This is a genomic window from Vibrio sp. KUL78, from assembly GCF_059725505.1.
In genome coordinates this window covers 287,877-749,249 of sequence record NZ_AP045837.1, presented here as the reverse complement: position 1 = coordinate 749,249, position 461,373 = coordinate 287,877, and the positions used below count along the sequence as shown (strand labels likewise).

Here is a 461,373-nt window from a genome sequence, read left to right as displayed (position 1 = left end):
GAGGATATTCAAAAGGAGGTAACTCTACTGGTGTTTTCTTTTTGGTCATAATCTATCAATCAATTTAAGTACGGCGTCGGCGGCCTGTTTATCCGCATCTTTGCGGATCCAATGATGCATTTCGGTGAACTTCTCAATCATATCGCGATTGTCGCCATTCAGCAGTCGCGTCAGCTCAGCGTGCAGGTTCTCAGGTGTGCAGGCTTCGAGTAGGAACTCTTTGACTATCTCGTCGTCCGCCAAAATATTAGGTAAAGAGACATACTTAGTCTTAACCAGACGCTTTGCCAAAAATGCGGTGATGGCATTCATCTTGTAACCAACAACCATAGGTCTCTTGAGTAACATGCACTCTAATGCCACCGTACCAGACGCGAGCAACACTGCATCGGAGGCTGTAATCACATTACGGGCCGTATCTTGAACAATATGAAAATCTAGCTCTGGGGCATATTGCTGCCAAGCATCAATAAACTGCTGTTTACGTTTATCGTTTACGGCTGCAACGACAAAGCCGAGTGTCGGATCATCCTTGCTGAGCTTGAGACAGGTCTCGATAAATGGCTGCGAGAGCATTTTGAGCTCATTACCACGACTACCCGGTAGCACAGCGAGCCATTTTCTATCTTTATCAAGTCCCAGCAGCTCTTGAGCTGCCCCTTTATCAGACTCCAAAGGAATCGCATCGGCAAGGGTGTGACCAACAAACTCACACGGTACGTTGAACTTGTCATAAAACGCTTTTTCAAACGGCAGAAATGCTAACACTAAGTTCGTCGCTTCAGCGATACCGTGGATGCGTTTTTGCCGCCAAGCCCACACAGAAGGGCTGACGTAATGTACTGTTTTAGTGCCTGCTTTTTTCAGATCCAACTCAAGTCTTAAATTGAAATCTGGGGCATCAATCCCGACAAACACATCGACCGGATTCTCAGTAAAGTACTTAACCAATTCAGCCTTAACATGCAGCAGTCTTCTTAGCCTACCCAAGACCTCCACAAGCCCCATCACAGCAAGCTCTTCCATATCGAATAGAGACTCGCAGCCCTGGGCCATCATCTTTGGTCCGCCAATACCGACAAACTCAGCATCCGGATAGCGCACTTTGAGCGCCTTGATAAAGCCCTCGCCAAGCGTATCACCAGAGAGTTCGCCTGCGACGATGCCGATGCGTAATGGTCGTTCCATTGATAGTCCCTATTTGCGATAAGTTTATGGTTTTCTTAAAACAGAAAAAGACCGCCAGTCCGACTGGCGATCTTTTAAGCTTGCTGAGATGCTGAGCTAGCGAATAATGCCACGCTCTGACGTTTCCAAGATCTCAATGAAGCGTCCAACAGAGGCCCATTCTTGCGCCATCTCTTCCAGTACCGGCTTCACTTCGGCTAGGGTCTTACCCGAGCGATAAATCTCTTTGTAAGCTTTCTGCAATGCACGAAGCTCTGGCTTCTCAAAGCCATTACGCTTTAGGCCAACAAGGTTTAGGCCAAACGGCGTAGCGTGGTTACCTTGGGCTAAAACATAAGGTGGCACATCTTGAACGACAGCAGAACAACCGCCTACATAGGCGTATGCGCCTACCGTGCAGAATGGGTGAATCGCTGATAGAGCCATCACGCCAGCGTAGTCGCCAACGGTAACATGCCCACCAAGGATTGCATTGTTGCCAATATGAGTGTGATTACCAACGATCACATCATGAGCGATGTGTGCGTTGACACACAGTAGGTTGTCGTTACCAACAACAGTCTGTGTTTTGTCCTGCGTGGTGCCTCGATGGATCTGTACACTCTCACGGATCACGTTGCGGTCACCCACAATTACACGTGTATCTTCGCCGCCATACTTCTTATCTTGGTTTTCTTCACCGATAATCGCTTGCGGGAACACTCGGTTGTCATTGCCAATCGTCGTGTTACCTTTAATCACGACGTGCGACATAATTTCATTGTTTTCACCGATGGTGACGTCACCCGCAATGTAGGTAAATGGACCTACTGTGGTGTTCGCACCAATAGTGACGTTACCTTCGATAACGGCACTTGGGTGTATCTTTGCAGACTCATGAATCATATTAAAACTCTCTACGAGCACATTTCCAGTTCAGCAGAACAAACAATCTCACCATCGACTTTCGCCACACCGTTAAATGCAGCGATACCGCGGCGCTCTTTCACGAACTCCACTTCGATAATGAGTTGATCACCAGGCACTACTGGCTTGCGGAATTTCGCTTTGTCGACACTTGCAAAGTAGTAAAGCTCATTATCTTTAGGTGCACCAAACGATTTAAACGCTAAAAGGCCGGTTGCTTGCGCCATCGCTTCTAGGATCAATACACCAGGGAATACCGGAAGCTGTGGGAAGTGACCTGTGAATTGTGGTTCGTTCACCGAAACATTCTTGATAGCGGTCAGATACTTTTCTTCTTGATAGTCGGTCACACGATCGATAAGCAGAAACGGATAGCGATGTGGCAGAAGTTCCTGAATCTCAGTGATGTTCATTGTTTTAGTATCGGTGCTCAAAGTAAAAATCCTATATCAATTCTTTTCTAGTCTAGGGGCATTATATACCCAAATACCCCACAGTGTCAGTTAGGGAGCCAAGCTCGACCTGAACCAAGTTCACGCACATAAAAAGACTCGCCTAAAGCGAGCCTTTTTTGTTTAAGCGACTGAGGGTTAGTCCTCTTGTTGCTCGAGCAGTTTCTCGACTGCTTTTAGGCGCTTGTTCATCTCATCAATGCGATGAACACGAGTTGCGGTCTTACGCCACTCTTTATTGGTTTGAAGCGGTATACCTGACGAGTAGATACCTTTCTCTGGTAAGCTGCGCATAACCATGCCCATTCCCGTTACGATAACACCATCGGCGATTTCAATGTGGCCGTTAAGAACACTTGCTCCACCGATTTGGCAGTATTTACCAATCTTCGTACTACCAGCGACGATAGTACCACCAGCCATCGCTGTGCCATATCCGATGTGCACGTTGTGTGCAATCTGCATCTGGTTATCGATGATGACATTGTCTTCGATAATCGTATCGTCGAGTGCACCACGGTCGATGGTTGTACAGGCACCGATTTCTACTCGATTGCCAATTCTTACTGTACCAAGCTGAGGGATCTTAACCCACTCACCTTTTTCATTGGCATAACCGAAGCCGTCAGAGCCAATCACTGTACTTGATTGAACAAGGCAGTCTGTACCCATCACAACATCATGGTAGATGGCAACGTTCGCCCAAAGCTTAGTGTTTGCACCAAGCTTTGCGCCTTTACCGATAAAGCAACCTGCACCAATAACAACGTTGTCGCCTAGCTCAGCACCGGCTTCAATAACAGCGTTAGCACCGATAGAGACATTACTACCTAATTTTGCTTCCGGTGATACTACAGCGCTCGCTGCAATGCCTGCTGAAGCCGGACTAGGCGTACTATCTAATGCTTGAGCAACTTTCGCATAAGCCACATAAGGATCAGCAACCACTAAAGCATTCGTTTTACAGTGCTCTAATTCCGTTGCCTTCACCATTACTGCTGAAGCTTTACACTCTCCAAGGTGCTTTGCGTACTTAACGTTGGTTAAGAACGTAATTTCACCTTCACCTGCGCGATCCATTGGGGCAACAGTGTGAATTGAGACATTCCCATCACCGTGTAGTTCACCACCAGTGATCTCAGCAAGCTGTGCTAACGTCAATGCTGTCATGTTATTCCTACTAGCTAAACTAATTACTTAAGAGTGTCGATAACTTTGCTTGAGATATTGAACTCTTCTTTCGCATAACCCACCGCTTGAATGTCGATGATCATGTCGTAGCCTTCTTTCTCAGCCACTTTCTCAACAGCTTGTTGGATAGTTTGGAAAAGCTTTTGCTTCTCTTCTGCTTCACGACGCTGGCTCTCTTTCTCTAGAGCTTGACCCTTGATCTTGTATTTGCTGTCTAGCTGACCAATTTCAATACGTAGTTTCTCTACTTCTTCAGTGCCTAGTAGCTCGCCATCGCGCTGAAGTTTTTCCATTTTCTTAGTCGCTTCTGCTTGGATAGCTTGAAGCTCTGCCGCTTTGTCTTTGAACTCGTTTTGCAGTTTCTGAAGCGTAGCTTCACGTTGTGGAAGCGCTTGGAAAACTTGTAGCGTGTTCACGTAGCCAATTTTCTGAGCCGCTTCAGCTGCTGTTGCAAACATTGAAGAGGTAAGGATAACTAGGCCAAGACCAGCCGCTTTCATCATATTTTTCAAGGTCGATTCCTCTGTTTAAAAATCTTGTATTTACTTAAGCTGTGGGGCAATGCCCCACAGAATTAGAATGTGTTACCAATCGTGAAGGTAAAGGCTTCTGTTTTATCGCCTTCAAACTTCTTAACTGGCGTCGCTAATGAGAAGACCAATGGCCCCATTGGCGACATCCATTGGACTGCCACACCTACCGATGCACGGTAGTTAGATGGGTCCGAATAGTCGTAGTAATATTGTTTACCCGGCATGTTTGGATCTGGGGATACATAAGTAAACTCGGTATCCCATAGGCTTGCCGCATCAAAGAACACACTGGTTCGAATTTGATTTCGGAACTCATCCGATGCAAATGGTGTTGGAACAATTAGCTCCACACTCGCTAGTGCTACCGCGTTACCACCCACCGATTGTTCTGTCGCTGAGTAACACGGGTTGTTACCGCCGACGTTACCACAACCACCGCCGTTTGGATCGTTATAAACCGCTTTCGGACCTACCGAGTTCTGACGGAAGCCTCGTAGTGTTGAGAAACCACCGACATAGAAGTTCTCGTAGAACGGCAACAGGTTGTCATTACCATTGGTTTGACCATAACCGTTACCGTAGCCTAAACGACCCTTCAACAATAACGTAAAGTTGTGGCTTTGTGTAATCGGAAAGTACTGCCTAATGTCGTATTGTGTCTTAAAGTATTGAACATCCGAACCAGGTACTGTCACTTTTCCGTAAAGTTTTTGATGGTTGCCCGCTGTAGGGAAACGACCACGGTTTAGATTGTTTCGAGTCCATGCTGCTGTCAGGTGGAAATCATCGGTAATCAAGTTACCTTCTGCATCTCGGTTCTTCTCCTGAGCTTGCAGGAATTTTTCAATCTGAACGTATTCTTTGATGTTACCCAGACGACTGTGGGTATAGCCACCACCGAACTCAAGATAGTTAAGTTCGTCGACCGGGAAACCCCACGTCAACGTACCGCCGTAGCTTTGGTCGGTATAGTCGATGATGCCCGCTTTAGACGCTTCGAACTCGTTGTAGAATATCTGCCCACCCAAACTAACGCCGTCTAGGTTCCAATAAGGGTCACGATAATCTAGGGTAATGTTCTTTTGGTATTTGTTGGTCATAGCACTGATACCAACTCGGTCACCTGAACCTGCGAAGTTATCTTGCTGAAGACCGACCTGGAAGCTGATACCCGATTCGGTACCATAGCCGACACCAAAGTTAACACTGCCCGAGTTGGCTTCTTTTACGTCATAGACCAAATCCACTTGGTCATCAGAACCAGGAACGCGAACGGTTTGTACATCTACGGTCTCAAAGAAACCCAGTCGGTTCAGACGGTTTTTACCCGTTTCGATAGACTTAGAGTTCAGCCAGCTCGATTCCATCTGACGCATTTCTCGACGCAGAACTTCATCTTTTGTCGAGTTGTTACCTGTAAAGCGAATATCACGCACATAAATACGATTTCCCGCTTCCACATTGATAACTAGCGATACCTCATTGGTTTCGTCGTTAAACTCTGGGATCGTTCTCACCTGAGGATACGCATAGCCGGACTCGCCCAGCACTCGCTTAATGTTCTCTTCAAGCGCGGTTACGCTAGAGCCATTATAGGTATCGCCTGCAGCAAACGGCACCATACCTTCAAACTCAGCTTGCTTACCAATCAACTGACCTCGGAAATTCACGTCTTTAACTGTGTAAGCTTCACCCTCGTCGATACCAAGGGTGATGTACACACCTTTTTTATCTGGAGAGATAGAAACCTGTGTCGTGTCGACCTTAAATTTCAGATAACCACGGTCTAGGTAGAATGACTTCAAGGCTTCAATATCACCAGCCAGTACCTGTTTCTGGTATTTGTCATCGGCCAAGAAGTTCCACCAAGCGACATCAACATTGAGGTTGAAGCGAGACAGAAGTTCTTCGTCAGCAAAGACGGTGTTGCCAATAAAGTTAATCTGCTTAATTTTCGCAGACACACCTTCTGTAAAGACAAACTTCAAGTCAGCACGGTTACGTGGAAGTGGTGTGACAACGGCTTGTACTTTTGCGTTGTATTTACCCACACTGTAGTAAAAGTCCTCTAGACCTTTTTCAATGTTACTCAAGGTCGTTCTATCAAGTGCTTCACCTACCACGACGCCTGACGCATCAAGGTTTTGTTGCAGTTGTTCTTCCTTGATAGCCTTGTTGCCCGAGAATGAAATGCTTGCAATGGTTGGGCGCTCTTTCACTCGAACGACTAACGCATCGTTATCTCGAAGGACTTTAATGTCTTCAAAGTTGCCAGACTGGTACAAAGCGTTGATGATTTCGGAAATATCTTTACCGTCAACGGTATCACCAATACGTACAGGCATCTTCAATAGCGCCGCACCCAGTGCAACCCTTTGCAATCCCTCTATACGAATGTCCTGTACAACAAAATCCTCAGCCCCATTCGCCGACACACTTGTCGCCAGTAGAGATGCGAATAAAATATGCTTAATCGCCATACCTGCTCTAATTATTCCTTGCTAATACTGCTGCCTGAATTCTGATATCAAAGGCGTGTAAAATCATTAAAAATTGCTATCAGCATTAATGAGAAGATGATGGCACCTCCCACTCGATAGCCCATTTCTTGTACTTTTTCTGGGACTGGTCGTCTAATCACTGCCTCTACAGCGAAGAACATCAAATGACCGCCATCTAACATTGGTAACGGTACTAAGTTGATTATCCCTAGGTTGACACTAATCAGCGCCAAGAAACCTAAGAAGTAGACCAAACCATAATCTGCCGTCGTTCCCGCACCTTTCGCGATCGAGATCGGTCCGCTCAGATTATTCAGCCCCACATCGCCAACAATCAGCTTTTTAAGCATCGTCATTGTCAGCTCAATAATTTGTCCTGTTTTTACGATGGCCTTCCCCACCGCTTCTACCGGTCCATATTGAAGATCAAATCGATAATCCGCTGGCCATTCGCCCAGTTCTGGAGCAATGCCCGCAAACCCTATATTGCTTCCATCAGCCAACTCGCGAGAGCCAGGGACTAGGGTGATTGAAACACTCTCCCCCGCTCGATTAACCGTCATTGGTAGCTGGGTATTTGCACTGCCTTGAATCGCTTCGACAACCTGGTTCCAACTTTCAACAGCAACACCATCAATCTGAGTGATGGTATCGCCTACAAGAAGACCAGCCTGTGCACCTGCACCATCAGCACTGACGTTTACCAGCGTCATCTTTATCTCAGGAGAGAAAGGAACAAAACCAAGCGTCCCCATAGCAGACTCTGTTTCTGGATTAAAGTTCCACGTTTGAAGATCAAGTGTTAACTTTTTGTCCATTCCTATTTGGCTTTCTGATGACACTGTGATCGTCATCTGACTATCACCAATGTGAGAAACCAAGCCGAGGTTTACCGACTCCCAGTCTAGAGTTTGCTTGCCATCAACAGAGAGAATCTGCATGCCTGGCTCTAAGCCCGCTTGAGCGGCTATTGAGCTTGGAGTCACCTCTCCCACCACAGGCTTAACCGCAGGTACACCAATAAGAAATACCAACCAGTATGCGAATACGGCAAAGAAGAAATTGAATGCTGGACCCGCTCCTACAATAGCGGTTCTTTTCCATAGAGGCTTTTTATCAAAAGCATACTTGTGATCTACCTCAGAGACTTCATCGACTCGACTGTCGAGCATCTTGACATAGCCGCCTAGGGGGATCATTGAAATACTGTATTCGGTGCCGTCTTTACCGACTTTAGACCAGATTGACTTACCAAAACCAATCGAGAACTTTTCAACGTAGACGCCACACCGTCGAGCAACCCAAAAGTGCCCAAATTCATGAACGGCGACAAGAATGCCTAATGCGACAATAAAGGACGCCAGATTCCACAAAATATCAGTCATAGCTATATCTCAAAAAGAGGTCTGTTAAAAAGTCTTGTATTAATACGAACGCACTATTTCTTGCGCATAACTTCGAGCCATTCTATCTACCTCAAGAATAGTTTCCAAGTTATCCAATTGCTTAAATTCGTTTGATGCGCATACTTTCGACATAACACGCTCATTTACTGAGCTTATCTCGGTAAATCGAATTTTTTCCGATAAGAACGCTTCTACCGCAATCTCATTGGCCGCATTAATCGCTGTGGTGGCATGTTGCCCTTCAAAACACGCTTCCATCGCCAATGCTAGACAAGGATAACGAGTGTAGTCTGGTTCAAGGAACGTCAGCTCACCCACTTTAGTGAAATCAAGTGGTGCAACGCCTGCCGGAATACGGTCTGGATAGGACATGGAATACGCAATCGGTGTCGCCATATCAGGCTGTCCCATCTGCGCCAGCACTGAGCCGTCGTTGTACTGCACCATGGAATGAATGACCGACTGCGGATGGATGATCACCTTTAGTTGGTCTTTCGAGGTGTTAAAAAGCCAGCGAGCTTCGATAAACTCTAGCCCTTTGTTCATCATGGTCGCAGAGTCTACTGAGATCTTCGGCCCCATCGACCAGTTAGGGTGTGCAATCGCCTGAGCTGGTGTTTTACTCGCTAATTCTGCGATATCGGTATATCGGAAAGGACCGCCGGAACCTGTCAGTAAGATATGATTGATGCCAGAATCTGCTAATTGGCAATGCCCAAGGTTAGTTTGAATATCGGTAGGCAGACACTGAAAGATAGCATTGTGTTCGCTATCGACGGGTAGCAAAGAAGCATTGTGTTCACGCACAGCATCAATGAACAATTGGCCTGACATCACCAAGGCTTCTTTGTTCGCCAACAGAACTCGTTTACCTGCCTTAACAGCTGCCAAGGTAGGAAGCAATCCAGCCGCACCCACGATAGCAGCCATGACCATATCAACGTCACTGGCGCTTGATACGTCACACATCGCTTGTGGACCTGAAAGCACTTGAGTTTTCGAACCCGATACAAGCAGCGCTTTGAGCCTCTTGGCGTCAGCCTCGTCATTTAGAACTGCAAATTGTGGTTGCCACGCCGCGCATAGCTCAGCCATTTTAGTGACATTTTTGCCACCAACGAGCGCGTATATATTGAAAGCAGAAGGGTTTTCCGAAACGACTTTTAAAGTGCTAGCTCCGATAGAGCCAGTTGCACCTAAAATGGTAAGATTTTGCATGCTAAAACAACCACTTTTAAACCAAAGAGAGAGTGACAACTCACTCTCTCTTTAGCAGATTAAAACACGAGATATAGGAGGGCAAATACAGGGAAAGCTGCTGTTAAGCTATCAACGCGATCAAGCACCCCTCCATGACCAGGTATGATGTTGCTGCTGTCTTTGATCTTTGAGACACGCTTAAACATACTTTCTACCAAATCGCCTAAAACAGAAATCACGACTGTTGCTAACGTAATGATAGCCATCGCAGCGAAACTGGTAAACTGAATGTCAAAGATAACGGATGCGCCCCATGCAACGATAAGCGCAGCGGCTATGCCACCCAATAATCCTTCAATCGTTTTATTAGGGCTGACATTAGGTGCCATCTTGCGTTTACCGAAGCTTTTGCCTGCGAAGTAAGCACCGCTATCTGCAGCCCAAACGATCAAACAGACGAACAAAACGAGTTTAGAGCCGTAGTAAGCATCAATGTGGTAGTGCTGCCCGCGGAGAATCACGATGCTCCATAAAAACGGGACCAAAGTCAGAATGCCAAAGGCATGTCTCAACAAATTAGAGCCATCCCAGAGAGACGAAGATTTAGGATAAGTCATCGCTAGAGCACTAGCTATAATCCACCAACCAAACCCAACCCCTAATATAGCGATATGTAAGGGTGCGACTGTGTTTAAAGAGATAACATCAAAAGGGACGACAAGAAGTGACAGTGCTACAGCAGCACCTGTTGGTACCATTCCCAAGATACGCGATTGATTTTGAGTGAACTGCGCCCACTCCCATACACCAACCATAGTAATCGCTGAGACGAGACCTATGAACCACAACAGTGGTAAAGAAAAGATCCCCCAAACCACCAGCGGCGCTAGGATTAGGGCGGTAATAATTCGTTGTTTCAAATTAAATCGTCCTTAATTGGCTTCCATTAACGCTTTGACTTGTTCTCCGGTACATCCGAAGCGTCGCTCTCGGTTAATAAACCAGGTAATCGCTTTAACGAGAGTATCTTCGTTAAATTCCGGCCAGTACTCATCCATAAAGTACATTTCCGCGTAAGCCATTTGCCAAAGCATAAAGTTACTAATTCGGCACTCACCACTGGTACGGATCAAGAGATCAACGTCAGGTAGGTCCGACATAGTGACATGTTGGCTGATCATGTCTTCTGTAATATCAGAAGCATTAAGCTCACCCGTCTCAACTAGCTTAGCCAGTTGTTTGGTGGCCTGTAGGATATCCCACTTTCCGCCATAGTTTGCTGCTACGTTGACCACAGTACCGGTGTTGTTAGCCGTTAATGCTTCCGCTTCGGCAATCTTGCGCTGCAATCGCTCATTGAAGCGAGTTTTGTCGCCAATGATACGTAGTCTTAAATTATTCTTGTGGAGTTTTTTAATTTCACTTGATAGAACCGTAATAAACAGCTCCATCAATAAGCCAACTTCGTCTTCAGGACGGCGCCAGTTCTCGCTGCTGAATGCAAACAAGGTGACCGCTTTTATATTAAGCTTTGCCGCTGCTGAAATCGTCTTACGAACCGCTGAAACCCCTTTTTTGTGCCCGAATACGCGCGGCTTTCCTTTGGACTTAGCCCAACGGCCATTACCATCCATGATGATCGCGATATGTTTTGGAAGGGCGTCGTTGAAGGTGTCTGAGTTCTGCATAAAAGAATGTAGTTATAATTGGGACGGACAGAGTAGCATAAAAAAACGCTGTGCTGTCAGCACAGCGTCTTAACAAGAGTCAATCGATGAAAAATTAGACTTCCATCAACTCTTTTTCTTTCGCTGCTAGTAGCTCATCTACGTTCTTAACAGCAGCGTCAGTGATTTTCTGAATTTCGTCTTGTGCTTTACGATCTTCGTCTTCAGAAATCTCTTTGTCTTTTAGCAGCGCTTTTAGCTCACCATTAGCGTCACGACGGATGTTACGGATAGCAACACGACCACCTTCCGCTTCACCACGAACGATCTTAACTAGGTCTTTACGACGCTCTTCTGTTAGTGGTGGAAGTGGTACGCGGATAACCGTACCTGCAGACATAGGGTTTAGACCTAGGTCTGACATCATGATCGCTTTTTCAACTTTAGGAGCAAGCTCTTTGTCGAATACAGTGATCGCTAGTGTACGTGCATCTTCAGCGATAACGTTAGCAACCTGGTTAAGAGGTGTTGGCGCACCATAGTACTCAACAGAAAGACCTTGAAGAAGGCTTGGGTGTGCACGACCGGTACGGATCTTAGTTAGGTTGTTTTTTAGTGCTTCAACACTTTTTGCCATGCGCTCTTGAGCGTCTTGTTGGATTTCGTTAATCACAATATCACCTTAAATAATAGTAACCTGAAAGCCAGTCTGCTTTCAGGCTATGTCCTTCGATAATTCTGGTTAAGAGTTTACTCTTATTCTGCGTCGCTGATAAGCGTGCCTTCTGCTTCACCCATCACAACTCGGCGAAGTGCACCTGGCTTGTTCATGTTAAACACACGAATTGGCATCTTGTGATCACGTGCCAATGTGAATGCAGCCAAGTCCATTACTTTCAGTTCTTTTTCCAAAACTGAGTTGTACGAGAGCTTATCACATAATACTGCATCTGGGTTAGCTACTGGATCGGCAGTAAATACGCCATCTACCTTGGTGGCTTTAAGAACCACATCTGCTTCGATTTCGATACCACGTAGACACGCTGCAGAGTCTGTTGTGAAGAATGGGTTACCAGTACCAGCTGAGAAGATTACTACGCGACCTTGACGAAGTTCGCGAATCGCATCAGCCCAGTTGTAATCGTCACACACACCTTTTAGTGGGATAGCAGACATTACACGAGCATTAACATAAGCACGGTGTAGAGCATCACGCATTGCTAGACCATTCATTACAGTCGCAAGCATACCCATGTGGTCACCAACAACACGGTTCATGCCAGCTTCAGCAAGACCCGCACCACGGAATAGGTTACCCCCACCAATTACAACACCAACTTGAACACCCAGTTCTACTAGCTCTTTTACTTCTTGAGCCATACGATCCAAGATTTTAGGGTCGATACCAAAGCCTTCGTCGCCTTGTAGAGCCTCGCCACTAAGTTTTAACAGAATACGTTGATAAGCAGGTTTTGGGTTCGTTGTCATGGAGTATACCTTCCAAAGAGTTATCGATTAACGGTCATGGGTTAAGACTAGCGTATGAATCCCAACTCATGACGATTAAAAAATAACAGATAGCCTAGTCGTAAAAAGACCGCAGCCAAGGCCACGGTCTCTTATCAACAAATCGTCAAGGATTAACCTTTCTGAGCTGCTGCTACTTCATCAGCGAAGCTCATTTGCTCGCCCTTGTCGATGCCTTCACCAACTTCTAGACGAACGAATGTCGCTACAGATGCGCCACGCTCTTTTAGGATTTCGCCAACAGATTTCTTAGGTTCCATTACGAATGGTTGACCTGTTAGAGAGATTTCGCCAGTGAATTTCTTCATGCGACCAACAACCATCTTCTCTGCGATTTCAGCTGGTTTGCCTTCGTTCATAGCGATTTCAACTTGAACAGCTTTCTCTTTTTCAACTACGTCTGCAGGTACGTCTTCTGGGTTAACGAACTCTGGACGAGAAGCAGCAACGTGCATAGCAACGTGCTTAAGAGTTTCTGCGTCACCTTCACCAGCAACAACAACACCAATTTTCTCACCGTGACGGTAAGCAGCGATTGCAGCACCTTCAACGTACTGTACGCGACGGATGTTGATGTTCTCACCGATTTTAGCAACAAGAGTAACACGCTCTTCTTCAAACTTAGCAACTAGCTCTTCAGCAGTTGCTTTAGTTGCTAGTGCGTCAGCAGCAACTTTCTCTGCGAATGCAGTGAAGTTTGCATCTTTAGCAACGAAGTCAGTTTGGCAGTTAACTTCAAGAAGAGCAGCAACGCCGTTCTCTTCTTTGATGATGATCGCGCCTTCAGCAGCGATGTTGCCTGCTTTCTTAGCAGCTTTAGCAGCGCCAGACTTACGCATGTTTTCGATTGCAACTTCGATGTCACCGTTAGTTTCAACAAGCGCTTTCTTACATTCCATCATGCCTGCGCCAGTACGGTCGCGCAGTTCTTTAACTAGAGCAGCAGTAACAGCCATTCTCTATTCCTCGATTGATTCTAATTAGGGTAAAAATCAGGGGCACATATGCGGCCCCTGATCTAACTATAACTCAGTTTATATGAAGACTCTGTGTCTACCAAAACTAAGTGTGGCTAAAGCCGCAATTATTCAGCTTCTTCTACGAAACCGTCTTTGTCAGCTACAGCAGCAACATCTTTGTTACGACCTTCTTTAACCGCGTCTGCAGCAGCGTTTAGGTAAAGCTGTACTGCACGGATTGCGTCGTCGTTACCTGGGATAACGTAGTCAACGCCGTCTGGGTTAGAGTTAGTATCAACAACAGCAAATACTGGGATACCTAGGTTGTTTGCTTCTTTAACAGCGATGTGCTCGTGATCAGCGTCGATTACGAATAGAGCGTCTGGTAGGCCGCCCATGTTCTTGATACCACCAAGAGACTTCTCTAGCTTCTCCATTTCGCGAGTGCGCATTAGAGCTTCTTTCTTAGTTAGTTTCTCGAAAGTACCGTCTTGAGCTTGTGCTTCGAAATCTTTAAGACGCTTGATAGACTGACGAACAGTTTTGTAGTTCGTTAGCATACCGCCCAACCAACGGTTGTTCACGTAGAACTGGTCAGCGTTGATTGCAGCTTCTTTAACAGCTTCAGATGCAGCGCGCTTAGTACCAACGAAAAGAACTTTACCTTTCTTCTCACCGATTTTAGCTAGCTCAGCTAGTGCATCGTTGAACATTGGTACAGTTTTTTCTAGGTTGATGATGTGTACGCGGTTACGAGCACCAAAGATGAATGGCTTCATTTTTGGGTTCCAGTAACGAGTCTGGTGACCGAAGTGAACACCAGCTTTAAGCATATCGCGCATTGATACAGTTGCCATTTTAAATTCCTCTATGGGGTTAGGCCTCCACATTTCCCATGGTTCCGACTTGGTATGAATGATTACTCAAGCACCCCGGAACATGTGACGAAATGTGTGTGGATTTAAATTAAAGTATGTTGATGCACAACCTAACTCGCCGCCCTTTCTAAAAAGAGTGAAGAGACTAAGTCCTGTCATCGGCGCGCTTTATACCATATTTAAGGGGTCGATTTCCAGAAAAATCGCAAGAAATGTACAAAGTGACAGCGATTCAATAGGTGAACTCTTAGCAAACCCAAACTACACTGAGTAACGTATCAACAAGGAAGTGAGAGTTATTCTTGTTGCGCTTAATCTCGCCACTGATAGAATAACGCGTCAATTTAAAATACAGAGAACACAGATGTCTATCAAAATCAAAACTGAAGCTGAAATCGAAAGAATGCGAATCGCAGGTAAGCTTGCAGCAGAGCTTTTAGAAATGATCGAACCTCATGTAAAAGAAGGGGTCACGACTGAGGAGCTAGATAGAATTTGTGCTGAGTACACTCGTGAGAAAGGTGCGTATTCTGCGCCACTTGATTACCACGGTTACCCTAAATCAATCTGTACTTCTATCAACCATATCGTTTGTCACGGCATCCCAGCTGAAAAAGACGAAATGGGCACAACGGGCAAACTTAAGCCTGCAGTACTCAAAAATGGCGACATCGTGAACGTGGACGTGACAGTTATCATTCCTAATGATGAAAATGCGTCTCTAGATACTCGCCCAGAAGGCTACCACGGTGACACATCTAAAATGTTCCTTGTTGGTGACGTGTCTCCTGCAGACAAGCGATTGGCGATGGTGGCTCAAGAAGCGCTCTACCTTGGTATGAAGACCGTTAAGCCAGGCTCTACGGTTGGCGCTATCGGTACAGAAATCGAAAAGTTCATCAAAGCCAACAACAAAAAGAACCCGCGCAACAAGTTCTCTATCGTGAAAGATTTCTGTGGTCACGGCATTGGTTCTGAGTTCCATGAAGAGCCGCAAGTGGTTCACTACAAAAACAACGACCGCCGCGTTCTAAAAGAAGGCATGGTGTTCACTATCGAACCTATGATCAACGCGGGTAAATTCGGCTGTAGCATCGATGCAGAGGATGACTGGACGGTTTACACAGGTGATGGCAAAAATTCAGCTCAGTGGGAGCATACCATTGTCGTCACTAAGACTGGCTGTGAGGTACTCACACTGCGCAGCGACGAGACCATTCCTCGTCATATGAACAACCTGTAATCTCCTCTCTGAACGTTTCTAAAAATATCCCCAACTCCTGGGGATATTTTTTTATCCGCCCTATTTTGGTATAACCCTTGTTAGTGACTTTTTTTTGCTTGCACGGATTGCACACATGACTTTTCAAAGCCCAACAACGCTTAATGATGATCAGTTGACCATTCAAGAGTTGAAAACACAGCTCGAGGCGTTCTCGAACCATCAAAAGCACGAATTTTTAAATCACCACCCCATCACCGATTTGGTACTTGGTCGTTCTGATTACATCGATCAGCTACTTCGGCGACTCTGGTCTGCATCAGAGCTCTCTAATCAAACCTATCTATCTTTGGTAGCGGTAGGTGGATATGGCCGTGGCGAGCTTCACCCTCTGTCTGATATCGACATCTTAGTGGTATCGCGTAAAAAGATACCTGCCGCGCTCGAAAGCACCATTAGTGAGTTTATTACCTTATTATGGGACCTTAGATTGGAAGTCGGTCATGCCGTTAGAACCGTCGATGAATGTATTGAGATCGGCAAATCAGATTTAACCGTCGCCACCAACTTGCAAGAAGCGCGACTTCTTTGCGGTAGCGAAGATACCTTCTCACAACTCAAAGCCCAAATTGACTCAGATAGCTTTTGGCCTTCAGAGACGTTTTACAGTGCGAAGATTGAAGAGCAGCGCGCACGTCACGCCAAGTATCATGACACCACTTACAACCTTGAGCCAGACATCAAGTCGACGCCAGGCGGATTACGTGACATTCACACGCTGAGCTGGGTAGCACGCAGTCACTTTGGTGCAACTTCCCTGTATGAAATGAGCCGTTTCGGTTTCCTTACCGATGTCGAATACCGTGAGCTGGTTGAGTGTCAAAACTTTCTATGGCGAGTCCGTTTCGCCCTGCACATCGAGCTAAGACGATACGACAATCGACTCATGTTCGCTCATCAAGCACAAGTTGCTGAAAACTTAGGTTTTGTTGGTGAAGGAAATGTCGCTGTCGAGACCATGATGAAAGAGTTTTATCGCACCTTAAGACGTGTTGCTGAGCTCAACAAGATGCTGTTAAAACTATTCGACCAGGCCATCATCAATAAAGGTCAAATCCAACAAGCGGAAATCATCAATGAGGACTTTCAACGTCGCGGCAAACTCATCGAAGCAAGAAAGCCAGCCCTGTTTCAGGCTCGTCCAGAAACCATTCTCGATATGTTTATTCATATTGCTAACGACTCAAGTATTGAAGGTGTCAGCCCTGCGACGCTGAGGCAGCTACGCACAGCAAGGCGCAGATTGAACAAGTTCTTGCACACCATCCCAGAAGCTAGAGAAAAGTTCATGGATTTGGTCCGTCATCCAAATGCCCTTCACAGAGCATTTCGTTTGATGCACAAACTTGGCGTACTCGCCGCCTACTTACCACAGTGGAGCCAGATCGTTGGTCAGATGCAATTCGACCTGTTCCATGTTTATACAGTTGATGAGCACAGCGTGCGCCTTCTCAACCATATTCACACCTACAGCCTAGAGGAAAGCTACAGCAAGCACCCGATTTGCTGTGAGGTGTACCCTCGAATGCAGAAGAAGGAGCTGCTGATCTTAGCCGCTATCTTCCATGATATCGGTAAAGGGCGTGGTGGCGACCACTCTGAAATCGGAGCGACTGAAGCTTACGACTTCTGTATGGAACATGGCTTATCAAAACCAGAAGCGAAGCTCGTTTCTTGGTTGGTACAGAACCACCTACTCATGTCGGTGACAGCTCAGCGCCGTGATATCTACGACCCAGATGTCATTATTGAGTTTGCTAAAAAGGTTCGTGATGAAGAGTACCTCGAGTACCTTGTCTGTCTCACCGTAGCCGATATCTGTGCAACCAACCCTGAGCTTTGGAACAGTTGGAAACGTACGCTACTAGCCGAGCTATTCTATTCAACTCAGCGAGTCCTGCGACGAGGTCTCGAGAACCCTGTTGACGTGCGTGACCGTATTCGTCACAACCAACAGCTCGCCTCAGCCCTGCTTCGTAAACAAGGGTTTGCGGCGCGTGAAATCGAAGTACTGTGGCAGCGCTTTAAAGCCGATTACTTCCTGCGCCACACCCATAAACAGATAGCATGGCATAGCGAACATATCCTCAATCTTGACGATCCTACCAAGCCACTGGTACTCATGAGTAAAAATGCCACTCGTGGTGGCACAGAAGTCTTCGTCTATAGCAAAGACCAACCCGCCCTCTTTGCAACTGTGGTCGCTGAGCTGGATAGACGAAACTTTAACGTTCATGATGCACAGATCATGACCAGCAAAGATGGTTATGTGCTGGATACCTTTATGGTGCTGGATCAGCATGGTGATGCGATAGATGCAAGTCGTCACCCTGCCGTTATCAAGCACTTAGTCCACGTCCTACAAGACGGAAGACCAACCAAGATTAAGACAAGGCGAGCGCCACGTAACCTCAAGCACTTTAACGTCAAGACTCAAGTTGATTTCTTGCCAACCAAGAGCAAAAAACGCACCCTCATGGAACTCGTCGCCCTTGACGCGCCTGGTCTACTAGCGAAAGTGGGTGCAACTTTCGCTCAGCTGAACCTTAGTATTCATGCTGCTAAAATCACCACGATTGGTGAACGAGCGGAAGATTTGTTTATCTTAACGGGTGAAAACGGTGGCCGTTTAACTGAAGACGAACAAGCAGTCTTGAAGCAAAAACTGCAGGAGAATATTTCAGAGCAAATCACTAGCTAGTCATTAATATACAGTGAATAAATTCAGGTTATTTACCACCTCTAGCTAGTTACCATAAAGGAGATCGCTATTTAGGCGATCTCCTCCACAATTATCCCTAAACTGTCCTCAAATCAGCTATCTACCCCTTACATTGCCTGCTACAGTTGTAAAAGAAACACACAACCAAAGAGGTCATCTATGTACCCAAACCTCACAGGGTTAGGCATCCAAGATCCTAAACAAATCGAGCGTTATTCCCTACGCCAAGAAGCGCATAAGGATGTGTTGAAAATCTACTTTCGTAAGCAAAAAGGTGAGCTGTTTGCGAAAAGTGTCAAATTCAAATATCCAAGACAAGTTAAGAGCGTTCGCACCAATAGCAGTAGCCAAAACTACAAAGAAGTCACTGAGATTAACCGTAACCTTACCCTAGTCATAGATGAACTAAACCGTCTGACCAAACCTATCGAAGCAACAGAAGTCGACGTCAAACAGAAGATTCTTTCCGATTTACGTCATCTAGAGAAAGTCGTGTCGAGTAAGATTGCTGAAATTGAAGCAGACTTAGAAAAACTCAAATAGCGACCATTCCGAACTCAAAAAAATGCTCCCATTTGGGAGCATTTTTCATATCGATAATTGAGATAAAATCTTAAGCGTACTGGCGTTATGGAACGTAGTACGTCGCAGCACCTGGGCCTACTGGAAGACCAAACAGGAATACCCATACGTAGAACAGAATACTCCAACCTACGATAAAGCAGATTGAGTAAGGCAGCATGGTCGCGATTAGCGTACCGATACCTAGGTTCTTCATGTAACGAGTCGCTACCGCAAGAATAAGGCCGAAGTAGCTCATCATTGGTGTGATGATGTTCGTGGTTGAGTCACCGATACGGTAAGCCGCCTGAATGGTCTCAGGAGCGTAACCCACTAGCATCAGCATAGGTACGAAGATAGGTGCGGTTACCGCCCACTGTGCCGATGCCGAGCCAATCATCAGGTTGATGAAGCCACACATTAGGATAAATGCGAAGAACAGTGCAGGACCAGTAAGGCCGATAGTCTGGAGGAAGTCCGCACCCGCTACTGCGAATACTTGACCGAAGTTAGTCCACTTAAAGAAGGCAACAAATTGAGCTGCAAAGAACACCAGCACAATGTACATGCCCATCGAAGACATCGACTTCGACATTGCATCAATCACATCGCGGTCATTCTTCATTGAGCCCGTTACTTTGCCGTAAACAAAGCCAGGGATTGCGAAGAATACAAAGATGAACGCTACGATACTCTTAAGGAATGGAGAGCCCGCAACTTGACCGTCAGCAGTACGCAGAACGCCGTTCTCTGGAACAACTGTTGATGCGATAATTGCGCTCACTAGTAGAACCGCAATACCCGCCATTTTCAGGCCTTTCTTCTCAACCGCAGTCAGAGAACCCATGCTATCGTTCGACAGGTCTTCAGCCGCTTCTTCATCGTTGTATTTGCCAAGTTTTGGCTCAACGATTTTCTCAGTTACGAATGCACCGGTAATCGCAATGAAGAACGTCGAAATGAACATGAAGTACCAGTTTGACTCTGGGCCTACTGTGTACGTTGGGTCGATCATTTGCGCCGCTGTTTCAGTGATACCTGAAAGCAGTGGGTCAACCGTACCAATAAGTAGGTTTGCAGAGTAACCACCAGATACACCAGCAAACGCGGCAGCAAGACCTGCTAGAGGGTGACGTCCTAAAGAGTGGAACAGCATCGCTGCCAACGGAATAAGTACGACGTAACCAAGCTCTGAAGCTGTGTTAGAAATGATACCAGCGAATACGACTGTCACTGTTACCATGCGCTTAGACGCGCCCATAACCAGACCACGCATCGCCGCTGAAAGCATACCTGAGTGCTCAGCGATCGCGACACCAAGCATGGCAACCAATACCGTGCCAAGCGGTGCAAAACCAGTAAAGTTTGTAACTAGGTTGGTAACAATTAACTGCAAGCCTTCAGCATTAAGAAGACTCACTACTTCGATCATACCGTTCGCGGCACGGCCGGCTGCACCTTCAGGGCGAGGATCAGCAACAGCAACGTCGAAGTATCCAGCGATGCCAGACATGACAAGAATCGCTAGACAGAAAATCGCAAATAATGTGATTGGGTGGGGTAATAGGTTCCCCAAGTACTCAACGCCGTCAAGAAAACGGGTAAATAGAGGCTTTTTTGGCTTGTTGTGTTTCAATGTGGCAGATGAACTCATCTGTCCCCTCCTTTTTTATATTGTCCTAGCTGTTAACAAAGTCTTGTAATGCAGATGACACTCATCGGTCTTAGTTCTGACAACTTTGTAAAAAGCAGGCGCAGGGTACGTGAGCCAGCTCAATAATAAAAGCCCAAAATGTTGCCAATTGTAAATCTTGCGCAATTTTCATCCATTATGTTAGCAACTATACAATGACTTATATTGATCTAAATATAAAATAACCTATAACATTCTTGTGACATATTCATCTTTTTTACCAACTCACAAGCAATTAGGGCTAAAAAAAGCTCAAACGATCATCAATTGAAAAAAATCGTCGCTTCTGAAATGATGAATATTGAATAATGTGAACTAGGACTCAGTAAATGAGCTACTCTCTGCACCCGATTGGCACCATTCACTCTCCCTACAAAGAGAAGTTTGCCGTACCAAGACAGCCCAGATTAGTGCCAAGTGCCACTGCTTCCATCGCCTTACAGGGCGATATAAATTGCTTAGAGGCGGTTAGGGGTCTTGAACAGTTTTCGCATTTATGGCTGTTATTTCTGTTTGACCAAAATCTCGAGGCAGGCTGGAAACCAACGGTCAGACCGCCTCGTCTCGGCGGCAACGAACGCATCGGTGTACTAGCAAGTCGCGCGACCTTTCGCCCTAATGGAATCGGAATGTCTGCAGTTGAGTTTCGAGGGGTAAGACAGAAAGGTCAGCAGGTGTTTATTGATGTCGGCAGTGTCGATTTGGTTGATGGCACCCCTATTATTGATATAAAACCTTACATCCCCTATTCCGATTCCGTCACCAATGCAAAAGGGGGATACGCGGAATCCCAGCCGGAAGCGACTGAGGTGATATTCTCAGACTCTGCACTCGAGGCTTTATCACAAACGTCAGAGGGTCAACACAAGCAGCAAATCATCCGTGAGGTACTCGCACAAGACCCTAGGCCGGCCTATAAAAAAGGCAAGCTTGATGACAAAGAGTATGGCGTGAGATTGTTTGACTGGAACGTAAAGTTCAAAGCACTGAGCGATCATATTGTCGTCACCGCGATTGAAGCCCTCTGAACACTGAATCCTGAGTGTTTATCGATGGAAATCATTTGATAGAAAGTCATTTGGTAGAAAGCCATTTGGCTGATATCATAAGCGGCTTAACTCAATTTGGGCATCTCTGCCTGAATTTACTATCAACATGATGAACGGATACCCATAAATGCGTACCAGTAACTATCTTCTTTCTACACTGAAGGAGACACCAAACGACGCAGAAGTTGTAAGTCACCAGCTCATGCTGCGTGCAGGTATGATTCGTAAGCTAGCTTCAGGTCTATACACTTGGCTACCTACGGGTCTACGTGTTCTGCGTAAAGTCGAAAACATCGTTCGCCAAGAGATCGATAATGCAGGTGCAGTTGAGACTTTGATGCCCGTAGTGCAGCCGTTTGAACTATGGGAAGAGACAGGCCGATCTGAAAAGATGGGTGATGAGCTTCTTCGCTTCACTGACCGTCATGAGCGTCCGTTTGTACTTAGCCCAACAGCAGAAGAAGTGATCACTAGCCTTGTTCGTAACGAAGTTAACTCGTACAAACAGCTACCACTGAACCTGTACCAAATCCAAACTAAATTCCGTGATGAGCGCCGCCCACGCTTTGGTGTTATGCGTGCACGTGAATTCTCTATGATGGATGCGTACAGCTTCGACATCGACAAAGAAGGCTTAGAGAAGTCTTACGAAGCGATGCACGATGCCTACTGCAAAGCGTTTGACCGCATGGGTCTAGATTACCGCCCAGTACTAGCAGATACCGGTGCTATCGGTGGTAACGGCTCTCACGAATTCCACGTATTGGCAGAAAGCGGTGAAGACCTTATCGCGTTCTCTTCTGAGTCTGACTACGCTGCAAACATCGAAAAAGCAGAAGCATTGGCACCTGCTGCAGAGCTTGCCGCTCCAACTCAAGAGATGACAATGGTTGATACGCCAAATGCGAAAACCATTGCTGAGCTTGTTGAGCAGTTCGATCTACCAATCGAGAAAACAGTTAAGACGCTATTTGTTAAGGCATCTGATGAAATCGAAGCGCCGCTTGTTGGCCTTATCATCCGTGGTGACCACGAACTTAACGAAATCAAAGCAGAGAAAATTGCTGAAGTTGCCTCTCCTCTTGAGATGGCAACAGAAGAAGAAATTCGCGCAGCGATTGGTGCAGGTCCAGGTTCACTAGGTCCTGTTGGTCTTGAACTGCCATTCATCGTTGACCGCTCGGTTGCAGTAATGAGCGACTTTGGCGCTGGCGCTAACATTGATGACAAGCACTACTTTGGCATCAACTGGGGTCGTGACGTTGAACTGGGTAAAGTAGAAGACCTACGCAACGTTGTTGAAGGCGATCCAAGCCCATGTGGTCAAGGTACTATCCTACTTAAGCGTGGTATCGAAGTGGGTCACATCTTCCAACTTGGTAAGAACTACTCAGAGAAAATGAACTGTGGCGTGCTTGGTCCTGACGGTAAGAACGTTATCCTAGAGATGGGTTGTTACGGTATCGGTGTTTCTCGTGTGGTAGCTGCGGCTATTGAACAGAACAACGACAAGTACGGCATCATCTGGCCAGACGCTATCGCTCCATTCCAGGTTGCGATCGTACCAATGAACATGCACAAGTCTGAGCGCGTTAAAGAAGCTGCAGAGAAGCTATACGCAGAACTGACTGCAGCGGGTATCGAAGTGCTATTTGACGATCGTAAAGAGCGTCCAGGTGTGATGTTCTCTGATATGGAGCTTGTAGGTGTTCCTCATACTGTGGTTATTGGTGACCGCAGCATGGACGAAGGTAACTTCGAATACAAGAACCGTCGTACTGGTGATAAAACGCCAGTGGCTATCGATGACATCGTCGCGCATGTTAAGGCTCAATTGGCTTAGTGCTAACGCCTTTTAGTTCGCTAGTTTAAGAGGCCGCTTTGCGGCCTCTTTCTTTTCCTACAGAAACGCTATGTATCCCCTTCCTCATCCATCTCACTTATAACCGTTAAATTCACTCATGCATTTACGCAAAATCCATCCGCGCTCTCAAAAACCTATAAATACACTTAATGACACCTATATACATAAGCCATACAACAGCATGAAAAATGCTGACAAAACCACTCATAAGCGATATTCTTTCTGCAATTTTATTGTCAATTTTCTCATATCAGACCTATTTCAGAATGAAAGCTTTAAAAACTCGCTTAAGACAGTTCGATCATTGGCGTCGTGGCTGGATGTCAAACCTCGAGCCAACGCTTTATCGATTGATCAACAATAACCGCCTAAGCCAAAAAGCCTTAGTCGAAAAGCCGGATGTGAAATCGATTCTGATTGTTCGCAACAATAAGCGCATCGGTAACATGTACTTCTTGATACCATTTGTGCGTCAAATGCGTGCCCAGTACCCAGATGCAAAGCTCACTCTGATGCTGAATCAACCTTGGCAAGGCGAGGTTTTTGCCAATATGGGCGTTGATGAGATTGTCTATTCTCACTTCTCATTCAAAGAAATCGTCAGCTGTTTAAAATCGGTATTCACATTGAGAAAAAACGACTACGACCTAATTGTTGCGCCATATCGCTCAACGGGTGATGCGGTTCTTGTTTCTGTGTTGGCAAGTAAAAACAAAGTCGCCGAGCACCACCTTGGGAGTGATGTTGCCTTTACTCATACCTTCCAAAAAGACGATGACCTTCACCATACCGCGCTGACAAGCTTGTACCTCATCAAGGCGCTCGGTAATACGCTTATCTTGCCAGTTGCTCATCAGATTGAGCTTAGCCAAGAAGAAATTACAACAGGGCAAGACGCAATGGCGGGCTTATATTCCGGTGAAGATGGAATCTGTGCATTTTTCCGTGGTGCCCGCGGTGCCAAGCAGCTTTCCAATGCCGAATGGACAGACATTCTAAATAAGTTTGAGCAAGAATCGGAACGCCCAATTAAATGGGTAGAGATCCTTAGCCCAGATATCACATCGCCTCTGAAGCCAGACTATGCCACTTACTCAAATAAAAACATGCGTATCTTGGCTAGTTTTCTGAAAAATACTGATGGCTTTATTTGCTGTGATACCGGTCCTTTGCACTTAGCCGACGCAGCAGATGTGAAGTGCTACGGTCTGTATAATAAGACCGATCCTCGCACATTCGGTGTCATTGGTGCTCAGAGTGTCAACATCACTGATTTCAACACGCCAAGCAAAGGGCATAATGAATTAGTTGAGGCTCTATAAGAGACTCGCATGAGTACCTTTTAAGACTCTCTTGGTCAATCCAATCTGAATAGCACCGAATAAAGGTGCTATTCCCCCACTCTTCTTCATATTCTGTTCATCTTCACTCTCTTACTATGAATCTATACCCGAGTAGCCCGATAGGACCGAGGAGAAAGAGATGAACTTAAAATCCTTACTGAATCAAGCCCTTAGTTCCGATATAGTCAGTCAAGCCACGCAGAAAGCGAGCCAATCATCGTCAAGTATCGGTCAGACATTAGGTGACAAGAAAACACTTGGTGCTTTCGGTGCTGGTGCTGTGGGTGGTGGATTGCTTGGTATGCTGATGGGCTCTAAGAAAACCAAAAAGATGGGGAAAACTGCCCTTGGCGTCGGTGGTGCTGCCGCCCTTGGCGCACTCGCATACAAGCTGTATAACGACTACAACAAAGTTAGCAACCAGCCCTCAGGCTCCGATCCAACGTTATCGTCGCCAGCAAACTTTTCTCAATCTAGTCAACATGATGAATCAGTGCTCAAAGCCATGATTGCAGCGGCTAAAGCCGATGGTCATATTGATGAACATGAAATGGCCAAGATTGAACAAGCCTTAACACAAATTGATGCTGATAGTTCTGTTCAGCAATTGATTCAAGCTGAGATAGCTAAACCACTTGATCCGGCCGAAATTGCTCGACTTGCGGTATCACCAGAGCACGCGACGGAAATCTATTTAGCGAGCTTGTTAGTCGCCGATGAGCAAAACTTTATGGAAAAAGCGTATTTGAAAGAGTTGGCAACCCAGCTTGGGTTAGAGGATGGTTTGGTTGAGCAATTGAACGCTCAGGTAAGTCAGTAGAACTGAGTTGAGAATGACAATGCGTTCCTAGGGGAGTCCCTAGGAACCACCTACAGAGCGAAAAGAATTACTCTTCGCTATCTGCTGCAGCTTCTGCTTTCGCCGCTGCTTCTGCTTTCGCTGCGCGAGCTTCTGCTTTACGTTCATTGCGCTTTGCTTGGTTTTCGATAAAACCAGCGAGCTCTTTCTCCGCCCACGCTTGAGCCAATTCTTGGCTTTCAAAGCCCATCTCACGCTTAGACACAACCGTGCGACGAGAAGTCACTTGACGAATGATCTCTGCAGACCAGCCGTTACGCTTTTCCGTTAGACGGATAGTAAATTTTTTATTTTCAGACATTTATGTATTTCCTAAAGACTTTGTTAAGGGATATTCCAGCAATGTAATGCTGGCCATCCCTAAGCCAGCGCGGTATTAGAACACAAATCGAGCGCTGACGCTCAGAGTTTTTATAAGAAAAAGTCCCCAGTGTTTCCACTGAGGACTTCATTAACTATTGGGTTGTAACCTTTGAGGCAGTTGCCTTGGTCGACTACTTACCAACGTTCACGCGAGCGTTGCGGAACATGCGCATCCAAGCACTGTCTTCACCCCAAGACTCTGGCGCCCAAGAGTTAGCAACCGTACGGAATACACGCTCTGGGTGCGGCATCATAATCGTCACACGACCGTCACGAGTCGTTAGACCTGTGATTGCGTTTGGTGAACCGTTCGGGTTGTTTGGATATTGCTGCGTTGGGTTACCGTTGTTATCAACGTAACGCACTGCTACCGTACCTGAAGCTTCAATCGCATTTAGGTGGTCAGTGTCGCGAACCTCTACGCGGCCTTCGCCGTGAGAAACTGCGATTGGCATACGAGAACCTTCCATGCCATCGAAGAAGATAGAGTCAGACTTCTGAACTTCTACTAGGCTAAAGCGAGCTTCAAAACGCTCAGATTCGTTACGAACGAAGCGTGGCCATAGGTCTGCTCCTGGGATCAGCTCTTTTAGGTTCGATAGCATCTGACAGCCGTTACACACACCTAGTGAGAAGGTGTCTTCACGGTGGAAGAAGTTCTGGAACTGGTCACGTGCTTGGTCGTTGAACAGGATAGACTTCGCCCAACCTTCACCCGCACCTAGAACGTCACCGTAAGAGAAGCCACCACAAGCCACAAGACCTTGGTACTCTTCTAGAACCGCTTGACCCGTCAGGATATCGCTCATGTGGATGTCTGTTGCTTCAAAGCCAGCACGGTCAAACGCTGCTGCCATTTCAACGTGAGAGTTAACACCCTGCTCACGAAGAATTGCCATCTTAGGCTTAACGCCCGTCGCGATGTACGGCGCTGCAACGTCTTCTTTAACGTCGAAGCTCAGTTTCACGTTTAGACCCGGGTCAGAGTTGTCTTTCTTCGCTTCGTGCTCTTGGTCTGCACACGCAGAGTTGTCACGTAGAGACTGCATCTTGTGCGTAGTTTCCGCCCAGATAGTACGTAGCTCTGTACGAGAGCGCTCAATAACAACCGCATCACCAGAAGTGATAACGAAGTCGTCAGACGCTTCAACGCTGCCGATTACGTGAGAGCATGCTGCTAGGCCGTTCGCCGCTAGAACCGCCTTCACTGCTTCTAGGTCGTCATTCTTAACCTGAACAACCGCACCTAGCTCTTCGTTAAATAGTGCCGCTAGCGCATCTTCACCTAGGCCTGCAATATCAGCTTTCACGCCACAGTGACCAGCAAATGCCATTTCAGCAAGCGTTACGAATAGACCGCCATCGCCTTTATCGTGGTAAGCCACTAGCTTGTCATCACGAACAAGGGTTTGCATCGCATCGAAGAAGCCTTTTAGCTGCTCTGCGTTGTCTACGTCTGCTGGCTTATCACCAAGCTGCTTGTAAACCTGTGCCAATGCCGTTGCACCTAGACGGTTTTTACCGTTACCAAGGTCAACAAGAACCAGTGACGATTCGCCTTTGTCAGTGCGAAGCTGCGGCGTGACCGTCTTACGGACATCTTCCACACGACCAAATGCAGTGATAACCAGTGAAAGTGGCGACGTCACTTCTTTGTCTTCACCGTTCTCGTTCCACTTGGTCTTCATCGACATTGAGTCTTTACCTACTGGAATCGTTAGACCCAGTGCTGGACATAGCTCTTCACCTACCGCTTTCACCGCTTCGTAAAGACCTGCGTCTTCACCTGGGTGACCCGCTGGAGACATCCAGTTAGCTGACAGCTTGATACGCTTGATATCGCCGATGTCTGTCGCTGCGATGTTAGTCAGAGACTCACCTACCGCTAGACGAGCAGAAGCGCCAAAGTCTAGTAGAGCAACTGGCGTGCGCTCACCCATAGACATCGCTTCACCGTGGTAAGTGTCGTAGCTTGCTGCGGTTACTGCGCAGTTTGCTACCGGCACCTGCCAAGGACCCACCATCTGGTCGCGAGCAACAAGACCTGTAACCGTGCGGTCACCGATGGTGATTAGGAATGTTTTCTCTGCAACTGTTGGCAGACGAAGAACGCGGTCAACCGCATCGTTCATTTCAATGCCTTCGCGAGAGATCGCAGGGCTATCTACTTTCAGTGTTTTCGCATCACGGTGCATCTTCGGCGTTTTGCCAAGAAGAATGTCCATCGGCATGTCGATTGGCGTGTTGTCGAAGTGTGAATCTTCAAGTTTCAGTTCGCGCTCTTCTGTTGCCACACCCACTACTGCGTATGGTGCGCGCTCACGCTTACAGATAGCATCGAATGCTTCCATATTCTCTGGTGCAACCGCCATTACATAGCGCTCTTGAGATTCGTTACACCAGATCTCAAGTGGGCTCATGCCAGGCTCATCGTTTGGTACGTCACGAAGCTGGAAGATACCGCCGCGCTCACCGTCATCAACAAGCTCAGGAAGTGCGTTTGAGATACCGCCCGCGCCCACATCGTGGATAAATGCGATTGGGTTGTCTTCACCTAGCTGCCAGCAGCGGTCGATCACTTCTTGACAGCGACGTTCCATCTCTGGGTTTTCACGCTGTACTGACGCAAAGTCTAGGTCTTCAGCAGACTGACCAGACGCCATAGAAGAGGCTGCGCCACCGCCAAGACCGATGTTCATTGCAGGACCACCAAGTACGATTAGGCTTGCACCTACTGGGATCTCTTTCTTCTGAACGTGCTCGTCACGGATGTTACCCATACCACCAGCAATCATGATTGGCTTGTGGTAACCACGCACTTCTTCACCTGCGTGAGACGTAACCTTCTCTTCGTAAGTACGGAAGTAACCTAGTAGGTTTGGACGACCAAATTCGTTGTTAAATGCCGCGCCACCTAGTGGACCTTCTAGCATGATATCTAGGGCGTTAACGATACGGCCTGGCTTACCAAAGTCGGTTTCCCAAGGCTGTTCGAAGCCAGGAATGCGAAGGTTAGACGTTGTGAAACCAACAAGACCTGCTTTTGGCTTACCGCCAATACCTGTTGCGCCTTCATCACGGATTTCACCGCCACTACCTGTCGATGCACCCGGCCATGGAGAAATCGCTGTTGGGTGGTTGTGTGTTTCCACCTTCATTAGGATGTGCGCTTTCTCGTGGTTGTAGCCGTATTGACGTGTTTTTGGATCTGGGAAGAAGCGACCTACTTCAGAGCCTTCCATAACCGCTGCATTATCTTTGTAAGCAGACAGAACGTGCTCAGGTGTCGTTTCGAATGTGTTTTTGATCATCTTGAACAGCGATTTGTCTTGCTTAACGCCGTCGATAGTCCAATCTGCGTTGAAGATCTTGTGACGACAGTGCTCAGAGTTCGCCTGTGCAAACATCATCAGCTCGATGTCTGTTGGGTTGCGCTCTAGCTTAGTCACAAAGCTTTCAACTAGGTAATCAATTTCATCTTCTGCAAGTGCAAGACCAAGCGTCACGTTCGCTTCTTCTAGTGCTTTGCGACCGCCAGTTAATAGATCAACATCAGCAACCGGTGCTGGCTCTGCGACTTGGAACAGCGCTGCCGCTGATTCGAAGTCAGAGAAAACCACTTCCATCATGCGGTCGTGGATCACGGCTTTAAGCTCAACAAGTTGAAGCTCAGTCAGTTCGCTTGATGTCTCTACATAGTAAGCAGTACCGCGCTCTAGACGAGTCACTTTGTCTAGGCCACAGTTGTTCGCAATATCCGTAGATTTAGAAGACCATGGCGAGATAGTACCAGGGCGAGGTGTCACTAGTAGCAGTGTGCCAGTTGGCTCGTGCTCTTCGATAGTTGGACCGTAAGTCAGCAACTTCTCTAATTTTTCAACTTCAGACTCATCCAGGTCTGCCGTTAGGTCGGCAAAGTGGGCAAACTCAGCGTAAATACCTGTTACTGGTAGGTTTAGTTCACGACAAAGCTCTAGTAGCTTGTTAACACGAAACTCAGAAAGAGCTGGGGAACCACGCAAAATTCTCATGTGCTTAGGTCTCTTATGCAGTTGATTTAGGTGAAATTCTTATAAATTCAATCAGTTAATAGTAAAAACTGAACTTATAACGATTTCTCCTACCTTGATGCGGCGGTATTATAGAGGATTTTTTTTTGTGACGTAAGCGTTGGCGCAAACGTTTTCGTCATTTTTTTTGGTTTTGCCGAAATACGTTAGAGATCGGCGATAAAGTGACCACTCTCGGGTGTTTCTGCTATCTCGCTTTGCCAAGGACCTCAGCTTTGGTATAAAGACAGCACTAACGTTGTGAGATCTATGAATTAATGCAAAGTCTTTCTGCTCCTCGCTGGCCTAATCGTCGCTGGTTAAAATTGCTATCTGTGTGCCTTTTCTCAATCGGGTTGGCTGGCTGCCAAATCGATTCTGATCCTAAAAGTGAACTCGAAAACATCAAAGAACGCGGTGTACTTCGCGTAGGTACACTCAATAATCAGCTCTCTTACTATATCGGTCCTGATGGTCCTACTGGCCTCGATTATGAATTAGCCAGACAGTTTGCAGACGAATTGGGCGTTCGTTTAGAGATGAAACCTGCTTATCGCCAAGCAAGCCTATTCCCTGCTCTGCAAAAGGGTGAGATCGATATTATTGCGGCTGGACTTAGTCAGTCTCCTGAGCGCATTCAAGGCTTTCGCGCTGGGCCCGCTTACTACTATGTCAGTCAACAGGTTGTCTATAAGAAAGGTCAGTGGCGTCCGCGTAACCTTGAGCAACTCCTCAACAACCAGCAAGAGTTAATCGACCAAGCTGATGGTGAAGAAGTGTTTGCGATTGTCAAAGACTCACACTTTGAAAAGACCATGGCAACGGTGACCGAAGAACATCCAGAGATCCGCTATTACATCGACGCGAATGCTGACGTCAACGACCTGCTAAAACAAGTCTCCGAGGGTAAACTGAAATTCACCATGGCGGACTCTGTCGAGCTTTCTCTGTCACAGCGTATCTACCCTGACCTAGCCCTCGCCTTTGAGATGACCGAAGATCAGCCAATCTCTTGGTACATGCGTAAATCAGAAGATGAAAGCCTGTATGCCTTGCTTATTGAGTTCTTTGGGCAACTTAAACAGACAGGGGATCTAGCAAACCTAGAAGAAAAGTATCTAGGTCATATCGGCGTATTTGATTATGTGGATACCCGCGCCTTTATCCGAGCGCTCGATAGTAAGCTACCTAAATGGTCACCACTATTTAAAAAGTACTCCAAAGAGTTTGACTGGCGTTTGATTGCCGCTTTGGCGTACCAAGAGTCACATTGGAATCCAGTCGCAAAATCACCAACCGGTGTACGCGGGATGATGATGCTGACATTACCGACTGCCAAAAGCGTTAACGTGACCAATCGACTCGACCCTGAACAGTCTGTGCGTGGTGGTGTGGAATACCTACGCCGAATTGTTGATCGCGTGCCTGACTCAATCAGTGAGCACGAAAAAATCTGGTTTGCCCTCGCTTCCTACAATGTTGGTTTCGGCCACATGATGGATGCAAGACGCCTGACAAAACGCCAAGGTGGCGACCCAGATGCGTGGGCGGATGTGAAAGATCGTTTACCGCTGCTGCGCCAAAAGAAGTTTTACAGTCAGACTCGCTATGGCTACGCGCGAGGCGATGAAGCCCGCAACTACGTGGAAAACATTCGTCGTTACTATCAAAGTATCATTGGTCATGTCGATAAACAGCTCGCTGCGCAAGCTGAGGAAGAACTCAGTACCGAAGACTTGATCGTGATTCCACCGCTACCACCTGTGTCAGGCGCGGTTTCTAGCGCAGAGGCAACCATCAGTGCCACGCAATCTACAGAAATACCCGCCGTTGGTGGCAATACAGGTCGCTAACTATCACTCTCTTTCAAGTGTGCGAAATCTAGTTCGCTTCGCACACTTGAAATCCGACCACTAAGCCCTTACATTACTGTTTGAGACTAGAGGAGACGATCGTCCTGATCCCTCGACTTTTCTCATCTGGCAGGTACGTCCGTACCATCCACAAACTGTGCATACTTTTTCAGCGGCTCTAGTCAAGAGTAGAAAAAGTGTGTGTTGGACTCCGACATCGATCCATTGATAAGGACATCTAATACGTCATTATGCGTATAGAGTTAGATCGGAGAGGTTTACCAGTAGTGAAAGGAGGTAGTTTTATGCTTGCAAGGAAACGAAAGCAATCTAAACACCTTAATAAGACGGTGGCAGCAAACCGCCGCAAACGTAAGATGGCTAACAATAAGAAGAAAGTTATTTGGCGTCATCGCGCGTTTATGCAGCTTCTATCTTCATAGATAGCGAGCAGCAACAGCAAAGACAGCAAGCATCTGCGATGCAGATGTTTGCTAAATATCCCATCTAGTTACACCAATCTTCAAAATTCTATCTATTTCAATTCTGGGTGCTATTCCGACTCTAGACGCTGTTTTTAATCTAGGTGCTACTCTGATTCTAAACGCTTGGCTTGTTTCGCTGCTTTAATCTCTTTGCGGCGGCGTTTAAAGAATGCTTGCAACTGATGACGGCACTCTTGCTCCATCAGCCCTGATTCTACATCGGCATAATGATAAGACGCTTGGCTCTCAAATAGATTGAGCACTGTGCCAGCTGCTCCTGCTTTTAAATCTGGCGCACCAAAAACCACCCGCTTTACTCGGCTGTGCAGCAAGGCTCCTGCGCACATAGGGCAAGGCTCTAGGGTGACATACAGCGTGGTATCAAGCAGTCGATAGTTTTCTAACACTTGTCCAGCTTTGCGTATCACCTGCATTTCGGCGTGCGCGCTGGCATCGTGAGCACCAATCGACTGATTCCATCCTTCAGCGACCACTTCACCATCTTTGACAAGCACCGCTCCGACGGGTACCTCGCCCTCTTGCTCTGCATGAGAGGCAAGCTCCATTGCACGTTGCATGAAGGCATAGTCTTGTTCGCTGAAAACGTGTTCTGTCGTAGTCGCTGGCGATGTTGGCTTATCGGTCATGATGCTTCCGGTTTAATGCTTCAGATAAATAGTCGATCAAGGTTCTTATTTTAGACGTTAGCATGCGGTTTTGAGGATAGAGTGCCCAGATACCCTCTTGATCCCCACGGTATGGTGTTAATACTTCCACCAGCTCACCCGTCTCTAAATAAGGCTGCACATAATAGTCGGGAAGCTGCACAATTCCCAATCCTTTTAGTGCGGCATCAACCAGAGCGTAGCCGCTATTGCATTGCACCCTGCCATCAACATGAATCAGTCTTTCTGCCCCTTTGTCTTCAAACCGCCAGTACTTGGTTGACCCGCGAAGGCACTGATGGCGTTTTAATTCCGAAAGTGTATGAGGCTCACCGTGCTTGGCCAGATAGTCTGGGCTTGCACAAACGAACATATGTCGATCCAACAGTTTGCGCGCCATCATACTAGAGTCATCAAGCTTCCCTAGCCTTACCGCAAGATCATAACCCTCTTGAACCAGATCCATCTTTTGGTTAGATAACACCAAATCCAACTCAATCTGAGGGTACTGCAGTAGAAACTCATGCATCAGCGGAGCCAATACCTGCTCTCCAAAGGTGACTGGCGCGGTCATCTTAATCCGCCCAGTAGGGCTGGCTTGCAGCTGTGTGATAGCGAGCTCCGCTAACATGAGCCCTTCAACAAGTGGCTTACAGTGCTGATAGTAGGTTGCCCCAACCTCTGTGACCGAGACCTTTCTGGTCGTACGAACGAACAACTTCACCGCTAACTTGTCTTCTAACGCCGTGACTCTGCGGCTGATATTGGCAACAGAGGTCGAAAGTCGCTCTGCAGCAGCCGTAAAACTCTGCGTCTCTACGACCGCAACAAACTCATTAATACCTTCCCAGTTCGCCATAGACCAATCTCACTATTACAAATCAGTAATAGTGTATTTCAAATTCTCTTAATTATCATTTTTTAAGAAACAAATATACTGCTTGTCATTCGATGCAAACGGAATGAAGTGAACTAACCTTATTGAGTTAGCCGTTTGTGTTCTTACGTATAGATTCATGCCCTTGAAACAACGACCTTGAAGGAAAGGAAAAACCATGACCGAACAATTTATTAAATCACGCGCTGCTGTCGCCTGGGGTCCAAACCAACCGCTTAAAATGGAAGAAGTCGACGTCATGCTGCCAAAGGCAGGTGAAGTACTGGTGAAAATCGTGGCGACTGGTGTTTGCCACACTGATGCATTTACCCTCTCCGGTGACGATCCAGAAGGCATCTTCCCTAGTATTCTTGGTCACGAGGGTGGCGGTATTGTTGAGATGGTTGGTGAAGGCGTAACGAGTGTTGAGGTGGGTGACCATGTTATCCCTCTATACACAGCTGAGTGCGGCGAATGTAAATTCTGTAAGTCGGGTAAAACTAACCTGTGCCAGGCGGTTCGTGAAACCCAAGGTAAAGGTCTAATGCCAGATGGTACGACTCGCTTCTACAAAGATGGTCAGCCAATTTACCATTACATGGGCTGCTCGACCTTCTCGGAATACACTGTTCTTCCAGAGATTTCACTGGCCAAGGTGAACAAAGAAGCCCCACTTGAAGAAGTTTGCCTACTTGGCTGCGGCGTAACGACAGGTATGGGCGCTGTACTTAACACAGCAAAAGTTGAGAAAGGCGATACGGTTGCGATCTTCGGTCTTGGTGGCATTGGTTTGTCTGCAATTATCGGGGCACGTATGGCTGGTGCGAGCAAGATCATCGGTATCGATATCAACGAAAGCAAATTCGAGCTCGCTCAACAACTTGGCGCAACAGACGTGATTAACCCGCAGAAGTTTGATAAGCCAATTCAAGAAGTGATCATCGAGATGACCGATGGTGGTGTTGATTACTCGTTCGAGTGTATTGGTAACGTCAACGTGATGCGCCAAGCACTTGAGTGCTGCCACAAAGGTTGGGGTGAGTCTGTCATCATTGGTGTTGCAGGTGCAGGTCAAGAGATCTCCACTCGTCCATTCCAACTTGTTACTGGCCGCGTATGGCGTGGTAGTGCATTTGGTGGCGTTAAAGGTCGCAGTGAGCTTCCAGAGATCGTTGAACGCTACATGGCAGGTGAGTTTGGGCTACAAGAGTTTATCACTCACACTATGCCTCTTGATGAGATCAACGAAGCGTTCGAGCTTATGCACAAAGGCGAAAGTATCCGCAGCGTAATTCACTACTAAGATCCAGCTTAGGGCTCTGTATACAGAGCCCTTCTTTCATTTAGGTTGATAGAATGACAATAGAAAACCTCAGCCAAGCAAAAGTATTTGGCGGCTGGCATAAGCAATACCAACATACCTCAAGCGCTCTAAATTGCTCGATGCGCTTTGCAATTTACTTACCGCCAGAGGCGAGTGCCGACAATCCAGTCCCAGTGCTTTATTGGCTATCAGGCTTAACCTGTACCGATGAGAATTTCATGCAAAAAGCAGGCGCGTTTCGCGCTGCTGCTAAGCTTGGTATTGCCATCGTTGCACCGGATACCAGCCCTCGTGGAGAAGGCGTGCCGGATGACCCAGACGGTGCCTACGATTTTGGTCTCGGTGCTGGCTTCTATGTGAATGCCACCCTAGCTCCTTGGAATAAACACTATCAGATGTACAGCTACATCGTAGAGGAATTGCCAAAGCTAGTCGAAGAGCACTTCCCTGTAACGAGCGTTCGCTCTATCTCTGGACATAGTATGGGGGGACACGGCGCACTGACTATTGGTCTTAAGAACAGTGACCGCTACCGTTCTATCTCTGCATTTAGTCCGATCAGCAATCCGATGAACTGTCCTTGGGGACAAAAAGCGCTGAGCCATTACCTTGGCAACAATACAGAACAATGGAAGCAATACGATAGTGTCGAGCTTCTGAAAAGTGCCCAAGCTACCCTGCCGATTTTAGTCGATCAAGGTGAAGACGACGGATTTTTGCAAGATCAACTCAAGCCTGACCTGCTACTAGCGGCGGCGGAAAGCTCAGGCAGTGATGTAAAACTTCGCATGCAGCCAGGCTACGATCACAGCTACTTCTTTATCCAAAGCTTCATCGATGATCACTTACGCTTTCACGCCGGATTCTTAAAAGACTAGTTTTCAGCTTGAGAAACTAAAACCGAGAGCGACAAAACAAAAAGCCCGCCAAGGCAATCATACCTGGCGGGCTTTTTTAGTCTCTTACTACAACTTACATAGTGTAAGTGTATGGCGCTTGGATACCTAGCGGGATACCTAGAGCCCAGTAAGCTAGCAAGAAGATAGTCCAACCAATCAGCATTGCGATTGAGAATGGCATCATTAGAGAAGCTAGCGTACCGATACCAGTAGACTTCACATAGCGTTGGCAGTAAACCACAACCAGTGGGAAGAATACCATTAGAGGTGAGATGATGTTCGATACAGAGTCACCAACACGGTAAGCTGCTTGAGATAGCTCAGGAGAGATACCAACAGCCATTAGCATTGGAACTAGGATTGGACCAATCAGTGCCCACTTCGCTGATGCAGAGCCAACCAGTAGGTTAACAAATGCAGTTAGCAGAATCATACCAACGATCGTTGCCTGACCTGGCAGGTTCATCGCTTTCAGACCTTCTGCACCGTAAAGTGCCAGCATAGTACCGATGTTTGACTGACCAAACGCCGCAAGGAACTGTGCACAGAAGAACGACATTACAATGTATGCGCCCATAGTAGACATGGTCGTACCCATCGCTTTAATGACATCGTCGCTGTTCTTAAACGTGCCAGATACACGGCCGTATACGTAGCCAGGAATGATAAACAGGATGAAGATAAGTGGAACGATAGACTGCATTAGTGGTGCAGAGAACGCTGTGATCTCACCTTCTGGAGAGCGAAGTGCTGATGATTCTGGAATGATTGCAGCAATAAGCAGTGCAATACCCGCCATCATAGCCCAACCTGCCGCGCGGAACGCTTTAGATTCAGTTTCAGTGAACGTACCTAGATCTGGTGCTTCTTCTGCATCTTCATCAATTGGCGTGTTCGCTAGGCGTGGCTCAATGATTTTCTCAGTAACATACCAACCGATAGCAACGATGATCACAGAAGAAAGACCTGTGAAGAAGATGTTTGCTAGTGGGTTAACAATGTATTCTGGGTCTAGAACCTGCGCAGATGTTTGCGTGAAACCAGCAAGTAGTGGGTCAATACCAGATGGGATGAAGTTTGCAGAGAAGCCGCCTGATACACCAGCAAACGCTGCTGCAATACCCGCAAGTGGGTGACGACCTGCCGCGTGGAAAATGATACCACCTAGAGGAATAACTAGAACATAGCCTGCATCCGCTGCTGTGTGAGAAACGATAGCAACAAGAATCAGCATAGGTGTTAGAAGTTTCGCTGGCGTGAAGTTCAGCATCTTCTTAAGACCAGTAGTGATGAAGCCTGAAGAATCAGCAACACCAACACCCAGCATCGCAACCAATACGATACCTAGAGGCGCAAAACCAGTGAAGGTTGTGACCATGTTAGCAAGGAAACTAGCCAGAGCTTGACCCGTTAGAAGGTTAGTTACTTCTAATGGCGCGTCTGTGCGTGGGTTAATCAGGTCGAAACTGACATTTGATAAAAGTGCTGATGCAACCCAAACAATAACGAGAGCCCAGAAAAATAAGATAGCAGGATCTGGGATCTTGTTACCCGCTTTCTCAATAAAGTTTAAAAAGCGATCCATTCCAGTCGGCTTTGGAGCTGGCGCTTGATTAATCGATTGGTTACTCATGGTAACTCCGTGTGTGTGATGTTGTTATTTGTGAATCTCAAGGCAAGTTTCACTGTGACATAAAAACTGCGTGACCATTCTATTTAAAAAACATGAAAAGAGTAGATAATTTGGAACTTTTTCCATATTTGTAGACTTATTTTGCAAAAATTACCGATTATCATAACATTTAACCAACAACAATTAGCACAATAGCAAAACAATTATCTAACTAGCACGCAAAATGCCCGATGATATAAAGATAGCTTATAATTTAACCGCATTCTAAAAGCTGAGGCTGTGCATCACTTGGCAAGCGCTATTGGTAAGAGGGTAATGTGCAATGAAAACAGATAGTTGATATTAGAAATCACACAGAGAGAACGATTCCAATAATTCTAAGGTCTGACAACCCGTTGCGATGCTCTGAATGTTAATCAAATTCACTAAAACGAGAGATCTGCGTCGTTAACGATAGGTTTTGTGATTGCCCTAGCCTATCGCTCCAAGACACATTCACGACAACGGTTTTGACATTCCCATCCATGGTGACTGCGGGTACTGTCCAGGTCAGAAAATAGGGATCGCGTAGCTCTGAGCCATCAATAATATCGGCGTCAAAGTCTGCGACAACCATAGAGGAGTCTGCGCTGTTTGCGCCTCGAGTACGAAACCACTCCAACTTTGCCTCTGCCAAACCAAGAGCCTGAATACTGCTGTAGGCATAATCGGAGCGCTGTTCGATGAAAGTTTGCATTTTGACCAGTCCTAGCGCTCCGACGCCAACGAGACACATGGCAATCATCACCTCGATTAAACTAAAACCCCGCTGATTAGAAGTCACGCCATGCTCCCTTTTTCCAGGTAAATAGAGAGGTGGTGGCTTGTGCTTGGCGAATGACATCTCGATTGTAGTGAAAGGAAAGTGAATCTCTAAATAGAGAAACATGGCTTGAGTCTGGGTAATCAAAAAAGACACCACCAGTGATGCTAAAACTTCCGCCCTGGTAATACGCGGCTAAACCATAGTCATCAGGAAAATGAGCCACCGCGCTATCCGCTAGATCGAGCGTTTTCCAGGCTTCTTCAGATGGTGAAAAGTCATAATTAAAATGAAAAACCACGCCATCGAGCGTCGCTGCGCCTTGAAGCGCAAAAAGCCCATCATGTACGACTAGAGTGATTGCTTTTTTCTCGAGCCCTGTAGGGTTGAGTGCCGACTTTATTGCGGCAAGCTCTGTAGAAGAGATAACGCATGAACCTTCAACCCAGAGTTTTCGTGCATCCGCCTCGAGCTGCTCAATGATCTCTGCACCGCAGTTTTTTGCCCCTAGCTGTTCTCCGGCTAAATCAATAACATGGAAATCTCCACTGTCTCTCACAGAGTCATGATACTGAGGCTCGACGCCGAAAAAATCCTTGAAAATGTTAAGCTCCGAGTCTTTCTTGAAATCACTTAACAGGCATTGTGGTTGCGAGTCAGACGAACAACTGCCATCCACTACCGTTTTCTCAACGCAGTCTTTCTCATTGTGCTCAAAGTCCTGATAAGGCAAATTGCCATGAACGACACCACTATTGGTAATCGATGCGTTAGCGGTAAATCGTCCACCAAACCTCACAGCCGTACAATCCCACTTTCCATCTTCAAGTTTTGAGCCAGGGTCCGGTGTGGTGATATTCACAGCACTCTTTGCCACAAAGCTTCCACTACTTTGCAGCGCACCAGGCTGCAGGTTGGAGCTTGAAGGGATAAAACGTCGACTCACCACATGAGTCCCCGCTTTAGCAGAAAGGATGACCTCTTGCGTCGATTCGTCCAAAGTAAAGCTAGGAACAATCTCTATATCAGCATCACATGTGGTTACGATCTCTGGCATCGTTAATGTTGGGATAAACTGTGCTACCCCACATTCAACTCCCCCTTCAGCCTGCCAGTAGGCTTTTCTAGACTCGACTTCATTTTGCGCACGTTTTATCTCGTAGAGTGCAGCTCTATAAGCGCCCATTGTGACTATGAGTCCAACGACCAGTAACAGCCCTGTAGTCATTAGGGTGACGACTCCCGACTGCTTCATCATTGCCCATTCCTTACTAAAAACTGTCGAGTGAGCGTACTGAAAATGTCCTCATTTTGTCGTAGCTGCGCTTCGATGGTCATATCAATAAACTGATGGGAGGCGTTATCGCTCGCCACTAGATGGCTATGTAAGGAAAACGAAATCACATGAATGAGGTTTGGCTCAAATATGGACGTGCAACCAGAAGCTTGTGAGAATGACGTCGCCTTGGCGCCACTCGCAACACTGGTTTTCTCTCGGCATATCGCAAGCCTCCCCCTTTGCCAGTCGTGTTGCCAAACCACGTTTTCCAGCGGTGCCTGACCTCTATCATCTCGATACGCATATTGAGCAACTGAGCCACTCTGAGAGATAAAAATGGTTCCTTGTGACCCAAAAGCCACTAAGCTTTCATCTTTGACGCCATCGTAGCCTGCTCGAATCATGTCGTTTTGAATCCGCCTCGCGGTGGTTGCCAATGCTTGATTCAAAAGCAGCAGTTGAGATCGCTGAGAAGCGTGACTTTGAACGGAAACATAGAGGGAACCGACAAGGGATATCAGCAGAATGCCTGCCGCTGATGCAACCAGCATCTCAATAAGAGCAATGCCTTTTTGCCTTCTCACCTTAGCAAGCCCCCAGACCAAACTCAGCGCCATGTTGACAGGCACGTACCCGACCAGAGTTCGCATCTGTCACGATTTTGGCGAAGCCCTCACTATGGGGATAGGGTTTTATGGTGATATTGCCCGCCGCTCGAGCCGCACCTATAATGTGGTCAACCTTAACTTGCTTTCCATTGTAGTTGACCTCTAGCGTAATGCCGTCAAAAGGCGCGCCAGAGAGCGTAAACAACTTATCCGTATCTGTACTATTTAAGCTCTCGCTGTTGGCCACAACGGCGCTCCAATCACCATTTGAAGCGCCTTCAGGTAGCCCTTCAAAATGCAGCCAAAGCGGCTGATTGCGCAGTATGGATTCTGCTTGTGTCTGCACAATGATGCCGTAAAGTTCTAAAACTGCTCGCTCTACTTTGTTTGACTTAGCGGTATTGGTAAACGCTGGCACCATTGCCATTAAAATAATGCCAGAGATGACGATGGTGATGATCAATTCCAAAAAGGTAAAGCCGCGAACCATTTCCCAAATACCTATGAAACAAATAACAAACAATCCAATCTACTTGCCTTAATCCTAGCAGCAGGCAAAACTCGAAAAGTCTTTTAAAATAGGCAGTTGGATTGACTTAATAGAATGCGATGCAAACAAGGTAATCACAGGCAGCTAGGTTTGACACTGATCGAGTTATTGATCGCCTTAGCCATACTAGGGATCTTAACCTCAATCGCTTATCCCAATTATCACCAACACATTAGGGAAAGCTATAGAATGGTAGCCCTAGGTGACCTGCTGGAGATGCAGCTCGAGTTAGAACGTACTTACAATGCAGGCTATCAGTTTGAAGCTGTGATTTCTGGAGGGGTTTGTTCGGTGTGCGAGTCGTCACTCGATCGTTACCAATTTGAGGTTGTCAGTAGTGCCGCAGCGACTTACACCATCAAAGCCATCGCACAAACGACGACGCGACAAGCCGACGATACTTGCCTTGGTGCTGATAAGGCAATGACCATCGACTCCAAAGGCAATGTATCACCTATCGATTGCTGGTAGAGCACACCACTACTTTATTCGTGCCCGAAATGTAAACAGCCCGCGATAACTTGAGTTATCGCGGGCTGTTGATTAAATCATAAACGAGTTAAGGGCTTAGCTCGTTAGATCATCAAAAAACTTCTTCACACCATTGAAGAACCCTTCTGACTTAGGCTTGTGCGTGTTCGCTGCTTCACCGCCACATGACTCTTCAAACTCATGCAGAAGCTCTTTCTGACGCGCGCTTAGCTTAACAGGCGTTTCTACCACAAGCTTAACGATGAGGTCACCTACACCGCCGCCACGAACGCCTTTCACGCCTTTGCCACGCATGCGGAACATACGACCTGTCTGGGTCTCTTCTGGCACTTTCAGGCTTACACGACCGTCTAGTGTTGGAACTTCCACTTCGCCGCCCAGCGCCGCTTGAGCAAAGCTCACTGGCACTTCACAGTATAGGTTGTTGCCTTCGCGCTCAAAGATGTGGTGCTCTTTCACGTGTACTTGTACATACAAGTCACCTGCTGGTGCACCGTGCTCTCCCGCTTCGCCTTCGCCAGATAGACGAATACGATCACCAGTATCGACGCCAGCAGGGATCTTAACGTTAAGTGTCTTCGTCTTCTGTACGCGGCCTTGACCATGACAGCTGTTACACGGGTCTTTAATGATCTTACCAGTACCGCTACAAGTCGGACAGGTTTGCTGAACCGCAAAGAAGCCTTGGCGCATTTGAACTTGGCCGTGACCATGACAGGTGCCACACGTTTGAGGTGAAGAGCCTTTCTTCGAGCCAGAGCCGTCACACGTCTCACACTCCACCAGCGTTGGGACTTCAATCTCTTTTTGAAATGCCGCGAACCGCTTCTTCTAGCGTTAGCTCCATGTTGTAGCGTAAGTCTGCACCGCGCTGTGCACGATGGCCACCGCCGCCACGACGACCGCCACCAAAGATATCACCAAATACGTCACCGAAGATGTCACCGAAATCAGCACCGCCGCCGCCGAAGCCGCCGCCACCCATGCCACCTTGTTCAAAGGCTGCGTGACCGTATTGGTCATACGCCGCTTTCTTTTGAGGCTCAGTTAGGATCTCGTACGCTTCTTTTACTTCTTTAAACTTCTCAGCCGCCGTCTCATCACCTTGGTTTCTATCTGGGTGATACTTCATCGCAAGACGTTTATACGCCTTCTTGATGTCGCGCTCTGATGCGTCACGATCAACGCCTAATACTTCGTAAAAATCACGTTTTGACATATTGCTTGTTACCAATTACTTCGACAAACAGCCCGACGCTGTTTGGGGATTGTATCGTTCTAGATAAAGATTGGTGTCCTTATCTAGAGCGACATGACTCTCGTAAACTCACTGTTTACAAATTTGCGGGCGTAAAGGTTACCCCAAACGCCCGCATAAATCACTTTTCGAGAATCCAGTTCACTGAATTCTCTAAGCTAGAAGGCTCAAGCTCAAGGAGATGACGCTCAGTTTACCTACTCTTCTAAGAGAAAGGGCAAATGAGCATCACCGACGCCGAGATTGGGTCTTCTAGCGACGAGAATTATTTTTTCTCGTCTTTTACTTCTTCGAACTCAGCATCAACAACATCGTCGTCTTGCTTAGGCTGTTCGCCAGCTTCAGCTTCAGCGCCAGCACCTTGTGCTTGAGCTTGTTGCTGTGCGATTTCCATTAGTTTCTGAGCCGCTGCCATTAGCGCTTGAACTTTCGCGTCAATCGCTTCTTTGTCTTCACCTTTACGAGCTTCTTCTAGCTCAGTGATTGCAGCGTCGATCTTCTCTTTCTCTTCTGCAGGTAGCGCTTCACCAGCTTCTTCTACTTGCTTACGAGTACCGTGAATCATTTGGTCTGCTTGGTTACGTGCAGCTGCTAGCTCTTCGAACTTCTTGTCCGCTTCTTTGTTAGCTTCTGCTTCTTGAACCATTTTCTCGATGTCTTCATCGCTCAGACCGCCAGACGCTTGGATAGTGATCTTCTGCTCTTTACCTGTCGACTTGTCTTTCGCAGATACGTGTAGGATACCGTCCGCATCTAGGTCGAAAGTAACTTCGATTTGAGGCATACCACGAGGTGCAGCTTGAATGCCTTCTAGGTTGAATTGACCTAGAGACTTGTTGTACATCGCTTGCTTACGCTCACCTTGAAGAACGTGGATAGTTACCGCGTTCTGGTTGTCTTCTGCTGTAGAGAAAACTTGGTTCGCTTTCGTTGGGATAGTGGTGTTCTTCTCAACTAGCTTAGTCATTACGCCGCCCATAGTCTCGATACCTAGAGACAGAGGAGTAACGTCTAGTAGAAGTACGTCTTTCACATCACCAGCAAGTACACCACCTTGAACTGCAGCACCCATTGCTACTGCTTCGTCTGGGTTCACGTCGCGGCGAGCTTCTTTACCGAAGAACTCAGCTACTTTCGCTTGAACCATAGGCATACGAGTTTGACCACCAACTAGGATTACGTCGTTGATGTCACTTACTGATAGGTCTGCATCTGCTAGAGCAACTTTTAGTGGCTCAAGAGAACGTTGTACTAGGTCTTCAACTAGAGATTCTAGTTTCGCACGAGTCACTTTTACGTTCATGTGCTTAGGACCAGTTGCATCTGCAGTCACGTAAGGTAGGTTTACGTCAGTTTGAGAAGTAGAAGAAAGCTCGATCTTCGCTTTTTCTGCTGCTTCTTTAACACGCTGCATTGCTAGTGGGTCGTTCTTAAGATCGATGCCTTGCTCTTTCTTAAACTCTTCAACTAGGTAGTTGATCATGCGGTTATCGAAGTCTTCACCACCAAGGTGCGTGTCACCGTTAGTTGCTAGAACTTCAAATGTCTTCTCGCCTTCAACTTCGTCAATCTCGATGATAGAGATATCGAATGTACCACCACCAAGGTCATAAACTGCGATAGTGCGGTCACCGCCTTTCTTGTCCAGACCGTAAGCAAGTGCTGCTGCTGTTGGTTCGTTGATGATACGTTTAACTTCTAGACCTGCGATACGCCCCGCATCTTTCGTTGCTTGACGCTGCGCATCGTTAAAGTAAGCAGGAACTGTGATAACTGCGCCAGTCACTTCCTCACCTAGGAAGTCTTCAGCAGTTTTCTTCATTTTCTTAAGTACTTCAGCAGATACTTGAGGAGCAGCCATTTGTTGGCCTTTCGCTTCTACCCATGCATCACCGTTGTCAGCCTTAACGATTTTGTAAGGCATGATTTCGATATCGCGCTGAACTTCTTCGTCTTCAAAACGACGACCGATAAGACGCTTAATAGCAAATAGCGTGTTCTCTGGGTTTGTAACTGCTTGACGTTTCGCAGGTTGACCTACTAGCGTTTCGCCGTCTGTGTAAGCGATAACCGATGCGGTTGTACGCTCACCTTCAGCATTTTCGATTACGCGTGGTTTGTCGCCGTCTAGAACAGCAACACAAGAGTTAGTAGTACCTAAGTCAATACCAATGATTTTACCCATCAGGCTATCTCCGAATAATTCTATTGTTTCGTTTGCTGCCTCAGTGTGAGGCTGAGAGCCGACAATTTGTCCGCTCGCAATAGGTTTGTTTTCTGTATGACCCTTAGATAAGGGCGTCAAAATGCTTTTCAAGGGAAAAAGTGAAAAAATTTTAAGTTTTTTCTTCTCCGATGAGGCATCACCGCCTACCTTGGACGTTATTCAACCTACGCCAAGTGTTTGAGAAATAAAAAAGCGGAGCCAAATGGGCTCCGCTTTTCTTCTCTAATGATTTTTTTGGCGATTAAGCACGACTCTCAGCGAGTGTCGCTTCGCTCTCTTGAGCTTCTGGCGCACCAAGCTCGCCTTCACTACCCGCTACAATAGTGTTCACGGCGGTATCACCTACTACGTTAGAGCTTGTACAGAACATATCGTTAATACGGTCAACGGCAGCAACAATCGCCAAACCCTCTGGTGGCAAACCTAGTTGGTGAAGGATAACACCAATCATCACGACACCACCGCCAGGGACGCCACCAGCACCGATAGAAAGAAGCAATACTGTAAAGCCTAGAGTAAACAGATCGCCCATTTGGATTGGCTGACCAAAGGCATTGGCAATGAAAATCGTCGCGATAGCGATGTAGATAGAAGCCCCTGCCATGTTCATGGTCGCGCCAAGTGGTACACCAAAGCCAGCAACGGACTTAGAGACACCGATTTTGTCTGTCAGAGTACGCATAGTCACTGGAATCGTCGCGTTAGAGCTTGCCGTCGATAGAGAGAACAGCACCTGCTCACGAGTCGCGCGAATAAACTGCGCTGGCGTCATCTTAGTTGTTGCGCCGACCATGATTGGGTACACAACGAAGATCCATAGCACAAGGATACCAACCACCAAGGCAACATAGCCAGCTACGGATGCCAATGTATTAGCATTTAGCGTTGCGCCAAGCTGAATCATAAGTGCGAATACACCGTACGGAGCTAGGCTCATGACAAGACCGATTAGCTTCATCATCACGTCGTTAGCGACTTTGAATGCATTGATTGCCGGACCACCTTTCTTATCCAGGGCTTGGATCGCCAGACCTGTTAGGATCGCCATAAAGATAATTTGTAGCATGTCGCCATTTGCAAACGCTTGAATTGGGTTGCTTGGGACAATGTTCGTGATCATCGAGAAGATGTCTGGCGTCGTTGTAGAGGTGATCTCCACCGCTTCAGCAACTGTGCCGCCTAAATTAGCACCAGCACCTGGCTGTACAATCATACCAATCGCAAGAGCAAAGGTGATTGCAATAACGGTGTTAAGAATATAAAGCGCAAAAGTTTTGCCGCCAAGGCGACCGAAAGAGTTGATGTCTTTAAGTTCTACAATACCGCACACGATAGATACGTAGACCAGCGGTACAACTAATAGCTTGATAAGTGAGACGAACATGCCGCCAACGCCTTCTGCCAAACCTAATAGGTATTGGTCAAAAATGCTAACACCCGCGAACAAGTATTGAATCGCCGTACCAATCAAAAGGCCAGCAAATAGACCTATAAAGATCTTTTGGGATAGTGATTTATTCATTCATAAACTCCAGAATGTTGTGTTTAGTCCCTGCGTTTTTATAGTTATTTGCTTTCTTATTTATAGAAAGCTCAGGGGATATTACAGATCTAAAGCTAGAATGAAAGCATAAATTTTACATTTCGTTATCCAATTTTTAAAGTTTATAACTCTGTTTTTATCTACAAAACTAGATTATTAAACCAAAAAAAATGAAGCCCATAAGGCTTCATTTTATAGATTTGGGAAAGTTGCTGGGATAAACTTCTAGTGTCAACCCCTAGAAACTTTCTGTTATTTTGACACCATAACCATTGCTGGTCGGATGACGCGTCCGTTGAGTTCATAACCCTTTTGCATAACAAACATGACGGTGTTTGGCTCGTGGTCAGCACTTTCCTGAATAGACATCGCTTGGTGCTGTTCAGGGTTAAACGCTTCACCTTCTGGGTTGATCTCTTTAAGACCGAACTTAGCGACAACATCAACGAATGTCTTGTGCGTCATTTCAACGCCTTCAACAATCGGTTTTACCACTTCGTTTTCAGCATCTGCTGCCGCGATAGCGCGCTCAAGGTTATCAATCACTGGCAGCAGCTCTTCAGCAAACTTGTTAAGCGCATACTTACGAGCTTTGTCAATTTCTTGCTCTGTGCGACGACGCATGTTCTCTACGTCAGCTTTCGCGCGAAGAACAGAATCCTGCTGCTCTTTTACTTTCGCTTCGCTAGATAGCAGGGCTGCTTCTAGCTGAGCAATTTTAGCTTCTTGAATGTCTTGCTCGGATTCTTCGTTCCATTCCACGTCAGCATCAGAACCAACCACTTCTGCATCTTCCTGTTTTGCTTCCGCTTCTTGGGTGTTTAGCTCTTCTTGATTTACCTTGTTTTCTTCGTTGCTCATGGTCTCTCCGGAATACTCGATTCAAGGCAATGCATAATACGACTCACCCACAATTCTTAGGAACAAAATCGCACCAAACACTGCATATATACATACTTTGGGTATATTATGGGGATGAAGATTTGTGATTCAAGCACTAATAGTTTGGAAGTGATATGAAAAAACCTTTTGAGGTGATCGCCATCATAGGCAAACCTCGAGCCCAACAAGCCATTCAAACCCATAAAGAGTTGTTTCAATGGCTAACCTCTAAAGGCTATAAGGTCTTGGTGGATGACAGATTAATCGACATTTTAGTCGATATTCCAAGACAACATTTTTTCAGCCTAGTGCGAATTGGTCGCGAAGCAGATCTCGCTATCGTTGTCGGCGGCGACGGCAACATGCTTGGCGCTGCCAGAGTGCTATCGCGTTTTGACGTTGCCGTTATCGGCGTTAACCGTGGCAATCTCGGCTTCCTAACCGATCTTAACCCTGAGGGATTTGAGACGGCATTAGAAGCGGTACTTCAAGGTGAATACTTGGAGGAGAAACGCTTCTTGCTTGAAGCCGAGATCCACAGGCACGGTCAAATCAAGAGCCACAACGCCGCTTTAAATGAGGCAGTCCTCCACCCCGGACAAGTGGCGCACATGATTGAGTTTGAAGTCTATATCGACGACTCCTTTGCTTTCAGTTTACGCTCTGACGGTCTCATCGTATCGACACCAACAGGGTCTACCGCGTATTCCCTCTCCGGTGGTGGTCCGATCCTATCTTCTCAGCTCAATGCCATCTCTTTGGTGCCTATGTTCCCACATACGCTATCGAGCCGACCGCTCGTGGTTGATGGCAATTGTCGCATAAAGCTCGTTGTCTCTCCTGACAACCGAGGAACGCAAGAGGTGAGCTGTGATGGACAAATCTCGCTGCCCGTTTCTCCTGGTGACGAGATTCACATCTATCAGAGCCCAAACGTACTCAAGCTCATCCATCCTAAGGACTATAGCTATTACCATGTTCTCAGGAACAAGCTCGGTTGGTCTAGTAAACTGTTTTAGAACAATCATATAGATAGCCTCAACATCACCGTTGAGGCTTTTTTTCTTCTTCTCGACGTGCTTTTTGCTCAAAAAACTTACAACAGTGCGTCGTGTCACATAAAAATTTACCTGTACAACTTTACTGTATAAAGAAACAGTATATACTGAATTTACATACAGTAGTGTTCATTTAAACAGGTAATTAAAATGCTGTCTCATCTAAGTGTTAATAATTTTGCTATCGTAAAATCGCTGCAGTTAGAACTTTGTACAGGTATGACAACCATCACTGGCGAAACTGGCGCAGGTAAGTCCATTGCGATAGATGCTCTCGGTCTTTGTCTTGGCGGCAGAGCGGATGCGGGTGCGGTCCGCGCCGGTGAAGACAAAACCGAGGTTACCGCCGCATTTGCGATTGAGAATAACCAGCAAGCAACGCGCTGGCTCGAAGACAATGACCTGTTTGATGGCACTGAATGTATTTTGCGCCGCACGATTACCAAAGAAGGACGCTCACGCGCCTTTATCAATGGCAGCCCGGTCCCCTTGTCGCAGCTTAAAGCATTGGGACAACTGCTCATCAATATTCATGGTCAACATGCTCACCATCAGCTGATGAAAAGTGACTACCAGTTGAGTCTGCTCGATCAATACGCAGGACATACAGCACTGCTCAAGCAAGTCCGCTCCAAATACCAAACTTGGAGAAGCGCCGACATTGCTCTTAATCAGTTAAAAGAAAACAGTGCCAATAACTTAGCTCAGCTTCAGCTTCTTGAATATCAAATCAAGGAACTCAATGAACTAGCTATCGGTGAAGAAGAGTTTCCTGAGCTTGAGCAAGAACATAAGCGTCTATCAAACAGCGGTGAGCTTGCCGTCACCTGCCAGCAAGCAATCGACATTATTTATGAAGGCGATGAAGTCAACGCACTGGCTATGCTTCAAACGGCGAGTAGTAAACTTGTGCAACTCGCAGAGTTGGACTCAAGTCTAGCGCCGCTGCCTAATATGATTGAAGAAGCGATCATTCAAATTGAAGAGGCCAATACTGAGCTTCGAAACTATTTGGACAAAATCGATGTCGACCCTGAGCGTATGGCTTATGTTGAGGAGCGTTTTTCCAAAATCATGTCCCTCGCCCGTAAGCATCATGTTATGCCCGAGGAGCTCTATCAGCATCATCAAGATCTGCTGACACAAATAGAGGCTCTTGATTGCTCTGATGAGAAACTTGCAGAGATGGAACAAGAAGTTACCGCGCACTTTGAAGCCTATGTCAGAGCCTGTGAAAAGCTCAATAAGTCACGCGGTCGCTATGCAAAAGAGCTTAATAAGCTAATTTCTCAAAGCATGCATGAACTTAGCATGGAGAAAGCGAAGTTCGCTATTGATGTTTCCTTCCATCCTGAGCACCCCTCTCCAACCGGTATGGATAACGTCGTGTTCCTAGTATCGACCAACCCAGGTCAACCGATGCAGCCCATTGCCAAAGTGGCGTCAGGTGGTGAGCTTTCACGAATCTCTCTTGCAATTCAGGTTATTACCGCACAAAAAGTCGATACACCGAGTCTTATTTTTGATGAAGTGGATGTGGGTATCAGCGGCCCTACCGCAGCGGTCGTGGGTAAAATGCTTCGCAAGCTTGGTGAGTCGACTCAAGTACTGTGTGTTACCCACCTACCACAAGTTGCGGGTCACGGTCATCAGCAACTGTTTGTTACTAAAACTACAAAAGCCAACAAAACAGAAACGAGCATGCTTAACTTGAATGAGCAGGAACGCATCAGTGAATTGGCTCGTTTGCTTGGTGGCAGCCAAATCACCGACTCAACATTGGCCAATGCTAAGGAGCTACTGATCGCAGCATGATTACGTTAGGTGGAGATAGTTCCCTAAACCGGGAAAATTAACCAAGGATTGCTGCTCAACTCATAAAACGAGCGCCAATAGCCCTATCTAGAGCAGACAAGTTTTTACTTCTGGCTCATCCTTGTTTATTATCTTTGCAGTTTCAAAAATCGACGTTGTAAATTAGAGCTATGCAATTAAAGAAGTGGTTACTTGCATTACCACTAGCACTTAGTGTGCTGACAGGATGTTCAGTAATAGAAAAAATCGTTTATCGCATCGACATCAACCAAGGCAACTTCGTTGAGCAAAATGCGGTAGACCAACTACGCTATGGCATGACCAAAGAACAAGTTCGCTTTGTTCTAGGCTCACCTATGCTGGTTGAAAATGGTTATCCAAATACGTGGTACTACATTTATCACGCAACCAAAGGTCACGATGACCCGGTTCAACAAAACCTTATCGTCAACTTTGATGGCAGTGGCACACTCGCCGCGATTTCAGGAGACTATGAGGCGAGCGACAACTTTTTCGACGCGCTCAACTAACCTTATCGGATTCAAAAAAAGCTCGCCTAGGCGAGCTTTTTTAATGTTCAGAAAGTAGTGGTTTCTTAGCTTGTCTCAGAATCTTTCTTCCGAAGCGGAGATGGCTTTCCGCCCGTGACTGGATCGGCTTTGCCTGAGTTCTTCGCCTGTTCTGCACGTTTACGTCTGATCTCTTTAGGGTCGGCAAGCAATGGACGATAAATCTCGATTCGATCCTTATCTCTGACCGTCGCGTCAAGTTTAACATTTCGACTAAACACGCCGACTTTGTTTTCAGACAGGTCTATCTCTGGGTAAACCGCTAGAACCCCCGACTTTTGAATGATCTCTTCTACCGTCGATTCGTGGTTTACCACCAACTGAAAAACACGCTGCTCTTGAGGCAATGCATAAACCACCTCAACGTGGATTAGCTGCGAATCAGCACTCATAGGTGTAAACCTCTTTGGCACGCTTTGTAAACGCGTTAACCATATTGCTCGTTACATCGTGGAAGATCTTTCCAAAAGCGAGTTCAATCATTTTGCTCGAAAACTCAAACTCAAGCTTAAGCTCAACTTTGCAGGCTTGATCATCAAGTGGAATGAAAGACCAAACGCCCTTAAGCATCTTAAAAGGACCGTCAACCAGCTCCATCAAGATTTCGCTTCCATGCACTAAAGTATTCGCGGTAGTAAATGTTTTACTGATCCCTGCCTTAGAGACATCAACCGATGCAACCATCGCTGAGTTGGTCGCCTCTAATACTCGAGAACCTGAACAGCCCGGCAAAAAATCAGGATAACTGGCGACATCATTGACCAAGTTAAACATTTGATCAGCACTAAACATCACGAGCGCTGAGCGAGTCACTTGTTGCATAAAAACTCCCCAAACTAAAAGGTTGCCTCCGATTCTACTGTTAAGCAGCTGTTAGCTCAAGTCGCACGCTCACACCCTACTAGAATAGGGAGGTAACGCAAGCTCACACAAAACAAAACCTTGGCGAATAAAACCCTTTCCTTAACACAAAAACAAGCCGTATAATGACGCCACTATGGTAAAGAAGAATTCAAAGAATAAAGCGGGTAGCAATACCATCGCTCAGAACAAGAAAGCTCGCCACGAATTTCACATTCAGGACGAGATCGAAGCTGGTATCGAGCTGCAAGGCTGGGAAGTTAAATCCCTACGCTCAGGCAAAGCCAATATCGCTGAGAGCTACGTTTTCCTACGTGATGGCCAAGCTTACATCAGCGGCATGTCTATCATTCCGCTTAACCAAGCATCAACTCACATTGTTGCAGAGCCAACGCGCGTGCGTAAACTGCTCATGCACCGCCGCGAACTAGACAAGCTTATCGGTCTAGTTAACCGTGACGGTATGACGCTGGTTGCTACGACTATGTATTGGTCGCGCTCTTGGGCTAAGATCAAAGTAGGCGTCGCGAAAGGTAAAAGCTTCACGACAAACGTGCTGATTTGAAAGAAAAAGATTGGGCACGTGATAAAGCGCGAATCATGAAGAGTAATTTGCGCTAAAACTGACCAGTTAAACTCCGCAGTGCTAGACAGGCTAAGCTTTTCTGGTAACATGCGAAGAACACTTTGGGGCTGATTTAGGATTCGACAGGAATTTTGCAGTCTGAGGTGCATGCCGTGGGGCGGTTGGCCACGTAAAAAGCCGCAAAAAAATAGTCGCAAACGACGAAAACTACGCACTAGCAGCTTAATAACCTGCTCAGAGCTCTCTCGCCCTAGCTTCCGCACGTAAGACGGGGAATAACGAGAGATCAAACCCAAACGCGCTAGCCCGGATTTTCCCACCTGAGAGATGAACGGCGAATTATAATTCAGGTTAGCCATTAACTAGCGTGTCGGTTCGCAGGTTGGTGGTGAATTTAAAGATCGACTAAGCATGTAGTACCAATGATGAATGGTTTTTGGACGCGGGTTCAACTCCCGCCAGCTCCACCAAACGTTTGGAAAGGGCGATAACTCTATGAGTTATCGCCCTTTTTGTTTTATATTCGATTAAGAAGATTCATTGCATCCGTCGTTAATGAGAGTGAGGTACTTTGCTAAATCCTCATCTGGCATTTCCAACAACCTGTCTCCTACATACCATTCTATGTAGCTTTGATCCGCTAACATGCCTTGTTGAGGGTTGCCTATCCAAAGGCTGTGTTCTTTTGCCAATCGATCTCTGAGCGATATTGCTTGGTCTTGGCTAATGGGGAGATGGATGTGCAGCATGTTCGCTTGGGGCTGCTTAGGGTTTGGAGTGATGTTTGGAAACGCATCGAGCAATGCGTAAACCTGCTTTGTGCGCTCAAACAGTTGAGGCATCACGGCAATTCTCTCATCAAACTGCATCGCCGCCGCAACGACATAAGGGGTTCTATGGTAAACGCTGCCACCTTGTCTGTTCATCCATACGGCGGCTTTTTCAATAAAGGATTGCTCGCCGAGCAGCAATGCTCCGCCTAGCCCACCAATGCCTTTATAGAGAGAGACGTAGGCAGAGCTAAAGCCTTTGGCAATATCAGAATAGTCTTTTCCATAGTAGGCGGCTGATTCCCAAAGCCTTGCACCGTCCATATGGAGATGAATATCATTCTGTTGGCAGTAATGCTTGATTGATTCAAGCTCTGCAAAGCTAGGTAGCTGTCCACCGATTTCTCTCATCGGGAGCTCATACAATACTGCACCTAGCTTATCCTGGATCTTTTCTAAATCCGATAAGCTCCACGGCGTATAAGGCTTACCAACGGGAAGCAAACAAAAGCGATCTTGTAGCTGGTAACCTTGGTTTTCATGAATATGGATATGACTCGATGGATGCATGGCGACGTTGCGGCACTGTTTTGTTTCGCAAGCTATCTGCAACGCTGTCGGCTGAGTCATGGTGCCTGTCACCACAAAAAGCCCCGCCTCGAAACCCAGCATGGCAGCCACTTTTTTCTCGAACGACTGAATTAAGTCCCCTTCACCATATCGGTCATGTTCGATGTTGTGCTGCTGACACCAGTTTGCCATTCGGGCAAACATGTCTGCAGGTGAATACTCTTTGTTGCCAGGCAGTGAAATCCGACATTGTTGCTGCATTACTCTTCCCTATCATTCGTTCTATTGTGAACTAGAGTACCACCAGCAATGCAATTAATAACAGCGCTCTAAACGAATCACACTCATATTGTCAGAAGGCTCATGGTTAAGGTCAACTTGATTCAAGCCAAGTCGTTTACATACCGCTACTGCCGCCGTGTTACCCGCACGGGTTTCAGCAAATATACAACGTGTACCAAACTGTTCGATACCGTAACTAATGAGCTCAGACATCGCCTCGACAGCCAAACCTCGCCCTTGCCTGTCGACTGCAAGACCGAAACCGATAGACGCCTGATTGTCTGACTCTAGACGAAACGCCACGGTGCCAATAACTTGGTGACTCTCTTTGCCTTCGATAACGAGCTGAAATTTGGTGCGTGGCACCTGATGAGCTTGCTCGACAAACATCTCGAGTAAGTGAGCATTAAACTCTGGTGAACATTCTTCTTTAGGGTAAAAGGTTTGGTACTTAGGGTGAGAGGTCATTTGAAGCCAGGCTTCGATGTCTCCGAGGTCAAAATCTCTTAAGATAAGCCTTTCCGTTTCTAGATTGAGCGCCATTTTTTTCTCTTTGTTCGTTCGACGTACTTCGTCATTCCAGTGAGTGTTCAGAATAGTAGCTCACACTTGGTTATGCGAATGTAAATTATCGAATCACACTGTGATGCAAACCTAAAAATCCTCTGTAACGCTAAAAGTTGCTGAGAATTCACTCACAACATCCCCTCAGCTGTGCTCAACACGTCTTAATCCGCATTTTTTGGTTTCCAAGTGATTGGATTATCGTTACCATTTAAATGTCGTAACGACACAAATCTATTCTCAGGGCGGGGCGAAATTCCCCACCGGCGGTAAGTCATCATGATAAGCCCGCGAGCGCCTGATACTGAGTATCAGGGTCAGCAGATCTGGTGTGAATCCAGAGCCGACGGTTATAGTCCGGATGGGAGAGGATAAGTATTATCGAGACACTTGGACACCTTATGGAAAAGTGTCGGTGCTTTGTGCGCCATTTTCGATAGAGCAACACGATAATTTTCGGCACTCATTGAGTGGCGACGGCTTTCGTGTGGCTTGGCTATACCTTTTGGAATCAATAGTTTTATCAAATAGATAGACTAGTGCTTCCCCATATCTATGCCCTGATTCTGGTACTAATATTTAGGAGTATTACCATGAATCAGAACCAAACCTCACTACTGGCCGAATTTGGCACACCTCTAGAGCGCGTTGAGATCGCTCTACAAGCACTGCGTGAAGGTCGCGGCGTACTGCTTCTCGATGATGAAGATCGTGAAAACGAAGGCGATATCATCTATTCCGTTGATCATCTTACAAACCAGCAAATGGCGCTAATGATACGCGAGTGCAGCGGCATCGTTTGTCTTTGTATTACTGATGAACAAGCTCAGCAGTTAGACTTGCCGCCAATGGTAGAGAACAACAACAGCGCAAACCAAACCGCGTTCACTGTCTCTATTGAAGCGAAAGTGGGTGTCACAACAGGCGTATCGGCAGCCGATCGCGTGACGACAATCAAAACAGCTTGTCAGCCAGGTGCACGCCCAGAAGACTTAGCGCGCCCGGGTCATGTATTCCCACTACGAGCGAGAAAAGGCGGTGTACTTACTCGCCGCGGACATACAGAAGGCACCATCGATTTGATGCAGATGGCTGGTCTCTCTCCATTTGGCGTGCTTTGTGAGGTAACAAACCCTGACGGTACTATGGCCAAAGCACCTGAGATTGTTGAGTTCGGTAAGCAGCACAGCATGCCTGTTTTAACGATTGAAGACATGGTGCAATATCGACTTGCCGGCGCAGAACAATCTGCGTAAGTGAATAGATAGAATACGAAGCCGCTCAATAAGAGCGGCTTTTTTGTAGGCGCCACCATAGCTCGCTTCGTGTATCTCTAGAGAGGTGTCGATCTGCTACGAATACACTCTACAAGTATGATGGCTAATCTAAATGCTCAGTTCGAACCTTAATACTCTATTGACACGCACCAAGGTCCTTCCAGACTCCCCATTGGCCAGATTTAGTGGGTTCATCATCTTGGGTCCACCACTTAGCCGAGTAGCGATGACCTTGGTAGATAACTTCCGCACCACCGTTGTATACCGCTGACGCATCCCATGTATCTGCGCAAACGACGCTGCCACCATCCGCTTTCACTGTGACGACATGAGATTTGCTAGTGCTTAGAGCGCCATCACTCACCGTTACCGAAATCGTGAAGTCTGTGTCTACCGATAGGCTCGGCGCAACAAAGCTAAGCGTGCTGCCTTGAGTTGCTACAGACAACTCTGCCGGCGCTTGCCACGTGAACGTGAGAGGATCGCTTTCTGCATCTGTCGATCCCGACGCATCCAACACAACTGAGTCATTTGCGCTTGCCACTGCTGGACCATTCACTACGGCAACCGGTGCGGTATTGGTAGGCGTTGTGCTCGTTGGGTTAACCGTCACTGTTGCCGTCGATGTCCCTGTCGCACCTTCATTATCAGTGACCGTTAACGTAAAGCTATATTGCTCGCTAACCGTAACCTCACCAACAGTAACACTAAGTTGCGCCGTGTTATCACCCGCTACCACCACAGGTTGTCCCGCGGTTTGTGACCAAGCGTAACTGACTATTGAGCCATCACTATCACGGGATGCACTGCCATCAAGGACGAGGGTTGCAGGACCCACGACAGTTTGATTGCCACCAGCATTGGCTGTTGGAGCTCGGTTTACTGGTGTGCCGCCAGCTAAACCTTCATGCATCGCATTAAGAATGTCACCGTTATCAGCGTCAATCTCCCATGAGAACAGTCCCGCAAAGCCTTGTGCTCGAACATACTGACCTTTCGCGATGACAGAGCGAGCATCATCAAACGTCACGAGCTCACCGGTTGAACGATTCCACACGTACGGAGCTTCTGCCAGCTCATCATAGCCATACTCAAATCCATTGATGCCAGTATTGTTTGGACCAATCATAAATGACTTCAAGCCTTTATAATCAATCACACCGTCTTCCCATACACCTTGCGCTGTTGAGCCTTTAAGCTTGCCTGTTGCCACGCCAGTCATAGGGTCAGTGGGATCGGACAGTGTATTTGGCATCACCCCTTCCCAACCACGACCGTACATTGCAGCGCCAACCACTAATTTGTTCGCAGGAACACCTTTCGCGAGAAGAAGCTGAATACCGTTATCTGTGGTGTATGCAGGCCCTTTATACGGCACACCCTCCGCGTCCACACCCGTTCCATCACATTGACCAGGGCTCATGAAGTTACCGCAATAGAGCGCAGCTTGATGGCCGGGTACGTTGTTCCAACCACCATAGAAGTCGTAGGTCATCGCGAAGATGTAATCCATATGAGGCACAGCATCGGCATAGTTCACATCTTCAATCTTGTCATAACCGACACCAACCGCGGATGTCAGTTCATAGGTACGGCCAGTCTCGACGGTTAGCTCATCTAGCATGATTCGAAGTTCTTGCATTAATGCTGCATAAGCATCACCGTCTTTCAAAGGATCGCCAAGGTCGGGAGCAGCCCCTTGCCCACCTGGGTATTCCCAATCAATATCCACACCATCGTAGAACTTCCACGTCTGTAGGAAGCGTTTAACGGACGCAACAAATACGTCTCGATTTGCTTTATCAGTAAAGCTGTAGAAGGGATCTGAAAGGGTCCAGCCACCGATTGAAGGAAGGATTTTGAGATCGGGATTGCGCTGTTTGAGTGCCATGAGCATTGCGTAATTACCTTTGATAGGTGAACTGTACTCATGCCCCGCTTGTGGGAAACTCTTTTGATAGGCCGCCCACGGATCGTGGATAACCACTTCATAGTCGGGCATTCCCTGACACGCTGTTTGAAGCGCATTGAAGCTGTTACCACCAACCGATTTAACTGACTCGTTTGGACCACAAATAGGAATAAAACCATAGATAATATGGGTTAGGTTATCGACGGGAATATTGTCCACGGTAAAGTCGCGACCGTAGATCCCCCACTCGACAAAATACGTCCCGACGACGGTATTTGGATCTGTATTGAAGGTCTTATTGTTAGGGTCAACGTTCATGGTGAGCGGCGCAAGGTGTGCACCATCAGTATCGGCAACAACCAGTTCAGCTGGCGCGCTGCGGCTACAGCCTGTAGCGTCACACGCTTCCACTTCAACCTGATAGCGGCCTCCTTTTGCATACGTAAAGTTAGCTAAGGTTTGACTGCCTGAGATAGGGCCGGTTGCAACCTTGGCACCATCAAAATAGATGTTGTAGGTGTCACCAGTTGTGCCACTCCATTGATTAAATTGAATACCGATATCAGCGGCATCTTTATACTGCACCATCTGGTTGTAACCAGAGGTCGTTTCCATTGCGAGCTGAATCTTTGAAAATTGTAGATTGTTTGAGCCGTAGACATCGATAGACGGCGCAGCAGGAGCAGCCGTGACGCTTTGACTCACTGCCAATGCGACCCCTGATAAGCCTAATAATAGTTTTTTCATTGCCATTCTCTTTCCTTGAAAGACGAAAAATTTCCTGCTCACAACTGTTTACAAGCTAAAACGAATCAAAAGTTCAATAACTTAAGATGTATTAAAAAGTTGTGAACATCGGTATTTATTAATAGGCAGATGTGTTTATTTTTTGTGCAAAAATAAAACTCACTTCGAGTCACCACTCAAAATTAGGTCCTTTGTCTCAGGCATTTTCATTAACTCTCCAACCCTGTGCCCAGAATTTTTCACTCATTTAAAAGATCACAAAAGTCATAAATGCCAAACCCATCCATCAAGCAGATAGCTACACCACCCACACATAAGGGGGATAAATAACAATACATAAACCACATAAATAGCCGAAGCTGATCCGTTATTACTGGAAAAGTGACCACGCTTGTATGACAATGAGCCTCACATTAGTCGGGGGGCATTTATGCTGAGATCACCATTGTGGTGAGACCCGTTGAACCTGATTCAGTTAGCACTGGCGTAGGGAACTGATAGACAATGCAAAAAGACTCACTACCCGAGGCGTCTTTGGCAGGGCTATGGCTGTTCCTTCGCAGAAAAGGAGCATTTATGGTCACAGCATCGCAACACACCCCAATCGTATTAACCATTGCCGGCTCAGATTCTGGCGGTGGTGCTGGTATTCAAGCGGATATTAAAGCGATTTCAGCCACAGGTTCTTACGCCTGCTCAGTCATTACAGCGCTTACCGCTCAAAACACTCAAGGTGTAACAGGCATACTTGGCATTGACCCAGACTTCGTCAAAGCACAGCTTGATGCGGTCTTTAGCGACTTGAACGTTGTCGCTGTCAAAATCGGCATGCTGGCAGATGCCAATATCATTGGCGCTGTCGCCGAAAAACTGCGAGAGTACCAACCGCAATACATCGTTCTCGATCCGGTCATGGTTGCCACCAGCGGAGACCTTCTTCTTGAAAGTAGTGCTATTGATGCACTCAAAACACAGTTGCTACCATTAGCGACCGTGATTACTCCGAACCTGCCAGAGGGCGCAGCACTATTAGGTTGTGATGTCCCACAATCTCAACAGGATATGGAAGCACTGATCGACGCACTGCGTGCTTTGGACACCCCTGCTATTTTGCTAAAAGGTGGGCACTTAGAGTCAGAGCAAAACAGTAATGATCTGTTGATCACTAATAGCGATGTTCAGTTCTTTAATACCACTCGGATCGCGACAAATAATACCCATGGCACGGGCTGCACCTTAAGCTCAGCGATCGCGTCCTTCCTAGCAAAGGGGAACGAACTCGATGACGCAGTAAAACTGGGTAAAGACTATATTACCCAAGCGATAGCGCATGCTGATGAGCTTAAGATCGGTAAAGGTCACGGCCCCGTCCACCACTTCTACGCCCTTAATAAAGACACCTAAGACCAATGACGCCAATTCGTATTCAAGGAGCGACCCTTAGGTATTTGGGCGATAGCAGCGCAATATTCTCAGGGTTAGAAGTGAGATTTGAACCGGCTACATGGACGGCCATTCTTGGTCCAAGTGGCTGTGGAAAATCGACGTTGCTACGCTACATAGCCGGGTTGCTCACTGATAAGGTCGAGTTTTCAGCAACAGAGTTTTCCCCACCACTTGACGTGCTAGCCGATCAGGTGGCCTACATGGCGCAGCAAGATCTGCTGATGCCATGGCTATCCGTGCTCGATAATGTGTGCCTAGCCTCTCGCTTAAATGGCAAGAAAGTGGACGCGCGGACTCTTCAAAAAGCACTGTCACTGCTGGAGAAAGTGGGGCTAGCGGATAAAGCCGCTTCAAACCCCAATGATCTATCTGGTGGTCAAAGGCAACGTGTCGCATTAGCTCGCACCTTAATGCAAGATAAGTCCGTCGTGTTGATGGATGAGCCTTTTTCAGCGCTCGATGCCGTCACGCGCTACAAGCTGCAAGCGCTCGCAGCTAACCTGCTCAAAGGCAAAACTGTGCTGCTGATTACTCACGATCCGCAAGAGGCACTTCGTTTGGGTGAGCAGATCCTAGTCATGAATGGTAAGCCCGCGCGACTGCACAGCATTACTCCACCAAAGCAAGGAATACCTCGTGATATAGACGGCGAGTTCGCGGCTATTCAACAATCCATACTCGAGCACTTAGCTGGGAGTCACACAGAAAAAACTCGATGTCGCTGAACGGCAAGGAGGCTCCCATGACGCTACTCGCTGAGGTTGCGAATCGAAGCCAAAAACAAGCGTCAAAGCAAGGTTTAAGCGCCATGATGCGCGTGATCATTAGCTTGGTGATTATCTTGGCTATCTGGAAGAGCATTGTGGTTATTTTTGATATGCCAAGCTTTATCCTTCCCGCGCCAGAGGCGGTATTTATAAAGCTTTTCGAACGCCATGATGTGTTGCTCAAGCATACCTGGGTGACTAGCCAAGAGATATTACTGGGTCTGTTACTTGGACTGTCTATGGGGCTTTTCTTTGCTCTACAAATGCTGCTGTTTCAACCAGTAAAACGCTGGCTACTGCCGATTCTTATTACTAGCCAAGCGATCCCTGTATTCGCACTGGCACCCATTCTGATGCTTTGGTTAGGGTATGGTATTGCCTCCAAAGTTGTCATGGCTGCACTGATTATCTTTTTTCCGGTAACCACCTGCTGTTATGACGGATTGCGAAATACGCCGACGGGCTATTTAGATCTCTCACAAACAATGGGCGCAAATCGTTGGCGTCAGCTTTGGCATATCCGCTTGCCTGCATCCTTGCCTGTACTAGCATCGGGCATTCGTGTTGCTGTGGTTGTCGCACCGATTGGCGCCGTTGCCGGCGAATGGGTGGGGTCAAGTGAAGGGCTTGGCTACCTCATGCTGCAAACCAATGCTCGAATGCTCATCGATGAGATGTTTGCGGCCCTGTTTATTTTGGCGGCTGTATCTGTCTCTCTCTACTTCATTACAGATTGGGCGCTAAGACGCCTTATCCCATGGGAAAATAACTAAATTCAAAAGGAAAAAGTATGAAATCCACTTCAACTAAAGTCATTGCAGCGCTGCTCACTGCTATGACGACATTCGCCGCAAGCGCTGCCGATAAGTCGATAACGCTGATGCTTGACTGGTTCGTGAACCCTAATCACGGCCCTATCGTCATTGCTCACGAGCGTGGCTACTTTGAAGAGCAAGGGCTAGAAGTCAACATCCAAGAGCCTGCCGATCCAAGTACACCAGCTAAGCTGGTTGCAGCAGGCAAGGTGGACATGGCGGTTTCGTATCAAACCAGCCTAACCATTGATGTTGCGGCAGGTTTGCCTCTTATTCGCAGTGCAACGCTCATTGCTACCCCTCTGAACACCATGATGGTATTGGATAATGGCAAGATCAATTCTCTTGCGGACCTCCAAGGCAAAAAGATCGGTATCGCCATCGCGGGTAATGAAGAAGCGACCATAGGCACTATGCTGCAAACCGAAGGCGTCGCGTACAAAGATGTGCAGATCATCAACGTTGGCTGGGCACTGTCATCATCATTAGCGTCAGGTAAGGTTGATGCCATTTGGGGCGGTCTGCGTAACTTCGAAACAAACCAACTAGAGCTCGAGGGCTTCAAACCAAAGGCCTTCTTCCCTGAAGAGCATGGCGTTCCGACCTATGAAGAACTGGTTTTTGTTGCTAATGCAAAGACTCATGACAAAGAGGCCATCGCTAAATTCAACCGTGCTATCGAGAAAGCGACAACCTACATCGTCAATCACCCTCAAGAATCTTGGACCCAGTTTGTTGCTTACGCGCCAGACACGCTAAACAACGAGCTTAACAAACGAGCATGGCGCGACACGCTAACGCGATTTGCACTGCGTCCATCTGCCATCGACGCTGCTAAATATGATGCCTTCACAGACTTCATGTACCAGCACAAGATCATCTCGAGTAAACCAGCAGCAGAGACCATGGTACCTGTACTGTAGGAGCAATTATGAACCATCAAGACCTTATCAATGCCTGCCAAAGCGAATGGCAAGGCTATACCGAACATGAATTTGTGCAGCAACTTGCTAAAGGTGAGCTTGAGCAAAAAGCGTATTTGCACTATCTAAAGCAGGACTTTCTGTTTCTAAAGCAATATGCCCGCGCATACGCCTTGGCAATCTATAAAGCCAAAACACTGACTCAAATGCGTGAGGCAGTACCTAGCGTGGCTGCCCTACTTGAGTCCGAGATCTGTCATCATGTCTCTTATTGCAGCCAGTGGGGCATTACTGAAGCTGACATGGAAGCGGAAACAGAAGACTTTGGTACCGTGGCGTATACCCGCTATGTACTCGATGCCGGCATGACCGGCGAGCTTGTTGACCTGTATGCGGCTTTGGCACCTTGCGCTATCGGCTATGCCGTGATCGGTAAAGCGCTCATCGAGTCACCCACTACAGTATTAGAAGACAACCCATATCGCAGCTGGATAGAGCTTTATGCCGGTGAAGATTTTCAATCAGGCGTTCAGGTGAGCATTGAGCGTTTGGACACCTTACTCAAAGACATTGAGCTCGATAGCCCGAGAGGCCAAGAACTCATACATGTGTTTAAAACAGCAACAAGAATGGAAATTGCCTTTTGGCAGCAAGGTCTTGATACAAAATAACGCGACGGTGCCGACCTCTTGGTCGGCATTTTTTTCTCTCGTAACCGCTCATTTAACAAACAAAAATCACATCCTCAACCCGCATTTCGGATTTTGTGCCCAAAGTCACGCGTTAACACAATATTTACAACTGAGTTTAACATTGGCAACAAAGTTAGGTAGGATATGGACTCGTGTTTGGTATGTTCAAACACCTCGCGCTCTCTTTCATCATGCTTTTCGTGCAAGCAAGGACGATTGATAAAGGATGAGCATCAACAAGTGATGTCGAACAATCAGACCATGAGTCGCTGAGCTTCGACCTCATCCCCAGCTTTACAGGGAAGAACTATGCAGTCTTTAGTTGATTTTTTAAACGGGATTATCTGGAGTCCCGCTCTTATTTATTTATGTCTTGGTGCAGGCCTTTTCTATTCCATTCTTACTCGATTTGTACAAGTCCGTCATTTCTTCGAAATGTGGCGCTTACTACTGTCGGGCAAGAGCTCTGAAAAAGGTATTTCATCGTTCCAGGCGCTTGCTGTGTCACTATCTGGCCGTGTGGGTACAGGTAACATTGCAGGTGTGGCTGCGGCTATCGGTTTCGGTGGTCCTGGCGCTGTTTTCTGGATGTGGATGGTTGCCTTCTTTGGTGCAGCGACGGCCTACATCGAATCGACGCTCGCGCAAATCTATAAAGAAGAAGATCGTGGCGAGTTCCGTGGTGGTCCAGCTTACTACATTGAAAAAGCCATGGGTCAAAAGTGGTACGCGTGGATTTTTGCTATCGCGACTATCTTTGCGTGTGGTGTCCTACTACCGGGTGTTCAGTCGAACAGTATCGGTAACGCAGTAGAGACCGCATTTGGCTCTGGTGCGATGATTGACACAGCGATTGGTACTATCAGTTTTGCGAAAATTTTCACTGGCGCTGTTATCTCTATCATCCTAGCCTTCATCATCTTCGGTGGTGTTAAGCGTATTGCGCATTTCACGCAGATTGTTGTTCCTTTCATGGCGCTTGCATACATCATAATCGCGTTTGTGATCATTCTTCTGAACATCGGTGAAGTGCCACGTATCGTGGGGATGATTCTCGGCGATGCCTTCACACCTATGGCGGGCTTTGGTGCTGCGATTGGTTGGGGTGTTAAGCGTGGCGTTTACTCTAACGAAGCAGGTCAAGGTACCGGCCCTCACGCAGCGGCAGCAGCGAACGTTGATCACCCTGCGCAGCAAGGTCTGGTTCAATCTTTCTCAATCTACATTGATACCTTGCTGGTTTGTTCGGCAACGGCATTTATGATTCTTATCACTGGCGCTTATAACGTGCACGGTCCTGAGAGTACATTCCTAGTTCAAAACCTTGCGGAAACCGTTGGCGCTAATGGCCCTGCGTTCACTCAGCTAGCGATTGAAAGCACGATGCCTGGTGTTGGTAAGCTGTTCATTGCATTTGCGTTGTTCTTCTTCGCCTTTACTACTATTTTGGCGTACTACTACATTGCAGAAACCAATATTGCTTACATTCGTCGTACCTTTAAGGTAAATGGCCTAATGTTCCTACTGAAGCTAGTTCTGATCACCTCGGTATTCTACGGTACGGTCAAAGCCGCCAACCTAGCTTGGGCGATGGGTGATGTCGGCGTAGGTCTCATGGCGTGGCTAAACATTGTGGGTATCTTGATTATCTTCTTCATTGCTAAGCCAGCTATCGTGGCACTTAAAGACTACGAGAAGCAGCAAAAAGAAGGGGTTGAAGAGTATACGTTTAACCCAGTCGCACTTGGTATCAAGAACGCAGATTACTGGGAAGGTCGATACGAGCGTAAAACAGGTAAAAAGCCTGAAGCGGCTCAAGAGGCGGATTCTGGGTCGACTCAGACGCAAACGTCGTAATCAAACTTGGCGATCGCTTTAGGTAGATCCCTGCCTGCGCATGGATGACTGAAGTAGCCAATAATCGTTTAAAAAAGAAAAAGGGGTAGCTTGGCTACCCCTTTTGTCATTCACTGTTCCCGAATGAATGAAACTTAATTTATGCCGCCACTTCTTGTGCAGAAGTTACCGGCGCTTTTTTCTCACCGATAGGCAAAATTGTGCGGCCGTACTCGTTGTTCAGTACTTGAGCCATTGCGAAGTAAATCGCGCTAGCGCCACAGAAAATTCCTTCGAAGCCAGCGATGGTACCGATCAGTTCACTGCCGAAGAAATCACGCGCAGCCAGCAAGAAGAACAGAATGGTCAATGAACCAAATACAACTTGCTTAGCCACTGGGTAGCAAAGTGAACCGATAAACATGAAACCAGTAAATACGCCCCAAAGCAGTAAGTACCAGCCCATAAACTTCGCCGGACTTGCTGGAAGACCCATGTAAGGCATAACAATAATGCCTACAAGCGTCAGCCAAAATAGACCGTACGAAGTGAAAGCCGTGGTGCCGAATGTGTCACCACGTTTAAAGCACATCATGCCAACAAACACTTGGCTTAGACCGCCATAGAAAATACCCATCGCTAGGATCATCGAATCAATCGGGAAGAAACCTGCGTTGTGGATGTTAAGTAGAATGGTCGTCATACCAAAACCCATAAGGCCAAGCGGCGCTGGGTTAGCGAGTTTGTTAGACATTGTCAAAGAGCCCTAAATTCAAAATTAGTTACAAAAATTGTAGGAAAATTTTAATTCAAAATGTAAATGTTGAGCAGACCCATTATTTGCAATCTAAGTTTTACCGATTGCATATTCGCATTCAGCCTTTTCCGACACACATAAAAAAAGCCGACATAACGTCGGCTTTTTACAATCTAACTTATCTCAAAGAGACTACGTATCGAGGGTTATTCCCACTCGATAGTCGCTGGTGGCTTACCAGAGATATCGTAAACAACGCGAGAGATACCGTCTACTTCGTTGATGATACGGTTAGAAACCTTACCTAGGAAGTCGTATGGTAGGTGCGCCCAGTGAGCGGTCATAAAGTCGATAGTCTCAACCGCACGTAGAGAAACAACCCAGTCGTACTTACGGCCATCGCCCATTACACCTACAGAGCGAACTGGTAGGAATACCGTGAACGCCTGAGATACTTTGTGATAAAGGTCTGCATTGTGCAGCTCTTCAATGAAGATAGCATCGGCACGACGCAGTAGATCACAGTACTCTTTCTTGATCTCGCCAAGAACACGAACACCTAGACCTGGACCAGGGAATGGGTGACGATAAAGCATATTGTATGGAAGACCTAGCTCTAGACCGATCTTACGTACTTCGTCTTTGAATAGCTCGCGAAGCGGCTCAACAAGACCCATTTCCATATCATCAGGAAGACCGCCCACGTTGTGGTGCGATTTGATGACGTGTGCTTTACCTGTTTTCGATGCTGCAGATTCAATAACGTCTGGGTAGATCGTACCCTGAGCTAGCCACTTCGCGTTTTCTAGCTTCTTCGACTCTTCGTCGAATACGTCTACGAATACGTGACCGATAGTCTTACGCTTCTCTTCTGGATCAGACTTGCCTTCAAGTGCTGCAAGGAAACGCTCTTCTGCATCTACCTTGATGATGTTTAGGCCGAACTTGTCGCCAAACATCTCCATCACTTGCTCGCCTTCATTGAGACGAAGAAGACCGTTGTCTACAAATACACAAGTCAGTTTGTCGCCGATAGCGCGGTGAACAAGCATCGCCACTACTGATGAATCAACACCGCCAGACAGACCAAGAATCACTTCATCGTCGCCCACTTGCTCTTTAATGCGAGCAACCGCGTCTTCAATGATAGAACCTGGCGTCCATAGACGCTCACAGCCACAAGCACCAAGAACGAAGTTCTCAAGCATTTGTAGGCCTTGCTTGGTGTGCGTTACTTCTGGGTGGAACTGAACACCGTAGTATTTCTTCTCTTCGTTTGCCATTGCTGCGTACGGACAGGTATCCGTCTCACCAACTTTTACGAAGTCTGCTGGGATTTCAACAACTTTGTCGCCGTGGCTCATCCAAACATCTTGAGTTTCTTCAAGATCTTTAAAGATTGCAGAGTCACCAGATACTTTAACTTGTGCGTAGCCAAATTCACGCTCGTTAGAGCCCGCTACTTTACCGCCAAGTTGCTCAGCCATGGTCTGCATGCCGTAGCACACACCAAGAACTGGAACACCTGAATCAAATACGTACTGAGGAGCACGTGGAGAGTTGTCTTCCGTAACGCTTTCTGGACCACCAGATAGGATGATACCGTCTGGGTTGAATTCACGAATATCCGCTTCTTCTACGTCCCAGCTCCATAGTTCACAGTAAACACCGATTTCACGAACACGACGTGCTACTAGCTGTGTGTATTGAGAACCGAAGTCTAGAATCAGAATTCGTTGGTCATGAATATTTTTCGTCATTTTGGGCAATCTTATCAGCTAAGTGTTGAAAACGGAGGCGAGTTTACCCGCCTCTCATCTTTGCTTCAAGGAAAAAAGCAAACGTTTACGTAGGATTTATTTCACTACGTTGTCGTTGTTAACCTAAGTGGCTAATTAACCTAAACGATTAATTAACCCAAACGATAGTTAGGCGCTTCCTTGGTGATTTGAACGTCGTGTACGTGAGATTCGTTTAGACCTGCACCAGAGATGCGAACGAATTCTGCTTTAGTACGCATGTCTTCGATAGTTGCAGAGCCAGTTAGACCCATGCTTGAGCGAAGACCACCCATTTGTTGGTGAACGATCTCTTTTAGGCGACCTTTGTAAGCGATACGACCTTCGATACCCTCTGGAACCAGCTTGTCAGCAGCATTGTCAGACTGGAAGTAACGGTCAGAAGAGCCTTGAGACATTGCGCCAAGAGAACCCATACCACGGTAAGCTTTGTATGAACGACCTTGGTAAAGGATAACTTCACCAGGTGCTTCTTCAGTACCAGCGAACATTGAGCCAACCATTACACAAGATGCGCCAGCTACGATAGCTTTACAGATATCACCTGAGAAACGGATACCGCCGTCAGCAATAACTGGGATGCCATACTCTTCAGCTGCCGCTGCCGCGTCTGAAATCGCTGTGATTTGAGGTACACCAACACCCGTTACGATACGAGTTGTACAGATTGAACCAGGGCCGATACCTACTTTAACTGCGCTTACGCCAGCTTCGATCAGTGCTTTAGCACCTGCAGCTGTCGCTACGTTACCACCAATGATGTCGAGATCTGGGTATGCAGCGCGAGTTTCGCGGATACGGTTCAGAACACCTTCAGAGTGACCATGTGAAGAGTCGATAAGTAGAACGTCAACACCAGCTTCAACAAGTGCTTTAACACGTTCTTCGTTACCAGCGCCAGCACCCACTGCAGCACCAACGCGTAGACGACCTTGTGCATCTTTACATGCGTTAGGCTTACGTTCTGCTTTGTGGAAATCTTTTGCTGTGATCATACCGGTAAGTTGGAACTCGTCGTTTACAACCAGTACCTTCTCAACACGTGCGCGGTGCATCTCTTCTTGTACTTCTTCACGAGAAGCACCTTCTTTAACAGAGGCTAGGCGCTCTTTTGGCGTCATTACTGCTTCTACTTTCTTAGAAAGGTCAGTAACAAAGCGAACATCACGACCAGTGATGATGCCTACAAGCTCGTTGTTTTCAGCAACAACAGGGAAACCTGCAAAGCCGTGCTTATCAGTCAGCGCTACCACGTCAGCGATAGATGCATCAGGGCTAACCGTTACTGGGTTAGTCACCACGCCTGCTTCAAAGATTTTAACTAGACGAACTTGCTCAGCTTGTTGCTCGATAGACATGTTCTTGTGGATAAAGCCAATGCCACCTTCTTGGGCTAGCGCGATCGCAAGACGCGCTTCTGTCACTGTGTCCATAGACGCAGAGATCATTGGAATATTCAGAGTGATATTCTTGGTCAGCCGAGTGCGAAGATCAGCTGTGTTTGGGAGAACGGTGGAGTGAGCTGGAACGAGTAGTACATCATCGAACGTCAGCGCTTCTTTGGCAATTCTTAGCATTTGCAATATCTCACAATAGAGGAGTTTAAAGGATAATCCGCCCTTATCGTTTCGCATAATAAGGTCATTTGGATTAGATATTGCGGTGGGATTATACGCCCGACGAAATCGCTTGGCTACACATTTTTCTATTTTTTATTTGCATTTACCCCCTTGATATGTATTATATTGCCGCTAATTTCCATACTCACGTCTTTGAGATTAGCTGTGTCCCTATCCCCGCGATCTACTTCTCATTCATCTTCTTCCAATCAGAACATTTACACGGTCTCTCGTCTGAATTCCGAAGTACGTTTATTGCTAGAAAATGAAATGGGGATTGTCTGGTTAGTCGGTGAAATCTCTAACTTTTCCGCCCCTGTATCCGGCCATTGGTACCTGACGCTAAAAGACTCTCGCGCTCAAGTTAAGTGCGCTATGTTTCGTGGTAATAATCGCCGAGTCACCTTTAAGCCAGCCAATGGCAATCAGGTATTGGTAAAGGCGCGTCTCTCGTTGTACGAGCCGCGTGGTGATTATCAGCTGATCATTGAATCAATGCAGCCCGAGGGCGATGGAAGATTGCAGCAAGAGTTCGAGAAGCTAAAGATGTCTCTCGCAGCTGAAGGCTTGTTCTCACAGTCTTTAAAGAAGCCTCTCCCCTCTCATCCTAAACGTGTAGGTATCATCACCTCCAAAACTGGCGCCGCTCTGTTCGATATTCTCGATGTACTGAAAAGACGCGACCCATCACTGCCTGTCGTTATCTATCCGACAACAGTGCAAGGTGATGCGGCAGCGATTGAGATTGCGCAGGCAATTGGACGCGCCAACAGCCGTAACGAGTGTGATGTATTGATAGTGGGTCGAGGTGGCGGCTCGCTGGAAGATCTTTGGTGTTTTAACCATGAGATCGTAGCAAGGACCATCGCGGCTAGCCAGATTCCAATCATTAGTGCGGTCGGGCATGAAATCGACGTCACCATAGCGGACTACGTTGCCGACGTGCGAGCGCCAACACCGAGTGCTGCGGCTGAGCTTGTCAGTAATGACACCTCACATAAGCATGAATCACTTAAGGGGCGTGAGCAAAGGCTGCGTAATGTAATGCAGATCTATCTAGCGCAGCAAAAGCAGCACTTATCTGTGCTAACACAAGCACTCAACAGCCATCATCCAAAGCACCAGCTTCAGAGGCAGAGCCAGCTTCTTGATGAGTTTGAGTTCCGTTTGAGCTCAGCAATTAAGCAGCGCCTATCTCAAGAGACACTGCGCCTGAGCAATAAACAACACAGGTTAATGGCACTCTCACCAGCTCGCCAGCTCGACCGACAAACCAATCGATTAGATCAGCTACAAGCCAGGCTTAAGCAAGCCATGCAGAAACAGCTCGATAGCGCTAAGCATCAATTCGCCGTTACCGTAGGTAAATTGGACACAGTCAGCCCACTGGCGACGTTGCAGCGCGGTTACTCTATCACTCAAGATGCGCGCGGACAGGTCATCACCAACGCTCAGAGTGTCGAAGTCGGCAGTGCGATCACCACCAAACTCGACAATGGCATTATCGAATCTCAGGTCACTAGCATAAAAGATCACAGCTAGACGACAGCTGCCATCTAGCTTCTATGCAAGGCACTCAAAGACAAACTTAACGCGTGACTTAGATTTCAGTTCATTACAGCTATTACAAAAATAGCTCGCTGAGCCACACGCTTGAAGTTTCTCTAGCTCTGCTTCACAGTCAGGGCAAAAACCAATCTTTTTGAAATGGACTTGGCATTGCCCGCAGTGATACTGCCCATCCCATTCAAGCTCTGAGTGGCACTTAGGGCACTGGTTTTGTTGAGTCGTCATGACTTACCTATATTAGAAAGTGATAATATTAACTATCATACGACTTTTTTTTCTGGGTTCGCATTGATATCAATCAAGCTCGGAGAAGCACTACGTAGAGGTACTGCACGCTTATTTCGACGCTTAACCTTGTACATTTCGCCGTCTGCTTGGCGGATTAACTTATCCATTGGCAGATCTGAACAGCACTGTTTGGTCGCAAATCCGACGCTGACAGAGATATTGGTATCATTCAGTGTTACGGGTTTGTTCAGCTCATCGCTCAACGTTTGATAAAAAGCGACTGCGCCGTCTTCATCAGGGAAGCAGCAAAACGCCAAAAACTCATCACCGCCATAACGTCCAAGCACGGCTTGTTCAGGCAAAAGATGTTTAAGCTGCTCAGAAACAGCTACAAGTACTTTGTCACCAAAGCAGTGACCATATTCATCATTCACCTGCTTGAACTTGTCGATATCAACAAAAAAGCAGCCGAGAATATTGCCATCAAAGCAGTGACTCTGCTCAACTCTTTCCAATAAAGCACGTCTATTCAAGCAGTGAGTGAGCGGATCCATCTGGGCTTGAAAGGTAAGCTTATCCTCAAGAGCGTACTTCTCAAGCGCAACCGAATACACGGCAGACATGGATTCGAGTATCTCAATCTCAATCGCGAGCGGGGTAGAACACCTCTCGTCGTAGAGAGCGAATGTCCCTAAGCATTGCTCTTGAGTCGAGATGACAGGTACCGACCAGCAAGCTTTCACATTCGCAGAGGCGGCAAGCTCAAGAAACGGCGTCCAGTTGGCGTGTTTAGTTACATCGTCAACAATCACAGAGCGTTTCAAGTAGGCAGCAGCCCCGCAAGATCCCACTCGCTCACCAATTTCTAACCCATTAATAGCTTGGTTATACATAATAGGTAGCTTAGGGGCGGCTACCGTGAACAGGCAGTTTGTCGATTCATCCAACGATAAAATAGAAACTCGTTTTCTAGGAAATAGTCGCTCTGTAAGATCAACTATCCTTTCCACTAATTGGGTTTGGGGTAACCCTAGCGCGAGCTCTTTTAATAAATTATTCATGCCCTTATGGGCATCTATTAGCAAGTCTTTATTCATAGTTCGCGTCTTTTAATTTGCTACCATACGGCTCTAACTCTAAAGCTGTTGGCATTCTGTTTATTATGCGCTCGCGGCACATACTAACACAGGGCGCAAATAGATGAACTATTGACCAAAGGAATATTTGTACGTAATTTGAACCAGTACACCCTGGAACGACAAAAAACACGATCTTTTCTAGATCATCCCCAAAAGCTAGCTTGATCAGCGATCTGCTTAAAAAAGAACATTTATATAACCACATACCGAAAGCATAAGTTACATGTGCTGTTTTTCGATTTTTAACAGATTTAAATGTCATAAAGACCAAAATAAATCAGTCTAATTGAAATTTAATAAAAAGATCGTTTTTCTAATTATCGACTTACATGGGTGTGCATTTCGATATAATTGGCATCGATAGCTCGCAGTTCAACGTTTAATCGCTTCAGACTGTTTGTCGTTGTAACGTGCGTGCCACCACAAGGCATGACAACATCCATCCCGTCCAATCTACAATGCCAGTAACGAGAGCTGGTGAGGTAAGGACCTTCAAGCTGCATCTCTACTTCTGAACCCTCGCTAAGCCATAGATTAAGCTGTTGGTTGACCCTAGACTCTATCTCTTTAAGCTCTTCAAGTACCTGCGCAGTGTTAAGACCACGCTTTTTAAGCGTCTTACCTAAGCGATAGTTATCAAAGCAAGCATCTGGTGATACAAAGCTCTGCTCCTGTGCGTAGCTATTAAAATCATAGTGCCCTAGTCCATCTTTGCGATCGGCGTCTTTTCTCCAATACGCTTCAGCAAGAACCTTGTTGAGCGCCAAAGACGCTATATGACCAGCGCTGTGGCCACGGCTTAAGCTATCTTGATACTCCTTGTCTACCGACAGGGAGACGGTCTCACCTTCTGATAATACGGCTTGTTTAGAAATGCGATGCACCACGACAAATACCCAGCCATCGGTATCTCGTTTTACTGGGATGGATTGCGCGACAAAGAGTCTTCCGGTTTCGAGCTCAACAGCACCAACTAAACAGTCTGTAACTGGAAACGATTCTGTGCTTGTTGATAACGTTCCTCTGTCTGCTGGGTGATCAGGCCAGATATGGCTAACAGGATGGAATGGCGTGTCTTTCACCACCACATCGCAATGTTCTTCATGATGGTTGACGAGTTGGATTTGGCTATCTAGTTGCCATGTTTGATTGCAGAAGTGCACTTTACTAGCGGTGATCATCTGTTTTCCTTACATCATGGGTGCTTTACACCATAAAAGTTCAGACCATAAAAAAGCGCCCTCTCATTGAGAGGGCGCTATTTAGCTTATTCTTATTTCTTCGGACGACCTTTCATCATACTCATCAAGCGCTTACGCTTGCGCTCCTGAGAAAGTGTCATCTTGCTCGTTTTACCCTCGAACGGATTGTCGCTGCTCTGGAAGTTGATACGGATTGGTGTTCCCATAATTTCCAGTGAACGACGATAGTAGTTCATGAGGTAACGCTTGTATGAATCTGGCAGCTCGTTCACTAGGTTACCGTGAACAACAACGATTGGTGGGTTATAACCACCTGCGTGCGCATACTTGAGCTTCACGCGGCGACCACGAACCATCGGTGGCTGGTGATCTTCTGTTGCCATCTTCATGATACGAGTCAGTACAGAGGTACCCACACGTGTCGTCGCTGACTTATACGCTTCTTGAACAGACTCGAACAAGTGACCCACACCGGTACCGTGTAGCGCCGAGATGAAGTGAATGCGGGCAAAATCTACAAAGCCTAGACGACGGTCTAGCTCTTTCTTAACCTGCTCTTTCACGTCTGTATCCAAACCATCCCACTTGTTCACAGCAAGTACAATTGAGCGACCTGCGTTAAGGGCAAAACCAAGAAGGCTGAGGTCTTGGTCTGAGATATTCTCGCGAGCATCAATTACAACCAATACCACGTTGGCATCTTCAATGGCTTTAAGCGTTTGAACCACCGAGAACTTTTCTACCGTCTCGTTGATACGCTTACGACGACGTACACCCGCTGTATCAATCAGAACATATTCACGACCATCACGCTCCATTGGGATGTAGATAGAATCACGTGTCGTACCTGGCATGTCATACACCACCACGCGCTCCTCACCGAGGATACGGTTAGTTAGTGTCGATTTACCAACGTTTGGACGACCGATGATAGCCAGTTTAATTGGCTGATCTTGAAGACGCTTGTACTCTTCTTCTGCTTCTTCTTCGGTGTAGTCGAGTTTCTCTTCTTCCGCGTCCTCAAACATGGTCAAGTCTTCGATTTCACCTTCAGCTTCTGATAGGTGTTCAAAGAAAGGATCCAAGGCACGGTCCAGAAGAGCAGTAACACCACGACCGTGAGCCGCAGCGATGTGATACATGTTTTCAACACCTAGCTGCCAAAACTCAGCGCTTGCAGCATCGGCATCAATGCCATCTACCTTGTTGACCACAAGGAAAGCTGGCTTTTCAATTTTACGTAGGTGGTTAGCGATCGCTTCATCCGCAACCGTCAAACCCGCACGACCATCCACAAGGAATAGTACTACGTCAGCTTCTTCAATCGCAGCTAACGATTGTTCCGCCATTTTGGTTTCTACACCTTCTTCAGTGCCATCAATACCGCCGGTATCGATAACAATGAACTCATTCTCACCCAGTTGAGCTTGACCATATTTACGGTCACGCGTTAGTCCCGGAAAGTCCGCTACCAAAGCATCACGCGTACGCGTCAGTCTATTAAACAGTGTCGACTTACCCACATTCGGGCGTCCAACTAGGGCAACAACAGGTAACATATTAACCTCTACAATTATTTCTTATTGTAGTTATAGGTAAAAATGCTCTCGTTTTCCTATAACCACAACGTATTCTATCTATCCGAGCTCGAAAAGATCCTTTTGCTTCGCAGCAATAAAACGGCTCCTAACTGAAAATCAGCCAGGAGCCGTTTGTGAATTATATCACGCTTTCTAATTAATGGTGAGTTTCTTTATTTCACCATCACGAGTAACGATCACATAGCCACCAGGGACTAAAGTCGGTCCAACCGACATACCGCTGTCATTCATGAGTTGCTGTGCCACAAACTCACCGGTTGCACGGTCAATCCAGTGAAGATAACCAAGGCTATCCCCTACTACAACGTATCCGTCAACAATAACAGGCGCCGTAAGCTGGCGGTTTTCTAGTAGATTGTTTTCCCAAAGCTCGGTACCACTTCGAGCATCGACAGCAATCACGTGATCCGTTTCTGAAATCAGGAACAAGCTACGATTGTCTGTCGCCATATCTGTCGCTGATGAGTAATTACGCTTCCAGATTGGGTTACCCGAGCGAAGGTCGATGGAAATCAGCTGACCGTTAAAGCCCACTGTGTAAAGCGTACCACCTAGAATAATTGGCGAGGCATCAACATCCACCAAACGGTCGATCTCTGTTGCACCCTTAGGCGTGCCCACTGGTTGTTGCCAGATCAACTGACCACGCTCGACAATCGCTGCCGCTAGACGACCATTCGCCGTACCCCAGAAAACACCACCGGAAACCGTCGCAGGCGCACTATCACCACGCAAGGTTAGGTTTGGTACATCAGTACTGATCGCCCAACGTTCTTCACCACTGGTTTGCTCAAGCGCAGCAAGCACACCTTGACTGGTATGAACCATAATCAGGCTAGCGTCAGCAACCGGCTTCGCCAGTACCTCACCATTTACCTCTGCGCGCCAAAGCTCTTCACCTGTTTCTACGTCAAGAGCAATCACTTCACCGTTTTCACTGCCGATATACAGCTTTTGATAAGCGGCTGCAATACCACCAGATAGGCGAGCCGTTACTTCACCTTTGATTTCGGTTTGCCAGATAGTTTTACCATTTTCTGGATCCATAGCTTTCACAACGCCATCGCGGCTCGCAACAAACAGTTTGTCGTAAGCGTAGACTGGTGAAAGCTTAGAAAAATACTGACCGACACCATTGCCTATGCTTGAAGACCACTCTGTACTTGGAGTGAACTCACTTTGCACGACGGGTAGTGGCGCCATCACTATGGTGTCTTCTTCACTCGAACACCCTGCAAGTACACCTAATACCGAGATAGAAAGTAATACCTTTTTAACGAGTCTATTCATCGGCTATAGCCCTTACTTGGCAAGATCATCCAGCTTGATTTGTAGCGCTTGGCTCGCATCTTGTGCTTGCTGAGCTTGTGTATAAGCCGTGTAGGCAGCATCACGATCGCCTTCACGGATAGCAATATCGCCACGAAGCTCTGCGACACGACCAGCCCATGCTGCATCCGTAATTTTATCGAGTTCCGCACGTGCGCCATCGTTATTACCCGACTCTGCCATTAGGCGTGCAACGCGATAAGTCACTAGCGGTGCAATCGCTGGATCTTTGGTGTTGCTCTGTGCCCACTGCAGCTGCGTTAGTGCATCTTCAAGGTTACCTGCTTCTACCTGCGCTTTAGCCAATTGCATCGCAGCAAGTACCGCATATTCACTCTCTTTGCTCGAATCGATGAAGGCTTGTACATCAGCACTCGCGTCAACACCACTTACTACCATCGACTCAATAGCTTTGCTGTATTGCTCTGATGCAGCTTCTTGAGCCTGGACCACGGAATCTTGATAATAACGCCAGCCAAATAAACCACCTAGACCAACAACAACGCCAAGAACCACGGCTTTCCCGTTTTCCTTCCACCAGTCTTTGATCGCTTCAACTTGTTGTTCTTCAGAATCGTAGAGTTCCACTTCCTGTCCTCTTAAAAGAAATCATTACCTAAATTAATAGGCAGCCCAAAATTGCTGCCTATCAACTTGGATTTAAACTTAAATAATATTTGCTAATTTAGCGGCTAACTCAGTTTGAGCAATAGTTTCTTGCTCTCCGCCCTGCAAATCTTTGACCACGACCGTATTCTCAGCAACTTCGTTCTCACCAAGCACAAGAGCATATACCGCCCCTACTTTGTCTGCGCGCTTGAATTGTTTCTTGAAGTTACCGCCACCAAAGTGGTTCATCACACGAATACCAGGGATCGCTTCACGCAGGTTTTCAGCAAGCTTCATACCTGCCATCATGGTGCCTTCGCCCGCTGTCACGACATAAGCGTCTACGCTGCGACGAACGTCTGTTAGCTCTAATGTTTCCATCATGAGTACAAGACGTTCTAGGCCCATAGCAAAACCCACGGCTGGTGTTGGTTTACCACCAAGCTGCTCAACAAGGCCATCGTAACGACCACCGCCACATACAGTACCTTGAGCACCTAGGCTTTCAGTGATCCATTCGAAAACAGTGCGGTTGTAGTAATCAAGACCACGAACCAAACGTTGGTTAACCGTATATTCGATACCCGCAGCATCAAGAAGTTCACAAAGACCGGCAAAATGCGCTTTTGATTCTTCGTCTAGATAATCAGATAGCTCTGGCGCATCCACCAAGATCGCTTGTACATCTTGGTTTTTACTGTCCAAGACACGTAGCGGGTTAGTATGCATACGACGCTTGCTATCTTCATCCAGCACATCAATGTGTTGTTCTAGGTGAGCAATCAGAGCTGTGCGGTAGTTAGCGCGCGCTTCTAGTGAACCGATGGAGTTTAGTTCTAGGCGAACATGCTTGTCGATACCCAGCTCACGCCATAGACGTGCTGTCATCATGATAAGTTCAGCGTCAACGTCAGGGCCGTTTAGACCGAATACTTCCACACCACATTGGTGGAATTGACGGTAGCGACCTTTTTGCGGACGCTCGTGACGGAACATTGGACCCATGTACCACAGGCGCTGCTCTTGGTTATAAAGCAAACCATTTTCAATACCAGCGCGTACACAGCCTGCCGTGCCCTCAGGGCGCAGTGTTAGGCTATCGCCATTACGGTCTTCAAAGGTGTACATTTCTTTTTCAACTACGTCGGTCACTTCACCGATAGCGCGGCTGAATAGATGTGTCATCTCAACGATTGGCATACGTACTTCGTTGTAGCCATATGCGCTGACCACATGCTTCACTGTATTCTCAACTTTTTGCCAAAGTGGAGATTGTGTAGGGAGGCAGTCGTTCATGCCTCGGATTGCTTGAATAGTTTTTGCCACAGTTTAATACCGTATTGTCGTTGAGATTACTTGTCTTCTACTTCATTTACTTCGATGCGATTTGCTGTATCTAGCATCGATGCTTTCGCTCGAATTTTTGCTTCAAGCTGATTAACGAGATCATCGTTATCAAAGCGCTCTTTCTGACGTTTGCCGTCTTCATAGAAAGCACTCTTCTTATTGCTGCCCGCTAGACCTAGATGAGACACTTCCGCCTCGCCTGGGCCGTTGACCACACAACCAATGATAGACACATCCATTGGTGTAATGACATCTTCTAAACGCTCTTCTAGTGCGTTTACTGTGCCGATCACGTCGAACTCTTGACGAGAGCAGCTTGGGCAAGCGATAAAGTTGATACCACGAGAACGAATGCGTAACGATTTCAAAATATCGAAACCCACTTTGATCTCTTCAACTGGATTTGCAGCCAATGAGATACGCAGCGTATCGCCGATACCTTCTGCTAAAAGCATACCTAAGCCAACCGATGATTTTACCGAGCCTGCGCGAGCGCCGCCCGCCTCAGTAATACCAAGGTGAAGAGGTTGGTCGATTTTCTTCGCAAGTAAACGGTAGGAGTCAACAGCTAGGAATACATCGGATGCCTTCACGCTGACTTTAAACTGATCAAAGTTCAAACGATCTAGAATATCCACATGGCGCATTGCCGATTCAACTAACGCCTCTGGCGTTGGTTCGCCGTATTTCATCTGGATATCTTTTTCCAGAGAGCCGCCATTTACACCAATTCGAATTGGGATATTTTTATCACGTGCACAATCGACGACTGAACGGATACGAGCTTCGTTACCTATGTTGCCTGGGTTGATGCGCAAACAGTCTACGCCGTACTCCGCAACTTTTAGTGCAATACGGTAATCGAAATGAATATCCGCTACGAGAGGAATCGAAACCTGTTTCTTGATCTCACGGAATGCTTCAGCCGCATCCATGGTAGGAACCGAAACGCGAACAATGTCTGCGCCTACGTTTTCCAAAGCTTTGATTTGAGCAACGGTCGCGGCGACATCGGTCGTACGCGTGTTGGTCATTGACTGAACGGCGATAGGTGCGCCATCGCCGATAGGTACATCGCCCACATAAATACGCGTAGAGGGACGACGTTTAATTGGTGATTCGTGATGCATAGTGTTTTCTAAGGTAAGGTGAATCGAGCTACTTTGCCTGAAGTATACCCAGAAAGGTCGACAGGTTCACTCGCAAATGTCATAGAAACCTTCTCTGGTGCACCTAAAATGATTTTAAACGGTGCTTTTCCATTAAGATCTACACTATCGCCAGCTTTCTTAATGCCTGTTGATACCGTTTTACCGTCTGCATCTTTTACTTGGATCCAGCAATCACCAGAAAACGACAGAGTCAGGTTTGTCAGTCCTGCTGGAACCTCTGGAGCCACAGATGCTTCTTCAACTACTGCTGGCTCAGACTCTTCGACGACGACCGCAGCTTCGGCTTCTGCTGGAGCGGCATCCTCGACGACGTCCTGCGCTTCAACTTCTGGCTGTGCCGGTGTTTCAACAATGGCTGATACATCAAGCGTTTTGACTTCTGGCTCAGGCGCTAGCTCAGTTTCCAATGCAGCTACTTTCTCACTTGCCGTTTCCTCAACAGCGAATGCAGGATCATTGGATGAGGTATCTGCGATTTCAGAAAGCGTATCTTTCTGCTGGTTTTGCAGCCACCACACAGATGAGATACCAATGATGACAATAAAGATGCCCCATGTAAGCTTCATGATACGGCTATCATGTTTTTCTTTATTGGTCTTTTTGGAAAAGCTTTGCATTGGCTGTTCGTGGTGTTGAGCGGCGCTATGGTTCTCAATGGTTCCCAACACCTCTTGCTCATCAATTCCGACAGCTTTCGCGTAGGATCGCAAATAGCCACGCGTAAAGGTGGCGACCTGCTCTCCGTCAAAATCGTTTGACTCAATTTTTTGAATGATCGCGACACGTAAACGCAATCTATCCGCGATCTGCTTTTGCGTCAGCCCTAAGGCTTCACGCTTTTGTTTTAAAATGGTTCCCGCAAGCTCAACGTCTTGTGCTTGATGTACTTGTTCTGTGGCGTTATTTTGCTCAGTACTCATTGATATTGTACTTCTTATTGGTTGTTACTTTGACCTAACACGCTTAGTTCGTTTTTTTATCGGTGGTCATGGTCATTAGTTTGGTAAATCGCTCGCACTAGCTGTTTGATACAGCATAGTCCCAAATTGCCAACTACGGCACTTATAATCTATGTAAAGCGCTCGATTTTATTATGATTTCATACCAACTTATCGGATTAAGCCGGTTTCATCTCGATTGGAACTGCCCATCATAGTCGATTCTCCGCACGAGTTAAAACGCCCCAAGGGAAATCAGCGTAAATAGTGACAATTTTGATTAAAAATTAACACTACTCATATCATTTTGGCGGCATTTCGTAGTATTTGATTAACGATAACTATATTTGTTCCGTTATTCTTCAATTATTTATCGAGGAAATGTGGGAAAGATCAGAGTTTTGATGCACGAATACATTCATTCAACTCGAAACTCGGAAGTACCCGCTGATTTTCACTACAAAATGTGCAAAAACGACAAAGCCAAGTCGAAACTTGGCCTTGTGTTCATCAAGATACGAATTATACCGCTTTGACTGGAATCGCCTGCTGACCCTTTTGAGCCGCAATCTGCTGAGTACGTTTGGTTCTATCAATAACGTCACCAACCAACTGTCCACACGCCGCATCGATATCATCACCGCGAGTCTTACGAACCGTCACGGTGTAGTCGTACTTCATTAGCGTTTTCATGAAGCGGTCAATACGCGAGTTACTCGGTTTTTTGTACGGAGAACCTGGATACGGGTTAAACGGAATCAGGTTAATCTTCGCTGGTGTATCTTTAAGAAGCTCAGCCAGTTCACGAGCGTGGTCCATATCGTCGTTAACATGGTCTAGCAATACATATTCAACCGTTACTTTACCGCGGTTCGCGTTAGAAGATGCGATGTAACGACGAACAGATGCTAGGAAGTCTTGAATATCCCAGCGATCGTTAATTGGCATGATTTCGCTACGAAGCTTATCGTTTGGCGCGTGTAGAGAAATCGCTAGCGCAACGTCAATTTGACCTGTCATCTGGTCAAGGCCAGAAACCACGCCCGACGTTGATACAGTTACGCGACGCTTAGACAAACCAAAGCCTAAATCATCAAGCATCAGCTCAAGTGCTGGCATCAGGTTTTTCATGTTAAGCAGTGGCTCACCCATGCCCATCATTACGACGTTAGTAATAGGGCGGCGACCCGTTTCTTTCTCAAGACCGATCTCACGAGCTGCGCGCCACACCTGACCGATGATTTCAGACACTTTAAGGTTACGGTTAAAGCCTTGCTGAGCCGTTGAGCAGAACTTACATTCCAGTGCACAACCCACCTGCGAAGAAACACACAGCGTCGCGCGATCATCATCAGGAATATAAACGGTTTCTACGTCTTGATCGCCAACACGCATTGCCCATTTAATCGTGCCATCAGAAGAGTGCTGAGCTTCAGAGACGGTTGGCGCTTTGATTTCTGCCAAACGAATCAGCTTTTCACGCAGCTTCTTGTTGATGTTAGTCATCTTCTCGAAGTCGTCGACACCAAAGTGATAGATCCACTTCATTATCTGATCAGCACGGAAGGCTTTTTCGCCCAGTTCCTCTTGGAAAAACTGACGCATACCCTTGCGATCAAAATCGAGTAGATTGACTTTTTGTGTGGTCATGGTGCCTCTTCGATGACGGTAAATGGTGTTAAGGGCGCGAATTGTACAGGCTTTAGCCCCCTACAACAAGCGTTACAAAACCCTAAAATATTAAGGTATTCATTTCTAAGTGAACATTTTTTGCACAACAAAAGTGACGGGTAATAAAAAAGGAGGCTACGCCTCCTTTTTACTCACAACTGCACTCAATTAACGAGGACAAATTTCTGACTGTGGAAAGAAAAACTCAATCTCACGTGCTGCTGACTCTGGGCTGTCTGATCCGTGTACAGAGTTGTGGCGCATGCTTAGCGCGTAATCTGCGCGGATAGTGCCACACGCTGCTTCTTCTGGGTTAGTTTTACCCATTAGTTCACGGTAGCGACAAATTGCATCTTCACCTTCAAGTACTTGAACCATGATAGGGCCAGACGTCATGAATGCACGAAGATCATCGAAAAACGGTTTACCTTCATGCTCAGCGTAAAAGCCTTTTGCTTGCTCATCGGTAAGATGAACCATCTTAGCTGCGATGATAGACAGACCTGCTTTTTCGATACGGTTATAGATTTCACCAATCAAATTACGCTTAACTGCATCCGGTTTAACGATAGAGAATGTTCTTTCTAGGGCCATTAGTGTTCCTTTTCTTTCGTGTTGTTCTTTTATTAGTAATAATTCTCTTGAATTACTTGTCAGCCTGCTCCGTTAGCAAACGAGCGAGTGTGCGCACACCCATACCCGTAGCGCCTGCAGACCATTTATCGGTTCCTGACTTACGGTAAGTACCAGCACAATCGAAGTGCAACCAACCTTTCTTATAGTCTTCCACAAAGTAAGACAAGAATGCCGCCGCTGTACTTGCGCCCGGAGAGTAGTCACCACTGCTGATGTTCGACAAATCAGCGAAGTTCGATGGCAACATGCCGCGATGGAAGTCCGCCAATGGCAGAGGCCATAGACCTTCTTTCTCTTGATTTGCATTGGTCAGCGCTTGATGCGTTAACTCATCATCAAATGACATGATGGCGTGGTAATCGTTGCCAAGCGCGTTCTTCGCTGCGCCAGTAAGCGTCGCGCAGTCGATGATAAGCTCTGGATTTTGCTCACTTGCGTAGATAAGACCGTCAGCAAGAACCAAACGACCTTCCGCGTCAGTATTCATGATCTCAACCGTCTTACCATTTTTATAGGTAATCACATCACCTAGCTTAAGAGCGCGACCGGATACCATGTTTTCAGCACAGCAAAGGATAAGTTTTACGCGCTTGTTTAGGCCACGCATGATAGCAAGACCTAGACCACCAGTGATGGTGCCCGCGCCGCCCATATCTGCTTTCATCGCCGTCATAAAGTTCGATGGCTTTAGGCTGTAACCGCCGGAATCAAAGGTAATACCCTTACCCACTAAACAAGCAAATACTGGCGCGTTTTCATCGCCAGTTGGGTTGTAGTCCAGTTGCAGCATCGCAGAGGTGCGCTCAGAGCCACGACCAACAGCAAAAATGCCTTCCCAACCTTCGGTAAGTAGATCTTTGTCTTTAACGATGCGGTAAGTCACATGCTCTGGAGCCGCTGACTTAATAAATTCTGCAGCCATTGTTGCCAATTGACGCGGCGCTACTTCTTCAGCGCTTTTATTGATGATGTCACGCGTCCAATCAGACGCTTTGATGCGCGCGTCTAACTCTTTCTTATCTTGCTCGTTTAGCTCAGCCAGCTCGACTTGAGTGCTTTTCTTAGAATTACGGTAACCTTGATAAAACGCCCAAGAAGACTCTAAATCCCAACCCTCGCCTGCAAGTGTGGCGTTTGAAATGCCTTGTGAATCCAACTTGCGGGCCGCGCGTTGAACCGCTCCAAGATCGTGACCTTCACCGATGTGGATCGTCGCACCTTGCTCTGAGAAAGAAATGATAGCCTTTTCGCCCCATTGTGGCGCTGCCGCTTCTTGGCTAATAAATACCGACATTGTGCTAGACATGGTCTCTCCTTGTCTTAAATCTAATTATTGCAGCTTGCCTGTTGCAGTTCGGCTGCTGTGTCGCATTCTATATATCAAATGATGTTATCACTATGTAGAGACAATACCAATGACTGCACCATGGGAATTAATAACAATGTAACATGGTGCGACAAAAAAACGGGCCAAAGGCCCGTTTTTGTATAACTAACTAGTAAGTCTGTTTAATCGTACTCATCCATCCAGCATAAAATCACAGCTTCGAGGATTTTTTCGTTGGAGCGATTTGGATCGTCGTCAAAATCTTCCAAGTCTGTAATCCATTTATGCAAGTCGGTGAAACGAACCGTTTTCGGGTCAGTTTCTGGAAATTGATCGCACAGCTCGATAGCGATATCACGAGAATCAGTCCATTTTAAGCTCATGAATCCTCCAGTTAATTAGTGTTCTTCAGATGCGTGGTTGAGTGTGTATTTTGGAATTTCTACCACAAGATCTTCATCTGCAACAACCGCTTGGCAACCTAGACGCGACTCAGGCTCTAGACCCCATGCTTTATCCAACATATCGTCTTCAAGCTCTTCACTCTCTTCTAGTGAATCAAAGCCTTCACGGATGATGACGTGACAAGTGGTACATGCACACGACTTTTCACAAGCGTGCTCAATTCCAATACCGTTCTTTAGCGCTACGTCTAATACAGTTTCGCCTTCATTAGCCTCTAATACTGCGCCTTCTGGGCAGAGATCTTCATGGGGCAGAACAACAATTTTTGGCATGACTACTTAGTCCTCGATCTAAATGTTATCAACTGATTGACCCGCCAATGCTTCACGGATGGATTTGTCCATTCGACGTGATGCAAACTCTTGGCTCGCCTTATCAGTGTCTTTAATACCTTGTTCAATAGCATCGGCATCATCGCCATTGCGAAGTTCAATCAGAGCTTCAATCGCTTTAACCAATGCCTGTTTTTCTTCTTCGTTTAGAAGTGCATCGCCGTCCGCTTGCATCGCGGCGATCAGACCTTCGATAACACGGTCGGCCTCTACGCGTTGCTCGGCCAGAGCACGCGCTAGCATGTCATCTTTGGCGTAAGTCATCGAGTCTTTGAGCATGTTCGTTACTTCGTCATCGCTGAGACCGTAAGATGGTTTAACCTGGATTTCTGACTGAACACCGGTGCTCTTTTCCATCGCAGTCACAGACAGTAGACCGTCAGCATCAACTTGATACGTCACGCGGATATGAGCTGCACCCGCCGCCATTGGAGGGATGCCTTTCAATGAGAAACGAGCCAGCGAACGACAATCGTCCACCATCTCACGCTCACCTTGCACTATGTGTACAGACATCGCCGTTTGACCATCTTTGAACGTGGTAAATTCTTGGGCGCGCGCCACTGGAATCGTGGTGTTACGTGGAACGATCTTCTCGACCAAGCCGCCCATGGTTTCAATACCCAGTGACAGAGGAAGAACATCCAATAGCAGCATCTCTGAGTCAGGTTTGTTACCTGCAAGAATATCCGCTTGAATCGCTGCACCAATCGCGACTACTTCATCTGGGTTGATACTTGTCAGTGGTGTTTTACCAAAGAAGTCACCAACCATTGCGCGAACCAATGGTGTGCGAGTCGAGCCGCCTACCATGACGACTTCAAGAACGTCTTCTGCATCTACCTCGGCATCTTTCAATGCACGGCGACATGAAAGCAGTGTCTTCTTCACAAGTGGGCGAATTAGGTCTTCAAACTGAGCTTTTGTCAGTTCACCCTGCCAGCCAAGAGCGTTAACAGTCGCAACGTCATTTTGGCTAAGATCGATTTTCGCTTGCGTTGCGGCATCGAGCAGTTCACGTTGCTCATGAGCGTTAAGCTCTAACTTGCCTGCTTGCTGCTGCAAGTAGTCGGCAACGAGGTGGTCAAAGTCGTCACCACCCAGCGCGGAATCGCCGCCAGTCGCCAGTACTTCAAATACACCGCGTGATAAACGCAAGATAGAGATATCGAATGTACCACCACCTAAATCGTAAACCGCAATCACGCCTTCTTGACCACTATCTAGACCATAAGCAATAGCTGCTGCAGTCGGCTCATTAAGAAGACGCAGTACATGCATACCCGCTAGGTTTGCTGCATCTTTGGTGCCTTGACGCTGAGCATCATCAAAATACGCTGGCACAGTAATCACCACGCCAGCTAATTCGCCACCAAGGGACTCTTCTGCGCGCTTACCAAGCGTTTTAAGAATGTCAGAAGAAACTTGAATCGGGTTCTTTGCGCCGCCTGCGGTTTGCAGAACAGGTAAACCATTATCACTTTCTGTCAGTGAATATGGCATTGATGGGTAACGAGCCTGAACGTCTGCAAGTGAGCGGCCGAGTAGACGCTTCACAGAAATGATGGTGTTAACGGGGTCGAGGGCTGCGTTGTCACGAGCGTCAATACCGACAGTGATACTGTCATCCGCATAGCGAACCGCTGATGGGAGGATCTTATTACCGTTGGCATCTGGTAATGTCGCGGCTTCACCACTTCTTACTGTCGCGACGAGGGAGTTAGTCGTGCCTAGGTCAATACCCGCAGCCAGTTTATGTTCGTGTGGCGCGGAGCTTTGGCCCGGCTCTGCGATTTGAAGTAATGCCATTCAAATATCCTTGGGAGCTTCCATTAACCAAGCAGCTTATCTTCTAGCTGTTCTATTTCACTTTGCAACTTGGCGATAAATTTTAGTTTTCTAACGCTATCAGCAGCAACTGGCCACTCGGCTTGCGAAAGCTGACCTTCTAACTCTGATAGCTGTACCTTGAACATTTTGCTGACCTTAGCTTCAAAGTCAAAAAGTTCTGATTCAGGGTCACTTGAAGACGCGAGATCTTCCAATTCTTCTCGAAGTTCCATCTGCTCCATTAAGAACAGTGGATCTTGCAATGTTTGCTGCTCTGCGCGAATATCGACACCGTTTTCGGCCAATAAGTATTCAGCGCGAGAGATAGGCTTTTTCAGCACTTCGTAGGCATCATTGATTTGAGCTGCCTTTTGCACTGCAAGTAAGCGGTCGCGCTCAGAGGCAGTGGCAAAGTTGTCTGGGTGAAAGCGTTTTTGCAGTTCTCGGAACTGAGAAGAAAGAAGGCTACCGTCCAACTGAAACTGAACAGGTAGCCCAAATAATTCGAAATGGTTCATAGCATTGACTCGCAATTAATGAGCTTGGCCGATATCACAGCCAAGCTCGTCAAAGGTTAAACATTAAAGCTTTCACCACAACCACACTCGCCTTTCGCATTCGGGTTGTTGAACTCAAAACCTTCGTTCAAGCCTTCTTTTACATAATCGAGCTCTGTGCCATCGAGATAAACCAAGCTCTTAGCATCGATGATCACTTTCACGCCTGAGTGCTCAAACACTGAATCACCATCATCCAGTTCATCAACGAACTCAAGAACGTAAGCCATGCCAGAGCAACCCGTGGTTTTTACACCTAGGCGTAATCCAATACCTTTGCCGCGATTATCTAAAAATGTCTTAACTCGGCTCGCTGCTGCGTCTGTCATTGAGATGGCCATACTACAACCTTTGTTCGTTTCTCTTGATGATACTGTGTCTTAATAAAGCTAAAGGGCTTGGTTATCCAAGCAGTTTAGTCGTGCTTCTTCTTGTAGTCTGCAACCGCTGCTTTGATTGCGTCTTCAGCAAGAATTGAGCAGTGAACTTTCACTGGTGGCAACTCTAGCTCTTCTGCAATTTCAGAGTTCTTGATCGCTGCAGCTTCGTCGATAGACTTGCCTTTCACCCACTCTGTAACCAGTGAGCTTGATGCGATCGCTGAACCACAACCGTAGGTCTTAAACTTAGCATCTTCGATGATACCTTCTGGTGTCACCTTGATCTGAAGTTTCATTACGTCACCACAAGCTGGTGCGCCAACCATACCACTACCCACAGCCGGATCATTCTTATCAAATGAACCTACGTTGCGTGGGTTCTCATAGTGGTCAATTACTTTTTCACTATACGCCATAATAACTTCCTCGAATCCTCTACTTCCGTGAGATTAGTGGTGTGCCCACTCAACCGTGTCTAGGTCAATCCCTTCTTTATACATATCCCATAGAGGAGACATGTCACGTAATTTGTTTACTGCTGTTCTGATCTGCTCAATCGCAAAGTCGATGTCTTCTTCAGTGGTGAAACGACCAAATGAGAAGCGAACCGAGCTGTGTGCAAGCTCATCGTTTAGGCCAAGTGCACGAAGCACGTATGAAGGCTCTAGACTTGCTGATGTACATGCAGAACCAGAAGATACTGCTAGGTCTTTAAGCGACATTAGTAGCGACTCACCTTCAACAAACGCAAAGCTTACGTTTAGGTTGTGTGGAACGCGTTGCTCTAGGTCGCCATTCACTGTCACGGCTTCAAGATCTTTAACGCCGTTTAGTAGACGGTCACGCAATGCTTTTGCGTGGTCGTAGTCTTTCTGCATGTCTTGCTTAGCGATAGCGAAGGCTTCGCCCATACCCACGATTTGGTGAGTTGGTAGTGTGCCAGAGCGGAAACCACGCTCATGACCGCCGCCATGCATTTGCGCTTCTAGACGGATACGTGGCTTACGACGCACGTAAAGCGCACCGATACCTTTCGGGCCGTAGGCTTTATGAGCAGACAGTGAAATCAGGTCGACTTTCATTTCCTGAACGTCGATTGGCAGTTTGCCTGCAGATTGCGCCGCATCTACATGGAATACGATTTTCTTGCTACGGCAAAGCTCGCCAATAGCTGTAATGTCTTGTACAACACCGATTTCGTTGTTTACGTGCATGATTGACACAAGCACTGTGTCTTCACGCATTGCCGCTTCTAGCTTAGCTAGGTCAACGATACCGTTTGATTCTGGCTCTAGGTAGGTCACTTCGAAGCCTTCACGTTCAAGCTGACGGCAAGGGTCAAGAACCGCTTTGTGCTCAGTCTTAACCGTGATGATGTGCTTACCTTTCTTGCTGTAGAAGTGCGCTGCACCTTTAATAGCAAGGTTGTCAGACTCAGTAGCGCCAGACGTAAATACGACTTCGCGAGGGTCTGCATTCAACAGATCCGCGATCTGTTCACGAGCGTTATCTACTGCTTCTTCTGCTTGCCAGCCAAAACGGTGAGAACGTGACGCAGGGTTACCAAAGGTACCGTCCATTGTCATGTATTGAACCATTTTTTCTGCAACCCTTGGATCGACAGGGCAAGTGGCAGAGTAGTCTAGATAAATAGGCAGTTTCATTCTTTACTCCAATGTATAAGCGACACTACTACGAGCGAACATTGATTCCGATGGGTGCGGTGCTTGTACTTTTTCTTGAGAACCCATGATTTACCGCGAGATCTACGTCTTGTCGGTCTGAAATTTCTAATACTTCGTTATCTACCATCAACTCACCGAGAGTGATGTTGTTTAGGAAGTCACTGATTCGAGAGCTTAAATCTCTCCACAGTGTATGTGTGAGGCAACGTGTACCACCTTGGCAATCTCCTTTGCCAGCGCATTTTGTTGCATCAACGGACTCATCAACTGCAGCGATAACAGTACCGATGGAAATCTCATTGGCTTCTGCACCTAAGCGGTAACCACCACCTGGACCACGAACACTCGCTACCAAACCTGCTTTACGCAGTTTAGAGAACAGTTGTTCTAGGTAAGACAAAGAGATACCTTGACGTTCAGAGATGTCAGCTAGAGGTACTGGGCTTTGCTGTGAGTGCAGTGCGACATCAAGCATCGCTGTTACTGCATATCTTCCTTTTGATGTAAGTCTCATATCACACTATCCACATTGATTATGTGGCATAAATATTTTCATACCTGAGTATTTTAGTCAAGTATTTAATTGACTAAAATACTCAGGTATTTAACCCAACAAAAGAAATGGTTATTTTTTAACCCCAATTGCTTTTTCAACGGAGGTTAAAATGCCACGCAATGTATTGATTTCCGTCGCTTCAGGACGTGCTCGACTAAACATTCTTCGTAGCTTATTCATCACAAGGCCCGGCTTTTCCTTAGAGATAAACTGGGTATCAGTGATGACTTTTTCAAGGTGCTGATAGAATAATTCCAGTTCTTTGTGACGTGGATAATCGACTTCACTTGGCTCTGGATACTGCTGAGCTTCTCGCTCTAGATGCGCGACTCTAACTTCATAGCTAAGTGTTTGCACCGCCATAGCAAGGTTGAGTGAGCTATATTCCGGGTTTGCAGGAATACACGTATGGTAATGACACAGCTGTAGCTCGTCATTGGTTAAACCGGTGCGCTCGCGCCCAAACACCAAAGCAACCGCGTGCTTTTCGCCTTCAATCGCAAACTTCTTGCCACACTCACGTGGCTCAATCATCGGCCAATCTAGAGTACGAGAGCGCGCACTTGAGCCAACCACTAGACCGCAATCTTCTACCGCTTCTTCTAGAGTCGAAACGATTTTTGCACCTAATGCTATATCACTCGCACCCGCTGCCAACGCAACCGCCTGAGAGTCCACCTCACATTGAGGGTCCACAAGCACCATCTGGCTTAGTCCCATCACCTTCATCGCTCGAGCTGCCGAGCCGATGTTTCCAGAATGAGAAGTCCCAACCAGGACGATTTTTACGTTGTCTAGCATAGTCACGTTGCACTCATTTTACACAATCGCAGAATGGTAACATAAACTTGACTAAAGTAGTCAGGATCTTTCTATTCATAAAATTAACAGCACAAAAAATAACCACTTCCCTTTTGCCAAATCTTTGGTATACTTCGCGCCGCTTTTTGTTCTTTAACATCCGTTGGGAAAATTCGTATGCATCCAATGCTAAACATCGCTATACGCGCTGCGCGTAAAGCGGGCAACCATATTGCTAAATCACTAGAAAACACTGACAAGATTGAGTCAGTACAGAAAGGCACTAATGACTTCGTTACTAACGTAGACAAAGAAGCCGAAGCAATCATCATCAGCACTATCCAAGCTTCATACCCAGACCACAGCATCGTTGCTGAAGAGGGTGGCCTAATTGAAGGAAAAGATAGCGACGTACAATGGATCATCGACCCACTGGATGGCACTACTAACTTCGTTCAAGGCATTCCTACTTTCTCTGTGTCTATTGCAGTTCGCATCAAAGGCAAAACAGAAGTAGCGTGTGTTTACGACCCAATGGTTAACGAGCTTTTCACTGCACAACGCGGTGCTGGCGCTCAGCTTAACAATGCACGTATCCGTGTAAAACAGCTTAAAGATATCAAAGGTACTGTTATCGGTACTGGATTCCCATTCAAACAGAAGCAACACTCTGAAAGCTACTTCAAGATCATGTCTTCTATGTTTGTTGAGTGCTCTGATTTCCGTCGTGCTGGCTCTGCAGCTCTAGACCTATGTTACGTTGCAGCGGGTCGTCTAGACGGTTACTTCGAGCTTGGTCTAAAACCATGGGACATGGCGGCAGGCGAACTGATTGCTCGTGAAGCTGGCGCTATCGTAACTGACTTCTCTGGCGGTACAGAGTACATGAAGTCTGGTAACGTTGTTGCTTCAAGTGCACGCGGCGTAAAAGCGATGCTAAAACACATCCGTGAAAACGGTAACGAAGCTATCCTTAAGTAATTCTTTACAGCTTAAAATAGCTCTGTAAAAGAAAGCACAGCCCGTCACAGCTGAATTTGAAATCCCGACCTATGGTCGGGATTTTTTGTTTGGCACCAGGGGAAATTAAGTGTTTTCACAAAGAATCATTTTTACGGGATAAAAGAAAAGCCACTCCTAAGAGTGGCTTTTGTATGTTTGTGGCTCATAGCTATGTCATTCCACTAGCCGTGCGCCTGCGCACGCTGGAATCTATTCGAGGCTTGGTGATCGCTTTGAGTAGATCCCTGCCTACGCAGGGATGACGATACAGCCAAAAGCCTAATCGAATGCCTTACGGCATCTCATCAAACTCAGCACCTTCTTTTTCAATCTGTGGTGGCATTAGGTGCTCCTTCTGGATACCCAGTTTCAGAGCGAGCGCAGATGCTACGTAGATAGAAGAATAAGTACCGACCGTGATACCTAGTAGCAATGCAGTCGCAAAGCCATGGATCATTGCACCACCTTGAGTGAATAGTGCGATAACTACGAACAAGGTCGTACCGGACGTAATCAAGGTACGGCTTAGCGTTTGTGTGATCGAGCTGTTCATGATGTCAGCTGGCTCACCCTTACGCATCTTGCGGAAGTTCTCACGGATACGGTCAAATACAACGATGGTATCGTTGAGCGAGTAACCGACAACCGTTAGAAGCGCTGCCACGATGGTTAAATCAACCTCTATCTGCATAAGCGAGAATACGCCTAGCGTGATGATAACGTCGTGCGCGAGTGCGAGTACCGCACCGGCTGCTAAACGCCACTCAAATCGCACCGATACATAGATCAAGATACAGATAAGCGACACTAGAATAGCAAGACCGCCTGCCTCTGTTAGCTCATCACCCACGTTAGGACCAACGAACTCAATACGACGCATTTCAACGTCTTCGCCCGTGCCTACGCGAATTGCATCAAGGATCTGGTTTGCCAAGCGCTTCAGCTTGAACATCATCACGAGGACGCAGGCGAACCATAACGTCACGTGCCGAACCGAAGTTCTGCACTGTCGCATCGCCGAAGCCTTTCGCATCTAGTGCTGAGCGTACTTCCTCAAGGTTTGCAGGCTGTTCAAAGCCTACCTCGATAAGTGTACCGCCAGTGAAGTCTAGACCCCAGTTAAGCCACTTAGTCGACAGCGTAAAAATAGCCGCGCCGATCATCACAATAGATAGAACGAACGCAACTTTTGACCAACGCATAAAGTCGATCGTTTTGTCTGCTTTCATTATCTGAAACATAACTAACCCTTAGATCGACAGTTTGTTGATACGCTTACCGCCATAAACTAGGTTCACGATACAACGTGTGCCTATGATGGCTGTAAACATAGAAGTAAGAATACCGATAGACAGTGTTACCGCGAAGCCTTTGATCGCACCTGTACCGACAGCAAACAGAATGATAGCTGTGATCAAGGTCGTGATGTTCGCATCGGCGATAGTACTGAAGGCGTTAGCGTAGCCTTGGTGAATCGCTTGCTGAGGGTTACGCCCCTCTTTGAGCTCTTCACGTATACGCTCAAATATCAGAACGTTCGCATCCACCGCCATACCTACAGTCAGTACAATACCTGCGATACCTGGTAGCGTCATTGTCGCACCTGGAATCATCGACATGACACCAACGATAAGAACGATGTTCGCCATCAATGCCATATTGGCAAATAGACCAAATCGACGGTAGTAAACCAGCGTAAATAGCATCACGGCAATCATACCTGTGATACACGCTTTGATACCCATATCGATGTTTTGCTGACCCATTGATGGACCGATAGTACGCTCTTCAACAATAGAAATCGGCGCAATCAGAGCACCTGCACGAAGCAGTAGCGCTAGGTTGTGCGCTTCAGCGGCAGAGTCGATACCTGTGATACGGAAGTTACGACCAAGTGCAGACTGAATCGTCGCTTGGTTGATTACTTCTTCATGCTTATCAAGGATAACCTTGCCTTCTGGCGTGCGCTTACCGCTGTCTTTATATTCAGCGAAAACCGTTGCCATTAGCTTACCGATGTTCTGACGAGAGAACGCCGCCATCTTGTTACCACCCTCGCTGTCTAACGAGATGTTAACCTGTGGGCGACCATATTCATCAGCACTCGAACTCGCATCAGTGATACTAGCACCGCCTAGAATAACGCGCTTCTTAAGAACAACTGGACGACCGTCACGATCGAGCTTAATCTCGCTACCCGCTGGTGCGCGACCACTTGCAGCCGCTGCTAAGTCAGCCGAACTGTCTACTTCGCGGAACTCTAGTGTAGCTGTTGCGCCCAAAATTTCTTTCGCGCGCGCCGTATCTTGAACACCCGGTAGCTCAACCACGATGCGACTTGCACCTTGACGCTGAACCAATGGCTCTGCCACACCCAGTTCGTTTACACGATTACGTAGGATAGTGATGTTCTGCTCTACCGCATAGTTACGGATTTCCTGTAGGCGAGTTTCTTTGAAACGAGCAACAAGGGCAAAACGGCCGTTCGAGTCAGAATCGGTGAAGTCCATATCTGGGTATTTAGCTTCCAGCACCGTCTTAGCCTGCGCTAGTTGCTCAGCATCACGGAGCAGCACTTCTACGCCATCACTACCCGCAGGGCGGATAGAACGGTAACGAATGCGCTCTTCACGAAGATCACTTCTAAAGCCTTCTTCTTGCTGACCGACAAGTTTTTCCATCGCAGCATCCATATCCACTTCCATCAAGAAGTGAACACCGCCACGAAGGTCAAGACCTAGCTTCATTGGCGCAGCGCCAATCGCTTCGAGCCAGTCAGGAGTCGCAGGGGCAAGGTTAAGTGCAACGATGGAATCTTTGCCTAACGCTTCGCTGATAATATCGCGGGCGCTGATCTGAGTATCCGTGTCTGTAAAACGAACAAGAATGGAGCCATTTTCTAGAGCAATGGACTTACGGGAGAGTTGCTCTTCATCAAGAGCTTTAGTGACAGTATCCAGCGTCGACATATCAACAGAGGCGCCACGCGCCCCTGTAATTTGAATAGCCGGATCTTCACCGTATAGATTGGGAAGTGCGTATAACGCCGCTGCCGCAATGGCGAATATCACCATCAGGTACTTCCACAAAGGGTAACGATTTAGCACAGCGAGATCCTATAGCTGTTTTATAGAGACTTCAGCGTACCTTTTGGTAGCACTGCAGTAACGAAGTCTTTCTTGATAACTACTTCATTGTTGTCGTTAAGTGCGATTGCAATGTAGTCGTTATCTTCAGCGATTTTAGTGATTTTACCAATTAGGCCGCCGTTAGTTAGGACTTCGTCGCCCTTACCCATAGAAGCCATTAGGTTTTTGTGCTCTTTTGCACGCTTAGATTGTGGGCGGTAAATCATGAAGTAGAAAATTACCGCGAACATGCCTAGCATGATTAGCATTTCGAAACCGCCACCTTGTGGTGCTGCTTCAGCTGCGTGAGCTGCAGAAATCAAACTCATCGGAGAACATCCTCTTTAATGTAAATACATATCCAAAATTGGGCTATCCCCATATCTTTTCAAGAAGCAAACGGTAACTCAATGTTTCTTATTCGCTTAAAGGCACAAAAAGTGTGACCCAGAGCTAGGATTTGTTACCTATTGCAGGGATAGCCGACTATTTAGCCAACTATTGAGCGTCGACCTTCATATCTAGTGGTGGCACTTCGCGATTGCGACGTGCGTAAAACTCTTCCACAAACTGCTCAAAACGGTCTTCATCAATCGCTTTACGGATGCTTTCCATTAGCATTTGATAGTGACGTAGGTTATGAATCGTGTTGAGACGAGCACCCAAGATTTCGTTACAGCGATCTAGGTGATGCAGATACGCTTTCGAGTAATTCTGACAGGTGTAGCAATCACAGTTCTCGTCTAGTGGACCTGTGTCTGTTTTGTTCGTAGCGTTACGAATCTTAATCACGCCACCTGTTACGAACAAGTGCCCGTTACGAGCGTTACGCGTTGGCATCACACAGTCGAACATGTCGATACCACGGCGAACACCTTCAACCAAGTCTTCTGGTTTACCTACGCCCATCAAGTAGCGAGGTTTATCTTCAGGAAGTTTAGGTGTCGTGAACTCAAGAACGCGGTGCATCTCTTCTTTAGGCTCACCTACTGCAAGACCGCCCACTGCGTAGCCATCGAAGCCAATGTCAGTCAAACCTTTCACCGATACTTCGCGCAGGTCTTCGTAAACACTACCTTGAACGATACCAAATAGAGAGTTCTCGTTGTCTAGCTTGTCGAAGTGGTCGCGAGAGCGCTGTGCCCAACGCAGAGACATTTCCATCGACTTCTTCGCTTCTGCGTGAGTCGCTGGGTATGGCGTACACTCGTCAAAGATCATGACCACATCAGAGCCAAGATCTTTTTGGATTTCCATCGATTTCTCTGCATCCATGAAAATGCGGTCACCGTTTACCGGGTTACGGAAATGCACACCCTCTTCAGTGATCTTACGGATATCACCAAGGCTGAATACCTGGAAACCGCCTGAATCAGTCAGGATAGGACCGTACCAGTTCATGAAATCGTGCAGGTCGCCGTGCAACTTCATGATCTCTTGACCTGGGCGAAGCCATAGGTGGAAAGTGTTACCTAGAAGAATTTCAGCACCCGTGCCTTTTACTTCTTCAGGTGTCATACCTTTCACCGTACCGTAGGTACCTACAGGCATAAATGCCGGTGTTTGCACCGTACCACGTTCAAACGTCAACTGACCACGGCGTGCGTGACCATCTTTTTTCTTAAGTTCGTATTGTAATTTCACGAAGCCTCCAAATTGCCAGAGACACAGTCTGACACAATCTTAAAACGCACTAACAAGCGTAGCTTGTCGCACTTGAATCCGCTCACTCTACATCAACTCGTCAAGCGAGCGGCTTTGGTGTTCCTTACCGTATTCCACTGAGTCCTTGAGTGAAATAAAAAGCTTACTAATTACTGGCGTCGGTTATGCCGTCTTCTTGGTAATGAACATCGCATCACCATAGCTAAAGAAACGGTACTTTTGCTCCACTGCATGCTTGTAGGCGTTCATGACATTGTCATAGCCTGCAAACGCACTGACCAACATGATCAGCGTAGATTCCGGTAGGTGGAAGTTTGTCACGAGACAATCCACCAGCTGATATTCATAGCCAGGGAAGATGAAAATCTCAGTGTCACCAAAGAAAGGCACTAACTCGGTACCCTTTTTCAGTGCATCTTGCGCTGCACTCTCGAGTGAACGTACTGAGGTGGTACCCACAGCAATGATTCGGCCGCCGTTTGCTTTAGTCTCTGCAATCGCATCCACCACGTCTTGAGGCACTTCGACATATTCTGCATGCATGTGGTGGTCATGGATATTTTCAACGCGAACAGGCTGGAATGTACCTGCGCCAACGTGAAGTGTCACATACGCAAAGTTGGCACCTTTCGCTTTAATCTGCTCGAGAACACCGTCATCAAAGTGAAGACCAGCCGTAGGCGCGGCAACCGCGCCTGGTTTCTCGTTGTAAACCGTTTGGTAGCGCTCTTTGTCTGCATCTTCGTCTGGACGATCGATATAAGGTGGCAGTGGCATGTGGCCAACGTCGTTTAGGATCTCAAGCACCGTCTTTTCAGACTGCATTTCAATCTCAAATAATGCATCGTGACGCGCCGTCATGATCGCTTGGTATTCGTCATTTTCACCCAGAAAGAGCTCGGTACCTGGTTTTGGTGATTTTGAACAACGTACGTGCGCTAGAACGCGCTTGTCATCAAGCATACGCTCTACCAGTACTTCTAGCTTACCGCCAGAGGCTTTGCGACCGAACATACGCGCTGGGATCACGCGCGTATTATTGAATACAAGAAGGTCACCAGGCTGAACTTGACTGACGATATCCGTGAAGTTTCCATCTACAACTTCACCCGTGTTACCGGTCAATTGAAGCAGTCGGCTTGAGCTACGCTCTGCCTTTGGGTAACGAGCAATTAGCTCATCAGGTAATTCGAAGTGAAAATCTGAAACTTGCATAACACCAATCTTCTTTATTAAGCGACTAAAACGGCGAAAAAATTCGCAGCCGCATAGTATAAAGTGACCCCGTGGAATAGCAAGCTGAACCGATGTTTGTCGCCCTTATGAGCCCAAATTGACCAAGGCGAATTTAACCACCATATCAATAGGGATATTTTGTGAGTTGAACGGCAAAAACCGACGGTAATCTCAGATTTAATCGGTGAAAAAATCTATAGTTAAAATAGACAAACAGAACGAGTTGGAGGCCATATGATCAAGGTCCAAGACATGATGACTCGCAACCCTCACACCCTATTGCGGTCTCACTCATTAGCCGACGCCAAACACACGATGGAAGCGCTCGATATTCGCCACATTCCTATCGTCGATGCAGAACGTCATTTGCTGGGTATTGTTTCACAACGTGATGTGCTAGCGGCGCAAGAATCGATTTTGCAGAAAATCCCTAGCGATCAATCCTACACACTCTCCACACCTCTTAGTGAAGTCATGCGTACCAACATCATGACCGCTGAACCGCGAGCAGGCTTGAAAGAAAGCGCGTTGTATATGCAAAAGCACAAAGTTGGCTGTTTGCCCGTCGTGCATAACAAACAGCTGGTCGGCATCATTACCGACAGTGACTTTGTGGCTATCGCGATCAATCTGCTGGAACTCCAGGAAGATAGCGAGCCAGAAGAAATTCAATCTGAAAACGAGAATCAGGGCGTTAACCTGTAAGATTCGCAAAGTCAGCATAAAAAAGAAGCGGCTTGCGCCGCTCAAATCTACCGACAATCAGTGGTCGTTATCGACCACGTGGGGCAGTGCTCAAAACAGGTTTAGTGGAAGTTTTCATTTGTAGCTTTCAAACAACAGGTGATGAACTATTGACTAAAAGACTTGGCATTTTTCTAAGTAGATACTTTGATGGCTCAGTATACAAAGTAGCGACCTAACATTGCCTTAAAAACCTCAAAACCATGCAGTTACATTACCCAACCCACTTTAGAGTTACAACTCTAAAGTGGCCATTTTTGGTATTTCGACAGTTTGTTCTATTGGCTCTAAAGAGCCTTACTCAACCTTAACTAGGTTATAGTTACGTAATAAAATTACAATCTCTGTACACCCAAGAAACTGATTCAAATTAGCGTAAGACGAGCCAAATCGACTTCTCCCTACAGGCATGTAGAGTTTTTCAATACGGCCTGTGCTTTTTCTAAATATCACAATGTAAAATTGACAAGGTGAAGTCGCCGAAATGATTGAAAACTAATTCGAAGTACTCGCTAAAGCCTGAACAGAAAAAAAATTCCGAACTAGTTATTCATACTAAAAAAGGCACCTTAATCGGTGCCTTTCACTAGTGTTCTAAGGTCTCGTTTTACGAATGTAGACTTACAGCAACTCCGAGACGACGTCTGCTAGCTGTAAGAAAGAATCTCGTCTAGAAGAGCTTGGACGCCATACAAGTCCAATGTCTCGGTGCGCTTGCTGACCAGGAGGCTCAATCACGATCAAGTTTTGATTCTCCAGCAGGCCGTGTTCTATTGCCATTTGAGGGATAAAGGTGGTACCCAGACCATTGGCAACCATCTGGACCAAGGTATGCAAACTGGTGGCACTGAACGGGTTAATCTTCTCTTTGTCAGTAAGCTTACATGCGGAAACAGCATGCTCCGTAAGACAGTGCTCGTTTTCAAGTAAGAACACAGATTCGTCAGGCAAGTCATCATATTTAATTGGGACACGGATGTTGTCAGCCTGATTGCGACTGATCACCATCTTAAACGGGTCATGTCCCACAATGCAGCTTTCCATCGTGCCAATATCCATAGGGAGTGCAAGGATCAGTACATCCAGTTCACCATGGCGCAGCGCCGCGAGCAAGTTGGCTGTCGTGTCTTCTCTAAGTAGAAGGTTAAGCTGAGGATAGCGCGCATTGATTTCCTGAACCAAATCACACAACAAAAATGGCGCGATAGTCGGAATACAACCAAGCTTAAGCTGGCCTTGCATGACGTCGCCCTGGCAAAGACTACCTAATTCAATAAGATCCTGTCCCTTTGCCAACAGCTCACGTCCCTGGGACACCACCATCTCACCCGCTTGAGTAAACACAAGCGGACTTTTCTTGTCTTTCTTTTCGTAAAGAGGACAACCGATGAGTTCTTCGAGATTTTGAATACCCTTACTCAGTGTCGATTGACTGACGAAACAACGTTCAGCGGCTTCACTAAAGTGTCGGGTTTCATGAAGGGTAACCAGGTAATGAAGCTGCTTTAAACTTGGCCATTTGTTCATGGTAACTGCCTGTTTTGGGACCAGAATCAAAAAAGGAATCAGCCCTATTGCTTCATCGCTTTTTTCGATGGAATTAATCTATTAATTTCGCTTTTTTCAATACTACAATGTGTACTATAGTTTGTCTCGCACAAACACGGACCAAACCGAAAAGGTTTGAAATAAACTCTATTTAGGAGCAAAAAAAATGGTACTAGTTGGTCGTCAAGCCCCAGACTTTACTGCAGCAGCTGTTCTAGGTAACGGTGATATCGTTGAGAACTTCAACTTCGCAGAGTTCACAAAAGGTAAGAAAGCAGTTGTATTCTTCTACCCACTAGACTTCACTTTCGTTTGCCCATCTGAGCTGATTGCATTCGACAACCGTCTAGCTGATTTCCAAGCTAAAGGTTGTGAAGTTATCGGTATTTCTATCGATTCTCAGTTCTCTCACAACGCATGGCGTAACACTGCTATCGAAGATGGCGGTATCGGTCAAGTGAAATACCCACTTGTTGCAGACGTTAAACACGAAATCTGCAAAGCGTACGATGTTGAGCACCCAGAAGCAGGCGTTGCTTTCCGTGGTTCTTTCCTAATCGACGAAGACGGTCTAGTACGTCACCAAGTAGTTAACGACCTACCACTAGGTCGTAACATCGACGAAATGCTACGCATGGTTGACGCTCTTAACTTCCACCAGAAGCACGGCGAAGTTTGTCCTGCACAATGGGAAGAAGGTAAAGCAGGTATGGACGCATCTCCAAAAGGTGTTGCAGCGTTCCTATCTGAGCACGCAGAAGACCTTTCTAAGTAATTCGAGCCTTCACCCTGCGCTCAATCAGGGTTGATGGTTGGACATATATAAAGCGGAAAACGCACGCCAATCATTGAAGAAGAAACGAGTTAGCCAAAAAACAAAGCCCGAGTCACCGACTCGGGCTTTTTCTGTTTCCAGAACCGATTGTCAGAGATATATTGAGAGCAGTATTTCTACTGAGAATCACAATGAGTTACCAACTTGAAGTCTGTATCGACAATATCGAGTCACTCGCTTATGCCATCGCCGGCGGTGCAACTCGTATTGAGTTATGCTCCTCACTTGCCCTAGGCGGTTTAACCCCTAATGCAGGACTTATCAAACAAGCGGTTCAATCTTCTTCCATCCCTATTTACGTCATGATTAGGCCTCGCCAAGGTGATTTCCTTTATGACTGTGACGATGTGGAAATCATGGCAGAAGACATTCGCACCGCTGCCAAATATGGTGCGAGTGGCGTCGTCCTTGGTCTTCTCGACAAAGAGGGACATGTTGATATGCCACGCTCCATTCGACTGGTTAAACTCGCCCGTGAGCTTGATTTAGGCGTTACGTTTCACCGTGCATTCGATCAATGCCGGCATCCAGAGCAAGCACTAGAGGACGTCATTGCACTCGGTTGTGAGCGAATACTTACTTCTGGATTGGCATCGAGCGCGTCTAAGGGGGTAGCAACCTTGAGCGCCATGGTCAAACAAGCAGAAGGCAGGATCGCTATTATGGCTGGGGCAGGCGTATCTTCAGATAATGTAGCTTCTATTATTGCCTCCAGCGGAGTCAACGAAGTGCACCTGTCAGGCAAGTCAACTCGTCAAAGTAAAATGCATTACGTTGCCGACGATGCCAAGATGGGGGTGAGCGATATCGACGATTTTGCGATTCCTATTACCAGTAGCGAGAAGATTCGCGCTGTCACTAAGGTGCTAAACTCACTGTAAACACCTAGGTTATTCAAGGAGAAGGATTTCTATGGGCAAAAAGAACAAGATGGATAAAAAGCTCTATGAAAGCGAGCTGGCTAGGTTACAGATTGAGTTGGTAAAGCTGCAAGAGTGGATAAAGCACGAGGGCTTAAAAGTTGTCGTTGTTTTTGAAGGTCGAGACGCCGCTGGTAAAGGCGGCGTTATCAAGCGTATTACTGAAAAACTCAACCCACGAATTTGCCGTGTTACTGCCCTACCTGCACCAACGGAAAAAGAGAAAACGCAATGGTATTTTCAGCGCTACGTAGCTCACCTACCGTCAGCTGGGGAAATCGTGCTGTTTGACCGTAGTTGGTATAATCGTGCCGGCGTAGAGAAAGTCATGGGCTTTTGCAGCGAAGAGCAGTATCAAGAGTTTCTGCGCTCTTGCCCAGAGTTTGAACGCATGTTGGTGCGCTCTGGCATTATCTTACTTAAGTACTGGTTTTCGGTTTCCGATGAAGAGCAAGAGAAGCGTTTTCTGGAGCGAGTCATCACCCCCATCAAGCGCTGGAAATTCAGCCCTATGGATTTAGAATCTCGTAACCGCTGGGCTGAATATTCGGAAGCCAAAGACACCATGTTCTCGTATACCGACACTAAACAGTGTCCATGGTGGGTGGTCCCCTCTGATGATAAGAAGCGAGCTCGATTAAACTGTATCAGTCATTTGCTCAGCCAGATAGAATACAAAGAAGTCAGCTATCCAGATATTACACTGCCTGAACTAAACAAAGACGGCTACATGCGAACGCCGATCGAAGAGCAATCTTTCGTCCCCGATAATTATGAATGATTCAACCAATCTGTTTTACAAAGCTGATCTCAACTTACTGAGAACATTCCGAATATTACTGCACGAGCGCAATATGCGAAAAACCGCTGAGCGACTTTTTGTCACTCAACCCGCGGTCAGTCAAGCGCTGCAAAAGCTTCGCACGATCTTTGACGATGAACTCTTCGTTAAGGTTCAAGGCGGTCTCGACCCAACTCCGTTTGCTCTTCAGCTGGAAGACAAAATCGCGCCTCATCTTGATGGATTAGAAACTGCCCTCAATAACCTAAATGAGTTCGAGCCTTCCGAGCTAAGCGGAACCATTAAAATCGCGCTCGCCCCTATTGTGATGGCGTCTTTGGCGGGAGGGTTATTTACAGAGATTCGCCAACAAGCACCAAACGTTAACCTCGAGCTGCTGAGTTGGAGTCAAACCACCGCGGAGCAAATACGCAGTGGTGAAGTCTTTTACGGTGTGCATTACGATCTCGAGAACCTATCGAAAGAGTTAGCACGAGACAGGCTCTTCGACTTAGAGGGACGAATCATCGTCAGAAAAGAACACCCGATTAAAAAGCCGGTTATTACCCCTTCAGACTCTGTTGGATATGAGCTCACCTCGCTAATCTCTCCTGGATGGAATGATCACTTTACTCACGCAAGTCTTATTCTCGAACGTCAGGGGTATACACCTAAAGTCGGCTTTCGCTCAGAGATGCTGCTCGCGCTTATCGATGTGATTGAGTCTACGGACATGCTCCTGCCCCACTCCAATCTATTCCCGATACACAACTATCCGAATTTAAGATCACTGAAGGTGGAAATCGACAATCAGACTTACACCAAGAGCCTGTTTGGTTATATCCACAATAAGAATCGCCACTCTCCCAAAGCAAAGTGGATTGAGTCGATCATCAAACAAAAGCTTCCTCTCTATACCGATAAGCATCGCTAATAAACGCTATTAGCGACGCTTTTTAGTCACCAATCAGCAAAGCCGCTACCATCGGCGCACTTTCCTGTTTGTTTGTGATTAGGTACTGCTATGAAAAAGTTGCTACTTCCACTTTTTGCCGCGTTATCGATGGGCGCTCAAGCGCAGAGTATTCATGTGTCACCCGATGTCAAAATCGGCGTATTCAATGGTGCAGGGATACAGCTTGGCGTTGCGGATGCATTTGGAATGGATGCGGTCTATTTCAGTTATGCCCACAAATACTACGACACTGACCGCTACGATGAGGCAATCAACTCATATCGTCTCGGCTTACAACACATGTTCGGCGACCGAGAAAACTATGGCCTTCAAGCAGAGATTGGAGTAGCCAACTATCGAGGTGAGAAGCGTACCAATAGTGAGCTTTCACACCGAGATGCAAACGGACTTAGCATCAGTGCAGGATATGTCTATATGCTGAATCCAAGCTTTGGCTTGAGAACGGGATTTGACTACGACGTGTTTGGTGCGAGCAACACCTTTATCTCGATGGGCTCGCACTTTTCACTCAACTTTGGTGTGGTTGGGCGCTTCTAACCGAGCTACAGAATGTCGTTAATCGCTTTCTCATCAAGGTGGCGTACGTCTTTGCCCTTAACGAAGTAGATGATGTACTCACAGATGTTCTGACAGCGGTCACCGACACGCTCTATCGCTCTTGCTGACCACATGACCTGAAGGATATTTGGGATATTCTTTGGGTCTTCCATCATGTAAGTCATCAACTGACGAATCACAGCTTCATATTCGGCATCTAGTTTATCATCTAGCTTATAGACTTCTGCTGCTGCATCAACGTCCATGCGAGCAAAGGCATCAAGTACTTGGTGCAGCATAGCAATGGCCTGTCGGCACAGCGGCTCTAAGGAGACGTGAAACTTTTGATGCTTCGTCGATGGTTGCTCAATAGCAACATAAGCGATGCGTGTGGCAACATCACCAATACGCTCTAGATCGGTAATGGTTTTGATGATCGCCATAACCAAACGAAGATCTTTCGCCGTCGGCTGTCGCTTAGCGATGATACGAGTACAGGCTTCATCGATAGACACCTCCATCGCATTCACCTTATGGTCATCTCGTACCACTTTGCGGGCGAGCTCAATATCGTCTTTGTGCAATGCTTGCATCGCAAACGACAACTGCTGTTCCACTAAGCCTCCCATGGTCAAAACATGGGTACGAATAGACTCAAGCTCGGCATTAAACTGACCTGAGATGTGACGACCAAAATGCATGTGTGAAGGTTTCCTGTTTTAAACTAAGGCTAGTCTCATTAGCCGTATCGACCAGTGATGTAGTCTTCCGTTTGTTTTTCAATCGGTGAAGTAAATATAGTATCTGTATCCGCGTACTCTACCAGTTTTCCTAAATGAATAAACGCAGTATGGTCACTAACGCGCGCGGCTTGCTGCATATTATGGGTAACGATCACAACCGTATACTTGGTTTTCAGATCGTTAATCAGCTCTTCAATAGTCAGGGTTGAAATAGGATCGAGCGCCGAGGTCGGCTCATCAAGGAGCAAAACCTCTGGCTCAATGGCGATGGCTCGCGCGATGACCAAACGTTGCTGCTGACCACCAGAGAGTCCAAACGCATTTTCGTGAAGACGGTCTTTTACTTCATCCCATAGTGCGGCTGCACGCAGTGAACGCTCTACGGCATCGTCTAGGTTACGACTGTTTTTCACCCCTTGCAGCCTAAGACCATAGACGACGTTCTCATAGATCGACTTAGGGAACGGATTCGGTCTTTGAAACACCATGCCTACGCGGCGACGCAGTGTCGCTACATCGACTTTGGGGTGATAAACATTACCACCATGCAACTTCACCTTGCCCTCGACAGTGCAGCCTTCGATCAAATCATTCATTCGATTGATGCAACGCAAAAGGGTCGACTTTCCGCACCCTGAAGGACCGATGAACGCAGTGACCTGTCCTTTAGGAATACGCATCGACACATTATCTAGCGCCTGCTTATCGCCATAGTACAGATTCAAGTTTTCAATGGCGATGGCGGTTTGATCATCGCTTAGGTTGTTCACATCTAAAGGCGTTGGATAGCCCAAAGTTTGGTTGATAGAAAACATGCTTAATCTTGTCCTAATGTGCGATATTTTTCTCGCAGGTTATTTCGTATTGCTATTGCGGTTAAGTTTAGTCCAACGACAACGGTCACCAGCAAGAAAGAGGTAGCGTAAACCAATGGTCTTGCCGCCTCAATATTAGACGTCTGAAAACCGACATCATAGATATGAAAACCCAAATGCATAAATTTGCGTTCAAGGTGCAAGAACGGGAACTGAGAATCCACCGGTAAGCTTGAAGCCAGTTTCACAACACCCACCAGCATGAGAGGTGCTACCTCGCCTGCGGCTCTCGCAACCGCCAAAATAAGCCCAGTGATAATCGCAGGGCTTGCCATAGGCAAAACGATACGCCAGAGCGTTTCAGATTGGGTTGCGCCCAACGCAAGCGATCCATGTCGGGCCGATAGCGGAATTCGATTCAAACCTTCTTCTGTGGCAACAATCACTACAGGTAGCGTGAGAATGGCGAGCGTCAATGACGACCACAACAGCCCTGGCGTACCAAATGTAGGTGCAGGCAAGCGCTCAGCGTAAAACAATGAGTCTATCGAGCCACCTATGGTGTAAACAAAAAAGCCTAAGCCGAAAACACCATAAACAATAGAAGGTACACCAGCAAGGTTAATAACCCCGACCCGTATCATCCGAGTGAGTAGGTTATTTTCGGCATATTCATGTAGATAGACCGCAACCAAGACACCAAGCGGCATCACCATGACCGACATGATAATTACCAGCAATACGGTGCCGAAGATCGCGGGGAACACACCACCTTCAGAGTTCGACTCACGTGGCTCATCGGAAAGAAACTTCCATACCTGTCCCCCCCAATGAGATAGCTTATCTGGATAATTCATTTGGTTGGGGTACCAGAAATCGAGCACTCGGTTAAGTCCAATCTCTAAACGCTCGCCGCGCATATCTTCAACGACCAAAACCTTACTCGCTAGCTCAGCACGCAGTTCATCAAGCTCAACTTCCGTTTGGCTCAATTGCTGGCGGATAATCGCATTTTGCTGCTGATAGCGCTCACTTAGTTCATCGGTGAGCACACCGTTGAGTTTATCTCGACGCTGCTTAAGACGCAGAGCCTCAAGCTGATGGTTCAGGCCTTTGAGCCTTCTCTCGATAATGGCGTCGATTTGATCTCTGGTCATTTCAATCTGGCTAAGCTCTATTCTGAGCAAGCTTTCCAGCGACGTATCAACCTCACCCTGCGGTCCTTTTAGAGCCAGAATTCGTCCGAAAAAATCACCGCCACGCGTACGCTCAATAACCACTAAGTCGTTCGGGGTTTGCTGCTGATGAAGCTCGGAGGAAAGCAGCGAAACAAAATCAATACCGTAAAGATCTCGGTTAGCTATCTTGATGCTATAGCGCTCTACCTTTCCGGCTTCCAAAACCTCTTGAGGCAGCAGTTCGTTCGCATTCGGGATATTGTAAGTCGGCACCCAAGTTTTAGAATACACCTGACCGATTAACGCTGAGCCGTTATCATCTTGCCATTGATATAAGGGAGCCGGCCAGAAATAGGTAAGACCGCGCCAACCAATGAGCAGCAGTAGTCCCAATACGGAAATCAGACTGATGCTTACCGCGCCCCCTGTTAGCCAAACCCAAGGCGCACCAGATTTGAGCCACTTAAACATAGCTGGGCTCCTTTCGATGACTACAGCGCACTGTATTTCTCCCTGAGTCTTTGTCTCACCCACTCAGCTAGCGAGTTCACAACAAAAGTAAAACTAAACAAGATCAAAGCGATTAAGAACAACAAGCGATAGTGACTGCTGCCCACTTCCGACTCTGGCAACTCAACCGCCATAGTAGCCGACAAGGTTCGCATACCCTCAAAGATGTTCCAGTCGAGTATCGGAGTATTACCTGTCGCCATTAACACAATCATGGTTTCACCCACAGCGCGGCCCAACCCCATCATCACCGCAGAGAAAATACCGGGACTGGCGGTGAATAGCACAACATAAATCAAAGTCTGCCACTGGGTTGCACCTAGCGCTAAAGAGCCATCTGAAAGGTGTTTGGGCACGGAGAAAATGGCATCTTCTGCGATAGTAAAAATGGTTGGGATCACAGCAAACCCCATCGCAAAGCCAACGACCAGGGCGTTTCTTTGGTCGAAATCAACGCCATGCTGAGCTAAGAATACCCTCGCATCGCCGTTAAAGAACATCACTTCCATATCACTTGAGAAGGTCATCGCGAGATAGATAGCGGTGATGATCACCGGAATCAGAGTAAACGGATGAAGTCCGCTCGGTAATTTAGAGGTGTAAGCTCTAGGGATCGCATACCAGACTGCGCCAGTAAGCAGCGATAGCAGAGGCAGCGCCACCAGCAGAAGAAGGATTGCTGGAAGGTGTGTTTCGACAATAGGCGCAAACCACAACCCCGCCAAAAAACCGATAATGACTGTGGGCAGAGCTTCCATCAGCTCAATGGTTGGCTTGACGACCTTACGCATTTTAGACGACATAAAATACGCCGTATAAATGGCACCAAATACAGCAATCGGCACTGAGAACAACATCGCAAACATTGCCGCTTTAATGGTTCCAAAGGCGATTGGTACTAGGCTGTACTTACCCTCAAAATCGTCAGATGCAGCGGTAGTTTGCCAGATAAATTCAGGCTCTGGATAACTCTCGTACCATACCTTTTGCCACAGTGCGCTGAATGAAATCTCTTTGTGATCGTTAGGGATAAACGCGGTAAAAGCTTGCTCTGCGGTAACCAACAACGCATGGTCATTGTTATTCGAAATAGCGAATGTCTTTAGCTCACCTTTAGGCAGCTGGCTCTCCGTCACTAACTTTTCACTGGTGGTATATAGGGTTTGGAAACGACCATCATCCAATACAACAGCAAAGCCTTTACTCATGGTTTCTGGAATTAACGCAACAATATCCGCATCAAACTGAAAGGAGCGGACTGGCGTCAACGTTCGTTCGCCATTGGTTAAAACATCAAACCATTGCCATACCTGTTGGTTGTCGTATTGAACCAACAAGGAGTAGGCACCCGACAACAATTGGATATGCGTCGCTTGAGCCCCATTTGGCGTTGATAGATCGATGATCTCACGAACTTTTAGAGCCTGCGGATCGCGGTTGATAACCGCTAAGCTATTCCCCGCTTTTACATAAATAGTTTTCGCGTCTGGGGTGACTAAGATATCACTCGCATCTTCAATAGGGCCGAGTGTTGAGAAAGAGCTGAATTCTGCATCCGTCGCAGTATCACGCATATCAAGATGCACAAACCCTTGGTTATCAACTGAAGCAATGGCCTTGATTTGCTTGGTAACAACGGCATCGATTAAAGCAGGTTCATTGATCGTAAACCAATCTTTTTCAGTAGGCGTTTCAATGAGGAGTTTGGCGTCCCCACTACTCGGGTCAACCTGAAATTTTGGATTAATTGCCGTCCATTGCTGTGCATCATTTTTTATCAGTAATGTCTTCGAATCTGAAGATTGCACCGACACACCTTGTTCAAGGTATTGAGAAGACGTTTGTGAGCCCGAGACCAGTGACTGCTCAACAATAGTGCCGTCACGATAGAAGTAAGCCGCATGCTTGCCACTGTCGCTGACTATACTTAACTCAGGTCCTGATTGAATATTGACAGCTTGGCTACGCTCACGCCACGTCACTTCATTCTCTGAAAACAGCGGCAAAGTCACAAAGGCGAGGTAAACGAAGATAAAGATCAAACCTGCCAGCACACTCAATCCACCAAATGAAACGATCCAACGCACGAGGCGATCTTTAATCAGACGTTTTCTGTCTTTGGTATGTAGTGAAAATTTGGCCGTTGCCATAGTTTACGTTCGTTCTCTTTGATGCAGTATGAGTGTTTGAGGCGTTTGCCACCAAGGGATTGAGGCTAATGAACAGCATGCACGAATTGCCTCAACATAATATGTCGTTCAGATGACAGTTATATTACATAGCATCTAACGTGCTGAAAATAATGAATTGTGCCGCGTTGCACGCTTTTTGAAATAAAAATGTCATATACAATCTCTAAGGTTCACGATCAGATTAGTCTTACATCCCACTCATCAGCAACTTAAGGTGAGTGAAAAGTGTCGGTGGTTGAGTGTATGAGCGCAGAAAAACTGTATATCGAGAAAGAGTTAAGTTGGTTATCTTTCAATGAACGAGTCTTGCAAGAGGCGGCGGATAAAACCGTTCCGTTAATTGAGCGAATCCGTTTTCTAGGGATCTTCTCCAATAACCTCGATGAGTTCTACAAAGTACGCTTCTCAGATGTAAAACGCAGAATATTGATCAATCAAGACCGTGGTGTGAACGACAACTCAAAACACCTGCTCGGTAAGATGCAGAGCAAAGCACTAAAACTGAACCTGCGCTTTGATGAGCTCTACAACGAACTCATTCTTGAAATGGCGCGTCGCCGTATCTTCCTTGTCAACGAAACCCAGCTCAACGAAACGCAGCAGAAGTGGGTCAAGAAATACTTCATGAAGGAAGTGCTTCCTCACATTACCCCACTTATGCTCAAAGATGATATCGACGTACTGCAATTCCTAAAGGACGAGTACGCCTATATTGTTGTGGACATGAAAAAAGACGAGACGTCTAAATACGCGATCTTGGAGATCCCAACCGATCACCTTCCGCGCTTCGTCATGGTCCCAGAGCAAAAAGGCAAACGCCGTAAAACCATCATATTGCTCGATAACATTATTCGATACTGCTTAGACGATATTTTCCGTGGCTTCTTCGATTACGATGAACTTAGTGGCTATGCCATGAAGATGACCCGAGATGCAGAATACGACCTGAGCCATGAGGTGGAACACAGCCTGCTCGAGCAGATGTCTGAAGGGGTTAGCCAGCGCTTAACCGCGATGCCCGTAAGATTTGTGTATGAACGAGAGATGCCGGAAGCCATGCTCACGACCCTGTGCGACAAGCTTGGTATCTCCAACTACGACAGCTTGATTCCTGGTGGTCGTTATCACAACTTCAAAGACTTTATTGGCTTCCCAAATGTGGGCCGCGAGTATCTAGAAAACAAACCGCTGCCACCTATGCGCAGTGCTGACTTTGATGGTTACGACAACACCTTTGATGCGATTCGCGCTCAAGATATTCTGCTCTATTACCCATACCATACCTTTGAACACATCACTGAGTTTGTACGCCAAGCATCTTTCGATCCTAAGGTCTTGAGTATTAAAATTAATATCTACCGTGTCGCGAAGGATTCTCGCCTCATGAACTCGCTAATCGATGCGGTTCACAATGGCAAGAGCGTCACGGTAGTGGTGGAGCTTCAAGCTCGATTTGATGAAGAAGCCAATATTGAATGGTCAAAGGTACTCACTGAAAATGGTGTACATGTTATCTTTGGTGCGCCGGGCTTAAAAATCCACTCCAAGCTACTACTCATTAGTCGCCGGGAAAACGAAGAAATCGTTCGCTATGCCCACGTCGGCACTGGTAACTTCCACGAGAAAACCGCACGCATCTACACCGACTTCTCGCTACTGACAGCCGATCAAGAGATCACTGATGAAGTCCGCAATGTCTTTGGCTACATCGAGAACCCATACCGCCCAGTGAGATTCAATCATCTGATAGTTTCTCCGCGCAACTCACGCAAACAATTGTACCGACTCATCGATGCGGAGATAGCTAACGCTAAAGCCGGCAAAAAGGCGGCACTAACACTCAAAGTGAACAACCTTGTCGATAAAGGGTTGGTGAACAAGCTTTACGGAGCAAACAACGCAGGCGTAAAAATCAATATGATCATTCGCGGCATGTGCTCTTTGGTACCGGGAGTGGAAGGCGTCAGTGATAACATCAAAATTATCAGCATCGTAGATCGCTTTTTGGAACACCCTCGCGTTATCATTACCCACAATGATGGCGACCCACAGGTATACATTTCCTCAGCGGACTGGATGACTCGAAACATCGATCACCGTATTGAGGTGGCAGCACCTGTGCGTGACGAACGCTTAAAACAGCGCATTATCGATATCGTCAATATTCACTTTACCGACACGGTGAAGGCGCGTTGGCTAGATAAAGAGATGAGCAATACCTATGTCCCACGCGGTAATCGCAAGAAAGTTCGTTCACAAATTGCTATTTACGACTATCTTAAACAGGTAGAGAAGCAAACAAGAAAAAACAAAGAACAACTAGAGCAGTATGAGTCAAACCAAGGACACGAACACGATAGACCAGACGAATAATGAAGTCGTAGCCAAGGATGTGGCCGCTATAGACCTCGGGTCAAATAGCTTCCACATGGTGGTTGCAAAGGTCGTTGGACAAGATCTTCAACTCGTCAGTCGACACAAGCAGCGCGTGCGCATGGCATCGGGATTAGATGCCGAAGGGAATCTAGACAATGCGGCGATTGAGCGAGGACTCGAGTGCCTCGCTATGTTCGCAGAGCGTCTACAAGGCTTTGAGGTGGATAACGTCCGCATTGCGGCTACACATACCCTGAGAATCGCTAACAACGCTCATATCTTCCTACAGCGCGCTCGAGAGGTACTCCCCTTTCCTATCGAGGTCATTCCCGGCGAAGAAGAAGCACGTTTGATCTACACAGGCGTGGCGCACACCCAAACTGAGTCGAATTCTAAACTTGTGGTCGATATCGGTGGCGGTAGTACCGAGCTCATCATCGGTAAAGCTTTTGAGCCTGTATTGCTAAACAGCACACAGATGGGCTGCGTTAGCTACACCAATAAGTTTTTTGCTAACGGCAAGCTCTCATCGAAAAACTTCACCAAAGCCATCTTGTCAGCAAGACAACGTTTAGAGGCTCTCTCTCCCCGTTACAAGAAAAAAGGCTGGGAGGTTGCTCTTGGCTCATCGGGCACCATTAAGGCCATCAAAGAGGTTCTTGTCGGGCTAGGGAATGAAGATGGCATCATCACCAATAAGCGCCTTTATAAGCTCATCGACAAACTCTGTGAGTTTGACTCCATCGACGATATTGCACTCTCAGGACTAACCATTGAGCGTAAACCTGTGTTTGCCGCGGGCGTGGCGATACTGACGGCGATATTTGAAAGCCTTAAAATCCGTGAGATGCATTTCTCACCAGGGGCACTGCGTGAAGGGCTACTCTACGAGATGGAGGAGCACTTCCAGCGCTCCGACATTCGCATGCGCACCACCGAGAACCTGGCAGCCAAACACTTTGTCGACCTTGAGCATGCAGCGAAAGTGCGTGGGCAGGCAAACGAGTTCTTGAGTCAAACCTGTGAAGCATTGGGGCTTAAAAAGAAAAGTGAGTTATTCAGCCTACTTGAGTGGAGCGCCCTGCTGCATGAAGTAGGATTAAGTATCAGCTATCAAGCGTTTCATCGACATTCAAGCTACATTCTCAATCACACCACGATGCCTGGGTTCAATAGTGAGCAGCAACTGGTGCTAGCGACCTTAGCCCGCTTTCAACGCAAATCCCTAAAACTACAAGAGCTTCCCGAATTCACGCTGTTTAAGAAAAAACACATCTTAGGCTTGATTCGCATACTGCGCCTGTCGATCTTAGCTAATGGGCAGAGAAATGAAGAGCTGCTTCCTCTTACGCTGAGCATCGAAGAAGATAAATGGCTGCTGAGCAGTGAACAAGCTGACTGGCTAGAACAAAACAAGCTGCTACAGGCAGATCTGCAGACCGAGCAAGCTTATTGGGAAGCTGCTGGCTGGCAACTCGAGATCCAATAAAAAAGCGGCGCACTAATGCGCCGCTTTTTTATCATTAACTGTCCCAAACATTGATTATCTAGTCTAAGCTAAGCCCAATTTTAGCAAGCTCACCTTGCGCAAACTCTCGGCTAACTGGCACATAGCCATCTTTCAAGACAATTCTCTGCCCTTCTCTCGAATAGATGTATCGAATGTAGGCTTCTTCAATAGGAGCGAGGTCGCGATTGGGGTCTTTGTTGACATACACATACAGAAAACGAGACAAGGGATAGCGTCCAGATTGCACGTTTTCTTGAGTCGGCAATACGTATTGGTCACCATGGTTGGCAATTGGAACTAATTTGGCACCAGACACCTGATAACCAATCCCCGAGTAACCAATAGTGTTAATCGATGACGCAACAGATTGAACCACAGACGCCGAACCCGGTTGCTCATTTACGTTACGTCTAAAGTCGCCACCGCAAAGCGCCTTATCCTTAAAGTAACCATACGTCCCTGAGACAGAGTTTCGACCAAAGATTTGGATAGCTCTTTCATTCCAAGGAGTCTCGATACCTAGCTGCTGCCAAGTTCTTAAATACTCAGTGCCACCACAACGGAGCGTCGATGAGAAAATCGCATCCAACTGCTTGAAGTTAAGCCCCTCAATAGGGTTATCGGTGTGAACAAACAAACCAATGGCATCAATAGCCACGCGCAGTGCTGTCGGCTTGTAGCCATACTGGCGCTCAAACGCTTCGACCTCTTTGGCGCGCATTTTTCGGCTCATAGGTCCAAACTGAGCCGTACCCTCGGCTAAGGCTGGTGGAGCCGTAGAAGAGCCAGATGCCTGAATCTGTGGATTTACGTTGGGATAGATATTCTTAAACTCTTCCAGCCAGAGCGTAGTCATGCCTGATAGCGTGTCAGAGCCTGCTGAAGATAGGTTTCCAGATACACCTGAGAGTTTGCTGTATTTAGGCAGATCGTCGGCAAAAGCGCTCCCTGCGACGAGAACGCAGAGAGCAATAAGCGTTGGAATGCGCTTTAACAGTCCCATTATTGAACGACCAAACGTTCTGGAAGGATGAATGAGAACTTACTGCCCACGCCAACCTCTGACTGTATTTCTAAGTGAGAGTCATGGTGTGAGAGCGCGTGTTTTACTATCGCAAGCCCGAGTCCACTGCCCCCGGTATCACGAGAGCGCGCTTTATCTACTCGGTAGAATCGTTCTGTCAGTCTATGAAGGTGCTGCGCTTCAATACCGTCTCCAGTATCTTCAACTTCCAGGTGAGCACCTTGCGATGATTGATACCAACGGACTTTTACGTTCGCACCTGGCGGCGTGTATTTCACCGCGTTATAGACCAGGTTTGAAATCGCACTGCGCAGCTGATCATCATCGGCAAAGACACGTAGGCTATTATCAACATCAAAACTGATCTTATGTCCTTCTTCACCACTGAGACTTACCGCTTCTTTTTCAAGCACTTCTAGCATGGCAGGCACATTCACGACTTCATCCAACTCATGCATAGGTGCCGCTTCAATCTTAGATAGCGTAAGCAACTGATTAACCAAGCTGTTCATACGGTTGAGCTGCTCAGTCATCACACCATGAGCTTTAGTCCACATAGGTCCCACAACCATATCTGGATCTTCTGTCATCTCAAGATAACCCTGAAGTACGGTCATTGGTGTACGCAGCTCATGGGAGACGTTGGCAAAGAAGTTACGACGCATACCTTCAAGCTGTTTGAGCTGACTAACGTCACGAACCACCATCAGGTGTTCACCCTCAGTGTATGGCACGATACGAAGCTCCAGCATGCGCTCTACGTTAAGTGGAGAACGCATTTCTAGAGGCTCTGAGAAATCTTGTTTGTTCAGATACTTGATAAAGTCTGGCGTGCGGATCAGGTTCGAAATCGGCTGCCCAGAATCATCCGGCCACCGGAAGCCTAGAAGGTGTTGAGCTAACTTGTTGCACCAAACGATGTTGCCTTCGCTGCGGAATACGACAACGGCATCGGGTAAGGATTCTGCACCATTCTTAAAACGACGAATCAGGTTAGTAAGCTCTTTGCGTTTGCGGCGCTGCCTTTGCTGAAGGCGATAAATGCCATTGAACAACGATTCCCAGTTACCAGTACCTGAGGGCGGTGTAAGACGTTTTTCATCCCACAGCCATGCAGACAAACGCAACTGATTATGTAGATGCCACATCAACTGCAAAACCGTGGCAACCAAAAGCAGCCACGGCATGTATCCAAATATCCACCCGACGACGATCCATGGGGTGTAAAAAAAGCCAGCTCCCAGGCCAGCTTTTTCCAGGTTAACCTTTCAACCATTTACCTCTCCAGTTCGATGCTAGCCCTTGGTTGAGAATCGGTAGCCAGCACCTCGAACGGTTTGAATCAATTTATCATGACCTGCTGATTCAAGAGCTTTACGTAGTCGACGAATATGAACGTCGACAGTACGGTCTTCAACGTAAACATTCGTGCCCCATACGTTGTTGAGTAGTTGCTCGCGGCTGTAAACACGCTCTTGGTGTGTCATGAAGAAATGGAGCATCTTGAACTCAGTTGGTCCCATATCTAGAGGCTGTTCATTGGCAGTCACTCGGTGAGACACAGGATCAAGCTTAAGGCCTTGAACATCAATCACATCTTCAAGTGCTGTTGGCGTCACACGACGAATTACCGCTTTGAGGCGAGCAACCAGCTCTTTTGGCGAGAATGGTTTAGTGATGTAGTCATCGGCGCCAACTTCTAGGCCGCGTACTTTATCTTCTTCTTCACCACGTGCTGTTAGCATCACAACAGGAATGTTGCGAGTCAGCTCTTCGCGCTTCATGTGTTTGATAAAGTTAATGCCCGAACCGCCAGGTAACATCCAGTCAAGTAGCACAAGATCTGGGTAAGGTTCAGCCAGTTTGTTAACTGCTGTATCGTAATCTTCAGCTTCAACAGCTTGGTAGCCTTTCTGCTCTAGTACGAAACACAGCATTTCGCGAATTGGTGCTTCATCCTCAACAACCAGGATCCTTCTAGACATATCTGAATAACCTTTTGGAATCTAATCAACTTCATGCATTATCAAGAATTATTATGACACTTTTGTGACCATTGAAAACAATTTTTAATATAACTTTCGCACAAGATCTATTGCGATAATCGAGATTTAAGCTAGGACAATTTAAGGAAAATTGCCTATCATGTGCAGCTATCTATTCTAAAGGTGAGAGTAATATGTGGTTTAAAAACTGTTTGGTCTATCGATTCAACAAGGAACTCGAGTTTAATGCAGATAAGCTAGAGCAGCAGCTTGAAGAGTTTCGCTTTACTCCTTGTGGTAGCCAAGACAAACAGAAGTTTGGTTGGGTCACGGCATTGGGTAAACATGGCGATATGATGACCCATGTTTCTGAAAACCGAATTCTACTGTGCGCGAAAAAAGAAGAGAAAATGCTACCAGCGTCGGTTATCAAAGACTCTCTGGCTAGCAAGGTAGAAGCACTTGAAACTCAAGAAGGTCGCCCTCTCAAGAAGAAAGAGAAAGACGATCTTAAAGACGAAATCATCATTGATCTTCTACCACGTGCGTTTAGCCGCAGTAATCTTACTCACCTGCTTATCATGCCAAAAGAAGGCTTTGTGATTGTTGATGCCAGCAGCTACAAGAAAGCTGAAGATGTGATTACACTGCTGCGTAAAACAATGGGTAGCCTACCGGTTATCCCGGCATTCCCAGAGCAGCCTATCGAAAATACGCTGACAGAATGGGTAAAAACCAGCGAAGCACCAACCGGCTTCAACCTTCTTGATGAAGCGGAGTTGAAATCAGTTCTTGAAGATGGCGGCGTTATCCGTTGTAAGAAACAAGAACTGTCTAGCGACGAGATCTTGGGTCACATTGAAGCCAACAAGTTTGTGACTAAGCTGGCGCTTAACTGGCAAGATCGTATCGAATTTGTCTTGGCTGATGATGGCAGCATTAAACGCTTGAAGTTCAGCGACGAGTTGAAGGATCAAAACGATGATATCCCACGTGAAGACGCTGCAGCTCGTATCGACGCAGACTTCTCACTTCTATGTAGTGAATTTGGTACCTTCTTGCCTAACCTGTATGACGCACTAGGCGGTCTACCTAAGCAATAACCCCTTCTTTACTAGGCTCGCTTCTCAACCTTACCCACACTTCTAGAGCAGCGAGCTTGATTCAAAACTTGGAAATCTTCCCATACTAGCGTAAAATTTGCGCCCCTTAGTGCCATTAGGTGGCACAACACTGACTTGTAATCAGATTAGAGATATAAAGCAATGTTTACTCCAGAACTTCTGTCACCAGCTGGCAGCCTCAAGAACATGCGTTATGCATTCGCGTACGGCGCAGATGCAGTATACGCAGGTCAACCTCGCTACAGCCTTCGTGTTCGTAACAACGAGTTCAACCACGAAAACCTAAAAATCGGTATCGATGAAGCACACGCTCAAGGTAAAAAGCTGTATGTGGTATGCAACATTCAACCACACAACTCAAAGCTAAAGACGTTCATCCGCGATCTAAAGCCTGTGGTAGAAATGGGCCCTGACGCCCTCATCATGTCTGACCCAGGTCTTATCATGATGGTTCGTGAAGCATTCCCAGAAATGCCAATTCACCTGTCTGTACAGGCGAACGCGGTAAACTGGGCGACGGTTAAGTTCTGGGCGGCGAATGGCGTTGAGCGCGTTATCGTGTCTCGTGAGCTATCACTGGAAGAGATTGAAGAGATCCGTGAACATTGCCCTGAAACTGAACTAGAAGTATTCGTACACGGCGCACTTTGCATGGCGTACTCTGGTCGCTGCCTGCTGTCTGGCTACATCAACAAGCGCGATCCAAACCAAGGTACATGTACTAATGCATGTCGTTGGGAATACAAAGTTGAAAAAGCAACAGAAAACGATGCTGGTCAAATCGTAGAAGAGTTCACACCTGAGGCTCAGCCTGTTGAAGTTGTTGACGAACGTCCTGAGACAACTATCGGTCGTGGCAAACCAACTGATGAAGTTGTACTGCTTTCTGAAAGCCACCGTCCAGAAGACAAAATGGCAGCATTTGAAGACGAGCATGGCACATATATCATGAACTCAAAAGACCTACGTGCAGTTCAGCATGTAGAGCGCTTGACGAAGATGGGTGTTCACTCGCTTAAGATTGAAGGTCGTACTAAGTCTTTCTATTACTGTGCACGTACTGCACAGGTTTATCGTAAAGCGATCGACGATGCCGTTGCAGGCAAACCATTCGATGAGTCGCTAATGGGTACGCTAGAGAGCCTAGCTCACCGTGGTTACACCGAAGGCTTCCTGCGTCGTCACACACACGACAGCTATCAAAACTACGACTACGGCTATTCTGTATCTGACTCACAACAGTTTGTTGGTGAGTTTACCGGTAAGCGTCGCGGTCACTTAGCGGAAGTGGAAGTGAAGAACAAGTTTATCGTTGGTGACAGCCTCGAACTAATGACACCAAAAGGCAACGTTGTCTTCAACCTAGAAGTGATGGAAAACCGCAAGTCAGAAAGCATCGATGACGCAAAAGGTAACGGCCACTTTGTCTTCATTCCAGTACCAGAGGAATTGGATCTGGACTACGCACTACTGATGCGTAACCTAAACTCAGGACAAGATACACGTAACCCAACGGGTAAGTAACGATGGCGCTGCTCATTACCGACAAGTGCATTAACTGCGATATGTGCGACCCAGAGTGCCCTAACGGTGCCATTTCTATGGGAAGTGAGATCTTCGAGATCGACCCAGATCTGTGCACTGAGTGTAAAGGTCACTATGAGAAGCCTACTTGTCAATCGGTATGCCCGATCACGAAATGCATCATCACTGACCCTAATCATGTAGAAACGGATGAAGAGTTACTCGAGAAATTCGTGATTATTCAAGGCATGGCCTAAAGCACAAAAAAGCCTCCCAATGAAGTGACCCCATAAAGTTGGACATTTCTGTTATGCGGCTTGTAAGGCCTGATTTCGATATTCCATCGGAGTCAGGCCTTTTAGTTTCACTTTGATGCGCTTTGTATTGTAATACTCGATGTATTCATCAATTTGTTCGATTAAGTCATCCGCATCTTCAAAGTGCTGATTATGGTACATTTCTGTTTTCAGCAAGGCAAAGAAGTTCTCTGCCACCGCATTATCCAAACAGTTTCCTTTTCGCGACATACTTTGAGTTAACCCCCTGTCAGCGAGAGTTTTCTGATATTTCCTATGCCTATATTGCCACCCTTGATCGCTATGAACGATTGGCTTTGAGTTCTCATCTAAAGTCGCAACTGCCTCTGTCAGCATGTCTGTGACCAGAGGTAAGCACGCGTTTTTTGCAACCTTATAAGCGACGACTTCCTGCGTAAACAGATCGACGATTGGTGATAAGTACACCTTCTGCTGCTTAACTTTAAACTCAGTAACATCCGTTACCCACTTTTCATCAGGCTTCGTTGCATTGAAGTCCCGCTCAAGCACATTTGGTGCGGTTGTTCCTGCCTCTCCCTTGTATGAGCTGTATCGCTTGGGCCTAACCGTTGATTTTAGGCCAAGTAACCTCATCAGACGTTGGACTGTCTTGTGGTTAAGAGTGACGTTACGCCTCCTTAACTCGAGGTGAATGCGACGATAGCCATATCTCCCTTTGTGGTCATGATATATTTTCTCGATCAACTGCTTCTCATCTTGATAGCTATCGGCGGCGTTGCTCGACTGCGCGTGATAATAGAAGCTACTTCTCGCTAACTTAAGGGTATGCAAGAGATGTTGTTGTAGATGTTGATTTCTAAGAGCTAGAACTACTTTCGTTTTTTCTGTGTTCGACGACGTTTCTCCTGTTCCAGCTCCTCTAACTTTTTTAAGACAGCGTTCTCTGCTCGCAAGTACGCTAACTCCTCTTTGAGTTCTTCCAATGTCTTCTCATCATCGTGCTTATCTTGAATAAAGGGGTGCTTACTCATTGTTGGTCGTCCTTTGCTACACTCAAGCCCCTGGATACCATCTCTTTCGTATTGTTTGAGCCAAACGGAGAGAGTGCCAGGAGACGAAAAATTCAGTACCGCACTAGTGTGGCCGACAGACCAACCATTCGTCCACATGTGTTTTAAGGCTTGCAGTTTGGTTTTGTGCGTTCTTTTGCAAACCCATGAGGCATAAATGCTTGAGCACCATGAATATCAAGCACTTGAGCCCAGTAACGTATTTGACGTGATGGTATGGAATGAAGACGAGAAAGCTCACCGGATGAACTCTCGCCTTGTAGATATTGTTTTGCTATCGAGCATTTTAATGCTCTGCTGTACTTGGACATAAAAAGACCCCCAATAATTGGTGTCCAACTATTGGGGGTCAGTTCATAATGGAGGCTTTTTTATTACCCAGACTTTTCGATTGGGAACACATTGCAGTACAGCTCTTTCTCGTACTGGATCTCCAGCTTTTTACGCCAATTTTCAGCAGAGTTGACGGGAATTAAATAGAATTTCTCTCTGCTCGTATCGGTCACAAAGGCAATGCCGTGTTGCATCAGTTCGTAGTGGATGTCATTCACAAACCCCAGCGTAAAACTCTGCCTACCGGATAGTTGATTAATGTCTTCTCTGGTCAGGATCACTCCGCTTTTTTCAGAAGCAAACCTCTCTCTTAGCCATCGGGCAAACTGCCTTGATGATATCATTGTCATAACAGTATTCCTTACCCTAACGATTGGGGAACCCCCCCTTTCAAAGCAGCAGAACAGTCCTAAGCAAGACAACAATAAAACCTAGAAAACAACGACTAATCCGCTGAAGTACCAATAACAATAGTCAACATCAAGGAACTTCTCCAGTCGCATTTATGAGAGCAGCCTAATTCGATGGTTTAGCCGTAGTGATTACCGTTGTCGTAGTAACTATTTGGCTCTAAAGCGACAAAAATCACAGCCACATCTCGCTCTTTACCAAGTACAGAACGCACTTGATTAGTTATAACGCTTGCGACCTTATCTTTGACTTCTTGCCCACGGTCGAACCATAGCACCTCGACAAAAGGATACGCATGACTCTGCTGAGCATCAAAAAAGAAGGTCGAACTGATGTGTTCAATCGTGAAATCCTCTCTAGGGCAATCCATTAGAGGCAGAAGCTCGTCGACAAGTGGACTTGAAAGCGTTTTAACCATTTCTTGTTCAAGAGCTCTAAAGCGTAAATGAGGCATAGTCATATCCATTTCAGTGGTGATGGAAATGAGTATATCAGCGAACTGTAAGGTTGGAGAGTATAGAAATGTGAAAACTAAAAAGGCTCCGACCTAAGTCAGAGCCTTTAAATATGACTGATGTAAAAAAACCCCGTCTTTCGACGAGGCTTTAAAGATGGCAGGGGTGGAGAGATTTGACCGGGCTGGCGACCCAGCTCCCAACACATCGCTTTGGAAAAGCGAAAACAAAAAAGGCTCCGACCTAAGTCAGAGCCTTTGAATATGGCAGGGGTGGAGAGATTCGAACTCCCAACACGCGGATTTGGAATCCGCTGCTCTGCCAATTGGAGCTACACCCCTATCTTCGTGTTTAATGAGACGACTCTCAAATAAGTGGCGGAGTGGACGGGACTCGAACCCGCGACCCCCGGCGTGACAGGCCGGTATTCTAACCAACTGAACTACCACTCCGCAGTGGCAAACACGTTCTACAACGTGGTTCCTTAATTTAAAGCCTGGCGATGTCCTACTCTCACATGGGGAAACCCCACACTACCATCGGCGCTATTGCGTTTCACTTCTGAGTTCGGCATGGAATCAGGTGGGTCCACAACGCTATGGTCGCCAAGCAAATTCTGTTTTGCCTTCAGATTTTCTGAAAATCTGAAAACAATAAATCTGGAAAACTGATTTTAAAAGTCTAAATACACATTCAATGTTCTTACTTTGAGTCCATCAAAACCCTTTGGGTGTTGTATGGTTAAGCCTCACGGGCAATTAGTACAGGTTAGCTCAACGCCTCACAACGCTTACACACCCTGCCTATCAACGTTCTAGTCTCGAACAACCCTTTAGGACACTTAAAGTGCCAGGGAAGACTCATCTCAGGGCTCGCTTCCCGCTTAGATGCTTTCAGCGGTTATCGATTCCGAACTTAGCTACCGGGCAATGCGTCTGGCGACACAACCCGAACACCAGAGGTTCGTCCACTCCGGTCCTCTCGTACTAGGAGCAGCCCCCTTCAATCTTCCAACGCCCACGGCAGATAGGGACCGAACTGTCTCACGACGTTCTAAACCCAGCTCGCGTACCACTTTAAATGGCGAACAGCCATACCCTTGGGACCGACTTCAGCCCCAGGATGTGATGAGCCGACATCGAGGTGCCAAACACCGCCGTCGATATGAACTCTTGGGCGGTATCAGCCTGTTATCCCCGGAGTACCTTTTATCCGTTGAGCGATGGCCCTTCCATTCAGAACCACCGGATCACTATGACCTGCTTTCGCACCTGCTCGAATTGTCATTCTCGCAGTCAAGCGGGCTTATGCCATTGCACTAACCTCACGATGTCCAACCGTGATTAGCCCACCTTCGTGCTCCTCCGTTACTCTTTGGGAGGAGACCGCCCCAGTCAAACTACCCACCAGGCACTGTCCGCAGCCCCGATAAGGGGCCAACGTTAGAACATCAACACTACAAGGGTGGTATTTCAAGGACGGCTCCACTAATACTGGCGTACTAGTTTCAAAGCCTCCCACCTATCCTACACATGTAGGGTCAATGTTCAGTGCCAAGCTGTAGTAAAGGTTCACGGGGTCTTTCCGTCTAGCCGCGGGTACACTGCATCTTCACAGCGATTTCAATTTCACTGAGTCTCGGGTGGAGACAGCGTGGCCATCATTACGCCATTCGTGCAGGTCGGAACTTACCCGACAAGGAATTTCGCTACCTTAGGACCGTTATAGTTACGGCCGCCGTTTACCGGGGCTTCGATCAAGAGCTTCGACCGAAGTCTAACCCCATCAATTAACCTTCCGGCACCGGGCAGGCGTCACACCGTATACGTCATCTTACGATTTTGCACAGTGCTGTGTTTTTAATAAACAGTTGCAGCCACCTGGTATCTGCGACTCCCCATAGCTCCATCCGCAAGGGACTTCACCGCGAGGAGCGTACCTTCTCCCGAAGTTACGGTACCATTTTGCCTAGTTCCTTCACCCGAGTTCTCTCAAGCGCCTTGGTATTCTCTACCCGACCACCTGTGTCGGTTTGGGGTACGATTCCTTACAATCTGAAGCTTAGAGGCTTTTCCTGGAAGCATGGCATCAATGACTTCACTACCGTAGTAGCTCGACGTCGTGTCTCAGCCTTAAAGAGAGCCGGATTTACCTAACTCTCAAGCCTACGCACTTGAACCTGGACAACCGTCGCCAGGCCCACCTAGCCTTCTCCGTCCCCCCATCGCAATTGTAAGAAGTACGGGAATATTAACCCGTTTCCCATCGACTACGCCTTTCGGCCTCGCCTTAGGGGTCGACTCACCCTGCCCCGATTAACGTTGGACAGGAACCCTTGGTCTTCCGGCGAGGAGGTTTTTCACCCCCTTTATCGTTACTCATGTCAGCATTCGCACTTCTGATACCTCCAGCAGACCTTACAGTCCACCTTCAACGGCTTACAGAACGCTCCCCTACCCAATATACAAAGTATATTGCCGCAGCTTCGGTTTATAGCTTAGCCCCGTTACATCTTCCGCGCAGGCCGACTCGACTAGTGAGCTATTACGCTTTCTTTAAATGATGGCTGCTTCTAAGCCAACATCCTAGCTGTCTAAGCCTTCCCACATCGTTTCCCACTTAGCTATAATTTGGGACCTTAGCTGGCGGTCTGGGTTGTTTCCCTCTCCACGACGGACGTTAGCACCCGCCGTGTGTCTCCCGGATAGTACTTACTGGTATTCGGAGTTTGCAAAGGGTTGGTAAGTCGGGATGACCCCCCTAGCCTTAACAGTGCTCTACCCCCAGTAGTATTCGTCCGAGGCTCTACCTAAATAGATTTCGGGGAGAACCAGCTATCTCCAGGTTTGATTGGCCTTTCACCCCTAGCCACAAGTCATCCGCTAATTTTTCAACATTAGTCGGTTCGGTCCTCCAGTTGATGTTACTCAACCTTCAACCTGCCCATGGCTAGATCACCTGGTTTCGGGTCTATATCCAGAGACTGAACGCCCAGTTAAGACTCGGTTTCCCTACGGCTCCCCTAAACGGTTAACCTTGCCACTGAATATAAGTCGCTGACCCATTATACAAAAGGTACGCAGTCACACCACGAAGGTGCTCCTACTGCTTGTACGTACACGGTTTCAGGTTCTATTTCACTCCCCTCACAGGGGTTCTTTTCGCCTTTCCCTCACGGTACTGGTTCACTATCGGTCAGTCAGTAGTATTTAGCCTTGGAGGATGGTCCCCCCATATTCAGACAGGATATCACGTGTCCCGCCCTACTCGATTTCACTGATGATGAGATGTCGGTTACGGGGCTATCACCCTGTATCGCGGCACTTTCCAGAGCCTTCACCTGTCTCATTAAAAGCTTAAGGGCTAATCCAATTTCGCTCGCCGCTACTTTCGGAATCTCGGTTGATTTCTCTTCCTCGGGGTACTTAGATGTTTCAGTTCCCCCGGTTCGCCTCGCTGAGCTATGTATTCACTCAGCGATACCTGCTTATGCAGGTGGGTTTCCCCCATTCAGGAATCCCAGACTCAAAGGTTATTACTACCTAATCTGGGCTTATCGCAAGTTATTACGCCTTTCATCGCCTCTGACTGCCAAGGCATCCACCGTGTACGCTTAGTCACTTAACCATACAACCCCAAAGAGTTTCAGATGAAACCATGAGATTGTTTAATCAAACAACCAAAGTTGTCTGCATTTTTATACATGTGCAGACTCGATTTTGCCGGACTCAAATATGAATCACTTTCGTGATTCCCAAGAACACTTGAATGTGTGTTGGTACCTAAATGATTACATCATCTAGGATTTGAGAACTTTTAATTGAATAACATTAATCAAATGTTATTCGTCAGCTTTCCAAATTGTTAAAGAACGAGATTTGCTTTCTATTTAAAGAAAGAAACCATTTTTAAATATTCTCAAAGAGAAAACACTTAAAGATGGTGGAGCTATGCGGGATCGAACCGCAGACCTCCTGCGTGCAAGGCAGGCGCTCTCCCAGCTGAGCTATAGCCCCATCAGTGTGATGCTTACCGCCAATCATCTGGGAGGAAGATTGGTGGGTCTGAGTGGACTTGAACCACCGACCTCTCGCTTATCAGGCGAACGCTCTAACCACCTGAGCTACAGACCCAAGCATCGTCTTTAATTCATAAACCGTATCAATCTGTGTGAACACTCATCGCAATAATCTATTCGTATAAGGAGGTGATCCAGCCCCAGGTTCCCCTAGGGCTACCTTGTTACGACTTCACCCCAGTCATGAACCACAAAGTGGTGAGCGTCCTCCCGAAGGTTAAACTACCCACTTCTTTTGCAGCCCACTCCCATGGTGTGACGGGCGGTGTGTACAAGGCCCGGGAACGTATTCACCGTGGCATTCTGATCCACGATTACTAGCGATTCCGACTTCATGGAGTCGAGTTGCAGACTCCAATCCGGACTACGACGCACTTTTTGGGATTCGCTCACTTTCGCAAGTTGGCCGCCCTCTGTATGCGCCATTGTAGCACGTGTGTAGCCCTACTCGTAAGGGCCATGATGACTTGACGTCGTCCCCACCTTCCTCCGGTTTATCACCGGCAGTCTCCCTGGAGTTCCCACCCGAAGTGCTGGCAAACAAGGATAAGGGTTGCGCTCGTTGCGGGACTTAACCCAACATTTCACAACACGAGCTGACGACAGCCATGCAGCACCTGTCTCAGAGTTCCCGAAGGCACCAAAGCATCTCTGCTAAGTTCTCTGGATGTCAAGAGTAGGTAAGGTTCTTCGCGTTGCATCGAATTAAACCACATGCTCCACCGCTTGTGCGGGCCCCGTCAATTCATTTGAGTTTTAATCTTGCGACCGTACTCCCCAGGCGGTCTACTTAACGCGTTAGCTCCGAAAGCCACGGCTCAAGGCCACAACCTCCAAGTAGACATCGTTTACGGCGTGGACTACCAGGGTATCTAATCCTGTTTGCTCCCCACGCTTTCGCATCTGAGTGTCAGTATCTGTCCAGGGGGCCGCCTTCGCCACCGGTATTCCTTCAGATCTCTACGCATTTCACCGCTACACCTGAAATTCTACCCCCCTCTACAGTACTCTAGTCAGCCAGTTTCAAATGCAGTTCCGAGGTTGAGCCCCGGGCTTTCACATCTGACTTAACTAACCACCTGCATGCGCTTTACGCCCAGTAATTCCGATTAACGCTCGCACCCTCCGTATTACCGCGGCTGCTGGCACGGAGTTAGCCGGTGCTTCTTCTGTCGCTAACGTCAAATGATGCCGCTATTAACGACACCACCTTCCTCACGACTGAAAGTGCTTTACAACCCGAAGGCCTTCTTCACACACGCGGCATGGCTGCATCAGGCTTGCGCCCATTGTGCAATATTCCCCACTGCTGCCTCCCGTAGGAGTCTGGACCGTGTCTCAGTTCCAGTGTGGCTGATCATCCTCTCAGACCAGCTAGGGATCGTCGCCTTGGTGAGCCATTACCTCACCAACTAGCTAATCCCACCTGGGCATATCCTGACGCGAGAGGCCCGAAGGTCCCCCTCTTTGAGCCGAAGCTATTATGCGGTATTAGCCATCGTTTCCAATGGTTATCCCCCACATCAGGGCAATTTCCCAGGCATTACTCACCCGTCCGCCGCTCGACGCCGTTAACGTCACCCGAAGGGTCAGTTAACTCGTTTCCGCTCGACTTGCATGTGTTAGGCCTGCCGCCAGCGTTCAATCTGAGCCATGATCAAACTCTTCAATTTAAGATTTTGTCGGCTCAATGAATACTGAACATTGCTCTTGCTAATAAATAGCATAAGTAATGTTTGAATTGACTGTGCCAAGTCCGAAGACTTGAATTGGTCACTCAGTTCATTGAAACCTAATTTGATACCGCTCTTTATTAAGAGAAATATCTAATTTGATTATCATCAACGAGTGCCCACACAGATTGATAGGTTTAAATTGTTAAAGAACTTGTTTCGAAGCTTGCTTCAAAACGGACGGTCATTTTAGCGAGATAAGCTTTAGTGTCAACCACTTTTTTCAACTTAATTTGCTTTGCTTCCTTAGAAGCATTTGACCTTCTGACTCGTTAGAGATTTATCTCTCTGTTCCCGTGTCAGCGAGGTGGCATTATAGAGATCGCCATTCACTTGGCAAGCGCTAATTTGCATTAAATTCGCTTTTTCTTTCTGTTCGTACACAAAAGAATCAGAACGTCCAAAAAAGACACAGAAAAGGGGAGTACCCCTCCCCTTTACGCGATTGTTCGCTAGTATTTAGCTACTGTCCTACCGCAATTTTATCGTTATTGACGATAAGTTTGACGGGTTTGCTTGGATCCACCTTGCCAGCGAGTATTTCTTTCGCGAGTGGATTCTCAATACTTTGTTGAATGGCGCGTTTTAAAGGTCTTGCACCATATACAGGGTCGTAACCCACTTTCGCAATGTAATCGAGCACAGCATCTGCAACAACCAAAGAGTAACCACTGTCTTCCATTCGCTTGCCTAAACGCTCAAGTTGTATGTTCGCAATCGACTTGATGTGTTGCTGACCTAGCGGATGGAAAACCACGCTCTCATCGACACGGTTTAAAAACTCAGGCCTAAAGTGCGACGTCACAACATCCATTACTTCACGCTTGATCCCTTCATAATCGAGAACTTGGAAATTCTCTTGGATTCTAGATGAGCCCAAGTTAGAGGTCATGATGACAACGGTGTTTCTGAAGTCGACCGTGCGCCCTTGACCATCAGTAAGACGACCATCATCCAATACTTGAAGGAGAATGTTGAACACATCCGGGTGTGCCTTTTCTACCTCATCCAGCAAAATTACCGAATATGGCTTACGTCTAACCGCTTCAGTTAGGTAGCCGCCTTCTTCATAGCCAACATAACCCGGAGGCGCACCTACTAAGCGAGCTACTGAATGTTTCTCCATAAACTCTGACATGTCGATGCGCACCATGGCATCTTCACTATCAAACATGAAATTCGCAAGCGTCTTACATAGCTCGGTTTTACCAACACCTGTTGGACCCAAGAATAAGAACGAACCAATAGGTTTGTTAGGATCAGCAAGACCTGCTCGGCTACGACGGATCGCATCCGATACCACTTCTACCGCTTCTGCTTGACCAATGACACGCTTATGCAGCACTTCTTCCATACGGAGTAGTTTGTCTTTCTCCGCTTCCAACATCTTAGAGACTGGAATACCCGTTTGCTTCGACAATACTTCCGCGATTTCCGCATCCGTAACCTTGTTACGAAGCAGACTCATCTCCTGCATTTCAGCTTGTGTGGCAAGATCGAGCTGCTTCTCTAATTCTGGAATACGACCATACTGAAGCTCAGACATTCGATTTAAATCGCCCGCTCGTCTAGCAACATCCATATCCAGTCGCGCTTGCTCAAGCTCCGCTTTAATATGTTGTGTGCCAGATAGTGCCGCCTTTTCTGCGTTCCAGACTTCTTCTAGCTCTGCATATTCGCGCTCTTTGGAATCTAACTCTTCATTGAGTACCGAAAGTCGCTTACTACTCGCATCGTCCGACTCATTTTTCAAAGCCTGCTGCTCTATTTTGAGCTGAATGATTTTACGTTCGAGCTTATCGAGCGATTCAGGTTTCGAATCGATCTGCAAACGAATACTTGATGCAGCTTCATCAATCAGGTCAATGGCCTTATCTGGCAACTGTCTATCTGTCACATAGCGATGAGAAAGACTTGCCGCCGCGACGATGGCGGGGTCGGTAATCTCTACATGGTGATGAAGCTCATAACGTTCTTTAAGTCCGCGCAGAATCGCCACGGTGTCTTCGACACTTGGCTCATCCACCAGCACCTTTTGAAAACGTCGCTCTAGCGCTGCGTCTTTCTCTATATATTGGCGGTATTCATCCAAAGTGGTGGCGCCAACACAATGAAGCTCACCGCGAGCAAGTGCCGGCTTGAGCATATTGCCCGCATCCATAGAGCCTTCGCCTTTACCTGCGCCAACCATAGTATGCAATTCATCGATGAACAGGATGATGTTGCCTTCTTCTTTAGCAAGCTCATTAAGTACCGACTTCAATCGCTCTTCGAACTCACCTCGATATTTAGCACCAGCGACTAAAGAGCCCATATCAAGGGACAATACACGACGACCGCGCAAACCCTCTGGCACTTCGTTATTGATAATGCGCTGAGCCAAGCCTTCTACGATGGCAGTTTTACCCACACCAGGCTCGCCGATAATGACCGGGTTATTCTTGGTACGACGTTGCAGGACCTGAATAGTGCGACGAATCTCATCATCACGACCAATGACAGGGTCAAGCTTGCCTTGCTCTGCACGCTCGGTGAGGTCAATGGTAAACTTCTCTAGTGCTTGGCGCTTCTCTTCGGCATTCGGGTCATCAACTTTTTGACCACCACGAATCTGCTCGATCGATTGGTTAATCTTAGCTTCCGTTAACCCTTGCTCTTTAAGCAACTGCCCCAAGGGGCCTTTGTCTTCAATCGCAGCAAGTAAGAAGATTTCAGACGAGATATACGCATCTTGGCGTTTCTGAGCGACCTTATCGCAAAGGTTAAATACTTGCCCCATTGAGCTGGAGAGCTGAACATCGCCACCTACACCGGTTACCTTTGGCAATTTATCCAATAATTCAGCGAGTTTTGAACGCAGATGGACAACATCTACATTTAGCATGGTTAGCAATGGACGAATCGAGCTGCCTTCTTGATTGAGCAGCGCGACCATGAGGTGAACAGGTTCAATGTACTGATGATCTCGTCCTAAAGCTAAAGACTGAGCATCGGAAATAGCGACTTGGAATTTGCTAGTAAATCGATCTAAGCGCACAGCAACCCCCTTAATTACATACGGCTTGATATGCAAATAAGATGGTTACTCAGGTGGAGGATTTCAAGAGATGGGAGCGAAAATCAGGCTTTGATCCAAATAAAGCTTGCCATACGACCAGTTTGCCCATCACGTCGATAAGAATAGAAGCGCGTCGAGTCTTGGAAGGTACACAGTCCACTTTGAGTAACGCTATCGACCCCTAGAGATTTAAGCTTCATCTCAGCGATTAGCGCCAAATCAGCTAACCATTTGCCAGATGTAGGGTGCGGTTTGAATGCGATTGTGTATTCAGGGTGATTGGTGCAAAACGCGTCTCGAACATCTTCTCCCACTTCAAAAGCATCAAACCCGATTGCAGGTCCAATCCATGCTTGCAGCTCAGACTCGAAGAGAGACACGGCATTTTCAACAATACCATCTGCAAGTCCACGCCACCCCGCATGAACGGCGGAAACCGCAGAGCCATCTTTTGCAGCAAGTAAAATCGGCAAGCAGTCTGCGGTCATCGCGCTGAGAACAACACCTGGTACGGTAGTGAAGCTCGCATCGGCATCGACAACCGTGTCAGTTGGTGCATCAACCTTAGCAACCACTGTGGAATGAGTTTGATTAAGCCAAACTGGGGCAGACGGCATGTTCGCTAAGGAAGCCAGTTGAAGTCTGTTTGCTTCAACATCTGCTGGATTGTCTCCGACATGCATTCCTAGGTTCAACCCAGAAAACGGCGATTTAGATACGCCGCCTTCACGAGTTGACGTCACCGAACTCACATTCGATGCAGACTGCCAGTTTGGCTTAAGAGTCGACATTAATAGTCTTCTTCTTTATTTAGCTTAGTATCTTCACGAAGTGCTTCTGCCATCGCTACCATATCGTCAGGTACTGGCGCGTGGAACTCCATCTCTTCGCCTGTTACTGGGTGAGCAAATTTCAGCATCACAGCATGCAGTGCTTGACGATCAAAGCTACGGATCATCTCGGTCAGTTCTTCGCTAGCGCCACGAGGAATGCGAGCGCGACCACCATAAGCCGTATCACCCAACAGTGGGTGTTGCAGGTAAGACATATGTACACGGATCTGGTGCGTACGCCCTGTTTCTAGGCGTAAACGGATACGCGTGTGCTCACGGAAGTGTTCCGCAACACGGTAGTGAGTGATTGCAGGTTTACCTAGCTCATTCACCGCCATCAGCGTGCGTTTGGTTGAGTGACGACCAATTGGCTTATCAACCATACCACCAGCCGTCATTTTACCGATAGCAATCGCTTCGTACTCACGAGTAATGTTGCGTTTTTGCAGAGCACGAACCAAACGCGTTTGCGATGGAACCGTCTTCGCTACCACCATCAAACCTGTGGTGTCTTTATCGAGACGATGAACGATACCTGCACGTGGTACTTCCGCGATAGCTGGGTAGTGATGCAAAAGCGCATTCAGAACCGTGCCATCTGGTGTCCCTGCTCCAGGATGGACAACGAAATCTCTTGGCTTATTGATAACAATAATGTCATCATCCTCGTATACGATGTTTAGAGGAATATCTTGCGCTTCGAAGCGTTCTTCATCTTCTAGTTCAGCTTGAACGGTAATCAATTCACCGCCCATCACTTTAGTGCGAGGCTTGGTCACCACGACACCGTTAACCGCGATTTTCCCGTCTAGCAGCCATTCTTTTAGGCGCGAACGAGAAAAATCTGCGAAGAGTTCAGCTACAGCTTGGTCTAAACGTTGACCTAACTGGCTGTCTTTTACTGTATTTGTTAATTCAATCTGCTGAGCCATATCGAACTTTTTAAAAAACCTTGGGACTAATACCACGAGTGTGGATAATATAGCCCATCATTGTATCTGTTACTGGCAAGAAAAGTAATGGAAGCGGAAAAATATTTACGTCAAGGAAAATCGTTCTCGTATGAAACTACTTAAACTAACAGGCTTGCTTTCTGTAGCTTTGTTGTTTGGTTGTGCTGACAAAGAAGTCACCGTCCCAGATGTCCCGCCGTCTCAGTTGTATTCTGAAGCTCAAGAGTCACTGCAAGGTGGTAACTGGACATCCGCTATCGAGCGCCTTGAAGCGCTGGATTCTCGCTACCCATTTGGTGCTTATACCGAACAGGTTCAGTTAGACCTTATCTATGCATACTATAAGAATGATGACTTGGCGCTTGCGTTAGCCACTATCGAGCGTTTCTCTCGCCTGAACCCAACTCATGAGCGTTCTGACTGGGTTCTGTATATGCGTGGTCTAAGTCATATGGCGCAAGATCGTAACTTTATGCATGACATCTTCCGTATTGATCGTTCAGACCGAGACCCTGAACCAGTTAAAGCGGCATTTGCAGACTTCGATCGCCTACTCAAGCGTTACCCAAACAGTGCTTATGCCGAAGATGCACAAAAGCGTATGGTAGCTCTGAAGAACCGCCTAGCAAACTATGACCTAGCGACAGCCGATTTCTACTTGCGTCGCGAAGCTTGGATTGCCGCGATCAATCGTACGCAAGAGCTGCAGAAAACGTATCCAGATACAGAAGCGGCTCGCAAATCTCTGAGCATTCAGAAGAAGGCTTACGAGGAACTTGGCATGCAAGAGCAAGTCGAGCGTACAGAGAAACTTATTGAGCTGAACCCTCTATAAGCCTCAAAGAGATTCAACTAAAGCGCTGTAGTATCAGCGCTTTTTTTGTGCCCAAATTGGCGAAAAGGCGTTTTCATTTATATATTTACCTTTAACACAATAATAAAAAGGTGATGGAAGTGAAGGCGCTGTTACTGAGTTTAGCCATCGTATTGTTCTCACTCCCACTGCGAGCATTAGAACTTACGCCATTAAGCAATACCCCCTACACAGGGGATCTAGATACCCTTGCGGAAAAGCGAGTAATACGAGTGCTCGTGTCTGCCGACCTTGGGTTCTATTACATTGAAAAAGGTCTACCTAGAGGTATTGGCGCAGAGCAGCTATACCACTTTGAAAAGCACTTCAAAAAGAAATACCCCAAAGTGAAGCTACAAGTCATTCCAGTTCCTCGTGATGACCTGATTCCAGCCCTAGTAAACGGATATGGTGACCTGATTGTCGCTAATCTCACAGTGACACCTGGGCGTGAGCAAGTGATCCAGTTCAGTACCCCAATCCTCGATGGCATTGATGAGCTCATTATTACCAGTGACGACTACCCAACGCTGAGCAGCCTTGAAGATCTAAGCGGTAAAGAAGTTTGGGTGAGAGCGAGTTCAAGCTACTTTGAGAGCTTACAAAAGCTCAACCGGGAACTGACCGAAGAAGGGCAAGCACCTGTATTGGTGCAATACCTCGAAGAGACGCTTCAAGATTACGAACTCATTGAAATGGTGAAACAAGGCTATGTAAAGGCGACGGTACTCGATAGCCATAAGGCCTTCTTCTGGAACAAAACCTTTGATGATCTAAATATACACAGTGAACTGCCGCTTCGTGAGGGCGGTCAGATTGCTTGGGCAATGCGCAAAGACTCTCCCAAACTAGGCGCACAGGTGGACGCCTATATCAAAACAGCTAAAGGCGGCACCTTACTCGGTAACGTTATCTACAATAAGTATCTTGAGAACACATCATGGTTTGCTAAGGCTCTAGATCCTAATAACATCCAGCAGCTTGAAATGCTCATTACCCTCTTCAAAAAATACGCAGACCAGTATGACTTCGACTTCTTAATGATCGCCGCACAAGCATTCCAAGAATCTAAGCTCAATCAAAATAAAGTCTCCCCAAAAGGCGCAGTTGGCATTATGCAGGTACTACCAAGTACCGCGAGAGACCAGAACGTCAACATAAAGAACATCAACAACATAGAGAATAACGTCCACGCAGGGGTCAAATACATGCGCTTTATTCGCGATCGATATTTCAGCGATGATGCGATCAGTGACGACGACAAAGTGTATTTAACACTCGCCGCCTACAATGCGGGGCCGGGTAATATCTCGAGAATGCGTCGCCTCGCAGAAAAACACGGCTACGATCCCAACAAATGGTTTGGGAATGTAGAGCTAATGGCACGACGTAATATCAGTTCAGAGCCCGTTACCTATGTCGCGAACATCAACCGATACTTTGTCATCTACAAACAACTAGAGTCATTACAGGAGATCAGAGACGAACAACAAGCTCTCAATCAGGACATTGAGTTTTATAGAATATTGGGAGAAAAGGAGGAGACATCGACTAAGTGATAAAGATCACATTTTAGTTCTGAACACTAATTAGCCAGCCGCTTTCTTAGGGTCGTACTAAGTCGCCAAAAATGGGAAATTTTCAGAACGCTACTCTATCCAAATTAATGACTTTTCACGGAAAGAAAAGGCTTTTTTACACTCGACAGCACAAAGTTTTGCGATAGATCACATTTAGATTTGGAAGCGAAAAACCCTCGCACAAGAGTGATCTAGATCACATTCTTTTCGGTCTGGATAAGTAATCTGGAGTTAACCCATGAGGGATGCAACAGAGGAAAAAACATATGAGAGTAAACATCACTGGTAAAAACATTGAGATCACCTCTGCAATCCGTGAGCATATTGAGAGCAAATTTAAGAAGTTAGAAAAATGGCAAGTGGACATTATTAGTTGCCAGACTGCTTTCAACGAAGAGCCAAACAAACAAATGAAATTCGAAGCGTCCATTACGGTACCCAAAGGCAAACTTGTCGCTTCCGCTACTCATGAAGATTTATACGCTGCCGTTAACGAGGTAGAACAGAAACTGGAACGTCAGCTAAACAAACTAAGACACAAACCTGAAGCTCGTCGCACAGAGAAGCCTGAGCTCGCAGAAGCAGAAGAAATCGAATAATACATTCGTCTTACCGCATAGCGATTCAATTTAGTCACAAAAAAATAGCGCCTTAGGGCGCTATTTTTTTGCTTGACGCTCCAAGCTCCCTTGCTTATTGTGGGGCTTAGCCAATAAAAATGATTAAGCAACGATTTATGCGCCCAAGTATTCTGTTCTTTTTTGACTTCTTTTTTCTCCACTAGGCTTGGAGGCTTCTTCGTTTTCGAAAGAAAAGTCAAAAACGAACGGAAAGCCTCCCAAACGGGAGGCTTTTTTATAAGGACTATTTGATGACCGACACCAACTATTCACTAGATGACATTCGCCTGAGACTGAATGAACTTGATGACCAGCTACTGCAACTTCTATCTGAGCGCCGTAAGCTCAGCATTGAAGTAGCGAAAAGCAAAGTAGAGACATCTAAACCCGTTCGTGATGCTGCTCGTGAACAGCAACTGCTCGTTAAGTTAATCAACAACGGTAAAGACAAGTACGAACTCGATGCCCCGTACATCACTAAGATCTTTCATACCATCATTGAAGACTCAGTGTTGTTGCAGCAGGTTTACCTACAGAATCTAGCGAATCCAGACCAAAGCCGAAAGCCCGTCGCTCGCGTGGCATTTCTTGGTGCAAAGGGCTCTTACTCCCACCTTGCAAGCCGAGACTACTTCTCTCGCAAGAACACAGAACTGGTAGAGCTTAACTGCGACCAATTCAAAGAAGTCATCAAAACAGTTGAATCTGGCCATGCAGATTACGGTGTACTGCCAATCGAGAACACCAGTTCAGGCTCTATCAATGAAGTATTTGATCTGCTTCAGCACACGACTTTGCATATCGTCGGCGAGATCACTCAGCCTATCGAACACTGCTTGGTAGCGACGAAAGAGATCCGTCTTGAGAACATCAAGACACTATATTCACACCCTCAGCCTCACCAGCAATGCAGTGAGTTCTTGAGCCGTCTGAAAGGCGTGACTCTTGAGTCCTGTGCAAGCACGGCTGATGCGATGCAAAAAGTACAAGAGCTAAATCGCGATGACGTTGCGGCTATCGGTCACGCAGCAAGCGGTAAGCTCTATGGTTTACAGTCGATTCAAGGCAACATTGCCAATCAAACAGAGAACCACACTCGCTTTATTATTGTGGCGAGAAAGCCAGTGGAAGTGTCGGCTCAGATCCCAGCGAAGACAACTTTCATCATGGCAACCTCACAAGAGGCTGGCTCACTGGTTGAAACCTTGCTGGTGCTTCAGCGCTATGGCATCAATATGACCAAGCTTGAATCTCGTCCAATCATGGGCAACCCTTGGGAAGAGATGTTTTATGTCGATGTCGAAGGACATAAAGATTCTGAGGCGATGAAGAACGCAGTCGATGAGTTAGTGAAGATAACGAAGCATCTAAAAGTATTGGGCTGTTACCCTATCGACAACGTCAAACCTGTTATTCCAGATCTCGCTGACAACAAAGAATAAAACCAAAAATCCCTAGGTATGACCTAGGGATTTTTTATCTATGTTCGATACACGGCTTACGTCAGCGGTAGAATCTTAATCTCTACACGTCGGTTGCATTGACGCCCTTCTGTCGTTGAGTTGCTACAGATAGGGAAACGCTCACCCATGCCGCGAGCGACAGCACGACCTGGGGCAACATTTTGGCTTACCAAGAATGCGCGTACCTGCTCAGCACGCTTTTCAGATAACTGCTGATTGTAATCGGCGCTACCCGTACTGTCGGTATAACCATCGATGACAAGGCTTGTATCTGGGTATTCAACTAAGATGCGCGCTACACCTTTAAGCGTGTTGTGAATGTTACTATCTAAAGCGTGCGAGTTACTCGCAAAACCAATGCCATTTTCTAGACGAAGAACCAATTGATTGTCGCCTGTGCGCTCCACTTGCACCCCAGAGTTTAGTAGCTCTTGGCGTAGCGCTTTTTCTTGCTGATCAAAGTAGTAACCAGCACCGCCACCGATTGCCGCACCACTCGCTGCGCCCAAAAGAATACCCTTGCTATCGCCACCAGAGGCAATACCCACAGCGGTTCCTGCAATCGCACCGATCACGGCACCTTTGGTCGCTGAGTTAGTCTCATATTCACCCGTTGTGGCATTTTGACGCTGCGTCGCTTGGCATCCTGCCAGCGTCATAATTCCTAAAGCCACCACTACTTGTTTTAATTTCATATCCATTGTCTCTTGTTGAAGTTTCTGACTATAAATAACAGAACATCATACTATAAAAATTATATTGAATCCTAATTGGACCCTGAATCGGTCACAACCAAGGATAGGGATATTGAAGATTTAAATGACATGAATAGGGAAGATTTACGTTAGAATTAGGTTCTTACGTTTTATACATGGATAAGTCTGTCATGAAAAAGGTCGTCATTGCCTCATTAAACCCAGCCAAAATCAATGCTGTTAAAAGCGCGTTTGAATCGGCTTTCCCAAACCAAACATTTGAATTTGAGGGTGTTAGCGTACCAAGTGGTGTGGCGGATCAGCCTATGGATAACGAGGAAACCCATCGCGGTGCTGTAAACCGAGTTAATAATGCCAAACAGGCTAAACAAGGCGGTGACTTTTATGTGGGTATTGAGGCTGGATTGGATGGCGGCTGTACCTTTGCGTGGATGGTGATTGAATCACAAGGACTGGTTGGTGAGTCCAGAAGCGCGAGCTTGATGCTGCCAACGGCTGTTGTTGAGCAGCTATCGCCTACGGTAGAACTTGGCGATGTTATGGATAAAACGTTTGGCACCGACAACATCAAACAAAAAGGCGGCGCCATTGCGCTATTAACTCAACACCAGCTCACTCGCAGTTCGGTATACCATCAAGCCTTGATTTTGGCACTGATCCCTTTCGTGAATCCAGACCATTTCTAACCGCACGTTACGCTAGTGCCAGTGAGCGAGACCTTATAGGTCTCGCTATTTTAACAGTAAGTCACTCAATGCGTTCTTTTCTGCATCTTCAAGGCGCTTCACCTCTGCACTGCCTCGAGTAATGGTCGCAACACCCACCCCTAACATCTGGCTAATTTGACGCTGAGATAAGTCCCCTTTTAGTAGCTCACATAAGATGTTAACGCGAGCAGTGACCGCTTCACGCTCATCTGGCGTTAACAGCATCGTCATGAGCTGCGCTTGTTGCTCTGTACTTTGCGAACGTTGAATCAGGTCGAGAACTTGTTGCCAATCTTGATATTGAGGTTCCATGAATCATTCCATTAGAGACTTCCAATACTCCATTCTAACCCCAAGCTCACGCCAATTCCTAGTGTACGGTAACTAGTACCGCTTATTCGCCTCTGCATCGGTAAGGAAACTTCCTTGAACACCCATCAAATCACGATAATAGACCTGGAACATCAGAATGTTCTGGACGTAGCCACGGGTCTCCCGAAACGGTATTGCCTCAATAAACGCGATAGCATCTAGGTTGCCATCAGAAGCTTCTCGCCAGCGCTTCACTCGGTTCGGTCCGGCATTATAAGCAGCGAGCGCAAAGATGCGGTTATTGTCATAGTTACCCAACAGCTCGTTGAGGTAGTGTGAACCTATCTCAATGTTTTTATTCACTTGATACAGCTCACTGGTTCGTTTATAGGCAATTTTGTGCTTTTTCGCGGTGTATTTCGCGGTGGCGGGCATGATTTGCATCACTCCACGAGCACCTACCGGAGAGCGGGCTTCCACATCCATCGCACTTTCTTGTCTTGCCAAAGACATCAGAAGGTCCGTATCTAAGTCCAACTTCTCCCCATAGAAGTTAAACCACCATTGGTGCGCAGTCGGGAAACGAAGACTCATGTTGTCCCACATCTTGGCAGATATGGTCGCCACCACGGTGAGGTGATGCCAACGCTTCTGTCCAGCGTAAGCTGCGAGCATCTCTTTCTCTGGCTTAGAAACATTAGAAAGTAGGTAGCGCCACTCAGATTTCGCCGCGGCAATTTTATCGCGCTTAATAAGCTCTTCAATGCGAATCAGGCTGCTCTGATAAGGGGCAACCACTTTACTATCAAATGTGGTCGTCGAAATCGGATAAACAATCGAGTGTTTTAAATGTGTAGCGGCGGCTGCACTGTAGAAGTTGCGCTGCCCAACAATAGACTCCAGTCGCTTTTCACCTTGTGCTTTATCACCATTGCTTATCTCTGCTCGCGCTAGCCAATACTGCCAACGGCTGGTTTGTTTTGTTTTGTCACTCAGTTTATCTATCCACTGAGTCAGCCCTTTCCAATCGGCTTGCTGCACCGCTAAACGAGCACGACGCTCTAGGTAACCATCATTGCTTGATGTTGCTAAAACCCCATCTCGCCATTTAGCTTCGCTATCCGAGTCTGTGGTAATAAAGCGCATCGCCAAGTAATCATTCATCGACTGTTTCAGCTCTGGCGTCAATTTACTGTTTTTATTGAGCTTCGAGAGTGCGCTGCGCGCTTGCTCTTTATCGCTTCGCGCGAGTTTTTGCAGTGCCGACTCCGTCAGTAAACTGCGATTTGGTTCAGGGAAACTGCTTGCGGCAAACGTTGCTACGCTTTTAGGTGACTTGAACAGGGCTTGGATCTGCTTACCTTGCTGTTTTCCTTTTGAGGTTTTCAACTGCTTGTTGAGATAGTTAATTAAGGAGCCATTGCGAGCCTTAAACGCAAGCGTCATTCGCTCGAGAATCAAATCGTCTGTGCGCAGCCCTGCCTTATTCCATGAATCGAACAAGGGATCGCAAGCGCTATCGACGCTATCGCCACTTTTCCATAAGTTTGCCGCACCTTCATACGCAGCTTTACTGTCGCCTGTTTTTAGCTGAGCATAATGATAATGACACTGATAGCGCTCCCCATTGGGATAAGTGGTTTGAAACGCTAGAAGATCATCCCAACGTTTCTGCCTCGCCAACTGGTCGATAAACGGCGCACGGATGCGCGAAGAGAAAGGGAACGCCTGATGCGTTTCTATAAACTGATTCACCTCGGAGACCGATTTGTCTTTCAACTGCAGAGAAAAAACTCGGTAATCGACATAAGGCGTTAACGGGTAGTCTGCAATTTGAGCGCGGATCTTGTTGTAGCCACTGATGTCTTTTTTATCGATGAGATCTTGAGCTTTGTCATACGTATCGCGCTGACGTTCAAGTTTTGTTGCAGAGGCTTGGGCGGTGCCGATAAAAACTGGTAAAGCCAGTGATACGATAGCTCCGTACGCTGTTGCTATTAACGGCTTTGAGTATCGTCGTTTGAAATCCATGTAACCATTCCTTCGATGCTGTGAATGTTGACCATAAGAGATATTGTTATTGTTTTCCTGACGACCGTGTCAGCTGTCATTTAATGCATGGTCAAACTTCAATTTAAGACCAAATGAGTCAACTTTCCAATGGCTTTGTTATTAAGAATTTGTTTCTGGCTATTTGATACGCACTATCCCCTCGAAGCGTTTCAATCGATACATGCTTTCTTAGAAGTAAAATTGAAAGGATTCCGCTCGGTGGTGTAAAATAGGAACTTTATTGACTTCAAAATTAGGAACGATCGGCAATGGCTGAATACGTCTATACTATGTCGCGCGTGAGCAAAGTAGTGCCACCAAAGCGACAAATCCTTAAGGACATTTCTCTAAGCTTCTTCCCTGGCGCGAAAATCGGTGTACTTGGTCTTAACGGCGCAGGTAAATCAACGCTTCTACGCATCATGGCAGGTATTGATACTGACATCGATGGTGAAGCACGCCCACAACCAGGTCTAAACGTAGGTTACCTACCTCAGGAGCCAGTACTAGACGAATCAAAAACGGTTCGCGAAATCGTTGAAGAAGCCGTTGCTGACGTTGCAGGTGCGATGAAGCGTCTTGACGAAGTGTACGCAGCTTACGCAGAACCAGATGCGGACTTTGATGCGCTAGCAAAAGAGCAAGGTGAGCTAGAAGCGCTGATTCAAGCGAAAGAAGGTCATAACCTAGAAAACGCTCTAGAGCGCGCTGCAGATGCACTTCGTCTTCCTGAGTGGGATGCAAAGATCCAACACCTTTCTGGTGGTGAGCGTCGCCGTGTTGCTATCTGTCGCCTACTGCTTGAGAAGCCAGACATGCTGCTTCTTGACGAACCAACCAACCACTTGGATGCTGAATCTGTAGCTTGGCTAGAGCGCTTCCTTGTTGATTACACTGGCACCGTTGTGGCGATTACCCACGACCGTTACTTCCTAGATAACGCAGCAGGTTGGATCCTAGAACTTGACCGTGGTGAAGGTATTCCATGGGAAGGTAACTACACCTCTTGGCTTGAGCAAAAAGATGCGCGTCTGCAACAAGAAGCGTCTCAAGAGAAAGCTCGTCAAAAGACCATCGAGAAAGAACTTGAGTGGGTTCGTCAAAACCCTAAAGGTCGCCAAGCGAAGTCTAAAGCACGTATGGCACGCTTTGAAGAGCTGCAAAGCGGCGATCACCAGAAGCGTAACGAGACCAACGAGCTGTTCATCCCACCAGGTGAGCGTCTAGGTGACAAAGTTCTAGAAGTGAACAACCTAACTAAGTCTTTCGACGGCCGCGTGCTTATCGATGACCTATCATTCAGCATTCCTAAGGGTGCTATCGTAGGTATTATCGGTGCCAACGGTGCAGGTAAATCAACGCTATTCAAGATGCTAAGCGGCACTGAGCAGCCAGATTCAGGTACGATCGACCTAGGTGAAACTGTTAAGCTGGCGTCTGTTGAGCAGTTCCGTGACTCAATGAACGACACTAACACAGTATTCCAAGAGATCTCTGAAGGCGCTGACATCATCAAGATCAACAACTTTGAGATCCCAGCTCGTGCATACTGCTCGCGCTTTAACTTCAAAGGCAGCGACCAACAGAAGATCATCGGTGAACTATCTGGTGGTGAGCGCAACCGTGTTCACCTTGCTAAGCTTCTTAAAGCTGGCGGTAACATGCTACTACTTGATGAGCCAACCAACGACCTTGACGTTGAAACGCTGCGTGCACTAGAAGAAGCACTTCTAGAGTTCCCTGGCTGTGCCATGGTCATCTCGCACGACCGTTGGTTCCTTGACCGTATCGCGACTCACATCATCGACTACCGTGATGAAGGTCAGGTTAACTTCTACGAAGGTAACTACACCGAGTACATGGAATGGTTGAAGAAGACGCTTGGTCCTGAAGCCGCTGAACCACACCGTATCAAATACAAGCGTATCTCAAAATAAGCAACTGATTTACAGATAAACTTGTTTTTTTTCCATAGGGCGCTAATAATAGCGCCCTATTTTTTTGTGATTTTGTGCCACAAATTAGCGAAATTAACTGAAAATTCACGTTATTTTATAGACAGACTGTCATCTACGAACCGTTACTATGCCCAATAAGATTCGCGTTGTTATACCAACACAACAAGGAAAGAAGAAAACGCTGCGCCTAGGAAAAAAGCGCACCTACACAGCTATCTTACTAGCTGCAGCTTTCCCTGTTGGCTTAGGGTTAGTTGGGTATTCGTATCAGCAGTCACAGCTAGAACTGACCTCAACAGAGGGATCGTTGGCAAGTCTGCACCAAGAAAAAGCTATGCTCGAGGCAAAGTTAGAAGAGCAAGTGAATGAAATGCACGACCTCTCTCAAGAGCTTGAAGAGAAGCGTGATTCATTACAGCTTCTAGGTAAGCGTGTAAACGATGTTGAAGCGATACTTGGTCTTGTCGATGAAGAGCAGTATGACAGTGAGATGCCATTAGAAGAGCGCATCGACGCTGCAGCTATTGACTCAGCTGTGCGCGCCACCATGCTAAGACTCATCCCCAACGACAGTCCAATGACTTACCAGCGCATCTCTTCCTCTTATGGCAGACGCACGCACCCTATTACTGGTAAGCGTCACGTGCATAGTGGTATCGACCTAACCTGTAAAACTGGCGAACAGATCTTAGCGCCTGCCGACGGTGTGGTTGAAACCGTGAGACCAAGTCGCCAAGGCTATGGTAACTACCTCACCGTCCGTCATGCTTTTGGTTTCATGAGCTCTTACGCTCACCTGCACAAATTCAAAGCTAAGAGCGGTCAGTTTGTTAGCAAAGGCGATGTGCTTGCTACCTGTGGCAACAGCGGCACTTCAACAGGCCCGCACCTTCACTACGAGATCCGCTTCTTGGGCCGCACGCTAAACCCTCAGTACTTTATCGATTGGAGTCCAGAAAACTTCGATTATGTCTTTGAAAAAGAGAAGAAAGTGCAATGGGCACCGTTGATTGAGTTGGTAAGCAGTGTAGTTAAACTGCAGATCAACCTGACTAATGCGCCTTATGTTGATTCGTCGATTAAGACGGCGGTGAATGAAGAGAAGAGTTCGGAAGAGGTTGAATCAACGAACTAGTGTAAGCGTTGTTGCTTCCATTATTTGTTTTGAAGCGACAGCAAAACATGGTTATTTTCCAAGTTTTTACAGTCCACCTCTAAGTGCTGTTGGTCGGAAAAATATAGGTTAATCTCTTTTATTGCCATTTTGACACCTAGCTTTTCAGCCTGAGAGAAACAAAACACGCCCTGTCCGCTTACAGCCATCGTCTGCTCTGAGCTCAGATCGTTTTGAATATCTAGATACACCCTAAGCCGCTCTGGCGTGAAAACGCTTGGTACATAGCCAGAGTTCCACAAGACTTCACCTTGATCATCAAAATCGAAGTCTCTCACGGCAAAGTTCGCCTTATTTACTTTAGCAAGATCCTGACTACTTAAACCGACATATAGCTCGGTTCCAACTCTCCATTTACTTCCATCGGCAGTCAATTTCACGCTTCGCGGCTCCGTCCTTTGGTCATCGAACCAAAAAATGCGCAGTGTTTTACCCTCAACATTTGGGTAAAGTATGGTCGCAGGGAGTTCCTCACCGTCTCTAGAAAACTCGTAGGTTGAGAATACATTTTCATGACCAAAACACTTATTCAGATCGGCTTCCCCTCTGATCTGCTTACACTTTCCGATTCTAAAACTGGGGGGTAATATTTAGATGATCATTCTCATAAAACCACTCTCCTACATCGTTTCCAAATGAGTGAAAACTAGCAAAAAACAAAATCGGAGTTAAAAACTTTATAGCGTTAACAACCATGCGATTAAAACTACCCAAACCCTAAAATTCTTGTTTTGCCTCTAGTGAAATTCTGGCTCACTCGGGTCCTGAAATTGCTGAGGAAAACGTTTTATCAACTCATCATCAAGTATTAACCAACCTGATTGATCTCCACCAAAAGTATTCAGCCATAACTGTTCATCACACCAAGATTCAAATACAACATTCTTTCGTTTAGAGACTCGTAAACTACAATTCCCTGCGACATTGCTTATATTATATCGATAGTCTCCTATATAAAAGAATATCTTTCTCCCCTGAGCATTTGGGCCTAACCTAACGTGGTAGGTTAAAAATCTACCTTTTGGTGTTCCCAAGTCATTTGGGTACTCTAACTCTATATTATCTGGTAAACCATATCTATATTTAACATAACCTGTGCTCGGACTTTTATGCTTGCATCCACATAACGAGGCAAACTTGCCATTCTGTAACTTTGCATTAAAGTAAATATCTTCCTCATCGCTACATAAAGTTATAGTAATATCACTAAGTTTTACGTTTATTTGCGGGTGAATTGCATAAGTAGAACTGACTCCAAACAAACCCATCACAAACGATACAAGAACAAAATACCTACTCATAAATCAAAAACCACGTAATTCATTATAATTTAGCTTTTCAATCGGAAACATACACATCACTAAGCATGTCTCTGCAATCGTTTTCAAACACGACTTTACCATCATATTTGACTCTAAGTTCATAGTAGCCATTATCAAAATTATTTACATTGCCTGAAGAGATATTAAAATTAAGAGAATAGTTATAATCTTGCCTTTCGAAGGCATACTCTTTAATTAAGTTACTATCCATATATTCATTAGCTAATATTTCACTCTCTTTATCAGATGGATATGTTATTTCGATATTATCTGGCATACCATACTTATATGTTAATGTATTACCTTCCTTACACAAGGAAACCACTTTCTTATTATCAAGCCTGCAAGAAAGAGTAACCACTTCATTATCACTACATATATTAATTTCATATCCATTTGGGTAAGCAGACTTTATATAATCAACAACATCAAAGGTGGATTCATAACGATATTTAGAAACAGAACCATCCGACTGATACCCACTGAAGCCTTGTAAGTTTCTATCCGCGCTAATAACCTTATTTAAAGTTAGCCTCTCGTTCTTCAACTGGTATACATAGCCAACGTAGTCGCTACCTTTAATATCATAATGATTTATATCCCAGCGCACTTGAATTAAAACATAGAGATCACTTCCCAACTGAAACTTGGACATTCCATTTATAAAGGGATCACTACCTTCAAATGGGTACTGATCGATCTTAGATGTCTGTTTTCCTATTTCAGAGTACAAAGCTATAGGGTGATTGACATCTTCCTGAGTTACAGCATAAACCCTTAATTCACTATTTAAGCTAAGTTCAATTCCATTCGCTACACCTAGTGAAGGGAGAACTAGAAAAAACAGGGGATAGCATCTAGCCAACATTATCAACCATCTCCTTTCGGTACCTATGCCTAAGCCCAATCATGGCATATTAATAATTGACTCTAACAAATAATTATTCATCTCGTTATACTCATTAACTTTACAAGATAGGAGCGTTGCTAACTCTACATCTGTTCCCTTCGATTCATTGCTCTCAAAAGCACACTTCTTCTCTACAAGAACAACCCACACAGACACCATCTCATTAAATTCAATCTTACCTTCAATGGATGATGAACGTATCTCTTGTAGCCTTTCTTTAAAGGTATGTTTAGCCTCGTCAAAATTTTCAGTGTATTTGTTATTTATCTGCACTAGTTGATTTTGCTCAACATTATTTTCAACGCCATATACCAATGCATTGAATGACAAAAAAATCAGTAGTGTCAATTTCCTTGTAAAAATAACTCATCTCCATTTACTATGAATATTCAATAACCTTAACTTAGCAACCTTTATTAAAAATTAATATAATCCAAATTTTAAGGTGGGTTACTATATTATAAAGCTATTAGTATGTACACTGAGCTGTATCTTTTTCTATTTAGCAAAGTCTTCACATACATCAGTCGTTTTTTTGATTGCTACATATTTATCCCCATACCATTTTAAAACCATTGGGGTTTGTGCATCATAACTACCCCATAAGGCTTTATCTATGAAACAAACATGTAGCTCATTATCTTTTTCCTTAATAACATCTAATTCATAGTGCCAATACTCATGCTTTATTATAACCTTATTCTCCATAAAATTAGGGGCAGGCAATGAATCAACATCTTTAAACACAGTATCTCCCTCACTCAACTTTTGAATAAGGGAACTATTAAAACTGGTTATATCAAGATATTCGTAAACATCTTCAATTGTCGCTGAGTATGCATTTGAACAAAAAAATGTGACACTAAGTAATATATATTTAAACACTATAAAATTTCCTTAAGCAACTTTGCTTCTTTCTTTCTTCTTGTTTCATATTTACATCCAAAATCAACCAAATTTTCGTATGCACTCTGCCAATCCTGGTCGACCACCTGTTTCCAATATTCACTTGTTTCACTGGGTAGATAGCCAAATTGATATGCCACTGAAGCAATAACAGTTTGTGCTTGCCATGGGAGTTCCTCAAACCTAACATTGACGCTATGAGAATTGTATAACTCAACTATCCTATCTGTTTCAGATTTTTTGATCGCTTGATCAATTAATGCAAGCTCTTCATTGGTAACTATAAGTGGTATCTCATTTAATTTATCCAACGCTTTTTGCTTTTTCAAGCCAAGATAAGGTTTTAACTTTTCGAACAGTTCACCGGAAAAGCCTAAATTTACAAGATCACGTTCATTCCGAGCCCCTAGATCAAACCCTGTAGCAATCGTAACGCCACTTTGACTCTTTTCAGGGTCTGGTACATAACCCACATTTTCAGTTCCTTCTAATTCGCGTATAAAATTGAAATCTATTGCTAGTCCACTTTTAACATCATCTAAATTGAATGCAAATGGCCAGTAATGCCATAATTTTTCCTCAGTTGGTTCATCCAATTTGAGATTGAAACTCTCCAACCAAGAAAACTCCTTCGCACGCTCTCTCTCATGCTCCGAAAAAACATCATACTCAGCTAGTACCTTCTTTCTCCATGGCGAATTCTCAAAATCTTCTAAACTTACAAAACCTCTCGAGAGAAGTTGTTCGTATATTTCTCTGGCAACTGCGTGTACTCGTTCATAGATTGAGTCAGATTTCTCCACATGCCAATCAGATGGGTGTTTTACTATCACGCGCTCGAAGTGTTTTCGTTTATTGTTCAAATAGGTTTTTAGCTCTTTGGGTGTGGCTGAAGAGAAATCTACTTCTTCACTATCTGCTGCTTCATCACTACTTTTTCTGCTTTTTGATACTTCTTTGGCCAGTGATACGAAGAATGCATTTTCACTACTCAGCGCCCCATCACTATCACTCCCATCAATCACTATCAATGGTGTTTCTTCAGCATTAGGTGGGGATATTAACTTCTTAAAGTACTCCGGCGGCTCATCGATAGAGAACAGCTCGATGTGAACTCTGTTATCTTCTTTTTTGGTCGCGTTGATGTCGTTGCTGTATTCATGAAGCCCCATATAGCCAATTTCATCGCCCGCATTGATAGATATACCGAGATCTGGGGTTCCTTCAACAGACACAGTGAGTGGCACCACGCTGCCATTACGTAACTTTGCAGCATCTTGTTTCATCCAAGGGGGCTCTGATACTGGTACAGGCTGCATCACACTGGTGTTTTCTAGAATGTCGAACTCACTGTCTTTGCCTGCAGCAAACCAAACCAATTTCCCTTCCATGCCTTTTTCTCGAGTGGAATTTTGATCGCCCGCTTCAACTACTCGGCATTTAATCATGTGATAACCGGTGCCATTAATGTTGTACTTATGAGTTTCCTTTTCCTCAGCATAGAGATATTCAAGAATCGTCCCTTTCGACATTCCAACTTTATCTAGTTTGCTTTCTTGTTTAGGTTCACTGTCTAACTTGAAGGTACGTACATTCCTTTTGCCTTGCTCCATTACCATTTTATAGCGAGTACTTGGGGAGCTATTGGCACCGATATCTGCCGGTGGCGCAAGGTGCATGTAAAGAGAGTAGAACTTAAAAACATCGTTACTATCGTCAGGGTTTTGGCATTCATGTTCAATCAACACAAAGTTATTGCTGAACTTGAGCTCCTGACCTTTGTATAAGGTTTTTTGGTAATCCTCATGAATTCGATAGGCGATGATCTTGCCATCTAACATGGATTGAATCGGTCTTAGTCCTTTACCCCAGGGCACCATTTTTGATGTGAGGTGCACGCCACTGTGCCAACCATAACCTTGTCCAAGAAGATAACGACCACTCTTAGCTTGGTCGAACATTTTAGTGAAATCGCTTAACGTATGATAAGGCTCACCATTTCTTTGTGTGATTGGGAAAACAGCTTCCATAGTGAGAGACCTTAATCAGAGAAGACATCATCGAAGGTGATGAAAGGAGGACGATTTAAGTTGTGAGTTCGTGTGTAGACCACAGCGTTAAACTCACTATTCGTGGTCGAAAAGCCTGAAGAACCATTGCTATTCACAATCGTCCCTATTGCCATTCCTGATATCGTCAGCAGTTTATCGTTGGTGCTTTCCAGTATTTGGCTGAACACATCAGGCAACACTCGTGAGAGTGTCAGCAAGGCACTCTGATAGCCTTTTACACCTTGTTGTACTGCGGTGTATGACTGGGCTTCTGCCTGTGAGTAGATGTAAGCTAATCGCTCGTCCAACGCAGCAACCAGTTCATCAATAAAGCCACATACTTGTTGATTGATGAAGGTCCACATCATCATCTGCATGTACCTAACTGTGTTGCCCGTACCAAGTAGGCGAAGCTTGGCAAGCATATCGGCTGGCGGTTCGAACAAATCAGCTTGGAAGAGAATCCTCAGAATGTCGCCATTTTCATTCACTTGTTCAAACAGCAGTTCCAATAATGGCTGGTACTTTTCTAAAGATTCTGTGTCGTGTTGAGCATGATAAAGGGCTGACACAAACGCCGCAGCAAAACTATGCGAATGGTTTCGGTCTACAGCATAAGGAGACAGGATTCGACTTTGCTCAAACACCATAGATTGGAAATCATCATCGGTGTAGGACGGAGAAAGTAAGATTCCCCAATCATTTGCCACGCCAACTCTACTGTCCCAAAATGGCGCTCTTGAGCTCGCAACAAACGTGCAAAAGTCGTGACTGTCTTGATAGGTTTCTGTAGGTATATTCTCGGCTAGTGAACCGTTGGGCTCATAGCTATCCTGCGTCTCTTTTAATACAAATTTGCATTCCGTCTTTGGTAATCCGCTGACAGTACTCATACCTTGTTGGTCGAGTGTCCCTACAGCCACTATCGCACCACTCGGTTCCACCAGCTGAAAATCGGCATTCGCGTAGGGTCTTCCATTCGGGTATTTGCAGGTTAGATCGACGGTGTAGGTGCCTTCTTGGTCTTCGGTGACGGAGACTGCCGGGTTCTGCACCCCGCCCAAACACATCGTATTCGCTTTGTTCATCGTCATTTGATCACTCAAACGACAGACGCCCTTACCTTCGATGATCACGGTTGGAGACGAAGAAATAAATTCGGCTTCGGCTTCAATTGTCCCTGACGACACGCCCTTTTTGTCGCCGCCAGCATCACCGGTACTCGCACTAAATTTACTGCCTTCAATGGCAATGCTGTTGCCACCATCCATACTCACGGTCGTTGTACCATCCGCCAAATCTGCCGATTTTGCGTTGTTACCATAAGGGATAGGAACCACAGAGTTTCCCATCGTGGTTAGGCACACATCTGGCAGTGTTGCGTTTGCTTCGCCACCCGATCCTTTGTGAACTACGCTGAGTCCATTCGCACAAACTGTTACACCCATAGTCAATCCAACTCATATTTACTGAGTGAATAATAAAGTAATTTCCCTATTACTATCTCACTAAACCATTAGTTTAATTGACTAAATTACCTTTCATAACAACTTGATGCTTATAATTTTGCCACAGGTCTCATTTTATAAAGTAGAAACGAGCTTCAGGTGTTTTTCTAGATACCGCAAACATAAAAAAACGCAGCGAGAATGCTGCGTTTTTCATTATTTATTGAGTACAAACTTAGCCACGATGAATAGCATCATTCGCTTGTTTCAGAAGATTTTGACTCTCAGACATAAACTGCTGTGAGTAATCACCAAACCAATCGCTCACCTCATTAAATTCAGTGACAAACTTCGCTTTATCTTTGCTATCGAGTAGCGCTAACGCTTCACCAAACTGCTTATGGAAACACTTGATCATCTCGATGTTTTCTTCTGATGACATAATGATGTCACCGTACAGCGTTGGGTCTTGAGCAAACAGTCTGCCAACCATCGCTAGCTCGAGACGGTAGATCGGTGAGCTCAATTTCACTAGCGTATCAAGGTCAGGGTTTTGCTGACTCAGATGGCGACCGTAGGCGAACGATGTGAAGTGGCGTAACGCCTGGATCAATGTCATGCCTTTGTCGTGTTGCTCAGCCGAGATCTGGCACAGACTTGCGCCCCAAATCTTGAACTGTTCGAGTAGCCATTGGTATTCGGTTTCTTGTCTGCCATCGCAGTAAACAATGACCTGCTTAGCAAGGCTTGGTACATCAGGACCAAACATTGGATGCAGGCCAACAACCGGACCTTGGTGCACGTTCATCATGGCATTAAGTGGCTTGGACTTGATGGACGTTAGGTCACACAGAATGCAGTCTTCTGGTAGGTTTCCAAGCTTCTCAATCACACCTTCTGTCAGGTGAATTGGCACCGTTACTACCACAAGACCAGCGTTGTCTAGGATCTCATCAGCGCGATCCCAATCTTGGCTACCGAGCACTTTGACTTGATAACCAGACAAGGTAAACATGCGACCAAACAAGCCACCCAATTGCCCTTTACCACCAACAATAACGACTGAGCGCAGTTCTGGATTAAGGCACTTAAAGCCAGAGTCTTTCTCACTCGCATAAGACTCACGCATGGTGCGGCGCAGGATGTCCTCGATTAACTGAGGTGGCACACCCTTTTTTGCCGCTTCTTCACGGCGAGAGGCCAGCATGGCTGCTTCTCTGTCTGGGGCATAGATAGGTAAGCCGTGTCGGCTCTTTACTTCACCAACTTGCTCCACAAGAGATAGACGCTTTGCCAAAAGCTCAAGCATCTGCTTATCAACGTCATCGATTTGGTCACGCAATGCGTTCAATTCAGCAGCCATGGATGTCATTATTCCTTAATACGATTTTCCAAGAATGGGACGAGCTCAGTATGAGCATGACGTAATAGTGCCTCAGTTGAATCCCAATTGATACACGCATCGGTGATAGACACGCCGTATTGCATTTCATTAAGCGGAATATCTGAGCTTTGGTTGCCTTCGTTGAGGTGACTTTCAATCATCAAGCCGATAATCGACTTGTTGCCTTCGCGGATCTGGTGAATCACATCCTCAGCAACTAGAGGCTGACGACGGTAGTCTTTGCGAGAGTTAGCGTGGCTACAATCGACCATCAATGATGCATCTAGGTTAGATTTGGCAAGCTCTTGCTCACACTCAGTCACAGACACTGAATCGTAGTTGGTTTGTTTGCCGCCACGAAGAATCACGTGACCGTTAGCGTTACCTTGCGTCGTCAATAGTGCTACCTGACCCTCACGGTTAATACCCATGAAGCGGTGGCTTGAAGAGGCGGCTTGCATCGCATTGATTGCTGTCGCTAGGCTGCCGTCGGTGCCGTTTTTGAAGCCGATAGGCATTGATAGACCACTCGCCATTTCACGGTGAGTTTGTGATTCTGTGGTGCGGGCACCGATCGCTGCCCATGAGAAGGTATCCGCCAGGTACTGTGGGCTGATTGGATCTAGCGCTTCAGTTGCGAGAGGGATTTCCATCTCTGCTAGCTCTACCAATAGCTGACGGCCTACGTGCAGACCGTGCTCAATGTCGAACGTGCCATCAAGTTGAGGATCGTTAATAAGACCTTTCCAGCCCACTGTGGTACGCGGCTTTTCAAAGTACACTCGCATAACAATGTATAGCTGATCACTCAGTTGCTCCGAGAGTGCTTTAAGGCGTTTCGCGTATTCCTTTGCTGCATCAACATCATGGATAGAACAAGGACCACATACAACCAACAGGCGATGGTCTTTTTTATGGATGATATTAGCGATGGTCTCACGAGAGTCTTGAATAAACTTACGCGCTTTTTCGCTCAGTGGTAGCTTTTGTTTTAGTTGCTCTGGAGTAATCAGTACCTGTTCGTCACTGATATTGATATTACTGAGTTCGCTCTTTTTCATCTCATCACCTGTAAATTTATTTTTACACCGAACTTTTATCAATTCCATGTCCGGCTAAGCTTTAACTGGTAATATACATAGATAAAAACCACATGCAAGCGTAAACTTAAAAAAAACACTTAGTGTAACATTAGGTTTACACTAAATTATTTGCTTACCATCACCTTCCAGTAAACAGACTTCGACACTGCCCTCTCCTCTTTGTTACGACATGCGTTACAATAGAAGCATCAAGGTTGAGGTGGTACCCATGGACTTAATTATCTCTTTGCTGCAACAGATGTGTGTGTATCTGATGCTGGCTTATATGCTCAGTAAGACACCTCTGTTCCTCCCGCTGTTTAGCGTTACAAACCGCTTGAGCCACAAGTTCAGTATCTATGTACTGTTCTCCTCGTTCTGCATTCTCGGCACATACTTTGGTCTTCAGATCGATGATGCGATAGCGAATACTCGTGCAATTGGAGCTGTGATGGGCGGTTTGTTTGGTGGGCCCGTTGTCGGCTTTGCGGTCGGATTTACTGGTGGCATGCACCGCTATACGTTAGGTGGTTTTACCGATGTCGCCTGTGCGATCTCCACCACAGCAGAAGGGGTGATTGGCGGTATTATGCACCTCTACTTCCTCCAAAAAGGCAGAAAAGAACAGCTGTTTAATCCCATGGTGGTGTTCTACGTGACCTTTGTAGCAGAAGTGGTACAGATGTTGATCATTTTGATTGTCGCCAAGCCTTTTGATCAAGCCTACACGCTAGTTTCTAACATCGCAGCACCTATGATCATTGCCAACTCAGTTGGTGCAGCGCTGTTTATGAGCATACTTCAAGACCGCAAAACCATCTTTGAAGAATACTCAGCAACCTTTTCTCGGCGAGCGTTAAACATCGCAGAACGCTCGGTGGGTATTTTGGTCCATGGGTTTAACTCCAACAATGCGAGTAAGATTGCCCGTATCATTTACGAAGAGACCAATGTCGGTGCTGTTGCCATCACCGACCGCGAGAAAATCTTGGCCTTCGTGGGTATAGGTGCGGATCATCATAAGCTTAACCGCCCTATTTCATCGCAAAGCACGCTAGACTCGATGAACAATAACGACATCATCTACCTCGATGGCAAAGAAAACCCGTATCAGTGCTCTATCTCGAAAGATTGCAAACTCGGCTCAGCGCTTATCATCCCGCTGCGTACGGGAGATGAGGTCATTGGCACCATTAAGCTGTACGAACCGAAGCGGAAGCTGTTTTCAACCATCAACATGTCGATGGCAGAAGGCATAGCTCAGCTACTCTCCAGCCAGATCCTGCATGGCGATTACATCCATAAGCAGACCTTGCTAAACCAAGCTGAGATTAAGCTGCTGCACGCGCAAGTGAATCCGCACTTTTTGTTTAACGCGCTCAATACCATTAGCGCGATAACCAGACGTGATCCAGACAAGGCACGCAGTTTGATTCAGCATTTGTCGCAGTTCTTCCGTAGTAACCTCAAGCAAAATATTGAGACGGTGACGCTCAAAGAAGAGCTGGCGCACGTCAATGCTTATCTCACAATAGAGAAAGCGAGATTTACCGACCGATTGGAGGTAGATATCGATATTTCACCCGATTTACTCGAGCAAACTGTACCGAGCTTTACCTTGCAACCTCTGGTCGAAAACGCCATCAAACATGGCATATCCAATCTTATTGAAGGGGGCACTATTCGAATCTTTAGTGAACCCTGTGAACAAGGCTATCGACTCACTGTTGAGGATAACGCGGGCACCTACTTACCTCCTGAGCCGGGTCATCAGGGACTGGGGATGCAGATAGTGGATAAACGCTTGAGTAATCAATTTGGGCGTGACTCAGCGCTAAAAATTGAAGTTGAAACACAGCGTCACACACGAATGAGCTTTATTATTCCAGCGCCCGTAAATTCAGACGATAAAAGGACGGCTATCGCCTCATGACACGACTAACCGCATTAGTGATTGATGATGAATTGTTTGCTCGTGAGGAGCTTATTGAGCTTTTGGCTGAGTTTGAACAGATAGAGGTTATTGACCAAGCCAGCAACGCCATTGAAGGTTTAAAGAAAATCAATCTGCATAAACCCGATGTGGTTTTTCTCGATATCCAGATGCCACAAATCACAGGTATTGAGCTTTTGGGCATGCTTGACCCTGACACCATGCCAAATGTGGTCTTCGTGACCGCCTATGATCAGTATGCGATTCAAGCGTTTGAAGACAACGCGTTTGATTACCTGCTTAAGCCTGTTGACCCTTGCCGCTTAGGTAAAACTATTAAGCGCCTCAATAAGCGCGACACCACTCAAACCGAGAACTTTGATACTCTAGCGCCAGCCACGCTAGACCAGATTCCTTGCGTTGGTCACAACCGCATTGTCATCATAGCCACTAAAGATGTGGAGTTTGCCTACAGTGACCTTTCTGGTGTACATGTACAAACCGCGACTCAAAAAGCGACCTCGCAATTGACGCTCAAAGTGATTGAAGATAAGACGTCACTTATTCGCTGTCATCGTCAGTTTTTGGTGAATGTGAAGGCGATTAAAGAGATCAAACTACTAGAGAATGGACTGGCGGAAATCATTACTCAAAGTGACCATCCAATACCTGTGAGTCGCCGGTATTTGAAGTCGTTGAAAGAGACGTTGGGGTTTCACTGATACTATTAGCTAACTTACACAATAGCATTTGTTACCCATGTGCACGGTTAGAACTGTTACCTTTGAGCCCGGTAATACCCACGAGATCGTCACCCCTGCGCAGGCAGGGTCTACTCAAAGCGCATACCAAGCCTCAAGAAGATTCCTGCCTGCGTAGGCGCACGGCCAGTGGAATGACGCGAGTTGTTGGTTCTTCAAACTCAAAATAATCGTCATCTCTGCGCAGGCATAGATCTATTCAACGCGCGCACCAAGCCTCAAGATGATTCCTGTCTATACAGGAATGACGCGAGTTGTTAGTTCTTTACACTTAAAATAATCGTCATCTCTGCGTAGGCAGAGATCTACTCAACGCGCACACCAAGCCTCAAAAAGATTCCTGCCTGCGTAGGCGCACGGCCAGTGGAATGACGCGAGCTGTTAGTTCTTTATACTAAAAATAATCGTCATCTCTGCGCAGGCAGAGATCTACTCAACGCACACACCAAGCCTCAAAAAGATTCCTGTCTGCACAGGAATGACGCGAGTGGTTAGTTCTTTACACTCAAAATAATCGTCATCTCTGCGTAGGCAGAGATCTACTCAACGCGCACACCAAGCCTCAAAAAGATTCCTGCCTGCGCAGGCGCACGGCCAGTGGAATGACGCGAGCTGTTAGTTCTTTACACTCAAAATAATCGTCATCTCTGCGCAGGTAGAGATCTACTCAACGCGCGCACCAAGCCTCAAGATGATTCCTGTCTATACAGGAATGACGCGAGTTGTTAGTTCTTAACACTTAAAATAATCGTCATCTCTGCGTAGGCAGAGATCTACTCAACGCGCACACCAAGCCTCAAAAAGATTCCTGCCTGCGTAGGCGCACGGCCAGTGGAATGACGCGAGTTGTTAGTTCTTTATACTAAAAATAATCGTCATCTCTGCGCAGGCAGAGATCTACTCAACGCGCGCACCAAGCCTCAAGAAGATTCCTGTCTACACAGGAATGACGCGCGTCGAGTGTTGTACTAATCCTGAAGCTGCCCCTCTAACCTTCCAGCGCCGACAGCACCTTACTATTCGCTGCTTTCCACTGAGCACTTTTCTTAAGCTCTTCTAGGTCAAAGTTTTTCTTTCTAAGCATGCGACTTGCCTTCTTCACTTTAGTAATTGGCAGATGGTCCAACACCTCAATCGTCGAGTTGCGGTTATTACACATCAAGAGCGTATCGCAGCCTGCATCGAGCGCCTGCTGGGCACGAGCTGCTGGACCGCCCATAATCGCAGCGCCTTCCATTGATAGATCATCAGAGAACACAATGCCATTAAAGCCAAGCTGTTTGCGCAGCACGTCTTTTAGCCAATAGCTTGAGCCACTCGCTGGCTTATCATCATAGTGAGGGAAAACCACGTGTGCCGGCATCATGGCATCGAGTACTCCAGCTTTGATATGAGCCTGGAAGATGCGCATATCGTCTTCAAAAATAGAGTCTCGATTATCTACTGGCGTCTCAAGGTGCGAGTCCGCGCTTACGCCGCCATGCCCCGGAAAGTGCTTACCTGTTGTCGCCATGCCCGCTGATTTCATGCCTGCCATAAAGGCGGTGGTGTACTGCACAATCGTCTGGAAGTTGTCACCAAAAGCGCGATTACCAATCGCTTTGCTTTGCTCACCTTGGTCGAGTACCGGCGCGAAGCTCAAATCAATATCATGAGCAATCAGCTCGGCAGCCATCAACCAACCTGCTTGATGTGCTAGCGCCTCGTCTTTAAGCTTGGCGTAACGAGCGGCTGGAGGAAGCAAAGTAAAGCCATCACGAAAGCGCTGTACGCGCCCACCCTCTTGATCAACACCAATCACTATGGGTTTCTTTGCCGCTTGACGGATTTGTCGATTGAGTTCAATCAGTTGCTCGGAGTCGTGGTAGTTTCTAGCAAATAGAATTAAACCACCTACGGTTGGGTGCTCCAAAATTTCACGATCTTCAGCAGTCAGCTCGTAGCCTGCCACATCAATCCATAGCGGTCCCATAATTGCTCCTCTGCAAAATTATTATCAAATGGGCATCCCCAGAGGTTATTCCTATTGTTTTTGATTTACAATAAAGCTGAGTAAAAACGGAGTAAGTTTATGATGTCAAAGGAAGCGCTGTATATTGGTATCATGTCAGGCACGAGTCTGGACGGTGTCGACACTGCGATTGTTGCCATTAAGGGTAAACAAATTCGCTTGCTAGATAGTGATTTTCTAAGTTATCCCGACACACTCAAACGTGATGTTTTGGCAATATGCCAAGGACAAGCCACCAGCCTAAAATCGATAGGTGAGCTCGACCATAAGCTGGGAAAACTCTACGCTAACGCCGTTGAGTCTTTGCTGGCCAAGTCGAGCTATAACGCCTCTGACATCACGGCGATTGGCAACCATGGTCAAACCGTCTTTCATCAGCCTGACGGCGACATCCCGTTTACGGCTCAACTAGGCGACAATAACCTTGTTGCTGCGCTCACGGGCATTGATACCATCGGTGACTTCAGACGCAAAGACATGGCTCTAGGTGGTCAAGGTGCACCCTTAGTACCTGCATTTCATCGTTACCTATTCGGCGACAGCGAATCGACGCAAGTTATTCTCAATATCGGCGGAATTGCCAATGTGTCTGTGCTTCAGCCTAATGGCGATGTGATCGGGTTTGATACCGGTCCCGGTAATGTGCTTTTGGATCATTGGTGTACTCAAGCTTTTGGGCAAGCTTTTGATAAGGATGCTCAACTCGCCAATCAGGGTATGGTTCACCATGAACTCTTAGCCCAGATGCTGAAGGACCCTTACCTAACGCGAAGCGCACCCAAGAGCACTGGGCGCGAGTACTATCATGGGCAATGGCTCGATACTCAGCGCGCTGCCATCAAACCGGGCATGAGCGATCATGACCTACTGCGCACCCTAACTGAATTTACTGCCATGACTGTCGCGGATGCCATCAAGCCTTACGGCATCGGCAACAGCCCCAAACTGCTAGTGTGTGGTGGGGGCGCTAACAACCCGATTATCATGAGCCGCCTTAGCGAACTGCTTACAAACTGGCACGTTGACTCTACCGATAGCGAAGCAATCAACGGTGACTATATGGAGTCAATGGCATTTGCTTGGCTGGCTCACTGTTTCGTTAATAAAATTCCAAGCAACCTGCCTTCGGTCACTGGCGCAAGCAAAGCCGTACCGCTGGGCGTGTTCTACCCCGCTAACTAGGACCCATTATGACAAACGACGCTTTACTTAATGCGCTCTCCCAGCTTGTGTCTGAAGGACGCAACCCAGAAACCATGGACATCGATTTGCTATCGTCTGAGCAGATATTGGTACGCATGAATCAGCAAGACAGCCTCGTTCCTTTGGCGGTTGAAAAGGTCATCCCAGACATTGCCAAGGCGGTTGATGCCATTACTGATGCTTTCAAGCAGGGCGGGCGCCTTCTCTATGTTGGAGCAGGTACCAGTGGTCGACTTGGCGTACTGGATGCTTCTGAGTGTCCACCAACCTTTGGCACTGATCCTGACATGGTGGTGGGAATTATTGCCGGTGGCAAAGATGCGATGTTTAAGGCGAAAGAAGGGGCGGAAGACGATCCTGTACTCGGTGCTCAAGATCTCAAAGATATCGCCCTATCGGATAAAGATGTCGTTGTAGGTATCGCCGCAAGTGGTCGAACGCCTTATGTTATCGGAGCCTTGGAATACACTAACGAGGTAGGCGCGACGTCCGTCGCACTATCTTGTAATCCAGCCTCTGACATAGCCAACATTGCAAACATTGCGATTAGCCCAGTTGTGGGCCCTGAAGCACTCACAGGTTCCACTCGCCTAAAGTCAGGGACAGCACAAAAACTGGTACTGAACATGCTCACGACTGCGAGCATGATTCGATTAGGAAAAAGCTACCAAAACTTAATGGTGGACGTAAAAGCCACCAACGCAAAGTTAGTAGCCCGAGCGACACGAATCGTCATGCAAGCCACAGAATGCCATAAAGAGGCTGCCTCTAAAGCACTCAAAGAAACGAACTATGACGTGAAATTATCCATATTGATGATTCTCACCGGCTTAGACAAAGCGGCTGCCGAAAAGCAGCTGATGCAGCAAGAAGGCTTTCTGCGTCGAGCTGTGGATGGCGATAACAGCAGCCAATAACTCGCGCTTTAGTCCGATTGACCGATTAGTAAACGCAAAAGGGTTAGCATGTCGCTAACCCTTTTATTGTTCATTGCTCTAATGAAGCTGCGATATTAAAAACCGCTTTGCTGAGAATAGTCAGTCCAGCCGCGCTGCCACTCCATTCGAAAACGTTGAGCTTCCGGTAAACCTTCACACGCACCGGTATAATATTGCCCAGACAAACCAATCTGATACGCAAAATCTGCATCGCAGAACTCAATAAGGCCGCGCTGATAACCCGCGTCATACTCTGAATGTACCGCTTCACCAAGCTTATTTAAATCGGAATAGCTTCGCGATAGCTGACCTCTCACGCCATCTTGATAACCGATCTGATCCCAGCTTCCTTCTTTAGCAAGATCGTCCACACCCTTAGCACAGCCAAATGCTAGTAAGCTGGTCGCAACGATGATTAGCGCTCTCATGATTTCCCTTTATGGTCGAAAAATGTCTTGCGACAACAATGCCAGTTCTGAAGCCGTTTTACCACTCTTGCTCAGTGAAAGTGACCCGCTTCACGCTTTTATTCTGCCACTCACCGCCTAAATCCGACCGCTTAGCCAACGACAAAACCACTTAACCTAGCTATTGACCACTTAATCATCTATTCCGCCACTAACCGAATAAGGCGATGTCGTGCTAATTCATCATTTTTATAATGGTTACCAGAAATTAATGTCATCACAAACTAGGGATAACAGTTATGTTGTGGTTTTTAACTTGTGTTGCAGCCTTGATCGGCGGCTACTTTATCTACGGGGCTTTCATTGAGAAGGTCTTTGGTATTAACGAAAAACGTCAAACACCTGCTCATACCAAAGCAGATGGCGTTGACTACGTTCCAATGTCAACCAAGAAAGTTTACTTGGTTCAACTACTCAACATTGCGGGTGTAGGTCCAATCTTCGGTCCTATTATGGGTGCTCTGTACGGTCCTGCTGCGATGCTTTGGATTGTTATCGGTTGTATCTTCGCAGGTGCGGTTCACGATTACTTCTCTGGTATGTTATCAGTGCGTAATGGTGGTGCATCAGTACCAACGATTACCGGTCGTTACTTAGGCAATGGCGCCAAACACTTTATGAACATTTTTGCCATCGTCCTATTGCTACTGGTTGGTGTGGTATTCGTTTCAGCACCAGCTGGTATGATTACAAACCTAGTAAACGACCAAATGGACATGTCAATGAGCATGACCACTATGGTAGTTATCATCTTCGCTTACTACATCATCGCAACGATTGTTCCAGTTGATAAGATCATTGGTCGCTTCTACCCACTGTTCGGCGCACTGCTTATCTTTATGTCTGTTGGTCTAATCACCGCAGTTGCACTGTCAAGCGAACACCAAATCATGGGTGGTTTTGAAATCAGCGACATGTTTACCAACATGAACCCGAATGACCTACCGCTATGGCCTGCACTATTCATCACCATCGCTTGTGGCGCTATCTCAGGCTTCCACGCAACTCAGTCTCCTCTGATGGCTCGTTGTATGGAAAATGAAAAGAATGGTCGCTTCGTATTCTACGGTGCGATGATTGGTGAAGGTGTTATCGCACTTATCTGGTGTGCACTAGCGCTCTCTTTCTTCGGCTCTATCGACTCTCTAGCAGAAGCAGTGAAGAACGGCGGTCCTGGTAACGTAGTTTACAGCGCTTCATTCGGTCTACTGGGTGTCTTTGGTGGTGTGCTTGCGTTCCTAGGTGTGGTTATCCTACCGATTACTTCTGGTGACACAGCGTTCCGTTCAAGCCGTCTTATCCTTGCTGAATACTTCAACATGGAGCAGAAGACACTGCGCAACCGTCTAATGATGGCTATCCCACTGTTCGTTATCGGTGGCATCCTGACTCAGGTTGACTTCGGTGTTATCTGGCGTTACTTCGGCTTCGCTAACCAAACCACGGCAGTAATGATGCTTTGGACTGCGTCGGCTTACCTACTGCGTCACAACAAGCTTCACTGGGTAACAACGGTACCTGCAGTGTTCATGACAACGGTAGTGATTACCTTCATCCTGAACAACGCTACGCTAGGCTTCGGTCTACCGATGCAGCTATCAACAATCCTTGGTATTGTATCTTCACTTTCTATCGCGGGTTACGTGATTAAGAAATCAAAAGGCAAAGGTGAGACTGACCTAGCCGACGAAGAGAAACCAACAGGTAAAACAGAGACAGCGTAAGTTATCCCTATTGCGCTAACGCTCTAACGAAAAGCCCCTTAACATCACGTTAAGGGGCTTTTATTATCAGCGCCAGTTTGCGCTCAGCTTAAATGCTCTTGTTGAACAGCCGCTTCAGAATCGCAGCCTGTTGAGGCGCCCCTACTTCGATGCCCAGTTCTCGCGCTATCACAGCAAAGTATTCATGTTCTTCGAGCTCAATAACCGACACCTCCTCTTCACCAACTCTGCATCTCACTACCCGATCGAGCAAAGTGACGCTGCCTTTTTTGAGTCGCTAGAGCTGCGGTGAGAGATTGAGTAAAAACGGTATTCGCGCTTGTGGATGTGTAGTGGTTGGCATACTCGATATCTCCCTGCCCAGCAAATGCCATATCGAGGCTATAAAGATCCATCCACCCATCTTCATTACGTCTTTGCAGCAGGTAGCCAAAGTCTTCGACTTCTACGAATCGAAACAGCTGAAAGTCGACGTGCTGCTCTACATCAACAACAAGTTTTATTGGCGCTCTTGGGGTATGAGAGCCAAAACCAACATCCACTATCCAGCGCTCTTCACCTATGGTGACCAGCGTCACTTGATGACTTCGGCCTGAGGGCTTATCGCCAAGGTGCACTCGAGCAAGCTTAGGCTCAGCTTGAAAGCCAAGAGTAGTTAAAACATCGAGAAACAGCCCGTTAACCTCAAAGCAATAGCCGCCTCGTGGATGGCTCACCAGTTTTTCAAAACGAGCTTCTTGCTTGAGGCTAATAGCACCGCCAGCAAACACATCGAAGTTTTCAAACGGAATAGCTTGATGCTGCGCCTTTTGCAGTAAAGCCAGACACACAGAATCTGCCACAAACTCGGTGGTCACTTTTCCATTATCAACGCCAGGCAGCGCCAAGCCGATTTTATCTAAGTACTGTTTCAACTGAAGTGGTGACATGCTTATTCCTGTAATTGGATACCTAACTTTTTAAAATGTAAGCCAGCTTAATACCTTAGGTTAACTTGAGGTCAAGATAAAAAAATGCCCAAGCTGTCTACTAGCTTGGGCATTGGTATTTTCGCTATTCGAGTTACTGAACTCGGCGCAATACTGCTTTTAGTGCATCGAAGTCGTTATCAAGGTCTTCTGATAACAGCTCCATTGCAGCGTGTTTTGCGAGTGGTCCTGGAAGCTCGATGTCTGACTCAAGAATATCGTCCACGACCTCTTTAAACTTCGCAGGGTGAGCAGTACACAAGAATAGACCCGTTTCACCTTCTTGAAGTTGCTCGTCCAATAGTCGGTACGCGATAGCGCCGTGTGGCTCACATAGGTAGCCTTGCGCGTTGAGATCACGCACAGATTCCGCACTTTGCTCATCCGTTACCATGCCTTTGCCTAGCGTATCCAGCCCCCAGCCTTTGATTTGGCATAGCTCTTCGATACGTGGCCAGTTGTTTGGCTGGCTTACGTCCATCGCGTTTGAAGTTGTCGCAACCGTTGGTTTAGGATCCCACTCACCCGTTTCTAGGTAGCGAGGCACCGTATCGTTAGCATTGGTTGCCGCAATGAAGCGTTTGATAGGAAGACCCAGAGCTTTCGCCAATAGACCTGCCGTTAGGTTACCAAAGTTACCACTTGGAACCGATACAACTAGGTTCTCACGCTCTTGTTTAGACATCTGAGATGCCGCTTCGAAGTAGTAACAGATCTGCGCCATCAGACGGCTGATGTTGATTGAGTTCGCCGAGTTAAGGCCAATCTCTTCACGCAGTGCTGCATCGTCAAAGGCTTGCTTAACCAGTGCCTGACAGGCATCGAAGTCGCCATTGATTGCTACTGTATGGATGTTCTTGCCTAGTGTGCAGAATAGTTTTTCCTGCAGCGGGCTGATCTTACCTTTTGGATAAAGGATAACGACGTTAATGTCTTCCATGCCGTAAAACGCGTGAGCAACCGCCGCACCCGTATCACCTGAAGTCGCAGTAAGGATGGTGATCTTGCCACCATCAGAGACTGCCGCCAAAGACTGAGCCATAAAGCGGCCACCGAAGTCTTTAAACGCTAGCGTCGGACCGTGGAAAAGCTCAAGCGCGTACACGCCATCTTTAACTTGATTGATAGGCGCTGGGAATTGGAATGCATTGTCGACCAACTCATTGACTTTCTCTGCTGGAAGCTCATCACCGATCAGCGCAGACAAAATCTTTGCGCTACGCGTGACAAAGTCTTCAGCCAACAGTGCGTCTACATCATCGAACTTTGGCAGCTCAGATGGGAAAAATAGACCTTGGTTGCGACCCAAGCCTTGGCGAACGGCTTGGCCAAACGAGACTTGCTCGTCGTTCTCTTTGATGTTGTACAGCTTCATAGCTTACTTCCTGTTACCTTCGAGCCTTGCTTGTCGAGACGACAAACATGGACGAATCCTTCGTTATTTTGTACGTAATTCTCTTCTAGCCAGCGAGCCACTCTGTCCGCGACATCTTTGTCTTTACAGATGCTGAAGAGCGTCGGGCCGCTGCCTGAAATTCCTGTTGCTAGTGCACCCGCTGTTGCAGCGTATTCACGAGCTTTGCTAAACCCTGGTAATAGCTTAGCGCGATAAGGTTCGGCGATGACATCTTTGATCATCTTCGCAGCCAACTCTGGTTGATTAGAGTGACAAGCGTGAATGAACCCAGCTAAGTGACGACCATGGGCAATGATATCTTGTCTGCGATATTGAGATGGTAGGATCTCACGCGCTTCAGCAGTCGACACCTTGATGCCAGGATAAGCCATAACCCAGTACCACTCATCAAAGCATGGTACTTCTTGGCTGATGATACCGAGCTCTTCGAGCATCAACTGCACGCCGCCTAGGTAGCAAGGTGCCACATTGTCATAATGGATGCCACCAGAAATTTGACCTTCCATCTCACCCATTAGCGCAAGAAGCTCAGTTTCATTCAGTGGATTACCGTGGAACTGATTCAAAGCATCGAGCGCAGCAACAATCGAGCAAGCGCTAGAACCCAGTCCAGAACCAATTGGCATATTCTTCTCAAGCGTCATGTAGACTGGCTTGAGTGCCACACCTTTTTTGTCTAGCTCACGCGCATAAACCTTCCAGCAATCGTAAACGATGTTCTCTTTTGGATCGCTTGGCAGCTTATCAACAAAGCTGCCTTTGGTGGCAAGGTCGAACGGCTTATCGCCCAGTCTTACCTCAACACAATCGCCAAGCAGGGTACCATCAACAGGTGATACCGCTGCGCCCAACACATCAAAGCCAACGCTTACATTGCCAATCGAGGCAGGCGCATAAACGACAACGCTATCACTCATCTTATACTCCTAGTTTCCAGCCTAACGTACGCATCACGTCAGAGAAGACGCCCGCAGCCGTCACTTCTGTACCTGCGCCGTAGCCGCGAAGTACCAGTGGGATTGGTTGATAGTAACGGCTGTAGAAGGCCAGTGCGTTCTCGCCGTCTTTGATCTTAAACATCGGGTCGTTTTCATCGACAGCTGCAATGCGAACTCGGCATTTGCCATCGGCGATCTCACCGACATAACGCAATACTTTGCCTTCTTTGGCTGCGTTTTCTACCAACTCGCTGAAGTAAGCATCAGCTTCTGGCAAACGAGCCATAAACTCATCGATAGAACCAGAATCGTCAAAGCCGGGTGGTAGGGCTTGGTCAACCTCAACATCTTCAAGCTCCAGTGCCATGCCAGCTTCACGAGCGAGAATAAGTAGCTTACGCGCGACATCCATACCCGAAAGATCGTCTCGTGGGTCCGGCTCAGTAAAGCCTTTATCTTTGGCTACATTGGTTGCTTGGCTCAGCGTTAGTCCTTCATCCAACTTACCGAAGATGAATGATAGAGAGCCAGACAGGATGCCATTGAACTTCTCAAGTTCATCACCCGCAGCAATCAGGTTCTGCAAGTTTTCGATAACCGGTAGGCCTGCACCTACTGTTGTTTCATACATCAGCTTACGGCGAGAGCTGCGAGCCACGTCGCGAAGCTGATGGTAGTAGGACATGCTAGCAGTGTTCGCTTTCTTGTTTGGCGTCACTACATGGAAGCCAGCTGCTAGGAATTCAGCGTATTGATTCGCGATGTCTTCGCTAGACGTACAATCAACCAACACTGGGTTAATGATGTGATTGCGCTGTACCAATGCAGCAAGACCCGCAACAGTGAATCGCTCACTGACATCGCCCATACGGTCGCGCCATTGCTCTAACGGAAGACCGTTACCATCAAGCAGCACACCTTTACTGTTAGCTAGACCACATACGCGGATGACGATGCCTTTTTCAGCCAGTTTCGCTTGCTGTCTTTGGATCTGATCCACCAGCTCACCACCGACGCCGCCGACACCAACGACAAATACATCTAGGAAGTGCTTAGAGTTAAATAGGTTCTCGTGACAGGCTTTGATGGCTTCAGAGATCTTATCTTCTGGGATAACGGCTGAAATCGCGCGCTCTGAAGAGCCCTGTGCAATCGCAACGATATTCACATTAACTTCTGCCAGTGATGAGAAGAATTGAGAGGCAACGCCGCGAGAAGTGCGCATACCATCACCGACTAGCGTTACGATAGCAACGTCGTCCATAAACTCTACAGGCTCTAGCAGACCATTTTTAAGTTCAAGCTCGAACGCTTCACTAAGCGCACGTTCAGCCTCTAGCTTGTCTTCTTCTTCAATACAGAAACTGATGCTGTACTCTGATGAAGACTGGGTAATAAGAACAATAGAGACACCTGCCGATGACATCGCGCCAAATACGCGGCTTGCCATACCGACCATACCCTTCATACCAGGACCTGATACGTTAACCATGATGAGGTTAGAAAGCGTAGTGATGCCTTTGATTGGCAGATTGTCTTCGCCTGTGTCCTGACCGATTAGCGTACCGGCACCCTGTGGGTTAAAGGAGTTCTTAATCAGACATGGGATATGGAACTGAGCGATAGGAGCGATGGTTTTCGGGTGCAGAACCGAAGCACCAAAGTAAGAGAGCTCCATCGCTTCTTGATAGCTTAGCGATTTCAGAAGGCGCGCATCGTCTACCAATCGAGGGTCACAGTTATAAACACCATCAACATCTGTCCAGATCTCACAGCAATCTGCTCGCAAACACGCAGCAAGTACAGCGGCAGAGTAGTCTGAACCATTACGACCTAATGTCACCAACTCCCCTTTCGCATTACCTGCTGTAAAGCCAGGCATGATGTGTACAACACCTTCAGCAAGCGGGTTAGCTTGGAAGTTTTGCGTAGAGACCTCAACATCCACCATAGCTTCTAGATGATCGCCGTTGGCAAATAGGTACTTCACAGGATCAATAAGATCAGCGGCTTGGCCTTTCGCGACAAGCACAGCCTTCATAAGCTGAATTGAGATGCGCTCACCTTTAGAGATGATGCGAGCGTTCACATGATCTGGGCATGTGCCCAACAGGCGAATACCATGGACAAACTGATGTAATTGGAACAGTGATGTTTTGACTTGGTTATCAAAATCCGTGCTGTCGATACTCGGGAGGACTTTCTTAATATCCGAGAACAACTCATTGAATGAGGTTTCTAGCTCAGAGATTTGCAGTTCAACTTCATTGTTTTTCAGTGCAGTTTCAATAACTGCCACTAACTTGTTGGTGGTTTTACCCGGTGCCGATAGCACCACAGCTAGATCTTCTTGCTGGGCATTATTAGCGATGATGTCCGCCGCTCTTAAGAAACGGTCTGCATCTGCTAACGATGAGCCTCCAAATTTTAGTACTCGCATCCTTTCCTCCCGAAATACTCAAAACAGGTAAAAAAAAGGCCCGTATCTTGGTGATACAGGCCTTGTTTTTGAATTTCTTTCGTCTACCAGCCTGCCCCAACGATAATGTCGGTAATAATAATGGTGGTGGTCATTACTACGTGCTGGCGATTAAACATAATAGGTTGTGCTTCAATTTCTGTTATGTGCTTACCCATACGTGTACCGCATTTGTTGGCGATTAGTCAATCAAAATTTGTACTTTTGTTGCTTATAGTGCGTTTTTTTCTCAAAAGCATTGAAACGAATAATGTCGCATTTATATGCAGTTAGGATCTTTATACATAACTAAATGCTATATAGTTTTACAACTTTTTGCTTAGATTCTGTGCTTTAATTAGAAATCAATAAACTATAAAAACAACAACCAAGGAGTGGTGCTATGAAAGCAGTGTCTTTATACGCTTTGCCGTTTCTGTTGTTTTGTGGTTTTTCTCTTGCGGTAGAGCTTCCAGCACTCCCATCTCAACACAGTCAATCGCCACATAATTTCTTTATGTCTTCGGGTAGCAAGTCTAGCACTGCGGACTCATTTGACGTTTGGAATATAGACAGTGGTTACTCGTATGCGGTATTTGACTCGCTCGACGTTTATATCGGTGCGCGCCTTAACAACTCAGAATTGTCCAATGACAGCGGTTTTTTGAGTGGTGTGAATTATCAGGTTTCAGATCGTATCTCGGTGAAAAGTACGCTGCGTGGTTATCAATATGAAGAGAATAATGAGACTCAAGGCGGCATGGCGGCTGAGATTTCGAGCCGAATGAGATTAACCGAAAACCTAGACGTTCACGCGACCTTTGATTTTGAAAAGGTACAACAGGGCGTAGAGGTCGGTCTAGGTTTCCGTTTCTAATCCAGTGTTACTGCAACACTAAAATTCCAGCTTTTCTTTGCTTACCAGCACACCATTCCAGTCAGAATAAATATAGTGACCAGGTTGAACAATCTGATTGTTCATCGTCAGCGTGACATTCACCTGACCCGCGCCACGTTTTTCTGTCTTAAATGGGCAAGCTGCGAGCGCTTTTACGCCAAGATCCATTTCAGACATGGCCGCCACATCGCGAATAGCGCCATTCACGATTACGCCTTCCCAGCCATTTTCAATAGCCATGATCGCCAACTGATCTCCAAGCAGTGCTTTGGCGCAAGAACCATTGCCATCAACAAAGAGTACTTTCCCTTTTCCATCGTGTCCGAGCACTTCACGCACCATTGAGTTGTCGTGATAGCAACGAACCGTCACTATCTCTCCCCAAAAGGCGGCGCGTTGTCCAAAGTTTTGCAGTGGTAAGTTCAGCAGCATCACTTTGTCTTCGTGTTGGTCACAAATATCAGGTGTGATATCTCTCATGTTTCCTCCGTGATATAGCTCAGTAGCCACAAAAAAGTGCCTGTGTCTTTAAAGAGCATGTAAAGTAAAATCCGTTTCCACCTGCCCAGTCAGGGTGCTAGTCGCACACATACTGACTCAACAAGCCTAAATTCTGTTGTGTTCGGTTCTCATCACAGGAGACCAAAAACAGTACACCATTTTCTACCCAATAGATGGCATTTTGCTCATATTTTTGCGCTAACTCACAGGCTTGCAATAAGATGATATCAACCGAAAAGCTCGCTTCAACCCAGTCAAAGCTTGGGTCACCGACGTTAACACGCCCATAGTGAAACCCTTGTAAGTCTTGCTCTAGCATTCGGTTTTTTATGCAGTTAGCTTCGTCTGAAAGCTTTTGGCTTCTGGGGTTGCAAGCCGTAATGATGGCGTAACTGCTGCATTCCCACCTACTGAGAAAACGCATCGCAATGTTTGAATAGGCACGCCAGAGTCGTGCATCAATACTCATACTATCCAAATTTTAGCCTCTGCCCAATACTATTAATATTTGTTACAAAGCGGCTATTGATTTAAATCAACAAACTGCAAGGAATTAACATTTGACCATTGTTAGCATGCTGTTAACATTATAGAATTCGCCTCAATGACATAGCAGAATAATAAGAGATTAAAGGGATTTCTCGTTTTTTGGCAACATCATGGATGGCGACGTAACACGTAACTGTTTCGATGATGGTGAGTAAAACCTCCAAGAAACATTACCTATATGTTAACTTTTTGCCTAGAATTTATTCTACTAGCGACAGAATTATCACAAGTTTAATTTAGGTACCGCCGATGCAAAGCCCGCAGATTCTTATTGTTGAAGATGAGCAAGTAACCCGTAACACCCTAAAGAGCATTTTTGAAGCAGAAGGATATGCTGTTTTCGAGGCCAGCGACGGTCAAGAAATGCACCAGGTGCTATCAGAAAACTCTGTAAACCTAGTTATCATGGATATCAACCTTCCTGGTAAGAATGGTCTACTTCTAGCGCGTGAACTACGTGAGCAAGCAAACGTTGCTCTAATGTTCCTAACAGGTCGTGACAACGAAGTAGATAAAATTCTTGGTCTAGAGATTGGTGCTGATGACTACATCACTAAACCATTCAACCCACGCGAACTGACTATCCGCGCTCGAAACCTGCTAACTCGCTCAATGAGCAACAATGCAGCGACTGAAGAGAAGCGTAGCGTAGAGAAGTACGAGTTCAACGGTTGGGTTCTAGACATCAACAGTCGTTCTCTAGTGAGCCCTAGCGGCGACAGCTACAAGCTGCCACGCTCTGAGTTCCGTGCTCTACTGCACTTCTGTGAGAACCCAGGCAAGATCCAAACTCGTGCGGATCTTCTTAAGAAGATGACTGGTCGTGAGCTCAAGCCACATGACCGTACCGTAGACGTAACTATCCGTCGTATTCGTAAGCACTTTGAATCAGTGTCTGGTACGCCAGAAATCATTGCAACGATTCACGGTGAAGGTTACCGCTTCTGTGGTGATCTAGAAGAGTAATTCACTCTTTCTTAGCCAAATAAAAAGGGACGCATCACGCGTCCCTTTTTTCATCTGCGGTGAGGCAAATCAGTAAACCGTGTCGATGTTCACCTGTTTGCTCACCAACCAAGTTTTGTTTTCACCATCGATAAGCTGCACGGCCACATCGACAGGTTTGGTGATGTTCACCTCTAGCTGCCAGTTAAAGGCGACTTCCCATTGACTCTCTGAATGGTTACGAAGCTCAAAGTCACTGCCTTCGAATTCCCATGTCATATCGCCTTGCTTAAGCACGACCTTAGACACATCCATATCAGCCGGAAGTTGGTTATCCGTACTCAGGTTCAAGGCTCCATAAAGGTTTTGCTCTTTCACCAACGCCGATGTCTCACCAATTTTTGGCATCATATCAATCCATAGGTTCGAATTGAGGCTAACAGTTTGCTGCTCGACCATCGCTGTATTGCTCGACGCCCACATAGCTGAGTCGGTTGCAGGAGATGATGCACAGCCCGCTAACGCAATAGAGAGTGCAAGTGCGGTAACAACTTTTTTCATTATGATTCCTTACTTTCCAACCACGATTTTAGTATCTGAATATCATTTTGATATTCGTTTTTAATCTCTTCAACCCAATCTTCGATATTTTCCCACCATGCCGGCAGTTCTGGGGATTGAGCTTTTTGTGCAATAGACTGAATACGCTTCAAACCGATAGACCCGGCTGCACCTTTGATCTTGTGCGCCTCAGAGGCAATACCTGGCTGGTCTTTGGCGGTCATGTTTGAGTCTAGGATCTCAATGTAGCCTGGCATCATATCTTCGAACATAGTGATGCTATCAAGCACGGGTTTACTGCCAACAATATCGACATACGACTCCAGCATGTCTAAATCTAACAAACGAGTAAATACTTCATTATTGATGTTCGATTCCACTGCAACCTCCTGCGGTGTTTCCTCTGTTTGCTCTTCCTCACCATGGAATTTATTAATGACTTCCGTCAGTGCTTTCACACTAAGCGGCTTACTAATGGCATCATCCATTCCCTTGGTAAGATATTCTTGTTTGTCCTTAAGAACGTTCGCTGTTAGTGCCACCAATGGCGGTAGGGTTTGATAGCGCTCTCTGAAACCTTGGGCAACATCAAATCCAGTCATATCCGGCAGTTGTATATCGAGTAGCGCAAGATCGTAATCACCCGGTTTGAAGTCAGCCATCGCCTCCTCGCCACTCATCGCCACTTCTACCGTATGCCCCAAACTCTCGAGTAGAGAGCGAGCAACGGTAATATTAAGCTCGATGTCCTCAAGCAAGAAAATACGCAGACTGCCTTGGCGTTTCACTTCAACCGGTGCTAATTGCACCTCGTCCGCGCAAGGCACGTTGATCGTAACAGTAAAGGTGCTCCCAAAGCCTTCTTCACTGTCGACGGTGATATCGCCGTCCATCATTTTGATCAGTTGTTTGGATACGGCAAGACCGATACCGGTTCCCACCGCGTGTAAGTTGTCTTTGCCCGATTTCACTTGGTAGTACATAGCAAAGATCTTATCGAGCTCTTTTTGCGGAATACCGATACCAGTATCTTCAATCTCTATGGTGATATGGGCGCGATTGTCTTCAACATCGGCGCTGATCGTCATGACTACGCCACCTTGCTTGGTGAACTTCATTGCGTTGCTCACCAGGTTCCAGATAACCTGACGCAGTCGCGTAGCATCCACGACTACCCCTTCAGGTAGATCCGTGAGTCGTTCCAGATCAAAGCGCAGCCCTTTTTTGCTCGGCCATCAATCCAGAGATACTCTCGAGCTCGGCGACGAAATCTTCGAAATTTAGTGGTTCGGGGAAGAGCTCGAGCTTGCGCCTATCAAACTTATCCATATCGATAATGTCGTTAAAGATATGACCCAGAGTAATCGCACTGACATTGATGGTTTGTAGCTGCTTGCGCTGCTCGTGGTTAAGCTGTCCATCCAGCAGCATACGACTCAAGCCAACAATGCCGTTAAGTGGCGTTCGCAGCTCGTGGCTAATGGTAGAGATAAAGGTTGTCTTATCTCGACTCGCTTTCTCCAGCGACTCTGCGTGACGCTTACGCTCCGTAATGTCACGCCCAAAGCCAACCAAGCCCAAGTGACGGCCATCTTTACTGTAAAACGGCACCTTACGAAGCTCGTAGAAGCATTTTTTACCGTCTGGATACTCAAGCCACTGCTCATAGGTGAGGGCTTGGTTATCCCCCATCACCTTGTGATCGGTCTCCACAACTTGTTTGGCGATCTCTTCTGAATAGACATCCCAAGGCGTGAGGCCAACCAAGTCTTGCTCTTTGCGCCCCGTAAGCACTTCCATTGCTTTGTTACAGCCAGAGAACACCCCTTCGGCATTACGATAGTAAATAAGGTCTGGAGAGGCATCGATAAACGAGCGCAGCAAAGCCGTACGCTCTGCCAGCTCTAGTTGAGTACGTTCACGTTGAAAGACTTCGTTTTCAAGATCTTTCATTGCTTCTTCACGAGCTTCCTCGGCTTTTTGCCTCTCTTCGATCTCTTGGTTGAGCTTGCGGATGTTTTGCTGAAGCTTGTGGTTAAGATCTTGGTCGCGTGAACGCATTTCTTTGAGTTTGGAAACCATCTTAGCAAGGCGCTGACGAGACTCTTCGAGTTGGTCGACCACTACAGAGAGAAAGTACACCGCCCAAGGGGTAATCAATAGACCAAAAAACACTGAGCGAACAATATCGATATCATCGACACGCCCATTTAGAACAAGGGTGATTCCAACCTGAACGACAACAGCCAGTGCGACTAGCGCCAACGCCAATATAATAGAGAAGCGAACAATACCGAGTCTCACCAACAGGTCGACATAGTATTGCGCGAGATTTTTGATGGGTTTCATTCAGCACTCCGTGCGTTACAACTGGGCTAAGTCTATCACTAAGCCCAAGTTTGCACACGGAAGGCGAATTATTTGAGAACAGGTTTGTGATAAATAAACGGATTCTCAGTCAGCGCGCCCTGAGCACCTTGTGTCGTCAGAGTCCGACCCAGTTCTGTCATCGCCAGCCAGCGGTTTTCACACCACAATGGAGACAACAAAGTTGGACGTCGCGCAGATGATGAAACTCGGTGATACACAATCTCAGCAGGCGTTCTACGAATCATTTCACTGGCTACATCGAGATAAAACTCCAATGTTGGTGCTTCCAAACGCCCCGCTCGCCACGCCTTCGCCATGGTGCTCCCTTCAACGATATGAAGACCATGCAGCTTGATACCATCGGTACCTGTCGCAAGTACTTTCTCTAAGGTCTCAAGGTTGTCTTGTTTGGTTTCATTCGGAAGGCCGACAATTAAGTGCGTACACACCTTAATGCCAAGCGCGCGAGCGCGTTTGGTGATCTCGTCGTAAACTGCAAAATCGTGACCACGATTAATACGCTTAAGTGTTTGGTCGTTGGCGGTTTGCAAGCCAAGCTCGAGCCAGATTTCATAGCCCTGCGTTACATAACCCGCTAACAATTCAAGAACGGAATCGGGCACACAGTCCGGGCGCGTGCCGACACACAAACCGACGATGTCGGCGTACTTAAGCGCTTCTTCATACATGTTCTTCAGTACTTGCACTTCGGCATAGGTGCTGGTGTAAGCCTGAAAATACGCCAGATATTTCTTGGCACGTTTAACCTCACCCGCTCGATCAGTCAATTGCTCGTGGATAGACTGGATCTGGGTCTCTTCGCTTGCGAAAGAGGCCACATTGCAGAATGTGCATCCGCCACGGCCAATCGTGCCATCGCGGTTTGGGCAGCTAAAGCCGCCGTGCAGGGTTAGTTTGTGAACCTTTTCTCCATATCGACGCTGAAGATCTTGTCCAATGGTGTTCACCAACTCATGTAATTGCATTGCTCAAAAAACCTACTAATAAGAATGAATCTCACTCTAATTCGTGAAACTTAATTACATCCCTGCAAAAGAAAACCATGAATAGTAGCAACGAGCCTGTGAATAGCGCTTAACTAAAATCAATAAATATGCATAAAAACAAGCAAAAAACCGCAAATGTTGCGGTTATGTTATGAATTATATTCAAAACAAGATAAAAAAAATGTGTAACAGACGTAAGTTTCGTTGGAATTACACAGAACAAAATTGTAGGATACTTACACAATTCTGCTGTATTTGCCGTTTTTATTACAGCATGAATTAGTAGATAAAAGGTCGATATTCTACTCCCACCAACAGATTCCACTAGATTGTGGAACGTAGACATTGAATATCACCACGGAATGTTTTTCTCGCAACACATTTCCTGCGAGATGCAGAATGGACTCGAACACTGCCCCCTCTGGCAGTCAAGAATCAAAATTACAAAGGACAAGACGCAATCACACACTCTAGTTGCGTCTAGATTTAACTGGAAGGAAGTATCTATGGTAGATAGAGAGCAGAATACACAGGGTCTGTATACTCCAGAATTGGAGCATGACGCTTGTGGTATCGGTTTTGTTGCTCACCTAAAAAACCGTAAATCTCACGAAGTAGTGACTCAAGCCCTGGATATGCTAGCGCGTATGGAACACCGTGGCGGTCAAGGTTGTGACCCATGCAGCGGTGATGGTGCAGGTATCCTACTTCAAAAGCCACACGAGTTTCTGTTAGAAGAGAGCGTGAAGCTTGGCATTAAACTGCCATCTTTTGAGAAGTACGGTGTCGGTGTGGTGCTATTCCCTAAAGACGAGCACAAACGCGCGCAATGTCGTGACATCCTAGAGCGCAATGCTAAGCGTCTAGACCTAGAAGTCATTGGCTACCGTGTACTGCCAACCGACAACTCAATGATCGGTGCAGACCCACTAAGCACTGAGCCACAATTTGAGCACGTTTTTGTAACCGGCGGCCCTGGTTGCACGCCAGAAGAGCTTGAGCGCAAGCTGTACGTTCTTCGTAACTACACAGTTCGTGTATGTCTAGAAAGCGTGTCAAATATTGGCGATGACTTCTACATCAACTCTATGTCTTACAAGACACTTGTCTACAAGGGTCAGCTAACGACAGAGCAAGTACCTCAGTACTTCTTAGATCTACAAAATCCAACGATGGTGACGGCTCTGGCTCTCGTTCACTCTCGTTTCTCTACCAATACTTTCCCGAAATGGCGCTTAGCGCAGCCTTTCCGTTACATTGCCCACAACGGTGAAATCAACACAGTTCGCGGTAACTTGAACTGGATGAAGGCACGCGAAGCGATCATCGAATCTGACTTGTTCACTCAAGCAGAAATCGACATGCTGCTCCCTATCTGTCAAGAAGGTAGCTCGGATTCATCAAACTTCGACATGGCACTAGAGCTCCTAGTTCTTTCTGGTCGTAGCCTGCCACATGCACTAATGATGATGATCCCTGAAGCATGGCAAGAAAACAAAAACATGGATCCAACACGTCGTGCGTTCTATCAGTACCACGCGAACGTTATGGAACCATGGGATGGCCCAGCATCGGTGTGTTTCACTGACGGTGTTCAGGTAGGTGCAACGCTTGACCGTAACGGTCTGCGTCCATCTCGTTATACCGTGACTAAAGATGACTTCCTAGTGATGGCATCGGAATCTGGTGTTGTCGACATTGAACCAGAGAACGTAGAGTTCCGTGGTCGTCTACAGCCAGGCCGTATCTTTGTTGCTGACCTAGAACAAGGTCGCATCATCTCTGATGAAGAAGTGAAAGATGGCATCGCAAGTGCTCAGCCATACCAGAAATGGGTGGAAGAGAACCTGCTTAGCCTGAAGAAACTTCCAGATGCGAGCAACGAATTCAGCCAACCTTCTCCAGAGAAGCTACTGCACAAACAGCAAGCGTTTGGTGTTAGCTCAGAAGAAGTGAACGAAATCATCGTACCTATGGCGAAAGATGGCAAAGAGCCACTCTCTGCAATGGGTGCCGACTGGCCACTAGCGATCCTTTCACACCAGTCACAACATCTATCTAACTACTTTAAGCAGCTTTTTGCTCAGGTTACCAACCCACCAATCGATCCGATTCGTGAGCGTATGGTAATGTCTCTGAACACTTACCTAGGTAAGGATCAGAACCTACTGACTGAGTCTCCAGAGCACTGTCAAAAAGTTGAGCTTGAGTCTCCAGTTCTGTCTAACTCTGAACTTGAGAAGCTACGTGCTATCGATAATGAGCACCTGCAAGCGAAAACTCTGGATATCGTTTTCCAAGCAAGTGAAGACGAAGGCAAGCTAGAGCGAGCACTGAAACGTATCTGCCAATACGCAGAAGACGCGGTTATCGATGGTTACTCAATCATCTTGCTAACTGACCGTGCTATCAACTCTAACCACGCAGCTATCCCAGCAATGTTGGCGGTCGGTGCCGTTCACCACCACCTAATCCGCAAGGGCTTGCGTGCTAAGTGTGACATCGTGGTAGAAACGGGTGACGCACGTGAAACGCACCACTTTGCAACGCTAGTGGGCTACGGCGCGAACGCAGTGAACCCATACCTAGTTATCGAAACTATGGTTGAGCTACAGCGCACTAAGAAGCTAGACCCTGAAACCAGTATCTCTGAGCTATTTGAGAACTACCGTAAGTCTATCAACGGCGGTCTTCTGAAGATCTTCTCGAAGATGGGTATCTCAACACTGCAGTCATACCACGGCGCACAGATCTTTGAAGCACTTGGTATCAGCAAATCAGTCGTAGAGAAATACTTCACGGGTACGGTTTCTCGTATCCAAGGTCTCACCATTGACGACATCGCTAAAGAAGTACTGATCCGTCACCGTGTTGGCTTCCCAACGCGTGAGATCCCAGTACAAGTTCTTGATGTTGGCGGTGTTTACCAATGGAAACAGCGTGGTGAGAAGCACCTGTTCAACCCAGAAACTATCTCGCTACTGCAACAGTCAACTCGCAACAAAGACTACGCTCAGTTTAAGCAATACGCGAAAGCGGTTGATGACCAAGGCGACAACGCAGCAACACTGCGCAGCCAGCTAGACTTTGTTAAGAACCCAGCAGGTTCGATTCCTTTAGAAGAAGTTGAGCCAATTGAAAGCATCCTTAAGCGTTTCGCAACAGGTGCAATGTCGTTCGGTTCTATCTCGTACGAAGCTCACTCTACTCTTGCTGTTGCGATGAACCGCATTGGCGCTAAGTCGAACTCAGGCGAAGGTGGTGAAGACCCAGCTCGTTTCGAACGTAAAGAAAACGGCGATTGGGAACGCTCTGCTATCAAGCAGGTTGCATCAGGTCGCTTTGGTGTGACTTCTTACTACCTAACTAACTCTGAAGAAATTCAGATCAAGATGGCACAGGGTGCGAAGCCAGGCGAAGGTGGTCAGCTACCAGGTGATAAAGTCGATGACTGGATCGGTGCGACTCGTCACTCAACTCCAGGGGTTGGTCTAATTTCTCCACCGCCACACCACGATATCTACTCAATCGAAGACTTGGCTCAGCTGATCTACGACTTGAAGAATGCGAACCGTGCTGGTCGTGTGAACGTGAAACTGGTATCGGAAGCAGGCGTTGGTACTATCGCCTCGGGTGTAGCGAAAGCGAAAGCGGACGTGGTCCTTATTGCTGGCTTCGATGGCGGTACCGGTGCGTCACCAATGTCTTCAATCCGCCACACTGGTCTTCCTTGGGAGCTAGGTTTGGCAGAAACACACCAAACGCTTCTGAAGAACGGTCTACGTAACCGTATCGTGGTTCAATCTGATGGTCAGATGAAAACGCCACGTGACCTTGCCGTTGCGACTCTGCTAGGTGCTGAGGAATGGGGTGTGGCAACAGCCGCTCTGGTTGTTGAAGGCTGTATCATGATGCGTAAGTGTCACAAGAACACCTGTCCTGTTGGTATCGCAACGCAAAACAAGACGCTACGTGAGCGCTTTGATGGCCGCGTAGAAGACGTTGTGACCTTCTTCCAATACATGGCTGAAGGCCTACGTGAAGTAATGGCAGAGCTTGGCTTCCGCACTATCGATGAGATGGTGGGTCAGTCTCAGAAACTGAAAATCCGCGACGACATCGCTCACTGGAAATACAAGAACCTCGACCTATCGCCAGTTCTACACATCGAGCAGGCGCGTGAAGAAGACGGTGTTTACAACCAGACAGAGCAAAACCATAACCTAGAAGAGGTTCTGGACCGTAAGTTGATTCAAGCGGCTATCCCAGCACTTGAGAAGGGTGAAGCGGTCAACGCTGAGTTCCCAATCATCAACACGGATCGCTCTGCAGGTACCATGCTGTCGAACGAAATCTCTAAAGTGTACAAAGACCAAGGTCTACCAAAGCCAATGAACGTCAAGTTTAACGGCAGTGCTGGTCAGTCATTCGGTGCTTTCCTTGCTAAGGGCGTGAAGTTCGAAGTGGAAGGTGATGCGAACGATTACTGGGGTAAAGGTCTCTCTGGCGGTACGCTAGTACTGTACCCAGATGCGAAATCAAGCATCGTTGCAGAAGACAACATCGTTGTTGGTAACGTTTGTTTCTATGGTGCAACGTCGGGTGAATCTTACATCCGCGGTATGGCCGGTGAGCGCTTCTGTGTTCGTAACTCTGGCGCGAAAGTTGTGGTTGAAGGCGTGGGTGACCACGGCTGTGAATACATGACTGGCGGTGTGGCGGTTATCCTTGGTTCAACAGGTCGTAACTTTGCTGCTGGTATGAGTGGTGGTGTGGCGTATGTTTGGGATAAAGCAGGTGACTTTGAAACCAAGCTAAACCCAGAATTGGTCGACCTAGATCCAATCGAACAAGAAGATCGCGAACTACTACTAGACATGCTGACTAAGCATGTGGAGTTCACAGGAAGTGAAGTCGCTCAGTCGTTCTTAGACAACTTTGAAGCAAGCATTGCATCGCTGGTTAAAGTCATGCCACGCGACTACAAAGCAGTGCTACTAAAGCGCAAAGCAGAAGCTGAGCAAGCTCAAACGGAAGAAGTGGAGGCAGTATAATGGGTAAGCCTACTGGATTTTTAGAACATGGTCGCGAGCTTCCAGGGAAGCTCGACCCAGCGGTTCGTATTGAAGACAACAAAGAGTTCGTTCTTAACGAAGAGTTTGGCGATAAGATCAACACTCAGGCTTCTCGTTGTATGGATTGTGGTGTACCTTTCTGCCACAACGGTTGCCCAATCGGCAACATCATCCCTGAGTTCAACGATGCTGTGTATCGTGATAGCTGGGAAGAAGCTTGGCGCATCCTAAGCACGACAAACAACTTCCCAGAGTTTACAGGTCGTGTGTGTCCTGCTCCGTGTGAAAGTGCCTGTGTACTTGGGATTAACCAAGACCCGATCACTATCTGTAATATTGAGAAAACGATTGTTGAAACAGCTTACCGTGAAGGCTACGCGAAACCTAAAACGCCGCGCTCTCGCACGGGTAAAACTGTCGCTATCATAGGTTCAGGTCCTGCAGGTCTATCTGCAGCTGAGCAGCTAAACAGCGCAGGTCACTCGGTAACTGTATTCGAGCGTGACGAGAAAGTGGGTGGTCTACTACGCTTTGGTATCCCTGACTTTAAACTGGGCATGGATATCATTGACCGTAAAATCAATCTAATGGCAGAAGCGGGTATTGAGTTCAAAGTAAACCAGCACATTGGTGTTGATGTTAACGCTGCTCAGCTTCGTCAAGAGTATGATGTTGTACTACTAACAGGTGGCTCTACCGTTCCTCGTGACCTACCGGTTCCAGGACGTGAGCTAAACGGCGTTCACTTTGCAATGGAATTCCTAGCGCAAAACAACCGCCGTGCTAACGACATGGATCTTAAAGGTGAAGAAATTCACGCTAAAGATAAGCATGTTGTGGTTATCGGTGGTGGTGATACAGGCTCTGACTGTGTGGGCACCTCGAACCGTCATAAAGCCGCAAGCGTTACTCAGGTAGAAATCATGCCGATTCCACCAGAAAAACGTCCTGCTAACATGCCATGGCCGCAATACCCGATGATCATGAAGACCACAACTTCTCACGAAGAAGGCTGTGACCGTCATTGGAACATCTTGACCAAAGAGTTTATCGGTAACGATGAGGGCCAAGTAACGGGTCTTCGTATTGCAGATATCGTTTGGAAAGATGCCGCTCCAGGTGAGCGCCCAAGCTTTGAAGAAGTTGCTGGCTCTGAGCGCGTAATCCCATGCGACATGGCGTTCCTAGCAATGGGCTTCCTACACCCAGAGCCAACGGGTGTTCTAGCTCAGCTTGATATCAAACTGGATGAGCGTGGTAATGTTGCTGCGGAAAACTTCCAGACTAACCAACAAGGTGTATTTGCTGCAGGTGACATGCGCACAGGCCAATCTCTGGTCGTACGCTGTATCAACGAAGGTCGCGAGTGTGCGCGTGCCATCGATGAGTACCTAATGGGCAACACAAACCTTGAAGCGAAAGCAGATTCATTAATGCTTTCAGCTTAAAGGCAGACTGTCTAGTTACACGGATAAGTAACTAACAGCATTCCTTCCGAATTTGGCCAGCTTATGCTGGCCTTTTTTATCTCCCACAAAACCCTCCATGTAGCGCAAAAAGTCTAGTGCCACTGACGGTGCGCCTCCTTAAATTTGTTAACTTTCTCACTTTTTACGAGACAAGCCTTTGTTCTTCAAGCAGATAATTCGTTTGATTTTCCGCAACATACACAACAAATTCCTGAAAACTTGACCTTTATTGCCATAACCTATACGTTGTGAAGTTCGTGAAAATAAAATAGATGCAAATTGTTAACGATTAACGACTAAAAATTGACTCAAATAACAACAAAAAGTCATTAAAAAGCATTAATTTACTGTCAGGATGACAGCAAGCTCAAAGGGAGAAAGGCAATGGCTCTTTACGATCCAAGTCTTGTAAAAGACAACTGTGGATTTGGCCTTATTGCGCATATGCAAGGTCAACCAAGCCACAAACTGGTTCGCACCGCAATCTCAGCACTGGACCGCATGACTCACCGCGGCGGCATCAACTCAGATGGCAAAACAGGCGATGGTTGTGGTTTATTACTTCAAAAACCCGATTCTTATTTCCGACTTATTGCAGAAGAAAATGAGTGGAACCTAGGTAAACAATATGCCGTCGGCATGATGTTTCTATCCAAAGACCCAGTAAAAGCCCAATCTGCAAAAGACATCATCAACCAAGAACTGTCTCAAGAAACTCTGACGATAGCTGGCTGGCGCGACGTGCCAACCAATGAAGACGTACTCGGCCCAATCGCGCTGAGTTCGCTGCCCAATATTGTTCAGGTATTTATCTCGGCACCAGCAGGCTGGCGCGAACAAGATGTAGAAAGACGCCTATACATCGCCAAGCGCCGTATTGAAAAACGCATCACTGAAGACGAAGATTTCTACATCTGTAGTTTGTCGACTCAGGTGATCGTCTACAAAGGTCTGTGTATGCCGGCCGATCTGCCGCGATTTTACCTCGATCTTGCTGATCTTCGCATGGAATCATCGATCTGTTTGTTCCACCAGCGCTTTTCTACCAACACGCAACCACGTTGGCCATTAGCACAGCCATTCCGCTACTTAGCGCACAATGGTGAGATTAATACCATCGAAGGCAACCGCCAATGGGCGAAAGCCCGCGCCTACAAATTTGCATCACCGCTGCTACCTGACCTTCAAACGGCAGCTCCGTTTGTTAACGAGACCGGCTCAGACTCTTCGAGCCTAGATAATATGCTCGACCTATTCCTATCTGGTGGTATGGATATCTTCCGAGCGATGCGAATGCTGGTTCCACCAGCATGGCAAAACCACCCTGACATGGATCCAGACCTTCGTGCCTTCTACGACTTTAACTCCAAACACATGGAGCCTTGGGATGGCCCGGCTGGTATCGTGCTCTCAGACGGTCGCTATGCCGCCTGTAACCTGGATCGCAATGGCCTGCGCCCAGCACGTTATGTGATTACCAAAGACAACCTTATTACGCTAGCATCGGAAGTTGGTATCTGGGATTACGCTCCAGATGAAGTGGCAGAGAAAGGGCGCGTCGGTCCTGGTGAGCTGCTCGTCGTCGATACTCAAGAAGGCGAGCTATGGCACTCCGATGACATCGACAATGATCTCAAAAGCCGCCACCCATATCGTGAGTGGATGGAAAACAACGTGCATAAGCTCACGCCATTTAGTGCGCTGACTGACGATCAGGTCGGTGAACGCAGCTTCGATGAGACTCTGCTGAAGACCTACCAAAAACAATTCGCCATGACCAACGAAGAAACCGACCAGGTGCTTCGTGTGCTCGGCGACATGGGCCAAGAAGCTGTTGGCTCTATGGGGGACGATACACCGATGGCGGTACTGTCCTCAAAAGAGCGTTTGGTGACGGACTACTTCCGACAGAAATTTGCTCAGGTAACGAACCCGCCTATCGACCCACTGCGTGAAAAACACGTGATGTCGCTAGCGACCAGTGTCGGTCAGGAAATGAACGTGTTCTGTGAGACCGACGGACACGCCTATCGTGTGACCTTCGATTCACCTGTGCTGCTTTACTCTGACATGCAGCAGCTACTCGAACTGAGCGACAAACACTATCGCAACACGATCCTCGATATTAACTACGATCCAAGCGAGAAAGATCTCAAGCAAGCCTTACTCGATCTCTGCGATCAAGCGGAATCCGTGGTTAAAGAAGGGACGGTTCTAGTGGTACTTTCGGATCGCGCTCTTGTGAAAGGCAAGCTGCCTATTCCTGCTGCGATGGCGGTTGGCGCTGTGCAAACACGATTGATTGATGCCAACCTTCGCTGTGATGCCAATATCATTGTCGAGACCGCAACCGCGCGTGACCCACACCAGTTTGCTGTACTAATGGGCTTTGGCGCGACGGCTGTCTACCCTTACCTAGCGTATGAGGCGCTGGGTAAACTGGTCGATGACGGGGCAATTGATAAAAGCTATCGCGACGTGATGCAAAACTATCAATACGGTATCAACAAGGGTCTTTATAAGATCATGTCGAAGATGGGGATCTCGACCATCGCGTCCTATCGATGCTCACAACTGTTTGAAGCCGTTGGTCTGCACACCGACGTGGTCGACTTATGCTTTAAAGGCGTCACCACACGCATCCAGGGCGCAAGCTTTGACGATTTCCAACAAGACTTGTTTAACCTCTCTCGCAAGGCATGGGCAAAACGCAAAGCCGTTGAACACGGCGGTCTACTCAAATACGTTCACGATGGTGAGTACCATGCGTACAACCCTGATGTGGTAGGTACACTGCAGCAAGCCGTAAAATCCGGTGATGCCGCCGATTATAAATCCTACGCCAAGCAAGTGAACGACCGTCCGACTGCGATGCTGCGTGACTTGATGAAGCTGAAAAAAGCAGACCAAGCACTACCGCTCGAACAGATTGAGCCCAACACTGAGCTATTTAAACGCTTTGACTCCGCTGCAATGTCCATTGGGGCATTGAGCCCAGAAGCGCATGAAGCCCTCGCCATGGCGATGAACAAGCTTGGTGGCTACTCCAACTCTGGTGAAGGTGGTGAAGATCCACGTCGCTTTGGTACCAACCGTAACTCTCGCATTAAGCAGATTGCGTCTGGCCGTTTTGGGGTGACACCACATTACCTCACCAATGCCGACGTCCTGCAAATCAAGGTCGCTCAGGGCGCAAAACCAGGTGAAGGCGGACAGCTTCCTGGACATAAGGTGACAGCCGAAATTGCTAAGCTGCGTCACTCGGTACAAGGGGTTACACTCATCTCCCCTCCTCCGCATCACGATATCTACTCCATCGAAGATTTAGCTCAGCTTATCTTCGATTTGAAGCAGGTTAACCCAGATGCACTGGTATCGGTAAAACTGGTTTCCGAGCCAGGTGTTGGCACGATTGCTACCGGTGTTGCCAAAGCTTATGCCGACCTCATTACCATCTCTGGTTACGATGGCGGCACGGCGGCAAGCCCACTGACATCGGTCAAGTACGCAGGTTGTCCTTGGGAACTCGGTCTTGCCGAAACCCAGCAGGCACTGGTTGCCAATAACCTTCGTCATAAGATCCGACTCCAAGTCGATGGCGGTCTAAAAACCGGATTAGACGTTGTGAAAGCAGCCATTCTTGGCGCTGAGAGCTTCGGCTTCGGTACTGCGCCTATGGTCGCCATGGGCTGTAAGTTCCTGCGAATCTGTCACCTCAATAACTGCGCAACAGGCGTTGCAACGCAAGACGAAACGCTGCGTAAAGAGTACTTCAAGGGCTTACCTGAAATGGTGGTCAACTACTTCACTGGGCTTGCCGATGAAGTACGCGAACTGCTCGCTGAGTTAAGGGTAGAAAAGCTAACCGACCTAATCGGTCGAACAGATTTATTAGAAGCCGTAGAAGGCATGACGGCGAAGCAATCCAAGCTTGATCTGTCGAGTATCCTCGAAACGCCCGTATCGCCGCTATCTCACCCGCTGTATTGGACTGAGCCCAATCAGCCGTTTGATAAAGCGGAGCTTAACCAGAAGATTATCGAGGAAACCGAAGCTGCAGTAGAGACCAGAGCCGGTGGTAGCTTCTACTTCGATGTAAGAAACACCGACCGCTCTGTGGGTGCAAGACTCTCTGGTAGCGTTGCTAAGCGCTATGGCAACCAAGGTATGGCGACGAGTCCTATCAAGCTGTATCTCGATGGTACTGCAGGCCAATCACTCGGCGTTTGGAATGCTGGCGGCGTAGAAATATACCTAACGGGCGATGCCAATGACTATGTTGGCAAGGGCATGGCTGGCGGTAAGCTGGTTATCAAGCCTCACGTCGGTACCACCTTTGCTTGCAATGACGCCACCATCGTTGGTAACACCTGCCTCTATGGCGCAACAGGCGGTAAGCTCTTTGCAGCAGGTACTGCAGGGGAACGCTTTGGAGTGCGCAACTCGGGTACCATTGCTGTGATTGAAGGGGCTGGTGACAATGCCTGTGAGTATATGACTGGAGGTATCGTCGCGATTCTTGGCGCGACTGGCGTTAACTTTGGTGCGGGTATGACAGGTGGTTTTGCCTACGTTATGGATAGCAACGAGGACTTTGAAGGTCGCGTCAACACGGAATCGGTAGAAGCGATTTCGCTGTCTGATTTGTATATCCATCAAGAGCATCTGCGCGGACTTATCGCTGAGCACCTAGAAGAGACAGGCTCAGTGCACGCCGAAAACATTCTGGCGAACTTCGATGAATGGATTCCGAAGTTCTATCTCGTCAAGCCAAAGGCTGCGGATCTTCGCACCTTACTTGGTCACCAAAGCCGAAGCGCTGCAGAGCTGCGCGTTCAAGCACAGTAGTTGGAAGGAGCCAGAATAATGAGCCAGAACGTATACCAATTTATTGATGTGAACCGCGTCGACCCAGCTAAAAAGCCGATTAAGGTTCGCAAAATCGAGTTCGTGGAAATCTACGAACCCTTTACCAAGCAGCAGGCGACAGCTCAGGCCGATCGCTGCCTCGACTGCGGTAACCCATACTGTGAATGGAAATGCCCAGTTCATAACTACATCCCACAATGGCTAAAGCTAGCCAATGAGGGACGCATCATAGAAGCCGCTGAACTCTCACATCAAACCAACAGCTTGCCAGAGGTCTGTGGTCGAGTGTGTCCGCAAGATCGCCTGTGTGAGGGGTCATGTACGTTAAACGACGACTTCGGTGCGGTCACTATCGGCAATATCGAAAAGTACATCACCGACAAAGCGTTCGAGATGGGCTGGAAACCAGACATGTCTCACGTGGAATGGACGGATAAGAAAGTGGCCATTATTGGCGCGGGACCAGCGGGTCTTGCCGCTGCCGATATTCTGGCACGTAATGGTGTTAAGCCCGTCGTCTTTGATCGTTATCCCGAGATTGGAGGTCTACTCACCTTTGGTATTCCCTCTTTCAAACTAGAGAAAGACGTCATGATAAACCGCCGCCGCATCTTTACTGAGATGGGGGTTGAGTTCCAGCTCAACACAGAAGTCGGCAAAGACGTTGAGATGGCGACGTTAATTGAAGAGTATGACGCCGTTTTCCTTGGTGTAGGGACCTACAAAAATATGCGAGCGGGCCTCGAGAACGAGAATGCACCTGGCGTCTTTGATGCCCTACCGTTTCTTATCTCAAACACCTACAAGGTCATGGAGCTTGATGGTGAGCAACCGTTCATTAATATGAAAGGTAAGAAGGTCGTAGTACTCGGTGGTGGCGATACGGCGATGGACTGTGTTCGCACCTCTATTCGTCAAAGTGCGAGTAGTGTAGTTTGTGCCTATCGCCGAGACGAAGCCAACATGCCAGGCTCCAGACGTGAGGTGAAAAATGCCCGTGAAGAAGGGGTTAACTTTATGTTTAACCTTCAGCCACTGGGCATTGAGGTTGATGCCAATGGTAATGCCTGCGGCGTTAAAGTTGTAAAAACCGCTCTAGGTGAACCCGATGAAGCCGGTCGCCGCCGTCCAGAACCCGTAGAAGGCAGCGAACATGTACTGGAAGCCGACGCGGTGATCATGGCATTCGGATTCCAGCCACATCAGATGTCTTGGCTAGAACCTTATGGCGTTGACCTTGACCAATGGGGTCGCATTAAAGCGCCTGTATCTCAAGAGTTTATGTATCAAACCACCAATGAGAAGATCTTCGCCGGAGGTGACGCGGTACGTGGCTCTGATTTGGTTGTTACCGCCATTGACGAGGGACGCAAAGCGGCAGAAGGCATACTAGACTTCTTAGATGTATAGAGTGAAAACAACAATACGTTAAGCCCAGCTCTGCTGGGCTTTTGTTTAAGGGAACATCATGACCAAAACCATCATGACCAAAGCCAAGCTATTAACGCTTTCCTCCATCGTTTTTCTTACGGCCTGCGGAGCTGGCTACAAAACCACAACGGACCGCACTGACGAGCCATGTGGAGACAGTCCTCGCTGCGTCTCTACCCAAGATAGCCGTGAAGAATTTAATCTCGCCCCTTTCAAACTCGCCCCCAATACCAACATCAACCAAATCGAAACCGTCGCTTTAAGCTTCGATAATGCAGAGGTTGCCGCCATTGATGACAACTACCTACGGGTTGAATACACCTCCAGCGTGTTCCGTTATGTTGATGATATGGAGGTAAAAATCCAAGATGGGGAACTACGAGTACGCTCTGAGGCACGCATCGGCTACTACGATTTTGATGTCAATCGGAAGCGGGTTGAAGCCTTTCGCGCTAAGCTCATCGAAACTGGATTGATCATCGCAAATCCCTAATTGCTCAATCTCGCAAAGGTTGGGAAGCGAGGCGACTGTTGCTATACTGCACGCCAAAATACGTTTTCCAACTTGAGAGAATCTCTATGAAAATCGGCGTAATCGGCGCAATGGAACAAGAAGTTTCCATCCTAAAAGCAGCACTTACTAACCTAGAAGAAACCAAAAAAGGCGGTTGTACCTTCTTTACGGGTCAACTTCACAATGTTGATATCGTGCTACTTCAATCAGGTATCGGTAAAGTAGCCGCTGCAGTGGGCACGACGATTCTTCTTAGCGATTACCAACCAGATGTTGTGATTAACACAGGCTCTGCAGGTGGCTTTGAGTCTTCTCTTAACCTAGGTGATGTGGTTATCTCGACTGAAGTTCGTCACCACGATGCTGACGTGACAGCATTTGGCTACGAGATTGGTCAGATGGCAGGTCAACCAGCGGCATTCACTGCTGACCAAAAGCTAATGGATGTGGCAGAGAAAGCACTCGCACAAATGGAAGACAAGCATGCGGTACGCGGTTTGATCTGTACTGGTGATGAGTTCGTTTGCCGCCCAGAGCGTCAAGCATTCATCCGTGAGAACTTCCCTGGTGTTATCGCTGTAGAAATGGAAGCGTCTGCTATTGCGCAAACATGTCACCAATTCGACACACCATTTGTTGTGGTTCGTGCCATTTCTGATGTTGCCGATAAAGAATCACCAATGAGCTTTGAAGAGTTCCTACCTTTAGCGGCGCAAAGCTCGTCTGAAATGGTAGTTAAAATGGTTGAACTGCTTAAATAAGCAGACGTTCTTGCAAAGAACTTAACGTACAAGGACGACGTCAATGAGCTCTTTTTTCGAGAGTTTATATGCCAATGGTGCACTCCTGACTTTATGGGGTGCACTATTATTTCATCTACTCATTCCTATCCCACCAGCGGCGCACCCAGTGCGATTTTGGCAACTATTGCTCACCAATATCGCCCAAAAAGTGAATCAGCCTAACGCCTCAATTCAGCAGCAAAGACTCTCTGGCTCACTTGCTCTGCTTTTACTAACCTTGCCCACACTCACTGTACTCATAGCACTGCAATCTTTGGTGTGGAAAGCGGAGTTTTATCAACTGGCACTTTTACTACTTGCCGTTGAGTGGCGTGGTAACGAGTTATTTACTCGGCGTTTTATTGATGCACTCGCCAAAGAAGACAAACACACTGCCCGGCATTTGCTTGCTTCTCGAGTCAATCGAGACACCGCCTCTCTGTCATTGCTAGGACTTGGCAAAGCGGGCGCTGAAAGCGTCATCATGGGATACGCGAGAAACGTCATTGGTGTCTTGTTTTGGTACGGCGTCGCAGGGGGTATTGGCGCACTGATGTATCGACTATGCGCGGAGATTGCACGCAATTGGAGTCCGCATAAACCCGGCTATGCCACCTTTGGCAAGCCCGCAGCTTGGTTGTTTATGGTGGTCGATTATGTGCCGCAAAAGCTGTTCTCTGTCACCGTACTGCTTGGTATGCCAACTAAAGCCGTCCAACAAACACTTAACCAAGCCAAAGCATGGGCCAATTCAGCGACGAGCTGGCTTATTTGTGGCTATGCTAATCGTTTTGAGCTAGCGCTGGGTGGCCCGGCTATTTATGGTGATGAGAAATTACAACGAGCACGCATTGGTGGAAAAATCGCACCTGCGGCTATTCATATCGCTCAAATTCAAAAACACATAGCATGGCGGATCTATATTTGGCTGATGCTGCAAAGCGCAGCAATGTTCATCATCTATCAAGGGTTGTAACTCATGGATAACACGTATGTTGGGCTACTCGCTCTGCTTGCCAGCGGTTCATCGCTCGCCTCGCCAATGGCGAACACCGACATCGAGCGCATTGTCAGCCTTGCGCCACATACCACCGAGCTTGCCTACGCCGCAGGACTTGGTGATAAGTTGGTGGCGGTAAGCGAATACAGCGACTACCCAGAAGCGGCTCAAAAGCTTGAGCGTGTCGCAAACTATCAAGGCATTAAGCTAGAGCGCATCGTAGCCTTGGAGCCCGATCTTATCTTGGCGTGGCCAACAGGGAACCCTGCCAGAGAGTTAGAGAAACTTGAGCAGCTTGGCTTCAACCTTTATTACTCTAAAGCAAAATCACTCGATGGCATTGCCAATAATCTCGAGACGCTTAGCCAGTACGCAGATAATCCCAAAGTAGGTCTAGTTGCCGCAAAGCAGTTTCGTGAAGCGCTTGCCAAACTCAAACAGAAATACGACACCAAGCAGAAAGTTCGCTATTTCTACCAGCTCAGTGAGAAGCCGATTATTACGCTTTCTGATGGTAACTGGCCAAGTGAGGTATTTGAGTTTTGTGGTGGAGAAAACATCTTTGCTAGCAGCAAAGCACCCTATCCTCAAGTCAGCCCCGAACAGGTTATCGTTCGCCAACCTGAAGCTATCTTCACCTCAGAGCACACCATGGCAAACGGCAATATGTGGCAAAAATGGCAGCAAGAATTACCTGCGGTACAAAACAAACATGTATGGGCTTTAACCTCAGATTGGCTGAATCGCCCCACACCAAGAACTCTACTGGCGGTCACTCAAGTATGTGAACATTTAGACTGGGTACGAACCCACAAATAGTGAGACCTAGATCACATTCAAGTAAGATTCGCTATCCGCAAACGTTAAATCCCGTAAAATTGGCGCACTTTCCTATTACTTTTCTTCAGTGAGAATATAGCTGTGGATTCCATGCTCTATTTGGTCGACCTTTTTGGTACGGCAATATTTGCAATATCGGGAGTGATACTTGCAGGAAGACTTAGGATGGATCCTTTTGGTGTCATGGTACTTGGCAGTGTTACCGCCATCGGTGGTGGAACCATTCGCGATATGGCGCTAGGTGCAACACCTGTTTTTTGGATAACGGATACCACCTATATCTGGGTGATTATCGTGACCTGTATTGCCACTATGATGCTGGTCAGGCATCCAAGGAGACTGCCTTGGTATGTATTGCCAGTATGTGATGCAATAGGTCTCGCGGTATTTGTCGGCATTGGTGTTGAAAAAGCACTGATGTTTCAGGATTCGTATTTGATCGCCGTTATCATGGGCGTATTAACGGGTTGTGGCGGTGGCATTATTCGTGACGTTCTTGCCCGAGAAGTTCCGATGGTATTAAGACGTGAAGTGTACGCAACGGCTTGTATTATTGGCGGTACCTTTCATGTAGGGGCTCTAATGATGGGCGCATCAACCGGCAGCGCCTTCCTGTGCTGTGTCGTCGCTACGTTGGTGATTCGACTGGGTGCAATTCGCTGGCATCTTTCGCTACCTACTTTCGCTCTCGATAAATAGATTCAAGATTTGATGACTGGAGAATGTCATTTCTCCCGTCATCCTCTTCATTTTTCCCTGTTGCTTTAGTATGTTGGTTAAAACCTACTCGCTTATGCATTCGGACAGGGAAACGTCTATGGATATTACATTTGATCATGTCTCGCTAAATCACCCACTTTCATTGTCGATTCCAGATTGGACAATCCGCTCTGGTGAGCATTGGGCTGTGTTCGAAACCCATGGCAATGTCGGCAGTTTGCTTGGTGATCTACTGTGTAATGAACTCACTCCTGACTCTGGCACCGTTTGCCAGCCGCACACTCGAATCGCACAGGTTTCTCTTGCCGAGCAACAAAGGCTGCTTGAACTCGAAAACGCTAATGACGACACCGACTTCCTTGACCGTATCGATTATGGTCGCACCGTCTACCAACTAGTCTCTGAGTTTTCAGATAACCCTGAGGTAATTGAACAGCTTATTCAAGAGCTCGACCTACTTCACTTAAAAGATAGAGGATTCAAACAACTCTCCACTGGCGAGACGCGGCGCGTGATGCTTGCCAGAGCACTTGCTTGTGCACCAAAGGTACTTATCCTTGATGAACCGTTTGTCGGTCTTGATAAGTTGCATCGTAAAATGCTCGCCGATTACCTGCGTGATCTGTCACTTCATGTTCAATTGGTGGTCATCACCTCACGTGAAGATGAAGTGCCAACGTGGATGTCTCATGTGGCCATGTTCGAGAATGGCGAACTCAAGGAACAGCTAAGTTACAACCAATGGCGTGAGCACCCAATCATTTCGCAGTTACTTGCACAGTCTTCACAGCAAAGCGAGCAGTGGTTAGCCTTAATTCGCAAGCATCAACACAGTGCAAAATTTGCTGATCCTCTAGTGAAGATCACAGACGGTAACGTTGAGTACGTCGACCAAAAAATCTTCTCTGGTGTTAATTGGCAAATCAACAATGGCGAGCACTGGCAAGTCCGTGGTCCAAATGGCTGCGGCAAAAGCACCTTGCTTGGGATGATTTTTGGTGATCATCCCCAATGCTACAGTAATGACATCGAGATCTATGGAATCAAACGAGGCAGCGGAGAAACTATCTGGGATATCAAGCAGCACACAGGCATGGTCTCTTCGTCGCTACATTTACAGTATCGAGTCAACTGCAGTGCTCGTAATGTCTTGTTATCTGGATTCTTTGACTCTATCGGTCTCTATGACAGGCCCAGCCAGAAACAAATTGAGGCAGCAAATGAATGGCTGACGCTACTGCATATGTCCGAGTTGCGAGACACCTCCTTTAAGTCTCTAGAGTATAGCCAGCAGAGGCTGTTGCTTATCGCACGCGCCATCATCAAGCAGCCAACGATACTTATCTTAGATGAGCCTTACCAAGGTTTAGATTTCCTCGGCCGTAAACTGGTGATGAACGCACTTGAGCTGATTGCCAAAGAAAACCTGAGCCAGCTTCTTTACGTCTCACACTATGTCGAAGATGAGCTAAGCAGCATTCAACATTTTGTCGACTTTGTCCCTGCAGAGGGACAAGAAGAGGGTTACAAGGTGGCTATTAGTACGCCTATTCAGCAAACGGCGAGCAATAACAAAATGAATGACAAAGCGGGTGCCGAAGACAATGTGAAAACGAAGTCTCTATGCCAAGAAGAATAGCGTAATGCCTGTCGGCATTTCGTTTGCAGCATGCTAATCTTTAGCTATTGATTCCATTCTTTCATCAAAAGACACATGCTTCTAGAGGGTATTGAAACACTGCTTGTGCTCGCGCAAGAAAAGACGATGGGCAGAGCCGGAAGCCGGCTTTATATCAGCCAGTCAGCGGTGAGCAAGCGTATCGCTAACCTAGAAAAGCGGTTAGGAAAGACCCTGATTGAACCTGAAGGTCGGCAGATTAAACTCACCGCAGAAGCTGAGGCACTGATTGAACGCGTAGGTCCGAGTTTAAATGAGCTAAGAGGACTTATCGCCGAAGAGCAAAACGTTGAGAAGCAATCTATTTTACGACTCGATTGCTCTGAGACGCTGGTTGCAGGCTACTTGAGTGAAGTGATGCCGCAACTGTTGGCGCAAGATAGCTTTCTGACCGTCACGACCAATCATACCCCCCGAATAGTCGAGCACGTCAAATCAGGAGAAGCGGCTGTCGGTTTATGTGCCGGACACCTGAACTCACGGCTTGGACTTATCGCCACGCATCTTTTTGACGAGCCCTTTAGGGTCGTCAGCAAGCAGCGGTTAATCCAGCCTCCTACTAGTGTGATTACCAATGACTTGAATAATCCCGCCAACACTTATCAAGCTGGGTTATTACAGCAGGCTGGAATTTCACCCAGCATGCAGATGGACTCGTATACCGCCGCCGCTCAACTGGCGATTCGAGGAGTTTCACCAGCACTTGTGCCACTGTCTATTATCAAAACACTGCACATCAGCGAGGCTTTATGTTTCGACTTTGAGTTTTTGACTGCACTGACGCGTCCGGTTCACGTTATTTATAGACCGAGTGCGCTTAAACAAGCTCGCCTTAAAACAGTGATTGAAACCATTGAGGATGCTGTTCCCAAAGTAGCTTTAATGCCATCACCATCGACATAATCACCACCAATGGGCGGATAAACTTCTTACCTTTAGAGACCACGACCTTAGCGCCCATCCGTGCCCCTAAGAAGCCACCAGCAGCCATCACCAATCCAATCTCCCATACAGGCAGACCAGCGATAATAAAGAAGATCAAGGCAGCTAGGTTCGAGGTAAAGTTAAGCACCTTGGTACGCGCGGTCGCGTGCACAATCGATAGCTGAGCAATAGCCACAAAGCAGATAGTAAAGATAGAGCCCGTACCTGGACCGAAGAAACCATCGTAAAAGCCGACACCGGTGCCAACAGAAAACGCAAACAAGGTTTCTGACATCTTCGGCTTGCCTCCGCCTTCTCCAGCTTGCGGCGCCAATAAGAAATAGAGCGAGATGCCAAGTAGCAGCACAGGAATCAAGCTCGTCAGCACCCCAGCATCAATATACTGAACCAACTCGGCTCCGATAGCCGAGCCCACAAAAGTACAGGCTATCGCGAGACGCATATCTTTAAGATCGACAATACCATTACGAACGAAATACCAAGTCGCAGAGAAACTGCCGAACGAGCTCTGCAGCTTATTCGTCGCGAGAGCCTGGGTAGGTGGCACGCCAGCGGAAAGTAGCGCGGGTAGCGTCAACAGCCCTCCTCCACCAGCCATCGCATCAATAAAACCAGCTAAGCCAGCGACAAAAAACAGTAAAACAAGAATGTCGTAAGTTACGTCCATGTGGGAAGCTCAAAAGAAATTTTGTGAAATTGTATCCACCAGCGCTGCTAACACTAGCGAAACCACCGATACAAACCTATTCCAGATTGGAATCGTTTATTGGACAGGTAAAAAAAGCCCGCTCAATTGAGCGGGCAATGAGGTTGTCTAGGAGGTGATAACTCACCTCTCTATTCTTATTGTGTTACGCGATTAGGCGTTTTTGATCTGCTCGTGCAGCTCTTGTACTGACGTTACTGATACTTTCGCATCAGCAGTGTGAGCCATACACGTTGCAAACGCTGCGTTTAGCGTTGTTGTGTAGTTCACTTTCTCAGCCAGAGCACCGCGACGTAGAACTTTTGAGTCTTCAATCGATTGACGACCTGCGGTCGTGTTCACGATGTAGGTGTACTCGTTGTTCTTTATGCGGTCTAGGATGTGTGGACGACCTTCGTGTACCTTGTTCACAAGACGAGGGTTGATGCCCGCTTCACCTAGGATTACCGCTGTACCGTGTGTTGCATCTAGCTGGTAACCAAGCTTAGTTAGCTTAGAGGCTAGGTCAACAACACGCTGCTTGTCGCCTTCGCGAACAGACAGTAGTGCGCGGCCGCCTTCTGGGTAAACATTGCCACAACCAAGTTCTGCTTTCGAGTAAGCTTCTGCGAACGTTGCGCCAACACCCATAACTTCACCGGTAGAGCGCATTTCTGGGCCTAGTAGTGGGTCAACACCAGGGAACTTGTTGAACGGCAGTACCACTTCTTTCACAGAGTAGTATGGTGGGATGATCTCTTTAGTAAAGCCTTGAGACTCGAGAGATTGACCTGCCATTACGCGCGCTGCGATTTTCGCAAGCGGTGCACCTGTTGCTTTAGAAACAAACGGTACAGTACGAGCTGCACGTGGGTTTACTTCGATTAGGTAAACCTTGTTGTTCTTAACCGCAAACTGAGTGTTCATCAGACCGCGTACACCCAACTCGAATGCTAGCTTCTCAACTTGCTCACGCATCACATCTTGGATTTCTGCGCTTAGTGTGTAAGCCGGAAGTGAACATGCTGAGTCACCTGAGTGAACACCTGCTTGCTCGATGTGCTCCATGATACCGCCGATAACCACACGCTCGCCGTCACAGATAGCGTCGATATCCACTTCTACTGCATCGTCAAGGAAGCTATCTAGAAGTACTGGCGATTCGTTAGACACGCTTACTGCTTCGTTGAAGTAGCGACGTAGGTCTTGCTCGTCGTATACGATTTCCATCGCACGACCACCCAGTACGTATGAAGGACGTACAACCAGTGGGAAGCCGATTTCACGAGACTTATCAACCGCTTGCTCAAGCGTGGTTACTGTTGCGTTTTCTGGTTGTAGTAGGCCTAGACGGTCTACAGCAACTTGGAAGCGCTCACGGTCTTCTGCACGGTCGATAGCGTCTGGGCTAGTACCAATGATTGGCACGCCAGCTGCTTCAAGAGCACGTGCTAGTTTCAGAGGCGTTTGACCACCGTACTGAACGATAACGCCTTTTGGCTTCTCAACGCGTACGATTGACAGTACATCTTCAAGCGTTACAGGTTCGAAGTACAGACGGTCTGACGTGTCGTAGTCCGTTGATACTGTTTCTGGATTACAGTTAACCATGATGGTTTCGTAACCGTCTTCACGCAGTGCAAGAGACGCGTGTACACAACAGTAGTCAAATTCGATACCTTGACCGATACGGTTAGGACCACCGCCCAGAACCATGATCTTGTCTTTGTCTGTTGGCTGCGCTTCACACTCTTCATCGTAAGATGAGTACATGTAAGCTGTGTCAGATGAAAATTCTGCAGCACAGGTATCAACGCGCTTGTAAACAGGGTGAATCTCGTACTGGTCACGTAGACGACGGATTTCGCTTTCAGACACACCTAGTAGAGTCGATAGGCGAGCATCTGCGAAGCCTTTGCGCTTCATCTTGCGAAGGACGTCTTCAGTAAGACCTGCAAAACCGCCAGCTTTAACTTCGTTCTCTAGTTTCACAAGCTCTTCGATTTGAACTAGGAACCAACGGTCAATTTGCGTTAGGTTGAATACACCGTCCACAGACAGACCTGCACGGAATGCGTCTGCGATGTACCAGATACGCTCCGCGCCCGCTTCTTTCAGCTCGTGACGGATTTTAGACAGTGCGTCTGGAGAGTCTAGGTCAACCATCTCGTCAAAGCCGTTCGCGCCAACTTCTAGGCCACGAAGTGCTTTTTGTAGAGATTCTTGTTGGTTACGACCAATCGCCATTACCTCACCAACTGACTTCATCTGAGTCGTTAGACGGTCGTTAGCGCCCGCGAACTTCTCGAAGTTGAAGCGAGGGATCTTAGTCACAACGTAGTCGATTGTTGGTTCGAACGATGCTGGTGTTGCGCCGCCCGTGATGTCGTTCATTAGCTCGTCTAGAGTAAAGCCAACCGCTAGCTTCGCAGCAATCTTCGCGATTGGGAAACCTGTTGCTTTAGATGCTAGAGCAGAAGAACGAGATACACGTGGGTTCATCTCGATGATAACCATACGGCCATCTTTCGGGTTGATACCAAACTGAACGTTTGAACCACCAGTTTCTACACCGATTTCACGCAGTACCGCTAGAGAAGCGTTACGCATCAATTGGTATTCTTTGTCCGTCAGCGTTTGCGCTGGCGCCACTGTGATTGAGTCACCAGTGTGGATACCCATTGGGTCGAAGTTTTCAATCGCACAAACGATGATACAGTTGTCCGCTTTGTCACGAACCACTTCCATCTCGTACTCTTTCCAACCGATTAGCGACTCATCGATAAGCAGCTCATTCGTTGGAGAAAGGTCTAGGCCGCGACGACAGATCTCTTCGAATTCTTCTTTGTTATACGCGATACCACCACCGGTACCACCCATAGTGAAAGAAGGACGAATGATACAAGGGAAGCCAACCATATCAAGAACCGCGTACGCTTCTTCCATAGTCTTAGCCGTGTCTGCACGTGGACACTCTAGGCCAATTGACTTCATCGCTTTATCGAAGCGAGAACGGTCTTCTGCTTTATCGATAGCGTCAGCCGTTGCACCGATCATCTCTACACCGAACTCAGCTAATACGCCGTGTTTTTCTAGGTCTAGAGCACAGTTAAGTGCAGTTTGACCACCCATAGTAGGTAGTACTGCATCTGGGCGCTCTTTCTCGATGATGTTGCGAACCACTTCCCATTGGATAGGCTCAATGTAAGTTGCATCTGCCATGTCTGGGTCAGTCATGATAGTTGCAGGGTTCGAGTTCACAAGAATAACTCGGTAACCTTCTTCGCGCAGTGCTTTACACGCTTGAGCACCTGAGTAGTCAAACTCACAAGCCTGACCGATAACGATTGGGCCAGCACCAAGAATTAGAATACTTTTTAAGTCAGTACGTTTTGGCATTCTCAACTACTCCGAATTACGCTTTATGTTCTTTAATTAGGTCGATGAAGTGGTCAAACAATGGCGCTGCATCGTGTGGACCTGGGCTCGCTTCAGGGTGACCCTGGAAGCTGAACGCTGGCTTATCTGTACGGTGGATACCTTGAAGTGTGCCGTCGAACAGAGATTTGTGCGTTGCACGTAGGTTCTCTGGCAGCGTCTCTTCATCTGCAGCAAAGCCGTGGTTCTGTGAAGTAATCATTACTACATCACGGTCTAGGTCTTTCACTGGGTGGTTTGCACCATGGTGGCCAAACTTCATCTTCACTGTTTGCGCACCAGACGCTAGAGCCAAGATTTGGTGACCAAGGCAGATACCGAAGATTGGTAGGCCTTTGTCTAGGAATACTTTTGTTGCTTCGATAGCGTAAGTACATGGCGCTGGGTCACCAGGGCCGTTTGATAGGAATACGCCATCTGGGTTAAGTGCAAGCACGTCTTCAGCAGAAGTTTGCGCTGGAACCACTGTTAGGCGGCAGCCGCGGTCTACAAGCATACGTAGGATGTTGCGTTTTGCACCGAAGTCGTAAGCAACAACGTGATATGGCAGCTCGCTGTCGTCTTTCGCTTCAGGAAGGCCACCCTCGAGTGTCCACGAACCCTGTTTCCATTGATACGTTTCTTGCGTTGTTACTTCTTTCGCAAGGTCCATACCTTTCAAGCCAGGGAACTCTTTCGCTTTCGCCAGTGCTAGCGCTTCGTCTAGGTTATCACCAGCAACGATACAACCGTTCTGAGCGCCTTTCTCACGTAGAAGACGAGTCAGCTTACGTGTATCGATGTCTGCGATACCAACGATATTTTGAGACTTAAGGTAGTCTGAAAGTGACTGTTCATTACGGAAGTTAGAAGCGATGAGAGGAAGATCGCGGATCACAAGGCCTTGTGCGTGGATTGCTGAAGACTCTTCGTCTTCTTTATTAGTACCAGTATTGCCAATATGAGGATAAGTAAGAGTGACAATCTGTTGAGAATAGGAAGGATCAGTGAGGATTTCTTGGTACCCCGTCATCGAGGTATTAAAAACAACTTCACCAACGGATAAACCATCTGCTCCAATGGAAACACCGCGGAACACTGTCCCATCTTCTAGGACTAACAGTGCTGATTTACTCAAGACAACCTCCAGAATAAAAATGCATAAATTTTAAATTAAATTGCAGATTTGCCTTCCTCTTCGCTATAAATAAGCGGTTTTAGGTAGTTCAGACAAATTGGCGGTATTCTAATGATGCCGGCGTTTTGTGTCAACAAGCATGGAAAAATAAATCTAAATTTTATAGTCACTGGCGAATTTTTTGTTTAAAACCGCCAAAAATGAACATTTACAAAGAAAAATTCAATCAGTTAACGGCAAGCATAGTTTTTCTACAAAGAAACTCACCGTCACACGACAAAATTTGCAACAACTATTTGCGCAAACGATAGCCAAACAGACAAAACACACAAAAATAGAGGTTTAAATTAAAAAACCACAAAAAAGCCCCATAAAAACAGATAAAAACCACAATTCTTGTACATTTTGCAACCATTCATGAAATTTAAACCCTAAGGAGTTTGTAGTCACTCAGGCTATCGTTTCCAGAATATTTATGTACTTGTTGTTTCTGGTGATCACACCTCTTTAGGGTATAAAAAAAGCGCCATACTGGCGCTTTTTCTAAATGCTGTCTAAACCGAGCACTTCGGTCATGGTATAGAAACCGGCAGGCTTATCATTAAGCCACACAGCGGCTTTGACTGCGCCATTAGCAAAGGTCATACGATCGGTCGCTTTATGAGTGATCTCAACACGCTCGCCGATATCAGCAAACATCGCTGTGTGCTCACCGATAATGTCACCAGCGCGAATCGTCGCAAAGCCAATTTCATCACGAGTTCGCTCACCAGTAATGCCTTCACGAGCGTAGACTGCCACATCATTAAGCTCATTACCCATCGCGCCCGCGATCGCCTCACCCATACCAATTGCTGTGCCAGAAGGCGCATCAACTTTATGGCGGTGGTGTGCTTCTACGATTTCGATATCACAGTAATCACCCATGACCTTCGCTGCTTTCTCTAGCAGTTTAAATACTAGGTTTACACCAACGCTGTAGTTTGGTGCCATGACAACCGGAACCACCTTAGCCGCTTCATCGATGAGCTCTTTCTCTTCTTCGCTGAAACCTGTGGTACCAATGACCATTTTTTTACCATGCTGTTTGCACAGCTCTAGATTCGCAAGGGTACTTTTCGGTGCAGTAAAGTCGATAATCACATCAAAGTCGGCAATTGACTTCGCCAAATCATCAACCAGCGCGACATCAAAGCGCCCTTCACCACATAGCTCACCAACATCAACGCCAACGAGTGAAGACTCAGGACGCTCAGAGCCCGCTCCCACGGTCGCTTGTTTGTTGTGAAATGTTGCTTTTACTAGGTTGCGACCCATGCGGCCCGCTGCTCCTGCAATCGCAATTCTTACCATTGCGTTATTCTCCGTTGTTTTGTGTTGCTACCAATGTAACGTAAAGCAATTAGGGCTGCTAGCACAGTTACCAATTTTAACGGTATTTTTCGATGACTTTGTTCAAGATAGGCACGTTGGCTTCAGGGAAGCTATAATCTGCCAATTCACTGATACTGACCCAGCGTCCTTCCTGCCCTTCTTTACCAAAAGGCACACCTTCAAAACCTGTTACTGAGATGAAATCGAACTCTAACGACTTCTCAGGGTAATCATGCAGAAGATGTTCAAAAAGCATCTGCTCTGTCACTTTGATATCAATCTCTTCATACAGTTCACGAGCAATGGCTTCTTGAATCGTTTCACCCACTTCAACCTTGCCACCTGGGAACTCCCAAAAACCACCTTTGTGTAGGTTATCGGGTCTCTTGGTAATGTAGATTTGAGACTTATCTTGATTGAAGATAATGGCGGCGACAATATGAACTCGCTTCACTTCCTTTCCTCACTGTTATTGTTGTTTTCACTATTCTAATCAGGCTCACGCTATCTGCGCGGACTAATAACGTTAGCATAAAAAAAGAGCCGCTTAATGCGACTCTTTTCTTCAATACCGTGGTTTAGTTGATTTTACCGTGGCATTGCTTGTACTTCTTACCGCTACCACATGGGCAAGGCTCGTTACGACCAACCTTACGCTCTTCGCGTACCATAGGTTGTGCTGAACCTTCTTGCTCTTGTTCAGAGTTATCCGCCAACTGGTTCTCTGCGTTCGCGTGTTGAGCCTGCGCTTTTGCTGCTGCAGCTTCAGCTTGTGCTTGGCGCTGAGCTTCCATACGTTCCACTTCTTCTTGCTGCTGTACGCGTACTTTAGAAAGAATGGTGATGACATCAATCTTCAAAGAATCTAGCAATTGCTCGAACAATTCAAACGACTCACGCTTGTACTCTTGTTTCGGGTTCTTCTGTGCGTAGCCACGAAGGTGGATGCCTTGACGTAGGTGATCCATCGCCGCTAGGTGCTCTTTCCAAAGCGTATCTAGTGTTTGTAGCATCACAGACTTTTCGAAGTTACGCAGTACTTGAGCACCAACGGTCTCTTCTTTCTCTTTGTAGATAGTGACAGCAGTATCCAAGATTTTCTCGCGCAGTGCTTCTTCATAAAGCTTGTCGTCTTCTTCCAACCAAGATTTGATCGCCAGATCAAGGTCAAAGTCATTCTTAAGACGCTCTTGAAGACCTTCGATGTCCCACATATCTTCAAGCGACTGTGGCGGGATGTATTCATCGATAACAGAAGTAAAGACGTCAGCGCGGTTTTGCTCTAGCATCTCGCTAATGTCATCAGCGGTCATTAGTTCATCACGTAGCTCGTAGACCACCTTACGCTGATCGTTCGCCACGTCATCAAACTCAAGAAGCTGTTTACGGATGTCGAAGTTGCGACCTTCCACTTTACGCTGTGCTTTCTCGATTGAGCGAGACAGCATCTTACTTTCAATCGCTTCGCCTTCTTCCATACCGCTCTGGATAAGACTCGCCATACGATCAGAGGTGAAGATACGAAGTAGTTGGTCTTCCATTGATAGGTAGAAGCGAGAAGAACCCGCGTCCCCCTGACGACCAGAACGACCACGAAGCTGGTTATCGATACGACGAGATTCGTGACGCTCAGTACCGATGATGTGCAGACCACCGGCTTCTAGCACTTGATCATGAATCACTTTCCACTCAGCCTTAATAGCGTCGATCTGCTCTTGAGATGGGTTATCTAGCTGCTCAACCTTCGACTGCCAGCTACCACCCAACACGATATCGGTACCACGACCTGCCATGTTAGTTGCGATGGTCACTGCGCCTGGCGTACCCGCTTCAGCAACGATTTCCGCCTCACGCTCGTGGAATTTCGCGTTAAGTACGTTGTGCTTGATCTTCGCTTGCTTCAGAGCGTTTGATAGCAACTCTGATTTTTCAATCGATACCGTACCAACCAGAATAGGCTGACCATTTGCCGCACGCTCTTTGATATCTTCGATGATGGCGTTGAATTTCTCCATCTCTGTACGATAAACCACATCCGGCATATCGTTACGTACCATAGGTTTGTTGGTTGGGATAACCACCGTCTCTAGGCCGTAGATAGATTGGAATTCGAATGCTTCAGTATCAGCGGTACCAGTCATGCCCGACAGTTTGTCGTATAGACGGAAGTAATTCTGGAAGGTAATCGATGCCAGCGTCTGGTTTTCATTCTGGATCTTAACGCCTTCTTTAGCTTCAACCGCTTGGTGAAGACCTTCAGACCAACGACGACCAGGCATAGTACGACCCGTGTGCTCATCAACGATAACCACTTCGCCTTGCTCGTTAACGATATAGTCAACGTTCTTCTCAAACAGCACGTGAGCACGCAGTGCAGCATTAACGTGGTGCAATAGGCTAATGTTAGTTGGTGAATACAGTGTATCGCCTTCTTCCATCAGACCGTTTTTGATTAGCAATTCTTCAACGTACTCTTGACCGGTCTCAGTCAGGTGAACCTGCTTAGATTTCTCATCAACCGTATAGTGACCGTCACCGCGGTACTCTTCAGAATCTTCTTGCTCTTGCTGTTCAAGATTCGGGATTAGGGTGTTGATGCGAGTGTAAAGATCAGAGCTGTCTTCTGCTGGACCAGAGATAATGAGCGGGGTACGTGCTTCATCGATAAGGATGGAGTCCACTTCATCGACAACAGCGAAGAAACGTTCGCGTTGAACTCGGTCTTCAACACGGAAGGCCATGTTGTCACGAAGATAGTCGAAGCCAAACTCGTTGTTCGTACCGTATAGGATATCCGCTTGATAAGCTTCTTTCTTCTCTTGAGGGTGCATGTTTGGTACGTTGATACCAACCGTCATGCCTAGGAATTCGAATAGCGCGCGGTTAGTTTCCGCATCACGCTTAGCAAGATAGTCGTTCACCGTTACGATGTGAACACCTTTGCCTGGTAGAGCGTTCAAATAGGCTGGAAGTGTTGCAGTCAGCGTTTTACCTTCACCGGTACGCATCTCTGCAATTTGGCCTGAGTTAAGAACCATACCACCGATAAGCTGAACATCGAAGTGACGCATGCCGAACACACGCTTAGATGCTTCGCGAACAGTTGCAAATGCTTCTGGTAGGATTTGGTCTAGGTTTTCACCTTTGTCCAAACGCTCACGAAACTCAACCGTCTTTGCTTTTAGTTCTTCATCAGACAATGCTTCGAACTGCGGCTCGTAGTTATTGATCTGTTTTACGATTTTTCTTAGTCGACGCAGTGTTCTGTCGTTGCGACTACCAATGACCTTTGTCAGTAGGTTAGTAATCATTGTGTTTTTGTTCTCTCTACCATTAGATCATTTCGACCTATTAAAATTGCCTTCCGTCTCTACTAAGGCCAAGCGACCTAACTGAGATAAAATCTATACCAACTGATATTGAGTTCAAGCGGCTAGAATTCAAGGCAGACATGCTAATTAATGGCACATAGTTTAAGGAATTTTTGCCCCAACAACCAAGCATCTATCGAAACTAACCGCAATTAGTTTGATGTGTTTGGAAGTTTTGGGGTATTGAAGGGATGAAAGTACACCATTCTTGCTAAAAAGTATGACAGCAATACGAGATAAGCAGGGCTAAAAGTGAAAACTTATACTCCACGAAACAAGGGCTGTGGTGGTATTAGGGAAAACAGAAAGCAAAAAGGATCGAAAAGATCGGCAGATGATCGTCCACTCAAGAGATACGATCTTTTTTGAGATGGCAACTTTTTGCCACCGTGCCAGTGATGCTAAAAACGACAGAAACAAAAAAGTCAGGCATGAAGCCTGACTTTTTCTAAATTCTGTATTGACGTTATTACGCCATTACCATGCTCGGGTCTGCAAACGCTACTGGAGAACCTGCTTGCTCTTCAAACGTTGCCCATTCCCACGCTTCTTGGTCTGCCAGTACCGCGCGAAGCAGTTGGTTGTTTAGACCATGACCTGACTTATAAGCTGCAAACTCACCAATAATGGCATGACCAGCCATATACAAGTCACCGATCGCATCCAATACTTTGTGCGTTACGAATTCATTTTCGAATCGTAGACCTTCTTCGTTAAGGATACGGTAATCATCCAAAACAATAGCGTTGTCGAAGCTACCACCCAAAACTAGGTTTTGTGATTGTAGGTATTCGATATCACGCATAAAGCCGAAAGTACGTGCTCGAGAGATTTCTTTTACAAAACCTTGTGATGAGAAATCAAACAGAAGACGCTGTTCGTCAGCATCGATGGCTGGGTGATTAAACTCAATCTCGAAGTCCATTCTGAAACCATTGTAAGGGCGAAGTTCAGCCCACTTATCGCCATCTTCGAAGCGAACAGGTTTCTTGATACGAATGAATCGTTTTGGTGCATTCTGAGTTTCAATGCCCGCTTGTTGTAGCAGGTATACGAATGGGCTTGCGCTACCATCCATGATTGGAATCTCAGGTGCATCAACCTCTACGATGATGTTATCGATGCCCATGCCAGCTAGTGCAGCATTGAGGTGCTCAACCGTAGAAATACGGATGCCTTCATCGTTAACAAGCGCAGTACAAAGCATAGTGTCACGTACAGAAAGAGGATCCGCAGGAAAATCCACAGGCGGATTCACGTCAGTACGACGGTATACAACACCAGTATTCGCAGCCGCAGGACGCAAAGTTAGTGTTACTTTACGACCAGAGTGAAGGCCCACTCCTACAGTAGTCACTATTTCTTTAAGCGTACGTTGTCTGATCATCTACAAACCTCTTAATCTACGCTACATATCACGGTTGATTATGTAACCAACCGCGAATCCTACCAGAAATTTGAGCTATGTCAAATTCACACAGATTATCAATCTGCTTGACGACGCAAAAATGCTGGAATGTCTAAGTAGCCACTTTCCTTCTCAGGCTTAGGTGCAGCGCTGGTATTGCCGCTCGACACAGGTGCTGAGCTAGCAGTATTCGGCGTGTTTACCTCAACCTTTTCCTGATTATTTACAGGCAAAGATTGTGCCACTTTGTCCTCTACTTTCGCAGCTGGCGCTTGAGTTGGCTGTTGAGGCTGACTTGCAGTCACTGGCGTTTTGCCACCTGCGACTAGCGTAATATCTGGCTTACGCTCATTACCGATACCCGTTGCAACCACAGTCACGCGAATTTCGTCGCTCATGTCTGGGTCTAGAGAGGTACCAATAACAACCGTTGCATTGTCAGAAGCAAAAGCTTTTACTGTGTTACCCACGGTCTCAAATTCATCTAGACGCATATCAAGACCCGCGGTGATGTTAACAAGCACACCACGCGCACCGGCAAGATCAATATCTTCTAGAAGTGGACTAGAGATTGCCATCTCTGCCGCTTCTTCTGCACGATCTTCACCTTTTGCAACACCGCTACCCATCATTGCATGACCCATTTCCGACATCACGGTACGAACGTCCGCAAAGTCGACGTTAATCATGCCAGGGCGAGTAATTAGCTCTGCGATACCTTGAACCGCATTCTTAAGTACGTCATTTGCGCTTGCAAACGCTTCTAGAAGCGTTACACCACGACCAAGTACTTTAAGAAGCTTCTCGTTTGGAATCGTGATCAAAGAGTCAACATGCTTTGAAAGCTCTTCGATACCTTGCTCAGCGAACAACAGTCGCTTCTTACCTTCAAAGCTAAATGGCTTAGTTACCACTGCTACAGTAAGAATGCCTAGCTCTTTCGCTACTTCAGCAATTACTGGAGCTGCACCGGTTCCGGTACCGCCGCCCATACCAGCTGCGATAAACACCATATCGGCACCAGTAATGCTTTCTTTAATTCTTTCTTTGTCTTCAAGAGCTGCATCACGTCCAACTTGAGGGTTTGCACCTGCACCCAAGCCTTTTGTGATATCGCCGCCAATTTGAATAACGTGGTTGATGCTCGTTTTGCGCAATGCTTGAGCATCGGTGTTAACACTAATGAAATCAACCCCTTCGATTGATTCACGAACCATGTGTTCTACAGCGTTACCACCGCCACCGCCTACGCCTACTACTTTAATGACAGCTTCGTCAGACATTTCCATCATCGGTTCAAACATTTGTTATCTCCGTTTTCCTGCAACTCAGGTTAAAACTCTTTTTGTATCCAATTACGCAACTTTCCAAAGATTGTCGACACCGATTGACGCTTTGGTTCGTTATAATCATTGTCGTCATTAATCTGACTGTCTCTTGCGTAATGAAGTAATCCAACGGCCGTAGAATGATACGGCTCTTTTACATAGTCCGTTAGGCCACTTACCTCTAAAGGCTTACCTACCCGAACCTGATTGCGGAATACGCGCTCTGCACACTCCACAACCCCTTCAATTTGTGCTGCACCGCCGGTTAAGACAACGCCTGCTGCGAGATGGTGTTTTACACCGCTCTCTCTTAGTTTAGCTTGAACATTATCAATGGTTTGATTTACAAGTCCCATTAATTCTGTATAGCGTGGTTCTATTACTTCTGCCAGTGTTTGACGCTGAAGACTGCGCGATGGACGACCACCAACGCTCGGCACATTGACCGTATCGTCTTTACTTACTAGTTCGCTTAACGCACAACCATACTTTACTTTTATCTCTTCTGCATCACTTAGTGGTGTGCCAAATGCAAATGCGATATCGCTCGTCACGGCATTACCTGCATAAGAGAAGACTTCAGTATGTCTTAATGCGCCACCAGTCCAAATGGAGATATCCATCGTGCCTGCACCAATATCGACCACACAGACACCAAGCTCACGCTCGTCTTCTGTAATAACCGCATTGCTTGAGGCAAGACCAGAGAACACTAGCTGTTCCACTTTCAAGCCGCAGCGCTCTACCGCTTTAATGATGTTTCTTGCCATATCATTGTGACAAGAGATCAAGTGGACACTGACTTCCATACGAACCCCAGACAGACCAAGCGGGTTTTTTATCCCTTCTTGATAGTCTATGGTAAATTCCTGAGGAATCACATGCAGTATGCGCTGTTCATCACCGATTTTTATGGATTTCGCGGTATGAATCGCCCGATCCATATCATCCTGTGACACTTCCTCTTCAGAAATGGTTCCCATGCCTTTTTCAATTCGGCTTGCAATATGCTTACCAGAAAGAGAGATAAAGACGTTGCTGATTTGGCATTCCGCCATGAGCTCAGCTTGATCGACAGCACGTTGCACGGACTTGACCACTGACTCAAGGTCGTTAACGCCACCTTTGTCCATTCCGCGAGAAGGACTAGAACCTGCACCAATGATATTTACCTGCCCGTCTGGTAATACTTCACCGACTAAAGCAGATACGGTCGCAGTGCCAATATCAAGACCGACAATAATATTGTCATCCGTGGTCTTCGTCATCTGTACTCTCTTATGTTTCGCTATCTCAATTCCCAGAGAACAACTCGCTTGGGTTGTCCAATTCCTAACTGAACTTAAGTATCGATACGCAAGGCTTATCGATACATAAAACCAGTCACCCTGTTGTATTCGCTTTTGAAGCTTCGCTGCTAGGTGCTTCTTCGACTGGGAACCAGCCAACCGCTGCCCCGGTGTCATAGCGCAAATCAATGTAGCTAATCTGCGATACTTTCTCGCCTAGTTCGCGATACAGAGACATAAATCGCTGTAAACGTTCGTCTAAGGCGTCTTTACCCAGCTCCAAGCGGATTCCATTATCAAGAATCACTTGCCAAGCACGGCGCTCGTTCAATACCAGAGAAGAGATCGCCAATCCTAGCTCAGCCAATTTCGCGTTACTATCGCGGTAGGTATCAAGAACGTAACGCTCGGTCCCTTCAGGACCATAGAGTTTTACTTTCTGTTCTTCGATAACCGACACATCGCCACTAAACACAACGCCATGAATATCTAGCATATCAATGCCATTCCAGATAGCACTTGCCTGATACTCAGTGAGAAATACCTTCACGGTATCCGGCCACTGTTTACGAACCGATGCTTGCGATACCCATGGAATTTGCTCAACACTTTGTTGGAGCACATCAATGTCCTGCGACATGAATGTGCCAATATGCTCAAGACCCGCAAACGCGTGCTGAACATCTTTGGCTGTCACATGGGTTAGATCACCCTGAAGCACTATTTTCGATAAGGGAAGGCGCTGGTCGTCCCACATCCAGCTAATGGTGGAATAAAGTGTTGAACCGATGACTGCGATCACTGCAAATAAAAAAATCGCCCCGATCCCGTGTTTTGAAAACAAGGAAGCTCGACGCGTTAGCTCTACACTGCTGTCTGAAGTTTCAGTCAAACTCTTTGGTCCCTTATTAACTTCTCTTCGCCTTTCCTTAAGATAGTGGAATAAGAGTCTAATCTAATGGTGTTAACCTTAGGATTATACTAATCAATATCAAACTATCAAACACTCAACCCAAGAAAACTGGGCTTTTGCGCACTGAAACAACAAAAAAGTTCGAATGGGCGATCAATTCTCTATATCGCTCAATCGAACTCATAAATTATCAGTCAATCTCGAAAATCGACGTATCAGCTATTTTTCATCACTTGGATGTTCAGTTTCATCTGCTCCAGCTGCTTGGCTACTTTACCAATATCACCCGCCCCTTGCGTCAAGACAAGGTCGCCGTCTTGCAAGAGATTGGATAAAACTGATGGTAAACCACTCATTTCTGGAACAAAAACTGGATCTAGCTTACCACGAGTACGAATAGTACGACACAGTGAGCGTCCATCTGCACCCGCGATTGGAGCTTCGCCTGCGGAGTAAACATCCAGCATCACTAACACATCAACCTGTTCAAGCACATTCGCAAAGTCATCATACAGGTCACGGGTGCGGCTATAACGGTGCGGCTGGAATACCATCACTAAGCGCTTATCTGACCAACCATTACGTGCTGCTTTGATTGTGACATCGACTTCGGTTGGGTGATGACCATAATCATCGACCAACATGACGTTACCATTACCAGTTTCAAACTCACCGAGGTGCTCGAAGCGACGTCCAGTACCCTCAGTACCGAGCATGGCTTTCACAATCGCTTCATCACTGATGTTGTCTTCTGTCGCCACCGCTATCGCAGCGGATGCATTCAGCGCATTGTGTTTACCCGGAATATTCAGGGTAATCTCAAGGTTTTCTCGGCCTTTTCTGACAACGGTAAACTTACCTTGCTGTCCTTCTTGGCGATAATTCTCGATACGAACATCCGCGTCATCGGAGAAACCGTAGGTGATAACTTGACGACTCACACTTGGAATCAGCTCACGTACCACAGGATCATCAACACACATTACCGCCTGACCGTAGAATGGTAGGTTATGTAAGAAGTCGATAAAGGTCTGCTTAAGCGTATCGAAATCACCGCCATAGGTATCCATATGATCGGCTTCGATATTAGTAACAATGCTCACCATTGGCTGAAGGTGCAAGAATGATGCATCACTTTCATCAGCCTCGGCGATGAGAATACGGCTTGAACCTAGACGCGCATTGGTACCTGCGCTTTTCACTAGACCACCATTCACGAACGTCGGATCCATGCCCGCTTCTGAGTAAATTTGTGTCACTAGAGCTGTGGTTGTGGTTTTGCCATGTGTACCTGCAACTGCAATACCATGTCTAAAACGCATCAGCTCAGCAAGCATCTCAGCACGACGAACCACTGGAATGCGTGATTCTTTTGCAGCTACTAACTCTGGGTTTTCAGGGTCAATTGCCGTAGAGACAACAACAACGCTCGCCAGATCAATGTTACTTGCAGCGTGGCCAATGAAAATCGTTGCGCCTTTTTTGCTGCAGGCGTGCAGTCACAGCGTTTTCAGCCAGATCGGAACCTGTGATCTGGTAGCCTTCATTAAGAAGTACTTCAGCAATACCGCTCATGCCGGCGCCACCGATACCAACAAAGTGAATGCACTTGACTCGTCTCATCTCTGGTATCAAGGCACGGATCTGCGCTAAATCTGGAGTTTGTTGCTGTGTCATGGGTTCGTCTCGTTAATCTATTTCGTTAATTCAATAATTTCATTTGCGACGCGCGTATCGGCGTCTAACTTGGCTGCACCTCGTGCATTGATTGCCAAGTCTTTTAGCTGAGCTCTGTCTAATGTGCGTATCTGCTCGGTCAGTTTTTCTACCGTGAGCTCTGGCTGTTCAATCATGTAGGCGGCATTGCAATCGACAAGGTGGTCACCATTGAGCGCTTGCTGACGATCTTTGTGCATAAATGGAATAAAAATCGCGCCCACTCCCACCGCAGCTAATTCAGAAACGGTAAGCGCTCCTGAACGACAGACAACCAGGTCTGCCCACTGATATGCCTCGGAGACGTCATCGATAAACTCCGTTACCTCAGCGCTATCGACCTGATGTTGCTGATAGAGCGCTGAGACCTCTTGCTGACTTCCTTTACCCGCCTGATGGCGAATGGTGTAGCCATTTCCTAGCGCTGCCATCACAGGTGGTAATGTGTGATTAAGGATGCGAGCCCCTTGGCTGCCCCCCATGACAAGGATTCGAATATCGCCTTCGCGACCATCGAGTCTTGTATCTGGCGACTCAATATCCACCAAGTCTTGGCGTACTGGGTTTCCGACCACCTCTGCATTAGGAAAAGCGCCTGGGAAGGCTTGGAATACCTTTTTGGCAATCTTAGATAGCCACTGATTGGTCAGCCCCGCTACCCCGTTTTGCTCATGAAGTACAACAGGAATACCCATTGTCCAAGCTGCCACGCCACCTGGGCCACTGACATACCCTCCCATGCCCAATACCGCATCGGGTTTCCAGCGTTTTAAGTGCTGACGAGCCTGCAAGATAGCACTGAAGATCTGAAATGGTGCCTTAATAAGCTTAGCAATTCCTTGGCCTCTAAGGCCCTTCACCTTGATGAAATCAATCTCTATGCCGTGTTTAGGCACTAGATCGGCTTCCATTCGGTCTGCCGTGCCAAGCCAGCGGATTTCCCACCCTTGCTCTTGTAAGCGTTTTGCTACTGCAAGACCTGGAAAAACGTGACCACCAGTACCACCAGCCATCACCATTAAACGTTTATTCTTTGTCATTTTGAGTCTGTTTTTTATCTGTTTCGGGCTTACTTTTCTGAGGCGGCTCTGGAGCAACGTCAGGCAGCAAACGGCATTCATGATCGACACGCAGCAATATAGAAACGGCGACCGACATAATAATCAAACTGGAGCCACCGTAACTGATCAATGGCAGGGTCAAGCCTTTGGTCGGCACCATACCCGCAGCAGCACCAACGTTAACCAAGGTTTGAAATGCAAACCAGATACCGATAGCGAAGCATAAATAGCCGCCAAAGAACTGCTGCTTTTCAAACGCTCGCTTACCGATGTAGAGTGCCTTTATCACCAGAGCAAATACCAACATTAGCACCAAGACAACGCCAATAAACCCGAGCTCTTCCGCCAATACCGCGAATACAAAGTCAGTATGCGCCTCAGGGAGGTACTCGAGTTTTTGAACTGAGTTACCAAGCCCTTGCCCCATCCAGTTACCACGCCCGAACGCCATCAAGGATTGAGTCAACTGATAGCCACTGCCGAACGGGTCTTCCCAAGGGTCGAGAAACGAGGTTACACGCCTGACACGATAGGGCTCAACCAGAATCAAAGCAATCACCGCGCTGACACCAGCGACAAAGAGAGCGATGAACTGGGATAGCTTAGCTCCAGCGATGAACAGCAGTCCAAACAGGGTGACCAGCATAACTACAACCGTACCTAGATCGGGTTGTCCAAGCAGCAAAATTGCAAACGTGGTAAACACCATAATAGGTTTAATAAAGCCGCCAAAAAACGACTGACGCACCTCATCTTGCTTTCTGACCAAATAGCCGGACATAAAGATAAACAGCGATAGCTTCGCGACTTCGGCGGGCTGCAGGTTAAACAGCCCTAGTGGGATCCAGCGAGAGGCACCATTCACCGATTTACCGACGACGAGTACGACAATCAATAGGAAAATGGATAGTGCGAGCAGATAACTGCTGTATTTAAACCATTTGGCGATCGGAACTTGCAGCACCACTGAAGAAGTTCCAAGCGCGAGAACTAAAAAGATCGCATGACGGAACATAAAATGGAATGGTTGGTCGGTGAGTCTCGAACTGATCGGAAACGATGCCGATGTCACCATCACAAGCCCTGTCACCATCAACGCAAACGCCAGCCAAACCAATTGACGGTCATAGAGCGCTTCAGGTGCGCTGTGGGTCATCCAACCCACGGTGCGTTGTCGAAGTTGATGAAACATAGTGACAGGTCCGTGTTAACTAACTTGTGTCGAGTATTGCTGAGCTAATTGAGTGAAATGATCGCCACGAGCCATAAAATTGGCAAACTGATCGAAGCTAGCACAAGCCGGCGATAGCATGACCATATCACCCTGCTGTAACTGTGGCGTGATCTCAGCCAAGATATCGTCCATCGAGGCATATTGCACCGCGCTATCGTGAAGTGGCACAAACTCATGCCCATCGCGACCAAAACAGCACAGCTTCACGTTAAGCGCTGCTAACGGTGCCGCTAATTCGGAAAAATCGGCCCCTTTACCTACGCCACCGACCAACAGGTATAGAGTGCCGTCCAGTGAGAGCCCTGACAACGCAGCGAGCGTGCTTGCTACATTGGTTGCTTTTGAATCATTCACCCATTTCACGCCACTATTGTCAGCAACAACCTGACAGCGATGGCTCAGGCCACGGTACGTTTTCAAGCACTCCAACGCTTGTTGATAGTCTACGCCCGCGAGTTTAAGTATTCCGCACGCCACCAATGCATTAGACCAGTTATGCTTGCCCACAATGCTAAGCTCGTCAGTAGCAATGATGAGCTCACCGCTATCAACAAGCCATGTGCGCCCGTCAACCTCTTGCATGCCAAATTGCGTCGAGTCAAAGCCGAACGTCGTTACAGTAGCATTAGACTCTAGAGGGTAGGTGTCCGGTTCATCTCGGTTGACTAATGCATTATCAGCATGCATGAAGATCCTGCGCTTAGCCTCCGCGTAATCGTCCATCCCCTCGTATCTATCCATATGATCTTCAGACAGATTCAAGAAGGTTGATACTGTGGTATTGAGCGACGAGGTCGTTTCCAACTGAAAACTCGAAAGCTCAAGGACGTAAAGGTCCGCATCTAGCTCTAACAAATCGAGAGCAGGAACACCAATGTTGCCGCCGACACCAACGGTTAAGCCAGCCGCCTTAGCCATCTCACCGGTGAGGTCAGTAACCGTACTTTTGCCGTTAGACCCTGTTATGGCGATAACGGGTTTGGAATTCGCCCACGCAAACAGCTCGATATCCCCAACGACACGTACACCACCTTGCAGTGCTTGATCAATTTCTGGCGTCGCCAGCGCAATGCCTGGATTGCATACCACTAAATCAGCGCTTAATAGCCACTCAGATTCAAAGCTTCCAGTATGCAAGGCTACGTCAGTCGGCAGCTGCTCCGCTCCAGGTGGATTATCGCGACTATCCATAACCTTGATAGCGATATTTGAGTGATGTTTTCGAATGTGATTAACGACTGAGAGCCCGGTAATACCGAGCCCTACTACGACGACATTGTTAATATCTTGCCAGCGTTCCATCAACGGGGTCCCTATCTGAGATTAACGTACTTTCAGTGTGGCTAGACCAATCAGAACCAGCACAATAGAGATAATCCAGAAGCGAACGATAACACGCGGCTCTGGCCAACCTTTGAGTTCATAGTGGTGATGGATAGGCGCCATACGGAAGATGCGCTGACCACGAAGTTTGTATGAACCAACCTGAAGGATTACCGACAGTGTTTCCATCACGAACACGCCGCCCATGATGACCAACACAAACTCTTGACGCACAAGAACCGCGATCACACCCAGTGCACCACCAAGCGCCAATGAGCCCACATCACCCATAAACACTTGTGCTGGGTAGGTGTTAAACCATAGGAAACCTAGACCTGCACCAACCATTGCTGTACAAACCACAACTAGCTCAGAGGTGTACGGGATATACGGAATATGCAGATAGTTGGCGAAGTTTACGTTACCGGTTGCCCAGGCAATGACCGCGAAACCTGCCGCAACCAATACGGTTGGCATGATCGCTAGGCCATCGAGACCATCGGTGAGGTTTACCGCATTACTGGTACCTACGATAACGAAATAGGTAAAGACAATATAAAACAGTCCCATTTGTGGCATGACGTCTTTAAAGAATGGCACCACAAGTTGTGTCGCTGCTGTATCTTGGCCGTGAGCGTAAAGTGCAAAGGCAACAACCAAAGCAATCAAAGACTGCCAGAAGTACTTCCAACGAGCGATCAGACCATCGGTGTTCTTGCGCACTACTTTGCGATAATCATCAACAAAGCCGACGGCACCATAACCTAGCAGTACCGCTAGAACGGCCCAAACATATGGGTTACTCAGATCAGACCAAAGCAGCACGGTGACAGAAATCGCAAATAGGATCATCCCACCCATGGTTGGCGTGCCACGTTTACTAAAGTGCGACTCTGGACCTTCGTTACGAACAACTTGTCCAATTTGCAGCATTTGCAGACGGGCAATCATTTTTGGTCCCATCCACAAAGAAATTCCAAGAGCAGTTAATACACTGACAATGGCTCTGAATGACAAATATTCAAACAGACGAAAAAAAGAAAAGTATGGCTGTAGTAACTCTGCAAGCCAAATGATCATGTGTATTTCTCCTTCAGTGCATTGGCGATATTGAACATGCCTGCACTTAGCGCCCCTTTAACTAACAAAGTATGAGGGGTCTGGTTTAACTGTACTAATGTTCGCTCGATATATTCGAGCATGCTGTCGTGACTTTCAAAATGCTGTCCACTGCATAAGTCACTAATCACTTTTGCATCCTCACCATAGGTCAAAACGTGCTCAAAAGCGAAAGGAGCAGCATGTTCACCGACTTCTTTGTGAAGTGCAAGGCTTTCATGCCCTAATTCGGCCATGTTACCCAAAATCAACCAACGATGCGTTTGGGTAAACTGCCCGAGAAGATCGACGGCGGCTTTCATCGCAGGCACGCTGGCATTGTAGCTGTCGTCAATCAAGGTAATGGAGTCGTTAAGTTTTTCAACGTCAACGCGACGTTTCACTTTACTCAGTGATTGCAAACCGCTCTGGATCTGCTCATGCGTAGCGCCAACTTGCGTTGCTAACGCGGCTGCGGCAACCGCATTAGCCACGTTATGCTCACCAATCATGGTTAACTCTACTGAAACCGAACCCGTTGGTGTATGAAGTGTAAACAGCGGACTTCCGAGCGTTGACATGGTGATGTCAGAGGCATAATAGTCTGCGTTAACATTCTGTTTGGAAAAAGTAACCACACGTTTGTCAGCAAGCACCTCATTCCAATAGTCACCACCATTACTGTCAAGGTTGACCAAGGCAATACCACCCTTAGAAAGTCCTTGATAGATTTCACCTTTGGCTTGCTTTACGCCATCAATAGAACCAAAGCCTTCAAGGTGTGCCTCGGCAACATTATTGACAATAGCGACATCCGGTTGAGTCAGCGCCGTCGTGTAAGCAATTTCACCGATGTGGTTTGCACCGAGCTCGATAACCGAGAACTCATCTTGAAGTGTATTGCGAAGTAAGGTGAGTGGCACTCCGATGTCGTTGTTAAAGTTACCTGCCGTGTAGAGCACCTGCCCTTTACTCGACAAGATGCTGGCAATCATTTCTTTGACCGTGGTTTTGCCACAACTTCCCGTAATGGCAAGGGTCTTGGTTTGGCAACGCTTGTGAACTTCTGCGCCAAGCTGCCCTAATGCTCGCTTACTGTCGGTGACCACGATTTGCGCCACCGAGACATCGAGCTCTCTTTCAACTATCAGTGCCGCCGCACCTTTATCCACGGCTTGCTCAGCAAAATCATGAGCATCAAAGCGTTCACCAACCAGCGCGATGAATAGCGCGCCGGCTTCGATCGCTCGCGTGTCTGTGGTGACATCCGTGATATGGACAGATTCACCGACTAGCTGACCATCGACGATGGCTGCAATATCCGTTAACGAAAGTTCAATCATAATGTGAGTCCTAGTAACTGCGCTGCGGTTTCTCTGTCTGAGTAGTGAACGGAATCAGTGCCAATCACCTGATAGTCTTCGTGACCTTTACCAGCAAGCAGAATAATGTCTGAGGCGGTCGCATTTCGCACCGCCAACTGCGCGGCCTCAAAACGAGAATGTTCAACGTAAGCACGACTTGGTTCACGCATTCCCGCCAGCATGTCCTCAACAATCGCTTTAGGATCTTCGCTGCGGGGATTGTCATCACTTAAAATCACTTTATCCGCTAATTGCTCTGCGATAGACGCCATCATTGGGCGTTTACCTTTATCTCGGTCACCGCCACATCCAGCGATCACCCAAAGCTGTCCTTCACAATGCACTCTTAGCGCCTGCAATGCCTTTTCGAGTGCATCTGGTGTATGCGCATAATCCACTACAATTTTGGGCTTATCTAACGCTTGGAAAAGCTCCATGCGACCCAAAACAGGCTGAAGTTTACAGGCAGTTTCGGTAAGCGCTTGTTTATCAAAGCCAAGGACCAGGAGCGCTGCGAACGCCAGTAACACATTACTAGCATTAAACTGACCAATAAGCGGCGCATCAAGTTTACCGCTGCCAAAGTAGCCATCAAATTCTATCGAGATGCCGCCATCACTGTAATGCACCGATGTCGCCCATAACCCTTTTTCGCTGAGCTGATGACCTTCGACAGAAACGGCAATCGCATCACTGCGATCAGAAAGCCAGCGACGGCCAACCTCATCATCGACGTTCAGCACGGCGTGCTCGCAATGATGCCCCGTAAACAGTAGCTTTTTCGCCTCTTCATAGCCTTGCATCGTGCCATGGTAATCCAGATGGTCGCGACTAAGGTTAGTAAAAATACCCAGAGAGAAAGGAACCGCCGCTACGCGCCCTTGAACCAAACCATGGGACGAGACCTCCATTGCCGTGTATTGCGCACCTTGGCTATCCAACTGGGATAGAGTGCGCTGAACGTCAATCGCGCTGCCAGTGGTATTTTTCGCTTCTTGCAGATCGCTTAAGAAACCATTGCCCGTGGTGCCCATGATGGCGGCTTTCTCGCCAAGCAGTTCAATCCACTGCGCAATAAGCTGAGTGATCGTCGTTTTACCATTGGTGCCCGTAACACCAATCACTTGTTGCTGGTACTGATAAAAGACGCGCTGCGATCACCGATAGCAAGCTGTCGAGCTGATAGATATGAACAACAGGTACATCGTGAACGTAACTGATTTCGCCATGTTTGTGCTCAGCATCTGCCTGCGCAATAACAGACTTGGCGCCAGATTGAACTGCACGCTCGATAAACAAGCGACCATCGACAGTGTGACCGATAATCGCCACAAAGGTATCACCTTGTTCAATCGCACGACTATCAAGTTCCAAGTTAGACACCTCGATTGTGCCCAGAGAACTATCTGTCATCAGCTTGTTGCTGTCATCAAGCCATGGTTTTAATAGCTTTGCCAATGTCAAAGAGGTCAACATTGCTTCTCACCTATTGCTGAAATTGGTTTTCGTCGGGAGCGACATTCAGTATCTGTAGCGCTCCTTTCATGATTTCGGAAAATACCGGACCCGCTACGGCACCGCCATAATATTGGTCACCTTGTGGTTCATTGATGACCACAACCAAGGCAATGCGTGGGTCGCTCACTGGGGCAACACCTGAGGTGATCGCTACATACTCATCGCTATAGCCACCCGCTGCCGCCTTTCTTGATGTACCGGTTTTTGCAGCAACTCGATAGCCAGGCACGGCTGCTCTCGTAGCCGTACCTCCCGGCTGAGTGACCGCTTCTAGCATATGCAAAACCGACATCGCGTCGTCGTGATCAATGACCTGCTTTGACAGGTCTTGCTGGTTATTTTCAATAATATGCACAGGCTGGTATAAGCCACCATTGCCCAGCGTCGCATAAGCATGAGCAAGCTGAAGAGGCGTGATGGAGATGCCGTAGCCAAACGCTAGAGTCGCGATTTCAAACTGCGACCAGCGGCGTCGATTCGGGAAGATACCAGTGGTTTCACCGACGAGGTTGAGGCCAGAGAGTTGGCCATAGCCGATTGAGCTATACATGCCAAGTAGCGCCTCTAACGGCATGTCTAACGCCAGTTTAGCGACACCGATGTTACTCGACTTTTGCAGAATCTTAGCGAGGTTCGCTTTGCCAACCTTTGAGGTATCGCGTACGCGACTGCCACCAATTTGCATGATGCCATTGCCGGTATCGATAATGGTATTTTCATCGGCAATCCCAGCTTCTAAAGCCGCTAGCACCACAAACGGCTTAACAGTAGAACCTGGCTCCATAGCGTCGGTGATCACTCGGTTACGCATGGTAAATGATTGGCGAGAAGAGCGGTTATTCGGGTTGTACGATGGGGCATTGACCATGGCTAGCACGCCACCCGTTTTCACGTCTATGATGACGGCGCTGCCAGACGTCGCACGATAATCTGCTACCGCTTGCTTAACAGCACGATAAGCGATCGCCTGAAGTCTTTGGTCGACAGTCAGTTCGAGCGGCTTGCCTTCCTCTCTATCTTCCAGAGATATATTTTCTACCACACGCCCGTAACGGTCTTTACGAATAATGCGCTTGCCAGCTTCACCCGTCAGCCACTTGTCGTAACTTCGCTCCACCCCTTCAAGGCCATGCCCATCAATACCTGTTACGCCGACCAAGTGAGCACTAACCTCGCCCGCTGGGTAGTAACGTCTTGACTCGGCTTTCAGCCCAACACCTGAGAGTTTCAGCTCTTTAATGTACTTTGCCATTGCAGGGCTTACTTGGCGTTGCAGGTAGATAAATCGGCGGGATTTGTTTTTATTGATTTTAGCGATCAAGTCATCTCGGTCGAGGCCGAGAACATCAGCAAGGGCATGCCAGCGGTCAAGCTGTTTTAGACCATCGTCTTTGAAAATGGTAGCGGGATCGGCCCACACTGCCTGCACAGGTACACTAACTGCCAGGGGCTCACCGTTTCTGTCTGAGATGATGCCGCGCGCAGACGGCAGCGCTTTAACACGCACAGAGCGTAAATCGCCCTGCTTAATCAGGTTGTCAGGCTCGATAACTTGGATGTAGCCGATACGCACGATAAGCGCGGCAAAGATAAGAAGCACGCCACCCATAATAAGGCGAAAACGCCAAGCAATGAGCTCTGGCTGGGTAGCTGCTTGCTGAGATTGTTTCTTGTTGGAAGACTTAACGACTTTTTTGCCTTTCATTTCAGGGAAACCACTACTTCCTTGTCTGCGTCTGGGCGCGTCATATCTAACTCTTGTTTCGCCATAGCCTGCACTCGGCTATGCTCTGAAAGCGCATTTTCTTCAAGTAAGAGGTTGCGCCACTCGTTATCAAGCCGCTCACGCTCCTGAAGCGCAAGATCTTTTTCATTAATGGCTTCACGCGTGTGATGGGTTGCAAATACCACCCCCATCGCTGTTGCGAATATCATCAAGAAGACCATGAGCGGTATACGCCCTACCGTGATGATATCTAAGGCAATCAGTTTCGCGAGATTGTGAGTCGGCTGGTTAGACATCCCGTCATCCGTTACAGTTTTTCCGCCACGCGAAGTACAGAGCTGCGTGAGCGAGTGTTCATTTCCACTTCTTGATCAGAAGGCTTTAGCGCCTTACCGATTGTTTTAAGGTTAGCGCTGCCAAGTGCACGAATTTGGTCTTCCGTCATTGGAATACCATGTGGCACCTGTGGACCCTTACTCTCTTTGCGCATAAAGTGCTTAACCATGCGATCTTCTAGCGAGTGAAAGCTGATCACTGACAGTCGCCCCTGTGGAGCAAGAATGCTTGCCGCCCCTTTAAGCGCAGTGTCGATCTCTTCTAGTTCGCTATTGATATAAATGCGAAATGCTTGGAATGCACGCGTTGCCGGATGCTTCTTCTCTTTGAAGCTCTTTGGCGCAGCTTCTGAAATCAACTTCGCTAGCTGACTCGTGCGCGTCAGCGGCTCTTTCTCTTCGTCTTCACGATGAGCAACAATCGCTTTTGCGATGCGGCGAGCGTGCTTGTCTTCACCAAACTCACGAATCACCCAAGTAATGTCATCAAGATCAGCTTGCGCCAACCATTCAGAAACGGGCATACCGGACGTTGGATCCATACGCATATCCAATGGGCCATCTTTCATAAAGCTAAAGCCGCGCTCTGCGTCATCAAGCTGAGGTGAAGAGACACCAAGGTCGAGCAACACACCATCGACTTTCCCTACTAGGTCATAGCGCTCTGCGTATTCAGCCATGCCAGAGAATGGACCATGGATAATGGTAAAACGAGGATCGTCGATCTTTTTTGCTTCTTCGATAGCCGTCGGATCGCGGTCAATACTGAATAGGCGACCGTTGTCACCCAATTGTGAAAGAATCTGACGACTGTGACCACCGCGACCGAACGTTCCATCAATGTAAGTTCCATCCGGTTTGATCGCTAGACCATCAATGGATTCGTGAAGTAGTACCGAAATGTGTTGAAAGGATTCGCTCATGGGTGATCTCGAGAGTTGCTTGGGCAAAGATGACAAGTTTACTGATTTACTGCAGTAACGTCATCTGGTTAAGTTCAGCCTATCGTAAAGATAGGTGATAAAAAAGCAAAAAACCCATCACAAAATCAATTTGTAATGGGTTTTTCTATAATAGGTGAAGTTGACCTGTAAGCCGGGTTCTGTATCCGCCGAAGCGGTGATAGCCATTCGTCTAGGCCAGCAATCGCTCACTGGCTCGAGCAACCTACCCGCCCCCTTACGCGAGCCACGCAATGTGGGGGCCTATTTGGTCTTGCTCCGGGTGGAGTTTACCTTGCAACGAACTATTGCTAGTCGCCCGGTGCGCTCTTACCGCACCCTTTCACCCTTACCTGTGCTCCTTCCGAAGAAATGGAGCCATCGGCGGTCTTCTCTCTGCTGCACTTGTCGTAGGCTTTCGCCCCCCAGGCGTTACCTGGCACCCTGCTCTGTGGAGCCCGGACTTTCCTCCCCTCCGTCAGTCTCCCCCAAGACAAGCTCAAGGGGACGTCAACGAAGCAGCGACTATCCGGTCAACTTCAGGGCGCGGATTGTAGCGAAGCGAGCAAGATTACTCAATGTTTTTCTAGGATAAGTTTTCCAAACCCCATTTATAGAGGGCGTTCTTCTTGAGGTTATAGATCTCAGCCGTCGCAGCAGCGGCTTTCTTTAACGGCAGTTCTTTGACCAATATTGCCAAGGTACGCGTCGCGTCATCAGGCAGTTCTTCGTTCACTGGCTCTCTGTGTCCATGAATCAGCAGCACCATCTCGCCGCGCTTACGGTTTTCATCTTCTTCAATCCATTCAATCAGCTCACCTAATGGCAAACCTTGAATCGTTTCGTAAGTCTTGGTGAGTTCTCTAGCCAGTACTACCTCGCGCTCAGGACCGAGCACGTCCAACATATCAGCGAGGGACTCGGTGATTCGGTGCGGTGATTCATAGAAGATGCAAGTACGCTCAGCCTTGGCGATCTCCATAAATTTATCTTTGCGCCCCTTGCTCTTCGCTGGCAAAAAGCCTTCAAAACTAAAGCGATCAGATGGCAGACCAGAGGCACTCAACGCCGTGATCACCGCACATGCACCAGGTAATGGCACAACTTTAACGCCTGCTTGACGACATTGAGAGACCAAATGATACCCTGGGTCACTAATTAGCGGAGTCCCTGCATCAGAAACCAATGCAATAGATTCCCCCGCTAGAAGTTTATCGACTAAAACTTGCGCTTTTTGCTGCTCATTGTGATCATGCAGCGCAAATGTTCTAGTTTGAATATTGAAGTGAGACAGAAGCTTGCCTGTGTGGCGCGTATCTTCAGCAGCAATAATGTCGACGCTATTAAGCACATCTAGCGCTCTTTGTGTGATATCACCGAGATTTCCGATCGGTGTCGGTACAATAAAGAGCGTTGGTTGCTCAATATAAGTAGTTTTGTTGCTTGTCATTTGTTTACCAGCACTTCAACGATTAATATAATGATTTTACACGAATAGTGATTAAAGAGCTCATGGCAATGATGAACCCAAAGAGAAATAGTGTAACACGCCTACTGACTCCAATTGCATTGGCTTTGACCATTGCCGCTTGTTCTTCCCAGCCAAGCGCCCCTGCGAGCGTAGACATCACCCTTGCACCGACAGCCTCATCAGAGACTTATCTGATGCGCGCGGACGCCGATCAAGGTGGATTTGCCAATGAGTGGTTAATTTTAGCGCTTAAGGCTTCTATCCAAGAAGGTAACTACGAGCAAGCTCAAAGGCTCTCTAATCGCTTAGCGAAACAAAATCTAACAACTATTCAGCAAGCTGAATGGCAACTTGCTCGAGCTGAGCTAAACCTTGCTCAAGGTAAAGCGCAAGATGCTTACCTACAGCTTAACTTCCCTGTTGAGTGGCCACTGGCCCAGCAACAGTGGCAGCGCTACTACCAACTTCGCGCGCAAAGCCTAGCGGCGATGGGCGACTACTTCGAGGCAAGCCGCGAGCTGATCGCGATGTCAGGCTTCGCTCCACGTGACCAGCAAGAAGCCATTAATGCCGATATCTGGAACAACCTAAACCAGTACTCTGCTCAAGACCTTTCAACATTGGTTGCTGAGCCGAAAGAAGAAGTGCTTGATGGGTGGTTACAATTAGCGACGTACATGAAAGCAATGGGCGGCTCTCTGCCTCAGCTTCAGAACACCTTGCAGAACTGGCTGACGGAAAACCCAACTCACCCAGCGGCTGTCTACACACCGCAAAGCATCTACGACATACTAAACCTCGAGATTTCTTCACCGCACAGTACTGCGCTTCTGTTGCCACTGTCTGGCAAGTACGCAAAACAAGCTGCGCTGGTCCGTGATGGATTTATGATGGCGATGATGGATGACGAAGTGCGCGATCCAGAAGCCATCTTCACTGTCATCGATACTAACGAAGCGACACCGAGTGACATCAAAGCAAAACTTGTCGCCAATGGTGTCGATTTCATCGTTGGTCCGCTTGTAAAAGAGAATGTTGAAAAGCTTCAGCAGGCTCAGCAGAACTCAGAAACACCGATTCCAGCACTTGCGCTCAATATCCCAAACGATATCGAACCATCGCAAATGATGTGTTACTTAACACTGTCACCCGAGCAAGAAGTTGCACAGGCAGCACAACATTTAGCAAAGAATGACTATTCATTCCCGCTAATCATTGCGCCTCAAGGCAATCTAGGTAACCGCGTCGCGAAAGCATTTGAGGAAGAATGGTCCAAAGTGAGTGAGAACAAGGTTGCGGTCGCACAATATGCGAACCGTGCTCAGCTCCAGAAAACCATTAACAATGTGTTTGGTCTTCAAGAGAGTCAGCAGCGTATCGCACAAATGGAAGCGCTAACAGGGATGAAGCTTGAGAATCAACCGCGTAGCCGCCGTGATGTCGATTCAGTCTACATTGTCGCGAATAACGCCGATCTTACTTTGATCAAACCGTTTATCGAAGTGGCGATTAACCCAGATGCACCGCAGCCTAAGCTGTTTGCAGACTCTCACAGCCACAGCGAGAAGCGCCAATACGAAGACCTCACTGGTGTGGTATACAGTGATATTCCGCTGCTCGTTAATGAAGATTCTGAGCTTGATGCTCAAATGAACAAGTTCTGGCCTAAGAGCTCAAATGCAGAGAAGCGCCTCCAAGCACTTGGCATGGACGCGTACACGCTAACGAAAGAGCTACCGCAACTAAAAGCGGTTGAGGGCTACTCAGTAGATGGTCAAACTGGCGTGCTTACGCTTGACCAAAGCTGTATCGTACAGCGCCAAATTTCATGGGGCGTATACGGCGAAACCAAACCAGCTGCTGAGCAAGAAGCGACAGCAGAACCCGCTCAGGATGAGAGTACCGATGACATTGCTGCCCTGGAACAAACCGTCAGCGAGTAAGCGTGCCGTCGGCAAAAACTATGAGGAACTCGCCAAAGACTACCTTGGTCGACAAGGTTTAGTTCCTCTTACTGACAACTTCACGGTAAAATGTGGCGAAGTCGACCTCATCATGCGCGACAAGTCGAGCATTGTCTTCATTGAAGTTAAGTATCGACGCAATCAAAACTATGGCACGGCCCAAGAGATGGTGACACGTGCCAAAGCCAAAAAGATTGAGAAAGCAGCGACGCTGTGGCTACTCAAAAATGGCTTATCACCCTATGACACCGAATTTCGATTTGATGTGGTTGCCATCCACGAACAAGGCAATGATATCAACTGGATAAAAAACGCGATCACTCAAGGATAACCATGCGCGATAGCATCAAAGAAAGTTTTACTGAAAGCATTCAAATTCAAATAGCAGCGGCAGAAGCCCTGCCAGACGTCATCACTCACGCCGCCCAGGCCATGGTTGCAACGCTGCTGAATGGCAACAAGATCCTATGCTGCGGCAATGGCGGGTCGGCCTCCAACGCGCAGCAGTTCGTATCATGCCTCCTTAACCGCTTCGAAACAGAGCGTCCTAGCCTTCCGGCAATGACACTGACGGCAGATAACACCACCATGACAGCGGTTGCCAACGACTATAACTTTGAGGATATCTTTGCCAAGCAAGTGCGCGCATTTGGACAGACTGACGATATCCTGCTTGCTATCTCTACCAGTGGAAACAGCAAGAATGTCATCAAAGCGATGGAAGCAGCGGTTACGCGCGGGATGACCATCATCGCCTTCACAGGTAAAGATGGCGGCGAAATGGCAGGTCTGCTCGGCGAGAACGATGTGGAAATTCGAATTCCTTCACACCGCACGGCGCGCATTCATGAGGTTCACATGGTGACTTTGCACTGCTTGTGTGACCTTATTGACCAAGTTCTATTCCCGTCTCACGAAGAGTAATAGCATGAAGATGTATAAAGCGATCACGCTCCTAATGGTGAGTGTCATGATGTCAGGCTGTGCTGGATTGTTTGTCGCTGGCGCAGCAACAACGGTTAACCTAGTCACCGACACACGCAGCGCAAAAGAGATCTGGAATGACAGCGCCCTTGAGTCTGAAGTGGCTGGCATGGGCAATAAAGCCCCTTACGTGGGCAATGTTCGAGTCGTTGCTAGCTCACAGCGCGGCACGGTTGTGCTAATGGGTCAGGCGAACACCGAGGCTCTGAGCAGTCAACTTGAGAGCCAAGTGAAGGGATTGAGCGGTGTCAAACGTGTCTACAACCAGATTCGCATCAAACAACCACTGAGCTTCACCCAAATCAGCAATGACAGCTGGCTAACGACCAAGGTCAAGTCGGCACTGCTTACTGATCAAAGACTTAACGGCGTAAAAGTCAAAGTCATTACCGAAGACAGCGAAGTTTTCTTGCTAGGCTATGTATCTAAAGAGCACGCCGATATTGCTACTGAACTTGCTCGCAACGTATCGGGTGTAAAGCAGGTTATTCGAGCATTCCAATTCAGTGAGCAACAAGAGAAGCTCAATACAGAAGCAGAGGCTGAGCCGGCACAAGTTGAAGAAACGCCTCAACCTCAAGAAGAGGAAGAAGAGATGCGACCTATCATCGAAGAGCCTGCACCATTTGTTGAGATTGAAGGCTAATCGATGACCTTCAGTTAGATAACGAGTTAGATAACAAAAAAGCCAGTCCTGAGACTGGCTTTTTTCATGCTGCTAGAAGCGCTATGGCTTTAGCGCTCGTTCACCACGAGCAATACCGACAATACCGCTTCGAGCCACCTCAACCACATCAGTGACCTCAGACAAAGCCGAGACAAACGCATCGAGTTTTTCCGCCGTACCAGCAAGCTGCACCGTATACTGAGATGCCGTTACATCAACGATCTGACCACGGAAGATGTCTGCCGTACGTTTCACTTCTGCACGAGCAAAGCCACTTGCCTTAACCTTCACCATCATTAGCTCACGCTCGATGTGGTCAAACTCCGTCACTTCTTGAACTTTCAATACATCAATAAGCTTATGAAGCTGCTTCTGGATCTGTTCAAGCTCCATTTCATCCGACTCAGTGGTGATGTTGAGTCGCGATAGTGTCTCGTCATCGGTTGGCGACACGTTCAAAGATTCGATGTTGTAACCACGCTGAGAGAATAAGCCAACAACGCGAGACAGTGCGCCAGGTTGGTTTTCCATTAGTAGCGAAATGATATGTCTCATATTAGGTTCTCTCCGTCTTGCTTAGCCACATCTTGTGCATGCCTTCCCCTTTGATTTGCATAGGGTAAACGTGCTCGGTCTCGTCAACATTGATATCAACGAAGACTAGGCGGTCTTTCATTTCTAATGCTTTTTTCAGACCTGATTCCAGCTCACTTGGATTCGAGATTCGAATACCAACGTGTCCATACGCTTCTGCAATCGCAGCGAAATCAGGAACAGAGTCCATATATGAGTTAGAGTGACGCCCTTGATAAATAATATCTTGCCACTGTTTCACCATCCCTAAGAAACGGTTGTTTAGGTTGATGATCTTAACTGGAACGTCGTATTGCATTGCCGTAGACAGCTCCTGAATATTCATCTGAATACTACCATCACCTGTCACGCACACGACCTCTTCATCTGGGTAGGCAAATTTAACACCCATGGCCGCAGGGAAGCCAAAGCCCATGGTGCCCAGACCACCTGAATTAATCCATCGACGAGGCTTGTTAAACGGATAGTAGAGCGCTGCAAACATCTGGTGCTGACCGACATCGGAAGCAACAAACGCGTCTCCACCCGTCAGCTTGTGCAGCACTTCAATAACCTGTTGCGGCTTGATGCGCTCTTCTGAGGTTTCATAGCCAAGACAATTGCGCTCCTTCCATCCCGCAATATCATCCCACCACGAATTGAGTGCAGCTTCATCGTTCGTGCCACCCTGCTCGACAAGCAGTTTGAGCATGGTCTCAAGTACCACGTCTGCTGAGCCCACGATAGGTAAGTCTGCGCGTACATTTTTCGAGATAGACGATGGGTCTATATCAATATGAACAACCTTAGCGTCAGGGCAGTACTTATCTAGATTGTTGGTGGTTCGGTCATCAAAGCGAACCCCCACGCCGAAAATTAGGTCGGCATTATGCATAGCTAGGTTTGCTTCGTATGTACCGTGCATACCTAGCATGCCCAAAGAATTCTTATGTGTACCAGGGAAGGCACCCAGCCCCATCAAGGTACTCACTACTGGCAGGTTCAAGGTTTCTGCCAATTTGACGATGTGTTGGTCCGCTTCTGACATGATGGCACCACCACCCACGTAAAGAACCGGCTTTTTCGCCTCTAAGATCGCCTTAAGTGCTTTTTTGATCTGCCCTTTGTGCCCAGATAGTGTCGGGTTATAAGAGCGCATCTTGATCGCTTCTGGATACTCGTAAGGGAACTTAATCTGCGGATTCATCACATCCTTTGGTATATCCACAACAACCGGTCCTGGACGACCTGTTGAGGCGATATAAAAGGCTTTTTTCAGTGTCTCTGGGATATCTTCCGCACGCTGCAATAGGAAGCTGTGCTTAACCACAGGGCGTGATACACCAACCATGTCACACTCTTGGAATGCATCGTTACCAATAAGGTTATTTGGTACGTTACCAGACAGCACAACCATAGGGATCGAGTCCATATAGGCGGTTGCGATACCCGTGATCGTATTGGTCGCACCTGGGCCTGAACACACAAGTACTACGCCCGGTTTACCTGTGGCGCGCGCATAGCCATCGGCCATATGCGTAGCGGCTTGTTCATGACGTACGAGAACGTGTTGGATGTTTTCGCGCTTTTCGTGTAGCGCATCGTAGATATCGAGAACGGAACCACCTGGGTAGCCAAAGATCTGTTGTACACCCTCGTCAATCAAAGATTGCACGATCATCTCTGCGCCAGATAGCATTTCTGGGGTTGAATCTACCATATTGTCTCCTTACCAGTCACCTCAACAATTAGGTCCTTGCTGAGCTGGCATTACATAGTTAGGTCTTATTCGTAGCCTAAATCGAAATTACTCACTTTCGGCTATGTCACATAGCTTGTCATAACAAGCAGTATGTTTACGCAACAACTTTAACGCTTTATTTGCATCAGGTCTAACCCGACAAACATCGCAAAAAACACACTTCCCTCTGAAATAGCCTAATCGCCAACATTTGTTACAGAGCGAAGCCAAGACACAACCAAACCATCGACATAACCTCGTAAATTCAGAGTAAAATTCTAGATAACAAATCAAAATATGGCACAAACCTATCAGCTGTCCTGATTATTTACTTGAAACGACTCTTGCAAGCCAATAAAAAAGCCCCATCTCAAAAATCGAAAATGGGGCTTTGGAAGCTTAGGCAGCCTTAACGGGCTTTTTTTCAGGTTTTGACCTCAACTTTCGCAGTGTTCGGCTGAGTATTGAGGGCTTCTTTTCCTGCTGCTCAGTTCGACCTAGCATCAGCAGACACGGCGTCAGAACCAGTGTCAGTACTGTCGCAAATGCCAATCCACCAGCAACCGCCGTTGCAAGTTGAGACCACCACTGGGTGCTCGGTGCACCAAACTCTATCTTTTGATTGATCAAGTCAACGTTCATCTCTAGAACCATAGGCATCAAACCGAGTATGGTGGTCACAGTGGTCAAAAGCACCGGACGCAAACGCTGCACCCCTGTACGTAGAATCGCATCGCGCTTCTCTAGGCCACGCTTAATAAGCTGGTTATAGGTATCAATCAAAACAATATTGTTGTTGACCACAATCCCCGCCAGAGCGATCACACCAATACCAGACATGATGATGCCAAATGGACGCTGGAACACCAACAGACCTGCAAACACCCCGACCGTTGAGAAGATAACCGCACTCAAAATAAGCAAGGCTTGGTAGAAGCTGTTGAACTGAGTTATCAAGATAAGCGCCATCACAGCTAATGCGACCATAAAGGCACTTTGCAAAAACTCAGAAGAATTCTTCTGCTCTTCATTTTGCCCTTTGATCTTGAACTCGACACCGCTTGGTAGCGCAATACCATTAAGCTGTTCAATAAACCCTGGCAGCTCAACCGCAAGGTTATAGCCTTCTGCCATATCCGCTTGAACACTAATGATACGAATACCATCGAGACGATTAATCGTATCTTGTTTCGGCTCTGGCGTGATCTGGGCGAAGTTGGTGATAGGTACCAATCCAGCTGGTGTTTTCACTCTCAGCTCATCAAACCGCCCTATGTCACGATGCTCTTCTGGGAAGCGCACCAAGATATCCACTTCTTCTGTGGAGTCATCAGGAAGGTAATCACCAATCTTTAGACCATTAGTCACAAACTGAACCGTGTTACCCACCAAGGTAGCATCGGCAGCAAAGCGCGCCGCGTCATCGCGGCTTATGTCTATCTGCCAATCAATACCCGGTTTATTAGAGGTATCGCTGATATTGGTCAGCTTGTCATTACCATCAGCCCAGCGGCGAACGGTTTTAGCGGCTTCATCTAGACCATCTGGGAATCGAGCGGACAGCTCAATCACCAGATCATGTTCAACCGGAGGACCCGCGTCAGGGAACTTATATTCAATCTCGACCCCAGCGAATTGATCGGTGGTCTGTTTGAGCTCCTCAATAATGGCATTCACTTTACGGCGATATTGCCAATCCACTGGCGTTATCTGAATGACACCGATCTCATCCTTGCCGCCTGTTTTGGTATAGACGCTTTCAAACTCATCATGCCCAAGCATCACCTTCTCAACCACACTCATCACTTCGTCTTTCTCATTGATAGACAAATCACCGTGTGAACGCACTTTAACGTTAAAGTAAGGAGGATCCACTTCTGGGAAGAACTCTGCCCCGAGACCCGCCTTGTTGTAGGCAAAGCCCACGCCAATCGCCATGGCAATCGCCAACAATAGGATTTTTAATGGATGACCCAGAGCGATATTCAGTGTGTGGTAGTAGAGTTTGGTGATCCCGGTGGCTTTATCAAACTGTCCCTCATGCAGTGCCACCATCTTGGTTTGCTGAGCTTTAGAGACATATTGAGGCTTACCAATAAGACCGCCCAGCACTGGCACAAACAGCAGCGCCATAACAAGGGATGCCGTTAGCGTGGCAATCAAGGTCATTGGTAGGTACTTCATGAACTCGCCGGTAATATCGGGCCAGAATAGCAATGGGGCAAACGCTGCCAATGTCGTCGCTGTCGAGGCGGTGATCGGCCACGCCATTCGCTTCGCCGCATCTCGATACGCCTCTTTTCGCGGTGTGCCCTCTTGCATTCGCCTATCGGCAAACTCGGTAACCACGATCGCGCCGTCCACCAACATACCAACAGCCATAATAAGAGAGAACAGCACTATGATGTTGACGGTGAGCCCAAATACCGACAGCACTAAGAGGCCAGTTAAGAAGGAACCCGGAATCGAGATCCCAACCAATAGAGCAGTTCGAACGCCAAGGATCGCGATAATCACGATAACAACGAGGATAATGGCGGAAAGGATGTTGTTTTGCAGATCATTGAGCATGATCTTTACATCTTTCGACTCATCTTTGGTGAACTTCACCTGCAGGTTATTCGGCCACTCATCTCGTAGCTGAGCTTGTCTCAGCACTTCTTTGACCAAAGTCACCGTTTCGATGATGTTCTCGCCTGCTCGCTTTTTCACATCCAGAACAACAGCTGAGCGGCCATCAAGACGGGCGAAACTGTCTGGGTCACGAAAGGCTCTACGTACAGTCGCCACGTCACCAAAGGTAATGACCTGCTTACCATCAACCTTAACAGGCAGCTCCAACACATCTTTTAAGCTATTGAAAACGGAAGGCACTTTCACCGAGAAGCGGCCGTAACCTGTATCAACAAAACCCGCTGCTACGACACGGTTGTTTAGCGCAATCAGGTTATAGATATCACCTTGATCGAGCCCGTAGCTCTCCATCAGCAGCGGATCGACCACGATCTCAACGATGTCTTCACGATCACCGGCAATATCCACTTCAAGGACTTGTCTGTAGCTTTCCAATTTGTCACGAAGCTGTCTCGCTAATTGCACTATGGTCCTCTCGGGAACGGTGCCGTATAGCACGACAGACAGCACAGGCTGTTGAGAGGCAAAGGTCACTTCGTTGACCGTTGGCTCGTCGCTGTCTTCTGGTAGCTTAGGTTTGGCCAGATCAACCGCATCTCTGACGTCAGCCATAGCCTTGGTAAGATCAACGCCAACGTTGAACTCCAGGGTGACAGAGCCGTGACCTTCTGATGCCACCGCTGTCATCTCCTTTACGCCTTCAATGGAACGAAGCTCTTTTTCTAGCGGCCTGACAAGAAGTCGCTCAGCATCATCAGGCGATATTCCTTGGTGTCCGACAGAGACATAGATGATTGGTATTGTAATATCCGGACTAGACTCTTTAGGAATCGTGTTATAGGTCACCACACCGGCAATCAGGATCATGACCAGGAGAGTGAGCATGGTTCTGGCGCGAGACAGCGCCGCATCAATCAATGAATACATGCTGCCCCCTACTGCTGCTCAGCGATTTGATTCGCCTCGTCCACACTAATGGCATCCACTTCATCACCGTGCCTGACAAAACCTTGTCCGAGAACGATGATGTCGCTGGTATCGCCAAGACCGGTGAGCCAAACACCATCTTGCTCAGCTTTAACAAGCTGTATTGGCACAAAATCAACGCGATTGTTCTTGAGGGTTTTCACGCCCAAATTGCCCGTCTCATCAAGCGCAAGCATGGCTGGAGTAATCTTGATCGCCTTTTGCTGGTCAAGTGCCAACTCCACCTCGGCACTCACCCCGGCTGGAATACGCTGATTAGGATTCGGCACAGCGATTTCGATAGGAAAGGTATTGGTCGAGACGGAAGAAACACGCGATATGTAGCGCAAAGTACCCGTCACCTCTTCACCGCCGATAAATCGGATCTTAGAGCTTTGATTAGTACTTAGCTTTTGAATGTGACGCTCACTCACATCCGCTTCAATAACCAAGGTTTCTAAATCAATGAGTGTCGCGACCGGATCCCCAATGCCGACGAAATCACCGAGTTCAATCGATAAGTGATCAACGATACCGGTAAACGGCGCGGTCACCGTGGTGTTTCTTAATGCTAATCGAGCGGCACTGACCATTGCTTTCGCTTCGGTCAGATTTGCTGCTGCGGTTGAGTAGGCAACCTCACCTTGAAGGCCACGGCTCTTTAGCGATTTAGACGCGTTAAATTCTTGTTGTCTAACGTTTAGCATCGCTTGTGCACGCTCAAGCTGAATGTTCAAATCACCCTTGTCTATTTGGGCAATGGCTTGCCCCGCTTTTACACTGTCGCCTTTTTTCACATTAAGATTGATGATTTTTCCCGCAATTTCAGCGCCCAGTTTAGCGGTGCGATCGGGGGCCGTTCGACCGTACAAATCGATCTTCTTTTCTATGTTTTCAGCAGTAAATTCTTGATAGACCACACGGGCTAGCGGAATGGTTTGTTCTTTTTTCTGAGGAGGTGCTTCTTCCGCCTTTAGCACACCGAGACCAAGCCAAATAGACAAAGCGATCACGCAAACCAAAGAGATTAGCCAAGGACGTCTTGATAGAAAGCTGCCACTTTGAGTGGTTGCCATAGTAATTTCCTTATTATTGTATTCCGACACTAACGTTGTTTAGTGAAATCAGTGACTTTGTACGTATAAAGGTCACTGTTGGTTCTAAAAAACAATTAGCAATCAATCGTTAAACGATATCCTACTGTTTAACGCGCTAAGCTGACTACTGTCGCAATTTTAACAAAACGAGAAGCGGTAATTGCAGACGGTTTTGCTACGAGTCTCGCATTTTTTATCCGATTGACGATTTGTAGAGACAAAAAAAGGCGAACCTAAAGTTCGCCTTTCTAACCACACTAATTAGACACTGAAGGATGCACCGCATCCACACGTCGTTGTGGCATTTGGGTTATTCACGAAGAAACGTGACCCCTCAAGACCTTCTGTATAGTCCACAGTGCCACCAACAAGGTATTGTAGACTCATTGGGTCAACGACTAGCGTTACACCACATTTTTCGATGGTAGTATCACCATCGTTAACGCTTTCATCAAACGTGAAACCGTATTGAAAACCACTACAGCCACCACCGGTGATGTAAACACGAAGCTTAAGCTCTGGGTTTTCTTCTTCTGCGATCAGCGCTTGTACGCGCGTTGCCGCGGCATCAGAAAAATTTAATGGAATAGCTACATCACTCACGGGAACCTCTCTTGCTACTCAATCGCAACAGCCTCTCACTAACAGCAATCTAAAGCGAACGCTACTAGCAATAAAACCTTGCGACGACTCAACAGCACTCGATACTTAGTCGAGTATCATTGTCTTTTGTAAAGTTATTGGTTTCGATTATCTAATACCTGAGTGCTTCGTTCAAGTATTAGACAAACTCAAATTAATAGAGATGTACCCAAAACTCGTATCAATATAAGAAAATGTGCTCAAAACACTTCTCGATTCCGCTTGGAGATGTACAATGCTGCACACTTGGTCCGAACAAGCAAAGAGGAACTTTCCATGACCAAATCAGCTGAGCTGTATGAAAAAGCGCAACAGACCATCCCTGGTGGTGTTAACTCTCCGGTTCGTGCCTTTAACGGCGTAGGTGGTTCACCTATCTTCGTTGAACGTGCCGATGGTCCATTGATTTTTGATGCTGATGGTAAAGCGTATATCGACTACGTAGGTTCATGGGGTCCAATGATCCTTGGTCATAACCATGCTGTGATTCGCGATGCGGTTATCGATGCAGCTCAACGTGGCCTTAGCTTCGGTGCCCCAACTGAAATGGAAATCAATATGGCGGAGCTCGTTCGCAAGCTAGTACCTTCAATGGAACAGCTTCGTATGGTGAGCTCGGGTACAGAAGCAACAATGAGTGCTATCCGCCTAGCCCGTGGCTACACAGGTCGCGACAAAATCATGAAGTTTGAAGGTTGTTATCATGGTCACGCTGATAGCCTGTTGGTAAAAGCGGGCTCTGGTGCGTTAACACTTGGTCAACCTAGCTCTCCAGGTGTGCCTGCCGATTTTGCAAAATACACTCTGACAGCTCGCTTCAACGATCTTGAATCAGTAAAAGCGCTGTTTGAAGCAAACAAGGGCGAGATTGCCTGCATCATCGTTGAACCGGTTGCGGGCAACATGAACTGCATCCCACCAGTTGAAGGCTTCCACGAAGGCCTACGTCAGATCTGTGACGAGGAAGGCGCACTGCTTATCTTTGATGAGGTAATGACAGGTTTCCGCGTTGCTCAAGGCGGCGCTCAAGCGTATTACAACATCAAACCGGACCTAACGACGCTTGGTAAAGTAATCGGTGGTGGTATGCCGGTAGGTGCGTTTGGTGGTCGTAAAGAAGTAATGCAACACATTGCGCCAACGGGCCCTGTTTACCAAGCAGGTACACTATCGGGCAACCCAATCGCTATGGCGGCAGGTTACGCTTGTTTGACGCTATTGTCTGAAGAAGGCAATGAAAAGCGTCTGGCTCAAAAGACCAAACAACTTGCTGACGGTTTCAAATCACTGGCAGACAAACACGGCATCCCATTGGTTGTGAACCAGGTGGGCGGCATGTTTGGCTTCTTCTTTACTGAGCAAGAGACTATTACTTGCTACGAAGATGTCGCGAAATGCGATATCGAACGCTTCAAGCGCTTCTTCCACCTAATGTTGGACCATGGTGTTTATCTAGCACCTTCAGCGTTTGAAGCCAGCTTCACCTCATTAGCTCATGGTTCAAAAGAGATCGATGCAACGCTGGAAGCCGCTGACCGCTGCTTCGCTATGCTGGCGCAAGAAGCATAATCTCAAGCTGGATGCTAATTGATTAATGGAAAGGGCTGAACAATTCAGCCCTTTTTTATCCCTGCCAGTTGAGAACCGCCAATAATACCAACAGCCCAATTGTGATTGTAAACCATGGTAAAGGGCGTCTTTTTTTCTTACCCTGTTCACAGTTTTTTTCACCGCTACAACAGCCCATAACCCACTCCTTTCTCGTCAATTCTGACACTATTTTAAATTGATCACTCAAAGATTTACGTCCATTATATGACCAACACTGCGTATGTCTGTCGGCTTTTGTCGAACGCACAACGACATAACGCTAAACACGTCCAGTGAAAAGGAAACTCTGTGAACAACAAAATGAACGTGACGGCCAGCCACTGGGTGCTCGTCGTAGCCCTGCTATTTGCCGCGTTTGCCTGCTATCTTTTGGTGGAGCCTTACATCAACTCCATTGTCATGGCCTTTATCTTGTCACTGTTGATGTTTCCAATCCATGAGTGGATCGAGCGTAAGCTGCCTAAACACAAAAACATCGTTGCCTTGCTCTCCTGTATCGTATTGACCTTTATTATCGTCATGCCGCTCATGCTGGTATTTAGCGCCATCGTTCAACAAGGCTCCGTGTTCTCCCAGAACATGTATCAATGGGTGACTGGCGGAGGCATTCAAGAGGTTATCGCCCACCCTTGGGTTGTGACTGGTCTTGATTTTGTTAACGAGTACCTGCCTTTTGATGCTATCAATCCGCAAGATATTGCTCAGAAAGCCGCTGAGTTTGCGACTTCACTAGGCTCAAATTTAGTCGCGATGAGCGCCAAGATCTTAGGGGACGCGACCAACTTCCTGATGAACTTCTTCTTGATGTTGTTTGTTTTGTTCTTCCTTCTGCGCGATCACGACAAGATCATCGCCGCGATTCGTCATATTTTGCCATTTTCTCGCAGCCAAGAAGATCGCCTACTCAACGAGATCGAAAAAGTGTCAAAGTCTGCGGTTATGGGCTCATTCTTAACCGCGATTGCTCAAGGTGCGGCTGGCGGGTTTGGTATGTGGATGGCCGGTTTCCCAGGTCTGTTCTGGGGTACTATGATGGGCTTTGCATCATTCATTCCGGTCGTAGGTACCGCGCTTATCTGGATCCCGGCGACGGCGTATTTGCTGATTACCGGTGATACCGGTTGGGGGCTATTCTTAGCTATCTGGAGTATCGCCGTCGTCGGCTCTATCGATAATGTGCTGCGCCCACTGCTCATGCAAGGCAGTGCTGGCATGAACACCCTAATGATTTTCTTCTCACTGCTGGGTGGTATCCATCTATTTGGCCTTATCGGTCTGATATACGGCCCGCTTATCTTTGCGATTACCATGGTACTGTTCAACATGTACGAAGAGGAGTTTAAAGAATTCCTCGACGGGCAAGATAGAAGCTAGAGTCTTTTTTCAGGGAGGGGTTTGTGAGAGAATCGCCTCCCTTTTTATTTCGAGAGAAACATCGCCATGGCAAGCTACATCGCACCCAGTCAAATCGCAGAACGACAACTAGAGTATTTTGCAGACAAACGTGTATTGGTCATTGGCGAGATTGAGGACAGCTTTCCGATTGAACTGAGTCGCCACTGCAACAAGGTGACGGTTTTTACCAGCAACTACATCACCTATCGCTCCCTACAATCATCATCAAAAATCCGCACACTATTCGGTGCATCACTGCCTGGTGATATTGATGCAGACATGATCTTGCTATACTGGCCAAAAGCGAAAGCTGAGGCACAAATGCTGCTGCACATGTCGCTGGCTGCGCTCGGCAAAGAGACCGAGATCGTCGTCGTTGGTGAAAATCGCTCTGGGGTAAAAAGCATTGAAAAGATGTTTTCCTCTTATGGCCCTATCAACAAGTACGACTCTGCAAGACGCTGCTCCTTCTATTGGGGTGTATGCCACGAAACGCCAGAAGCGTTTGACCTAAATAGCCAATTTAAGACTTATGATGTCGAACTTAACGGTGTTGAGATAAAGGTCAAAAGCCTACCCGGTGTATTTAGCCATGGTGAATTTGATCACGGCACCCAGTTGCTGCTCAATAACCTACCAGAGCTAAAGGGTAAGGTGCTCGACTTTGGTTGCGGTGCGGGCATTATCGGTGCTTATATGGGAATTAAGAACCCAGACATCAAGCTAAACTTATGTGATATCAATGCCTTTGCTATTGAATCAAGCAAACAAACCCTAAAGGCGAATGGCTTGTCTGGCGAGGTGTTCGCCTCTGACGTCTACTCCGACACAGGCAAGGGCTATGACTTCATCGTCAGTAACCCACCTTTTCATGCGGGCCTAGACACCAGCTACTCAGCAACCGAAACCCTCTTGGCTGACGCACCTAACCAGCTAAATAATCAAGGCCAGCTTTGGATTGTTGCCAACAGTTTCCTAAAGTATCCACCTATCATTGAGCAGCATTTCGGCAACTGTGAAACGGTTGAAAAAAATCGCAAGTTCGCGATTTATCACGCAGCAAAATAAGCACTTTACAGCATATTGTCTTCTACCACTTGGTGACATCTTTTGGATCCAAGTGGTGCGTTAAATACTCGTTTCATCACCACACATCCCCATTTTTCCTACAACCTTAACCACCCATACACATTTTTGTGTGCCTCAACACGCTTTGCCTGTCACTTACTTGCCAACAAAAATTAAGTCGATAAATTGGTTAGGTTAAGAGTATCTTATTGATAATGTGAGAGTGCATAGCCCCTATGTTGAAGTTGCGTCGCAAACAGAAGTTCAAACGGTTGCAAAATACCTTGATGATGGCGTTTTTGGTGTTAAGTATTACGCCGCTGACGATCATCGCTTTGTTCTTTCTAAACGCACACAGCCAAGATCTCCGCGATCAAAGTACCTCTCATCTCGTTTCACTGCGCGACACCAAACAACAACAGCTACTCAACTATTTCCAAGCGCAAGAATCTGAAGCCATGGGGTTTGTTCGCTCTGAGCTTGCCTACGCAAGTGGTGGACGCTTCTATGGCCTGGTCAATGCATTTCAACGTCTTGGTGACGATGTAGAGCAAGCGAGAAAGCATGCCCAGGAGCGCTATATTCAAGGTTCTGGTGATAAGATCAAAACCGCGATTCTCCCAGATTCCAGCAGTTTTGTTGGTAGTGAGCGCTACCGACTGTTGCACAAACGTTATCATCGAGCTTTTATGGAGCACCTAAAGCGTTCCGATTTTGACGACATCATTTTAGTGGACCTGTCAGGTAACGTGACCTACTCGGTATACAAATACGACTACTTTGGTACCAATCTAGAAACCGGTGATTTTTCGACGCAGGTATTAGGCGAGACCTTTAAGCGCCTCAAGTCAGAGGTCAGCAGCAAACGCAAAGAAAATGAAGAGTACACGCCTGTCATTGTCTCGGATTTTGCTCGCTACAATGACAAACAGTACGCTTGGATCGGCGCACCCATCATACAGCAAGGCTATCTTCACAGTTATGCCATGTTCCGCTTGCCGATAAGTGGCATCACCAAACTCGTCACTGACGGCACACCAGCAGACATTGATATTCTTTTAGTTGGTAGCGATCACTCAGCGAAATTACTCGGACTCACGCAAGAAACTATCGCCAACAGTGACCAAGTCATCGCCATGGCGCTATCAGGCATCTCGGATGTCAGCAGCTATCAAAGTACCCTAGGTGAAGATTACTTTGCCGCGTTCACTCCTATTGCGCTGGGCACAACACATTGGGCGTTAGTTGTCGAAACGCCAGAAGCCATTGCGTTTGCCAGCGTAAAACAGCTTGAAACCTTGTTTGTGATCGCCATGCTCACCGCCATCGTTGTGGTAGTTGCTGCCTCGCATTACCTGTCTAACTTCATTACCTCACCACTTCTCAAGCTAACATGGGCAGCGGAGCGTGCCTCTGGTGGCGATCTCGAGCCTTCCATCATTAGCCTAGAGCGCGGTGACGAAATTGGTCGCCTGGCATTGAGCTTTGAGAGAATGAGACGCTCAATTAAAGACAAGATTGAGCTGATTAAGAGTCAAAACCAAGAGCTCGAACAGAGCCTTGCCATCATCAAGAAACAAAATGAGGAGTTGCAGGTTGCTGACAAACTAAAAGATGAGTTCCTAGCCACCACCTCTCATGAACTTCGAACCCCACTGCACGGCATGATAGGCATCGCTGAGGCAATGATCTCTGGCGCGAATGGACCTATCGGGGCGAATCACAAGTACCAGCTAGACATTATCGTCAACAGCGGACAGCGCCTCGCAAGCTTAGTCGACGATCTTCTCGATTATCACAAAATGCGTTATGGCAGCCTGGATATAGAGCGCTCTGCGCTTAGCCTAACCAGTACCACGCAGCTGGTCATCGAGCTTTCTAACCACCTGCTCGGTGATAAAAAAATCCGCATAATCAACCAGGTACTAGAGCCCCTTCCTTATGTATCGGCGGATCCACAACGTTTGGAACAGGTACTGTATAACCTACTCGGCAATGCCATTAAATACACCAACGAGGGTAAGATCGTTCTCTCTGCCACGGCTATGAACGACCACATTCGTGTTCAGGTCGTCGATACAGGTCAAGGCATTCCTGCTCAGCAACTTGAACACATTTTTGAGCCACTCGTTCAAGCTGGGCACGATTCAGGTCACTATCGTCAAGGCGCAGGCCTAGGGCTCTCTATCAGTCGTCAATTAATTGAACTGATGGGCGGCTCACTCTACGTGAGTAGTCAACCGCATGTTGGCACGACTTTTAGCTTCACGCTTCCTCTTGCGACCCAAGAAGAAATTGAAAAACAATCTCAAACAAACAGCGTCAGTCACTTTCAGATCGCCGAATCCACTGAGTTGCAGCTCGAAGAGGAAGAAGTACTGCCAGAGAACCCTGATGGTCCTGTGCTGCTGATCGCCGATGATGAGCCGGTTAACCTTCGAATCCTTGAGAGCTTCTTAAGGCTTGAGGGCTATCAAGTCAGGCTTGCAAAAGACGGCATAGAGGCCTTAGAGCAGATTGAAAAAGAGAAACCAGAGCTACTGCTTCTCGATATCATGATGCCAGGAATGAGTGGTTTTGAAGTGTGTGAAGCCGTGCGAGAGAAATATGACCATGCCGCCCTGCCCGTGATTATGCTGACCGCACTTAACCAACCAGAAGATAGAGTGCGCGGTTTCGAGCTCGGCGCCAATGACTATTTAGCGAAGCCGTTCAGCAAGCCAGAGCTCGCAGCTCGTATCGCGGCGCATCTGCAAGCCAGTAAAGCCGAGGAGCGTCGCGCCGAAAACCAAACCCTTAAGTACGAACTCAAACAGCGAGCATTAGTGGAGGCAAGTCTACTCGAGACACAAGGCCGTTTAATAGAGCAGCTTGATAATGCGCCTGAAGCCATCTTGTGTATTCGCGAAGATTTAAAGGTACAGTTTGCTAACCAAAGCGCGGCTCGATTATTCAAGCGTACCATCGAGCAACTGAAACGAGCCAGCATCGAAGAGTTGATTGCACCTAAATTTATCCACCTCAATCAAGAACATTACTTTGGCGAAATAGACGCCTTCGTCGACGATGTACGTCAGCATATCAATGCCGATGTTCTTACTCTACCGCAAGGTTCAGGTCTGAAGAGTATCTATATCTTCGAGCAGGGACAATCCCTTGATGCAAGCAGAGTTAAGAACCTAGAGACCGCCATCGATGCACTTTCTACTTACGCTATTGAAGGCGATAAAGCCAAACTCAGAGAGCTCAAAGAGCTTGGTGGCGAGTTTACTCGCTTGGCAGATAAGGCTGAAGGCGAAGAAAAATCTCGACCAGAAATCATGCGTGAAGTCCTCGTTGAGACCATGACAAGCTCACTAAGTTACTGGGAAGAGGTGACTGGACAGTCCAAGTTTTCTTTTGCAGAGCAAAGTGGTCTTTGGCGCGTCTATCTTGATAGAAGCACACTGCAAACCAGAACACTCGACAAGTATTTAAGGCTAGAAACCTTGCCGAAGACACCGAGGTGGCGCACGGTACTCAGCTCGGTAGAGTACATTCTAGAGCACTGCCATAAGCAAGGACCCGAGCGAGATTACATCATTAGCCTACGAGACAAGCTGCAGCGATTACTCACCAGCTAGTGAAGCTCTCCATCGGCCTCCTAAGTAGCCTTAGAACAGGCCATAAAGAGTAAAACAGATAATAAAGCATAGAGCAGACAATAAAAAACCACGGTTAGTACCGTGGTTTTTTTGTGCCTAAACAAGGCTCAATGAAGAGCCTCATTGACCGTTATGCAGGCTCTTGGAAAATCACAGTGTCTGCTTTTTCCGTGTACTCAGCCATACGGTGGAAGTTTAGGTAACGGTAAGTATCCGCTGCCGTCGGGTCAATCTGCTTCATGTACTCTAGGTATTCTTCCTTCGTTGGGATCTTACCAAGAATCGCACCCACTGAAGAAAGCTCAGCCGACGCTAGATAGACATTGGCACCAGTACCCAAACGGTTCGGGAAGTTACGTGTCGAAGTCGACATTACCGTCGCTTCGTCCGCTACGCGAGCCTGGTTACCCATACATAGTGAACAGCCCGGAGTTTCAATACGCACCCCAGCACGGCCAAAGATACCGTAGTAGCCTTCTGCTGTGAGCTGGTCACGGTCCATCTTCGTTGGTGGCGCAACCCATAGACGAGTATCAAGCTGACCGTTGTACTTCTCTAGAAGCTTACCAGCGGCACGGAAGTGACCAATGTTCGTCATACATGAACCAATGAATACTTCACTGATTTCAGTACCTTGAACTTCAGATAGTAGACGAGCGTCATCTGGGTCGTTTGGCGCACACAGAATTGGTTCTGTCACGTCAGCCAAGTCGATTTCAATCACGTGAGCGTATTCTGCATCGCCATCAGCTGTCATTAGCTCTGGGTTTGCTAGCCACTCTTCCATGCCAGTGATACGACGCTCAATCGTACGGCGGTCGCCATAGCCTTCAGCAATCATCCACTTAAGCATAGTGATGTTCGAGTTCAGGTACTCAGAGATAGAGTCCTGAGATAGCTTAACGGTACAACCCGCGGCACTACGCTCAGCTGATGCGTCAGAAAGCTCAAATGCTTGCTCAACCGTTAGGTGCTCAACACCTTCAATCTCTAGAATACGACCAGAGAATTCGTTGATCTTACCCGCCTTCTCAACCGTCAACAGGCCTTGCTTGATGCCGTAGTAAGGGATGGCATGAACAAGGTCACGTAGCGTGATACCCGGCTGCATCTCACCTTTAAAGCGAACCAAGATAGACTCAGGCATATCCAGTGGCATAACGCCTGTCGCCGCAGCAAACGCAACTAGGCCAGAGCCTGCAGGGAAAGAGATACCTAGAGGGAAACGCGTATGAGAGTCACCACCTGTACCTACTGTATCTGGCAGTAGCATGCGGTTTAGCCATGAGTGGATAACACCATCACCTGGACGAAGTGATACACCCGCACGGTTCATAATGAAATCAGGCAACGTATGGTGCGTGTTCACATCAACCGGTTTTGGATACGCAGACGTGTGACAGAATGACTGCATGACAAGGTCAGCTGAGAAGCCAAGACACGCAAGGTCTTTAAGCTCATCTCGCGTCATTGGGCCGGTTGTGTCTTGAGAGCCAACCGTTGTCATCTTAGGCTCACAGTATGTGCCCGGACGAATGCCTTCAACGCCACATGCTTTACCCACCATCTTCTGAGCAAGCGTATAGCCTTTACCTGTATCTTCAGCAGCCACAGGAAGACGGAACACCTCAGAAGGAGCAAGGCCTAGAGATTGACGCGCTTTGTCTGTTAGACCGCGGCCGATGATAAGTGGAATACGACCACCAGCACGGACTTCATCAATCAGTACGTCTGTTTTTAGACCGAACTCAGCCAGTGTTTCACCAGTTGCGTGGTCGCAAACTTTGCCTTCGTATGGGTAAACATCAATCACATCACCCATGTTCAGTTTCGTCACGTCAACTTCGATAGGTAGCGCGCCTGCGTCTTCCATTGTGTTGAAGAAGATAGGTGCAATCTTACCGCCAAGTACGTAACCGCCAGCGCGTTTGTTTGGTACGTTAGGGATATCATCACCCATGAACCAAAGCACAGAGTTGGTCGCTGATTTACGAGATGAGCCGGTACCCACAACGTCACCGACATAAACTAGCTGGTGACCTTTCTCTTTCAGCGCTTCGATCTGTTTGATTGGACCAATTGAGCCTGGTTGATCCGGTTCAATACCATCACGAGCGTTCTTAAGCATTGCTAGCGCGTGCACAGGGATATCTGGGCGCGACCAAGCATCTGGTGCTGGAGATAGGTCATCGGTGTTTGTCTCACCCGTTACCTTGAAGACAGTGAGCGTGATCTTTTCTTGAAGCTCAGGTTTCGATAGGAACCATTCCGCTTCAGCCCAAGACGTTAGCACCTGCTTCGCATAAGCATTGCCAGCTTTTGCTTTCTCTTCGACATCGTAGAAGGCATCAAACATGAGCAGTGTGTGTGATAGGGCTTTAACCGCGATAGGGGCGAGCTCTGCATCATCAAGCAATGACACAAGAGATTCGATATTATAACCGCCTTGCATTGTACCCAGCAGTTCAGCTGCTTTTTCACGGCTCACGAGAGGTGATTCCACTTCACCTTTGGTAATGGCCGTCAGAAAGCCGGCTTTAACGTAAGCAGCTTCATCAACACCTGGTGGGATACGATTCTCTAGGAGGTCGAGGATAAACTCTTCTTCACCTTGAGGCGGGTTCTTTAGTAATTCAACAAGTCCTGCAACTTGTTCAGCGTCTAAGGGTCTAGGAACAACTCCTTCGGCAGCACGCTCTTCGACGTGTTTACGGTAGGCTTCAAGCACGACTTTTTTCCTCTCATTGCGGTCCCTCCTTATAATTAGAATTCGGAGTGGACATCCTTGGAAACTTGGCTCTCCCTTGCCATTGGTCGTCTTCAACTAATTGAATCAACAGCGCCAGAGAGGCCAAACTGTGGGGCGAAGGATATCAAATTTAACGTTAAATTAAAATCTTCCCATTTTGACCAACATTGCAAGTTTGAGTAAAAATCAACGATTTCTGACTAAACTAGCAGCGAGTTAGCGTCAAGATGACCCTTCATTTTTAGCATTTATATTCAACATAATCCTGAGTGATGACGAACTCTAGAATCATAAAAATTAGTAAGCAGCACCAATAATCAAGTAGAAGGAGCGCAGTCCTGTCTCAACCTGTCCATAAGAGAGCATGATTGGACCAACAGGTGAGTCAATCCCTGCAAACAGTGAACCAGCCAAGTACAATGGCGCATTAGATAGGTTTCTATCGCCATCCCACACCCCGCCATATTCCGCTGATGCACCCAAATATACCGGTGATTGGAACATGCCAAAGTCGTTATCAAACCAACGATATCGATAGACGACACTGCCAAACACCTTGTTTTGACCAATCAAGCTGTTGCGTGGAATACCCGACATGTTCAAGAAGCCGCCTAACTCTCGAGGACTCACCGGTAACGAGTCATTCTCCGTTTCAATCATACCCGCGTCAAACGAGCCAACAAAGGTATTACGGCCTGTGGTATGAGCATATTTCGTTTGGATGCTAATTTCTTGAGCGTGGTCTGAAAACTCTGATATTCCAGCATTTATGTTTTGTTCGCCACTATCGCGAGAGTGCAGATACTCAAGGTCTACATACCAACCTTTTGTCGGCAAACTAAAGTCATCAAGCGTATCAAGGCGGTAGTTTACAAATAAGCCACGACGGTCAAAATCAAACTTGCCAGCCGATGGTAATGGAGAAACAAAAGACTCCCCTTTAGTGAACCGTGCTCCAACCTTAAATTCTTGCCACAAAGTGGGTTGATAGCCAGCGGCTACCTCTCCTTGCCACTCTCTATAAGTCACTGGAATAAAGTCTGCGTTGCCCTCAAGTGCAGGGGTTACACAGTCCTCTTCCAACTCATCTAGCTGGCACAGCACACTTCTCTTATCACTGTGGTATTTCACACCTGCTAACCAAAAGAAATCTTGATTGAGCATAAACGGAGAATAAAGCTCTGCTTCAACGCGTTTATCAGTGCCGAAGTCGGCATTGACGCGCAACTCTGCACCACGATCATTCAGGTCGGTAAAGTTGGTAGACACACCGATAGAGTAGAAACTGTTGGCGTTAAAGTCCTCTTCTAGGTAGAAACGGAAGTCCATGTAGTTTGGTCCCCAAGACTTCTCTTTGACGTTAACGATTAGGTTGGTTTCCCCTTCCACCTCTTTGTACTGATAGGTAATGAGTTCAAAACGATCCAGCGCATAGAGCTCTTCGATTCGTTGTTCAATTTCGTCGGTTTCCAACTGCTCGCCAGCGGCAAGCCCCAAGCGCGTGGTAATGAGCTCGTCGCTATAATGGCTTTGGTTATTTATCACTATCTTGTCGACGACGTTCTCGTCACCATAAACCAGCTCTCTTCGTGACGCTTGCTTGTCATCAATATAACGTTGATAGTTAGCACCATTGACAGACAAAGCTCTGAGTTGCTGTTCATTTTGATAAGCAGCTTGATAACCCAGCTCATAAGCGTCTGGCATTGAAGAGAAGTCCGTTGTGGCAATCTGACCCACCGTTGGGTGTAAATAGATATCTCCCTCCTCCAGAGCCTGCATCTGCTCTTCAGTACTTCGACGCACTAAATAGTTCGATAGCTGCTCACCTACAGTAAAGAAACTGCTGAAGTCTTCTCGCGTTTTGTAGTCACTGCTGATATCGACGGCAATGATAATATCGGCGCCCATCTCTTTAGCGAGTTCGACCGGCATGTTATTGGTCACGCCACCGTCGACCAAGAGATAGTCACCTAGTTCATAGGGTGGTAACGCGCCAGGGACTGACATACTCGCCATCATGGCATCGACAAGGTAACCGTCGCCCAACACAACAGGCTCTAGTTTTAGAATATCCGTCGCGACGGAGCGGTAAGGAATAGCCAGCTCATCAAAGGATTCAAATGCAGGAAGGTTGCCAGTGGTCTTACGCAAGATACGCAGCATATTTTGGCCTTGCACCACGCCTTTCGGTGCTTCGATAGAGCCAAAGTGTAACCCTAGATCGGTGCGGATTTGGTATCGGTCTTCCGCTTCTTTATCACGAACCCGACGCTGGCTTCGACTCACTCGATCTCGATAGCCATTGTTCCAATCGACTGTGTAAATAAAGCTCTCGATCTCTTCCGCACTCATCCCTGTGGCGTAGAGTCCGCCTACATAAGCACCCATGCTGGTACCCGTGAGGATATCGACGGGGATTTGCATCTCTTCAAGCGCTTTTAAGACGCCAATATGTGCCGCGCCTTTGGCACCACCGCCAGCGAGCACGACACCTATCTTAGGTCTATCCTGAGAGTTCAATGCAGACTCAGTTGAGTCTTGAGCTGCGGCCATTCCACTGCAAGAAAAGGCCACGACGGCTACCAGCCAATGAGTTAGGCGTTTCACATTCATCCCTAAAAGCGCTTTGTTATTATGGTTAATATATCAATATATTAGCCGTTCTCAGAATAATTAACACTAGTCCAATTTACCAATCAAATAGATTTTTGATCCACTGTTTGGGCTGATTATCACAAGAGGCCTTGAGCTGTCCGCCTTCATCCCATACAGGCAATTGGTATTCATTGTGACAATCGAGCTGCAAAGCCCCATCACTCTGCTTAGCGAAGCCGATCATGCTGATATCCTTGGGCCAAGGCAGCACCAGCTTTTCTGGAATACGCGCAGCAAGATAATCGGAGTACACCCGTAGCGCGCCACTCGAACCGGTAAGCTTGGTTGACTTGTTATCATCGCGCCCAACCCAGATCGTCGTCACTTCACGCCCATCGACACCCACAAACCAGCTATCACGCGTGTCATTACTGGTGCCCGTTTTACCCGCAAGGGCAGCCCATGCAAACTGGCTATTAAGGTAGCGGCCAGTCCCTTCTGCAACCCCTTTTTTCATCGCAAAAGTAGTCAGCCAAGCCGCTTGCTGAGGCACCTTCTGTTGCGCTTTTGGTAGCGAGCGATAGATGACATCACCCTCAACCGAAACGACAGAACGTAAGGTGGATAGCTCAGCCTGTCGACCCGAGTTAGACAGCGTTTGGAACATCTGCGCTACTTGGTAAGGCGTCAGCGATAGGGACCCCAAGAACATTGAAGGAACGGGGCGAATTTCATTCGCATCGACACCCAAGCGAACAAGAGTGTCCGATACATTTTTGATGCCCAGCGCCATACCTAAGCGTACTGTCGGTACGTTGAGTGATTTTGCTAACGCTTCGTAAAGCGGTACATCGCCTCGGAACTTACGGTCGTAGTTTCTTGGCTGCCAAACGTTGCCTTTACTTCCTTTTAGGGTGATTGGCGTGTCCTGGAGGGTACTCGCGAGATCATAAGCCTCCGGCTGCTCGAGAGCTGTGAGATAAACAGCGGGTTTGACTAGGGAACCAATCGGCCTGCTGGCATTAAGCGCTCGGTTAAATCCGCTGTAACCCGTACGTTTACCACCCACCATAGCTCGGATTTCACCTGTGTTACGATCAACCGCAACCGCCGCCGCTTCGAGCCCTTTGCCCGATGTCTTTTCAAGCTGCGGGATACGTTTGGCGATGGATTTTTCAAGTTTGTCTTGCGATACGGGATCAAGTGACGTGTATATACGAACGCCTTTCGACGACGTCATCTTGTCACCCACTTTACTGCGCAGTTCACGCTTTAGCTGTTGGAAGTACGCAGGCTGACGACTGGCAATTTGTGGGTTCTTTTGCAAATCAAGATCGCGCGAGGCAGCCATTTCAAACTCACGCCCCGTAAGCATGCCTTGGTCCATCATCAGTCGTAGCACTAGGTCACGACGCTGTTTGGCACGCTCTGGGTGACGAATTGGGTTGTAATAAGATGGTCCTTTGACCATACCCACCAGCATAGCAAGCTGGTCAATACGTAAGTCTTGCAATGGCTGACCAAAATAGAGACGCGAGGCGAGACCAAAGCCATGAATCGCTTCACCGCGACTTTGACCAAGGTACACCTCATTGAGATAGGCTTCTAAGATCCGGTCTTTGCTGTAGCGGTAGTCCAAAATCAGCGCAATCAGCACCTCACGGACCTTACGCCATAATGTACGCTCACTGGTCAAAAATAAGTTCTTGGCTAACTGCTGGGTTAGCGTACTGCCACCTTGAACGGTTCTGCCTGCACGAATATTGGCAAAGAAAGCACGGGCGATTGCCGTCGGTGAAACACCATCGTGCTGATAAAAGTCTCTATCTTCGGTGGCAATTAATGCATCGATCATGACCTCAGGAAACTGATCTCGTCTCAAGAAAAGTCGCTGCTCATCCGCATGTTTCTCGAGCATGCCCAGCATCTTAGGTTCGATACGCAGAAAGCCAAGATCACCCTTTTTCTCTAGTGATTGGATGCGCGTCAGCGTGCCATCATTAAAGTAAAGCATGACATGGCGATCAGGCTCAGGGCCATCAGCAAACTCAAAGGGACGACGAATGAGTTCGACTTTACTGGAAGACGACGAATACTCTCCGGGATGACGCGGCTGAGACACTTTTCGATAACTGAGGACGTCCAACTCATTACGCAGTTGTTGGACTGTGATCTCATCACCCACCGATAGATTGAGCACTCGGGCATAGACTACCGTTGGCAGCTCGAACAGCTCACCCTCGAAGCGCTCTTTCACCACTTGGTCGAGATAGTAAAGCACCGCCCCCATAGCGACGACACCGACTAACGCAAGCTTCCAGCCGATAGAGAACAGACGCTTACCCCAGCCGACCTTACGTTTGCCACGCGTCGATTTACGCTTGGGACGTCGTGTGCTCGTTTTACGTTTGGTCGCTGGCTTAGCCGCGCTCTTTTTAGGCGCTGGTTTCTTTCCCGCTGCTGCTAACTTATTTCTTGTTATCATGAATCTAATTGTCTTTTGGTTTTACTGGTGGCTTGATGATTCATTGGGTCATCTGGCCATGGGTGCTTGGGATAGCGCCCCTTCATTTCTTTCTGTACTTGCTTATAAGCACCTTGCCAAAACGCGGCAAGATCTCGAGTAATTTGCAGTGGTCTTTGTGCTGGAGAAAGCAGCTCCAATACAATGGCTTGCGTCCCTTTTGCTATCGTTGGTGACACTTTTTCACCAAACATCTCTTGAAGCTTCACGGACAATGTTGGCGCCTCACCAACCTGATAGCGGATCTTCTTACGATTTCCGGACGCCACAGTTAGATGTGTCGGTAACCATTCATCGAGTTGCTTCGCTTTCTCCCAGCCGAGTAAGGCTTCTAAGGCGGCGACAGCATCCACTTTTTTTAGCTGCTTGGCATTGGTTACGCCATGCATAAATGGCAGCAACCATTCATCCAGATTCGCCAACAAATCTTTTGAAGACATGGCTGGCCATTCGTCATTCTCTAGCCATAGTGCGGCACATTGCACACGTTGAGTTAGCTCCTCGGCTTTGTCAGTCCAACTCAACACACTCAACCCTTTACGTTGAACGTAACTGAGCAATGCTTGTGAAATATCCGCATCTTCAGGAACTGTGGTTTCTTTACTTTCCACCACGAGAGCCCCGATGCGACGCTGCTCACTGGCGACAACGCGCCCTTTGTTATCGTCCCATTCCACTAGAGTTGCCTCATCGACCATCTCAGGCAACAGAGTATTGATCTGCTCAAAAGTGACCGGAGCCGCTTTGAAGATGGCGCTGCTGCCCTGCCCTGTTCTCATCAAATCCACTGCCACTAGCATGGTTTCATCCGACAAGCGATGCTGTTGATCCACAGAAGCACCGTGACCATTGGCAAGCACATAGAGGCCTGACTGCTTACGAGCTAAGGCTATTCTATCTGGGAATGCCAACGCTGCGACAACGCCAAGTAAAGATTCGTCAACTTCATTAACATTAAAGCGACAAGAAAAGCGTGATGATAAGGTTTTCGCTCGCTGTTTCAGAGCGTTGTTTCGCGGGTGTCTCGCTTGTTGCCAGCGGTGCAAAGATTGGCGAAGGTCGACTTCATTACGCTCTGGCTCTTCAATCAAAGCGCATAATGCAACCGCGCTCTTTAAGGCTTGCTCACCAATGAGATTCGCTTGGAGCAACATACTTGCCATTCGAGGCTCAACGCCTAACTGATAGGCTTCATTGCCAAGCGCTGTGGCTTTCCCCGTGTCATCGATAAGCTTTAGCGCAATCAGTAGCGACTTTGCTTGCTCAAGGTGAGTAAATTTTGGTTCATCGATCCACGCGAGATCACTTGCCTCATGACAACCCCAGCGGATCAATTCGAGCTGAAGCGAAGCGAGATCACTTCGCAATATCTCTGGCGTGCTCTGTTCAGGCTGTGCTTGAAACTGACTTTCACTGTAAAGACGGACACACAACCCCGACTCAGTCCTTCCCGCACGACCCGCTCGCTGAATAGCGGACGATTGAGCGATGCGTCCTTGCTCTAGCTTTGATATTCCGGTCTTTAGATCGAACCAAGCCTGATTTTCTAAACCAGAATCCACCACAAGGCGGATACCTTCAATGGTCAACGAGGTCTCGGCGATGTTGGTCGCGAGTACGACTTTGCGCTCTCCTGCCTTGGCTGGCTGTATCGCAGCCTGCTGCGTTGCAAAGTCTAACTGACCGTAGAGTGGGCAAACTGTGGCATCTAGGTTGGCCTTTTGCAGCAGTTCTTGTACACGTTTTATTGCCCCGACTCCAGGAAGAAACGCCAGCAGGGACCCTGACTCACGAATAAGTAGCCGCTCTATCTGCTTTGCCATAAAGTCGGGCAGATAATCATTTTGCGACATGGGCTGATAATCTATATCGACCGGATACGTGCGTCCCTCAGATTGAATAAACTGAGCGGTTGGCAATACCCGAACAAGGTCATCTGGATCCAGCGTGGCTGACATTACGACGATCTTAAGATCTTCTCGCAGTGCTTCTTGGCTCTCTAGTGCAAAAGCCAATGCCGTATCGGCATGTAAACTGCGCTCATGAAACTCATCAAAAATGATCATATCGATGCCAGTCAGTTCAGGATCATCTTGCAGCATTCGCGTCAATATGCCTTCGGTGACCACTTCAAGCTTGGTACTTACACTCACTTTAGACTCACCACGGACTCGATAACCCACCTGCTTACCGACGGGCTCTCCCAGTTGGGCTGCGACATACATCGCGATGTTTCGCGCCGCTATCCGACGAGGCTCAAGCATAACGATCTTACCAGGGATGATACCTGACTGAACCAACTTGAGGGGAAAGTGTGTCGACTTACCCGCACCTGTGGCCGCTTTTAAGACGATTTGATCCGATGTGCGAATAGCTTCAAAGAGCTCTGGCAACACGTGTTCGATGGGCAACTGTGACAACGCAATGACCTTATGATGTAATGAGGCTCATCATTCTAATAAAAAACGGCCTCAAAATGCACTTCGAACCACCTTTAGAATCGGGGAAGTTAGTTCAGCGCTATAAACGCTTCCTCGCCGATATTACTTTACCTGATAGCAAAGAAATCACGATTCACTGTGCCAATACAGGCGCGATGACAGGCTGTGCGGAGCCTGACTCAACCGTCTGGTACTCCACCTCAGATAATCCCAAACGAAAATACCCCAACAGTTGGGAGCTTACCGAGACCAAAGCTGGGCACACCATTTGTGTGAATACTGCCCGCGCCAACACATTAGTTGTCGAAGCAATACAAAAAAACGTTGTAAAAGAGCTAATTGGTTACCAAACTTTACGAACAGAGGTGAAATACGGTCAAGAAAACAGCAGAGTCGATATTTTATTGCAAGATAGTGATCGCGCAGATTGCTACATCGAAGTAAAAAGTGTCACACTGCTGGACGAAGGCAATACGGGACAAGGGTATTTTCCAGATGCTAAGACCACTCGCGGTCAAAAGCACTTGAGAGAGCTCACAGAAATGGTTCAATCAGGACATCGAGCCGTATTATTTTTCGCTGTTTTGCATTCAGGGATTGAAAAAGTGTCGGCGGCACACCATATAGATGCGAAATATTCACAATTACTTGAGCAAGCAAGACAGGCTGGGGTCGAAGTGATTTGTTATAAGGCGGCTTTTTCTGACAATGAAATGGCGCTGACATCGGCGTTGGATTTCATTCAAAAGTGATGTCACTTCACATAGAGAAGAACTTTAACAAACTTCGTTTGCCACCAGCATTTGTTTTTGCTATAGATACCCGCCTTAAAATTAACTGTTCGCACAGTTGACTAGGTGTAAGTAGGAGATGCTGCATGCCAGAAACTAAGAAAAAAGCGCTAGGCATCCTAGCCATTGCAGGTGTTGATCCATACCAAGAAAAAGCTGGTGAAGAATACATGTCACAAGCTCAGTTGGATCACTTTACAAAAATTTTGAGCGCTTGGCGCAACCAACTTAGGGAAGAAGTTGATCGAACTGTGCACCACATGCAAGACGAAGCAGCTAACTTTCCTGATCCAGTTGATAGAGCTTCTCAAGAAGAAGAATTCAGCTTAGAGCTACGCAACCGTGACCGTGAGCGTCGTTTGATCAAGAAGATTGAAAAGACGCTAAACAAGATTGAAGAAGACGATTTTGGTTTCTGTGAATCTTGTGGTATCGAAATCGGTATCCGTCGCTTAGAAGCCCGTCCTACTGCCGATTTATGTATCGACTGTAAGACACTTGCAGAAATCAAAGAAAGACAGATGCAAGGCTAACAAGCGAGAAAAAGGGAGCAAACGCTCCCTTTTTTTGATCCACCCTTCAGACACGAAAAGCACTATGTATATTGGTCGATTCGCGCCCTCTCCTTCGGGTCCCCTACACTTTGGTTCCTTAATTGCCGCACTGGGTAGCTATTTTCAAGCTCGATCTCAGAATGGTCGATGGCTGGTCAGGATTGAAGATATCGATCCGCCGCGAGAAGTGGAAGGTGCAGCAGAGCTGATATTAAAAACACTGCAAGCCTATCAACTGCATTGGGATGGTGAGGTGCTATACCAAAGTCAGCGCTTGGATGTCTACCAAGAACAAATCGATCACTGGCTAGCCAGTGGACAAGCTTATTTGTGTGAGTGCACGAGAAAACAGATCAAAGCTACGGGTGGCTTTTATCAAGGAACATGTCGTGATAAGCAGCTAAACGCCTCCGACAGTTGTGCCGTTCGCCTTACCATGGACTACCCAGTATCCTCTTTTATCGATGAGAAGCATGGACCGCTGGATATCCCAGAGCAGCTCGCTCAAGAAGATTTCATTATCAAACGTCGAGATGGCTTATTTGCGTACAATCTCGCAGTGGTATTAGATGACATCTACCAAGGGGTCACAGAGGTCGTTCGTGGCGCAGATCTAATTGAGCCAACAGGGCGTCAAATCAGCCTATACAAAACCCTAGGTGTGGAGCCTGTGACCTATCTTCATCTACCGCTCGCGATCGATGACAACGGTAATAAGCTATCAAAACAGAACCACGCAACGGCTATCGATTTGGATAACCCCAAACCGACACTGCTCAATGCGATGCGCTTTCTTGGTTTCGATGTGGAGACTAAAATAGCCACGAAAGAAATCGCCGATATCATCCAATGGGGCGTGGAAAATTGGCGACTATCTCAGCTTCCTAAGCAGCTCAAAATCAAACCGCCATTCTCAAATGACGCTCTCTAGGCTAGAATAAGCGGCAAATTTCATGCGTCAGGCACGAAACAGGGCTAAAAAGCACTCTATTTCGCGAACCTTAATTGCGTTAAAACTATGAATAAAAAAGAAAATTCTCAAAAAGCTCATCATGTATATAGTGACATCTCATTACACGTCCATACACGTGATGAGCACAACATCTCGCGCAAGCAGATCAGCGATAATGCGTTAAAAGTCCTATACCGCTTAAACGGTGCAGGCTATGACGCATATTTAGTTGGCGGTGGCGTGCGCGATCTGCTGCTTGGAGAACAACCTAAAGATTTCGATATAGCCACTAACGCGACGCCAGAGCAAATTAAAAAACTGTTCAGAAACTGTCGACTGATTGGTCGCCGTTTTCGACTCGCTCACATCATGTTTGGGCGTGATATTATCGAGGTTGCTACCTTCCGAGGTCACCACCAAGAGCAGGAAAAAAACGTTTCACAGCAGAGCAAAGAAGGCATGCTGCTGCGCGACAATGTCTATGGCAGCATTGATGAAGACGCAGAACGTCGAGACTTCACCATCAACGCCATGTACTACAACATCGGTGACTACTCGATCCACGATTACGCAGGTGGTGTCGAAGATCTCAATGACCGACTTATTCGTCTCATTGGCGAGCCGGATGTGCGCTACCGCGAAGACCCAGTCCGTATGCTTCGTGCGATTCGTTTCGCAGCTAAGCTGGATTTCGACATTGAAGAAGATACCGCAGCGCCAATCGAAGACTTGGCGCCGCTGCTGCGCGATATTCCTTCTGCGCGTTTGTATGAAGAAGCACTCAAACTGCTTCAATCGGGTTATGGTCTGGAGACCTACCACTTAATGCGCGAGTACAACCTGTTCCAGCAGTTGTTCCCTCTTATCGCTCCTCACTTCACAGAAGACTACTCGTCACAAACCGAGCAAGTTCTTGATCTCGTGTTGGATGCAACCGACGAGCGTATCGAAGAAGGCAAACGCGTTAATCCAGCCTTCATGTTTGCCGCCATGCTGTGGTATCCAATGATGGAAAGTGCCAAAGAGCTAATGTCGCGCGGCCTATCAGAGTACGACGCAATGATGGAAGCGAGCAATATCATACTGGATGAACAGGTGAAATCGACTGCCATTCCGCGCCGCCACACCGCGACTATTCGCGAAATCTGGCAGCTACAGCTGCGTCTTCCACGTCGCTCCGGCAAACGCGCTTACCGCTTGATGGAGCTAAACAAGTTCCGTGCTGGCTTCGATTTCCTTGAAATGCGCGGCGAAATTGAAGGCGGCGAAGTGGCACTGCTGGCAAAATGGTGGGGCACATTCCAATCTGCGGGACGTAATATGCGTCAAGCGATGGTGAATGATATCGGTGGCTCAAGCTCACGCTCTGGTTCGCGTCGCAGACGCACGCCAAAGGCGAAAAACGCCAAGAGTGCTGAATAATGACCATCTGCTACATTGCTATCGGCAGTAACCTGTCCGACCCAGTCTCACAAGCCAAAGTGGCGATTGAGGCACTTAAAACACTTCCTAAGAGCGAGCTTCTGGCTTGCTCTTCACTTTACAGCAGCACTCCGATGGGGCCACAAAACCAGCCTGATTACATCAATGCTGTTGCAAAGATTTCAACCGAATTAACGCCACTGGAACTGCTTGATTGCACCCAAACGATCGAACTGGAACAGGGGCGTGTCCGTAAAGATGAGAGGTGGGGCCCAAGAACCCTAGATCTCGACATCATTCTTTATGGCAATGAGGTGATCGATTCCGAGCGCTTAACCGTTCCTCATTACGGGATGAAACAACGCGAGTTTGTTCTCTATCCGCTTATGGAAATCGCACCAAATTTACAACTCCCTGATGGGACTGAGCTCACTACCCTCATCGATAGTGTTGACCGTAATGGACTCAGAGTTTGGCAATCCTAGCCAATCCCCTAATAAGGATTAAAAATGAAAAAAATCAACATTAACGACCTCGTTAAGTGGAAAAGCGAAGGTCGCAAATTTGCAACTTCAACGGCATACGATGCCAGTTTTGCAGCTTTGTTTGAAAGCCAAGAAATGCCTGTAATTTTGGTCGGCGATTCACTCGGCATGGTACTGCAAGGTCACAACGATACCTTGCCTGTTACTGTCGATGATATCGCTTACCACACGCGCGCTGTGCGCGCAGGCAGCCCGAATTGCCTATTGATGGCTGACATGCCATTCATGAGCTATGCAACACCACAGCAAGCGTGTGAAAGCGCTGCAGCGCTGATGCGCGCAGGTGCCAACATGGTGAAGCTAGAGGGTGGTGACTGGCTAGTTGATACGGTAAGAATGTTAACTGAGCGCGCAGTACCCGTCTGTGCTCACCTGGGTCTTACGCCTCAAAGCGTCAATATCTTCGGTGGCTATAAGGTACAAGGTCGCGATCAGAAAAATGCGGATAAGATGGTTCGTGACGCACTCGCTCTACAAGAAGCAGGCGCACAAATTATCCTTCTTGAATGCGTACCTGCCGAGCTAGCAGCGCGCATCACAGAAGTGCTAGACGTTCCAGTCATCGGTATTGGTGCCGGCAATGGTACCGACGGTCAAATCCTTGTAATGCACGACATGTTTGGCATTTCGGCTAATTACATGCCTAAATTCTCAAAGAACTTTTTGGCAGAAACAGGCGATATGCGCAGCGCCGTTGCTAAATATATCGCGGATGTGGAGAGCGGCGCTTTCCCAGACGACGCTCATACGATTGCCTAGGGGGAATCATGCAAACTTTCGCTGATATTGCTGAACTTAGAGAGCAGATTGCACAGCTAAAACGTGAACAACGCCGTATCGCGTTTGTTCCGACCATGGGTAACCTTCATGAAGGTCACTTAACGCTGATGCGCAAAGCTCGAGAGAACGCAGATGTGGTTGTGGCGAGTATTTTTGTTAACCCAATGCAGTTTGAACGCGCAGATGACCTCAACAACTATCCGCGCACGCTGGAAGATGACCTGAGTAAGCTGACCGCTGAAGGGGTTGATTTGGTATTCACGCCAACACCAGAAATCATGTACCCGAACGGTCTTGATAAGCAAACCTTCGTTGAGGTACCTGGCATCTCGCACATGCTTGAAGGGGCATCTCGCCCAGGACACTTTAGAGGCGTTGCCACTATCGTCACTAAGCTGTTCAATATTGTGCAGCCAGATGTCGCGTGTTTTGGTGAAAAAGACTACCAGCAGCTCGCGCTGATTCGTCAGATGGTGAACGACCTCGCCATGAATATCGAGATCATTGGCGTACCAACAGTACGCGAAATGGATGGTCTTGCTATGAGCTCTCGCAATGGCTACCTCACAATGGATGAGCGTCAACGTGCACCCGTGCTTGCGAGAACCATGCGTTGGATGAACAGTGCCATTCGTGGTGGTCGTGACGACTATGCATCCATCATCGAAGATGCCAGTGACCAGCTTCGCGCCGCGGGTTTGCAACCCGATGAGATCTTCATCCGTGATGCACACACCCTTCAGGCTATTGGCGACAGTTCTACCCACGCGGTCATTTTGATGTCTGCTTTCTTGGGTAAAGCGCGCCTTATTGACAATCAAGTACTCGAACTGGCTCAAACGCAGGTTGAACCAGAGACGAGTAACGAAGAGAATCAATAAGCACTCAGCTAAAAAAAGCGGCTCACTTACACCAAGTGAGCCGCTTTTTTATTGAAGCGTCTATAGAAATCTAACGTCGTTTAAACGTTGAAAGACTGGATCTTGCTATCAAGCTCAGCCGCGTTGTTTTGCATCATCTCAGACGTTTCGAGTAGCTCAGTGACCACCACAACCGATGCCTCTACCAACTCACGTACATTGGTTAGGTTTTGGTTCATCTCTTCAGCAACACTGCTCTGCTGACCCGCTGCAGTCGCGATTTGGAAGTTCATATCATTAATCTGGTTAACCTGGCTTACGATGCCATCAAGCTCAGTGCCCGCATTAGTTACAAGCTCTACGCCATCCGCCGCTTCAACCACACTCTTCTCCATCAGCTCTACCGCTGAATTGGCGCTCGATTGTAGCTGAGAGATCATCTCTTGAATTTCGACTGTTGCTTGCTGGGTACGCTGTGCAAGGTTACGTACCTCATCCGCTACCACGGCAAAACCACGTCCAGCTTCACCCGCTCGGGCGGCCTCAATCGCTGCATTCAGTGCAAGTAAGTTAGTCTGCTCAGAAATGCCTTGAATAGTGCCGACCACGCTACCAATCGATTCAACGCGCTCTTCGACCTGATTTACCGCTGCTGCAGAAGCAGAGATGTCGTTCGATAGCTCGCTCATCTTAGTAACAGTGCCCTGTACAAAGCGTTGACCCGTCTCAGCTTGACCCGAAGCCTGCTCAGTTAGTTGCGAGGCGTTATTCGCGTGGTCCGCAACGGTTTGAACCGTAGAGCTCATTTCGCTCATTGCAGTAGCCAACTGATCGATCTCTTGGAACTCTTCCTGAGATGACTCTTTGGTCTCAGACATGCTCAGCGTCATCACTTCAGTGAGTGTCGCCAGCTCTTGAGAGGTTGCTACTTGAGTTTTGATGATGTCTTGAAGCTGTGCACGCGTTCGTTCTAACTCACGAGCTACATCGCCGTACTCATCTTTACAGTCCATGATTACCGGAACTGTGAGATCTTTATCTGCCATTCGCTTAATGGCGTCGCTTAGGTAATTAGTCTGCTTAAGCATGGTTTTTGCTGCAAACATCAGCAATGCCACAAACAAAACAATCATCAAGGCAGTTTGCCATACGACCTGAACTAGATAAGCTTCGTAGTGCTGCTGGGCAATCGCTTCGTTCTGGGTTGCGGCAAGAAGAGAGTCGTAAAATGTGCTTGCATCCCACAACTGCTTACCAACAAGCAGTACGGTACTAAAAATCATCAACATCAACATCTTAGGAACTAAGCGAACATCGGTGATGAGTCGCTCCCAAGGTTTAAATGCCAGTGTGGTCATTATCCGTTCTCCATTAATTATTATATAGTTAGGGAATCTTTCTCTAACTGAATGCCATTTTCACTTGCCTGCATGCCAAAAGCCGTAGGGGGGAATGTGAATCATGAGACCAAGTTATTTATTTCGAGCCTCGTATGAAAGCAAATGATACCAAAACTGAAACTAAGCCTCTGAGCTTATTGTCACTGTTCCTCTCTTTTATGGCGCTATTTGTGATCTCAGCCTTATTGTTTGCTCCCATCAACGAGGATGAGCGTACTGTTCTTATCGGCCTCGACTTTATAATCTGTAGCTTATTTATTCTGCAACTTGTTGTGGATCTGATCCGCTCCACAGATCGAGTGCAATTTTTGAAAACCCACTGGATCGACTTTCTAGCCAGCCTGCCGATGATCGAGCCACTAAGATATGCCCGCGTCTTTCATATTTTCCGTGTGGTATTGGTGATTCGCTCTGGTGAGGCCTTATTAAGACAACTCGCTCGTAATAAACATGAAACGACGATCGCATCGATCCTTTTGCTACTCGTGCTGCTCATTACCGTTGGGGCTGGGCTGATTATGTGGGCTGAGAGCGGCGATCCCGATGCCAACATTCAACATATTGGCGACGCCGTTTGGTGGGCTTTTGTCACGGTATCAACGGTCGGTTATGGCGACCATTACCCGGTTACAATCGTAGGTAAGTTCTTGGCAGGTATCATTATTATCTGTGGTGTGGGTATGTTTGGTATGACGTCGGGCTTGATTACCTCACTGCTCTCTTCACCCAGTTCTATGGATGAGAGACGCTCCAAACACAAAGAGGTCATGCTACAGAAAGTGCTTAACCAACAAGAAGTGATTTTGCATAAGCTTGAGAAGATGGAGCAAAAAATCGAATCACTCGAGCAAGATAAAAAATAGGGAGGCGTATTGCCTCCCTACTCTGAACCGAATTAATTTTGCCAGTATGGCTCGGCCTCAATACTGATCTGCCTGGTCTGCTCCATAGCGTGTAAGATTGAGCTCTCCTGACGACGCAACCAGCGCTCTAGCTGCTCGCGCTCTTCGCCCTCAAGTTTATCAACAAGCTTCTCTAACAATTCTAGCATCTGTAAATCATCGATACCCTGCAGCAAGTCTGCCCACGGCAAACGGAAGTTATTGCGCTCTTCCATGCTGTACAGGCTTGCAAAACCAACGCCGGTATATAAGTTGCGCATCAAACGATACTGCTGGTCGATGTACTCTTGACGAGACAGTAGCTTCTCTGGTGGAAACGCTTCAATGAGCTCAGCCCAAGTACGAGCGAGCTGTTTCACTGAGAATGGCTTAATGTCTTGAGACATTTTTTCACGCGCCTTGTCATCCAAGAATGGCTGCCAGCCTCTCGAAAGGATCCAGCGGCTAAGGTCAAGCAACAAGCCTGCGTAACGCCCTGAATGAATGAGCTTTAGCATCTCTTCACGCTCAGGCAACTCTTGCTCCATCTCTTTAAGCTCAGCAACAAGAAACTTTCTTGCGTCTAGCTTTCTCAAAATGTGGCCTTTGTCTTCCAGCAAGGTCTCAAAGTGATCGTAGCTTTTTAGCCACTGCAACTCTTGCTCTAGCCATTTCAATTCTTGTCTCAAAATGGCGCTTGCGCGTCGCGGTACAATTCCACCGTAAACAGTCAGGACCTGGCGAATAAAGCTGAGCGCATGGCTGATCTCTTGCAAGGCCTCAATCGACTCATGCTCAACATAAATTTGCTCGTGATAATGCCAGTGCGCTAGTGCATGCTCTAAGGAGTGAACAAAGCAGCTTTCAACACTATCTGTCGCCACAGTATCCACCAAATCCATGGTCTTGACTGGGTCGCCATCATAGTTAGCTGCGAGTCTATAGCCGCGCGCTGCTTTGCTTAGGTTACCAAGTCGAATACCACCACTTTCACACAGCTCGCGGGCCAGAGTGAACAAGGCATCTGTTTGTCCGGACTTTAGCTCGAGCTCAACTTCACAAATTGGGTACGTTCTATCACCTGAAGAGACAACACCCTGATCAAACGCAACCTCAACCTGACTGCCATCAGTCATACCGATTAACCACTGTTCACGAGTGAAGTCGGTAGCAAATATTGGTAACAATTCTGATTGTAACGTCGCGATATCTTTCCCTTCTGGATAGATATCGGTAGGGTGAAGTGTTAAGTCTGGGATGTTAGAACTGTGTTCAGCGTTATATTCTGGACGTTGGTGCAGACCAGCCACAACGCGTCCTGCTGTCTTTACAGTCTGTACAAAAACATCGTCAAAGCGACGAATTCTGAGACCAATATCGTGTTGGCGCAGCCAGTTATCTGGCGTGTCGAAGTAAGTGTTTCCTAACTCACGACAACTGTGCTGAAGTACTTTTGTTTCAGCAATCTTGCTAAGCAAAGTTTCTGAAAATTCTGGAGAAACAAAAAACTTCAGTTCTATCTCGGTTTCCATAGTTTTACCTTTCGGGGGTACTGACAACAGGATATGAGCAATCGTACTAATCAGCAAGTGACAAATATCACCCAAATGATGATCTAAAACAGTTTAAATCGGCGTTTTAATGAGTTACCATGCGCGCCTTTATAGCCATCGCTCAACATTTCACCATGATATTGGTGTATGTTTATTTCAGGTTATATTAATTAGGTTGAACAACCATGCCAGTAAATACAATTATGGGGTTATTTGCAAAGTCCCCTATTAAGCCTTTGCAGCGCCACGTTGTGTGCGTAACAGAATGTTGCTCTCACCTTATCAACTTCTTTGAGACAAGCTCAAAGGGTGATTGGGAAAAAGCAGCGGAGATCCGTGCGCAGATTTCTCACTTAGAGAAAGAAGCCGACGTTTTGAAGCGTGAGATCCGTCTTAAACTACCACGCGGCCTGTTCTTGCCAGTAGACCGTAGCGATATGCTAGAGCTACTGACACAGCAAGATAAGCTTGCCAACCTTGCCAAAGACATTGCCGGTCGTGTTTACGGTCGCCAACTTGTCATTCCTGCACCACTTCAAGAAAACTTCATCGCTTACGTGAAGCGTTGTCTTGATGCAGCCAACCAAGCTCAGAACGTTATCAATGAGCTGGATGAACTGCTAGAGACAGGCTTTAAAGGCCGTGAGGTGACTCTGGTTGCAGAGATGATTCACCAACTCGATGTCATCGAAGATGATACCGATGCCATGCAAATCCAGCTTCGTCAGCAACTGATGGCGATTGAGCAAGACATGAACCCTATCGACGTTATGTTCTTGTACAAAATTCTTGAATGGGTCGGCGGTATTGCAGATCAAGCTCAGCGCGTAGGCGCTCGTCTTGAACTCATGCTGTCTAGGTCTTAAACACACGTTAACTAAGTAACAAAGAGCGAAGAAGTATTAGGCGTTGAGCACAGACAATGCTTAAGAGATTGCCCTGCGCCCGACTTTTGCTCCGCTTGTTATGAAACAAAACTAGGTTATTACAATGGATATTCTTGCAAACTACGGCACTATCCTGATTCTTGTTGCGGCGATGTTCGGTTTCCTTATGGCAATCGGTATCGGTGCAAACGATGTTGCCAATGCAATGGGTACTTCTGTTGGCTCTAAAGCTCTAACAGTTAAGCAAGCTATCATCATCGCGATGATCTTCGAATTCGCCGGCGCATACCTTGCTGGCGGTGAGGTAACAGACACTATCCGTAAGGGTGTGATTGAGACCTCTCTGTTTGCTCACCAGCCAGACGTTCTTGTGTTCGGTATGATGTCGTCACTATTGGCGGCAGGCACATGGCTATTGCTCGCGTCATACATGGGCTGGCCGGTATCTACGACTCACTCTATCATCGGTGCGATCATCGGTTTCGCTTGTGTGTCTGTCGGTACTGAAGCCGTAGACTGGGGTTCAGTAAAAGGCATCGTGGGTAGCTGGGTTATCACGCCTGTGATTTCTGGTTTCTTCGCTTACGTTATCTTCGTCAGTGCACAGCGACTGATTTTCGATACTGAGAAGCCACTGTTTAATGCTAAGCGCTTTGTGCCAGTGTACATGTTCATCACAACCATGGTGATTGCGCTGGTAACCATCAAGAAAGGTCTAAAGCACGTTGGCTTGCACCTTGAAGGTATGGAAGCATGGGCGTGGGCTGCAGGCGTTTCGGCCCTAGTTATGATTGGCGGTTACATCTACATTCAGCGTAAGTTTGCTGACCGTGAAGAAGACCATGGCTTTAGCGGTGTAGAAGGTATCTTCAGCGTACTTATGGTTATCACAGCTTGTGCGATGGCATTTGCACACGGTTCAAACGATGTGGCGAACGCGATTGGTCCACTGTCTGCTGTTGTTTCAACGGTTGAGCACATGGGTGAAATCACAGCGAAGAGCACCATCGCATGGTGGATTCTACCTCTAGGTGGTATCGGTATTGTTGTGGGTCTTGCGACTATGGGTCACAAAGTAATGGCTACTGTAGGTACAGGCATTACAGAGCTAACTCCAAGCCGCGGTTTCGCAGCACAGCTCGCAACAGCGTGTACTGTAGTATTAGCCTCTGGTACTGGTCTGCCAATCTCTACAACACAAACTCTAGTTGGTGCGGTATTGGGTGTTGGTTTCGCTCGTGGTATCGCAGCACTTAACCTAGGCGTTGTACGTAACATCGTGGCTTCGTGGGTCGTGACTCTGCCTGCTGGTGCACTGCTAGCAGTCGTATTCTACTACATGATGCAAGCGGTATTTGGCGCATAAGCCAAAGCAAAACAAAAGTCAGGGAGATGTGAAGCTCACGTCATATTTGACTCAAATTCAAATAAAGGGAGGCTAAGCCTCCCTTCTTTGTTGCACCCACTTAAGAAACTTCATACTATTTGGGCATTCTTAAAAGTTTACAATTTGAGAGTGCGTAACAGCCCTGCTGCTAGCGCTACTTTCTTCATCATTCCCCATTGATACACTTAAGGGACTTACTGTGAAAAAACTGATCTGCATGATCATGGTGTCGTTGCTCGCTGCTCCTGCGGCGTTGGCTCAAGATCGTTATATTGCCGACAAGCTATTTACCTACCTACATTCTGGACCAAGCGCTCAGTACCGTATTATTGGTAGCATCAACGCAGGTGACAAGGTTCAGCTGCTATCGTCTAACCGTGAGACAGGTTACTCACAGGTTCAAGACAGCCGTGGCCGTAAAGGCTGGGTAGAATCTAAATTTGTGACGACTCAAGAAAGTATGGCGGTTAGACTGCCTCGTCTTGAGAAAGAACTGACGCAAGTGAAATCTCAGCTATCGAGTGCACGCGAAACAGCAGACAGTGAGAAAGGCGGCCTAGTCAGCTCGCTAGAAGCACGCAACAAGCAGATCGCTGAGCTTGAGCAAAACTACTCAGACATCAGTGAACAGCTGACCTCTTCTCAAACAGAAATCCGTGAGCTACGCGCTAAGCTAGACACACAAAAAGAAGACCTACTGCTTCGCTACTTCATGTACGGCGGCGGTGTAGCCGGTGCTGGTCTTCTATTCGGTCTGATTCTTCCGCATCTGATTCCGCGTCGTAAGAAAAGCCCGAATGGCTGGGCGTAATACGCTAACGCCATCAACACATAAAAAAACCGCCTTATAGGCGGTTTTTTATGTCTTTTGAATCGATTCTAATCGTCATCGAAATTGAACAACGACTCCATATTCAAACCTTGTTTCACTAGTATATCGCGCAACCTGCGAAGCCCCTCAACTTGGATCTGACGAACACGTTCACGAGTGAGGTTAATCTCTCTGCCGACCTCTTCAAGTGTCGATGGCTCGTAACCAAGAAGACCAAACCTTCGAGCTAGAACCTCTTTTTGTTTCGGGTTCAGCTCATCTAACCAGTGAATAAGTGATGATTTAATGTCATCGTCTTGGGTTGATACTTCTGGATCAGAATGGGTTGAATCAGGAATGATATCCAGTAGCGCCTTTTCACCATCTCCACCAATTGGCGTATCGACTGAGCTAATACGCTCGTTAAGGCGAAGCATTTTAGAGACATCGCTGACCGGCTTATCGAGTTTTTGAGCAATCTCTTCAGCGGTCGGCTCATGGTCAAGCTTTTGCGACAGCTCACGAGCCGTACGAAGGTAAATATTCAGCTCTTTGACGACGTGAATTGGCAAACGAATGGTGCGCGTCTGATTCATCAAAGCACGTTCAATAGTTTGGCGGATCCACCAGGTCGCATAGGTTGAGAATCGGAAGCCACGTTCAGGGTCAAACTTCTCTACAGCACGGATCAAACCTAGGTTGCCCTCTTCGATTAAATCAAGGAGTGCAAGGCCACGGTTGCTGTAGCGTCGAGAGATTTTCACAACGAGACGAAGGTTACTTTCGATCATACGTTTACGTGCAGCTTCATCTCCTTTGAGTGCACGTCTTGCATAAAGAACTTCTTCTTCAGCGGTAAGTAGTGGTGAGAAGCCAATTTCCCCTAGATAGAGCTGGGTCGCATCCAAGCTTTTGGCCGAGGCATCGTACAGGTCTTTCTCTTCGGCTTCTGAGTTGGAATCGTCATTGGTCAATGTTGATTGCACAACATCAACGGATTCGTTTTCAATGTCGAAGTTTTCGTTCTTGGTTACTGCATTGCTGATACTCATAGCGCCTCCCCCTGGCGAGCTAGCAAGACATGACAACTCAACTATGTCGCTAACTTTCTCTGATTACGTCAATCAAATTGCAAGTAGCTTTTCGTACGTTGTAAACGTTATACGGCAGTTACGGCAAGTAGCGTTTAGGGTTTACCGATTTGCCTTGATATCGAATTTCAAAGTGCAGTCTTACGCTGTTGGTTCCGGAGCTTCCCATCGTAGCGATTTTTTGTCCGGCTTTGACACTTTGTCCTTCAGAGACCAATAGCCTATCGTTGTGTGCATATGCGCTTAAGTAGCTGTCGTTATGTTTGACGATAACGAGGTTTCCATAACCACGAAGTGCATTGCCCGAGTAAACCACAGTTCCTTTTGCAGTGGCGACAATGTCTTGGCCACGCTGGCCAGCAATGTCTATCCCTTTGTTTCCTTGGTCCCCTGCAGAAAAGTTCTTTATTACACGTCCCTTTGTTGGCCAGACCCAGCTGGAGACTTTCGCGTTAGAGCTAGGCGGAGGTGTCGGCTTAGCTTTTGCTGTCTGCTGTGGCTTTGCTTGCGGCTTAGCGGTCTGTTTTGCCGTATTAGGTTTCGTGTTATTAACATTTTGTTTACCTTTAGACTCACCATACTCCTTTGTTTTGCTTTGATCAACCTTCTTTGCAGCCGTTTTTTGACTATTTTGTGTTGATGAGCTACTCGCTTTTGGAGCCGGGGTTGAGGCTGCTTTTGTGCTGCTTGAACTCGCTGCAGCCGTTGCTGCAGAAGCCGTCGCGACATCGCCAGCCCCCGAACCACCAAATGCAGGTGGCGCATAGGCTTGACGCCACAAGTTGAGGCGTTGCCCCGGATGAATAGTATAAGGTGATTGAAGATTATTGAGTCTAATCAGGTCTTTAACATCTTTATCGGTAACGTAGGAGATAAAATAGAGGGTGTCACCTTTCTGGACTTCGTAGTAGCTACCTCGATAGCTGCCACGGGAGACATTATCGTACTTGCCTCCCAAATTTGAGACAGGCGCAGGCGAATGCCCAGCACATCCAATGAGTGCACTAGACAGAAAAACAACGGAAACCACTGCTTTCATTCGGCTTTGCATTTACGCCAATTCACCTGCTACGAGAGGAACAAACCTCACCAATTCAACAACTTCGGTACTAAAACTATCACCTTTACGGGTGATTTTTAATAATTGTTGCTCATTATCGCCGACTGGGATCACTAAACGTCCACCATCATTGAGCTGCGACAACAAGGCTTGGGGAACTTCGGAAGCAGCCGCGGTAACGATAATGGCATCGAATGGGCCCTTTGCTTGCCAGCCCTGCCAACCATCACCATGCTTGGTGGAAATATTGTATATATCAAGGCGCTTCAATCGGCGTTTAGCTTCCCATTGCAGCGCTTTAATTCTTTCCACCGAGTAAACATGATCCACAAGTTGCGCGAGTACCGCCGTCTGATAGCCAGATCCCGTGCCGATTTCGAGTACGCGTGTCTCTCTTTCAAGATCCAGTAGTTCTGTCATCTTAGCGACAATATAAGGCTGCGAAATCGTCTGACCGGCACCGATAGGTAAGGCATTGTTGTCGTAAGCTTGGTGAAGCATAGCCTGAGAAACGAACTGTTCTCTAGGTACAGCTAAAATGGCATCGAGCACCGATACGCTGTTCACTCCATGAGATCGGATAAACTCCACTAATTTTGCTGCTTGTGGGTTCATTAGTTACTCTCTCCCTGATACCCAACGTTCCATTGCGCCAATTGACTCATGGGCAGTTAAATCGACCTGCAAAGGTGTGATCGAGATATGCCCCTGTTCAATTGCATAAAAGTCAGTGCCTACTCCAGCGTCTTGCTCCTTGCCAGGAGGTCCCAACCAATAGATATCATGACCACGCGGGTCTTGTTGTTTGATCATGCTCTCTGCATGATGTCGAGCGCCCAATCGTGTCACAGACACCTCGCCAAGATCTGCAAGGGCACGATCTGGGATATTAATGTTCAGTAATCGATTCGTGGGAACGCGCGTCGCTAAATGCCTTTCGACAAATTGACGAGCGATGATCGCTGCCGCTTTAAAATGCTGTTTACCGACCAAGCTGAATGCGATGGATTGTACACCTAGAAAGTGACCTTCCATTGCTGCAGCAACAGTTCCAGAGTAGAGCACATCATCACCTAGGTTCGCACCATGGTTGATCCCAGATAACACCAAGTCAGGCATATCATCTTTCATCAACTCGTTCAGGGCAAAGTGCACACAATCTGTCGGTGTGCCCTGCACTGAGTAGACTTTGGGCTCGATCTGATTGACTCGCAGGGGCTGCTCAAGAGTCAAAGAGTTTGAAGCGCCGGAACGATTACGATCTGGCGCAACAATAGTGACATCAGCGATCTGAGCCAGTTCCGCTGCTAAGGTGCGAATACCCTCTGCATGCACACCATCATCATTACTGATGAGAACTTTTATTCTTTTACTATCCATGAAACCTAGAATTGCCTTTCTACTTCTTCTACGTTTGCCAACTCTCTCAAGATTGATGTCGCAAAGCTTCCTGAATCAAGGAAGAAAGAGAGCGTTACGGCTTGTCCATCTGAGTCACTGTTTAGTGCCTCTGGTTTGAGCACAATCGCTCGTCGGTCGTGACGCATGCGATTACCGCGGATCAGAGCCATCAGATCGGGTTCGCCGTCAACAATGCTTTGCTCAAGCGCCATCGCCGCATCTTGTGTTGGTAGCGCATTATCGCCTGCCAACGCTGCTGTGATCAGCCCGGTTTCATCCAGAATGTCACCAGGTAACTCTGAGTTAAAACAGCCTTGCTCAAGTCGCATAGAAACGATTTGGTTAAAGATCCAAGAACGAGCGGCTGACAGATACAAGCTACGCTTGTTCTGATTACGGGTGCGAACATTCTCACGCCCCCAGCGCTTTGCTTCCGTAACGTTGTTGCCATCGCGACCAAAACGCTGTTGACCAAAATAGTTTGGCACGCCTGCCTCAGACACTTTGGCGACTCTTTCCATTAAGCCTTCAACGTCAGACACTTCTGTAAGGCGAATTTCAAACTCGTTGCCAGCAAGGTCACCAGGGCGCAGCTTTTTGTTGTGCCAATCTGTTGCCACTATTTCAATACTAGGATATTGAGCAAGGAACGCTGTAAAGTCAGGAACATTCTTCTTAGGCAAATGGACACTGAGCCATTGCTCGGTAATCGCATGACGATCTTTTAAACCTGCCCAGCCGATATCTTTAGACTTAACGCCACATACCTTAGCAAGTTCATTGGCGACAAAGCTGGTGTTTTCACCATTTTTGCGCACGCGAAGCATTAAGTGTTCACCTTCGCCAGCAAACTCAAAACCAAGTACTTCTTTAACAATAAAGTCTTCGTTGCTGGCTTTGAATTTAGCGCTAACCGTTGGTTTCCCGTATAGGTAGTTCAGTTCGTTGAGAACATCCGTCATGATATCTGCCTTTTAAGACGTTACTTTGTTGATCAGTACCACAGCTTCTGTGGCAATACCTTCTTTACGTCCTGTAAAACCAAGTCTTTCCGTAGTGGTCGCCTTAACATTGACGTTACCAATATCTGTATCTAGGTCTTGAGCGATGACCTGACACATGGATTCAATATGTGGTGCCATTTTCGGCGCTTGTGCCATGATGGTGATGTCCGCATTGACTAACTCGTAGCCTTTCGCTTTCACCTTACTGTAAACATCACGCAGCAGCGCGCGACTGTCCGCGCCTTTCCACTCTTCATCAGTATCTGGAAAGTGACGACCAATATCACCCGCAGCGATAGCGCCCAGCAAGGCATCACACAATGCATGTAATGCCACATCGCCATCTGAGTGAGCAATCAAGCCTTGCTCATAAGGAATCGAAACACCACCAATGATGACAGGTCCTTCACCACCAAACTTATGTACATCAAAGCCATGACCTATTCTCATTGTTCTGGTTCCTTATTTTTAAGATAGAACTCCGCCAGAGCGAGATCCTCTGGTCGAGTAATTTTAATGTTGTCACTGCGACCTTCCACCAGCAATGGCGCTAACCCTGCCCATTCAACAGCAGACGCTTCATCGGTAATGGTGACCCCTTCCGATAGTGCATCACTCAGTGCACTGTGCAGCAGTTCCACTTTAAACATCTGTGGCGTAAGTGCATGCCAAAGACCCGCTCTATCCACCGTATGATCAATGCCTTTGGCACCGTTTGCGCGTTTCATCGTGTCTTTCACTGGCGCAGCAAGAATTCCCCCAACTGGGTGAGTGCTCACTTCATAAATGAGTTTGCTGATATCTTCGTGAGTGATACAAGGTCTCGCCGCATCGTGCACAAGACACCAAGCATTAGGCACACGCTGTTTCACATAGTCTATTGCAGATAAAACTGAATCAGCACGCTCACCACCGCCCGGCACTCTGATGACGGGTTTCTCTGAGATAAACGACAGTCCTTCAAAGTAAGGGTCATTATCACTGATTGCGACAATCACACTCTCGATACTTTGATGCGACAATAGGCGCTCAATAGTATGCTCAAGAATGGTCTGCTCGTGGATTTTTAGATATTGCTTGGGAATATCCGCTTGCATTCGACTACCGACACCTGCTGCAGGCACGATAGCAATGATTGGATGATGCTCAGGGATCATTGGTTGTCCTCACCTATGATTCGGTAGAAAGTCTCTCCTTGCTGAATCATTCCGAGCTCATGCCTAGCGCGCTCTTCGATAGCATCCAGTCCCTGTCTGAGATCGTCTATTTCAGCAAACATCTCGTCGTTGCGGGTTTGAAGGTTACCATTCACTTGCTGCTGGACATGAATTTCTGCGTCTACTTGGTTAAAGTCAACGATGCCATTTTTTCCAAACCAAAGAGTGTACTGAAGCCAAGAAAACACCACAAACAACACAAGTGTAAAGATACGCATAAGTCGGAACATTCCATTGAGAAATTCTGCTCTTTATATAGCACAGTTTACACTTTGAAATAAGCGAAGAAAAAGCATTGTTGTTATGTAGAAGTCAAAGTAAGCACACACTCGCTTTTTAACTCACATTCAATGACAGCTCCGCGAGTGTGGTTTTTAAGCGATTAGACATTAAGACTTGTTGATTGAACTGAATGCCAAGTAGCGTGCCTTTGCCTTGCTTCTTCACCGTAACCACCTCAAAGCTTATTCCAGCCGGTAGGAACTGGTTTAATGGACACTCGACTTTGAGAGCTAATCCTTTACAGAAATCATGTGGCCCTTCGATATACACACCACAACCTGCCAATGAGAAATCAACCATTTTGCCCTCTACAGCAGACTGCCCAAAAGAGAGATTGCATGGCACGGACAACTTGTAGCGAGAGTGCTCCCTGATGGGCTTAGAAACAAAATCAGAAGGCGCCGCCAAGAACAGATGCTGACACGGTTCATCCGCTCGCGAAATAAAGCGTGAACGAAAAGCGATAACATGACCAAAGCTTGAGTCTGAGAGTCCCCGAATGACAAGATCGCCGTCAGTCAGCTCTCCGAGAGCCTCTGAACCAACCTGAGTGACATCAACAATTAGAAAGGCGGAAGGTTTGAAGCCGATAAGGGTTGCGGCGATCCCTTTAATCTGCTGATTATCTGCGGATGAAAGACTCAATTTCATCCCTGGTTTCAAGAAACGGTAACACTTATTTTGTTCTTCTAGTCCCCACTCCATTGATAGAACTCCTTTCACTAACAACAAGTTAATTACACTCCATTTACCATTGTTATGCAATCACTCCCTTGTATAAACAGGCGATACAATTGCTTACATTTATATTTATTGTAAATGATAATAAATAGCATTAGCATTCATGTCGCCATTTCAACTATTGGCATAACTCTCTAATAATAAAACCGTTTGTCTCGGATACTCGAGCAAGGAAAGCCCAGAATGAAATTCAAAGTGACCACACTTTGTAGTGCAGTGGTACTCGCACTCCATACCGCCCCAACCTTCGCAGATGACGCACCTAGCAATGTAGACGAAACGCTTGTTGTTCACGCTCAAGCCTTCGATGACTACAAAGTGGATAGTGCAACCGGCGCGATGCGAACCGACACCACTATGTTGGAAACGCCTCAATCCGTGAACGTTATTCCTGAAATTGTGCTTGATGAGCAACTTGCAACCACGCTAGGTGAAGCGCTACAGAATGATGCAAGCGTCAATGCAGGTTCTCAGAAGTGGAATCGCGAAGAGTTCTATATTCGTGGCTTTGAGCTTTCATCAACCAACGGCTACCTTCGAAACGGGCATTCATTGTTTACACACTACATGCTGCCTATCGAGACACTGGATCGCATCGAAGTGATCAAAGGACCATCAAGTCTACTTTATGGTAACTCGGCACCTGGCGGCATGATCAACATGGTTTCAAAGAAACCGACGGCGAAGCCTATGGTGAATGTAGGAACAGACTTCGATCACCTAGGTAGTACTCGCTATCACATTGATGCATCGGGCAAGTTAAATGAATCTGGTACGTTGCGTGGGCGAACCGTTCTTGTAAAGCAAGATGCAGTGGAGACGCGTCGCTATTCCAATGGCGAGCAAAGAGAGCGCGATCGCTTCTTGGGATACGGCGTGATTGAGGCCGATCTTGCGGATTGGGGCTTGCTGTCTGTTAACTATGAAAAGACTAACGACCGTGCACCTATCGACTCTGGATCATGGTTAGATATGCAAGGCAATCGCCTTGGTGATCGTGACATGATCCGTGATGCACACTGGTCATTTATCGATAATGATGTGGAGAACTGGGGCGCGGATTTAGACCTATATATCAACTCCCAATGGCGCGCTAATCTGAGCTATAACTCACAGCATATGAAGCGCCACCGCTACGATTCTCTGCCAACGCCGACTGCGGATACCATCGTGGATGGCAGTTACATACTAAAACCGTTTGATCGTCACGATACATGGAAAACTCAAGCATTCCACGCAGACCTTCACGGTGAGTTCACCGCATTAAGTGTCGATCACCAAGTGCTTCTTGGCGTTAATGGTCAGTTTTATGATTACGCCCAGCTTCGAGTATCAGGCGAGGCTATCGATGTGAATCCTGGTGATATCCCGAGCAACCCAGGGTTGGATTACAACAACGACAAAACGGTCTATGAGAGCAGCAACCATTTCTATGGTTTCTATGCTCAAGATTTAATTACCTTTAACGACCAGTGGCAGGCACTTGTTGGTGGACGTTATGATCAATATTTTGCTGATGGCACCAACCCAGCAACCGGTGACATTGTCAAAGGCGCCAATGATAGCCAAGCGTTTTCGCCAAAAGTCGGCGTTATCTATCACCCAAGTTACTCAGGCAGTATCTATGCAAACTACTCTGAGAGCTTCAACCCTGTTAGCAACGTTGTAAATGACGATGGTTCGGTCACCGAACGTACCCCGGAAAAGAGCCGACAGTATGAATTAGGCACAAAGTGGGAACTGATGGATAACCGCTTGCTTCTAACGGGTGCTGTATTCGATATAGAAAAACGAAACATCAGCATCGAAGAAAATGGCATTACTACCCAAAATGGTAACCAATTGCATCGCGGCGCAGAAGCTGGAGCACAAGGTCAACTGTCAGAGCAATGGTTTGTAATGGCGTCAGGTATGTACCTAGATGCGAAATACAACAATCACGATTTGTACCAAGACAAAACGCCAGCCAACGTTCCTGAATGGTCAGGTTCAGTATGGACGCGTTATGCATGGACTGAAGCGACCGCATTCAATATTGGTCTTTTCTACCAAGGTGAACGCTGGGCAGACAATGCGAATACCGTTCAATTAGATGGTTATGCTCGTGTTGATACCGGCGCATCACATAAGATCGCCAGCGATTACGTCACATGGGACTTCCGCTTTAATATCGAAAACTTGTTCGACACTGAATACGTGTCTGGCACCGGCGGCAGCACCAGCAACAATGTTGTCACAGACGTGCACTACGGCAACGAGCGTCGCTTCAAGTTATCGGTGAATGCAACCTTCTAACCCGCATTAACCTCAACACATCTAAGAGCGCTTCGGCGCTCTTTTTTATTGCCAGCTGTCTATTTCGTCACCAATCTGACATCAATACGTCATCCATCCTCCATCTCTCTTACGCAATTTTGACACATGGGCGTCATACCCTTTTAACGACAATAAATGGAATACGCCCAGAGGATGTTATGGATACCACCAGCCCTTTTCGCTTGCCAAGAAAGACCCCTTTAGGAATTGCAGAGAACGTTGCCGAATGGGCCACTGGTCTGTCGGTACTTGACCAATTATATGCTCAGCGCCCTGCTGGCTGTAATACCGAGTCCTTCTTGCGTTTTTCATTAGAGATTTTGGGGATCGACTATCACGTTGTGTCGGGCAGTCGTGACAACATTCCACATACAGGCTCAACCCTGATCGTCGCAAACCATCCGCTCGGCTGTGTTGAAGGCGTCATACTCGCGGAGTTACTGCTGCAAGTTCGCAAAGACGTGAAAATACTGGCAAACGAGTTCCTGAAACTCGTCCCGGAGCTAGAGCCGCTATTTATTGGTGTCGATGTCTTTGATGGTGCGAATGCTCACCGCTCCAACACCCGTGCACTCAGACAGGCTAATCAACACCTTGAGCAAGGCGGAGCCTTGCTGCTCTTTCCCGCAGGAGAGGTATCTCAACTAGTTGATAGCAAAGCACTTCGCTTAGAAGATAAAGAGTGGAGTCGCTCTGTCAGTACCCTGATAAAGAAAAACAAGGCGCTCACCGTACCTGTTCATATAGGCGGGCTGAACTCAAAGCGTTTCTATCTAGCAGGAAAGGTACATCCTATGCTGCGCACTGCCATGTTGGGTCGAGAGTTGCTAAACAAAAAAAATCGCCCTATTGGCATCTCTATTGGTGAAGCCATCAAATACAAAGAGGTAAACACCCTCGATAACCGACAGTTAGTTAACTACCTGAGACTCAATACCTACCTATTGGGCAGGGATCAGACCGAGCGAAACGTCTCTGATTCAGACACCTCCAACTACCAAGCCATCGCTCCTGCTGTTCATGTCAGTGATCTACTCGAAGATATAGAGCAGCTGCCAGCGGAGCATCATTTACTGTCCAGTGGTGAGTTTGAGGTTTACTGTACGACCATCGACTATATCCCATCGGTGATGCACGAGATTGGACGCATGCGCGAGAGCAATTTCCGCCAAGTCGGGGAAGGTACTGGGCTGTCACTCGATATCGACCAGTTTGATAAAGACTATCATCACCTGTTTGTGTGGGATAGAGAGAAGCACAAACTCGTGGGCGCCTACCGACTTGGTTTGGTAGATAAGCTGCTCGAACATCACGGAATCCAAGGCTTGTATTCAAGAACCTTGTTCCAATACGACCAACCTTTTCTTGATACCATGGGCAAGTCTATTGAGATGGGTCGAAGCGTCATTGCCCTTGAATATCAAAAGAGCATGAGCGCACTGCTATTGCTTTGGAAAGGCATTGCTGAGTTCGTACATCGACATTCGGAATACACTCACCTGTTTGGTCCGGTCAGTATCAGCAGTGACTACAGTGAGGTAGCAAGACAGCTTCTAGCGGATACCATGACGCTGCATCACTACGACAGCGAGAGTGCAAAACATGTCATTGCTCCAAATCCTCCAAAACTGGAAGATGCACCAAGCTGGAATACCCACCTGCTTTCTGCCCTGGCTGACATGCAGCTTCTATCGCGCGTAATTTCTCGACTGGATGAAGGCAAAGGGGTGCCCGTGTTGCTAAGGCAATATCTAAGCCTCAATGGCAAGCTCGTCAGTTTTAACGTCGACCCTGATTTCAACAATGCGCTCGATGGACTTATTGTGGTGGATCTAAGGCGCGTGCCTCTCAAGTCTTTGTCTCGTTATATGGGTAGTGAACATGCCAAACAGTATCTCGCTCTTCACAATAGCTAATCGGTAAATAATTGATAAGTTGAATATTTAAAAAGCAGCTTCGGCTGCTTTTTGTGGTTTCACCTGTCTCACACCTGAGAAAAAAGGCAAACACTGTCAGCAAAAACCTACAAATTGATATGCATCACAGTCCTTATGTATGGTGCATGATAGAAACAGCAAAAATGATAACTACCTCAACCACTTCCATTCGTAAGCCACGATTTGGTCTTGTGGGCTATAGTGGGATTTTTGCAGTGACAGATTTGACGTATCAGCAAGCGACGGCGCTTTTTCGCCATTTCCCTGGTTTTCTTTCTATCAGGAATGCGCAACATCAATATGTGTATATCAATGATAAGTTCACTGTTTGGCTACGCCAGTACTCTGATGTTGACCCTATTGGTCTTAACGCTGATCAGCTTTCAAAACGAGTCCCGAGTAATGTTGGAGAGATGCTCAGAGAGTGTCACGACGCCAGTTTGGAATATCTAGGAGCAGGACAATGTGCACCCAAGATCATCAAGTTCACCAGTTTAGATAAGGTGTCTTACTTCAACGTCCTAAAATTTAAGGTACTGATTGACGGTGAACCTTATATCTATACCACCAGTTTCGATGTCACCGATTTGCATCACGAAGCCAAGTTCTTCGAGAAAAAAGCCTATACCGACCCCTTAACCAAGCTCCACAATCTCGCTTATCTGAGCTCAGTGCATTGGCAATACGGTTACTGTGTGGTGATAGATCTAGATAACTTCAAGCAGGTAAACGACACTTCTGGCCATAGCGAGGGGGATATTGTACTGATGCGCTTTGCGCGCTGCCTGAAACAGGCTTTTGCCGCTCAAGACATCCTGGTGCGCTATGGTGGCGATGAATTTGTAGTACTGACCCACCATCAAGACGAAGTCATGTTGCACTTAGCGCTTGAGAAGTTATCTGCCTTGTTTGAAAAGAACTTCGTAAACTATCCGATGCTATGCCACAGTGTGGGCTATACCCCTTTTCGAACCAGCCTGAGAGGAACGCTCAAGAAAGCGGATCTCGCCATGTACAAAGCAAAACACAACAAACGAAGTACGCTTGAACAGTCATAAAAAACGGAGCCACTTGGCTCCGTTTTCAGTTGTATCGCTCTGTCGCTAGATTCTGTACAGGACACTAAGAGGAGTAGCGCGCTTTCATCTTTAAGGTGAAGTTGACCAAGGCAATCAATACCGGCACTTCAATAAGAGGACCAATAACCCCCGCAAACGCCTCTGGTGAGTTCAAACCAAATACGGCAATAGCAACGGCAATGGCTAACTCAAAGTTATTACCTGTTGCGGTGTACGCAATAGAAGCATTCTTATCAAATGGCACGCCCATCTTTTTCGCAACAAAGAAGCTCACGAAGAACATCAAGAAGAAATAGATAGTCAAAGGTATGGCAACACGAACCACCTGCATCGGCAGTTCTACAATCATCTCACCTTTTAGGCTAAACATAAGTACAATCGTCGCCAGCAACGCGATCAAAGTAATAGGCGAAACTGCTGGGATAAACGTTTCGTTGTACCACTGCTCACCTTTCTTAGCGACTAAGATCTTACGGCTTAAGAATCCTGCCAAAAATGGAATACCAAGATAAATCATGACACTCTCGGCAATCTCTCCCATTGAGATATCAACGACTTGACCTTGAAAGCCAAATTTAGGTGGCAGAACGGTAATGAATAGCCATGCTAAGAAGCTGTACGTCACGATTTGAAATACACTGTTGAGCGCGACAAGCGCTGCCCCATACTCTTTGTTACCACCACCAATATCGTTCCACACTAGTACCATAGCGATACAACGCGCGAGACCAATCAGAATAACGCCAGTCATGAGGCTAGGCTCATCACCCAAGAAAGTCAGTGCCAGCACGAACATCAAGATCGGGCCCACTAACCAGTTCATGACCAAAGAGAGTGTAACGGCCTGCTTATCTTGCAGCACTTTGCCCATCAAACCATAGTTCACTTTGGCAAGCGGTGGATACATCATCAAAATAAGACCAATCGCTAGTGGGACGTTGGTACTGCCAACCGTCATTGACTCATTCAAGCCTTCGATTTGGCTTGGAAACGCGACACCCAATAGAACACCAACACCCATGGCTAAAAAGATCCACAGGGTCAGAAATCTATCTAAAAAGCCCAGTTTTTTCGGTTGCTCAATCGCTAACTCAGACATGTTAACTCTCCGATATCGTTAATCGTCGAATAACGATAAACAAGTGGTAATAAAAGCCGGCATCGCCGACTTAATGATAATCAGGGCTCTTAGCCAGCTTAATCAAATGTGGATAAGCTCAGCGAAGAAAACTCATTTAATGCTTCGCGCTGTATGCGATAGCAGACTTTAGGTGGCGTTGATTCTGCACTAATAAATCCTGCGACCTTCAAAATACGCAAGTGTTCAGAGACCGTTGACTGAGCAAGACCTAACTGCGACACAAGGTCGCTATTCAAACACCCACCAGCGCGCTCCAAATCAGACAGAATACGTAAAATCCGAATACGTGCAGGGTGTGACAACGCTTTCGCTTGTGCAGCTAACCTCTTCTCTTGAGATAACTGCTGCTCAGAGGCGACAAACATATCAGGATTTTCAACGCTACAACTGGTCACACTCTTTCCCCATCGTCTTTTGACGATAAATGTACGCCTGAAACAAAAAAGAGTCAATCGTCTTTTAACGATTGACTCTTTTTAATGAATATTCACTTTATCCTGCGACAGCTTTTGGCGCACCAGGCAAACGAATTGAGATGATGGTCGTTAGCACTAAGAACGCAAACGACACCCACATACAAGCTGCGAGACCCGCCACTTGGAACACCCAACCAGACAACACAGTACCGATCAAACGCCCCATCGCGTTAGCCATGTAATAGAAGCCAACGTCCATCGACACGCCATCGCCTTTTGCATAGCTCACAATCAGATAACTGTGCAAAGATGAGTTAACCGCGAAGATAGCGCCAAAAATCAATAGCCCCACAACAATAACCGCTTGTGGGTACCACTGCATCTGAACACAGTAAGCGATGATACCCGTCACCACGGCTAATGCCAGAGCCCACCACATGGCAGCACTACCATCTGGTACTTTACCCTGCGCTTTACCGGTAATCTTTGGGGCTATGCCTTGAACAAAGCCATAAGCGATGACCCATAACGCTAGAAATCCACCGACTAAGGTATGATCCCAACCAAAAATAGAGCCAAGATAAATAGGCAAAGCGACGACAAACCAAACATCACGAGCGCCAAACAGGAACATACGCGCAGCGGATAAGATATTGATGCTCTCTGATTTAGAGAAGATCTGCTTAAACTTAGGCTTAGCTTTTGCCTTACCCATATCGCTTTCTAAGCTGATAACGCTGCCAATGAACACCAGTGTCAGCACCGCCGCCATTGCTGCAACGGCATACTGGAAACCTAAGACCGACAGCAACAAACCACCGATAAAGAAGCCCGCACCTTTTAGTGCATTCTTAGAGCCGGTAAGAATCGCAACCCATTTGTAAAGCGCCCCTTGCTGCTCATCAGGCACCAAGGTCTTGATGGCACTTTTCGCACTCATCTTATTCAGATCCTTAGCAATACCTGACAGCGCTTGAGCGGCCATCACCCATGGAATGGTTAGCCAAGCACTCGGAACGGCCAGCATTAGCAATGCAAAGATCTGCATCCCAAGCCCGATATTCATGGTGCGATTAAGCCCTAAACGTGCGCCTAGCCAGCCGCCAATGAGATTGGTGACCACGCCGAAGAACTCATAGAAAAGAAACAGGGATGCGATGGCAAGCGAGCTGTATCCGAGATCGTGGAAGTAGAGCACCACCAACATTCGTAATGCACCATCGGTAATGGTGAAATTCCAGTAGTTAAAGGTCACCAACATATACTGGCGAACGCTTTTGCTAAGGTTAGACAACATAATTCTTCTGCCTAATAACAGGGACAAATGTTCAGAAATAGAAGCCCTCATCAGAGGGCTTCTATCTAGGTTTACTCACTACGAGTGCTGCGCCTAGAACGTCGCTGCAAGCTTTTCTACATAGTCAATTTGAGGCTGCTTAGTGAAAGCACCCGGGCGTAGTGCCTGAACTTCACGGCGAATCGTCTCAAGATCCCAGCCTTTCTCAAGCAAAAGGTTTGCCGCAAGAAGACCAGTACGACCAGAGCCGCCCATGCAATGCATAGCAATTTTCTCGCCCGCTTCCATCGCTTGATGAAGCTCTGGTGAGATTGCTTTCCAGCCTGCTGCAAACTCTGAACCAGGAGCGCGATCATCTTCAATTGGCGTTTGGAACCACTTGATGCCTAGAGCCTGTGCTTTTTCTCCAAGCTCAGCAACGCCTGCTTCTGCCATCTCGTGGTTATCCAAAGCCGTCACGATTACCGTGACACCTTGCTCTTTAAGTTGCGCCAATGAGTCGTCTAATGACGCCTCTTTGGTACCCGGACAAGGCGTTAGTACTAGCGCAGCGTTTTCTACGTTAAGTTCCCATGTTGGATGCATCATCATTACCCCGCTAGACCGACTTTACGAACCAATTCGGCTGTGCGTGTTGCATAGCCCATTTCATTGTCATACCACGCATAAATTTTCACCATTCGAGAGCCAACGACCATGGTAGATTGCGCATCAACGATGGTTGAGCGTTGGTCACCGCGATAATCGATAGACACAAGCGGACGCTCTTCGAAACCAAGGATACCTCTTAGCTCACCTTCGGAAGCTTCTTTAAGAAGTGCGTTAACTTCTTCAGCCGTTGTATCGCGTTTTACATCAAAGATGATGTCGGTGAGTGACGCATTTGCTAGTGGTACACGCACTGCGTGGCCGTTGATCTTGCCTTTTAGCTCAGGGAAGATCTCAACGATAGCCGTTGCACTGCCCGTCGTGGTTGGGATAAGGCTCATACCACATGCACGAGCACGGCGTAAGTCTTTGTGCGGCGCATCAAGGATAGTTTGTGTATTGGTTAGGTCGTGAATAGTTGTGAACGATGATTGCTCGATACCCAGTTTCTCGTGAATCACTTTCACCACAGGCGCGATACAGTTGGTAGTACAAGATGCCGCCGTCACGATACGGTGTGCCTCTGCATCAAAGATTTCGTCATTCACACCAACAACGATGTTGGCAATGCCTTCTTCTTTCACTGGTGCAGAGACAACCACGCGTTTCACGCCTTGGTCTAGGTATTTGTTTAGGAATTCAGTTTTACGGTGCACGCCAGTTGCTTCAATGACAACATCACAACCAGACCAATCAATCGCGTCGATATCGCGCTCTTGAGTCGTTTTAATGCGCTTGCCGTTCACCACAAGCTCATCACCTTCAACGGCTACACCGTGATGCCAAGTACCTTGTACTGAATCGAACTCCAATAGGTGACCTAGTGTGGTTGCATCACCTGCAACATCATTAATCAAAACAAACTCAAGTTCGTCCCAATCAAATGCTGCGCGAAGCGCCAAACGGCCAATTCGACCAAATCCGTTAATGCCTACTTTAATCGCCATAACTCAATCTCTTAATTACGTAAAATTTTCGGTTGTACCGTCAAGCTTTAAGCATCGTTCGATGATGACACAAGCTCGTTAAAGTTTAATTGATAAGCACTTTGCAAACAGTTCGACTGTTCAAGCCCTTTCAATGTTCGATAGAGCCAACCAGGCAATCCTTCAGCTAAGCTGTAAAAGACGTGCTGCCCTTGCCTCGTATCCTTGAGCACCCCTGCTTGTCTAAGCATAGCTAAATGTCTCGATACTTTAGGCTGGCTCTCTCCCAATGCCTCCACCAGATCGTTGACACAGACCGAGCCGTTGGCCGACACCCAAAGCAGGGTTCGAATACGGGTTTCATCAGACATCAATTTGAAAAACTCATGTGGAAGCATCTTTAAATACTCATATATGGATATGCGTATATATTAAAAAATATCACGAACGAGTCAAGGATCTTTTTGAACTGTCATAAAAGCTTCATACAGAATGTAGCCGATACTGGTTGAAACGATTTGGGGGCACCGGAGGGATACAATGCTTTCATTCGCACCGATAAGCTTTCATAATATTGTGTGCGCTAATACAAGCCGATTTGATGAGGACACCATGACAAAAAAAATACTCTTTGTTTGCAGAGGAAACTCGGCACGCTCGCAGCTCGCAGAGGCGATCGTCAACAGAGATTATGCGGACCAATACCAAGCATTTAGCGCTGGTAGTAATCCAAGTCATGTAGACAATAGAACGTTAACCACACTCAAAGAGTCTGGTTTTGATAGCGAGGGTCTGCGCTCAAAGTCGGTAGAAGAGTTCGACGGACAGCATTTTGATTATGTCATTACGCTATGTTCATCAGCGCACAAAGAATGCGGGGTATTTGAAAACAGCCAAGAGAGCCTTTTTTGGGATCTTCCCTCCCCCACCTCTTTATCAGAGACTTCTTTTGACGCCTCTTTATATGATCTGTACAAGCGAATCGAACTGTTTGTGGCCGTGCACAGTGACAGTAACGATTTAGATTTTGACCCACTGGTGATTCATAAGTGTCTGAGCGACCAAACAAGGCTCCTCATCACCTTAATGATATTTACCGAAGTGGAGCTCAGTGTGGGTGAGTTGTGCGACGCGCTGCAAGAATCTCAACCAAAGATCTCCAGAGCGCTCGGCGTACTTCGAAACTGTGGGGTAGTTAGCGATAGACGCCGAGGACAATGGGCGTTTTATTCCATCTCAGATAAGCTACCGCTATGGGCTATCGACATACTGGATGCATCCGTTGTCAGCATGCGTAGCAAGTTACTCGCGGCTAATCAGTTACTCAACCAATCTGCCAATCGCCCAGACAAGCACAACTAACCTATGCTTTTAAGATCATTGAACAAAGGCCAGCAATTGCCTCATATCGGAGATGTAGTGTAGGTAAGGGCTATCAATTTCAATCTTTTTATGAGGCTCTGCATGTGAGAAATATAAGGTGGTGACTTGTGCTCCTATGCCAGCTTGAACACCGACAAGAGAGTCATCAATAAATAGACACTCTTCCGCTCTCACTTGCATTTTATCCATGACAAAGTGCAGAAGTTTAGGGTCTGGCTTCCAGGCATGTGCATCTAATGCGCTGTACACCGTGCCCTCGAAATAGTGGTCGAGTTTTGTCAGCGGTAAAGTAAACGCCATCTTTTCATGAGGAGCATTTGACGCTATGCATATGGCAATGTTGTTGGCTTTGAGCTCATCTAAAACCTCATAAACGCCATCGATGACCTTGAGCTGCTCAGTGAACAGTTCCTGACAGCGCTGACGATAATGGCGAACAAGTCCTGTTAAGTCGTCATCACTAAGCAATGAACTATCAGCGATAAGCTCTCCAAAGATCTTCTCAAGCTTTACCCCTTGGAACTGATCTTTCACCTTCTCATAATCAACATTAACGCCAACGCACTCTAGTACTTCGACGATTGCCTGTATACATAGACGTTCGCTATCGATAAGCGTACCGTCACAATCAAAAATCACACATTTGATCTGGTTTGAAGCCATATTTTGCTACACCTCTCGATTCCAACTGGCTCTTTTTGAACAGTAAACAGCCATACTGGGTACACAATATCACCAGCAATGAGCCTCTTCAATGGACAGGATTCTGTACTGTATTGGTAACCATTTTGAAAAAAAGTTACCAAATGGTGTCGATTCATCCGGTTTATTTATTTTGATCCAAAAATTAAATCTTAAGCGCCGAAACCTTGCTCTAAAACAAGTTATGCACAGTGAAATCCGATCAATTCAGTGGTAGAATTCGTGCCCGAAAAGAAAATAAATTACAGAATTAGTGGTTATTTTTTTGTAATCTTACTGAATTATCCTAGTGAGAGCCCAAAAAAGTGGCCTAGAAAGCGCCTCAATCAGTCATAAAATGACTAAACTTGATGAAAGACTTTCATTTCTAGAAGAAGCGAAACTAGAGAAAAGATTGATAGCTCATGTGAATTATTTGTGGGCATCCCTAGCCTTCTAGAGAGACTAATACTAACTTTCAAATTGCAATTATATTTACTCGGAGAGTATCTTCCATGAAAAAGACCAAAATCGTATGTACGATCGGCCCTAAAACTGAGTCTGTAGAGAAACTGACTGAGCTAGTAAACGCAGGCATGAACGTTATGCGCCTAAACTTCTCTCACGGTAACTTCGAAGAGCACGCGAACCGCATCTCTAACTTCCGTGAAGTAATGGCAAACGTTGGCAAGCAACTAGCAATTCTTCTAGACACTAAAGGTCCAGAAATTCGTACTATCAAACTAGAAGGCGGCAATGACGTTGATCTAGTAGCTGGTCAAGAATTTACTTTCACTACTGACGCTTCTGTAGTTGGTAACAAGGACGTTGTAGCGGTAACTTACCTAGGTTTCGCTAAAGACCTATCTGCTGGTAACACTATCCTAGTAGACGACGGCCTAATCGAAATGGAAGTTATCTCAACAACTGAAACTGAAGTTAAGTGTAAAGTTCTTAACAACGGTGCTCTAGGTGAGAACAAAGGTGTTAACCTACCAGGCGTTTCTGTACAGCTTCCAGCGCTTTCTGAAAAAGACAAAGCTGACCTGAAATTTGGTTGTGAGCAAGGCGTTGACTTCGTTGCTGCTTCTTTCATCCGTAAAGCTGCAGACGTTAAAGAAATCCGTGACCTTCTTGACGCAAACGGCGGCGAGAGCATCCACATCATCTCTAAGATCGAAAACCAAGAAGGCGTTGATAACTTCGACGAGATCCTAGAGCTTTCTGACGGTATCATGGTTGCGCGTGGCGACCTTGGTGTTGAAATCCCAGCTGAAGAAGTAATCTTCGCTCAGAAGATGATGATCGAGAAGTGTAACCGTGCTCGTAAGACAGTTATCACTGCAACTCAAATGCTTGACTCTATGATTCAAAACCCACGTCCAACTCGTGCAGAAGCGGGTGACGTTGCAAACGCAATCATGGACGGTACAGATGCAGTAATGCTTTCTGGTGAAACAGCGAAAGGTAAGTACCCTGTTGAAGCGGTAACTATCATGGCTCAAATCGCTAACCGTACTGACGGTGCGCTAAAAGCTGAACTAGGTTCTCGTCTAGACAGCCCACGTCTACGTATCACTGAAGCAGTATGTAAAGGTGCAGTAGACACAGCTGAGAAGCTAGCTGCTCCACTAATCATCGTTGCTACTGAGGGTGGTAAGTCTGCACGTTCTGTACGTAAGTACTTCCCAACTGCAAGCATCGTTGCACTAACGACTAACGCTAAAACTGCTGCACAGCTAGTTCTTACTAAAGGTGTTCGTCCAGTTCTTGTTGACTCAATCGACAGCACTGATGAATTCTACAAAAACGGTAAAGAGTACGCTCTAGAATCTGGTTTTGGTAAGAAAGGCGACATCGTAGTTATGGTTTCTGGTGCACTAGTAGCATCTGGTACAACGAACACAGCATCTGTTCACGTACTATAATTCCGACGAGTTATACAAAATATCTATAAAAAGAGGGCTTCGGCCCTCTTTTTTTTATAATTGCCTTGCCCATTTTTTCAACACGCTGTACTATCAAAAACAGGTTTACAACATGGCATACCGCCATGGTTTTCCAACTATTGTTTTTAAAGTTATGAGGTGCATCGTGTCTAGCCCAACATTGACAGACAAGGTCGCAAAATTGATCTGTCAGGACATTCTTTCTGGAGAACTTAAGCCAAACCAAAAACTGGTAGTAGCAGAGCTTAAGGAAAAGTATCACGTCGGAGCCTCTCCGATAAGAGAAGCACTCATACAGCTTTCTTGGATTAAATACGTCAAGCTTGAGCCGCAAAAAGGCTGCTGGGTCGCTCCAATCTCAAAATTAGAGTTATATGATCTTTATGAGAGCCTTAAGGTGGTGTCTTCTGTGCTGCTTGAGAAGTCTATTCAGCAAGGAAATGAAGGCTGGGAGCTAGAGATACTCACCGAGTTCCACAAGCTATCTCGATTCAAATTCCAAGGTGATAACTTTAATTGGGTTGATTGGGAAGAGCGTCAAGAAGCTTTCTATAGTTCATTACTTAGTGGATGCTTTTCAAAGAACATGCTCGATTTCTTCAACGACATCATTCGCCAAGTTAAGCGCTACCGTCGCGTCTCATTAAGCCACTCGCCTAAGCCATTTGCCGAGCTATTTAATCTTGAAGAGCACGAAAAGATGATGAAGCTGACACTCGACAAAGACCTAGACGGCGCTCGACAGCAGCTTACTCAATACCTCACCGATATGATGAAGGATATCGAATCAACGGTAAATGAGATTGAAATGAAATAAAAAAATCGGGGCTAGCCCCGATTTTTACCATCCAAAGAATTCTTTGTGATGTGTGTTGAGTAGCAGCACCATAGGCAAAAAGTATAATGCGCTCAACTTGATACCTAAAACGACTAATGCGCCGATGGTAAGCCTTACCAAAAAGTGATTGTACATAACAAACCTCTATCACCTAACTCATTGACATCCAAGATGATCTTGTCCAATCAAAGCAGAATTCCATTCTAGAGGAAGGGAAAAATGTGTACTAAAAAGTGTGACCTTTCTCCAAGAACGCCTAGTTTACTGATTACACTAAGATGGTCAAGTTTTAATCAGCATTAGACTAAAGTCTAATACAGTGGCACGTCTTTTACACGTCTCAGAATAAAGAAGAGATCAACTCAAGGCAGGATAGCGAGGAAGGTGTACCCTTGTTACGCATTAAAAAAGCCGCATATTAAATGCGGCTTTTTGTCATTTGACTACTCGAAGACTTGGTCGCCCTTTTGGTTTAGGCGGTTCATCGTCTCCGTTAGGCTCTTCATTGGTTTGCTCTGGCTGTTCCGTCTCAGCGGCAACAGACAAGCCTGTTGTCACTTCCGGTTGAGTGATGTCTTCTTCTTCAATAGAAAGATAAGCATCTTCAGGCTCAAACATAGTTCCAGCACCGTTTTCACGAGCATAGATAGCTTGTACAGAGTACAGCGGAGCAATCACTGAGTGCGGTTTGCCACCAAAACGAGCGTGAAACGTAATCGCTTCGTTGCCCAGTTCCAGTTGTCCAACCGCTCTAGGAGCAATGTTAAGAATGATCTGACCATCCTGGACAAACTCCGAAGGAACTCGAACACCCGGCATGTTTGCATCAACAACAATATGCGGAGTCAGATCATTTTCAACAAGCCAATCATAAAATGCACGAAGCATATATGGTCGGCGAGGTGTCATTTTTTCAATATCCATCGTCTCAGGAGAAACCTATAAGGACTAGCGAACCAAACGCATCTCACGCTCAGCTTCTGTTAGAGAAGCTAGGAATGAATCACGTTCAAATACACGGTTCATGTACACTTTGATCTCTTTTGAGCCTGGACCAACTAGCTCGATACCCATTTCAGGTAGACGCCACAATAGTGGTGCTAGGTAGCAATCAATTAGGCTAAACTCTTCGCTCATGAAGTACTCATACTCAGCAAAAATAGGTGCCAGAGTCAGTAGGTCATTGCGAAGTTTATTGCGAGCCGCTTCTGCTTCTTCAGCAGAGCCTTTCATTACTTTCTCAGCAAGTGAGTACCAGTTACGCTCAATACGATAAATCATCAGGCGGCTGTTACCACGAGCTACAGGGTATACTGGCATTAGCGGTGGATGCGGGAAACGCTCATCAAGGTATTCCATGATGATCTTAGAATCGTAAAGGGCTAGCTCACGATCGACCAAAGTTGGCACTGTCTTGTATGGGTTTAGTTCAGCAAGCTCAGCTGGGATGTTTACATCATCCACTAACTCGACTTCAACACTAACCCCTTTTTCCGCTAGAACGATTCGAACCTGGTGGCTATATAAATCAGTAGCACTGGAAAAAAGAGTCATCACAGAACGTTTATTGGCAGCTACAGCCATGGAGCCCTCCGGGATACTTACAAAAAACAATGGAGGCTGTGCCTCCATTGTGAACAAATTGGAATTAACGCGCTATGATAGCACAATTAGTGAACATCGCGCCAATACTCTTTCTTAAGCAGCACAACGACGATAGTAAAGATGACTAGGAACGCCATCACCCACCAACCTAGCGCATGACGCTCAAGCTTCACTGGGTCACCTGAGTATTCAAGGAAGTTGACGAGGTCACGTACTGCATCGTCATACTCACTTGAGCTCAGCTCACCACGACCATCGGTTTGAGTGCCAACAATCACTTGTACTTCCTCACCATCAACGATCTTAGTCTCGAAGATTGGTGTCGGGATACCTTGCAGCTCTTCAAGAACATGCGGCATACCCACATTCGGGAAGGTGGTATTGTTCACGCCAAACGGACGACTTGGATCGACATAGAAAGTACGTAGGTATGTGTATAGCCAGTCTACGCCGCGAACACGAGCAACCAAGGTTAGATCCGGTGGCGCTGCACCAAACCAAGCCGCTGCTTGTTTCTGAGGCATAGAGTTAACCATCAAATCACCGATCTTAGCTTCTGGGTCGAACACTAGGTTCTCTTTTGCAAGATCAACCGGGATACCCAAGTCAGTCGCCACACGCTCATAGCGTTGATACTGCGTCGAGTGACACGCAAAGCAGTAGTTCATAAACAGCTTGGCACCGTTTTGAAGCGACGCTTTGTCCGTCAAATCATTGTTTGCTTTATCAAGATTTACATTGCCACCAGCCGCTAGTGCTAGAGATGGCAGCAATGCGAAAAGTACTACAATCCACTTTTTCATTTGAATGTCACCCTCTCTGGCAATGGCTTGGTGTTCTCATTTTTACTGTAGAAGAACAGCAGAACGAAGAACATGAAGTAACCTAAACTGAAGATCTGAGCCAGTAGCGTGTACGTCGGCGTCGCTGGTAGCGCACCAAGAATACCCAAAGCAATAAAGCTAATGGTGAACTGGATGATGTTGATTAGGTGAATCTTACTTCTGTAGCGATAAGAGCGAACTTTACAGCGATCGAACCAAGGAAGTAGGAATAGGAACACAATCGATAGACCCATTGCTACCACACCCAACAGCTTGTCCGGAACCGCACGCAGAATCGCGTAGAACGGCGTGAAGTACCATACCGGAGCAATGTGCTCAGGAGTCTTCAGCGGGTTCGCTGCTTCAAAGTTAGGTGGCTCAAGGAAGTAACCGCCCATCTCTGGGTTAAAGAACAACACATAACAGAACAGGAAGAAGAAGCCAGCCACACCAACAAGATCTTTTACCGTACCGTAAGGATGGAAAGGAATCGAATCAATGATGTCGTATTTCTTACTGTAGTAATCGTGGAACTTGAACTGCGTCTTGTAGTCATCGCCCATGCTGCCTTTAGGAAGCTTAGTCTCAATACCATCAGGGTTGTTTGAGCCTACTTCGTGTAGAGCGAGTACGTGCAAGACAACAAGAAGTAGCAGCACGATTGGCAGAGCAATCACGTGAAGCGCGAAGAAGCGGTTAAGCGTTGCACCAGAGATAATGTAATCACCACGGATCCAAAGCGTTAGGTCATCACCGATAACTGGAATAGCACCAAAGAGCGAGATGATTACCTGAGCACCCCAGTAAGACATTTGTCCCCAAGGAAGTAGGTATCCCATAAATGCTTCTGCCATCAACACAAGGAAGATCAGCATGCCGAATACCCACAGCAGCTCACGCGGCTTCTGGTAAGAACCGTAGATAAGACCACGGAACATGTGAAGGTAGACAACAACGAAGAAAGCCGAGGCGCCCGTTGAGTGCATATAGCGGAGTAGCCATCCGTATTCCACATCACGCATGATGTATTCAACAGAGGCAAATGCACCTTCGCCAGAAGGTACGTAGTTCATTGTTAGCCAAATACCCGTTAGGATTTGGTTAACCAGCACTAGCATGGCTAGTGAGCCAAACAGATACCAAAAGTTGAAGTTTTTTGGCATTGGGTATTCAGACAAATGCTTTTTATAAGCATTCATTGCAGGTAGACGTTTTTCTACCCAATCAAGTAACACTTGCATTATGCATCCCCCTCATCAACACCAATAAGGATTCTGGTATCGCTCAAGTACATGTGTTTAGGAATGACAAGGTTGAGTGGCGCTGGTACGTTTTGGAAAACACGACCAGCCATATCAAACTTAGAACCATGACACGGGCAGAAGAAACCAGACTTCACACCTTGGACTTGTTCACTAAAGGAATCAGCAAGATAGGTAGGCGAACAACCTAGGTGGGTACAGAAACCAACGGCAACAAAGTACTCCGGTTTAATGGAGCGGTACACGTTTTGTGCATACTCTGGCTGTTGTTCTTCAGCGGAGTCTGGGTCACGTAGCTGATTGGCTAGGTTGCTTAGGTTGTCCACAACAGATTGCGCGCGACGCACAACCCATACCGGCTTACCCTGCCATTCAACACGAACCATTTGACCTTCTTCAAGCTTGCTGACGTCCACTTCAACAGGGGCACCAGCAGCTTTTGCTTTGGCACTTGGGTTCCAAGATTTAATAAAAGGAACGGCGACTGCAGCTGCTCCCAAACCACCGACAACCGCAGTTGTCGCAGTAAGGAAACGCCTGCGACCGTTATTTAAAGGCGCATTGCTCATCCAACATTTCTCCCATTTGCTCCTTTGGGTCAACACTGAGCGAATCCAAGTTGCTCTTTTAGATGGAATAACCCATTGGGGAACCATTCCTTGGGCTATTTTCCTTCAAATTGAACGAGCCAATAGTACTAATTATTTTGGCTACTTGAGTCTGCTCAGACATCGATTCCGACCAGTAGAGCATGGCTAACAAAATACGAATTTTAGTTGTATTTATTTGATAGCAAATGATAAAGAAAACCCTACTTTTTGACAAGATAAAGCTACCTTTTCGTAACATCTATAGCAGGAAATCGCTTGCTAGTTCACAAAAGGAGGGAAAAGGAGAGAGTGAAGATCAGAGTTTCTGAATTTAATGAGGTTATTGGACGTATAAATACAAAAAAGCCCAGCCGAAGCTGAGCTTTTTGATTCCACGTTCCAGCATAAAACTGGAAAGCATAATTTTCTCGATAAGGAGAAAATTAACGCTTAGAGAACTGTGGACGACGACGTGCTTTACGTAGACCAACTTTCTTACGTTCAACGCAACGAGCGTCACGCGTAACGTAGCCAGCTGCACGTAGAGCAGGACGTAGAGTCTCATCGTATTCCATTAGCGCGCGAGTGATACCGTGACGGATAGCACCTGCTTGACCAGAAATACCGCCACCTTTTACAGTAACGAATAGGTCTAGCTTCTCAGTTAGTTCAGTTAGCTCAAGAGGCTGACGAACTACCATGCAAGAAGTTTCGCGACCGAAGTAAGTTTCTAGTTCACGCTTGTTAACTACGATATTGCCAGTGCCTGGTTTGATGAAAACACGAGCAGCTGAGCTTTTGCGACGGCCAGTGCCGTAGTATTGATTCTCTGCCATTTTCGAAATCCCCGATTAGATGTCTAGTACTTGTGGTTGTTGAGCAACATGGTTGTGCTCAGCGCCAGCGTAAACTTTAAGCTTACGGTACATAGCACGGCCTAGAGGACCACGTGGTAGCATACCTTTAACCGCTAGCTCAAGAGCCATTTCAGGCTTACGATCGATCAGCTTTTCAAAAGTGATTGATTTTAGGCCGCCTGGGAACTCAGAGTGACGGTAGTAAACTTTGTTCTTAGCCTTGTTACCAGTTACAGTAACTTTCTCAGCATTAACAACGATGATGTAATCACCAGTGTCAGTGTGAGGAGTGTATTCAGCTTTGTGTTTGCCACGTAGGCGAGATGCAATTTCACTTGCTAGACGGCCAAGAGTTTTACCTTCAGCGTCTACAACGTACCAGTCGCGTTTTACAGTTTCTGGTTTAGCAACGAAAGTTTTCATGCTAATAATAACCCGTTAATTAAATTTACACTTAAGGAGCTTTCGCTCCCACTGTCTAAGAGCCCATACATCACCCCTTCGAGTGTTGAAACTCTCGGCATCGTTCCTCAAAAAGTTTGAAGAAACTCGCCTGCAGTAACGGTGGGTCGCAGGATTATAGAGAAGCTCGAGGAAAAAATCATCTATTTTTTGGACAAATTTACCAAAAACATCAAGGTAGATGCTCTGAAGCTAAATAGTCATGGCTTTGCATCTCTGTAAGACGCGAGATACAGCGCTTGAACTCAAACTCCAACTGACCTTGGGTGTACAGCTCTTCCAGTGGTACCTCTGCAGAAATAATCAGTTTTACCCGTCTTTCATAGAATTCATCCACTAAGGCAATAAACCGCCTCGCAGCATCATCCAGTTTGGCATCCATCTGCTTAACATCGGCTAACAGCACTGTGTGGTAGATTCGAGACATCTCAATGTAGTCATTTTGACTGCGCATGGTCTGGCAAAGCTGCGCGAAACTAGCAAATAAGACATCATCGGCAGCGGCAAAGACTTCAATATCGCGATGATTGATATCAATACTTGCTTCGTGAACGCGATCGTCCACCACCAGTTGATTGAAGTAACGCTCTAGGATTTGGTTTGCGGCTTCATCTAATGGGAAATGGTAGATTTCTGCCTGTTCCAGGGTTCGAAGCCGATAATCGATACCACTATCTACATTCAGCACCACACACTGACTCTGAATAAGGGTAATTGCAGGCATGAATCGAGCGCGCTGCAGGCCATTACGATACAAGTCTTCAGGAGGGATGTTAGAGGTAGCGACCAGTACAACACCACGTTTAAAGAGTGCTTGTAACAGGGTCGCTAAGATCATGGCGTCCGTTATGTCCGAAACAAAAAACTCATCAAAACAGATAATCTTCGCTTCAGCTTCAAACCTATCGGCAACTTTCTCAAGTGGGTTTTCCACATCACCAAGCTGTTTGAGTTCATCGTGAACCCGATACATAAAGCGGTGAAAGTGGACACGCATCTTTTTCGTGGTAGGTAAGCTATCGAAAAACGCATCCATCAAGTAGGTTTTACCGCGCCCTACTCCTCCCCAAAAATAGAGACCTTGCGGTGGCGTCGCTTCTTTAGGCTTCTTACCTAGCAGTTTTTGCATCATCGTTAGCGCAGGCGCTTCAAACTGTAAGTAATCGTTAAACTGATGATGCAACCTATCTAAGGCTTCCACAGCAGCCCGCTGGGCTGGGTCTGCTTGAAAACCATTCATTTTTATATCATGTTCGTATCTTTCTATGGGCGTCATGGATTACTCGCAACACTGATCCAAGGGCTGGAGAGCACGTATTTTTGCTTTATTGGCTCTAAATCTCATAGTAACATGGCTAAACGACGTGTGTAACCGCTTGGTAACGCGCATGTTAATAATCATTATAAAGGAGCTGTTATGCCTTGGATATATGCCATTGTCGGCTTGCTAGTTGGTGCTATTCTCGGAATCGTAATTTCCCGACTAACTACTCCACAATACAAGAAACAAAAGACGCTACAGAAAGACCTTGAATCCGCAAAGTTTGCACTTGAGCAGCAACGTCAAGAACTCTCAGACCACTTTGCTCAAACCGCAGAGATGCTTGATACACTGGGTAAGGATTACACAAAACTGTATCAACACATGGCAAAGACCTCGACTGAGCTGATGCCTAACTTGCCAGAGCAAGACAATCCTTTCGTTAAGAAGATTGCCGAGCATAATGTGGAAACCATCGAAGCCAACGCTGAGGTTGAGCATCCACCGAAAGATTATGTTAACGGTGCAACTGGACTTCTTACTGAAGAAAAGAAAGAAGTCGTTGAAGCGCCCGAAGCTGTCGGGCAAGAATCTGTTGTACAAGAACCCATGACAACAGCAAAAGCGTCTTAGTAGACAAGTTACCACGGCCAGTAATTGAATAAATTACTGGCCGTTTTTACATTCAGGATGAACTTTACAACTTTCGTTGAGTCATAAACCTTACTGATCCAAAGAGGAGTTTTATGATGAAAAAACCAGTACTTGCATTAACTGTCCTTTCGTTAAGTCTGAGTGCAATCATCGCCCCACTACCTGCAACCGCTGCATTACCGCTTTCCGTAAACGGCGAACAGCTCCCTAGTCTAGCCCCTATGCTGGAAAAGGTGACACCCGCTGTCGTCAGTATTGCAGTGGAGGGTACACAAGTTTCTCGACAGCAATTGCCAGAGCAGTTTCGCTTCTTCTTCGGCCCTGACTTCCCAACCGAACAGCTTCAAGAGCGACCGTTTAGAGGTCTCGGCTCTGGTGTCGTTGTCGATGCGGACAAAGGCTATATTGTCACTAACTACCACGTGATTAATGGTGCGGAAGAGATTCGTATCAAACTTGGCGATGGACGTGAGTTCGATGCTGAGCTGGTTGGCGGCGATGAAATGTCAGACGTCGCGCTGCTAAAGGTCGATGGTGCCAAGAACCTCACCGAAATTAAGGTCGCGGACTCTGACGAACTTCGCGTCGGTGACTTTACCGTTGCAATTGGTAACCCATTTGGACTCGGTCAAACAGTTACCTCAGGTATCGTTTCAGCCCTTGGGCGCAGCGGGCTCAACCTAGAAAACTTTGAAAACTTCATTCAAACAGATGCTGCGATCAACAGTGGTAACTCTGGTGGCGCGTTGGTGAACCTTAATGGTGAGCTCATCGGCATCAACACTGCGATTCTCGGTCCTAACGGTGGTAACGTGGGGATTGGCTTTGCGATTCCATCTAACATGATGAAAAACCTCACAGACCAGATCATTGAGTTTGGCGAAGTGAAACGCGGCATGTTAGGTGTACAAGGTGGAGAAGTCACCTCTGAGCTCGCGGAGGCGCTGGGTTACAACTCCAGTAAAGGTGCATTCGTTAGCCAAGTCATTCCTGATAGCGCTGCGGACAAAGCGGGCCTTGAAGCCGGTGACATCATTGTCTCTGTTAACGGTAAGAAGATCTCTACCTTTAGCGAGCTTAGAGCAAAAGTCGCCACCTTGGGTGCTGGCAAAACCGTGACGCTAGGTATCGTTCGAGACGGCCAAGAGAAGTCTTACGATGTAACATTATCAGAGGCAGCGAAGACCATCACCAAAGCCGACAAACTTCACGAAGGCTTAACGGGTGCAGAGTTTGCTAACACCGACAGCAGCGACCCAGTTGAGGGCGTCAAAGTGAAATCTGTCGAGGAAGGCTCAGCGGCCGCTCAATATGAGTTGCAACAAGGTGACATTATCATCGGTGTTAACCGCGCTCGAGTGAAAAACGTGGGTGAACTGCGTAAGATCCTAGAGAAGAAACCTGGTGTACTTGCTCTAAACATACAGCGTGGTGACAGGACCATTTACCTCGTTGTACGTTAACGACAAATAGACTGAGTTAATTTTGTGTCATAGAGCAGCCGAATAGAGGCTGCTCTTTTATTATCTGCAGCAGAAATGATATCCTTTGCACCACAGCTGTGCTTATCAGAACTTTTTCGGTTAGTATCAAAAAAATTATCTCGTTTTGACTGTCAGATAATACTAAGTTAAGAAGGTAACCGTTTGCGAATTCCGACATAGCGGCTCAAATTCCGATTCAACTAGAGGGAACAATGCTGAACTTTCTCATCCGCTCTGTATCTATGGGTCTCATTACAGCGCTACTCGTGCTACTTGCGGTTCCTTCCCTCAGACAAAACATCATACCGAATAATCTCGCTTCTCAACCTGAGTATGATACGACCGAACAGATCTCATTTAACCAAGCAGTCCGTAAAGCGGCCCCTGCCGTGGTCAATATCTACAGTCGTCAGTATAAAGAGAGTGACCGCACAACACTCGCGACTCAAGGATTGGGTTCAGGCGTTATTGTCAGCGATAAAGGGTATATCATTACCAATTATCATGTTGTCGCTAACGCAGACCAAATCATCGTCGCGCTGCAAGATGGACGCGTGGCAGCCGCTCAACTAGTCGGCAAAGACCAACGTACAGATATCGCCGTTTTGCGAATAGAAGGTGGCAACCTGCCAGTTATCCCGCTAAACCCGAGTTACTCACCTAAGGTAGGCGATGTGGTTCTCGCGATTGGTAATCCCTACAACCTCGGGCAAACGACCACATTTGGCATCATATCGGCAACAGGTCGCTCTTCAATTAGTGCAGGTGGTATTCAAGCCTTTATCCAGACTGATGCCGCGATCAACCAGGGCAACTCCGGTGGCGCTTTAGTTAATACACGTGGTGAACTGGTTGGCATCAATACCGCTTCATTCCAGCAGGCCACTGACCTTGAGACCTACGGCATTTCTTTCGCTATTCCCTATCCGCTTGCAAGCAAGATTATGGAAAAGATCATAGCGGATGGACGTGTGATTCGTGGTTACATCGGGGTTGATGGGCAAGACATCAATTCTGTTACCGCTCGTCTGCTCGGAAACGAACATATCGGCGGAATTATCGTACTGGGCCTAGACCCAGAAGGACCTGCCGCAAAGGCGGGCATTCAGGTTCAGGATATAATCTTGATGATTGATGGCAACAAGCTTAACGGACGTCAAGGTGTGCTTGATTTGGTTACCGATCTAAGGCCAGGAACCACTGTAGAAGCCAAGCTACTTCGTGATGGTAAAGAGATTACCTTACCAGTCACGGTAGGCGAAGATAGCCGAGAATAAGCCGGGTATAAAACGACAACCATAAAAAAACCTCCGACTTGTCGGAGGTTTTTTTATTACTAACTGAATTTACTCTTCAGTCGGCGTCTCTTGTGCGTCATTGCTTTCAACTTCGATACGAGTCACGCGCTGAAGACCCCTTGGTAGCAGGCCGCCACGACGACCGCGTTCGCCTCGGAAGTTATCTAGGTCACTTGGTTTCAACCCTAACTTACGCTTACCGGCATACAAGGTGATTGATGTACCTTGAGGCAGCGCCATCAGATGCGAAACAAACTCTTCGCGCGCCTTAGCCTTCGCCGACGGAATATTGATGATCTTGTTACCTTTACCCTTGCCAAGCTGTGGCAAGTCTTTAATCGGGAACAGCAGCATTCGACCTTGGTTAGTAATCGCCAGAATCTCATCGGACTCAAGATCGCCAACCATTGCAGGTGTCATTACTTCCGCTGCTTGAGGCAAGGTCACTAACGCTTTACCACTGCGGTTTTTTGACAGTAAGTCGCTGCCTTTACAGACAAAACCGTAGCCCGCGTCTGAGCCGATTAACCAAAGCTGGCTCTCTTCACCCATCACGACCTGACGAATACTTGAACCCGCATTGATGTTTAGTCGACCTGTAATTGGTTCACCTTGGCTACGCGCTGACGGTAGAGAGTGTGACTCGAGCGAATAGCTTCGGCCATCACTACCGAGGAATACCGCTGGCTGATTACTCTTACCTCGTGCTGAGGCAAGGTACTTATCACCTGCTTTATAGTTGAGGCCGCTAGCGTCGACATCATGGCCTTTAGCATGGCGAATCCAGCCTTTTTCAGACAACACAACCGTGATTGGCTCACTCGGAACAAGATCACGCTCAGTCATCGCTTTCGCTTCTGCACGCTCAACGATTGGAGAGCGACGGTCATCACCGTATTTTTCAGCGTCCGCTTGAATTTCTTTCTTAAGTAGCGTGTTCATACGACGCTCAGAGCCAAGCAGCTTCTCTAGCTTCTCGCGCTCTTTCTCAAGCTCTTCCTGCTCACCACGGATCTTCATTTCTTCCAGCTTAGCCAGGTGGCGAAGCTTGGTATCCAGGATTGCATCCGCTTGAATGTCCGTGATACCAAAGCGCGCCATCAGCACCGCTTTTGGTTCATCCTCAGTACGGATGATTTCAATCACTTCATCTAGGTTTAGGTAAGCTACCAACAAACCTTCAAGGATGTGCAAGCGAGAAAGGATCTTATCTAGACGATACTGAAGACGCTTACGCACTGTCTCACGGCGGTACTCGATCCACTCCGTTAAGATCTGTATAAGACCTTTCACTTGTGGGCGATTATCAAGACCGATCATATTGAGGTTTACGCGGAAGTTTTTCTCAAGATCCGTCGATGCGAACAAGTGATTCATCAACTGATCACAATCGATGCGGTTTGAGCGCGGCACCACGACGATACGCGTTGGGTTCTCATGATCCGACTCATCACGAAGATCGTCCACCATTGGCAGTTTCTTCGCACGCATCTGGTTCGCTATTTGTTCCAGAAGCTTCGCGCCAGATACCTGATGCGGCAGCGCAGTAATGACAATCTCTGCGCCTTCCTTATGCCAAACGGCACGCATCTTCACGCTACCACGACCCGTACGATAGATTTTCTCTAAATCGGCTTGCGGTGAGATGATTTCAGCTTCCGTTGGATAGTCAGGCCCCTTTACAAACTCCATCACCTCAGCAAGCTCAGATTTCGGCTTATCAATGAGATGGATAGTTGCATCGGCGATCTCACGCATGTTGTGTGGCGGGATATCGGTAGCCATACCAACAGCGATGCCCGTAATGCCATTCAGCAAGATATGCGGTAATCGTGCAGGTAAGATCTTTGGCTCTTTCATGGTGCCGTCAAAATTTGGCTGCCACTCAACCGTGCCTTGCCCAACTTCGCCTAGCAGTACTTCAGCAAACTTAGACAGTTTTGCTTCGGTATAACGCATCGCAGCGAACGATTTCGGATCATCCGGCGCACCCCAGTTACCTTGACCATCCACAAGCGGATAACGGTAAGAGAATGGCTGAGCCATTAATACCATGGCTTCATAACAGGCTGAGTCACCGTGTGGGTGATATTTACCTAGAACGTCACCAACCGTACGAGCTGATTTTTTGTATTTCGCCGATGCCGAGAGACCAAGCTCAGACATCGCATAGATAATGCGGCGCTGAACAGGCTTTAGACCATCGCCAATATAAGGCAATGCACGATCCATAATCACGTACATTGAGTAATTCAGATAGGCGTCTTCAGTGAACTTTCGCAGAGGCAGCTGTTCTACGCCATCAAAAGACATTTCAGTCGACATTGTTATACCTCAGCCATGTCACCGTTGTTTTGTAGCCAGCTACGACGATCGTCCGCACGCTTTTTACCAAGCAGCATATCCATCATTTCATTGGTAGCTTCGTCATCATCAATGGTCAGTTGCACCAAACGGCGTGTATTCGGGTCCATCGTGGTTTCGCGCAGTTGAAGCGGGTTCATCTCACCTAGACCTTTGAATCGCTGAACGTTGATCTTCGCTTTCTTCTTACTAAGACGCTCTAAAATGCCATCCTTCTCGTCATCATCGAGGGCGTAAAACACCTCTTTACCACAGTCGATTCGATACAGAGGCGGCATCGCCACATAGACGTGACCAGCAGCAACCAGGGAGCGGAAATGCTTAGTGAACAGAGCACAAAGCAGCGTGGCAATATGCAGACCATCCGAGTCCGCATCGGCAAGGATACAGACTTTACCGTAGCGAAGACCATCAAGGTTTTCGGTATCAGGGTCGATACCAAGCGCCACGGAGATATCATGCACTTCTTGTGATGCGAGCACTTGGTCAGCCGAGACTTCCCAGGTATTAAGGATTTTACCGCGCAGTGGCATCACCGCTTGGAACTCACGATCACGTGCCTGTTTGGCACTACCACCCGCCGAGTCACCCTCCACGAAGAAGATTTCGGTGCGGTTAAGATCTTGCTGTGAACAATCGGTCAGCTTACCTGGCAGTGCAGGACCCGAGGCGACCTTCTTACGAACCACCTTTTTGCTGGCACGCATACGGCGGTGGGCATTAGCAATACAGACTTCAGCAAGCTGCTCTGCAAGTTGAGGTTTTTCGTTTAGCCACAGGCTGAACGCATCTTTAACCACACCAGAGACAAACGCTGCGCATTGGCGCGACGAGAGGCGCTCTTTGGTTTGACCCGCGAACTGCGGATCTTGCATCTTGATAGACAAGACATACGAGCAACGCTCAAAAACATCATCACCGGTAAGCTTAACGCCACGAGGCAGTAAGTTACGGAACTCACAAAACTCACGCATCGCATCGAGCAAGCCCTGACGCAGACCATTGACGTGGGTACCACCCTGAGCAGTCGGGATCAAGTTTACGTAGCTTTCGGTGATCATCTCACCACCTTCAGGCTGCCAAATGACCGCCCAAGTTGCCGCTTCGGTTTCCGCAGAGAATTCACCGGTAAACGGTGCTTCAGGCAGTACGGCATAACCTTTGACGCCTTCCGTTAGATAGTCTTTTAGACCATCTTCGTAGTACCACTTGTAGTCTTTACCGTTCACTTTGTCGCTGAAGGTGATTTCTAATCCAGGACAAAGAACCGCTTTCGCTCTGAGATTGTTAACCAGTCGAGTAACAGAGAAGTTAGCAGAATCGAAATAGCTCGCATCTGGCCAGAAGTGAACACTGGTGCCGCGATTACGTCGACCACAAGTGCCAGTGACCGTCAGCTCTTGAACCTTATTACCGTTCTCGAACGCCATCTCATACACTTGCCCGTCACGACGTACGGCAACTTCAACGCGCTTTGACAACGCGTTTACTACAGAGATACCAACACCGTGCAAGCCACCCGAGAACTGGTAGTTCTTGTTTGAGAACTTACCACCAGCGTGCAGCTTACAGAAAATCAGTTCAACACCCGAGATCTTTTCTTCAGGGTGAATATCGACGGGCATACCACGACCATCATCGATAACCTCTAACGATTGGTCGGCATGCAGAATGACTTGTACCTTAGAGGCATGTCCGGCTAGCGCTTCATCGACACTGTTATCGATAACTTCTTGGCCCAAATGGTTTGGGCGCGCTGTATCCGTATACATCCCTGGTCGGCGACGTACTGGCTCAAGACCATTGAGAACCTCAATGGCTCCAGCATTATATTGTTCTGTCATAATACGGAAATTTTACTCAAAATAATGATTGATACTTAGCAGCAAAAATAGTGTGCGATGGAAGATCGCAGTTCGCTCGGTGAATTGATACACAGTTCCGAGACTTACGCGCAAGTACAGACGTATCATAGTCTGGCTCAACGCCAGTGTTGTCAAGTTTCACGCAGAAGTTGGGGGGAAAATTATGACTGTCTCCTCAAGCGGAGACGAAAAAAGCATCGCTTACAGGGATAAGAAGCGGATTATCTGTTCAGGGAATCGCTCGAAGCCCACAAAGCTATGATCGCCATTTTCTTCAACAGTTTGCTTACTTTCACGATACTTACTCACCGCCTGGCGATAATCTAGCACCTCGTCACCTTCTTGCTGCAGTAGCCAAAAATCCTGTGGCGAAGTTAGCTCATTCACCTCTAGCGCTTTGAGTTCATCAATATGCTTCGCTTCTAGAAAGTAACGTTCATGTGTATAGGGGTTCTGCTGCTCACCAAGGTAATCCAACAACAGTTCATAAGGCTTTACGGCTGGGTTAATCAACACCGCTTTAAACCCATATAGATTATTTAGCCAAGTCGAGAGGTAGCCACCTAAAGAGCTGCCCACAAGCGCAATTTGATAATCGCTTTGATACGTTTCGATCAGTTGCTGCAGATACTCCGCCGCTTGCTGGGGAAAGCAAGGCATTTGCGGCACCACTACTTTAATATCAGGTCGATGTTCGCGACAGTAGTCCATCATGACTTGCGCCTTGAATGACTGAGGCGAGCTGTTAAACCCATGAATATAAAGTAGTAGTGGCTTTTTGGTACTCATTAGTAGCCTTCCGCATTAAAATCTGGACGGAATGAACCATGTGGTAAGCGTTTGACCTCTGTATTCACCGTACCATCTGCGCAAAGCTCGAGTTCACGCCAGCCTGGTGCACGGGTATCAAGCGCAAACTCATTCGAGTTAGGCTTGAACTGCACACAGGTCGAAGGGGTTGCAAGCACTCGAACACCCTCTCGAATCACATCCATTTCTTGATGAATATGACCACACAATACAGCACGCACATTGTCATGCTTATCCACTACCTGCCAAAACTCGTGCGCATCTTTCAAAGAGTGCTGATCGAGCCACGCACTGTTTACTAACAGTGGATGATGATGCAATAAGACCAAGGTGTGTCGGTTGGCATGCTCTGTTAGCTTACGCTCCAAGAAATCCAACTGACTGTCACTAAGTCGACCATGTGGGACACCGACTACTTGAGAGTCCAACAATAAAACCTGCCAGTGCTCTCCTAAAAGCGCATGGGTGACATCCTGCATGAGCGGTGTGCTTACTACACTGTTCATACACGGTTTGTAATCATGGTTTCCTGGAAGCCAATAGCAAGGCAATCCCAAAGGCTCAATACCAGCGACAAACTTTTGGTATGACGCTTCGCTATGATCTTGAGAAATATCACCGGTGGCGAGCAGCGCTTCAAACTGAGTTCCTTGTTGAATCACCTCGGCCACAACGGCATGAAAACTGTCTTGGGTATTAACACTCAGCAAGCAACCATCATGAGGCGCAAACAGATGCGTGTCCGTTAATTGCAGCAACCTAACGCTACTTAACTGAGATTCATCACTGGGTGTTGTCTTCAAAATATTAAAAACCTGAACTTATAATTCTTCGTTAGCTACGATACATAATCGGAGCTCGACTAATGCCATTTTTTAAGCAAAACGTCAGCCAATCACTCAAAAACTGATTAAACTGAAACTTTTCATCCTTCTGATGCATTTTTGCATTGGGATAATCGTATCGTGCTTGAACTCGAGAAGCATTTTCGCAATCACAGACTTCTGCAACCTTCGCATCGTGATAAAGCCTCACGGTCATTTTAGGCAAAGGAAAAACAGGAAGCTCATCATCTTGGAAAATTTCAACCAATGTTGTGTACTTCGTCACTTCTCTCACCTCTAACTGATAGGTGAGCGATCCCGCTTGATAACAGCGCACATCCCCGACTTCTGGAGCGGTTGGAATTAGACGATTAAGCTTGGCATAGTTCGTCTCATATATGCGCATTAGCTCTGCTAGATCAACATGATACGAATTAGTATCGACAACGCGAGCCATAAAAAATTCCCTCTACCATTGCTGTTTTAGCTTTTGATAGTTTAGTTGTAACCATTGTAGAGCGATGATGGACGCACCGTTTTCAATCTCGCCACTCTCTATCATTTGATAGGCTTGCTCTCGAGATACGACACTGACACGAATATCTTCTCCCTCACTCTCTAAACCATGAACACCAGACGCTTGAGTCGCATCAACCTGGCCGACGAAAACCGAAATTCTCTCATTACACCCACCCGAAGAAGGGTAGTATCGCGTGATCGGCACGAGATTCTTTACATCGACGCCCGCCTCTTCGACTGCTTCTCGACAAACGAGCTCTTCAATACTCTCTTGCTTATCGACAATACCGGCAACAATTTCCATCTGCCATGGGCTTTCATGTTCTAGAGCCCCAACCCGAATCTGTTCGATTAGGACCACTTGGTCACGAACGGGGTCGTAGGGAAGCATTGCTGCGGCTTCACCGCGAACAAACATTTCTCTGTCAATCACTGAACTCCAGCCGCCTTCAAAACGTTTATGCTTGAAGCGAAACTGCACCATTTCAAAAAAGCCTTTAAAAACGGTCTCTTTTGACACAATGTCGACATCATCGGGCGTATACTTATCACCAGACGGTAGTGCGTTTCTCATAGCGGACCTCAAGTTACAGTGAATCTTATAGTTTACTCAAGGAATACAACGACTACCAAGGACGCGGTTCAATTTTTTACGTAAAAATTCAAAATAAATTTGATTCTGGTTAATTATTTGTCTCAATTTTTGGTGTGGATGCGTAAAAAAGTGCAAAGTTTCGAGTGAATTACGGTCATTTTAAGTTAAACTGTGAATCATACCTTTATTAGTATTACTAGGCAGGATTAGGACAAATGAAAAAACTGCTTCCACTCTTTATTACAGCTGCATTAGGAAGCGTAAGTGCAGCGACATGGGCCGACTCCCTAACCGAGATCTACGATCAAGCAAAGCAAAACGATCCTCAGTTGCTTCGTGCAGCCGCTCAGCGTGATCGTGCATTTGAAGCGATCAATTCTGCTCGTGCAACACTATTACCACAGATCAATCTTACTGCAGGTCTTGATTTCACTGCATCAGACTATGATCCTCAAGATAGTACCAATCTAACTGCCGGTGTGGGCTTTTCTCAAGAGCTATACAACCGTGCTAGCTGGATCACTCTGGACACTGCGGAAAAAACAGCGCGTCAAGCAGACTCGCAATATGCAGCAGCTCAACAAGACCTAATCCTTCGTACTGCGCAAGCGTACTTTGAAGTGCTGCGTTCAAAAGACAACCTAGAATCTGTTCGTGCTAACAAAGCAGCGGTTGCTCGTCAGCTAGAACAAACTAAGCAGCGTTTCGAGGTTGGTCTATCGGCGATTACCGACGTACATGATGCTCAAGCTCAGTATGACCGAGTGTTGGCAGATGAAGTTGTGGCAGAAAACAACCTGTTAAACCAATACGAAGCACTGCGTGAGATCACCGGCCAAGAACACACGAAAATTGATATTCTTGATACTGACCGCTTCTCAGCAGCGCGCCCAGAGCAAAGTGTGACTTTCTTCCTAGAGGAAGCGCAGTCGAAAAACTTAGATCTACTATCGGCACGTATCGGACAAGATATTGCTAAAGACAACATTACATTAGCAAGCTCTGGTCACCTACCGACGCTAACACTAGACGGTGGTTATGGATACGATAGCGAGCGTAACAGTAACAACAGCCGTTATGGCGGTCCATCAGAGAATATCAATGCATTCAATGCTGGTATCAACCTGTCTGTGCCTCTATACACTGGTGGTAACATTACTTCGCAAACCAAACAGGCAGAGTTCGCTTACGTTGAAGCAAGTGAGCAGCTAGAGCAAACTTACCGCTCTGTGGTTCGTAACGTTCGTGCGAATAACAACAACATCAACTCATCAATCGGCGCAATTCGCGCGTTTGAGCAAACCGTTATCTCTGCTGAATCAGCACTAGAGGCAACCAAAGCAGGTTTTGATGTGGGTACGCGTACTATCGTTGACGTACTAGAAGCGACACAGGCGCTTTACGATGCAGAAAGTAACTTGTCTGATGCTCGCTACGATTACATTGTCAGCGTACTTAACCTACGCCAATCAGTAGGTACTCTATCTGAGCAAGATATCGTAGACATCAATGCGGGTCTTAAGAAAGACAACTAATTGATACGATTGAATTAAAAAGGGACGCTATCGCGTCCCTTTTTGTTATCCGTGTCACTGGTAGTCAGTAAAGGGCGCTTACCCTTTACCACCTTTAATCGCTTCGATGATTTCGGTCGTTGAACAGCCATCTTCAAAGTTAAGTACTTTGACTTCGCCACCAGCGGCAATCACTTCTTTACCACCCGCAATCTCTTCTGGTTTGTAGTCACCACCTTTAACAAGCAGAGACGGCAGTACTTCTGAGATCAAACGGCGCGGTGTCTCTTCAGAGAAAGGCACCACCCAGTCAACAGCACCAAGACCAGCCAATACCGCCATACGGCGATCTGTTGGGTTAACAGGGCGACCTGGGCCTTTGAGCTCACGGACTGATTCGTCCGTATTTACGGCAACGATCAGGCGATCGCCAAGCTCTGCGGCGTGATTGAGATAAGATACGTGACCTGCGTGTAAGATATCGAAGCAGCCATTGGTCATTACTACCTTCTCACCTTTTGCGCGTGCTTTAGCAACAGCTTCGATAAGTGCTTGCTCAGTGATCACACCGTAATCTGTATCTTGGCTGCCGTGTACTGCTTCCGCGAGTTCAATCGTTGAAAGCGTTGAGGTACCCAATTTACCAACCACAACACCCGCAGCCGCATTTGCCAGCGCACACGCTTCATCAAGTGGTTTACCCGCAGCAACAGAGGCAGCGAGTACAGAGATTACCGTATCACCAGCACCCGTTACGTCGTACACTTCTTTTGCTTGAGTTGGCAGATGGAAAGGTTCTTGATCGCGACGAAGTAACGTCATACCGTGCTCACTGCGAGTCACAAGTAGCGCTTCAAAGTCGAATTTCTCGATAAGAGCATGACCCTTTTCAATCAGCTCTTCTTCATTTTTTACTTTACCAACAACATGTTCAAACTCGGCCATATTTGGGGTAAGCAGAGTCGCACCGCGATAGCGCTCAAAGTCTGCACCTTTAGGGTCGATAAACACCGGTACACCAGCGGCTTTGGCCTTCTGGATATAGCGTTGGACATGCTCAAGGGCTCCCTTGGCATAATCAGATAGAATCACAGAGCGCACGTTTGGCAGTGCTTGTTCCATCTTAGCAAGCACTAGCTCAGGGTCGGTGTTTTCGAACTTGTCTTCAAAGTCCAGACGGATCAACTGTTGACCGCGACTCAACACACGCAATTTAGTGATCGTCGGATAGTCTGGAAGCGCAACAAAGTCACACTTCACCTTAAGAGACGTCAGAGTCTCTGTCAGTACTTTTGCTGGCTCATCCATACCAACCAAGCCGATGGTATGAGCGTGACCACCCAGTGACGCGATGTTCATTGCCACGTTAGCCGCGCCGCCAGGGCGTTCTTCGTTGTTTTCTACTTTCACTACAGGTACAGGCGCTTCTGGTGAAATTCGTCCTGTCGGTCCATACCAGTAGCGGTCAAGCATGACATCGCCGACAATCAATACGCCAGAATCACTGTAATTCGGTAGGATGGGTTTCATTTCTTCACTCCAATTGAGTATGAGAAGGCGCCGCTGCCCCTTCTCATTCATTATCTATTTATGGCTTTTTCTGACTAAGCCTTTGATGGGATAGTAGCACAACTCTTGGTTTCACTACTAAAACATGGCGTTTTACTCAAAGACATTGATTCAATTATTTTGAACCCAGCCAGGCATTCCAAGCCTGAACCACAATCGCCTTTTCGGATTCAAACTTATCCTCTGCCACATCGGCATCGAGATTCAGTAAGTTTCGGTGATGGATTTCATCACGCAGCGTGGTATAAGCCCGCGTTAACGCCATTGCTTGCTCTTCTTCCATGACGCCTTGTGCCATCATCGACTCAAAAATACGCACGTTGTCTGACCATCGTGTAAGCTTAGGCTTTTCGTGGCTAAATTGTAGAACGAGATACTGAGCCAAAAACTCAATATCTGTGATTCCACCAGGGTCCTGCTTGAGCATAAAGCGCCCAGCTTTCTTACCGCCTAGGTGGTCACGCATTTTTACACGCATATCGACGACTTGACCTATGAGCGTCTCTTTGTCGCGTACTTTACGTAGGATGTCATTGCGCGTCCCACTAAAAGCCTGCTCAAGGGCCTGATCGCCATAGATCATGCGCGCTCTTACCAAGGCTTGATGCTCCCAAGTCCACGCATCGTTGTGTTGATACTCATCAAACGCATCGGTTGGGCTCACCAAAAGACCCGAAGCGCCTGAAGGACGAAGTCGAGTATCCACTTCATAGAGAATACCTGACGCTGTTCTCGTCGAGAAAATATGGATGATTCTTTGCGCCAGCCTCAGATAGAACTGACGACCATCGATCTCTTTCTTGCCATCGGTATATACACTGACAGGACAATCGTGCATAAAGACGATATCAAGATCCGAGTTATAACCAAGCTCCCAGCCGCCGACTTTTCCGTAGCCAATCACAGCAAAGCCTTTGCTGCCGCGATCTTTAAGGTGAGTAGGCTCTCCATACTTCGCCGCCATTTGCTGCCAGGCCTGGTTGATCCCAGCTTCAACGATAGCTTCCGCCAGATAGGTCAAGTGGTCACTCACCTTCATGACGGGTAGCACGCCTGCAATGTCTGCGGCAGCAATCCGTAAAATACAGGTCTGCTTGAATTGTCTTAGCGCCTCCATCTGCTGCTCCATATCCTCTTCAGGAATACGAGCTAGATAGTCACGTAGCTCCGTCTTATAAGATTCAAGCGGGACTGGATTATAGAGATGGGCCGGATCAAGCAGCTCATCAAGCAAGATAGGATAACGTCCAAGTTGCTCGGAGATCATTGGACTCGCCGTACACAAGCGAACTAACTGAGTTAACGCCGCAGGGTGCTCATCAAGTAGCTCTAAGTAGGTGGTGCGAGTGACGATACGGTGCAGAACATGCAGTACTCGTGGCAAGCCAAACTCCGCATCTTTGTTACTGTAAATCGCATTGAAGATCTTTGGCATTAGCCTATTGAGAACCTCACGACCTCGAGGGCCCAGTGTTTTCTTGGCAAGATCGGCCTTAAACTGCAGGATCACATTTTGCTTTTCTTCGGGATTTTCCACTTGAAGATCGTGCTCAAGGATATGCGCAATCACGCCCTCACGCCCAGCCATGTCCCAGAGTTCATGGAAGTGCTTGGCAATAGGATCCGCCTCTTCGTCATCTTCTTCTTCACCGATCAAGTTAGCGAAGACATGGTGAACATTGAGCATGTGCTGCTCAGTCTGCTTGAGCATGGTATCCCACGATTCAAACCCCATTGCAAAGGCAAGTTTCAATTGCTCACTTTGACAATCTGGTAGCGTCTGGGTCTGTTTATCCGCCATAGCCTGCAATAAATTCTCTTGGCGACGTAAGAAACGATACGCCTGTTGCAGATGCTCAACTTCCTTTGCATCAAGCAGCTTGAGGGTGTTTATCGCCTCGAGTGTCTCCAAGAGACCGCGACCACGTAAGCTTGGTTCACGTCCCCCACGAATGAGCTGGAACACTTGCGCGATAAACTCCACCTCACGAATGCCACCCGCACCGAGTTTGATATTGTTGCCCAAGCCACGACGACGTACTTCGCTGCTGATCATCGATTTCATTCGGCGCAGCGACTGAATCGCGCTAAAGTCGATATAGCGGCGGAACACAAACGGTCGCAGCATTTGACGAAGCTCTTGATACTCAGGGTACATTTCTCTACCCATGACTCGCGCTTTGACCATCGCATAGCGCTCCCAATCGCGCCCTTGCTCTTGGTAATAATCTTCTAGTGCTGCATAGCTCATCACGAGCGGGCCGCTCTCTCCAAAAAGGTCTCAAACGCATATCGACGCGATAACAAAAGCCATCAAAGGTTTGCTGGTCGAGCGCTTTAATGATGCGCTGACCAAGGCGAGTAAAGAACTGCGCATTGGCAATCGATCGTCTCGCACCTTGCGTCTCACCATTTTCTGGGTAAGTAAAGATGAGATCGATATCCGAAGAAAAGTTAAGCTCACCACCACCAAGCTTGCCCATACCAATAATCAGCATTGGCTGAGCCTCGCCCGCACTATTGCAAGGCGTCCCCCACTCCTGGCAACACGCTTTATATTGCCATTGGTAGGTTTCAAAAATCATTGCCTCTGCCAGCATAGAGAGATGACTAAGGCTTTCATCTAGGGTCCAGTCATTTAAGAAATCACGCCAAGCGATGTACGCCATCTCACGATTACGGAATCTACGCAGCACGCGATGACCATCGGCTTCTACAGCACACGATTCCAATTCGATGGCAAGGCGATCACGGTAATGCTCTTCGCGACTTGTGTGGGTAAGCATCTCTGGAAAGGATTGAAACAGCGCCTCATCTTTTTGCAATGCGTCTTTTACAAACTGACTCATCGCGACAACTTGCTTGAGTTGAGCTTGCTGTTGCTCAGACCATTGAGAAAAATCAGAGTAAGTTTCTTGTAGTTGTGTGAACGCTTGTTGAGCGCTTTGTTGTAGTTCTGCGGGCAGTTGCATTTGTCGTCCTTGTCTCGACTCATAACAAAAGAGGCGGCCTAGGCCACCACTTATCGTTGACTTGCTACTAGTCTCTGGTCACTAAGATAATCAACCAAAGCCTCTCGCAATCTCGCTTAGCTTCTTAGGCCAATACCTTTTTGTTACCAGATGGTGGGCTACTCCATAAAGTACCACGATAAACACCAAGAGTACGCCAAAAGATGTCACAATCCCCACATCTGACACGCCGAGAAAACCGTAACGAAATGCATTGACCATGTAGACGATAGGATTGATCTTGGATACGCCTTGCCAAAACTCAGGCAGCAGACTTATCGAATAGAACACCCCACCAAGATAGGTCAGAGGCGTCAGCACAAAAGTTGGAATAATCGAGATATCATCGAAGGTCTTCGCAAAGACGGCATTGATAAGCCCACCCAACGAAAAGACCACTGAGGTTAAAAATACTGTCGCAATGATAATGCCCCAGTGTTCTACTTGCAGGTCCACAAAGAACAAGGACACCAACGTTACGATAGCGCCGACCAACAGACCACGAACCACGCCACCCATAACGAAGCCAGCAATAATAATATAGTTCGGAACAGGTGCGACCAAGAGCTCTTCTATGTTGCGCTGAAACTTAGCACTAAAGAATGACGAAGCCACATTCGAGTATGAGTTAGTGATGACCGACATCATGATCAGACCCGGCACAATGTACTCCATGTAGCTAAAGCCATTCATCTCGCCGATGCGAGAGCCAATCAAGCTACCAAAAATAATAAAGTATAGGGTCATAGTGATTGCAGGTGGCACCAGTGTTTGAACCCAAATACGCGTAAAGCGATTGATTTCTTTGGTAAGCAGGCTCTTAAACGCTGTCCAATACAAGCCGTACATATTCATTATTTCGTCTCCGCCTGTTCACGAACAATAGAGACAAACAGCTCTTCAAGTCGGTTCGCTTTGTTTCTCATAGATAGCACCTTGATGCCAGCAGCCGATAGCTGAGTGAAGATGTGGTTGAGACCTTGTGTCTTTTCAATCTCGATCTCCAACGACCCGTTGACGACCTGCTGTGCATTAACACCCTCTAACTCAGGTACCTGCGCATCCGCTTCAATATCTAAAATGAAGGTTTCTACGTGTAGCTTATTCAGCAGTGCTTTCATCGAGGTATTCTCGATCAACTCACCGCGCTGAATGATGCCGATGTTTCGACAAAGTAGCTCCGCCTCTTCGAGATAGTGCGTCGTCAAAATAATGGTAATGCCTTGACGATTGATCTCTTTAAGAAAATCCCACATTGAGCGGCGAAGTTCGATATCCACACCCGCTGTAGGCTCATCAAGAATAAGCAGCTTAGGCTCATGCATTAACGCACGCGCAATCATCAAACGACGCTTCATGCCTCCAGAGAGGTTGCGAGCGCGCTCACTACGTTTCTCCCAAAGATCGAGCTGCGACAGGTATTTCTCAGCGCGCTGCTTTGCCACATCTTTGGGAACGCCATAGTAGCCAGCTTGCTGAAGTACGATTTGCTCAACGGTCTCAAACTGGTTGAAATTGAACTCTTGTGGCACTAGGCCCAATTGCTGTTTCGCCAACTCCAGTTCTTTGTCGATATCGTGCCCGAATACGGTCACCTTGCCGGAGGTCTTATTTACCAGTGACGTAATAATACCAATCGTCGTCGACTTACCTGCCCCATTGGGCCCTAAGAGAGCATAAAAGTCCCCTTGTTCCACCGTTAAACTGACACCTTTGAGTGCTTCAAAGCCACCAGCGTATGTTTTTCTGAGCTGCTCTATTTCTAACGCGACCATACCTGACCATACCTACCGCTAAGATCTGACTCATCGGAAAGTTTGATATTTCCAATGATGTCGAAAAGTTATCTGATGGTACTACACATGATGCTGAAATCACCACTTTTCAAGTCAATTAGAAAAAATGAATATAAAAAAGCGAGTGCTGATAACAACACTCGATCTTGTTCATCCACCTTATTGATTAAGCGGTGGCGTTATAAGCCGCTTCTAGCGCTTTTTCTCGCTCAATATAGATGTTGTCATCAGGTACGAGATCAATCACGTGGAATTTGTCCAGTTGCTGCTTAATTTTGTCGGTTGGACACAATAAGTAAACATGGCAATTGGCATCCTGTGCATCCTTGATCGCATTCTCTAGAGCCAGACCAACGGTCACATCAATCATAGGTACGTCCGTCAAATCGAGGATCATCGCCTGATAGTCTGAAATACTTGAGTGCTGCCTAGAAATCGCTTTCGATACACTGAAGATCATAGGACCAGACAGGTAGAAAAACAGCACTTTCCCTTGCGCCTGTTCCAATAGTCCGCGTTCGCTATCGGTTAATGGCACATCATCGTCGTCCGCATCACTGATCGCCTTCACTTGCCTTGCTTGCTCGCGGCTCAATCGTTCAATGATAATAATATTAGAGATAAAGACGCCAAGTCCTACTGCTACGATAAGGTCAACAAACACAGTCAGCAGCATAACGCCATACATAATCGCCATACCCGGGATGCTGACTTTGTGGGCGCGCTGAATAAAGCTCCAGTCAAGAATATTAAAGCCAACATATACCGCAATACCTGCCAATACCGCCATCGGAATAGGTTCGGTTAATCCACTTGCCACCAGCACCACAAGTGCCAAAACGAGCGCACGCACCACGCCAGACAGCGGAGAACGAGCACCAACCTGGATATTAGTGACCGTCCCCATCGTCGCGCCAGCACCAGGAAGCGCACCAAAGAGACCAGCAACCAAGTTCGCCAAGCCTTGTCCACGCAGCTCTTTGTCTGAGTCGTGCTCTTTACGAGTCAAAGAGTCACCAATAACCGCCGTTAACAAGGTATCGATACAACCCAGAGTACCAAGCACTAGCGCATCGATGATCATTTCAGTGAACATTTCTGCGTTGAAATGAGGTATTACGAGAGAAGGAAGACCAGCAGGGATCTCGCCAATGCGTCTTATCGTACCATCGTCAAAGAACACCACTGACAATAATGTCACAGCAACCAGAGCTACCAGTTGTGGCGGCACGTGCTGACGATACTTTTTAGGAAGCAGGAATAGAATGGCTAAAGTAAGTGCGCCAAGAAATAGCTCAGCGAAATCCACATTTGATAGCAGCTCTGGGATCGCGGTAAGCGTACCGACTACGCCTCCTGTTGGCGCGGCTTGTCCAAGTAAAGGTGCCAACTGAAGTATGATCAGAATAACCCCTATCCCGGACATAAAGCCAGAGACAACACTATAAGGCATGAGGGTGACGTACTTACCCAACTTCAGTGTGCCGAGCAATATTTGAAACACACCCGCCATCATGACTACGGTGAACGTCATGGCTAATCCTGTTTCAGGATATTTCGCCATCATGCTGGTCAATACCGCGGTCATGATTACGGTCATAGGGCCTGTGGGCTCAGAAATCAGAGTGGAGGAGCCGCCAAACAAAGCAGCAAATAGTCCCACCATGATTGCACCCCACAGCCCGGCTTCTGCACCAGCTCCAGAGGCAACACCAAACGCCAGCGCGAGTGGTAAGGAGATGATCGCTGTGGTCACACCACCAAACACATCTCCTTTTAGGTTAATATCTTCAAATCGACGTCCTAACTTCATTACTATCCCTGAGAAATAACCAAAAAATTGATTTAGGTTAACAAATGTGACGCCGAGTTAATATTTATTAAATGAAGTTTAAAATTCATAACTTATAAACAAATGTCACCAAATCGTTAACCAATTGATTTTAGGCGCATGAACACGTCAGATGAGTACATTTTGACACCTTTTTTTGCGAGATTCGATTTGTAACATTGTGTATAGTGTGTCGAATCATTGAAGGGAAGTACCATGCCGGAAATCAAACAACTTTTTGACAACAACTCAAAGTGGTCTCAGGAGATCAAATCTGAACGCCCTGAGTATTTCGCCCAACTTGAAGAGGGCCAAAGCCCTGGCTTTTTGTGGATCGGTTGTTCAGATAGCCGCGTCCCCGCAGAGCGGCTGACTGGGTTGTACTCTGGTGAACTGTTCGTTCACCGTAATGTTGCCAACCAAGTTATTCACACCGACCTCAACTGTTTGTCTGTCGTTCAATATGCCGTTGACGTTCTCAAGGTTAAGCACATTATTGTGTGCGGTCACTATGGATGTGGTGGCGTTAACGCCGCGATCGATAACCCGCAACTCGGGCTTATCAATAACTGGCTGCTCCATATACGCGATTTGTACCTGAAACACAGAAACTGGTTAGGCGAACTACCTCGTGAGATGTGGGGCGATAAACTCTGTGAGATTAACGTTGCTGAGCAGGTATACAACCTAGGTAACTCCACCATCATGCAGAATGCGTGGGAACGCGGACAAGATGTCGAAGTACACGGTGTCGTGTATGGCATCGGCGATGGTAAATTGCAGGACTTGGGTGTTCGCTGCTCAAGCAGAGAAAGCCTTGAGGTCAATTATCAAGCTGCCATGGCGAAGATTCTAAGTACTGAAGTGAGTAAATAGTCTTAAAGTACAAATGACACAAAATAGCAAAATGCCCACCTCATTAAGGTGGGCATTTTTTAAATCAGCCTTAAGAGATTACTCTTGAGGAACGACTTTACCAATGTAAGGTAGGTGACGATATTTCTGAGCATAATCAATACCCACACCCACAACAAACTCATCAGGGATTTCAAAGCCAATCCATTTAACATCGACATCTACTTCTCGGCGAGATGGCTTATCAAGCAAGGTACAGATCTCGATCGACTTTGGCTCACGTAGAGACAGGATCTCTTTGACCTTGTTTAGCGTGTTACCTGTATCAATAATATCTTCAACAAGCAGAATGTCTTTGCCTTTGATATCGTCATCAAGATCTTTAAGGATACGTACATCGCGAGAGCTTTCCATGGTGTTGCCGTAGCTAGAAGCCGTCATAAAATCCACGCAATGTGTCAAGTCGATAGCGCGAGCTAGGTCTGCCATAAATACAAACGAACCACGAAGCAAACCAACCATCACTAGGTCTTCGCTGCCTTTATAGTGTTCAGTGATCGCTTTACCCAACGCTTGTACGCGCTCATGAACTTCTTGCTCAGAGATCATGACTTCTACTGTATGTTTCATATCTATCTCGATGTTAGTAGGTTGATATAACAAACGTGGCCTCAGCCATGCGTCGCCTCATACAGTATAAAACATCAGAGACCAGCCGCTAAAACAGCACCACCTTGCCAATTAGCGCGCCATAGTATCACTTTCTTACACATGATAAAAATCGAGTACATGGGAATTTTTCAGTCATTAATCCCCTCTTCTAATATTCAACTGTTAACGGCTTCTGTTGAAAGGAGTGGTTAATTTCACTGCAAAATGTGATATGCAGGTAATTTACTCGTAATTATCATAATTATCAGTGTATGACTATTGACCACAAACATATGCACCATTACACTTATCTGGAATTAGAAAAATAAGAGCAGTGGATTTCCATTTTGGAAATAACCTAACTCGCCCTATAGATTGACACGGTGACGTTAGGTTTATGTTGTTTTCCGCTTTGCGAGATAGCTGACTCTAAATAAAGCAGGGTGAAAAGGTAGATTCAAAAAGGATCACCAGCCCTAACTAACGTTGGCAAGGAAAATAATATGGACTCAATCGTAAAAAGACCTAGGACACGCCTGTCTCCGCAAAAGCGAAAGCTTCAGCTCATGGAGATAGCATTAGAAGTATTTGCAAAGCGCGGTATTGGGCGCGGCGGACACGCTGACATCGCAGAGATCGCTCAGGTATCTGTCGCTACAGTGTTTAACTACTTCCCTACTCGTGAAGACTTAGTGGACGAAGTACTTAATCACGTCGTTTGCCAATATTCCAACTTCCTCTCAAATACCATCGACCTCGATGTCAATATCAAGGACAACCTGACGAACATCCTAGATAGCGTCGTGGATATGGTGATTGAAGATTGTCACTGGAATAAAGTGTGGTTTGAATGGAGCACGTCTACTCGTGATGAGGTATGGCCGCTGTTTGTAAGCTCAAACAAGACTAGCCAAGCTCTAGTAGAAAATATGTTTATCAGAGCTATCGAACGTGGTGAAGTCTGCCCGCATCATAACCCTAAACACCTAACAAGCTTGTTCCACGGTCTTTGCTATTCGCTCTTCGTAGAAGCGATGCGCAATAATGATAGCGATGCGGTGAAATCATTGACGGATTGCTACATGGATATGGTGTGCATCTATAACAATGGCGACGCACACTAAAATTAGTCGATACAAAACAAATCGAACACAAAAAAACGGCCAGTATCTCTACTGGCCGTTTTTCTTTATTCAGAAATTACTTCTTTTTCTTCGCTTTCGCATTTGGAAGGTCAGTGATTGTGCCTTCAAATACTTCTGCCGCAAGACCAACAGACTCGTGAAGCGTTGGGTGAGCGTGGATAGTCAGAGCGATATCTTCTGCATCACAACCCATCTCGATCGCCAGACCGATTTCACCAAGCAGTTCACCACCGTTAGTACCAACGATAGCACCACCGATAACACGGTGAGACTCTTTGTCGAAGATAAGCTTAGTCATACCGTCAGCACAGTCAGACGCGATTGCACGACCTGATGCTGCCCATGGGAATGTCGCCACTTCGTAGTTGATGCCTTCTGCTTTCGCTTCTTTTTCTGTCTTACCAACCCATGCCACTTCTGGCTCAGTGTAAGCAATTGAAGGAATAACTTTCGGGTCAAAGTAGTGCTTCTTACCAGAGATAACCTCTGCCGCTACGTGACCTTCATGCACACCTTTGTGAGCAAGCATTGGCTGACCAACGATGTCGCCGATAGCGTGGATGTGTGGAACGTTAGTACGCATCTGCTTATCAACATTGATAAAGCCGCGCTCATCCACTTCAATACCCGCTTTCTCGGCATCAAGAAGCTTACCGTTTGGCACACGACCGATAGCAACAAGAACGGCATCGTAGCGCTCTGCATCAGCAGGCGCTTTCTTGCCTTCCATTGAAACGTAGATACCGTCTTCTTTCGCTTCAACGGCCGTTACTTTGGTCTCAAGCATCAAGTTGAACTTGTTTTTAATGCGCTTGGTGTAGACTTTAACCATATCTTTATCCGCTGCAGGGATAAGCTGGTCAAACATCTCAACCACATCAACTTGAGAGCCTAGAGAGTGATAAACCGTTGCCATCTCAAGACCGATGATACCACCACCCATGATAAGCAGTTTTCCTGGTACTTCTTTCAGCTCAAGAGCGTCCGTTGAGTCCCAGATACGTGGATCTTCGTGTGGAATAAATGGCAGTTTGATAGGGCGAGAGCCCGCAGCGATGATAGCGTTGTCAAACGTTACTGTTGTTGACTCGCCTTCACCTTCAACAAGGATAGAGTTAGGACCAGTGAACTTACCGTAACCATTAACGATGTTCACTTTACGCATCTTAGCCATACCGCCAAGACCACCGGTAAGTTGGTTTACAACCTTCTCTTTCCAGATACGGATCTTGTTGATGTCTGTTTGTGGCTCACCGAAAACAACACCGTGTTCAGCCATTGCTTTGGCTTCTTCGATAACTTTTGAAACGTGAAGAAGTGCTTTAGATGGGATACAACCCACATTCAGACAGACACCACCTAGGGTGCTATAACGTTCGATAAGTACCGTTTCAAGACCTAGGTCTGCACAACGGAATGCGGCAGAGTAACCAGCAGGACCAGAACCAAGTACAACAACTTGGGCTTTAATTTCTTTGCTCATTTTGACCTCTTGTAGTCATTATCCCTAACAGGCTGAGTGGGTATTGATTTTCTTTTTTATAAACTTCGCTTTGACGCCTAATGACAACGTTTATAGCGTAATGAATTTAAATATTTATGATTTCAGACCGCCAACATTTTACAGAGATGTTAACGGTGTGAAAAGTAAATCAATTTAGCCTGTGAGCTAGACAACAATTCAATGGGAATTGTTGTATGAATTTGGTTTTTTACCCCTCTAGCTTCCCGGTTGGGGGAAGCTAGAGGGATCAAACTGCCTTAAAGTACCAAGCGACGAATATCGCTCAAGCAGCTGTTTAGATAAGTAATGAAACGTGCACCTTCCGCACCGTCAATCACACGGTGATCGTACGATAGTGAAAGTGGAAGCTGTAGGCGCGGCTCAAATTCTTTACCGTTCCATACAGGCTTCATTTCAGACTTAGACACACCAAGGATACCAACTTCAGGTGCATTTACGATAGGAGTAAATGCAGTACCACCGATGCCGCCTAGGCTTGAGATAGTGAAACAGCCACCTTGCATATCTGCAGCCGTTAGCTTGCCGGCACGTGCTTTCTTCGAGATAACCATTAGCTCTTCAGATAGCTCGTAGATCCCCTTCTTGTTTACGTCCTTGAATACAGGAACAACAAGACCGTTTGGCGTATCCACTGCGATACCAACGTTCACGTACTTCTTAAGAATGATGCTCTCGCCATCTTCTGATAGAGAAGAGTTAAACGCAGGGAAGGCTTCAAGTGCTTTCGCAACAGCTTTCATGATGAACACAAGTGGCGTGATCTTCATACCTGAATCTTTCTTCGCTTCGATAGCGTTTTGCTCTTTACGGAATGCTTCAAGCGCTGTGATATCCGCGTTATCCCACTGTGTAACGTGCGGGATCATTACCCAGTTACGGTGTAGGTTAGCACCAGAGATCTTCTTGATCTTAGAAAGCTTCTGAACTTCAGTCTCACCAAACTTGCTGAAGTCAACCTTCGGCCAAGGTAGCAGACCAAGAGCTGAGCCGTCACCGCCTTTGCCAGATGCTGCGGCACCAGACTCAAGACGCTTAAGTGCATCTTTAACGTAAGCTTGAACGTCTTCTTTCAGTACGCGGCTCTTACGACCCGTACCTTTTACTTTCGCTAGGTTAACACCAAACTCACGAGCTAGACGTCGAACGACTGGAGACGCGTGCGCGTACTCGTGGTTCTCTTGGAAGTCGTTCGCTTGTGGTGCTGCATCCGCTTTCGCTGCTGGAGCCGCCGCCGCAGGTGCTGCTGCTGGAGCCGCTGCTTGTGCAGGTGCTGCAACAGGTGCAGGCGCTGCGCCTTCCACCGGAGTGCCGGCCACAACGAACGTCATGATTAGCGAGCCAGTCGTGACTTTATCGCCAGCTGCAATCTTGATTTCTTTAACTGTGCCAGCGAAAGGTGCTGGTACTTCCATAGAAGCTTTGTCGCCTTCTACAGTGATAAGAGATTGCTCTTCTTCCACTGTATCGCCAACCGCTACCATTACTTCAGTAACTTCAACTTCGTCACCGCCGATATCTGGTACGTTTACTTCTTTTTCAGCCGCGGCCGGCGCTCCGGATGCCGCAGGAGCCGCTGCAGGTGCTGCAGAAGCTTCTGCTACTGGAGCTGCCGCACCCGAACCTGCAGTTTCAAATACCATGACAAGAGAACCAGTTGTTACTGAATCACCTTCAGCAATCTTGATCTCTTTAACCGTACCTGCAAATGGTGCTGGTACTTCCATAGAAGCTTTGTCGCCTTCTACAGTTAGAAGAGATTGCTCTTCTTCCACTGCATCGCCAACTTTAACCATGATTTCAGTAACTTCTACTTCGTCACCACCGATGTCTGGTACGTGAACTTCTTTCAGTTCTGCTGCCGCTGCTGCTGGAGCTGGAGCCGCTGCTGGAGCCGCTTCAGCCGCAGGAGCAGGTGCAGCAGCTGCTGCTGCACCTTCGGCTTCGAAAATCATAATTAGAGAACCCGTAGTAACAGAATCGCCTTCCGCTACTTTGATTTCTTTAACAATACCTGCTTGAGACGCTGGAACTTCCATAGAAGCCTTGTCGCCTTCAACAGTGATTAGAGACTGCTCTTCTTCCACCTTGTCGCCAACGCTTACAAGAATCTCAGTAACTTCAACCTCATCCGCACCGATGTCAGGTACATTAATTTCGATTGCCATTGCTTATTTACCTTCTAATTAAGCGCTGTATTAAGCGTAAAGTGGGTTAGTTTTTTCAGTGTCGATGTTGAACTTAGCAATTGCTTCAGTCACAACAGACTTTTCAACATCACCGCGCTTCGCTAGTTCAGTTAGCGCTGCAACTACCACGTAGCCTGCGTTAACTTCGAAGTGACGACGTAGGTTCTCACGGCTGTCTGAACGGCCGTAACCATCTGTACCAAGTACTTTGTAAGACTCAGTAGGCATGAATGCGCGAACTTGCTCAGAGTAGTTCTTCATGTAGTCAGTCGCCGCGATTGCTGGCTCAGTACCCATTACTTGTGCAATGTAAGGGACTTTCACTTCTGCTTCTGGGTGAAGCATGTTGTAACGCTCTGCGTCTTGACCGTCACGAGTTAGCTCGTTGAACGATGTTACAGAGAATACGTCAGAAGCGATGCCGTACTCTTCGCTTAGAATAGTCGCTGCTTTACGTACTTCGTTCATGATAGTACCAGAGCCCATTAGCTGAACTTTAGACTTGTCACCTGCGTAAGACTCAAGCTTGTAGATACCCTTACGGATGCCTTCTTCAGCACCTTCTGGCATTGCTGGCATTGCGTAGTTTTCGTTCATCACTGTTAGGTAGTAGAACACGTTCTCTTGGTTCTCACCGTACATGCGACGGATACCGTCTTGCATGATTACCGCAACTTCGTAAGCGAAAGTTGGGTCGTAAGAGATACAGTTAGGAACCGTGTTCGCCATGATGTGCGAGTGACCATCTTCGTGCTGTAGTCCTTCACCGTTTAGCGTTGTACGACCAGCCGTTGCGCCTAGTAGGAAACCGCGAGCTTGTTGGTCACCAGCCATCCATGCCATATCACCTACACGTTGGAAACCAAACATTGAGTAGTAGATGTAGAACGGAATCATTGGCAGGTCGTTAGTGCTGTATGATGTTGCCGCTGCAACCCAAGAAGCCATTGAGCCTAGCTCGTTGATACCTTCTTGTAGAACCTGACCTGACGTTGCTTCTTTGTAGTAAGAAACGATACCTTTATCTTCTGGCGTGTATTCCTGACCGTGCGGGTTGTAGATACCGATCTGACGGAATAGACCTTCCATACCAAACGTACGAGCTTCATCACAGATGATAGGAACAACGTTCTTACCAATGTTCTTGTTCTTAAGCAGGATATTAAGCGTACGAACGTATGCCATCGTCGTTGAGATATCACGCTTCTGCTCGCTTAGTAGCGGCGAGAACTCTTCTAGCTCTGGCACTTTGAATTCTTGAGTAAACTTAGGTAGACGCTGTGGCGTGTAACCTTTTAGAGCTTTACGACGAGCGTGCAGGTATTCATATTCCGCGCTACCTTCTTCAAGTTTCAGGTATGGAAGCTCTGCTACTTTCTCATCAGTTAGAATGTCTTGAAGACCTAGACGATCACGTAGGTGTAGAACGTGAGTCATGTCCATCTTCTTAACTTGGTGTGCGATGTTCTTACCTTCAGCCGCTTCACCCATGCCGTAACCTTTAACTGTCTTAGCTAGGATTACTGTTGGACGACCTTTAGTCTCTGCCGCGTTCTTGTATGCTGCATACAGCTTAGAAGAATCGTGACCACCACGCTTAAGCGCGAAGATTTCGTCGTCAGTCATATCTGCAACAAGTGCAGCTGTTTCTGGGTACTTACCAAAGAAGTGCTCACGTACGTATGCACCATCTTTCGATTTAAATGTTTGGTAGTCACCATCTACAGTTTCGTTCATTAGCTGCAGAAGTTTGCCTGACGTGTCTTTCGCCAGTAGTGCATCCCAATTGTTACCCCAGATAACCTTAACAACATTCCAGCCAGCGCCTTTGAATAGACCTTCTAGCTCTTGAATGATGCTACCGTTACCCATTACAGGACCATCTAGGCGCTGAAGGTTACAGTTGATTAGGAAACATAGGTTGTCTAGTTTCTCACGCGCAGCGAAAGAAAGTGAACCGCGTGATTCTGGCTCATCCATCTCACCGTCACCTAGGAAGGCATAAACACGCTGAGCTGAAGTGTCTTTTAGGCCGCGACCATTTAGGTACTTAAGGAAACGTGCTTGGTAGATCGAAGAAATAGGACCTAGACCCATAGATACTGTTGGGAACTGCCAGAACTCAGGCATCAGTTTAGGGTGTGGGTATGAAGGAATACCTTTACCGTCTACTTCTTGACGGAAGTTATCTAGCTGCTCTTCAGTTAGACGACCTTCTACGAATGCACGAGAGTAGATACCTGGTGAGATGTGACCTTGATAGTAAACTAGATCGCCACCGTCAGTCTCGTTAGGAGCACGGAAGAAGTGGTTGAAGCACACTTCATAAAATGCTGCTGCAGACTGGTAAGAAGCCATGTGACCACCAAGGTCTAGGTCTTTCTTAGAAGCACGCAATACGATCATGATTGCGTTCCAGCGAATAATCGAACGAATACGACGCTCAAGCGTTGTATCACCAGGGTAAGCTGGCTCTTGTGCTGCTGGAATAGTATTAATGTAGTTAGTGTTGATGCCTGTTGGCATATCAACGCCATCTAAACGAGCTTTCTCTAGAACGGTTTCTAGTAGAAATTGTGCACGTTCTACACCTTCTTCACGAACAACGGATTCAAGTGCTTGAAGCCAATCTTGAGTTTCCAGTGCATCTACGTCATGCTTCATGTCAGACATGGCGATCTATCCTTCTGTTGGTTGGATCTACTTAATTAAAGTAAGCGTTTCTAGTTTTAAGAATCACTATCTTGTTGAATTCGTCTCAAAGAGCGCTCACGACGAGACGCTTCTCGAGTCAAATCTAACAATGTTTCTTCGATGTAAGCTAAATGCGAATGCGACATCTCACGCGCCTTTTCTGGCTGACCAGCGACGATCGCTTCAACGATATTAGCTCGGTGTTTACTGACTTTCTCCACCACCTCAGAGCGGCGGTGTAATAGCTCTAAATTCTGTAGAACATTTTGCTCAAGTAACGGTGCTAGGCTTCGAACAATGTGCAGCAACACAACGTTATGTGCAGCTTCTGTTAGTGCCACAAGAAATGCCATGACCGCAGAGGCTTCAGCCTCAACGTCGCCGGACTCTTGTGCTGTGCGAATATTGCCTAAACATGCTTCAATCTGAGCAAAATCTTCATCGGTGCCACGCAATGCAGCGAAGTAAGCAGAGATACCTTCCATAGCATGACGAGCCTCAAGCAAATCTAGCTGAGTCTCGTTGTGAGAAGATAGGAGGTCTAACAAGGGATCAGAGAAACTTTTCCAGATGTTCTCGCTAACGAACGTGCCACCGCCTTGACGACGGGTTAGAAGCTTCTTCGCTTCAAGTCGCTGAATTGCCTCTCGAATAGAAGGTCGAGAAACATCAAATTGCTTTGCCAGCTCACGTTCTGGTGGAAGCTGCTGCCCTGCTGAAAGCGTTCCTTCAACAATCAAGCGTTCCAATTCTTGCTCGATAACATCCGAAAGTTTCGGCTGACGGATCCTTTGATAAGCCATAACTATTATTCTTTTATTCTTCTACTTTCTAGAGCTGTTAATTGGTATTACCAATTTATAAGTTGGGGTAAAAATTAACACATTTAAAACACCAATGTCTAGTGAAAAATTGATTCACATCATAGAACCGGCCTTGCATTAACCGTTATGAAACATTTATAGATTAAAACATCAACACCCTTGGTCAGACCAATTACATACGAGAAACTTATCGGGTAAATGACGTGCTATGAAAAGCCTTAAAAATCAATAAGAAAGGAGTTTATTTGTCAGACAAGGGAAATTGACCAATATCAAGTAAAGAAGGAATAACCAGTGTTCTGGTTATTTATAATTTGAATAACAAAATAAATCGTGATGCTGAAAAAGCACCACGAATTCTGCTCAAATGGGCAGGAGTGAATCTTTTATTACAATGTATTTTTGAAACGCGACCAGTCAAAAACTAGACCTGGATCGCTCTTTCTTAACGGCGCTATGTATTGATGACCAGTGATGCGCTCACGAGTGATCTGCGGATACCGAGCCATTAGCGATTGTGTAAGACGTTGTAAACTCGCATATTGAGCGTTGGTGTAAGCGACATAATCGGTTCCTTCTAGCTCTATTCCAATCGAATAATCGTTACACCTTGCACGCCCCGCAAAACTCGAAACACCAGCATGCCAAGCGCGAGCACTGAAGGGAACAAACTGCACTACCTCCCCGTCACGGCGTATCAAACAGTGTGCGGAGACTTTCATCTTTTCAATCACCTTAAAAAAGGGATGACTCGATGCATCGAGCTGTCCGAGAAAGAAATCTTCTATATAGGGGCCGCCAAATTGTGCCGGTGGCAGGCTGATATTATGCACCACCAGCAGCGACACATCCTCTTCGTCTGGCCTCGCATCAAAGTGAGGGGATACCACGCATCGCGCAGCTTGATACCAACCTTGTTTATCAATCTCAGAAAAGCCCTGTGAACTATAAGGTCTATCTTGGTTTTGCATATATTTTGAGCCTATCTACATCGCTATCGCTTTGATTTTATCCGACAGCCAATAAAATGCGAGATTTGATGCTGAAATTCCGCACAAGCAGGAGTATCATGCCCACTTTGTTCCCCCACTAGACACGTTAAGCGATGAAAAACACACACAACAGCCAAGAACGTCTTGAATATCTAAAGCAGCAACTCCCTTCAGAAATTACTCGTGCCGTGGCAGACACGCTACGTGAAGACTTAGGTGGGACACTGGATGTGAGCGCAGACATCACGGCGAGCCTTATCCCGGCTGAGACTCAAAACGTCGCGACGATCATCACTCGTGAGCATGGTGTGTTCTGTGGTCAAATGTGGGCAGACGAAGTATTCAAACAGCTTGGTGGCGAAGTCCGCATTGAATGGCACGTTCAAGACGGTGACAAAGTAGAGCCAAACCAAGTGCTGTGCACCCTAACAGGCCCTGCACGCATTTTGCTCACTGGTGAGCGTAACGCGATGAACTTCATCCAAACGCTATCTGGCTGCGCGACTGTTACCGCTGAGTACGCTGAAAAGATCGCACATACCCAATGTCGCCTACTAGACACACGCAAAACGATTCCTGGTCTTCGCAGTGCACTAAAATACGCTGTCGCCTGTGGCGGTGGTTACAACCATCGTATTGGTGTCTTCGACGCTTACCTTATTAAAGAGAATCACATCATCGCTTGCGGTGGCATCACTAAAGCCATCGAGACTGCGAAACAGCTAAACCCAGGAAAACCTGTCGAAGTCGAAACTGAATCTCTAGAAGAGCTACAACAAGCCATAGATGCTGGCGCGGATATCATCATGCTCGATAACTTTACGACGGATATGATGCGTCAAGCGGTAGAGCTGAATGCAGGACGCGCTGCGCTTGAGAACTCGGGCAACGTAACCATGGAAACCATCGCTGAGTTTGCGGAAACAGGCGTTGATTACATCTCGGTTGGCGCTCTGACCAAGCATCTTAAAGCGATGGACTTATCGATGAGATTCAAAGACTAACCCCGTCATTCTTATCATTGCAGTAAAAAGCGAAGCTATGAGCTTCGCTTTTTTGTGTCCGCCCCTCTCCCCCACGACTTTCCCTCTCATTCAGCCGTGCTAGTCCCCAACCTTCAGAGTCAGTCGCACCCAAAATGCAACGACATGCAATGGGCCTTCATTTTTTAGAACCTGTTCTAGGGCGTTAACCCATTAACTTTATTGGGTTAAATCTCAGGAGTATGTTCGCTATGTGCAACTAATTTAGTTAAGGGAATACAAATGAACAAAGCAAACAAGCAACAAGGTTTTACCTTGATTGAGTTAATGATTGTCGTCGCGGTGATCGGGGTACTGGCTGCAGTGGCACTACCTACTTACCAAAACTATATTGCAAAAAGTGAAACATCGTCTGCCCTTGCAACTTTGTCTGCATTAAGAACGCCTATTGAAACGGAAACCTTATCAAATGGTCAGTTTCCGAATCCAGCAAGTGCCGCAAGCTATGGCATTCCGCAATCCTATGCTCTAGGTACTATTACTTTAACGGGCAACAGCGGAGCAGCAGGCACCATTCGCGTAAGTTTTGAGACGGGAAAATCAAGCCCTAAGGTGGCTGGAAATACCCTAGACCTTGTGAGAACCACCGAAGGAAGCTGGAGCTGCCAAGCAGCAAATATTGATAGTGAATTGCTTCCAAAAGGCTGTAACTAGCTTTGAGCATAAGTAGGCTGCCTAGCGTTCTTGCTGAGGCTCATATTATTTCAGAGAGTCAAAAAGATCGTCTAATAGAATGCACGCAATCAAGTATGGAGTCTGTTCCATCAATCATTGTGGAATTGGGCTGGCTGACAGCCCAAGACTTAACTTCGGCTTTAGAGAAACTATTTGCTCTGCCCGCTACACAACTGCATGACTACAACTACATAGAGCTTTGTCGAACAGCAGGATTACGTGAGCTAATCGTAAAAAACCACGCAATTCCGATCAAGCAAAATAGCCACACCCTCTCTATCGCAATATCAGACCCGAGCATTGTCGAGTTAGAAAATGATTTTCGTTTTGCGACTGGACTACAGATAGAGCTCGTCGTCTGTGATTGCCTTGATATCACATCGGCCATTAAGCGTCTTTATGGCGAAAACCATAAGGGCATCAATCCTAGCTTTAGAGAGCTCACTTCTGAAGCACTAACCAACCTAGTCCCAATCAGCGATTCGGAGCTCGAGAACGTCGAAGACCTCTCCCAAGATGACTCTCCTGTAAGTCGCTTTATTCATCAGGTATTGACGGATGCCGTGCGCAAGAAAGCCTCGGATATTCATTTCGAACCTTATGAGCACTCTTATCGAATACGGCTTCGCTGTGATGGCATCTTGATAGAGACTCACCAGCCTGCGACGCAGCTTAGTCGTCGATTGGCAGCTCGGATTAAGATCTTGGCTAAACTTGATATCGCCGAAAGGCGCTTACCGCAAGACGGTCGACTGAAACTGAAACTCTCTGAAGCAGCCTCTATCGACATGCGCGTTTCAACCCTACCCACAATGTGGGGTGAGAAAATCGTGTTAAGACTTTTGGACGCCGATGCCACCCAGCTCAACATTGATCAGCTAGGTTATACCGAGCAACAAAAATCGCTTTACCTCACCGCACTAAAAAAGCCCCAAGGTATGATCCTAATGACAGGTCCCACTGGCAGTGGAAAAACCGTTTCGCTATACACTGGACTTAGCATTCTCAATACCGCAGAGCGCAATATTTCTACTGCTGAAGATCCGGTTGAGATTCATCTTGAGGGCATCAATCAAGTTCAGATCAATCCAAAGATCGGCTTTGATTTCTCTACCGCCCTTCGATCTTTTTTAAGACAAGATCCCGATATTGTCATGCTCGGCGAAATCCGAGATATCGAAACCGCCGAAATTGCGGTCAAAGCAGCTCAAACGGGCCACCTTGTGTTATCTACACTGCACACCAACTCGGCCGCAGAGACCGTCATTAGGCTCAAAAACATGGGTGTCGACGCTATCAACCTGTCGTCCTCTCTATCGTTGATCATTGCTCAGCGCTTAGCACGAAAGCTGTGTGAGTGTTGTAAGATACCAGACCCAATGTCCCCTCAACTTCGTCACTCCCTCAACATTCCCAATGAGTCGATAGTCTACCTCGCCAACGAGCAAGGCTGTAACCATTGTAATCATGGTTATCTCGGTAGGACTGGTATCTATGAGGTAATGGCGTTTACTCATGAACTCGCCAGCGCGGTAGTCACTAGCGCAAGCCTAAATGAAATAGAAGCTATTGCTAAGGCCCAGGGAATGAAGACGCTAAAGCAATCTGGTGTGGAAAAGCTAATCGCTGGCATTACTAGCTACCGCGAACTGCAACGCGTGCTCTACTTTTAGTATCGGGAGGATATAGTGGGTAAGACTGAGCCAACACTAAGCGCATTCCACTGGAAGGGAGTGAACAGCCAAGGTAAAAAAGTCTCTGGACAAACGCTCGCCATCACCGAGATGGAAGCTAGAGCGTCGCTAAAGCAGCAGCATATCCAAGTCCGAAAGATAAAACGCCGTAGCCTCTCTACTTGGACGAGACTGACTCAACGCATCAATAGTAAGGACATGACGGTACTCACCCGACAACTGGCAACCATGCTCAGCACTGGAATACCGATTGTCCACGCCATTAAGCTCATAGCAGACAATCAATCTAAAGCCGAAATGAAGTCTGTACTATCGCAGATCAGTAAAGGGCTTGAGGCTGGCACACCGATATCACGAGTCATGCAATTCGCTAGCCGCCATTTTGACAGTTTTTACGTTGATATGGTCGCTACGGGAGAAAACTCAGGGAATCTAGCTGGGGTATTTGAACGCTTGGCCGATTATCGGGAAAAACAAGAAATGCTACGTTCAAAAGTGATAAAAGCCCTTATCTATCCTGTGATGATTCTTTTGGTCTCACTCGGAGTTACCTATCTCATGCTAACCACGGTAGTACCTGAGTTTGAATCCATGTTTCGCGGCTTTAATGCTTCACTGCCATGGTTTACGGTTCAAGTCCTTAATCTATCAAGATGGTTTCAGGAAAATGGATTCTTAGTAGTTAACTTAGTCATTATTAGCACCTTAGGGCTAAAAGTCGCGAGGCAACGAAGTTTCGCCATTCGTCTATCAACCAGCCGTTTAGCCCTTACTGTTCCTATTATCGGACAGGTTATTACCAAGGCATCCATTGCTAAGTTTAGCCGCACACTCTCTACTAGCTTTAGTGCAGGTATCCCAATCTTATCGAGCATCCAAACCAGTGCAAAGACGGCGGATAACCTTTTCTACCAGCAGGTCATCACATCGATCCACACTGATATCGTTGCAGGTGTTCCAATCCACTTAGCGATGCGACAAGCCAATGCTTTCCCAGAAATGGTGTTGCAGATGGTGATGATAGGTGAAGAGTCTGGCACATTGGATGATATGTTGAATCGCGTTGCATCCATCTACGAAGCCGAAGTCGACAACACGGTGGATAACCTCGGTAAGATTCTCGAGCCTTTTATCATTGTCTTTTTTGGGAACCCTAGTCGGTGGACTTGTGGTCGCAATGTACCTTCCCATCTTTAACTTAATGACAGTAATAGGCTAACATAGACATTAACTTATTGATTTATTGCCAGTGTACCCCTAAATGGACGTGTTGATTTATTATCCTTGGTTGTTCGTTGTCTTCGCCACCATTTTTGGTTTGATTATGGGCAGCTTTCTCAACGTCGTGATTCATCGCTTGCCTATTATGATGGAACGCGGTTGGCGAGAGGAATGTGCCGAGGCTTTTCCAGAGTACAAAATCACGCCCCCAGAGGGACAGTACAATCTCAGCGTGCCACGCAGTGCTTGCCCTAAGTGTAAGACGCCAATTCGCATCCTAGATAACATCCCCGTGTTGAGCTGGCTGATCCTAAAAGGTCGCTGTCGCCACTGCGATAACAAGATAAGCAGTCGGTATCCGTTAGTTGAACTGCTCACCGCCGCAATGTGTGGAATCGTCGCATGGTACCTGGGATTTAGCTGGTACAGTATTGCGCTTATTGGTATGACCTTGGTACTCATCAGTGCGACATTTATCGACCTTGATACTATGTTGCTCCCAGATCAACTCACTGTACCACTGCTTTGGGTTGGGGTCGCATTAGCCTTGTTGGGTATCTCTCCTATCTCACTTCAGGATTCTGTTATTGGCGCCATCGCGGGTTATCTATGCCTTTGGTCTGTGTACTGGCTGTTCAAGCTAGCAACAGGTAAAGAAGGGATGGGTTATGGTGACTTTAAACTGCTCGCAGCTCTCGGCGCATGGTTAGGCTGGCAGTTCCTTCCTATGATTATTCTACTTTCTTCTGTTGTAGGCGTTGTGTTTGGTCTCATTCAGCTTAGAATGCAGAGCAAAGGCATCGATACGGCGTTCCCATTTGGTCCTTACCTTGCCATTGCTGGCTGGGTCAGCGCACTGTGGGGCAGTCAGATTACGTATGCCTATCTTGCGATAACGACAGGAGTGTATTAATGGGGTTTGTTGTTGGTTTAACCGGTGGAATCGCAAGCGGCAAGACCACGGTAGCAAATTTGTTTCGTGATGAGTTTGGAATTGAACTTGTCGATGCCGATGTGGTCGCAAGAGATGTGGTTGATATCGGTTCTGAGGGATTAGCTGCGTTAGAGACACACTTTGGCGCAGATATTTTGCAACCAGATGGCTCACTAAATCGAGCTAAATTACGGGCACGTATCTTTGCGAATGATGAAGAGAAGACTTGGTTGAACAACCTACTTCATCCAATGATTCGAGAGCAAATGCTGGCAAGGCTTCAAGCCTCGACAAGTCCGTACACATTACTTGTTGTACCCCTGCTGATTGAGAACAACCTTCAAGGTATGGCGGACAGAGTGTTGGTCGTCGATGTTAATGCCCAGACACAAATTAACCGAACAATGACACGTGACGGGGTGCCTGAGGAACAGGTGCGTTCTATACTCAAAGCACAAGTCGATAGAGACACACGGCTAATGCATGCTGATGATGTGATTGATAATAATACTGACAACGCTCAACTTTTGCCCCAAGTCACACAATTGCACCAAAAGTACCTAGCATTATGCGGTAAAAATCGGTGAAAATAGCATGGAAGCGTTTAAAGGCTAGCAGATGATCACAAATAGATTCGAACACCCTCTTAATGAAAAAACAAGAATTTACCTAAGAGTTGAATCTCTACTGAGACAGCTACAACATTCCTCGTCTTTTTCAGATAGCAACCAGCACCAAATCTTCTTCAAATCCATATTTGATTTATTGGAGATCTTTGAACAGATCCAGCTAAAAAGTGAGTTGGCGAAAGATCTTGAGAAGCAGAGACAAACCTACCGTGCTTGGCTGAACGTCGATGATGTTGATCAAGAGATGCTGGGCTCTATTCTTCGTGACCTCGATGGTGTCCATCGCGAGTTGATGGCGGCTGAACGATTTGGACAATCTTTCAAAGAGGACAGATTCTTAAGCACCATTCGCCAACGATTTGGCTTGCCAGGTGGTTCATGCTGCTTTGATCTTCCGACTCTGCACTACTGGTTGCACCTACCGCTCGATAAACGTATGCACGATGCGGAAAAATGGCTAAGTTCACTCAAGCCATTAATGGATGCCCTACACATGTGGCTCAAACTAACGCGCGAAACAGGTCGCTTTAAACCAGAGATTGCTCGAGCGGGATTTTTCCAAAGTGATGCCGAAGAAGCCAATATATTGCGACTCAATATTCCCATGCACTATGGCGTGTATCCAATGGTATCTGGGCATAAAAACCGTTTTTCAGTGAAGTTTATTGCCTTTGAGTCGGGGCAAGCCTACCCTAACGATATCGAATTTGAATTAGCCGTTTGTAACTAGTTCAGCTTTACCTAATAGTCGCACTCAGGAACCATTATGAGTAAACCAACCGTTGTCCCATGCCCACAATGTAAAAAAGACGTGGTATGGGGTGAAGAAAGCCCGTTTCGTCCATTCTGCTCTAAGCAGTGCCAAATGATTGATTTTGGTGAGTGGGCGGATGAAGAGAACACCATTCCGGGCGCACCAGACATGTCAGACAGCGATGGCTGGTCGGAAGATAGTTACTAACCTCGCTGGATCCCTCCCCCCCCTAATTAAACTTATCGTCATCCCTGCGTAGGCAGGGATCTTGTTGAAGCGATCACCAAGCCTTGAGTAGATTCCTGCATGCGCAGGAATGACGCTCGCTATAAGTACAACAACTCGATTTTATCCTCATCCATGCACAGACGAGGGCTTTTTGAAGCGTTCACCATGCCTTAAGTAGATTCCTGCCTCTGTAGGCGCACGGCCAGTGGAATGACGCGCGCTTTGAGTACAATTACTCAAAATCATCATTTCTGCGTAGACAAGGGACTTTTTGAAACGACTGCCTGGCCTTAAATAGATTCCTGCCTACGTAGACGCACGGTCAGTGGAATGAGGCATGCTGTGAGCACAATAACTCCAAAATTACCGTCATCCCTGCGTAGGCAGGGATCTTATTGAAGCGATCACCAAAACTTATGTTGATTGCTACCTGTGCAGATGCACGGCCAGTGGAGTAACGTGCGTAGGGCACAACATCACCATGACTTCAAACATAAAAAAGCGGAGTCCGAGGACTCCGCTTAATATTTGAGAACGCTAGTAAAATAGCATTACTTCTTAGCAAGTTTCTCTTTGATACGAGCAGACTTACCAGAACGCTCACGTAGGTAGTACAGCTTGGCACGACGTACTGCACCACGGCGTTTAACTTCGATGCTATCAACCATTGGAGAGTGAGTTTGGAACGTACGCTCAACACCTTCGCCGTTCGAGATCTTACGAACAGTGAAAGCAGAGTGAAGACCACGGTTACGGATAGCGATTACAACGCCTTCGTAAGCCTGTAGACGCTCACGATCACCTTCTTTTACTTTAACCTGAACTACAACAGTGTCACCTGGTGCAAATTTAGGTAGGTCTGATTTCATTTGCTCTTCTTCAAGAGCCTTGATGATGTTACTCATGTTCTTAAATTCCTAGAATAAACTGATACTAAATTAAATAGGTTACTTGCTGTTATTTCGAGTTTCTTTAATGAACTCGGCAAGTAATTGTTCCTGTTCGTCAGTCAGAGCTAGGTTTTCCAGGAGCTCCGGTCTTCTTAGCCAAGTACGGCCTAACGACTGCTGTAGTCGCCAGCGACGAATGTCCTTGTGGTTACCAGACTTGAGGACACTTGGTACCTCTAAATCGTCTAGAACTTCAGGGCGCGTATAGTGTGGACAATCTAGTAAGCCATTTGCAAAAGAGTCTTCTTCTGCTGAAGCAAAATCGCCTAGTACTCCCGGAACAAACCGTGAGACTGAGTCGATTAGCGTCATGGCTGGGATTTCCCCACCTGTCATCACAAAATCTCCGATTGACCATTCTTCGTCAACCTCAGTTTGGATGATGCGCTCATCTACCCCTTCATAGCGTCCACAAATCAACACAAGGTTGTCGTTTTTCGCTAGTTCTTCTACCCCAGTCTGGTCGAGCTTACGACCTTGAGGAGAAAGGTAAATGACTTTCGTCTTACCCGGTGATGCCTGTTTGGCTGCCTGAATGGCATCGCGCAATGGCTGAACCATCATCAACATACCAGGACCACCACCGTAAGGTCTATCATCGACAGTGCGATGTTTGTCGTGAGTGAAATCACGAGGATTCCATGTCTCAATCGACAGTAGACCTTTTTTAACCGCTTGACCTGTTACTCCATAATCAGTAACGCTGCGGAACATGTCTGGAAACAGGCTAATTACGCCAACCCACATCTGTTCTCTCGCTCTATTGAGTTACTAAAAATGAATTAGAATCCAGGATCCCAGTCAACTTCGATCCGTTGAGCTTCGCGATCAACTTTCTTGATCACTTGCTCTTCAAGGTACGGTACCAACCGTTCCTTTTGCCCAAAAGCATCTTTCAGATTTGCTTTCACAACCAAAACATCGTTCGAACCAGTTTCCATGATGTCAGTTACTTCCCCTAGGTCATAACCTTTCGTGGTCACTACTTTCATACCGAACAATTCGCGCCAGTAGAATTCATCTTCTGACAGCTCTGGTAGCACAGCTGGGTCGATTGCAATCTCGAAGTTGGTCAGTAGGTGAGCTTCTTCACGAACCTCAAGACCTTCTAGCTTACACACCATACCTTTGTTATGGCGCTTCCAACTTTCAACTTTGTACTCTACCCATTCACCCTTTTTGGTTAATATACCAAGGGCTGTAATCGAAAATACTTTCAGGATTGTCTGTGTAGGTAAACACCTTAAGCCATCCGCGAATGCCGTAAGTAGAACCAAATTTACCTACAACAATTCTTTCGTCTTGATTGCTCATTGTGTCTTTACCTTTCATCGACGACATACTGCTTACTTAACTAGAATTAAGCCGCTTTTTGAGCGTCTTTAACTAGCTTAGCAACGCGGTCAGAAACTGTTGCGCCTTGACCAACCCAGTGGTTAACGCGCTCTAGGTCTAGACGTAGACCTTCTTCTTGACCTTTAGCAGTTGGGTTAAAGAAACCCACTTTCTCGATGAAACGGCCAGTTGCTGCATTGCGGCTGTCCGCTACTACGATTTGATAGAATGGACGCTTCTTAGCGCCGTGACGTGCCAAACGAATGGTAACCATATCGTCCTCTTTGCTTTCTCAATAATAAAAATGACCTCAGAAATGTTTCTCAAATGAGCAACCTGAGGTCTCGTGCCAAAATAAAGCCTCGGAATTTTACTCTTATTCCGAGGCATTGCAAGGGGTTTAGCTATTTTTTCACCAGTTTTTGGGCTCTGGTGAAGATGTGAGCTGGGTAACAGTTTGAAAGATCAATGAGTTGCTTTCAGTCGCTCTGTTACCCTTCGCGAATTGCGAGATTATCGGCCAAACGGATTGCCACCGCCGCCCATACCGCCCATGCCACCCATCATGCCCTGCATATTACGCATCATGCCGCGCATGCCACCTTTCTGCATCTTCTTCATCATCTTCTGCATTTGGGTGAATTGCTTAAGCAGGCGGTTCACATCTTGTACCTGAGTACCAGAACCTGCCGCGATACGTTTTTTGCGAGAGCCTTTGATAAGTTCAGGACGCTGACGCTCTTTCATTGTCATCGAGTTGATGATGGCTTCCATCTGCTTGAACATCTTGTCGTCAACTTTATCTTTGACGTTGTCAGGTAGGTTTGACATGCCTGGAAGTTTATCCATCATGCCCATCATGCCGCCCATGTTCTGCATCTGACCAAGCTGTTCGCGGAAGTCTTCAAGGTCAAAACCTTTCTTCTCCTTGAACTTCTTCGCCATCTTCTCAGCTTTCTCTGTATCGACATTACGCTGAAGGTCTTCGATAAGAGAAAGAACGTCACCCATACCAAGGATACGTGAAGCCACGCGGTCTGGGTGGAACGGTTCTAGAGCGTCAGTCTTCTCACCTACACCCAAGAACTTAATTGGCTTGCCGGTGATATGGCGAACTGAAAGCGCCGCACCACCACGTGCATCACCATCCACCTTAGTCAGGATTACACCTGTTAGTGGCAGTGCATCACCGAAGGCTTTAGCTGTGTTCGCCGCATCTTGACCTGTCATGGCGTCAACCACGAACAGGGTTTCAACTGGGTTGATTGCTGTATGAAGCTGCTGGATTTCATCCATCATTTCGTGGTCAACCGCTAGGCGACCTGCGGTATCGACAATCAATACGTCGTAGAATTTCTTCTTAGCGTGGTCGATAGCAGCATTAGCAATGTCGATTGGCTTTTGATCGGCTGTCGATGGGAAGAAGTCCACACCCACATCACCGGCTAGTGTTTCAAGCTGCTTGATTGCCGCTGGACGGTATACGTCGGCAGACACAACCAGTACTTTCTTTTTCTCGCGCTCATTTAGAAGCTTAGAGAGCTTGCCCACACTGGTGGTTTTACCTGCACCTTGCAGGCCCGCCATAAGAATGACAGCTGGCGGCTGCGCAGCAAGATCAAGCGCTTCGTTCGATTCACCCATAACTTGCTCAAGCTCAGCTTGAACAATCTTGATGAACTCCTGACCTGGCGTAAGTGATTTAGACACCTCAACACCAACAGCGCGCTCTTTAACACCTTTGATAAACTCACGAACAACGGGCAGAGCAACGTCCGCCTCAAGTAGCGCCATGCGAACTTCGCGCAGCGTGTCTTTGATGTTGTCTTCGGTCAGACGACCTTTACCGCTGATATTCTTCAGCGTTTTGGATAGACGATCCGTTAAATTCTCAAACATTTCTTTCTCTTCGCTTCAAACTGGCGATCAATTGCAGTGAGTATACCTTAGCCAGCAGTGAGAGTCATATCTAACAAGATCAAATACGAGTCAATAGTTTTTACATCTGGCGTAGCCCAATAGGACGATGCAGGGTATAATTCGGGCTCTAAGCAATCGATTTTTTAGGAAAAATGGACAGTTTAATCGCAATTGCGGCCGCTATTCTTTATAGCTTGGCCATCGCAACAATCATCCCAGGCTTGGTCAATCAGGTCGGGATCCGTACGAAAACTGTTCTGGTTAGTGCTGTTTTAGCGCTGACTTTTCACGCGGTGTTACTCAGCGATCTCATCTTTAGTGGTGCAGGTCAAAACCTCAGTATTCTGAATGTCGCGTCTTTAATTAGCTTCATCATCTCGCTATTTATGAGCGTGGCTATGGTGAAAACACGTATCTGGTTTTTGCTTCCTGTTGTCTACAGCTTTGCTGCAATCAACTTATCAGCAGCGACCTTTGTACCAACGGCTTTCATCACTCATCTTGAGCACAACCCAAAGCTACTGATTCATATCTCGCTAGCGCTTTTCTCATACTCAACGCTATCGATTGGCGCACTCTATGCCATTCAACTAGCTTGGCTAGATCACAAACTGAAGAATAAAAAAGCGCTCACCATCAACCCTAACCTTCCTCCATTAATGATGGTGGAAAGACAACTTTTCAAGATCATCTTGATTGGTACTGGGCTATTAACCGCTACCTTGGTCACAGGTTTTGTATTTGTGCAGGATATGTTTGCACAAGGAAAAGCTCACAAAGGTGTGTTGTCGTTTATGGCGTGGGTTATCTACACCGTGCTTCTATGGGGTCACTATCAAAAGGGCTGGCGCGGCAAAAAAGTCACTTGGTTTGCAGTTGCTGGGGCCACACTTCTCACACTCGCTTACTTTGGCAGCCGCTTTGTAAGAGAGATCATCTTGAACTAGGCGACTTCATCAACGCTCTACGACCAAAGGCGCGTTGACAATAAGGTTTAAGTAGTTCATAAATTAACCAGCTATTAACTAAAGGAATTCTAGGGCATTGGACGACATTTCGACCGGTATTTTATTTGCAATCCTTGCAGGTCTAATTGTAATTTCCGGCTATTTCTCGGGCTCAGAGACAGGGATGATGTCTTTGAACCGATACAGACTTAAACACTTATCCAAAACAGGCCATAAAGGTGCAAAGCGTGTTGAGAAACTGCTTAGCCGCCCCGATCGACTCATCGGCCTGATCCTTATCGGTAATAACCTAGTTAATATACTGGCGTCTGCAATCGCTACGGTACTTGGTCTGCGTTTGTTCGGTGACCTCGGTGTCGCGATCGCGACAGGTGCACTGACTATGATTATCTTGGTGTTCGCAGAAGTAACGCCAAAAACGCTCGCCGCTCTTTATCCTGAGCGCGTGTCGTTTATGAGTAGTATCGTGCTCACCATCTTGATGAAGCTGCTCTCGCCTCTGGTTATCCTGGTCAACTTCATTACCAACGGTTTTATCCGCCTGCTTGGACTTCGTGTCGACCATAACGATGAAGATCACTTGAGTTCAGAAGAGCTGCGAACAGTGGTAAACGAAGCGGGCTCGCTGATCCCTCGCCGCCACCAAGATATGTTGATTTCGATCCTCGACCTTGAGCACGTGACCGTAAACGACATCATGATTCCACGTAACGAGATCACCGGCATCAATATCAACGATGACTGGAAATCGATTGTTCGTCAGCTAACGCACTCGCCTCATGGCAGAGTGGTGCTGTATCGAGATCAAATCGATGAAGTCGTTGGCATGTTGAGACTACGTGAATCATATCGTCTGATGCTTGAGAAAAACGAGTTCACAAAAGAGACCCTGCTGCGAAGTGCAGACGAAGTTTACTTCATCCCTGAAGGGACACCTCTCAACGTGCAGATGCTTAAGTTCCAACGCAATAAAGAGCGTATCGGTCTTATCGTTGATGAGTATGGTGATATCAATGGGCTCGTGACTCTCGAAGATATTCTGGAAGAGATCGTGGGCGAGTTTACCACCTCAATGGCGCCTACTCTGTCTGACGAAATTACGCCTCAAGGCGATGGCAGTTTCCTTATTGAGGGCAGTGCTAACATTCGAGACATCAATAAAGGGCTTAAGTGGACACTCCCAACTGACGGCCCGCGCACCTTAAACGGTTTGATTCTAGAGTACTTAGAAGACATCCCTGAAAGCCACCTAAGCGTGCAGGTCGCTGACCATCAGATGGAAATAGTAGAGCTTGAGGAAAACCGCATTAAGATGGTGAAGGTTTTCCCAAAGACAAAACACTAATCAGAATTGAATACCCAAGAAAAAACGGCACCTTTCGGTGCCGTTTTGCGTTTTAATCTATGACTAGTTGATGTTAGGACCAAGCCACTTTTCAGCTTCTTCCAAGCTCCAACCTTTTCGATCCGCGTAGCTATCAACTTGGTCTTGCTGAATCTGAGCAATAGCAAAGTAGCGAGAGTCAGGGTGCGAGAAGTACCAACCCGATACCGACGCGCCCGGCCACATCGCGTAGCTACTGGTCAGCGACATACCTATAGTCTCTTCGACATTAAGCATCTCCCATAACGAGCCTTTCTCTGTGTGCTCTGGACACGCTGGGTAGCCAGGTGCAGGGCGAATACCTTGGTATTTCTCACGGATAAGGTCGTCGTTCGACAACGCTTCATCCGCAGAGTAGCCCCAGATTTCTTTACGCACTTTCTCGTGCAGGTACTCAGCAAAAGCTTCAGCTAATCGGTCAGCTACCGCTTGGATCATGATGGCATTGTAATCATCACCTTGCGCCTTGTATTCATCGGCAAGTTCTCGTTCGCCAATGCCACCGGTTACCGCGAAGGCACCAATCCAATCTTGCTTGCCACTCTCCTTCGGTGCAATGTAGTCCGATAGACAGTAGTTAAAGCCTTTTGGTTTTTCAGTTTGCTGGCGAAGGTTATGAAGGACAGTGCGAACTTCACTGCGTGTTTCATCGGTATAAACTTCGATGTCGTCACCCACAGACGCTGCTGGGAACAATGCACACATGCCCGCAGCTTTTAGCAACCCTTCTCGTTCAACGCGATCGAGTAGGTCGTTAGCGTCTTTGTACAAACGTTTCGCCTCTTCACCTACTTCTTCGTGCTCTAGAATGGCTGGGTATTTGCCCACCAGCGACCACGTCATAAAGAATGGTGTCCAGTCGATGTAATTACGCAGTGTCGCAACATCGAAATCTTCAAACACGTGCACGCCTGGCTTAGCCGGTTTTGGCGGCGTGTAATTCTGCCAGTCGATATCTACCTTGTTTTCACGCGCTTTTTCCAATGTGACTGGCTTAGTGCGTGGCTTTTTACGATTGTGCTGGTCGCGGACGCGCTCGTAATCAATATCTAGCTTCTCAACAAACGCAGGCTTTAGTTCGTTAGAAAGTAGCGAAGTACACACACCCACTGCACGTGATGCGTTGTTGACATAAACCACAGGCTCGCTGTAGTTCTGCTCAATCTTAACCGCAGTGTGCGCCTTAGATGTCGTCGCGCCGCCAATCAATAGCGGCAGGTCGAAACCTTGACGCTCCATCTCTTTGGCGACGTGAACCATCTCATCAAGCGATGGCGTAATTAGACCTGACAGACCAATGATGTCGACGTTTTCTTCTTTGGCGACTTTAAGGATCTTTTCGCAAGGCACCATGACACCAAGGTCAATGATCTCGTAGTTGTTACACTGCAGAACCACGCCAACGATGTTCTTACCGATATCGTGAACATCGCCTTTAACGGTGGCAAGAAGGATCTTACCGTTGCTCGAGCCCGCCTGCTTGGACGCATTAATAAATGGCTCTAGATGCGCCACGGCCTGCTTCATAACACGCGCAGATTTCACTACCTGAGGAAGGAACATCTTACCTTCGCCAAATAGGTCACCGACCACGTTCATGCCATCCATCAAAGGACCTTCAATTACCTCGAGAGGTTTTGAGGCATTGACGCGCGCTTCTTCGGTATCTTCAACGATGAACTCGGTAATACCTTTCACAAGCGCATGCTCTAAGCGCTTTTCTACTGGCCAAGTACGCCACTCTAGCGCACTGGCATCATCTTCTTTACCAACGCCTTTGTTTGCGTATTCAGCGGCAATATCAAGCAGACGCTCGGTTCCATCATCACGACGGTTGAGTACCACATCCTCTACAGCCTCACGCAGCTTGTCTGGAACGTTATCGTAGATCTCAAGCTGACCGGCGTTAACGATACCCATGTCCATACCATTCTTAAAACAGTGGTAAAGGAACACGGCATGAATCGCTTCACGAACATAGTTGTTACCACGGAACGAGAAGGAAACGTTCGATACACCACCAGAGATCATCGCATGCGGTAAGTCACGTTTAATGTCTGCTACTGCTTCAATAAAGTCGACTGCGTAGTTATTGTGCTCTTCAATACCCGTCGCTACCGCGAAGATATTCGGGTCAAAGATGATGTCTTCTGGTGGGAAGCCAACTTCATCAACAAGAATACGATAAGCATTGGTACAGATTTCTAGCTTACGCTCGCGAGTTTCCGCCTGACCCACTTCGTCAAACGCCATCACGATAACGGCTGCGCCATAACGGCGGATCAGCTTCGCTTGTTCAACAAACTTCTCTTTGCCTTCTTTTAGCGAGATGGAGTTAACAATGCCCTTACCTTGGATACACTTAAGGCCCGCTTCGATGACTTCCCACTTTGAGGAATCCACCATGATAGGCACTTTGGAGATCTCAGGCTCAGAGGCACACAGATTTAGGAATCGAACCATGCAGGCTTCAGCATCTAGCATGCCCTCATCCATGTTGATATCGATGATCTGCGCGCCATTTTCAACCTGCTGACGAGCCACTTCTAGCGCTTCATCATAAAGCTCTTCTTTGATAAGGCGCTTAAAGCGTGCAGAACCTGTCACGTTGGTACGCTCACCAACGTTAATGAATAGCGATTCTTTCTCAATAGTAAGTGGCTCTAGACCAGATAGCCGACAAGCAACAGGGAGCTCAGGCAGTGGACGAGGAGTCACACCCTCGACAGCCTGAGCCATCTGGCGAATGTGTTCAGGCGTAGTACCACAACAGCCACCCACTAGGTTTAGGAAGCCGCTTCGTGCCCACTCACCGATGTGCTCAGCCATGTCTTCAGGAGAGAGGTCGTATTCACCAAAGGCATTCGGTAGACCGGCATTCGGGTGCGCAGAGACGAAGCCCTCGGAGATGCGAGACATCTCTTCAACATATTGTCTTAACTCATCAGGTCCAAGAGCACAGTTGAGACCGAAAGAGATTGGCTTCACGTGGCGCAATGCGTTGTAGAAAGCTTCGGTAGTTTGCCCTGAAAGGGTACGACCAGACGCATCGGTAATGGTGCCTGAGATCATCACTGGAAGCTCAATGCCTAGCTCTTCAAATACGGATTCAACCGCGAATGAACAGGCTTTTGCATTCAGCGTATCGAAGATGGTTTCAATAAGAATAAGGTCACTGCCGCCGCGAATCAGCGCGCGAGTAGACTCTGAGTACGCCTCCACCAGCTCATCAAAGCTAACATTACGATAGCCCGGATCATTTACGTCTGGGGAGATAGAACACGTACGGTTGGTTGGACCAAGAACACCGGCAACATAACGAGGTCGCTCTGGCGTTTTGGCTGTCCACTCATCGGCAGCAATTCTGGCAAGTCTAGCGGCTTCGTAGTTGATTTCCTCACTCAGTGATTCCATCTCGTAATCTGCCATAGCGATCGTGGTAGCGTTGAAGGTGTTAGTTTCAAGAATGTCCGCACCCGCTTCTAGGTAGGCACTATGGATCTCTTTAATCAGGTCTGGCTGAGTTAATACTAAAAGGTCATTGTTGCCTTTAAGATCACACTGCCAATCTGCAAAACGCTCGCCGCGATAGTCCTCTTCCTCAAGTTTGTATCCTTGGATCATGGTGCCCATACCACCATCGATCAAAAGAATACGCTGCTTGAGCTGATTTTCTATCTGAGTTTTTTTGCTAAGAGCTTTCTTGCCTTCAACGTACTTACTGCTTCCCACGATACTGCCTCATTCCTTGCTAATGCTGTCATCGTATCACAGATTTTTTAGAAATCTAGACGTCTAAAAAATCTTTACTGATTTGTTATCCCCTCAAATTATCGGACTCTCGGAACAGAAACAAGTTGTTCGTTGTCTACTCACTCGACTGAGTGAATAAAAAACAACAACATCGCGTAACTCGCCCTAATCTATAAGTGCGAAGAATAAATTCACAAATAGTGATTGATATTCACAGGTGAGAAGAACAAAATCCCATTAACATTTATTTACATATCTAGGTGAAGTGATGTCCGTCTATCAGACTTTATGCTTTTTGTCCGCAGCAGCCATGTTAATTGCTCTAATAAATAGCAAGATAGGTAAGATGCAAACCACCATTGCAATTACTGCCGGCGCTATGATGCTATCACTGCTCATCTTAATCGCAGGCCAAAATGATTGGTTTCAGTTAACCGAACTCGCGACCGAAACCGTCGCTGATATCGATTTTGAAGACTTCCTACTCCAAGGGATCCTCGGCTTCCTGCTGTTTGCCGGTGGTTTAGGTATCAAACTGCCCCACCTTAAAGATCAAAAATGGGAAATTACCGTCCTTGCTTTAGGCGCGACGCTATTCTCTACCTTCTTTATCGGGTTTGTGCTGTATGGCTTCTGTTTACTGATTGGCCTTCAATTTGATCTTATCTACTGCTTGCTATTCGGCGCCTTGATCTCCCCTACCGACCCTATCGCCGTTCTTGCCATTGTGAAAAAGCTCAATGCTCCGCAAAGAGTCTCAACCCAAGTCGAAGGTGAGTCACTCTTCAACGACGGTTTTGGCCTAGTTATTTTTGTTACGCTATTTACCATTGCATTCGGTAGTGAAGCACCAACGGTGGGCAGTGTAACGGCTCTGTTCCTGCAAGAAGCAATTGGCGGTATTGCCTATGGTTTTGCACTCGGTCTCGTATTCCATTACCTCATTAGCTCAACCGACGATCATTCAATGGAACTCCTGCTGACTATTGGTATCCCAACAGCCGGCTACGCCTTTGCTGAGTTCCTTCATGTCTCTGGACCACTTTCAATGGTGGTGTCGGGTATTATGATTGGCAACTGGACACGTTACATTGGCTTTTCAAAACAGTCAGAGGAACACCTCGACCACTTCTGGGAGCTTGTGGACGAATTCTTAAATGGTGTGCTGTTCCTACTCATCGGTATGTCGATGCTGCTATTCCAATTCCATCAAGAAGACTGGATCATGATGGCCGTTTCAGTACCGCTTGTACTTTGTGCGCGTTATTTGAGTGTAGCGCTGGCCTACGTGGGCTTTAAGCGCTATCGCCGCTATAACCCTTGGTCGGTGCGTATTTTAACGTGGGGTGGCTTACGCGGCGGTCTTGCGCTGGCAATGGCACTCTCTATCCCGTCCGGTATCTGGGTGATTGAGGATAAGCTCATCGACGTTAAAGAGATCATCATGGTCATGACCTACTCGGTTGTGGTGTTCTCCATCTTGATTCAAGGCTCAACCATTACCCCTATGATTGAGAAGGCTAAGTTAGCAGAGAAAGAGATGCAGAAAGAAACGCAGCCTGAGGGCGAGATAAAAGTTCAGCAGGATTAACAACAAGCTGACTCAAAATAGCCTCGCATAACTTGCGGGGCTTTTTTTATGACTTTGAAATCAGAAACCGTAGAAACGAAAAAAGCCGTATCTTTCGATACGGCTTTTTTCTTAAAGTGGCTCCCCCTGCGGGACTCGAACCTGCGACATACGGATTAACAGTCCGCCGTTCTACCAACTGAACTAAGGGGGAATTATTTGTGTAAGCTAGGTCGTAAGACCATTATCAGCTTTACACTAAATAATGGTGCCTCGAGGCGGAGTCGAACCACCGACACGCGGATTTTCAATCCGCTGCTCTACCAACTGAGCTATCGAGGCAAATAAATGGTGCCGACTACCGGAATCGAACTGGTGACCTACTGATTACAAGTCAGTTGCTCTACCTACTGAGCTAAGTCGGCGACACTTTATTTGTTATTGCTCGTGTTTCTGTTAACAACACCAACAATCTAAATTGTGGTGCCCGGAGGCGGAATCGAACCACCGACACGAGGATTTTCAATCCTCTGCTCTACCGACTGAGCTATCCGGGCAACGGGGCGCTATTAAACGGATTTTCGGTCCTCCCGTCAACGCTTTTTTGAAAAAAACTTTAAAAAAGCGTTCAAGCGCTGCATTTTTCAGCGGATCGTATTTGTTTTAGGCAAATTTGGCAAAATTAGCCTTTTCCAGCATTAAAATCTTTTTTGAATTTAGTTACTTTCTCTAAATAACGACGCGCCTCTGCATTCGGGTGCTTTTTAGTCAGTGCCCAATAAACCTGATTCGGCTGCAGTGAATTAAGATCGTTCATCGCCCGTTTTCGGTCTGTACGGTGGAAGGTGTTTAGTACGCCGCCAGTACCACCGTTGTACGCCGAGATCATGCTGTACTCCAGCGACAGCGGGTGACGTACATCACGAAGGTAGCGGTTTTTCAAAATATAGAAGTACGCAGTGCCGGTATCAATGTTCTGCTCTGGATTAAACAAGTACTCCGGTGTTGGCTCTCCCGGTTTGTTCTTCACGAGCTTAAACACATCTCGCCCTGCCGTCTTCGGCACCACCTGCATCAAGCCATAGGCATTCGCCCAGCTCACAGCATACGGGTTGAAACTACTCTCGGTTTTGATAATGGCGTAAATCAGATCTTCTGGAATATCGTAACGCTTTGATGCGCGGCGAACGATATCTGAATATTGGTAACTTCGCTGCTGAAAGTGGTCAGCAACCATAGGGATCTCGACGTAATATGCCTTCTTGTAATCAACATTCTTAGTCTTGAGCTTGTTCGCGATCAGATAGTCAGCAAAGCGATTGGCACGCCAAGTCCATTGAATCGGCTTCTTCTCTTGGTCGACAACCTGATTGTACAAAAATGGCTGACCTTCGAGCGTAATCCCCTTTGATGAGAACAAATCTACACTCGATGGATCATCTGGTGTAAGCAGCGTCGTCACGATCGCTGTTTTGAGGTGCTTTTCAGGCTCTGTCGGTGATACGGTCTCTATGGTAATCAAACCTTTGCTGAAGTTAACCTCAGCACGACTCAAATAGTTATCTATGTATTTAACGTAGTTACTCTTGCCTGCAACCTTAATCTCGCGGCTACCCCAGCGCTTCTCGATGTTGCCGTTAAAGCTGCTGATAAGCGCATCCAGTGCAGCAACATCTTTAACGTACTGGCCTGGCAGTTGAGCCAAATTCTTAGCAAAGCGGTTAGTTGGTTCGTAGTTCACATCATAGATCTTTTCGATGAACTCACGGCTACAACCGAGCAATAGCAGCGGCGTTAAAAAATAGATTAACTTCTTCATAGATACCATTTAAAAACACCACCCGTGGGGTGGTGCTTGATTCATTCCTTGGTCAATTACTCAGATGGTGGCGTGTAGCCGTCGATAATGACGTCTTTTCCTTCAAACAAGAAGTTAACCATCTCAGCTTCAAGCAGCTTACGATGTTCAGGATCCATCATATTCAGCTTCTTTTCATTGATCAGCATCGTCTGCTTAGATTGCCACTCCGCCCACGCTTCTTTAGAAATATTATCGAAGATACGCTTACCCAGCTCACCTGGGTACAGTTGAAAGTCTAGGCCTTCAGCATCTTTCTGTAGACGAGCACAAAAAACCATACGGCTCATAATGTTATCCTCAATTAATGTCGTTGTAAGGTGTCAATCAGCTGCTTCACTGGTGCAGCCAGCCCCACCTTTTCTGGTTGGGTAATGTTATACCAAAGACCTTTAGACTCTTCCATCATCATTGTCGGAAGCTGGTTCAGCGTCACGACGATTGGGGTGATATCCAAGTGATAATGACTAAAGGTATGTCTAAACGCTATCTCAACGTCTTTAGAGGCTACCATGGCTTCACGAATGCCTAACCCCTCGAGTACTGGCTCAATATCCGCTGTTGGGCTTTCAGGAAAACAAAACAGCCCTCCCCAAATCCCCGTCTGCGGGCGCTGAGCAAGCCACAGCTCTTGGTTGTGCTTAACAATCACAAACCAGGTCTCTTTCTCTGGCTTTTGTTTCTTAGGCTTTTTGCCCGGATAGTCGAGGGGGTTTCCTTGCTTGTTCGCCGCACACAATGACTCAATAGGACAGAGTGTGCACTTAGGTTTGCTGCGCGTACAGACCATCGCCCCCATATCCATCATGGCCTGATTATATTTATCAGTATCGACTTCAGGTGTATGTTGCTCAGCAATCTCCCATAACTGATTTTCCACTTTTTTCTGCCCTGGCCAGCCTTCCACGGCAAAACTACGAGCCAAGGTGCGTTTGACGTTTCCATCAAGAATCGCATGTGGCAATTTATGAACCGAGGACAGGACTGCGGCGGCGGTTGAGCGACCAACTCCCGGCAATGCGTTCATCTCTTCTAGGCTCAACGGAAACTCGCCTCCATGTTGCTCAACAACCACTTTGGCGGCTTTATGTAGATTGCGCGCTCTCGCGTAGTAGCCAAGGCCAGTCCAAAGGTGCAATACCTCATCTTGTGGCGCATTAGCCAATGATTCGACTGTTGGGAAATGTTCTAGAAAGCGCTCGTAGTATGGGATGACCGTCGCGACTTGGGTTTGCTGAAGCATGATCTCAGACAGCCACACTTTATAAGCGGTTTTGTCATGCTGCCACGGCAACTGTTTACGACCAAATTTGTCGTACCAGTCTAATATTGAGCGTGCAAAAGGCGTCACAATGTTTCTCTTCTCTCTTATAATTTGCCGGAAATTGCACCACACTTAGTAACAGAAGTAAAACCGCGTGAATTTCTGATCCAATAATGCTTGCTTGATGGCAAATTCTTTGGATAATTCCCGCTCTGATTATTGAATGAACAGGCTAAACCAATGAGTGAAGTGACTACTAACGAATACACTGAAGATGGCAAACTGATTCGCAAAGTTCGCAGTTTTGTTCGTCGCGAAGGACGTCTAACAAAAGGCCAAGAGGCGGCGATGGAAGCGTGCTGGCCAACGATGGGTATTGATTATCAAGAGTCACTACTCGACTGGAAACAGGTGTTTGGCAATAACAACCCAGTAGTACTAGAGATTGGTTTCGGTATGGGCGCTTCGCTGGTTGAAATGGCAAAGAACGCACCAGAGAAGAACTTCATCGGTATTGAAGTGCACAGCCCAGGCGTTGGTGCTTGTCTGTCTTCTGCACGTGATGCGGGTGTAACGAACCTACGTGTAATGTGTCACGATGCGGTTGAAGTGTTCGCTAACATGATCCCTGAAGGCAGCCTAAGCACGCTGCAACTGTTCTTCCCAGACCCATGGCACAAAAAGCGTCACCACAAGCGCCGTATTGTTCAGCTAGATTTTGCAGAAATGGTAAGAACTAAACTTATCCCTGAGTCTGGTATTTTCCACATGGCAACAGACTGGGAGAACTACGCTGAGCACATGGTAGAGGTGATGAATGAAGCACCTGGTTTTGAAAACATTGCTACCGATGGTGATTTCGTACCACGCCCAGAAGAGCGCCCACTGACTAAGTTCGAAGCTCGTGGTCACCGTCTAGGTCACGGTGTTTGGGATATCAAGTACCGTCGCACTGCGTAAGCACACTGCGATACGTTATTAATGAAAAGCCAACCTACCGTTGGCTTTTTTTAGCGCTAATGTTGGGAGAACAATAACCATGAAACCAACAAAACAGATCCTTTCTACCATTTTAAGCGAAGTAAAACCGCTGATTGGACAAGGCAAAGTCGCGGACTATATTCCTGCTCTTGCCAATGTGCCAAGCAACAAATTAGGTATCGCGGTCTACACCAACGAAGGTGAGGTCATCACCGCTGGTGATGCTGAAGAGAGCTTCTCTATTCAATCGATCTCGAAAGCCCTGAGCCTTACGCTTGCTATGATGCTGTATAAGCCAGAAGAAATCTGGCAACGCGTTGGCAAAGAGCCATCAGGTCAAGCTTTCAACTCGCTAATCCAGCTTGAAATGGAACAAGGTATTCCTCGTAACCCATTCATCAATGCTGGTGCTATCGTGGTGGCTGATTTGCTTCAGAGCCGCCTTTCGGCTCCGAGGCAGCGCTTGTTGGAGTTTGTGCGCGTGTTATCTGGGGATAGCCATATTGTCTATGACAAGATTGTTGCGGCCTCTGAGATGATGCACAGCGACAGAAATGCCGCTATCGCTTATCTGATGCGCTCTTTTGGTAACTTCAATAATGATGTTATCCCAGTACTCAACAACTACTTCCATGCCTGCGCGCTGAAGATGAGCTGTGTCGATCTCGCTAAGACTTTTAGTTACCTTGCCAACCAAGGACAGTCGGTCAACACCAAAAAGCAAATCATCACACCAACACAAACCAAGCAGCTCAATGCCCTTCTTGCAACCTGTGGACTGTATGATGGCGCGGGAGAGTTCGCTTACCGAGTCGGCATGCCAGGAAAATCCGGTGTTGGCGGCGGGATCATCGCGATCGTCCCAGGAGAAATGACGATTGCCGTATGGTCACCAGAGCTCGATAAGTCAGGCAACTCACTCGCCGGTACTCGTGCTTTAGAGATGCTATCGGAAAGAATTGGTCGCTCAATTTTCTAACTATTGAAATGAAAGAAGCTGGTATCCACCAGCTTCTTATTTTACCTACAGTAATGCGAACTTAACGACTACTCGAGTTCAAATTGCTCCAGCACATCGTTTAGGAATAGCTTTCCTTTTTCCGTCACAATCCAGCTATGCTCCAAATCATCGATGTAGCCATTTTCGATGCAATAGTTCATTGGAGTTCGTATGGCATCTAACGGCAAACCTGTTCTTTCTGTGAACTCTGATTTTGGACACGCTTCGAGTAGACGTAGTCGGTTGATAAAGAACTCAAACGGTCTTTCATCAGCTTCGACATGAGTTTCAGAATCCAAATACGGTTTCAGCATATTCAGATACCCTCGCGGATGCTTCACCTTGGTGGTACGAACAATTCGCCCATCTTCAAAGCTCAGCTTACCGTGAGCACCACAACCAATACCAAGGTAGTCACCGAATCGCCAGTAGTTAAGGTTATGCTGACACTGGTACTCCGGCTTACTGTAGCCCGACACCTCATATTGCTGATAACCCGCTTCCTCGAGCATCTTGTGTCCTTGCTCGTAGATATCCCAAAGATCATCATCATCAGGCAAGGTTGGCGGCTTTGAGTAGAACAGCGTATTTGGCTCGATAGTCAATTGATACCAAGACAAATGTGGTGGCGCTAGGTCAATGGCTTGCTGCAAGTCGCCCAGTGCATCACTGACAGACTGTTCAGGAAGTCCGTGCATCAAATCTAGGTTAAAGCTGTTTAAGCCAATGGTGTGCGCTAGCTTTGCAGCATTGATTGCTTCACTTTCACCGTGAATACGACCTAGTCGCTCAAGCTTTTGCTGCTGAAAACTCTGCACTCCGATTGAAATACGAGTTACCCCACCAGTTTGATAACGCTTAAACCTCGCAGCCTCGATTGTCCCTGGGTTCGCTTCCATGGTGATTTCGATATCATCACGAAATGGAATGCGCTGCCTTACTCCATCTAGCAGTTCCTGAATCAACTCAGGAGCAATGAGGCTTGGCGTTCCACCACCAATAAAGATCGAGTGCAGTGGACGCTCATCATCAACCAGTTCATAGCGGGCAATATCAGCGTCTAAGTCTTCTAAAAGCGCAGTAATGTATGCCTGCTGTGGTATCTCACCCTTTTGCGCATGAGAGTTAAAATCACAGTAAGGGCACTTCTGCACACACCATGGTATATGAATGTAGAGACTAAGCGGCGGCGGCGTTATCGCAGAGAGAGTGGACATGAGTTATAGACCTTGCGCCTTGATAGTAGCGAATAACTCCTTCAACGCCTTACCACGGTGAGACAGCTGCTTTTTGCGCACTGGTTCAAGCTCTGCAGATGCACAGTTTTCTTCAGGGACAAAAAAGATTGGATCATAACCAAAGCCATTCTCACCACTCGCCTCGGTTAAGATGCGCCCTTCCCACTTTCCATGACAAACAATTGGAGTAGGATCGGCGGCGTGTCGCATCAATACCAACACACAATGGAAACGCGCTGTTCTTTGCTCTTCAGGGACACCTTGCATCTCGCTCAGTACTTTCTCTAGGTTGAGCTTATCTGTCGCCCCTTCACCATAGTAACGAGCAGAGTAAATACCAGGCGCACCTTTTAGGTAGTCAATCTCTAGACCAGAATCGTCGGCAATGGCTGCAAGACCCGTTTCCTGAGCAGCATGGCGCGCCTTAATAATGGCGTTTTCGATAAACGTAGTACCCGTTTCTTCAACTTCAGAAACCTGATACTCATTTTGAGCGTGAACCTCAAAACCAAAATCAGACAGCAAGTCTGCCATCTCTTTTACTTTGCCTTGGTTTCCTGTCGCTAGGACGATTTTTTTGTTCATGGGGATGTCTCGAGATTATTGTTCAACATAGAGTTTCTGGCTAAAGGAAATAGGACCACGCCCTTTGTTTCCTGCGTCAATATCAATCGTGAACTTGTAGGTATCTTCGTTTACGATAGGAAATTGAGCGAGGTAGTATATCGCATCTCCCTCTTTAATTTCCTTAAACTCGAGCGTTCTCGTTTGACCGATGAGGTTTTTTGCAGAGCCTTCAATCCCAACCGCCATTGCAGGTTTACCGGTACTTGCTCTATCTAACACACTCACATTCACCGTAGCGGTAAATTCATTTCGCTTGAGACCATAGCTGCGAGCAATTTGCGGCGTCATGAAGGTTGAGTTAAACACCACATAGTGCACCTCAGCATCTTTGATGGTTTTAAACTGTCCAGCTTGTGCTAGACCACTCGCAAGTATTGCAAAGATGAATAACAACGATTTTTTCATCCTATCTCTCCTTGTAAAAAGCCCTCATAAGAGGGCTTGGAATTCGTTCGGGATCTGAGTTGGCGCGACAATCCGCAATTGCTTATGCCGTCCCAATTCCCCCTTCTCTATCACTACCTGACCTTTCGCTACTTTAAACTGCTTCGCCAAATATTTGCTCAGGTGGGCATTCGCCTTGCCATCGACAGGAGGAGCTGTAATTGCAACTTTAAACTCATCGCCATGCTCCCCCACCAATTTGTCTCGGCTTGCTTTAGGCTGTACGTAGATACGCAGGATAAGATCGTCACCGACCCTAACAACCGCTGGCATTATAGTCGGTACCAGATTGGACCAATCAAATCACCCATCAGGAAGTTAGCAAACTGCAGTAAGATAAACAGTACTAACACACTGAGGTCAAATCCGCCCATCGCTGGAATAATGCGGCGAATTGGCGCCAACATAGGCTCAGTTAGTTGATGAAACACATACTCGATTGGGCTACGACCTTGGCTAACCCAGCTCAGGATAGCGCGGATCAAAAGCACCCAGAACAATAGACCGCCAGCAGCTTTTAGTAACGACAAGCCACCCCAAATAAAGAAGCCTGCATCTAGGCTAATGTTGCCACCCGACGAAACCAGAACCAACGCGACAAACTTACCCACGCTGAGTAGATAAGCAAATAGAACCGTTGCCATATCGATACTGCCGATCGATGGAATAACACGACGCAGCGGCGCTACCACTGGCTGGGTCGCTTTGACGATAAATTGAGAGAATGGGTTGTAAAAATCAGCGCGAGCGGCTTGCAGCCAGATACGCAAAATAACGACCATGATATAGAGATCAAACAAGGTCGAGACTAAAAAACTCATTGAATTCATATAAAGCCCTTACGAATTATCATTATTGGGATTAGAACAGTTTTTCCATTTCTTCTGCACGCGTTACTGCCGCCTGCATCGCTTTGGCTACAATGCCACGAATATCACTTTCTTCAAAGGTGCGCACGGCTTCTGCTGTGGTCCCACCTTTAGAGGTAACCTGCTGACGAAGCGTCGCAAGATCCGTTTCAGGGTTCTCAACGACCATAGTGGCGGCACCCAACGCCGTTTGCTGAACCAGCATACGAGCCGTCTCGGAATCAAAACCACTCTCTATCGCCTGCTGTTGAATCGCTTCCATAAACAAGAAGAAGTAGGCTGGCGCACTGCCTGCAGCTGCTATCACATCGTTAATACCGGATTCTTGTTCGACCCAGCATACCTCGCCAACAGCTTGCATTAAATCACCCGCAAACTGCTTATCGGTTTGTGGCGTTACAGAAGAAGCAAAAAAGACCACTCATACCCTTACCAACCAGCGATGGCGTGTTTGGCATCACTCGAATCAGATTTAGCTCGCAGCCAAACATCTGCTGCATCCTTGCTACGTTGATGCCCGCAGCAATAGAGATCACTAACTTACCACTAAAATCGATGCCTTGAAGCGGTTTTGCGACCTCTTCCATCAACTGAGGCTTCACTGCCATAACGATAACGTCAGCCTGCTCCGCAGCGGCAACATTATCTGTGGTTACCTGCACACCAAAGTCTTGCTGCATTGCAATGAGCTTTGCTTCGCTGCGATTGGTCGCAGTAATAGAACTAGGCTCGTAGCCACTTGCGACGAGTCCAGCCACAATTGAGCGCGTCATATTACCCGCGCCAATAAACGCGACTTTTCTTTGTTCCATGAATCTGTTCCTAAATGAGAGCTTGTGAGCGGCGCTAACTAAGCTTTGTTACTGTAATCTCTTGCGCCAAATATAGCGGTACCAATACGAACTATGGTACTTCCCGCTTCAATCGCAGCTTCCATGTCGCCACTCATGCCCATCGACAGAGTATCAACACTTGGGTATTTCTGTGCCAATTTCGCTTTAACTTCAGCAAGTCCCTTAAACGCAGCTAACTGTGACTCGTAGTCGCTAACATTTTCCGGAATTGACATCACTCCTCTTAACGTGAGGTTTGGCAACTCAGATATCAACTGCGCAAGTTCAAAGACTTGCTCATCATTGACTCCAGACTTACTGGTTTCACCACTAGTGTTCACCTGAATGAGCACTTGTATCGGCGACATATTTTCCGGTCTTTGATCATTTAAGCGCTGAGCAATTTTAGCTCTATCAATGGTATGAACCCAGTCAAAATGCTCCGCAACAGGGCGGGTTTTATTGGATTGAATCGGACCGATAAAGTGCCATTCGATATCGAGATCAGAGTGTTGTTCTCTGAACAGCGCTACCTTAGACACACCTTCTTGCACATAGTTTTCACCAAACATACGCTGCCCAGATTGGCACGCTTCTAAGATGGCTTCCACAGGCTTGGTTTTGCTTACCGCGAGCAATTGCACCTCACCTTGCACTCTCCCGCATTTTTGCTCCGTAGCCGCAATTTGCGAGTTGATAATTTGTATATTGTTCTGAATGCTAGTCATAGATATAAAGTCAAAAGGAAAATGAATGGATATCACCGAGTTACTAGACTTCAGTGTAAAGCATAATGCATCAGATCTACACCTTTCTGCTGGGGTTTCCCCCATGGTTAGAATTGATGGTGAAGTCAGAAAACTGGAGATACCATCACTCGAACAATCGGATGTGCATCGGCTCATCTTTGACATCATGAATGACAAGCAGCGCAGTGAATATGAAGAACATCTAGAAATCGACTTCTCCTTTGAACTCTCGAATATTGGTCGCTTTCGCGTTAATGCATTTAATCAATCCCGCGGTTGTGCTGCCGTGTTTCGAAATATACCCACATCCCCTCCAACACTCGAAGAGATTGACGCCCCAAGAAAGTTTGCGGAATTAGCGAACCTCGAAAATGGATTAGTGCTTGTGACAGGTCCTACAGGCTCAGGAAAATCCACCACGCTTGCAGCAATGGTAAATCACATCAACGAGTTTCAAAACAAGCACATCCTTACTATTGAAGACCCCATTGAGTTTGTGCATCGCAATAAGAAATGCCTAGTCAATCAACGAGAAGTACACCGAGATACCCATAGTTTTAAAGCAGCCCTCAGATCGGCGCTTAGAGAAGATCCTGACATCATCCTAGTGGGTGAATTAAGAGACCATGAAACCATCAGTCTCGCCCTGACCGCGGCCGAGACAGGGCACTTAGTGTTCGGCACGATGCACACGAATTCCGCTGCAAAGTCTATTGACCGAATCATTGACGTTTTCCCGGCAAAGGAGAAAGGTATGGTCCGCTCTATGCTGTCTGAATCATTAAGAGCCGTGATTGCCCAAACACTTCTAAAGCGCCTCGGTGGTGGTCGGGTAGCATGTCACGAGATTATGATGGGAACCCCTGCGATCAGGAATCTAATACGTGAAGACAAGGTAGCTCAAATGTTTTCGGTCATTCAAACAGGCGCAGCGCACGGCATGCAAACGATGGAGCAGAATGCTCAGCAACTCTTATCACAAGGGTTGGTCGATGTTGAGGAGATAAATAAAAGAGTCACCTTACAACAACCGATGCCTCTGTAGGTCATATCTATGGACACGATGGATAGTATTTTGAAGCAGATGCTCGAGTGTAGAGCGTCCGATCTTTATTTAACCGCGGATGCCCCCGTCTTATTCAGAGTGGATGGAGATCTAAAGCCGCACGGCTCAGCCCTACATCACCACGATGTTCACTCACTGCTACAAGAGGTAATGGATAGCACGAGTTATCAAGACTACCAAGCAAGTAAAGAAGCTAATTTTGCCATTGTTAAGACTTATGGGCGCTTCCGTGTGAGTGCGTTCTTTCAAAGAGAACTGCCAGGTGCGGTCATAAGGCGTATCGAAACTCACATTCCCAGTTTTGAAGAACTCGCACTTCCTGATGTAGTACAAGATCTTGCTATCGCCAAGCGTGGACTAGTGCTGATCGTTGGAGGAACTGGCTCTGGTAAGTCTACAACCATGGCGGCAATGACAGGTTACAGGAACCGCCACCGCAGTGGACATATACTGACGGTGGAGGACCCTATCGAGTTCGTCCACCAACATCAAAAATGCATTGTTACCCAGAGGGAAGTAGGGCTAGACACTGAAAGCTACGACATCGCACTTAAAAACTCTCTTCGACAAACACCAGATATGATCGTCATTGGCGAGATTCGTAACCGTTCAACCATGGAGTACGCAATGGCTTTTGCCGAAACGGGTCACCTATGTATGGCAACCCTACATGCGAACAACGCTAATCAAGCCTTAGAGAGGATACTTCACTTAGTGCCAAAAGAGCGTAAGGAGCAGTTCCTGTTTGATCTCTCAGCGAACCTCAGAGGCATTGTCGCTCAGCAGCTTATTAGAGATAAACATGCACAAGGTAGGCATGGGGTTTTTGAGGTTATGCTGAGCAGTCCAAGAATCTCAGACCTTATCCGCAAAGGCGCGCTGCACGAGCTCAAAGCAGCAATGACGAAAAGTAATGATGTTGGAATGCAAACATTTGATCAGGCGCTATATCAATTGGTTAGGGCAGGAAAGATCAATCAAGAAGACGCTTTGCACAGTGCAGACTCTCAAAATGATCTCAGGCTAATGCTAAAGATTCAAGAAAGTGAATCTCAAGAGAAAAATCCGCTCAGGGGGATTAAGATTGATATGAGTTAGTGTCAGCGTTGTGGCATCAAGTTTACAAAGCTTGGGAGCATTAAATGCAAAAAAGCCGCATCTTTCGATGCGGCTTTTTTAAAGTGGCTCCCCCTGCGGGACTCGAACCTGCGACATACGGATTAACAGTCCGCCGTTCTACCAACTGAACTAAGGGGAATTGCTTTTAGCAATAAAGTGGTGCCGACTACCGGAATCGAACTGGTGACCTACTGATTACAAGTCAGTTGCTCTACCTACTGAGCTAAGTCGGCACTTAAAGCAAGCTTTCGCTTACTTTTGAAAGTGGCTCCCCCTGCGGGACTCGAACCTGCGACATACGGATTAACAGTCCGCCGTTCTACCAACTGAACTAAGGGGGAATTACTTTAAGTAATAAATGGTGCCGACTACCGGAATCGAACTGGTGACCTACTGATTACAAGTCAGTTGCTCTACCTACTGAGCTAAGTCGGCGACACTTTATTTGTTATTGCTCGTACTAATTGTCTTAGCACCAACAATTTAAATTGTGGTGCCCGGAGGCGGAATCGAACCACCGACACGAGGATTTTCAATCCTCTGCTCTACCGACTGAGCTATCCGGGCGACGAGGTGTATTAAACGGTTTTTCGGTCTTTAGGTCAACACTAAATTGCAAAAAAAATATCGTTTGTTGCTTTTATATACTCAGCGTTCTATTTTTATTCGTTTGGTGCTCAAAAACAAGCCCTGGCAGTGGGTCAGCCATTTTTAGACCACGTTATTGCTAGGCTCGAGATAGTTCTTAAGCACCAAAAAAGTATCTATTTTAACGCCTACAACTCGCTGTGTTTCGCATTATGCCACCTCAAAACGAGCTACTTTCGAACTTAAGTCTTCAGAAAGCTGGTTCAGAGTTTGTGTTGAACGCTTGGTTTCGTCCACAACGCTTCTTAACTCACTACCACTATGCTCAATCATATTGATACGCTGAGAGATATCATCACTAACCTCGGTCTGCTCTGCCGCAGCTGTCGCTATCTGCTGGCTCTTTTCTGTAATAGCCTCAAGACTCAACACAACCTCCTGTAACGCTTGTGAAGCTGTTTGTGACTCCGATACGGTTGCTTGGCTTGTCTCTGCACATAGTAAGATGCTTTGGATGGCATTCTGAGAGCCTGACTGCAGGTTTCCAATCATCTCCTGAATCTCTTTGGTACTTTGCTGCGTGCGACCCGCTAGGTTTCGAACCTCATCGGCTACTACCGCAAACCCTCTTCCCTGCTCTCCTGCTCGCGCTGCCTCTATCGCAGCATTCAGCGCTAACAAGTTGGTTTGTTCTGCAATATCGCCTATCACATCGAGAACACGCGCAATGTTATGCACGTCGCTATCTAGGTCGGAGACTGCTGCGCTAGCGCCCTCCAACTGAGTAGCCAGGCCTTCGATATTAGAAACGGTTGCAAGAATGAGTTCACTCACCTGTTGGCTCTGCTTATCAGCCTCATCAGTGCTAAGTGCTGCATCTGTTGCCGACTGAGCAACGTGAGAAGCCGAAGACGCCATTTCGGTCATCGCTGTGGCTATCATTTCGGTACTTTGCTGCTGAGTCGATGTAAGAGATGCAATTACCGATGAGCGAGAGTCTGCGTCGGATAATTGTGTTGTGATCGAAGCTGTTACCTTTTCGATGCTAGAGAGCAGTGCAGCGAGCGATAAGTTCATCGTTTGCACCGAGTGAAAGATACTGCCCTCTATCGCCTTATGCTCAAAGCGAGTCTTTAGCTTGCCATCTGCGACATCTCTTACAGCCTTAAGTACATCAGAAGGCTCTCCACCAAGAATAGAAGTCATTCGACTTAGAGAAATCAATAATAGACCAACGATGGCGACTATGATGGCCAAACAAAATGAAAGCTGCCATTTGGCGGTTGACCAAAAACGTTCGTTCACCTCATTAAAGCCAATCCCAGTACCAACAACCCAGTTCCAATGTGGCGTTCGCTCAGCAATTGAAAGTTTGTCCTCCACAGATCCGTCAGGAAGAGCTTGAGACCAATGATATTCAATCAGAGCTCCTGTGGTGTTACCAAGCTTACTTAGGATGATATCCGCAACGCTGCGACCGGTGCTGTCTTTGAAATCGTGGAAGCTAGTGCCATGTAGTTGAGGATCTAAGGGAGCAGCAATAAAAATCATCTGCTCATCGGCAACATACACATACTCATTGTCTTTATACACATTGTTTCTGAGTATACGGGTAGCGATTGCTTTTGCTTCTGACTCAGAGAGTGTGCCGTCCTGAGCAAGCTTTTCTAGCTCAACGACCGTTGAGTAAGTGCTGGTAAAGATCTCAGTTACCCTAGCCTTGTTATCGCTATTACTGGCGACACGCAGGGACCAAAGCCCCGAAATAGCAACTGCTACTACGGCTATTAGGATAATTAGCGATAATAAATATGTCTGATTTTTTAACTTCATTTTCTAGCTCAGATACCGTTAACGTACGAAATATTGCATTTTAATGAAGAATACATGACAGCGATATCTTTAAAAGCAGAGCTAACTAAAATTATGACCACGGTTAAATTTGCGAGAAAAATTAAGTTTAAATCTAAAGAATCAATGCAAACGGTCGGTTACTAAATTAGAAATAGAAGTCTGCTAAACAAGTATGAGAGCAACTGGGGCAACTGAATACTAGAGACGGAACACTTTTAATGAGGAACTAAAGAAGGCTTTGAGACAGTTTGGAATCTTACAAACGTAAAAAAGCCTCGTCGTTAGACGAGACTTCTTAATAAGTGGCGAAATGGCGGGGGTTGCCATCAACCGGGACTCGACTCCCTTGAAAAGGAGCAACCAAATCTTAGATAATAAAAAACCCGACGCTTTCACATCGGGTTTTCTAATAAGTGGCGGAGTGGACGGGACTCGAACCCGCGACCCCCGGCGTGACAGGCCGGTATTCTAACCAACTGAACTACCACTCCGCAGTGGCAAACACGTTCTACAACGTGGTTCCTTAATTTAAAGCCTGGCGATGTCCTACTCTCACATGGGGAAGCCCCACACTACCATCGGCGCTATTGCGTTTCACTTCTGAGTTCGGCATGGAATCAGGTGGGTCCACAACGCTATGGTCGCCAAGCAAATTCTGTTTTTGCCTTCAGATTTTCTGAAAATCTGAAAACAATAAATCTGGAAAACTGATTTAAAAGTCTAAATACACATTCAAAGTTCTTACTTTGAGTCCATCAAAACCCTTTGGGTGTTGTATGGTTAAGCCTCACGGGCAATTAGTACAGGTTAGCTCAACGCCTCACAACGCTTACACACCCTGCCTATCAACGTTCTAGTCTCGAACAACCCTTTAGGACACTTAAAGTGCCAGGGAAGACTCATCTCAGGGCTCGCTTCCCGCTTAGATGCTTTCAGCGGTTATCGATTCCGAACTTAGCTACCGGGCAATGCGTCTGGCGACACAACCCGAACACCAGAGGTTCGTCCACTCCGGTCCTCTCGTACTAGGAGCAGCCCCCTTCAATCTTCCAACGCCCACGGCAGATAGGGACCGAACTGTCTCACGACGTTCTAAACCCAGCTCGCGTACCACTTTAAATGGCGAACAGCCATACCCTTGGGACCGACTTCAGCCCCAGGATGTGATGAGCCGACATCGAGGTGCCAAACACCGCCGTCGATATGAACTCTTGGGCGGTATCAGCCTGTTATCCCCGGAGTACCTTTTATCCGTTGAGCGATGGCCCTTCCATTCAGAACCACCGGATCACTATGACCTGCTTTCGCACCTGCTCGAATTGTCATTCTCGCAGTCAAGCGGGCTTATGCCATTGCACTAACCTCACGATGTCCAACCGTGATTAGCCCACCTTCGTGCTCCTCCGTTACTCTTTGGGAGGAGACCGCCCCAGTCAAACTACCCACCAGGCACTGTCCGCAGCCCCGATAAGGGGCCAACGTTAGAACATCAACACTACAAGGGTGGTATTTCAAGGACGGCTCCACTAATACTGGCGTACTAGTTTCAAAGCCTCCCACCTATCCTACACATGTAGGGTCAATGTTCAGTGCCAAGCTGTAGTAAAGGTTCACGGGGTCTTTCCGTCTAGCCGCGGGTACACTGCATCTTCACAGCGATTTCAATTTCACTGAGTCTCGGGTGGAGACAGCGTGGCCATCATTACGCCATTCGTGCAGGTCGGAACTTACCCGACAAGGAATTTCGCTACCTTAGGACCGTTATAGTTACGGCCGCCGTTTACCGGGGCTTCGATCAAGAGCTTCGACCGAAGTCTAACCCCATCAATTAACCTTCCGGCACCGGGCAGGCGTCACACCGTATACGTCATCTTACGATTTTGCACAGTGCTGTGTTTTTAATAAACAGTTGCAGCCACCTGGTATCTGCGACTCCCCATAGCTCCATCCGCAAGGGACTTCACCGCGAGGAGCGTACCTTCTCCCGAAGTTACGGTACCATTTTGCCTAGTTCCTTCACCCGAGTTCTCTCAAGCGCCTTGGTATTCTCTACCCGACCACCTGTGTCGGTTTGGGGTACGATTCCTTACAATCTGAAGCTTAGAGGCTTTTCCTGGAAGCATGGCATCAATGACTTCACTACCGTAGTAGCTCGACGTCGTGTCTCAGCCTTAAAGAGAGCCGGATTTACCTAACTCCTCAAGCCTACGCACTTGAACCTGGACAACCGTCGCCAGGCCCACCTAGCCTTCTCCGTCCCCCCATCGCAATTGTAAGAAGTACGGGAATATTAACCCGTTTCCCATCGACTACGCCTTTCGGCCTCGCCTTAGGGGTCGACTCACCCTGCCCCGATTAACGTTGGACAGGAACCCTTGGTCTTCCGGCGAGGAGGTTTTTCACCCCCCTTTATCGTTACTCATGTCAGCATTCGCACTTCTGATACCTCCAGCAAACCTTACAGTTCACCTTCAACGGCTTACAGAACGCTCCCCTACCCAATATACAAAATATATTGCCGCAGCTTCGGTTTATAGCTTAGCCCCGTTACATCTTCCGCGCAGGCCGACTCGACTAGTGAGCTATTACGCTTTCTTTAAATGATGGCTGCTTCTAAGCCAACATCCTAGCTGTCTAAGCCTTCCCACATCGTTTCCCACTTAGCTATAATTTGGGACCTTAGCTGGCGGTCTGGGTTGTTTCCCTCTCCACGACGGACGTTAGCACCCGCCGTGTGTCTCCCGGATAGTACTTACTGGTATTCGGAGTTTGCAAAGGGTTGGTAAGTCGGGATGACCCCCCTAGCCTTAACAGTGCTCTACCCCCCAGTAGTATTCATCCGAGGCTCTACCTAAATAGATTTCGGGGAGAACCAGCTATCTCCAGGTTTGATTGGCCTTTCACCCCTAGCCACAAGTCATCCGCTAATTTTTCAACATTAGTCGGTTCGGTCCTCCAGTTGATGTTACTCAACCTTCAACCTGCCCATGGCTAGATCACCTGGTTTCGGGTCTATATCCAGAGACTGAACGCCCAGTTAAGACTCGGTTTCCCTACGGCTCCCCTAAACGGTTAACCTTGCCACTGAATATAAGTCGCTGACCCATTATACAAAGGTACGCAGTCACACCACGAAGGTGCTCCTACTGCTTGTACGTACACGGTTTCAGGTTCTATTTCACTCCCCTCACAGGGGTTCTTTTCGCCTTTCCCTCACGGTACTGGTTCACTATCGGTCAGTCAGTAGTATTTAGCCTTGGAGGATGGTCCCCCCATATTCAGACAGGATATCACGTGTCCCGCCCTACTCGATTTCACTGATGATGAGATGTCGGTTACGGGGCTATCACCCTGTATCGCGGCACTTTCCAGAGCCTTCACCTGTCTCATTAAAAGCTTAAGGGCTAATCCAATTTCGCTCGCCGCTACTTTCGGAATCTCGGTTGATTTCTCTTCCTCGGGGTACTTAGATGTTTCAGTTCCCCCGGTTCGCCTCGCTGAGCTATGTATTCACTCAGCGATACCTACTTATGTAGGTGGGTTTCCCCATTCAGGAATCCCAGACTCAAAGGTTATTACTACCTAATCTGGGCTTATCGCAAGTTATTACGCCTTTCATCGCCTCTGACTGCCAAGGCATCCACCGTGTACGCTTAGTCACTTAACCATACAACCCCAAAGGGTCTCTGTTACGTAACCAAAGTTGTCTGCAATTTTTATACATGATGCAGACTCGATTTTGCCGGACTCAAATATGAATAGCTTTCGCTATTCCCAAGAACACTTGAATGTGTGTTGGTACCTAAATGATTAAATCATCTAGGATTTGAGAACTTTTAATTGAATAACATTAATCAAATGTTATTCGTCAGCTTTCCAAATTTTTAAAGAGCTTGATTCATAAAGAACCATTTTTAAGAACACTTAAGACTTTCTATTAAAAAGAAATGTGCTTAAAAATGGTGGAGCTAAGCAGGATCGAACTGCTGACCTCCTGCGTGCAAGGCAGGCGCTCTCCCAGCTGAGCTATAGCCCCATCAGTGTGATGCTTACCGCCAATCATCTGGGAGGAAGATTGGTGGGTCTGAGTGGACTTGAACCACCGACCTCTCGCTTATCAGGCGAACGCTCTAACCACCTGAGCTACAGACCCAAGCATCGTCTTTAATTCATAAACCTAATCAATCTGTGTGAACACTCATCGCAATAATCTTTCGTATAAGGAGGTGATCCAGCCCCAGGTTCCCCTAGGGCTACCTTGTTACGACTTCACCCCAGTCATGAACCACAAAGTGGTGAGCGTCCTCCCGAAGGTTAAACTACCCACTTCTTTTGCAGCCCACTCCCATGGTGTGACGGGCGGTGTGTACAAGGCCCGGGAACGTATTCACCGTGGCATTCTGATCCACGATTACTAGCGATTCCGACTTCATGGAGTCGAGTTGCAGACTCCAATCCGGACTACGACGCACTTTTTGGGATTCGCTCACTTTCGCAAGTTGGCCGCCCTCTGTATGCGCCATTGTAGCACGTGTGTAGCCCTACTCGTAAGGGCCATGATGACTTGACGTCGTCCCCACCTTCCTCCGGTTTATCACCGGCAGTCTCCCTGGAGTTCCCACCCGAAGTGCTGGCAAACAAGGATAAGGGTTGCGCTCGTTGCGGGACTTAACCCAACATTTCACAACACGAGCTGACGACAGCCATGCAGCACCTGTCTCTCAGTTCCCGAAGGCACAAGACTGTCTCCAGTCTCTTCTGAGGATGTCAAGAGTAGGTAAGGTTCTTCGCGTTGCATCGAATTAAACCACATGCTCCACCGCTTGTGCGGGCCCCCGTCAATTCATTTGAGTTTTAATCTTGCGACCGTACTCCCCAGGCGGTCTACTTAACGCGTTAGCTCCGAAAGCCACGGCTCAAGGCCACAACCTCCAAGTAGACATCGTTTACGGCGTGGACTACCAGGGTATCTAATCCTGTTTGCTCCCCACGCTTTCGCATCTGAGTGTCAGTATCTGTCCAGGGGGCCGCCTTCGCCACCGGTATTCCTTCAGATCTCTACGCATTTCACCGCTACACCTGAAATTCTACCCCCCTCTACAGTACTCTAGTCAGCCAGTTTCAAATGCAGTTCCGAGGTTGAGCCCCGGGCTTTCACATCTGACTTAACTAACCACCTGCATGCGCTTTACGCCCAGTAATTCCGATTAACGCTCGCACCCTCCGTATTACCGCGGCTGCTGGCACGGAGTTAGCCGGTGCTTCTTCTGTCGCTAACGTCAAATAATGCAGCTATTAACTACACTACCTTCCTCACGACTGAAAGTGCTTTACAACCCGAAGGCCTTCTTCACACACGCGGCATGGCTGCATCAGGCTTGCGCCCATTGTGCAATATTCCCCACTGCTGCCTCCCGTAGGAGTCTGGACCGTGTCTCAGTTCCAGTGTGGCTGATCATCCTCTCAGACCAGCTAGGGATCGTCGCCTTGGTGAGCCATTACCTCACCAACTAGCTAATCCCACCTGGGCATATCCTGACGCGAGAGGCCCGAAGGTCCCCCTCTTTGAGCCGAAGCTATTATGCGGTATTAGCCATCGTTTCCAATGGTTATCCCCCACATCAGGGCAATTTCCCAGGCATTACTCACCCGTCCGCCGCTCGACGCCGTTAACGTTCCCCGAAGGTTCAGTTAACTCGTTTCCGCTCGACTTGCATGTGTTAGGCCTGCCGCCAGCGTTCAATCTGAGCCATGATCAAACTCTTCAATTTAAGATTTTGTCGGCTCAATGAATACTGACTTTAAACTACCTTAGTAATCTAAAGCTATTATCGTTCCAACAGAACGATAATGAATTGACTGTGCCAAGTCTTTCGACTTGATTGGTCACTCAGTTCATTGAAAACCTAATTTGAAACCCCTCTTTATTAAGAGAAGAATCTAATTTGATTATCATCAACGAGTGCCCACACAGATTGATAGGTTTATATTGTTAAAGAGCAATTCTCTAAAAAGAGAGAGCTTTCAGCACCTTAAGTGCCTCAGCGAGGTGCGTATAATACGCTTCCCACTTTGAAAGTCAACATAAAACTCTAAGAAAACTTAAAGATTTATGGTGACTTGCTTAGATACTAAGCAAGTGCGAAATTAAAGCCTGGCGATGTCCTACTCTCACATGGGGAAGCCCCACACTACCATCGGCGCTATTGCGTTTCACTTCTGAGTTCGGCATGGAGTCAGGTGGGTCCACAACGCTATGGTCGCCAAGCAAATTCTGTTTTGCCTTCAGATTTTCTGAAAATCTGAAAACAATAAATCTGGAAAGCTGTTAATGCGTTCTCATACACATTCAATTTGTTCTTGCTTTGAGTCCATCAAAACCCTTTGGGTGTTGTATGGTTAAGCCTCACGGGCAATTAGTACAGGTTAGCTCAACGCCTCACAACGCTTACACACCCTGCCTATCAACGTTCTAGTCTCGAACAACCCTTTAGGACACTTAAAGTGCCAGGGAAGACTCATCTCAGGGCTCGCTTCCCGCTTAGATGCTTTCAGCGGTTATCGATTCCGAACTTAGCTACCGGGCAATGCGTCTGGCGACACAACCCGAACACCAGAGGTTCGTCCACTCCGGTCCTCTCGTACTAGGAGCAGCCCCCTTCAATCTTCCAACGCCCACGGCAGATAGGGACCGAACTGTCTCACGACGTTCTAAACCCAGCTCGCGTACCACTTTAAATGGCGAACAGCCATACCCTTGGGACCGACTTCAGCCCCAGGATGTGATGAGCCGACATCGAGGTGCCAAACACCGCCGTCGATATGAACTCTTGGGCGGTATCAGCCTGTTATCCCCGGAGTACCTTTTATCCGTTGAGCGATGGCCCTTCCATTCAGAACCACCGGATCACTATGACCTGCTTTCGCACCTGCTCGAATTGTCATTCTCGCAGTCAAGCGGGCTTATGCCATTGCACTAACCTCACGATGTCCAACCGTGATTAGCCCACCTTCGTGCTCCTCCGTTACTCTTTGGGAGGAGACCGCCCCAGTCAAACTACCCACCAGGCACTGTCCGCAGCCCCGATAAGGGGCCAACGTTAGAACATCAACACTACAAGGGTGGTATTTCAAGGACGGCTCCACTAATACTGGCGTACTAGTTTCAAAGCCTCCCACCTATCCTACACATGTAGGGTCAATGTTCAGTGCCAAGCTGTAGTAAAGGTTCACGGGGTCTTTCCGTCTAGCCGCGGGTACACTGCATCTTCACAGCGATTTCAATTTCACTGAGTCTCGGGTGGAGACAGCGTGGCCATCATTACGCCATTCGTGCAGGTCGGAACTTACCCGACAAGGAATTTCGCTACCTTAGGACCGTTATAGTTACGGCCGCCGTTTACCGGGGCTTCGATCAAGAGCTTCGACCGAAGTCTAACCCCATCAATTAACCTTCCGGCACCGGGCAGGCGTCACACCGTATACGTCATCTTACGATTTTGCACAGTGCTGTGTTTTTAATAAACAGTTGCAGCCACCTGGTATCTGCGACTCCCCATAGCTCCATCCGCAAGGGACTTCACCGCGAGGAGCGTACCTTCTCCCGAAGTTACGGTACCATTTTGCCTAGTTCCTTCACCCGAGTTCTCTCAAGCGCCTTGGTATTCTCTACCCGACCACCTGTGTCGGTTTGGGGTACGATTCCTTACAATCTGAAGCTTAGAGGCTTTTCCTGGAAGCATGGCATCAATGACTTCACTACCGTAGTAGCTCGACGTCGTGTCTCAGCCTTAAAGAGAGCCGGATTTACCTAACTCTCAAGCCTACGCACTTGAACCTGGACAACCGTCGCCAGGCCCACCTAGCCTTCTCCGTCCCCCCATCGCAATTGTAAGAAGTACGGGAATATTAACCCGTTTCCCATCGACTACGCCTTTCGGCCTCGCCTTAGGGGTCGACTCACCCTGCCCCGATTAACGTTGGACAGGAACCCTTGGTCTTCCGGCGAGGAGGTTTTTCACCCCCTTTATCGTTACTCATGTCAGCATTCGCACTTCTGATACCTCCAGCAAACCTTACAGTTCACCTTCAACGGCTTACAGAACGCTCCCCTACCCAATATACAAAATATATTGCCGCAGCTTCGGTTTATAGCTTAGCCCCGTTACATCTTCCGCGCAGGCCGACTCGACTAGTGAGCTATTACGCTTTCTTTAAATGATGGCTGCTTCTAAGCCAACATCCTAGCTGTCTAAGCCTTCCCACATCGTTTCCCACTTAGCTATAATTTGGGACCTTAGCTGGCGGTCTGGGTTGTTTCCCTCTCCACGACGGACGTTAGCACCCGCCGTGTGTCTCCCGGATAGTACTTACTGGTATTCGGAGTTTGCAAAGGGTTGGTAAGTCGGGATGACCCCCTAGCCTTAACAGTGCTCTACCCCCAGTAGTATTCATCCGAGGCTCTACCTAAATAGATTTCGGGGAGAACCAGCTATCTCCAGGTTTGATTGGCCTTTCACCCCTAGCCACAAGTCATCCGCTAATTTTTCAACATTAGTCGGTTCGGTCCTCCAGTTGATGTTACTCAACCTTCAACCTGCCCATGGCTAGATCACCTGGTTTCGGGTCTATATCCAGAGACTGAACGCCCAGTTAAGACTCGGTTTCCCTACGGCTCCCCTAAACGGTTAACCTTGCCACTGAATATAAGTCGCTGACCCATTATACAAAAGGTACGCAGTCACACCACGAAGGTGCTCCTACTGCTTGTACGTACACGGTTTCAGGTTCTATTTCACTCCCCTCACAGGGGGTTCTTTTCGCCTTTCCCTCACGGTACTGGTTCACTATCGGTCAGTCAGTAGTATTTAGCCTTGGAGGATGGTCCCCCCATATTCAGACAGGATATCACGTGTCCCGCCCTACTCGATTTCACTGATGATGAGATGTCGGTTACGGGGCTATCACCCTGTATCGCGGCACTTTCCAGAGCCTTCACCTGTCTCATTAAAAGCTTAAGGGCTAATCCAATTTCGCTCGCCGCTACTTTCGGAATCTCGGTTGATTTCTCTTCCTCGGGGTACTTAGATGTTTCAGTTCCCCCGGTTCGCCTCGCTGAGCTATGTATTCACTCAGCGATACCTGCTTATGCAGGTGGGTTTCCCCATTCAGGAATCTCAGACTCAAAGGTTATTACTACCTAATCTGAGCTTATCGCAAGTTATTACGCCTTTCATCGCCTCTGACTGCCAAGGCATCCACCGTGTACGCTTAGTCACTTAACCATACAACCCCAAAGGGTCTTTGTTACGTAACCAAAGTTGTCTGCAATTTTTATACATGATGCAGACTCGATTTTGCCGGACTCAAATTCCAAGAACACTTGAATGTGTGTTGGTACCTAACGTTCCTTAATAAAAAGGTCGATTAGGATTTGAGAACTTTTAAATGAATAACATTAATCAAATGTTATTCGTCAGCTTTCCAAATTGTTAAAGAGCTTAAAGCAAAAAGCTTTAATCAATGACTAAACATTAATTAAAGCTCTTTCGTCTTTATTAATAAAAACCAATCAATCTGTGTGAACACTCATCGCAATAATCTTTCGTATAAGGAGGTGATCCAGCCCCAGGTTCCCCTAGGGCTACCTTGTTACGACTTCACCCCAGTCATGAACCACAAAGTGGTGAGCGTCCTCCCGAAGGTTAAACTACCCACTTCTTTTGCAGCCCACTCCCATGGTGTGACGGGCGGTGTGTACAAGGCCCGGGAACGTATTCACCGTGGCATTCTGATCCACGATTACTAGCGATTCCGACTTCATGGAGTCGAGTTGCAGACTCCAATCCGGACTACGACGCACTTTTTGGGATTCGCTCACTTTCGCAAGTTGGCTGCCCTCTGTATGCGCCATTGTAGCACGTGTGTAGCCCTACTCGTAAGGGCCATGATGACTTGACGTCGTCCCCACCTTCCTCCGGTTTATCACCGGCAGTCTCCCTGGAGTTCCCACCCGAAGTGCTGGCAAACAAGGATAAGGGGTTGCGCTCGTTGCGGGACTTAACCCAACATTTCACAACACGAGCTGACGACAGCCATGCAGCACCTGTCTCTCAGTTCCCGAAGGCACAAGACTGTCTCCAGTCTCTTCTGAGGATGTCAAGAGTAGGTAAGGTTCTTCGCGTTGCATCGAATTAAACCACATGCTCCACCGCTTGTGCGGGCCCCCGTCAATTCATTTGAGTTTTAATCTTGCGACCGTACTCCCCAGGCGGTCTACTTAACGCGTTAGCTCCGAAAGCCACGGCTCAAGGCCACAACCTCCAAGTAGACATCGTTTACGGCGTGGACTACCAGGGTATCTAATCCTGTTTGCTCCCCACGCTTTCGCATCTGAGTGTCAGTATCTGTCCAGGGGGCCGCCTTCGCCACCGGTATTCCTTCAGATCTCTACGCATTTCACCGCTACACCTGAAATTCTACCCCCCTCTACAGTACTCTAGTCAGCCAGTTTCAAATGCAGTTCCGAGGTTGAGCCCCGGGCTTTCACATCTGACTTAACTAACCACCTGCATGCGCTTTACGCCCAGTAATTCCGATTAACGCTCGCACCCTCCGTATTACCGCGGCTGCTGGCACGGAGTTAGCCGGTGCTTCTTCTGTCGCTAACGTCAAACGATGCAGCTATTAACTACAACGCCTTCCTCACGACTGAAAGTGCTTTACAACCCGAAGGCCTTCTTCACACACGCGGCATGGCTGCATCAGGCTTGCGCCCATTGTGCAATATTCCCCACTGCTGCCTCCCGTAGGAGTCTGGACCGTGTCTCAGTTCCAGTGTGGCTGATCATCCTCTCAGACCAGCTAGGGATCGTCGCCTTGGTGAGCCATTACCTCACCAACTAGCTAATCCCACCTGGGCATATCCTGACGCGAGAGGCCCGAAGGTCCCCCTCTTTGAGCCGAAGCTATTATGCGGTATTAGCCATCGTTTCCAATGGTTATCCCCCACATCAGGGCAATTTCCCAGGCATTACTCACCCGTCCGCCGCTCGACGCCGTTAACGTTCCCCGAAGGTTCAGTTAACTCGTTTCCGCTCGACTTGCATGTGTTAGGCCTGCCGCCAGCGTTCAATCTGAGCCATGATCAAACTCTTCAATTTAAAGTTTTGATTCCCTAAATAAATAGGGGAGGCTCAATGAATACTGACTTTAAACTACCTTAGTAATCTAAAGCTATTATCGTTCCAACAGAACGATAATGAATTGACTGTGCCAAGTCTTTCGACTTGATTGGTCACTCAGTTCATTGAAAACCTAATTTGAAACCCCTCTTTATTAAGAGAAGAATCTAATTTGATTATCATCAACGAGTGCCCACACAGATTGATAGGTCTATATTTTTAAAGAACATTCTCTTCAGAACTCTGCGTTTCGCTTTCCGTTTGAAGAGGCGGCTATTCTAGCGAGATGATTCTCAGTGTCAAACACTTTTTCTAATTATTTTTGATTTTTTCAAATCTAACTAGAAGACCATCTTGTAAGCTGAATGCCTTACTGACTATCGCCTCGAACCCTTGTGGGCTCTGCCGTGTCAGTGGAAGCGCATTATAGAGAGCCTCATCACATTAGCAAGCCTTTTTTTAGAAAAAATACAAAAATAACGCCTAACCGCGTCTTTTTCATTCAAAGCCTTATTTATTCAACTTTATCCTAGTAATGACTACAAGTTATCCACAGAGTTATTAAAAAAGGAGGGCAAAGCCCTCCTTTTTTTAATGATGTGAATAGCGGTTAAATACCAGAACCGTCTGTCTCACCGTCGTCTTCGTGTAAACCACACTCACGTTTTAGACCATTAAAGCGAGTTTCCTCTTCTTTCATACCTGGTTCCCACTTCACTGTAGAGTGAGTATCACCTAAAGATAGGTAACCCGCTTCTTTAAGAGGGTGGTAACTCAAGCCATGCTCTTCTATATAGCTATCAACTTGTTCGTTGTTCCAATCGATGATTGGCAAGAACTTAAAACGGCCATTTTGAATCGCCAGTACTGGCAAGTTAGCTCGACTCTCTGACTGCTCACGTCTTAGGCCAGAAAACCAAGTATGAACATCCAACTCTTCGAGTGCCCTTTTCATTGGCTCTACTTTATTAAGCTGGTTGTATTGTTTAAGTCCATCGAGCCCTTTTTCCCATAACTTACCGTAGCGAGCCTCTTGCCAAGCTGGCGAGATGTTCGCTTTATAGATGTGTAGATTCAGATCTAACTGCTTCTGAAGCTTATCTATAAACTGATACGTTTCTGGAAATAGATACCCTGTATCGGTAAGCACTACCGGAACGTCCGCTTTTACACTTGTCATTAAGTGAAGCATAACCGCCGCCTGAACTCCGAAGCTTGAACTTAGGATATGCCCACCTGGCAAATTCTCTAGCGCCCACTCAACTCTCTGCTTCGCAGTCAATAGCTCAAGCTGACCATTTAGTTCTGCTAGCTTTAAAATCTGCTCGGTTTTAGTCAGTGACAACAACTCTTGAAGCTCTAGCGCTTTTGACTGATCTTGCGCGACTTCGCTAACTGAGCCTGCTTTAGCTACTTGTTTCTGGGAGATAACGTCTCTAGGCATAGAAATCCCTTTTCGATACTTTGACCTCTTCTATAATCCCAGCACGGATAACGAAGTCACCAAATGCTTCACCTTCATTACGCTGCTCCGCCCATTGACCTACTAAAGCATCAATCTCTTCTAGGATTTGTGCATCCGTAATGTTCTCTTTGTACATCTTAGGTACACGTGTACCTGCCTTGTTGCCGCCTAAGTGCAGGTTGTATCGGCCCGGCGCTTTACCAACCAAACCAATTTCAGCCAACATCGCTCGACCACAACCATTTGGACAACCGGTGATCCTCAAGATGATGCTCTCATCACTTGGGATCTGGTGTTTATCCAGAATGCTCTCTACATCAGTAACAAAGCTTGGTAGGAAACGTTCCGCTTCTGCCATTGCAAGAGGACAAGTTGGGAAAGCGACACAGGCCATCGAGTTTTTGCGCTGCTCAGATACCGCATCGTCCATCAGACCATGTTCACGAGCGATCTTCTCAATCTTGGCCTTGTTTGACTTAGATACCTTAGCGACAATCAGGTTTTGGTTTGCCGTCATCCTAAAGTCGCCTTTGTGGATCTTCGCAATCTCAGCAACACCTGTTTTAAGAGGCTTACCCGGGAAGTCGAGAAGTCGACCATTCTCAATGAATAGCGCTAAGTGGTATTTACCATCGATACCTTCAACCCAACCAATTCTGTCGCCACGCTCGGTAAACTCGTATGGACGGCTTTGCTCGAAACTAATGCCCGCACGTTTTTCAACTTCTGCTTTGAATACATCAATACCAACGCGGTCTAGTGTGTACTTAGTCTTGGCATTCTTACGATTTGAACGGTTACCCCAGTCACGCTGAGTTGTCACAACCGCTGCTGCTACATCTAGTGTTTTCTCCAGAGGAACAAAACCAAAGTCATCCGCACGTCTTGGGTACGTAGACGTATCACCGTGAGTCATGGCAAGGCCACCGCCAACAAGAACGTTGAAACCCACCAGCTTGCCGTTATCAGCAATCGCGACAAAGTTCAGATCATTGGCGTGCACGTCCACATCATTTTGCGGTGGGATCACGACTGTCGTTTTGAACTTACGTGGTAAGTAGTTCTTACCCAGAATAGGTTCGTCTTCTTCCTTACCTTCTGATGCAGTAGATTCTACTTTCTCACCATCAAGCCAAATCTCTGCATACGCTTTGGTTTTCGGAAGCAAATGCTCACTGATCTTTTTCGCCCACTCATAGGCTTCTTGATGTAGCTCTGATTCCACAGGGTTAGTCGTACATAGCACGTTACGGTTCACATCACCGGCTGTCGCAATAGAATCAATGCCGATAGAGTTCAGCGTTTGGTGCATTAGCTTGATGTTTGGCTTCAGCACACCATGAAACTGAAACGTTTGACGCGTCGTTAAACGAATACTTCCATACAGCGAATGATCAGTCGCAAACTTGTCGATAGCTAACCATTGCTTAGGCGTGATAATACCGCCCGGCATACGTGCGCGAAGCATCACGTTGTGTAGAGGTTCTAGTTTTTGCTTAGCTCGCTCGTTACGGATATCACGGTCATCTTGCTGATACATACCGTGGAAACGAATGAGCTGGAAGTTGTCAGCGGTAAATCCACCTGTGATGCGATCTTGCAGATCGTTCTCAATGGTTCCGCGCAGTAGGTTACTCTGCCCTTTTAGACGCTCGTTATCAGACAACGGCCCCAACTCTTCACCCAACACTTCTTGAATAGTGGCTGATTGCTTGCTCATTAGTACACATCCTTCTGATAACGTTTTGCTTTTCTTAGTTCGTTGACAAATTCTTCCGCCTGGTCAGCTTCTTTTCCACCATGCACCTTAACGATCTCAATCAGGGCATTGTGAACATCTTTGGCCATATGGTTGGCATCGCCACATACATAAATGTGGGCACCTTCCTGAAGCCATTGCCATACCTGCTCACCTTGTTCTAGCAATCGATGCTGAACATACACCTTCTCGTGCTGGTCACGGCTAAAGGCCACATCCAATCGGTTTAGCACACCTGACTTCAGATACTTTTGCCATTCCACTTGATATAGGAAATCTTGAGTGAACGTGCGGTCGCCAAAGAACAACCAGTTTTTGCCGCTGTCGCCTTGGTTATCACGCTCTTGGATGAAGCTTCTAAATGGTGCAATACCCGTACCAGGACCCACCATAATCACTGGCGTGTCACCATTTTCTGGTAGCTTGAAGTTATTGTTGTGCTCAACGAATACTTTAACTTCACCACCTTCTTCTAATCCACGCGATAGGAAGTAAGATGCACCGCCAAATCGGCTTTCCTCGCCCGCTTGATATTCAACAAGCCCAACCGTTAGGTGAACTTCTTCATCGACTTCTTCTTGGCTGGATGCAATTGAATAGAGACGTGGGGTTAAACGACGTAGTAGACCCAGTAGTTGCTCGGCCTCTAGCTTTGCTTTCTTCTCTTTAAATACGTCAATCACTTGGGTATTCGAAGCATACTCGCGAAGTTTGTCTTTATCAGCCGCTAGCTTCTCAAGCTTTTTACTTCCAGAAATCTCCGCATACTGTGCTACTTGTTGAGGATTTGCTGCGGTGATCTCGTAGTGCTTAATCAGTGCAGAGCGTAATGATAGGCTCTCCCCATCCACATCCACACTTTCAATACCTGATAGTCCAACTTGAGCAAGAAGTGCATCCACCAGCTCACTGCTGTTTTCGAACCACACACCCAACGCATCGCCCGGCTTGTAAGTGATGCCAGAGCCTTCAAGATCAATCTCGACATGACGAACATCTTTGCCAGAATCACGACCCGTGATCTTTTGGCTCGTCAGTAGTGTAGCGGTATATGGATTTTTCTTGGTGTAGTTAACCGTAGCGGCTGCAGTTGCCACAGGCAGTGTCACAACGTCTGCCGGTTGAGAGGCAAGATCTTCTTTGATGACCTCTAGCGCTTTCGCTCGCCACTCACCCGCTGGTGCGTCGTAATCAACGTCGCAGTCGATGCGATCAATAAATGAGGTTGCACCTAACTTGCCAAGGTACTCATCAAAATCTTTACCCGTTTGGCAGAAAAACTCATAGCTAGAATCGCCTAAGCCAATAACACCATACTTAAGATTCGGAAGTTTTGGCGCTTTCTTAGATTGAAGGAACTCATGTAGCTCAATCGCGTTATCAGGTGCTTCGCCCTCACCGTTTGTAGAGGCAACAACAATGACGTGTGTCTCTTTTGCCAAGTTCTTACCTTTGTAGTCACTGGCATCAAATAGCTCAACATCGATACCAAGCGCAGAAGCTTCTTCTTTTAGCTCCTCAGCAACCCCTTTGGCGTTACCCGTTTGAGAAGCAAAGATAATGGTCAGCTTACCTGCTGGTACGGCTGCCGCTGCTGTATTCACTGCGCTGGCAACTGGAGTAAGCGCTGATGGTGCACCCGCCTGACTCAATCCCCAAAAATAACCGCTTACCCATGCAAGCTGGTTTGAAGATAGGTTCGTTGATGCTTGTTGTAGTTGTGATAGCTGCTGATCGTTAAGTGGAGCAGCTAGGCTTGGTAATTCTTGAGAATTGTTATTACCGTTCGGCGACTGTTTTACGTTTGAAGACATTGTCACGACATCCCTAATCATTGCGTGACGATAGATTAACCAACCACCTTAATAACAAGAAAGAATAGATATGAATGTTTTATAACTTTTTTGGAAGAAGAGGTTCGTTTGGTAGGGAGGCTATTTAGCCTCAATACGAACCTCAGTAAAGCCGACGGCGAGCGCTGATTTAGACGCTTTGTCGAGATCATTGTACTGACACTCAGCGCCGTGAATATCCGTCAGCATAACGAAACCGCCTTGTTTGTGGCGAAACTCAACGATCCAACCGCCTTCGGATTCGGCGGGTTCAATGATCGCTTCTGCCAGTAAATCTTGATGGAATAAATACTTCAATTCCGTAATTGTCATGGCTCCCTCCAGAAATCCGATAATGACCGACGCCCTTGGTCATATAGATAACTATAGCAATTGTGCTTATCCCTGTAGGGTTATTTGTGATCAGTTTGTTAATTTGTGGGCGCCATTACCTTTTTATAGATCCAAATCGCTATAAGGAAGGCAATAATGTAAGGCAAGAGATTTAAAACAACCCCAACCATACCCAACAGAAACATCACCGCGAACGACACCACAATCGCCATTGTCACCGTGACAAACGTAACGCCTGTCATGACAAGAGTTGCAAGAAATACCAAAACGAAAATTAGTTCAAACATAACCTCTCCCATTTCGTTGCTAGTTTAAGTCTTTTGAATTACTCAAATAGACTGCAGGAAGCGTTCCAACTTTTAGATTCTTTAAAAATCATATAGATAGCTGAAAGTAAAAACTCCGACTCGCTTTCGCACAGTCGGAGTTGGTATTTATCGCCAAATGATTGGTAAATTACACATCCAGTTCAGATGGGATTTTTGCTAGTGCTGTTTCAAGCACTTCAATGCCTGCACCTTTCTTATGTGCATTTTCACTGATGTAACGACGCCACTGCCTTGCGCCTGGCATTGCTTGGAACAAGCCAATCATATGACGAGATATATGACCAAGGTACGAGCCATTAGAAAGCTGACGCTCAATGTACGGATACATCTCTTCAACGACTTGCTTGCGCTTTTTCACTGGAGTGTCTAAACCAAAGATAAGCTGGTCAACCTGGGCGAGGATGTAAGGGTTCTGATACGCCTCACGACCAATCATCACGCCATCAAGGTGCTGCAAGTGCTCTAAAGATTCTTCTAGAGTTTTTACGCCGCCATTTACTGCCACATTCAGATGTGGGAAGTCTTTCTTAATTTGGTAAGCGCGAGGGTAATCCAACGGTGGTATCTCACGGTTCTCTTTAGGGCTCAAGCCACTTAGCCAAGCTTTACGTGCGTGAATGGTAAACTGATCAACACCGCCCTTCTCAGATACCGTAGAGACAAACTTAGTCAAAAACTCATACGAGTCTTGATCATCGATACCAATACGAGTTTTTACCGTCACTGGAATATCAGCCACTTCACGCATCGCCGCTACGCACTCAGCCACTAAATCAGGTTCTGCCATCAAGCATGCACCGAAGCGGCCATTCTGTACGCGATCTGATGGGCAGCCTACATTCAGGTTTACTTCATCATAACCACGCTCAGCAGCAAGCTTTGCACAGGTTGCCAAGTCAGCAGGGTTTGAACCACCTAGCTGCAGTGCCACTGGATGCTCTTCTTCGTTATACGCGAGAAAATCACCTTTACCATGAATGATCGCACCTGTTGTTACCATCTCGGTGTACAACAAAGTTTGTGACGACAGTAGACGATGAAAGTAACGGCAATGTCTGTCTGTCCAATCGAGCATCGGTGCCACGGATAAGCGGTTTGATTGGAAATTGCTTGTGTTATCTGGCTTGGTCATTGTTTTACCTAATAATTTTACCCATCAAATCCGCTTTGAATATCGTGGAATTTTCCCAAATTTCGTCCTATAGTACCCCTTACAGTACCCCTCAAAGAGTAGGACGACGGAATGGCTTCACTCTCAATCGAAAAGCGGCAACTTAAAAACGGTGAATTCCGCTATAAAGCAACAATCATCGTCAAGAAAAAGCAGGCAATCATACACAGAGAGTCAAAGACTTTCAAAAAGAAAGAGCACGCTCGTACCTACGGTAAGAAACGCCTATCCGACATTGAATTAAACGGCATAAATAGTACCAAAACAGTCCCCCTTTCGGTACTCCTCGATAAGTTCATGGCAGATAAGGATTTATGGAACAACACAGGGCGAACCAAGCGCTACGTTATAGAAATGCTCAGAGATTGCGATATAGCGCAAATAGACAGCAATGAGCTAAAAACTAGCGACCTAATACAGCACTGCAAAAATCGCCGTGGTGCAGGCGCCAAACCTGCAACCATCTATCACGATATTGCTTATCTTCGTTCTGTAATGAAGAAAGCTAACCCCGTGTTCGACATAGAAGCCAACTATAAGATCTTTGATGAAGCAGTACCGGTACTAACAGACATGCAGCTTATCGGTAAAAGTGATAAGCGTACCCGCCGCCCTACTAGAGAAGAACTCGAAGCACTAAAGCAAGGGTTGATTGAGCGCCAAAACGCCAGAGCTAATGGGCAAGCTCGTATTCCGTTTGTCGATATCCTTGAATTTAGTATTTTGACTTGCATGAGGATTGGTGAAGTTTGCTCTTTGCGTTGGGAAGATATTAACGAAGAACATAAAACTGTGGTTGTGCGTGACCGTAAAGACCCGCGTAAGAAACAAGGGAATCACATGATTGTTCCTTTATTGGCTGAGTCGTTTGATATTGCAATGCGCCAGCCAAATGAGAGTGAGTTGATTTTTCCATTCAACTCTCGAAGTGTGACAGCTGGCTTTCAAAGAGTCAGGAACAAGCTTGGGATTAAGGATTTACGCTATCATGATTTGCGCCGTGAAGGGGCTAGTCGGTTGTTCGAGAAAGGCTACTCCATTGAAGAAGTAGCCCAAGTGACGGGGCATCGCAACCTGAACATCTTGTGGCAAGTATATACTCAACTTTTTCCACATAAACTACACAGAGATACTAATTAGACCGCCGCAAGTGAAGACAAAAAAATCACAAATCGATACAGGTAGAAGCAAATTGCTTCCCTGCAGCGGAAGCTTTTAAGCACAATTGTTTATCCTCCACACACGCATGAACCTTAACGATTCCCCAATCAAAAATATCGGCACAAGTGCCAGGTATGGCTACACAATATCGTTTGTTTGTGGAGAAGACTTTTACCCACTTACCGAATATTTTCACTTCAGCTCTAACGTCAAAATCTGCACAAATTTTAGTCCCCTCAAACTTGACGTTTCGAACACGAAGATGTCCTCTGTAGTCTTTCAGGATTGTTGGATCATCGTCAGTAAAATCAGATGCGAGGCCCACTTCCGGCTTTAGTTTTACTATTGGCGAATCAGCTGGAATTCTCCAAAACGTATCGCTGCTTTCAATAACCTCTTTCTCTGGAACTAACCAGTAGCCATGATTTCCTGATACCAACTGTCCTTCATGTTCTACGGCTTGTACAGCAATCAGTATTGCCCCCCACCTAAGGCCGTTGAATTTATACCTATTTTGTTTATCGAGAACTCTTCACTCTCAGAACCGTAAATTACTACTGAAAACCTGTTGTTTATTAGATCATTTAGCATCTTACATATCCCTATGTATTTGTCCTCTACAACAAAATTCAGAGAATAGTTTGTTAAGCCACAATACAGTGCCCGATGTTCATCTCGTTATCTAAAGATGATGAACGTTTTCAGATCCTGTACTAACGTTTCAACTAAATAAGATAGGTATTAAAAACTAGAATCACACTTTTTTTATGGCTGATGATTGACATAGGTATAGCAAGAAATCCTTCTATAAAAACTTAAAACTAATCAAACCGACTCCCCCCTCACTCTAGTATTCTCTGTTTTCTAACCTAGTTAAACGCTCATCCATTTTTTCCATCATCAAACGTAACCACTTAACATCAGTCTTGAGCGCGACTCCTACTCCAACTCCACTTGATAGAGCGCTAACCGCAGCAACAATCACACTTTGATACTCAGCCATTAAACTCATCTCGTATCGCCTCCCACAACCCAACCAAAATCGGTGCAGCTACACCAATCAAGCCACCCAATTGCAAACCTTCAGGCGTCACACTTGCCGTTAATAATTCAGGGTGCCCCGTTGCCAGTGCTACACCTGCACCGATTAGCGCAAGCCCCTTCTTAGTCGATGCCTGTTTTAAATCTATTTTCATTGTTAGTACTCCTAGCCGTTGATGCGCTTCCAGATATAAGCGCTGATTAAAGCGGTCAGGATGCCAACCGCTAGACGTTGCATTACTTCTTTTCGGGTCATGCCAGTGCCACCCCTTGAGCCGCATCCTCTAATGAGTAGTAGCGCCCGACTTCCATAATCGACATGGAATGCACTAGACGAGTCATGAACTCATCATCAAAGAGGTTGAGCTGAGTGTTGGCGCCAACATTGAGCCGACCAGCCACGAACTGTACATAGTTATCCGTGTCATTGTTGTCACTCTTAGGTGCAAAGCGGCCGATAATCCCTTGAAGGGTGTTTAGCCCATACAGGTTTTGGTAGTTGCGAATGAGCTTAGTCGCCGCACGAAAGCCGTACTTCGAGTGTGAGAAGGTTTCAAATGCCTTGTCTTTAGACGGTGTGACTTTACCCGTCCAAGCATTGTTACTAATGCGAATATTGAGCGGGTTGTTGTTACGTATCCCGCGATTAAGTTGAGATTTCACGATATTGACTCCTTTAGGCGCACTCCATGCCAGCACGCCGATGATTGTTAATAGAACAATTGCGCGCAGCATTGGATTACTCCTCTACGGGTGGAGGTGGCTGTTTGAATGCTGGCTTATTGAATCCAACAAAACGCAGTACTCCGAAGTGGTCATCTGCCTTAACCAATCCAGCATCAAAGTGATTACCCGAATCACCGCCAATCTTCATATCAAGGTCGAGTCGAACGGGTTTTCCTTCACCGTAAGTCAGCCATTCATCGAGCTTCATAGGGTCAATCATGAGCGAGAATTCGTTCTCTAGTGCAAAACCGTATTCTGTCGGCTCATCCACTTTCGCCAGCTTAGGTGTGATTTTTGAGTAACCAAGCTTCACTGTGTTTTCAGCATCAATGAGCATGGATAACTCAGCCTTAACACGAAGCTTTTTAAGCTCTGTCTCTAGTACTTCAGGCGCAATAGGGTCAGATACCTCCAATTTGAAAAACATGCTCAGATTGAAAGTCAGCCATAAAAACTCATTCGTCGTTGGCTCAGTGCTTTTAAGTAGCTGAGATAAGTCAATGAGCCCGTCTTGCGAGTTATTGAAAAACAACGTGTCGACCAAGGGACTTTCCATTGCATCCCAAAACGGCGACTTACCGAGCTGAATAGTTTTTTCAGTGTCACCCGAACCGTTGCTGTAGGTTGAAATCGGCGCTAGAAGGGTTTGACTACTGCCGCCACCTTGATTCTTGAGCAAGTCATATAGGAACTCTATTTTGTTTCGACTGCTACCCGTTGGTAGCGCAGGAAAAACGGACATAATTAGTACTCCAATACCTGCGCTTTATCTGGCGCGGTACCTGTTAAGGTGAATGTGGCAGCAGTTGGAACCGTGAGCTTTTCGCCTGCCGTAAGCTCAAAGCCGTTAAGACTGATTAGCCCTGTGTTGGCGCTGCTGGCTTTGATGATGACGCCATTGCGGGCAGGATTAGCGGGCACCTCTAGAGGCATTTCTCCGCTAATGGTTGAAAGCGCGCTACCTGAGAGCACCTTGATACTCTGTCCCACTGCCAGCTCAATGCTTGGCATGGTGCCGATATTCACCGACTGACCGTTTTTGAGTTGAACGTCAGGCAGGGTTTTGATGTCAACTTGCTGACCATCTTCAATCTGCACCTTTGGCAGTGAGGAAACCCCCACGCTTTGCCCTGCTTCAATTTCGACTTTGGGTAACTCGGTCACTCCTACCGTTTGTCCAGGCAAAAAACTAACGGAGGGCATAGTTTGAATATCGAGCTTTTGACCTTCCACTGGCGGAGTGAAATCACCCACACCATGCTCAAGAGAAAGCTCTCCCTCTCCCGATAGCAGGATTCGACCTAACGGTTTGCCATATCGAAGCACTGAGCGATTAGGTAGAGAAAAACTCTCCCCTGTCGCGTCCACTTGAACCGATAACTTGCCAGCAATCGACTCAACAAAGAGCCAAGTCGATTCAATAGTGAGAGGGATGGTTTGCCCTTTGACTAGATTGAGGTTCATTTCTGCACCGCCTTAAAGAGAACAAAACCAAGCACCAGCACAATCACTGCCATGAGTATCAATTGCTGCTTATTCAGTGCGCTTTGTCCGTTGTCTTGTTTGAACTTGGCAAGCTCGGTGAGCTTGGCGAGGTTTTCCGTATTTTGAGCCGCTTGGTTACCTGCAAGCCCTGCCATCATCTGCAAGTTTTCGCTATTGGTGGTACTGAACTCGTTAAGTGCACCCGCCGCGAACTTGAGACTGTTATCGGTGTTGCGCTCAACCAAGCCAAGCGTTTCACTCATGGCGCCACTGGCGAACTCATAAGATTCGTCCAGCGCGTCACCCGCAAAAGCAAATGACTCGTCTACCGTGTCACTGGCAAACGCTAGGGTTTCTTTGCCGAACTCAAAGGATTTATCCACGGCGCCGTGGTCAGTGGCAGTAATATTGAGCGTGGAATCGCTCACCCCGCTGACTGCTACGCCTAAGTTGTCACCGTCAATGGCATTCTGACCACTGACGTTTTTGGTATTCGTTGTTGTATTGCTTGAGGAGCTACCGCCACCACCGCCCATGCTACAACCTCCACTTTAGATATTTGGCGTCACCGTGCGCTGTCTCCGTCACACCACCTAACCTTTTAAGTAGCCTCACCACCAAAGGGAAATAAGAGTGGCAAGCCATTGCGGTTAATTGGTTCTTTTTGACGAACTCAGAAAGCACACGGGTCGCCTTGAGCGCATTGGTACCCACTGCCGCCCAAATGAAATAGGTTTGACCGCGCACCTCTCCCGCCAGCAAGCAATCTACCCCTTCGCCTTGAATGCGATAAATGCTTACTCGCCCCGCTTCAATCTCATGCTTCATCACATCAAAGTCATTCGGACAGGCACGAAAAGCAGGTTTGAGACTGTCTATGGATGCTTGGTTTTGGGTTACGACGCGAATCATTTTTTGCGCATCCAGACAATGAGCACGGCAACCACCCCAGCGACAATCAACCAAGTCGGCATACCGCCGCCCATGTTGATACCACCTACGCTTTGCCCTGAACGGGTCGAGCCATGAGAAGATGATGGACCAGCCGCGCCGCCACCTGCATTGATAGGCATTGAGCCGCTATTCGTTAGAGAATCAAAACCAATCATTTACCACCTCAACTTGAACCAGATAACCACCGCAATCACAGCTAGAATCATCCACTTTGCTTTGTTGATTTCCTTGGCAGTGAGGTAACCCAAGGTCACCCCCGCCAAGCCTAAATAAGCTAACGGCATCACTTGCCCCCTTTGAGCGCAAACGCAAAGCCGCCTAGCACCAACACAGCCAATAGCGCGATGATTGCCACGCTTTGCCACTGCATACCGCCCGAAGTGGTGTGCACTGGTTGCCCGTTAGGTTGCTGGTAATCATTGTTGTTAGCTCGATTCTCGTCTGGACTGGCAGACTTAGCGCGGTCTAACTCGTTATCCATCTTGATACCAAGCCAATCCTCACCAAAGCCGCCGACCACATCCACCGCGCCGCCAACAATCTCACCTGCACCCTCTAGGATGCTGTCAAACCAACCACCACTTGAGGAGGTTTGAGTCACACTAGGGTTTTCCATTGGTCACCCCCTTTATTTCGCTGCGATAACGCCCACTTGCTCAATCGCTTCAATCAGTACTGGCACACTGCCGTTCTGTGACTTATCCAGTTCGAATTGAAGCTGTTTTAGTGCGTTGGTAGGCAAGCGCCCCTCAACACCAAAGCCCGTTCGAACAAAATCAAGACTGAACCAACCTGCGTTTTGCTCTAGACCTGAAATCGCCAAGTCAAAAGCGTTATCCGCTTTGGTGACATTGATTTCTTCCACGCTGTCACGCATGACGCGAACACGGTCAATAGACGAGTCTTTGAAGTGAACACGCTTGAGTGAAAACGCTGGCGAACGCTCAGGAAAATCAAACGGCGTGCGACCTGTCGCACTGGCGAACCAAGTCAGTGAGTAGATGCGCGGTAAGTAAATACGCTGAGATTGTGCCGCAGTCGTATGAGAGCGAGCACGGATACTTGGCGCAGGAGTGCCACCCGCTTTCGAGGCAAGCTGGATATACACAAACCAGATTTCACCTTGCAGCGTGACCAATTCACCAGTACGAACGCCGCCCTTAGTACGAAGGGTTAAATCCGCAAATGGGATAACGTAGCGACCATCTTGGGTAAACTGCTTACGGTGTTCTTGAAGATCTACCAAGTCTTGACCTGTTAGGTTGTACACCTCCTTACCATTTAGCGTGATGCGTACACGCTCAACATCGGCAGGGTCAGTAATATCGGTGACCAACTCAATAGATTGATATGTAGGACCACTTACCAAACGCAGTGTAGCTTGGTTGCCCCAATTCACACCCTCAACAGGGTCTAAATCAAGTGGGCGCGGGTTAAATGGTGTGCTTAGTAGTTCCATAGCTTAAAACCACCCTGAGTTACCATTGATTTGCTCTTTGATAGGCTTGAGCGCGCCTACGTTGTTAATGACTGCCAATGCAATCAGCATGACCACGATGGTCATCAGCATTGTTTTATGACTAGCTTTCATATGTTTCCCCTGCTTCACAGCGTTGGAAAGGTTTAAAGGAGTCAATATCAAATCAGGTGGCGGGGAGTTCGTCACTAGGGTTCAACCTATAGGTATAACTTTTAACCTATAGGTTGAAATGAGAGGTTAACGATAGTTTCGAGAGAGCCTTTTGCCCGTTTCGCAGTTCAATGCGCCGCGCTCTAGGTTGCCAATACCGTCACGAATAATCAGGTATTCGGCAATCGCTTTGCCACTGCATTGCTTGTTTACTTTGGCACTTTTAAGGTCAGCCACTTCATTCGAGTGAACCCCTTTTTGCTTGGCTACCCAATCCGCATCCACGCCAGAGTTCACCGCACCAAGCCACCACACGCTTGATTGGTTAGTGACAGTTTTGGGCACCTCTTGCCCTCGCTGAAAGATGGTGTGAACCACATGACCAAACTGGCGACCACCACGAAGTAATTCACCCGTTTTGCCCTCAAGCTTTCCTGACGTTTCCGCGCAGCTTGCCAGCTCCTCTATCACTACATGCAGTTTGGGTTTGTGACCATCGCCAAGCGCCCAAGCAATTGCGCTGAAGGTTTCAAGCTCGGACATACACGCGCCTTTTGGTGGTATGTAGGCGAGCTTAAACGAACATCCCGCACGGCGTCCTTGTACCGCCGCCTTGATAAACTTGGCAGGGTCAGTAAAGCCGTGACACATTTGCCCGTGAAACTTTTGCCCTGCGTAGTTGCGGTACGGATCAAAGAACAGAGCTTGTGACTTCTTAGGTACGAGCCCCATGTATTTCACTGCACTGGTTTTGCCGCTACCCGTTCCGCCAAGGTAAACGGTGTGCTCAGCGTCGTGGGATGGGTTGGAGTTAATCGGGTTTACGATGAGAGTCACGCTCTGCCTCCTGCTGCTTTTTCAGTTCAAGGGCGGTGATTTGCTTTTTAGACGCCCACCACAAGCCAAGGATTGCCAAGGCAAGGGTCATGACATTCATGTAATCGCCGCATTGGTCGAGAAGTGCACCGCCGTATTGCTTGGCAACAGGGCGAGCCGCATTCACCACGCTTTGCTTGGCGCGCTCATCAAACTCAAAATCAATGTCTTTGAGAATCGACACGGCTTGCTCAACCACCACAAGCCCAGTAGTGACCAGCGCATCAAACGCCTCGCTGGTATCTACCTCAGTCTGACTTTCAGTTGAGGCTAACGCGCCTTCTTGTACTGACGGCTCATTGTTGAGGTTGGCAATGTAAGCGTCCAACTCATCGAGGTTGTCAGCACTTGTTTCAACGGTTGGGTTAGTCATGGCTAACGCCCTCCTCACTCGGTTGTGGCTTGGCTAACATGCGTTTGATGGCAAACAGCAACACGACAATGACGCCAAGACAGGCGGCAACCTTGAAAATTTGCGGTTTCAGGTTTGTTGCTGGCTCAGTGGTTTCAGTGGTACTGGGCTCGGTTGGTGGCAGCACCTCTGCGGGAGGGGTTACCGTAGGCGAAAAAATCTCAACGCTTTCAACACTCGGTTCAACCGTTGATTCAACCGACTCCACAACAGTTGGCTCAACCTTGTCAGATAAGGCTTGGAGCGCATCGGCGGTTTCGGTCATGTTGTCAGTGCAATAGCCACTCACGGTTTTGCTCATTGAACTGTTACCGCAGCTAGGGCACTTGTAATAGAGCAAACCAAGGTTGCGCCCGTTCTTGACCGTTTCCCCGCTATCTATCAAGCGACCTTCCCCCACCATGTGAACGGTGGCAGTGCTGCTGCAAACAGGGCACGGCACATAGCCGCGCACTGGATTGGGCGTTTTACTCATTGGTGGTCGCCTCCTCAATCACTGCATTCAACTGCTTTTCAAGCGCTTGCTTGCGCTGCTCTCGAATAGCTCGGTTTGACTTGGCGACCAGTTTTGCTTTCTCGATGAGCTTAGGGTCTAAGCCAAGCACGGAAAGCGGGTCAGCGCCGCCCATAATGACTTTGGGCGCCAGCGATAAAAGCTCACCTGGAGAGAAATCTTTGACAGTATCAAACGCCGTTTCTAATTCTGCTTCCAGTGCGTCAATGGTGTTAAGGCGCACAAGCTCGGCTTGGCACTCATCTTTGGTCATGGTTTTCATGGTGTTCCCCTGTCTCTCGACGTTGGTAATGGTGTTGTTAAGGTTGCCCCTGATTCACATCGTTGGCAGTAAGCTAGGTGCCACCTCTGGCGGCGAACTCCTCCCACTCTGGCGAGCCAAACCTATCTAGCTCGTTGAACAGGAAAAAGTTATCAATGATTTGTTGTTGTCTTGGTAGCGAAATTTTCTGCGTACAATTATTGCCACTAGACCAAGGCGCAAGCTCCCGCTTGCTTGAAGAAGCCTCCGACAAGTCGGAAGGCTTTTTGATGAGCTTCCACTCTATCTCATGGGTGAGCACTTCTAGACCGCTTCCACGTAGCCCAATAACACGCGCTGTCATTTCGCCGTATTTGTTCTCTTTGGCTTCTTTCTTGGTGGTAATTGGGCGCATGGATTGAGGTAGTCGGTGACCGCCCATGTAATCGAAAAAAGCAGAGAAAAAACCCGCATCAGCCGCACGGCGCGCCTTCTCAAAGGTGCAATATTCTTGCTCATCGCTAATGCGTCTTAGCTCGCGCCATACCGTGACAGACGGTGTTTTTTGAAATTGGAACTGACGAAAACAAAAGGTGCGCGACCATGAAGTGACGTTTTTCACCGTGTCTTGCAGCTTGGCTTTCTTATTGTCGAGATCCGATAAATCCTCAAGCCCAAAACCGTCAACGTTCTTAGAAATGTACTTGGCAAGGTAAGCCACGGCGCCGCCTTCAGTGCCGTCCAGCATCTTGGCTTCAAAGCGCGCTTTCATAGCTCGGTGTTTTGGGTCACCGTTCCTGAAATAAAGCTCATCGCTGTCACGCTGAAATTGGTATTCCTGAAGCATTCTGATAAACACGGGCATTTGCTCAAGCGGCATGAAAAACACGCCGTGCCAATGGGGTGTGCCGTCTTGGTGAGGCTCCACGACTCGCATCCCGTAATAGGTTAAGTCATGGCGCCCCGCCCATGCTCGAAAACGGTTCCAAGACATAGACAGCCAAGCGTGAGCACCTTTCGGTGTGCCACCGTCCCAATGGGTGTTTTCAATCCAATATTCACCGCGCTTGGTGAGTCGGTGAAAACGGCTTGGTGCGGTCATAGTGATAAAAATGGCGGCGTGGTTGTTTGAGTCGGCATACTCCTGACAGCCAGCAATGCGGGTCATGAGTTCATGACGACGATTAACAGGGTTGGACTGTGACGACTCATGCACCTGTGACATTTCCACCACATCACCCTCAACGGATTCAATCGCCATGAGTTCTAACCACTCACGCTGTCGCTCTTGGCGAATCTTGAGCCACTCACACGCCGAAATCGACGCATAAGGGGAGATATGCGGCGACACCATTCCCGCCGCCCTACGTGCATTCTCAAACGCTGCAATGGTCTGTTTGTCGATTGCTCGGCGCCATACGCCCTCATCAAGCAAACGGGCAAGGATGGAATAAGCCTCATCTTCATCGTTGGCAACTTCAAATTGAGGCATCCAAAGGCAAGCCCCAACATATTCATGAATGCGTTTAATCGCATCAAACGCCGTGCCGCCTGTTTTGGCGACGAGTTCAAAGTGAAAACTTGCGCGCCCTGATAACTCAGTTGCAAGGCGAGCACGTTTTAACTCTGTGTTGATAGTCCAATATGGCTCTGGCAATACGCCAAGTGCTGACGATGCCGCCGCACTGCGTGACTCAATGAATTGCAATGCTCGCTTAAAGCCGTACTTGCGAAAACGAACCGCTGACGCTTTATCAAGGTAGTTGCGAATGTCATTAGGTAGCTTGAACTTGTTAGCGACTTGGTGAGCAAACTCAAACACACGCTCTTTGGGCGTGGCGCCACATAGCGGTTGATGCTTTTCCGCTACCATCGCCAAATGCGGCGCCGTAGCTTGGTTTTTCATCACATACGTTGCAAGCTCCTGACGCAGATTGGTCGGGAGCTTAGTCAACGGATTATTGGTGGTCTTACCGATTTTCTGCATTGATTAACGCTTAGTCCAAGTGAGAGGGTTAACGTTGAGTTTGCGAGCGCGTGGGCGGTTCAAGCCAAGCTCAGAGCGTAGCTTTTGAACCATACGCGCTGATTTTTCACTCTTGTCAGGGTCGAAGTTGGCGCACCCCGCCATATCGGGGCACGGCAAATGAATGGGGTCAGATACTTTCATGCTAAGCCTCGACGCTTTCCATAAGTTCAATTGCCTCCTCAAGCTGAATAAGCACACCCGTGAGATAGTTATCTTGGTCAGTGCTGTTGCTAGGCTGCATTTGATTTTCAATCACCTTATACAAAAGCTTGGCTTCGCTTGAATGAGTGAAATCTAGGTTGATGCCGTGTAATGGTGTGCTCATCAGATACCTCCATTTACTGACTGCCAATCGTTCATTGCTTCAGCATGGCGTTGGTCGATGTACGCTGCGAGATCTTCAATTTTGATTAGTGATGGGCTGCGCTCAGAATCACGCAATTTGAAGGTAGGAACGGGGAAGTCACAAGCCTTAGCTCGCTGCTCTGCCGTTTTGGGTGTGATGCCGAAAAACTCTTGGCATACCTGCTTTAGTTCAACTGTAGGGCTTTCAAATCGCGCCAATAGTGCAAAATTTGTGTTCATATTTCCTCCATGTTGTACACTTGAGGTAACTAAAGTTAATTCGCAACTCCTCAAGTTTCCTCAAAAACGATTTGAGTTAATTATGAGGAATTATTTCTACATTTCAACCCACTTTTGAAGAATTGAGATAATTATGAGTGATTTTGAGTTAAGTTTGAGGAAACTTAAAGAAGTTACGAATACCTCTACCAACGCAGAGCTGGCAAAGGTTTTAGAGATATCGCCCAAAACAATCTACACATGGCGAGAGCGCCAAAACATACCCGAAAAAATCTTCCTGAAAGCTAGACAGCTGTCACAGAAAGCAACCACATTGCCTATGGGTTACCTAGAGCTAAAATTCTTTGATATTGAGGTAAGTGCTGGACACGGGGCGCTTGTCGAGAAAGAAGAAGAATCAACCGCGATGGTGTTTAGCGAAAAGTTCTTGAGGCAAGACTTAGGCTACAACCCTGCAAATGTGTTCTTGATGCCTGTTCGTGGTGACAGTATGAGCCCCACGTTAAAGAATCAAAGCATCGTAATGGTCAACCGCGTTGACGGCTTCTCTACAGATGGAATTTATGTCTTTAGATATGATGGACGATTGATGGTTAAACGACTCCAGTTCTTACCTAATGGCATTAAGGTAGTTAGCGACAACACAGCTTATGAACCTTGGGAGCTTGGAAAGGAAGATATCAAAGGAGCTGACTTTGAGATCATTGGAGAAGTAGTTTGGTCGGGACAACGAATGTAAAAGTCAATGGCTAATTATTCTTGAAGGCTAGGTGATAGTTTATCGAACTCGCCTTGCAACGTAGCGTCATACAGGTGAGCATGTACAATTTCTCGAATTGGCAGTGTTACAACGAACTGCGCCCAGCTTTCTTTCTTAAATAGCTCATCATGCTGCTCTAAGAAACTATTCATAGATTCTTCAGACACCTTAACTCCATCTTTTTCCAACGAATCAACGAAGGCCTGCTTTCGCTTATCTTTAACCATCGACAAGACTTTTTCATAGGGAGTGGTTGGGAGAAATTTCTGAGTTTTATCATTGCGATAACCACTCAATATCGGTAAGAGCAATATGTCTGACACCCTAGGCCGTGGTGTAACTTCATAAATATACCCAACGTATACTTTGTTATCAGACATGGTAAATAGAATTGGTAATCGTGTTTGCAGAGAGTCTCTAATAGTCCTTGTAAACTCAGGGCTCTCGGGATCATTCAAAAAAGCATTTTTAAACTCGCTAGCTTGTTTTTTGAAAGTTTCTTGTCTGTACAAACACACACTCTTGAAAGAGAAGCCATTGCCTGAAAAAAACTCTTTTATGTTGGGACCGTAGTGGTAATACTTGGTAGAAATGCTTAAACAAACAGCAATTAGAGCTACGTCGATAGCAGCGGCATTGCTGTTATCCTCTTCCAACGAAAATACCCAGCAAAGAATTAGATGTCCGACACTAGATTCAATACCTAGCGCCTTACCAGCTAACAGAAACAGTCCATACAAAAGAACGGCAGCCCCAAAGAACACGAGACCATAGGCGGAGATAAGGAAAAAAGTATGATTACCACTGCTTCGTTTAAGCTGATAGTGCTTGGTGTGTAGGTTTTCCAGATAATGATAACCTGCCATACCAATAAAGAACACTAGGAGAAATGTCGGTTTTATTAGTCCCACTTATTGTAACCATTCCTTGGTTAGGTTTAACCCATTATTAAACTGCGCCTTTCGCGATACCAGCTTGCTCAACAACACATGAAGCAGCTCGAATCTGATCATTTACAGTTTCATCTTCGCTGAGTTGTGCGACCCTTACGTGATAAACGTCATCACCAACGTTATCAATCAGACTAACAGCCTCATCTTCCATTTGCTTAATGTGTTCGTCATATTTTTTCAAAAGAGCATCCAACTCTTCATCAATAGTAGAACGTACATCATTTTTAATAGCCATGAACACACCTCTTTGTTTTATGACCATCAAGTGCTAGCCTCAAGGTCATTAGCTTTGTAATAGTTGTGTATGTAAAGCATTTTGTCCACATAAAAGATTAGAAAACTTGAACCGAAACTATGTCGGTTTTGACAGTGCCATAGGTCAATAGTTCCCCTATGGTACCCCTCAACTTATGCAAAGCCATATATAGAAACACTTTCTGTCCAATCGAGCATCGGTGCCACGGATAAGCGGTTTGATTGGAAATTGCTTGTGTTATCTGGCTTGGTCATTGTTTTACCTAATAATTTTACCCATCAAATCCGCTTTGAATATCGTGGAATTATCCATGCTTCCCTGATAAAGCGGTTATCGTCATCAAGAAAAAGCAGCCAATCATACACAGAGAGCGGAAGAGTTTCAAAAAGAAAGCGAAGTAGCTAATCATCTAACCAACACAGATATCGCCATGTCTAACAGCCAATAACTGCGCTTTAAAGACCACCAGCTACCTTGCGGGTTATATTTCAAACCAACGACTGTTGTCCTTATCATTACAACGAAACGATTTTGTTATTGTGTTTCTATTTGATTGAGTGATTTGGATACAAATATGCAAATCACGATTATCTCGTATCGGTGTACGTTCACTTTCTCCATGCTGATTCAGCACTCTAAAATGCTGCGTCTTACGATATTTGTCTAAGTTGTTTAGTGATATTTGAGTCTCGCAGTACACTGATATCGAATGTTTACTAAGTCTTTTGGCAACAGAGATACTCTCCGCTTTTTGCAAACACAGCTTAGATGATGTTTTATGCGGGATAAATTGAGACTGCATCCGAGTTTTGCGCTTACCAATGATTCGAAAACTTCCAGGTCGAATCAATTTATATCTTCGGTAGAAATTAAATTTGTTAAGCAGCTTGGTGATCTTTACTTTGAGAACTTCTTTGACAACATCACGCCCACCATAAAGCAAGCAGATCAATATAAGTAGACTCAAAGTCAAATGTCCATCCTGTTTCATCAAATGAATATTGAACATTAACACGACTGACATAGCGAGCATGCTGCTTAAAGCAATGGTTATCAGGTGGTTTACGGATGCACGGCGCTGAGTACACAAGTGCTCATGCCGATAAGCCGGCCAACTAGAGGCAAACTCCTCGATTTCATCATGGTAGCCCGTTCCACGATATGCTTTCTTTCTCTGTTCGTATGGACGCCAGCCTGCAATATGGTTGCGTTCAAACAAAAGTCGAGAAAGACAGTTCAACACAGATTGCGATGACGACTCTGCATGATTGTCTCTCAACCTTTCATAGAGTTTTAACAGCTCTTGGCATGCGATGACTAATAAGCGTTGATGTAATGAGCGCGCCGATGGGCAACGCTCAAACAGAAGAGCAAACTTATAATTTACCCGCTCCACCTGCCAACACAAAGATGGCACGCTAGGGTATCCAGACTCACAACAAACCGAAAGACACCGTGCACGTATCGCAGTATGGAACGACGTTAGCCATTCCACTAGTCTACTTTCAGTTGCAGGACACCAGTGACCCATTTCCAGAGCGATGAACTCCAGTCGAGCTTCTTCAGTTAATAGACTATCAGTGTTGTGATAGAGGAATATTGAACGGTACAGATCATCAGTTGCCTCCTCACTGAAATCTGCAACTGAATAACGTTGGCCATCCATATAGATCTTGATATCTATGGTTCCAACCTCACCACCCCGTAGCATCTGGGACACCACTATAGCATTGCTCGCTCTCCATTCTATATTCATGATGACAACTCCTACTCTGAGGTTAAGACAAACCGAGTAATCGAGTAGTACAGAAGAAATAGATTAGCAGTCCACCAATATCAACGATGGTGGTTATCGCTGGACTAGCGACAACGGCAGGGTCAAGGTTGAGTCGTTTAGTCATCATAGGCAGCATAGCGCCAATAACGGTAGAAGAGACTATTTGGAAGAAGAGTGCTAAGCCAATTGCACAGCCCAACATGGTTAGTGTCAGATTCGCCGGCAACTCAACGCCATAAGACAGTAAGGTCACTTTCCCTAAGGTGAAAACAGCCAGTGCACCACCAATAACAATGGCAATGCGTGTCTCCTTCCACAACACAGACAACCAGTCACGAAGCTTGACGCTTCCTAACGCCAGAGAGCGCACTATCACAGTCGCAGACTGCGTGCCAGCATTGCCGCCAGAGTCCGCTATCATTGGCATATACAAGGCCAAAACCGTAAACGCTTCAATTGCATCTTCATAACTATGGATCACCATACCGGAAAACAAACCCAATATGGCTAAGCCTATTACCCAGACAATACGCTTACTCACATGCTCCATAACAGACAGGCTCATATAGTCGCCGACATGACCATCTTGCTGAATACCCATCAATCGTTCCATGTCTTCAGTTTGCTCTTCGGTAACGATATCTATCGCCGATTTAGCCGATAGCAAACCGACAGGAAGTCCCTGACTATTTAAGATTGGAACAACGTCAAAACGACTTTGCTTGAGTAGCGCCACCGCATGTTCTTGTGATGCGCTAAAATGACAGCTGATGGCATGCTGTACAATCTCAGACAGTTTTAAATTAGATTGAGACTTAAACAAAATATCCAGCTTAATTAAGCCAACAAACCGTCCCAGATCGTCGACGATAGTAAGACAGGCAAACTCAACATACAGACTGTTCAGCGCTTTTTTCGCCTGCTCTACGGACATATCATGATAGAACACTGTCATTGCAGCGGAGTTAACAGTATGGATAACGGGATGCCTTGCTTGAAGAAACCGCTCTATATCTTGCTGATAGTCGAACCCCTCTAGAGAATAAAGACGTTGAAGCGACTCTGCCGATAACTGCTGAGTAAAACAAAGCGTTTGCTGAATGTATTCAGCGTTAAAATGTTTGTTAAGCTTTTGTATCTCACGCATTTCAATCCAATGATTAAAAAGAGTGAAATCTACTTGAGTCGCGCCGGACTCGAAGCTAACGGTTTGGTGATGGTTGTATTCGTTTACGGTGTTAATAATGGTCATGATAACGCACCTTTTTATTAGATATGACGATCCCTTGCTCCATTCGAGCAATAGACAAAACAATTCATTTTCAGGTGGTTACTAACAAGATAACGTTTGAGTTTCAGAGAAAGAAACCAACGTCATTTTAAGAGAGCGAGAAAAGGTGAAGGGGATAACAATGTTTAGTCTATATTACTCCAATAAGATCCGCGCTCTTGAGCTAGTAATCCACCTTCGACTGTCGTTTTCCATAATATTTCTCCTGTGAAAATATGGGCGCATGGTAGGTATCCGACTCCTCATAGTCAACAGTGCGAATATACAACTTGGCAACTTTGATGTTGCAAAATATTTCATCCCTTTATTCAGAGCCATCAGCAGAATAAAGTGACGAATCGGTCAATACGAAAATTCGAGTCAGCCTACTAACGATCTATGTGAGGAATTAGTATAAAATAGTCAGACTTCGCTAAGATAGGTGGACATGTGGATCAGAAGCTAATCAAACAACTAGAAGATATTTGCTCGGCACGAGGAGTTCGTTTAACACCTCAGCGAAAGCGTGTGTATGAACTCATTTGTGAAAGTAACAAGGCGTCTAGTGCTTATGAATTACTTGACCTGTTAAAAGTGAGTGAACCACAAGCGAAACCGCCAACAGTCTATCGCGCTTTAGACTTTCTTTTAGAACAAGGATTTATCCACCGAGTTGAATCTACCAACAGTTTTGTCTCTTGCTGTTCATTTGGTGAGCATAAACACTACTCGCATCTGCTGATTTGTGACAAGTGCGGTAATGTCGTTGAACTACAAGATGATATTCTGATAGCCTTGCTTAATAGCAACGTTGAAAAACATGGCTTCCAATTGTCAAACCACGTCATAGAAACTCACGGCACATGCCAGACGTGTTTATCATTGGAAGAGCAGAATAAATAGAAGAAGTTATGCGCGCTGAATTTGTAAATCCGTTTTTAGCCTCACTGATGAACGTGCTAAAAACGATGGCTTCAATGGAGATCAAGCCACTTAAGCCAAGAATTAAAAAAGACGAAATCGCTCGTGGCGACGTCTCTGGTCTAATCGGTATGGTAGGGAATCAAACCCGCGGCTCAATGTCGATTACCTTTGAAGAGGGATTAGCCCTCGAGATCATGCAAAACATGTTAGGGGAAAAACCCCACGGCTTAAACGAAGAAGTCACCGATATGGTGGGTGAAATTACCAATATGGTAACAGGCGGAGCGAAGCGTATCCTCGCGGAAAATGGCTTTGACTTTGATATGGCAACACCCGTAGTTGTTTCGGGCAAAGGACACACCATTCGTCACAAATGCGATGGCGCGATTATCCTCATGCCATTTACCTCTGAATGGGGTAATGCCTTTATTGAGATCTGCTTTGAGTAGTGCATAAAATCGAAATGATAAAAAGGGCGTCATTGCAAAATGACGCCCTTTTTCTATCTGGTCATCGAGTGGTTATTCACCTGCGACTTTCAATGACTCAAGCAAAATAGAACCGGTTTGGATCTGTGAGCGAGTTTCGACATCATTGCCTACCGCTACGATCTGTTGGAACATCTGAGCAAGGTTTCCGGCTACGGTAATTTCGGATACTGGGTACTGGATTTCACCATTCTCAACCCAGAAGCCTGCCGCTCCGCGAGAGTAATCACCGGTGACAATGTTCACACCCTGCCCCATCACTTCCGTGACCAATAAACCGGTACCAAGCTGTTTGAGCATGGCATCAAAATCTTGCCCTGTCGATTTCACAAACCAGTTGTGGATACCGCCCGCGTGACCGGTTGGTGTCATCTTCATCTTACGCGCTGCATAGCTTGTTAGCAGGTAGGTCGCTAATTTGCCATCGGTAATGATATCCATGTCCTTAGTGGCAACGCCTTCGTTATCAAACGGGCTTGAAGCCAAACCGCGCAGTAGGTGCGGTTTTTCTTGCACTGAGAACCAATCTGGCAGAATCTGTTCGCCCAGTTTATCTAGCAAGAAGGATGACTTACGGTAAAGGTTACCGCCACTGATACCCATCACTAGGTGACCAATCAAACCAGTTGCCACATCGTTGGCAAACAGCACTGGGTATTGACCCGTTTTGACCTTTCTTGGGTCTAGACGCTCAACGGTTTTCTTGGCTGCCTTCTCACCAACAGATTCTGGTGTCCAAAGATCATCACGGTGGCGCGCTAGCGTGTAGCTATAATCACGCTCCATATCACCATTTTCACCCTGACCAATCACGCTACAGCTGATACTGTGACGGCTAGAGGCGTAACCCGCTAGCAAGCCATGCGAGTTACCATAGACTTTTACACCATAGTGGCTGTCATAGCTGGCACCATCGCTTTGTTTGATCTTATCGCTATATGCTAACGCGGCTTTCTCAGCGGCAATGGCTTTTTGTGCCGCGGTATCCGGGTTAGGCTCATCAGGATGGAACAAATCGAGATCTGGTATATCCGTTACCATCAGTTCTTTTGGCGCAGGACCAGCGAAAGGGTCTTCTGAGGTGTACTGGGCGATATCCAATGCCGCTGCAACGGTCTGCGCTATCGCTTTCTCACTCAAATCGGAAGTAGAGGCGCTGCCTTTTTTCTGTCCGCGATATACGGTAATGCCAAGTGCACCGTCACTGTTGAATTCTACATTTTCAACCTCGCACATGCGAGTGGATACGCTAAGACCTGTGCTCTTGGTGATCGCAACCTCTGCAGCATCTGCACTTACTGAAGCCATATCTAACGCTTTCGCAACTGCTGCTTCTAGCTCAGCTTTTTGCTGGGCGACTTGCTCTCTTACGTCCATATTTATCTAATTCTTTGCCAATAACTTTGTCTAGAATAACAAGGTTTTCGCATTCTCCCCAGATTTCTTGCTAAAATAGCGGATATTCGTAATGAGATAGTGATATAGGCAGACATCATGGCCCGCAAAAATCAGAAAGCGCCTTGGGAAGAGGAAGAAGAGATCATTTGGGTAAGTAGAACCGAAATGAAAAACGACATGGAAGAGTTACAAAAACTCGGCGAAGAGTTGGTTGATCTAAAACCTGCTGTGTTGGATAAATTCCCACTAAGCGAAGATCTGAGAGAAGCGATCGCAGATGCGCAGCGCTTTAAGAACGAAGCTAAGCGTCGTCAGTTGCAATACATTGGTAAGCTAATGCGCACCGAAGATCCTGAGCCAATTCAAGCCGCTCTTGATCGTGTACGTAACAAGCACTCTCAATCTACTGCAGCTCTGCACAAGCTTGAGCAATTGCGCGACCGCATCATTGCAGAGGGTGATGAGGCAATTGCAGCAGCAATGGAGCTTTACCCTGAGCTTGACCGTCAGCGCTTGCGTCAACTTGCTCGTCAAGCAAACAAAGAGAAAAAAGCCGGGAAGCCAGCAAAAGCATTCCGTGAAATCTTCCAGATGCTGAAGCATGAAGAAGAGCAAGAGTTCTAAACGTTAGGCTCATCGTGATATCAAAAAGGCAACGGAGTGATTCGTTGCCTTTTTGTTTGCCTAATGCGCAGCTTGTACAAATGCCGCTAATGCTTGGTTAGGGTGCGTTGAGGTTAATTCTTCTATCTCCCCGATTACCTCGATTTTGCCATTGGCAAGATAGGCAAAACGATTGGCAATAGCACGCGCGTCACTAAGATGATGCGTCACCATAATCACCGTTGCCTGTTTTTCTGTTGCCAAGTCTTGCACTACCGTCAGCATCTCTTTGCGAAGGATGGGGTCAAGAGCGGAAAAAGGCTCATCCAAAAGCCAAATAGGATGCGGCTGCACAAAACAACGCGCAAGGGCAACTCGCTGTTTTTGACCACCTGAGAGCTCTGAGGGTAAGCGAGTTAACATCTCTCCTAACCCTACCTTTTCTGCTGCACTGACCACCGTTGCCTTGTCCGAACTGGTCAGTTTGAGCGCAGGGTTCAATCCCAACCCAATATTGTCGAACACCGTCAAATGGTCGAAAAGGTTGTGCTCTTGAAATAACATAGAGAGTGGTCTTTCATGAGGCTGCAAAGACGTAATACCCCGCCCTTCGACCTCAATATCGCCAGATTCTGGCTGACAAAAGCCAGAGACCAAAGCTAATAGTGTTGACTTGCCAGCCCCGCTTGGACCAATAAGGGAAACAATATCGCCGCGTTTTACCTCGAGCGAGAAATGAAACCAATCACTATGGTAACGATAGGCGACGTTATTTAGATTCAGCATGACGAGAGCTTTCCTGACGTTTGGTTTGAGACGTGACGGTATGTGAGTACGAGGCTCGATTCAATGAATCGGTGAGTGAAAAAATACCAATGCTGAAAGCAAATAGCACCAGTGACACTACCGCTGCGGCCTCAAGCTGGTAGCTACCCATCAACTGATAAAGGTAAAGCGGTAAGGTGTTAAAATCTTGGCTGCCAAACAGTGCAATAACGGTCAGGTCACCCATAGACAAAATGAAACTGATGGCAAAAGCATGCAGAATCGGAGCACGAATAGCACGCCATTCCATCAACCAGAACCGACGTAATCCTTGCATGCCTAAGCTCTGCCACAATGGATAGTACTGTGTCGCAATACGCTGCATCGGTTGATTTAGGGTTTTGATGACATAAGGCAGTGCCATCAAGGCATTGACCAACACCACGATGCCAAACGCCAAGCTAAATACGTTCGTCATGCCTCGCAGCATCAAGAAGGTTGCTGTACTGAGCACTAAGGCGGGCGTAACTAAGATGATGGTACCAATGAGCTCAATGCTATCGGCGCGACGTGGCTGAGATTTGAGCCTAAGCACACGGGTGGTTGAGAGCAAGATAACACCCACCAGCAGCGAGATACATGCCGCAAGTATGGCCACTTGGATAGACGTGCTGACAGCACTCCAAAAGCGCAGGTCGCTAAGCACGCCCGTCAACTTTGAGTTCAATCCACTGAGCACAATAGCGAGTATCGGAGGGATAACGAGCATTAGGGTTGCTATGATCCAAATACTATCCCAGCTCTTTTTCAACACCGTGTCTTTGGGCTGTAGGCTTGGTTTTGTGCGAAAATTACTCTTACCCGATACCTGTTTGCTAAAGCGTCCCACCAACATCACTAATGAGGCGCAGATGCCCATCTGCCACAGCGCTAGCACAGCGCCAGTCTGTAAATCAAAATCAAACTTTATCGCTTGATAGATGGCAAGCTCGATGGTGGTCGCCTGTGGACCTCCCCCCAACGCCATTACCGTGGCAAAGCTGGTAAAGCACAGCATGAAGACCAACCCAATAACATGGGGAAGATGCGATTTGAGCCTTGGCCACTCCACCAAACGAAAACATTGCCAACTGTTCATACCAAGATGAAGCGCCAGTTTACGCTGCTCTTCCGGCACGCCTTCGATGGTCACTAACAACAGACGTGTAGCAAAGGGAAGATTAAAGAAAACGTGCGCTAGGAGAATTCCGTTTAGCCCATAGATGGAAAAAAGCGCCGCGCCATCATTAAGCCACCTTGAAATGATGCCTTGATTGCCATAGATGGCAACAATACCAAACACACCGACCAGAACCGGCATCACCAAAGTAGTAGCAAACAACTTGAGCAGCCACTCTCGTCCCCAAAAATGACGACGGGAGAAAGCGTGAGCGACAGGCACGGCTAGCCCTACGCTCAATAGCGTAGATAGGCTTGCTTGCCAAAAACTAAACTTGGCAACGTGCTGATAATACGGGTCAGTAAAGAGAAGACCGATATCGCTGATCGAAGAGTATGACAGCAGTGTCCACAGGGACGCTGACACATACACTGCGATAAACAAGGCGACCACTAAGCCAGCTTTAGGGGTTTGAATCACAGTTACCTCAATGGAAAGTGGATGCCTGAAGAAAGTCACTCTAGGGATGGGAAAGTGACATCATCGGTTAGCGAAAACCGCTCGCCCCCTATCTATATAAACGAAGGGCGAACGTATTTCTGGGCGTTACTTGATCAGCGCAGCTTGCCACTCACGAATCCAAGCTTTGCGATTGCTTGCGACTTCATCTGGTGAGAACGACAGAGCTTTCGCTGGAATAGTTAGGTTTTCAAACCCTTCTGGCAGCTTACTATCTACAACAGGGTACATCCAGTTTCCAGTTGGGATGTTGGATTGGAAGCCGTCCGATACAATGAACTGCATAAACTCGTCGGCGAGTTTCTGATTTTTACTGCCCGCTACTTTCGCTGCAACTTCAACCTGAGTGTAGTGACCCTCAGCAAAGTCAGCCGCGACAAAGCGATTATCTTGCTCAGCAATAATGTGATAAGCCGGCGATGTGGTGTACGACAATACAAGATCCGATTCACCCTCTAGGAACATCGAATAAGCTTCTGACCACCCCTTAGTCACCGTCACGGTTTTCTTCGCTAGCTGCTGCCATGCCGCACTAGAATCGTCACCGTACACCGACTTCATCCAAAGCAATAAGCCTTGCCCTGGCGTGGAGGTGCGAGGGTCTTGGTAGATAACCTTTAGGTCATCACGCTGCTCGACCAGCTCCTTGAGACTCTTAGGCGGGTTAGTCACTTTCTCTTTGTTGTACACAAACGCGAAATACCCGTAGTCAAATGGGACAAAAATATCATTGCTCCAACCGTTTGGTAGTGACACGGAAGACAAGTCTGCGTTGTGCTTCTCGAGCAGGCCTGATTTCTTCGCTTCACTCATCAAGTTGTTGTCCAAACCCAGCACCACATCAGCTTGTGTGCTGCTGCCTTCTAGGCGCAGTCGATTAAGGATCGAGACACCATCGTCAAGGGCAACAAAGTTTAGATCACAGCCACATTGTGCTTCGAATGCTTTCTCAATCGCAGGACCAGGTCCCCAGTCAGAAGCAAACGAATCATAGGTGTAGACCGTCAGCGTGTCGGCTGCGGCAAGATGAGAGGTCGCAAGAAGTGCGGTCGCTAGAGCGACTTTGGTGATTGAGTGGTTTTTCACTGGTTCTGTCCTTAGTTATTGTTGTCAGATCCAGAAAAAATGTCGGAACGTTCTATAGCAGCAAAGAGCTATTAAACGCGATGCGATGGACAGAAATAACAGTCACCAGACATCATGATTCAAACCAAGTGAACATGCTCAGTGAGTATTGCAGCCTCATCCCTACGCCAGCATTATCTGGATCAGGGCTGTTCTCGAAAGTACGCGGGTATCAGGCTTCGCCTTCTCTCAGCACCACTGCTAGTGCACCCCGTGAGTTACAACCTTTTGCAGGCGAATTGTAACCTTTTCGTCACAGATTCGCCAAATCTATCCTTAAATTCAGTTAGCCCACACTCAATTACCGCTGGTCATATCCCCAGCGAGGCACAAGGTTTTGCTCAAGCCCCATATGATCCAACACGCGAGCAACAATAAAATCCACCAAGTCATCAATGGACTGAGGCTGATGATAAAAGCCAGGCGCCGCTGGCATAATCGTCACGCCCATCTGTGACAGCTTGTGCATGTTCTCCAGATGAATGGTCGAAAATGGCGTTTCACGCACCACCAAAAGAAGCTGACCTTTCTCTTTGATGACCACATCCGCAGCACGCTCGATCAGGTTATCTGACATACCATGCGCAATTGCCGCCACACTGCCCGCAGAGCATGGACAAACGATCATTTGCTTAGGTGCCGCAGAGCCTGATGCGACAGGAGAGAACCAATCCTCTTTACCACAAACAACCAGCTTCTCTGGGTCGCAGTTAAGGCGCTCGACTAGGGCTTTGTGTGCAGCATCTGGACCACTTGGCAGCTTGATATCGTGCTCGGTCGCCAACACCACGCGAGCTGCGGAAGATATGAGAAGATAGACGATGTAATCTTGAGCAAGCAAACATTCGAGCAAGCGCATGCCATAGGGCGCGCCTGACGCGCCAGTGAATGCAAGAGTAATGGCTTTGTCTGCCGGTTTCATTAGGCAAGTGCCTCCAGTAATTTCTGATGAATGCCACCAAAACCGCCGTTACTCATGACGAGGATTTGATCACCCGCTTGAGCCTGAGCCGCAATCATTGCGACCAGTGAATCGATATCATCACTGACGCGAGCAGGCTGAGTGCAAGCCTCAGCAATGTCTTGCACGGACCACTCAATGCTATCTGGCTGGAACAAGAAGACTTGGTCGGCTTTGGTTAAAGATTGCGCCAGCGTCTCTTTGTGCACGCCGCGCTTCATGGTTGCGCTGCGCGGCTCTAAAACCGCAAAGATTCGCTTATCGCCGACCTTGTTACGAAGCCCATCCAATGTGAGTTCAATGGCTGTTGGATGATGAGCAAAGTCATCATAGACCGTCACTTGATTGACTTCACCTTTTAGCTCTAAGCGTCGCTTGGTATTGATGAATTTACCCAGCGCTTCGCAAGCGAGATCCGGTATTACTCCAACATGTATCGCCCCAGCGATGGCCATCAGTGCATTATCCACATTGTGATCGCCAACCAAATCCCAGTTGACCTCCCCCACTTTTTCGCCGTGCAAGTAGACCTCAAAGTGTGAGCCGTCGATATTTAGCTTATTCGCATGCCAGTCGGCGTCAGGACCGGTGTGCTCGACCTCACTCCAGCAGCCACGCCCTAACACATCCACCAAGGCTTTATCGGCTTTCGGCGCCATAATGCGACCGTTACCTGGCACGGTTCTCACTAAGTGGTGGAATTGGCGCTTGATCGCCTCAAGATCATCGAAGATGTCCGCATGATCAAACTCTAGGTTATTCATGATCAAGGTGCGTGGGTGGTAGTGTACAAACTTAGAACGCTTGTCGAAAAAAGCACTGTCGTACTCATCCGCTTCGACGACAAAGAACATCGACTCACCTAGCCTTGCCGACTGACCAAAGTTCCCTAACACCCCGCCAACCAAGAAGCCCGGTTGATAACCGCAGTCTTCTAATATCCAGCTCAGCATACTGGACGTCGTGGTTTTTCCATGAGTTCCTGATACCGCCAATACCCAGCGGTCATGCAGTAAGAATTCTTGCAACCACTGAGGACCTGAGGTGTATCGAAGATTGTGATTAAGTACATACTCGACACAAGGATTGCCACGACTCATTGCATTGCCGATAACAACAAGATCTGGTGCAGGGTTAAGCTGCGATGGGTCGAAGCCCTCGATGATCTCGATACCCTCAGATTCCAATAAGGTGCTCATTGGGGGGTAGACATTGGCATCACAGCCCGTCACTCGATGTCCTAACTGCTGCGCCAAAACGGCAGCGCCACCCATAAAAGTGCCGCAGATACCAAGGATATGAATATGCATAACTTGCTCTCTTAATCTTTGTTGCGTGTTAGTTTACGCCATTGTCGCTATATATACCCAAAGCGCGTGTTAAAAGCGAGAAAGTTAGTGGTTAGACAAATAAATGTGACATTCATCATACAAATTAACACTCTGTAGTCTTACTTCATTACCATTAAAAAGTTCTGCCCCCTACAATAACCATGTGTGTAGATGAATACCCCCAAACTCGCGCAATCGTTTGATTACGCGTCTCTCCACGCACATACCCCCAAGAAAACAAGCAAAAAAAGTTAAGGATATAACATGTCTGATATGCGCACCCTTGGCGAATTCATTGTTGAGAAGCAACATGATTTCCCCCACGCTAGCGGTGATCTCTCCTCTCTTTTGTCTTCTATTAGACTTGCTGCAAAAATTGTTAACCGCGAAATCAACAAGGCTGGTCTTGTTGATATCACTGGTGCTGTTGGCACAGACAATGTTCAAGGCGAAGCTCAACAAAAACTTGATGTCTATGCGAACGATAAGTTCAAAGCAGCGCTAGAAGCGCGTGACCAAGTTTGTGGTGTCGCGAGTGAAGAAGAAGATGAGGCAGTTGCGTTCAATAAAGAACTCAACAAGAACGCTAAGTATGTTGTGTTGATGGATCCTCTAGATGGTTCATCAAACATCGATGTTAACGTATCGGTTGGTACTATCTTCTCTATTTACCGTCGAATCTCTCCGGTAGGCACTCCTCCTACTCAAGAAGACTTCCTGCAGCCTGGTAACAAACAAGTTGCCGCAGGCTACGTCGTCTACGGTTCATCAACCATGTTGGTATACACAACCGGTAAAGGCGTTAACGGCTTCACCTATGACCCGTCGATCGGCAGCTTCTGCCTATCTCATGAGAATATGATGATCCCTGAAGATGGCACTATCTACTCGATCAACGAAGGAAACTACATTCGTTTCCCTATGGGTGTGAAGAAGTACATCAAGTACTGTCAGGAGAATGTGCCAGAAGATAAGCGTCCGTATACGTCACGCTACATTGGTTCATTGGTGTCCGATTTCCACCGCAACCTGCTAAAAGGCGGCATTTACCTGTACCCAAGTACGCAGAGTCACCCAAGCGGTAAACTGCGTCTACTTTACGAGTGCAACCCTATGGCATTCATTATGGAGCAAGCCGGCGGTGTCGCTTCAGATGGTGAACAGCGCATCATGGATATCAAGCCTACTGAGCTCCACCAGCGCGTGCCATTCTTTGTCGGCTCTAAGCGAATGGTCGAAAAAGTCGAATCATTCCTCGAAGAGTATAAAGACCAATAACTTCGAAGTGCCTCTCATTAGAGGCACTTTTTGTTTCAAAAGTAAGCAAGTATACTGACCTGTAAACGATTCGTGTTTCAGCCCCACATTCCTTGCGTCAAAGGGAATGATGTATAAAGAAAAAGGAAAGTCAAAATGAGCTTAAACAATGTACCAGCGGGTAAGTCGCTGCCTGATGACATCTATGTAGTAATCGAAATTCCTGCCAACGCAGACCCTATCAAGTACGAAGTAGATAAAGATTCTGGCGCAGTATTTGTCGATCGTTTCATGTCTGCCCCTATGTTCTACCCATGTAACTATGGTTACGTTAACCATACGCTCTCTTTGGATGGAGACCCGGTAGACGTATTGGTTCCAACGCCTTATCCATTGATGCCAGGATCAGTGATTCGATGCCGCCCAGTTGGTGTCTTGAAGATGACTGATGAGTCAGGTGAAGACGCAAAAGTGTTTGCAGTTCCACACAGCAAGCTTTCAAAAGAGTACGACCATATTCAAGATGTCGGCGATATCCCAGAGTTACTAAAAGCTCAAATCACGCAATTCTTTGAGCGCTACAAAGAGCTCGAAGCAGGTAAGTGGGTGAAAGTGGACGGTTGGGCTGACGTGCAAGCCGCTCGTGATGAGATTCAGTCTTCATACGACCGCGCGCAAGGTAAGTAATCGAAACGGTAATTAATCGAAGTAAACAGCATTTAAAAAGCTCTCGGCTTAACGCTCGAGAGCTTTTTTGTGGATGACGCTTTACTGCTCAATAAAGGCTTCGGCCCCGCGAGGCTTTGCCGTTGTTGTACCAAGTACGAAACGTCGGCCTTAACTCATCACAAATGCCGCGATAGAGCTCGCCTTTCTTACCCAGAATCTTGGGGTCTTGCTTACAGTACTCTGCTCTTCCTTGCTCGTACCCATCAGAATACGCACTGTAGATCTCATTCGTTACTGAAACCGTTGCAGCCGCTGCTAGCTCTTGCTTGGTTTGTTTGACATAACCAACCAGCGCTTCCTCTTTGCCATATTGACGCCAATCGCTCGGCTCATTGCTTGCTGGTCCTGAAGACTGCGCACAAGCGACCAACAGCAACAAGGTTAGGGATGCTATTAACACTCTCATTTCTCCCCCCTTATCAACGTCGAGCGCGGGCATTCTTGCCACGCCAATATTCTTCGGCGTAACGTCTATCTAAGTCATTACAGATGCCATAGTAGATCTTTCCTTGGTGCCCAAGAATGAACGGGTCTTGCTCACAATATTCATTCTTTCCAGATTGATAGCCCGATTGATAACTTTTGAAATTATCATCGCTGATATTCGGCACTTTTTTGGCAAGTTCATTCTGGCTTTCAATGATGTAGCCTTTCATCGCCCACTGGTAACCAAAATCTTGCCAGTTCTGTTGGTCACCTTGTGTCGGCGGCTTGAGCTGCACGCAAGCAGATACCAGCACCAATGTACTCAGTAGTAATAAGTGTCTCTGCATTTTCTTTGGCATAGAACCTCCTATTCACTCATCTAGTACGAAACAGTCTTGTCTTTGCATCAACTCACAGCTCTTCGTTCGAGGACCGCTAGTCGACCTCAAACTGATATAAGAAGGTCACCGAACTGTACAAGCCCGATACTGCTTCTACGTAAAAATCTTCGATAATTCGATAGCGCACCGTAAACTCACCGAGTGAGTTGAAGATACCCACGCCATATTTGACCTGAAGCCCAGGCAATACATAACCACTGACCGTTACCTGTGAGTCATCACCGGTACCCGCGGTGTCTAGTTGTAGGTCTTGTACACCGAATGCCTGACCAATATCACCCACAACCTTACCGCTGCGAGCGAGACTCAAGCCGATCAAGGTCGTTGTTAGCGCGTTGCCCCCCGTCTCACCATCAATATCCTGACCTCTAAGTAGATAGGACAGCGCATTTGCCTGTGGCATTGTCGGGTCAGAGAAGATCTCGATTGTCGGCTCCGTCGCCAATCCAGAGACTTTTACCCCTGCTTTAACATCATCAGCCGTCGTATCTGGATTTCGAATCGCGGTAATGTTGACGTATGGCTGATCTACAGGTCCCGTCATCAGGATCTTACCCTCTTCGATAAGAAGGTCTTGACCAAATGAGCTATAAGAACCGTCCACAATGTTCACTTCACCTTGGACAAACGGACCTTGGTCTTTTTGCGAAACATGCAGTTTGCCACGCAAGCCGCCTTTTAGACCGAACGCAGTAATGGTGAAATCATTGCCAATAGTGATCGAAACGTCAGTTTCGATATTAAATGGCACCGCCGTTTCTTCGTCGACAGGCGTCATATCAGGGTTTAATAGAACCTGATCGCTTGAGACAGCAACCGCACTCTGTGGCAGTTCCTCGACTAGAATTCGTCCCCATGGCAAACCGATAGAACCCGTTACTTTAGCTAGATTAGGGTTGGCCTCTATGGTCATATCTGGCACTACTTTGACTTTCACCATGGGCGGAACATCCACATTCAGCTCGTCTGCAAACACTCTAAGTTTAGTACGCCAAGCCTTAAGGTCTTGCCAGTTACCATCACCCGCTAGTTTTAGCTCACCGTCAGAGGTTTGAATCTTGGCATCAAGCAGCGCATCGTAGCCACTAAAATCTATGTCTACCTGACCAGAGTCAACTTGGATTGGCGAGATATCACCTTGCAGGGAGAGATCGGAAACTGAGAACTGACCGAATAATTGCGGGTGCAGTGCGTCACCTTTGATCTTAATGTCGGCAGCAAGGTTCGCTTTCAGCTTATTGAACTCACCAACGATAGGTTGCAGAAAGTCTAAATTAAACGTCGATAGGTTAAGCTCGCCATCGATGGTCTTATTTTCTGCCAATACATTCGGCAAGGTTACTTTGCCCGACAAGTCACCATTATCTGTAACATCAATTAGCCAACTGGCATCAAGCTTGTCTTCCGCAAGATTTGCTTTCACGCTCACTTGCTCCCAACCAACGACTAGTGGCGTTTCTATATTCTGAGTGACAGTGCCTTTTGGTAGTGCCACATCCAGTTTCACTTCTGGTGATGCATCAGGAGCCCACTTCGCCCACGCGGTAATATTGGCACTGCCATCAATGACCGTATTTTCCGGAATGTAAGCTTTAATCTGATCAAAGTTAAAATTCTTGATCGTAACAAGCGCCTCGCCCGACTGTCCCGCCTCAATATCTTTCTCTAGACAAAGTCTAGAGCCAGCTTGTGCCCAGCAGTGCGCGGCAACATTGGCAACCTGTTTATCAATATCAACCTTGATGGCGACGGGCTCTGTTAGGTCTAACGGCCCTTGTTCCGTTTCAATATGAACGTCAGCCAACTCTCCTGCCCATGCAAGGCTCGGCTTCTCTGTCAATGCTCCGCTAACAGCAAGCTTAATCGAAGCAAGCTTGGAGGCCACATCGAGTGTCAATGTATGCGCAGCCTGCGTCCCAGAAAGCGTCACGTTTGCAGAGTCGACCATCTGATCCTGATACTTGAGCCCGCTCGCATTCAAACGAATATCAGCCTGTGCTTGCTCAATCGGCAGAGGTTTAGCGGTACCCACTAAAGAAAGCTGCTCAAGACTTGCATCTTGTTTCCACTGAACCTTTTCGATTCGCAGATCGGTAGCAATATCGGGCTCTTGCATCGCGCCTTTGAGCTCAACATTCCCTCTCAAAATGCCGGATAAATCGGGGACGGATTTCGCTAGATCAGAAAAGTCGATATCGACCTTCATATCCCAAGTTTTGTCCAGCTTACCCTCAGCATTGAGCTTGTTCGGTCCGTGAGCGATGGATAGCCCCTGAGTATCGACCTTGAATTCACCTGAACCAGTCTCATCTGACGCCTCAACTTGCCCCTTGATATCGATAGGGTAGTCACGCAGAATACCAACCACATCGAGTGTCGGTACGGCTACTTGCCATCCACCCGCATCTGTTAGAGAGCCCGAGGTAACAATGTGCCCACTGATATTACCCTCAGCATCTGGCCACTGTAGTCCTGGCTGAATATTGGTGAGATTAATGTCTCCTTGCCAATTCACCGGCGCTGCCCAGTTAGCCATCACTTGACCTGACACATTACCACCTAGGCTATCAATCGACAGTTTGCTCAAATCTATTTGTTCGAGGTCGCCTTTACCGACAAGATCGACGGCAACATCCGGAATCTCTTTACCGGACGCGGAAGCTTCTAAGCTCACATCATACCCATCGAGTGACCCTTTGGCCGCCAATGACTCAACGGCAACTTGGTAGTCTGATTCGCCGGTGAGAGGCCAAGTTGCCTTGGCGCTGGTCATGGTGGCATCAAACGGTAAAGTCGGCTCTAAGGGCTTCAATTGCCCTTTGAGAAGTCCCTCGATAACACCCGTAAACTCACTGTCTAAGGTGAGATCTTCGACACTGCCATTTGCTTTAAGCGACAGTTTTTGGCCTGCCAGATCGGTTTGTTTTAGGTGAGCATTGAGCAGCAAATCGAGAGGATACCCTTGATTAAGTGTAATATCACCGTTAAGTGAGGCATCAACAATCGGCATCTCAAGCTCAAGATTCGTCACGCGGACATCGTGCTCACCGGCCCGACCTATGAGCTTCAAACGATCCACGATAACAGGCTCTTCCTGCTCCAATTTAAAGTCAACAATCTCGAGACCCGCAATGTTAACAAACAGCGGGATCAGCACCTCGGGAAGCTCTATGGCTTGAGGGGTATCGTCTGTCTCTGGTGTTGGTTCTGGCTCGCTTTCTGATTCTGGAAGCCTTACTATAGGTGTCACTAAACGAGTATCGCCCACCGTTAAGTTAGAGCCAGTCATGGCAAGTGAGGTGGTAAAACTATCCCAACTCACCTGCGTCCCAAGAATATCCAGCTTGATGTCATCAAAACTGACTCGACCAATCGCAACAGGGATTGGCAGACTGATCTTGGTCAGAGGTTCACTTGGCTCTGGCGATGGCTCACTCGGAGCGACCTCTGGCATTTTGAAATCCAACCCCTGAATCGCCAATTCGTTCACACACACTCTCGGGTCAGACAGGCAATTGAGATCCACCGCCAAAGTTAATGATTTAGCGTCTAAGTCGATAAATAGACTTTCATCGACAAACTTCACATCATTGAGGGTAAATCTAGGGAATAGAGCACCTTGTGTCTCACCAACCTCAAGTTGTGGCAGTGCCTTGTTAACACCCCACAACACAGTATTAAGACCCGCATTAGTAAACAGCGCGAAACCAATCGTTGCGATGATAAGCAAGATTAAAGTGACAAGGCCAATAGAACACCATTTGGTGACACGCCAAACTTTCGACATCATAGTTCTGGCCCTAAGCTAAAGTGAATTCGCCATTCGGCTTGTGGTTTGTTATCTAGTCCGCGTGCATAGTCAAATTTGACGGGGCCAACTGGTGACACCCAACGCACGCCGAAGCCTGCGCCTCGTTTCCATTCTGGATCATCATCAAAGGCATCACCCACATCAAAGAAGGTTGCTCCCCACCAGTTACCGGTGATTCGATATTGATATTCGAGGGTGCTGGTTGCGATGTATTGACCACCCGTCTTGTTTCCTGCGTCATCCACTGGCGAGATACTCTCGTAGTCATAACCCCTAACACTGTTATCACCACCAGCGAAGAAGCGCAAAGAGGGTGACAGTTTAGACGGTTCCGCCGCTATGTTGGCACCCACATCGACCTTGAATAAGCCTCTATGGTTTTCACCGAGACTCGAAATCCAAGTCGAGGTACCTCGAAGCCTGAATACAGAGGTTTCCGACAGTGCTCGCTCATCCCCTACCTCAAACATAATGGTTTGCTTGTTACCGCTCATAATAAGCGGCCCACTACCACGAGTGACTACTCGTGAATAGGACAAGCCTGGCAGAACAAACTGACCTAGCTCACCCTGCGCGTTAAACTCATAGTTTTCAACAAGGTAACGAATATAGGCGGTACGATGCCAACCACTGTCTAGCACCCAGTGTCTCTCGAAGGCTAGGTTCGACTCCAAGGTTTTCTTATCACTACGGTTAACGTTTTTTAGACCGTATTGAATGACGTAGTAATCTTTGAGCACGTCGTCGAGAGGAATTTTATAACTTGCCGTTACTTGTTGCTCTGGAATCGACAAGTCCAAGCTGGTATCAAAGCTATGCCCATGCTCATTGAGCCAAGGTTTCTTCCACTTGAATTTAAGCTTAGCGCCAACATCGGTTGAATAGCCCAAACCCGTTTCAAACTGATTTCGCACTTGCGGCGCCAGTGACACCTTCATCGGCAACTCGCGCCCTTTACCCACTTGAGAGAGATCAGGCTCAACAAATACTGATGAGAACCATTCCGTATTGGAAAGATTTTGGTTGTGCTGACCCACTTTGCTCACTTGATAATCGTCACCGATCTCATAAGGCTGCAGTGACTGAACCTTTTGAATATCAATTTGGCTGCCTGTAATGGTCGACTTACCAAACTGATAGCGAATGCCACTATCATAGTGAAGACGAATAATCGCTTCATTAAGCTTAGGAATAACCTCCAGACGACTGACAGAGTAGGCTCCGTCGAAATATCCTTTTTGTAGCGCTAAGTTGCGAATGCCAGACTTAAGGCTATCGTATTGGTTATGGTTAAGGGTCTGGCCCTCTTTTAACGGTGAGAGCCTGATAAGACGCATGAAATCTTCATCATCTTTCGCCTCTCCAGAGAGCTGTACATCGACAAGCTTGATCCTAGTTGGAGGTCCTGGGGTCACATTGACGGTAAGTTGATCCCCTTTATCACTGACGACAAAATCAATCTCTGGGTTGTAATATCCTAAAGCATTGATGGCTTCTTCTATCTCTTTGGTCAATCGAGACTGGAACCTGAGTGATGTGGAGTATTCATTAGTGGGGATCGCAGATACATACGCATCGACATTATCCTGAAGCGCTCCGCTAAGTCCTTTAATATCCAAAGAAACGCTCACTTCGGCAAATACCAAAGTCGGCGATAGGATCAGCAATAGCGGTGGTAAAAGTCTCTTTATCATGCTTTATTGTGAGGCTGTGATGCGTTTGTTTTTGTTGTTACGTAGAATGATAACTCTGATCGATTTAGATGTCTTCAAGCAACAATCAAACAGATGCTATATCGGTGTTATATTTTAGTTTTCAGGCGCTTCGCACTTGAAATAATAGTCTAGAAAAGGAACTGACGATGGGTAAAAAAGAAATGATTTCCTCCGACCAAGCACTACCTGGCCGAGATGCAGCAATTGCCATCATGGAGCCTCATTTTGTTAATCAGTCAGACCTCAACGCTGAACTCAATCAAAATGAAGAAAGTATCGTTCTAGGCCTAGGTTGCTTTTGGGGGGCTGAGCGTTTGTTCTGGCAATTGCCTGGGGTGATATCAACCTCTGTAGGGTATTCAGGCGGCTTTACACCCAACCCTACGTATGAAGAGGTATGCAGTGGTTTAACCGGCCACACAGAAGTCGTTCGAGTTGTGTTCGACACAACTAAGACTTCTTTACAGGAGATTTTACGCACATTCTGGGAAAAGCACGACCCAACGCAAGGGATGCGACAGGGCAACGATATTGGCACTCAGTACCGCTCTGCAATCTATACTGCGAGCCAAGAACAAGACCAGATAGCAAGACAAACCCAGCAACAATATCAGCAAGCGTTAGGGTCGCAAGGGATCACTACAGAGATCTTACCGCTTGGCGAGTACTACTTTGCTGAAATCTACCACCAACAGTACCTGGCTAAAAATCCAAATGGTTACTGCGGAATTGGTGGCACCGGCGTATGTTTTCCTCCGGAGCTAAACCCGTAGACACGAAAAAGCCCTCGCAATGCGAGGGCTTGAAGAATTCTTTTGTCAGTTAGAGTGCTAGTGCAGCAATCTCGACATTAATCTCTTTGAAGGCGACAAGCTTTTGCCTATCTGCAACTTCAGGTAACAACACCTTGCCGTTGTCGAATCGGAACAAACCAATACCAGCAATGAAGAACTGCCCCTTAAATAACGTCTTTACAAACTTCGCGATCTGACGCGGACGATAAACCGTAAACTTACGCAACATAACCTAACCTCAATATCCGTTTGAGTACATCCTAGTGTTACTCGCATCTTGCGAGTGAACTCGCAATATATTTTGCGATCGATTGAAATTATACGCTAAATTTCTTGAGACACAAACAAAAGTTAACAACTTTGCAACAAACTATAAATTGCTGTTATGCTTGAAATGATTTTATCAAGTGAGGGACATTTCTTGGTCAAATCAACACAATTAAAGTTGTGGCATATCGTAAGTTCACCTAAGGTATGCCGCCCAATATTAAAGTAACGGAAACTATTACAATGAAACTAAAGCCTCTCCTCACCCTAGCCGTGCTGTTTATGCCTGCACTTGCTATGGCAACTAACCTCCAAGTAGGCAGTAATGCTCGCTCCGTATCGGTAAAAGATCACGGTGAGCTAATTCTCAACAACGATGCCATCAGCTATCAAGCATGGAGCAGTGGCGATATGCTTGGCAAAGTGCGCGTCATCCAAGCCATCGCGGGTCGCAGCAGCTCTAAAGAAATGAACGCGCCACTCATGGCGGCAATCACCGCTGCTGACTTTCCAAAAGAAAGCTACCAAACCACCACCGTCATTAACCAAGATGATGCTATGTGGGGTACAAGCTCATTTGTTAAATCATCAGCTGAAGACAGCAAGAAAGAGTTCCCATGGTCCTCGATGGTACTCGACAAGCACGGTCTCGTTGCGAACGCTTGGCAACTAGCTGAAGAAAGCTCAGCAATCATCGTTCAAGACAAGCAAGGCAAGATTCTGTATGTCAAAGAGGGTGCACTAAGCGATGCGGATATCCAGCAAGTGCTTAGCCTAGTCACCGACAACATCTAACTAGCGATAAAAAATTCTAAAAGGGAGCCTAAATGGCTCCTTTTTTTGTTGTTCTGAAAGAGAAACCACGAACCCGATGTTGTTTCTTCTGGAAAATATCTTCGTTTGTTATAACATAACAAACCACAGTTAAGCGAGAACAAGTCGCATCGTTCTCGAGGGAGACCTCTGCACCCGGCGATTTATGCGCATCTTTACCGGCATTGGTATCCAATACTTTTACATCGTTATTAAGGATTAATCATGAAACTAAAGATGACACTCTTAGCTGGTCTCGTTGTATCGCAATTCGCGGTTGCCGATGATCACTTCCGTCAACACGACGCCCATGTGCACGGCCACGTAGAATTTAATATTGCTCAAGATGGTCAAGATCTTTTAGTGGAAATTACTGCACCGGGTGCTGATGTTGTAGGCTTTGAGCATGCTCCTAAAACGGATGCCGAGAAAGCGGCAATGGCTGATGCAAAAGCAAAACTGAACAATATTGATAGCATCCTTACCATTCCAGCAGCAGCAAGCTGTAAGCTAGTAGAAGCGCATGTCGAAAATACGCTAGAGAAAGGCGAGCACCACGACGAGCACGACCACGACCACGACCATCATGATGGCCATGGTGAGTTCTCAGTTCAATACCAATTCTCTTGTGAAGATGTAGCTAAAGTGACTCAAATTGATACACAATGGTTTACACACTTCCCTTCAACTGAGAAAGTATCAGTGAACCTGCTAACGGATAGCGCACAATCGGCAACGGAACTGACTTCGGGTAATACGACAATTAAATTCTAATTCGTCCACCCTTCAGGTCTCACCCCGAGACCTGAAGGTGATTTCCAGAGGACACTATGGCTAGCGTAATCGAACTCAAAGACGTCACCTTCAAGTGGCAACCAGATCAACCCCCAACTCTCGACATTCCATCGCTCACCATAGAACAAGGTGAACATCTATTTTTAAAAGGCCCTAGTGGCTGCGGTAAGTCCACATTGCTCGGCTTACTGACCGGTATTAATACCCCGACGACTGGCGATGTTATCTCACTCAATCAATCACTCAAGACACTGTCTGCCAGCGCGCGCGACAAGTTTCGCGCTGACCATATTGGTTATATTTTTCAGCAGTTTAACTTACTTCCCTACCTCTCTGTCATCGATAATGTCACGCTGCCTTGTGAGTTTTCTAGCGTACGAAAAGATAAGGTGAGCGGCTCTTTACACCAAGAAGCTAAACGCATTCTCGACCATCTAAGACTGCCTGAAAAACTACTCAGCAAGCCCGTTATCGAGTTAAGTATTGGTCAACAACAACGTGTCGCCGCCGCGCGGGCCTTAATCGGTCAGCCAGAGTTTCTGATTGCCGACGAGCCGACATCCGCACTCGACCATGACAACCGAGAAGCCTTTATTGAGCTACTGATGGAACAAGCTAACGCCGCGCATTCCACCTTGATTTTTGTTAGCCATGACCCAACGCTTGAGTCCTTATTTAAAAGAACCGAGAACCTTCAAGATATTAATCAAGTGAGGCCACTATGAGCATCACTCTAAAGCTGGCTTGGAAAAGCCTGCTCAACCGCAAAACAACCGCCCTACTGACCATACTTACGGTAGCGATCTCTGTGATCCTCTTGATGGGCGTAGAGCGAATTCGTACTCAGGCAAAAAGCAGCTTTGCCAATACTATCTCTGGGACCGATTTGATTGTCGGTGGACGCTCCGGTCAAGTGAACCTTCTTCTCTATTCTGTATTTCGTATTGGTAATGCGACCAATAACATCGACTGGAAGAGCTTTGAGGAGTTTAGTAATCACCGCTCTGTGGATTGGGCAATTCCTATTTCACTCGGAGACTCACATAGAGGTTTTCGAGTAATGGGCACCAACCATAGCTATTTCGAGCACTACCAATACGGTCAAAAACAGCACCTGTCTCTTGCCAAAGGCGAAGAATTTGATGGGCTATTTGAGACCGTCATTGGCTCCGATGTCGCAAAGTCTTTGGGTTATGACATTGGTACTGAAATCATTATTGCTCACGGGATCAGCGATGTCGGCTTTAGCCGCCATGATAATACGCCTTTTAAAGTGGTCGGTATTCTCGCGCCAACAGGCACGCCGGTAGACAAAACGGTGCACGTTTCTCTAGAAGCAATAGAAGCGATACACGTCGGTTGGGAATCGGGGGCTAACCTTGGTAATGAGCCGAGTAAAGAGCAGCTACTAAAGATGGATTTCCAACCTAAGCAGATCACCGCCATGTTGATTGGCTTAAAAAGTAAGATCCAAACCTTCGCACTTCAGAGGCAGATTAATACCTACAAACAGGAGCCACTCAGTGCTATCTTACCAGGCGTTGCGCTTCACGAGTTGTGGGGCATGATGAGTGTGGCAGAGACCGCTCTGCTTATTGTCTCGGTCTTTGTAGTCGTTGCCGGACTCATGGGAATGCTCTCTAGCCTGTTGACTAGCTTGCAAGAGCGTCGCCGTGAGATGGCTATTTTACGTGCAATGGGGGCAAGGCCGCGACATGTCTTTACCCTACTAGTCAGCGAAGCCACCGTGCTCACCAGTATCGGCATCGTTTGCGGAATTGGTGGCATGTATGCGATGCTTGCGATTGCCGCGCCCATCATCACGGCAAATTATGGCATCAACATAGCATTATCTGGCATTACGTCGCATGAATGGATGCTGCTTGGATTTGTGCAGCTCGCTGGGGTTATTATTGGTTTCTTCCCAGCGCTACGAGCATACCGACAGTCGTTGAGCGATGGGATGACTATCCGAATTTAGTGAGATTTGAATGAAAACAGTTAAAAGCCTGCTTTGTGGTCTGTTGCTTTCGTTGACGGTTTTAGTACCTCAGCTAGCAATGGCCCAAGAAGAGTCCGATGTATTAACTCTGGACTGGATAGATTTGATTCCAGAAAGTGAGCGAAACCAGTTTGATGCCATGGGCATGCCGGCGATCGATCACTCGGGCGGTGTCATGGAGCAGTCCAAGGTTGGTACGGTTCGCCAAGAGCTTAACGGTAGTCAGGTGAAAATACCTGGGTTTGTCATTCCGCTAGAAGGTGATGAAGACTCAGTCACCGAATTTCTATTGGTGCCTTACTTTGGTGCTTGTATTCACGTGCCACCTCCGCCACCTAACCAGATCATCTACGTGAAGTTTAAAGAGGGTGCGCCTGTACACCGTCTATGGGATGTTATCTACGTCGTCGGAACATTGAAGACCGAAACTATCGATTCTGAGCTTGCGCAAACGGGCTACCTAATCGAAGGGGTCGATATTGAAGATTACGATGATGGGTATTATGACGGAGACGAGTAACTGATACTCGTCTCCACAGATCCTGATAGGTAATGATTAACGAAAGGTTGCTAGGCTGTGTTAGCCGATAAGCGTCGAGAGATAGCCTAGCACCCCGATATAAACACACAGCAATAATGCGATTGAGACGTGTTTTTTCGCTCTATTTTCTCCAGAGTGCCTCATAACGTCCTCCTTCATCCTTAATCTAGAATTTAACAAAGTTTTATCATTTATCCCAGACTTTTTTACAACACGCTTTGCGTCACACCAAAAGCGGACATCAGCTCACACAAATTACTCTGGTTTTTGCAGAAGATTCCCGCTAAATTGAAGCTCTATTGCACAATATTCCTTCGTTTTCGCTTTGTACTGAGTGCCGGTAATGAGTCATCACCCTGTTGAGAGCAAGCTAGCTAGCCAAGAACCCAATTCATCCAATGAACAGGGACAAAAAAAAGCCCACCATATGAAAGACAGCGCGAGTCGCCTCAGAGCCATCGCTGAATCTCATTATTTAGATGCACTCATACGAGAAGAAACCCCAAGCCAATCTTTGTTTGAAAGAGCAATGCTGCGCGAGAAGCAAGGTAAAGAACAGCGCCAAAAAAACCTAGAGCAGATCATCAAAGCCGCGATGGCAGCGTGCAAGAATGAAGTCGCTGGCGAGCCTGATTTTGACTGGCTGGTGCGGTATTTTGATATGGCGAAAGAGATCCATAACTCATCGATGCAAAAGCTTTGGGCGCAGGTACTTAAGCGAGAGATCACCAATCCTGGCGCCACCTCGATGAAGGCACTGAAAACACTCAGAGATATGACGCCCAAAGAGGCGCAAACGCTGCAGCGCGCCGCTTCCCTAGCGTGCAGTTTTGGCACCGATACGAGTCGTAAGCTGCTACTTGGTATCAAGCATCAAACGGGCTTGTTCAGCTTTTCTCGCCGCGAGAGCGTTGATGAGTTAAGCCTTGGGGAATATCAGCTCCCCTACTCTAGCATCTTGCTGTTGGTGGAGCTTGGCGTGTTATTAGCGACAGAATTGGAATCAGGAGAAATAGCCAGAGAAGCCCCTTTAAAGCTCGGCTATCAGGGTCATGACATGATGCTTACGGCGAAAGGGAAAGGCATTACGCTAACCTACTACCGCTTCACGCCAACAGGCAACGAGCTCTGCCAATTGCTCGGTCATCGCTCTAACGCCCAATATCAAGAGCAGCTCATAGAGCTGCTCAATCGAAAGTTTGTGGTTAAAGGAGACGTGCCAACCTCATTCCATCACAAGGTCTAGCTACGACAAGCGTTTAACGAATCACCTGATTAGCCGCTAATATCGATAGACATTGTTCCACCAGCTCAGCGACAGCGTGATCGCCGGCTTTAAGATGGATCTCAGCCTTAAGCGGCGCTTCGTATTCGGAGTCAATACCCGTGAAGTTAGGGATTTCACCGGCACGTGCTTTTTTTGTATAGACCCTTTGGATCTCGAGACTCACACACCTCAAGGCTAGCATCCACAAACACTTCCATAAACTCGCCCTCAGGCAGTAGCTCACGCACCAAGGCACGTTCGGCGCGATGTGGTGAGATGAAAGCAGATAGAACAATAAGACCGGCGTCAGCCATCAGCTTAGCTAACTCGCCTACGCGGCGAATATTCTCTCGGCGATCTTGCTCAGAGAAGCCTAAATCACGACACAGACCGTGTCGCACATTGTCACCATCTAACAAGTAGGTGTGATAGCCACGACTGGCCAGTTCACTTTCTAAGGCGCCCGCTACCGTCGATTTACCCGCCCCAGATAAACCAGTAAACCAAAGTACCACAGGCTTTTGTTTTTTAAGATCGGCGCGCTCTGATTTGGTGACCACATGTTGGTGCCAAATGACATTCTCGTCTTTTTTCGATAGTTTCAGAGGCTTGTACAGTATTCGACATAACTCGTCCTTAGGTAACGCCGTTAAAAGGGAAAAAAGTATGGGATCAAGGCCAACACCAGTACCGAGTAAACGATAGAGATGGGAATGCCAATCCGCATGTAATCTTTAAGTTGATAGTTTCCAACGCTATACACCAATAGGTTGGTTTGATACCCATAAGGGGAAACAAAGCTCGCGCTCGCGCCAAACAACACCGCCATGATAAATGGCATAGGATCGACACCATAGGCGACAGACATACTGTATCCAATCGGAAACGCGAGTGCGGCAGCCGCATTATTGGTCACCAGCTCGGTCAGTAAAAGCGTCACTAAGTAAGTAGCCACTAACGCTCCAAATACTCCCCAACCGTTGAACATCTCGATGAACATATCCCCCATACGCTCTGAGAGACCGGTCGAAATCATCAGCTGCGCAATAGAGAGTGCAGAGCCAACAATCACCACGATATCCGTAGGAAAACGGCGGCGAAGCTCGCCAAGGTTCACAATACCAAACGCCAAAACGGCAATGAGGTACAGAGCTAAACCTTTGATGATGGGTAAAATGTTAGTAAGTGCTAACGCAATCACAGCGACAAACCCAAGCAAAACATAGCTAGACTTGGCGAGATCGAGTTTCGCGCTCGAGTCCAGGTCGTTGACCAAGACAAATTCTTTACGATGTTGGCGGCGAAGCGATTCAAAACGCTTACCTGGAGCCAACACAAGCGTATCGCCTGCTTGCAAAATGATATTGCCCAATCCGCCTTCAAGACGTTCATGTCCCCGGCGAACCGCAACGACAACCGCGTCAAAACGATCACGAAATTGACTCGACTTTAGCGTGGTATTACAAAACGTCGCAGATGAGCTAACAACGACTTCCAGTAAGTTCTGGCCATTTAAGTGATGCTGACCAAAGAAGGTTAAACCAGTGATTTCTTGCAGAGTCGCAACACTCTCTACATCACCACAAAACAGCAGTCGGTCTTTCGCCTCAAGGACAAAATCAGGTCCGACTGACGCCAGCGTCTCGCCGCCTCGTACCACTTCTGCTAAGAACAGCTTACGTAGTGCTCTTAAATTATTTTCAGCGATGCTGCGCCCAACTAGCGGTGAACCAGGCTCGACTCTCGCTTCCAAGAAGTAGGGTAAATCGTCTTGGTTAGTATCGTCATAGTTTGGCAGTAAATAGCTCAGTGGAATAAGCACCAAAACGCCACCGACAAGCACGCTCAAACCAATCCAAGTAGGCTCGAAGAATCCTAGGCTTGGCAAACCCACGTCTTCAACAAAGCTGTTGATAATCAGGTTGGTCGAGGTACCAATTAAGGTTAGAGTACCGCCTAAAATTGCTGCATAAGACAGTGGAATCAGAAGCTTCGAAGGAGCGTGACGTTGGTTACGTTTTATCGCACCAATAAGTGAGACCACAACAGCCGTATTATTGGTGAACGAAGAAAGTAGTGCGGTTGATATGCCGAGTTTCGCGACCACCGCGCCCAAACGCCCCGTGGCAATCGAGCGGCTCACCCAACTAATAAGGCGTGTTTTCTCCAAGGCTGCCGACGACAGGATCAGTAGCACCAAGGTCAATAGCGATGAATTGGTAAAGTTACCGGCAACCGCATTGATGTCTATCATGCCCGCAATAAACGCCAAAAACGCAGCACCCGCGAAAATAAGGCTCGGTTTAATCTGGGTTGCTATCAAGCACGTGATGATAGACATCAGCAAAGCTAGCACCACTCCTTGTTCCCACATGACCTCGTTCCTTATTCACTGCGTCGCTGCGTTGTATCATTGGGCTCAGTTGAACACTCGAGCCCTTTCTTTGTTGCGGTTATATTTTTGCGTCCCACTCTGGGAAGTGCTTCATGATGAGCGCTTTCAGTTCTTTCTCGAATGCTCCCATGCGCTCTTGTGGTGAACGCTGCTCCTCAGCCAGAGCTTCACGAACCAGACCTGCACCGACCGTCACATTAGTCAAACGATCAATCACGATAAAGCCGCCCGTATCTTGAACCGAGTCATAACTATCCACTGCCACTGCTTCAGTAAGTGACCACTCACATAAACCAATACCGTTCAGTGGCAATGACTCTGACTCAAAAGACTTGAGCGAGTTGATATCGTACTGATGACGAATCGCGTCTAGTTGTCCTTGGGTTTTCTTACCAGCAATCTTGATGTCATAACTGCGACCAGCAGCTAGCGGTTCATCTGTCATCCAAACCACATCGGCAAGCAAGCGATTCGATGATGCGACTCGCGACTCTTGCTTAACAATGAGATCGCCACGACTGATATCAATCTCATCCGTCAGCGTTAGTGTCACAGCTTGACCGGCGAATGCACGAGGCAAGTCACCATCGAACGTCACAATGCGCTCTACCTTGGACGTTTTGCCTGAAGGTAGCGCCTTGATTTCATCACCAACGCGGATCTCACCAGAGCCAATCGTGCCAGCAAAACCTCGGAAATCGAGATTTGGACGGTTGACGTACTGCACAGGGAAACGGAATTCGCCTTGCTGTTTGCCTTGGTCGATATCTACTTTCTCAAGCAAGTCGAGCAAAGGTTCGCCTTGGTACCAGCTCATCTTGTCACTGAGATCCACCACATTGTCACCCTCAAGCGCAGAGATCGGGATCATTTGAATGTCGATGTCTTTGCCTAGGTTTTCCGAGAATGTTAGGTACTCATCACGGATTTCTTCATAGCGCTGCTGTGAATAATCAACCAAGTCCATTTTGTTTACGGCGACAATAAAGTGTTTAAGACCAAGAAGGCTGGAAATAAACGAGTGACGACGAGTTTGGTCAAGTACACCTTTACGTGCATCAATTAAGATCACCGCGAGATCACAGGTCGATGCACCTGTAGCCATGTTACGCGTGTACTGCTCGTGCCCTGGTGTATCGGCAATGATGAACTTACGTTTCTGGGTCGAGAAGTAGCGATATGCTACGTCAATCGTGATCCCTTGTTCACGCTCTGCCTGCAAGCCATCTACCAGCAATGCCAAGTCTGGCTTTTCACCTGTGGTACCCACACGTTGGCTGTCAGAGTGTACGGCCGCTAGCTGATCTTCATAAATTTGCTTTGAGTCGTGGAGCAAGCGTCCAATTAAGGTACTTTTGCCATCATCCACTGAGCCACACGTTAGGAATCGGAGTAACGATTTGTACTGGTGCTGACTCAGGTAACCTTCAATACCGAGTTCGGCAAGTTGTGCTTCTACTGCGCTGTTCATAATCTGTTCCTTCGATCCTTAAAAGTATCCCTGACGTTTCTTAAGCTCCATCGATCCTGACTGATCGTGGTCGATCGCTCGTCCTTGTCGCTCACTAGACGTTGCAACGAGCATTTCTTCGATAATTCCCGTGAGCGTGGTGGCTTCCGATTCGATAGCACCGGTTAACGGATAACAGCCGAGTGTTCTAAAGCGCACGCTCTTATGCTCAACCTTTTCATCCGGGCCGATCTCCATGCGCTCGTCATCCACCATGATCAACATGCCATCGCGCTCTACTACAGGGCGAGGCGCCGCAAGGTATAGTGGAACGATTTCAATGCCTTCTAGCAGGATGTATTGCCAGATATCGAGTTCAGTCCAGTTAGACAGAGGGAAAACACGGATGCTTTCTCCCTTGTTAATTTGGCCGTTGTACGTTTTCCAAAGCTCTGGACGCTGGTTCTTTGGATCCCATGTATGGTTTTTGTCGCGGAATGAGTAAACACGCTCTTTAGCACGAGATTTCTCTTCATCGCGACGTGCACCACCAAATGCGGCATCAAAACCATATTTGTTAAGCGCCTGCTTGAGACCTTGGGTCTTCATAATGTCAGTGTGTTTCGATGAACCGTGCACAAATGGGCTACATCCCATAGCCAGACCTTCTGGGTTCTTGTGCACCAAAAGCTCGAATCCGTAGTTCTTTGCTGTACGGTCGCGAAATTCAATCATCTCTTTGAACTTCCAGTCTGTATCGACATGCAGCAATGGGAATGGGATTTTGCCTGGATAAAACGCTTTGCGCGCTAGGTGCAGCATCACCGAAGAGTCTTTACCGATGGAGTACATCATGACGGGATTATCAAATTCCGCCGCGACCTCGCGGATAATATGGATGCTTTCCGCTTCCAGCTGTTTAAGGTGTGTGAGTCTTTCTTGGTCCATGAGTTGTGCTTCCTTTGTTCATGTTGACGTGACTTGGCCAACACACGACTGATTTAGAATGAAAACAGGCTTTACGCTTTGGTTTAAGCCCTAATACTTTGTAATGCTTCAACTTGGCTTGGTGTTGTACTTCCTTTACCAAACCAAGAGAGTTCATCGGCCAAAGACACCACCTCACCAACCACAATGAGCGATGGTGATTGAGCCTCTTTTGCCATGTCAGGTAATGTTGCAAGTGTGCCGCGAAGCACCTTTTGGGTTGCTTGTGTCCCACGCTCGATAATTGCGACAGGCACATTTTGACTGCGACCATGCTTAATTAGCTGAGATTGAATGTATTCTGATTTCATCAACCCCATATAGATAACTAAGGTCTGGTTGCCACGAGCTAGCGTGGACCAATCCATATCGTCGCTATCAGGTTTTAGGTGACCGGTGACAAACAGCGCCGACTGCGCGTAATCACGGTGCGTTAGAGGTATGCCTGCGTATGCTGTTGCACCCGCTGCCGCGGTAATACCAGGGACGACTTGGAATCGGATACCGGCTTCAGCTAATACCTGTAGCTCTTCGCCACCACGGCCAAACACAAATGGATCGCCGCCTTTGATGCGCACAACCTTGTGACCGCTCTCGGCAAATTCCACAAGAAGCTGATTGGTTTTTTCTTGAGGCACGCTGTGGTGACCAGCTCGTTTGCCAACACAGACTAAGATAGTACTATCCGGAACGAGAGCCATAATTTCTTCAGACACAAGGTAGTCGTAAAGAACAACATCGGCTTGCTGCAGTAGGTTTAAGGCTTTAAGAGTGAGAAGTTCAGGATCACCGGGCCCTGCACCAATAAGGGCTACCTCACCTTTGCTGAGCAGAGACTTAGGGAGCTTCGGCTTATCTTGGCTGCTAACCAGCGTTGGAGTGGCTACCTTGCCCGGCTGGTTAGTTGTAGTTGGGTTCATAATGACAATCCTTCGCTTATCGAATGATGGCATTATGACCACTCGCCTATATTACTTGAAATTCTAAAATTTCATTTTTTATTCCAAAAGTCACTAAAGGAATCATTTTCTTAGCGATTGAGTTCAAAATTTGAACGCATTTGATATCTAAAACCTGAATCGATTCTAGTCTTAAAGATAAAGCTGGGATACGCCTATCAGAACCTCAACAGGCATTAATCACAGATCACATTTTTAAGTAGCTAGAAACATTTCTTACATAACAAATTGATACACTTGGCAAGTTTTTGAATCACCCTCTAATGTGAAGGATATGAAGATGAAAGTGGCAGTCAAACCTATTTCTATCGCTGTTCTAGGCGGCATGCTTACGATGGCAGGCCCAGCGATGGCAGACGAGATCAAACTTCGAATTATCGAAACAACCGATATTCATACTAACGTCATGGACTATGACTACTACAAAGATAAACCGTCTCAAAAAATCGGTCTGACTCGTGCTGCTACTTTGGTTAAAGAAGCTCGTGGCGAAGTCATCAACAGTGTTTTAGTCGATAACGGTGACCTCATTCAGGGTAGCCCTATGGGCGACTACATGGCATCGAAAGGCATTAAGCCTGGCGAGATCCATCCAGTTTATAAGGCAATGAACCAACTGGATTATGATGTTGGTAATATTGGTAACCACGAGTTCAACTATGGACTCGAGTTCCTCAACACCACAATTGAGGGAGCAAACTTTCCGTACATTAGCGCTAACGTTTTTGACAAAAAAACGGGAGAGCACTATTTCAAGCCTTACCTAATCAAGACTCACACATTTAAAGATACCGACGGAAACATGCACGACGTTAAAGTCGGTTACATTGGCTTTGTACCACCTCAAATCATGGTCTGGGATAAAAAGAACCTAGAGGGTAAAGTGTTTGCAGAAGACATCAAAGAAACGGCTGAGAAGCTCGTTCCTCAGATGAAAAAAGAAGGTGCGGATATTATCGTCGCGATCCCACACTCTGGTGTCTCTAGCGATCCATACAAAGCAGGTGCTGAAAACTCAACATATTACTTGTCTGAAGTTGAGGGGATCGACGCAATCGCATTTGGTCACTCTCACGCCGTCTTCCCGGGTAAAGGATTTGATAACATCCAAGGCGTCGATAACGAAAAAGGCACCATCAATGGCGTAGCCGCTGTGATGCCGGGCCGCTGGGGCAGCCACGTCGGTGTCATGGATCTGGTACTAGAACAAGATGGCGACAGCTGGAAAGTCGCTGATGCGCAAACAGAGGCTCGCCCTATTTTCGATGCTGTTAACAAGAAATCTCTCGCTGAAGCAGACAAAGGCATCGTAGATGCAGTGAAGGGCGATCACAGTGCGACGCGTGACTTCGTGAACCAACCTATCGGCAAAGCTAACGACGTCATGTACAGCTTCTTGGCACTTGTTCAGGACGACCCTACCGTTCAAATCGTAAACCTTGCACAGAAAGACTACGTTGAAACTATGATTCAAGGCGATCCAGATCTTGATGGTCTACCTGTTCTTTCTGCTGCCGCACCTTTTAAAGCGGGCGGTCGCAAAAACGACCCTGCAAACTTTACCGAGGTTGAATCAGGCCAGCTAACATTCCGTAACGCGGCGGACTTGTATCTGTACCCGAACACGCTTGTGGCACTGAAAGTCACGGGTAAAGAAGTAAAAGAGTGGCTAGAGTGCTCGGCAGGACAGTTTAAACAAGTCGATGCAAACTCAGATAAGCCTCAGGCATTGATCGACTGGGATGGTTTCCGTACCTATAACTTCGACGTCATGGATGGTGTTGAATACCAAATCGATGTGACACAACCAGCACGCTATGACGGTGACTGTAAGCTACTAAACGAGAACAGCGAGCGTATCGTCGGCCTGACCTATCAAGGTAAGCCTATTGATATGAAGCAAACCTTTATTATTGCGACAAACAACTACCGTGCCTACAGCAACAAGTTCCCAGGTACAGGTAACGACTTTATCGCTTTTGACTCTCCAGATGAAAACCGTTCTATTGTAGCGAACTACATCTCCAAAGTGAGCAAAGAGAAGGGTGAAGTAACGCCAAGTGCAGACAACAACTGGTCGTTTGCACCAATTACGACAGACGTCGCGCTAGATGTTCGATTCGAAACCTCACCATCAGACAAAGCGGCACAATTCATCAATGACAAGGGTCAATACCCAATGAAGAAGGTCGCGACCGATGACGTGGGCTTTGCGGTATACCAAATCGACTTGAAGAAGTAACCGAAATCTAAGAGAAACTAGCCACGCTGTATGCGTGGCTTTTTTATTGGACTCGGTTTAGTCTACAGCTATAAATAAATGTTCGCTTTAGACCGTTAAAAAGAGAAATGAATCATGACAATCTGGAAGACTAAAACTTTCTCTGAGCTCACTACCATAGAACTGTATGAGTTGCTCAAACTGCGTGTCGACGTATTTGTGGTTGAGCAAACCTGTCCTTATCCAGAACTGGATAACAAAGACCAAGCAGAAGGTGTACATCACTTACTGGGTTATGAAGACAATGAACTGATAGCTTGTGCCCGCTTGCTACCCAAAGGGACGACTTACGACCAAGTCAGCATAGGGCGTGTAGCAACCAAGCAGACCCATCGAGGTGGCGGATTAGGGCATGACTTGCTGGTAGAGGCGAAACGCGAGTGTGAACGCCTGTGGCCGAATGAGAGCATCCAGATTGGCGCGCAGTCGCATCTGCAGGATTACTATTCCAAACATGGCTTCAGTGTCTGCTCAGAAGAGTATCTAGAAGACGACATTCCACATATTGATATGAGGTTATTGAAATAATAAAGGGGCGAATTCGCCCCTTTTGCATCCATTCTATTTACTGCGGCCAAAGCCTCCATCAGAGAGACGGAAGAACATGATCGATTGGTCGCCCCGCTCTATCTGCAAAATATCTAGGCTCCCCTCTTGGTTGAACTTAAAGCGTATCAACTGACCTTGTTTAATCCGGCTGAGTGGCTTGTCACTGCCTTCTATGCGGGCAAGGGCGTTTAAATCCGCCATAGGTAACTGATTGGTTCGAAAGACGCGTGCTAGCGTGTCACCCTTTTTAACGGTGTACTCTCTCCAATCCGTCTCCACCAACTCTTCTACGTTGGCTTGGGAAGGCTGTTCACTTAGTGAGGCGGTATTGACGCTCACTGCGACACGCTGATTTGCTGGCGTTACCTGAGGTGCATCTGCTTTTTGACTCGGCAGAAACAAAAGTACGATGACAATTGGGACAAGGACGCTCAAAATTCTTCGGTGCAGGCGCGGTAATTGAGTCCAAAGTCCTTTTGCCTTATCTCGAATTTCGGACAGTCGAGAGGTTTCAATCTTCTTAAGGCGAGAGAAGTCGAGCGCTTGCCACTTATCTTTCAGCACTTGAACGTGGTCAACTTTTTTGCTTTTTTACGGTGACGACGATTCATTCCCATTTGTCTCCTACTACACAACCGTCTCAGTTTAAGAAAACCTGCGTTCAGAGTATAGAAAAATCGCAGGTGTCCTATTTTATAACCGCCTAATGTCACAAGTTTAACAACGAATGCGAATTAATTGGTAAAAGTTAGTTAGAGCGTTTCGGTTTGTAGCCAGAACTGGTATTCTTTCGTCTTCATTCGAATAGCAAGAGAGACCGTCATGTCTGACGTGAAATTAGAAACTGTAGAACAGAAAGCAAGCTATGGTATTGGTCTGCAAATGGGCCAACAGCTTGCAGGTAGCGGCCTTGAAGGTCTAAACGTAGACGCAATCGCTAAAGGCATTGCAACTGCACTTACTGGTGACATGCCAGAAATCGAAATCGACGAAATCAACAACGCACTGCAAGAGCTACACACTCGCGCAGAAGCAGTTCGTCAAGAAGCAGCAAAAGCTGCAGCAGCTGACGGTGAAGCGTTCCTAAAAGACAACGCACTTCGCCCAGAAGTAACAGTTCTTGAGTCTGGTCTTCAATACGAAGTTATCACTGAAGGTACTGGCGAAATCCCATCTGCAGACAAAACTGTACGTGTTCACTACCACGGTGAACTAACAGACGGTACTGTATTCGACAGCTCTGTATCTCGCGGTCAACCAGCTGAGTTCCCTGTAACTGGCGTAATTAAAGGTTGGGTTGAAGCACTTCAACTAATGCCTGTAGGTTCTAAGTGGAAACTATACATCCCTCAAGACCTAGCTTACGGTGAACGTGGCGCAGGCGCAGCAATTCCTCCGTTTGCAGCACTAGTATTCGAAGTTGAGCTACTAGACATCATCGCTTAATCTCAGCTCTGATACGCTATTTTTAAAAGCAGTGACTCGTCACTGCTTTTTTATTGTCTAATCTTAACGGGTAGACAATAAAATGGACGGTATCATGAGAACATTTCTAGCCCTTTCTACGGCACTATTAATTTCAGTTCCAACCCACGCTGCACTTAACCTCTCTGGTGTATCCGCAGACGATGCAAATAGCTTACTATCTAGTGCAAACTCTATGATGGAAGCAAAAGACTCACCAGTCGTCAATGACCTGGTAAACGACCTATCTATCTCGCCAGAACAAGCTACAACGGGTGTTGGTGCACTGCTGTCACTTGCGCAAAGCTCTTTGAGTTCTGAGCAGCAGAGTGAACTCAGCTCTCTTATTCCTGGTATGGATTCGCTGACTAGCAGCGGCCTTTTTATCTTCAATACAGGATATGGACAGTGTTAAGAGCGCATTCTCTTCAGTGGGTCTCGATCCTTCAATGATCTCTGAGTTCGCGCCAATTGTGTTGGATTATCTTGGTTCGCAAGGAGCGAGCTCTGGGTTGATGGATTCTCTGACTTCCTTGTGGCAGTAAAAAGAATCACAGCCGTCATCGCAGATTAAGAACACGAGTTTCAGATAGCAAAAAGCCGAGCATAAATGCTCGGCTTTTTTAGTTCTACGAACTTTACTGATTACTCAGCAGCAGCTTCTTCAGATGCTTCTGGGCGATCAACTAGCTCAATGTAAGCCATTGGAGCTTTATCGCCAGCACGGAAGCCAGCTTTTAGGATACGAGTGTAACCGCCCTGACGAGCAGCAAAACGTGGACCTAGTTCGTTGAATAGTTTCGCAACTACTTCGTTATCACGAGTACGTGCAAATGCTAGACGACGGTTAGCAACACTGTCAGTCTTAGCTAGTGTAATCAAAGGCTCAACTACGCGACGTAGCTCTTTTGCTTTAGGCAATGTAGTCTTGATTACTTCATGACGTACAAGAGAGCTAGCCATATTGCTGAACATCGCTTTGCGATGGCTGCTGTTGCGGTTGAGTTGACGACCACTCTTACGATGGCGCATGACCTAATCCTTCTAACTAGTATCGATTAATCTTCAGCGATAGACGCTGGTGGCCAGTTTTCTAGGCGCATGCCCAGAGACAGACCACGTGATGCAAGTACGTCTTTAATCTCAGTAAGAGATTTTTTACCAAGGTTTGGCGTTTTAAGTAGCTCAACCTCAGTACGCTGTACAAGATCACCGATGTAGTGAATCGCTTCTGCTTTTAGACAGTTAGCAGAGCGAACTGTTAGTTCAAGATCGTCTACAGGACGCAGTAGAATAGGATCGAACTCCGGCTTCTCTTCCTTCTCCTCAGGAACACGTACATCACGAAGATCTACGAATGCATCCAATTGCTCAGCTAGAATAGTAGCTGCGCGACGGATAGCTTCCTCAGGTTCTAGAGTACCGTTCGTTTCCATATCGATAACGAGCTTGTCTAGGTCAGTACGTTGCTCAACACGTGCCGCTTCTACAGCGTAGGCAATTTTGTCTACTGGGCTGTAAGTTGCGTCAACTAGCAAACGACCGATTGGACGCTCATCTTCTTCAGTATGGATACGAGCTGAAGCTGGAACATAACCACGACCACGTTCAACTTTGATTCGCATAGAAATCTCAGCGTTGTCATCCGTTAGGTGACAAATAACGTGTTCTGGGTTAGCGATCTCTACATCACCATCATGGGTGATGTCACCTGCAACAACAGGGCCTGAGCCTGATTTGTTTAGTGTAATAAACACTTCGTCTTTGCCTTCAGCAACGCGAACAGCAAGACCTTTCAGGTTAAGAAGAATCTCAAGGATATCTTCTTGTACACCTTCTTTAGTGCTGTACTCGTGCAGAACGCCTTCGATTTCAACTTCAGTCACTGCACAACCTGGCATTGACGAAAGCAAAATACGGCGAAGCGCATTACCTAGAGTGTGACCAAAGCCACGCTCTAATGGCTCAAGAGTTACTTTTGCGTGTGTCGTGCTAACTTGTTCGATGTCAACAAGACGTGGCTTAAGAAATTCTGTTACAGAACCCTGCATTGTGTCCTCTCTTTAGTTTAAACCTTACTTAGAGTAAAGCTCGACGATCAAGTGTTCGTTAATGTCAGCAGATAGATCTGAACGCTCAGGCATACGCTTGAATGTACCTTCCATCTTGCCAGCATCTACTTCAATCCAAGTTGGTTTTTCGCGTTGTTCAGCAACTTCTAGAGCCGCTTTAATACGAGCTTGCTGTTTAGCTTTCTCGCGGATAGAAACAACGTCGTTAGCCGTAATTTTGAATGAAGGAACGTTTACAACATTACCGTTAACTAGGATAGCTTTGTGGCTAACTAGCTGACGTGCTTCTGCGCGAGTTGCACCAAAGCCCATGCGGTAAACTACGTTATCTAGACGACCTTCAAGAAGCTGAAGTAGGTTTTCACCAGTGTTGCCTTTAAGGCGAGCTGCTTCTTTGTAGTAGTTACGGAATTGTTTTTCTAGAACGCCGTAGATACGACGAACTTTTTGCTTCTCACGAAGCTGAACGCCATACTCAGATAGACGACCGCGACGAGCGCCGTGTACACCTGGTGCGTTATCGATTTTACACTTGGTATCGATCGCGCGTACACCTGACTTAAGGAATAAGTCTGTACCTTCGCGACGGCTAAGCTTCAGCTTAGGACCCAAATATCTTGCCATGATTCTTCTCCAATTATCCTAGAAACGTTATACGCGACGTTTCTTAGGTGGACGACAACCGTTATGAGGGATTGGTGTCGCGTCAACGATGTTCGTGATGCGGAAACCAGCAGCGTTCAGTGCACGAACAGTAGATTCGCGACCTGGACCTGGACCCTTAACCATAACTTCCAAGTTCTTTAGACCGTATTCTTTAGCCATTTCAGCACAACGCTCAGCAGCAACCTGTGCAGCGAACGGAGTAGACTTACGAGAACCACGGAAACCTGAACCACCTGCAGTAGCCCATGCAAGAGCGTTACCTTGACGGTCAGTAATGGTTACGATTGTGTTATTGAAAGAAGCATGGATGTGCGCAACGCCATCTGCAACTTGCTTGCGTACGCGCTTACGAGCGCGAGTTGGTTGTTTAGCCATTGTACTCTACCTTCCCGATTATTTCTTGATCGGCTTACGCGGACCCTTACGGGTGCGAGCGTTGGTTTTAGTACGCTGTCCACGTAGTGGTAGACTGCGACGATGACGAAGACCACGGTAACAGCCAAGGTCCATAAGACGCTTGATGTTCATTGATACTTCACGACGTAGATCACCTTCTACAGTGTACTTAGCTACACCATCACGCAGTTGATCGATCTGCTCTTCAGTTAGTTCACTGATCTTAACATCTTCAGCAATACCCACTTCAGCTAGGATAGCTTGAGAGCGAGTTTTACCGATGCCGTAGATCGCAGTTAGTGCGATTACAGCGTGTTTTTGATCAGGAATGTTAATGCCTGCTATACGGGCCATTATTCACTCCTAGTGTTTCTTAAAAAGAATAGCCGCAGCAAAGCCCGTTATGGATACGCTGCGGAGTGCTACTTCTTTTGCACGCAAAAGGTAGGCCGAGGAATATACTCGACCATACCTTATATTTCAAGTAAAAATTTCTGCTTAATTAGCCTTGGCGCTGCTTGTGCTTTGGCTCACTGCTACAGATAACACGCACAACACCGTTGCGCTTGATAACTTTACAGTTACGGCAGATTTTTTTAACGGAAGCACGAACTTTCATTGCTAAACTCCGTAGATGAAATCTGAGACTACCGCCGAATTAACGGCCGTAACCTTTCAGATTTGCTTTCTTCAACACAGAATCATACTGTTGTGACATCAGATGAGTCTGTACCTGTGCCATAAAGTCCATAATTACTACCACTACGATAAGTAGTGAAGTACCGCCGAAGTAGAAACGTACGTTCCACGCGACCATCATGAACTCGGGAATCAGACAGATAAAGGTAATATATAGAGCACCCGCTAGGGTTAGTCTAGTCATTACTTTATCGATGTATTTCGCTGTCTGCTCACCTGGGCGGATGCCGGGTACGAATGCACCTGACTTCTTCAAGTTATCTGCTGTTTCACGCGGATTGAAAACAAGAGCCGTGTAGAAGAAACAGAAGAAAATAATCGCTGCTGCATAAAGCATTACATACAACGGTTGACCTGGGCTAAGAGCCAATGACACGTCAGTTAACCAACCGAACGCGCTGCTCTCACCATTCTGACCAAACCACTGAGCCAGTGTTCCTGGGAACAGGATAATGCTTGAAGCAAAGATTGCTGGAATAACACCTGCCATGTTGATTTTCAACGGTAGGTGTGTGCTTTGTGCTGCGAAAACCTTACGGCCTTGTTGGCGCTTAGCGTAGTTAACGACGATACGACGTTGACCACGTTCCATAAACACCACAAAGTAAATCACAGCGAAAGCAAGTACAGCAATCAACAACAGAAGAAGTACGTGCAGTTCACCTTGACGCGCTTGCTCGATTGTTTGACCGATTGCCGAAGGCAATCCAGCAACAATACCTGCAAAAATTAGAATGGAAATACCATTACCAATTCCACGCTCTGTAATTTGTTCACCTAACCACATTAGGAACATGGTACCAGTTACTAAACTTACGGTTGCAATTAGCGTAAACATGGTTTGGTCGATAACGACCAGATTATTGACCATGTTTGGAAGGCCAGTTGCGATACCTATTGCCTGGAATGTTGCAAGTACAAGCGTACCATAACGCGTATATTGGCTAATCTTACGACGCCCTGCCTCACCCTCTTTCTTGAGCTCGGCTAACGCTGGATGAACTACCGTTAGCAACTGGACAACAATCGACGCCGAAATATACGGCATGATGCCCAGTGCTAAAATAGATGCACGCTCTAATGCACCACCGGAGAACATGTTAAACATTTCTACGATGGTACCTTTTTGCTGTTCGAACAAATCGGCAAGTACAGCTGCGTCAATACCAGGGATCGGCACAAAAGAGCCGGCACGGAACACTAAAAGTGCGCCTATCACGAATAAAAGTCTAGACTTAAGTTCGTTTAAGCCATTCTTTGCACTACTAAAATCTTGTCCTGGTTTCTTAGCCATCTGTACCTCATCCCTCGAGATTATTCCTCGATTTTACCGCCTGCAGCTTCGATTGCAGCTTTAGCGCCTTTAGTCACGCGTAGACCTTTAACAGTCACAGCTTTGTTGATTTCACCTGAAAGAACAACTTTAACAAATTCGATGTTCTTAGTGATAACGTTAGCTGCTTTAAGGCTGTTTAGGTCAACAACGTCACCAGTTACTTTCGCTAGCTCAGCTAGACGAACTTCAGCAGACACTAGGCTCTTACGAGAAGTGAAACCGAACTTAGGTAGACGCTGTTTCAAAGGCATTTGACCGCCTTCAAAACCTGGACGAACACTGCCGCCAGAACGTGATTTTTGACCTTTGTGACCACGGCCACCAGTTTTACCTAGGCCAGAACCGATACCACGACCTACGCGCTTCTTAGAAGGCTTAGAACCCGCAGCCGGTGATAGAGTATTCAAACGCATTCTGATTACTCCTCAACTTTAACCATGTAGTAAACCTTGTTGATCATACCGCGAACGCACGGAGTATCTTCAAGTTCTACTGTGTGGTTGATTTTACGAAGGCCAAGACCTTTAAGACACGCTTTGTGCTTAGGTAGGCGACCAATTGAGCTCTTAGTTTGAGTTACTTTGATAGTTGCCATGGTGTTCTTACTCCGAAATAGATTCAACAGTTAGACCACGTTTAGCAGCAACCATTTCTGGTGACTTCATGCTACCTAGAGCGTCGATCGTTGCACGAACGATGTTGATAGGGTTCGTAGAACCGTATGCTTTAGATAGTACGTTGTGTACACCTGCAACTTCTAGTACTGCACGCATCGCACCACCTGCGATAACACCCGTACCTTCTGCTGCTGGCTGCATGTAAACTTTAGAGCCAGAGTGGCGACCTTTCACCGGGTGGTGAAGAGTGCCTTCGTTAAGCGCGATCGTAGTCATGTTACGACGTGCTTTTTCCATTGCTTTTTGAATCGCAGCAGGTACTTCACGAGCTTTGCCGTAACCGAAACCTACACGACCGTTACCGTCACCAACTACTGTTAGTGCAGTGAAGCTCATGATTCGACCACCTTTAACCGTCTTAGAAACACGGTTAACGGCGATTAGCTTTTCTTGCAAATCACTAGCTTGTTGTTGTTCTTTAGCCATCTTCCAACCCTACCTTAGAATTTCAGACCAGCTTCGCGAGCAGATTCTGCTAGCGCCGCTACTCGACCGTGGTATTGGAAACCAGAACGATCGAATGCAACAGCAGATACGCCTTTTTCAAGCGCGCGCTCAGCAACAGCTTTACCTACTGCTTTAGCTGCATCGATGTTACCAGTACTCTTAACTTCTTCACGAATTGCTTTTTCTACCGTAGAAGCGGCTGCGATTACTTCAGAGCCGTTCGCTGCGATTACTTGAGCGTAAACGTGACGAGGAGTACGGTGTACTACTAGGCGAGTTGCACCCAGTTCTGCAATCTTACGACGTGCACGTGTAGCACGACGGATGCGAGATGCTTTCTTATCCATAGTGTTACCTTACTTCTTCTTAGCTTCTTTAGTACGCACATTTTCATCTGCGTAACGAACACCTTTACCTTTGTAAGGCTCAGGCTCACGGTAAGAACGAATGTCAGCTGCAACTTGACCTACTAGTTGCTTATCACAACCAGTAATGATGATCTCAGTTTGGCTTGGACATTCAGCTTTAATACCCGCTGGCAACTCGTGCTCAACTGGGTGAGAGAAGCCTAGTGTTAGACCTACAGCGTTGCCTTTGATAGCAGCACGGTAACCAACACCTTTAAGAGTTAGCTTCTTAGTAAAGCCTTCAGTAACACCAACAACCATGTTGTTAACTAGTGCACGTGCAGTACCTGCCTGTGCCCATGCGTTAGCAACACCGTCGCGAGGACCGAAAGTAAGGTTGTTCTCTTCTTGCGCAATAACTACAGCGTTGTTTAGAACGCGAGTTAGTTCGCCTTTAGCGCCTTTAACAGTCACTTCTTGACCGTTAAGTTTCACCTCTACGCCAGCTGGAATAGCGACAGGTGCCTTAGCAACACGAGACATAATCTACTCCTATTAAGCTACGTAACAGATGATTTCACCGCCAAGACCTGCTTTACGAGCAGCGCGGTCTGACATCAGACCCTTGGAAGTAGAAACAACAGCAATACCCAAACCGCCCATCACAGTTGGTAGCGAGTCTTTGTTTTTGTAGACACGCAGACCAGGACGTGAAACACGTTTGATTTGCTCAATTACAGGTTTCGCTTGGAAGTACTTAAGAGTAACTTCTAGCTCTGGTTTTGCTTCGCCTTCAACAGCGAAGTCAACGATGTAACCTTCAGCTTTCAGTAGTGCAGCAATTGCAACTTTAAGCTTTGAAGAAGGCATTTTAACAGCAACTTTGTTTGCTGCTTGACCGTTACGAATGCGGGTCAGCATATCCGAAATCGGATCTTGCATGCTCATACGATTTACTCCAAATGATTAAGTGGCAATTACCAGCTAGCCTTACGAAGTCCAGGAATCTCGCCTTTCATGCAAGCTTCACGAACTTTGATACGGCTTAGACCGAACTTACGTAGGTAACCGTGTGGACGACCAGTTTGGTTACAACGGTTGCGCTGACGTGATGCACTTGAATCACGTGGAAGAGATTGCAGCTTAAGAACTGCATTCCAACGATCTTCTTCAGATGCGTTTACATCGCTGATGATAGCTTTTAGAGCTGAGCGCTTTTCAGCAAACTTAGCTACTAGCTTCGCGCGTTTTGCTTCGCGCGCTTTCATTGATTGTTTAGCCATAACAGTAACCCTTCACCTTACTTACGGAATGGGAAGTTAAAGGCAGCCAGCAGAGCTCGGCCTTCCTCATCGTTTGCAGCAGACGTCGTAATAGTGATGTCTAGGCCACGAACACGGTCTACTTTATCGTAGTCGATTTCCGGGAAGATGATTTGCTCGCGAACGCCCATGCTGTAGTTACCGCGTCCGTCAAAAGACTTAGCGCTAACGCCACGGAAGTCACGTACACGTGGAAGTGCGATAGAGATTAAACGCTCTAAAAATTCCCACATACGTTCGCCACGCAAGGTTACTTTACAACCAATTGGGTAGCCTTCACGAATTTTGAAACCTGCAACAGATTTACGCGCTTTAGTGATAAGAGGCTTTTGACCAGAGATCGTTGCCATATCAGCTGCTGCGTTTTCTAGCAGTTTCTTATCGTTGATTGCTTCACCAACGCCCATGTTTAGGGTGATTTTCTCAATCCTAGGGACTTGCATGACGCTTGAGTAGTTGAATTGTTTGGTCAATTCAGCAACTACAGACGACTTGTAGTAATCATGCAGTTTCGCCATAGTAGAACTCCAAATTACTTTCTATTAGTTAGAAACAGTTTCGCCGTTAGACTTGAAGAAACGAACTTTCTTGCCATCTTCGATACGGAAACCGATGCGGTCAGCTTTACCAGTAGCCGCGTTAAAGATTGCAACGTTAGAAGCGTCAATTGCTGCTTCTTGCTCAACGATGCCACCTTGTTGACCTAGAGCCGGTTGTGGCTTTTGGTGCTTCTTAACAAGGTTGATACCTTCAACGATAACTTTACCAGTTGCTAGAACCTTAGTTACTTTACCTTTCTTGCCTTTATCTTTACCAGCAAGAACGATTACTTCGTCATTACGACGGATTTTAGCTGCCATTTTATAGCTCCTTACAGTACTTCAGGTGCTAGTGAAACAATTTTCATGAATTTCGCGTTACGAAGTTCACGAGTCACTGGACCAAAGATACGTGTGCCGACTGGTTGCTCAGTAGTGTCGTTCAACAATACACAAGCATTACGGTCGAAGCGAATGACAGAACCGTCTGGACGACGTACGCCTTTACGGGTGCGAACTACTACCGCCTTCAGAACATCACCTTTTTTAACTTTACCGCGAGGAATTGCTTCTTTCACAGTAACTTTGATGATGTCGCCGATGTGTGCGTAACGACGGTGTGAGCCACCCAGAACCTTAATACACATTACCTTGCGCGCGCCAGAGTTATCTGCTGCGTCAAGTGTACTTTGCATTTGGATCATTGTTAGTGCTCCGCTAAATATTAAAAACTAGACCCTCTCGGGTCGGGCTGCCTCTTTAAAGGGACGCGAATTGTACCACCCTTTTTTGTGATTGGGTAGACAAAAAATAAGCGGCCCCAAAAATAATTTGGAGCCGCTTGATTTCGCTATAGAAAAACGATTAAATTTTCGCTTTTTCTACGATGCTTACCAAAGTCCAAGACTTAGTCTTAGACAGTGGACGGCACTCACGAACTTCAACAGTGTCGCCAATGCCACACTCGTTGTTTTCGTCATGTGCGTGTAGTTTAGTCGTACGCTTTACGAATTTACCGTAAATTGGGTGTTTAACCATGCGTTCGATTGCAACAACAATAGACTTGTCGCCTTTGTTGCTAATTACACGACCTAGTTGAGTACGGATTTGTTCGCTCATTATGCGCCTGCCTTCTCAGTCAAAACAGTTTTCACACGTGCGATATCACGGCGTACAGCTTTTAGAGTATGAGTTTGCTGAAGCTGACCAGTAGCAGCTTGCATGCGCAAGTTGAACTGTTCACGTAGCAAATTCAAAAGCTCAGCGTTAAGCTCTTCAACGTTTTTTTCGCGTAGATCTTGTGCTTTCATCACATCACCTGCTTAGTTACAAATGTAGTTTTGAACGGCAGTTTGCGAGCCGCTAGGCGGAACGCTTCACGTGCCAACTCTTCAGGTACACCGTCCATTTCGTACATAACCTTACCAGGTTGGATTTGGGCTACCCAGTACTCAACGTTACCTTTACCCTTACCTTGACGAACTTCTAGTGGTTTTTCTGTGATAGGCTTGTCTGGGAATACACGAATCCAGATTTTACCTTGACGCTTAACGTGACGCGTCATTGCACGACGAGCCGCTTCGATCTGACGAGCAGTAAGACGACCACGACCAACAGCCTTAAGACCGAATGTGCCGAAGCTTACGTCTGTACCTTTAGCTAGACCACGGTTGCGACCAGTCTGAACCTTACGGAACTTAGTACGTTTAGGTTGTAGCATCTGTCGACTCCTTACTTACGGCCTTTGCGCTGCTTCTTAGGCTTATCGCCTTTTGGCTCTACAGCGTTAGCTGCTGGCATACCGCCTAGAATCTCACCTTTGAAGATCCAAACTTTAATGCCGATCACACCGTATTGAGTGTGAGCCGAAGAAGTTGCGTAATCAATGTCAGCACGTAGAGTGTGTAGAGGCACACGGCCTTCACGGTACCACTCAGAACGTGCGATTTCAGCGCCGCCTAGACGACCACTTACTTCCACTTTGATACCTTTAGCGCCAAGACGCATAGCATTTTGTACCGCACGCTTCATAGCACGACGGAACATAACACGACGCTCAAGTTGAGACGCGATGCTATCAGCCACAAGTTGGCCGTCTAGCTCAGGCTTACGTACTTCAGCGATGTTAATTTGCGCTGGTACACCTGCGATTTTAGCTACAGCTGCGCGTAGCTTCTCAACGTCTTCACCTTTCTTACCGATAACAACGCCAGGACGAGCAGTGTGAATAGTCACACGGATGCTCTTAGCTGGACGCTCGATAACGATACGTGAAAGAGACGCTTTTGCTAGTTCCTTAGTAAGGAACTGACGTACCTTGAAGTCGCCGTCTAGGTTGTCAGCGAAATCTTTGGTGTTAGCAAACCATGTAGCATTCCAAGGCTTAACGATGCCAAGACGAATACCATTAGGATGTACTTTCTGACCCATTGCTTATCTCCTAGTCTTAAGCGTCTGCAACAACAACAGTGATGTGGCAAGAACGCTTCAAGATACGGTCGGCACGGCCTTTAGCACGAGGCATAATACGCTTCATGATAGGGCCTTCATCTACGAAGATTTTTGCGACTGAAAGATCGTCGATATCTGCACCTTCGTTGTGTTCCGCATTCGCGATTGCTGATTCAAGAACTTTCTTAACTAGTTCAGCAGCTTTTTTGTTGCTGAAAGTTAGTAGTTCAAGAGCTTGATCCACGCTTTTACCGCGGATTTGGTCTGCAACTAAGCGAGCTTTCTGTGGAGAAATACGAGCAAAGTTATGTTTAGCGATAGCTTCCATCATCTACTCCTTATTTCTTCTTAGCTTTCTTATCCGCAGCGTGGCCGCGGTAAGTGCGAGTTGGTGCAAATTCACCCAGTTTGTGACCGATCATTTCTTCGGTAACGAAAACTGGTACGTGCTGACGACCATTATGGACAGCGATGGTCAAACCAATCATTGATGGGATGATCATTGAACGACGGGACCAAGTCTTAACAGGCTTTTTGTCTCCGCTTTCCACCGCTTTCTCTACCTTCTTCAGCAAGTGTAGGTCAATAAAAGGACCTTTCTTGAGAGAACGTGGCATGGCGATTCCTCTTTATAGATTACTTGTTACGACGACGTACGATGTACTTGTCAGTGCGCTTGTTCTTACGAGTCTTAAAGCCTTTAGTTGGCTGACCCCAAGGAGATACTGGGTGACGGCCACCAGAAGTACGACCTTCACCACCACCGTGTGGGTGGTCTACCGGGTTCATTACCACACCGCGAACGGTTGGACGAACACCGCGCCAGCGGCTAGCACCAGCTTTACCTAGTTCACGTAGCATGTGCTCAGCATTACCAACTTCACCGATTGTTGCACGGCCTTCTGATAGTACTTTGCGCATTTCGCCAGAACGTAGGCGTAGAGTTACATATGCACCATCGCGAGCGATGATTTGTGCGTATGCACCTGCAGAACGAGCAATTTGTGCACCTTTACCAGGCTTAAGTTCAACACAGTGTACTGTAGAACCTACTGGGATGTTGCGCATCGGCAGAGTGTTACCTGCTTTGATAGGCGCATCAACACCAGACTGGATAGAGTCACCCGCTTGGATGCCTTTTGGTGCAATGATGTAGCGACGCTCACCGTCTGCGTACAGAACTAGAGCGATGTTTGCGCTACGGTTTGGATCGTATTCTAGGCGCTCAACTTTCGCTGGGATGCCATCTTTAGTACGTTTGAAGTCAACCAAACGGTAGTGATGCTTGTGACCACCACCAATGTGACGTACTGTGATACGACCGTTGTTGTTACGACCACCGTTCTTAGAGTTTTTCTCTAGAAGTGGAGCGTAAGGCTTACCTTTGTGAAGGTCAGCGTTAACAACTTTAACTACGTGACGACGACCAGGGGAAGTCGGCTTACATTTAACAATAGCCATTGTTTAACTCTCCTGTTATTCCGCACCGCCAACGAAGTCAAGATCTTGACCTTCCGCCAGAGTCACATACGCCTTCTTAACGTCGCTGCGGCGACCTTGACGTAGACCTTGACGCTTAGTCTTACCCTTAAGAACAAGAGTATTTACAGTCTTAACTTCAACTTCAAATAGCTTTTCTACAGCTGCTTTGATCTCTTTCTTAGTTGCATCTTTAGCTACTTTGAAAACGATAGTGTTCGCTTTCTCAGCTGCCATAGTTGCTTTTTCAGAGATGTGCGGAGCACGTAGAACTTTTAGGATACGCTCTTCAGTGATCATGCTAGCATCTCCTCAACTTGTTTAACTGCAGCAGCAGTAATAACAACTTTGTCGAACGCGATTAGAGAAACTGGGTCAATACCAGCTACGTCACGTGCGTCAACTTTGTATAGGTTACGAGCAGCTAGGAATAGATTCTCATCTACTTCGCTAGTCACGATTAGCGCATCTGTAAGCTCAAGCTCTTTAAGCTTAGCTACAAGCTCTTTAGTTTTTGGAGCTTCTACAGAGAAGTTATCAACAACGATTAGACGCTCTTGACGAACTAGCTCAGAAAGAATGCTCTTCATAGCGCCGCGGTACATTTTCTTGTTAACTTTTTGGCTGTGATCTTGTGGTTTCGCAGCAAAAGTAACACCACCTGTACGCCAGATTGGGCTACGAATTGTACCAGCACGTGCACGGCCAGTACCTTTTTGACGCCATGGCTTAGCGCCACCGCCAGATACTTCAGAACGAGTCTTTTGAGCACGAGTACCTTGACGAGCACCTGCTGCATAAGCAACAACTACTTGGTGTACTAGAGCTTCGTTGAAGTCACGTCCGAAAGTAGTCTCGGAAACAGTTAGTGCATCAGCACCTTTAACCATCAATTCCATTACTTACTCCTAGACGTTAAGCTTTAATAGCTGGTTTAACGATCACGTTGCCGCCTGTTGAGCCTGGTACTGCACCTTTGATAAGAAGCAGATTGCGCTCAGCGTCAACACGTACGATCTCTAGGTTTTGAGTCGTTACACGCTCAGCACCCATGTGACCTGCCATTTTTTTGCCTTTAAATACGCGACCTGGAGTTTGGCACTGACCAATTGAACCCGGAGCACGGTGAGACAAAGAGTTACCGTGAGTAGCATCTTGAGTAGAGAAGTTCCAACGCTTAACAGCGCCTTGGAAGCCTTTACCTTTAGAAGTACCAGTAACGTCTACTTTTTTTAACGTCGTTGAATAGTTCTACGTTTAGCTCAGCGCCAACTGCGAACTCTTCGCCGTTTTCCAAACGGAATTCCCAAAGACCGCGACCTGCTTCAACACCTGCTTTCGCAAAGTGGCCAGCTTCTGGCTTAGAAACACGGCTAGCTTTCTTTTCGCCTGCAGTTACCTGGATTGCTGCATAACCGTCTGCTTCAAGTGTACGTACTTGAGTTACACGGTTCGCTTCAACCTCAACAACTGTTACAGGGATAGAAACGCCTTCTTCGGTAAAAATGCGGGTCATACCCACTTTACGTCCGACTAGACCAATCATTCTTCTAATCTCCCTTAACCTAGGCTGATTTGAACATCAACGCCAGCAGCAAGATCAAGACGCATTAGAGCGTCAACAGTTTTGTCTGTTGGCTCAACGATGTCGATCAAACGCTTGTGAGTACGGATTTCGTACTGGTCACGTGCATCTTTGTTGACGTGTGGAGAGATAAGAACAGTGAAACGCTCTTTACGAGTAGGTAGTGGAATTGGACCACGAACCTGTGCGCCGGTACGCTTAGCTGTTTCAACGATTTCCGCAGTTGACTGGTCGATTAGTTTATAATCGAAAGCCTTTAGGCGGATACGAATACGTTGGTTCTGCATGAGACAGAGCTCCAATAATTAAAAATTACACAAACAATATCGCCACTCATACTCGCGAAGGCGAGAGAATGCCGATTGATTTATGTGAAACCGTAGCACTCTAATTGAGCGCATTGTCAGCTAATTTTCGATTCACTCACTGCTAGGCAGAGAGTCAATTGTATTAACTGCGAACATAAGCTGAGTCTACGTTACTAAGCACCTTGCCGAGGCAATTTGCTTACTCCTCTTTGCTCATTGGTTCACAACTGAACTAAGTCAGTGGGCGGTATTATACAGATCACAAAACGGGATGCAATAGGTGGGGGAAAATTAAACGAATTTTGTTTTAGGGCCTAGTGGCTTGATACTAGACCCTAGATTTTAGTGTCTTACTCTTCATCGACAAACTGAGCTTGTAGGTAGTTCTCTATCCCCACTTTCTCGATGAGTCCAAGTTGGGTTTCGAGCCAATCAACGTGCTCCTCTTCATCATTTAAGATGTCTTGGAACAAGTCACGAGACACAAAGTCTCTAGTATCTTCAGCGTAGGCAATGGCATCCTTTAAGTCGGGGATTGCGATCATTTCCAATTTCAAATCACATTCGAGCATCTCTTTGGTGTCTTCACCAATCATCAGTTTCCCGAGATCTTGGAGATTAGGAAGCCCTTCGAGAAACAAGATACGCTCTATGAGATGGTCTGCATGTTTCATCTCATCGATAGATTCGTGATATTCCTTATCTGCTAGGTGCTTTAAGCCCCAGTCTTTATACATTCTTGCGTGTAGGAAGTATTGATTAATAGCAACGAGTTCGTTGCCGAGAATTTTATTGAGATGTTGAATTATGATTGGATCGCCTTTCATGACAAAGCCCTCCTCTTTGGCTCACTATTAACTGTAGAACCTATTAGGGAGGTGTCAAAGTAACCTGGCGAAGGTCTGGGGTTAGCTTACTTTTGCAAGCTGCAGCGCCTGTGTTTCACTTAGGATCTCTTTCGCTTGTTTAACGCATTTACCACATTGGGAGCCAAGAGAAGTACACCTTCTGATAGTACGCATATCACTGATGCCCTCTTCTAGAGCAAGCTTACGCAATTTTTTATCAGAGATGCCGTGGCATAAACAAACAAACATAAAACAACCTTTCACAATTCACGGGGTAGAATATAAACGAGAATTGTTAGCATTACCAGTACTATTTTTACGTAAATTTACGCAGCTCGGCTAAGTACCTGAACAGACGTTAGATTTATTTTCAGATAAAAAAAGAGGAGCCTAAGCTCCTCTTTTCGCGTTTATTGCGATTATCAACTAAATATTAGTCGAAGATCTTAGCAACAACACCAGCACCTACTGTACGGCCACCTTCACGGATAGCGAAACGTAGGCCTTCATCCATTGCGATTGGAGCGATTAGCTCAACTTTCATTTGGATGTTGTCGCCAGGCATTACCATTTCTACGCCGTCTGGTAGAGAGATGTCACCAGTTACGTCAGTTGTACGGAAGTAGAACTGTGGACGGTAGCCTTTGAAGAACGGAGTATGACGGCCGCCTTCGTCTTTAGAAAGTACGTATACTTCAGACTCGAACTTAGTGTGTGGGTTGATTGAACCAGGAGCTGCAAGAACTTGACCACGTTCAACTTCGTCACGCTTAGTACCACGTAGAAGTGCACCAACGTTCTCACCAGCACGACCTTCGTCAAGAAGCTTACGGAACATCTCAACACCAGTACAAGTAGTCGTTGTAGTCTCTTTGATACCAACGATTTCTACTTCGTCACCTACGCGTAGGATACCACGCTCGATACGACCAGTTACAACAGTACCACGACCTTGGATCGAGAATACGTCTTCGATTGGTAGTAGGAACGGTTGGTCTACTGCACGCTCTGGCTCTGGGATGTAAGAGTCTAGTGCTTCAGCTAGTTCAACGATTTTCGCTTCCCACTGCTCTTCGCCGTTTAGTGCGCCTAGTGCAGAACCTTGGATAACTGGTAGGTCATCACCTGGGAATTCGTATTCAGATAGAAGTTCACGAACTTCCATTTCTACTAGCTCTAGAAGCTCTTCATCGTCAACCATGTCACATTTGTTCATGAATACGATGATGTATGGGATACCAACCTGACGGCCTAGTAGGATGTGCTCACGAGTCTGAGGCATTGGGCCGTCAGTTGCAGCAACAACTAGGATACCACCGTCCATCTGTGCAGCACCAGTGATCATGTTCTTAACATAATCCGCGTGTCCTGGACAGTCTACGTGTGCGTAGTGACGAGTTGGAGTGTCGTACTCAACGTGAGAAGTTGCGATTGTGATACCGCGCTCACGCTCTTCTGGAGCGTTATCGATAGATGCGAAGTCTTTCGCTTCACCGCCGTACACTTTAGCTAGAGTAGTACAGATTGCAGCAGTTAGAGTTGTTTTACCGTGGTCAACGTGGCCGATAGTACCAACGTTAACGTGCGGTTTAGTACGTTCAAATTTTTCTTTAGACACGATCGTGTTCCTTCCTAGTTATGATTCGCCCCGAGAACGAATTTTGTCGGGGCGCGCCAGAATTTGCTATTTTATGCGTCAATTTTACTCAACGCAACAGATTCATTACTAAACAATAGCTGATTAGCTGCGCTGTGCAATAATCGCATCAGCCACATTCTTCGGAGTCTCAGCGTATTCGCTAAATTCCATCGAATATGACGCACGACCTTGGGTCGCACTACGCAAGTCAGTTGCGTAACCAAACATCTCAGAGAGCGGTACTTGTGCACGGATGATCTTAAGGCCAGCGTGGCCGTCATCCATACCTTCGATCATGCCGCGGCGACGGTTAAGGTCACCAACAACATCACCCATCCAATCTTCTGGAGTCGTTACTTCAACCTTCATCATTGGCTCAAGCAGAACAGGTTGTGCTTCAAGCGCACCTTTTCTGAAGGCCATCGAGCCGGCGATCTTAAACGCCATCTCGCTAGAGTCGACATCATGGTAAGAGCCATCATACAGTGTTGCTTTAACATCCAGTACAGGATAGCCAGCAAGAACACCGTTGTTCATCTGCTCTTCGATACCTTTCGATACCGAGCTGATGTATTCCTTAGGAACCACACCACCCACGATCTCGTCAACGAACACAAACCCTTCGCCCGCTTCAGATGGCTCAAGCTTAAGCCATACGTGACCATATTGACCACGACCACCTGATTGGCGAACAAATTTGCCTTCAACTTCTGTGCTGCCGCGAATCGTTTCGCGGTACGCAACTTGAGGTTTACCCACGTTACAATCAACACTGAATTCGCGCTTCATACGGTCAACGATGATGTCTAGGTGAAGCTCACCCATACCTGAAATTAGCGTTTGGCCAGTTTCGTCATCGGTTTCCACACGGAACGACGGGTCTTCTGCTGCCAGTTTACCTAGCGCAATACCCATTTTCTCTTGGTCAGCTTGAGAGCGAGGCTCTACCGCGATCTGAATAACTGGCTCAGGGAATTCCATGCGCTCAAGAATCACTTTGTGGTTCTGGTCACACAGGGTATCACCTGTTGTTACGTCCTTCAGACCAATCGCTGCTGCAATGTCACCCGCACGAACTTCTTTTACTTCTTCGCGCTTGTTTGAGTGCATTTGAACGATACGGCCAAAGCGTTCACGCTTTTGCTTCACTGAGTTATAAACGGCATCACCCGAATTTACGACACCTGAGTAAACGCGCATAAACGCAAGGGTGCCGACAAACGGGTCGGTTGCAATCTTAAATGCAAGTGCAGCGAATGGTTCGTTGTCGTCCGCATGACGCTCTACTTCGTTCTCATCTTCGTCGATACCTTTAATCGCAGGTACGTCTACTGGAGAAGGAAGATATTCGACAACCGCGTCTAGTACCGCTTGCACACCTTTGTTCTTAAATGCACTACCACATGTTGCGAGTACAATTTCGTTATTTAGTGTACGAGTACGCAGACCCGCCTTGATTTCAGCTTCCGTTAGTTCGCCTTCTTCAAGGTATTTATCCATCAACTCTTCGCTTGCTTCTGCAGCGGCTTCAACCATGTTGTTGCGCCACTCTTCCGCTTCATCTTGCAGTTCTGCTGGAATCTCTTCGTAGGTGAAGGTCATGCCTTGATCGGCATCGTTCCAGTTGATTGCTTTCATCTTGATAAGGTCGATGACACCTTTGAACTCATCTTCTGCACCAATGTTTAATTGGATTGGAACTGGGTTCGCACCAAGACGATTTTTAATTTGGTCCACAACGCGTAGGAAGTCTGCGCCCGCACGGTCCATCTTGTTCACAAATACCATACGTGGAACATGATATTTATCAGCTTGACGCCATACAGTTTCAGACTGAGGTTCAACACCTGATGAGCCACAGAATACAACCACTGCACCATCAAGCACACGCAAAGAACGCTCTACTTCGATAGTAAAGTCAACGTGTCCAGGGGTATCAATGATGTTTACGCGATGATCTTGGAATTGTGCTTCCATACCACGCCAGAAGGTAGTAGTCGCAGCAGATGTGATAGTGATACCACGCTCTTGCTCCTGCTCCATCCAGTCCATGGTTGCAGCACCATCGTGAACTTCGCCGATTTTGTGAGAAAGGCCAGTGTAGAACAGAATACGCTCACTTGTGGTTGTTTTACCTGCATCTACGTGAGCAACGATACCGATATTACGATAGCGCTCAATAGGAGTTTTACGAGCCACGATTGTATCCTCTTACTAAGGTTAACCTTAGAGTATAGAAAAGTGCTGCGAGAGAACCTCGCAGCACTGAAAAGGTATTACCAGCGGTAATGAGCAAACGCTTTGTTAGCGTCAGCCATGCGGTGAACGTCTTCACGTTTCTTAACCGCAGTACCTTTGTTCTCAGACGCGTCTAGCATTTCAGCAGCTAGGCGTTGAGCCATAGATTTTTCACCACGCTTACGCGCAGCTTCAACCAACCAACGCATAGCAAGTGCGTTACGGCGAACCGGACGAACTTCTACAGGTACTTGGTAAGTTGAACCACCTACACGGCGAGATTTAACCTCTACCGCTGGGCGAACATTTTCAAGAGCTTCTTCAAATACAGCTAAGTGGTCTTTGCCAGACTTCTCAGCCATAGTTTCTAGTGCACCGTAAACGATTTTTTCAGCAGTTGATTTCTTACCGTCAACCATTACGATGTTTACAAATTTTGCCAGCAGCTCAGATTTGAACTTTGGATCTGGAAGGATCTTACGCTGACCAATTACGCGACGACGTGGCATGGAATTTCTCCGTTGTCTTATTCTTCAGGTTATCCAAAACTTTACAGTTTCTTCAAAAATTAAAATTTTAATTTTAGTGTTTGGCCTTACTTAACGCTTCTCTTTATAAAAAGAAGGGCATTAAGACTTAGGACGCTTCACACCGTACTTAGAACGACCTTGTTTACGGTCATTTACGCCAGCACAGTCAAGTGCGCCGCGAACAGTGTGGTAACGTACACCCGGAAGGTCTTTAACACGACCGCCACGGATTAGAACAACTGAGTGCTCTTGAAGGTTGTGACCTTCACCGCCGATGTACGAAGTTACTTCGAAGCCGTTCGTTAGACGAACACGACATACTTTACGAAGTGCTGAGTTAGGTTTTTTAGGTGTAGTAGTGTAAACACGAGTACATACACCACGTTTTTGTGGGCACGCTTCTAGTGCAGGCACGTTGCTTTTAACAACTTGCTTTGCACGAGGCTTACGTACCAACTGGTTAATAGTTGCCATTAACTAGCTCCTGATTTACTTGAAAGTAAGCTTTGTGAAAAATCTAGCCCCAATCACCAATGGCAATTAGGGACGCAAAATTCTATGCAGCAGTGAGAGGTGTGTCAAGAAATATACAGATCTTTTTTGGAATATGCGTATCTCAGTATCGGTAACTAAGACATAAGAAAGAAGGTTAATCCCAAGTCGTGCTGGCGACGTGACGTTCTGTCAGCTCAACAAAGCCTTTAAAATCGGTAACTTGCAACGCTTGTCCATTATCCTTGGCCAAGCCACGCGCATCCATATCTTGTTCTAGAAAGTAGCACTGCCACTCTTGCGTCGTATCAATACTAACTACTAAGTAACACGCACTCTCAACAAAAAGGACATCATCCCCTTTTTGCAGGTACGCCTTAGCCTGTTGATAGCCCACTTCGCTTTTAATAATGTGCAGCATGGTAATCCTAGAAAGTTAATACTTTATGACATTGATTGAGTTCATCAGAAATCGCGGACTCAGAGACAACTTGAGCAGAAATAAGCAACTCTTCTTCTGTTAAGCGATAACGCTCTAGGCTTTGCTCACAGACAAACACTTGCTCAATGTCGTAAAGATCCATCAGTTTGAATGCACTGATGTAGTCTCTAGATAGAATAGAGCGAGTCTCCTGCCCTTTGCGCAGCTGATTCACCCCCTCACCGACGAAGAACACTTTGATGTCCTCCGTAAACGCGGACGTCGCAAGCAGTGCATCCAGACCTTCACGACCTGCGGCACTGGCATGCGGTAGTGAGTTAAATACAAAAGCTAATATCGTCAAAACTGCACCACCCTATCTTGAGTCAGCATCGCACTGGCAAGACTGCCTAGCCCGGCTTGCTCGAAACCGTCCGCTAAGTTGTCGACATCTCGCTGATGCTGCAACGCCTCATCGCTCCCCAGCACGCCACGACGCAATGATGCAGCAACACAGGTTTCTAGACGAACCCCATGCTCCGCCGCGAGCGTTTGCCACGCAGAGACCAAATCGAACTCGTCGTTAGCAGGTACCGTTAAGCGCGACGCGTTGTGAACGCCATCTTGGTAAAAAAAGACACTGACAAGCTTATGCCCTTTCGCGATCAGCGCGTTGGCAAATTGATAGGCATTACGCGCTGACTGACTTCCATACACTGAGCCGTTTACCACCAGACTGTAGGTCAAAGCAGACAATTACTCGTCCTCGGTCTTACGCTGACGAATATACAGATAAACGGTGTGTTTTGAGATATTCAATCTATCGGCAACGCGGTTAATAGCGTCTTTGATATCGAAGATTCCTTTGTCATAGAGCTCCATAACAATTTGACGATTCTTAGTGTTGTTAGACACTGACTTGTCGGCATTGATATCTTCAATCGTACGCTCTACCGTTTGGTCGACAAGCTCTTCTACATCACTCGCGAAGTTAACCGATGAAGCCGCATCTTTGGCATCTTGTGTCGGCATAAAGGATTGAAGAATCTGGGAGAATGGTGCATCTAGGTTGACGTTGATACACAGCAGACCAATCACTCGGTTGTCACCGTTGCGGATAGCGATAGTAATCGACTTCATCAATACGCCACCTTTGGCGCGAGTGAAGTAAGAGCGAGAGAAGTTGCGCTCAGAGCCTTCAATATCTTTTAGCATTTTAAGCGCTAAGTCGGTGATCGGTGAACCCACCTGACGCCCCGTGTTCTCGCCGTTAGCGATCTTTACTGCTGACGTGTTCAACGACTCAAGTGAGTGCAAAACGATTTCACAGAATGGTCCGATCAAGCTCGCAAGCCCATCTACCACCGCTTCATAGGATTGTAAGATGATTTTGTCGTGCTCGCTAAATGGCGCCACGTCAACCGACTCCATCTCGAGCAATTCATCTGGGTTAGAAATTTCAGTCACTGTAGTTGGACCCTAACGATACTTAAAAAAAATTACCGTAAGTTTATCAGAAAATTTGAGAGCTACCTCTATGTATGTATCCAACAAGTGATTTAGGGCAAAAAAAGTGCTGTTTTTTCTTGTACCTGAAATAAACCGCAATAAAAAAGGCTCACCGTAGTGAGCCTTTTGTCATGCAATATCAAGCATTATTGCGTTGCTTGAACGTCATCGCCTTCGATTTTCAGTAGTTCAACTTCAAACACTAGCGTTGAGTTAGCAGGGATAGTCGGAGTATCTTGTTCACCGTATGCTAGCTCTGGCGGGATAACAAACTTGTACTTAGAACCCACAGTCATCAACTGAACGCCTTCCGTCCAACCTGGGATAACGCGGTTAAGTGGGAATGTTGCTGGCTCACCACGATCGTAAGAGCTATCGAACTGAGTGCCGTCGATAAGCGTGCCTTTGTAATGAACCTGAACGGTGTCAGTCTCTTTAGGTTTGTCACCAGTACCTTCTGTTTCTACTTGGTAAAGTAGACCAGATTCCGTCGCTGTTACGCCTTCTTGTTTCGCAAACTCAGTGCGGAAATCATCACCCGCCTTCATTGCAGCTGCTGCTTTCTCTTCAGCTTGCTTTTGCATCGTTTCAGCAACACGCTTGTCTAGACCTTCTAGCGCCGCACGGATCTCGTCTTCACTTAGCTCAGCATTGCCAGCAAAAGCCTGCTCGATACCTTTAAGTACCAGCTCTTTCTTAAGCTCAATACCAAACTCTGCTGGTTTCTCGATGCTTGTGCTTAGGTAGTTAGCAAAAGACACACCGATTGCGTAAGCCGCTTTGTCATCTTCTGTTTTAAAGTGAACCGCTTTACCTGTTTCAGCTTGTACTTGCTCTTGCGCTGCTGGCTCAACTTTTGGTTCTTCTTCTTTTTTGACAACCGACTGCCAACATAACTGTCGCAGCAAGTAGCGACACTTTAAATAGTGATTTCATTTATTTCTCCAATGATGGACATTCTTGTAGACTTAATACCTAGCCATGCTCTAAGAATAACGTTCAGCAAGCATGCATAACTAACTAAATCTAGTAACTATTTCCTAGTAGCTCAAACTATAAATATACTAGCTTAAACTCAATACTCAACGTGGAATAACAGTAATGATGCGAATAATATCTCATTCTGTGCTGTGGTTAATTGTCATCAGCCTGTTAAATGGTTGCCTATTCTCCACAGACTCAGAAAAACGCTGGGACCTAGCGCTTGAAGGCTCGACCGCAATGGCACTGAGCCGAGACGCGAGATTCGCACTCCTCTATTCCAAACAGCAACACCTACAGCTTTGGGATCTCGAACAAAATAAGATCCTAGCTCGCTTGGGTATTCAAGATCCTGACGAAAACATTATTTCCCTTATTCGCTTTAGCGACAATGGACGCTTTGCCGTCACTGCCACCCAAACCAATTTCGCTATTTGGGACTTAGCTTGGTCTCAATCAACGGGGCTTTGGTCGATCTCAGATGGATTAATTCAAGACATCGCACTCGGTAATTCTGGTGACGAAGTCCTTGTTGGTCTGAGTAATGGTAAAGCAATATTTATCGATTTAGTCACTGGAAGGCGGCTAGAGTTCCTTGCTCACGTAGAAAAAGTTAATTCCGTGTCGCTATCGCCTAACGGTAAATACGCACTATCCGGAGGCAATGACCATAACGCCTATTTCTGGAGTACGGAATCTGGTCAGATATTACACCGTTTTGAACATCAGCAACGTGTCGGAACGGTCGAGCTACAGAGAGATGGATTATTTGCGCTTACCTCTGATACAGGTAATGACGCGATTATTTGGGATTTAACATCGGGCAAGCAGATTAGTCAGCTCAGTACCTGGACCCGACAACTGATCTTTTCCTCGGCCCGCTTTTCTGATGATGGTAAGCGATTAGTCACTGGCTCTCCCTCTTCACGTCTCATGGTTTGGGATAGTAAGACCGGAAAACGACTTGAGGGGTTCGAAGTAGAATTGCTAAAAGATGTTCGTCCGCCACGAGGAGTAGTGTATGATGCCGCCTTTGAGAGCAACCAGCGAGTACTTTCTGCCTCGTCAGCTGGTGTCATCCAAGCTTGGAAAATTAGTGAGTAACCTTATGAGCAATAAAGAGATTCAAGCTCTCGAAGAGAGAATCAATGATATGGAGTGCAAAATGGCATTCCAAGAGCAGACCATCGAAGAACTCAATGATGCGTTGACTCAGCAACAGCTGCTGATCAGTAAAATGCAAGACCAAATGAAATATGTGGTTGGTAAGGTAAAAAATATGGATACCTCAAATCTAGCGGATCCATCAGAAGAAACACCACCGCCACACTATTGATATTTCAGTAGTAAATACCTCTCATTTATCACCATCTTGACAAGTTTGTCGTCACCCCTGCACAGGCAGGGGTCTACTTACCGCCTTCACCAAGCCTTCAGTAGATTCCTGCCTACGCAGGAATGACATCTTCGAACTAAATACCTAGAGGGTGCGTTGGCGAACCGCTTCAAAAAGACAAATACCTGATGCCACCGAGACGTTTAAGCTCGATACCGCACCAGCCATTGGGATCTTGATAAGGTCATCACAGGTTTCACGAGTCAGGCGGCGCATACCATCACCCTCTGCGCCCATAACAACCGCTAGAGAGCCAGACAGCTTCGCTTGATAAATATCGTGCGTCGCTTCGCCTGCAGTTCCAACGATCCAGATGCCTTTCTCTTGCAGCGCGCGCATTGTACGTGCCAAGTTGGTCACACGGATAAGAGGAACAGTCTCAGCAGCGCCACACGCTACCTTGCTAACTGTCGCGGTCATTGGTGCAGAGCGGTCTTTCGGTACAATCACCGCCGCCACACCCGCCGCATCCGCGTTACGCAGACATGCGCCAAGGTTATGCGGGTCGGTGACACCATCTAAAATAAGCAGTAACGGCTGTTCATGCTGCGCTAATACATCATCGAGATCGTTTTCGTTGAGCTGCTTAGCCGGTTTTACCTTAGCAATGATGCCTTGGTGATTCGCACCGCTGGCTTTGTCATCCAGTGTTTTGCGGTTCATTTGCTGAATCGACACACCAATTTGGTTGAGTTCGTTCAACAGCGGCATCAAGCGATCGTCTTGACGCCCTTTTAGTACATAGGCTTCCACAAAGCGCACTGGATCTTTTTCAAGAACCGCTTTAATCGCGTGGATACCGTAAATAAATTCATTACTCATGGAATAATCCTGAATTCGTTATTTCTTCGCTTTACTACGAGCCTTATTTTGGCGCGCCTTGCTCTTGCGTGATTTGGTGGCTTTGGACTTCTTGCGCTTATGAGGAAGCACATCCTCTTCTTGTCCATCTGGGCGTTTGGTAGCTTCGACCATCGGCTTCGCTGCTTTAGGGCTGCGCTTGCCTCTTACCTCAGCGACACGCTGTTTCGCTTTGGCTTTTTTCTTTTCAGCTTCAGCCATGCGTTTTTTCGCCGTCTTTCCTTTGCCGCGTAGCTTACGACTTGTTTCGACTAATTCAAAGTCTATTTGCTTGTCATCTAGGTTAACCGACAGCACTTTCACTTTAACGGCATCGCCCAAACGGTATATCGCACCGAAGCTTTCACCGATAAGTCTTTGACCAATAGGGTCAAATTGATAGTAGTCGTTCGCCAGTGACGAAATATGCACTAGTCCATCGATGTGCAGCTCTGTTAAGCGCACGAAGAAGCCAAAACCCGTCACGTTGGCAATCACGCCATCAAGCACTTCACCTACGTGGTCTTGCATGTACTCACACTTGAGCCAATCGGCCACATCGCGGGTTGCATCATCGGCGCGACGTTCGGTCATGGAACACTGCTCACCGTAGTAATCCATATCGTCAAACGAGTAGTGGTAACCACCGGTTGGCGTCCAGCGGTCGTTATTGCGGCCTTCTTGCTTGGCAATGAGGTACTTGATTGCTCGGTGCAGCAGCAAATCTGGGTAACGACGAATAGGTGAGGTAAAGTGCGCATAGCGTTTTAGCGCTAGACCAAAGTGTCCGGCGTTATCCGCATTGTAGACTGCCTGCTTCATAGAACGCAGCAGCATGGTTTGAATCAGCTCTTTATCTTGGCGCTCACCAATCTTTTTAATCAGCTCAGCATAGTCGGTCGGTGATGGTTCAAGACCGCCAGATAGATCAAGACCTAACTCGCCAAGGAAATCCCTAAAACCTTGCAGTCTCTCTTCACCGGGAGTTTCGTGCACTCGGTATAGAGCTGGCTCCTTGGCTTTTTCTACCAAAGAAGCAGAAGCGATATTCGCCAGAATCATACACTCTTCAATGATCTTGTGTGCGTCATTGCGAACCACAGGTTCGATGCGGTCGATCTTACGCTCGGCATTGAAAATAAACTTAGTTTCAACCGTTTCAAACTCAATCGCACCACGGTTATCACGGGCACCCTTGAGCACTTTATACATGTTGTGCAGCTCATGAAGGTGAGGAACCACAGCGCTGTAGCGCTCACGAAGCTCTTCGTTACCCTCAAGAATGTCGCTCACCTTGTTGTAAGTCAGACGCGCATGGGAGTTCATCACCGCTTCATAGTGTTTGTAGCCTGAAAGCTTGCCTGTCTCAGAAATGGTCATTTCACACACCATACACAAGCGATCCACTTGTGGGTTGAGTGAACAAAGGCCATTAGAGAGCACCTCTGGAAGCATAGGCACGACCTGAGACGGGAAGTAAACCGAGTTACCGCGCACGATCGCTTCTTTGTCGAGTGGTGTATCTGGGCGAACGTAGTAGCTGACATCCGCAATGGCGACCCATAAACGCCAACCACCGCTTTTCTTACGCTCACAGTAAACCGCATCGTCGAAGTCTCGGGCGTCTTCACCATCGATTGTGACCAGAGGCAGGTCACGAAGATCGACGCGCCCTTCTTTGGCTTCTTCTGGAACAAACTCGCCAAACTGTTTGACCTGCTTGTCGACTTCTTCAGGCCATTCATGAGGAATTTGATGAGTGCGGATCGCGATTTGCGTCTCCATACCCGGCGCCATGTTCTCACCGAGCACTTCCACCACTTGTCCCATCATGCCACGAGAGCGGCTGCCGCGGTCGGTTACTTCAACCACCACCACATTACCCATACGAGCACCACCACGATGTTCATTTGGGATCAAGATGTCTTGGCTAATGCGAGAATCATCTGCAACCACGTAGGCGTAGCCGTATTCCATAAAGAAACGACCGACAACTTGGGTTTTTCGCTCTTCTAGAACGCGAACCAAACGACCTTCTTTTCGGCCACGCTTATCGGTACCCGATGGTTGAACCAATACGAAATCACCGTGTAGCAAGGTACGCATTTGATGATGTGGCAACAGCACATCATTGTCTTTATTCATGCTCCCTTCAGGTCGAACCCAGCCATGACCATCTTTATGGCCGATGACATAGCCTTTGATCATTTCTAGCTTGTCTGGGAGTGCATAACACTGACGTCGAGTAAACACCAACTGCCCATCGCGCTCCATTGCGCGCAGGCGACGGCGCAATCCTTCATACTGCTCTTCACCAGATAGACCCAATGCTTCGAACAGATCGTTTCTGTTCATGGGTACGTTAACACTTTCTAGGAAATCAGAGATGAACTCTCGGCTTGGGATGGGATTTTCGTAGTTCTCAGACTCTCTTGCTGCAAAAGGGTCGTCAACTTTTATATCGCTAGGCTTGTTCGACATAGTCTGACCTATATTTTAGGAGGGATAGGTCGATTATAACTGACGCAGCAGATAAGCTACAGAATTGCTTTACCTTTCTGCATCAGATTTAGTGGATTTAACGGCTACCAGAAGGTCGAACGACGCTTTGCTCGTGCAATGATGTTTTCCGGCATGCGCTGCTCAAGACCGCGCCTTAGCATAGAGATACGTTTGTGCTTACGACCGTCCGGTGTGACCGAGTTATAAAGCCAACGGTAAGCATCTTCATAATCAAGCGGGCTGCCGTAATCTCGCAGTAGCAGTTCAGCAAGTTGAATCCTCGCATCAATGTTGCCCATCGACGCTGCCTCACGGAAATACGGGATAGCTCGCTCTTTGTCTTGCTGAACAAAAGTGCCTTTTGAGTAGTAGCGACCAAGTTGTTCAAGGGCAACAGGCAAACCTTGATGAGCGGCGTTCTCCATATAATAAAGCCCAAGCTCAACATCTTGAGGAACACAAACGCCCCATGCCAGCATGTCCCCATAAAGAAACTCATAAGATGGCAGACTGATACGTGTGGCACGAGCCATGATGTCTTCGACAAGCTGACAATTATCTTCTTTCACGCGGGCTAGGTGTCGGTTCTCTTCAATCAAACCGATCAGCTCATCCTCGGAGTAAATCGGAATAGGCGCACCCACTTCTTTACTGTGCGCTGCTTTTACAGGGCCGAGTAGCGCCATGCAAACAAGTGCTGCCAGTTTGTGTCGCTTAATCACTAATCCTGCTCCTCATGCTTAGAAACTGCCTTCCACCAATAACTTGTCATTGGTCTCATTTTTATCGGCAGTCATCCGCCACGCTTTAGAAAAAACGGCAATATTTTGCCACTTTTCTTTCATCGAGTCGAAGCAACGTCAAATACTTGGCACAAGATCACACTAGGTGACTAAATAAAGGCCAAAACAGCAGGTACAAAAAAAGCCAGCGACATGTCGCTGGCTCTCAATACTTACAAGGCTAAATTAAGACTCAAATGGGTGAATCTTGATGATTGTCTCGTTACGGTCAGGACCAGTAGAGATGATGTCTACAGGCACACCGGTTAGGTCTTCGATACGCTTGATGTAATCTAGAGCGGCTTGAGGTAGCTGCTCGATAGAAGTTGCACCAAATGTCGTTTCAGACCAGCCTGGCATGGTTTCGTAGATAGGCGTTGCTTCTTCGAATGACTCAGCAGCCATTGGAGAAACTTCTAGGATAGAGCCATCTTTCATCTTGTAACCAGTACAGATTTTTAGCTCTTCTAGACCATCTAGTACGTCTAGCTTAGTTAGACAGAAACCAGAGATAGAGTTGATTTGGATAGCGCGGCGCATTGCCACTGCATCAAACCAACCTGTACGACGAAGACGACCAGTCGTTGCGCCGAACTCGTGACCAACTGTACCTAGGTGCTTACCGATTGGATCTTGCTTGTCTAGACCATCGTATAGCTCAGTTGGGAATGGACCCGAACCTACACGAGTACAGTAAGCTTTAGTGATACCAAGGATGTAACCGATGTGACGAGGACCGAAACCAGAACCTGCCGCAACACCACCTGCTGTCGTGTTAGAAGAAGTTACGTACGGGTATGTACCGTGGTCGATATCGAGTAGCGTACCTTGAGCACCTTCGAACATGATCTTATCGCCACGCTTGCGCGCCGCGTCAAGTTCGTCAGTTACGTCGATAACCATAGAAGTGAGTAGGTCAGCGTAACCCATGCACTGCTCTAGTACGTCTTCGTAGCTTACTGTTTCAGTCTTGTAGAAGTGCTCTAGTTGGAAGTTGTGGAACTCCATCACTTCTTTTAGCTTCTCAGCGAAGACTTCTTTGTCAAACAGGTCGCCAACACGTAGACCACGACGAGCAACTTTGTCTTCGTACGCAGGACCGATACCACGACCCGTTGTACCAATCGCTTTTTTACCACGAGCGATTTCACGCGCTTGGTCGATAGCGATGTGGTAAGGAAGAATTAGAGGACAAGCTTCAGAAACGAAAAGACGCTCACGAACTGGAATGCCGCGCTCTTCAAGAGGCTTCATTTCTTTAATTAATGCTTCAGGAGATAGAACAACACCGTTACCGATAATGCACTTGATGTTATCGCGAAGAATACCTGATGGAATCAAATGAAGAACGGTTTTTTCACCGTCAATGACTAGAGTGTGACCTGCATTGTGACCGCCTTGGTAGCGAACCACGTATTTTGCATCTTCAGTTAAAAGGTCTACGATTTTACCTTTACCTTCGTCACCCCATTGGGTGCCCAGAACGACTACGTTATTTCCCATCTTTCCAATCTGATTGCTAGTTAAAAAAGGATTCTAGCACCGAAATCACAATTATGCAGTCATTTTTTAAGCATAAAAATGTCACAAAAGGGGTAAGTCCCTGATGCTGAGTAATAAAAAGTCAAATATTCCGGTTAATTTAACAACATAAACGTGATCACTGCCCCTGCGACGACAAGGCAGCCACCGACTCTACGAATCTGCTCGTCTGGCTGCTGAGCAAGCTGCAACACCATATTACGCCACCCTTTTGGTGCCAATAACGGTCCCAGTCCCTCAACTATCAAAACCAAACCAAGTGCCACCCACAATGATTGAGACATGTTTTTTCTCCAAAAAGATAGGGCTCCCTGAGGAGCCCTATTATACAGTTTGTTAAAGTCTTATTTCGCCGCTGGTGCGCCGTTCATGTCATTCATGTAACGGAAGAACTCGCTCTTAGGATCCAGAACGAGGATATCGCTCTTGTCCGCAAAAGAGGTCTTGTACGCAGATAGCGAGCGTAAGAAGCTAAAGAACTCAGGATCTTTGCTGTAAGCATCAGAGTAGATAGCCGCAGCTTCTGCATCCGCGCCACCTCGTGTTACACGAGCTGTTCTGTCCGCTTCCGCTAGTAGTGTTGCCACTTCTAGTTCTGCTTGTGCACGAATAACTTCAGCCTTCTCACGACCTTGCGAACGGTGCTTACGAGCAACCGATTCACGCTCTGCACGCATACGACGGTAGATCGATTCACTGATTTCATCAGGTAGGTTGATTTTCTTGATACGGAAATCCACCACTCGAACCCCTAAGTCGGTCATTGCGCTTTCACGCGTATCTCTCAATACGTTGCTCATGACCTTGTCGCGCTCACCATCAATTTCTAGTGCTTGGCGTGCCGCTTCTGTTGTGACTTCTTCACTGTCCGCACTGTCTGGAAGTACATCGGTGTTACGAGGTCCAGAAACGATTTGCTTGATTTCACGCGAACCGATTTCAGAACGAAGTACGTCCGTCACCTTACGCTCTAGAAGCGCTTGCGCCGTTAGCGCGTCACCGCCACCTGTTGCTAGGTAGTACTGACGGAAATCTTCAATCTTCCATTTAACGTAGGTGTTAATGATTACGTCTTTTTTCTCAGACGTAACGAAGCGGTCACCGCGTCCATCCATTGTTTGAATACGCGCGTCTAGTGTTTTCACACGGTCAAACAGTGGCATTTTGAAATGCAGGCCCGGCTCGTAAATACGAGACACCTGATTATCATCAGAAAGAACACGACCAAATCGAATTACGATGCCACGCTCACCCTCAGGGATCACAAACAAGGACATCAGCATCAATGCTAAGGCAACGACTAATACTGGTATCATCAATTTACGCATTATTAGTATCTCCCTTGACGAGTCGAGTTATTACGAGACGTGTTGTCATTTGACGAAGTGCTGCTAGACGAAGGATCTAGTTGAATCTCTTCATAAGCCGACGTTTCTTTTGGCTTACGGGATTTCGATGTCCCTTCTTGGCCTGCTAACTTGTCAATTGGCAGATATAGCAAGTTGCCGCTAGATTCAGAGTCAATCAACACCTTAGACGTGTTCGAATACACCTCTTCCATTGTGTCGAGGTACAGACGGTTACGGGTTACTTCTGGAGCTGATTGGTATTCAGGTAGCAGTTTCTCGAACTGAGCTACTTGACCTAGCGCTTCGTTAGTAATGCGCTCAGAGTAACCTTGCGCTTCTTTCTTCAAACGCTCAGAACGACCTGTCGCTTTAGGAATGATTTCGTTTTTGTACGCTTCCGCTTCACGGATGAAACGCTCTTCATCCTCACGCGCTGCAATCGCGTCATCAAACGCATCTTTAACTTGCTCAGGCGGACGTGCCGACTGGAAGTTGACGTCTACGATAGAGAGACCCATGTCGTAGTTGTCAATGATGTCGTTCAATGTTTCCTGTGTGCTCTGACGGATTTGCTGACGACCACTGGTCAGAATACTATCCATTAGAGAATCACCAATTACTGCACGAAGCGCAGAGTCAGTTGCCTGGCTCAAGCTATCGTCAGCATTAGTGACCACAAACAGGTATTTATATGGGTCAGAAACGCGGTACTGAACGTCCATTGAGACACTTACTACGTTTTCATCTTTAGTCAGCATCGTTCCCGACGCTCTCAGAGAGCGAATCGCTTGAACGTTAACTGGTTCATATTCGTCGATAAAGCGAGGACGCCAGTTAAGACCAGGATCGACAATGCGATCGAACTTACCTAGACGGAGCACGACGCCGCGCTCACCTTCGCTAATGGTGTAGAAGCCAGAAAAGAACCAAATGACAACCGCGATCAACGCAATCACGCCGAAGCCAATTGCACTACCACCGCCGCCAATTGATGGGCCACCGCCACCACGCTTGCCAAACTTACCACCGATTTTTTGACTCAGCTTATTAAAGACTTCATCTAAATCAGGCGGTCCTTGATCACGACCACCGTTGTTACGGTCGCCTTGATTACGGTCTCCGCGATTGTTGTTCCCCCAAGGGTCCTTATCACGGCCGTTGTTTCCATTATTATTACCAGGCTCATTCCACGCCATTAGGAAGCTCCATCATTTAGTATGACGTTATACTGTAGCAGTCCTTTAAGTAACTATAAAGTCACCTAAAACTGCCCCTTCTCTTTTTTCAAGTCTAGACCAATCTACTTGTTGCATCCGAATATCAATCAACAAGTTACCTTCTGAATCATACTCTTCTCGTTGAATACAATTCATCTGAAAAAATGTACTACGAAAACGCCCCTGAAATTGCGGCGGAATTCTCAGTTGATACTGAACCATTTGGCTTGCTAAACGCTCGGTGAGCGCTTCAAACAACAGTTCGATGCCTTGCCCTTCCATGGCAGAGACCCAAACGGTTCTCGGAATACCTTCGTCGTCACGTTCTATACGTGGACGCTGGCCATCTAGATTATCTATCTTGTTCATTACTACTAGTGTTGGTACCTCATCGGCATCAATTTCTTCTAGCACGTCATGAACAGCTTGAATATTCTCACGAAAACGCTCATCACTGGCATCGACAACATGTAACAAAATGTCAGCTTCCTGCGTTTCTTGCAGTGTTGCCTTAAATGCCGCGACCAAATCATGCGGAAGATGGCGAATAAATCCTACCGTGTCCGCTAAAATTGCCGAACCAACGTCCGCCAATTCTATTTTTCTCAATGTGGGGTCTAGAGTTGCGAATAACTGGTCAGCTGCATACACCCCAGCTTCAGTAATGCGGTTAAACAAGGTTGACTTGCCCGCATTGGTATAACCCACGAGGGAAATAGTGGGAATTTCGGCTCTATTTCGGGCTCGTCTGCCTTGTTCACGCTGTTTGGCAACTTTCTCTAAGCGACGCAAGATCGCTTTGATGCGGTCACGCAGCAATCGGCGGTCAGTTTCAAGCTGAGTTTCACCGGGACCACGTAGACCGATACCACCTTTCTGCCTCTCAAGGTGCGTCCAACCACGGATCAATCTTGTTGAGATATGACGTAGCTGTGCTAGCTCAACCTGCAACTTACCCTCATGGGTACGTGCGCGCTGGGCAAAAATGTCGAGGATCAGACCAGTACGGTCCAACACTCGACATTTACACAGACTTTCTAGGTTACGCTCTTGGGCAGGAGAAAGGGCATGATTGAAGATCACGATATCAGCACCAGTCAATTGAACTGTTTGTGCAATTTCCTGAGCTTTACCTTCCCCAACATAATATTTGGGGTGAGGGGATTGTCTGCTACCCGTTACGGTCTGTAACACGTTAACACCTGCAGAAGAGACCAGCATTTCAAATTCGCTAAGATCTTCCCACTCACCTTCTTGCGTGAAGTTGATATGAACAAGTACAGCCTGTTCACCCGATTCGTAACGGTCAAACAAGCGACCAACTCCTATTTAAGTATCTGTTTTTATTTATCTGGGTATTAATCGTCAGATTTCTCTTGTTGACGGTCACCACCAGAACGCTCACCACTGTGATGGCTAACAGCACGTGCTGGTACTACCGTTGAAATCGCATGCTTGTAAACCATTTGGTTTACAGTATTTTTCAGAAGGATCACAAACTGATCAAACGATTCAATCTGGCCTTGAAGCTTGATGCCGTTTACAAGGTAGATCGAAACAGGAATACGCTCGCGACGTAGTGCATTTAGGAATGGGTCTTGAAGAGATTGCCCCTTAGCCATTTTTATTTTCCTTATATTAGTATTGTAGTTTTAATTATTTAGCTATTGGTGCACTGCAATTTGGTGCTGCCTTTGCATCTGAGCTAAACCAATGAAATACCCCTTAGTTTTATAATCATAGAACAACAATCGTCTTTGAAAACAAAACTCAGTTCCTTTTTGGGTATTTGTACGCAAAAGCGACCACATTATACACAGTTAATACCATCAGATGCTATGGCGTCTGTGAGAGTTTTCATTGAATCCTCAATGTGTTCGCTATCGAGCCAAACCAAATCATCCCAACTCCTTAACCAGGTGATTTGTCGCTTGGCCAATTGTCGAGTCGCACAGATTCCGCGGAAAATCGCGTCGTCTAACGTACTCTCTCCATCTAAGTATTCCCACATCTGTCTGTAGCCGACACAACGGATCGACGGCAGATCTGGGTGAAGATCTTCTCGAGCATATAACGCTTTGACTTCATCTTCAAAGCCTGCTTTTATCATTTTCTCGAAGCGCAATTCAATGCGTTTATGTAACAAAGCGCGATCTTTGGGCGCTACCGCAAATTGTTTGACGCGAAACGGCAAAGGCTCCCCTTTGGTTTCAGTCAATTCTGTCAGAGACTTACCTGAGATTCGATACACCTCAAGTGCGCGTGACAAACGCTGCGGATCGTTTGGATGAATCCTCTCTGCTGAGACAGGATCTATCTCTTTAAGTTCATTATGAAGTACTTGCCAGCCCTTTTCTTGCGCCTCTTTGTCGATTTGCGCTCGAATGTCTGGATTGGCAGCAGGTAACGGTGATAGTCCTTGAAGCAAGGCTTTGAAGTACAACATGGTCCCGCCAACCAATAACGGTATCTTGCCCTCAGCATGGATCTTGGCAAT

401 protein-coding genes, 16 tRNA genes, 9 rRNA genes, 2 other RNA genes, 18 pseudogenes, 2 riboswitches and 1 other annotated feature (2 of these 449 running past the window's edge) are annotated in these 461,373 nt (G+C 47.1%); of the genes and pseudogenes, 131 read left to right on the top strand and 315 right to left on the bottom strand.

What is annotated here, in order from left to right:
• The 15 genes and pseudogenes from rnhB to rpsB all read right to left on the bottom strand — a co-directional run.
• Positions 1-49, bottom strand: the 5' end (the start) of a protein-coding gene (gene rnhB / locus AC6I8Y_RS03660) for a ribonuclease HII (protein WP_128647850.1). It extends 578 nt beyond the left edge of the window; 49 of the gene's 627 nt are visible here — the first part of the coding sequence; its start codon is at positions 47-49; its stop codon lies off the left edge, out of view.
• Positions 46-1,188, bottom strand: coding sequence for a lipid-A-disaccharide synthase (gene lpxB, locus AC6I8Y_RS03655; protein WP_252013682.1), 1,143 nt, complete (start codon positions 1,186-1,188; stop codon positions 46-48). The genes rnhB and lpxB overlap by 4 nt, the downstream gene beginning before the upstream one ends.
• Before the next feature lie 96 nt (positions 1,189-1,284).
• Entirely contained in the window at positions 1,285-2,073 is a 789-nt protein-coding gene (gene lpxA / locus AC6I8Y_RS03650; RefSeq protein WP_128647851.1) for an acyl-ACP--UDP-N-acetylglucosamine O-acyltransferase, read from the bottom strand.
• A 1-nt stretch (position 2,074) separates the two neighbouring features.
• Positions 2,075-2,507, bottom strand: a pseudogene (gene fabZ, locus AC6I8Y_RS03645) (3-hydroxyacyl-ACP dehydratase FabZ).
• A gap of 177 nt (positions 2,508-2,684) precedes the next feature.
• Positions 2,685-3,716 (bottom strand): UDP-3-O-(3-hydroxymyristoyl)glucosamine N-acyltransferase, encoded by a 1,032-nt coding sequence (lpxD, locus tag AC6I8Y_RS03640; protein WP_042476364.1) that lies wholly within the window; start codon positions 3,714-3,716, stop codon positions 2,685-2,687.
• A gap of 23 nt (positions 3,717-3,739) precedes the next feature.
• Entirely contained in the window at positions 3,740-4,240 is a 501-nt protein-coding gene (locus tag AC6I8Y_RS03635; RefSeq protein WP_128647935.1) for an OmpH family outer membrane protein, read from the bottom strand.
• A gap of 71 nt (positions 4,241-4,311) precedes the next feature.
• Positions 4,312-6,750: an outer membrane protein assembly factor BamA gene (bamA, locus tag AC6I8Y_RS03630; RefSeq protein ID WP_234494389.1), complete on the bottom strand. Its 2,439-nt coding sequence runs from the start codon at positions 6,748-6,750 to the stop codon at positions 4,312-4,314.
• 47 nt (positions 6,751-6,797) lie between these two features.
• Entirely contained in the window at positions 6,798-8,156 is a 1,359-nt protein-coding gene (gene rseP / locus AC6I8Y_RS03625; RefSeq protein ID WP_498020790.1) for a sigma E protease regulator RseP, read from the bottom strand.
• A gap of 39 nt (positions 8,157-8,195) precedes the next feature.
• Complete coding sequence (ispC, locus tag AC6I8Y_RS03620; RefSeq protein WP_394153476.1) at positions 8,196-9,395, bottom strand: 1-deoxy-D-xylulose-5-phosphate reductoisomerase; 1,200 nt, start codon at positions 9,393-9,395, stop codon at positions 8,196-8,198.
• Positions 9,396-9,454: 59 nt separating this feature from the next.
• Positions 9,455-10,297, bottom strand: a complete 843-nt coding sequence (locus AC6I8Y_RS03615) for a phosphatidate cytidylyltransferase (protein WP_498020789.1) — start codon at positions 10,295-10,297, stop codon at positions 9,455-9,457.
• A gap of 12 nt (positions 10,298-10,309) precedes the next feature.
• Positions 10,310-11,065 (bottom strand): undecaprenyl pyrophosphate synthase, encoded by a 756-nt coding sequence (gene uppS / locus AC6I8Y_RS03610; protein ID WP_042476358.1) that lies wholly within the window; start codon positions 11,063-11,065, stop codon positions 10,310-10,312.
• A gap of 94 nt (positions 11,066-11,159) precedes the next feature.
• The gene (gene frr, locus AC6I8Y_RS03605; RefSeq protein WP_042476355.1) at positions 11,160-11,717 is read right to left on the bottom strand and encodes a ribosome recycling factor; all 558 of its coding nucleotides are present in this window, start codon (positions 11,715-11,717) and stop codon (positions 11,160-11,162) included.
• 83 nt (positions 11,718-11,800) lie between these two features.
• Positions 11,801-12,532, bottom strand: a complete 732-nt coding sequence (gene pyrH, locus AC6I8Y_RS03600) for a UMP kinase (protein ID WP_394153471.1) — start codon at positions 12,530-12,532, stop codon at positions 11,801-11,803.
• A gap of 152 nt (positions 12,533-12,684) precedes the next feature.
• Positions 12,685-13,527: a translation elongation factor Ts gene (gene tsf / locus AC6I8Y_RS03595; RefSeq protein WP_394153469.1), complete on the bottom strand. Its 843-nt coding sequence runs from the start codon at positions 13,525-13,527 to the stop codon at positions 12,685-12,687.
• Between the two features lie 128 nt (positions 13,528-13,655).
• Complete coding sequence (gene rpsB / locus AC6I8Y_RS03590; RefSeq protein ID WP_006072474.1) at positions 13,656-14,387, bottom strand: 30S ribosomal protein S2; 732 nt, start codon at positions 14,385-14,387, stop codon at positions 13,656-13,658.
• Positions 14,388-14,772: 385 nt separating this feature from the next.
• Between rpsB and map the strand changes: the two genes are divergently transcribed.
• The 3 genes from map (at position 14,773) to AC6I8Y_RS03575 (ending at position 18,955) form a co-directional block, all read left to right on the top strand.
• On the top strand, positions 14,773-15,651 hold the full coding sequence (gene map, locus AC6I8Y_RS03585; protein WP_446569064.1) for a type I methionyl aminopeptidase: 879 nt from the start codon (positions 14,773-14,775) through the stop codon (positions 15,649-15,651).
• A gap of 115 nt (positions 15,652-15,766) precedes the next feature.
• A complete protein-coding gene (gene glnD, locus AC6I8Y_RS03580; RefSeq protein ID WP_498020788.1) occupies positions 15,767-18,391 on the top strand; it encodes a bifunctional uridylyltransferase/uridylyl-removing protein GlnD in 2,625 nt (874 codons plus the stop codon).
• Between the two features lie 180 nt (positions 18,392-18,571).
• A complete protein-coding gene (locus tag AC6I8Y_RS03575; protein ID WP_234494395.1) occupies positions 18,572-18,955 on the top strand; it encodes a DUF3461 family protein in 384 nt (127 codons plus the stop codon).
• Between the two features lie 85 nt (positions 18,956-19,040).
• Here the strand turns inward: AC6I8Y_RS03575 and AC6I8Y_RS03570 are convergent, their stop codons facing one another.
• The gene (locus AC6I8Y_RS03570; protein WP_234494396.1) at positions 19,041-20,627 is read right to left on the bottom strand and encodes an AbgT family transporter; all 1,587 of its coding nucleotides are present in this window, start codon (positions 20,625-20,627) and stop codon (positions 19,041-19,043) included.
• 368 nt (positions 20,628-20,995) lie between these two features.
• Here AC6I8Y_RS03570 and tsaA point away from each other — a divergent pair, with 368 nt between their 5' ends.
• From tsaA to AC6I8Y_RS03550, 4 genes are all read left to right on the top strand, one after another.
• Positions 20,996-21,694, top strand: a complete 699-nt coding sequence (gene tsaA, locus AC6I8Y_RS03565) for a tRNA (N6-threonylcarbamoyladenosine(37)-N6)-methyltransferase TrmO (protein ID WP_252013674.1) — start codon at positions 20,996-20,998, stop codon at positions 21,692-21,694.
• A 148-nt stretch (positions 21,695-21,842) separates the two neighbouring features.
• Complete coding sequence (locus tag AC6I8Y_RS03560) at positions 21,843-23,558, top strand: proline--tRNA ligase (protein WP_394153461.1); 1,716 nt, start codon at positions 21,843-21,845, stop codon at positions 23,556-23,558.
• Between the two features lie 287 nt (positions 23,559-23,845).
• Positions 23,846-24,901 carry a glycosyltransferase family 9 protein gene (locus AC6I8Y_RS03555; RefSeq protein WP_498020787.1) on the top strand — a complete coding sequence of 352 codons (1,056 nt, stop codon included), beginning with the start codon at positions 23,846-23,848 and terminating at the stop codon, positions 24,899-24,901.
• Between the two features lie 160 nt (positions 24,902-25,061).
• Entirely contained in the window at positions 25,062-25,742 is a 681-nt protein-coding gene (locus tag AC6I8Y_RS03550) for a tellurite resistance TerB family protein (protein ID WP_394153457.1), read from the top strand.
• Positions 25,743-25,809: 67 nt separating this feature from the next.
• On the opposite strand, the gene AC6I8Y_RS03545 is transcribed toward AC6I8Y_RS03550, so the two are convergent.
• Together AC6I8Y_RS03545 and purL are read right to left on the bottom strand one after the other, a co-directional pair.
• Positions 25,810-26,082, bottom strand: a complete 273-nt coding sequence (locus AC6I8Y_RS03545) for a DUF3622 domain-containing protein (protein WP_394153455.1) — start codon at positions 26,080-26,082, stop codon at positions 25,810-25,812.
• A gap of 193 nt (positions 26,083-26,275) precedes the next feature.
• The gene (gene purL / locus AC6I8Y_RS03540; protein ID WP_394153453.1) at positions 26,276-30,175 is read right to left on the bottom strand and encodes a phosphoribosylformylglycinamidine synthase; all 3,900 of its coding nucleotides are present in this window, start codon (positions 30,173-30,175) and stop codon (positions 26,276-26,278) included.
• 296 nt (positions 30,176-30,471) lie between these two features.
• Here purL and mltF point away from each other — a divergent pair, with 296 nt between their 5' ends.
• Positions 30,472-32,046 carry a membrane-bound lytic murein transglycosylase MltF gene (gene mltF, locus AC6I8Y_RS03535; RefSeq protein WP_498020786.1) on the top strand — a complete coding sequence of 525 codons (1,575 nt, stop codon included), beginning with the start codon at positions 30,472-30,474 and terminating at the stop codon, positions 32,044-32,046.
• A gap of 305 nt (positions 32,047-32,351) precedes the next feature.
• Positions 32,352-32,489, top strand: coding sequence for a hypothetical protein (locus AC6I8Y_RS03530; RefSeq protein WP_197058801.1), 138 nt, complete (start codon positions 32,352-32,354; stop codon positions 32,487-32,489).
• A 146-nt stretch (positions 32,490-32,635) separates the two neighbouring features.
• Here the strand turns inward: AC6I8Y_RS03530 and tadA are convergent, their stop codons facing one another.
• Entirely contained in the window at positions 32,636-33,178 is a 543-nt protein-coding gene (gene tadA / locus AC6I8Y_RS03525) for a tRNA adenosine(34) deaminase TadA (RefSeq protein ID WP_394153449.1), read from the bottom strand.
• Complete coding sequence (locus tag AC6I8Y_RS03520) at positions 33,168-34,055, bottom strand: LysR family transcriptional regulator (protein WP_394153447.1); 888 nt, start codon at positions 34,053-34,055, stop codon at positions 33,168-33,170. Before AC6I8Y_RS03520 ends, tadA begins: the two co-directional genes overlap by 11 nt.
• A 196-nt stretch (positions 34,056-34,251) precedes the next feature.
• On the opposite strand from AC6I8Y_RS03520, the gene AC6I8Y_RS03515 reads away from it, so the two are divergent.
• On the top strand, positions 34,252-35,376 hold the full coding sequence (locus tag AC6I8Y_RS03515) for an S-(hydroxymethyl)glutathione dehydrogenase/class III alcohol dehydrogenase (protein ID WP_128647859.1): 1,125 nt from the start codon (positions 34,252-34,254) through the stop codon (positions 35,374-35,376).
• A 53-nt stretch (positions 35,377-35,429) separates the two neighbouring features.
• Positions 35,430-36,275: an S-formylglutathione hydrolase gene (gene fghA / locus AC6I8Y_RS03510; RefSeq protein ID WP_498020785.1), complete on the top strand. Its 846-nt coding sequence runs from the start codon at positions 35,430-35,432 to the stop codon at positions 36,273-36,275.
• Between the two features lie 94 nt (positions 36,276-36,369).
• On the opposite strand, the gene AC6I8Y_RS03505 is transcribed toward fghA, so the two are convergent.
• The 5 genes from AC6I8Y_RS03505 to AC6I8Y_RS03485 form a co-directional block, all read right to left on the bottom strand.
• Complete coding sequence (locus AC6I8Y_RS03505; RefSeq protein ID WP_234494407.1) at positions 36,370-37,929, bottom strand: AbgT family transporter; 1,560 nt, start codon at positions 37,927-37,929, stop codon at positions 36,370-36,372.
• A 412-nt stretch (positions 37,930-38,341) separates the two neighbouring features.
• Positions 38,342-38,752 carry a type IV pilus modification PilV family protein gene (locus AC6I8Y_RS03500; protein WP_498020784.1) on the bottom strand — a complete coding sequence of 137 codons (411 nt, stop codon included), beginning with the start codon at positions 38,750-38,752 and terminating at the stop codon, positions 38,342-38,344.
• Positions 38,742-39,989 carry a hypothetical protein gene (locus tag AC6I8Y_RS03495; RefSeq protein ID WP_498020783.1) on the bottom strand — a complete coding sequence of 416 codons (1,248 nt, stop codon included), beginning with the start codon at positions 39,987-39,989 and terminating at the stop codon, positions 38,742-38,744. The genes AC6I8Y_RS03500 and AC6I8Y_RS03495 overlap by 11 nt, the downstream gene beginning before the upstream one ends.
• Complete coding sequence (locus AC6I8Y_RS03490) at positions 39,986-40,627, bottom strand: PilW family protein (protein WP_498020782.1); 642 nt, start codon at positions 40,625-40,627, stop codon at positions 39,986-39,988. The genes AC6I8Y_RS03495 and AC6I8Y_RS03490 overlap by 4 nt, the downstream gene beginning before the upstream one ends.
• Positions 40,596-41,108, bottom strand: coding sequence for a pilus assembly FimT family protein (locus AC6I8Y_RS03485; protein WP_498020781.1), 513 nt, complete (start codon positions 41,106-41,108; stop codon positions 40,596-40,598). The genes AC6I8Y_RS03490 and AC6I8Y_RS03485 overlap by 32 nt, the downstream gene beginning before the upstream one ends.
• Before the next feature lie 114 nt (positions 41,109-41,222).
• Here AC6I8Y_RS03485 and AC6I8Y_RS03480 point away from each other — a divergent pair.
• Positions 41,223-41,288, top strand: a pseudogene (locus AC6I8Y_RS03480) (prepilin-type N-terminal cleavage/methylation domain-containing protein); the annotation flags it as partial.
• A gap of 69 nt (positions 41,289-41,357) precedes the next feature.
• Positions 41,358-41,639 (top strand): type IV pilin protein, encoded by a 282-nt coding sequence (locus AC6I8Y_RS03475; RefSeq protein WP_498021431.1) that lies wholly within the window; start codon positions 41,358-41,360, stop codon positions 41,637-41,639.
• A gap of 96 nt (positions 41,640-41,735) precedes the next feature.
• On the opposite strand, the pseudogene dnaJ reads toward AC6I8Y_RS03475, so the two are convergent.
• The 4 genes and pseudogenes from dnaJ to grpE all read right to left on the bottom strand — a co-directional run bounded on the left by dnaJ (position 41,736) and on the right by grpE (position 47,549).
• A pseudogene (gene dnaJ, locus AC6I8Y_RS03470) lies at positions 41,736-42,879 on the bottom strand (molecular chaperone DnaJ).
• 304 nt (positions 42,880-43,183) lie between these two features.
• The gene (gene dnaK, locus AC6I8Y_RS03465) at positions 43,184-45,103 is read right to left on the bottom strand and encodes a molecular chaperone DnaK (RefSeq protein ID WP_498020780.1); all 1,920 of its coding nucleotides are present in this window, start codon (positions 45,101-45,103) and stop codon (positions 43,184-43,186) included.
• A 283-nt stretch (positions 45,104-45,386) separates the two neighbouring features.
• Positions 45,387-46,667 (bottom strand): dicarboxylate/amino acid:cation symporter, encoded by a 1,281-nt coding sequence (locus AC6I8Y_RS03460; RefSeq protein ID WP_234494414.1) that lies wholly within the window; start codon positions 46,665-46,667, stop codon positions 45,387-45,389.
• Positions 46,668-46,940: 273 nt separating this feature from the next.
• On the bottom strand, positions 46,941-47,549 hold the full coding sequence (gene grpE / locus AC6I8Y_RS03455) for a nucleotide exchange factor GrpE (protein ID WP_042476307.1): 609 nt from the start codon (positions 47,547-47,549) through the stop codon (positions 46,941-46,943).
• Positions 47,550-47,704: 155 nt separating this feature from the next.
• On the opposite strand from grpE, the gene nadK reads away from it, so the two are divergent.
• From nadK to bamE, 3 genes are all read left to right on the top strand, one after another.
• The gene (gene nadK / locus AC6I8Y_RS03450; RefSeq protein WP_394153430.1) at positions 47,705-48,589 is read left to right on the top strand and encodes an NAD(+) kinase; all 885 of its coding nucleotides are present in this window, start codon (positions 47,705-47,707) and stop codon (positions 48,587-48,589) included.
• Positions 48,590-48,778: 189 nt separating this feature from the next.
• Positions 48,779-50,443: a DNA repair protein RecN gene (recN, locus tag AC6I8Y_RS03445; RefSeq protein ID WP_498020779.1), complete on the top strand. Its 1,665-nt coding sequence runs from the start codon at positions 48,779-48,781 to the stop codon at positions 50,441-50,443.
• 170 nt (positions 50,444-50,613) lie between these two features.
• Positions 50,614-50,973 (top strand): outer membrane protein assembly factor BamE, encoded by a 360-nt coding sequence (gene bamE / locus AC6I8Y_RS03440; RefSeq protein WP_234494416.1) that lies wholly within the window; start codon positions 50,614-50,616, stop codon positions 50,971-50,973.
• A 65-nt stretch (positions 50,974-51,038) separates the two neighbouring features.
• Here bamE and AC6I8Y_RS03435 read toward each other — a convergent pair whose 3' ends face one another.
• Positions 51,039-51,404 (bottom strand): RnfH family protein, encoded by a 366-nt coding sequence (locus tag AC6I8Y_RS03435; protein ID WP_234494417.1) that lies wholly within the window; start codon positions 51,402-51,404, stop codon positions 51,039-51,041.
• Positions 51,394-51,834: an SRPBCC family protein gene (locus AC6I8Y_RS03430; protein ID WP_042476294.1), complete on the bottom strand. Its 441-nt coding sequence runs from the start codon at positions 51,832-51,834 to the stop codon at positions 51,394-51,396. The genes AC6I8Y_RS03435 and AC6I8Y_RS03430 overlap by 11 nt, the downstream gene beginning before the upstream one ends.
• Positions 51,835-52,009: 175 nt before the next feature.
• Between AC6I8Y_RS03430 and smpB the strand changes: the two are divergent.
• Both smpB and ssrA read left to right on the top strand, forming a co-directional pair.
• Positions 52,010-52,494, top strand: a pseudogene (smpB, locus tag AC6I8Y_RS03425) (SsrA-binding protein SmpB).
• 68 nt (positions 52,495-52,562) lie between these two features.
• Positions 52,563-52,929: a transfer-messenger RNA gene (gene ssrA / locus AC6I8Y_RS03420) on the top strand.
• 57 nt (positions 52,930-52,986) lie between these two features.
• On the opposite strand, the gene AC6I8Y_RS03415 is transcribed toward ssrA, so the two are convergent.
• Positions 52,987-54,060 carry a threonine aldolase family protein gene (locus AC6I8Y_RS03415; RefSeq protein ID WP_498020778.1) on the bottom strand — a complete coding sequence of 358 codons (1,074 nt, stop codon included), beginning with the start codon at positions 54,058-54,060 and terminating at the stop codon, positions 52,987-52,989.
• A 54-nt stretch (positions 54,061-54,114) separates the two neighbouring features.
• A complete protein-coding gene (locus AC6I8Y_RS03410; protein ID WP_394153422.1) occupies positions 54,115-54,624 on the bottom strand; it encodes a GNAT family N-acetyltransferase in 510 nt (169 codons plus the stop codon).
• Positions 54,625-54,877: 253 nt separating this feature from the next.
• Positions 54,878-55,022: riboswitch (FMN riboswitch) on the top strand.
• 216 nt (positions 55,023-55,238) lie between these two features.
• On the opposite strand from AC6I8Y_RS03410, the gene ribB reads away from it, so the two are divergent.
• Positions 55,239-55,901 (top strand): 3,4-dihydroxy-2-butanone-4-phosphate synthase, encoded by a 663-nt coding sequence (ribB, locus tag AC6I8Y_RS03405; RefSeq protein ID WP_252013658.1) that lies wholly within the window; start codon positions 55,239-55,241, stop codon positions 55,899-55,901.
• Positions 55,902-56,058: 157 nt separating this feature from the next.
• Here ribB and AC6I8Y_RS03400 read toward each other — a convergent pair whose 3' ends face one another.
• Entirely contained in the window at positions 56,059-58,581 is a 2,523-nt protein-coding gene (locus tag AC6I8Y_RS03400) for a glycosyl hydrolase family 18 protein (RefSeq protein ID WP_498020777.1), read from the bottom strand.
• A 408-nt stretch (positions 58,582-58,989) separates the two neighbouring features.
• Positions 58,990-59,091, top strand: a riboswitch (TPP riboswitch).
• Between the two features lie 66 nt (positions 59,092-59,157).
• Here AC6I8Y_RS03400 and thiD point away from each other — a divergent pair.
• The 6 genes and pseudogenes from thiD to AC6I8Y_RS03370 all read left to right on the top strand — a co-directional run bounded on the left by thiD (position 59,158) and on the right by AC6I8Y_RS03370 (position 65,081).
• Positions 59,158-59,985 carry a bifunctional hydroxymethylpyrimidine kinase/phosphomethylpyrimidine kinase gene (gene thiD, locus AC6I8Y_RS03395; protein ID WP_498021430.1) on the top strand — a complete coding sequence of 276 codons (828 nt, stop codon included), beginning with the start codon at positions 59,158-59,160 and terminating at the stop codon, positions 59,983-59,985.
• 5 nt (positions 59,986-59,990) lie between these two features.
• Positions 59,991-60,752, top strand: a complete 762-nt coding sequence (locus AC6I8Y_RS03390; protein WP_498020776.1) for an ABC transporter ATP-binding protein — start codon at positions 59,991-59,993, stop codon at positions 60,750-60,752.
• 131 nt (positions 60,753-60,883) lie between these two features.
• Positions 60,884-61,567, top strand: a pseudogene (locus tag AC6I8Y_RS03385) (ABC transporter permease); the annotation flags it as partial.
• 17 nt (positions 61,568-61,584) lie between these two features.
• Positions 61,585-62,532, top strand: coding sequence for an ABC transporter substrate-binding protein (locus tag AC6I8Y_RS03380; RefSeq protein WP_498020775.1), 948 nt, complete (start codon positions 61,585-61,587; stop codon positions 62,530-62,532).
• An 8-nt stretch (positions 62,533-62,540) separates the two neighbouring features.
• The gene (tenA, locus tag AC6I8Y_RS03375; RefSeq protein WP_498020774.1) at positions 62,541-63,203 is read left to right on the top strand and encodes a thiaminase II; all 663 of its coding nucleotides are present in this window, start codon (positions 62,541-62,543) and stop codon (positions 63,201-63,203) included.
• 330 nt (positions 63,204-63,533) lie between these two features.
• Positions 63,534-65,081: an alanine/glycine:cation symporter family protein gene (locus AC6I8Y_RS03370; RefSeq protein WP_042476269.1), complete on the top strand. Its 1,548-nt coding sequence runs from the start codon at positions 63,534-63,536 to the stop codon at positions 65,079-65,081.
• 139 nt (positions 65,082-65,220) lie between these two features.
• On the opposite strand, the gene AC6I8Y_RS03365 is transcribed toward AC6I8Y_RS03370, so the two are convergent.
• The 3 genes from AC6I8Y_RS03365 to guaB all read right to left on the bottom strand — a co-directional run bounded on the left by AC6I8Y_RS03365 (position 65,221) and on the right by guaB (position 69,193).
• Positions 65,221-65,814 (bottom strand): acetate uptake transporter, encoded by a 594-nt coding sequence (locus AC6I8Y_RS03365; protein ID WP_128647903.1) that lies wholly within the window; start codon positions 65,812-65,814, stop codon positions 65,221-65,223.
• Between the two features lie 209 nt (positions 65,815-66,023).
• Entirely contained in the window at positions 66,024-67,577 is a 1,554-nt protein-coding gene (gene guaA, locus AC6I8Y_RS03360) for a glutamine-hydrolyzing GMP synthase (protein WP_042500759.1), read from the bottom strand.
• Positions 67,578-67,729: 152 nt separating this feature from the next.
• A complete protein-coding gene (gene guaB, locus AC6I8Y_RS03355; protein WP_234496115.1) occupies positions 67,730-69,193 on the bottom strand; it encodes an IMP dehydrogenase in 1,464 nt (487 codons plus the stop codon).
• Positions 69,194-69,400: 207 nt separating this feature from the next.
• On the opposite strand from guaB, the gene xseA reads away from it, so the two are divergent.
• Positions 69,401-70,777: an exodeoxyribonuclease VII large subunit gene (gene xseA, locus AC6I8Y_RS03350; RefSeq protein ID WP_498020773.1), complete on the top strand. Its 1,377-nt coding sequence runs from the start codon at positions 69,401-69,403 to the stop codon at positions 70,775-70,777.
• 21 nt (positions 70,778-70,798) lie between these two features.
• On the opposite strand, the gene AC6I8Y_RS03345 is transcribed toward xseA, so the two are convergent.
• From AC6I8Y_RS03345 to trmJ, 21 genes are all read right to left on the bottom strand, one after another.
• Positions 70,799-71,029, bottom strand: a complete 231-nt coding sequence (locus tag AC6I8Y_RS03345) for a zinc ribbon domain-containing protein (RefSeq protein ID WP_498020772.1) — start codon at positions 71,027-71,029, stop codon at positions 70,799-70,801.
• A gap of 35 nt (positions 71,030-71,064) precedes the next feature.
• Positions 71,065-72,129, bottom strand: coding sequence for a sensor domain-containing diguanylate cyclase (locus tag AC6I8Y_RS03340; protein ID WP_394153407.1), 1,065 nt, complete (start codon positions 72,127-72,129; stop codon positions 71,065-71,067).
• Between the two features lie 359 nt (positions 72,130-72,488).
• Positions 72,489-73,352 (bottom strand): alanyl-tRNA editing protein, encoded by an 864-nt coding sequence (locus AC6I8Y_RS03335; RefSeq protein WP_394153405.1) that lies wholly within the window; start codon positions 73,350-73,352, stop codon positions 72,489-72,491.
• A gap of 92 nt (positions 73,353-73,444) precedes the next feature.
• Complete coding sequence (gene der, locus AC6I8Y_RS03330; protein ID WP_234494434.1) at positions 73,445-74,932, bottom strand: ribosome biogenesis GTPase Der; 1,488 nt, start codon at positions 74,930-74,932, stop codon at positions 73,445-73,447.
• 174 nt (positions 74,933-75,106) lie between these two features.
• Complete coding sequence (bamB, locus tag AC6I8Y_RS03325) at positions 75,107-76,264, bottom strand: outer membrane protein assembly factor BamB (RefSeq protein ID WP_234494435.1); 1,158 nt, start codon at positions 76,262-76,264, stop codon at positions 75,107-75,109.
• Positions 76,265-76,276: 12 nt separating this feature from the next.
• Positions 76,277-76,891, bottom strand: coding sequence for a YfgM family protein (locus tag AC6I8Y_RS03320; RefSeq protein WP_394153404.1), 615 nt, complete (start codon positions 76,889-76,891; stop codon positions 76,277-76,279).
• Positions 76,892-76,969: 78 nt separating this feature from the next.
• Positions 76,970-78,238, bottom strand: coding sequence for a histidine--tRNA ligase (hisS, locus tag AC6I8Y_RS03315; RefSeq protein ID WP_498020771.1), 1,269 nt, complete (start codon positions 78,236-78,238; stop codon positions 76,970-76,972).
• A gap of 26 nt (positions 78,239-78,264) precedes the next feature.
• A complete protein-coding gene (ispG, locus tag AC6I8Y_RS03310) occupies positions 78,265-79,389 on the bottom strand; it encodes a flavodoxin-dependent (E)-4-hydroxy-3-methylbut-2-enyl-diphosphate synthase (protein WP_234494438.1) in 1,125 nt (374 codons plus the stop codon).
• 8 nt (positions 79,390-79,397) lie between these two features.
• Positions 79,398-80,351 (bottom strand): cytoskeleton protein RodZ, encoded by a 954-nt coding sequence (gene rodZ / locus AC6I8Y_RS03305; protein ID WP_394153401.1) that lies wholly within the window; start codon positions 80,349-80,351, stop codon positions 79,398-79,400.
• 540 nt (positions 80,352-80,891) lie between these two features.
• Complete coding sequence (gene rlmN / locus AC6I8Y_RS03300; protein WP_234494440.1) at positions 80,892-82,019, bottom strand: dual-specificity RNA methyltransferase RlmN; 1,128 nt, start codon at positions 82,017-82,019, stop codon at positions 80,892-80,894.
• Between the two features lie 189 nt (positions 82,020-82,208).
• Positions 82,209-82,634 (bottom strand): nucleoside-diphosphate kinase, encoded by a 426-nt coding sequence (gene ndk / locus AC6I8Y_RS03295; RefSeq protein ID WP_394153398.1) that lies wholly within the window; start codon positions 82,632-82,634, stop codon positions 82,209-82,211.
• 52 nt (positions 82,635-82,686) lie between these two features.
• On the bottom strand, positions 82,687-83,982 hold the full coding sequence (pepB, locus tag AC6I8Y_RS03290; RefSeq protein WP_394153396.1) for an aminopeptidase PepB: 1,296 nt from the start codon (positions 83,980-83,982) through the stop codon (positions 82,687-82,689).
• Between the two features lie 203 nt (positions 83,983-84,185).
• Positions 84,186-84,386, bottom strand: coding sequence for a Fe-S cluster assembly protein IscX (gene iscX / locus AC6I8Y_RS03285; RefSeq protein ID WP_042476251.1), 201 nt, complete (start codon positions 84,384-84,386; stop codon positions 84,186-84,188).
• A 15-nt stretch (positions 84,387-84,401) separates the two neighbouring features.
• A complete protein-coding gene (gene fdx / locus AC6I8Y_RS03280; protein WP_498020770.1) occupies positions 84,402-84,740 on the bottom strand; it encodes an ISC system 2Fe-2S type ferredoxin in 339 nt (112 codons plus the stop codon).
• Positions 84,741-84,758: 18 nt separating this feature from the next.
• On the bottom strand, positions 84,759-86,609 hold the full coding sequence (gene hscA / locus AC6I8Y_RS03275; RefSeq protein WP_394153393.1) for a Fe-S protein assembly chaperone HscA: 1,851 nt from the start codon (positions 86,607-86,609) through the stop codon (positions 84,759-84,761).
• Positions 86,610-86,632: 23 nt separating this feature from the next.
• Positions 86,633-87,148 (bottom strand): co-chaperone HscB, encoded by a 516-nt coding sequence (gene hscB, locus AC6I8Y_RS03270; protein ID WP_112460981.1) that lies wholly within the window; start codon positions 87,146-87,148, stop codon positions 86,633-86,635.
• Positions 87,149-87,204: 56 nt separating this feature from the next.
• Positions 87,205-87,528: an iron-sulfur cluster assembly protein IscA gene (gene iscA / locus AC6I8Y_RS03265; RefSeq protein WP_112460982.1), complete on the bottom strand. Its 324-nt coding sequence runs from the start codon at positions 87,526-87,528 to the stop codon at positions 87,205-87,207.
• A gap of 74 nt (positions 87,529-87,602) precedes the next feature.
• On the bottom strand, positions 87,603-87,983 hold the full coding sequence (gene iscU, locus AC6I8Y_RS03260; RefSeq protein ID WP_042500728.1) for a Fe-S cluster assembly scaffold IscU: 381 nt from the start codon (positions 87,981-87,983) through the stop codon (positions 87,603-87,605).
• A gap of 33 nt (positions 87,984-88,016) precedes the next feature.
• The gene (locus AC6I8Y_RS03255; protein ID WP_498020769.1) at positions 88,017-89,231 is read right to left on the bottom strand and encodes an IscS subfamily cysteine desulfurase; all 1,215 of its coding nucleotides are present in this window, start codon (positions 89,229-89,231) and stop codon (positions 88,017-88,019) included.
• A 28-nt stretch (positions 89,232-89,259) separates the two neighbouring features.
• Positions 89,260-89,766, bottom strand: a complete 507-nt coding sequence (iscR, locus tag AC6I8Y_RS03250) for a Fe-S cluster assembly transcriptional regulator IscR (RefSeq protein WP_042476234.1) — start codon at positions 89,764-89,766, stop codon at positions 89,260-89,262.
• A 111-nt stretch (positions 89,767-89,877) separates the two neighbouring features.
• A complete protein-coding gene (gene trmJ / locus AC6I8Y_RS03245; protein ID WP_394153566.1) occupies positions 89,878-90,609 on the bottom strand; it encodes a tRNA (cytosine(32)/uridine(32)-2'-O)-methyltransferase TrmJ in 732 nt (243 codons plus the stop codon).
• A 177-nt stretch (positions 90,610-90,786) separates the two neighbouring features.
• Here trmJ and suhB point away from each other — a divergent pair, with 177 nt between their 5' ends.
• Positions 90,787-91,590 carry an inositol-1-monophosphatase gene (gene suhB / locus AC6I8Y_RS03240; RefSeq protein ID WP_498020768.1) on the top strand — a complete coding sequence of 268 codons (804 nt, stop codon included), beginning with the start codon at positions 90,787-90,789 and terminating at the stop codon, positions 91,588-91,590.
• Between the two features lie 313 nt (positions 91,591-91,903).
• Here suhB and secF read toward each other — a convergent pair.
• The 5 genes and pseudogenes from secF to queA all read right to left on the bottom strand — a co-directional run bounded on the left by secF (position 91,904) and on the right by queA (position 97,619).
• Positions 91,904-92,852 (bottom strand): annotated as a pseudogene (gene secF / locus AC6I8Y_RS03235) (protein translocase subunit SecF).
• A gap of 9 nt (positions 92,853-92,861) precedes the next feature.
• The gene (gene secD / locus AC6I8Y_RS03230) at positions 92,862-94,718 is read right to left on the bottom strand and encodes a protein translocase subunit SecD (RefSeq protein ID WP_394153389.1); all 1,857 of its coding nucleotides are present in this window, start codon (positions 94,716-94,718) and stop codon (positions 92,862-92,864) included.
• 20 nt (positions 94,719-94,738) lie between these two features.
• Complete coding sequence (gene yajC, locus AC6I8Y_RS03225; RefSeq protein ID WP_042476222.1) at positions 94,739-95,068, bottom strand: preprotein translocase subunit YajC; 330 nt, start codon at positions 95,066-95,068, stop codon at positions 94,739-94,741.
• A 169-nt stretch (positions 95,069-95,237) separates the two neighbouring features.
• Complete coding sequence (tgt, locus tag AC6I8Y_RS03220) at positions 95,238-96,383, bottom strand: tRNA guanosine(34) transglycosylase Tgt (RefSeq protein ID WP_498020767.1); 1,146 nt, start codon at positions 96,381-96,383, stop codon at positions 95,238-95,240.
• Positions 96,384-96,566: 183 nt separating this feature from the next.
• Positions 96,567-97,619: a tRNA preQ1(34) S-adenosylmethionine ribosyltransferase-isomerase QueA gene (gene queA / locus AC6I8Y_RS03215; RefSeq protein WP_394153385.1), complete on the bottom strand. Its 1,053-nt coding sequence runs from the start codon at positions 97,617-97,619 to the stop codon at positions 96,567-96,569.
• A 255-nt stretch (positions 97,620-97,874) separates the two neighbouring features.
• On the opposite strand from queA, the gene AC6I8Y_RS03210 reads away from it, so the two are divergent.
• Positions 97,875-98,345: a CBS domain-containing protein gene (locus AC6I8Y_RS03210; protein WP_498020766.1), complete on the top strand. Its 471-nt coding sequence runs from the start codon at positions 97,875-97,877 to the stop codon at positions 98,343-98,345.
• 660 nt (positions 98,346-99,005) lie between these two features.
• On the opposite strand, the gene AC6I8Y_RS03205 is transcribed toward AC6I8Y_RS03210, so the two are convergent.
• A complete protein-coding gene (locus AC6I8Y_RS03205) occupies positions 99,006-99,911 on the bottom strand; it encodes a hydrogen peroxide-inducible genes activator (RefSeq protein ID WP_498017129.1) in 906 nt (301 codons plus the stop codon).
• A gap of 187 nt (positions 99,912-100,098) precedes the next feature.
• Here AC6I8Y_RS03205 and AC6I8Y_RS03200 point away from each other — a divergent pair, with 187 nt between their 5' ends.
• The 5 genes from AC6I8Y_RS03200 (at position 100,099) to AC6I8Y_RS03180 (ending at position 103,981) form a co-directional block, all read left to right on the top strand.
• On the top strand, positions 100,099-100,707 hold the full coding sequence (locus AC6I8Y_RS03200) for a peroxiredoxin (protein WP_042476179.1): 609 nt from the start codon (positions 100,099-100,101) through the stop codon (positions 100,705-100,707).
• A 191-nt stretch (positions 100,708-100,898) separates the two neighbouring features.
• Positions 100,899-101,648 carry a copper homeostasis protein CutC gene (locus AC6I8Y_RS03195; RefSeq protein WP_498020765.1) on the top strand — a complete coding sequence of 250 codons (750 nt, stop codon included), beginning with the start codon at positions 100,899-100,901 and terminating at the stop codon, positions 101,646-101,648.
• Positions 101,649-101,679: 31 nt separating this feature from the next.
• A complete protein-coding gene (gene ppk2 / locus AC6I8Y_RS03190) occupies positions 101,680-102,468 on the top strand; it encodes a polyphosphate kinase 2 (protein WP_498020764.1) in 789 nt (262 codons plus the stop codon).
• Complete coding sequence (locus tag AC6I8Y_RS03185; protein WP_498020763.1) at positions 102,461-103,402, top strand: LysR family transcriptional regulator; 942 nt, start codon at positions 102,461-102,463, stop codon at positions 103,400-103,402. The genes ppk2 and AC6I8Y_RS03185 overlap by 8 nt, the downstream gene beginning before the upstream one ends.
• Positions 103,403-103,492: 90 nt before the next feature.
• Positions 103,493-103,981: a hypothetical protein gene (locus tag AC6I8Y_RS03180; protein WP_498020762.1), complete on the top strand. Its 489-nt coding sequence runs from the start codon at positions 103,493-103,495 to the stop codon at positions 103,979-103,981.
• Positions 103,982-103,986: 5 nt separating this feature from the next.
• On the opposite strand, the gene phoU is transcribed toward AC6I8Y_RS03180, so the two are convergent.
• Genes phoU through AC6I8Y_RS03160 form a run of 4 tightly spaced genes read right to left on the bottom strand, consistent with a single transcriptional unit; the run spans position 103,987 to position 109,377 of the window.
• The gene (phoU, locus tag AC6I8Y_RS03175) at positions 103,987-104,682 is read right to left on the bottom strand and encodes a phosphate signaling complex protein PhoU (protein WP_128647928.1); all 696 of its coding nucleotides are present in this window, start codon (positions 104,680-104,682) and stop codon (positions 103,987-103,989) included.
• A 38-nt stretch (positions 104,683-104,720) separates the two neighbouring features.
• The gene (gene pstB, locus AC6I8Y_RS03170) at positions 104,721-105,539 is read right to left on the bottom strand and encodes a phosphate ABC transporter ATP-binding protein PstB (protein WP_234494455.1); all 819 of its coding nucleotides are present in this window, start codon (positions 105,537-105,539) and stop codon (positions 104,721-104,723) included.
• Positions 105,540-105,541: 2 nt separating this feature from the next.
• Positions 105,542-107,188: a phosphate ABC transporter permease PstA gene (gene pstA, locus AC6I8Y_RS03165; protein WP_498020761.1), complete on the bottom strand. Its 1,647-nt coding sequence runs from the start codon at positions 107,186-107,188 to the stop codon at positions 105,542-105,544.
• Between the two features lie 20 nt (positions 107,189-107,208).
• A complete protein-coding gene (locus tag AC6I8Y_RS03160; protein WP_498020760.1) occupies positions 107,209-109,377 on the bottom strand; it encodes an ABC transporter permease subunit in 2,169 nt (722 codons plus the stop codon).
• A gap of 285 nt (positions 109,378-109,662) precedes the next feature.
• Between AC6I8Y_RS03160 and ppk1 the strand changes: the two genes are divergently transcribed.
• A complete protein-coding gene (ppk1, locus tag AC6I8Y_RS03155) occupies positions 109,663-111,792 on the top strand; it encodes a polyphosphate kinase 1 (RefSeq protein WP_498020759.1) in 2,130 nt (709 codons plus the stop codon).
• Positions 111,749-113,284, top strand: a complete 1,536-nt coding sequence (ppx, locus tag AC6I8Y_RS03150) for an exopolyphosphatase (RefSeq protein WP_394153362.1) — start codon at positions 111,749-111,751, stop codon at positions 113,282-113,284. Before ppk1 ends, ppx begins: the two co-directional genes overlap by 44 nt.
• Positions 113,285-113,342: 58 nt before the next feature.
• Here ppx and AC6I8Y_RS03145 read toward each other — a convergent pair whose 3' ends face one another.
• The 3 genes and pseudogenes from AC6I8Y_RS03145 to phoB form a co-directional block, all read right to left on the bottom strand.
• Positions 113,343-114,308: a PstS family phosphate ABC transporter substrate-binding protein gene (locus AC6I8Y_RS03145; RefSeq protein ID WP_498020758.1), complete on the bottom strand. Its 966-nt coding sequence runs from the start codon at positions 114,306-114,308 to the stop codon at positions 113,343-113,345.
• Positions 114,308-115,605 (bottom strand): annotated as a pseudogene (gene phoR, locus AC6I8Y_RS03140) (phosphate regulon sensor histidine kinase PhoR). Before phoR ends, AC6I8Y_RS03145 begins: the two are co-directional and overlap by 1 nt.
• A gap of 19 nt (positions 115,606-115,624) precedes the next feature.
• The gene (gene phoB / locus AC6I8Y_RS03135) at positions 115,625-116,314 is read right to left on the bottom strand and encodes a phosphate regulon transcriptional regulator PhoB (protein WP_042476161.1); all 690 of its coding nucleotides are present in this window, start codon (positions 116,312-116,314) and stop codon (positions 115,625-115,627) included.
• A gap of 194 nt (positions 116,315-116,508) precedes the next feature.
• On the opposite strand from phoB, the gene rdgC reads away from it, so the two are divergent.
• The 3 genes from rdgC (at position 116,509) to AC6I8Y_RS03120 (ending at position 119,219) form a co-directional block, all read left to right on the top strand.
• On the top strand, positions 116,509-117,417 hold the full coding sequence (gene rdgC, locus AC6I8Y_RS03130) for a recombination-associated protein RdgC (RefSeq protein ID WP_498020757.1): 909 nt from the start codon (positions 116,509-116,511) through the stop codon (positions 117,415-117,417).
• Between the two features lie 162 nt (positions 117,418-117,579).
• Complete coding sequence (gene trhP, locus AC6I8Y_RS03125) at positions 117,580-118,962, top strand: prephenate-dependent tRNA uridine(34) hydroxylase TrhP (protein ID WP_234494462.1); 1,383 nt, start codon at positions 117,580-117,582, stop codon at positions 118,960-118,962.
• A 2-nt stretch (positions 118,963-118,964) separates the two neighbouring features.
• Positions 118,965-119,219 (top strand): YfhL family 4Fe-4S dicluster ferredoxin, encoded by a 255-nt coding sequence (locus tag AC6I8Y_RS03120; RefSeq protein WP_103881245.1) that lies wholly within the window; start codon positions 118,965-118,967, stop codon positions 119,217-119,219.
• A 51-nt stretch (positions 119,220-119,270) separates the two neighbouring features.
• Here AC6I8Y_RS03120 and AC6I8Y_RS03115 read toward each other — a convergent pair whose 3' ends face one another.
• Positions 119,271-120,224: an IS3 family transposase gene (locus AC6I8Y_RS03115; protein WP_498021429.1), complete on the bottom strand. Its 954-nt coding sequence runs from the start codon at positions 120,222-120,224 to the stop codon at positions 119,271-119,273.
• The gene (locus AC6I8Y_RS03110; protein WP_498020756.1) at positions 120,110-120,409 is read right to left on the bottom strand and encodes a helix-turn-helix domain-containing protein; all 300 of its coding nucleotides are present in this window, start codon (positions 120,407-120,409) and stop codon (positions 120,110-120,112) included. The genes AC6I8Y_RS03115 and AC6I8Y_RS03110 overlap by 115 nt, the downstream gene beginning before the upstream one ends.
• Positions 120,410-120,467: 58 nt before the next feature.
• On the opposite strand from AC6I8Y_RS03110, the gene AC6I8Y_RS03105 reads away from it, so the two are divergent.
• Complete coding sequence (locus AC6I8Y_RS03105; RefSeq protein ID WP_498020145.1) at positions 120,468-120,623, top strand: hypothetical protein; 156 nt, start codon at positions 120,468-120,470, stop codon at positions 120,621-120,623.
• 61 nt (positions 120,624-120,684) lie between these two features.
• On the opposite strand, the gene AC6I8Y_RS03100 is transcribed toward AC6I8Y_RS03105, so the two are convergent.
• The 12 genes from AC6I8Y_RS03100 to rluD form a co-directional block, all read right to left on the bottom strand.
• Positions 120,685-120,993, bottom strand: coding sequence for a hypothetical protein (locus AC6I8Y_RS03100; protein ID WP_042476155.1), 309 nt, complete (start codon positions 120,991-120,993; stop codon positions 120,685-120,687).
• A 179-nt stretch (positions 120,994-121,172) separates the two neighbouring features.
• Positions 121,173-121,508 (bottom strand): DUF1904 domain-containing protein, encoded by a 336-nt coding sequence (locus tag AC6I8Y_RS03095; RefSeq protein WP_394153354.1) that lies wholly within the window; start codon positions 121,506-121,508, stop codon positions 121,173-121,175.
• A 265-nt stretch (positions 121,509-121,773) separates the two neighbouring features.
• A tRNA-Trp gene (locus tag AC6I8Y_RS03090) sits at positions 121,774-121,850 on the bottom strand.
• A 34-nt stretch (positions 121,851-121,884) separates the two neighbouring features.
• Positions 121,885-121,961: transfer RNA gene (locus AC6I8Y_RS03085), tRNA-Asp, on the bottom strand.
• Between the two features lie 42 nt (positions 121,962-122,003).
• Positions 122,004-122,119, bottom strand: a 5S ribosomal RNA gene (gene rrf, locus AC6I8Y_RS03080).
• 127 nt (positions 122,120-122,246) lie between these two features.
• A 23S ribosomal RNA gene (locus AC6I8Y_RS03075) occupies positions 122,247-125,136 on the bottom strand.
• Between the two features lie 313 nt (positions 125,137-125,449).
• Positions 125,450-125,525: transfer RNA gene (locus AC6I8Y_RS03070), tRNA-Ala, on the bottom strand.
• 40 nt (positions 125,526-125,565) lie between these two features.
• Positions 125,566-125,642, bottom strand: a tRNA-Ile gene (locus AC6I8Y_RS03065).
• 67 nt (positions 125,643-125,709) lie between these two features.
• Positions 125,710-127,260, bottom strand: a 16S ribosomal RNA gene (locus AC6I8Y_RS03060).
• Together the 16S, 23S and 5S rRNA genes with 4 tRNA genes alongside form the textbook arrangement of a ribosomal RNA operon.
• Before the next feature lie 523 nt (positions 127,261-127,783).
• Complete coding sequence (clpB, locus tag AC6I8Y_RS03055; RefSeq protein ID WP_498020755.1) at positions 127,784-130,357, bottom strand: ATP-dependent chaperone ClpB; 2,574 nt, start codon at positions 130,355-130,357, stop codon at positions 127,784-127,786.
• Between the two features lie 83 nt (positions 130,358-130,440).
• Complete coding sequence (gene pgeF, locus AC6I8Y_RS03050; RefSeq protein WP_394153055.1) at positions 130,441-131,169, bottom strand: peptidoglycan editing factor PgeF; 729 nt, start codon at positions 131,167-131,169, stop codon at positions 130,441-130,443.
• The gene (gene rluD, locus AC6I8Y_RS03045) at positions 131,169-132,143 is read right to left on the bottom strand and encodes a 23S rRNA pseudouridine(1911/1915/1917) synthase RluD (protein ID WP_252013554.1); all 975 of its coding nucleotides are present in this window, start codon (positions 132,141-132,143) and stop codon (positions 131,169-131,171) included. Before rluD ends, pgeF begins: the two co-directional genes overlap by 1 nt.
• A gap of 130 nt (positions 132,144-132,273) precedes the next feature.
• Between rluD and bamD the strand changes: the two genes are divergently transcribed.
• The 4 genes from bamD (at position 132,274) to pheA (ending at position 136,659) form a co-directional block, all read left to right on the top strand.
• Positions 132,274-132,999 (top strand): outer membrane protein assembly factor BamD, encoded by a 726-nt coding sequence (bamD, locus tag AC6I8Y_RS03040; RefSeq protein WP_234494466.1) that lies wholly within the window; start codon positions 132,274-132,276, stop codon positions 132,997-132,999.
• Between the two features lie 113 nt (positions 133,000-133,112).
• Positions 133,113-134,576 carry an MltF family protein gene (locus tag AC6I8Y_RS03035; RefSeq protein WP_498020754.1) on the top strand — a complete coding sequence of 488 codons (1,464 nt, stop codon included), beginning with the start codon at positions 133,113-133,115 and terminating at the stop codon, positions 134,574-134,576.
• A 287-nt stretch (positions 134,577-134,863) separates the two neighbouring features.
• Complete coding sequence (hpf, locus tag AC6I8Y_RS03030) at positions 134,864-135,196, top strand: ribosome hibernation-promoting factor, HPF/YfiA family (RefSeq protein ID WP_042476100.1); 333 nt, start codon at positions 134,864-134,866, stop codon at positions 135,194-135,196.
• A gap of 139 nt (positions 135,197-135,335) precedes the next feature.
• Positions 135,336-135,457 (top strand) — a sequence feature (Phe leader region).
• Positions 135,458-135,468: 11 nt separating this feature from the next.
• Positions 135,469-136,659, top strand: a complete 1,191-nt coding sequence (pheA, locus tag AC6I8Y_RS03025; RefSeq protein WP_252013548.1) for a prephenate dehydratase — start codon at positions 135,469-135,471, stop codon at positions 136,657-136,659.
• A 56-nt stretch (positions 136,660-136,715) separates the two neighbouring features.
• Here the strand turns inward: pheA and AC6I8Y_RS03020 are convergent, their stop codons facing one another.
• Positions 136,716-137,375, bottom strand: a complete 660-nt coding sequence (locus tag AC6I8Y_RS03020; RefSeq protein ID WP_042476135.1) for a YiaD family glycine zipper/OmpA-like lipoprotein — start codon at positions 137,373-137,375, stop codon at positions 136,716-136,718.
• 191 nt (positions 137,376-137,566) lie between these two features.
• On the opposite strand from AC6I8Y_RS03020, the gene yjjX reads away from it, so the two are divergent.
• Positions 137,567-138,082, top strand: coding sequence for an inosine/xanthosine triphosphatase (yjjX, locus tag AC6I8Y_RS03015; RefSeq protein ID WP_394153049.1), 516 nt, complete (start codon positions 137,567-137,569; stop codon positions 138,080-138,082).
• Between the two features lie 45 nt (positions 138,083-138,127).
• Here yjjX and trpR read toward each other — a convergent pair whose 3' ends face one another.
• Positions 138,128-138,415 (bottom strand): trp operon repressor, encoded by a 288-nt coding sequence (gene trpR, locus AC6I8Y_RS03010; RefSeq protein ID WP_042476094.1) that lies wholly within the window; start codon positions 138,413-138,415, stop codon positions 138,128-138,130.
• Positions 138,416-138,487: 72 nt separating this feature from the next.
• Complete coding sequence (gene sltY / locus AC6I8Y_RS03005) at positions 138,488-140,446, bottom strand: murein transglycosylase (protein WP_498020753.1); 1,959 nt, start codon at positions 140,444-140,446, stop codon at positions 138,488-138,490.
• A gap of 290 nt (positions 140,447-140,736) precedes the next feature.
• Here sltY and ettA point away from each other — a divergent pair, with 290 nt between their 5' ends.
• Both ettA and AC6I8Y_RS02995 read left to right on the top strand, forming a co-directional pair.
• Entirely contained in the window at positions 140,737-142,404 is a 1,668-nt protein-coding gene (ettA, locus tag AC6I8Y_RS03000; RefSeq protein WP_042503057.1) for an energy-dependent translational throttle protein EttA, read from the top strand.
• 148 nt (positions 142,405-142,552) lie between these two features.
• Positions 142,553-143,560, top strand: coding sequence for a M23 family metallopeptidase (locus AC6I8Y_RS02995; protein WP_498020752.1), 1,008 nt, complete (start codon positions 142,553-142,555; stop codon positions 143,558-143,560).
• Between the two features lie 20 nt (positions 143,561-143,580).
• On the opposite strand, the gene AC6I8Y_RS02990 is transcribed toward AC6I8Y_RS02995, so the two are convergent.
• The 9 genes from AC6I8Y_RS02990 to AC6I8Y_RS02950 all read right to left on the bottom strand — a co-directional run bounded on the left by AC6I8Y_RS02990 (position 143,581) and on the right by AC6I8Y_RS02950 (position 152,681).
• Positions 143,581-143,979, bottom strand: coding sequence for a hypothetical protein (locus AC6I8Y_RS02990; RefSeq protein WP_498020751.1), 399 nt, complete (start codon positions 143,977-143,979; stop codon positions 143,581-143,583).
• A gap of 357 nt (positions 143,980-144,336) precedes the next feature.
• On the bottom strand, positions 144,337-144,900 hold the full coding sequence (locus AC6I8Y_RS02985) for a hypothetical protein (RefSeq protein WP_498020750.1): 564 nt from the start codon (positions 144,898-144,900) through the stop codon (positions 144,337-144,339).
• 37 nt (positions 144,901-144,937) lie between these two features.
• The gene (locus tag AC6I8Y_RS02980; protein ID WP_498020749.1) at positions 144,938-145,789 is read right to left on the bottom strand and encodes a hypothetical protein; all 852 of its coding nucleotides are present in this window, start codon (positions 145,787-145,789) and stop codon (positions 144,938-144,940) included.
• Between the two features lie 39 nt (positions 145,790-145,828).
• Complete coding sequence (locus AC6I8Y_RS02975) at positions 145,829-146,179, bottom strand: hypothetical protein (RefSeq protein WP_498020748.1); 351 nt, start codon at positions 146,177-146,179, stop codon at positions 145,829-145,831.
• A 150-nt stretch (positions 146,180-146,329) separates the two neighbouring features.
• A complete protein-coding gene (locus AC6I8Y_RS02970; RefSeq protein WP_498020747.1) occupies positions 146,330-146,716 on the bottom strand; it encodes a hypothetical protein in 387 nt (128 codons plus the stop codon).
• Entirely contained in the window at positions 146,716-148,767 is a 2,052-nt protein-coding gene (locus tag AC6I8Y_RS02965; protein WP_498020746.1) for a pesticin C-terminus-like muramidase, read from the bottom strand. Before AC6I8Y_RS02965 ends, AC6I8Y_RS02970 begins: the two co-directional genes overlap by 1 nt.
• A gap of 11 nt (positions 148,768-148,778) precedes the next feature.
• Positions 148,779-150,236: a DUF4150 domain-containing protein gene (locus tag AC6I8Y_RS02960; RefSeq protein WP_498020745.1), complete on the bottom strand. Its 1,458-nt coding sequence runs from the start codon at positions 150,234-150,236 to the stop codon at positions 148,779-148,781.
• 235 nt (positions 150,237-150,471) lie between these two features.
• Positions 150,472-151,599, bottom strand: coding sequence for a bifunctional chorismate mutase/prephenate dehydrogenase (gene tyrA, locus AC6I8Y_RS02955; protein ID WP_234494478.1), 1,128 nt, complete (start codon positions 151,597-151,599; stop codon positions 150,472-150,474).
• Positions 151,600-151,607: 8 nt separating this feature from the next.
• On the bottom strand, positions 151,608-152,681 hold the full coding sequence (locus AC6I8Y_RS02950) for a 3-deoxy-7-phosphoheptulonate synthase (protein WP_042476071.1): 1,074 nt from the start codon (positions 152,679-152,681) through the stop codon (positions 151,608-151,610).
• 250 nt (positions 152,682-152,931) lie between these two features.
• Between AC6I8Y_RS02950 and AC6I8Y_RS02945 the strand changes: the two genes are divergently transcribed.
• Positions 152,932-154,635 carry a LytS/YhcK type 5TM receptor domain-containing protein gene (locus AC6I8Y_RS02945; protein WP_498020744.1) on the top strand — a complete coding sequence of 568 codons (1,704 nt, stop codon included), beginning with the start codon at positions 152,932-152,934 and terminating at the stop codon, positions 154,633-154,635.
• Complete coding sequence (btsR, locus tag AC6I8Y_RS02940; RefSeq protein WP_042476068.1) at positions 154,632-155,357, top strand: two-component system response regulator BtsR; 726 nt, start codon at positions 154,632-154,634, stop codon at positions 155,355-155,357. The genes AC6I8Y_RS02945 and btsR overlap by 4 nt, the downstream gene beginning before the upstream one ends.
• A 1,027-nt stretch (positions 155,358-156,384) precedes the next feature.
• On the opposite strand, the gene nagZ is transcribed toward btsR, so the two are convergent.
• A complete protein-coding gene (gene nagZ, locus AC6I8Y_RS02935; protein WP_498020743.1) occupies positions 156,385-157,368 on the bottom strand; it encodes a beta-N-acetylhexosaminidase in 984 nt (327 codons plus the stop codon).
• 102 nt (positions 157,369-157,470) lie between these two features.
• Between nagZ and AC6I8Y_RS02930 the strand changes: the two genes are divergently transcribed.
• Both AC6I8Y_RS02930 and murQ read left to right on the top strand, forming a co-directional pair.
• Positions 157,471-158,589: an anhydro-N-acetylmuramic acid kinase gene (locus tag AC6I8Y_RS02930; RefSeq protein WP_498021428.1), complete on the top strand. Its 1,119-nt coding sequence runs from the start codon at positions 157,471-157,473 to the stop codon at positions 158,587-158,589.
• A gap of 8 nt (positions 158,590-158,597) precedes the next feature.
• Positions 158,598-159,527, top strand: a complete 930-nt coding sequence (gene murQ, locus AC6I8Y_RS02925) for an N-acetylmuramic acid 6-phosphate etherase (RefSeq protein ID WP_252013528.1) — start codon at positions 158,598-158,600, stop codon at positions 159,525-159,527.
• Positions 159,528-159,622: 95 nt separating this feature from the next.
• Here murQ and AC6I8Y_RS02920 read toward each other — a convergent pair whose 3' ends face one another.
• Positions 159,623-159,979 carry a DUF2799 domain-containing protein gene (locus AC6I8Y_RS02920; RefSeq protein ID WP_234496120.1) on the bottom strand — a complete coding sequence of 119 codons (357 nt, stop codon included), beginning with the start codon at positions 159,977-159,979 and terminating at the stop codon, positions 159,623-159,625.
• 275 nt (positions 159,980-160,254) lie between these two features.
• Between AC6I8Y_RS02920 and AC6I8Y_RS02915 the strand changes: the two genes are divergently transcribed.
• The gene (locus AC6I8Y_RS02915) at positions 160,255-161,739 is read left to right on the top strand and encodes a carbon starvation CstA family protein (RefSeq protein WP_252013526.1); all 1,485 of its coding nucleotides are present in this window, start codon (positions 160,255-160,257) and stop codon (positions 161,737-161,739) included.
• Positions 161,740-161,957: 218 nt separating this feature from the next.
• On the opposite strand, the gene AC6I8Y_RS02910 is transcribed toward AC6I8Y_RS02915, so the two are convergent.
• From AC6I8Y_RS02910 to thrA, 4 genes are all read right to left on the bottom strand, one after another.
• Complete coding sequence (locus tag AC6I8Y_RS02910; protein WP_498020742.1) at positions 161,958-162,668, bottom strand: arylamine N-acetyltransferase family protein; 711 nt, start codon at positions 162,666-162,668, stop codon at positions 161,958-161,960.
• Positions 162,669-162,801: 133 nt separating this feature from the next.
• The gene (thrC, locus tag AC6I8Y_RS02905; protein WP_252013522.1) at positions 162,802-164,082 is read right to left on the bottom strand and encodes a threonine synthase; all 1,281 of its coding nucleotides are present in this window, start codon (positions 164,080-164,082) and stop codon (positions 162,802-162,804) included.
• Positions 164,079-165,041 carry a homoserine kinase gene (gene thrB / locus AC6I8Y_RS02900; protein ID WP_112459843.1) on the bottom strand — a complete coding sequence of 321 codons (963 nt, stop codon included), beginning with the start codon at positions 165,039-165,041 and terminating at the stop codon, positions 164,079-164,081. Before thrB ends, thrC begins: the two co-directional genes overlap by 4 nt.
• Before the next feature lies 1 nt (position 165,042).
• Positions 165,043-167,502 (bottom strand): bifunctional aspartate kinase/homoserine dehydrogenase I, encoded by a 2,460-nt coding sequence (thrA, locus tag AC6I8Y_RS02895; protein ID WP_394153031.1) that lies wholly within the window; start codon positions 167,500-167,502, stop codon positions 165,043-165,045.
• Positions 167,503-167,923: 421 nt separating this feature from the next.
• On the opposite strand from thrA, the gene AC6I8Y_RS02890 reads away from it, so the two are divergent.
• Positions 167,924-168,397, top strand: coding sequence for a ribonuclease regulator (locus AC6I8Y_RS02890; RefSeq protein WP_498020741.1), 474 nt, complete (start codon positions 167,924-167,926; stop codon positions 168,395-168,397).
• An 18-nt stretch (positions 168,398-168,415) separates the two neighbouring features.
• Here AC6I8Y_RS02890 and AC6I8Y_RS02885 read toward each other — a convergent pair whose 3' ends face one another.
• Complete coding sequence (locus tag AC6I8Y_RS02885) at positions 168,416-168,898, bottom strand: putative 4-hydroxy-4-methyl-2-oxoglutarate aldolase (protein WP_128647987.1); 483 nt, start codon at positions 168,896-168,898, stop codon at positions 168,416-168,418.
• A 97-nt stretch (positions 168,899-168,995) separates the two neighbouring features.
• Positions 168,996-169,388, bottom strand: a complete 393-nt coding sequence (locus AC6I8Y_RS02880) for a DUF3293 domain-containing protein (RefSeq protein ID WP_394153027.1) — start codon at positions 169,386-169,388, stop codon at positions 168,996-168,998.
• A 329-nt stretch (positions 169,389-169,717) separates the two neighbouring features.
• Between AC6I8Y_RS02880 and arcA the strand changes: the two genes are divergently transcribed.
• The gene (gene arcA, locus AC6I8Y_RS02875) at positions 169,718-170,434 is read left to right on the top strand and encodes a two-component system response regulator ArcA (protein WP_234494490.1); all 717 of its coding nucleotides are present in this window, start codon (positions 169,718-169,720) and stop codon (positions 170,432-170,434) included.
• A 69-nt stretch (positions 170,435-170,503) separates the two neighbouring features.
• On the opposite strand, the gene AC6I8Y_RS02870 is transcribed toward arcA, so the two are convergent.
• From AC6I8Y_RS02870 to mnmL, 4 genes are all read right to left on the bottom strand, one after another.
• Complete coding sequence (locus tag AC6I8Y_RS02870) at positions 170,504-170,974, bottom strand: hypothetical protein (RefSeq protein WP_394153024.1); 471 nt, start codon at positions 170,972-170,974, stop codon at positions 170,504-170,506.
• Positions 170,974-172,092 carry a response regulator gene (locus AC6I8Y_RS02865; protein WP_498021427.1) on the bottom strand — a complete coding sequence of 373 codons (1,119 nt, stop codon included), beginning with the start codon at positions 172,090-172,092 and terminating at the stop codon, positions 170,974-170,976. Before AC6I8Y_RS02865 ends, AC6I8Y_RS02870 begins: the two co-directional genes overlap by 1 nt.
• Before the next feature lie 88 nt (positions 172,093-172,180).
• The gene (locus tag AC6I8Y_RS02860) at positions 172,181-173,323 is read right to left on the bottom strand and encodes a PAS domain-containing protein (protein WP_498020740.1); all 1,143 of its coding nucleotides are present in this window, start codon (positions 173,321-173,323) and stop codon (positions 172,181-172,183) included.
• 68 nt (positions 173,324-173,391) lie between these two features.
• Positions 173,392-174,330, bottom strand: a complete 939-nt coding sequence (gene mnmL, locus AC6I8Y_RS02855; RefSeq protein WP_498020739.1) for a tRNA modification radical SAM protein MnmL/YtqA — start codon at positions 174,328-174,330, stop codon at positions 173,392-173,394.
• Positions 174,331-174,857: 527 nt separating this feature from the next.
• Between mnmL and gltB (AC6I8Y_RS02850) the strand changes: the two genes are divergently transcribed.
• The 11 genes from gltB (AC6I8Y_RS02850) to AC6I8Y_RS02800 all read left to right on the top strand — a co-directional run bounded on the left by gltB (AC6I8Y_RS02850) (position 174,858) and on the right by AC6I8Y_RS02800 (position 193,632).
• A complete protein-coding gene (gene gltB, locus AC6I8Y_RS02850; protein ID WP_394153022.1) occupies positions 174,858-179,405 on the top strand; it encodes a glutamate synthase large subunit in 4,548 nt (1,515 codons plus the stop codon).
• Positions 179,405-180,874: a glutamate synthase subunit beta gene (locus tag AC6I8Y_RS02845; RefSeq protein ID WP_128647982.1), complete on the top strand. Its 1,470-nt coding sequence runs from the start codon at positions 179,405-179,407 to the stop codon at positions 180,872-180,874. Before gltB (AC6I8Y_RS02850) ends, AC6I8Y_RS02845 begins: the two co-directional genes overlap by 1 nt.
• 405 nt (positions 180,875-181,279) lie before the next feature.
• Positions 181,280-185,743: a glutamate synthase large subunit gene (gene gltB / locus AC6I8Y_RS02840; RefSeq protein ID WP_498020738.1), complete on the top strand. Its 4,464-nt coding sequence runs from the start codon at positions 181,280-181,282 to the stop codon at positions 185,741-185,743.
• Between the two features lie 18 nt (positions 185,744-185,761).
• Positions 185,762-187,174: an FAD-dependent oxidoreductase gene (locus tag AC6I8Y_RS02835; protein ID WP_498020737.1), complete on the top strand. Its 1,413-nt coding sequence runs from the start codon at positions 185,762-185,764 to the stop codon at positions 187,172-187,174.
• 73 nt (positions 187,175-187,247) lie between these two features.
• Positions 187,248-187,688, top strand: a complete 441-nt coding sequence (locus AC6I8Y_RS02830) for a DUF1499 domain-containing protein (protein ID WP_234496121.1) — start codon at positions 187,248-187,250, stop codon at positions 187,686-187,688.
• Between the two features lie 86 nt (positions 187,689-187,774).
• A complete protein-coding gene (gene mtnN / locus AC6I8Y_RS02825; protein WP_394153017.1) occupies positions 187,775-188,470 on the top strand; it encodes a 5'-methylthioadenosine/S-adenosylhomocysteine nucleosidase in 696 nt (231 codons plus the stop codon).
• 43 nt (positions 188,471-188,513) lie between these two features.
• Positions 188,514-189,467, top strand: coding sequence for a cobalamin biosynthesis family protein (locus AC6I8Y_RS02820; protein WP_394153015.1), 954 nt, complete (start codon positions 188,514-188,516; stop codon positions 189,465-189,467).
• A 66-nt stretch (positions 189,468-189,533) separates the two neighbouring features.
• On the top strand, positions 189,534-190,310 hold the full coding sequence (gene btuF / locus AC6I8Y_RS02815) for a vitamin B12 ABC transporter substrate-binding protein BtuF (protein WP_394153077.1): 777 nt from the start codon (positions 189,534-189,536) through the stop codon (positions 190,308-190,310).
• 102 nt (positions 190,311-190,412) lie between these two features.
• Positions 190,413-191,030: a TRIC cation channel family protein gene (locus tag AC6I8Y_RS02810; RefSeq protein ID WP_394153013.1), complete on the top strand. Its 618-nt coding sequence runs from the start codon at positions 190,413-190,415 to the stop codon at positions 191,028-191,030.
• A 118-nt stretch (positions 191,031-191,148) separates the two neighbouring features.
• Entirely contained in the window at positions 191,149-192,690 is a 1,542-nt protein-coding gene (gene modF / locus AC6I8Y_RS02805) for a molybdate ABC transporter ATP-binding protein ModF (RefSeq protein ID WP_498020736.1), read from the top strand.
• Positions 192,691-192,765: 75 nt separating this feature from the next.
• Entirely contained in the window at positions 192,766-193,632 is an 867-nt protein-coding gene (locus AC6I8Y_RS02800) for a LysR family transcriptional regulator (protein WP_394153009.1), read from the top strand.
• Here the strand turns inward: AC6I8Y_RS02800 and AC6I8Y_RS02795 are convergent.
• The 22 genes and pseudogenes from AC6I8Y_RS02795 to rsmI all read right to left on the bottom strand — a co-directional run bounded on the left by AC6I8Y_RS02795 (position 193,562) and on the right by rsmI (position 222,363).
• Positions 193,562-194,341, bottom strand: a complete 780-nt coding sequence (locus AC6I8Y_RS02795; protein WP_234494501.1) for a TSUP family transporter — start codon at positions 194,339-194,341, stop codon at positions 193,562-193,564. The two genes, AC6I8Y_RS02800 and AC6I8Y_RS02795, sit on opposite strands and share 71 nt — an antisense overlap.
• A 192-nt stretch (positions 194,342-194,533) precedes the next feature.
• Positions 194,534-197,758, bottom strand: coding sequence for a carbamoyl-phosphate synthase large subunit (gene carB / locus AC6I8Y_RS02790; protein WP_394153006.1), 3,225 nt, complete (start codon positions 197,756-197,758; stop codon positions 194,534-194,536).
• Positions 197,759-197,774: 16 nt separating this feature from the next.
• Positions 197,775-198,914, bottom strand: coding sequence for a glutamine-hydrolyzing carbamoyl-phosphate synthase small subunit (carA, locus tag AC6I8Y_RS02785; protein WP_112459856.1), 1,140 nt, complete (start codon positions 198,912-198,914; stop codon positions 197,775-197,777).
• 543 nt (positions 198,915-199,457) lie between these two features.
• Positions 199,458-200,267: a 4-hydroxy-tetrahydrodipicolinate reductase gene (gene dapB / locus AC6I8Y_RS02780; RefSeq protein WP_252013465.1), complete on the bottom strand. Its 810-nt coding sequence runs from the start codon at positions 200,265-200,267 to the stop codon at positions 199,458-199,460.
• A 76-nt stretch (positions 200,268-200,343) separates the two neighbouring features.
• Positions 200,344-200,742, bottom strand: coding sequence for an 8-oxo-dGTP diphosphatase MutT (gene mutT / locus AC6I8Y_RS02775; protein WP_394153003.1), 399 nt, complete (start codon positions 200,740-200,742; stop codon positions 200,344-200,346).
• Positions 200,743-200,866: 124 nt separating this feature from the next.
• Positions 200,867-203,599, bottom strand: a complete 2,733-nt coding sequence (secA, locus tag AC6I8Y_RS02770) for a preprotein translocase subunit SecA (protein WP_234494504.1) — start codon at positions 203,597-203,599, stop codon at positions 200,867-200,869.
• 529 nt (positions 203,600-204,128) lie between these two features.
• Positions 204,129-205,046, bottom strand: a complete 918-nt coding sequence (gene lpxC / locus AC6I8Y_RS02765) for a UDP-3-O-acyl-N-acetylglucosamine deacetylase (RefSeq protein ID WP_042476021.1) — start codon at positions 205,044-205,046, stop codon at positions 204,129-204,131.
• A gap of 98 nt (positions 205,047-205,144) precedes the next feature.
• Positions 205,145-206,371 carry a cell division protein FtsZ gene (gene ftsZ, locus AC6I8Y_RS02760; protein WP_042476019.1) on the bottom strand — a complete coding sequence of 409 codons (1,227 nt, stop codon included), beginning with the start codon at positions 206,369-206,371 and terminating at the stop codon, positions 205,145-205,147.
• Positions 206,372-206,400: 29 nt separating this feature from the next.
• On the bottom strand, positions 206,401-207,663 hold the full coding sequence (ftsA, locus tag AC6I8Y_RS02755; RefSeq protein WP_042476016.1) for a cell division protein FtsA: 1,263 nt from the start codon (positions 207,661-207,663) through the stop codon (positions 206,401-206,403).
• 115 nt (positions 207,664-207,778) lie between these two features.
• Positions 207,779-208,528 carry a cell division protein FtsQ/DivIB gene (locus tag AC6I8Y_RS02750; protein WP_234496123.1) on the bottom strand — a complete coding sequence of 250 codons (750 nt, stop codon included), beginning with the start codon at positions 208,526-208,528 and terminating at the stop codon, positions 207,779-207,781.
• 284 nt (positions 208,529-208,812) lie between these two features.
• A pseudogene (murC, locus tag AC6I8Y_RS02745) lies at positions 208,813-210,274 on the bottom strand (UDP-N-acetylmuramate--L-alanine ligase).
• 17 nt (positions 210,275-210,291) lie between these two features.
• Positions 210,292-211,353, bottom strand: coding sequence for an undecaprenyldiphospho-muramoylpentapeptide beta-N-acetylglucosaminyltransferase (murG, locus tag AC6I8Y_RS02740; protein WP_498020735.1), 1,062 nt, complete (start codon positions 211,351-211,353; stop codon positions 210,292-210,294).
• Complete coding sequence (gene ftsW, locus AC6I8Y_RS02735; protein WP_286036896.1) at positions 211,340-212,566, bottom strand: cell division protein FtsW; 1,227 nt, start codon at positions 212,564-212,566, stop codon at positions 211,340-211,342. The genes murG and ftsW overlap by 14 nt, the downstream gene beginning before the upstream one ends.
• Positions 212,567-212,581: 15 nt before the next feature.
• Positions 212,582-213,910: a UDP-N-acetylmuramoyl-L-alanine--D-glutamate ligase gene (gene murD, locus AC6I8Y_RS02730; RefSeq protein ID WP_498020734.1), complete on the bottom strand. Its 1,329-nt coding sequence runs from the start codon at positions 213,908-213,910 to the stop codon at positions 212,582-212,584.
• A 21-nt stretch (positions 213,911-213,931) separates the two neighbouring features.
• On the bottom strand, positions 213,932-215,011 hold the full coding sequence (mraY, locus tag AC6I8Y_RS02725; protein ID WP_498020733.1) for a phospho-N-acetylmuramoyl-pentapeptide-transferase: 1,080 nt from the start codon (positions 215,009-215,011) through the stop codon (positions 213,932-213,934).
• Entirely contained in the window at positions 215,008-216,372 is a 1,365-nt protein-coding gene (locus tag AC6I8Y_RS02720; protein WP_498020732.1) for a UDP-N-acetylmuramoyl-tripeptide--D-alanyl-D-alanine ligase, read from the bottom strand. Before AC6I8Y_RS02720 ends, mraY begins: the two co-directional genes overlap by 4 nt.
• Positions 216,369-217,869, bottom strand: a pseudogene (gene murE, locus AC6I8Y_RS02715) (UDP-N-acetylmuramoyl-L-alanyl-D-glutamate--2,6-diaminopimelate ligase). The gene AC6I8Y_RS02720 and the pseudogene murE overlap by 4 nt, the downstream one beginning before the upstream one ends.
• 10 nt (positions 217,870-217,879) lie before the next feature.
• The gene (locus AC6I8Y_RS02710; RefSeq protein ID WP_394152987.1) at positions 217,880-219,616 is read right to left on the bottom strand and encodes a penicillin-binding transpeptidase domain-containing protein; all 1,737 of its coding nucleotides are present in this window, start codon (positions 219,614-219,616) and stop codon (positions 217,880-217,882) included.
• The gene (gene ftsL, locus AC6I8Y_RS02705; protein ID WP_042475995.1) at positions 219,613-219,933 is read right to left on the bottom strand and encodes a cell division protein FtsL; all 321 of its coding nucleotides are present in this window, start codon (positions 219,931-219,933) and stop codon (positions 219,613-219,615) included. The genes AC6I8Y_RS02710 and ftsL overlap by 4 nt, the downstream gene beginning before the upstream one ends.
• Positions 219,934-219,944: 11 nt before the next feature.
• The gene (gene rsmH, locus AC6I8Y_RS02700; RefSeq protein ID WP_234494511.1) at positions 219,945-220,895 is read right to left on the bottom strand and encodes a 16S rRNA (cytosine(1402)-N(4))-methyltransferase RsmH; all 951 of its coding nucleotides are present in this window, start codon (positions 220,893-220,895) and stop codon (positions 219,945-219,947) included.
• Between the two features lie 152 nt (positions 220,896-221,047).
• Positions 221,048-221,454, bottom strand: an RNA gene (gene rnpB / locus AC6I8Y_RS02695) — RNase P RNA component class A.
• Positions 221,455-221,499: 45 nt separating this feature from the next.
• Positions 221,500-222,363 carry a 16S rRNA (cytidine(1402)-2'-O)-methyltransferase gene (gene rsmI / locus AC6I8Y_RS02690; RefSeq protein ID WP_252013444.1) on the bottom strand — a complete coding sequence of 288 codons (864 nt, stop codon included), beginning with the start codon at positions 222,361-222,363 and terminating at the stop codon, positions 221,500-221,502.
• 62 nt (positions 222,364-222,425) lie between these two features.
• Here rsmI and AC6I8Y_RS02685 point away from each other — a divergent pair, with 62 nt between their 5' ends.
• The 4 genes from AC6I8Y_RS02685 to AC6I8Y_RS02670 are packed head-to-tail and all read left to right on the top strand — an operon-like array spanning position 222,426 to position 225,978.
• The gene (locus AC6I8Y_RS02685) at positions 222,426-224,327 is read left to right on the top strand and encodes a penicillin-binding protein activator (RefSeq protein WP_394152984.1); all 1,902 of its coding nucleotides are present in this window, start codon (positions 222,426-222,428) and stop codon (positions 224,325-224,327) included.
• Entirely contained in the window at positions 224,290-224,679 is a 390-nt protein-coding gene (locus AC6I8Y_RS02680; protein WP_042475983.1) for a YraN family protein, read from the top strand. The genes AC6I8Y_RS02685 and AC6I8Y_RS02680 overlap by 38 nt, the downstream gene beginning before the upstream one ends.
• A gap of 2 nt (positions 224,680-224,681) precedes the next feature.
• Positions 224,682-225,272 (top strand): phosphoheptose isomerase, encoded by a 591-nt coding sequence (locus AC6I8Y_RS02675; RefSeq protein ID WP_234494514.1) that lies wholly within the window; start codon positions 224,682-224,684, stop codon positions 225,270-225,272.
• 10 nt (positions 225,273-225,282) lie between these two features.
• Positions 225,283-225,978: a BON domain-containing protein gene (locus AC6I8Y_RS02670; protein WP_498021426.1), complete on the top strand. Its 696-nt coding sequence runs from the start codon at positions 225,283-225,285 to the stop codon at positions 225,976-225,978.
• A gap of 81 nt (positions 225,979-226,059) precedes the next feature.
• On the opposite strand, the gene ilvN is transcribed toward AC6I8Y_RS02670, so the two are convergent.
• The 5 genes from ilvN to erpA all read right to left on the bottom strand — a co-directional run bounded on the left by ilvN (position 226,060) and on the right by erpA (position 233,613).
• Positions 226,060-226,554, bottom strand: coding sequence for an acetolactate synthase small subunit (ilvN, locus tag AC6I8Y_RS02665; RefSeq protein WP_006072691.1), 495 nt, complete (start codon positions 226,552-226,554; stop codon positions 226,060-226,062).
• A gap of 1 nt (position 226,555) precedes the next feature.
• Positions 226,556-228,292 (bottom strand): acetolactate synthase 3 large subunit, encoded by a 1,737-nt coding sequence (locus AC6I8Y_RS02660; RefSeq protein ID WP_394152981.1) that lies wholly within the window; start codon positions 228,290-228,292, stop codon positions 226,556-226,558.
• A gap of 420 nt (positions 228,293-228,712) precedes the next feature.
• On the bottom strand, positions 228,713-231,874 hold the full coding sequence (locus tag AC6I8Y_RS02655; protein WP_498020731.1) for an efflux RND transporter permease subunit: 3,162 nt from the start codon (positions 231,872-231,874) through the stop codon (positions 228,713-228,715).
• 8 nt (positions 231,875-231,882) lie between these two features.
• Positions 231,883-232,989 carry an efflux RND transporter periplasmic adaptor subunit gene (locus tag AC6I8Y_RS02650; RefSeq protein ID WP_498020730.1) on the bottom strand — a complete coding sequence of 369 codons (1,107 nt, stop codon included), beginning with the start codon at positions 232,987-232,989 and terminating at the stop codon, positions 231,883-231,885.
• A gap of 282 nt (positions 232,990-233,271) precedes the next feature.
• Positions 233,272-233,613: an iron-sulfur cluster insertion protein ErpA gene (gene erpA, locus AC6I8Y_RS02645; RefSeq protein WP_042475971.1), complete on the bottom strand. Its 342-nt coding sequence runs from the start codon at positions 233,611-233,613 to the stop codon at positions 233,272-233,274.
• Between the two features lie 315 nt (positions 233,614-233,928).
• Here erpA and hemL point away from each other — a divergent pair, with 315 nt between their 5' ends.
• The 4 genes from hemL to AC6I8Y_RS02625 all read left to right on the top strand — a co-directional run bounded on the left by hemL (position 233,929) and on the right by AC6I8Y_RS02625 (position 241,349).
• Positions 233,929-235,221, top strand: coding sequence for a glutamate-1-semialdehyde 2,1-aminomutase (hemL, locus tag AC6I8Y_RS02640; RefSeq protein WP_128648001.1), 1,293 nt, complete (start codon positions 233,929-233,931; stop codon positions 235,219-235,221).
• Between the two features lie 342 nt (positions 235,222-235,563).
• On the top strand, positions 235,564-236,637 hold the full coding sequence (locus tag AC6I8Y_RS02635) for an AI-2E family transporter (protein WP_394153071.1): 1,074 nt from the start codon (positions 235,564-235,566) through the stop codon (positions 236,635-236,637).
• Between the two features lie 66 nt (positions 236,638-236,703).
• Positions 236,704-237,726 (top strand): 16S rRNA (guanine(1207)-N(2))-methyltransferase RsmC, encoded by a 1,023-nt coding sequence (rsmC, locus tag AC6I8Y_RS02630; protein ID WP_394152975.1) that lies wholly within the window; start codon positions 236,704-236,706, stop codon positions 237,724-237,726.
• Positions 237,727-237,962: 236 nt separating this feature from the next.
• Positions 237,963-241,349, top strand: coding sequence for a response regulator (locus AC6I8Y_RS02625; RefSeq protein WP_498020729.1), 3,387 nt, complete (start codon positions 237,963-237,965; stop codon positions 241,347-241,349).
• Between the two features lie 151 nt (positions 241,350-241,500).
• On the opposite strand, the gene acnB is transcribed toward AC6I8Y_RS02625, so the two are convergent.
• The 4 genes from acnB to hrpB form a co-directional block, all read right to left on the bottom strand.
• Positions 241,501-244,098, bottom strand: coding sequence for a bifunctional aconitate hydratase 2/2-methylisocitrate dehydratase (gene acnB, locus AC6I8Y_RS02620; protein ID WP_252013414.1), 2,598 nt, complete (start codon positions 244,096-244,098; stop codon positions 241,501-241,503).
• 318 nt (positions 244,099-244,416) lie between these two features.
• Positions 244,417-246,735, bottom strand: a complete 2,319-nt coding sequence (locus AC6I8Y_RS02615; protein WP_498020728.1) for a patatin-like phospholipase family protein — start codon at positions 246,733-246,735, stop codon at positions 244,417-244,419.
• 76 nt (positions 246,736-246,811) lie between these two features.
• Entirely contained in the window at positions 246,812-249,202 is a 2,391-nt protein-coding gene (gene mrcB, locus AC6I8Y_RS02610) for a penicillin-binding protein 1B (protein WP_498020727.1), read from the bottom strand.
• A complete protein-coding gene (hrpB, locus tag AC6I8Y_RS02605) occupies positions 249,199-251,661 on the bottom strand; it encodes an ATP-dependent helicase HrpB (RefSeq protein ID WP_498020726.1) in 2,463 nt (820 codons plus the stop codon). Before hrpB ends, mrcB begins: the two co-directional genes overlap by 4 nt.
• 56 nt (positions 251,662-251,717) lie before the next feature.
• Between hrpB and sfsA the strand changes: the two genes are divergently transcribed.
• The 7 genes from sfsA (at position 251,718) to panC (ending at position 257,607) form a co-directional block, all read left to right on the top strand.
• On the top strand, positions 251,718-252,434 hold the full coding sequence (sfsA, locus tag AC6I8Y_RS02600) for a DNA/RNA nuclease SfsA (RefSeq protein WP_394152966.1): 717 nt from the start codon (positions 251,718-251,720) through the stop codon (positions 252,432-252,434).
• A 125-nt stretch (positions 252,435-252,559) separates the two neighbouring features.
• Positions 252,560-253,006, top strand: a complete 447-nt coding sequence (gene dksA / locus AC6I8Y_RS02595; RefSeq protein ID WP_042475961.1) for an RNA polymerase-binding protein DksA — start codon at positions 252,560-252,562, stop codon at positions 253,004-253,006.
• A 64-nt stretch (positions 253,007-253,070) separates the two neighbouring features.
• The gene (gene gluQRS, locus AC6I8Y_RS02590) at positions 253,071-253,958 is read left to right on the top strand and encodes a tRNA glutamyl-Q(34) synthetase GluQRS (RefSeq protein ID WP_498020725.1); all 888 of its coding nucleotides are present in this window, start codon (positions 253,071-253,073) and stop codon (positions 253,956-253,958) included.
• A gap of 87 nt (positions 253,959-254,045) precedes the next feature.
• A complete protein-coding gene (gene pcnB, locus AC6I8Y_RS02585; protein ID WP_128647970.1) occupies positions 254,046-255,401 on the top strand; it encodes a polynucleotide adenylyltransferase PcnB in 1,356 nt (451 codons plus the stop codon).
• Positions 255,401-255,886, top strand: a complete 486-nt coding sequence (gene folK, locus AC6I8Y_RS02580) for a 2-amino-4-hydroxy-6-hydroxymethyldihydropteridine diphosphokinase (RefSeq protein ID WP_394152961.1) — start codon at positions 255,401-255,403, stop codon at positions 255,884-255,886. The genes pcnB and folK overlap by 1 nt, the downstream gene beginning before the upstream one ends.
• Before the next feature lie 24 nt (positions 255,887-255,910).
• Positions 255,911-256,705: a 3-methyl-2-oxobutanoate hydroxymethyltransferase gene (panB, locus tag AC6I8Y_RS02575; protein WP_234494526.1), complete on the top strand. Its 795-nt coding sequence runs from the start codon at positions 255,911-255,913 to the stop codon at positions 256,703-256,705.
• 8 nt (positions 256,706-256,713) lie between these two features.
• On the top strand, positions 256,714-257,607 hold the full coding sequence (gene panC, locus AC6I8Y_RS02570; protein ID WP_394152959.1) for a pantoate--beta-alanine ligase: 894 nt from the start codon (positions 256,714-256,716) through the stop codon (positions 257,605-257,607).
• 80 nt (positions 257,608-257,687) lie between these two features.
• Here the strand turns inward: panC and AC6I8Y_RS02565 are convergent, their stop codons facing one another.
• Positions 257,688-258,944 carry a methyl-accepting chemotaxis protein gene (locus tag AC6I8Y_RS02565; protein WP_394152957.1) on the bottom strand — a complete coding sequence of 419 codons (1,257 nt, stop codon included), beginning with the start codon at positions 258,942-258,944 and terminating at the stop codon, positions 257,688-257,690.
• A gap of 134 nt (positions 258,945-259,078) precedes the next feature.
• Between AC6I8Y_RS02565 and AC6I8Y_RS02560 the strand changes: the two genes are divergently transcribed.
• Complete coding sequence (locus AC6I8Y_RS02560) at positions 259,079-259,849, top strand: potassium channel family protein (RefSeq protein ID WP_234494529.1); 771 nt, start codon at positions 259,079-259,081, stop codon at positions 259,847-259,849.
• Between the two features lie 32 nt (positions 259,850-259,881).
• Here AC6I8Y_RS02560 and AC6I8Y_RS02555 read toward each other — a convergent pair whose 3' ends face one another.
• On the bottom strand, positions 259,882-261,399 hold the full coding sequence (locus AC6I8Y_RS02555) for a CYTH and CHAD domain-containing protein (protein WP_498020724.1): 1,518 nt from the start codon (positions 261,397-261,399) through the stop codon (positions 259,882-259,884).
• Positions 261,400-261,605: 206 nt separating this feature from the next.
• On the opposite strand from AC6I8Y_RS02555, the gene AC6I8Y_RS02550 reads away from it, so the two are divergent.
• The 3 genes from AC6I8Y_RS02550 (at position 261,606) to AC6I8Y_RS02540 (ending at position 264,505) form a co-directional block, all read left to right on the top strand.
• Complete coding sequence (locus AC6I8Y_RS02550) at positions 261,606-262,286, top strand: TIGR00153 family protein (protein WP_042475951.1); 681 nt, start codon at positions 261,606-261,608, stop codon at positions 262,284-262,286.
• Positions 262,287-262,410: 124 nt separating this feature from the next.
• On the top strand, positions 262,411-263,673 hold the full coding sequence (locus tag AC6I8Y_RS02545) for an inorganic phosphate transporter (protein WP_252013401.1): 1,263 nt from the start codon (positions 262,411-262,413) through the stop codon (positions 263,671-263,673).
• A 220-nt stretch (positions 263,674-263,893) separates the two neighbouring features.
• Positions 263,894-264,505, top strand: coding sequence for a TIGR04211 family SH3 domain-containing protein (locus AC6I8Y_RS02540; RefSeq protein ID WP_042475948.1), 612 nt, complete (start codon positions 263,894-263,896; stop codon positions 264,503-264,505).
• Positions 264,506-264,573: 68 nt separating this feature from the next.
• Here AC6I8Y_RS02540 and rpoS read toward each other — a convergent pair whose 3' ends face one another.
• The 9 genes from rpoS to AC6I8Y_RS02495 all read right to left on the bottom strand — a co-directional run bounded on the left by rpoS (position 264,574) and on the right by AC6I8Y_RS02495 (position 271,265).
• Positions 264,574-265,557, bottom strand: coding sequence for an RNA polymerase sigma factor RpoS (gene rpoS, locus AC6I8Y_RS02535; RefSeq protein ID WP_042475947.1), 984 nt, complete (start codon positions 265,555-265,557; stop codon positions 264,574-264,576).
• 118 nt (positions 265,558-265,675) lie between these two features.
• Positions 265,676-266,635, bottom strand: coding sequence for a murein hydrolase activator NlpD (gene nlpD / locus AC6I8Y_RS02530; protein WP_394152951.1), 960 nt, complete (start codon positions 266,633-266,635; stop codon positions 265,676-265,678).
• 12 nt (positions 266,636-266,647) lie between these two features.
• A complete protein-coding gene (locus tag AC6I8Y_RS02525) occupies positions 266,648-267,271 on the bottom strand; it encodes a protein-L-isoaspartate(D-aspartate) O-methyltransferase (protein WP_394152949.1) in 624 nt (207 codons plus the stop codon).
• A 3-nt stretch (positions 267,272-267,274) separates the two neighbouring features.
• A complete protein-coding gene (gene surE / locus AC6I8Y_RS02520) occupies positions 267,275-268,036 on the bottom strand; it encodes a 5'/3'-nucleotidase SurE (RefSeq protein ID WP_252013398.1) in 762 nt (253 codons plus the stop codon).
• 5 nt (positions 268,037-268,041) lie between these two features.
• The gene (gene truD / locus AC6I8Y_RS02515) at positions 268,042-269,019 is read right to left on the bottom strand and encodes a tRNA pseudouridine(13) synthase TruD (protein WP_394152947.1); all 978 of its coding nucleotides are present in this window, start codon (positions 269,017-269,019) and stop codon (positions 268,042-268,044) included.
• 12 nt (positions 269,020-269,031) lie between these two features.
• The gene (ispF, locus tag AC6I8Y_RS02510; protein WP_128647964.1) at positions 269,032-269,511 is read right to left on the bottom strand and encodes a 2-C-methyl-D-erythritol 2,4-cyclodiphosphate synthase; all 480 of its coding nucleotides are present in this window, start codon (positions 269,509-269,511) and stop codon (positions 269,032-269,034) included.
• A complete protein-coding gene (ispD, locus tag AC6I8Y_RS02505) occupies positions 269,508-270,218 on the bottom strand; it encodes a 2-C-methyl-D-erythritol 4-phosphate cytidylyltransferase (RefSeq protein ID WP_498020723.1) in 711 nt (236 codons plus the stop codon). Before ispD ends, ispF begins: the two co-directional genes overlap by 4 nt.
• On the bottom strand, positions 270,215-270,496 hold the full coding sequence (gene ftsB, locus AC6I8Y_RS02500; RefSeq protein WP_128647962.1) for a cell division protein FtsB: 282 nt from the start codon (positions 270,494-270,496) through the stop codon (positions 270,215-270,217). The genes ispD and ftsB overlap by 4 nt, the downstream gene beginning before the upstream one ends.
• A 118-nt stretch (positions 270,497-270,614) precedes the next feature.
• Complete coding sequence (locus AC6I8Y_RS02495) at positions 270,615-271,265, bottom strand: PilZ domain-containing protein (RefSeq protein ID WP_394152943.1); 651 nt, start codon at positions 271,263-271,265, stop codon at positions 270,615-270,617.
• Positions 271,266-271,484: 219 nt separating this feature from the next.
• Between AC6I8Y_RS02495 and AC6I8Y_RS02490 the strand changes: the two genes are divergently transcribed.
• The 3 genes from AC6I8Y_RS02490 (at position 271,485) to AC6I8Y_RS02480 (ending at position 276,612) form a co-directional block, all read left to right on the top strand.
• Positions 271,485-273,596 carry a TonB-dependent siderophore receptor gene (locus AC6I8Y_RS02490; protein ID WP_498020722.1) on the top strand — a complete coding sequence of 704 codons (2,112 nt, stop codon included), beginning with the start codon at positions 271,485-271,487 and terminating at the stop codon, positions 273,594-273,596.
• Between the two features lie 179 nt (positions 273,597-273,775).
• On the top strand, positions 273,776-275,533 hold the full coding sequence (locus AC6I8Y_RS02485) for a bifunctional lysophospholipid acyltransferase family protein/GNAT family N-acetyltransferase (protein WP_498020721.1): 1,758 nt from the start codon (positions 273,776-273,778) through the stop codon (positions 275,531-275,533).
• A gap of 164 nt (positions 275,534-275,697) precedes the next feature.
• Entirely contained in the window at positions 275,698-276,612 is a 915-nt protein-coding gene (locus tag AC6I8Y_RS02480; protein ID WP_498017192.1) for a GGDEF domain-containing protein, read from the top strand.
• Positions 276,613-276,676: 64 nt separating this feature from the next.
• Here AC6I8Y_RS02480 and arsB read toward each other — a convergent pair whose 3' ends face one another.
• The 6 genes from arsB to AC6I8Y_RS02450 form a co-directional block, all read right to left on the bottom strand.
• Positions 276,677-277,732 carry an ACR3 family arsenite efflux transporter gene (arsB, locus tag AC6I8Y_RS02475; RefSeq protein ID WP_252013384.1) on the bottom strand — a complete coding sequence of 352 codons (1,056 nt, stop codon included), beginning with the start codon at positions 277,730-277,732 and terminating at the stop codon, positions 276,677-276,679.
• A gap of 98 nt (positions 277,733-277,830) precedes the next feature.
• Positions 277,831-278,139, bottom strand: coding sequence for an ArsR/SmtB family transcription factor (locus tag AC6I8Y_RS02470; RefSeq protein ID WP_042475935.1), 309 nt, complete (start codon positions 278,137-278,139; stop codon positions 277,831-277,833).
• A gap of 127 nt (positions 278,140-278,266) precedes the next feature.
• Positions 278,267-279,487: an organoarsenical effux MFS transporter ArsJ gene (gene arsJ / locus AC6I8Y_RS02465; protein WP_252013382.1), complete on the bottom strand. Its 1,221-nt coding sequence runs from the start codon at positions 279,485-279,487 to the stop codon at positions 278,267-278,269.
• Positions 279,488-279,580: 93 nt separating this feature from the next.
• On the bottom strand, positions 279,581-280,075 hold the full coding sequence (locus AC6I8Y_RS02460) for a cyclin-dependent kinase inhibitor 3 family protein (RefSeq protein WP_394153068.1): 495 nt from the start codon (positions 280,073-280,075) through the stop codon (positions 279,581-279,583).
• Between the two features lie 2 nt (positions 280,076-280,077).
• On the bottom strand, positions 280,078-281,082 hold the full coding sequence (locus AC6I8Y_RS02455; RefSeq protein ID WP_394152932.1) for an ArsJ-associated glyceraldehyde-3-phosphate dehydrogenase: 1,005 nt from the start codon (positions 281,080-281,082) through the stop codon (positions 280,078-280,080).
• Between the two features lie 47 nt (positions 281,083-281,129).
• Positions 281,130-281,459: a metalloregulator ArsR/SmtB family transcription factor gene (locus AC6I8Y_RS02450; protein ID WP_128647956.1), complete on the bottom strand. Its 330-nt coding sequence runs from the start codon at positions 281,457-281,459 to the stop codon at positions 281,130-281,132.
• Positions 281,460-281,673: 214 nt separating this feature from the next.
• Between AC6I8Y_RS02450 and AC6I8Y_RS02445 the strand changes: the two genes are divergently transcribed.
• Positions 281,674-282,423, top strand: a complete 750-nt coding sequence (locus AC6I8Y_RS02445; protein WP_252013377.1) for a metalloregulator ArsR/SmtB family transcription factor — start codon at positions 281,674-281,676, stop codon at positions 282,421-282,423.
• Positions 282,424-282,438: 15 nt separating this feature from the next.
• On the opposite strand, the gene AC6I8Y_RS02440 is transcribed toward AC6I8Y_RS02445, so the two are convergent.
• Positions 282,439-283,107 (bottom strand): HAD-IA family hydrolase, encoded by a 669-nt coding sequence (locus tag AC6I8Y_RS02440; RefSeq protein ID WP_394152929.1) that lies wholly within the window; start codon positions 283,105-283,107, stop codon positions 282,439-282,441.
• Between the two features lie 533 nt (positions 283,108-283,640).
• On the opposite strand from AC6I8Y_RS02440, the gene pykF reads away from it, so the two are divergent.
• Entirely contained in the window at positions 283,641-285,053 is a 1,413-nt protein-coding gene (gene pykF / locus AC6I8Y_RS02435) for a pyruvate kinase PykF (protein ID WP_042475922.1), read from the top strand.
• 154 nt (positions 285,054-285,207) lie between these two features.
• Positions 285,208-285,891, top strand: coding sequence for a GntR family transcriptional regulator (locus tag AC6I8Y_RS02430; RefSeq protein WP_498021425.1), 684 nt, complete (start codon positions 285,208-285,210; stop codon positions 285,889-285,891).
• A gap of 456 nt (positions 285,892-286,347) precedes the next feature.
• Here the strand turns inward: AC6I8Y_RS02430 and sspB are convergent, their stop codons facing one another.
• The 8 genes from sspB to zapE form a co-directional block, all read right to left on the bottom strand.
• The gene (sspB, locus tag AC6I8Y_RS02425; protein WP_394152927.1) at positions 286,348-286,836 is read right to left on the bottom strand and encodes a ClpXP protease specificity-enhancing factor; all 489 of its coding nucleotides are present in this window, start codon (positions 286,834-286,836) and stop codon (positions 286,348-286,350) included.
• A 24-nt stretch (positions 286,837-286,860) separates the two neighbouring features.
• On the bottom strand, positions 286,861-287,496 hold the full coding sequence (gene sspA, locus AC6I8Y_RS02420) for a stringent starvation protein SspA (protein ID WP_042475917.1): 636 nt from the start codon (positions 287,494-287,496) through the stop codon (positions 286,861-286,863).
• An 86-nt stretch (positions 287,497-287,582) separates the two neighbouring features.
• A complete protein-coding gene (locus AC6I8Y_RS02415; protein ID WP_234494548.1) occupies positions 287,583-288,320 on the bottom strand; it encodes a cytochrome c1 in 738 nt (245 codons plus the stop codon).
• Positions 288,317-289,582 (bottom strand): cytochrome b, encoded by a 1,266-nt coding sequence (locus AC6I8Y_RS02410; protein ID WP_042475912.1) that lies wholly within the window; start codon positions 289,580-289,582, stop codon positions 288,317-288,319. Before AC6I8Y_RS02410 ends, AC6I8Y_RS02415 begins: the two co-directional genes overlap by 4 nt.
• Entirely contained in the window at positions 289,582-290,172 is a 591-nt protein-coding gene (gene petA / locus AC6I8Y_RS02405) for a ubiquinol-cytochrome c reductase iron-sulfur subunit (protein ID WP_234494549.1), read from the bottom strand. The genes AC6I8Y_RS02410 and petA overlap by 1 nt, the downstream gene beginning before the upstream one ends.
• Positions 290,173-290,636: 464 nt before the next feature.
• The gene (rpsI, locus tag AC6I8Y_RS02400) at positions 290,637-291,029 is read right to left on the bottom strand and encodes a 30S ribosomal protein S9 (RefSeq protein ID WP_042475909.1); all 393 of its coding nucleotides are present in this window, start codon (positions 291,027-291,029) and stop codon (positions 290,637-290,639) included.
• Between the two features lie 15 nt (positions 291,030-291,044).
• Complete coding sequence (gene rplM, locus AC6I8Y_RS02395) at positions 291,045-291,473, bottom strand: 50S ribosomal protein L13 (protein ID WP_234494550.1); 429 nt, start codon at positions 291,471-291,473, stop codon at positions 291,045-291,047.
• Positions 291,474-291,684: 211 nt separating this feature from the next.
• Positions 291,685-292,788 (bottom strand): cell division protein ZapE, encoded by a 1,104-nt coding sequence (gene zapE / locus AC6I8Y_RS02390; protein WP_498020720.1) that lies wholly within the window; start codon positions 292,786-292,788, stop codon positions 291,685-291,687.
• 141 nt (positions 292,789-292,929) lie between these two features.
• Here zapE and zapG point away from each other — a divergent pair, with 141 nt between their 5' ends.
• The 3 genes from zapG (at position 292,930) to degS (ending at position 296,188) form a co-directional block, all read left to right on the top strand.
• Positions 292,930-293,406, top strand: a complete 477-nt coding sequence (gene zapG, locus AC6I8Y_RS02385; RefSeq protein WP_252013366.1) for a Z-ring associated protein ZapG — start codon at positions 292,930-292,932, stop codon at positions 293,404-293,406.
• Positions 293,407-293,522: 116 nt separating this feature from the next.
• Positions 293,523-294,890: a Do family serine endopeptidase gene (locus AC6I8Y_RS02380; RefSeq protein ID WP_498021424.1), complete on the top strand. Its 1,368-nt coding sequence runs from the start codon at positions 293,523-293,525 to the stop codon at positions 294,888-294,890.
• A 233-nt stretch (positions 294,891-295,123) separates the two neighbouring features.
• On the top strand, positions 295,124-296,188 hold the full coding sequence (gene degS / locus AC6I8Y_RS02375; RefSeq protein WP_394152921.1) for an outer membrane-stress sensor serine endopeptidase DegS: 1,065 nt from the start codon (positions 295,124-295,126) through the stop codon (positions 296,186-296,188).
• Positions 296,189-296,257: 69 nt separating this feature from the next.
• Here the strand turns inward: degS and parC are convergent, their stop codons facing one another.
• The 6 genes from parC to nudF all read right to left on the bottom strand — a co-directional run bounded on the left by parC (position 296,258) and on the right by nudF (position 303,165).
• Positions 296,258-298,534, bottom strand: coding sequence for a DNA topoisomerase IV subunit A (parC, locus tag AC6I8Y_RS02370; RefSeq protein WP_498020719.1), 2,277 nt, complete (start codon positions 298,532-298,534; stop codon positions 296,258-296,260).
• 2 nt (positions 298,535-298,536) lie between these two features.
• Entirely contained in the window at positions 298,537-300,417 is a 1,881-nt protein-coding gene (gene parE / locus AC6I8Y_RS02365) for a DNA topoisomerase IV subunit B (RefSeq protein ID WP_394152917.1), read from the bottom strand.
• Between the two features lie 222 nt (positions 300,418-300,639).
• Positions 300,640-301,227: an esterase YqiA gene (gene yqiA / locus AC6I8Y_RS02360; protein WP_498020718.1), complete on the bottom strand. Its 588-nt coding sequence runs from the start codon at positions 301,225-301,227 to the stop codon at positions 300,640-300,642.
• On the bottom strand, positions 301,227-302,051 hold the full coding sequence (gene cpdA, locus AC6I8Y_RS02355) for a 3',5'-cyclic-AMP phosphodiesterase (protein WP_498020717.1): 825 nt from the start codon (positions 302,049-302,051) through the stop codon (positions 301,227-301,229). The genes yqiA and cpdA overlap by 1 nt, the downstream gene beginning before the upstream one ends.
• A gap of 31 nt (positions 302,052-302,082) precedes the next feature.
• On the bottom strand, positions 302,083-302,529 hold the full coding sequence (locus tag AC6I8Y_RS02350) for a DUF1249 family protein (RefSeq protein ID WP_042475892.1): 447 nt from the start codon (positions 302,527-302,529) through the stop codon (positions 302,083-302,085).
• A 12-nt stretch (positions 302,530-302,541) separates the two neighbouring features.
• Positions 302,542-303,165 carry an ADP-ribose diphosphatase gene (nudF, locus tag AC6I8Y_RS02345; protein ID WP_394152911.1) on the bottom strand — a complete coding sequence of 208 codons (624 nt, stop codon included), beginning with the start codon at positions 303,163-303,165 and terminating at the stop codon, positions 302,542-302,544.
• A 236-nt stretch (positions 303,166-303,401) separates the two neighbouring features.
• Here nudF and tolC point away from each other — a divergent pair, with 236 nt between their 5' ends.
• Entirely contained in the window at positions 303,402-304,721 is a 1,320-nt protein-coding gene (gene tolC / locus AC6I8Y_RS02340) for an outer membrane channel protein TolC (RefSeq protein WP_128647946.1), read from the top strand.
• Between the two features lie 78 nt (positions 304,722-304,799).
• Here tolC and hldE read toward each other — a convergent pair whose 3' ends face one another.
• The 5 genes and pseudogenes from hldE to AC6I8Y_RS02315 all read right to left on the bottom strand — a co-directional run bounded on the left by hldE (position 304,800) and on the right by AC6I8Y_RS02315 (position 312,889).
• The gene (gene hldE, locus AC6I8Y_RS02335) at positions 304,800-306,230 is read right to left on the bottom strand and encodes a bifunctional D-glycero-beta-D-manno-heptose-7-phosphate kinase/D-glycero-beta-D-manno-heptose 1-phosphate adenylyltransferase HldE (protein ID WP_394152907.1); all 1,431 of its coding nucleotides are present in this window, start codon (positions 306,228-306,230) and stop codon (positions 304,800-304,802) included.
• A 154-nt stretch (positions 306,231-306,384) separates the two neighbouring features.
• Positions 306,385-309,241 (bottom strand): annotated as a pseudogene (glnE, locus tag AC6I8Y_RS02330) (bifunctional [glutamate--ammonia ligase]-adenylyl-L-tyrosine phosphorylase/[glutamate--ammonia-ligase] adenylyltransferase).
• Positions 309,242-309,357: 116 nt separating this feature from the next.
• Positions 309,358-310,129 (bottom strand): annotated as a pseudogene (locus AC6I8Y_RS02325) (ABC transporter permease).
• 5 nt (positions 310,130-310,134) lie between these two features.
• Complete coding sequence (locus AC6I8Y_RS02320) at positions 310,135-311,055, bottom strand: ABC transporter ATP-binding protein (protein ID WP_394152903.1); 921 nt, start codon at positions 311,053-311,055, stop codon at positions 310,135-310,137.
• A gap of 187 nt (positions 311,056-311,242) precedes the next feature.
• Positions 311,243-312,889 carry a SulP family inorganic anion transporter gene (locus tag AC6I8Y_RS02315; protein WP_394152901.1) on the bottom strand — a complete coding sequence of 549 codons (1,647 nt, stop codon included), beginning with the start codon at positions 312,887-312,889 and terminating at the stop codon, positions 311,243-311,245.
• A 234-nt stretch (positions 312,890-313,123) separates the two neighbouring features.
• On the opposite strand from AC6I8Y_RS02315, the gene can reads away from it, so the two are divergent.
• Positions 313,124-313,783, top strand: coding sequence for a carbonate dehydratase (gene can, locus AC6I8Y_RS02310; protein WP_394152899.1), 660 nt, complete (start codon positions 313,124-313,126; stop codon positions 313,781-313,783).
• Positions 313,784-313,861: 78 nt separating this feature from the next.
• On the opposite strand, the gene hpt is transcribed toward can, so the two are convergent.
• Complete coding sequence (gene hpt, locus AC6I8Y_RS02305; RefSeq protein WP_042475879.1) at positions 313,862-314,392, bottom strand: hypoxanthine phosphoribosyltransferase; 531 nt, start codon at positions 314,390-314,392, stop codon at positions 313,862-313,864.
• Between the two features lie 524 nt (positions 314,393-314,916).
• On the opposite strand from hpt, the gene AC6I8Y_RS02300 reads away from it, so the two are divergent.
• Complete coding sequence (locus tag AC6I8Y_RS02300; RefSeq protein ID WP_042475876.1) at positions 314,917-315,537, top strand: LuxR/HapR/OpaR family quorum-sensing transcriptional regulator; 621 nt, start codon at positions 314,917-314,919, stop codon at positions 315,535-315,537.
• Positions 315,538-315,613: 76 nt separating this feature from the next.
• Here AC6I8Y_RS02300 and lpdA read toward each other — a convergent pair whose 3' ends face one another.
• From lpdA to ampD, 5 genes are all read right to left on the bottom strand, one after another.
• Entirely contained in the window at positions 315,614-317,041 is a 1,428-nt protein-coding gene (gene lpdA, locus AC6I8Y_RS02295) for a dihydrolipoyl dehydrogenase (protein WP_042475873.1), read from the bottom strand.
• A 278-nt stretch (positions 317,042-317,319) separates the two neighbouring features.
• Entirely contained in the window at positions 317,320-319,248 is a 1,929-nt protein-coding gene (aceF, locus tag AC6I8Y_RS02290) for a pyruvate dehydrogenase complex dihydrolipoyllysine-residue acetyltransferase (RefSeq protein ID WP_498020716.1), read from the bottom strand.
• A gap of 30 nt (positions 319,249-319,278) precedes the next feature.
• Positions 319,279-321,942: a pyruvate dehydrogenase (acetyl-transferring), homodimeric type gene (gene aceE, locus AC6I8Y_RS02285; RefSeq protein ID WP_498020715.1), complete on the bottom strand. Its 2,664-nt coding sequence runs from the start codon at positions 321,940-321,942 to the stop codon at positions 319,279-319,281.
• 56 nt (positions 321,943-321,998) lie between these two features.
• The gene (gene pdhR / locus AC6I8Y_RS02280) at positions 321,999-322,766 is read right to left on the bottom strand and encodes a pyruvate dehydrogenase complex transcriptional repressor PdhR (protein ID WP_042475867.1); all 768 of its coding nucleotides are present in this window, start codon (positions 322,764-322,766) and stop codon (positions 321,999-322,001) included.
• 410 nt (positions 322,767-323,176) lie between these two features.
• Positions 323,177-323,758: a 1,6-anhydro-N-acetylmuramyl-L-alanine amidase AmpD gene (gene ampD, locus AC6I8Y_RS02275; protein ID WP_498020714.1), complete on the bottom strand. Its 582-nt coding sequence runs from the start codon at positions 323,756-323,758 to the stop codon at positions 323,177-323,179.
• 134 nt (positions 323,759-323,892) lie between these two features.
• Here ampD and nadC point away from each other — a divergent pair, with 134 nt between their 5' ends.
• The 8 genes and pseudogenes from nadC to yacG all read left to right on the top strand — a co-directional run bounded on the left by nadC (position 323,893) and on the right by yacG (position 330,936).
• Positions 323,893-324,783 (top strand): carboxylating nicotinate-nucleotide diphosphorylase, encoded by an 891-nt coding sequence (gene nadC / locus AC6I8Y_RS02270; protein ID WP_234494573.1) that lies wholly within the window; start codon positions 323,893-323,895, stop codon positions 324,781-324,783.
• A 261-nt stretch (positions 324,784-325,044) separates the two neighbouring features.
• On the top strand, positions 325,045-325,476 hold the full coding sequence (locus AC6I8Y_RS02265; RefSeq protein WP_498020713.1) for a pilin: 432 nt from the start codon (positions 325,045-325,047) through the stop codon (positions 325,474-325,476).
• An 8-nt stretch (positions 325,477-325,484) separates the two neighbouring features.
• A complete protein-coding gene (gene pilB, locus AC6I8Y_RS02260) occupies positions 325,485-327,170 on the top strand; it encodes a type IV-A pilus assembly ATPase PilB (RefSeq protein ID WP_498021423.1) in 1,686 nt (561 codons plus the stop codon).
• A gap of 12 nt (positions 327,171-327,182) precedes the next feature.
• Positions 327,183-328,410: pseudogene (locus tag AC6I8Y_RS02255) on the top strand (type II secretion system F family protein).
• Positions 328,411-328,452: 42 nt separating this feature from the next.
• On the top strand, positions 328,453-329,325 hold the full coding sequence (locus AC6I8Y_RS02250) for a prepilin peptidase (protein ID WP_498020712.1): 873 nt from the start codon (positions 328,453-328,455) through the stop codon (positions 329,323-329,325).
• Positions 329,325-329,933 (top strand): dephospho-CoA kinase, encoded by a 609-nt coding sequence (coaE, locus tag AC6I8Y_RS02245; protein WP_394152889.1) that lies wholly within the window; start codon positions 329,325-329,327, stop codon positions 329,931-329,933. The genes AC6I8Y_RS02250 and coaE overlap by 1 nt, the downstream gene beginning before the upstream one ends.
• A 31-nt stretch (positions 329,934-329,964) precedes the next feature.
• Positions 329,965-330,705 (top strand): cell division protein ZapD, encoded by a 741-nt coding sequence (gene zapD, locus AC6I8Y_RS02240; protein ID WP_394152888.1) that lies wholly within the window; start codon positions 329,965-329,967, stop codon positions 330,703-330,705.
• 36 nt (positions 330,706-330,741) lie between these two features.
• Positions 330,742-330,936, top strand: coding sequence for a DNA gyrase inhibitor YacG (gene yacG / locus AC6I8Y_RS02235; RefSeq protein WP_394152886.1), 195 nt, complete (start codon positions 330,742-330,744; stop codon positions 330,934-330,936).
• Positions 330,937-331,508: 572 nt separating this feature from the next.
• On the opposite strand, the gene rplS is transcribed toward yacG, so the two are convergent.
• From rplS to ffh, 5 genes and pseudogenes are all read right to left on the bottom strand, one after another.
• The gene (gene rplS, locus AC6I8Y_RS02230; protein ID WP_112478814.1) at positions 331,509-331,862 is read right to left on the bottom strand and encodes a 50S ribosomal protein L19; all 354 of its coding nucleotides are present in this window, start codon (positions 331,860-331,862) and stop codon (positions 331,509-331,511) included.
• A 42-nt stretch (positions 331,863-331,904) separates the two neighbouring features.
• Positions 331,905-332,654: a tRNA (guanosine(37)-N1)-methyltransferase TrmD gene (gene trmD, locus AC6I8Y_RS02225; protein ID WP_498020711.1), complete on the bottom strand. Its 750-nt coding sequence runs from the start codon at positions 332,652-332,654 to the stop codon at positions 331,905-331,907.
• A gap of 35 nt (positions 332,655-332,689) precedes the next feature.
• Positions 332,690-333,221 (bottom strand): annotated as a pseudogene (rimM, locus tag AC6I8Y_RS02220) (ribosome maturation factor RimM).
• A 46-nt stretch (positions 333,222-333,267) separates the two neighbouring features.
• Positions 333,268-333,516 (bottom strand): 30S ribosomal protein S16, encoded by a 249-nt coding sequence (gene rpsP, locus AC6I8Y_RS02215; RefSeq protein ID WP_042475851.1) that lies wholly within the window; start codon positions 333,514-333,516, stop codon positions 333,268-333,270.
• A gap of 239 nt (positions 333,517-333,755) precedes the next feature.
• Positions 333,756-335,141 carry a signal recognition particle protein gene (ffh, locus tag AC6I8Y_RS02210; protein WP_042475848.1) on the bottom strand — a complete coding sequence of 462 codons (1,386 nt, stop codon included), beginning with the start codon at positions 335,139-335,141 and terminating at the stop codon, positions 333,756-333,758.
• Positions 335,142-335,314: 173 nt separating this feature from the next.
• Between ffh and AC6I8Y_RS02205 the strand changes: the two genes are divergently transcribed.
• Together AC6I8Y_RS02205 and AC6I8Y_RS02200 are read left to right on the top strand one after the other, a co-directional pair.
• Positions 335,315-336,109: a cytochrome C assembly family protein gene (locus tag AC6I8Y_RS02205; RefSeq protein ID WP_128647936.1), complete on the top strand. Its 795-nt coding sequence runs from the start codon at positions 335,315-335,317 to the stop codon at positions 336,107-336,109.
• Positions 336,110-336,206: 97 nt separating this feature from the next.
• Positions 336,207-337,475 (top strand): HlyC/CorC family transporter, encoded by a 1,269-nt coding sequence (locus AC6I8Y_RS02200; protein ID WP_498020710.1) that lies wholly within the window; start codon positions 336,207-336,209, stop codon positions 337,473-337,475.
• Positions 337,476-337,538: 63 nt separating this feature from the next.
• Here the strand turns inward: AC6I8Y_RS02200 and metH are convergent, their stop codons facing one another.
• Positions 337,539-341,192, bottom strand: coding sequence for a methionine synthase (gene metH / locus AC6I8Y_RS02195; protein WP_498021422.1), 3,654 nt, complete (start codon positions 341,190-341,192; stop codon positions 337,539-337,541).
• A 343-nt stretch (positions 341,193-341,535) separates the two neighbouring features.
• On the opposite strand from metH, the gene AC6I8Y_RS02190 reads away from it, so the two are divergent.
• Positions 341,536-342,858 carry a cation:proton antiporter gene (locus tag AC6I8Y_RS02190; protein WP_498020709.1) on the top strand — a complete coding sequence of 441 codons (1,323 nt, stop codon included), beginning with the start codon at positions 341,536-341,538 and terminating at the stop codon, positions 342,856-342,858.
• A gap of 117 nt (positions 342,859-342,975) precedes the next feature.
• Here the strand turns inward: AC6I8Y_RS02190 and AC6I8Y_RS02185 are convergent.
• From AC6I8Y_RS02185 to mutY, 7 genes are all read right to left on the bottom strand, one after another.
• Positions 342,976-343,051, bottom strand: a tRNA-Asn gene (locus AC6I8Y_RS02185).
• A 52-nt stretch (positions 343,052-343,103) separates the two neighbouring features.
• Positions 343,104-343,179, bottom strand: a tRNA-Phe gene (locus tag AC6I8Y_RS02180).
• 7 nt (positions 343,180-343,186) lie between these two features.
• Positions 343,187-343,262 (bottom strand) — tRNA-Thr (locus AC6I8Y_RS02175).
• Positions 343,263-343,318: 56 nt separating this feature from the next.
• Positions 343,319-343,394, bottom strand: a tRNA-Phe gene (locus AC6I8Y_RS02170).
• Positions 343,395-343,519: 125 nt separating this feature from the next.
• Positions 343,520-344,656, bottom strand: a complete 1,137-nt coding sequence (mltC, locus tag AC6I8Y_RS02165; RefSeq protein ID WP_042476109.1) for a membrane-bound lytic murein transglycosylase MltC — start codon at positions 344,654-344,656, stop codon at positions 343,520-343,522.
• Positions 344,657-344,712: 56 nt separating this feature from the next.
• A complete protein-coding gene (locus AC6I8Y_RS02160; RefSeq protein WP_042475836.1) occupies positions 344,713-344,985 on the bottom strand; it encodes an oxidative damage protection protein in 273 nt (90 codons plus the stop codon).
• A 14-nt stretch (positions 344,986-344,999) separates the two neighbouring features.
• A complete protein-coding gene (gene mutY, locus AC6I8Y_RS02155) occupies positions 345,000-346,046 on the bottom strand; it encodes an A/G-specific adenine glycosylase (RefSeq protein ID WP_498020708.1) in 1,047 nt (348 codons plus the stop codon).
• A 153-nt stretch (positions 346,047-346,199) separates the two neighbouring features.
• Between mutY and trmB the strand changes: the two genes are divergently transcribed.
• Both trmB and glsB read left to right on the top strand, forming a co-directional pair.
• On the top strand, positions 346,200-346,919 hold the full coding sequence (trmB, locus tag AC6I8Y_RS02150) for a tRNA (guanosine(46)-N7)-methyltransferase TrmB (protein WP_394152868.1): 720 nt from the start codon (positions 346,200-346,202) through the stop codon (positions 346,917-346,919).
• A gap of 79 nt (positions 346,920-346,998) precedes the next feature.
• Complete coding sequence (gene glsB, locus AC6I8Y_RS02145; RefSeq protein WP_042475829.1) at positions 346,999-347,919, top strand: glutaminase B; 921 nt, start codon at positions 346,999-347,001, stop codon at positions 347,917-347,919.
• Between the two features lie 68 nt (positions 347,920-347,987).
• Here glsB and hemW read toward each other — a convergent pair whose 3' ends face one another.
• From hemW to AC6I8Y_RS02110, 7 genes and pseudogenes are all read right to left on the bottom strand, one after another.
• Positions 347,988-349,157, bottom strand: a complete 1,170-nt coding sequence (gene hemW, locus AC6I8Y_RS02140) for a radical SAM family heme chaperone HemW (RefSeq protein ID WP_394152865.1) — start codon at positions 349,155-349,157, stop codon at positions 347,988-347,990.
• Between the two features lie 3 nt (positions 349,158-349,160).
• Positions 349,161-349,763, bottom strand: coding sequence for an XTP/dITP diphosphatase (locus tag AC6I8Y_RS02135; protein ID WP_498020707.1), 603 nt, complete (start codon positions 349,761-349,763; stop codon positions 349,161-349,163).
• 15 nt (positions 349,764-349,778) lie between these two features.
• Positions 349,779-350,210: a DUF4426 domain-containing protein gene (locus AC6I8Y_RS02130; protein ID WP_252013319.1), complete on the bottom strand. Its 432-nt coding sequence runs from the start codon at positions 350,208-350,210 to the stop codon at positions 349,779-349,781.
• A gap of 24 nt (positions 350,211-350,234) precedes the next feature.
• Positions 350,235-350,522 (bottom strand): DUF167 family protein YggU, encoded by a 288-nt coding sequence (gene yggU, locus AC6I8Y_RS02125; protein WP_042475818.1) that lies wholly within the window; start codon positions 350,520-350,522, stop codon positions 350,235-350,237.
• Entirely contained in the window at positions 350,522-351,079 is a 558-nt protein-coding gene (locus AC6I8Y_RS02120; protein WP_128650533.1) for a YggT family protein, read from the bottom strand. Before AC6I8Y_RS02120 ends, yggU begins: the two co-directional genes overlap by 1 nt.
• A 31-nt stretch (positions 351,080-351,110) precedes the next feature.
• Positions 351,111-351,930 (bottom strand): annotated as a pseudogene (gene proC, locus AC6I8Y_RS02115) (pyrroline-5-carboxylate reductase).
• Between the two features lie 38 nt (positions 351,931-351,968).
• Positions 351,969-352,679: a YggS family pyridoxal phosphate-dependent enzyme gene (locus AC6I8Y_RS02110; RefSeq protein WP_498020706.1), complete on the bottom strand. Its 711-nt coding sequence runs from the start codon at positions 352,677-352,679 to the stop codon at positions 351,969-351,971.
• Between the two features lie 25 nt (positions 352,680-352,704).
• Between AC6I8Y_RS02110 and AC6I8Y_RS02105 the strand changes: the two genes are divergently transcribed.
• Positions 352,705-353,745: a type IV pilus twitching motility protein PilT gene (locus AC6I8Y_RS02105; protein ID WP_498020705.1), complete on the top strand. Its 1,041-nt coding sequence runs from the start codon at positions 352,705-352,707 to the stop codon at positions 353,743-353,745.
• A gap of 9 nt (positions 353,746-353,754) precedes the next feature.
• Positions 353,755-354,864, top strand: a complete 1,110-nt coding sequence (locus AC6I8Y_RS02100) for a PilT/PilU family type 4a pilus ATPase (RefSeq protein WP_394152856.1) — start codon at positions 353,755-353,757, stop codon at positions 354,862-354,864.
• Positions 354,865-354,948: 84 nt separating this feature from the next.
• Here AC6I8Y_RS02100 and AC6I8Y_RS02095 read toward each other — a convergent pair.
• From AC6I8Y_RS02095 to dusA, 21 genes are all read right to left on the bottom strand, one after another.
• A tRNA-Asn gene (locus AC6I8Y_RS02095) sits at positions 354,949-355,024 on the bottom strand.
• A gap of 18 nt (positions 355,025-355,042) precedes the next feature.
• Positions 355,043-355,118 (bottom strand) — tRNA-Thr (locus AC6I8Y_RS02090).
• A gap of 32 nt (positions 355,119-355,150) precedes the next feature.
• Positions 355,151-355,226: transfer RNA gene (locus AC6I8Y_RS02085), tRNA-Asn, on the bottom strand.
• Between the two features lie 18 nt (positions 355,227-355,244).
• Positions 355,245-355,320 (bottom strand) — tRNA-Thr (locus AC6I8Y_RS02080).
• A gap of 56 nt (positions 355,321-355,376) precedes the next feature.
• Positions 355,377-355,452: transfer RNA gene (locus tag AC6I8Y_RS02075), tRNA-Phe, on the bottom strand.
• A 231-nt stretch (positions 355,453-355,683) separates the two neighbouring features.
• Positions 355,684-357,306: a methyl-accepting chemotaxis protein gene (locus AC6I8Y_RS02070; RefSeq protein WP_498020704.1), complete on the bottom strand. Its 1,623-nt coding sequence runs from the start codon at positions 357,304-357,306 to the stop codon at positions 355,684-355,686.
• Between the two features lie 435 nt (positions 357,307-357,741).
• Positions 357,742-357,818, bottom strand: a tRNA-Asp gene (locus AC6I8Y_RS02065).
• Positions 357,819-357,860: 42 nt separating this feature from the next.
• A 5S ribosomal RNA gene (gene rrf / locus AC6I8Y_RS02060) occupies positions 357,861-357,976 on the bottom strand.
• A 127-nt stretch (positions 357,977-358,103) separates the two neighbouring features.
• A 23S ribosomal RNA gene (locus AC6I8Y_RS02055) occupies positions 358,104-360,994 on the bottom strand.
• A 293-nt stretch (positions 360,995-361,287) separates the two neighbouring features.
• Positions 361,288-361,363: transfer RNA gene (locus tag AC6I8Y_RS02050), tRNA-Ala, on the bottom strand.
• A gap of 40 nt (positions 361,364-361,403) precedes the next feature.
• A tRNA-Ile gene (locus AC6I8Y_RS02045) sits at positions 361,404-361,480 on the bottom strand.
• 66 nt (positions 361,481-361,546) lie between these two features.
• Positions 361,547-363,098: ribosomal RNA gene (locus AC6I8Y_RS02040) — 16S ribosomal RNA — on the bottom strand.
• A 381-nt stretch (positions 363,099-363,479) separates the two neighbouring features.
• Positions 363,480-363,595, bottom strand: a 5S ribosomal RNA gene (gene rrf / locus AC6I8Y_RS02035).
• A 127-nt stretch (positions 363,596-363,722) separates the two neighbouring features.
• Positions 363,723-366,611, bottom strand: a 23S ribosomal RNA gene (locus AC6I8Y_RS02030).
• 325 nt (positions 366,612-366,936) lie between these two features.
• Positions 366,937-368,489 (bottom strand): 16S ribosomal RNA (locus AC6I8Y_RS02025).
• A 631-nt stretch (positions 368,490-369,120) separates the two neighbouring features.
• Positions 369,121-369,954: a phosphoadenylyl-sulfate reductase gene (locus AC6I8Y_RS02020; protein ID WP_498020703.1), complete on the bottom strand. Its 834-nt coding sequence runs from the start codon at positions 369,952-369,954 to the stop codon at positions 369,121-369,123.
• Positions 369,947-371,695, bottom strand: a complete 1,749-nt coding sequence (cysI, locus tag AC6I8Y_RS02015) for an assimilatory sulfite reductase (NADPH) hemoprotein subunit (protein WP_498020702.1) — start codon at positions 371,693-371,695, stop codon at positions 369,947-369,949. Before cysI ends, AC6I8Y_RS02020 begins: the two co-directional genes overlap by 8 nt.
• The gene (locus tag AC6I8Y_RS02010) at positions 371,695-373,569 is read right to left on the bottom strand and encodes an assimilatory sulfite reductase (NADPH) flavoprotein subunit (protein WP_498020701.1); all 1,875 of its coding nucleotides are present in this window, start codon (positions 373,567-373,569) and stop codon (positions 371,695-371,697) included. The genes cysI and AC6I8Y_RS02010 overlap by 1 nt, the downstream gene beginning before the upstream one ends.
• Positions 373,570-373,668: 99 nt before the next feature.
• Positions 373,669-373,899 (bottom strand): hypothetical protein, encoded by a 231-nt coding sequence (locus tag AC6I8Y_RS02005; protein ID WP_042478735.1) that lies wholly within the window; start codon positions 373,897-373,899, stop codon positions 373,669-373,671.
• Positions 373,900-373,997: 98 nt separating this feature from the next.
• Complete coding sequence (locus tag AC6I8Y_RS02000; protein ID WP_042478737.1) at positions 373,998-374,207, bottom strand: envelope stress response protein PspG; 210 nt, start codon at positions 374,205-374,207, stop codon at positions 373,998-374,000.
• A gap of 169 nt (positions 374,208-374,376) precedes the next feature.
• On the bottom strand, positions 374,377-375,381 hold the full coding sequence (gene dusA, locus AC6I8Y_RS01995) for a tRNA dihydrouridine(20/20a) synthase DusA (RefSeq protein ID WP_252013278.1): 1,005 nt from the start codon (positions 375,379-375,381) through the stop codon (positions 374,377-374,379).
• 111 nt (positions 375,382-375,492) lie between these two features.
• Between dusA and AC6I8Y_RS01990 the strand changes: the two genes are divergently transcribed.
• Entirely contained in the window at positions 375,493-376,560 is a 1,068-nt protein-coding gene (locus AC6I8Y_RS01990) for a tyrosine-type recombinase/integrase (protein ID WP_498020700.1), read from the top strand.
• Between the two features lie 25 nt (positions 376,561-376,585).
• Here the strand turns inward: AC6I8Y_RS01990 and AC6I8Y_RS01985 are convergent, their stop codons facing one another.
• From AC6I8Y_RS01985 to AC6I8Y_RS01885, 21 genes are all read right to left on the bottom strand, one after another.
• Positions 376,586-377,020, bottom strand: coding sequence for a hypothetical protein (locus AC6I8Y_RS01985; protein ID WP_498020699.1), 435 nt, complete (start codon positions 377,018-377,020; stop codon positions 376,586-376,588).
• Positions 377,021-377,428: 408 nt separating this feature from the next.
• Positions 377,429-377,584, bottom strand: a complete 156-nt coding sequence (locus tag AC6I8Y_RS01980) for a hypothetical protein (protein ID WP_498020698.1) — start codon at positions 377,582-377,584, stop codon at positions 377,429-377,431.
• Positions 377,577-377,777 (bottom strand): hypothetical protein, encoded by a 201-nt coding sequence (locus tag AC6I8Y_RS01975; RefSeq protein ID WP_353497224.1) that lies wholly within the window; start codon positions 377,775-377,777, stop codon positions 377,577-377,579. The genes AC6I8Y_RS01980 and AC6I8Y_RS01975 overlap by 8 nt, the downstream gene beginning before the upstream one ends.
• Positions 377,778-377,874: 97 nt before the next feature.
• The gene (locus AC6I8Y_RS01970) at positions 377,875-378,357 is read right to left on the bottom strand and encodes a structural protein (RefSeq protein WP_498020697.1); all 483 of its coding nucleotides are present in this window, start codon (positions 378,355-378,357) and stop codon (positions 377,875-377,877) included.
• A gap of 4 nt (positions 378,358-378,361) precedes the next feature.
• On the bottom strand, positions 378,362-379,090 hold the full coding sequence (locus AC6I8Y_RS01965) for a hypothetical protein (RefSeq protein WP_498020696.1): 729 nt from the start codon (positions 379,088-379,090) through the stop codon (positions 378,362-378,364).
• 2 nt (positions 379,091-379,092) lie between these two features.
• Positions 379,093-379,812, bottom strand: coding sequence for a hypothetical protein (locus tag AC6I8Y_RS01960; RefSeq protein WP_498020695.1), 720 nt, complete (start codon positions 379,810-379,812; stop codon positions 379,093-379,095).
• Positions 379,809-380,369 (bottom strand): chemotaxis protein, encoded by a 561-nt coding sequence (locus AC6I8Y_RS01955; RefSeq protein WP_498020694.1) that lies wholly within the window; start codon positions 380,367-380,369, stop codon positions 379,809-379,811. The genes AC6I8Y_RS01960 and AC6I8Y_RS01955 overlap by 4 nt, the downstream gene beginning before the upstream one ends.
• A 1-nt stretch (position 380,370) precedes the next feature.
• On the bottom strand, positions 380,371-380,745 hold the full coding sequence (locus tag AC6I8Y_RS01950) for a DNAase (protein ID WP_498020693.1): 375 nt from the start codon (positions 380,743-380,745) through the stop codon (positions 380,371-380,373).
• Entirely contained in the window at positions 380,742-380,942 is a 201-nt protein-coding gene (locus AC6I8Y_RS01945; RefSeq protein ID WP_498020692.1) for a hypothetical protein, read from the bottom strand. Before AC6I8Y_RS01945 ends, AC6I8Y_RS01950 begins: the two co-directional genes overlap by 4 nt.
• Positions 380,943-381,071, bottom strand: a complete 129-nt coding sequence (locus AC6I8Y_RS01940) for a hypothetical protein (protein ID WP_286036895.1) — start codon at positions 381,069-381,071, stop codon at positions 380,943-380,945. It lies immediately after the preceding gene.
• Complete coding sequence (locus AC6I8Y_RS01935) at positions 381,071-381,403, bottom strand: hypothetical protein (protein WP_498020691.1); 333 nt, start codon at positions 381,401-381,403, stop codon at positions 381,071-381,073. Before AC6I8Y_RS01935 ends, AC6I8Y_RS01940 begins: the two co-directional genes overlap by 1 nt.
• 12 nt (positions 381,404-381,415) lie before the next feature.
• Positions 381,416-382,246, bottom strand: a complete 831-nt coding sequence (locus AC6I8Y_RS01930) for a major capsid protein P2 (RefSeq protein WP_498020690.1) — start codon at positions 382,244-382,246, stop codon at positions 381,416-381,418.
• Positions 382,247-382,249: 3 nt separating this feature from the next.
• The gene (locus tag AC6I8Y_RS01925; RefSeq protein ID WP_286036894.1) at positions 382,250-382,378 is read right to left on the bottom strand and encodes a hypothetical protein; all 129 of its coding nucleotides are present in this window, start codon (positions 382,376-382,378) and stop codon (positions 382,250-382,252) included.
• Between the two features lie 126 nt (positions 382,379-382,504).
• Entirely contained in the window at positions 382,505-383,254 is a 750-nt protein-coding gene (locus tag AC6I8Y_RS01920) for a hypothetical protein (RefSeq protein ID WP_498020689.1), read from the bottom strand.
• Positions 383,229-383,666 (bottom strand): hypothetical protein, encoded by a 438-nt coding sequence (locus AC6I8Y_RS01915; RefSeq protein ID WP_498020688.1) that lies wholly within the window; start codon positions 383,664-383,666, stop codon positions 383,229-383,231. Before AC6I8Y_RS01915 ends, AC6I8Y_RS01920 begins: the two co-directional genes overlap by 26 nt.
• Complete coding sequence (locus tag AC6I8Y_RS01910; RefSeq protein ID WP_498020687.1) at positions 383,659-384,180, bottom strand: hypothetical protein; 522 nt, start codon at positions 384,178-384,180, stop codon at positions 383,659-383,661. The genes AC6I8Y_RS01915 and AC6I8Y_RS01910 overlap by 8 nt, the downstream gene beginning before the upstream one ends.
• A complete protein-coding gene (locus AC6I8Y_RS01905) occupies positions 384,173-384,481 on the bottom strand; it encodes a hypothetical protein (RefSeq protein WP_498020686.1) in 309 nt (102 codons plus the stop codon). The genes AC6I8Y_RS01910 and AC6I8Y_RS01905 overlap by 8 nt, the downstream gene beginning before the upstream one ends.
• A gap of 73 nt (positions 384,482-384,554) precedes the next feature.
• Positions 384,555-386,447 (bottom strand): replication endonuclease, encoded by a 1,893-nt coding sequence (locus AC6I8Y_RS01900; RefSeq protein WP_498020685.1) that lies wholly within the window; start codon positions 386,445-386,447, stop codon positions 384,555-384,557.
• 3 nt (positions 386,448-386,450) lie between these two features.
• Positions 386,451-386,630, bottom strand: coding sequence for a hypothetical protein (locus AC6I8Y_RS01895; RefSeq protein WP_479290741.1), 180 nt, complete (start codon positions 386,628-386,630; stop codon positions 386,451-386,453).
• 1 nt (position 386,631) lies between these two features.
• A complete protein-coding gene (locus tag AC6I8Y_RS01890; RefSeq protein ID WP_479288659.1) occupies positions 386,632-386,814 on the bottom strand; it encodes a hypothetical protein in 183 nt (60 codons plus the stop codon).
• The gene (locus AC6I8Y_RS01885; RefSeq protein ID WP_498020684.1) at positions 386,814-387,074 is read right to left on the bottom strand and encodes a pyocin activator PrtN family protein; all 261 of its coding nucleotides are present in this window, start codon (positions 387,072-387,074) and stop codon (positions 386,814-386,816) included. Before AC6I8Y_RS01885 ends, AC6I8Y_RS01890 begins: the two co-directional genes overlap by 1 nt.
• 133 nt (positions 387,075-387,207) lie before the next feature.
• Between AC6I8Y_RS01885 and AC6I8Y_RS01880 the strand changes: the two genes are divergently transcribed.
• Positions 387,208-387,813: a S24 family peptidase gene (locus AC6I8Y_RS01880; protein WP_498020683.1), complete on the top strand. Its 606-nt coding sequence runs from the start codon at positions 387,208-387,210 to the stop codon at positions 387,811-387,813.
• Between the two features lie 14 nt (positions 387,814-387,827).
• On the opposite strand, the gene AC6I8Y_RS01875 is transcribed toward AC6I8Y_RS01880, so the two are convergent.
• From AC6I8Y_RS01875 to AC6I8Y_RS01860, 4 genes are all read right to left on the bottom strand, one after another.
• Complete coding sequence (locus AC6I8Y_RS01875) at positions 387,828-388,745, bottom strand: hypothetical protein (RefSeq protein ID WP_498020682.1); 918 nt, start codon at positions 388,743-388,745, stop codon at positions 387,828-387,830.
• 37 nt (positions 388,746-388,782) lie between these two features.
• Positions 388,783-389,022 (bottom strand): hypothetical protein, encoded by a 240-nt coding sequence (locus tag AC6I8Y_RS01870; protein ID WP_498020681.1) that lies wholly within the window; start codon positions 389,020-389,022, stop codon positions 388,783-388,785.
• Between the two features lie 502 nt (positions 389,023-389,524).
• A complete protein-coding gene (locus AC6I8Y_RS01865) occupies positions 389,525-390,799 on the bottom strand; it encodes a hypothetical protein (RefSeq protein ID WP_394154647.1) in 1,275 nt (424 codons plus the stop codon).
• Between the two features lie 22 nt (positions 390,800-390,821).
• Complete coding sequence (locus tag AC6I8Y_RS01860; RefSeq protein ID WP_498020680.1) at positions 390,822-392,072, bottom strand: magnesium transporter; 1,251 nt, start codon at positions 392,070-392,072, stop codon at positions 390,822-390,824.
• A 468-nt stretch (positions 392,073-392,540) separates the two neighbouring features.
• Between AC6I8Y_RS01860 and zur the strand changes: the two genes are divergently transcribed.
• Both zur and AC6I8Y_RS01850 read left to right on the top strand, forming a co-directional pair.
• Entirely contained in the window at positions 392,541-392,993 is a 453-nt protein-coding gene (gene zur / locus AC6I8Y_RS01855) for a zinc uptake transcriptional repressor Zur (RefSeq protein ID WP_394154643.1), read from the top strand.
• A gap of 8 nt (positions 392,994-393,001) precedes the next feature.
• The gene (locus AC6I8Y_RS01850; protein WP_234494614.1) at positions 393,002-393,463 is read left to right on the top strand and encodes a chemotaxis protein CheX; all 462 of its coding nucleotides are present in this window, start codon (positions 393,002-393,004) and stop codon (positions 393,461-393,463) included.
• 72 nt (positions 393,464-393,535) lie between these two features.
• Here the strand turns inward: AC6I8Y_RS01850 and pmbA are convergent, their stop codons facing one another.
• Positions 393,536-394,879 carry a metalloprotease PmbA gene (pmbA, locus tag AC6I8Y_RS01845; RefSeq protein WP_498020679.1) on the bottom strand — a complete coding sequence of 448 codons (1,344 nt, stop codon included), beginning with the start codon at positions 394,877-394,879 and terminating at the stop codon, positions 393,536-393,538.
• Positions 394,880-394,996: 117 nt separating this feature from the next.
• Here pmbA and yjgA point away from each other — a divergent pair, with 117 nt between their 5' ends.
• The gene (gene yjgA / locus AC6I8Y_RS01840; RefSeq protein WP_042478731.1) at positions 394,997-395,524 is read left to right on the top strand and encodes a ribosome biogenesis factor YjgA; all 528 of its coding nucleotides are present in this window, start codon (positions 394,997-394,999) and stop codon (positions 395,522-395,524) included.
• 60 nt (positions 395,525-395,584) lie between these two features.
• Here yjgA and thiQ read toward each other — a convergent pair whose 3' ends face one another.
• The 5 genes from thiQ to mpl all read right to left on the bottom strand — a co-directional run bounded on the left by thiQ (position 395,585) and on the right by mpl (position 401,342).
• The gene (thiQ, locus tag AC6I8Y_RS01835; RefSeq protein ID WP_042478730.1) at positions 395,585-396,289 is read right to left on the bottom strand and encodes a thiamine ABC transporter ATP-binding protein; all 705 of its coding nucleotides are present in this window, start codon (positions 396,287-396,289) and stop codon (positions 395,585-395,587) included.
• Positions 396,273-397,907, bottom strand: a complete 1,635-nt coding sequence (thiP, locus tag AC6I8Y_RS01830; protein WP_498020678.1) for a thiamine/thiamine pyrophosphate ABC transporter permease — start codon at positions 397,905-397,907, stop codon at positions 396,273-396,275. Before thiP ends, thiQ begins: the two co-directional genes overlap by 17 nt.
• 126 nt (positions 397,908-398,033) lie before the next feature.
• Positions 398,034-399,017 carry a thiamine ABC transporter substrate binding subunit gene (gene thiB / locus AC6I8Y_RS01825; protein WP_498021420.1) on the bottom strand — a complete coding sequence of 328 codons (984 nt, stop codon included), beginning with the start codon at positions 399,015-399,017 and terminating at the stop codon, positions 398,034-398,036.
• A 355-nt stretch (positions 399,018-399,372) separates the two neighbouring features.
• Entirely contained in the window at positions 399,373-399,993 is a 621-nt protein-coding gene (locus tag AC6I8Y_RS01820) for a flavin prenyltransferase UbiX (RefSeq protein ID WP_498020677.1), read from the bottom strand.
• Positions 399,993-401,342: a UDP-N-acetylmuramate:L-alanyl-gamma-D-glutamyl-meso-diaminopimelate ligase gene (gene mpl / locus AC6I8Y_RS01815; RefSeq protein ID WP_498020676.1), complete on the bottom strand. Its 1,350-nt coding sequence runs from the start codon at positions 401,340-401,342 to the stop codon at positions 399,993-399,995. The genes AC6I8Y_RS01820 and mpl overlap by 1 nt, the downstream gene beginning before the upstream one ends.
• 285 nt (positions 401,343-401,627) lie before the next feature.
• Here mpl and fbp point away from each other — a divergent pair, with 285 nt between their 5' ends.
• Complete coding sequence (gene fbp, locus AC6I8Y_RS01810; protein ID WP_252013222.1) at positions 401,628-402,641, top strand: class 1 fructose-bisphosphatase; 1,014 nt, start codon at positions 401,628-401,630, stop codon at positions 402,639-402,641.
• 135 nt (positions 402,642-402,776) lie between these two features.
• Entirely contained in the window at positions 402,777-403,307 is a 531-nt protein-coding gene (gene ppa / locus AC6I8Y_RS01805) for an inorganic diphosphatase (protein ID WP_128649142.1), read from the top strand.
• 88 nt (positions 403,308-403,395) lie between these two features.
• On the opposite strand, the gene AC6I8Y_RS01800 is transcribed toward ppa, so the two are convergent.
• From AC6I8Y_RS01800 to tamA, 4 genes are all read right to left on the bottom strand, one after another.
• Positions 403,396-403,755: a DUF2799 domain-containing protein gene (locus tag AC6I8Y_RS01800; RefSeq protein ID WP_394154630.1), complete on the bottom strand. Its 360-nt coding sequence runs from the start codon at positions 403,753-403,755 to the stop codon at positions 403,396-403,398.
• Positions 403,756-403,768: 13 nt separating this feature from the next.
• Entirely contained in the window at positions 403,769-404,134 is a 366-nt protein-coding gene (locus AC6I8Y_RS01795) for a DUF2799 domain-containing protein (protein WP_394154628.1), read from the bottom strand.
• Between the two features lie 76 nt (positions 404,135-404,210).
• Entirely contained in the window at positions 404,211-407,966 is a 3,756-nt protein-coding gene (gene tamB, locus AC6I8Y_RS01790; RefSeq protein WP_498020675.1) for an autotransporter assembly complex protein TamB, read from the bottom strand.
• The gene (gene tamA / locus AC6I8Y_RS01785; RefSeq protein ID WP_252013211.1) at positions 407,963-409,681 is read right to left on the bottom strand and encodes an autotransporter assembly complex protein TamA; all 1,719 of its coding nucleotides are present in this window, start codon (positions 409,679-409,681) and stop codon (positions 407,963-407,965) included. The genes tamB and tamA overlap by 4 nt, the downstream gene beginning before the upstream one ends.
• Positions 409,682-409,848: 167 nt before the next feature.
• Between tamA and msrA the strand changes: the two genes are divergently transcribed.
• The gene (msrA, locus tag AC6I8Y_RS01780) at positions 409,849-410,475 is read left to right on the top strand and encodes a peptide-methionine (S)-S-oxide reductase MsrA (RefSeq protein ID WP_498020674.1); all 627 of its coding nucleotides are present in this window, start codon (positions 409,849-409,851) and stop codon (positions 410,473-410,475) included.
• Between the two features lie 49 nt (positions 410,476-410,524).
• On the opposite strand, the gene AC6I8Y_RS01775 is transcribed toward msrA, so the two are convergent.
• Positions 410,525-410,725 carry a DUF1107 domain-containing protein gene (locus AC6I8Y_RS01775; protein WP_042478719.1) on the bottom strand — a complete coding sequence of 67 codons (201 nt, stop codon included), beginning with the start codon at positions 410,723-410,725 and terminating at the stop codon, positions 410,525-410,527.
• Between the two features lie 281 nt (positions 410,726-411,006).
• Here AC6I8Y_RS01775 and AC6I8Y_RS01770 point away from each other — a divergent pair, with 281 nt between their 5' ends.
• The 6 genes from AC6I8Y_RS01770 to AC6I8Y_RS01745 all read left to right on the top strand — a co-directional run bounded on the left by AC6I8Y_RS01770 (position 411,007) and on the right by AC6I8Y_RS01745 (position 416,160).
• Entirely contained in the window at positions 411,007-411,558 is a 552-nt protein-coding gene (locus tag AC6I8Y_RS01770; protein WP_252013206.1) for a YtfJ family protein, read from the top strand.
• Positions 411,559-411,801: 243 nt separating this feature from the next.
• Positions 411,802-412,350, top strand: a complete 549-nt coding sequence (gene zrgA / locus AC6I8Y_RS01765) for a zinc uptake protein ZrgA (protein WP_498020673.1) — start codon at positions 411,802-411,804, stop codon at positions 412,348-412,350.
• A gap of 56 nt (positions 412,351-412,406) precedes the next feature.
• Positions 412,407-413,096 (top strand): ABC transporter ATP-binding protein, encoded by a 690-nt coding sequence (locus AC6I8Y_RS01760; RefSeq protein ID WP_234494632.1) that lies wholly within the window; start codon positions 412,407-412,409, stop codon positions 413,094-413,096.
• Positions 413,093-414,352 (top strand): ABC transporter permease, encoded by a 1,260-nt coding sequence (locus AC6I8Y_RS01755; RefSeq protein WP_252013202.1) that lies wholly within the window; start codon positions 413,093-413,095, stop codon positions 414,350-414,352. The genes AC6I8Y_RS01760 and AC6I8Y_RS01755 overlap by 4 nt, the downstream gene beginning before the upstream one ends.
• A 79-nt stretch (positions 414,353-414,431) precedes the next feature.
• Positions 414,432-414,893, top strand: coding sequence for a DUF3299 domain-containing protein (locus tag AC6I8Y_RS01750; RefSeq protein WP_394154659.1), 462 nt, complete (start codon positions 414,432-414,434; stop codon positions 414,891-414,893).
• Positions 414,894-415,257: 364 nt separating this feature from the next.
• Positions 415,258-416,160 carry a TIGR03899 family protein gene (locus AC6I8Y_RS01745; RefSeq protein ID WP_128649137.1) on the top strand — a complete coding sequence of 301 codons (903 nt, stop codon included), beginning with the start codon at positions 415,258-415,260 and terminating at the stop codon, positions 416,158-416,160.
• A 148-nt stretch (positions 416,161-416,308) separates the two neighbouring features.
• Here AC6I8Y_RS01745 and cysC read toward each other — a convergent pair.
• The 5 genes and pseudogenes from cysC to cobA all read right to left on the bottom strand — a co-directional run.
• Positions 416,309-416,741: pseudogene (gene cysC, locus AC6I8Y_RS01740) on the bottom strand (adenylyl-sulfate kinase); the annotation flags it as partial.
• An 89-nt stretch (positions 416,742-416,830) separates the two neighbouring features.
• Entirely contained in the window at positions 416,831-418,555 is a 1,725-nt protein-coding gene (locus tag AC6I8Y_RS01735) for an SLC13 family permease (protein WP_498020672.1), read from the bottom strand.
• A 79-nt stretch (positions 418,556-418,634) separates the two neighbouring features.
• Positions 418,635-420,047 carry a sulfate adenylyltransferase subunit CysN gene (gene cysN / locus AC6I8Y_RS01730; protein WP_234494637.1) on the bottom strand — a complete coding sequence of 471 codons (1,413 nt, stop codon included), beginning with the start codon at positions 420,045-420,047 and terminating at the stop codon, positions 418,635-418,637.
• Between the two features lie 18 nt (positions 420,048-420,065).
• Positions 420,066-420,974, bottom strand: coding sequence for a sulfate adenylyltransferase subunit CysD (gene cysD / locus AC6I8Y_RS01725; protein ID WP_498020671.1), 909 nt, complete (start codon positions 420,972-420,974; stop codon positions 420,066-420,068).
• 83 nt (positions 420,975-421,057) lie between these two features.
• Positions 421,058-421,966: a uroporphyrinogen-III C-methyltransferase gene (gene cobA, locus AC6I8Y_RS01720; protein WP_498020670.1), complete on the bottom strand. Its 909-nt coding sequence runs from the start codon at positions 421,964-421,966 to the stop codon at positions 421,058-421,060.
• 286 nt (positions 421,967-422,252) lie between these two features.
• Between cobA and cpdB the strand changes: the two genes are divergently transcribed.
• Positions 422,253-424,214 (top strand): 2',3'-cyclic-nucleotide 2'-phosphodiesterase, encoded by a 1,962-nt coding sequence (gene cpdB / locus AC6I8Y_RS01715; RefSeq protein ID WP_394154610.1) that lies wholly within the window; start codon positions 422,253-422,255, stop codon positions 424,212-424,214.
• 114 nt (positions 424,215-424,328) lie between these two features.
• Positions 424,329-424,781 carry a GNAT family N-acetyltransferase gene (locus AC6I8Y_RS01710; RefSeq protein ID WP_394154608.1) on the top strand — a complete coding sequence of 151 codons (453 nt, stop codon included), beginning with the start codon at positions 424,329-424,331 and terminating at the stop codon, positions 424,779-424,781.
• A gap of 33 nt (positions 424,782-424,814) precedes the next feature.
• Here the strand turns inward: AC6I8Y_RS01710 and AC6I8Y_RS01705 are convergent.
• A pseudogene (locus AC6I8Y_RS01705) lies at positions 424,815-425,413 on the bottom strand (LysM-like peptidoglycan-binding domain-containing protein).
• A gap of 211 nt (positions 425,414-425,624) precedes the next feature.
• Here AC6I8Y_RS01705 and bamJ point away from each other — a divergent pair.
• The 3 genes from bamJ to AC6I8Y_RS01690 all read left to right on the top strand — a co-directional run bounded on the left by bamJ (position 425,625) and on the right by AC6I8Y_RS01690 (position 426,811).
• Positions 425,625-426,248, top strand: a complete 624-nt coding sequence (gene bamJ, locus AC6I8Y_RS01700; RefSeq protein ID WP_042478697.1) for a BamJ family beta-barrel-assembly machinery protein — start codon at positions 425,625-425,627, stop codon at positions 426,246-426,248.
• Between the two features lie 94 nt (positions 426,249-426,342).
• Entirely contained in the window at positions 426,343-426,681 is a 339-nt protein-coding gene (locus tag AC6I8Y_RS01695; RefSeq protein ID WP_498020669.1) for a DUF2780 domain-containing protein, read from the top strand.
• Positions 426,668-426,811, top strand: a complete 144-nt coding sequence (locus AC6I8Y_RS01690; protein WP_498020668.1) for a DUF2780 domain-containing protein — start codon at positions 426,668-426,670, stop codon at positions 426,809-426,811. Before AC6I8Y_RS01695 ends, AC6I8Y_RS01690 begins: the two co-directional genes overlap by 14 nt.
• A gap of 100 nt (positions 426,812-426,911) precedes the next feature.
• Here AC6I8Y_RS01690 and rplQ read toward each other — a convergent pair whose 3' ends face one another.
• The 39 genes and pseudogenes from rplQ to fkpA all read right to left on the bottom strand — a co-directional run bounded on the left by rplQ (position 426,912) and on the right by fkpA (position 449,203).
• Positions 426,912-427,298, bottom strand: coding sequence for a 50S ribosomal protein L17 (rplQ, locus tag AC6I8Y_RS01685; RefSeq protein WP_031493230.1), 387 nt, complete (start codon positions 427,296-427,298; stop codon positions 426,912-426,914).
• 26 nt (positions 427,299-427,324) lie between these two features.
• On the bottom strand, positions 427,325-428,317 hold the full coding sequence (locus tag AC6I8Y_RS01680) for a DNA-directed RNA polymerase subunit alpha (protein WP_042478691.1): 993 nt from the start codon (positions 428,315-428,317) through the stop codon (positions 427,325-427,327).
• Positions 428,318-428,341: 24 nt separating this feature from the next.
• Complete coding sequence (rpsD, locus tag AC6I8Y_RS01675) at positions 428,342-428,962, bottom strand: 30S ribosomal protein S4 (protein ID WP_042478689.1); 621 nt, start codon at positions 428,960-428,962, stop codon at positions 428,342-428,344.
• A gap of 27 nt (positions 428,963-428,989) precedes the next feature.
• The gene (rpsK, locus tag AC6I8Y_RS01670; RefSeq protein WP_001118870.1) at positions 428,990-429,379 is read right to left on the bottom strand and encodes a 30S ribosomal protein S11; all 390 of its coding nucleotides are present in this window, start codon (positions 429,377-429,379) and stop codon (positions 428,990-428,992) included.
• An 18-nt stretch (positions 429,380-429,397) separates the two neighbouring features.
• A complete protein-coding gene (gene rpsM, locus AC6I8Y_RS01665) occupies positions 429,398-429,754 on the bottom strand; it encodes a 30S ribosomal protein S13 (RefSeq protein ID WP_005450559.1) in 357 nt (118 codons plus the stop codon).
• 148 nt (positions 429,755-429,902) lie between these two features.
• Positions 429,903-430,019, bottom strand: coding sequence for a 50S ribosomal protein L36 (gene rpmJ, locus AC6I8Y_RS01660; protein ID WP_042478686.1), 117 nt, complete (start codon positions 430,017-430,019; stop codon positions 429,903-429,905).
• A gap of 39 nt (positions 430,020-430,058) precedes the next feature.
• Positions 430,059-431,393 (bottom strand): preprotein translocase subunit SecY, encoded by a 1,335-nt coding sequence (gene secY / locus AC6I8Y_RS01655; RefSeq protein ID WP_234494643.1) that lies wholly within the window; start codon positions 431,391-431,393, stop codon positions 430,059-430,061.
• Between the two features lie 20 nt (positions 431,394-431,413).
• Entirely contained in the window at positions 431,414-431,848 is a 435-nt protein-coding gene (gene rplO / locus AC6I8Y_RS01650) for a 50S ribosomal protein L15 (RefSeq protein WP_021712509.1), read from the bottom strand.
• A gap of 5 nt (positions 431,849-431,853) precedes the next feature.
• A complete protein-coding gene (rpmD, locus tag AC6I8Y_RS01645) occupies positions 431,854-432,030 on the bottom strand; it encodes a 50S ribosomal protein L30 (protein WP_004410429.1) in 177 nt (58 codons plus the stop codon).
• A gap of 7 nt (positions 432,031-432,037) precedes the next feature.
• Positions 432,038-432,538, bottom strand: coding sequence for a 30S ribosomal protein S5 (gene rpsE, locus AC6I8Y_RS01640; RefSeq protein ID WP_042478682.1), 501 nt, complete (start codon positions 432,536-432,538; stop codon positions 432,038-432,040).
• A 14-nt stretch (positions 432,539-432,552) separates the two neighbouring features.
• Positions 432,553-432,906: a 50S ribosomal protein L18 gene (gene rplR / locus AC6I8Y_RS01635; protein ID WP_038228845.1), complete on the bottom strand. Its 354-nt coding sequence runs from the start codon at positions 432,904-432,906 to the stop codon at positions 432,553-432,555.
• A gap of 9 nt (positions 432,907-432,915) precedes the next feature.
• The gene (gene rplF / locus AC6I8Y_RS01630; RefSeq protein WP_042478679.1) at positions 432,916-433,449 is read right to left on the bottom strand and encodes a 50S ribosomal protein L6; all 534 of its coding nucleotides are present in this window, start codon (positions 433,447-433,449) and stop codon (positions 432,916-432,918) included.
• Between the two features lie 12 nt (positions 433,450-433,461).
• A complete protein-coding gene (gene rpsH / locus AC6I8Y_RS01625; protein ID WP_006075574.1) occupies positions 433,462-433,854 on the bottom strand; it encodes a 30S ribosomal protein S8 in 393 nt (130 codons plus the stop codon).
• A 29-nt stretch (positions 433,855-433,883) separates the two neighbouring features.
• The gene (gene rpsN, locus AC6I8Y_RS01620) at positions 433,884-434,189 is read right to left on the bottom strand and encodes a 30S ribosomal protein S14 (protein WP_004398460.1); all 306 of its coding nucleotides are present in this window, start codon (positions 434,187-434,189) and stop codon (positions 433,884-433,886) included.
• A gap of 17 nt (positions 434,190-434,206) precedes the next feature.
• Positions 434,207-434,746: a 50S ribosomal protein L5 gene (gene rplE, locus AC6I8Y_RS01615; RefSeq protein ID WP_006075572.1), complete on the bottom strand. Its 540-nt coding sequence runs from the start codon at positions 434,744-434,746 to the stop codon at positions 434,207-434,209.
• 24 nt (positions 434,747-434,770) lie between these two features.
• On the bottom strand, positions 434,771-435,088 hold the full coding sequence (gene rplX, locus AC6I8Y_RS01610; RefSeq protein WP_042478676.1) for a 50S ribosomal protein L24: 318 nt from the start codon (positions 435,086-435,088) through the stop codon (positions 434,771-434,773).
• Positions 435,089-435,099: 11 nt separating this feature from the next.
• Entirely contained in the window at positions 435,100-435,471 is a 372-nt protein-coding gene (gene rplN, locus AC6I8Y_RS01605) for a 50S ribosomal protein L14 (RefSeq protein WP_006075569.1), read from the bottom strand.
• Positions 435,472-435,631: 160 nt separating this feature from the next.
• The gene (gene rpsQ, locus AC6I8Y_RS01600) at positions 435,632-435,886 is read right to left on the bottom strand and encodes a 30S ribosomal protein S17 (protein ID WP_042478674.1); all 255 of its coding nucleotides are present in this window, start codon (positions 435,884-435,886) and stop codon (positions 435,632-435,634) included.
• On the bottom strand, positions 435,886-436,077 hold the full coding sequence (gene rpmC, locus AC6I8Y_RS01595) for a 50S ribosomal protein L29 (protein ID WP_004736737.1): 192 nt from the start codon (positions 436,075-436,077) through the stop codon (positions 435,886-435,888). The genes rpsQ and rpmC overlap by 1 nt, the downstream gene beginning before the upstream one ends.
• A complete protein-coding gene (gene rplP / locus AC6I8Y_RS01590) occupies positions 436,077-436,487 on the bottom strand; it encodes a 50S ribosomal protein L16 (protein ID WP_006075723.1) in 411 nt (136 codons plus the stop codon). The genes rpmC and rplP overlap by 1 nt, the downstream gene beginning before the upstream one ends.
• 11 nt (positions 436,488-436,498) lie before the next feature.
• Complete coding sequence (gene rpsC, locus AC6I8Y_RS01585) at positions 436,499-437,197, bottom strand: 30S ribosomal protein S3 (protein WP_112481252.1); 699 nt, start codon at positions 437,195-437,197, stop codon at positions 436,499-436,501.
• Positions 437,198-437,213: 16 nt separating this feature from the next.
• A complete protein-coding gene (gene rplV, locus AC6I8Y_RS01580) occupies positions 437,214-437,546 on the bottom strand; it encodes a 50S ribosomal protein L22 (protein ID WP_042478670.1) in 333 nt (110 codons plus the stop codon).
• Positions 437,547-437,556: 10 nt separating this feature from the next.
• Complete coding sequence (gene rpsS, locus AC6I8Y_RS01575; protein ID WP_031495622.1) at positions 437,557-437,835, bottom strand: 30S ribosomal protein S19; 279 nt, start codon at positions 437,833-437,835, stop codon at positions 437,557-437,559.
• A 19-nt stretch (positions 437,836-437,854) separates the two neighbouring features.
• A complete protein-coding gene (gene rplB, locus AC6I8Y_RS01570) occupies positions 437,855-438,679 on the bottom strand; it encodes a 50S ribosomal protein L2 (protein WP_042478666.1) in 825 nt (274 codons plus the stop codon).
• 15 nt (positions 438,680-438,694) lie between these two features.
• Positions 438,695-438,997 carry a 50S ribosomal protein L23 gene (gene rplW / locus AC6I8Y_RS01565; protein WP_042478664.1) on the bottom strand — a complete coding sequence of 101 codons (303 nt, stop codon included), beginning with the start codon at positions 438,995-438,997 and terminating at the stop codon, positions 438,695-438,697.
• A complete protein-coding gene (rplD, locus tag AC6I8Y_RS01560; protein WP_042478663.1) occupies positions 438,994-439,596 on the bottom strand; it encodes a 50S ribosomal protein L4 in 603 nt (200 codons plus the stop codon). Before rplD ends, rplW begins: the two co-directional genes overlap by 4 nt.
• Positions 439,597-439,612: 16 nt before the next feature.
• Positions 439,613-440,243, bottom strand: a pseudogene (rplC, locus tag AC6I8Y_RS01555) (50S ribosomal protein L3).
• A 14-nt stretch (positions 440,244-440,257) separates the two neighbouring features.
• A complete protein-coding gene (gene rpsJ / locus AC6I8Y_RS01550; protein ID WP_031495630.1) occupies positions 440,258-440,569 on the bottom strand; it encodes a 30S ribosomal protein S10 in 312 nt (103 codons plus the stop codon).
• Positions 440,570-440,940: 371 nt separating this feature from the next.
• Positions 440,941-441,417, bottom strand: coding sequence for a bacterioferritin (bfr, locus tag AC6I8Y_RS01545; protein WP_042478657.1), 477 nt, complete (start codon positions 441,415-441,417; stop codon positions 440,941-440,943).
• A gap of 81 nt (positions 441,418-441,498) precedes the next feature.
• Positions 441,499-441,687 carry a (2Fe-2S)-binding protein gene (locus AC6I8Y_RS01540; protein WP_252013184.1) on the bottom strand — a complete coding sequence of 63 codons (189 nt, stop codon included), beginning with the start codon at positions 441,685-441,687 and terminating at the stop codon, positions 441,499-441,501.
• Between the two features lie 184 nt (positions 441,688-441,871).
• Positions 441,872-443,056, bottom strand: a complete 1,185-nt coding sequence (gene tuf, locus AC6I8Y_RS01535) for an elongation factor Tu (RefSeq protein WP_498020523.1) — start codon at positions 443,054-443,056, stop codon at positions 441,872-441,874.
• A 123-nt stretch (positions 443,057-443,179) separates the two neighbouring features.
• The gene (fusA, locus tag AC6I8Y_RS01530; RefSeq protein WP_394154792.1) at positions 443,180-445,276 is read right to left on the bottom strand and encodes an elongation factor G; all 2,097 of its coding nucleotides are present in this window, start codon (positions 445,274-445,276) and stop codon (positions 443,180-443,182) included.
• A 77-nt stretch (positions 445,277-445,353) separates the two neighbouring features.
• Positions 445,354-445,824, bottom strand: coding sequence for a 30S ribosomal protein S7 (rpsG, locus tag AC6I8Y_RS01525; protein WP_042478937.1), 471 nt, complete (start codon positions 445,822-445,824; stop codon positions 445,354-445,356).
• Between the two features lie 120 nt (positions 445,825-445,944).
• On the bottom strand, positions 445,945-446,319 hold the full coding sequence (gene rpsL, locus AC6I8Y_RS01520; RefSeq protein ID WP_004399892.1) for a 30S ribosomal protein S12: 375 nt from the start codon (positions 446,317-446,319) through the stop codon (positions 445,945-445,947).
• A gap of 175 nt (positions 446,320-446,494) precedes the next feature.
• The gene (locus AC6I8Y_RS01515) at positions 446,495-446,758 is read right to left on the bottom strand and encodes a DsrH/TusB family sulfur metabolism protein (RefSeq protein ID WP_042478939.1); all 264 of its coding nucleotides are present in this window, start codon (positions 446,756-446,758) and stop codon (positions 446,495-446,497) included.
• Positions 446,759-446,765: 7 nt separating this feature from the next.
• Complete coding sequence (gene tusC / locus AC6I8Y_RS01510; RefSeq protein ID WP_394154789.1) at positions 446,766-447,122, bottom strand: sulfurtransferase complex subunit TusC; 357 nt, start codon at positions 447,120-447,122, stop codon at positions 446,766-446,768.
• Positions 447,119-447,514, bottom strand: a complete 396-nt coding sequence (gene tusD / locus AC6I8Y_RS01505) for a sulfurtransferase complex subunit TusD (protein WP_498020667.1) — start codon at positions 447,512-447,514, stop codon at positions 447,119-447,121. Before tusD ends, tusC begins: the two co-directional genes overlap by 4 nt.
• Positions 447,515-448,189, bottom strand: a complete 675-nt coding sequence (locus tag AC6I8Y_RS01500) for a helix-turn-helix transcriptional regulator (protein ID WP_042478957.1) — start codon at positions 448,187-448,189, stop codon at positions 447,515-447,517.
• 224 nt (positions 448,190-448,413) lie between these two features.
• A pseudogene (gene fkpA, locus AC6I8Y_RS01495) lies at positions 448,414-449,203 on the bottom strand (FKBP-type peptidyl-prolyl cis-trans isomerase).
• A gap of 168 nt (positions 449,204-449,371) precedes the next feature.
• Here fkpA and AC6I8Y_RS01490 point away from each other — a divergent pair.
• Together AC6I8Y_RS01490 and AC6I8Y_RS01485 are read left to right on the top strand one after the other, a co-directional pair.
• The gene (locus tag AC6I8Y_RS01490; protein ID WP_252014633.1) at positions 449,372-450,352 is read left to right on the top strand and encodes a WD40 repeat domain-containing protein; all 981 of its coding nucleotides are present in this window, start codon (positions 449,372-449,374) and stop codon (positions 450,350-450,352) included.
• 4 nt (positions 450,353-450,356) lie between these two features.
• Positions 450,357-450,584 (top strand): SlyX family protein, encoded by a 228-nt coding sequence (locus tag AC6I8Y_RS01485; RefSeq protein WP_042478959.1) that lies wholly within the window; start codon positions 450,357-450,359, stop codon positions 450,582-450,584.
• A gap of 144 nt (positions 450,585-450,728) precedes the next feature.
• Here AC6I8Y_RS01485 and rlmB read toward each other — a convergent pair whose 3' ends face one another.
• The 10 genes from rlmB to miaA all read right to left on the bottom strand — a co-directional run.
• Positions 450,729-451,466 carry a 23S rRNA (guanosine(2251)-2'-O)-methyltransferase RlmB gene (gene rlmB / locus AC6I8Y_RS01480; protein ID WP_394154782.1) on the bottom strand — a complete coding sequence of 246 codons (738 nt, stop codon included), beginning with the start codon at positions 451,464-451,466 and terminating at the stop codon, positions 450,729-450,731.
• An 18-nt stretch (positions 451,467-451,484) separates the two neighbouring features.
• Positions 451,485-453,965 carry a ribonuclease R gene (rnr, locus tag AC6I8Y_RS01475; RefSeq protein WP_498020666.1) on the bottom strand — a complete coding sequence of 827 codons (2,481 nt, stop codon included), beginning with the start codon at positions 453,963-453,965 and terminating at the stop codon, positions 451,485-451,487.
• A 104-nt stretch (positions 453,966-454,069) separates the two neighbouring features.
• Positions 454,070-454,672, bottom strand: coding sequence for a flagellar protein MotX (motX, locus tag AC6I8Y_RS01470; RefSeq protein ID WP_128650084.1), 603 nt, complete (start codon positions 454,670-454,672; stop codon positions 454,070-454,072).
• A 282-nt stretch (positions 454,673-454,954) separates the two neighbouring features.
• Positions 454,955-456,271, bottom strand: coding sequence for an adenylosuccinate synthase (locus AC6I8Y_RS01465; RefSeq protein ID WP_394154780.1), 1,317 nt, complete (start codon positions 456,269-456,271; stop codon positions 454,955-454,957).
• A gap of 134 nt (positions 456,272-456,405) precedes the next feature.
• Positions 456,406-456,594, bottom strand: coding sequence for a DUF2065 domain-containing protein (locus AC6I8Y_RS01460; protein WP_042478945.1), 189 nt, complete (start codon positions 456,592-456,594; stop codon positions 456,406-456,408).
• 60 nt (positions 456,595-456,654) lie between these two features.
• Complete coding sequence (hflC, locus tag AC6I8Y_RS01455; RefSeq protein ID WP_394154777.1) at positions 456,655-457,638, bottom strand: protease modulator HflC; 984 nt, start codon at positions 457,636-457,638, stop codon at positions 456,655-456,657.
• A 2-nt stretch (positions 457,639-457,640) separates the two neighbouring features.
• On the bottom strand, positions 457,641-458,855 hold the full coding sequence (gene hflK / locus AC6I8Y_RS01450; protein ID WP_394154775.1) for an FtsH protease activity modulator HflK: 1,215 nt from the start codon (positions 458,853-458,855) through the stop codon (positions 457,641-457,643).
• Between the two features lie 45 nt (positions 458,856-458,900).
• Positions 458,901-460,190 carry a ribosome rescue GTPase HflX gene (gene hflX, locus AC6I8Y_RS01445; protein WP_498020665.1) on the bottom strand — a complete coding sequence of 430 codons (1,290 nt, stop codon included), beginning with the start codon at positions 460,188-460,190 and terminating at the stop codon, positions 458,901-458,903.
• Positions 460,191-460,234: 44 nt separating this feature from the next.
• Positions 460,235-460,498 carry an RNA chaperone Hfq gene (hfq, locus tag AC6I8Y_RS01440; RefSeq protein ID WP_042478951.1) on the bottom strand — a complete coding sequence of 88 codons (264 nt, stop codon included), beginning with the start codon at positions 460,496-460,498 and terminating at the stop codon, positions 460,235-460,237.
• 188 nt (positions 460,499-460,686) lie between these two features.
• On the bottom strand, positions 460,687-461,373 hold the 3' portion of the coding sequence (gene miaA, locus AC6I8Y_RS01435; RefSeq protein WP_498020664.1) for a tRNA (adenosine(37)-N6)-dimethylallyltransferase MiaA. It continues 261 nt past the right edge of the window; only the last 687 of its 948 coding nucleotides appear in the window; the start codon falls outside the window, past its right edge; it ends in the stop codon at positions 460,687-460,689.

What these genes read in the sequence shown, in the direction of transcription:
- lpxB (WP_252013682.1), bottom strand. Translation starts at nt 1,188, where the DNA reads ATGGAACGACCATTACGCATCGGCATCGTCGCAGGCGAACTCTCTGGT.
- lpxA (WP_128647851.1), bottom strand. Translation starts at nt 2,073, where the DNA reads ATGATTCATGAGTCTGCAAAGATACACCCAAGTGCCGTTATCGAAGGT.
- lpxD (WP_042476364.1), bottom strand. Translation starts at nt 3,716, where the DNA reads ATGACAGCATTGACGTTAGCACAGCTTGCTGAGATCACTGGTGGTGAA.
- AC6I8Y_RS03635 (WP_128647935.1), bottom strand. Translation starts at nt 4,240, where the DNA reads ATGATGAAAGCGGCTGGTCTTGGCCTAGTTATCCTTACCTCTTCAATG.
- bamA (WP_234494389.1), bottom strand. Translation starts at nt 6,750, where the DNA reads ATGGCGATTAAGCATATTTTATTCGCATCTCTACTGGCGACAAGTGTG.
- rseP (WP_498020790.1), bottom strand. Translation starts at nt 8,156, where the DNA reads ATGACTGATATTTTGTGGAATCTGGCGTCCTTTATTGTCGCATTAGGC.
- ispC (WP_394153476.1), bottom strand. Translation starts at nt 9,395, where the DNA reads ATGCAAAATCTTACCATTTTAGGTGCAACTGGCTCTATCGGAGCTAGC.
- uppS (WP_042476358.1), bottom strand. Translation starts at nt 11,065, where the DNA reads ATGCAGAACTCAGACACCTTCAACGACGCCCTTCCAAAACATATCGCG.
- pyrH (WP_394153471.1), bottom strand. Translation starts at nt 12,532, where the DNA reads ATGACAACGAACCCAAAACCTGCTTATCAACGTATTCTGTTAAAACTT.
- tsf (WP_394153469.1), bottom strand. Translation starts at nt 13,527, where the DNA reads ATGGCTGTTACTGCTGCTCTAGTTAAAGAACTGCGCGACCGTACTGGC.
- rpsB (WP_006072474.1), bottom strand. Translation starts at nt 14,387, where the DNA reads ATGGCAACTGTATCAATGCGCGATATGCTTAAAGCTGGTGTTCACTTC.
- map (WP_446569064.1), top strand. Translation starts at nt 14,773, where the DNA reads ATGTCTATCAAAATCAAAACTGAAGCTGAAATCGAAAGAATGCGAATC.
- glnD (WP_498020788.1), top strand. Translation starts at nt 15,767, where the DNA reads ATGACTTTTCAAAGCCCAACAACGCTTAATGATGATCAGTTGACCATT.
- AC6I8Y_RS03575 (WP_234494395.1), top strand. Translation starts at nt 18,572, where the DNA reads ATGTACCCAAACCTCACAGGGTTAGGCATCCAAGATCCTAAACAAATC.
- AC6I8Y_RS03570 (WP_234494396.1), bottom strand. Translation starts at nt 20,627, where the DNA reads ATGAGTTCATCTGCCACATTGAAACACAACAAGCCAAAAAAGCCTCTA.
- tsaA (WP_252013674.1), top strand. Translation starts at nt 20,996, where the DNA reads ATGAGCTACTCTCTGCACCCGATTGGCACCATTCACTCTCCCTACAAA.
- AC6I8Y_RS03560 (WP_394153461.1), top strand. Translation starts at nt 21,843, where the DNA reads ATGCGTACCAGTAACTATCTTCTTTCTACACTGAAGGAGACACCAAAC.
- AC6I8Y_RS03555 (WP_498020787.1), top strand. Translation starts at nt 23,846, where the DNA reads ATGAAAGCTTTAAAAACTCGCTTAAGACAGTTCGATCATTGGCGTCGT.
- AC6I8Y_RS03550 (WP_394153457.1), top strand. Translation starts at nt 25,062, where the DNA reads ATGAACTTAAAATCCTTACTGAATCAAGCCCTTAGTTCCGATATAGTC.
- AC6I8Y_RS03545 (WP_394153455.1), bottom strand. Translation starts at nt 26,082, where the DNA reads ATGTCTGAAAATAAAAAATTTACTATCCGTCTAACGGAAAAGCGTAAC.
- purL (WP_394153453.1), bottom strand. Translation starts at nt 30,175, where the DNA reads ATGAGAATTTTGCGTGGTTCCCCAGCTCTTTCTGAGTTTCGTGTTAAC.
- mltF (WP_498020786.1), top strand. Translation starts at nt 30,472, where the DNA reads ATGCAAAGTCTTTCTGCTCCTCGCTGGCCTAATCGTCGCTGGTTAAAA.
- AC6I8Y_RS03530 (WP_197058801.1), top strand. Translation starts at nt 32,352, where the DNA reads ATGCTTGCAAGGAAACGAAAGCAATCTAAACACCTTAATAAGACGGTG.
- tadA (WP_394153449.1), bottom strand. Translation starts at nt 33,178, where the DNA reads ATGACCGATAAGCCAACATCGCCAGCGACTACGACAGAACACGTTTTC.
- AC6I8Y_RS03520 (WP_394153447.1), bottom strand. Translation starts at nt 34,055, where the DNA reads ATGGCGAACTGGGAAGGTATTAATGAGTTTGTTGCGGTCGTAGAGACG.
- AC6I8Y_RS03515 (WP_128647859.1), top strand. Translation starts at nt 34,252, where the DNA reads ATGACCGAACAATTTATTAAATCACGCGCTGCTGTCGCCTGGGGTCCA.
- fghA (WP_498020785.1), top strand. Translation starts at nt 35,430, where the DNA reads ATGACAATAGAAAACCTCAGCCAAGCAAAAGTATTTGGCGGCTGGCAT.
- AC6I8Y_RS03505 (WP_234494407.1), bottom strand. Translation starts at nt 37,929, where the DNA reads ATGAGTAACCAATCGATTAATCAAGCGCCAGCTCCAAAGCCGACTGGA.
- AC6I8Y_RS03495 (WP_498020783.1), bottom strand. Translation starts at nt 39,989, where the DNA reads ATGATGAAGCAGTCGGGAGTCGTCACCCTAATGACTACAGGGCTGTTA.
- AC6I8Y_RS03490 (WP_498020782.1), bottom strand. Translation starts at nt 40,627, where the DNA reads ATGGCGCTGAGTTTGGTCTGGGGGCTTGCTAAGGTGAGAAGGCAAAAA.
- AC6I8Y_RS03485 (WP_498020781.1), bottom strand. Translation starts at nt 41,108, where the DNA reads ATGGTTCGCGGCTTTACCTTTTTGGAATTGATCATCACCATCGTCATC.
- AC6I8Y_RS03475 (WP_498021431.1), top strand. Translation starts at nt 41,358, where the DNA reads ATGGTAGCCCTAGGTGACCTGCTGGAGATGCAGCTCGAGTTAGAACGT.
- dnaK (WP_498020780.1), bottom strand. Translation starts at nt 45,103, where the DNA reads ATGGGTAAAATCATTGGTATTGACTTAGGTACTACTAACTCTTGTGTT.
- AC6I8Y_RS03460 (WP_234494414.1), bottom strand. Translation starts at nt 46,667, where the DNA reads ATGAATAAATCACTATCCCAAAAGATCTTTATAGGTCTATTTGCTGGC.
- grpE (WP_042476307.1), bottom strand. Translation starts at nt 47,549, where the DNA reads ATGAGCAACGAAGAAAACAAGGTAAATCAAGAAGAGCTAAACACCCAA.
- nadK (WP_394153430.1), top strand. Translation starts at nt 47,705, where the DNA reads ATGAAAAAACCTTTTGAGGTGATCGCCATCATAGGCAAACCTCGAGCC.
- recN (WP_498020779.1), top strand. Translation starts at nt 48,779, where the DNA reads ATGCTGTCTCATCTAAGTGTTAATAATTTTGCTATCGTAAAATCGCTG.
- bamE (WP_234494416.1), top strand. Translation starts at nt 50,614, where the DNA reads ATGCAATTAAAGAAGTGGTTACTTGCATTACCACTAGCACTTAGTGTG.
- AC6I8Y_RS03435 (WP_234494417.1), bottom strand. Translation starts at nt 51,404, where the DNA reads ATGAGTGCTGATTCGCAGCTAATCCACGTTGAGGTGGTTTATGCATTG.
- AC6I8Y_RS03430 (WP_042476294.1), bottom strand. Translation starts at nt 51,834, where the DNA reads ATGCAACAAGTGACTCGCTCAGCGCTCGTGATGTTTAGTGCTGATCAA.
- AC6I8Y_RS03415 (WP_498020778.1), bottom strand. Translation starts at nt 54,060, where the DNA reads ATGCAGCAACAATGTCGGATTTCACTGCCTGGCAACAAAGAGTATTCA.
- AC6I8Y_RS03410 (WP_394153422.1), bottom strand. Translation starts at nt 54,624, where the DNA reads ATGGCGCTCAATCTAGAAACGGAAAGGCTTATCTTAAGAGATTTTGAC.
- ribB (WP_252013658.1), top strand. Translation starts at nt 55,239, where the DNA reads ATGAATCAGAACCAAACCTCACTACTGGCCGAATTTGGCACACCTCTA.
- AC6I8Y_RS03400 (WP_498020777.1), bottom strand. Translation starts at nt 58,581, where the DNA reads ATGAAAAAACTATTATTAGGCTTATCAGGGGTCGCATTGGCAGTGAGT.
- thiD (WP_498021430.1), top strand. Translation starts at nt 59,158, where the DNA reads ATGGTCACAGCATCGCAACACACCCCAATCGTATTAACCATTGCCGGC.
- AC6I8Y_RS03390 (WP_498020776.1), top strand. Translation starts at nt 59,991, where the DNA reads ATGACGCCAATTCGTATTCAAGGAGCGACCCTTAGGTATTTGGGCGAT.
- AC6I8Y_RS03380 (WP_498020775.1), top strand. Translation starts at nt 61,585, where the DNA reads ATGAAATCCACTTCAACTAAAGTCATTGCAGCGCTGCTCACTGCTATG.
- tenA (WP_498020774.1), top strand. Translation starts at nt 62,541, where the DNA reads ATGAACCATCAAGACCTTATCAATGCCTGCCAAAGCGAATGGCAAGGC.
- AC6I8Y_RS03370 (WP_042476269.1), top strand. Translation starts at nt 63,534, where the DNA reads ATGCAGTCTTTAGTTGATTTTTTAAACGGGATTATCTGGAGTCCCGCT.
- AC6I8Y_RS03365 (WP_128647903.1), bottom strand. Translation starts at nt 65,814, where the DNA reads ATGTCTAACAAACTCGCTAACCCAGCGCCGCTTGGCCTTATGGGTTTT.
- guaA (WP_042500759.1), bottom strand. Translation starts at nt 67,577, where the DNA reads ATGACGAAAAATATTCATGACCAACGAATTCTGATTCTAGACTTCGGT.
- guaB (WP_234496115.1), bottom strand. Translation starts at nt 69,193, where the DNA reads ATGCTAAGAATTGCCAAAGAAGCGCTGACGTTCGATGATGTACTACTC.
- AC6I8Y_RS03345 (WP_498020772.1), bottom strand. Translation starts at nt 71,029, where the DNA reads ATGACGACTCAACAAAACCAGTGCCCTAAGTGCCACTCAGAGCTTGAA.
- AC6I8Y_RS03340 (WP_394153407.1), bottom strand. Translation starts at nt 72,129, where the DNA reads ATGAATAAAGACTTGCTAATAGATGCCCATAAGGGCATGAATAATTTA.
- AC6I8Y_RS03335 (WP_394153405.1), bottom strand. Translation starts at nt 73,352, where the DNA reads ATGATCACCGCTAGTAAAGTGCACTTCTGCAATCAAACATGGCAACTA.
- der (WP_234494434.1), bottom strand. Translation starts at nt 74,932, where the DNA reads ATGTTACCTGTTGTTGCCCTAGTTGGACGCCCGAATGTGGGTAAGTCG.
- bamB (WP_234494435.1), bottom strand. Translation starts at nt 76,264, where the DNA reads ATGAATAGACTCGTTAAAAAGGTATTACTTTCTATCTCGGTATTAGGT.
- ispG (WP_234494438.1), bottom strand. Translation starts at nt 79,389, where the DNA reads ATGCATCACGAATCACCAATTAAACGTCGTCCCTCTACGCGTATTTAT.
- rodZ (WP_394153401.1), bottom strand. Translation starts at nt 80,351, where the DNA reads ATGAGTACTGAGCAAAATAACGCCACAGAACAAGTACATCAAGCACAA.
- rlmN (WP_234494440.1), bottom strand. Translation starts at nt 82,019, where the DNA reads ATGACCACACAAAAAGTCAATCTACTCGATTTTGATCGCAAGGGTATG.
- ndk (WP_394153398.1), bottom strand. Translation starts at nt 82,634, where the DNA reads ATGGCCCTAGAAAGAACATTCTCTATCGTTAAACCGGATGCAGTTAAG.
- pepB (WP_394153396.1), bottom strand. Translation starts at nt 83,982, where the DNA reads ATGTCTAGCACAATGTCGGTATTTATTAGCCAAGAAGCGGCAGCGCCA.
- iscX (WP_042476251.1), bottom strand. Translation starts at nt 84,386, where the DNA reads ATGAGCTTAAAATGGACTGATTCTCGTGATATCGCTATCGAGCTGTGC.
- fdx (WP_498020770.1), bottom strand. Translation starts at nt 84,740, where the DNA reads ATGCCAAAAATTGTTGTTCTGCCCCATGAAGATCTCTGCCCAGAAGGC.
- hscA (WP_394153393.1), bottom strand. Translation starts at nt 86,609, where the DNA reads ATGGCATTACTTCAAATCGCAGAGCCGGGCCAAAGCTCCGCGCCACAC.
- hscB (WP_112460981.1), bottom strand. Translation starts at nt 87,148, where the DNA reads ATGAACCATTTCGAATTATTTGGGCTACCTGTTCAGTTTCAGTTGGAC.
- iscA (WP_112460982.1), bottom strand. Translation starts at nt 87,528, where the DNA reads ATGGCCATCTCAATGACAGACGCAGCAGCGAGCCGAGTTAAGACATTT.
- iscU (WP_042500728.1), bottom strand. Translation starts at nt 87,983, where the DNA reads ATGGCGTATAGTGAAAAAGTAATTGACCACTATGAGAACCCACGCAAC.
- AC6I8Y_RS03255 (WP_498020769.1), bottom strand. Translation starts at nt 89,231, where the DNA reads ATGAAACTGCCTATTTATCTAGACTACTCTGCCACTTGCCCTGTCGAT.
- iscR (WP_042476234.1), bottom strand. Translation starts at nt 89,766, where the DNA reads ATGAGACTTACATCAAAAGGAAGATATGCAGTAACAGCGATGCTTGAT.
- trmJ (WP_394153566.1), bottom strand. Translation starts at nt 90,609, where the DNA reads ATGCTAGACAACGTAAAAATCGTCCTGGTTGGGACTTCTCATTCTGGA.
- suhB (WP_498020768.1), top strand. Translation starts at nt 90,787, where the DNA reads ATGCATCCAATGCTAAACATCGCTATACGCGCTGCGCGTAAAGCGGGC.
- yajC (WP_042476222.1), bottom strand. Translation starts at nt 95,068, where the DNA reads ATGAGTTTGATTTCTGCAGCTCACGCAGCTGAAGCAGCACCACAAGGT.
- queA (WP_394153385.1), bottom strand. Translation starts at nt 97,619, where the DNA reads ATGCAAGTTTCAGATTTTCACTTCGAATTACCTGATGAGCTAATTGCT.
- AC6I8Y_RS03210 (WP_498020766.1), top strand. Translation starts at nt 97,875, where the DNA reads ATGATCAAGGTCCAAGACATGATGACTCGCAACCCTCACACCCTATTG.
- AC6I8Y_RS03205 (WP_498017129.1), bottom strand. Translation starts at nt 99,911, where the DNA reads ATGAACAAATGGCCAAGTTTAAAGCAGCTTCATTACCTGGTTACCCTT.
- AC6I8Y_RS03200 (WP_042476179.1), top strand. Translation starts at nt 100,099, where the DNA reads ATGGTACTAGTTGGTCGTCAAGCCCCAGACTTTACTGCAGCAGCTGTT.
- AC6I8Y_RS03195 (WP_498020765.1), top strand. Translation starts at nt 100,899, where the DNA reads ATGAGTTACCAACTTGAAGTCTGTATCGACAATATCGAGTCACTCGCT.
- ppk2 (WP_498020764.1), top strand. Translation starts at nt 101,680, where the DNA reads ATGGGCAAAAAGAACAAGATGGATAAAAAGCTCTATGAAAGCGAGCTG.
- AC6I8Y_RS03185 (WP_498020763.1), top strand. Translation starts at nt 102,461, where the DNA reads ATGAATGATTCAACCAATCTGTTTTACAAAGCTGATCTCAACTTACTG.
- AC6I8Y_RS03180 (WP_498020762.1), top strand. Translation starts at nt 103,493, where the DNA reads ATGAAAAAGTTGCTACTTCCACTTTTTGCCGCGTTATCGATGGGCGCT.
- phoU (WP_128647928.1), bottom strand. Translation starts at nt 104,682, where the DNA reads ATGCATTTTGGTCGTCACATCTCAGGTCAGTTTAATGCCGAGCTTGAG.
- pstB (WP_234494455.1), bottom strand. Translation starts at nt 105,539, where the DNA reads ATGTTTTCTATCAACCAAACTTTGGGCTATCCAACGCCTTTAGATGTG.
- pstA (WP_498020761.1), bottom strand. Translation starts at nt 107,188, where the DNA reads ATGTTTAAGTGGCTCAAATCTGGTGCGCCTTGGGTTTGGCTAACAGGG.
- AC6I8Y_RS03160 (WP_498020760.1), bottom strand. Translation starts at nt 109,377, where the DNA reads ATGGCAACGGCCAAATTTTCACTACATACCAAAGACAGAAAACGTCTG.
- ppk1 (WP_498020759.1), top strand. Translation starts at nt 109,663, where the DNA reads ATGAGCGCAGAAAAACTGTATATCGAGAAAGAGTTAAGTTGGTTATCT.
- ppx (WP_394153362.1), top strand. Translation starts at nt 111,749, where the DNA reads ATGAGTCAAACCAAGGACACGAACACGATAGACCAGACGAATAATGAA.
- AC6I8Y_RS03145 (WP_498020758.1), bottom strand. Translation starts at nt 114,308, where the DNA reads ATGGGACTGTTAAAGCGCATTCCAACGCTTATTGCTCTCTGCGTTCTC.
- phoB (WP_042476161.1), bottom strand. Translation starts at nt 116,314, where the DNA reads ATGTCTAGAAGGATCCTGGTTGTTGAGGATGAAGCACCAATTCGCGAA.
- rdgC (WP_498020757.1), top strand. Translation starts at nt 116,509, where the DNA reads ATGTGGTTTAAAAACTGTTTGGTCTATCGATTCAACAAGGAACTCGAG.
- trhP (WP_234494462.1), top strand. Translation starts at nt 117,580, where the DNA reads ATGTTTACTCCAGAACTTCTGTCACCAGCTGGCAGCCTCAAGAACATG.
- AC6I8Y_RS03120 (WP_103881245.1), top strand. Translation starts at nt 118,965, where the DNA reads ATGGCGCTGCTCATTACCGACAAGTGCATTAACTGCGATATGTGCGAC.
- AC6I8Y_RS03110 (WP_498020756.1), bottom strand. Translation starts at nt 120,409, where the DNA reads ATGTGGACGAATGGTTGGTCTGTCGGCCACACTAGTGCGGTACTGAAT.
- AC6I8Y_RS03105 (WP_498020145.1), top strand. Translation starts at nt 120,468, where the DNA reads ATGCTTGAGCACCATGAATATCAAGCACTTGAGCCCAGTAACGTATTT.
- AC6I8Y_RS03100 (WP_042476155.1), bottom strand. Translation starts at nt 120,993, where the DNA reads ATGACAATGATATCATCAAGGCAGTTTGCCCGATGGCTAAGAGAGAGG.
- AC6I8Y_RS03095 (WP_394153354.1), bottom strand. Translation starts at nt 121,508, where the DNA reads ATGCCTCATTTACGCTTTAGAGCTCTTGAACAAGAAATGGTTAAAACG.
- pgeF (WP_394153055.1), bottom strand. Translation starts at nt 131,169, where the DNA reads ATGTCGACTCTTAAGCCAAACTGGCAGTCTGCATCGAATGTGAGTTCG.
- rluD (WP_252013554.1), bottom strand. Translation starts at nt 132,143, where the DNA reads ATGGCTCAGCAGATTGAATTAACAAATACAGTAAAAGACAGCCAGTTA.
- bamD (WP_234494466.1), top strand. Translation starts at nt 132,274, where the DNA reads ATGAAACTACTTAAACTAACAGGCTTGCTTTCTGTAGCTTTGTTGTTT.
- AC6I8Y_RS03035 (WP_498020754.1), top strand. Translation starts at nt 133,113, where the DNA reads ATGGAAGTGAAGGCGCTGTTACTGAGTTTAGCCATCGTATTGTTCTCA.
- hpf (WP_042476100.1), top strand. Translation starts at nt 134,864, where the DNA reads ATGAGAGTAAACATCACTGGTAAAAACATTGAGATCACCTCTGCAATC.
- pheA (WP_252013548.1), top strand. Translation starts at nt 135,469, where the DNA reads ATGACCGACACCAACTATTCACTAGATGACATTCGCCTGAGACTGAAT.
- AC6I8Y_RS03020 (WP_042476135.1), bottom strand. Translation starts at nt 137,375, where the DNA reads ATGAAATTAAAACAAGTAGTGGTGGCTTTAGGAATTATGACGCTGGCA.
- yjjX (WP_394153049.1), top strand. Translation starts at nt 137,567, where the DNA reads ATGAAAAAGGTCGTCATTGCCTCATTAAACCCAGCCAAAATCAATGCT.
- trpR (WP_042476094.1), bottom strand. Translation starts at nt 138,415, where the DNA reads ATGGAACCTCAATATCAAGATTGGCAACAAGTTCTCGACCTGATTCAA.
- sltY (WP_498020753.1), bottom strand. Translation starts at nt 140,446, where the DNA reads ATGGATTTCAAACGACGATACTCAAAGCCGTTAATAGCAACAGCGTAC.
- ettA (WP_042503057.1), top strand. Translation starts at nt 140,737, where the DNA reads ATGGCTGAATACGTCTATACTATGTCGCGCGTGAGCAAAGTAGTGCCA.
- AC6I8Y_RS02995 (WP_498020752.1), top strand. Translation starts at nt 142,553, where the DNA reads ATGCCCAATAAGATTCGCGTTGTTATACCAACACAACAAGGAAAGAAG.
- AC6I8Y_RS02985 (WP_498020750.1), bottom strand. Translation starts at nt 144,900, where the DNA reads ATGAGTAGGTATTTTGTTCTTGTATCGTTTGTGATGGGTTTGTTTGGA.
- AC6I8Y_RS02980 (WP_498020749.1), bottom strand. Translation starts at nt 145,789, where the DNA reads ATGTTGGCTAGATGCTATCCCCTGTTTTTTCTAGTTCTCCCTTCACTA.
- AC6I8Y_RS02965 (WP_498020746.1), bottom strand. Translation starts at nt 148,767, where the DNA reads ATGGAAGCTGTTTTCCCAATCACACAAAGAAATGGTGAGCCTTATCAT.
- AC6I8Y_RS02960 (WP_498020745.1), bottom strand. Translation starts at nt 150,236, where the DNA reads ATGGGTGTAACAGTTTGTGCGAATGGACTCAGCGTAGTTCACAAAGGA.
- tyrA (WP_234494478.1), bottom strand. Translation starts at nt 151,599, where the DNA reads ATGGCTGCTGAATTGAACGCATTGCGTGACCAAATCGATGACGTTGAT.
- AC6I8Y_RS02950 (WP_042476071.1), bottom strand. Translation starts at nt 152,681, where the DNA reads ATGAAAAAGAGCGAACTCAGTAATATCAATATCAGTGACGAACAGGTA.
- AC6I8Y_RS02945 (WP_498020744.1), top strand. Translation starts at nt 152,932, where the DNA reads ATGGACTTAATTATCTCTTTGCTGCAACAGATGTGTGTGTATCTGATG.
- btsR (WP_042476068.1), top strand. Translation starts at nt 154,632, where the DNA reads ATGACACGACTAACCGCATTAGTGATTGATGATGAATTGTTTGCTCGT.
- nagZ (WP_498020743.1), bottom strand. Translation starts at nt 157,368, where the DNA reads ATGGGACCGCTATGGATTGATGTGGCAGGCTACGAGCTGACTGCTGAA.
- AC6I8Y_RS02930 (WP_498021428.1), top strand. Translation starts at nt 157,471, where the DNA reads ATGTCAAAGGAAGCGCTGTATATTGGTATCATGTCAGGCACGAGTCTG.
- murQ (WP_252013528.1), top strand. Translation starts at nt 158,598, where the DNA reads ATGACAAACGACGCTTTACTTAATGCGCTCTCCCAGCTTGTGTCTGAA.
- AC6I8Y_RS02915 (WP_252013526.1), top strand. Translation starts at nt 160,255, where the DNA reads ATGTTGTGGTTTTTAACTTGTGTTGCAGCCTTGATCGGCGGCTACTTT.
- AC6I8Y_RS02910 (WP_498020742.1), bottom strand. Translation starts at nt 162,668, where the DNA reads ATGTCACCACTTCAGTTGAAACAGTACTTAGATAAAATCGGCTTGGCG.
- thrC (WP_252013522.1), bottom strand. Translation starts at nt 164,082, where the DNA reads ATGAAGCTGTACAACATCAAAGAGAACGACGAGCAAGTCTCGTTTGGC.
- thrB (WP_112459843.1), bottom strand. Translation starts at nt 165,041, where the DNA reads ATGAGTGATAGCGTTGTCGTTTATGCGCCTGCCTCGATTGGCAATGTA.
- thrA (WP_394153031.1), bottom strand. Translation starts at nt 167,502, where the DNA reads ATGCGAGTACTAAAATTTGGAGGCTCATCGTTAGCAGATGCAGACCGT.
- AC6I8Y_RS02890 (WP_498020741.1), top strand. Translation starts at nt 167,924, where the DNA reads ATGAAAGCAGTGTCTTTATACGCTTTGCCGTTTCTGTTGTTTTGTGGT.
- AC6I8Y_RS02885 (WP_128647987.1), bottom strand. Translation starts at nt 168,898, where the DNA reads ATGAGAGATATCACACCTGATATTTGTGACCAACACGAAGACAAAGTG.
- AC6I8Y_RS02880 (WP_394153027.1), bottom strand. Translation starts at nt 169,388, where the DNA reads ATGAGTATTGATGCACGACTCTGGCGTGCCTATTCAAACATTGCGATG.
- arcA (WP_234494490.1), top strand. Translation starts at nt 169,718, where the DNA reads ATGCAAAGCCCGCAGATTCTTATTGTTGAAGATGAGCAAGTAACCCGT.
- AC6I8Y_RS02870 (WP_394153024.1), bottom strand. Translation starts at nt 170,974, where the DNA reads ATGAAAAAAGTTGTTACCGCACTTGCACTCTCTATTGCGTTAGCGGGC.
- AC6I8Y_RS02865 (WP_498021427.1), bottom strand. Translation starts at nt 172,092, where the DNA reads ATGAAGTTCACCAAGCAAGGTGGCGTAGTCATGACGATCAGCGCCGAT.
- AC6I8Y_RS02860 (WP_498020740.1), bottom strand. Translation starts at nt 173,323, where the DNA reads ATGAAACCCATCAAAAATCTCGCGCAATACTATGTCGACCTGTTGGTG.
- mnmL (WP_498020739.1), bottom strand. Translation starts at nt 174,330, where the DNA reads ATGCAATTACATGAGTTGGTGAACACCATTGGACAAGATCTTCAGCGT.
- gltB (WP_394153022.1), top strand. Translation starts at nt 174,858, where the DNA reads ATGGTAGATAGAGAGCAGAATACACAGGGTCTGTATACTCCAGAATTG.
- AC6I8Y_RS02845 (WP_128647982.1), top strand. Translation starts at nt 179,405, where the DNA reads ATGGGTAAGCCTACTGGATTTTTAGAACATGGTCGCGAGCTTCCAGGG.
- gltB (WP_498020738.1), top strand. Translation starts at nt 181,280, where the DNA reads ATGGCTCTTTACGATCCAAGTCTTGTAAAAGACAACTGTGGATTTGGC.
- AC6I8Y_RS02835 (WP_498020737.1), top strand. Translation starts at nt 185,762, where the DNA reads ATGAGCCAGAACGTATACCAATTTATTGATGTGAACCGCGTCGACCCA.
- AC6I8Y_RS02830 (WP_234496121.1), top strand. Translation starts at nt 187,248, where the DNA reads ATGACCAAAGCCAAGCTATTAACGCTTTCCTCCATCGTTTTTCTTACG.
- mtnN (WP_394153017.1), top strand. Translation starts at nt 187,775, where the DNA reads ATGAAAATCGGCGTAATCGGCGCAATGGAACAAGAAGTTTCCATCCTA.
- AC6I8Y_RS02820 (WP_394153015.1), top strand. Translation starts at nt 188,514, where the DNA reads ATGAGCTCTTTTTTCGAGAGTTTATATGCCAATGGTGCACTCCTGACT.
- btuF (WP_394153077.1), top strand. Translation starts at nt 189,534, where the DNA reads ATGGCGAACACCGACATCGAGCGCATTGTCAGCCTTGCGCCACATACC.
- modF (WP_498020736.1), top strand. Translation starts at nt 191,149, where the DNA reads ATGGATATTACATTTGATCATGTCTCGCTAAATCACCCACTTTCATTG.
- AC6I8Y_RS02800 (WP_394153009.1), top strand. Translation starts at nt 192,766, where the DNA reads ATGCTTCTAGAGGGTATTGAAACACTGCTTGTGCTCGCGCAAGAAAAG.
- AC6I8Y_RS02795 (WP_234494501.1), bottom strand. Translation starts at nt 194,341, where the DNA reads ATGGACGTAACTTACGACATTCTTGTTTTACTGTTTTTTGTCGCTGGC.
- carB (WP_394153006.1), bottom strand. Translation starts at nt 197,758, where the DNA reads ATGCCAAAACGTACTGACTTAAAAAGTATTCTAATTCTTGGTGCTGGC.
- dapB (WP_252013465.1), bottom strand. Translation starts at nt 200,267, where the DNA reads ATGGTAAGAATTGCGATTGCAGGAGCAGCGGGCCGCATGGGTCGCAAC.
- secA (WP_234494504.1), bottom strand. Translation starts at nt 203,599, where the DNA reads ATGATTACTAACCTACTGACAAAGGTCATTGGTAGTCGCAACGACAGA.
- lpxC (WP_042476021.1), bottom strand. Translation starts at nt 205,046, where the DNA reads ATGATCAGACAACGTACGCTTAAAGAAATAGTGACTACTGTAGGAGTG.
- ftsZ (WP_042476019.1), bottom strand. Translation starts at nt 206,371, where the DNA reads ATGTTTGAACCGATGATGGAAATGTCTGACGAAGCTGTCATTAAAGTA.
- ftsA (WP_042476016.1), bottom strand. Translation starts at nt 207,663, where the DNA reads ATGACGAAGACCACGGATGACAATATTATTGTCGGTCTTGATATTGGC.
- murG (WP_498020735.1), bottom strand. Translation starts at nt 211,353, where the DNA reads ATGACAAAGAATAAACGTTTAATGGTGATGGCTGGTGGTACTGGTGGT.
- ftsW (WP_286036896.1), bottom strand. Translation starts at nt 212,566, where the DNA reads ATGTTTCATCAACTTCGACAACGCACCGTGGGTTGGATGACCCACAGC.
- murD (WP_498020734.1), bottom strand. Translation starts at nt 213,910, where the DNA reads ATGGAACGCTGGCAAGATATTAACAATGTCGTCGTAGTAGGGCTCGGT.
- mraY (WP_498020733.1), bottom strand. Translation starts at nt 215,011, where the DNA reads ATGATCATTTGGCTTGCAGAGTTACTACAGCCATACTTTTCTTTTTTT.
- AC6I8Y_RS02720 (WP_498020732.1), bottom strand. Translation starts at nt 216,372, where the DNA reads ATGATTGAACTTTCGTTAACGGATATTGCAGCCATCGTCGATGGTCAG.
- AC6I8Y_RS02710 (WP_394152987.1), bottom strand. Translation starts at nt 219,616, where the DNA reads ATGAAAGGCAAAAAAGTCGTTAAGTCTTCCAACAAGAAACAATCTCAG.
- ftsL (WP_042475995.1), bottom strand. Translation starts at nt 219,933, where the DNA reads ATGTCTAACCAGCCGACTCACAATCTCGCGAAACTGATTGCCTTAGAT.
- rsmH (WP_234494511.1), bottom strand. Translation starts at nt 220,895, where the DNA reads ATGAGCGAATCCTTTCAACACATTTCGGTACTACTTCACGAATCCATT.
- rsmI (WP_252013444.1), bottom strand. Translation starts at nt 222,363, where the DNA reads ATGACAAGCAACAAAACTACTTATATTGAGCAACCAACGCTCTTTATT.
- AC6I8Y_RS02685 (WP_394152984.1), top strand. Translation starts at nt 222,426, where the DNA reads ATGGCAATGATGAACCCAAAGAGAAATAGTGTAACACGCCTACTGACT.
- AC6I8Y_RS02680 (WP_042475983.1), top strand. Translation starts at nt 224,290, where the DNA reads ATGACATTGCTGCCCTGGAACAAACCGTCAGCGAGTAAGCGTGCCGTC.
- AC6I8Y_RS02675 (WP_234494514.1), top strand. Translation starts at nt 224,682, where the DNA reads ATGCGCGATAGCATCAAAGAAAGTTTTACTGAAAGCATTCAAATTCAA.
- AC6I8Y_RS02670 (WP_498021426.1), top strand. Translation starts at nt 225,283, where the DNA reads ATGTATAAAGCGATCACGCTCCTAATGGTGAGTGTCATGATGTCAGGC.
- ilvN (WP_006072691.1), bottom strand. Translation starts at nt 226,554, where the DNA reads ATGAGACATATCATTTCGCTACTAATGGAAAACCAACCTGGCGCACTG.
- AC6I8Y_RS02660 (WP_394152981.1), bottom strand. Translation starts at nt 228,292, where the DNA reads ATGGTAGATTCAACCCCAGAAATGCTATCTGGCGCAGAGATGATCGTG.
- AC6I8Y_RS02655 (WP_498020731.1), bottom strand. Translation starts at nt 231,874, where the DNA reads ATGTATTCATTGATTGATGCGGCGCTGTCTCGCGCCAGAACCATGCTC.
- AC6I8Y_RS02650 (WP_498020730.1), bottom strand. Translation starts at nt 232,989, where the DNA reads ATGGCAACCACTCAAAGTGGCAGCTTTCTATCAAGACGTCCTTGGCTA.
- hemL (WP_128648001.1), top strand. Translation starts at nt 233,929, where the DNA reads ATGACCAAATCAGCTGAGCTGTATGAAAAAGCGCAACAGACCATCCCT.
- AC6I8Y_RS02635 (WP_394153071.1), top strand. Translation starts at nt 235,564, where the DNA reads ATGAACGTGACGGCCAGCCACTGGGTGCTCGTCGTAGCCCTGCTATTT.
- rsmC (WP_394152975.1), top strand. Translation starts at nt 236,704, where the DNA reads ATGGCAAGCTACATCGCACCCAGTCAAATCGCAGAACGACAACTAGAG.
- AC6I8Y_RS02625 (WP_498020729.1), top strand. Translation starts at nt 237,963, where the DNA reads ATGTTGAAGTTGCGTCGCAAACAGAAGTTCAAACGGTTGCAAAATACC.
- AC6I8Y_RS02615 (WP_498020728.1), bottom strand. Translation starts at nt 246,735, where the DNA reads ATGAATGTGAAACGCCTAACTCATTGGCTGGTAGCCGTCGTGGCCTTT.
- mrcB (WP_498020727.1), bottom strand. Translation starts at nt 249,202, where the DNA reads ATGATAACAAGAAATAAGTTAGCAGCAGCGGGAAAGAAACCAGCGCCT.
- sfsA (WP_394152966.1), top strand. Translation starts at nt 251,718, where the DNA reads ATGCACTTCGAACCACCTTTAGAATCGGGGAAGTTAGTTCAGCGCTAT.
- dksA (WP_042475961.1), top strand. Translation starts at nt 252,560, where the DNA reads ATGCCAGAAACTAAGAAAAAAGCGCTAGGCATCCTAGCCATTGCAGGT.
- gluQRS (WP_498020725.1), top strand. Translation starts at nt 253,071, where the DNA reads ATGTATATTGGTCGATTCGCGCCCTCTCCTTCGGGTCCCCTACACTTT.
- pcnB (WP_128647970.1), top strand. Translation starts at nt 254,046, where the DNA reads ATGAATAAAAAAGAAAATTCTCAAAAAGCTCATCATGTATATAGTGAC.
- folK (WP_394152961.1), top strand. Translation starts at nt 255,401, where the DNA reads ATGACCATCTGCTACATTGCTATCGGCAGTAACCTGTCCGACCCAGTC.
- panB (WP_234494526.1), top strand. Translation starts at nt 255,911, where the DNA reads ATGAAAAAAATCAACATTAACGACCTCGTTAAGTGGAAAAGCGAAGGT.
- panC (WP_394152959.1), top strand. Translation starts at nt 256,714, where the DNA reads ATGCAAACTTTCGCTGATATTGCTGAACTTAGAGAGCAGATTGCACAG.
- AC6I8Y_RS02565 (WP_394152957.1), bottom strand. Translation starts at nt 258,944, where the DNA reads ATGACCACACTGGCATTTAAACCTTGGGAGCGACTCATCACCGATGTT.
- AC6I8Y_RS02560 (WP_234494529.1), top strand. Translation starts at nt 259,079, where the DNA reads ATGAAAGCAAATGATACCAAAACTGAAACTAAGCCTCTGAGCTTATTG.
- AC6I8Y_RS02555 (WP_498020724.1), bottom strand. Translation starts at nt 261,399, where the DNA reads ATGGAAACCGAGATAGAACTGAAGTTTTTTGTTTCTCCAGAATTTTCA.
- AC6I8Y_RS02550 (WP_042475951.1), top strand. Translation starts at nt 261,606, where the DNA reads ATGCCAGTAAATACAATTATGGGGTTATTTGCAAAGTCCCCTATTAAG.
- AC6I8Y_RS02545 (WP_252013401.1), top strand. Translation starts at nt 262,411, where the DNA reads ATGGATATTCTTGCAAACTACGGCACTATCCTGATTCTTGTTGCGGCG.
- rpoS (WP_042475947.1), bottom strand. Translation starts at nt 265,557, where the DNA reads ATGAGTATCAGCAATGCAGTAACCAAGAACGAAAACTTCGACATTGAA.
- nlpD (WP_394152951.1), bottom strand. Translation starts at nt 266,635, where the DNA reads ATGAAAGCAGTGGTTTCCGTTGTTTTTCTGTCTAGTGCACTCATTGGA.
- AC6I8Y_RS02525 (WP_394152949.1), bottom strand. Translation starts at nt 267,271, where the DNA reads ATGAACCCACAAGCAGCAAAATTAGTGGAGTTTATCCGATCTCATGGA.
- surE (WP_252013398.1), bottom strand. Translation starts at nt 268,036, where the DNA reads ATGGATAGTAAAAGAATAAAAGTTCTCATCAGTAATGATGATGGTGTG.
- truD (WP_394152947.1), bottom strand. Translation starts at nt 269,019, where the DNA reads ATGACGGATGTTCTCAACGAACTGAACTACCTATACGGGAAACCAACG.
- ispF (WP_128647964.1), bottom strand. Translation starts at nt 269,511, where the DNA reads ATGAGAATAGGTCATGGCTTTGATGTACATAAGTTTGGTGGTGAAGGA.
- ispD (WP_498020723.1), bottom strand. Translation starts at nt 270,218, where the DNA reads ATGATCCCTGAGCATCATCCAATCATTGCTATCGTGCCTGCAGCAGGT.
- ftsB (WP_128647962.1), bottom strand. Translation starts at nt 270,496, where the DNA reads ATGCGTATCTTTACACTTGTGTTGTTTGTGGTGTTTTCTTGGCTTCAG.
- AC6I8Y_RS02495 (WP_394152943.1), bottom strand. Translation starts at nt 271,265, where the DNA reads ATGGAGTGGGGACTAGAAGAACAAAATAAGTGTTACCGTTTCTTGAAA.
- AC6I8Y_RS02490 (WP_498020722.1), top strand. Translation starts at nt 271,485, where the DNA reads ATGAAATTCAAAGTGACCACACTTTGTAGTGCAGTGGTACTCGCACTC.
- AC6I8Y_RS02485 (WP_498020721.1), top strand. Translation starts at nt 273,776, where the DNA reads ATGGATACCACCAGCCCTTTTCGCTTGCCAAGAAAGACCCCTTTAGGA.
- AC6I8Y_RS02480 (WP_498017192.1), top strand. Translation starts at nt 275,698, where the DNA reads ATGATAACTACCTCAACCACTTCCATTCGTAAGCCACGATTTGGTCTT.
- arsB (WP_252013384.1), bottom strand. Translation starts at nt 277,732, where the DNA reads ATGTCTGAGTTAGCGATTGAGCAACCGAAAAAACTGGGCTTTTTAGAT.
- AC6I8Y_RS02470 (WP_042475935.1), bottom strand. Translation starts at nt 278,139, where the DNA reads ATGTTTGTCGCCTCTGAGCAGCAGTTATCTCAAGAGAAGAGGTTAGCT.
- arsJ (WP_252013382.1), bottom strand. Translation starts at nt 279,487, where the DNA reads ATGTTGTCTAACCTTAGCAAAAGCGTTCGCCAGTATATGTTGGTGACC.
- AC6I8Y_RS02460 (WP_394153068.1), bottom strand. Translation starts at nt 280,075, where the DNA reads ATGATGCATCCAACATGGGAACTTAACGTAGAAAACGCTGCGCTAGTA.
- AC6I8Y_RS02455 (WP_394152932.1), bottom strand. Translation starts at nt 281,082, where the DNA reads ATGGCGATTAAAGTAGGCATTAACGGATTTGGTCGAATTGGCCGTTTG.
- AC6I8Y_RS02450 (WP_128647956.1), bottom strand. Translation starts at nt 281,459, where the DNA reads ATGCTTCCACATGAGTTTTTCAAATTGATGTCTGATGAAACCCGTATT.
- AC6I8Y_RS02445 (WP_252013377.1), top strand. Translation starts at nt 281,674, where the DNA reads ATGACAAAAAAAATACTCTTTGTTTGCAGAGGAAACTCGGCACGCTCG.
- AC6I8Y_RS02440 (WP_394152929.1), bottom strand. Translation starts at nt 283,107, where the DNA reads ATGGCTTCAAACCAGATCAAATGTGTGATTTTTGATTGTGACGGTACG.
- pykF (WP_042475922.1), top strand. Translation starts at nt 283,641, where the DNA reads ATGAAAAAGACCAAAATCGTATGTACGATCGGCCCTAAAACTGAGTCT.
- AC6I8Y_RS02430 (WP_498021425.1), top strand. Translation starts at nt 285,208, where the DNA reads ATGAGGTGCATCGTGTCTAGCCCAACATTGACAGACAAGGTCGCAAAA.
- sspB (WP_394152927.1), bottom strand. Translation starts at nt 286,836, where the DNA reads ATGGATATTGAAAAAATGACACCTCGCCGACCATATATGCTTCGTGCA.
- sspA (WP_042475917.1), bottom strand. Translation starts at nt 287,496, where the DNA reads ATGGCTGTAGCTGCCAATAAACGTTCTGTGATGACTCTTTTTTCCAGT.
- AC6I8Y_RS02415 (WP_234494548.1), bottom strand. Translation starts at nt 288,320, where the DNA reads ATGAAAAAGTGGATTGTAGTACTTTTCGCATTGCTGCCATCTCTAGCA.
- AC6I8Y_RS02410 (WP_042475912.1), bottom strand. Translation starts at nt 289,582, where the DNA reads ATGCAAGTGTTACTTGATTGGGTAGAAAAACGTCTACCTGCAATGAAT.
- petA (WP_234494549.1), bottom strand. Translation starts at nt 290,172, where the DNA reads ATGAGCAATGCGCCTTTAAATAACGGTCGCAGGCGTTTCCTTACTGCG.
- rpsI (WP_042475909.1), bottom strand. Translation starts at nt 291,029, where the DNA reads ATGGCAGAGAATCAATACTACGGCACTGGCCGTCGCAAAAGCTCAGCT.
- rplM (WP_234494550.1), bottom strand. Translation starts at nt 291,473, where the DNA reads ATGAAAACTTTCGTTGCTAAACCAGAAACTGTAAAACGCGACTGGTAC.
- zapE (WP_498020720.1), bottom strand. Translation starts at nt 292,788, where the DNA reads ATGACGCCCATAGAAAGATACGAACATGATATAAAAATGAATGGTTTT.
- zapG (WP_252013366.1), top strand. Translation starts at nt 292,930, where the DNA reads ATGCCTTGGATATATGCCATTGTCGGCTTGCTAGTTGGTGCTATTCTC.
- AC6I8Y_RS02380 (WP_498021424.1), top strand. Translation starts at nt 293,523, where the DNA reads ATGAAAAAACCAGTACTTGCATTAACTGTCCTTTCGTTAAGTCTGAGT.
- degS (WP_394152921.1), top strand. Translation starts at nt 295,124, where the DNA reads ATGCTGAACTTTCTCATCCGCTCTGTATCTATGGGTCTCATTACAGCG.
- parC (WP_498020719.1), bottom strand. Translation starts at nt 298,534, where the DNA reads ATGTCGACTGAAATGTCTTTTGATGGCGTAGAACAGCTGCCTCTGCGA.
- parE (WP_394152917.1), bottom strand. Translation starts at nt 300,417, where the DNA reads ATGACAGAACAATATAATGCTGGAGCCATTGAGGTTCTCAATGGTCTT.
- yqiA (WP_498020718.1), bottom strand. Translation starts at nt 301,227, where the DNA reads ATGAGTACCAAAAAGCCACTACTACTTTATATTCATGGGTTTAACAGC.
- AC6I8Y_RS02350 (WP_042475892.1), bottom strand. Translation starts at nt 302,529, where the DNA reads ATGGCTCGCGTTGTCGATACTAATTCGTATCATGTTGATCTAGCAGAG.
- nudF (WP_394152911.1), bottom strand. Translation starts at nt 303,165, where the DNA reads ATGAGAAACGCACTACCGTCTGGTGATAAGTATACGCCCGATGATGTC.
- tolC (WP_128647946.1), top strand. Translation starts at nt 303,402, where the DNA reads ATGAAAAAACTGCTTCCACTCTTTATTACAGCTGCATTAGGAAGCGTA.
- hldE (WP_394152907.1), bottom strand. Translation starts at nt 306,230, where the DNA reads ATGAAACCCATCCTACCGAATTACAGTGATTCTGGCGTATTGATTGTC.
- AC6I8Y_RS02320 (WP_394152903.1), bottom strand. Translation starts at nt 311,055, where the DNA reads ATGGTCGCGTTAGAAATAGAGCAGCTCAGAAAAACATACGCTGGTGGC.
- AC6I8Y_RS02315 (WP_394152901.1), bottom strand. Translation starts at nt 312,889, where the DNA reads ATGAAGTTAGGACGTCGATTTGAAGATATTAACCTAAAAGGAGATGTG.
- can (WP_394152899.1), top strand. Translation starts at nt 313,124, where the DNA reads ATGCCGGAAATCAAACAACTTTTTGACAACAACTCAAAGTGGTCTCAG.
- hpt (WP_042475879.1), bottom strand. Translation starts at nt 314,392, where the DNA reads ATGAAACATACAGTAGAAGTCATGATCTCTGAGCAAGAAGTTCATGAG.
- AC6I8Y_RS02300 (WP_042475876.1), top strand. Translation starts at nt 314,917, where the DNA reads ATGGACTCAATCGTAAAAAGACCTAGGACACGCCTGTCTCCGCAAAAG.
- lpdA (WP_042475873.1), bottom strand. Translation starts at nt 317,041, where the DNA reads ATGAGCAAAGAAATTAAAGCCCAAGTTGTTGTACTTGGTTCTGGTCCT.
- aceF (WP_498020716.1), bottom strand. Translation starts at nt 319,248, where the DNA reads ATGGCAATCGAAATTAATGTACCTGACATCGGTGCGGATGAGGTTGAA.
- aceE (WP_498020715.1), bottom strand. Translation starts at nt 321,942, where the DNA reads ATGTCTGACATGAAGCATGACGTAGATGCACTGGAAACTCAAGATTGG.
- pdhR (WP_042475867.1), bottom strand. Translation starts at nt 322,766, where the DNA reads ATGGCTTATCAAAGGATCCGTCAGCCGAAACTTTCGGATGTTATCGAG.
- ampD (WP_498020714.1), bottom strand. Translation starts at nt 323,758, where the DNA reads ATGCAAAACCAAGATAGACCTTATAGTTCACAGGGCTTTTCTGAGATT.
- nadC (WP_234494573.1), top strand. Translation starts at nt 323,893, where the DNA reads ATGAAAAACACACACAACAGCCAAGAACGTCTTGAATATCTAAAGCAG.
- AC6I8Y_RS02265 (WP_498020713.1), top strand. Translation starts at nt 325,045, where the DNA reads ATGAACAAAGCAAACAAGCAACAAGGTTTTACCTTGATTGAGTTAATG.
- AC6I8Y_RS02250 (WP_498020712.1), top strand. Translation starts at nt 328,453, where the DNA reads ATGGACGTGTTGATTTATTATCCTTGGTTGTTCGTTGTCTTCGCCACC.
- coaE (WP_394152889.1), top strand. Translation starts at nt 329,325, where the DNA reads ATGGGGTTTGTTGTTGGTTTAACCGGTGGAATCGCAAGCGGCAAGACC.
- zapD (WP_394152888.1), top strand. Translation starts at nt 329,965, where the DNA reads ATGATCACAAATAGATTCGAACACCCTCTTAATGAAAAAACAAGAATT.
- yacG (WP_394152886.1), top strand. Translation starts at nt 330,742, where the DNA reads ATGAGTAAACCAACCGTTGTCCCATGCCCACAATGTAAAAAAGACGTG.
- rplS (WP_112478814.1), bottom strand. Translation starts at nt 331,862, where the DNA reads ATGAGTAACATCATCAAGGCTCTTGAAGAAGAGCAAATGAAATCAGAC.
- trmD (WP_498020711.1), bottom strand. Translation starts at nt 332,654, where the DNA reads ATGTGGGTTGGCGTAATTAGCCTGTTTCCAGACATGTTCCGCAGCGTT.
- rpsP (WP_042475851.1), bottom strand. Translation starts at nt 333,516, where the DNA reads ATGGTTACCATTCGTTTGGCACGTCACGGCGCTAAGAAGCGTCCATTC.
- ffh (WP_042475848.1), bottom strand. Translation starts at nt 335,141, where the DNA reads ATGTTTGAGAATTTAACGGATCGTCTATCCAAAACGCTGAAGAATATC.
- AC6I8Y_RS02205 (WP_128647936.1), top strand. Translation starts at nt 335,315, where the DNA reads ATGGACAGTTTAATCGCAATTGCGGCCGCTATTCTTTATAGCTTGGCC.
- AC6I8Y_RS02190 (WP_498020709.1), top strand. Translation starts at nt 341,536, where the DNA reads ATGTCCGTCTATCAGACTTTATGCTTTTTGTCCGCAGCAGCCATGTTA.
- mltC (WP_042476109.1), bottom strand. Translation starts at nt 344,656, where the DNA reads ATGAAGAAGTTAATCTATTTTTTAACGCCGCTGCTATTGCTCGGTTGT.
- AC6I8Y_RS02160 (WP_042475836.1), bottom strand. Translation starts at nt 344,985, where the DNA reads ATGAGCCGTATGGTTTTTTGTGCTCGTCTACAGAAAGATGCTGAAGGC.
- trmB (WP_394152868.1), top strand. Translation starts at nt 346,200, where the DNA reads ATGAGTGAAGTGACTACTAACGAATACACTGAAGATGGCAAACTGATT.
- glsB (WP_042475829.1), top strand. Translation starts at nt 346,999, where the DNA reads ATGAAACCAACAAAACAGATCCTTTCTACCATTTTAAGCGAAGTAAAA.
- hemW (WP_394152865.1), bottom strand. Translation starts at nt 349,157, where the DNA reads ATGTCCACTCTCTCTGCGATAACGCCGCCGCCGCTTAGTCTCTACATT.
- AC6I8Y_RS02135 (WP_498020707.1), bottom strand. Translation starts at nt 349,763, where the DNA reads ATGAACAAAAAAATCGTCCTAGCGACAGGAAACCAAGGCAAAGTAAAA.
- AC6I8Y_RS02130 (WP_252013319.1), bottom strand. Translation starts at nt 350,210, where the DNA reads ATGAAAAAATCGTTGTTATTCATCTTTGCAATACTTGCGAGTGGTCTA.
- yggU (WP_042475818.1), bottom strand. Translation starts at nt 350,522, where the DNA reads ATGCCAGCGGTTGTTAGGGTCGGTGACGATCTTATCCTGCGTATCTAC.
- AC6I8Y_RS02120 (WP_128650533.1), bottom strand. Translation starts at nt 351,079, where the DNA reads ATGAATTCAATGAGTTTTTTAGTCTCGACCTTGTTTGATCTCTATATC.
- AC6I8Y_RS02110 (WP_498020706.1), bottom strand. Translation starts at nt 352,679, where the DNA reads ATGACTAGCATTCAGAACAATATACAAATTATCAACTCGCAAATTGCG.
- AC6I8Y_RS02105 (WP_498020705.1), top strand. Translation starts at nt 352,705, where the DNA reads ATGGATATCACCGAGTTACTAGACTTCAGTGTAAAGCATAATGCATCA.
- AC6I8Y_RS02100 (WP_394152856.1), top strand. Translation starts at nt 353,755, where the DNA reads ATGGACACGATGGATAGTATTTTGAAGCAGATGCTCGAGTGTAGAGCG.
- AC6I8Y_RS02070 (WP_498020704.1), bottom strand. Translation starts at nt 357,306, where the DNA reads ATGAAGTTAAAAAATCAGACATATTTATTATCGCTAATTATCCTAATA.
- AC6I8Y_RS02020 (WP_498020703.1), bottom strand. Translation starts at nt 369,954, where the DNA reads ATGCCTAGAGACGTTATCTCCCAGAAACAAGTAGCTAAAGCAGGCTCA.
- cysI (WP_498020702.1), bottom strand. Translation starts at nt 371,695, where the DNA reads ATGAGCAAGCAATCAGCCACTATTCAAGAAGTGTTGGGTGAAGAGTTG.
- AC6I8Y_RS02010 (WP_498020701.1), bottom strand. Translation starts at nt 373,569, where the DNA reads ATGATTAGGGATGTCGTGACAATGTCTTCAAACGTAAAACAGTCGCCG.
- AC6I8Y_RS02005 (WP_042478735.1), bottom strand. Translation starts at nt 373,899, where the DNA reads ATGACAATTACGGAATTGAAGTATTTATTCCATCAAGATTTACTGGCA.
- AC6I8Y_RS02000 (WP_042478737.1), bottom strand. Translation starts at nt 374,207, where the DNA reads ATGTTTGAACTAATTTTCGTTTTGGTATTTCTTGCAACTCTTGTCATG.
- dusA (WP_252013278.1), bottom strand. Translation starts at nt 375,381, where the DNA reads ATGACCAAGCCAGATAACACAAGCAATTTCCAATCAAACCGCTTATCC.
- AC6I8Y_RS01990 (WP_498020700.1), top strand. Translation starts at nt 375,493, where the DNA reads ATGGCTTCACTCTCAATCGAAAAGCGGCAACTTAAAAACGGTGAATTC.
- AC6I8Y_RS01980 (WP_498020698.1), bottom strand. Translation starts at nt 377,584, where the DNA reads ATGGCTGAGTATCAAAGTGTGATTGTTGCTGCGGTTAGCGCTCTATCA.
- AC6I8Y_RS01975 (WP_353497224.1), bottom strand. Translation starts at nt 377,777, where the DNA reads ATGAAAATAGATTTAAAACAGGCATCGACTAAGAAGGGGCTTGCGCTA.
- AC6I8Y_RS01970 (WP_498020697.1), bottom strand. Translation starts at nt 378,357, where the DNA reads ATGCTGCGCGCAATTGTTCTATTAACAATCATCGGCGTGCTGGCATGG.
- AC6I8Y_RS01965 (WP_498020696.1), bottom strand. Translation starts at nt 379,090, where the DNA reads ATGTCCGTTTTTCCTGCGCTACCAACGGGTAGCAGTCGAAACAAAATA.
- AC6I8Y_RS01960 (WP_498020695.1), bottom strand. Translation starts at nt 379,812, where the DNA reads ATGAACCTCAATCTAGTCAAAGGGCAAACCATCCCTCTCACTATTGAA.
- AC6I8Y_RS01955 (WP_498020694.1), bottom strand. Translation starts at nt 380,369, where the DNA reads ATGGGCGGTGGTGGCGGTAGCTCCTCAAGCAATACAACAACGAATACC.
- AC6I8Y_RS01950 (WP_498020693.1), bottom strand. Translation starts at nt 380,745, where the DNA reads ATGATTCGCGTCGTAACCCAAAACCAAGCATCCATAGACAGTCTCAAA.
- AC6I8Y_RS01945 (WP_498020692.1), bottom strand. Translation starts at nt 380,942, where the DNA reads ATGATTGGTTTTGATTCTCTAACGAATAGCGGCTCAATGCCTATCAAT.
- AC6I8Y_RS01940 (WP_286036895.1), bottom strand. Translation starts at nt 381,071, where the DNA reads ATGCCGTTAGCTTATTTAGGCTTGGCGGGGGTGACCTTGGGTTACCTC.
- AC6I8Y_RS01935 (WP_498020691.1), bottom strand. Translation starts at nt 381,403, where the DNA reads ATGGAAAACCCTAGTGTGACTCAAACCTCCTCAAGTGGTGGTTGGTTT.
- AC6I8Y_RS01930 (WP_498020690.1), bottom strand. Translation starts at nt 382,246, where the DNA reads ATGGAACTACTAAGCACACCATTTAACCCGCGCCCACTTGATTTAGAC.
- AC6I8Y_RS01925 (WP_286036894.1), bottom strand. Translation starts at nt 382,378, where the DNA reads ATGAAAGCTAGTCATAAAACAATGCTGATGACCATCGTGGTCATGCTG.
- AC6I8Y_RS01915 (WP_498020688.1), bottom strand. Translation starts at nt 383,666, where the DNA reads ATGACTAACCCAACCGTTGAAACAAGTGCTGACAACCTCGATGAGTTG.
- AC6I8Y_RS01910 (WP_498020687.1), bottom strand. Translation starts at nt 384,180, where the DNA reads ATGAGTAAAACGCCCAATCCAGTGCGCGGCTATGTGCCGTGCCCTGTT.
- AC6I8Y_RS01905 (WP_498020686.1), bottom strand. Translation starts at nt 384,481, where the DNA reads ATGAAAACCATGACCAAAGATGAGTGCCAAGCCGAGCTTGTGCGCCTT.
- AC6I8Y_RS01900 (WP_498020685.1), bottom strand. Translation starts at nt 386,447, where the DNA reads ATGCAGAAAATCGGTAAGACCACCAATAATCCGTTGACTAAGCTCCCG.
- AC6I8Y_RS01895 (WP_479290741.1), bottom strand. Translation starts at nt 386,630, where the DNA reads ATGAAAGTATCTGACCCCATTCATTTGCCGTGCCCCGATATGGCGGGG.
- AC6I8Y_RS01890 (WP_479288659.1), bottom strand. Translation starts at nt 386,814, where the DNA reads ATGAGCACACCATTACACGGCATCAACCTAGATTTCACTCATTCAAGC.
- AC6I8Y_RS01885 (WP_498020684.1), bottom strand. Translation starts at nt 387,074, where the DNA reads ATGAACACAAATTTTGCACTATTGGCGCGATTTGAAAGCCCTACAGTT.
- AC6I8Y_RS01880 (WP_498020683.1), top strand. Translation starts at nt 387,208, where the DNA reads ATGAGTGATTTTGAGTTAAGTTTGAGGAAACTTAAAGAAGTTACGAAT.
- AC6I8Y_RS01870 (WP_498020681.1), bottom strand. Translation starts at nt 389,022, where the DNA reads ATGGCTATTAAAAATGATGTACGTTCTACTATTGATGAAGAGTTGGAT.
- AC6I8Y_RS01865 (WP_394154647.1), bottom strand. Translation starts at nt 390,799, where the DNA reads ATGAATATAGAATGGAGAGCGAGCAATGCTATAGTGGTGTCCCAGATG.
- AC6I8Y_RS01860 (WP_498020680.1), bottom strand. Translation starts at nt 392,072, where the DNA reads ATGACCATTATTAACACCGTAAACGAATACAACCATCACCAAACCGTT.
- AC6I8Y_RS01850 (WP_234494614.1), top strand. Translation starts at nt 393,002, where the DNA reads ATGCGCGCTGAATTTGTAAATCCGTTTTTAGCCTCACTGATGAACGTG.
- pmbA (WP_498020679.1), bottom strand. Translation starts at nt 394,879, where the DNA reads ATGGACGTAAGAGAGCAAGTCGCCCAGCAAAAAGCTGAGCTAGAAGCA.
- yjgA (WP_042478731.1), top strand. Translation starts at nt 394,997, where the DNA reads ATGGCCCGCAAAAATCAGAAAGCGCCTTGGGAAGAGGAAGAAGAGATC.
- thiQ (WP_042478730.1), bottom strand. Translation starts at nt 396,289, where the DNA reads ATGCTGAATCTAAATAACGTCGCCTATCGTTACCATAGTGATTGGTTT.
- AC6I8Y_RS01820 (WP_498020677.1), bottom strand. Translation starts at nt 399,993, where the DNA reads ATGAAACCGGCAGACAAAGCCATTACTCTTGCATTCACTGGCGCGTCA.
- mpl (WP_498020676.1), bottom strand. Translation starts at nt 401,342, where the DNA reads ATGCATATTCATATCCTTGGTATCTGCGGCACTTTTATGGGTGGCGCT.
- fbp (WP_252013222.1), top strand. Translation starts at nt 401,628, where the DNA reads ATGTCTGATATGCGCACCCTTGGCGAATTCATTGTTGAGAAGCAACAT.
- ppa (WP_128649142.1), top strand. Translation starts at nt 402,777, where the DNA reads ATGAGCTTAAACAATGTACCAGCGGGTAAGTCGCTGCCTGATGACATC.
- AC6I8Y_RS01800 (WP_394154630.1), bottom strand. Translation starts at nt 403,755, where the DNA reads ATGAGAGTGTTAATAGCATCCCTAACCTTGTTGCTGTTGGTCGCTTGT.
- AC6I8Y_RS01795 (WP_394154628.1), bottom strand. Translation starts at nt 404,134, where the DNA reads ATGCCAAAGAAAATGCAGAGACACTTATTACTACTGAGTACATTGGTG.
- tamB (WP_498020675.1), bottom strand. Translation starts at nt 407,966, where the DNA reads ATGATGTCGAAAGTTTGGCGTGTCACCAAATGGTGTTCTATTGGCCTT.
- tamA (WP_252013211.1), bottom strand. Translation starts at nt 409,681, where the DNA reads ATGATAAAGAGACTTTTACCACCGCTATTGCTGATCCTATCGCCGACT.
- msrA (WP_498020674.1), top strand. Translation starts at nt 409,849, where the DNA reads ATGGGTAAAAAAGAAATGATTTCCTCCGACCAAGCACTACCTGGCCGA.
- AC6I8Y_RS01775 (WP_042478719.1), bottom strand. Translation starts at nt 410,725, where the DNA reads ATGTTGCGTAAGTTTACGGTTTATCGTCCGCGTCAGATCGCGAAGTTT.
- AC6I8Y_RS01770 (WP_252013206.1), top strand. Translation starts at nt 411,007, where the DNA reads ATGAAACTAAAGCCTCTCCTCACCCTAGCCGTGCTGTTTATGCCTGCA.
- zrgA (WP_498020673.1), top strand. Translation starts at nt 411,802, where the DNA reads ATGAAACTAAAGATGACACTCTTAGCTGGTCTCGTTGTATCGCAATTC.
- AC6I8Y_RS01760 (WP_234494632.1), top strand. Translation starts at nt 412,407, where the DNA reads ATGGCTAGCGTAATCGAACTCAAAGACGTCACCTTCAAGTGGCAACCA.
- AC6I8Y_RS01755 (WP_252013202.1), top strand. Translation starts at nt 413,093, where the DNA reads ATGAGCATCACTCTAAAGCTGGCTTGGAAAAGCCTGCTCAACCGCAAA.
- AC6I8Y_RS01750 (WP_394154659.1), top strand. Translation starts at nt 414,432, where the DNA reads ATGGCCCAAGAAGAGTCCGATGTATTAACTCTGGACTGGATAGATTTG.
- AC6I8Y_RS01745 (WP_128649137.1), top strand. Translation starts at nt 415,258, where the DNA reads ATGAGTCATCACCCTGTTGAGAGCAAGCTAGCTAGCCAAGAACCCAAT.
- AC6I8Y_RS01735 (WP_498020672.1), bottom strand. Translation starts at nt 418,555, where the DNA reads ATGTGGGAACAAGGAGTGGTGCTAGCTTTGCTGATGTCTATCATCACG.
- cysN (WP_234494637.1), bottom strand. Translation starts at nt 420,047, where the DNA reads ATGAACAGCGCAGTAGAAGCACAACTTGCCGAACTCGGTATTGAAGGT.
- cysD (WP_498020671.1), bottom strand. Translation starts at nt 420,974, where the DNA reads ATGGACCAAGAAAGACTCACACACCTTAAACAGCTGGAAGCGGAAAGC.
- cobA (WP_498020670.1), bottom strand. Translation starts at nt 421,966, where the DNA reads ATGCCATCATTCGATAAGCGAAGGATTGTCATTATGAACCCAACTACA.
- cpdB (WP_394154610.1), top strand. Translation starts at nt 422,253, where the DNA reads ATGAAAGTGGCAGTCAAACCTATTTCTATCGCTGTTCTAGGCGGCATG.
- AC6I8Y_RS01710 (WP_394154608.1), top strand. Translation starts at nt 424,329, where the DNA reads ATGACAATCTGGAAGACTAAAACTTTCTCTGAGCTCACTACCATAGAA.
- bamJ (WP_042478697.1), top strand. Translation starts at nt 425,625, where the DNA reads ATGTCTGACGTGAAATTAGAAACTGTAGAACAGAAAGCAAGCTATGGT.
- AC6I8Y_RS01695 (WP_498020669.1), top strand. Translation starts at nt 426,343, where the DNA reads ATGAGAACATTTCTAGCCCTTTCTACGGCACTATTAATTTCAGTTCCA.
- AC6I8Y_RS01690 (WP_498020668.1), top strand. Translation starts at nt 426,668, where the DNA reads ATGGACAGTGTTAAGAGCGCATTCTCTTCAGTGGGTCTCGATCCTTCA.
- rplQ (WP_031493230.1), bottom strand. Translation starts at nt 427,298, where the DNA reads ATGCGCCATCGTAAGAGTGGTCGTCAACTCAACCGCAACAGCAGCCAT.
- AC6I8Y_RS01680 (WP_042478691.1), bottom strand. Translation starts at nt 428,317, where the DNA reads ATGCAGGGTTCTGTAACAGAATTTCTTAAGCCACGTCTTGTTGACATC.
- rpsD (WP_042478689.1), bottom strand. Translation starts at nt 428,962, where the DNA reads ATGGCAAGATATTTGGGTCCTAAGCTGAAGCTTAGCCGTCGCGAAGGT.
- rpsK (WP_001118870.1), bottom strand. Translation starts at nt 429,379, where the DNA reads ATGGCTAAACAACCAACTCGCGCTCGTAAGCGCGTACGCAAGCAAGTT.
- rpsM (WP_005450559.1), bottom strand. Translation starts at nt 429,754, where the DNA reads ATGGCCCGTATAGCAGGCATTAACATTCCTGATCAAAAACACGCTGTA.
- rpmJ (WP_042478686.1), bottom strand. Translation starts at nt 430,019, where the DNA reads ATGAAAGTTCGTGCTTCCGTTAAAAAAATCTGCCGTAACTGTAAAGTT.
- secY (WP_234494643.1), bottom strand. Translation starts at nt 431,393, where the DNA reads ATGGCTAAGAAACCAGGACAAGATTTTAGTAGTGCAAAGAATGGCTTA.
- rplO (WP_021712509.1), bottom strand. Translation starts at nt 431,848, where the DNA reads ATGCGTTTGAATACTCTATCACCGGCTGCGGGTTCTAAGCCTTCTAAG.
- rpmD (WP_004410429.1), bottom strand. Translation starts at nt 432,030, where the DNA reads ATGGCAACTATCAAAGTAACTCAAACTAAGAGCTCAATTGGTCGCCTA.
- rpsE (WP_042478682.1), bottom strand. Translation starts at nt 432,538, where the DNA reads ATGGCTAAAGAACAACAACAAGCTAGTGATTTGCAAGAAAAGCTAATC.
- rplR (WP_038228845.1), bottom strand. Translation starts at nt 432,906, where the DNA reads ATGGATAAGAAAGCATCTCGCATCCGTCGTGCTACACGTGCACGTCGT.
- rplF (WP_042478679.1), bottom strand. Translation starts at nt 433,449, where the DNA reads ATGTCTCGTGTTGCTAAGGCACCTGTCGCTATTCCAGCTGGCGTAGAG.
- rpsH (WP_006075574.1), bottom strand. Translation starts at nt 433,854, where the DNA reads ATGAGCATGCAAGATCCGATTTCGGATATGCTGACCCGCATTCGTAAC.
- rpsN (WP_004398460.1), bottom strand. Translation starts at nt 434,189, where the DNA reads ATGGCTAAACAATCAATGAAAGCGCGCGAAGCAAAACGCGCGAAGCTA.
- rplE (WP_006075572.1), bottom strand. Translation starts at nt 434,746, where the DNA reads ATGGCGAAACTGCATGATTACTACAAGTCGTCTGTAGTTGCTGAATTG.
- rplX (WP_042478676.1), bottom strand. Translation starts at nt 435,088, where the DNA reads ATGGCAGCTAAAATCCGTCGTAATGACGAAGTAATCGTTCTTGCTGGT.
- rplN (WP_006075569.1), bottom strand. Translation starts at nt 435,471, where the DNA reads ATGATCCAAATGCAAAGTACACTTGACGCAGCAGATAACTCTGGCGCG.
- rpsQ (WP_042478674.1), bottom strand. Translation starts at nt 435,886, where the DNA reads ATGAGCGAACAAATCCGTACTCAACTAGGTCGTGTAATTAGCAACAAA.
- rpmC (WP_004736737.1), bottom strand. Translation starts at nt 436,077, where the DNA reads ATGAAAGCACAAGATCTACGCGAAAAAAACGTTGAAGAGCTTAACGCT.
- rplP (WP_006075723.1), bottom strand. Translation starts at nt 436,487, where the DNA reads ATGCTACAACCTAAACGTACTAAGTTCCGTAAGGTTCAGACTGGTCGC.
- rpsC (WP_112481252.1), bottom strand. Translation starts at nt 437,197, where the DNA reads ATGGGTCAGAAAGTACATCCTAATGGTATTCGTCTTGGCATCGTTAAG.
- rplV (WP_042478670.1), bottom strand. Translation starts at nt 437,546, where the DNA reads ATGGAAGCTATCGCTAAACATAACTTTGCTCGTATTTCTCCACAGAAA.
- rpsS (WP_031495622.1), bottom strand. Translation starts at nt 437,835, where the DNA reads ATGCCACGTTCTCTCAAGAAAGGTCCTTTTATTGACCTACACTTGCTG.
- rplB (WP_042478666.1), bottom strand. Translation starts at nt 438,679, where the DNA reads ATGGCTATTGTTAAATGTAAGCCGACTTCCCCTGGTCGTCGTCACGTA.
- rplW (WP_042478664.1), bottom strand. Translation starts at nt 438,997, where the DNA reads ATGATCACTGAAGAGCGTATCCTAAAAGTTCTACGTGCTCCGCACATC.
- rplD (WP_042478663.1), bottom strand. Translation starts at nt 439,596, where the DNA reads ATGGAATTGATGGTTAAAGGTGCTGATGCACTAACTGTTTCCGAGACT.
- rpsJ (WP_031495630.1), bottom strand. Translation starts at nt 440,569, where the DNA reads ATGCAGAACCAACGTATTCGTATCCGCCTAAAGGCTTTCGATTATAAA.
- bfr (WP_042478657.1), bottom strand. Translation starts at nt 441,417, where the DNA reads ATGAAAGGCGATCCAATCATAATTCAACATCTCAATAAAATTCTCGGC.
- AC6I8Y_RS01540 (WP_252013184.1), bottom strand. Translation starts at nt 441,687, where the DNA reads ATGTTTGTTTGTTTATGCCACGGCATCTCTGATAAAAAATTGCGTAAG.
- rpsG (WP_042478937.1), bottom strand. Translation starts at nt 445,824, where the DNA reads ATGCCACGTCGTCGCGTAATTGGTCAGCGTAAGATCCTTCCAGATCCA.
- rpsL (WP_004399892.1), bottom strand. Translation starts at nt 446,319, where the DNA reads ATGGCAACTATTAACCAGTTGGTACGTAAGCCTCGTGCAAAGCAAGTT.
- AC6I8Y_RS01515 (WP_042478939.1), bottom strand. Translation starts at nt 446,758, where the DNA reads ATGCTGCACATTATTAAAAGCGAAGTGGGCTATCAACAGGCTAAGGCG.
- AC6I8Y_RS01500 (WP_042478957.1), bottom strand. Translation starts at nt 448,189, where the DNA reads ATGGAGTCGGTTGACGTGGCGCCATTTAGCGAGCACGACAAAATCATC.
- AC6I8Y_RS01490 (WP_252014633.1), top strand. Translation starts at nt 449,372, where the DNA reads ATGCGAATAATATCTCATTCTGTGCTGTGGTTAATTGTCATCAGCCTG.
- AC6I8Y_RS01485 (WP_042478959.1), top strand. Translation starts at nt 450,357, where the DNA reads ATGAGCAATAAAGAGATTCAAGCTCTCGAAGAGAGAATCAATGATATG.
- rlmB (WP_394154782.1), bottom strand. Translation starts at nt 451,466, where the DNA reads ATGAGTAATGAATTTATTTACGGTATCCACGCGATTAAAGCGGTTCTT.
- rnr (WP_498020666.1), bottom strand. Translation starts at nt 453,965, where the DNA reads ATGTCGAACAAGCCTAGCGATATAAAAGTTGACGACCCTTTTGCAGCA.
- motX (WP_128650084.1), bottom strand. Translation starts at nt 454,672, where the DNA reads ATGGCGCTACTCGGCCCTGTAAAAGCAGCGCACAGTAAAGAAGTGGGT.
- AC6I8Y_RS01465 (WP_394154780.1), bottom strand. Translation starts at nt 456,271, where the DNA reads ATGGGAAATAACGTAGTCGTTCTGGGCACCCAATGGGGTGACGAAGGT.
- AC6I8Y_RS01460 (WP_042478945.1), bottom strand. Translation starts at nt 456,594, where the DNA reads ATGTCTCAATCATTGTGGGTGGCACTTGGTTTGGTTTTGATAGTTGAG.
- hflC (WP_394154777.1), bottom strand. Translation starts at nt 457,638, where the DNA reads ATGCGTAAATTGATGATACCAGTATTAGTCGTTGCCTTAGCATTGATG.
- hflK (WP_394154775.1), bottom strand. Translation starts at nt 458,855, where the DNA reads ATGGCGTGGAATGAGCCTGGTAATAATAATGGAAACAACGGCCGTGAT.
- hfq (WP_042478951.1), bottom strand. Translation starts at nt 460,498, where the DNA reads ATGGCTAAGGGGCAATCTCTTCAAGACCCATTCCTAAATGCACTACGT.